This window comes from Xanthobacter pseudotagetidis (genome assembly GCF_043194795.2).
GTDB lineage: Bacteria > Pseudomonadota > Alphaproteobacteria > Rhizobiales > Xanthobacteraceae > Xanthobacter > Xanthobacter tagetidis_A.
Genome location: NZ_CM195534.1, coordinates 1490815 through 1943144, shown reverse-complemented (window position 1 = coordinate 1943144; position 452330 = coordinate 1490815). Strand labels below are relative to the sequence as shown.

Here is a 452330-nt window from a genome sequence, read left to right as displayed (position 1 = left end):
GGCAGCACGGCAGCGGCTGTTCCGGGATGCTCCCCCACCGCCTCCGACACGACCCGCGCCTTGCGCCCGGCTTCCTTCATGGCGCCGTTAGCCTTCGACCGCATGTCGTTGAAGGCGTCCTCGGCATCGTCGGCGACATCCGAGGCGCGCGCCTTGATGGACTTGCCCAAGCTCGCCATCTCGTCTCTCAGCTCGGCAATCTGCGCTTCGAGCGTCTCGCGTACCGCCTGGGCGGAGTTGGTCTCGGCCATCGTCGAATTCCCTCAGTTATCGGTGCCGGGACAAACGCCGGTGCGCCGACCGGTGTTCCCTCATCCGCGGGCCGCGGAACCGGACGCGGGAACAAAGCGCGGGCTTAGGCGTCATATGCACGGCATAACGTTGCTGCCCTGGGGAGAGCCATGCGCTTCACCATGCACTCACGCCTCGAATATGATGTGAAGGCGCCCACCGTCTTCATCCTCAACCTGGAAGCGGCGGCCTTGCCCCGCCAGCGCATCGTCGCGGAAAAGCTCACGCTGGAGCCGGCAAGCCCGATCGATCGGTTCTCCGACGACGAGGGAGGAAGTCGCTTCTTCCGCGTCCTCGCCGAGTCGGGACGGTTCGCGGTCACCTATGAAGCCGAGGTCGAGGTGAACATGCTCGACAAGGCGCCGGAGGACATCCGGGAGGTGCCGGTGGCCGAGCTGCCCCTCGACATCCTGCCCTATCTCCTGCCGAGCCGCTTCTGCCAGTCCGATCTCCTCGGCCGGTTCGCCCGGCGCGAGTTCGCAGAGCTGGAGCCGGGCCATGCGCGCGTGACCGCCATCTGTAACTGGATCTACGAGCACGTGGACTATGAGCGCGGGTCGAGCGATGCCCAGACCTCGGCCTATGACACGATGGTGCTGCGCGCCGGCGTGTGCCGGGACTTCGCCCATCTCGGCATCGCCTTCTGCCGCGCGCTCAACATCCCGGCCCGCTTCGCCAGCGGCTATGCGTGGAAGCTCGACCCACCCGATTTCCACGCCGTCTTCGAGGCCTATCTCGACGGCGACTGGTACCTGTTCGACGCCACGCGGCAGGCGGCGCTTCAGGGCCTGGTCCGGATCGGGGTCGGACGCGACGCATCGGACGCGGCCTTCGCCACCATCTATGGCGATGCCGAGTTCAAGGGCATGTCGGTCGGCATCGAGGCGGCGCATCCCGTCGCCGACGACGAGCCGACCACGCGGGCGGTGGGGGTCGGGTAGCGGGCCTCGGCAAGAACCTCCTCTCCAGCGCTGTCGATTTCCATGTCCCGGCGGAGGCGGTGCTCCTTAGCTTTCAGAGAATCGCCCGCGACCGGGAGCTCTCTCGCCGCCTGCATGATGCCGCCGGTCAGCCCCCTTCCGCCCTTAAAACCTCCCCAGTTTGGGGAGGTTTTCCATCAGCGGTCGGCTCAATCCGAAGCTTGATCCACTCCGCCTCATGCAAGGCGCGCTGCGCGCGGTCCAAGTCATTCCGGTGCAGGTTCTCGCCGATCTCCCACGTGCGGAGCGGAGGCGACCGGCCGCGCCGAGCGCGACCCGACGCAAGACCTCCGCGGCGCGCTCAAGTCGCCGGGCCGCATCAGGCATAGCAGTCGGTTTCTTTTTTCAAATTTAAAATAATTAAAATGTATTTGTCCATTGATCTACCCTCTACAAGTTTCATGTGAGGCGGGTATAAATTTAACCGAATCTGGCGCCCCCAGATTGCGATATTTGTCTGGGATTTTACCATGATTCTAAACAAATGCACCGTCGTCGATACTGTCACGCTCGCGGCGGTGCTCGTCGGCAGTTCGGTAATCACTGCGGAGGCCCAACAGGCCAACGGCGCTGTCGATCTGCCAACGGTCGAGGTGGTGAATGACCAGGCATCCCGCCAGCAACCTGGTGATCGGGCGACGCCATGGTCCGCGGGTCCCGTGATCGACTATGTGGCCACCGATTCGCGGGTGGGCACGAAGACCGACACGCCGCTCATAGAGACGCCACAGTCCATCACCGTGGTTGGTGACGAGCAGATGCGCGATCAGGGCGTGCAGAGCCTTCAGGAGGCGGTGCGTTACACCGCCGGCGTGTTCGCCGACGGCTTTGGCTTGGACAGCCGCGGCGACTACGCCATCATCCGCGGCATACCCGCGTCCTATTTCATCGACGGCCTGCGCAGCAGCTTCGGCTATTATTCCAATACGGCCGCCATCGAACCCTACGCGCTGGAACGCGTTGAGGTCCTGCGCGGCCCCGCTTCGATGCTTTATGGGCAGTCCTCCCTTGGCGGCATCATCAACGGCGTCTCCAAGCTGCCTCTGGCGACGCCCCGGAACGAGATCACCTTCGAATACGGCTCGTTCGACTTCAAGCAGATCAAATTCGACACCTCAGGGCCGCTAACTGCGGACGGCAAGTGGCTCTATCGCGTGGTCGGCCTCGGCCGGGACGCGGGCACCCAGGTGGACTTTGTAGACAACGACCGCCTGATGCTGGCGCCGTCGATCACCTACCGCCCCACGGATATGACCAGCATCACCCTCCTCGCCAATTTCCGGGAGGATCATTCGGGGTCCGTGCAGCAGTTCCTGCCGCAGATCGGTACGCTGGTTCCCAACCGGTTCGGCCAGCGGGCCGACTTCAGCACCTTCGTCGGCGAGCCCAGCGACAAGTACGACACCTCCTCGCAGTCGGGCACCTTCCTGTTCGACCATGAATTCGAGAACGGGCTGAAGTTGCGCAACGCCACGCGCTACACCCACGTCGACAACACCTACAATTCCACTTATGCGGCCGTGCTCACTCCGGCCCGCATCGCCACGCTGAATGCACTCCTCGGTGGGCCGGTGCTCAACCCTGCCTATGCGCCGTTTCTCAATTACGGCCAGAGCGAAATTGCGCGCGCGGTTGTCGATCAGCAGACCGAGACCGGTGTCTTCAACTCCGACACCAACCTAACCGGCAATTTCACGACCGGCCCCGTCGAGCACAAGGTCATCGGCGGCTTTGACTACACCCAGTATGTCGTGAACATGGCCACGTCGGGCACGCTTCTTGATAATGTTTTCCCAGGCATTCCTGGCTTCCTTCCGGCGCAGCCACGTTTCAACATGTATCGCCCGGTCTATAATCAACGCAGCTATCTGGTCGGCCTCGACGGCAGTCTCGTGTTCGGCCAGCCGCCGCTCTATGACCGCCCCCAGGAAACCCAAAAGCAGACTGGCCTTTACATCCAGGACCAGATGCGCATGGGGCCGTGGATCGCTGTTCTCGGCCTGCGCCAGGACTGGCTGACCATTGAGCAGGAGGGGGCGGCCGACGAGAACCTGTCTGCCACGTCGACCCGAGCAGCGCTGATGTATGAGACCGATTTCGGGTTCGCGCCATATGTGAGCTTCTCCACGGCATTCGAGCCTCAGCCCGGTCAGCCCGTAGCTCGCAACATCACAGCCCCATTCAACACTCAGACGCCAGCGAAGCCGCTCGAGGGAAACCAGGTCGAGATCGGCTTCAAGTACAAGCATCCCACCCTACCGCTCGTCGTCAATGCCGCGGTCTATGACCTCACGCAGGACAATGTGATCGTACAGCCGGACTTCCTGTTCAACGCCGTGCAGGGAGCGAGCATCAACGTGCGCGGTTTCGAGATCGAGGCAATCGGCGAGATCACCCCCAACATCAAGATTGTTGCGTCTTACTCTTATACCGACGCGAAGTATGAGAGCTATCCAGAGCTCTACCCGTTCCCCTCAGGCATTCCCGCCTTCATGAAGGGCAAACCCGTCGATGGCATCCCGCAGAATCTGGCCTCGCTCTGGGGCGTCTATACGGTAAAGGAGGGGCAGCTCAGCGGATTGTCGTTCGGTGGCGGCGTGCGCTACATCGGCGAGGCGCAAAGCTACGGCCGGGATATCCTGACGCAAAGCGTAATCTACGTGGAGACGCCAGCGGTCACGCTGTTCGATGCCATGGTTGCCTACGAAACCAAAAATTGGCGCTTCCAAGTGACCGGGCAGAATCTCGCCAACACTTTCTATGTCGCATCGTGCAGCGCCTACCGCGGCGACTGCGGCGTCGGCCAAGCTCGCACGGTCATCGGCAGCGCGACCTACAAGTTCTGACTTCAATCCGGGTAATGCGCGCGTCATGGGTTCAGTGTCGGACATGGGAATTCTGGAGCTGCTTCTGGCAGCGGCTTCATTGGCGCTGGGCCTCGTGGTCCTGCGTCGGCAGTGGCTGCAGAAGTCGAGGCGGTCCACCGCAGCGACCATGGCGGGATGGGCCCTGATCTGTGCCGGATTCTGGCTGTTCGCCCAGGCCTGGGGGGCAGAGAGCGGGCTGGCCTATGGCCTGCTCGCGTTCTCCCTCATCGCCTACGCCGTCGTCGCGGTCAGCACCACATTCCGCAGCGCGCGCACGCGAGAGCCACGCGCGGCCCTCGACCCAGAAGAGCGGCGGACTTCCTGGGCGCGCGGCAGCGCAAAGGCATTCCTTGCCATCGTCTTGGCGGGCATCACGTCCATCGGGCTCGGACTTGCATTCGCCGTCGCAGCACCGCTGTCCGAGCAGGACAGGATCGTGATCGGTGGCATCTTCGTCCCGGTTCTGTGGGGGGCTGGCATGGCATGGACGCTGTGCGACGCGAAGCTCTTACGCGCCACCATCGTGCTCGTCTGCCTGTCCGCCTTCGGCTACGGCGTCGCCTTCATGCCCAAGGTGCTGGGCTGATGGACGTGCACCCTGACCCACCGTCGCGCCGACGGCCGACCCTGTCTCCCGCGTTCGTCCGATCCATGTTAGCGGGGCATTCCGCGCTCGGCATCGCCTTTGCGGCGCTGATCTATGTGGTGTGCCTTACCGGATCGGTTGCGGTCTTCATCAACGAGTTCCAGCGCTGGGAGCAGCCCCAGGCGCCCGTCGTGGCGCCGGGCGTCGCACCTGAGAGCGCCGCCGCCGCTTTGGTCGAGGGTCATGCGAAGGCAGTGGCCGAAGGTGCCGCTCATGACGTCTTCCTGCAGGGACCAACCGCGACCAACGCCCGTCTGGCTGTCTTCTATCGCGGAGAAGAGGACGGCGCCGAGGGGCAATGGCTCGCTGATTCCCAAGGGCGGCTCATCGCCCGCTTTGACGCGCCGTGGTCGCATTTTCTCGGCGAGTTGCACGCCTCGTTCCACCTGCCTGGCACATGGGGGCGCTTCCTTGTCGGTGTTGTCGGGGTCACGCTGTTGTCGTCGCTGATCTCCGGCCTCCTGTCCCATCCGCGGATCTTCAAGGATGCCTTCGCTCTGCGCTGGGGCGGGGCGCGGCAATTGCAAGAGGCAGATCTTCACAATCGCCTGGGCGTCTGGGGCCTGCCGTTCCACGTCGTGGTTTCGGCGTCGGGCGCGCTTCTCGGCCTGTCAACTCTGATCGTCGGGGTGTTGGCCCTCGCCGCCTATGAGGGCGATTCTGAGAAGGCCTTCGCGGCGATCCTCGGGCCCATGCCGACGGAGGACCACAGCCCGGCGCCACTGCCGGATCTCGCGGCCATGATCCGGCATGTGCAGGCCGAACGGCCGCAGGCGCAGTTTGTGAGCGCGACCGTCCAGCATGTGGGCACCGCCGGCCAAGTGGTCCATCTCGGCATGCGCACGCCGGGCCATCTCGCTTTGGCCAACACCTACTATTTCGACGGCGACGGCACGCCCATGGGCGATGGTGGCCTTGAGGTGGGCAGCATTGGACAGCAGATTCTGGGTGCGTTGCAGCCGCTGCATTTCGGCTGGTTCGGCGGCATGCCCGTCAAGCTCGGTTATGGCTTGCTTGGCCTTGCGCTAACCTACGTCGCCTATAACGGCGTCACCATCTGGCTGGCACGGCGGCGCGCCAAGGGACGACCTACGCCGGGTTGGGAGAAGGTGTGGGCGGCCCTCGGATGGGGCCAGCCTCTGGCGCTCGCCACAAGTGCAGCCGGCGCGCTCTTGGCGGGCGAAAGCGCGGTGATTCCTGCCTATCTGGTGGCGACGCTCGGCGCTTTCGCTTACGCCTACGCGGCGCGGGGGAGCGCGGACACGGGGCGTGGGCTCCGTCTTGCGACCGCCTTTGTTCTTGCTTTCGTCGCCACGGTCCACTCCGCGCTTAGCGGGGGCAATGCCAGCGACCCGATGGGCAATTATATCGATATAGCGCTCTTTGCTGCTGCGATACTTCTCGCGCTTCCTCACATTCGCCGTCGTCTGGCACCGTTCCGCGGCGAGGGACCTTCGTCGCGCACCTGATCGTCGCAGGCTTATCTCCGCAAGGGCCTCAGCCTGACGCCAGGGCATGGGTGGGCCTTGGCGGCCTCGACATCCTGGCAAACAACGCAGCGCACCAGGCGAGCTTCGAAAAGATGGAGGACATCTCCGATGCCGAATGGGCACACACCTTCGAAGTGAACGTCCATACCGTGTTCCGCCTGACCAAAGCGGCGCTGCGGCACATGCAGCCGGGCGGCGCCATCATCAACACCGCCTCCATCAATTCTGACGCGCCGAACCCCACCTTGCTTGCCTATGCCACCACCAAGGGGCGATCCACAACCTCACCGCCGGCCTTGCCCAATCGCTAGCGCCCCGTGGCATCCGTGTGAATGCGGTGGCGCCAGGACCGATCTGGCCCCCGCTTATTCCCACCACCATGCCGGAAGAGGCGGTGAAGAACATCGGCAAGTCGGTGCCTAGGGACGACCGGACCAGCCGGCCGAACTCGCCACGGCCTTCGTCATGCTGGCCGATCCCTTGCGCCCGGCAGGTCCCTGTCGATCTGGAAGCGGTACGGCTATGGCTGGGTCACGCTGGGCTTCTTCCTTATCACCCTCGCGGGCCACTGGACCTTTGGCTGGTTCGCCTATCTGTCCGAGCAGACCCAGCATGGGGCGGCCGCGAGTATTGGCGACTATTCCGTTGTGATGTTGCGAGACACCCTGGAAAACTGGCAATCGGAATTCCTGCCGTTGTTCTGGCAGATCGGCGGCCTCGCATTCCTGCCATATGTGGGCTCGCCCCAGAGCAAGGAGAATGACGACCGGATGGAGGCCAAGATCGCCGCCATTCTTGCCGCGGCAGATCCCAAGAGCGGCGAGCGCCTGCTGGTGGAGATCGACAACGAATACGTGGGGCGCCACACCGATCCCCGGTGGCAGCGCATGGCGAAGCACGGCGATGGAACATGAGGACGGAGGCTCCTCAGCCTTCACCTTCCACATTCCCTACGTTATGTGGCTCGACGGCGATGCGGTTACGGCCCGCCCGCTTGGCCTCATAGACAAGAGTGTCGGCTCTACTCATTACCGCAAGAAGATTCTCGCCCGGCCGCCATTGGGCAATGCCGAAACTCGCGGTCACGCTCGCCTGCTGTGGCAGGCCAGGGAAGCGCGCCAGTTCCACCTCCTGGCGTACGCGCTCGGCGAACACATGCGCTCCCGAAAGGTTCGCATCCATGAGAAGTACCACGAACTCCTCGCCGCCAAGGCGTGCGGCCACATCCTGCGGCCGGATCTCACTCTGCAGTAATCGAGCGAATTGCTGGAGCACTTGGTCCCCCACCAGATGTCCATAGGTATCGTTGATCGACTTGAAATGATCAATGTCGCAGTAGACCACGCTCATGGAAAGGCGCGACGGATCGCCAGAGATGGCCTTGACGCGTCGCAGGAAGCCCCGGCGGTTGGCGAGGCTGGTGAGTGGATCAGCGTTGCCCTCCTGCCGCGACTCTTCGATGACGTCAGCCACCACTGCGCCGAGGAGCGCTAGAAAGGCCAGCAAGGAACTGATCAGCAGCGAGAAGTTGAGGACAAGCCAAAACGGTGTCCGCCCGAACGCGGCACGCACCGCATCTCTGTCATAGGCGCCTCCGGCTTTCTCGAGATGGTGAAGATCACCGGAGATGGACATGGTCAGGAGGGTGCGGGGAAAGAAATGCAACCCAAAGATCAATAACAGCCAGAAGACGAGCTTGTCGGCTCCGCGACGTTGGGAGGGGCGCGCAATCTGTACCGCAGCCACGACGAACATCAAACCATACCCGAAATTCTGCGCATAGATCCTCATGGCAAGGTCGCGGTCGACGTAGAAATAATAATAAAGAAACATCATGATAGCGCCGGCGATGCCGAAAAGGAGCGCGTCGCCTCCCGTGACCTTGACCCGCGCTTTGGCCCCTTCGATGAGGCAGAGCACCGCGAAGGTGTAGAGCCCGCCCGAGACCAGGATGTTCGCCTCGCCTGTCGAGGGGATGTTCAAAAACTGCGACAGAAGTCCCATGGCAAAGGCCATGAAGCAGACGCAGAAGAATAGGATATAACGGCGCTGCGGCTGGAGGAGCCAGGCTCCAAAAAAAGCGGCAGAAAAGATGACCGCCGCCGCTGGAGCCATATAGATGTAGATTCCGAGCTCGGACTTCATGGCTGGCGCGTCACCAAATTGCCATGCAGCTAGCGCACGCGGCCACCCGCCAAACGTGCTCGCCGCCCCCTCTACCGCCCCCACGGAAGGCGTCATAGGAGCGAGATTTTCACCGGGGTCAAGCCCAAAGCGGATTCAGCGAGCTGGCACCTGATGCGCACCAGGGCACGGTCATCCTCTCTCCTCAGCACCCCGGCCGATCAGAGTCATCGAACGCGTGCGTGATGCCCCTAGGATTGCATTTTCCGTTCCGTCGCGTTAAGCGGCGATTGTGGGGGCATAGCTGGCGTTCAGAATCGGGGTTCGCCGAAAAGATGGATTTGGGTTCTGCTGCCGTTCGCGACTGGATGCGCGTCACCTGTTACAATCGGTTTTGCGCTGAGGTGCCCGACATTTTTGTCGGGCAGTGGCCCACATCCTTCAATCGAAGCAAGGATCACCCCTGGAAGCTCTGGATCGTCGACACAGACGCTGAAAGACGAGCGCTTGAGCAGTCGCTGAAGCTCCCGGTTCCCTTCACAAAGGGCTGGCCGGACTTTCGGGCAGGACCAGATTTCGTCAATGCCGCTCCCAGCCGCGGCGCCGCCTTCGTCGCGCTTTACCCTCCGGCGGAAACGGGCCTGCCGTGGATTGCCCTTCGCTCCATGCCGGGAAGCCCGATCGGCTATCGCCATCGCTATATCTGGGCATGCAGCGACACGCTGGAAGAGGCTGGTGCCCATTTTCGCGCCTTCGCGGAGTCGGACCCGAAGGCGTCGAGATACCTACCAAGGGACCGAGCTTGAACCGCGCTGCCGGGCAGTTTCCTGCTATTCCCACCTGATCCCAGCGAATCTCAGAATGAGCCTCGGACAGGGCAACAACCCGATTTAATGGTATTTTTGCTGGCATATGCGAATTGAATGATTCATTATATAATTGAAATATATATGTAATTTAAATGAAATGGCTGTCCGGCCTGGCCTTACCACATTTCCGGTCGCCGGGACGAGGCAAAGGACCGCGCCGGAGCAGCGCGACGATCCGGCGGCCTCTTGCCCTTCGCCACACCCTCAAACCGCCGGGCCGCGCCCAAGCGTGTCTGGCCTCAGAGGGGAGATGCCCAGGATTGACGCCAGTTTCGCCAATGCGTCGAGTGTCTCCCGCCCAAGCGGAACGCCCAGGCGATCGGATGTCGTCTGCTCCGCGTGGGCGCGCTCGCCAGGAATGACGACGTCGCGCGCTCCGGGCGCCGCTCGCGCCGCCTTTATCCGCTGGCGCAGGCCTTCCATCCGGTCGAGGAACGCATCGCGTGGCATGAATGCCGCGATATCGGTGGCGCGGAAGAGATGACCGATCCCGTCTGGCGCGGGCGAGCCCCCAGTCCGCTCCCCGGTCGGCCCGTCCGGGCCCGCGCCCGTCAGGACCCCGGCGAGGACCTCGAAGACCAGGGAGAGGCCGAAGCCCTTGTGGCCGCCGAACGGCAGGAGGGCGCCGCCGCGCAGGAAGTCGCCGGGGTCGGTGGAAGGGCTCCCGAGCGCATCGAGGAGCCAGCCTTCGGGAACCGGGAGCCCCGCCTCGGCGGCCCCGATCACCTTCCGGCCGGCGGCGACGCTGGTCGCCATGTCGAGCACCAAGGCGGGATCGTCCCGCGTCGGCACCGCCACCGCATAGGGATTGTTGCCCAGCACGCGCCCCCGCCCGCCGGTGGGCGCCATGACCGGCGGCGCGGTGCTGACGACCTCGCCGATCATGCCGGCCTCCGACATGATCAGGGCATAGTAGGCCGCCGCTCCGAAGTGGTTGCTGTTGCGTGCGCCGACGCAGCCGATGCCGCAGGCCCTCGCCTTCTCCACCGCCAGGCGCGCGCACCTGATCGCGGTGATCGCGCCTAGCCCGCCATCCCCGTCGACGACCGCGCAGGCCGCCGTATCGGAGACGAGGCGCACGTCCGGCCGGGGATTGAGGGTGCCGGCGCGCAGATGGTGCACGTAGCCGGGAAGCGTCGAACAGCCGTGGGAGGCGATGCCCCGCTTGTCCGCGAAGACGAGGACGGCGGCGACGTCGTGCGCATCCGCCTGGGAAAGCCCGCAGGCCGCCAGGGCGCTGACGCAGAACCCGTGCAGCACGTCCTGCGGCATCCGGAGCCGGTCGCTCATGGGCGTACCGGGAGGCGAATTCGCACGGTCATGGCCCCTCTTCTACCTACCGGCGCGAAGTAGGCACCGGATCGCGATAACAAACGCCCGAAAGTCAAAGTCTAGAACCTGTCCGCGCGATAGGGCGCGGGATCGGCGAACGGCTGTTCCCCTGCCAGCATCTCCGCCAGCAGCCGGCCCGTCGCCGGACCGACCGTGAGCCCATGATGCGCGTGACCGAAATTGAACCACAAGCCGTCCGCGCCGGGCGCCGGGCCGATGACCGGACGCATGTCCGGCGGGCACGGGCGCACGCCGAGCCAGGGTGTCGCCTCCACCGGATCGCCGAGCGGCAGAAGCTGCGCGGCGGCCGCCTCCGCGGCCCTGAGCTGCCGCGCGTCCGGCGGCGCGTCAGCCAGCGCGAACTCGACGCCCGTGGTCAGCCGCAGCCCGCGCGCCATGGGCGACATCACGAAGCCCTGCTCCTGGTCGGCGACCGCGTGCGACGGCATCGCATCGTCCACGAGATAATGGCGGTGATAGCCGCGCTTCATCAGCATCGGAACGGAGCGCCCGAAGCGCCTGGCGAGGCGCGAGGCCCCCGCGCCGAGAGCGATGACGGCGTGCCGGGCCTCTATCCGCGCGTCCCCGGCCGCGACCGACCAGCGTCCGTGCGCCTGACGCAGGCTCTCGGCATCGCCCCGCGCCAGCCGCCCGCCGCGGCGCGCGAAAAGGTCGGCATAGCGCTTCACCAGCGCTCCGGGATCGGTGACGGTCCTCGGATCGTGCCAATGGATGCCGCCCGCGGCGCCGCCCGGCCCGACGCGGATCGTCGGCTCCACGCGGGCGAGCTGGGCGGCGTCGAGCACGCTGTAGGAAAGATTGAAGCGATCGAGGCGATGCACCGCCTCGGCGATCGCCGCGAACGTCTTCGGCGTCCGCCAGATGCCGATCCAGCCGTCGGACCTGACGAGGTCCCCGGCGCCGGCCTGCGCGATCAGCGCGTCGTGCTCGTCGACGCTGGCCTCGATGAGCGGCAGCATCGCCGCGATCGCGAGCCTGAGGTTGGCGCGCGAGGAATGATGCCAGTAGCGGGCCAGAACCGGCGCGTTCCACAGCAGATAGGCGAGGTCGTAGCGGACCGAGGGCACCCGGTTGAGCGCGTATCTCGCCAGCGCCGCCGCCTGCCGCGGAAAGGCGGTGGGGATGACGCTGGAGCGCTCGATGAGGCCGGCATTGCCGAAGCTCGCCCCTTCCCCGGGCGGGCCGCGGTCGAGGAGCGCCACGTCCATCCCGCGCGCCTGCAAATGCAGCGCGGTGCTCACGCCGACGATGCCCGCCCCGAGAACCGCCACATCTACCCGCATGTCCGATCCCATGCTGCGCCGCCCCGCGGATGGACCGGCGGCGCCCTGCCCGCGCTCAGAGAATGTCTCCCCGCCGCGCGAGACGCTGCCAGGCATACCGGGCGCGCAGCAGCAGGCTCCGGAGCCGCGGCAGCCGCTTGCGCGGCGCCCGCACGAACAGCTTCGCCTCCAGTTCGTCGACCCGCTTGCGCAGGGCAGGAACCGCCTCGCGCTCCAGCCACAGGGCATCGACCTCCTTCGCGAGCCGCTCCAGATAGGGCGCGAAGGACGTGTCCGCCGAGAGCGCCGGTGCGGGTGCCGCCGCTGCGTCCCGGTAGATCGCCTCCAGCCGGTCGACGGCGCCCTCGAGCGTGCGCTCCCGCCGGACCCTCGCGGTCACGGCCGCGACATCGGCCGGATTGTAGGCCTCCAGCTGCTGCTTCAGCCAGAGCGTGCCGATCTGCGTCGCGGCCATGAAGTAGCGCGGCCCGAAATTGGAATGGGCCCAGTGGTCGAAGCTTGCGTCCGTGATCAGCTGTCCGGCCTGTCCGGGAATGACGGGAATGACGGCGCATCCCGTCGCCATCGCTTCCAGCGCGCTCTTGCCGATGCCGAAGACCAGATCGTAGTCCTGCAGGAAGATCTCGGGCCGCGGCTGCACATTCTGGTAGGCGCGGCCGATCCATTCGAGTTCGATCCCGAGCGCCGCGCAGGCGCCGTTGAGCCGGTCGAACTCCGCATCGGGCAGGGCCGGGCCGCCGAACAGCAGCGCGCGGCGGACTGTCTCGGGCGGCTGGCGCACCTCCGAGAAGCGCGTCGTGTTGACGAAGTTCGGGACACAGGTGACGCGCTCCGGCGGCAGATCGAGCTCGGCCTGCGCCCGCACCACCATCCATTCGCACATCATCACGTATTTCAGGATGCGCGGATGGAACGGGGGACGCTCCACCCACGGCATGGTGCCGTGGCAATGATAGATCGCGCGCGCCCCCGGAAAGCGCGCGACCGCCGCCATGGCAGGCAGATGGTGCTGTCCGTGGATCAGCTCGGGCGTCCACGGCACGTCGCGCAGCTCCTGCGCCACGCGCGCGCCCGCCGGCAGCAGCATCCGCGCCATGTCGCCGACCTTGGGGCAGAATACCACCACGTCGTGGCCGCGTTCCGAAAGCGTCCGCGCCACTTCGACGGCCACCATCTCGGAGCCGCCCGCCTGGAGCAGCTCGCGCTGGGTCATCAGGACGCGCATGGGCCCTCCGGCGGGGCCGCGACCATCAGGCTGGCGCCAGAGGGCTCGAACAGGTAGCCGATGCCGAAGCCGAGCGGCTCGCTTGCCCGGCTGCGATACGCCGCCGCAAGGGCGGACTGGTCGTAGCGGGAGAAGACGGGAATGTCGCGGGTGAAGCACCCGAAGAGGTCCACCGTCCAGCCCCAGGACCGCAGCAGTTCGTAAGGCACGCCGCTCGGGTCCTGGACCACCAGCGCCGCGCGCTCCCGGATCACGCTCCGCAACGCCTCGAACGGCGCCTCGTGCAGCAGGTAGCTGGCGCTTTTGACGAAGACCGCGAGCTCCCCCGCTGCCGCGAGGCGGCCGTGCAGACCGTGGCCTGCCGCCCAGTGGCCGTCGCGCAGGTCCTGCTGGACATAGGTGAGCCGCTGCGGCCGGGCCGCATCGCCAAAGGTGACGACGACGCCCCGCGCGTCCGCTCCCAGCGGCTCGATCTTCAGCACCGCGAGCCCACAGCGGGCGATCTGCACCAGAAGCAGCGGCAGGACGCCGGCACCGCCGAAGGTGTGGATCGACGCCCGCAGGTCCTTGGTGATGAAATAGGAAAAGTCCAGGTAGTGCCGCGCCGCCGCGACGGTGGCGGCGAAATCGAGGTCGAACCCCTCGGCCCAAGCGCAGGGCTCGACGCCGACCAGGATGAACTCCCGCGCCTGCGGAAACAGCGCGTGGGGCAGGCAGAAGTCCGGTCCTCCGAACGGATAGAACACCGTCGTGACCGGCCGCCGCGGCGCAAGGTGGGCCTGCGCCCAGGCGCGCAGCGGCGCGCGGTGGGCGCGGTCGAAGCGGGTGAACAGGTCGTCGAGCTCGCGGGCGGCCGCGTCCCGCTGCGATTCCCCGCCCGCGAGGCTGATGCCGGGGGGCACGCCGATGCCCGCGACGGCGAGGTCGCGCAGGCCCTCAAGGGCACCGGCGCCATCAAGGTCGGCGCCCGCGCCGGTCTCAGTCTTGCGCAGCAAGCGCCCCTCCGGGAATGGTGCTTCCGATGCCGAGGCTCGCTGCCAGCAGCCCGCCCGCGTCGTTCCAGATGTCGTCCGGCGTGCTGCCCAGCACCACCACCAGCCGCCGGGTCGCCCCGCGCGATCCGGTGGCGGCCAGACAGGCGCCGGAGGCGCGGGTGAAGCCGGTCTTCATCCCGTCGCACCCGTCCATGGTGCGCAGCAGCCGGTTGGTGGCGTCGAGGTGCGTGGCGTCGCCGGAGCCGTGGCGCACCTGCCAGTGCCGCTGCGCCACGAGCGCGCGCACCAGGGGGACGGCATCGGCCGCGGCGCACAGCAGCGCCGCATCGTGCGCGGTGGAATGCTGGCCCTCGTGCGGCAGGCCGGTCGGGTTGCGGAACACGCTGTCGGCCATGCCCAGCGCCTGCGCCCGCGCATTCATCGCCTCCGCGAAGGCCGCAAGGCTGCCCGAATGGTCGCGCGCGAGCGCGAGCGCCGTATCGTTGGCGCTGCCAATGAGCATCGCGCCCAGCAGGTCGTGGCGCGCATAGGCGCCGCCCGTGCGCAGTTCGGCCTTGATGGGCATGCAGGCGGTGTCGCCGGGCTCGATCTCGACAGGTCGCCGGAGGTCGCCGGCCTCGATCACCAGCAGTGCGGTCAGGAGCTTCTGGATGCTCGCAATGGGCGTGCGAACGGAAGCGTTCCTGGCTGCGAGTACCGAACCGGTCTGCGGCTCGACGACCACGTATTTCTCGCAGGTCAAGGCCGGCAGCATAGCTTCAGTCACGCGCAGGACCTCGATGATATCCAGTCGAATTTGTTCTACCTGACTAGACGCCGCACCGAAAGACGCCGGCTTTCTGAAAAAAGCTCGCCTGGAGAGGCGCACCACCTGTACGAAGCATCATTATGATACCGCAGAAAGCGACCAACTTGCCCGCCTGCGCTGCGCATCTGCGCTCTTCCCGGCTCGCTGCCCCCCCGTCTCGCGAGCGGATGCCCGCCTCTCGCCAGCGCGGGCGGTCGCTGAGACAATCCGCCAACGTCGCAAGCCGCGATCTTCCGTTACGTCATACACATGATCTGTCATCATGCATCCAGCAAAATCCATCGGGGGACGGCGGGCACCATGTGGACAGTGCTGCGGACCAGGTTGGCCGAGGTGCTCAGGGCAGTGATGCCGCTGGTGCTGCTCCTCTGCCTGCTGCAGTTCACGTTGGTCCGGGCACCGCCGGAGCTGTTCCTCCAGTTCCTGGCCGGATCGGCCCTCACCATCGCCGGCATGCTGCTGCTGTTCGTGGGCATCGATTATGGCATCCTGCCCATGGGCCGCTTCGTCGGCGCCGAGCTACCGCGGCGCGGGTCGCTGGCGCTCATGGTCGCGGTGGCCTTCGCCCTCGCCTTCACCACCACCCTCGCCGAGCCGGACGTGCTGGTCCTGGCGGGCCAGGTGGACGCGGTGGATGACGGGCCGCTGCCGGGCCTTGCCATCGCCGTCGTGATCGCCATGGGGGTGGCGCTGTTCGTGGCCGCGGCGGTCGCCCGCATCGTCCTCGGCTGGTCCATGCGGGTGGTGCTCGCCGGGTCCTACGGCCTTTTGATCGTCCTCGCTCTGGCGGGGCCGGCGCACTTCACGCCGCTGGCGCTCGATGCCGGCAGCGTCACGACGGGCGTGCTCTCGGCGCCGGTGATCCTCGCCCTCGCGGTCGGCCTGTGCTCCGTGCTCGCCGGGCGCTCGGCGGTCTCGGACGGGTTCGGCATCCTCGGGCTCGCCTCCGTGGGGCCAGTGCTCATGCTCCTGGCCATGGGGCTGGTGCTGCGGTGATCGCGCTGCTGATCGCGGAGATCGAGAGCACGGCGCTCAGCGTGTTGCTCGCCATCGGGCCGCTGATCGCGCTGTTCCTGCTGTTTCAGCTGTTCCTCCTCGGCCTTCCTGCAAAGCAGGTGGCGGACATCCTGGCGGGCACGGCCATCGCTGCGGCCGGCCTGTTCCTCTTCCTGCTCGGCATCGGCGTCGGCTTTCTGCCTTTCGGCCAGGCGGTGGGTGCAGCGCTCGGGCGCCTTGCGGACCAGACCTGGCTGTTCGTCTCCATCGGCCTCCTGCTCGGCCTGTTCACCGCCTGGAGCGAGCCGGCCGTGCGCATCCTCGCGCACCAGGTGGAAGCGGCCTCGGGCGGCGCGATCCGTGCCTCGCTGGTGATCTATGCGGTCTGCGCGGGCGTCGCCGGCTGGGTGGCGCTCGGCATGCTGCGCATCGCCTTCGCGATCCCGCTGCTCTATCTCGTGGTGCCGGGCTATCTTCTGGTGATCGGCCTGATGTGGCTCACCGACAAGGACTTCGCCATGATCGCCGTGGATGCCGGCGGGGTCGCCACCGGACCGCTCGCCAACAGCTTCCTGCTGGCGCTGGCGCTCGGAGCGTCGTCGGCGATGGAGGGGCAGGACCCGGTGGTGCAGGGCTTCGGCTTCGTGGCCCTGATCGCGCTCGCGCCCATCACCTCGATGATGATGCTGGGCGTTCTTGTCCGGCTGAAGAACCGCATTCGGGAGAACTGAGATGCACGATCCGTGTCTCATCGTCAGCATCGTCCGCAAGGGCTGGGGCGATACGGTCCTGAAGGCGACCATGGACGCCGGCGCCCATGGGGGCACCGTGGTGCTGGGGCGCGGCATCGGCCGCAACGAGCAGCAGCGGGTCTTCGGCATCCGTATCGAGCCGGAGAAGGAGGTGGTGCTCACCCTCGTGCCGCAGACGCTGAAGTCGGCCATGCTGCGGGAGGTGGTGCGCGCCGCCGAACTCACCCTGCCGGGGCATGGCCTCGCCTTCGTGGTGGGCGTGGAGCAGATCGTCGGCATCGCCCATCTGGTGTCCGCGCCGCCGGCCTGAGCGAGGCCGGGACGACGGCGCGGGCCGGCATCAGCCGCCCTGCGCCTCCGCCCGGTCGGGGGTGCGCACCAGCAGCGCGTCGCACGGCACCTGATCGAGGATGTCCTTGGCCACGCTGCCCACCAGGACCTCCAGCAGGGCGCCGCGGCCGTGGGTTCCCAGAACGATCAGGTCCACGCCAAGATCCTTGACTCCCTGGCGCAGCACCGTCGCCGGCTCCCCGAACTCGACGAAGGTTCGCACCTGCGTGCGCGTCGCCGCATCCAGGTCCATCGACGCGAGGAAAGCCGCTGCTTTCTGCCGGGCGGCCTCCTGCATCTGTCCACGATAGGCCTTCGCGTCGTCCATCAGGGGGCTCACGCGCATGTCGTAGGCGTGGAACAGCGAGAAGGCATCGCCCGGGAAATCGCGCAACGCGACCTCCAATGCGTGGCGGGAAGGCTCGGAGAAATCGGTGGCCACCGCCACGTGGCGATAGGGATGGCTTGCCCGGCTGCGCACCACCAGCAGCGGCACCCTCGAGCGGCGCAGGAGGCGGTCGACGGTGGTGCCGAGCAGGAAGCGGCCCAGCAGCTCGTCGCGCGCGATCCCGGTCACGATCAGATCGCAGCCGCGCTCGTCGGCGACCCGCGCGGTCACCTCGGCGGGGTCGCCCGCTTCGACGACGATGCGGGCGCGCGCGGCGACCTCGCCCACATCCATCTGGAGCTGACGGCGCGCGACGCTTGCCGGGTCGGGTGGCCGCCGCCAGGAGGGCACGGTGAGATCGGCGCCCTCGCTCGCCGACGTCTCCAACACGTGGACGATCACAAGCTCCGCGTTCCATTGTTTCGCGAGGATCACGGCCCGATCAAGCGCGCGGTCGCAGCGCGGGCTGAGATCCGTCGCGAGCAGGATGGCCTTCGGCCCACCGGCGGGCGCCCTGGTCCCTGTCATGTGCGGTCCTCCCTCGATCGGATTGCAGTCATGGGGTGGACCGCCTGCGCGGTTTCACCCCAGGTGAACGGACAGCCGCCGCCGCGGGGGCCGGGCACATTGAGATCACAGTACCGCCCGGACCATAGGAATTCCCTTACGGCATGTCGACGCACGCGGGTCAATTCGCATGTCGGACCGCCGCCTCGGTCGCCGGGCCTGGCTCACCCGATCCCGCCTGCCCGGTCAATCCCGGACCCGGCCACGATTACGACACCGAGACGATTTGACGGGGGGTTTTGCCGGCGAGCGTCATGCCAAAACCCATTGCACATAAGACGAGCCGCCGCCTCGGCTGCCAGGCGGGGAGATGCGGGAAGCTGAAGCTCGCGGTCGTCGGCGGTGGCGATGCCGGCCGAAAACCCGCCGTGGGCGCTGCGGGCCGCCGCGAGAGCGCGCCTGCAGATGTCGGCGAGCCGCGGATCTGGTCCTTCAATCAGCCCATCCGCCAGAGCGCGAATCGCCCTTGGCTCAATAAGGCAGGAGAGCGCGGTTTCCGCGCCGCTTGGCGCGCAGGCCGAGCGGCGCGCGCTAGTTGCCGCCAGCCGCGCCTGACCGGCCACGCTGCTCCGTCTTCGGCGATGGCGTGGCCGGGATCTTGGGCTGGCGCGGATCGGTTTCGGGCCGGCGCAGGACCGGAACGCATGTCCGGCCCTGGCTGCGCATGCCGCTGGGGCAGAGGCAGCGCGTGCCGGAGCGGTCGGGGAAGGCCGGCGCCACGCAACGCAATGCCGGTGGCGGCTTGACGCACTGGGAGCCGCGCGCTTCGAGCCCCGACGGGCAGACGCATTGCCCCGCCGCATTGGGAATCTTCGGCTTGGCGCAAACGGGCGGCGGCTTCACGCAGGCATTGCCGCGCTCGACCAACCCGTCCGGGCAGCGGCAGGCGCCGGAAGCGGTGGCGACGCGCGGCGGCGCGCATGCCGGTATCCTGACGCATTCGCGGCCCCGCTCCCGGGTGCCGGGCGGGCATTCGCAGACACCGCGCGGACCCGGCACGCGGGGAGCCGCGCAGGTCGGGATCGGGACACACTCCCGGCCACGGGCGATGGTGCCCTGCGGGCACTCGCATCCCTTCGCGGTCGCGACCCGCGGCGGCGCGCACACCGGCGGCCGCACGCATTCGCGGCCGCGCTCGATCGTGCCCTGCGGGCATTCGCATCCCTTCGCGGTCGCGACCCGTGGCGGCACGCACGCCGGCGCCCGCACGCATTCGCGGCCGCGCTCGATCGTGCCCTGCGGACATTCGCAGGCTCCCGCTGCCGTGGCCACCCGCGGCGGGGCGCAGATATCGCCCTTCACACAGGCGCCGAACCTCAGCAGACTTCCCGCCGGGCAGACCACGGGCGGAGGTGGCGGTGGCGGCGGCGTCCGCACGCACTTGCCGTCAGAAAGCGTCTGGCCGGGCGGGCAGCCAGCGATCGCCGGGGCCGGCTCCGCGACCACGAAATTGACGCAGTGGCCCCACTGGCCGCCGCTCGGGCTCATGCCGGGATTCACGTCCGTATAGGCTGCCGGATAGGTCGTCGGCACCGGCGTCTTGCCGTCGGCGACGAAGCAGTTCTTGTAGGTCCCCGCCGGAATCGGCCCGCCGAGCGTCACCGTGAAGGTGATCGTCTGGCCGAGGGCGAGGCTGACATTGGGGTCCGCGCAGGTGGAGGGCGAGCCCGAGCTCCAGGTGCAGTTCACCGGGGGGGTCGAGGTGATGGAGGCGATGGGGATGGGATTCGGCGAGGAGCCGGAGAACAGGCCGTCGCCGAACAGCACCGGTCCGCTGAAGTCGGTGCATTGCGCCGTCACCGTCACCGTGAACTTGCACGGCAGGGCGCTCTCCACGCCCTGGACCGGCGGCCGGCAGACCTCGTTGAGCGGCGTCTTCTTCACCCACAGATAGGGCGTCGTGCACGGCTGCGGCGGCGGCTGCTCGTAATCGCGGATGCAGACCTGCGCGGAGGCCTCGTCCGGCTCGTGCACCGGGCCGGTCTCCGCATTGGCCATGTTGTTCGGCACCGCGCCCACGGTGCCGGTGCCCACCGCCGTGACCTGGGCGAAGTTCCGGATGCACAGCCAGGAGCCGTTGGTGGGGATGGGCGAGGCGGGCGAGAGCGTCACCTTGAAGGAGAGCGTCGCCGTGTCACCCTGCGCCATGGCCGGGATGGTCCACACCACCGGGTCCCCGGCGACGGCGCTGGAGGGCGGGTTGGCCGAGGTGCTCAGGTTGGTGGGGTTGGTGAGCTGGCTCGGCAGGTCATCCTGGACGACGACGTTGGTCAGGTTGCCGGCGGTGTTGGTGAGGGACAGCGTCACCGTGACCTGGTTCACGTTCGGCGTGTCGTGCAGGTTGATGTAGCTGGGCGAGATGCTCTTCGAGAGATAGAGCGAGGGGCACAGCTGCTTGGCAAGCGCGGAGAGTGTGCCGGAAAGCCCGCCGAAGCTCGTCATCTGCACGTTGCCGCCGAGCAAGGCGTTGAGGTGGGTGGAGACGCTGCCGATGCCGATGCCGATCACCGGCACGCCGGCGCCATAGAGCTGGTTCACCACCGGGATCGCCTCGTTGGTGGCGGTCACCGAGTCCGTGTAGAAGGTGTTGCCCGAGCCATCGAGCGCGGCATTCGGCACGCCGTCGGTGATGAACACGACGATGGTCGCGGGCGGGGGGCCGGGCAGCAGCGCGGCCGCCGCGGCGAGGCCCGCCTCCCAATTGGTGCCGCCCACCGGGGAATAGCCGGTGGCGATGCTGCCCCAGGTGCTCGTGGACATGGGCTGGACCAGCTGCGCGGCGTCCGAGAAATGGATCACCGCCGCCTGGGCGCCGTTGGTGTTGAGGATCGCGGCGGCATTGGACAGGGCTGACGTGACCTGCCCTGCTGCCCCGCCGACGCTGCCGGACTCGTCCACCACGAAGATCACGTTGAGGCCGCACATCTTCGGCACCGGCGGCGGATCGTCCGGCTTGTCGAAGCCGTCGTCGTTGACCGTGGCGCAGGCCTTGTTGTTGGCGAGGGTGGTTTCCTGGAAAGAGGCGGGCGCGACCGCGACCTCCGCGCAGTTCTCCCACGGCCCCTTGCCCTTGGTCGTGGCGGTGATGCCGATATGGCCGAGCGTCGCCCCCGGCGCCGCGGGGCCGGCCCCGGTATAGGTGCAGGTGAGCGTGCCGCCCGAGGCGATGGGCGTCGCCGGCCCGCAGTTCCAGTCGGAGGGCGCGGCGACCGCCGTGAAGGTGAGGCCCGCCGGCACCACGTCGGTGACGGTGATGACGTTCGCCCCGGCGAACCCCGACCCCACATTGGTGATGGCGAGATTGAAGGAGACGGTTGCCTCGCCCGTGCCATCGGGCGTGCCGGAGCCTTTCTCCACCTTGCCGGTCTTCTCGATGGCGAGGTCCACCGGCAGCTTCTTCACCTCCACCGTGGCGCAGGCCTTGTTGTTGTCGAGGCTGGTCTCGATGTAGGGCGCGCCCGGCCACAGGCCGACCGTGCCGCAGTTCTCGTACTTGCCCGGCTCCTTCACGGTGGCGGTGACGGTGAGCGGATTGACGGTTCCGCCCGAGGCCAGGATGCCGGGGCCGTAATTGTGCCGGCAGTTGAGGCTGCCGGACGACAATGGCGGCGCCGGGATGCACAGCCAGCCGGCGCCGGTGGCGCTGGTGAAGGTCATGCCCGCGGGCACGGGATCGGAGATGGCGATGGTGGCGCCGGGCGCGAAGGGCGGGCCCGCATTGCTCACCGTCAGGGTGAAGGTGACGGTCCAGAGTCCGGTCCCGGCATCGTATTTCGGCTCGCCGGAAACGGTCTTCTCAAGCTTCAGGTCCACCGGCGGCAGCGGGCAGAGCTTCGGATCGGGATTGATCTTGCAGTCGATCACGACCGGGCCGCACCAGCCCCCCGGCCCGATCGCCCAGGGACAGCCGCCGTCGATCCCGCCGCAGCCGCCGAACGGGCCGCCCCAGCCGGCGCCCGGCGGGCAGACGCCCGGAGGCCACACCGGCGGGTCCGAGACCACCACCACGTAAGGCGGCGCATAAGGATAGAGCGGCCCGCCATACCAGGCCACAGGCGGCACGCAGGGCGCCTTGCGGATGCGCACGCCGCCCATGTGGCCGGCATCCTTCGGATCGGCGGGACGGCCGTCATAGTCCACGAAATAGGTGGCCTCCGGCGGCTCGTTGAAGCTGCGCGCCGGCCCGGCGGGGCTCGCCTGGAGCCCGTCCACCAGGAGCGGGCCGCCGCGCTCCAGCCGCTCGCGCAGGGGCGGCGCGTCCCGGAGCTTCTGGCCGGTGGCCCACAGCGTGGACTCGCAGCCCGCGCCGGTGACGAGCACGCCGTCCGGCCCGTAGCCATAGCCGAGGTCCACGCCGCCATTGGCATTGCGGAAGGTGCCGGCGAAGCCGACGGCGTACTCCTCCGGCTCGCGAACCCAGCGGCTGGGCGTCGCCGGATCGTCCGGCGTCTCCAGCACGTAGCGCAGCACGCGCGGCTCGCCGGGCCGGGTGAAGGTGGAGAAGTCCCAGCTCGCGGCAGGCGGCGCCCGCTGGGCGAGGATCATGGCGCCGCGGTTCGAGAACACCACGTCCGTCACCGGATAGGGCCCTGGCGCCGCAGGCAGCGTCAGCTCGATCCGCGCGTCATCGCCGAACCCGCCGTCGCGGGTGAGACCCACGGACCAGATCTGCGGAGCCTCGGCGTCCGCGCCGTTGTTCACCGAATAGAACAGCCGCCCGTCATGCACCGCGACGGCGAATACCCGGCGCGCGGGCGGCGCGAAGCCCCAGGTCCTCGGATCGTCGGCCTTGAAGCGAGCGCTGGCGATGTTCGGCCGCCCCGCCGGATCGAACGCGACGGGCGCAAGGCCCGCCGCGGCACGCCCCTGAACGCCGTGGTCGTAGGGCGGACCCGGCTCGGTCCCGCCCTCGATGGAGAACCGATGCACCAGTCCGGTGTGGAGGTCGGAGACGAAGAGCTGCCGGCTTGCGGCATCGTAGGCGAGATTGCCGAGGCCCGGCGCCGGGTTGGCCGCGCCGTTCAGCATCACCTCGGCGAACAGGGTGACCGCACCGGTGACGCCGTCCACCCGATAGATGCTTCCCGGCCCGCCCGAGAGGTCGAGCCCGAACTGCCCGGCCATCCAGGACGTGCCCGGACCGCCCTGCCTGCGCCGCTCCGGCAGGCCGTCCGGTCCCCGACCGACAATGGCGAGGCCGAAGGCCGAGGTCGCGGCGAGATAGGCGTTCGGCGCCGGTGCGTCGTCGAGGGCGACGCCGAAGACCTGACCGACGGTCTTCGCGGGCAGATCAAGCCGGCTCGGCGCGGCAATGACGGCGGCGTTCCAGACCGCGCCGGGGCGGCTCAGGTCCAGGATGCGCGCCGCTGCGCCGTCGGGATCGATGACGGTGAGATCGGCGACGCTCTTGCCGGGCGGCCGTGGGACCGCGGGATCGGGCACCCGCGTTCCGGAGAAACCGGAGACCACGGCATCGCCGAGGGAGATCAGGGGCGGAGGCGGCGCCTGTCCAGCGGCGACGCCGGCCATTGCGAGCAAGACGGACCCAATGGCGGCGACGCGAAAGGACGTCTTCGGCATAGGCCGCTCCTGGCACTGCCTTCAGTCAAGTTTCAGCTTAACACGCTTTTGTGATGAAAGGTAGGAAACTATTAAGAAATCAAGATTTCGTGCCATGCCACTTTTTCTAGATTTCTTCCAATCCTTGTATCGATCGCGCCAACCATCTGTAAAAAATGGCATTTTTGCTCTTTTACGAACTCTCTGAAGTCCCGAATTCCAACGATTTCAGAGCAATCCGGAAAAGCCGGACCTTGATACCGCTTCCAGCAAGTCAAAAGGGAAAACGACAGCGTACGTTACGTAAATCCGCAGCGCGGGCAGGCGCACGCGGCACCTGACACGGCAGCCAGAACCGCACCGGCGGCCGCGTCCGCGTCGCGCTCCCGCTCGTTACTCGGAGAGTATCTTGCGTATCATTTCCTGGATCATTGTCTTTCTCTCGGCATCCGCCTCGCCCACCTGCTTCACGTCATAGGCGATCTTCGCCGGGCGGCGCAGCACCACGATCCGATCCCCGATCTGCAGCGCCTCATTGATGGAATGGGTGATGAACACCGCCGTCTTGCCGTTCTCGCGCACGAGGCGCACGAACTCCTGGCGCAGACGGTTGCCGGTCATCTCGTCGAGCGCCGAGAACGGCTCGTCGCACAACAGGATGCCGGCATTGGTGGCGAAGGCGCGGGCGATGGAGACGCGCTGGCGCATGCCGCCGGACAGGGCATGGGGATAGTCGCCCTCGTGCCCGGCGAGGCCGAGCTTGGTCAGCCAGTGCTGGGCCGTCGCCCGGCGCTCGGCCTTCGGCACGTCGAGCATCTCCAGGCCGAGCTCCACGTTCTCGATCGCGGTCCGCCACGGCAGCAGGCGGTCGTTCTGGAACACGATGGCGATCTTGCCGCGGAACCACTCGAACTCGGTGAAGGGATTGTGCCCCGACACCTCCACCTTGCCCGTGCTCGGCTCCAGCAGCCCGGCGATCATGTTGAACATGGTGGACTTGCCGCATCCCGTCTTGCCGAGGATGGCCACCAGCTCGCCGGCGTGGATGTCGAGGTTGAGGTCGTCCACGGCCTTGAACAGGTCGGTGCCGCGCGCCCGGCCGAACGCCTTGGTGACGTTCTCGAACCGGATCTCGACGGCGGGCGGCGGCACGGCGGCGTCGTCGATGTCGGGAGCGCTTTTCACGGCGTTCATAGCGAGCGCTCCGAGGTGGCGCGGTAGCTGAAGGCGACCGTCTCGATGACGGTCAGGATGTGCTGGACGATGAGGACGAAGAAGACGAGCTGCAGCGTCCAGGCGAGCGCGCCGGCCATGTCGAAGAGCTGCTGCTGCTGCAGCAGCTGGTAGCCGACGCCGCCGGTGGCGCCGACCAGCTCCGCCACCACGACCACGCGGGAGGCGTTGCCGAGATTCACCTTCCACGCGGTGATGATGTCCGGAAGGATCGCCGGCAGGATCATCACCCGGAAGATCTTGGCCCGCGTCGGGCGGAAGCTCATCACCATCTCCACCAGGTCCTTGGACATGCCGCGCAGCGCGCCGAGCACCTGGAAGGTGAAGGCGGGCAGCGTGGTGAGCACCATGATGAAGAAGATGCGGAACTCGACGCCGTGGAACCAGATGATGGCGAACACCACCCAGGACAAAGCGGGGATGCCCTGGAAGAAGGTGAGGATCGGGCCGAAGAAGCCGTCGGCCGCCCGCGAGCGCGCCATCACCAGCGCCAGCGCCGCGCCGAGGATGAAGGCGCCGGCAAGTCCCGCGAGGATGCGCATCACGGTGGCCAGCACGTCGACCAGTTGCGACCAGTGGGTGAGGATCTCCAGGCACCGCCAGAACACGTCCACCAGCGAGGGGAAGAGATAGGGCGGGAAGAACAGGGAGGCGACCTGCCAGAGCGCCGCCATCAGCGCGAAGGGCGCGGCGGTGCGCAGCACCCGGCCGATGAGCACGGCGCCGGGAATGGGCCCGGAGCCGCCCGCGAGCGTGTCGGTCACTTGCCGCCTCCGTCGTGGATGGTGGCGGCCGAGGGCGTGCCGGGCAGGAAGCCGATGCTCTTGCCGGCCTCATAGACCGCGTTGATCTCCTTGGCGCTTTGCGCGGCCCAGCGCACGTTCAGCCCCAGCCGGTCGTTGGCGCGGATCAGGTCGGCGAGCGCCTTCTGGTCGTCGGCGTTGGCCTTCGGGGCGATCAGCTTCACCGCCTCGTCGGGATTGGCGGCGATATAGGCCGCGGCCTCCTTGTAGGCGGCGTAGAGCTTCGGGACGAGGTGCCTGTTCTTCTCCGCCCAGGCGGTGTGCGCGGCGACGCCGAGATAGGGGATGTCGCTGGTGCCCGAGAACTTCTTCCAGCTCTCCTGGATCTTGAGATCGAGGGTGCGGATGCTCGGCTTCTTCGCGCGCAGCGAGGTGTAGCCCGGCTCCCAGAGCTGCACCGCCGCGGCGCGGTCGGCGAGGGCATAGCCCACGAGGCCCGGCGTCGCGGTGTTCACGACCGCGATCTTGGAGGTGTCGACGCCGTGCTGGCGGGCCAGCCAGTCGAACATCACGTAGTTGGTGGTGCCCTTGGCGGCGGCAAGCTCCTTGCCTTCCAGGTCCTTCAGCGTCTGCACGTCGGGGCGGCTGGTGACGACCGCGCCCCAGAAGTCGAACAGGTTGAAGAGGTAGGTGACCTTCACGCCGCGCAAGTCGGCGAGGCCGACGGTGAGCAGCGCGGCGCTGCCGCCGAGCTGGTATTCGCCGGAATTGAACTGCGCCGTGTACGCATCCGGGGTGCGCTCGTCGAAGGTGATGGAAAGGCCCTGCTTCTCGTCGAGCTTCTGCGCCTTGATGATCGGTGGCAGGAACGCCCCGAGCGAGGGGGCGCCGAACACGACGATGGAGAGCTTCTCCAGTCCCTGCGCGAAGGCGGAGGCGGGCGCCGTGACGCACATGGCGGCGGCGAGGCCGGCGGCCGCGAGCCGCGCGGGAAAGCGGACGGTGGAGAAGCGGGCGCTTTGGAGCTTGCTCATCTTGTTCCTCCCGGGATTGTTGTTTGGCTCAGGTGGACGACAGGCCCGACACGAAGCGGATCAGATGCGAGGCGAAGGCGTCGGGAGCCTCCACAGCGCTGAGATGGGCGGCATCGAGCGTCACCAGCGTGGCGCCGGGAACGGCGGCGACGATCTCCTCGCCCCGCGCGGGCGGGCTGGAGGGGTCATGCTGCCCGGCGATCACCAGCGTCGGGCAGGCGATCCGGCCGAGTTCCGGCAGGAGGTCGGTTCCCGCCAGCACCTCGCAGGCGGCCGCGTAGCCCGCGGCCGGCGTCGCGGCGATGGCGCGGCCGATGGCGGCCACCCGGTCGGGCGCCGTGGCACGGAAGCCCTCGGTGAACCACCGGCCGAGGGTCGGCTCGACGAAGCCGGCGACGCTGCCGCTCGCGCGCGCCGCATCGGCCCGCTCGCGCCACAGGGTGGGCGGCGGAAAGCTCGCCGCCGTATTGGCGAGAGCCAGCCCGGCGACGCGCTGCGGCGCATGGATGGCGAGCCACATGCCGGTCATCCCGCCGAGGGAGAGGCCGCACACCGCCGCCTTCCCGATGCCGAGCGCATCGAGCAGCGCCAGCACGTCCCGACCGAGATCGGCCAGGATGACGGGTCCGCCCGGCACGTCGGAGCGGCCGTGGCCGCGCGTGTCGTAGCGCACGATGCGCGCATGCGGGGCAAGGCGCTCTGCCACCTCGTCCCAGGAGCCCATATCCGCCGCCAGCGAGTTGCTGAACACCAGCACCGGCATGCCCGGCGTCCCGCCGACCTTAACGGCGAGCCTGACGCCGGGGGCGACCTCGATCCGCCGGGTGTCCTCGCTGATGGTATCCATGGCGTTCACTCCGCCGCCCCGAGGGCGCCTTCGGTTGACGCTCCAGGCTCGAACTCCTTGCGCAGCGCGGCGAAGAAGCGGCCGATGAGGTGCTTGGACACGCTGCCGAGGATGCGCTGGCCGACCCCCGCCACCAGTCCGCCGACCTCGCCGGTGCCCTGATAGGAGAGCAGGCAGCCGCCGTCCTGGGGCGTCAGATCGAAGCGCGCCTCGCCGCTGCCGTGGCCGAGCGATCCGGCGCCCGACACGGTGATGCGGCAGCTCCTCGGCGGCTCCTTGTCGGCGAGGCTGATCTCGCCCTCGAACGAGCCGCCCACCGCGGCGACGCGCAGCTGCATGTCCACCTTGTAGGCGTCGGGCGCCGTCTCGGTCATGGCCTTGCAGCCGGGGATGCAGCGGGTGAGGACCGCCGGATCGTTGAGCGCCGTCCACAGGCTCTCGATCCCGGTGTCGATGCGTTCGCTTCCCGCGATATCGAGCTTCATGGCGCGCGCCTCACAGGCCGAGGAGACGCTGGGCGAGGCCGCCATTGATGGCGGCGCGCTCGGCATCGGAGAACGGGGTCTCGGCGACGATCTTCATCGGCTCCAGGTCACCGATGGGGAACGGCATGTCCGAGCCCATCATGATGCGCTCGGCGCCGACCATGTCCGCGAGGTAGCGCAGCGTGCGCGGGTCCTGGACGATGGTGTCGTAATAGAGCGCCGCCAGCGCCGCATCGGGATCGCCGAGGCTCTTGTCGAGGCTGTAGTTGCGGCGCAGGCGCCCGACCACGTAGGGCAGCGCCGCGCCGCCGATGCCGGCGACGATCTTCGCCCGGCTGTAGCGCGTCACGTGTCCGGCATAGATGAGCCGCGAGAAGGTGATGAGCATGTCGGTGATGCGCCCCACCGCGTTCGCCATGCCGTAATCGTGCACCCGGTCGTCGCCGCTCTCGAACACCGGGTGGATGAAGACGCCCATCTCCAGCTTGTCGGCCGCCTCCCAGAAGGGCGTCAGGGAGGGATCGTCGAGAACGCCGCCCTTGCCCTTAGGCTGGGTGCCGATCATGGTGCCGCGGAAGCCCTGGGCATGGGCCTCGCGCAGGACCTCGGCGGCGCGGGCGCCGTCCTGGAGCGGCACGCAGGCGAGCGGCACGAAGCGCGGCTCCGCCTGGGCGGCGGCGGCGAGGTGCGCGTTGTAGAGGCGCGACCAGGCGACGCCCTCCTCGACCGGCAGCTCGTTGCCGAAGATGTCGAGCCAGCCGCCCACCACCTGCCGGTCGATGCCGTTGTCGTCCATCCACTTCAGGCGGCCGGGAATGTCGCTGAGGCCCTTCGACACCGGGCGCGTCGGCTTCTTGCCGCAGAAGGCGAAGCCGCCCTCCTCGGTGATCCGCACCGACGGGAACCGGCCGGCCTCGGACTTGATCGCCTCCACCAGGCTCGGCGGGACGAGGTGGGCGTGGGCATCGATGATCATGCGCTTTGCTTCTCTTCGGTCTGGGCGGCACGCGCGGCGGCGACCGCGTCGCTGATGGCGGAAATGCGGATGGGCAGCTTGTCGAAGAACAGGCCGAGGTCGGCCACGGCGTCGTTCACCGCGCCGGAGATGGCCGCGGGCGAGCCGAGATAGCCGCTCTCGCCGGAGCCCTTCTGGCCGAACACCGTGAAGGGCGAGGGCGTGACGTGGTGGACGATCTCCACCTCCGGCACCTCGTGGGAGGACGGCAGCAGATAGTCCATGAAGCTCTGGGTGAGCATCTGGCCCTCGTCGTCGTAGACGAACTCCTCCAGCAGCGTCGCGCCGAGGCCGTGGGCGATGCCGCCAAGCGTCATGCCCTTGACGATGTGCGGGTTGATGACGGTGCCGCAGTCGTGGCCGATCACGTAGCGGCGGATCTCGGGCTTGCCGAGGTCCGGGTCGATGGCCACCAGCACCACGTGGAACTCGAAGGAATGGCAGGGATACATCTGCACCCGGCCGTCCTTCGGCAGCTCGGTGCCGGTGGGCACCTGCATGATGTGCGAGGCATCGAGCCCGGGCTCGGTGCCGGGCGGCAGGAGATGGAACTGGCGGTGTCCGAGCGTGACGAGATCGGCCCATTCCAGCCGGCTGCCGGAGGCCGGGTCGATCACCGCGCCCGCGTCATACGTGGCGGCGGCGGGATCAACGCCGAGGCGGAAGGCGCCGATCCTGACCAGCTTGTCCTTCAGCTTCTGCGCCGCATGGAAGCAGGCGCCGCCGAGCATGATCGCCATGCGGCTGCCCACGGGCGAGTTCGAGGGCAGGCTCGCCAGCGTGTCCGGCCGCACCACGCGGATGCGCTCCGGGTCCACCTGCAGCACCTCGGCCACCACGGTGGCTGCCAGCGTCTCGTGGCCCTGGCCGGAGGAGGTGGTGTGGATGGTGACGGTGATGAACCCCATCCCGTCCACGTTGATGCGGGCGGAATCCATCCAGGTGGAGGTGGTGTTCTTCTCGTTCAGCAGCGGCTCGAAGGAGGAGTTGCCGCCGGACGGCTCCAGGCAGGCGGCGATGCCGATGCCGGCGAGCAGGCCGGAAGCCCGTAGACGATCGCGCTCGGCCTTGAGCGCGTCGTAGTCCACATGCTTCAGCACCTTGGCGACCACGGTGTGGTAGTCGCCGCTGTCGTAGCGGGTGCCGGACGGGATGAGGTAGGGGAACTCGTCCCTGCGGATGAAGTTGCGCCGCCGCACCTCCACCGGGTCGAGCCCCAGAACGCGCGCCACCTTGTTGATGGCGGTCTCGATTGCATAGTTGGTCGGCGCCTGGCCGAAGCCGCGCACCGCCTCCTGGCCGCCCTTGTTGGTGGTGACCGACTGCGCGCGATAGGCGACGCTTTCGATCTTGTACGGGCCGACGATGGCGCCGATGGGCTTGCCCAGCTGGAACGGGGCGCGGCCCGCATAGGCACCGGCATTGTCCAGCGCCCGCATCTTCATGGACCGGACGATGCCCGCGTCGTCGAAGGCGATGTCCACGTCGAAGATGCGCTCCGGTCCGTGCATGTCGCCGGCGCGCATGTTCTCCAGCCGGTCCTCGATGAGGCGCACCGGGCGGTTCAGGCGGCGGGACAGGTAGGCCACCAGAACGGTGTGCTTGATGCCGCGCTTGACGCCATAGGAGCCGCCCACGTCCACGTCCTGGTGCACCCGCACGCAATTGGTGCGGATGCGCAAAGCGCGGGAGATCTGGTCGGAGTATTTCGGCATCTGGATCGAGGCCCAGACGTCCAGCATCTGCTGCCACGGGTCCCAGGCGGCGGTGACGCCGAAGGTCTCGATCGGCACGGTGGAATTGCGGCCCCAGGTCACGCGGAAGCTCAGGTGCCGGGGGCTCTCGGCGAAGTGGCGGTCCACCTCGCCCCACACGAACTGCTTGTCCATCAGCACGTTGGAGCCGTGCGGCGGATGCACCGGCGGGCTCGCGGGATCGAGCGCCTGCTCGGCGCTGACGAGGAAGGGCAGCGGCTCGTAGCCCACCTTCACCTTCTCGGCGGCGTCCTCGGCGAGGGCGCGGGTGTCGGCCACGACCGCGGCCACCCACTCGCCGGCATAGCGCGCCTGCCCCACCGCCAGCGGAAACCGCCGGACGTTCGGGGTATCGAGGCCGTTCATCAGCGGCTCCACCGCGCCGGACAGCTCCTCGCCGGTGAGCACATAATGGACGCCCGGCATGGCGAGCGCCGCCGTGCCGTCGATGGCGATGATGCGCGCCGCAGGGTAGCGCGAGGGCACCAGGGCCACGTGAAGCGTGCCCTCGGGCAGCACGTCGGCGGCATAGTGGCCGTGCCCCGCCACGAAGCGCCGGTCCTCCCGCACGCGCCGATTGGAGGAAACGAAGCGGAAGGGGGCGGGCGTGTCGGCGCCGTGGTCGCTCATGCCTTGCCTCCCTGGCGCATGCCGGCCTCGGCCGGTTCGAGAACGTCGCCGCCACGCGGGGCGTTGGCGCGGCGCAGGCGCTCGGCGGCGTGCTCCACCGCCTCGACGATCTGGCCGTAGCCGGTGCAGCGGCAGATGTTGCCGGAGATCGCCTCGACGATGTCCGCGCGGGTGGGGCTCGCCTCGCGCTCCAGCAGCGCATGGGCGGACAGGATCATGCCCGGCGTGCAGAAGCCGCATTGCATGCCGTGGGTCTCGCAGAAGGAATCCTGGATCACCGAGAGCTCGCCGGGGGCGGGCGCGAGGCCCTCGATGGTGGTGATGACGAGGCCGTCCGACTGACAGGCGAACATCAGGCACGAGCGCACCGGCGCCCCGTCCACCAGCACGGTGCAGGCACCGCAGACGCCGTGCTCGCAGCCGGCATGGGTGCCGGTGAGCTTCAGGTCCTCGCGCAGCGTGTCGAGCAGCGTCTTGCGCTCCTCCACATCGACGACGCGGACCCGGGAGTTGACGGTGAGCTCGACTTTCATCGCCCGCTGTCCTTCTTCTGCGCGTCGGCTGCCGCATCGAGCACCGCGCGCGTCCCGAGCACGCGGGCGACCCGGCGGCGATAGTCGGCGCTGGCGTGCAGGTCGGAGGTCGCCTCCAGGACCTCGCAGGCGGCGGCCACCGCCGCGGTGACGGCTTCCGGCTCGGCCCGGGAGCCGGCGAGCGCCGCCACGTCGAGCTTCACCGGACGGTCGCCCACGCCGCCGATGCCGAGGGAAACGCGCGCGAGCCGGCCTTCGGCATCGAGCGCCACCTGGCCGGCGGCGGACACGAAGGCGAAATCGGACCGCCGCGCGCTGATTTCGTGAAAGGCGACGCCGACCCGCGCCTCGCGCCAGATCGGAAAGCGCACCGCCGTCAGGATCGCCGTGGGCGGCAGCGCGGTGAGCATGGGGCCGATGAAGAACTCATCGGCGGGAATGGAGAAGGCGCCCCCCTCCTCCTGCGCTTCCATCTCCGCCTCCAGCGTCACCGCCACCAGCGGGATCTCGGCGGACGGATCGGCATTGGCGCAGGAGCCGCCGACGGTTCCGCGGTTGCGGGTGGGGGGATGGCCGACCCAGGGCAATGCGGCGGCGAGCAGCGGCAGGTCGCGCGCGACCGCATCCGAGCGCTCCGCCTCCACCTGGCGGGTGGTGGCGCCGATGCGCACCACGCCGTCCTGCGCGGCGACGCCGGACAGGCCCGGCAGGCGGGCGATGTCCACGAGCGTCGACGGACGGGCGAGGCGCATGGCGAGCATGGGCACCAGCGTCTGCCCGCCAGCGATCACGCGGGCGTCCTCGTCGGCGCCCAGCGCGGCGCAGGCCTCATGGAGGGAAGACGGCCGGACATAGCGAAAAGGGACCGGTTTCATGGATCATGTCCCGAATGGGCCGCCGGCCACGCCGGCGTGCCGTCAACCGAGCAGCAGGCCAGCACCGGCGGGCGAAAGGACCGAGACCGACTGCGAGGCGAGCAGCGGACCATTGGCCTCGCTCGCCGCCTTCACCGCCTTCCAGCCGGCATCCGCGCCGAAGGAGGCCCAGCCGGCGGAGCGGGCGGCCTCGTCAGGAAAGCGCGTGATGTAGGTGAGCCGACCATCCTCCTCGGGCGCGGTGAAGACGCCGAGAAGCTCGATGCCATGCTGGGGAAGACGCGGCACGACCTCGGTCAGGAAGCGCTTTCGCATGGCATCGGCCCGGCCCTCGGCCGCCTGATAGACCCGAATCTCGTACAGCATTGCTCGCTCCCCGCTTCATTCGGCGCGTCTTCCGCGCTCTGATTGACCGGGACGTTACCGATGCAAAGAGCGATGAGTCAATAATTGAAATAAGGCAATATCCTAATTTGGCTCATTATTTCATGATGCAATGCGGAGATTTTTACGCTGCAATGCATCAAAATAGGGTCATTTGGCAAGAAAACTCCAGATCTGAGCGAAATCGACGCGGGTGCCAAGGCCCATATTGCATCAATTTGCGAATTGTACTATTCGCTGGAGCACAAGCCGAGAAAGCCAATGACCGATTGGGTCCCTTCCCTGTCCTCCCAGCGCGGCCCGCGCTACGTGAGCATCGTCGACCAGCTGGAGACGGACATCGCCGCCGGGCGGGTGCGCCCGGGCACGCGCCTGCTGCCGCAGCGGGACATGGCCGAACGGCTCGGCATCAGCGTCGGCACGGTCTCCAAGGCCTATGCGGAGGCGGAGCAGCGGGGACTGATCTCCGGCGAGGTCGGGCGCGGCACCTTCGTCCTGCGGCGGAAGCCGCAGGCCAGGACCGAGAGCGGCGGCGGGCGGCCGGCCGGCATCAACCTGGCGCTGAACGTTCCCCCCGCCACCGGCGAGGCGGATCTCATCGCCGCCACCCTCGCCGAGATCGTCTCCGACAGCGAGATCGGGGACCTGCTCGGATATCTGCCCCACCAGGGCCGGCGCGACCACCGCGAGGCCATCGCCTCGTGGCTTGCCAATCACGGCATGGCGGCGGACCCTGACCGGGTCTTCATCACCCACGGGGCGCAGCATGCGCTCTCCATCGCCCTCGGCATGGTGGCCCATCCTGGCGACCCGGTGCTCACCGAATCGCTCACCTATTCGGGCATGCTGGCGCTCTCGGCCCAGCACGGCTACCGCCTCCACGGCGTGACGATGGATGCCCATGGCCTCGTTCCGGACGCGCTCGACGCCGCGTTCCGCGAGACCGGCGCGCGGGCGCTCTACTGCATGCCGACGCTGCAGACCCCCACCGGCATCGTCATGCCCCATGACCGGCGCCTCGCCATCGCCGACGTGCTGCGCCGGCACGACGCCTATCTGCTGGAGGACGACGCCTACGCGTTCCTCATGCCGGTGCCGCCGCAGCCGCTGTCCACGCTGGTGCCGGAACGGGCGTTCTACGCGGTCAGCCTTGCCAAATGCCTCGCGCCGGGCCTGCGCATCGGCGCCATGATCGCCCCGGATGCCTTCCGCGACCGTTGCATCAACGCGTTGCGGGCCACCGGGTGGATGGCCGTGCCGGTCATGGCGGAGGCGGCCGCGCGCCTGATCCGCAACGGTAGCATGGAGCGCCAGGCCATGCTGAAGCGCGAGAAGGCCGCCCGCCGCGACGACGTGCTCCGCCGCGTGCTGAAGGACTGGCTGCCGCCGCGCTCGGGACCGCCCTGCTTCCACGTCTGGCTGCCGCTGCCCATGGGCCGCACGTTGATGGCGTTCATCGCCCAGGCGGCACAGGCGGGCATCACCCTCGCCCCGCCCGGCGCCCTGCGGCCGCAGGACCCGGGCAGCCTCGGGGTGCGCCTGTGCCTCGGCGCGCCGGCGAGCGAGGCCGATATCGAGGCGGCGGTGACCGAGTTGCGGGCGATCCTGGAGATGCCCGAGGCGATCTCCCTGGTCTGATCCCGCCTTGTGACGGGTCTCGCCCCCGCCCTTTGGGTTCGAAGGGTTATAATTGTTCTAATCTATTTTGCTCGATCTGCGTTCCCTGCGGCGCGAAGCCAAGGAATGCAGTGGATTCGCGTGCGCTGCCGAAGAGGTTTTTCCTGAAATCATTCTAAAATTCGACGCTTGAAGGGGCAGCATCGGCTCCCTAATCATCCGTCACTGCTTGAACGCTTGATTGAACAATTGAGGATCGTGCAATGACCATCGCCCTCGACCATCCCGTGGAAAGCCGCGCCAAGGCCCTGAAGTCCGCCACCCATGAAACCCACGAGCGCCTCGACAAGGCGATCATGGCGGGAGATCCGTTCGCGAGCCGTGAGCGCTATGCGCTGTTCCTCAAGGTGCAGCACGCCTTCCACCGGGAGATCGACGCGCTCTATTTCGATCCTGCGCTCGACGCGGTGCTGCCCGACCTCTCCGGCCGGCGGCGGTTCGACCTCATCGGCCAGGATCTCGCCGATCTGGAGGCCGCGCCCGTGGCCGTCGCGACCCCCCCCGCCTTCGCCAGGGGCGAAGCCGCCGACCTTCCTACCGCTCTGGGCTGGCTTTATGTGGCGGAAGGCTCGAACCTCGGCGCCGCGTTCCTGCTGAAGGCGGCGGCCGGCCTCGGCCTGTCGGAAACCTTCGGCGCCCGCCACCTTGCCGCCGCGCCCGAAGGCCGGGGGCTCCACTGGCGCACGTTCACCGCAGCGCTCGACGCGCTCGATCTGTCCGAGGCGGAAGAGGCACGGGTGATGGCCGGCGCGCAGGCCGCCTTCGCCCGCGTCCACGATCTGGTCGGCGAGACCTTCCGCTGAGCGCCTTCGCGGGGCGCCGCGGCGCCCTGCCCTGCCGTGGCGAGAGATTGGGAAGGCCGCGCCGAACCCGGCGCCCCCTTTACCGCACGCACCTGCGCGTGAAGGGAGGTCCAACAGGAAGAGCCTCAAGTCCGGCTTCCGGGAGCAGGTCGGCGCCTCGATCCACGCCCATCTGGTTAAGGTGCGGCGGGAAGGCGGACGCCTCCACGTCGGCCGCGAGCCAGAGCGTGACCGACGTGGCGCTTGCTTCGGGATTCTCGAACCGCCGCCACTTCGGCAGGACCTGCCGCCGCGGAAATTCGCAAGACGCAGCCGGGAGTCCCGAACAGGCCGCATCGGCCGCCCGGGCGCGGCGCGAGCCACGCCAAAAGATTTCATTCGCTAGAGCGCTTTGGAATTTTTGAAATCAGAAAATAAAGCAGAATCTCTTGCTTACCTCAGCCCTTAACCCTAGATGAAATCAATAAGCTCTCCAGTTCTTTGCACAAACGGCATCATTCTTTGAGAAATCGTCATGCGCCTGATCGGACTGCCCCATGTGCCGGCGCCCGCCCTCCTCACGGCCGCCTTCGTCGTGGTCGCGGCGCAGGCCCTCGCGGCCGCGCCGGACGAGGGGGCGGCAAGGCGCGCGCCTCTCCCGCAGCAGCCGCGCACGGTAATCGTCTTCGACGTCGCGACCCTCGACACGCTCGACGCGCTGAACGTGGAGGTCGCCGGGGTTCCGGGCTCCAACCTGCCCGACTATCTGGGCAAGTACCGGGCGCCGCGCTACGCCAAGGTCGGCACGCTGTTCGAGCCCGATTATGAAGCCGTCGCGGCCGCCGCACCGGACCTGATCCTCATCGGCCCGCGCACCAGCGCCCGGCGCGCCGCGCTTGCCCGCATCGCGCCGACCGTCGACCTCACCATCGCCCCCGGCCGGTTCATCGCCGGGGCGCAGGCGAACCTCGCATGGCTGGGCGAGACGTTCGGCCGCCGCTCCGAAGCCGCGGCGCTTGCGGGGCGCATCGACGCCGCGGCGGCGCGGGTGCGGGCGCTCGCGCCGTCCGCCGGACGGGTGCTGATGATCATGGTCAACGGCGGCAAGCTCACCGCCTTCGGCGCCGGCTCGCGCTTCGGCTGGCTCCATGACGAGCTCGGCCTTTCCCCGACCATCCAGAGCGCCGGCGCCATCGCCCACGGGGAGGTGATCTCGTTCGAGTATCTGCTGAAGGCCAATCCCGACTGGCTGCTGGTGCTCGACCGGGACGCCGCGGTGGGGCGCGGCAGCGACGCGGCGCGCGCGGTCCTCGACAACGACATCGTCGCCGCCACACGCGCCGCCAAGGCGGGGCGCATCCTCCATGTCGATCCCGCGCGGTGGTACATCTCCGCCGGCGGCGGGGCGGCCACGGCGACGATCCTCGAGAGCCTCGCTGACGCGCTCGCGGCCGGCGGGTCCGGCCGGTGAGCGCGCCGTCCGCGGCCTCGGCGCGTCCCGTTCCCGGCTTCGCCCTGGCGCTCGCCGGCCTCGCCCTGCTCGGGATGACGAGCGTGCTGGTGGGGACCACCTCCATGGACCTTTCCAGCCTGCTGAGGGGCGGCGAGGCCGACCGGGCACGGCTGGTGCTGTGGGCGAGCCGGGTGCCGCGCACCCTGTCGCTGCTGTTCGCGGGCATGTCCATGGGGGTAAGCGCCGCCATCATGCAGATGCTGTTCCGCAACCGCTTCGTCGAGCCCACCACCGCCGGGACCGCGGAGGCCGCGAGCCTCGGCCTTCTCGTCGCCGCCTTGCTGGCGCCCGGCATGCCGATGCTGGGGCGGATGGCGCTGGCGGCGACCTTCGCCCTCGCCGGCACGATCGTGTTCCTCAAGATCGTCGACCGCATCGGCGCTCGCGGCGCGGTTCTGGTGCCGCTGGTGGGGCTGATGCTGGGCGGCATCATCAATGCCCTGACCGGCTTCCTCGCCTATCGCTTCGACCTGCTCCAGTCGCTCGCCGCCTGGACCACCGGCGACTTCTCGGGCGTGCTGCGGGGACGCTACGAGCTCATGTGGCTCACCGTGGCGCTCGCCAGCGTGGCCTATGTAGCTGCCGACCGCTTCACCGTCGCGGGCCTCGGCGACGATGCCGCCCGCAGCCTCGGGCTCGACCACGGCCGCACGGTGGCGATCGGCGTCCTCGTGGTGGCGCTGGCGACCGCGTCCTGCATCGTCACCGCCGGAACGGTTCCCTTTCTCGGGCTGCTGGTCGCCAATCTGGTGAGCCTCGCCATGGGCGACAATCTGCGGCGCACCCTGCCCTGGATCGCGGTGGCGGGCGCCGCCTTCCTCGTCGCCTGCGACCTCGTGGGCCGCCTGGTGCGCTATCCCTACGAGATCCCGGTGGGAGCGGTGGCCGGGGTCCTCGGCAGCGCCGTCTTCCTCTACCTGCTGCTTTCCGGGCGCCACCGCCTTGGCTGACGCGCGCTCCGTCCGGGCGCAGCGGGTGCTGCTGCTCCTCGCGCTGGCGGCGCTCACGGCCGCCGCCGCCTTCATGACCGTGGGCGCGCGCGGCAACTGGAGCTTCGTCCTGGCGCTGCGCGGCGGCAAGCTCGCCGGGCTCGCGCTGGTGGGCATCGCGGTGGGAATGGCCACCGTGCTGTTCCAGACGCTGACAGAGAACCGCATCCTCAGCCCCGCGGTCATGGGGTTTGATTCCCTCTACGTGGCGCTGCAGACGCTGGCGGTGTTCGCGCTCGGCGGACAGGCGGCGGCCGGGCTCGACGCGCGCCTGCGCTTCGCGGTTGAGGCCGTGCTTCTGGTGGGCGCGGCGCTCGCCCTGTTCCGCCTCCTGTTCGACGGGCGGCGCGGGCTGCACCTCGCGGTGCTTTCCGGCCTTGTCTTCGGCATCCTGTGCCGCGGGCTCGCGGGGCTGATCCAGCGCATTCTCGACCCGAACGCGTTCGCGATGGTGCAATCCCTCGTGTTCACCCGCTTCAACGCTCTGGATGCCGGCCTGCTGCCGCTCGCGGCGGCCGCTATCCTCGCGGCGGGGGTGATGGCCTGGCGGCTCGCCGCGGTCCTCGACGTGCTGGCGCTCGGCCGCGATGCGGCCATCACCCTCGGCATCGACTACCGGCGCATGGTCACCATCCTCGTGGCGGTCGTCGCGGTGCTCGTCGCCGTCTCCACCGCTCTCGTGGGGCCGGTGCTGTTCTTCGGCGTGCTGGTGGCCAATCTGGCCTACCTGGCGCTCGGCACAGACGCCCACCGTTATACTCTGCCGGGCGCGGCGCTCATCGCCGTCGCCTGCCTCGCCGGGGGGCAGACCATTCTGGAGCGGAGCCTCGGCTATGACGGCGCGCTGAGCATGGTGATCGAGTTCGCCGGCGGTCTCGTCTTCCTGTTCCTGCTGCTGAGGGGCCAGCGGGCATGATCGAGATCGAGCGCGTCTCCAAGGCCTACGGCACGGCCAAGGTGCTCGACGATGTCAGCCTGAGCGTGCCGGCCGGCGGCCTCACGGCCATCATCGGCCCCAACGGCGCCGGCAAGTCCACCTTGCTGTCCATCGCCGTGCGGCTGCTGCGGCCCGACCGCGGGCGCGTGCGCGTCGACGGGCTCGACGTGCTCGCGACGCCCGGCGACGTGCTGGCGCGGCGCCTCGCTCTGCTGCGGCAGAGCAACCACATCACCCCGCGCCTCACGGTCGAGGAGCTGGTGGGGTTCGGCCGCTTTCCCCATTCGCGCGGCCGCCCGACCGCGCACGACCTGGAGCAGGTCGGGCGTGCGATCGCCTATGTGGACATGGCGGACATGGCCCGCCGCTTCCTCGATGAACTGTCCGGGGGCCAGCGCCAGCGGGCCTTCATCGCCATGGTGCTGGCGCAGGACCCGGACTGCCTGCTGCTGGACGAGCCGCTGAACAATCTGGACATGAGGCACGCCGCCGCCACCATGGGGCTGCTGCGCCGGGCGGCGGACGAGCTGGGCAAGACCGTGGTCGTGGTGATCCACGACATCAACTTCGCCTCCTGCCACGCCGACCGGATCGTCGCCATGAAAGCGGGGCGCGTGGTTGTCGACGGGCCGCCCCGGGAGGTGATGCAGGACGACGTGCTGCGGGAGATCTACGACATGGAGATCCGCGTGCGCGAAGTCGACGGCGACCGCCTTGCCGCCCACTACCGGTGAGGACCGAGGCGCGGCGCCAGGTCGATGAGGCCGTCGGCGAGGGCGCCGCGCCAGACGAAGTAATCGTGCCCGCCCGCATATTCGCGGTAGCTCACGTCGTAGCCCTTGGCCCTGAGCACGTCGCGCAGGTGGCGGGAGGTCTCCAGGATGCCGGGCGTGCCGCCATGGGCGGTCTCGAACCGGCCGGCGGACAGGTGGAAGCGCACGTCCCGCCGGGCGGAGCGGGCGACCCGATCGGCCACGTGCTCGGGCGTGTCCGAGCGCGCGCTGTCCGGATGCCACCAGAAGGAGCCCGAGAGGGCGATCGCGTTGCCGAACCGCTCCGGGTGGCGCAGCGCCACGGTGGCGGCGGCGAGCCCACCATAGCTCGATCCGGCAAGGATGGTGCGGGCGGCTGGCATGCGCGCGCCCAGCCGCGCCTCCACCGCCGGCAGCAGCTCCATCGCCATGACGTCGGCGAAGTCCGCATTGCCGGGCAGCTCGCGGGCGCGCGTCTCGCCGTCGATCTCGGAGACGAACGCGGCCGCCACCGGCGGCAGCCGGCCTTGGGCGATCAGGGCATCGAGGATGGCCGGCGTCGGCACCTTGGTGAGATAGGCCTGGGCATCGAAGACCACCAGCAGCACGTTGCGCGGATCGGCGGGGGCGAAGCCGGGCGGCGTGTAGAGCGTGATCGCCCGGCTGTTGCCGAGGCGCGCGCTCTCGAACCGGAATGTCGCGAACGTGCCGCGCGGCATCTCCCGGGCGCCGATTCCCGGCTGGGGCGGCGCGGCCGGGAGCGTCAGCGTGGACTCGCGGTTGAATGCGTCGGGCGCGTCGTCGGGCCACGGCGCGCGGTTGAAGGGATCGGCCTGCGCCGTGGCGAGCAGCGCGAGGCGGCGCTCGCGCGCGCTGCCGGGAAGGTCGGGCACGTCCGGCGCGAGCTGGTAGGCGAGGCGCGTGTCGGCGGGCACGAGGAAGCTCTTGACCCAGGTGTCGCTGTCGCCGACGCGCTCCAGCCATTCATGATCGCCGGAGGGCGCGCCCACCAGCCGCACGTTGCGCCGCGCCCCGCGGGCGAGGAAGGTCACGAGCGCCTGCCCATCGGGGCCGGGCTCCACCAGAGGCGTGCCCGCGCGCGCGATCTCCCTCCAGAAGGCATCCGTGCCGCGGCCCTCGGCGACATCGCGGCCGAGCCGCCCCACGGCCGGGCTCAGGGGCTCGGTCTCCGGGGCGCGCTGGGCGGCGGCGGGAATGCGCGCGGTGATGGCGATCTCGGCGGAGCCGGCGCCGCGCGCGGTGGCGACAAGGCGCAGCGGCGTCTCTTGCGCGACGAACTGGAACGGGCGGCGCCCCTCCGCGCCGGCGGCGAGCCGCCGCACATGCCGCCCGTCCGCGGTCTGCAGGTCGAGGTCGAAGCGGCCCTGCGCGACCGCGATCGACCCGCGCACATAGTCGCCGCGATCGGCGGCGAGCGGGAAGGCGGCGCTTTCCCCTGCGCCCAGCGGACCGACGGGACGCCCCTCCCCCGCCGCCACGGCGGCGGGCGGCGCCTGCGCCGCGGCCGGAACGGCGGCCGCCATCAGGAGCGCGAGGACCGAAGCAAGGCGGGCGGCAAGCATCACCAATTGTACTTCAGCGCCCCGGTCACGGATAAGCCCTCGCCGTAGAAGCAGGCATAGGCGTTGGCGCAGGAGGCCACATAAGTGAGGTTGCCGATGTTCTTGGCATTGAGCTGGACCGCGGCGCCCTTGAGGCGCGGGTCCGCCGCGCCGAGATCGTACTTCACCATGGCGTCGAACAGGGTATAGGCGGGCACCTCGAAGGTGTTGGCGTTGTCGCCCCAGCTGGTGCCGATATAGCGCACGCCGCCGCCCACCTCGAGGCCGCGCAGCCGCCCCTCGTCGAAGGCGTATTTCGCCCAGAAGGAGGCGGTGTTCTGCGGGATGCGCGAGGGCGTCTTCCCGAGCTCGCTCTCGACCCCGGTCTCGGTGATGGTGGAATCGATGTAGGAATAGGCGGCGATGATCGAAAGATTCTTGGTGATCTCGGCATTGGCGGAGAGCTCGAAGCCGCGATTGTGGACCTCGCCGATCTGCTGGTAGACATAGGCGCCGTAGCCCGGAACATAGATGTTCTGCACCACGTTCTGCTGCCAGATGTCGTAATAGGCCGCAGTGAACAGCATCCGCGTTCCGGGCGGCACGTATTTCACGCCCACCTCGAACTGCTCGGCGGTGGTGGGCTTGAACGGCGCCTCGCCCTCCGGCGGCGCATAGACCGCCGGCTCGAACGAGGTGGAGTAGCTCGCATACGGCGCGATGCCGTTCGCGAAGGTGTAGAGCGCGCCGACGCGATAGGTGAAGGCGCTGTCGTCGTAGCCGAGTGCGCTCGGGCCCACATATTCGGTGATGGAGGTGTCGGCCCAGTCCTGGCGGATGCCGGCGATGAGGTTCAGGTCGCCGACCTTGATCTGGTCCTGGAGATAGACGCCGAGCTGGCTCGCCGACAGCTCCTGGTCCGAATAGGGACTGAGGACCAGTCCCGAGAAATTGTAGCCGTAGATCGGGTTGGTGAGGCTGATGGTCGGCACGTCCGACCAGTTGTAGCCCCAGTTGTAGCTGCGGCTGCGATAGCGATAGTCGAGGCCGGCGAGGATGGTGTGCTCGGCCGGGCCGGTGGTGAGATTGAACTGCGCCTGGTTGTCGTTGGTGAAGGTGCCCCAGGCGTCGCCGCCGCCGGAGGCGGTGCGGTTCACGATGGTGTTGGCGCCGGTCTTGGGATCGGCGCTGGTCCAGCCCCAGACCAGCGTGTACTGGTCGTAGTCCACCCAGTAATAGCGGGTCTTCTGCCGCAGCGTCAGCGCGGCGCTGACCTGATGCTCGAACTCGTAGCCGATCCAGGCCTGGGTGCGCCGGGCGGTCTCGTAGTTGGGATCGGAGACGAAGAAGTCCCGCGGCACGTAGCCGTAGCCGGTGATGGGCGAGACCGTGCCCGCCGCATCGAGGAAGTTGCGGTAGCCGAAGTCCGGCTCCCACTCGAAGCCGGACAGGATGGTCAGGCGGGTGCTGTCGCTCGGCGCCCAGGTCAGCGACGGAGCGATGGCGATCGCCTGCTGCTTGGCGAAGTTCTCCTGCAGGTCGGTCGTCAGCCCGGTGCCAACGATGCGGAAGGCGAGCGTGTCGGAGCCGACGATGCGGTCCGCGAAGTCGAACGAGCCCTGGAACATCATGTTGTTGCCGATGGTGAGCTCCACCTCGCGCAGCGGATGGTCGAAGGTCGGCTTCTTGCTCACCATGTTGATGAGGCCACCCGGATTGATCTGGCCGTAAAGAACCGAGGACGGCCCCGAGAGCAGCTCCACGCGCTCCAGCAGGTAGGGATAAATCTTGGCGTAGTCGACGTCCCCGCCCATCAACATGCCGTCGAGGTAGCGCGGCACGTAGGCGAAGCCGCGCACGATCACCTCGTCGCGCACGTTGGAGGCGCCGCGATACTCGGAGAAGACACCGGGCGTGTAGCGCAGCGCCTCGGCGACGGATTCGACCTCCTGGTCCTCCATCTGCTCGCGCCCGACCACGGAGATGGATTGCGGGGTCTCGGCGATGGGGGTGTCGGTCTTGGTACCGGAGAAGGTCTGGCGTGCCAGATAGCCGTCAACCGGCCCGTCGCCGCGCTCCTCGGCGCCGAGCACGGTCACCGTGCCGAGGGCGATGTCGGCCTGGGAGGAGGCGCTCTGGGCCGATGCGGAGCCGACCGCGAGGAGGCTCGCGGTTCCAAGCAGGACGGTGCGCAAGGCAAGGCGAAGCGGCAAGGCGGCGCGGGCGTGAATAACCATGGACGAAAGCCCCAAAAATGCGCGGTGTACAAATCCTCAGCGTTGAAACGTTGAGTCTTCGATCCATGTATAGGAGCCGCATCCGGGAGCGTCGATGCATGTGATCGTTGCAGGGACGGCAAAGAATTGGCTAAAAACGGCATCGGGCAGGGTGACGTGGAAGATTTTAATACTAGGAATTCTAAAGAGAGCCGTCGGTATGGATATTCCCCAGCATTTGTTCGTCGGCACGGTCGACGGGGAGCCCAGCTGCGCGCCTGACGAGACCGTCTACGACATCTGGCCGAAGTTCGTGGTCATGGTGCTGCTGGAGGGCATGCAGCATTTCGTGATCGACGACCGCCACTTCCGCATCGATGCGGGCGCGGCGGAGGACGGCGGCGTGCTGTTCACGCTCAACGTGGCGCAGTCCGCGCGCCTGCGCTTCATCAACGAGAGCGCGGTGCCGCTGCGGAAGGTGATGATCTCGGCGCCGCACCCCTGGATGGAATGGCTGATGCGCACCCGCGGCGCCGGACAATCGGCGCTGCGGGACTTCCTGGCGCGGCATCTCGCCGGGCAGAGCTTTCCGGTGAGCGGCCATGTCCGCCAGCTCGCCGAGCAGATCCTCAGGCCGCCGCCCGCCATGGAAGGCGAGGTGCGCACGCTCTACTGCAATTCCCGCGCGCTCGACATCATGTGCCTCGCCTGCGTCGCCATGGTCGAGCAGGGCATGGACGACCACCACCGGCCGCAGATCGCCAGCCGGCGGCGCAGCGAGCGGGTGCGGGATTTCATCCTGCAGAACCTCGATCGTCCGCTGACCATCGAGGAGATCGCCGCCGAGGCCGGGGCGAGCGTGTCCTCGATCCAGCGCGGGTTCAAGGATCACTTCCAGATGACCGTGTTCGAGTTCGTCCGCGCCGAGCGCCTGGCGCTCGCCTGCGCCGCCCTGGAGCGCGAGGGAATCTCCATCGCCCAGGCCGCCTATGCCGCGGGCTATGCGGCCCCCTCGAACTTCACCACCGCCTTCAAGCGGGTCTACGGAGTGCCGCCGAAACGCAAGCGGCGCTAGAGCGCGATCCGATCGGGTCGCGCGCCGGGGCGGGCCCTCACAGGGCGGACTGGGTCTTGACCAGCCTGGCATAGAGGCCGCCGGCCTTCAGGAGCTGGTCGTGCCCGCCCTCCTCGCTTACGCCCTCGCGGGTGACGACCAGGATGCGGTCGGCGTTGCGCACCGTCGACAGGCGGTGGGCGATCACCAGCGTGGTGCGGCCGCGCGAGAGCGCCGCCAGCGCCTGCTGGATCTCCCATTCGGTCTCGGTGTCGAGGGCGGAGGTCGCCTCGTCCAGGATCAGGATCGGCGGGTCCTTGAGGAACATGCGGGCGATGGCGAGGCGCTGCTTCTGCCCGCCGGAGAGCTTCACGCCGCGCTCGCCGATCAGGGTATCGAGCCCCGCCGGCAGCCCGGCGATCATCTCGTCGAGCATCGCCCGCCGCGCCGCGCCCATGATCTCGGCGTCGGACGCACCCAAGCGGCCATAGGCGATGTTGTCCCGGATCGTCCCGGCGAACAGGAACACGTCCTGCTGGACGATGCCGATGGCCCGGCGCAAAGAGGCGAGCGTCACGTCGCGGATGTCGCGGCCATCGATGGTGATGCGCCCCGCGCCGACCTCGTAGAAGCGCGGCAGCAGCGCGCAGATGGTGGTCTTGCCCGCGCCCGAGGGGCCGACGAAGGCCACCGTCTCGCCCGGCGCGATGGACAGCGACAGGTCGCTCAGAACGCGCTTGTCCGGGCTGTAGCCGAAGCTCACATGCTCGTAGCGCACCGCCCCCCGCACGTTTTCCAGCGCGATCGCGCCCGGCCGGTCGGCGATGTCGGGCCGGGTCTCCAGGAAGTCGACGTAGGAGCGGAAGCCGGCGATGCCCTTGGGATAGATCTCCACCACCGCGGCGATCTTCTCCAGCGGACGGAAGAACACCGCCACCAGCAGCAGGAAGCCGACGAAGCCGCCGTTCGAGAGCTCGCCCCGCACCACGAACCAGGTGCCCGCGAGCATCACCGCGAGCTGGGTGAGGCGCATGCCCACGTAGCTCAGCGAGGTATTGGCGGCCATCAGCCGGTAGGCGGCGAGCTTGGTCTGGCGGTAGCGGCCGTTGTCGGCGGCGAACAGCGCCCGCTCATGGTCCTCGTTGGCGAACGCCTGGACCACGCGGATACCGCCCACGGTCTCCTCGATGCGGGCGTTGAAGGCGCCGATCCGGCCGAACAGGGCGCGGAAATTCTCCGTCATCTCGCGCCCGAAATGGGTGGTGGCGAAGGCCATCGCCGGCACGATGGCGCCGGTGATGAGGGCGAGCGGGACGTTGACCCACAGCATCAGCAGGAAGGCGCCGATGAAGGTCATCACCGCCAGGAACACGTCCTCGGGCCCGTGATGGGCGACCTCGCCCACCTCCTCCAGGTTCTTGGTGAGGCGCGCCACCAGATGCCCGGTCTTCTGGTTGTCGAAGAAGGAGAAGGAGAGCTTCTGCAGGTGGTCGAACGCCTTCTGGCGCATCTCGGTCTCGATGTTGATGCCGAGCATGTGGCCCCAATAGGTCACCACCGCCATCAGGCCGGTATTGACCAGATAGACCACGAGAAGCCCCACCGCGGCGATCAGGATCAGCCCCCAGTCCTGGGCCGGAAGCAGATGGTCCACGAACGCCTTCACCGCCACCGGGAAGGCGAGCTCCAGCAGGCCGGACAGGATCGCGCAGGAAAAATCGAGCAGGAACAGGCCCTTGTAGGGCGCATAGTAGGAAAAGAACTGGCGTAGCATGGCTGGCTCTGAGGGCTCGCGTTCAATCGCCGATATCTACGCCTTCGTGGCCGCGACGCCAGTAGGCGGCGACCGAAACCTGGCGCTTGTCGAGGCCGCGTCCGTCGATGAGATGGGCGCGCAGGCGCCACGCGGCGCCCTGCTCGCAGCCCGCGAACACGCGGACCGTCGCCCGCTCCACGGGGAGCACCACGTCGCGGACCGCGGCCTCGATCATCGATGTCGTCCCGGCGGGGGCGCCCGCGCGGTGCAGCCAGCGCACGTCGAGCGTGGCGGGCGAGACCAGCGGCTGCTCCTCGCGCCCATCGTCGACCTCGATCAAGGCGAGCGCCCGCGCATCCGCGGGCAGGCGCTCCAGGATGCGGGCGATGGCCGGCAGCGCGGTGGCGTCGCCTGCCAGCAGATTGAAGGCGCCCGGCACGAACGGCGCGCCGCCCGGGCCGAGCAGACCGACGCGCGCGCCCGGAGCGGCGGTGCGGGCCCAGGTGGCGCCGGGACCGGCCGGGGCGTCCGGGTCGCCATGAAGCGCCACGTCGATGGCGATCTCGCCCCGCGCCAAATCCACTTGGCGCACGGTGTAGACCCGCGGCACCAAGGCGTCGGCGCCCTGCGGCCAGACCATCCGGCCCATGGCGTCCGCGTGCGGCCAAACCGGAGCGCGGCCCGGCGGCGGGATCAGGACGCGGACGTGGAGCGAGGCCGTGTCGTAGTGCGCCGCATCCCCGGCGAGCACGATGCGGCGCATGCCGGGGCTGACCTGGAACGCGCGCGCGACCACCAGTTCGCGGAAGAACGGCAGCGGCCCGCCTGCGGCACCGGCCCCGCTCCAGGCGAAAGCCGGCCCCTCCTCGCCGGCAAGCCGCTGGAGCGCGTCGGCGGCGGCCATCTTGGCGAAGCTCAGCGCGCTCGCCGTGGGGCAGGTGCAGGAGATCACCAGGACGCCCGGCGCGGCCGAGAGCGCCATGCGTCCGAGCCGCGGGCTCTCCACCGTCGCGCCGTCCGCCGTCCGGGCCACGTCCGCCTGGTCGGCGAAGCGCGCGGCGAACGCGGCGATGGCGGCCGGGGGGTCGGCGAGCGGGATGCGCGCTTCGGCGTGGAGCTCAGCCATGGCCGCCCCTGCGCTGGAGCAGCCAGATCAGATAGGGCCCGCCCACCAGGGCGGCGAAGAAGCCAACCGGCACCTGATAGGGGTAGGCGACGGAGCGGCCGAGGAAGTCGGCGAGCATCAGCAGCACCGCCCCGATGAGCGCCGACGCGGCGGGGAACAGCCGCCCCCCGGCGAAACCCAGCAGCCGCGCCAGATGGGGCGCCAGAAGCCCGGCGAGACTGAGCGGCCCGACGAAGAACGCCGCCACCGCCGTCATCAAAGCGGCGAGCAGCGCCAGCGTGAGCCGTCCCGTCGCCACCGGCAGCCCGAGGCCGCGGCCGACCGGCGCGCCGAGCGGCAGGATGGCGATCCACCGGCCGAGCAAAGGCAGCGGCGCGACGAGGACGAGGGTGGCGAGCGCCAGCATCCAGGCCTCGGGCGCATCCACGCGGTCGGTGGAGCCCGCCATCCAGGTAAGCAGCAGGAAGGTGTTCCAGCCGCCGGCGGCGAACACGGCGGCGAGGATGGCGAGGCAGGTGGCGCCGAGCGCCACGCCCGCGAGCAGCATGCGCTCCGGCCCGAAGCCGGTGCGGGCCGCCATGGCGAGGATGAAGGCGATGGCGCCGAGGGCGCCGAGGGCGCTCGCCGCCATCTGCGTGCCCCGGTCCGGCATGTCGAAGAGGATCAGCGCCACGGCGATGCCGACCCCTGCTCCGGCGCCGACGCCGAGCACCTCGGGGCCGGCCAGGGGATTGCCCGTGAGGCGCTGCATCAGCGCGCCGGCGGTTCCGAGCAGCGCGCCGGCGCAGGCCGCCGCCGCCACGCGGGGGGCGCGGAACGGCAGCAGGTCGGCCAGCAGCTCGCCGGTCGCCAGCGACCAGCCGTCCGGTCCCGGTCCGAGGGTCAGCGCCAGCGCCGCGAGCAGCAGCGCGGCGCCGCCGAGCAGCGCCAAAGCCCGGCGGGGCCTTTCAAGCCGCCCCCCATCCCCGGCGGGCGCGGCGGGCGGCGCCGTCGGCCGCACCTTCGGCAGCAGCCAGAGCAGCAGCGGGCCGCCGATGAGCCCCACCATGGCGCCGGTGGGGACGAGGTCGCCGCTGCCGGTGGCGGTGGCGAGGACGATGCCGTCGGCGAGGCTCAGCAGCAGGGCGCCGATCAGCGGCGCGCGCCAAAGGATCTCGCTCGGCGTGCGGGCACCTGAGATACGCGCGAAGGCCGGCGCCGCAAGGCCGACGAAGCCGATGATGCCGACCTCCGATATCACGCTCGCGGCGAGCCACACCGCAAGCGCGATCACCAGCACCCTCAGCGCCGTGAGCGCGACGCCAAGGCTGCGCGCGCCGGCATCGTCCAGCGCCAGCATCGCCAGCGGACGCAGCAGCAGCGCGGCGGCGGCCCCGCCGAGCACGAGCCGCGCGCCGATGACGAGCGCGCTGTTCCAGTTCTGCTGGTGCAGCGAGCCCGCGCCCCAGATATAGACCGAGAGCACATATTCGCCGCGCGCCAGCACCACCGCGGCGCTCGCCGCCGCCGCCATCAGCGCCACCGTCATGCCCGCCACCACGACGGTGACGGGATCGAGCCCGCGCCGCCAGGAGAGCGCCACCACCAGGGTCACCGCCCCTGCCCCGCCGGCGAAGGCGACCGCCTCGCGGGAGAAGGCGAGCAGGCCCGGCGCGAAGGCCAGAGCGAGCACCAAGGCGAGCTGGGCCCCGGAGGCGATGCCGAGGGTGGAGGGATCGGCGATGGGATTGCGCAGAACCCGCTGCAGCAGCGCGCCCGAAAGGCCGAGGGCGGCGCCTGCGAGCAGGGCAGTCGCCGCGCGCGGCAAAAGGCCCTGCCACAGCAGCGCCGCGTCGAGCCGGCGCACGGTCTCGGGATCGCCGACGATCTCGGGACGGCGCAGCACGCCGATGGCGAACAGCGCCAGCGCCGCGGCGGCGAGGGCGAGCCAGAGCGGCATTCGCGGCGCCGAGCGTGGGTGCGGTAGCGTCATGTCAGCCAAGGCCCGCTCCCGGCGGATGGGTGAGCGCCCGCGTGAGCAGGCGGGCGAAGCGCATGGCCGTGGGCAGGCCGCCGAACGGGTTCATGGAGCCGAGCACCACCACGCGGTTCTCGCGCACGCTCGGCAGCGCGCGCCAGACGGCGCTCTGCGGCAGGATGCGCCGCGCGTCCGGCGGCACCGGCGGCAGGATGACGAGGCCGGCATCGGCGAAGCGCGCCAGCGCCTCCAGCCCCACCGGCGCGGAGGCGGCATAGGAGGTGCCGGAGGTCCAGGCGTTGGCGAGGCCGAGCCGCGCCAGCACCTCGCCGAACATGCTGTCGGGCCCGAACACGCGGAAATGCCGGGCATCGCCCAGGTTGATGACGAGGAGCGGGCGGCCATTTCCCCCCGCGAGCGCATCGCGGCAGCGCGCGAGCGTCTCCTGCGTCGCGGCGAGAAGGCGCTCTGCGGCATCGGGCCGTCCCACGGCGACGCCGAGGCGTTCCGCCGCTTGCTCGGCGCGGACGAAGGGGAGCGCGCCGCGCTGGTAGATGGAGATGGTCTCCACCGGCGCGATCCGCCGCAGCTTCGGCTCGGACGCGACATAATAGGCCGAGTTGAAGATCAGGTCCGGTGCCGCGCGGCGCAGCGCCTCGAAGTTCGGCATGCCGCGCAGGCCGAGATCGACGACATCCGGCGGCACCTCCGGCTCCACCGCCACCTGCCGGAACAGCACCAGCTCGGCGGCGGCCACCGGCGTCACGCCCATGGCGAACAGGGTCTCCAGCAGCGCCCAATCGAGGGTGGCCACGCGCGGCGACGCCGCGCCCATGGCGGTGTCCGCCGGACCGACGGCCAGCAGCGCCGCGGCGCCCGCGATCACGGCCCGGCGCGAGAGACGGCTCACAGCACGAACCCCATGGGATGGCCGCTGACCGGATGGGGCAGGACGCCCATGTCGAGGTCGTAGACCGCCTTGAGCGTCTCCGGCGCCATCATCTCGCGCGCCGGCCCGTGCGCCGCGAGGCGCCCGGCGCGCAGCGCCACGAGGTGGTCGCAGGTGCGCACCGCGAGGTTGATGTCGTGCAGAACCACGATCACCGTCAGCCCCTCCCCGTCGGCCGCCAGCTCGCGCACGATGGCGAGGACCTCCATCTGGTGGGTGATGTCGAGCGCCGAGGTGGGCTCGTCCAGCAGCAGGCAGCGCGCCCCGGTGCCGCCCTTGAGCTGTGCCAGCATCAGGGCCAGCCAGGCGCGCTGGCGCTCGCCGCCGGAGAGGCCGTCGACGGCGCGGTCGGCGAGCCGCTCCAGGCCGGCGCGCCGGATCGCCGCCTCCGTGGCCGCCGCGTCCTCGGCGCCGAAGCGGCCCAGCACGCCGTGCCAGGGATAGCGGCCGAGGGCCACCAGCTCGCGCACGCTCATGCCGTCGGCCGGCGGCGTGAACTGGGGCATGTAGGCGACCTTGCGCGCGAACGCGCGGCCGCGCCAGCGCGTCAGATCGGAGCCCGCGAAGCGCGCCGCGCCCTCGCTCGGCGCGAGCTGGCGCGCCAGCACCTTCATGAGCGTGCTCTTGCCGGAGCCGTTCGGGCCGATGAGGCCGTAGACCTTACCGGCGTCGAGCGCCAGCGTCAGCGGCGCCAGAATCGGCCGGCCGCCGGCATGAACGCCGACGCCGTCGAGCTCCCACAGCGCCGCCGCGCTCACCATCGGTAGCTGAGCTGGCCGATCACGGTGCGGCCGTTGCCGTAGTAGCAGCCGAAGAAGCCGCAGCTCGCCACATAGGTCTCGTTGGCGATGTTGTTCACGTTGATCTGCGCCTTGTAGGGGCCCTTCTCGTAGGTGAGCGCGGCGTCGAACAGCGTGTTCGCGTCGAGGAAGATGGAATTGTTGTCGAGCGCGTAGCGCGAGCCCACGTAGCGCACGCCGCCGGCAATGCCGAGGCCCGCGAGCGTGCCGTTCTTGAAGCTGTACTGGAGCCAGACATTGCCCATGTTCTCGGGCACGTTGGCCGGGCGGTTGCCGGCATACTCGCCTTCCGTGATCTCGGCGTTCATGTAGGTGTAGTTGGCGAGCACCCGCCAGCCGTCCGACAGGCTCATGGTGGCGGAAAGCTCCAGGCCCTTCACCTCCACCTCGCCGATCTGGGTCTGGTAGCTGACGCCGCCGATCAGCTCGTTGGAGAGCACGTTCTGCTGCCGGATGTCGTAGAGGGCGGCGGTGAAGAAGGCGTTCCAGCCCACCGGCTGGTACTTCACGCCCACCTCGTACTGCTCGCCGGTGGACGGCTTGAAGGCCGCGCCGCCGAGCACCGTCGGCATGTTGCCGATCACCGGCTCGAACGAGGTGGAATAGCTCGCATAGGGCGCGACGCCGTTGTCGAACAGGTAGGTCAGGCCGATGCGGCCGGTGGTGGCGGCGTCGTTCTGATCCTGCACCGTGTCGCCGAAATTGGTATCGGTGGTGGAATCGACGCTCGCCCAGTCCTGCCGGATGCCGGCGGTGACGAGCCACTTGCCGTAGCGGATCTGGTCCTGGGCGTAGAGGCCGGTCTGGGTCACCGTGCCGTTCACCTGCGAGGTATACCAGGGCGTGCCGGGATTGATCGGCCCGTAGGTGGGCATCAGCAGGCTAATGGGCGGCGCCACGCCGAACTCGGTGAGGTTGTCCTGGCTGTAGCGGCGGAAGTCGACGCCGAGCAGCAGCTTGTGGCTCAGAGCCCCGGTCTGGAAGTCGCCCTGGATCTGGGTGTCGAGGGTGAAGGTGTCCTGGTCCTCGCTGTTGGCGGAGGAGCCGCGGTTGGCGATGGTCGGATTGGTTGCGCTGAGGCTGCTGTAATAGAGGTTGGTGTAGTCCCAGTTCATCGACAGGTAGCGCCCGTTCTGGCGCACCTGCCAGGCGTCGCTGAAGCTGTGCTGGAACTCGTAGCCGATGCTCGCCAGGGTCCGGCTCGACGAATTGTAGTTGGGGTCGCCCAGGAACAGGTTCGGCGACAGGAGATTCTGGCGCGGGCCGACGGTGTACTCCACCGGCAGACCCACCGGCGAGCCGACCTCGTCATACTGGATGTTGGCGAGGACGGTGAGCGAGGTGTCGCTCCCCTTCCACGTGACCGCGGGGGCGAAATAGAGGCGGTTGTCCTGCAGATAGTCGGTCTGCATGCCCGAGTCGCGGGCGAGGCCGGTGAGGCGGTAGGCGAAGTCGGTGCCCACCACCCCGCCCACGTCGAAGGCGCCCACATAGCGGTCGAACGAACCGATCTGCCCCTGCACCTCGCCGAAATTGGTGAAGGTGGGCCGCTTGCTGATCATGTCGATCAGGCCGCCGGGATTGCCCTGGCCGTAGAGCACCGAGGCCGGGCCGAGCAGCACGTCGATGCGCTCGAGGCCATAGGGCTCGATCGAGATCGCACCCAGCTCGCGCACCAGCTTCAAGCCGTTGAGATACTGGCTGTTGGCGGCGGAGAAGCCGCGCAGCAGCGGAGCGTCGAAGCGCGGATCGGTGCCGAACGGCTGGCCCAGCACGCCCACAGAATAATCGAGCGCCTGGCCGACATTCTGCACCTGCCGGTCGTCCATCTGGTCGCGCGTCACCACCGAGACCGACTGCGGAATCTCGATGATCGGCGTGTCGGTCTTCGAGCCGGTGATGGTGTTGCGGGCGACGTAACCTTCCACCGGGCCGGTGGGCGAATCGTTGCTGCGCCCCTCGACGACCAGCTCCTGGAGCTGGGTGTCGGACTGCTGCGCCAGCGCCGGGCCGGCGGCGAGCGCGCCGAGGGCGACGCCGCACAGCAAGATTGTCCGGGATCGCGTGCGGGAGATTGCAGTCATTCTCTCACCTGTGCTGGCCGTCTCTAGTTGAGAATCCTTCAAAACTGACACAATGCGATGCCAGTTTTGCTTTCAGATCCTGATACCAACTCGACCGCGGCACGGATTGTCGGCTCCACTTGCAGTTTGACTGTTCTTGGCCTCTTATTGCATTGCAGGCTAGCCACCGCACGCAGCGAGCCGCACATTGCACTTCTTCTAAATTGGCGCAGCTGCGGGCCCGCAGGCTCCAGCGGCCGCGCGATGCGGGCTCTGCCATGGCGTTCCGACCACGCATGACCTCCTCGATCGAGGGCATCACGCTGCTCGACAGCCTGCGGTGGCGGCGCTGGAACGGCGTGGTCGCCGACGTCTGGCACGTGCATTGCGCGGCAGGCGCGCGCGGCAGCTACATCTCGCGCGACGCGCGGCTGTTCGTGGTGCTGGAGCGCGAGGAAGGCCACACCCAGCTCCAGCTTTCGGCCCGCGGCGCGGACATCGCCGCCTGCGCGCCGGTGCACATGAGCTACGTGCCGGCGGACATGCCGCTCTGGTCGCGCGTGGAGGCGGCGGGCGAGCTGCGGCACCTCGACCTGCATTTCGACGTGCCGGCGCTCTCCGCGCGGATCGGCGAAGACCTCGACGGCGAACGCCTGGCGACGCCGCGCCTCGGCTTCATGGACCCGCGCATCCACACGCTTGCGGGCATGATCGCGCGCGAATGCCTGGAGCCGGACGCGCACCATGACCTTTACGGCGACGGCCTGGTCCTGGCGCTGTTCATCGATCTGCTGCAGCTCGGCCGCAACCCGGCTTCCAAGCGCTCACCGCTTTCAACGCGGCAGCTGCGCAAGGTCACGTCCTTCATCGAGGACAACAGCTTCCGCAACATCCGCCTGGAGGAGCTGGCGGCGCTCATCGACCTGTCGCAATCCTATTTCAGCCACGCCTTCAAGGCGTCCACGGGCGTTCCGCCCAGCCACTGGCACATGCAGGCCCGCATGCGGCGGGTGCAGCACATGCTGTCGGATTCGGACCTGCCGCTGAGAGAGGTAGCGCTGGCGGCCGGCTTCGCCGACCAGGCCCATTTCACGCGCGTGTTCCGTCGCTTCTGCGGCGAGACGCCGGCCGCCTGGCGCCGCGCGCGCCGCGATTGAGCCGCATCGGCGACGGCGCCGGTCTCCAGCGCCGTCTCGGCACGTCGGCTCGCGGCCGATCGAGGCCCGTGCGTGCCCCCCCGTTCAGCCCCGCTCCCCGGCGCGGGTGCGGCCGGTGGGGTCCACGCGTCCGGCTTCGAGCGGCTGGGAGGGCTGCCCCATCCTCGCTCCAGCCGGCGCCCTGCCCTTGCCGCGCGACTTCATCTGCTCGACGTTCATGTCCTTGTCTTCGTTGATGTCCGGCCGGCCGAGCGCGTCCTTGCGCCGGGGCCCGGCGGGTCCGCGCTCGACGCTGTCCTGATGGTTTCCCACGAGACCGCCAGGCGCGGCCTGCGTGGCCTCTCCGCCTTTGGCGCCCTGCTTGCGCCCGCTCTCCTGATAGTTGCCGACCAGATGGCCGGCGCCGTGCTTGGCGTTGGTCCGTTTCAGCTGTCCCACGGCGCGCCTCCTCTTCGGAAGGGGTGATCCCGTCTTCAACGCCGCCAAGCCCGCTCCGGTTTCAACGCGGCCGTGCAAGCGAACAGGGGCCGGGGCTCCTCAGCAGGACTGCGGCTGGTCGGCAAGGCGGGTGTCGCGCAGCTCGCCGGTGCGGGCGAGCACGGGATAGGCCGACGCCGCCACCACATGGGAGTTCACGAGCTTGAGGTCGCGCACGATGTCGATGCCGAGGCCGCTCGCGTCGGCGAGGATCGCAAGGCCCTGGCGCAGCCGGTCGAAATGCAGCCGCGCGGCGGCGGTCTCGCTGTCGCGGAAGGCGGCCTTCTCCAGCGCCAGGAGGCGCGCGGCGCGCGGGTCCGCGGTCATGAACAGCGAGGTGGCGAGGCGGATATTGGCCTTCAGCCGCTCGAACAGCGCCGCCAGTTCCTTCTCCTCGGCCGGCGAGAAGGCGATGCCGCGCTTCAGCCGCTTGCGGGCGTCCGTCATCAGGCGGCCGCTCACCACGTCCGCCGCCTGCTCCATGTTGGCGGAGAAGGCGAGAATCTCCTCGACCCGCCGGCGATCGGTGGCGGACAGCTCGTCCGGGTCGAGCAGCGCGAGATAGGAGCGGATCTCCCGGTTCAGGCGGTCGAGAATGTCATCGTCGTCCCGCGCTTCGGCGATGCGCCGGCGCTCGCCCCCGAGCAAGGCGCGCGCCGCCTTGTCCAGCATCTCGTCGAGCGCGTCCGCGAGGCGCAGCGCCTCGCGCGCCGCGGCGCCCAGCGCCACCACGGGCGTGTCGGCGGCGGGCGCGAGATAGCGCGGGCGCGCGGGATCGGCCTCGTCCTCGCGGTCGGGATAGAGCCATTCGAGCAGGCGCGCGAACGGCCCCAGCAGGGGCAGGAAGGCGAGCGCGGTGACGATGTTGAACACGGTGTGGAAGTCGACCGCGACGCGCGCGGGATCGGGCTGCCAGGTCACCATCAGCGCGCCGATGGGCTCGATGAGCGCGAGCCCCACCGCAACGCCGGCCAGCCGGTTGATGAGATTGCCCACGGGCAGGCGCAGCGCCGCCCGGTCGTCCCTGCCCATGGCCTGCACCACCGGCGCGATGGCGCTGCCGAGATTGGCCCCGAGCACCAGCGCGATGGCGGCATTGGGCGGCACCACGCCCTGCGCCGCGAGCGAGGCGGTGATGAGCACCACCGCCACCGAGGAATGCACCGCCCAGGTCAGCACCGCGGCGAGGATCACGTCCAGCAGCGGCACGGTGGCGATCACGCCCATCAGCATGCGGATGCTCGGCGCGTCCTCCAGCGGGCGCAGCAGGTCCACGAGGTGATGCAGCGCCAGCACGATCAGGCCGAGGCCGATGGCGGCGCGGCCGAGGTCGCGCATCAGCGTGGCGGCACCGCGCCTGAACATGATCAGCCCGGCGAGGATGGCCACCGGCGCGAAGGCGGTGACGTCGAAGGAGAGCGCCTGCACGATCAGCGTGGTGCCGATATTGGCCCCCAGCATCACCGCCAGCGCCGGGACCAGGGCCACCAGCCCGGAGGCGGCGAAGCCGGAGACCACCAGCGCGGTGGCGGTGCTGCTCTGGAGCAGGGTCGTCACCGCGATGCCGGCGCAGAAGCCCCGCACCGGATTGCGCAAGGCCCGGCGCAGCACCACCTTCAGCCGCGGGCCGAGCGCGCGCATGACCCCGGTCTGCACCATGTGGACGCCCCACAGCAGCAGCGCCGCGAAGCCGGCGAGATCGACGAGGGTGACCGAGAAGCTCATGGCGGACCTCCGCGCTCCGGGCGGCGGGCGCCGCATGGCGTCCGTCTGATGTCAGGCCGTTGGCGAACGTCGATCGTTCCGGCGGCCACGATGATCTCGCCGCATCCACCTGCTGCGCCGCAGCATCATCGGCAATATTTCCTGCCTCTTCAAGGACTAAGATGCCCTCGCCCCGGGATCGGCAAGGCCCGCGCCGATGCCGGGCCGTCAGCCGGCCGCCGGCGCCAGTTCCTGAAGCGCCGCCGCGTGCAAGGCGGCATTGGCGGCGGCCACCACCTGCCCTCCCGAGCCGATGGTGAGCGGGGCGCCGCGCCAGTCCGTGATCACGCCGCCCGCGCCTTCCACCACCGGCACCAGCGCCATGAAATCATAGGGCTTGAGGTCCGCCTCAACCACCAGATCCACATGCCCGCTGGCGAGCAGCCCGTAGGCATAGCAGTCGCCGCCGAAGCGGCGCAGCGCCACCTTGTCCGCGAGCGCGGCGAAGGCGGCGCTCTCTTCGGCCGTGAACATGTCCGGCGAGGTGGCGTAGAGCCGGGCCTCGCCCAGGCGGGCCGCGGCGCTGGTCCGGCACGGGACGCCGTTGAACCGGGCACCCGCGCCGGCGATCCCCACCCAGCGGTCGCCGAGCGCGGGCGCGTCGATCACGCCGACCTCTGGCCGCCCGTCCACCACGGCGGCGATCAGGGTGCCGAACAGCGGCAGGCCGGTCATGAAGCTCTTGGTGCCGTCGATGGGGTCCACCACCCACACCACCGGCCGGTCGATGCCGACCGCCGCCTCCTCCTCGCCGAGCACGCCGTGATCCGGGAAGCGCGCGGCGATGGCCTCGCGCAGCGCCCGCTCCACCGCCCGGTCGGCGGCGGTGACCGGGCTCGCATCGGCCTTCCACTCGACGCCCACCGGGGTGCGGAAATAGGACCGCACGATCGGCCGCGCGAGGTCGGCGAGTTCTCCGGCGAAGGCGGCGAGCGCGGCCGCGCCATCGCTCGCCGGGCGCTTGGCGGTGGCGCTATTCGGCATAAGCGGGCTTCCGGCCATGGCCATTGCCGTTGCCCCCGGGTCCTGCGGGAAGCGGTGGCGCCAGCACCACGCGCGCATGCTCCAGCTCGTCGCGCACCGCGGCGGGCGGAGGAGCATCGGTGACGAGGATGTCCACCGCCTGCCACTCGCACACCTGGATCAGGCCGGGCTTCGAATATTTCGAGCTGTCGAGCAGCAGCATGACCTTCTCGGCGAGCGGCATCATGGCCCGCTTGAACTCGGTCTCGAACAAGTCGAAGTCCATGCAGCCGCGCTGCGGCGAGGCCGCCGCCACCGACATCACGAACAGGCCCGGGGTGAACTGCGAGGCGAAGTCGATGGCCGAGGGACCGATGATGGTGCGGTCGTCGGCGCGCAGCTCGCCGCCGGGCAGGATCACGCGATGGCTCCGGCCGGCGGACGACAGGATCTGCGCCACCTCCACCGAAAAGGTGATGGCGGTGAGGCGGCCGGGTCGCGGCGCCAGCACCTGGGCGAGGAAGCAGGAGGTGGAGGAATTGTCGAGCAGGATGGTGGCATCCTCCTCGATCAGCTCGGCGGCGGCGGCGGCGATGCGGCGCTTGGCCGGCGCCTGCTCGCGCAGGCGGCGGTCGAACGGGGCCTCCCATTCGGCGACGTTGAGGCGCACGCCGCCATGGAACTTGTCCACCATGCCGTCCTCGGCGAGCGCCTTGAGATCCCGCCGGATGGTCTCGTCCGACACCTGGAAGTGCTCGGCGAGGTCGGTGATGGTGGCGGAGCGCCTGTCGCGGAGCAGCTCGACGATCTGCTGCTGGCGCACGGTCTGTGCCATGGGCTTATCCGGAGCTAGAGCATTTTCGAGCGAAGTGGATACCGGTTCGCGTGAAGAAAATGCGTGGAAACGAAGATCTGAGGCATGGCTGGTGAACCGGAGTTGCCCGGCACTGCTTCAGAGACGGGGAAGGACGCGGCCCGAGGCCGCATCGAACAGGCGCACGCGCTCCATGTCGAAGCTGATGCCCACCTCGGCGCCGGGCGGCGGCGCCTTCGTCACCGGCGTGCGCGCCACCAGGCGGTCGTCGCCGATGACGATCTCCGCCAGCGCCTCCGAACCGATGAGCTCGGTGCGGTCCACCCGGCCGCGGGCGAGCGCCTCGCCGTCCGCCGGGCCGACGATCACCTCCTCGGGCCGGATGCCGAGCAGGATCTCGCCCGCATCGGTGCGCTCGGGAACATGGGCGGAGAAGGCCGGATGGCTCACCACGCTGCCCGACCCGTTCGGCTTCAGCGCGCAGCGCAGGAGGCTCATCTCGGGCGAGCCGATGAAGGTGGCGACGAAGGTGTTCTGCGGCCGCATGTAGAGGTCCATGGGCGCGCCCACCTGCTGGAGCCGGCCCGCCGAGAGGATGGCGACGCGGGTGCCGAGCGTCATGGCCTCGATCTGGTCGTGGGTCACATAGATGACGGTGAGGCCCAGCTCCTTGTGCAGCCGCTTCAGCTCGCCGCGCATGTGGGTGCGCAGCTTGGCGTCGAGGTTGGAGAGCGGCTCGTCGAACAGGAACACCTTGGGCTGGCGCACCAGCGCCCGGCCGATGGCGACACGCTGGCGCTCGCCGCCCGAGAGCGCGTTGGGCTTTCTCTCCAAGAGGTGGGTGATGTGCAGGATCTCCGCCGCCTCGCGGATGCGCTTGTCGATCTCCGGCTTCGAGAGCCTGGAGGTCTTCAGCAGCCCGAACGCCATGTTCCGGTAGGCGGTCATGTGCGGGTAGAGCGCGTAGGACTGGAACACCATGGCGATGTCGCGCTTCTGCGGCTCGGCATGGGTCACGTCGCGCCCGTCGATGAGCAGGCGCCCGGCGGTGATGTCCTCGAGCCCGGCGATCATGCGCAGGGTGGTGGACTTGCCGCAGCCCGAGGGGCCGACCAGCACCATGAATTCCTTGTCCGCCACCGCGAGGTCGACGGCGTGCACGGTGGGCTTGCCCTGATAGGACTTGCTGACGCCCTGAAGAACCACTTCGGCCATGCCAATAACCCCTACTTCAGACCCGCGTGCATGAAGCTGTCCACGAAGCGCCGCTGGAAGATGACGAAGAACAGGAGCAGCGGCGACACCACGACGACGGTCGCCGCCATCAGCCGCGTCCAGTCGGCGCCGCTGTCGGACTTCGCCAGCAGGCCGAGGCCGATGGGCAGCGTGCGCACGCTCTCGGAATTGGTGACCAGCAGCGGCCACATATAGTCGTTCCAGTGGGTGACGACCGCGATGATGGAGAAGGCGATCAGCGTCGGCTTCACCAGCGGCAGGTAGACGTGCCACAGGATGCCGAGATGCCCGCAGCCGTCGAGCCGCGCCGCGTCGGCGAGCTCGGTCGGCACCTGCCGGAACGCCTGGCGCAGCATGAAGGTGCCGTAGCCGGAGGCGACGAAGGGCACGATCAGCGCCGGCAGCGAATTGAGGATGCCGAGCTCGCGCACGGTGACGAAGTTGGTCAGGAAGGTGGCGTAGATCGGGAACATGATCTGCAGCAGGAACAGCGTGAAGAGGATGTTCTTGCCCGGGAAGTTCAGCCGCGCGAAGGCGTAGGCAGCGAGCGTGATGGTGACGAGCTCGCCGATCAGGATGCCGCCGGTGGCGAGCACCGAATTGATGAGGTAGGTGCCGAAGGGGGCCACCGCCATCGCGGCGGGATAGTTGCCGAACTGGAGCACCGCCGGCAGGAAGCCGGCATTGGGGTCGAACACCTCGGTGCGCGTCTTCAGCGAGGTGACGACGATCCAGATCAGCGGGCTCAGCCAGAACAGCATCAGCGGCAGCAGCACGAAGTGCAGCCAGTTGCGCTTCAACGCGGTCCGCAGCGCGAGCAGCGTGCCACGGGAGGTGGCGGGGGCGGACAATTCGATCGGGTCCTGAAGGGTCGCCATGGAGAGCCTCAGCGTCCGAGATAGTGCACGCGCCGGCCGAACACGAGCGCGACGAGGGTGATGAGGCCGCCGACGAACAGCAGCAGCACGTTGGCGAGCGTCGAGGCGTAGCCGATGTCCTGGTACTGGAACCCGTTCTGGTAGATGTAGAAGGTCAGCACATTGGTGGCGTCAGCCGGGCCGCCCTGCGTCATCACGTAGACGTAGTCGAAGATCTGGTAGGAGTGCAGCAGGCCGATGATGACGACGAAGTAGAGCGTCGGCGAGATCAGCGGCACGGTGATGTGGATCAGCCGGTGCCAGGCCGAGACGCCGTCGAGCTTCGCCGCCTCGTGGAGGTCCGAGGGGATCATCTGCAAGGCCGCGAGCAGGATCAGCATGAAATAGCCGGCATATTTCCAGATGCTCATGAAGATGATGGCCGGCAGCGCCCAGCGCGCGTCGTAGAGCCACTCCACCTTCGGCAGGCCGAACGCGGCGATGGCGGAATTGATGGGGCCGTAGCCCGGCGCGTAGAGGAACACCCACACCATGCCGGCGGCGACCGAGGGAATCATCACCGGATAGAAGAAGGCCGAGCGGTAGAAGCTCATGCCGCGCAATTTGCTGTCCAGCGCCACCGCCAGCAGCAGCGCCACCGTGATGGCGCAGGGAATGGTGACGAGGGTGTAGAAGACGGTATTGCCGAGCGACTTCCAGAACAGCTTGTCGGTCCACAGCCGCTCGTAGTTTTCAAGCCCCAGGAAATAGATCTTGTTCGATCCCAGGACCACGTCGTGGAAGCTGAAATAGATCGAGCGCAGGATCGGCCAGTAGGTGAAGGCGGCGAGAAACACCAGCGACGGCAAGAGCAGGAGATAGGCCAGCCCCGCCTCCGACATGCGGGCACGCAACGCGGGACCTGTCACCATGGCCGGACCTCATTCGATAGCCATACGCTGACGTCAACATGCAAAGTCTTTGCCGGAGCGACCATGGCCGGGATCGGGGGAGCATCCCGGCCATGGCGCAGGATGGAGGGGCGCACGGCCCCTCCCCTCAGGAGCGCCGGCGCAGCAGGCGCTGGATCTCGCGGTTGGAGTTGTCGGCCGCCTCCTTCAGCGCCACGTCCGGCTTGATCTCGCCGGCGAGCGTGCGGTCGAGGGCGCTCTTCAGGTACTCGCGGACCTTGTGATAGCCCGGCACCTGGAGGAAGGCGCCGGCATAGGCGGCCTGCTCCAGCGCCACCTTCGCCTGCGGCACCTCCTTGAGGTAGGCCAGCATCTCAGGCGTCTCCCACGAGGACTTGCGCACGGCGAGATAGCCGGTGTCGCGGCCCCACTGCGACTGGACGTCGGTGGAGGTCATCCACTTGGCGAAGGTCCAGGAGGCCTCGATGGCGGCGTCCGACTGCTTCTTGGCGATCATGATGGGACCGCCGCCCTGGCAGGCGCCGAAGGTCTTGTTCTTCGGCATGAAGGCGACGTCCACCTTGAACGGCGACGAGGTGCGCAGGTTCGTCAGCGAGCCGGTGGAGTGGTAGAGCATGGCGGTGCGGCCGGCCATGAAGTCGTTGGCCGAGCCCTGCCAGGTGGAGGCCGGCGGCATCACGCCCGCCTTCGTCAGCTTGACCCAGAATTCCAGCGCGTCGACCGCCTCGGGCTTGTCGAACAGCACCTTGTCCTTGGTCCACGGCACAAGGGCATTCTGGCGGCAGAAGCACTCGAAGATCCAGTCGTGCCAGCCGCCGCCGATGGTGAGGCCCCAGCGCTTCAGTTCGCCGTTCTCGCGCACGGTGAGCGCCTTGGAGACTTCGAGCAATTCGTCCCAGGTGACCGGGGGCTTGGCGATGCCGGCGGCCTTGAAGGCGTCGGCGTTGAAATAGAGCACCGGCGTCGAGGGCTGGAACGGCAGGCCGTAGAGCTTGCCGTCGGAGACCGCGGTCTCCAGGAAGCCGGGGATGAAGTCCTGGTAGATGTCGGTCTTCTTCGCCTTGTCGGTGACGTCGGCGAGCGCGTCGAGACCGAGGAAGGTCTGGAGCGCGGAATTGATGGGCAGCCAGGTGGCGGGCGGATCGCCCACGCCGAGCGCGGTGATCACCTTCTGCTCGGTGTTGTCGTAGCTGCCGGCATAGATCGCCTCGACCTCGATCTTCTCGTGCGCGGCATTGAACTTGGCGATCATCGAGGCGACCAGCTTGTTGATGTCTCCGGAGACGCCCACCGGATACATGAACTGGACCTTGACCTTGTCCGGCGCCGCATAAGCGGGGCGGGAGCGCAGCCCCGCGGAAGCGGCAACGGCGGCGGCGCCGCCGAGCAGGACGCTACGCCGGGAAATGTTGGAAAATGTGGATTTGACCGACATCTCATTCCTCTCACAGAGCGAGTGGGCATGGAGCAGGCGTGCGCCGCCCGCCGCCGAAAGGCAGCTGGAAAAGCTTTGAACTTAACTCCCCAGGGGGTGACGGCGCAGGGTTCGGATCCCTGCTGCGCGGTGCATTTCTAGAACCGCTTCGGTGACAGTGATGTGACCTTAACTCTGGGTAATTTGGAAATCGAGGTTATAAAATGAGCAAGATGCACAAATAACCACATAATCCCTCAGACACCTCGACCGGGCACGCATCAAGCCTTAGGCGGGATCGACATTCAGGATTCCCAGCGCGCTGAAATGCTGATTCATAGGGAACCGTGTTTTCCGCACGGAGCCCCGGCATGGCCGCGAAACGGTATGAATTGAGCGACGCTCAATGGGAGAAGATCGCGCCGCTGTTGCCCGGCAAGGCGACGGATCCCGGGCGGACGGGCTCGGATAACCGCTTGTTCGTCAACGGGTGTCTTTGGGTTCTACGGTCCGGCGCGCACTGGTGCGACCTGCCCGAGCGCTATGGCCGCTGGAAGAGCATCCACAAGCGCTTCAGCCGCTGGTGCCACGCCGGGGTCTGGGAGCGCGTGTTCGAGGCTCTGACAGCCGATCACGACAACCGCTATCTGATGATCGACTCAACCATCGTCCGCGCCCACCAGCAGGCCGCGAGCGGAAAAGGGGGGCCAAGGATCAGGCGCTGGGGCGTTCCCGAGGGGGATTGACCACCAAGATCCACATGCTGGCCGACGCGCTGGGGCGGCCCTTGCGCTTCATCGTCACGGCCGGCCAGAAAGGCGATGTCACCGCCGCTCCAGCCCTGGTGGAGGGCCGGGTCGGTGGCGCCGTGCTCGCCGACAAGGCCTATGACAGCAATGCCTTCCGCAAGATCGTGACCGGCATCGGCGCGACGGCGGTGATCCCTTCCAACCGCACCCGCAAGGTGCTCATCGCCCACGATGTCATGGCTTACAGGCGGCGCAACCGGATCGAGCGCTGCTTCAACCGCCTCAAGCACTTCCGACGCTTCGCGACCAGATATGACCGCAGGACAATCCACTTCACCGGCTTCATCCACATCGCCGCAGCCATGATCTGGCTGCGATGAATGTCGATATGCTCTAGAACGTGCGTCGTTGCCCCTGTGGAAGCTTGCGCCGGCCCGGGTCCGGCGCGTTGAGGTGATTTCGATGCTGATCGCGCAGCTCACGGATTTTCACGCCACCGTTCCCGGCGCCACGGCGGGCGGCGTCGACACGCGGGCCGCCTTCCGCGCGCTCATCGCGCATGTCCGCGCCCTCGCGCCGCGGCCGGATCTCCTCCTGGTCTCGGGAGATCTCGCCGAGACCGGCGTCGATGCGGAATATGCCTTTGTCCTGGAAGGCCTGGAGAGCCTCGGCATCCCCTTCGTCGCCGTGCCCGGCAACCACGACCTGCGCGCGCCCCTGCGCCGCGTGCTGGCGCGGCACACGGGCACGGAGCCGGATCATCTCGGACTGGTACGCGAGCTGGACGGCCTGCGCGTCATCGGCCTCGACACGCTGGTGGAGGGGGCGAGCCACGGCGCCCTCCTGCCGGCGCAGCTCGTCTGGCTGGAGCGCACGCTCGGCGCCGACGCCGGCCGGCCGACGCTGGTCTTCCTGCATCATCCGCCGTTCGCCACCGGCCTGCCGGCCATGGACGAGATCGGCCTCAGGGAGGGCCGCGCCGAGCTGGCGGCGCTGCTGGAGGGCCGGCGCGACATTCTCGGGCTGGTCTGCGGGCACGTGCACCGCGCGATTACCGGCGGCTTCGCCGGCCACCGGGTCTTCATCGCGCCGTCCGCCAGCCATCAGTTCGCGCTGGACTTCGCCGGCCCCGGCTTCCGCGTGGTGCGCGAGCCGGCGCAGATCGCCCTGCACCGCGTGGCGGACGGGCGGCTCGTGTCCTACCTCATCCCCGGGCCGGCCCTGTAGCCCGGCTCAGCGCCATCCCAGGGCCGGCGCCACCTGGGTCAGGATCGCCTCGATCACATGCGCGTTGTAGTCGACGCCCAGCTGGTTCGGCACGGTGAGCAGCAGCGTGTCGGCCTCCTTGATCGCCTCGTCCTGCGCCAGCTCGGCAATCAGCGCGTCCGGCTCGGCGGCGTAGGAGCGGCCGAAGATGGCGCGCGTGCTCTCGTCGATGAAGCCGATCTGGTCCGCCTCCCCGCCGCCGCGGCCGAAATAGGCGCGGTCGCGATCGTCCACCAAGGCGATAATGGAGCGGCTCACCGACACCCGCGGCTCGTGCGCATGCCCGGCTTCCTTCCAGGCGGCGCGGAAGGCGCGGATCTGCTCCGCCTGCTGGACGTGGAAGGCGGCGCCGCCCTCGTCGTTCTTGAGGGTGGAGCTCTGGAGATTCATGCCGAGCTGCGCCGCCCAAACCGCCGTGGCGTTGGAGCTGGCGCCCCACCAGATCCGCTCGCGCAGGCCCTGCGAATGGGGCTCCAGCCGCAGCAGTCCGGGCGGGTTCGGGAACATGGGCCGCGGATTGGGCTGGGCGAAGCCCTCGCCGCGCAGCACGTCGAGGAACACCTCGGCGTGACGCCGCGCCATGTCGGCGTCGGACTGCCCCTCGGGCGGGCGGTAGCCGAAATAGCGCCAGCCGTCGATCACCTGCTCTGGCGAGCCGCGGCTGATGCCGAGCTGGAGCCGTCCGCCGGCGATGAGGTCGGCCGCGCCCGCATCCTCGGCCATGTAGAGCGGGTTCTCGTAGCGCATGTCGATGACGGCGGTGCCGATCTCGATGCGGCTGGTCCTTGCCCCCACCGCGGCGAGCAGCGGAAACGGCGAGCCGAGCTGGCGGGCGAAATGGTGCACCCGGAAATAGGCCCCGTCCGCCCCCAGCGCCTCGGCGGCGACGGCAAGCTCGATGGATTGCAGCAGCGCATCGGCGCCCGAGCGCGTCTGCGAGTGGGGCGAGGGGTTCCAGTGCCCGAACGAGAGAAAGCCGATCTTCTTCACGACCATGGTGCCCGGTGGGAGGAGGCCGGCAGGCTAGTCCCGGATGCGCCGCGCCGCATCCATAAATCGCGTTCACCGAACGGCAGCAGGCTCAGCCTCGCCGCCCGGGACCGGGCGGGCGGCCGCCGACCGCCCGCTCCGCCTCGCGCCGCATGAGGGCGACCACGTCGGCGCGCCGGTCCTCCTCCAGGCGGCTCGATATGGCGGCGATGCCGAGCGCCAGCGGCGGCAGGCCCGGCCGCTCGGGCACCACGACGCCGATGCCGCTCACGCCGGGCGTGATGTCGTTGAAGTTGAGCGCGTAGCCCAGCTCCCGCGCGCGTTCGACGAGGCGGGTGAGGATCTCCGCATTGATGCGCCCGTAGCGCGGCAGGCGCGGAGCGTTGAAGGCGATCACCTCCCGCGCCTCCTCCTGCGGGAGCGAGGCGAGCAGCGCGATGCCGCCGGCGGTGGTGCCCATGGGCCGCCGCGCCCCCACCTCCACGGTCAGCGCCTTGATGGGGTATGTGCCCTCGCGCCGGTCGAGGCACACGGTGTCGAAGCGGCTGCGCACGGTGAGGAAGGTGGTGTCGCCGCTCTCCTCGGCGACGGCGTTGAGCGCCGGCGCGAACATGGCCCGCAGGTCCAGCTCCGGCGCCGCGGCAAGCCCCAGCTCATAGGCGAAGGGGCCGAGGAAGAAGCGCTTGTCCGCATCCTGGCGGGCGAGGCCCTCGTGGCACAGCGCCAGCAGCAGCCGGTGCGCGGTGGGGCGCTCCAGTTCTGCCTCGAAGGCGATGTCCGCCACCTTCAGCCCGGCGCGGTTGTTGGCGCCGAGCACCCTGAGGATGCGTGCCACGCGCTGCACCGCCTGGGTGCCGGGAGGGGGAGCAGTCACCATTCAGTCTCCATATTATGGACAAATCTGCCTCAGCCGCGACCTTGTTTGGCACTATTTCATGTGATTTCTTGTGCCCGGCTCGACATAGATCGGCAAGGAATATCCATAATATGGACATTCCTTCAGTTCGGCAACAGGAAGGAATCCATGCGACATCTCGATACGGACGTGGCGGTCATCGGCGGTGGCGCCGCCGGCATCGGCGCCGCCATCGCCGCGGCCAAGACCGGCGCGCGCACGGTGCTGGTGGAGGCCGGTCCCATGCTCGGCGGCGAGCTGCTCTCCGGCATGTCGGTGGACGGCGTGCTCAATGCGCGCGGCGAGTGGGTGGTGCGCGGCGTCGCCGAGGAGATCTTCGAGGAGTGCCGGCAGATGCAGGGCTTCATCGGCCCGCTGCACGACTTCCGCCTCATCTGCTACGTGTGCTGCGATCCCGAGGTGCTGAAGCTCGCCATCCCGCGCGTGCTCGCCCGCTACGGCGTCCAGGTGATCCTCTACAGCCAGGTGAGCGAGACCTACTCGGACAACGGCGAGGTGGAGGCCGTGGTGCTCTCCCACCGCGACAGCCGCACGCTGCTCACCGCGCGCTATTTCGTTGACGCCTCCGGCGACGGCGACGTGGCGGTGCAGGCGGGCGCGCCCTTCGAGGTGTCCGACGCCTCGGGCGACCTGCAGCCGCTCTCGCTCATGTTCCGCATGTCCGGGGTCGAGAACGCGCCGTTCCTCGACTTCGTGCGCGACAACGCGCCCTCGCTCGCGGTGGGCGAGAGCGACTATATCCGCGCCGGCCGCTCCGACGAGGAGCTGGCGCAGGCGATCCACGCCCAGGGCGCCCCGAGCGTGTTCTTCAAGGGCAACGGCCCGTTCCTCGGCGGCGCGATCCAGCGCGGCGACATGTTCCCCACCGCGCTGATCATGATCATGCCCACGTCCGAGGCCCGCAAGGAGGTGTGCGTCAACGCCACCCGCGTCGCCGAGAACATCATGGGCACGGATGCGGCGGCGGTCTCGGCCGCCATGCCGCAGCTCACCGAGCAGGTGTGGCAGGCGGCGCGCTTCCTGAAGGAGAACGTGCCCGGCTTCGAGAACGCCGCCTTCGCCGGCGTCGCCCCGCGCATCGGCATCCGCGAGACGCGGCGTATCATGGGCGAGTACGTGCTCACCGGCGAGGATTGCCGGACCGGGCGCAAGATGCGCGACGTGGTGACCAAGGGCGCGCATCACATCGACATCCACCAGGAAGGCATCAAGCAGGTGCGCATCCCGGTGGAGAACGGCGGCTCCTACGACATTCCGTGGCCCTCGCTGATCCCGCAGGGGCTGAAGAACCTCGTGGTGGCCGGGCGCTGCATGTCCTCCACCCGCGAGGCCAACGGCACCACCCGCATGATGGGCCAGTGCCTCGGCATGGGCCATGCGGCCGGCACCGCCGCCGCCATGGCGGCGAGCGGCGAGATCGCCGACATCCGCAAGCTGCCGCTCGACCGCCTGCAGGGCGCCCTGCGCGCGCAGGGGGCGGTGCTCGAAGGCACCCACTGACGACGGCGCCGGGCGGGTGGCAAGCCCGCCCGGCGCCGCGATGCAAGAAGCCACAAAGACAATGCCCGCCGCGTGCCTGCGCCACAGGACCGCGGAACGGGTTCTAGGGGAGAAGCCACATGAGGAAGATCAAGGCCGCCTTGGCGCTCGCCGCCGCGCTCCTCGCCGCGCCCGCGCTGGCCCAGACCACCGCCGCGCCGGCGCAGCAGGCCGCGAGCTATCCGTCCCACCCGGTGACCATCATCGTGCCGTTCGCGCCCGGCGGTTCCACCGACGTGCTGGCGCGCGTGCTCGCCAACAAGCTCACCAAGGCCTGGGGCCAGCAGGTGATCGTCGACAACCGCACCGGCGCCGGCGGCAATGTGGGCGCGAACGCGGTCGCCAAGGCGGCGCCGGACGGCTACACGCTCGGCATGGGCTCCATCGGCACCCATGCGGTGAACGCCAGCCTCTACGCCTCCATGCCCTACGACACGGTGAAGGACTTCGCGCCCATCACGCTGGTGGCGGAGGTGGGGCTGCTGCTGGTGGTGCACCCGAGCGTGCCGGTCAACACCGTCGAGGAGTTGATCGCCTACGCCAAGGCCAATCCCGGCAAGCTGAACTACGCCTCCGGCGGCAACGGCGCCTCCCAGCACCTCGCCATGGAGCTGTTCAAGAACATGACCGGCACCGACATGGCCCACATCCCCTACAAGGGCTCGGGCAATGCCATCGGCGACCTCGTCGGCGGACAGGTGCAGCTGATGTTCGGCGACATGCCCCTGGTGCTGCCCTATGTGCAGCAGGGCCGCCTGCGCGCCCTCGCCTTCGCCGGCGCCAAGCGCTCGCGCGCCGCGCCCGACATCCCCACCGTCGACGAGGCGGGGGTGAAGGGCTATGCCGCCAGCGCCTGGTACGGCCTGTTCGCGCCCGCCGGCGCGCCGGCGCCGGTCGTCGACAAGGTCAACGCCTCGGTGGTGAAGATCCTGAGCGAGCCCGACACCGTCGAGTTCCTGGTCAAGCAGGGCGCCGAGGCGGTGGGCAACACCCCGGCCGAGTTCACCGCCTTCCAGAAGCGCGAGATGGACAAGTGGGGCAAGCTCATCAAGGTCATCGGCCTGCGCAACGAATAGCGCCGATGCCCGGCGGCGCGGCGGGACCAGCGCCCGCCCCGCCGCGCGCTCGGAACGGCGAACGGCATTTCGCCGCGCGGGGGGATTCAATTTGCCCCGCCGGCGCTCTACTCTCGGCATGACCGCCTTGTGGACATGACCGAGACCATGACCTGCACCGTTCCTCCTCCCGCCGCCGCCCAAAGCACGCTCTCCGTCCAGGAGGCGATCCGCTCGCGCCGGGCGGTGCGGGCCTTCCTGCCGACGCCGGTTGCCGACGAGACCGTCGAGGAGATCCTCGACCTCGCCGCCCGCGCCCCCTCCGGCTCCAACATCCAGCCCTGGGGCGTCCAGGTGCTGCGCGGCGCGCCGCTGGCCGCGCTGGGGCAGGAACTGCACAGGCGCTTCCTCGCCGGCGACGTGGGCCAGGAGGAATACGCCTATTATCCGCGCCAGTGGCGCGAGCCGCATCTGTCGCGGCGCCGGAAGGTGGGCTGGGACCTCTACGGCGCCCTCGGCATCGCCAAGGGGGACGCGGAGCGCATGCGCCGGCAGCATGCGCGCAACTTCCTGTTCTTCGACGCGCCCGTGGGCCTCGTCGTCACCATGGCCCGGGACCTGGAGCGCGGCTCCTGGCTGGACTGCGGCATGTTCCTCGAGAACATCATGATCGCGGCGCGCGCCTTCGGCCTCGGCACCTGCCCGCAGGCGGCCTTCAACGGCTATGCGCGCGTGATCGCCGAGCGCCTCGCTTTGCCCGAGACCGAGATGGTGGTGTGCTGCATGGCCCTCGGCCACCCCGATCCCGACGCCCCGGAGAACGCCTTCCCCACCGAGCGCGAGCCCGCGCGCGGCTTCGCCCGCTTCGTGGAGCGCCTCGCCTGAGGCCGCCTTCCACTGGCGAAGGCCATCCGGCCGCGCCACGGGCGCGACCGGTTCGCGGAAATTAGTCCCGCTTCTCAGTCGCGTTTCTCAGTCCCGCTTCTTGGCCAGCTCCTGCATCATCAGCCGGATCGCCTCGGGCGAGACGGTGGAGGCGCCGAGATCGATGGTGATCTTGCCCAGCTTGGCGGTCAGCGCGAACGGCACCTGATAGTCCTTGTCGTCCACCGGCGTGCCGGTATCGAGACCGACATCGAAGGTCTCGTCCCAGGCCCAGATCAGCGGCTGGGTCCGCGGCAGCGCGTTCTGCGCCACGGTCTTGCCGTCCACCTTCAGGACGCCGGTGCCGCTGCGGCCGAGGGCCGGGCCGTCCGTCGCCATCGCCCAGTCGAACACCAGGGTGTGCTTGCCGGGGGCGAGCGCCTCGCCGGCCTGCCACTTGGGGCGCTCGATGTCGAGCAGGTTCATGGTGAAGGTGGGCTTGCCGTCCTTCAGGTAGAAGCCCCAGCCGGAGAAGCGGCCGCCCTGGGTGACGAGGACGCCGTTCGCCCCGCCGGACGGCACCTCGATCTCGGCGGTGATGGTGTAGGAGCGGTTGAGGATCGAGGGCGCGACCGCGAACTGGGTCGAGGTCATGGGCGCCGTATAGACGAACTGCGTGCGCCCCGCAGCCGGCCCGGGCCGCTCCACCGTCAGGATCGGCAGCTGCGAATCGTTCAGCGGCAGCACGTTGTTGCGCGCGGCCTCCACCAGCCACAGGTCCTGCATCATGCGCAGGCGCTCGGGCTCCTTGGCGGCGAGATCGTTGGTCTGGGTCGGATCCTCGGCGAGATTGTAGAGCTCCCACTTGAAGCCGTTCAGCACATCCACCGGCGGCTTGCCCTTCACCCCCTCCCAGGGCGTCGCGGCCGGCACGGTGTTGGCCATCCAGCCGTCGTGATAGATGGCGCGGTTGCCGAAGATCTCGAAATACTGGGTCCCGCGGGTGGACGGCACGCTGGCCGCCGCCTTGTCCCAGCTGTAGGTCATGCTCACGCCGTCATAGGGCCGCTGGGCGATGCCGTTGACCATGGTCGGCTGCGGGACGCCGATGGCGTCGAGGATGGTGGGCGCCACGTCGACCACGTGATGGAACTGGTTGCGGATGCCGCCCGCGTCCTTGATGCGGTTGGGCCAGGTCACCACCATGCCGGTGCGGGTGCCGCCGAGGTGGGAGGCCACCTGCTTGGTCCAGCGGTACGGCGTGTCCATGGCGAACGCCCACGGAACCGCGAAGTGATTGTAGGTGCGATCCGTGCCCCAGACCGGGATCAGCGGCATCATCTGCTCGACCGAGTAGTCGAAGCCGTTGAAATAGGCCACCTCGTTGGGCGTGCCGTTGAGCGAGCCCTCGGCGCTCATGCCGTTGTCGCCGGCGACGAAGACGATGAGCGTGTTGTCGAACTGGCCGAGCTGCTTGAGCGTCTCGATCACGCGGCCGATCTCGTGGTCGCTGTAGGCCATGTAGGCGGCCCAGATCTCGATCTGGCGCAGATAGAGCTCTTCTGGTCCGCGGTCAGGGCGTCCCACTTGGGCAGGAAATCCGGCCAGTCCGGCAGCTTGGCATTGGCCGGGATCACGCCCAGCTTCTTCTGGTTGGCGAAGATCTGCTCGGCCACCTTGTTCCAGCCCTGGTCGAACAGGTGCATGGCGCCGATCTTGTCCACCCACTCCTTGGTGGGATGGTGCGGCGCATGGGTGGCGCCGGGCGCGTAGTGGATGAACCAGGGCCGCTTCGGATCGGTCGCGGTCTGGGTATTGATGTAGGAGATGGCGTCGTCCGCCATGGCGGTGACGAGGTTCCAGCCCGGCTTGCCGTTGTAGGGATGGATCGGCGTGGTGTTGCGGAACAGGTTGCCGGGCTCCCACTGGCTCGTGTCGCCGCCGACGAAGCCGTAGAAATAGTCGTAGCCCTCGCCGATGGGCCAGTGGGTGAACGGCCCGGCCGGCGTCGCCTCCCAGATCGGGACATTGTGGTTCTTGCCGAACCAGGCGGTGGCGTAGCCATTGAGCTTCAGCACCTCGGCGGCATGGGCGGATTCCGGCCCGGTCACGGAATTGTAGCCGGGATAGCCGACGGCCCCCTCGGCCACCATGCCGTAGCCCACCGCATGATGGTTGCGCCCGGTCAACAGCGCCGCGCGGGTGGGCGAGCACAAGGCGGTGTTGTGCATCTGGGTGTAGCGCAGGCCGCGCGCGGCGAGATCGTCCAGCGTCGGCGTCGGCACGATGCCGCCGAAGGCGGAATTGGAGCCGAAGCCGGCATCGTCCACCAGGATCAGCAGCACGTTGGGCGCGCCCTGGGGCGGGGCGATGGTGGGCGACCACGCGGCGGTGCTGTCGATCAGGTTAGGCTGAATCGCGCCGGAGAACGGGGGCGTCGGGATCGGCAGGACACGGGAATCGGGGAATTCCCGCGTTGCCGGCGCGCCGGCCGGCCCCTGGAGCTGCTGGCTGCTGGCCTCAGGCGGCGCCAGGACCACCACAGCCAACAAGGCCGGAATTACATGACGCCCGATCATCGGCGATACCTTCCAAAGTTCGCCGAAATCCATCTCTCGACCGGGAGATCGAGTAAACCGACAGGCGTCAATTGGGTGTGGCCGGCGCGTATTTTGGCCGTCAAAAGCAATGCCTGCAGAAATTACCTTACGTCATGAGCGACGCCAGGGCGGCATGAAGCTGCGCCTGCGACAGCTCGGGCCGGAAGTTGCGGATATAGGGCGCGGTGCGCCAGGACACGTCGACGATCACGTCCACCGCCGCAGGATCGCTGACGCCGAACGCCGCCAGCGACGCCGGCAGGCCGATGGCGGCGTAGAAGGCCTTGAGGTCGTCGAGGAAGGCCGCGTCCCGCCCCTCCGCCACCAGTTGCGCCATGAGGCCGAGCGCCACCTGCTCGCCGTGCAGCGCGCGGGAGATCTCCGGCACCGCCGAGAAGCCGCGCGTGAGCGAATGGGCGATGGAGAGGCCGCCGCTCTCGAAGGCGAGCCCGGAGAGCAGGATGGTGGCCTCCACCACCTTCTCCATCGCCGCGTCCGGCGCCTTGCGCCCGACCGCCGCCATGGCCGCTTCGCCGTCGGCGCGGACGATGGCGTAGCAGCGCTCGGCGATGGCGAGCGCAAGCTCGGTGGGGGCCCCCTTGTAGAAGTTCAGCCCGCCGGCGGCGGCGCATTGCTCCACCTCGAACTTCTTCGACAGCGCATCGCCGATGCCGGCGGCGAAGAAGCGTGCCGGCGCCTGCGCGATCACCGCCGTATCCACCAGCACGAGGTCCGGATTGGTGGCCATGAGGCGCACCTCGGCGAGCACGTGGTCCGCCGTGTAGAGCACGGCGAGGCGCGAGGTGGGGCTGTCGTTCGAGGCGATGGTGGGCACGATGGCGAGTGGGCACGAAAGCGCCATGCACACGCCCTTCGCGGTGTCGATGGCCTTGCCGCCGCCGACGCCCAGCACCACCCCCGCCTCCGCCGCCCGCGCGGCAGCGGACAGGCGGTCGATCTCGGCCGCCGTGCATTCGCCGCCGAAGGTGGCGAAGGTCGCGCCGGCGCCCACGGCCGCGCGCAGGCGATGCCCCAGAAGCTCCGCCACCACGGCATCCGCCACCACGAACGGACGCGCGCCGAGCGCGGCGATGCGTGGGCCGAGGTCGGCGAGGGCGCCGGCGCCCTGCACATAGAGCGAGGGACCGCCGAAGGCGCGCAAGGACATGGTCATCTCCGTTCTGGCGCGCCCTCAGCCCTTCACGGCGCCGGCGCCGAGGCCCTGGATGAAATACTGGCTGAGCAGCGCGAAGGCGCCGAACAAGGGCAGCGCGATGAGGGTCGAGCCGGCCATGATCTCGCCCCAGCGCAGGTCGAACGAGCCGATCATGGACGCAAGGCCCACCGGCACGGTCTTGTTGGCATCCGAGCCGATCATGATCAGGGCGAAGGTGTAGTCGGTCCACGACAGCAGGAACGAGAAGATCGCCACCGTGATCAGCCCCGGCAGCGACAGCGGCAGCACCACCCGCAGGAAGGCGCCGAGCCGCGTGCAGCCGTCCACCATGGCCGCCTCCTCCAGCTCGAACGGCATGGACTTGAAGAAGCCCCACAGGAACCACACGCCCAGCGGCAATGTGAGCGTCAGGTGCGAGACGATGACGCTCAAAAGCGTGTCGCCGAGCCCCATGCGCGCGAACACCGTGAACATGGGGATGGCGATCAGCAGCGGCGGGAACATGTAGGCGTAGAGCATCGCCCCGACGATCAGCTTCTTGCCCGGCACCCGGTGGCGCGTGACCGCATAGGCGATCATCACCGACAGCACCATGGTGACCGCGACCGTCACCGCCGCGACGATCACCGAGTTCAGGAACTGGGCGGGATAGTCGGTCAGCTCCAGCAGGTTCCAGTAGTATTCCCACGTCACCGCGCCGGGCACCAGAGCGGTGCTGGAGATCAGCTCCTGCGGCGGCCGCACGGAGGAGATCACCATCCAGTAGATGGGGAAGGCGGAATAGACCGAGATCACGATCGCGGCCGCATAGAGGCCGACGCGCGAGGCGAGCGAGCGGGGGGCGAGCGCGCTGGACATGAGGCTCATTCCGTATCCAGGGGGAACAGGCGGAAATAGATGAACACCGCCACCGACAGGATCAGGAACGAGATGGTGGCGATGGCGGCGCCGCCGCCGATGTCGAACAGCGAGAAGGCGGTCTTGTAGGAGAGGATGGCGAGGTGCTCCGTCGCCCCCACCGGGCCGCCCTGGGTGAGCAGCCAGATGACGTCGAACTTATTGAACATCCACACCGCGCGCAGCAGCACGATCACGGTGAGGATCGGCTTCAGCATCGGCAGGGTGATGTGGAAGAAGCGCTGCACCGCGTTGGTGCCGTCCACCTTCGCCGCCTCGTAGAGCGAGGCCGGCACGGTCTGGAGCGCGGCGAGGAAGGTGGTGGTGACGAACGGCGTCCACATCCACACGCTCACCAGGATCACCGAGGTCATGGCGGCGGCCGGGCTCTCGAACCAGCTCACCGGCGGCAGGCCGAGCGCGGCGATCACGGCGGTCAGGACGCCGATGGAGCCGTCCACCATCCACTTGAAGGTCAGCACCACCACCACGGTCGGCAGCAGATAGGGCAGGATGGAGAGGCCGCGCACGATGTTGCGCAGCGGGAACACCTGGTTCAGCACCAAAGCGAAGCCGATGCCCAGCGTCACCTGCAGCACGATGGTGCCGAGCGAGTAGACGAAGCCGTTGATGAGCGCGCGCCAGAAGGTCCAGTCGGAGAGCACGCGGGCGTAATTGTCGAGCCCCGCCCATTGCGGCGCGCCGACGAAGCTGTCCATCCGGTAGAAGCTCAGCGAGATGGCGTAGGCCACCGGCGCCACGATCAGCAGCAGCGTCGCCGCCAGGCCGATGCCGAGGAAGGAATAGATGGTGGCGCGTGAGCTCAAGGCGGTGTCCTTGCGAGCAGTTTCATTGGCTTGTTCATTGACTTGGCCGCAGCCGGGGCGGCGCTCCGCTTGATGAATCGTCATGCCCCGGCTCGTCCGGGGCATCCACCGGGCCGCCCCCCCCCCGCGGCCGCAGCCCAAATCGCCGCCCCGGCCGCGGAGTGGATCCCCCGGACAAGCCGGGGGATGACGGTTGCGCGTCTCGCGCCCCTTAGGCGATCGTCCTCACGCGATCACCTGCCGCATGCGGTCCGCCGCGACCTTCACGCATTCGGCGGACGACATGTTCTTCAGGCATTTGTTCTGCAGCATCTCCGGGAACACGAAGGCCTCGAAGATCTTGCCGGGCTTCAGGCTCGGCGCCGGACCCTGGGTGTCGATGGAGGTGAGGATGATGTTCTTGTCGGTCAGGAACCGGCGCATCTCCTCCACCGCCGCATTGTGCTTCTCGATCAGCGGATGCGCCCGCCAGCGGGCGTCGTCATAGACGTCGAGGCGCGGCGGCTGGAAGTGCAGCGGGGCGGTGTGGAGGAAGTTGATGTACTGGTTCTCCGTGAACCACTTCATGAACTTCATGGCCTCGTCCGACTGCGGCGTCTTCAGCACCACCCAGCCGTCATAGCCGTGGTTCACCGCCTGGTGCTTCCCGGCGGAATCCATGTAGGGCATGATGCCGTACTGGTCGGCGAGCTTGGGGTTGTTGCGCTCCAGGCCCTCGATCAGGCGGCCGGCATAGGCGGTGTGGGCCACCTTGTCGGAGGTGAAGTTCGAGAGCACCTCGCCGAAGCTCGCCTGGCTCGCACCCGACGGCATGGTCTTGTAGAGCTCGCCGAAGAAGTCGAGATAGGCGGCGACCTTCGGCCCGATCTCGGCGCTGTCGAAGACGATGTTCCACTTGTCGTCGAAGATCTTGGCGCCCTCGGCCCACATGAAGCCGGGCGAGAGCCAGTTGGTGGCGCCGTTCGAGCCGATGGGGTAGAGCGCGCCGGCGCGGCCGTCGCCGTTCAGCGTCTGGGCGTTCTTGAGGAACTCGGCCCAGGTCTTCGGCACGTTGAGCTTGTTCTTCTCGTAGAGATCCTTGCGATAGTAGATCCAGGCGAGGTTGTAGTCGTAGGGGTACCAATAGACCTTCCCATCGATGGGGAAGAGGATGTTCGGACCCCACTTGTACTTGTCCGTCAGCTCGTTGAGCGGCATCAGGTGCCCCTCGCTGGCGAGGATCAGCACGTGGCCGACGAAGGCGAAGGTGGCGATGTCGTAGGGCGTGCCGCCGCGCAGCGAGGTCGTCACCTTGGTGAAGACGCCGTCCAGCGGCACGGAATCGATCACCACCTTGGTGCCGAACTGGCGCTCGTATTCCGCCGCCGCCACCTTCAGCGCGCGGATGCTGTCGATCGAGGTCTCCGCGTTCAGGAAGCGGATGGTCTTGGTGCCCTGCGCGTGCACGGCGGGGGCCGCGAGGCTGCCCGCCATCACGCCGCCGGCGAGCGCGCCGGCCGCCTTCAGCACCGAGCGGCGGCTGAGGTCACTCTTGTGGTCCTTCTCGTCCATGGCCCGTTCCTCCCGTATATGTTTGTTCTGACGCTTACTTTTCCATTCCACGCTCAGGCCGCCGGTCGCGCGCCGGCCTGTGCGCTTCCGCGCTCGATGCGCATGCCGGTCTTCCCGTCGAACACGTGGAGCCGCTCGGGCTTGAGCGAGATCGGCACCATCGACCCCGGCCGCACCGCGTCGGTGCGCTCCACCAGCACGCGCATGCGCGCGCGGCCGATGCGGCCGACCAGGAGCGTCTGCGCGCCCAGCTGCTCGATCACGGCCACCTCCAGCGGCAGCGCGCCCTGTGCCTCGCCCGCCGGCATGTGCTCGGGCCGCACGCCGATGACGAGCTCCGTGCCGTCGCTCGCCGTTCCGCCCGGCGGCAGGTCGAGCGCGAGACCGTCACCGACGAAGCGGCCACCCTCGGCCCGCCCCTCCACGAGGTTCATCTCCGGGGCGCCGATGAAGCCGGCGACGAACAGGTTCTGCGGCCGGTCGTAGACCTCCAGCGGCCGGCCCACCTGCTGCACATGGCCGTCGCGCATGATGACGATGCGGTCGGCGAGCGTCATCGCCTCCACCTGGTCGTGGGTGACGTAGACCATGGAGGTGCCGACCTCCTGGTGCAGGCGCGCGATCTCCTCGCGCATGCGCACGCGCAGCTTGGCGTCGAGGTTGGACAGCGGCTCGTCGAGCAGGAACACCTCCGGCTCGCGCACCAGCGCGCGGCCGAGCGCCACGCGCTGCATCTGGCCGCCGGAAAGCTGCTTGGGCTTGCGCTCCAGATAGGGATCGAGGCCGAGCATGGCGGAGGCCGCCTTCACCCGGCGGTCGATCTCGCCCTTGTCCATCTTGCGCATGCGCAGGCCGAAGGCGAGGTTCTCGTAGATGGTCTTGTGCGGGTAGAGCGCATAGTTCTGGAACACCATGGCGATGTTCCGGTCCTTGGGCTCAAGCCGCGTCACATCGCGCGCGCCGATCTCGATGGTGCCGGACGTGATCTCCTCCAGCCCCGCGATCATGCGCAGCGTGGTGGACTTGCCGCAGCCGGACGGCCCCAGGAAGACGACGAACTCGCCGTCCCGGATGTGGAGATCCACCCCATGGACCGCCACGACGGAGCCGTAGGCCTTGCGGACCTTGTTCAGTGTGACCTGAGCCATCTTCTCCTGCCGTGCTCCCTGCCGCTTCCTCAGCGGCCGCGGACGAAATCGTGGATGCGGTGGTTGATGGGCGCGAGCGCCTTCTGCGTGTCTGCATAGATCGGGTGGCCGCGCGCATAGAGCGCCGCCCGGTCGGGATCGGGCGCGGTGCGCCAGGCGATGTCGACGGCGGCGGCGGCCGCGCGCGCGTCCGGATAGACGCCGACACCGACGCCGGCGATGAGCGCGGCGCCGAACGAGGCCTCCGCCACCGCCGGCAGCTCCACCTCGACGTTCAGCACGTCCGCCACGATCTGGCGCCAGAGCGCGCTCTTCGCCCCGCCGCCGGTGAGGCGGGCGGTGGAGAAGGAAAGCCCCTTGGCGTTCAGCGCCAGCATGCAGTCCTTCAGCGAATAGGCGATGCCCTCATAGAGCGCGCGCACGAAATGCCCGGGGCCGTGGTTGAAGCCCATGCCCACATAGTCGGCGCGCAGGAGCGGGTCCCAGTGCGGCGAGCGCTCGCCGTTGAGATAGGGGTGGAAGAACAGGCCTTCCGAGCCCGGCGCCACGGCGGTGGCCTTCGCGTCCATGGCGGAGAACACGGCGGAGCCGTCCTCGCCCGCGCGGCGGAAGAAGGTGTCGCGCAGCCACTTGTGCGCCGAGGCGCAGGAATTGGTGGCGGCGATGACGTACCAGTGGTCCGGCACCACGTGGGGATAGTTGATGACGGTGACGTCGGGGCGCGGCGCCGTGGTCAGCACGCTCACCGTGGCGGCGGTGGCGAGCTTCACCACGCCGAGGTCCTCGCGGATCATGCCGGCGCCATAGGTCTCCGCCGCCGTGTCGGAGGTGCCGCACACCACCGGCGTGCCTTCCCTGAGCCCGGTGGCGCGCGCCGCCGCGGCGGTGACGCCGCCGACCACGGCGGTGGTGGGGACGATGGGCGGCAGCGTCTCCATCGGCCAGCCGATCATGTCGCACAGCTCGCGCGACCAGCCGCCGGTCTTCACGTCCGCCATCAGGGTTCCGACCGCGTCGATGAAGTCGGTCTCCCACGTGCCGGTGAGGCGCGCGCGCAGCCAGTCCTTGGCGACGTAGAGCCGCTTCACGCGCGCGAACGCCTCGGGCTCGTGGCGCGCGAGCCAGAGCATCTGCGGCAGGGTCCAGGTGGGGTTGGCGCGGTTGGCGCCGATCTCGAGGATGCGCGCATCCGCCCGCTCGCGCAGCACGGCGGCCTCGGCGCCGGAGCGCTGGTCGTTCCACAGGATGGCGGGGCGGATGACGCGTCCGTCCGCGTCCTCAAGCACCTGCGTGTGGGCGCCGGCGGAAAAGGAGATGGCGGCGACCCGCGCGGCGTCGCCGCCCGCCTGGGCGAGCGCGCGCGGCAGCGTCTCGCGCATGGCGCGCCACCAGTCGGCCGGGTCCTGCTCGCTCCAGCCGGGATGCGGCGCGGACGTGGCGACGGGCGCCGACGCCTCGCCCGCCAGCGTCCCGTCGATGCGGATGATGCTGGTCTTGAGCGCGCCGGCGCCGAGGTCGATGCCGATGAGCAGGTCGGCGGTCACGATGGGCGCCTCCCGCGGGCTCGCGCGATGCTCATGTCACACCTCTCCCCGGCGCAGGTCCACCGCGCCCGCGGCCGGGCGCAGGCCGAGCTTGCCGGGATTCATGAGGTTGTCGGGGTCGAGCGCATCCTTGATCTTCTGGAGCACGCCGAGCCCGGCGCCCAGCTCCTTCTCGATCCAGGGATTGCGGAACAGGCCGACGCCGTGGTGGTGGGCGATGGAGCCGCCGTGCTCCAGGGTCAGCGACTGGAGCGCCTCCCAGAGCTTCGCATGCAGCGGCAGCGCCTCGGCCTCGTCCATGGGTGGCAGGCGGATGGTCATGTATTGGCAGGCGCCCTCGGGATAGACGTGCGACCAGTGGGCGCCGAAATGGATCCTGGGGTAGATCGCCCGCACCGCCGCGCTCATGGCGGCATACATGCCGGGGATGGCCGACCAGTTGCCCGTGACCTCCACCGTGTCGTTGTAATAGCCCGCTGCCTGCCACTTCTGGGAATAGGCCACATAGCGGTTTTCCTTCCAGTGATGGAAGGGGCCGTCGGGCGCCACCTCGCCGCCGACGCTGGCGACGATGTCGAGCGCCGCCTTCTGCTCCGCCCCGAGCACCGGCTCGGCGCCGGAGAACACCAGGATGGCGAGGATCGGCCTCGCCTTGAACTGCTCCAGCCCCTCGGTGCGCTCGCGGCTCTCGGCGGCATCGTAGATGCGCACCACGGTGGGCCGCAGTTCGGCCTGCATGATCCGGCGCGCGGCCTCCCACGCCGCCTCCAGCGAAGGCAGCGCCACCACCACGCCGCGCTCCTCCTTGGGCAGCCGCCACAGGCGCAGCGTCAGCTCGGTGATGATGCCGAAGGCGCCCTCCCCGCCCACCAGCAGATCGCGGATGGACGGGCCGACCGAGCGCCGCGCAACCGGGCGGATCTCCAGCGGCGTGCCGTCCGGCAGCACCGCCTTGAGGCCGATGACGATGTCCTCGATCTTGCCGTAGCGGCTGGAAGCCTGGCCGCCGCCGCGGCAGGCGGCCCAGCCGCCCACGGTGGAGATCTCGATCGACTGCGGCAGGTGGCCGGTGGTGAAGCCCTCGGCGTTCAGCGCATTCTCGAACACGATGCCGTTCATGCCCGCCTGGACCGTGACCATGGCATCCTGCGGATTGATGGCGACGATCTGGTCGAGGCGCCTGAGGTCCACCATCACCTCCTGGTGGAGCGGGATGGCGCCGCCGAGCACGCCCGAGCCGTTGCCGAACGGGATCAGCTCCACCTTGCGGGCGTTCGCCAGCCTGACGATGGCCGCCGCCTCGGCGTCCGAGCCGGGCCGCGCCACGAGGCGCGGCACCACGCCTGCGAGCTTGCCGAAGCGCTCGCGGAAATTGGCGAACGGCAGCCGGTCGTGGGCATAGGCGCGCCGCGCCTCGAACTCGCTCAGGACGTTGGCGTCGCCGACGATGGCCGCCAGCGCGGCGGCAAGGTCGGCATCCACGGCGTCGGAGGTCTTGGCGGCGGCGATGGTCAGGCCGGTCATGGGCACCCCTTGCGGGAAGAGGCGCGCACCCATGGCCCCGCGCTGCGGGGTCCCATCGTGGCGTCCTCCCTCGTTGTTCTTGAGCAATCGTTTGTTCAAAGCTGTCAGACCCGGCGGGAGCCGTCAAGCGGGAATGTCGGGAGGCGGCGCGGAACGCGAAAGCCTGGAGCAAGGCCGAACCCTCTCCCGCGTGCGGGGGAAGGGGCGCGAACGGCGGGGCTTTCGCCCGGCAGGGGATCCGCGCTGCCTCTGAAGCGCCCGGCATCCGCGCGCCCCGACCCGACGTCTCATCCCCTCACCCTGCCCTCTCCCCGCCGGGGAGAGGGGGCTCCGCCGCGGTAGCGGCGCGGCAAGTGGATGCAAGGACAGAAGCCGACCCCTCGGGCTACCCAGGCGCCGGCCCCGTCGAGGCGCGGGCGATCAGGTCGCCCGGCGGCAGCGGCGGCACCGGGTCGGGATGCTCGCCGGAGAGGCTGCGCACCAGCAGCGAGGCGGCGACGCGCCCCATCTCCTCGGTGGGCATCATCACCGTGGTGAGGCTGGGATAGAGCAGGCTCGCCACCGGCGCGTCGTGCAGGCCGGCGACGGAGATGTCCTGCGGGATGCGCCAGCCCGCCGCGTGCAGCACCGACATGGCGCCGGCGGCGGAAACCAAGGTCGCCGCCAGCACCGCCGTGGGCCGCTGCGGCAGCAGCTCCGCCATGGCGCGGGCGCCGCCCTCGGCGGTGTAGCCTGCGGTCGCCACCAGCGCCGGGTCGAAGGCGATGCCCGCCGCCTCCAGGCCCTGGCGATACCCATCCAGGCGCTGGGCGGCGTTGAAGCCCTGGTCGCGGCCGGCGAGATGAGCGATGCGCCGGTGGCCGAGACCGGCGAGATGCGCCACCGCCTTGCGCGCCGCCGCCCGGCTGTCCAGCACCACCGAGAGCGGCGCGCCGGGCAGGATGCGGTTCATGAGCACGAACGGCACATGCGCGGCGGCAAGGTCCGAGCGCAGCACCTCGTCGTCGTCGAGGCTCGCCACCAGGAGCCCGTCCACCCGGTTGGTCTGGGAGAGCTTGGCGATGGTGGTGGCGGTGGTGCCGGGCTCGCGGTGGGAGATGAGCAGCGAATAGCCGAGTTCCGCCGCCGCCTGCTCGGCGCCGCGGATGGCGGCGGCGAACACCGGATTGTCGAGCTGCGGCACGACGATGCCCAGCGTGTCGGTGCGCGCCGTGCGCAGGCCGCGCGCCAGCGAATTGGGCCGGTAGGCCAGCTCCTCGGCGACCTTGAGGATGCGCGCGCGCGTCTCTTCCCGCACCCTTTGGGAGACGTCCCCGCGCAGCACCCGCGAGGCCGTGGACATGTCGACCCCGGCGGTCTGGGCCACGTCGGCAAGCGTCGCCCTTGGCCTCGTCGTCCGCGAACGGGTGGACTCAACGGGTGCGCGCGCCATCTTGCCTGTCGTGCCCAGCCGCCCGATCGCGTCGGGCGCGCCGCATGGTGGCAGCGGGCGGCGGCGCTGGCAAACCCGTTGCCGTCCAGCCTCTCCAGCGGCGACCGACGGCGAATGTGGCAGGCGCCGGCTCAGCCGTGCGGCACGGTGACTTCCAGGCCCTCCAGCTCCGGGCCGACCCGAAGCTGGCACGAGAGGCGGGAGCCGGCGCGGGTGTTGAAGGCGCAGTCGAGCATGTCGGCTTCCGCGTCCTCCGCCTCCGGCAGGCGGGCGATCCAGGCGTCCGCCACCCAGACGTGGCAGGAGGCGCAGGCGGCCGAGCCCTCGCACTCGCCGGCGATGCCGATATCGAGCGGGCGCAGCGCCTCCATCACGGAGAGGCCGTCCTGCGCCTCCACCTCGTGGCGGGTGCCGTCGCCGGCGGTGACGATGAGACGCGTCATGTGCGCAAGGGCTCCTTAGGCCTGGGCGGCATGGGCGGCGGAATCGCCGCCGTGGGCGGCGTAGGCGGCGTGCGCGGCCGGATCGCCGCGGCTGGTGGAATGCTCGAAGTGGCGCGCCGCCTCCGGGCGCAGCAGCGCGAGCGCGCTGCGGGCGGCCCGCGCCGCCTCGGCGAAGCCGGTGAGGATCAGCTTCAGCTTGCCGGGATAGTCGGCGATGTCGCCGACGGCGAACACGCCCGCACACCGGCTCTGCATGCTCGCGGGGTCCACGGGGATGCCGGCCGGACCCGCGCCGATGCCGAAGCCGGCGAGCGCCGAAAGGTCCTTGGCGAGGCCGTAGAAGCACAGGAGCGCGTCGGCCGCGACCTCCTCCGCCCCGCCCGCCCCGTCGGCGAGCCGCACCGCCGCGATCCGCGCGCCGGTGCCGGCGAGGCCGGCGAGGGTGCGCGGGGCGGCGATGCGGATGCGCCCCTCGCCTTCGAGGCGCGCGATCTCGCTCAGCGTCGCCGGCGCGGCGCGGAAGACGGGCCGGCGGTGCACCAGCGTGACCTGCGCGGCGAGGCCGGCCAGGATCACCGCCCAGTCGGCGGCGGAATCGCCGCCGCCGGCGATCACCACGCGCTGGTCCCGGAACCGCTCGGGGTCGTCCACCGCGTAGAACAGGCTCTCGCCCTCGAAGTCCGCCAGTCCGGGCAGCGGCGGACGGTTGGGGCCGAACGCGCCGGCCCCCGCCGCCACCACCACCGCGCGGGCGCGCGCCGCGCTGCCGTCCGAGAGCGCGATGCGGAACGCCTCGCCCTCCTGCGAGAGGCCCACGGCGCGCCGGCCCAGCAGATAGAGCGGGTCGTAGGGCGCTGCCTGGCGCCTGAGGTCGGCCACCAGCGCCCCTGCGGTCACGGACGGGCGGCCGGGAATGTCGTAGATGGGCTTTTCCGCATAGAGCGCCGCGCACTGGCCGCCGGGCGCGTCGAGCGCGTCCACCACCAGCGCGTCGAGCCCCGCCTGGCCGAGGGCGAAGGCGGTGAACAGGCCCACCGGCCCGGCGCCGATCACCGCCACGTCACGCGCCGCCACGGCTGCGTCGGTCGTGCTCATTGCGCCGCCTCCGGCCGCACGAGGCGCGCCTCGGTCCCGTGGACGGCGGTGCTCTCGGCGATGTCGCTCTTGCGGCCGGGGACCAGCGCGTTGACGTTGGCGTCGCCGGGAGACAGGCCCGGCCAGCGGCCCTTGTGCATGAGGCCGACGCCCGGAAGCGTACGATCCGAGAGGGTGACCGTGACCGGCACGCGCCCCTCGTCATTGGCGAGCAGCACCGCGTCGCCCTCGGCGAGGCCCTGGCGCACCGCGTCGTCCGGATGCAGCGCCACGGTGGGCGGTCCGAGCCGGCGCCGGATCATGGGATCGTTGCCGTAGCTCGAATTCATCTGCCACTGCGAGGCCGGCGAGAGAATGCGCACCTGCCCGTCCCCGGGCGGGGCGTCCGCATGGGCGAGCGGCAGGCGCGGCAGGCCGAGCGCCTCGGCCTGCGCGCTCGCAAGCTCGATGCGGCCGGAGGACGTGCCGAAGGCGAGGCCCTCGAACTGCACCTTCGGCTCCGGGAACACGGTGGCCGTGCCGATGACGGCAAGGTCCGCGAACGTGCCCCTGAACGGGGTCTGGGCGAGCAGGCGCGCGATCAGCGCGGCATCGCTCTCGAACAGCTCCGGCTCGGTGAAGCCCATGGCGGCGGCGAGGCGGCGAAAGATCTCCGCGTTCGGCAGCGCCGCGCCGGGCGGATCGCCCGCCTTCACCTGCGCCGAGACGGTGAGGTCGAAATAGGACAGCACCAGGTCGTCGCATTCGAGGAAGCTCGCCGCCGGCAGCACGATGTCGGCATAAGCGGTGGTGTCGGTGTGGAACAGCTCCACCCCCACGTGGAACAGGTCCTCGCGCTTCAATGCCCGGCGCAGCCGCGCCTGCTCGGGAGAGGAGGCGGCGGGGTTGTTGTTCCAGTTGACGAAGGCGCGGGCGCGTTCCGCATCCTCCAGCGTCGCCGCGAGGTCCATGTGGCTGATGGCGGGCGGCGCGTCGGCCGCCAGCTCGGGGCAGGTGAGCGTCGCCATGTCGATGCCGCGCCCGCCGGGACCGTTCATGTAGAGGAAGCCGGCGCCGGGCTTGCCGAGATTGCCGGAGAAGGCCACCAGCGCCGCCAGCGCGCGGAAGGCATTGCCGCCAAAAGGCTGGCGCTGCACCCCCTGGCCGAGCCACAGGAGCGAGGGGCCGGCGCCATAGGCCCGCGCCGCCTCCTCGATCAGCGCCGCCGGCACGCCGCTGAGCGCCGCCGCGCGCTCGGGCGTCATGGCGGCGATGGCGCGCGCGAGCTCCTCAGCGCCCAGCACATGGGCGGCCAGGAACGCCTCGTCCGCGAGCCCCTCGCGCTTCAGCACGTGGATGAAGGCAAAGGCGAGCGCCGCGTCGCTGCCGGGCAGCAGCTGCAGATGCAGGTCGGCCGCGCGCGCGGTGTCGTGAGCGATGGGGTCGACGGCGATGATGCGCGTGCCGGCGGCCTGCGCCGCCTTGAGCCAGCCCTTGTTCTGGTGCGGGGCGGAGAAGGAGGGGTTGGCGCCCCACACGACGATGGTGCGCGCCTCGCGCGCGGTGCGCGGGTCGAAGCCTTCCAGCGAATTGCCGAAGGTCATCTCCAAGGCCACGTGGCCGGCCTTGTTGCAGACCGTGTCGGGGTCCACCTCGGTGGCGCCGAGGCGGTTGAAGAAGCGGATCGGATACCAGCCGCCCACGAGGCCCACGGTGCCGGTGTAGTGGGTGTGGAGGATGGTGCGGGCCGCGCCCGCGGCCGCCAGCGCGCCGAAGCGTTCCGCGATCAGCGCCAGCGCCTCGTCCCAGGAGATCGGCGCGAAGGCCCCCTCCCCCTTGGCGCCCACGCGCCTCAGCGGCGTCGACAGCCGCAGCTCCGGGGCGCGCCAGGCGCCGTTGTAGGCGATGGCGCACTTGCCGCAGAGCGCGCCGCGGGTGACGGCGTGCTCCGGATCGCCGAGGACCTTCTGGATCGTCCCGCCCTTCCGGCTCACGACGATGCCGCAGGCGTCGTAGCAGTCCCTCGGGCAGGTGGTCTTGATGAAGTCCGCGTCGGCCATGGCGCTCGTCGGCCCCGTAACTGGTGAAGGAAGGACGCTCGCCGCCGGCCGCGCCGGCCGGCTCGCCAGGGGAACCTAAGCGCAAGCCGCCCCGGCGCCGAAGCGCTCCATAAGCTGGTCCTATCGAATTTTCCCAAAGCGGAACCATCGCAGCACCGGGGCCAACGGCCTGCGGGCGGTGGAAGGGACCACCGAGAAGATCAACACCGCCGGCGGCATCGCCGGCCGCAAGGTCGCGCTGGTGGTGGCAAAGGAGACCAACGCCAAGGAGGCGCCGGAGCGCGCCCGGCGCCTGATGCTCCAGGAGAGGGTGGCCAGCATCCAGGTCGGCTACGCCACCGGCGTGACGCTGCCCATGGCGCCGACGCCGGAGGACATGCAGGTGCTCACCATCTTCTGGGACGGCACCACCCAGGACGGCGTGAAGGAGACCATGCCGTCGCCGAAATACGCCTTCAAGATCTTGCGCGGCCGCAGGTGGCATCGGGACTCGCCTGAGGCATCCGCCACCCCGGCCAAATGGCATGCGATTTGCTAATCTCGGCCTTGGGGCCAAGGATCGAACAGGCACATGATTCCACTCCTTCTGGACCCGTCCGCGGGCACGACGCTCCAGGAACAGGTCTACGACCAGGTGCGCGCGGCCATCCTCGCGCACACGCTGGGGCCGGGCTCGGCGCTGCCCTCCACGCGCGAGCTGTCGCGCACGCTGAAGGTGTCGCGCAACACCGTGGTTCTGGCGTTCGAGCGGCTGGCGAAGGAAGGCTATCTCGCCATGCGCCCCGGCGCCGGCACCTTCGTGTGCGAGGTGCTGCCGGAGGACTGCGTCGGCCTGTCGGGAAGGCCTGCTGTCGCGGCGTCCGGCGCCGCGCCGCCGCCCGCGGAGCCGGCGGTGGTGCATCCGCCGGTGCTGCTGCGCGCCGCGCCGCTGCGCATGGTGCAGACCGGCCCCAACCGGATGCAGGTGGACTTCTGGTACGGCAGCGCCAACAGCCAGAACTTCCCGCTCCGGGAATGGCGGCAGCTGCTGGTGGAGAACCTTTCGCGCGCCTCCGGCAACCTCTCCGGCTACGGGCCGCCGGAAGGGGCGATCGAGCTGCGCAGCGCCATCGCCCGCCACGTCTCCGCCAACCGCGCCATCCCGGCCGAGCCGGACCAGGTGATCATCACCGCCGGCGCTCAGGAGGGCTTCAACCTCATCAGCCGGCTGTTCGTGCAGCCGGGAGTCAGGATCGCGGTGGAGGACCCCTGCTATGCGGGCGCGGCGCACGTCTTCCAGAGCTATGGCGGATCGCTCGTTCCGGTGCCGGTGGATGCGCAGGGCCTGTGCGCCGACTATCTGGACGGCTGCGGCGCCACGCTCGCTTATGTCACGCCCTCGCACCAGTTCCCCACCGGCGCCACCATGTCGCTCGGCCGCCGGCGCGAGCTGCTGGCCTGGGCGCGCGGCAGCGGCGCCTATGTGGTGGAGGACGACTATGACAGCGACTTCCGCTATGACGGCGCCCCGCTGGCGGCGCTGGCGGGGCTCGATGCCAACACCTCGGTGATCTATCTCGGCACATTCTCCAAGTCTGTGGGCGCGGGCATCCGCACCGGCTACATGGTGGTGCCGAAGCAATTGGTGACGCCGGTGCGGCAGGCCAAGAGCCTCGCCAATTACGGCCACCCCTGGCTCGACCAGATCGTGCTCGCCGACTTCATCGACCAGGGCCGCTTCGCGCGCCACGTGCGGCGCATCCGCCAGACCTACGGCGCGGCGCGGCAGGCGCTGGTGGAGAGCCTCAACGCCCATTTCGGCCCGGCGCGCATCGCCGGCGCCGATGCCGGCATGCACGTGATGTGGACGCTGCCGGACCATTTCCCGCCGGTGCGCGAGGTGGCGCAGATCGCCGCCGACGCCGGGGTCGGCATCTACACGCTGGAGGCGGCGGGCGCGCACGAGATCGTGCCGTTCCGCTATCCCCGCGCGGTGGTGCTCGGCTATGCGGCGCTGAGCCCGGAGGCGATCCGCAAGGGCATCGCCCGGCTCGCCACCGCCTTGTCGCGCGCGGGCGTCGACCTCTCCCCGCGCTTCGCGCGGCGGCGCCGGCCGGGCGCGCTGGCGGCGCCGGGGCCGCAGCGATAGGGCGCGCGGCGCGCCCGGGCTCGATGGCTTGCGCCCCGCTTTTGTCTCCGCCGTCATCCCCCGCCTTGCGCGGGGATCCACTCGGCGGCCAGGCTGGCGCCCACCGTGACGCGGTGGAGCATCCGGCCCGGTGGATGGCCCGGACGAGCCGAGCCATGACGGCGCGTGACAGGCCGCGATACGCCTCTATCCGCGGCTTTCGTCCTCAGCGACCGGCGGAGACGTCGCGGCGGATGTGGGCGGCGAGGTGGTCGGCCGCCGGCGAGCCGCCGGGATGGCGCTGCCACAGGATGAGGTCGACGCTCTCCAGCGCCGGCAGGCCGCCCGAGGGCGGCAGGGCCACGAGGCCGGGCGTGCGCACCGACTGGGCGAGCACGCACACCGCCGCGTCCGCCAGCGCCATGGCCTGGAGGCCGGCGATGCTCTCCGAGATGCAGGCGATGCGCCAGCGCCGGCCGATGCGGTCGAGCGCGGCGAGCGCGAAGTCGCGATAGAGGTTGCCGTCCGGCAGCATGGCCAGCGGCAGCGGATCGGCGCGGTGGGCCGAGCCGCCCTCGGCCCCGAGCCAGACCAGCTGCTCCGGCCGCAGCACCGTGCCGATGCCCACCCGCGGCGCGACGCCCGGCATGCGGGTGGCGATGGCGAGGTCCACCAGCCCGTCGGACATGTCCTCGGCGAGCTGGCGCGAGAGCGCGCAGCGCACCGTCACCTCCACCGCCGGATAGCTGGCGCGGAAACGGGCCAGCGTCTCCGGCAGCAGGAAGGCGGCATAGAGGTCCGGGCACCCCAGCGTGACGCGGCCCTCCACCTCGTCGGCGGCGAGGCGCAGGCGCGCCTCCTCGTCGAGCCGCAGCATGGTGCGCGCGTGGGGCAGCAGCATCTCGCCGTGGCGCGACAGGCGCAGGTGCCTGAGGTCGGCCTCGAACAGGGGGAAGCCGGCCGCCTCCTCCAGCCGCCGGATCTGCAGGCTGATGGCGGGCTGGGTGCGGTTCAGACGCCGCGCCACCTTGGTGACGCTCTTTTCCTCCACCAGCAGGACGAAGGTGCGCAGCAGGCCGATCTCGAGGCTCCGGGACATGGATCGATAAATTAAACTCAGCTTTGTGCAAAGCAATATAAATTTGATTTCATGACTATCCATGGGTCTAATCTGAACAGCGAGCAGATCATCTGTTCAATTCTGCATCAAATCTTTTATTTTGATGCACATCAAAAAGGCGCTCTGCCCACGGAAGAGGCATTCCGCGGGCATCGCCGCGGGAGATGTGCGCTTTGGACTCCTTCCTCGATGTCCGCGGGCTGACCCGGCGCTATGGCGGCGTCGCGGCGCTCGACGGCTGCACCGTCGACCTCGCGCGCGGCCAGGTGACCGGCCTCATCGGCCCCAACGGCGCCGGCAAGACCACGTTGCTCAACGCCTTGACCGGGCTCGCGAAGCCCGATGCCGGCAGCGTCACCTTCGAGGGCGAGGACGTGACCGGCCTCGCCGCCCACCGCATGGCGGCCAAGGGCGTGGTGCGCTCGTTCCAGATCGTGCGCGAGCTCGGCAGCCTCACCGTGTTCGAGACCCTGCTCATCGCCCCGCCGCATCAGGCGGGCGAGACGCTGGTGGGGGCGCTGCTGGCGCGGCCGAAATGGTGGGCGCAGGAGCGCGCCAACGCCGCCGAGGCCCGGCGCCTCCTGGAACGCGTCGGCCTGCTGAAGCTCGCCGACCAGCCCTCCGGCATGCTCTCCGGCGGCCAGAAGAAGCTCCTGGAGGTGGCGCGCGCGCTGCTCATGCAGCCCAAGCTCATCCTGCTCGACGAGCCCGGCGCCGGCGTCTCGCCGCCGCTGCGCGAGGAGATCATCCGCCTGGTGCGCGAGCTGAAGGCGGAGGGCCTCTCCTTCGGCATCGTCGAGCACGACATGCACCTGGTGGAGGAGGTTTGCGACCGGGTCCACGTGCTGGCGCAGGGCCGCGCCCTGGTCTCCGGCACCTTCGCCGAGGCCACCTCCGACCCGCGCGTGGTGGACGCCTATCTCGGGGTAGCCGCATGAACGCGCACGCCGCCGCCCCGCCTTCCGCTCCGACGACGGACGATCCGCGCGACCACGCGCTCGCGGTCGTCGGCCTGCGCGCCGGCTATGGCCGCGGCGGCGACATCGTCTGCGGCATCGACATGATCCAGAAGCCGGAGACCATCGTCACCGTCATCGGCCCGAACGGCTCCGGCAAGTCCTCCTTCATCAAGACGCTGGCCGGCCTGCTGCCGGCGCGCGCCGGCCGCATCGAGGTGACGGGGCGCGACATCACCGCCCTCTCGCCGGCGCGCCGCGTGGCGGCGGGGCTCGCCTACGTGCCGCAGGAGGCGAACGTGTTCGCCTCCCTCACCATCGCCGAGAACCTGAAGCTCGCCACCGAGTTCATCCGCGGCCGCGCCGGCGTCGGCCCGGGCCAGCGCGAGCGGGTGCTGGCGCTGTTCCCCGAGCTGGGCCAGCGGCCGAAGACGCTCGCCGGCAACCTCTCCGGCGGCCAGCGGCAGATGCTGGCCTTCGCCTGCGCGCTGCTCGCCAACCCGGAGGTGCTGCTCCTGGACGAGCCCTCCGCCGGCCTCTCGCCCAAGATCGTCGGCGAGACCATGGAGGCGGTGGTGCGGGTGCGCGAGGCCGGCGTCACCGTGCTGCTCGTCGAGCAGAACGTCGCCGCCGCGCTCGCCATCGCCGACGAGGTGGTGGTGCTGGTGGCCGGCCGCCTCAGCCTGCGCGCCAAGGCCGGCGACGTGAAGCAGGCGGATCTCGCCGGCCTGTTCTTCGGCAAGGAGGCCTGAGATGGCCGCGCAGCTCTTCCTCAACGGCCTCGTCACCGGCCTCCTGCTCGCCTTGCCGGCGCTGGCGCTGACGCTGATCTTCGGCATCATGCGCTTCGCCAACTTCGCGGTGGGCGCGCTCCTCACCCTCGGCGCCTATGCCGGCTACCTCGCCAACGTCACCTTCGGCCTGCCGCTCTCCATGGCGGCCGCCTTCGCGGCGCTGGTGGTGGGGCTCGCCTGCGTCCTCTGCGACGAGATGGTGTTCGAGCGCCTGCGCGAGCGCGGCTCCATCACGCTCCTGGTCGCCTCCATGGGCGTGTCGCTGGTGATCGAGAACATCTGCCGCTTCGCCTTCGGCAACGCCGCGCGCAGCTTCGACCTCGCGGTGGCGCGGCCGATCCGCTGGAACGGCATCCGCATCAACTACGAGCAGATGACCACCGCCGGCGTGGTGATCGTCGCCCTGATCCTGTTCCACCTGCTGCTCACCGCCTCCCCGCTCGGGCGCGCCATGCGGGCGGTGGCGGACAATCCCTCGCTCGCCGCCGTGCGCGGGGTGGAGCGGCGCACGGTCGCCCGCATCACCTGGATGCTCACCGGCGCGCTGATCGGCATCGCCGGGGTGCTGGCCGGGCTCGACCGCGCCATCGACCCGCTCATGGGCTGGAACTACCAGATCCCGATCTTCGCCGCCGCCATCCTCGGCGGGCTCGGCAGCCCGCTCGGGGCGGTGGCGGGGGCGCTGCTGATCGGCATCGCCGAGGAGATGTCCACCCTCGTCCTGCCGCCCAGCTACCGGCAGATCGTCAGCTTCAGCGTGATCCTGCTGCTGCTCCTGTTCCGCACCAACGGCCTGTTCGGCGCCAAGGCCGTGCGCAAGTGAGGGCGCGCTCATGATCTCCTATCTCGTCACGGTCGTCATCTTCGTCGCCATCGCGGCGCTGGTGGGCCTCGCGCTCAACCTGCAATGGGGCCTCGCGGGCCTCGTGAACTTCGGCGTCTCCGGCTTCGTCGCGCTCGGCGCCTATGCGGTGGCGCTCACCGCCCCGCACGTGGGCTGGCTCGCCGCCATGGTGTTCTCGGCCGTCGCCTGCGCGCTTCTGTCCATGGCGCTGTCGCTGCTCACCATCCGCCTGGAGGAGAACTACCTCGCCATCGTCACCATCGGCTTCGGCGAGATCGTGCGCATCCTGCTGCTGAACGAGGGCTGGCTCACCGGTGGCGCGCTCGGCATCTCCGGCATCCCGCGCCCGTTCGCGGACATGACGCCGGCGACCTGGGGCGACGGGGTGATCCTGGTGTTCGCCGTGGTGCTGGTGGCGGCGGCCTTCGCCTTCAGCGAGGCGCTGGTGCGCTCGCCCTTCGGCCGGGTGCTGCGCGCGGTGCGCGACGATCCCACCGTCACCGCCGCGCTCGGCAAGCCGGTGCTGGCGCTCCGGGTGCGCGCCTTCGCCGTGGGCGGCGCGATCATGGGCCTCGCCGGGGCGCTGCACGCCTTCTTCCTCACCTATATCGACCCGTCCCAGTTCACGCCCATCATCACCGCCTATGCCTTCATGGCGGTGATCGCCGGCGGGCGCGGCTCGAACCTCGGCCTGATCCTCGGCGCCGGCTCGATCATGCTGATCCTGGAGGCGACGCGCTTCCTGAAGGACCTGATCCCCTGGATCGACGGCGTGCAGCTCTCGGCGCTGCGGCTCGGCATGATCGGGGTGGGCATCGTGCTGATGCTGATCCTGCGCCCGCAAGGCCTCGTGGCGGAGCCGAAGCGCCGCTACGGCGAGTTCTTCCCGAACGACGACGCCGCGCCCAAGGGCGCGCTCGCCGAGGGAGGCAAGGCCTGATGCCCCGCGTCGCTCCCCTCACGGCGGCCCACCTGCCGCCTGCCACGGCGCAGGTGTTCGAGGCCTTCGCCGGCGGCTATGCCGACTTCCGCGACCAGGCGGCGGTGATGGCCCACGTGCCGCCCGCGCTCGACCACCTCTACCGCATGCTGATGGAGCTTCGGGCGCGGGAAGGCGTGCCGTTCCGCTACATCGAGCTGGCGGTCGTCACCGTCTCCAAGCTCAACGCCTGCCCCTACTGCGTCTCCCACCATACCCCCCTGCTGGCGGTGGAGGGCATTCCGGCGGACGCGGCGGCGGCGCTGCCCTCCTGCGACCATCCCGCCTTCGACGACGCCGACCGGGCGGTGATCGACTATGCCGGCCTCGTCACCACCCGCGCCTGGGGCATCCGCGACGCCGTGTTCGCGCGCCTGCGCACGCACTTCACCGAGGGCCAGATCGTCGAGCTGACGCTGCGCAGCGCGCTCGCCGGCTTCTTCAACCGCTTCAACGACGCGCTGCAGATCGACGACGGCGCGGCGGAAGCCCTGCTCCACCTCCATCCCGAACAAGACGAACCAGCCAGAGGAGTACAGCCGTGAGCCCCAAATTCTCTCCTTCCCGCCGCCAGGTGGTCGCCGGCCTCGCCGCGCTGCCTGCCGCCGCGCTCCTTCGCACGCCGGCCGCCGCCCAGGCGGCGGACGTGCCGCTCGGCATGGTGCTGCCGTTCTCCGGCGCCACCGGCCCCTACGGTCCGGACATGAAGAAGGCCGCCGAGCTGGTGGTGAAGCAGGTGAACGACGCCGGCGGCATCCTCGGCGGGCGCAAGCTGAAGCTGTTCATCGAGGATTCCGAGACCAACCCCACGGTGGGCGTCACCGGCACCAAGAAGCTGCTGGAGGTGAACAAGGTGGAGTTGGTGGGCGGCTTCTGGGGCAGCCCGATCGCGCTCGCCGCCAAGCCCATCATCCTCGCCGCCGACAAGGTGCAGATGGTCTCCTGCGCCGCCAACGCGGTCACCGACGGCGACAACAAGGGCATGGTGTTCCGCTTCCAGGCGAAGAGCACCTCCTGGGGCCCGGCCGGCGCCAAGGTGATGAAGAATATCGGCGCCAAGAACGTGGTGGTGCTGGCGCAGCAGAACCCGTTCGTGGTGGCCATGATCGAGCCCTTCAAGGCGGAGATGGAGAAGCTCGGCGGCAAGGTCTCGCAGGTGGTGATGTACAACCCGGACCAGCCCTCCTACCGCTCCGAGGTGGAGAAGGCGTTCGGCTCCGACCCGGACGCGGTGTTCTGCCTGTCGCTGCTCACCGATTTCGTCTCCATCGCCAAGGAAGTCTATCGCGGCGGCTTCAAGTCGAAGATCGTCGCCCTCTCCATCGGCGCCGACGCGGAGGGCAAGTTCCTCCAGGCGGTGGGCCCGGAGGTGGCGAACGGCATCTACCACCTCCAGCCCGCCCCGCCGCTGGAGTCCGCCTCCTACAAGAAGTTCGTGAAGGAGATGGGGGCGCCGGCCGGCACCGTGTTCCTGTTCGCCGGCAACGCCCACGACCAGATCTGCGCCACCGCGCTCGCCATGGAGCACGCCAAGTCCTCCGAGGCGAAGGTGTGGGCGAAGTCGGTGTTCGAGGTCTGCAACCCGCCCGGCGAGGAGGTGGACGACGTGGTCAAGGGCCTGGAGATGATCCGGGCCGGCAAGAAGATCAAGTTCGTCGGCGCCGGCGCGAGTTGCGACTTCGATGCCAAGGGCGACCAGATCAACCGCTCGTTCCTGGTCCAGGTGGTCAAGAACGGGAAGAACGAGATGGTGGGCGTCATCTCCTGACGCCGCCCGAGAGCATTTCCGCGCGAAGTGGCTACCGGTCCGCGTGCAGGAAATGCCTCAGATCTACAGGCTATGGCGGGTCGGCGTTTCCCGCTGAACCGCCATAGGGCGCCGTCATCCCCCGGCTCGTCCGAGGGACCCGCTCCGCGAGCATACCGGCCCTTCGGCCTGAACGCGCGGAGCGAGCGGCCAGGTGGATGCCCCGGACAAGCCGGGGCATGACGACCGGAACAGAACGGATCCCACACCAGCGCGCGCGGGCTCCCCGCGCGTGAAGCGACAAGCCTTGCCCGGACCGGGACAAGGGAGGACCAGCCATGCCCAAACATATGCATCTGTGCGGATTTCTCATCGCCGGCCCGGTGGTGCACAGCCACGCCATCTGGCGCAACCCGGCCCACGAGACGCCGTTCCTCAGCCTCGCCCACTATGCCCGCATCGCCCAGCTGCTCGAGCAGGGGTGCTTCGACTTCCTGTTCTTCGCCGACCGGCTCGCCATCGCCGACCGCTATGCCGACAGCCACGTGGCCGGCATCCGCCACGGCGACCAGGACGCGACGCGCATGGACCCGCTGCCGATCCTCGGCGCCATGGCGGCGGTGACGCGGCACATCGGCCTCGGCGGCACGCGCTCCACCACCTATGACGCGCCCTACAACATCGCCCGCGAGTTCGCGACGCTGGACCACATCTCCGGCGGGCGGGCGGCCTGGAACGTCGTCACCTCCATGAATGACGGCGAGGCGCTGAACTACGGCTCGGTGCCCCACCTCGGCCACGACGAGCGCTACGACCGCGCCGACGAGTTCATGGAGCTGGCCTTCAAGCTCTGGGACAGCTGGGACGAGGACGCGCTGATCCTCGACCGCGCGGCCGGCCTCTATGCCGACCCGGACAAGGTGCATTACGTGAAGCACGAGGGCCGCTGGTTCCAGTCGCGCGGGCCGCTCAACATCCCGAGGAGCCCGCAGGGGCGGCCGGTGATCGTGCAGGCGGGATCGTCCGGGCGCGGCAAGCGCTTCGCGGCGCGCTGGTCCGACATCATCTTCGCGCTCCAGCCCAACATCGAGCGCATGAAGGTGTTCAAGGCCGACGTGGACGCCGCCCTCGTCGAAGCGGGGCGCCCCGGCGGCAGCAAGGTGCTGATGGCGGTGATGCCCTTCATCGGCAAGACCCGCGCCGAGGCGAACGCGCTGCTGGCGCTGCACGACAGCCTCGCCGACCCGGTGGCCGGCCTGTCGACGCTGGCGGCGCACGCCAACATGGACTTCTCCAGCCTGCCCATGGACGCGACGGTGAACGAGATCGCCGCCTCCGGCAGCCAGGGCAACATCGCCGCCCTGCGCTCGATCACCCCGGACGGCTCCATGACCATCGCCGAGGCCGGCGGCGTCTATGCCCGCGGCGTCATGTGCCCGCGCCTCGTCGGCACGCCTGAGGACGTGGCGGACGAGCTGATCGCCATCATCGACAGCGGCGCGGCGGACGGCTTCGTGGTGTCGCCCGCCTTCCTGCCCGACACGTTCGAGAGCTTCGTCGGCGCGGTGGTGCCGATCCTCCAGGCGCGGGGCTACCTGCGCGCCGGCTATGCCGGCGGCATGCTGCGCGACATGGTCAAGGGAGCGGCGGCATGAGCGCGGCGGCGCGGCCGGCGGTGGACGCGGACGCCTTCAAGGCCGGCATGCGGGCTCTGGCGGCGGGCGTCACGGTGATCACCTCCTGCGCCGACGGGCGGCTCAACGGCATGACCGCCACCGCCGTCTGCAGCGTCAGCGCCAGCCCGCCGCGGCTGCTCGTCGTGGTGAACCGCGAGAGCGCCTCCCACGACCTGATCGCGCGCGGCGCGGCGTTCGCGGTGAACCTCCTGGCGCACCATCAGGAGCCGCTCGCCGCGCGCTTCGCGCAGCGGATCGAGCGCCCGTTCGAGGGGCTCGCCTTCGCGCAGGGGCAGACCGGCTGCCCGCTGCTGGAGGAAGCGGCGGCGAGCCTCGAATGCCGGCTCGACGACCGCCACGAGGCGGGCACCCACACCATCTTCATCGGCGAGGTGGTGCACGTGCGCACGGCCGACGCCGCGCCGCTGCTCTATTTCAGCGGCGCCTATCGCCGGCTCGCGCCGCGCGATCACGGGTGAGGCAGGCGCCGGGCGCCCGCCTCCCCCGATCGCCCGCTCAGTAGCAGGGCGGATAGGGGTAGTAGCCGCAATAGGGCGGATAGGCGCGCGGCACCGAGGCCGCGGCCGCCGCGGCCGTGCCGGCCACCGCCGCGCCGGCGACGAACCCCGCCGCCGCCGCGCCGGCCGCCGGATAGTACGGATGGGCATACCAGGCGCCGTGATAGACCGGCGGGTGGTAGTAGCCGCCCACATGGACCGCGCCGCCGCCATAGGGACCGCGCACCGCCCAGGCGTCGATGAACACCGCCACCGGGCCGCCGGGGGTGAGCGTGCCCTCCAGCACCTTGACGTCGAAGGTCAGCGTCGTGCCGTCGAGCTTCGGCGCCTTCAGCACCACCACCACGTCCGACACCTCGCCGGGATTGGCGCCGAGCACCGACACCGTGGCGTTGGGCGGATCGACGGCGAACGAATCCTTGCCCTCGTCCCACTGCGACAGGAACTGCTTCAGCGTCTCGTGGCCGGCCGCGCGCACCGGACGGTCGGCGAACACGATGGTGTTGGACGACACGCCGGTGAGGGTGAGCTTGGTGCCCTCGAGCTTCGCGCCGGCCGCGTTCAGCACCGCGAGCGAGGGGATCGGCCGGTCGATGTGCGGCACGCCGATGGCCTTCTGCAGCGGCACGTGCTGCGCCGACTTCGGCGGCTGCTGCGCCTCCGCGGCACCGCAGGCGATCACGGCGAGCGCGGCCGCGAGCCCGAAGGCGGCCGTGCGGAACCGGGCCGGAAGTGAGGTCTGTTCGGTCATAGGTTCGCCTTGCATCGGCGGGACCGCCATCGGTCCCGCTTGTGGGAAGGAATGGGACAATGCCTCAAGGTGAGGGGCGGGTGAAGAGCAGCGCGCGCCGGGCTTCCGCGGCGGCGCCCGGCAGGCAGACGGGCAATTTGGCGCGGCACCGGACTCCGCCCTGACGGAGCCGATGCCGCGCCGCGACGCCCTGACGTCGCTGTCCTTGCCCGCCGGGACAGATCCCGACGCCAAGAACTTGCCCCGCCCCGTTGCGTTAGCCTATGACCCGGAGCAAAGCTTGCCATTGGAGGACAGGGGGAGGTCCGAAATTGCAGCGCACGCCCTTGCAGCGGGTGGGGCCGCTCGCGCACCTGCCGGAATTGCTGCGCGAGCTCGCGGTTCCTCTCGATGATGTGTTCGCGGGATCGGGGATTGCGCCGCAGGACCTCGTGCCCGAGGCGCGGCTGCCCATGCCGGCTTTGATCGGCCTGCTGGAGGGCGCCGCGCGGTGCAGCGGACGCGCCGACATCGGGCTGAGGCTCGGCGCGCGGCTGGACCACCGCGAGCTCGGCATCGTCGGCGAGATGATGTCGCGCGCGCCCACGCTCGGCGACGCGCTGCGCGACTATGTGGGCCTCCAGATCGGCTATTCCCGCAGCGCCACGGTCTATCTCCAGCGCCACGCCGACACCTACACGCTCGGCTACGGCATCTATGACGGCCCCTCCCGCGGCCGGCAGATCTACGACCTGGTGCTCGCCATCGGCTGCAACCTGGTCCGCAATCTGACGGGCGGCAAGGCGCGCCCGGCGCAGGTATTGCAGTGCTGCCGGCCGCCGCCGGACACCGCGGCCCATTTCGGCGTGCTGCGCGCCCCGGCGCTGTTCGACCAGGAGCAGACCTGCATCATCCTCTCGGCAGCGGACATGGCGCTGCCGCTGCCGGGCGCCGACCCCGCCGAGCGCACGCGCCTCAGGGACATGGCGCGCGCCTTCGCCCGCGGCGAGTTCGACGATCTCTCGGCGCGGGTGCGGCATGCGCTGCGGCCACGCCTCATGACCGGCGGGGCCGGGCGGGACCAGGTGGCGCGGGAGCTGGGCGTGAGCACCCGCACGCTGGCGCGCCAGCTCGCCACGCGCGGAACCTCCTTCGAGGAGATCAAGGACCAGGTGCGCGCGAACGTGGCGCGCGAGCTGCTCGCCCTCACCACCCTGCCGGTCGGGAGGGTCGCCGAGGCGCTGGACTACACCACCCACAGCGCCTTCAACCATGCCTTCCAGCGCTGGACCGGCATGACGCCCTCGCGTTGGCGCGCCGCGGGGGACGAGGCCTGAGCCCCCGGCGGCTGGCGGATCACCGCCGGCGACCGCCGCAGGAGATCGCCGGCGCCCCATCCTACCGGACGCGCGCCACGGCGGCGGCGATGGCGCCGAGCTTGTCGACGGCCGAGCCGGCGCAGCAGATGGGGTTGTCGGCGAAGGTGGCGAAGCCGCAATCGGGGTGCAGCAGCACCCGCTCTCGCCCGAACAGGTCGATGGCGTGGGCGATGCGCGCCGAGACCGCGTCCACCGCCTCCACCTGCGGGTCCTTCTGGTTCACCACGCCGACGCCGATGCGGGCGTCCTGCGGCAGCGCCTTCAGGATCTCCATCTCGCCGGCGCGCGGGGTGCACATCTCCAGCAGATAGGCGCCCACCCTCACCTGCGCGAGCGTATCGACCAGCGGCGCGTAGGAGCCGGAGAGCGCCACGCTCTCGTCCGGCGTCCAGTTGCCCCGGCACACATGGAGCGCCGTGCGCGCGCGGGGGAAGCCGTCGAGCACCGCGTTGAGCAAATCGCGGGCGAAGGCCAGCTCCTGCTCCGGCGCCAGCGATTCCGAGAGCGCGCCGCACATGAAGCTGCGCTTGCTCTTGGCGCCGGAGAACACCACCTCGGAGAGCACCGGCTCGTCGAGCTGCACCAGCGCCGCGCCGGCATCCATCAGCTCGGCCAGCTCCTCGCGCAGCACGCGGACGATGTCGGCGGAGAGCTCCTCGCGGCTGTCATAGGCGCGGTCGGAGATGCACTCCATCCACATGGTGCGGGTGAGGAGATAGGGGCCGGGCAGCGCCACCTTCACCGGCTTCTGGGTGACGGCGCGGGCGAAGTCCACCTCGTGCGCCACCAGCGGGCGCGAGCGCGCGAGCCGGCCGAACACCGCCGGATGGCGCACGTCCCCGGCGGGGATGTCGAGGGCGCGCAACTCGGCCTCGAACTCCTCCGGATGGTCGACCAGCGGCAGGAGATCGGTGAGCGGGATGAGCTGGCAATTGTCGAGCCGGCTGGCGACGAAGCTGGCATAGCTGTCGCGGCGCTGCTCGCCGTCGGTCACCACGTCGACGCCGGCCTTCTCCTGGGCGGCGATGGCGAGGCGCACGGCGTCGTCCGCGGTCTCGTGGAACGCCTTCTCCGGCAGGCGGCCCTCCACGTAAGCGTGCATGGCGTCGATCATCCAGCGCGGGCGCGGCCAGGAGCCGATGCCCATCACCGCCAGCGCCGGGATTGCGGGGGCCTCCACAGGCACGCGCGCCGGGCGCGGCGCGGCCGGGAGGCTCGCGGCGGGCGCGGCGGTCGTGGGCGGCGGGGCGGGCGCCCGCTCCTCGAGGCGGCCCTTGCAGACGAGGAAGGAGCGCTGCTTTCCCTCCTTCAGGAACGAGACCATCTCGTTGCCGGTGAGGCGGCACCAGGCGGGCAGGTCGTCATCCACCGAGATTTCCGTGGAGCGGATCTCCAGCAGGCCGCCGCGCGGCAAGGGGTCGATATGCTTGCGGATCAGCAGCAGCAGCCCGTTGCCGCAATCGAGGTCGCCGCCGTCGAACGAGACGTCGGAGGCGAGGTCATGACGCAACTCGGTCACAGTCATCGGCACCTTCCGGATGGTGGCGGAACGGAGGAGGCCGTTCCGCCCGCAGGTCATTCTGAAATCTCACCCCGGACCGCAGGTCGGGGCCTCCTCCCGCCCCCGGCATGCGTGATGGGTGACGTCGCCCATCGGCGCGGCCGGCTCCCCTCCCCCTTGTGGGGAGGGGTGACCTCTGCCCTGGGGTCCGGGGTTGCTTGCGGCGGTCCCGACCCCCTGCCCCTCCCCGCAAGGAGGGGCCGCCCGCCGCCGCGCTCAGCCGGCCTTGCGACGGCGGCCGATCTCGAAGCCGATAGCGCCGGCGCCGATGGCCATGACGCCCACGGCCAGGACCAGGGTCGGCGAGAACGACGCCTCGGCCGGCTTCGCCGTTGCCGCCACCGGCGGATGCGGAGCGGGAGCCGGCGCGGGCGCGGCGGCGGCCGGCTGGGCCGGGGTGCCGTCCCTCGGCGCGGCGGCAGCGGCGGCGGTCTCGAGCCGCACCATGGTGTCGTAGTTGCGCGCCAGCATGGCGCGGCCCACGTCCTTCAGGATCGCCTGGCCGGCGACCCGGCCCTGGCCGAGCACGAGGTCGACATTGGTGACGTTCGGCCCGCCGAGGTCCACCGAGCGGTTGCCCTTGGCGTCCTCGATGCGCCAGGAGAGCACCTTGTCACCCTCCGCCTTGTCCACCACCACGCGGAAATAGCCTTCGGGGCCATCCACCGAGGTTCCGGGCTTCAGGCGGATCTCCTCCTTGTTGACCAGCATGAACCCGAAATTGTGCCCGGTGGGGCAGCCCACGGGATAGACCGCGAACCGCTTGTCGCCGGCGAAGTCGGCGCCGTAGTTCAGGCTGAAGGCGCCGCCATAGACCTTGAGGTTGGCCTTTTCGCCCTCGAAGGCGTTGGGCCAGGGCGAGAGGAAGGCCACCATGTCGGCGTCCTCGAACACCAGCGCCTTGCGGGCGGCGGTGTCCTCGATCAGCAGCTCGTTCTTCACCGGGCCGAGGGTGCGGGTGCCGGTCACCTTGTCGCCGGAGAGAAGCTCCAGCGTCACCGTGCCGGCGATGGGATCGACGGCGGCGACGCGCACCGTGCGGTCCCCCACCTTCCAGCTCTCTCCCGCCCCGGCGAGACCGGCGAACACCTTGTCCTGCGCGAACAGGATGCGGTCCATCCTGACCCCGCTCAGCCAGTCGAAGGTGATCTGCTTCGGCGTGATCTCGCGCGCCTTGCCCTGGTTGTAGAGCTGGGCGAAGCGGTCGCCGTACCAGCCGGTCTCGGTGGCCGAGAAGGCCGGCGCGCCGAACGCCCATTCCCAGTCCGTGCCGGCGATGGTGCGCACATGGACGGTGTGGTTGGCCATCTTCTCGTGGCCGACCGTGGCGTAGTAATTGTAGACCTGCCCGCCCACCGCGACGCTGCCGCCGGCGGGGATGGTCACGTCCTCCTTCACGACGATGGACATGTCGTAGTCCACATAGGTGGGCAGGCGCGAGAGCACGGGCACCTGCTCGCCGCGCAGCGCCACCTCGCCGCCCCAGGTATCCTCCATGAAGACGAGGCCGCCGGCCGGGATCACCACCTCGCCGTTCTCCACCCGGCTCTTGCGGATGAAGACGCCGTCGAACTTCGGCGGCTTGCGGCCGAAATCGTCGGTCACGAGCCGCCCCTGGGGCAGGCCGGGCAGGCCCGGGACATAGGCCGGCTTCACCGGCCGGTCCGCCAGCAGGGAAAAGGGCGGCGGCGGGATGTCGGCCCCGGCGATGGGATGGGCGAGCGGCCAGCCGGGCTTGGCCGGCGTGAGAATGGTCGCGTAATCGGCGGCGGCCGCCGGAAGGGCGAGCGCTGCGGCGAGCGCGGCGCCGCGGAAGAGACGCGGGAGCAAGCGGAGCATGGCGATGTTCCTCCGGATCTAGCCTTGGCTATGGGCGAGCGCTCCCTCCCCCTGCCGCACCGGCAGCGGGCAGGTGGAAAGGCGCCGCGAGAGGTAGAGCGTGCCCCAGAAGGTGAGCAGCGCGGTGTTGAGCGTCAGCAGCCATTTCGGCACGTCCGCCAGGAGGCTGCCGGCGATGCCGAGCCCCACCAGCGACAGCACCGGGGCGAGGCAGGAGATGCACAGCGCCGAAAGCGCCAGCACCCCGCCGCCCGCCGCCATGCCGGCGCCCGCCGCCCCGCCCCGGCGCCCGGCGATGAGCGCGAAGGCGAGGAAGGCGAAGGCGAGGCCGACCGTCGTGGCGGTGAAGTATTCCTGCTTGCGCATGAAGCTCACGGCGAACGCCTGGGAGCGCTCATAGGTGAGCGTGCCTGCCGAGACGAACTCGTCGGCGAGGAAACCGCATTCCTCCGCCGCCTCGGCGGTCTGCGGCATCTGGAAGAAGGCGTAGCTGAGCGCCACGTAGCCGAGCGCGGCGGCGAGGAAGACCGCGATCATGGTGCGGTAGGGGATCACGACGCGGTCCTCCGTTGGTCATTCGCGGCCCCGGGACGATCCCGGGACCACATGCGCATTTTCGGCGGGACCAGGCCGGTCCGTCCCGCCGGATCGGGTCAGTAGGAGACCGAGGGGGCGCCCTCGCCCATGAACTCCACCAGCTTGGCGCCGCCGACGATCTTGGCGCCGTCCACCAGGTTGTTCTCGTCGAGCGAGCGCTTCTTGAAGCAGGGCGAGCAGACATAGATCGTGCCGCCCGCCGCCGCGAAGGCGCTCATCAGCTCCTTGAGCGGTGCGAAGCCCGCCTCGTGGATGTCGTCGGAATATCCCTTCTGCGACAAGCGGGTGCCCTCGATGGAGAGGAACACCACGGTCTCCTTGTCGGAGGCGACGGCGGCGTTGGCGATGACGAAGCCGACGGTCGCCTTGTCGGTGTCGTTCTTGGCGCAGCTGATGGAGACGACGAACTTTCCGGGCATCTTTTCTCTCTCCCTCTCTCGGGTCCGCGCCGGCGCCGCGGCCGGCGATGCGGCAAGTGCCGGCCGGCCTGGGCCGGTCCGGGTCCAGGGGTCAGCTCCAGTCGGTGCGGGAGCGAATCCAGAACAGTTGGGCTTCAGGATCGTGATGAATCAAGGCGTTGCGGGTCATGCGGCACCAGGCTGGCAGATCCTCGGGGGCGCCGGAATCGCGCGCCGTCAGGCGCAGCACACCGCCCGGCATGGCCTTCAGGCGCTGCCGCAGAAAGATGACGAGCTCGCCGCAGCCCATGTCGGCGGCGTCCCAATCGTCGATCGCGCCGAACGGATCGGCACGCGCCTCTTGCTCGGTCATGGCCCCTGTTCCCGAGGGACGGCGCACGTCCGCGACGCGTCGCGCACGGTCCCGCATCTGTCGCAGCGAATGGGAAAGGGAGCTGACGGCCGCCCTGTGCGCCTGCAGGATTCCACTGCAGAGGTCCAGCCCTCACGGGGCATGGCGATGGGGGCGCGTCACCGCTCGCCGGCAGACTAGGACCCGCCTTCCCGCCACGTCAAGGCGCAGTGCGGCATGGGCGGGCCGGTAGCCCGGTCACATGCCAAGATAGGAGGAGGCCACATCGGGATTGGTCATGAGATCGCCGGCTCGGCCCGCGATCTCGACCGTGCCGGTCTCCAGCACATAGCCCCGGTCGGCGATCGAGAGCGCTGCCGAAACATTCTGCTCGACCAGCAGGATGGTGAGGCCGCTCGCCTTCAACTCGACGATGGTCGCCATCACCTGGTCGATGAGCAGCGGCGCAAGCCCCATGCTGGGCTCATCCATGAGCAGCAGGCGCGGCCGGCCCATCAGCGCGCGGCCAATGGCGAGCATCTGCTGCTGGCCGCCGGAAAGGCCGCCCGCGACGGAGCCGCGCCGCTCCGCCAGCACCGGGAACATCTGGTAGACCCGCTCCAGATCCTGCGCCGTCCCGGCCCCGTCGGCCCGGCGCCACGCTCCGAGCCGCAGGTTGTCCGCCACCGAAAGCGCGGTGAAGATCTGGCGACCTTCGGGAACCTGGGCGATGCCGCGCTCCACCCGGCGGTGCGCCGGCACCCGGTCGAGCCGCTCGCCCTCGAAGCGGATCTCGCCGCCGGTCAGCGGGCAGATGCCGGAGATGGCGCGCAGCAGCGTGGTCTTGCCCGCGCCGTTGGCGCCGAGCAGAGTCACGATCTCTCCCTGCTCGACCGTCAGGCAGACCTCGTGGAGCACCTCGACACGCCCGTAGGCGCAGCAGGCGCGATCGATCTCAAGCAACGTGGGCCTCCCGCGTTCCGTGCTGGCCGAGGTAGGCCGCCTGGACCCGGCTGTCGCCCCGCACCACGGACGGCGCGCCGAGGCAAAGCACCCGGCCCTGCTCCAGCACCAGGATGCGGTCCGAGATGCGCATCACGAGCTTCATGTCGTGCTCCACCAGAACGATGGTGATGCCGGCGTCGGCGATCCTGCGGATGATCTCGGCAATCTGGGCGGTCTCGGTGCCGTTGCAGCCGGCCGCCGGCTCGTCGAGCAGCAGCAGATCCGGCTCGCTGGCAAGCGCGCGGGCGATCTCCAGGCGCTTGAGCGCCCCGTAGGACAGGCCTCCGGCGGGCCTTTCGGCGAGATCGGCGAGGCCCACGAAATCCAGCTGCGCTCTCGCCTCCCTGGCGCTCAGCGCGTTCTCGCGGGCCACCCGGCGCAGACCAAGGATGTGGGACAGGGCGCCGGTGCGCTCGTGCCGGTGGCGCCCGGCCATCACGTTCTCCAGGGCGCTCATGCCGAAGAACACCTGAAGGTTCTGGAACGTGCGGCACAGGCCGCGGCGGGCCAGCACCTCGGGCGGACGGCCGGTGACGTCCTGGTCCTTGAACAGCACGCGGCCCTGCGTCGGCAGATAGAGCCCCGATATGATGTTGAAGAAGGTGGTCTTTCCGGCGCCGTTGGGACCGATGATGGAGAGAATCTCACCTGTCTCCACGGCCAGCGACACCCCGCTGACGGCCTTGATGCCCCCGAAGGAGATGGAGATATCGTCGGCTCGCAGGAGGGTGCTCATGCCGTGCGCTCCCTGAAGCGCGCGGTCAGGGCGGGCACGAGGCCCTGGCGCAGCGCGATCATGCAGGCCATCATCACGAGGCCGAGGATCATGTGCTCGTAGTCGTGAAACACGGTCAGCGCCTGGGGCAGGATGACAAGGATCGCCGCCCCGGCCACCGGGCCGAGCACCGCGCCCGTCCCCCCGAGGACGACCATGGTGATGAGCTCGATGGAGCGCAGGAAGCCCGACGTGGCATCGGGCGTGATGTGCCCGTTGACGAAGGCGAGCAGGGAGCCGGCCACAGAGGCATAGGCCGCCGAGAGCACGAATACGAACAGCTTCTGCCGCGCCACGTCGATGCCCACCACCCGCGCCGCCACCTCGCTGTCGCGGATCGCGCGCAGCGCACGCCCGGTGGGACTGTGGGTGACATTGATGGCAAGCACCATGCCGATCGTCAGCGCCGCGCCGCAGACATAATACCAGGTCTGGACGCCGCGCACCGGCACATCGAACAGCACCAGCCGCGGCACCGCCATGCCGTCCGGCCCGCCCGTCCATTGCGCCTCGTTGGTCAGCACCATGGAAATCAGCAAGCCGCAGCCGAGCGTCGCCACGGCGAGATAGTAGCCCTTCAGCTTCAGGATCGGCCGTCCCATGAGAAAGGCGAGGAGGCAGGAGAGCGCGACACCGGCGAGCGCCGCGGGAATGGCAGGCACGCCGAGATGCGTGGGGCCGACCGCGACCGCGTAGGCCCCGACTCCCATGAAGCCCGCATGGCCGAGGCTCACCTGCCCGGCGAGCCCCAGCAGCAGGTTGAGCCCCATGGCGGCGAGCGCGAACACGAACACCATGCACGCCACCCGGAGATAGTAGGTGGACGGCAGCACATAGGGCAGAGCCAGAATAACCGCGAGCATCAGGAAGGCTTGCAGATAGCGGGATCGGAGCATGCGGCTCAGCATCTTCACACCCTCTCCAGCGCGGCACCGCCGAGCAGGCCCTGAGGACGGAGCAGCAGCACGGCGAGCAGGATCACGAAGGCGATGGCGTCCTTGTACTGGGAGGAGATCAGGCCGGCGCCGAACGATTCCGCAAGGCCCAGCAGCAATCCGCCCAGCACCGCGCCCGGCGGGTTGCCGATGCCCCCCAGCATCACTGCCGCGAAGCCCTTGAGCGCGAGAATGGTGCCGGCATCGTAGCTGGTCAGCGTGATCGGGGTGACGAGAATGCCCACCACGGCCCCCAGCAGGGAGGAGATGAGGAAGGTCGCGGCGACGATCACCGGCACATTGATGCCCACCAACGTCGCCGCCATGGGATTGTTGGAGGCGGCGAGAATGGCGCGGCCGAAAAGCGTGCGGGTCATGAACAGCCACAGGGCGAAGAGCACGACCAGCATTCCGGCGAGCACCACGAGACTCTGCGGCAGCACCGCCGCGCCCGCGATCACGATCGGCTCGGCGCCGAACCATGGCGGCAGCGAATGGAAGCGCTTGTCGAACACGACCTGCGCGAGGCCGCGCAGGAAGATCGAGGCGCCGATAGTGATGATGATGAGCGCGATCGGGTCCGCGCCGCGCGCCGGGGCGATGGCGAACCGGTGAAGCAGGAAGCCCGCCGCCATTGAGATGAGGACAGCGAGCATCATCGCCACAGGAAGCGGCAGCCCCGCGGCGGCCAGGAACACGGTCGACATGGCCCCCAGCATGACGAACTCGCCCTGGGCGAGATTGACCACGTGCGAGGCGTTGTAGATCAGCGTGAATCCGAGCGCGACCGACGCATACACCGCGCCGACGGTCAGGCCCGAGAAGGCGAACTGAAGAAGCTCGGTGGTCATGGCTCTAGCCCGTGTCAGGACGAGGACGCCCCGGGGCGCGGCGCCCCGGGGCCGGCACGCGCGTCAGGGCACGGCGACCCAATCGCCCTTGCGGATCTCCACCATGCGGAAGCCCGAAAGATCGAGCCCCATATGGTCCTGCGGCGACATATTGTAGACGCCGTCGACGCCCACGAAGCCCCTAGTCTTCTCGATCTCGTCGCGGATCGCCGCGGGCTTGCTGGTCGGCGCCCGCTTGATGGCTTCGGCGACGATCATAAAGCCATCATAGGCGAAGCCGCCGAAGCCCGAGACCGGCTGGCCGGCCTTCTTCTCGTAGGCTTTCGTGTATTCGAGCACGACGGGCCGCTGGGGATCGTTCGCAGCGAGCTTCTCCCCCAGCAGCAGAGCGGCGGCCGGCAGGCGCACGCCTTCCGCCCCCTCTCCCGCGAGCGCGATGAACTCCTTGGAGGCGACGCCGTGGCTGACATAGAGCGGCAGGGCGATGGCGAGCTGCTTGTAGTTGCGCACCCCGATGGCGGGCCCCTGGCCGATGCCGGGGATGATGATGGCCTGGACGCCCGGCTTGTTCTTGATGTTGGTGAGCTGTGGCGTCATGTCGGCGTCGCGCGGGCCATAGGTCTCCTCGTGCAGCACCTCGATGCCGAACTTCGGCGCCGCGGCCACGCACTGGTCGCGCATGGACTTGCCGAAGCCGTCGGTGCCGGACAACAGCGCCACCTTGGAAAGCTTTCGCGCCTGAAGATCGGTGAAGATCTTCTCGCACGCCATCAGATCCGTGTGGGGAGTCTTGAAGACCCACTTCTTCACCGGCTTGATCACCTGGATCGCGCCGGCGAAGGACATGAAGGGAATCTCGGCATCCTCGAACACCGGCGCCATGGCCATGGTGGTGCCGGTGGTCGAACCGCCGATCACCACCGCCACCTTGTCCTCCTCGGTGAGCCGGGTGGCGAAGGTGCGAGCCGTGTTGGCGTCGCCGCCGTCGTCATAGAGCACGAGTTTCAGCTTGTTGCCCTTGATCCCGCCCTTGGTATTGATGTCCTCGACCAGCATCTCCAGCGTCCGCTTCTGCGGATCGCCGAGCAGCGAGGCCGGCCCGGTGGCGGACACCACCGAGCCGATGCGGATCTCCTCCGCCCGAGCGCCCGACCAGCCGCCCGCGACGAGCGTGGCCGCGACGGCGACGCTCCCAAGAATTCGTGCAACCATGGCGTTCCTCTCGTTGTCGTGACGCGACAGGCCGATGGCCCGGCGCTCCGGCCCGGTTGATCCGGGCCTTTCGGTCGGCCGCGTTCAGGCGGCGCGCTTGTCCGCGTTCCAGAAGCGTTCGAGGTTGGAGATCAGCGCCGGCGAGAAGTGGCAGTGCGCCTGCTCGCGCGCGTAGACGGCCATGTAGGTGCGGAAGTGGTCCAGAGGCTCATGGGCGATGCGGAAGGCGCGCCGGTTGCTCGCCGCGCTGACCACGCCCGAGTTCGTGAGCCGGTCGAGCACATTGGCGAGCGCCTTCTCGAGGGCCTCCGGCTGGACGATCTCATCGCAGATGAGGCGCCCCTCGGGACTGTCGCAATCGAACCGGCGCTCGTACATAACGGCCTGGCGCGCGGTGCGATCGCCGACGAAGCGCGGCAGGCGCATGTTGGCGACCCCGGGAATGATCCCCTCCTTGCGGGCCGGCAGCGTCATGTAGGCGTCGCTCGCGGCAAGGACATAGTCGCAGGCGAGCAGGTACTGGCAGCCGCCGCCGATGGCGAACTTCTCCACCGCCGCCACCCAGGCTTTCTCGCGCGTATCGCCGAACACCTCCTCGGGGCTGCCGTCGCCGGCCAGGCCGCGGAAGATCTTGTTGATGAAGCCGAGATCGCGCACCAGATACCAGAGGTAGGAAATCTTGCCGCGATAGAGCTGCGTCAGGTTGATGCCGGTGCAGAACACGCCCTGGCCGTCATATTTGCCGCCGGTGATCGGCGCGCCGCGCAGCACGCAGATGTCACTGTCCGGGTCGAGCAGGGCGAGATCGACCGCGATCTCGACATTGTCCACCGTGCTGTCGTCCTCGGCGTTGAGATAGCGGGGGTTCTTCATGGACACGATCGAGGCCCGGCCGCGCCGCTCGATCAGCGAGGTGCCGAAGTCGATCCGCCCGTCCCTCCGCAGGCGATCGAGTGCCGCGAGCGACTCCTCGCGCGGACGCAGCATGGCGTGGCACAGGTGCATGCCGGAGGCGGGGTCGCCCAGGAACTGATTGAACAGCAGCCCCTGGTCGAATTCGTGCCCGTCCTTGTCCTTCTGCGCCCGCTGGGCCTCGGCCGCCACCTGCGCCTCGGTCGGCACGAGACCGGGCACCAGGGCCGCGGCGCCATAGGCGAGATCTTCCACCCGGACGAACCGCGAGCGGCCAGCCGTCAGGCGGTCATAGAGCTCGGCCCCGTGGCGGGAGAGAAATCCCGAGCGAGCGGCGCGGGAGGCGGCGAGAACGCGGTCAGCGACCGCCTGGTCGGCCGGAGAGCGTCTGCCCTTCGCCGGAAGCTTGGCCAGCAATTCGAGCCCCTGCTGCCACCAGGCTGCGTGGCCGGCGACATCCTGCCCGAACACCCCGCCCACGCCGGGCGCGCCCTCGAACCACGCCGACTCCGGCGACCCTGCCAAGCCGGCAGATCGGCCCTGCTCCATGATCCGCTCCCCAAATTACTGTTTTCCGTATCACGCCCGCGGCGCGTTCATGCACCTGATATACCCCGCGACCCGGCGACCACACGACCCTTACATTAGTAGTTCATGAAAACAAGTTAATTTATGTGCTGCATTGCAACATTTTCCCTCTGCGCGGCATATTTTTGCGCCAAATCAATGCGATTCCAAAAATCGCAAATGGCGGACGAGAATGATGAAAATCGAAATAACTATTTGTTTTATATTATTTTTTTGAAAATCAAACCCGCCCGGCACCTTCCTCTATCCATCGATTCAATGGGCTTTTCTCCTTAGGCCGAACCTAGATTCACCCATCGCACTTGCATTTATGAACCATTATCGTCATGCTGCACGGAGGGAAACGCTCCGGAGAAGGCGGAATGATTGCGGCAGGCGCTCGCGCCCGGCGCCGCGTTGTCGTGGACGACGCGCGCGCCATCACATTCATGGGCCCGGCCCTGCGGGTCTACGGCACTCCGAACATGCTCCACGACGTGGAAATGACGTGCCGGGACATGCTCCTGCCCCTCATCGAGCCCGGGCAGGACAGCGTCGGCGCCGAGGTCAGCCTGATCCACAGCGGCGCGGCGGTCATGGGTGCGGAAGTGGACCTGGACGTGGTGATCGCCTCCGCCACGGGCCGGCGCGTCACCTTCGATGCCACGGTGCGCGTGGGTGGCGATGTCATCGGCACGGCGGCGCACGTGCGCGCGGTGGTCGAGGTCGCGCGCCTCGAGGCGCGGGTGCGCGATATGCGGACGCGTCTCTCCGCCGCCCAGCTCAGCGGGAGCTGATCCATGCCCGAGCGCTCATTTCATGAAGAAGTCTCCCAGCTGAAACTCGGCGCCGGCGCGTATTTCGAGGGCGAGGGCATCCTGGCCGTCACCAAGGCCCTGCTGCAGTCGGGCGTCTCCTATGTGGGCGGCTACCAGGGCGCGCCCATCTCCGCCCTGGTGGACGTGCTGAGCGATGCCGGCGACCTGCTGGACGAGCTGGGGGTCCATCTCGACACCTGCGCCAATGAGGCGGGCGCCGCCGCGATGCTGAGCGCTTCCGTCAACTATCCCGTGCGCGGTGCCGTCACCTTCAAGTCGGTGGTTGGCACCAACGTCGCGTCCGATGCCCTGTCCAACCTCTGCTCGGCAGGGGTGACCGGCGGGGCGCTGATCATCGTCGGCGAGGATTATGGCGAGGGATCGTCCATCATCCAGGAGCGGTCCCACGCCTTCGCCATGAAGTCGCAGTTCTGGCTGCTGGACCCGCGCCCGGAGCTCGGCAACATCGTCGACCTGGTGGAGCGCGGCTTCGAGCTCTCCGAGGCCAGCAACACCCCGGTGATGATGGAGCTGCGCATCCGCGCCTGCCATATGACGGGGCGCTTCCGCGCGCGCGACAACGTCCGCCCGCGTCTGTCGACGAGATCGGTGATCGAGGCGCCGGTCTTCCACAAGGACCGAATCTCGCTCCCGCCCGCCACCTACGTCCAGGAGCGCCACAAGATCGACGTGCGCTGGCCGGCGGCAATCGCCTACGTCGCGGAGAAGAAGCTCAACGAGCGCGTCGATGGCGACATCGACGAGGTCGGCTTCATCCTCCAGGGCGGCATGTACAATCATGTGATCGCCGCCTTGCGGGCGCTGGGCCTCGCCGATTCCACCGGCGCCTCGCGCGTTCCGCTGCTCGTGCTCAACTGCGTCTATCCGCTGGTGCCGCAGGAGATCGCCGATTTCGCCTCGGGCAGGAAGGCGGTGCTGGTGATCGAGGAGGGCCAGCCCAACTTCATCGAGCAGCAGATCAAGGCCCTGCTCGCCGACGCCGAGGTCGCTACCCGCGTCCATGGCAAGAACGTGCTGCCCGAGGCCGGCGAGTATGTCGCCGCCGTGCTCATGGACGGCATCGCGAAGTTCCTGTCCCGCGCCCGCGCGGCAGGCGTCGACGTACATGCGGCGGCGCAGAAGGTCCGCCGCATCGAAGAGAGCCGGCGCAAGGCGCTCGACATCCTCGGCGCGCCGGTTCCCGCCCGGCCGCCGGGCTTCTGCACCGGTTGCCCGGAGCGTCCCGTGTTCAGCGCCATCAAGCTGGTGCAGGAGCAGGTGGGGCAGCTCCACGTCAGCGCGGACATCGGCTGCCACAGCTTCGCGACGCTGGAGCCGTTCAAGGTGGGCAACACCATCCTCGGCTACGGCCTCGGCCTTGCCTCGTCGAGCGGCCTCTCCTCGATGATGCGCAATCCCGTCGTCTCGATCATGGGCGATGGCGGCTTCTGGCATCAGGGGCTGACCACCGGCATCGCCAACCACGTCTTCAACAAGGACGAGGGCGTGCTGGTGATCCTGAAGAACGGCTATTCTTCTGCCACCGGCCACCAGCACATTCCCTCCACCGGAACCAACTCGCGCGACGAGGCGAGCGGCATGGCCATCGAGGCCGCGCTCAAGGGCGTCGGCGTAAAGTGGGTGCGCACGGTGGGCAGCTATCGGGTCGGCGCTGTCGTCAGCGCGCTCAAGGATGCCATCCTGGCCCGTGGCAAGGGCCTGCGCGTGATCATCGCCGAGGGCGAGTGCATGCTCGCCCGTCAGCGGCGCGAGAAGCCGGTGGTCGCCGCCAAGGCCAAGGCTGGCGAACGGGTGGTGCGCACCCGCTACGGCGTCGACGAGGCCACCTGCACCGGAGACCATTCCTGCATCCGGCTGTCCGGCTGTCCGACGCTCACGGTGAAACAGTCATCCGACCCGCTGCGGACCGCGCCCGTCGCCCACGTGACCAATGGCTGCGTCGGCTGCGGCAATTGCGGGGAAGTGGCGCACGCCGCCGTGCTCTGCCCCTCCTTCTACAAGGCCGAGGTCATCCAGAACCCGACCCGCGTGGACCGCCTGCTTGCGGCGGTGCGCGGCGCCGTGATCGGCTTCTTCCTCTCGCGCCAGGGAACGCCCGCATGAACGCCTCCATGCGCCCTCCCGTGGGCGGCGACGTGCCGCGCAACCGCGCCATCCTGGTCGCGGCGCTCGGCGGCGAAGGCGGCGGCGTTCTGGCCGACTGGATCGCCACCGCCATCCGCCGTGCCGGCCTGCTGTGCCAGGCCACGTCCATTCCCGGCGTCGCGCAGCGCACCGGCGCCACCACCTATTATCTCGAGTACTGCGAGATTCCGATCGACGAACTCGGCGATCGCCGTGTGGTGTTCGCCCTCACCCCGGTGCCCGGCGACGTGGACGTGATGGTCGCCTCCGAGCTCGTCGAGGCCGCGCGCGCGGTGCAGAACGGCTACGTCACCGCCGACCGCACCACCCTCATCGCCTCCAGCCACCGCGTCTACGCGACGTCCGAAAAGATCGCCATGGAGGACGGGCGCTTCGATGCGGCGCGGGCGCTAAAGGCGGCCCACGACCTGTCGCACCGGGCAGTGATCTTCGACATGGAGCGGGCGGCGGAAGAGGCCGGCACCGTGATCAATGCGGTGCTGCTCGGCGCGCTCGCCGGCTCGGGAGCGCTGCCGATCGATCCGGAACATTTCGAGGCTGCCATCGAGGCCGGTGGAAAGGGCGTCGCCGCCAGCAAGCGCGGGTACATGCTCGGCCTGCGCGCGGCGCGTGGCGAGACGATCGGCGCAGCCCCGACAGCGGCGGAGCTGCTGCGCCCCGGCACGGGCAGCGCCCCGCTCGCCGACGTCCCGGTGGAGGCGCGTTTCGTGGTGGGCCACGGCCATGCGCGGGCGTGCGACTACCAGGATGCCGCCTACGGCGATGCCTATCTGGAGCGGGTGCGGGAGCTGCTGGCGCTTGACCGCGCGCTCAACGGCGCGGGCCGGGGCTGGCGGCTCACCATCGAGGGCGCGCGCAACCTCGCTTTGCGCATGACGTATGAGGACGTGATCCGGGTCGCCGACCTGAAGACGCGCGCCGAGCGCTTCGCCGCTGTGCGGGCGGAAACGCGCACGCAGGCCGGCCAGCTGCTCCACATCACGGAATTCCTCAAGCCCGGCCTTGAGGAGGCTTGCGCCGTGCTGCCGCCGCGCCTTGGCGAATGGCTGCTGGGCTGGGCGCGCGGGCGCGGCATCGAGCACCGGCTTCATGTGGGACTCCACGTGCGCAGCGACACCATATCAGGCTTCCTGACGATGCGGCTGCTGGCGAACATGCGGTGGCTGCGGCGCGGCTCGTGGCGCTTCGCGCAGGAAAGCGCGCTCACGGCACGGTGGTTCGAGGCGGTGCTCGCGGCGGCGCGGGTCGACTATGATTTCGGCGTCGCCGTGGCGGAGGCCGCCACCCTGGTGAAGGGATACGGCAGCACCTACCGCCGCGGGCTACGCAATTTCGACCTGCTCTTCGAGCAGGTGATCCGGCCGGCGATTGCGGATAAAACGCCCGCAGCGCAAGAGGTTGCAGCGGCGCGGCGGGCGGCGGTCGCAGACCCGGAGGGTGATGCGCTCGACGCGGTGATCGCGCGCCATCGGGCGGCACGGGACACCGGTCGCCTGGAGCGGGCCGCATCGGCCTGAACCGGAAGACTACGACCCAAGGGGAGGAAACAGTGGTCGCGCTCTCTCAGGTCCGGGGGGAAACCGAGCCCCCGCTGCTGGAAATGACGATCGGCGCCGCGCTGCGCCGGGCGGCGGAGAATTTTCCTTCAAACCCAGCCATTTGCAGCATCTTTCAAGGCGGATTGGCGCTGACCTACGCGGCGCTCGACGCCATGAGCGACCAGGTGGCGGCGGGCCTCATCGCCGGCGGGGTCAAGGCTGGCGACCGGGTCGCCATCTGGAGCGCCAACCGCTGGGAATGGCTGGTGGCGCACCACGGGGCCGTGCGCGCCGGGGCCATCCTGGTCCCCGTCAATCCCGCATTCCGGGCGGAAGAAGCGCGCCATATCCTTGCTGATTCCGGTGCAGTTCTCCTCTTTTCTCCCCGTTCTTTCCGCGGATATTCCTATCTCTCCGCGATCACCGCTTTGCGCGACGTGCTGCCGGCCCTGCGCACCGTCGTCCTCTTCGGCGACGAGGCGATCCCCGCCGGCATGAGCGGATGGGACGACTTCCTCGCATCGGGATCGACCGTCGCCAGGGAAGAGATCCGCGCCCGCGAGGCGGAGGTCGCCTGCGACGCGCCGTGCCACCTGCAATACACCTCGGGGACCACGGGGCGGCCGAAGGGGGCGCTGCTCACCCATCGGGGCATCCTCAACAACGGCTATTTCGTCGGCCTGCGCCAGCGGCTCGGGCCGAAGGACAGCATCTGCCTGCCGGTGCCCTTCTTCCACTGCTTCGGCATCGTTCTGGGCGCGCTCGCGGCGGTGGCGCACGGCTGCGAGATCGTGCTGCCCGGCGAGAGCTTCGATCCGCTGGAAACCCTGAAGGCGGTGGAGGGGCGCCGCTGCACCTCGCTCTACGGGGTGCCGATGATGTTCATCGCCATGCTCGGCCAGCCCGGCCTCGCCGCCCTCGACCTCGGCGCGCTGCGCACCGGGGCGATCGGCGCTGCGCCCTGCCCGCTGCCGACCATGAACGCCATCGTCGACACCCTCAACATGCGCGAGATCACGGTGGTCTACGGCATGACCGAGACATCGCCCATCTCCTTCCAGTCGCGCGCCGACGACGGCGCCGAGGTGCGGGTCTCCACCGTCGGAGCGGTGCAGCCGCACGTGGAGGCGAAGGTGGTCGACCCGTCGTCCGGCGCCACCCTGCCGCGGGGCCAGCGGGGCGAATTGTGCATCCGCGGCTATTCGGTGATGCGCGGCTACTGGAACCGCCCGGAAGCCACCGCCGAGGCGATCGATGCCGACGGCTGGATGCATTCCGGCGATCTCGCGGTGATGCGACCGGACGGCTATGCCCAGATCGTCGGCCGGCTCAAGGACACCATCATCCGTGGCGGGGAGAACATCTATCCCCGCGAGGTGGAGGAGTTTCTCCTCACCTTGCCGGAGGTGAGCGACGCCTATGTGTTCGGTGTGCCGTCGCAGGTGTATGGCGAGGAGGTCTGCGCCTGGGTGCGCCTGAAGCCGGGCTCGGCGGCGGTGGCGCCGCAGATCCAGGACCAGTGCAAGGGCCGCATCGCCACCTACAAGATTCCCCGCGTGGTGCGGATCGTCGCCGAGTTTCCGGCCACCGCCAGCGGCAAGGTGCAGAAATTCCGGATGCGGGAGATGGAACTGGAGCACCGGACTTTGGAGGAGCGGCGGCCGGCATGATAGTGCTGGCGGCGCGAACAGAGCGGAGCCCCACGTCCGTTGAGCAGCAATCCCAACGCACCGCATGAGCGCATCGTCCCGACGGGACGGATGTTCGACGGACGGGACCCGCCGGCACCGCACCGCGCCGCAGCCGCGGCGCCGCGCCCGGACAAGTTCGCCCCGCCCGGCTGCGAGCGCGATTCGGAGATATCCGACACGCTGCAGATCCTTGCCGACCCCTGGCGCTTCCTGATCATCCGCGAGGCCTTCTTCGGCGCCGAGCGCTTCAACGAGTTCGCGGCCCGGCTCGTCATCCCGCGGGCGACCCTCACCAAGGCGCTGACCAGCCTTGTCGGCGGCGGGCTGCTGGAGAGCGTTTCGCTCGGCTCCGGCGGCTCCTGGAAGCGCTACGTCCTGACCGACAGCGGGCGCGACCTCTTCCCGGCTTTGCTGGGGCTCATGTGGTACGGAGACAAGTGGCTGTGGGAGGGCATTCCGCCCCTTGCCCTGTTCCACGAGCCCTCGCGGACCTGGTTCTCGCCCCTTCTGGTGTGGGAGCATGACCACTCGCCCCTGAACCCGCGCACGGTGAGATTCGAGACCGATCCCGGCTACTGGCGCCCGCGGGACGAGCCGGCGACACGCTCCTACCGCATGGACCGGGAGCGGCAGGCGCGCGGTCTGAGGCCCTGCTCCATGGAACGCACGCTGGCGCTGGTCGGCGACCGCTGGACGTTCATGATCTTTCAGGAGTTCTTTCACGGGAACAGCCGCTTCGACGAATTCTCCCGCAACCTCGGCATCGCCTCGAACGTGCTGGCCTCGCGGCTGGAGAACCTGGTTTCCCACGGCTTTCTGGAGAAGCAGGGCGACGGGGGAGCCTACCGCCTCACCCCCAAGGGGCGCGACACCTACTGCCCCATGGTGCTCCTGAAGACCTGGGGCGACCGCTGGCTGCGGCGCGGGCGCGGCACCACCTCGCGCTTCCTATCCGTGAACACCGGCGAGGAGACGCGGGCCATCGTCATCGTTCCCGCCACCGGCGAGCCGGTGACCCCGCAGGAGGTTCGGCTGGTTCCCCTCTATCTGCCGGAGGTCTCGGGAGAGACACCCTGATCCCGGCGGCGCCCTCACCGGCCCCACCGCGCACGCGGCAGGAAAGCGTGCAGGGCAGCACTTACTTGCATTATTGAACTGAAGTCGCCATCCTTGGCGCCAGACTGACGCTCCGGAGGCATGCGGAATGATCGTGGTAGGCGCCCGCACCCGGCGCCGCGTCGTGGTGGACGACGCGCGCGCCATTACGTTCATGGGCCCGACGCTCAGGGTCTATGGCACGCCCAACATGCTCTACGACGTGGAGATGGTGTGCCGTGACCTTCTGCTGCCCATGCTCGATCCGGGCCATGACAGCGTGGGCGCCCAGGTCCGCCTGGTTCATTCCGGCCCGGCCGTCATGGGGGCGGAGGTCGACGTGGAGGCCGAGATCACCTCGGTGGACGGCAGGCGGGTGACGTTCGAGGCCGTGGTGCGAACGGAAGGCGCCATCATCGGCACGGTCGCGCACCAGCGCGGAGTGGTCGAGGTGGCGCGCCTTCAGGCGCGCGTGGACGAGATGCGCTCGCGCCTCGAAGCGCCGCAGGCGTGCGCGGACTGACCACCGCCGGACATCCGTCTCCCGCGTCCTCCCGCGCGCCCGCAGGGGTGGCCTGCGCTCAGGGGGCGGCCTCGCTGCGCGTCACCTCGATGAGCTGGCCGAGCAGCCATTGCAGCCCGGCGTCGCGCTCCCCGCGCTGGTGCCAGATCGCCTCCACTGTCGCCTCCAGCGGCGGCAGGTCCAGCTCCAGCGTCACGTGTCCGCCGGCCTCCACCAGACCCCGCGCGATCCGCGCCGGCAGCGTCGCCACCATGTCGGTCCGCGCAAGGATGTCCGCGACAGAGGCGTAGTGGGGCAGCGAGACCGCCACGTGCGCGACCGCCGCGACGTCGTCGTCCGCCTCCATCACCAGCCGATCGATCCAGACCCGGCGCCACACCCCGCGATCGTCGACAAAGCCGTCGGACGCCTGGTCGCCCGCGCCGAGCAGTTCCACCACCACGAACGGATAGGCGAACAACGCCTCCCGCGTGGCCGGCCGGCCCGCCAGCGGATGCCCGCGGCGCACCACCAGCGCCTCCTGGTCCTTGAGCAGCGTCGCGCGGCGCACGCGTTCAGGCAGATCGGAGAACCAGCCCACCACCAGATCGAGCCGCCCCTCGTCGAGCTGCTGGACCACATCGAGGCGGCTATAGGGGAAGATGCGCAGCTCGAGCTGCGGCGCGCTTTCGGCAAGGCGCGCGATGAGGCCGGTAAGGACCACGCTCGTGCCGTACTCGCTCGCGGCGATGCGGAAGGTGCGCACCGCCTCGGCGGGGACGAACGGCTTGCCGGCGATGGCGTCCTCGATGCGGCCGAGGCCCTCGCGGATGGCGGGCGCGATCGCCAGCGCCCGCGGCGTCGGCACCATGCCGTCGTCACCATAGACGAACAGCTCGTCGCCCACCGCGAGGCGCAGCCGCGCGAGCGCGTGGCTGACCGCCGAGGCCGTGACGCCCAGGTCCTTGCTCGCTCCGCTCACGCTGCGGGAATGCATGACGGCCTCGAATACCCGGAACAAGTTCAGATCAACTCGCTTCAGCGACATGCGGACGACCTTGTGCATGGATTTCACTATGATGCTGAAGAAATTTCAGCGTTTACGGCCCAGCTTCACATTGGCATGTTTCGGCGGCCAGAGGAACGTCGGCTGCGCCCATCGGCGTGTCGACGGCGCCACCCGGCCACGCCGCAACTCAAGCGAGTACAAGGCTTTGGATATTCGCGCCCGGGCGTCAGCGGAACCAGCCCGATGCCGCGCGATGCGCCTCGACACAAGGGGAAGGCTTATGTCTGGACGGTATCATCATAACCAAACAACGACATGAGACAGCATCTCTACAACGCTTCCACGCACTCTTATTGCATCACACAGAAAAATATATCGCATTGCACCATAAAATTGAACTTACTCTAAGTTTTTACAGAATGATTTTATTGAGAACCGGAGCCTCAAGCTTTACGGTACATGCTAGGCTGCCCTCTTCGCGCCGGCTTGGGCGGACGCACCACCTCGATGGCCGGAGGCGGCAGGCGCCGACAATGAATCGCCCGGCTCCGGGCTGGCTCCAGGAAAGGCCTCCGATCCCACCGCATCCGCCCGGCGCGCCGAAGACGCCCCGAAGAGCTCGGCAGAAGAACAAGGAAGCCGCCATGTTCCGAGATGACGACCTGACCAGCCCCGCCTACATCTCCACCGGCCACCTGCCGGAGGCCGAGGAAGTCGAACGCCTGGTGCGGCGCGCCCACGCGCGCTTCAAGGACAACGCGGAAGGCGAGAACTCCAAGGTCTATCCGGCCCTGGAGCGGGTCCCGCGCGACCTGTTCGGCATCTGCGTCGCCGGCACCAGCGGGCGCATCTACGCCGCCGGCGACATCGAGCACGAATTCTCGATCATGAGCGTGTCGAAGCCGTTCATCTTCGCGCTCGTCTGCGGCGTCATCGGCCCCACCGAAGCGCGCGCGAAGCTCGGCGCCAACGCCACCGGGCGCGCCTTCAACTCGCTGGCGGCCATCGAGGCGATGCCGGGCGGCATCACCAATCCCATGGTCAATCCCGGCGCCATCGCCACCACCAGCCTGGTGCCGGGCGCGACCGGCGAGGAAAAATGGGCCTTCATCCATGGCGGGCTGTCGCGCTTCGCCGGCCGCGCCCTGCCGCTGAACGAGGAGGTCTACGCCTCGGCCATCGCCACCAACTTCCGCAACCGCGCCATCTCGCGCATGCTGCAGAGCGTCGGCGCCATCTACAGCGACCCGGACGAGGCGACCGAGCTCTACACCCGCCAGTGCTCCCTCAACGTCAGCGCTCGCGACCTCGCGGTGATGGGCGCGACGCTGGCGGACGGCGGCGTCAACCCGGTGACCCGCGAGCGCGTGGTCGAGCCGGATGTATGCCACTACGCCCTGGCGGTGATGGCGACGGCCGGCCTCTACGAGACCTCCGGCGACTGGCTCTACGAGATCGGCCTGCCAGGCAAGAGCGGCATCGGCGGCGGCATCGTCACGGTCTCGCCCGGCAAGGGCGGCCTCGGCACCTTCGCGCCGCCGCTCGATGCCGCCGGCAACAGCGTGAAGGGCCAGCTCGCCGCGCGCTACCTCTCGCAGCACCTGGGCATGGACCTGTTCGTCTCCCGCCCCGAGGAGTGATCCCGCGCCCGGCGCGTCCGCAGACCAAGAACACGATCTCAGAAGGAAAACGCCCATGGACAACACTGCCGCGGCCAGCCCGCGCGCCGGCCAGGAGACGAAGGACTCCTGGGTGCCGATGATCGCCATCGCGCTCGGCCAGGTGCTGATGTCGTTCAACGTCGCCTCGCTGCCGGTGGCGCTCGGCGGCATGGTGAAGAGCTTCAACGTCCCGCCCACCACCATCGCCACCGGCATCGTCATGTATTCCATGCTGGTGGCCGGCTTCGTGATGCTCGGCGCCAAGCTCAACCAGCGCTTCGGCGCGCTCAAGGTGTTCCGCGCCACGGTGCTGCTGTTCGGCGGCGCCCAGGTGCTGATGACCTTCAGCCCCAACGCGGCGACCATGATCACCGCCCAGGGCCTGTCGGGCGCCGCGGCGGCGGCCATCGTGCCCTCGCTGGTGGCGCTGATCGCCGAGAACTATCGCGGCACCCAGCAGGCGACCGCGCTCGGCGCGCTCGGCTCGGCGCGCGCGGCGGCCGGCGTCGCCGCCTTCCTCATCGGCGGCGTGCTCGGCACCTTCATCGGCTGGCGCCCGGCGTTCGGCATCCTGATCGCGCTCTCGGCGATCGTGTTCGTGCTCAGCTTCCGCCTGAAGCCGGATCACGGCCGGCCGGAGGTTGAGATCGACCTCGTGGGCGTGGTGCTCGCCGCCGCCGCGATCGTGCTGATCTCGTTCGGCTTCAACAACCTCAACCGCTGGGGCATGGCGGTGGCGACGCCGGCGGCCCCGTTCAACATCGCCGGGCTCTCACCCGCGCCGGTGTTCATCGTGGTGGGCATCGTGCTCGGCCAGCTGTTCGTGCGCTGGACGAAGAGACGGCAGGAGGCCGGCAGGACGCCCCTCCTCGCGCTGGAGGTCATCACCTCCGGCCAGGAGCGTGCGGCGGTGATCGCCATGTTCGCCGTGGTGGCGCTCGAGGCGATGCTGAACTTCTCGGTGCCGCTCTACATCCAGATCGTGCAGGGGCGCTCGCCGCTCGCCACCGCCATCGCCATGATGCCGTTCAACCTGACGGTGTTCTTCTCGGCGATGCTGATCGTGCGCTTCTACGACAGGCTCACGCCGCGCCAGATCGGCCGCTACGGCTTCATGCTGTGCACGGTGGCGCTGGTGTGGCTCGCCTTCGTGGTGCGCAACGACTGGAGCGCGGTGCCGGTGCTGATCGGCCTCGTGATCTTCGGCATCGGCCAGGGCTCGCTGGTGACGCTGGTGTTCAACGTGCTCGTCACCGCGTCGCCGAAGGAGCTGGCCGGGGACGTGGGATCGCTGCGCGGCACCACCAACAACCTCGCCGCCGCGGTCGGCACCGCGGTCGCCGGCGCGCTGCTGGTGACGCTGCTCTCCACCATCGTCCTCGGCCGGGTGGCGGCGACGCCCGCCCTGACCCCCGAGGTCCAGGCGATGGTGAACCTCGACAGCATCAACTTCATCTCCAACGACCGGCTGAAGACCACGCTGGAGACCGCCGGCGCCACCGCCGAGCAGGTGACGGCGGCGGTCGCGGTGAACACCGAATCGCGGCTCAGGGCGCTGAAGATCGGCCTGCTGCTGATGGCCGGCATCGCCTTGCTCTCGATCATTCCCGCGGGGCGCCTGCCGGACTACAAGCCGGGCGAGATTCCGGATCCGGACACCGCGCCGCCCGCCAAATGAGGCGGTCCCTGCCGGGGCGCCCTTTCCCCCGAGGGCAGCCCCGGCAGGAGCATGGCGCAGCGGCGACATGGCCAAGCTTTGCCATGGTTGCAGCCGAATTCGGGCACCTTTTGCCGTCACAAGCGTTGATCAGGTCTGGCGGCATTCCACGCCGGCCCGGAATGGAAGTTGGAGGGTTTATCGTGGCCGTGACAGCCAGAATGCGGCGCTCGCCGCTTCGTGCGGGCAAGGTCGGGCGGGTGCTGGTGGCGAGCGTGTTCGCCTGGTCGACCGTGGTCTTCCCCATCGCCGCCGGCGCGCAGACGCCGCCCGACGGGCCGCAGGCCCAGCCGACGCCGCCGGCCCCTCCCCCGCCGCCCGCGCCGGCCCAGGTCCCGGCGCCCGCGGCGCAGGAGACCGCCCGCTATTCCATGAGCGACCTCGAATACATCTTCGGGCCGATCGCGCTCTATCCTGACCCGCTGCTGGCGATCCTGATGCCGGCCGCCGCCTTCCCGGACCAGATCGTCGCTGCCGACAAGTGGATCGAGAACAATCCGCGCACCGTGGCGGCCCGCAACTTCGCGCTGGTCGACAAGAAGCCCTGGGATTCCTCGGTGAAGGCGCTGGCGCGCTTCCCGGATGTGATCGCGCTGCTGGCCGACCACATGGAATGGACCGAATCCATCGGCTACGCCTTCGTCACCCAGCCGCAGGACGTCTCCAACGTGATCCAGATGCTGCGCGCCAAGGCGGAGCAGGTGGGCAACCTGAAGACCAACGAGCAGCAGGTGGTGACGACCCGCGAGAGCGGCGGCCGTCAGGTGATCTACATCGCCCCCGCCAATCCCGAGCGCATCTACGTGCCGGTCTATGACAGTTCCAGCGCCTTCACCACCTTCGCCACCGGGGCGCTGCTGTTCGGCACCGGCGTGGTGGTCGGCTCGGCCTGGAACAACCGCTGGGGCTGGAACAACCGCGGCTGGAACACGGTGTGGGTGGTCCCGCCCGCCTGGCATCGCCCGCCCCACTGGGGCTGGGGTCCCGGCGCGCGGCCGCCCGCCTGGGGACCGGGACCCTGGCGCCCCGGCCGGCCGAACGTGCCGCCGCCCAACCGCCCGGGACGACCGGATCGTCCCGGCCTTGGTCCCGATCGTCCAGGCATTGGTCCCGGCCGGCCGGGCCTGCGCCCGGATCGCCCCGGCGTGCGCCCCGAGCAGCCCGGCGCGCGGCCCGACCGGCCCGGACTGCGCCCGGATCGTCCCGGCGTACGGCCTGACCGCCCCGGCGCGCGGCCCGACCGACCGGGCGTGAGGCCGGATCGGCCCGCCGCCCGCCCGGATCGTCCGGCGGCCCGGCCCGACCGGCCGGCCAACCGCCCCGCCCAGGGCGCGCGGGACAATGTGCGCAATCGCGCCCAGCAGGCGCGCCCGAAGCGCAATGCTCAGCCGCAGCGCAACGTGCGGCCGAACCGCCAGGCGGCGCCCCAGCGCAATGTACGGCCGAACCGCCAGGCGACGCCGCAGCGCAATGTACGGCCCCAGCAGCGGGCACGCCCGCAGCAGAATGCGCGGCCGCGGCAGAATGCCCGTCCGGCGCAGGGGGGCCGACCGGTGCAGCGCCACCGCTGACCCGGCGGACCGGGCGGCGCTGCGCCGCCGCCCGGCCTGAAGCTTTCCGGCGCGGCGGTGCCGCCCCGGCGACGCTTCCGTGCACTTCAGCCGGCGGCTATGATGCGGCGCATCGCGGGCCGGACCCTCGTCGACGGGCGCAGCGGGCAAGGGGACTCCGGCAAGGGAACTCGGGCAAGGGAACTCGGGCAAGGGGGCTATGGGGGAACTCTTCACGGCGCAGGGCGTCGCGCGATGGCTCTCTTTCTTCGCCGGCTGGGTGGTGCTCGGCCGGCTCTCCGCGTCCGATCTCGCCGCCGGCCTCGTCATCGCCGCCCTCTGCGCCCGCACCAGCCTCGCCTTGCTGCCGCCCGCCGGGACGCGCCTGCGCCTTCCCGGCTCCCTGGCCTACCTGACGCGGTTCTCGGCCGGCGCGCTCGCGGCCGGATGGGACGTGGCCCGCCGGGTGGCGGCGACGCCGCCCAAGGTCGCCCCCGGCATCCTCACCGTTCCCTGCCCGGTGCCGGAAGGCCTGCCGCGCGACGCCTTCCGGGCGCTCACCAGCCTCCAGCCCGGCACCCTGCCGCTCGATGCGCCCGGCCCCGGCCTCACGGTCCACTGCCTCGACGTGACCGCGCCCGTGGCGGCGGCGCTCGCGGCTGACGCCGCCGCCTTCCTCGCCATGAGCGCCCCGGCGGAGCCATTCCCGCGCGAGGCCCCGGAGCGCGAGGACGACGGACGCCGCCATGGCTGACCTCCTGTTCGCGGCCGGCGCCCTGGTGCTGCTCCTCACCGGCCTCGGCCTCGCCGCCCTGTGGCGCGGCGGCGCCGACATCGACCGCATGCTCGCGCTGCAACTGCTGGGCTCGGGCGCCATCGCCGCGCTGCTGCTCATCACGCCCGCCATGGGCGAGCCGGCGCTCATCGACGCGGCGCTGCTGCTGGCCCTGCTGGCCGCGCTCGCCGCCTGCGCCTACCGCGCGGCGCTCGGCCCCCACGCGGCGCCCGACACCGAAGCGGAGCGGCGGCCATGAGCCTGCTGCTCGATCTCCTCACGGCGCTCCTCGTCGCCGCCGGCCTCGTCTTCTTCGCCGCCGGCACGCTCGGCCTGGTGCGGCTGCCGGACCCGCTATCGCGCATCCACGCGCTCGCCAAGGCCGACAATCTGGGGCTCGCGCTCATCGTCCTCGGCCTGCTGCCGCAGGCGGGAAGCCTGATCGCCGGCGCCAAGATGATCGCCGTGTGGGGGCTGGCCCAGCTCGCGTCCGGCGCGGTGTCGCAGGTCATGGCGGAAGCTGCGACGGCGGAGGCGGCGACGGCGGCGACGGCGGCGGCGACGGCCGAGCAGGCGAAGCGGGAGGAGCGGCCGTGAGCCTCCTGCTCGACGCCGTCCTGTGCCTGCTGCTGGCGGGCGGCGCCCTCGCTGCCGTGGCGACACCGGCGCCGCGCGCGGCGGTGATCGCCTTCATGGGCTACGGCCTGCTGCTGGGCCTCGCCTGGGCCCGGCTTTCGGCGCCCGACGTGGCGCTCACCGAGATCGCCATCGGCAGCGGCATTTCCGGCATCGTGCTGCTGCGCGCGGCGGCCGGCGCGCCGACCGTGCCCGGCGCCGGCAGCAAGGCGCTCGCGGCCGCCATCTCGGCCGGGGTCGCCCTGGGGCTCGCCGCTCTGGTGCTGGCCTTGCCGGAGCCGGCGCCCTCGCGCGCCGCCGATGCCGCCGCGGCGCTGCCGGCCACCGGGCTCGGCAATCCCGTCACCGGCGTGCTGCTGGCGTTCCGCGGGCTCGACACGCTGCTGGAGAAGATCGTGCTGCTGCTGGCCCTCGTCGGCGTGTGGGCGCTGGCGCGCGACCCCCACTGGCGCGGACGGCCGGAGCCGCTGTTCGCGGGCCCCGCGCCCGCCCCCTCCGCCTTCCTCGCCCGGGTGCTGGTGCCCATCGGCCTGCTGGTGGGCGTCTACCTGCTGTGGGCCGGCGCCGACGCGCCGGGCGGCGCGTTCCAGAGCGGGGCGACGCTGGCGGCCATGGGCCTTCTGGCGCTGACGGCCGGCCTCGCGCCGCTGCCCCGCGCCGACGACCGCCGGCTGCGCGTGGTGCTGCTCGCCGGCCCGTTCGGCCTCCTGGCGGCCGGCTTCCTCGGCTGGGCGACCGCGGGCGCCTTCCTCGCCTTTCCGCCCGGCTTCGAGAAGCTGGTGATCAAGATCGTGGAGATCGCCATCACCGCCTCCATCGCCCTGACCCTGGTCCTGGTGGTGCTCGGGCCGCCCGCCGGCGAGGAGCGGCCATGAGCGCGGCGCTGCTCTACGGGCTCGCCGGGGCGCTGCTGGCGGGCTTGGGCACCTATGGCCTCCTGACCGCGCCGGGCGCGCTCGGACGCATCCTCGGCTTCAACATCCTCGGCGGCGGCGTGTTCCTGATCTTCGGCGCGGTGGCGCGGCGCGGCGCGGGCGCGGGGCTCGCCGCCGACCCGGTGCCGCAGGCGCTGGTCATCACCGGCATCGTCGTCGCCTTCTGCGCCACCGCGCTCGCGGTCGCGCTGCTGCTGCGCCTGAGGGCGGCGGAAGAAGCGGACGGCGGCGGGCCGGAGGGGGAGCCGTGAGCCCCCTCCTCGTCCTCGCCTTGACGGTGCCGCTGCTCGGCCTCGTGCCGCTGCTGCTCCTGAAGCCGCGCGCGGGAGAGCGCGCCGCGCTCGCCATCCTGGTCCTGGGGTCGGGCCTCTCGCTCGCCGTGGGCTGGGAGGTGGCGCGCACCGGCCGGGCACTCGAATACTTCGTCGCCGGCCTCGCGCCGCCGCTCGGCATCGGCCTGCGGGCGGACGGCTTCTCCGCCGCCATGATGGCCATGTGCGCGGTGGTGCTGCCGCTGATCGCCATCTACGGCATGCGCGCGCCGGGGCGCGCGGCGGCGCGCATGCCGCCCGCCTTCTTCATGCTGGCGCTGGCGCTCGCGAGCGCGCTCAACCTCGCCTTCATGGCGCAGGACCTGTTCACGCTCTACGTGGCGCTGGAGCTGCTCACCTTCGCCGCCGTGCCGCTGGTCTGCCTCGACGGCAGGGCCGGCCAGCTCAAGGCGGCGATGACCTACCTGATGTTCGCGCTGTTCGGTTCGGTGCTCTACCTGCTCGGCGTGGTGCTGGTCTACGGGCTCTACGCCACACTCGACCTCGCGCACCTGTCGGCGGCGCTCGCCAAGGCGCCGCCGGGCTGGAGCTTCGGCGCCGCGCTGGCGCTCATGAGCGCGGGGCTGATGGCGAAGGCGGCGCTGTTCCCGCTCCATCTGTGGCTGCCGCCGGCCCATTCCGGCGCGCCGCCGGCCGCGAGCGCGGTGCTCTCGGCGCTGGTGATCAAGGCGCCGCTGTTCCTGCTGGTGCGCCTGTGGGCGGATCTCGCCCCGCCGGCCATGGCCGATGCGGCGGCGCCGGTCCTCGCCGCATGCGGGGCCGGGGCGATCCTCGTCTGCGGCGTGGTGGCGCTGGCGCAGGCGCGGCTGAAGCTGCTGATCGCCTACTCCACCGCCGCGCAGATCGGCTATCTGTGCCTCATGTTCCCGCTGGCGGCGACGGACGATCCCTACTGGAGCGCGCTGGCCTGGACCGGTGGCACGCTGCACCTCGTCTCCCACGCCTTCTCCAAGGCCGCCATGTTCATGGCCGCGGGCCTCGTCGCCGAGGCCTTCGGCCACGACCGCCTCGCGGGGCTCAAGGGCGCCGCCCGCGTGGCGCCGCTCTCCATCGCCGCTTTCGCCATCGGCGGCCTCTCGCTCATGGGCCTGCCGCCGGCGGGCGGCTTCACCGCCAAGGTGATGCTGCTCACCTCGGCACTGCAGCAGAGCGCGTGGTGGATCGCGGTGGTGGTGCTGGCGGGCGGGCTGCTGGCCGGCGGCTACGTGCTGCGCCTGGTGGTGCTGGCGCTCCAGCGCCCGGACGAGGCGCTGCCCGCGCAGCGCGAATGCCGCTGGCGCGCCGGCATCGCGCTGGTTCTGGCCTTCGGCGCGGTGGCGCTCGGCTTCCTGCCGCTGGCGCCGCTGGATTTCCTCTCCATCGGCCGGCCGGTGACCTGGGCGGGGCTCATGCCATGAACGGGACCGTGAACGCGGCGATGAACGCAGCCGCTGCGGGAGCGGTGCTCGCCCCGCCCCTTCCCATCGCCGGCGCGGGCTCGGGCGCGCCGGAGGCGCTGCTCCTGCTCGCCGTCCTCGCGCCCTTGGCGCTGGCGCTCGCCATGCTGAAGCCGGCGCTGCGCCGCCGCGTGCCGGGCCTGCTCGTGCTCGCGCCGCTGCCGGCGCTGGCGGCGGCGCTGACGGTGCCGCGCGGCATGTCGGTGCTGGTCGCGCCCTACCCGTTCCGCTTCATGTTGGCGCTCGACGGAGCCGGCGCGCTGCTGCTCGGCGGCGCGGCGCTCCTGTGGATCGCCGCCGGCGCCTATGCCGCGTCCTACATGCGAAAGGACCCCGCGCGCGGCGCCTTCGCCACGTGGTGGGCGCTCACCATGGCGGGCTCGTTCGCGGTGTTCGTGGTGGCGGACGTGGCGAGCTTCTACCTCGCTTATGCCCTGGTGAGCTTTTCCGCCTTCGGCCTCGTGACCCACGACGACACCGTCGAGGCGCGGCGCGCCGGCAACCTCTACCTCGCCTTGACGGTGCTGGGCGAGGCGTTCCTGATCGCCGCCTTCGTCATGCTCGCCTCGGGCGCGAGCGAGGCCAATCCGCTGATCCGCGACGCGGTGGCGGCGCTGCCCGCCTCGCCCTTCAGGACCGCCATCGTGCTGCTTCTGCTCGCCGGCTTCACCATGAAGATGGGCCTGTTCCCGCTGCATGTGTGGATGCCGCTCGCCCATTCGGTGGCGCCGGTGCCGGGCTCGGCGGCGCTCTCCGGCGTGGTGGTGAAGGCGGGGGTGATCGGCCTGCTGCGCTTCCTGCCCGAAGGCGTGGCGCTGCCTGGCTGGGGCGAGGCGCTGACCGCCGTCGGCCTCTTCACCGCCTTCTACGGCGTCGCCCTCGGCGTGACCCAGACCCACCCCAAGCGCGCCCTCGCTTATTCCACCGTGAGCCAGATGGGCGTGGTGGGCGCGGTGATCGGCGCCGCCATCGCCTCGGGGCTGCCCGGCGCCTTCCCCATCGCCGCCTTCTATGCGGTGAACCACATGCTGCTGAAGGGCGCCATGTTCCTCGCCGCCGGGCTCGCCATGGCGGCGGCGCCGGCGCGGGCGCGGCAGGTGGCGCTGCTCGCCGGCCTGCTCGGCCTCAGCCTCGCCGGCCTGCCCTTCACCGGCGGCGCGCTGGCGAAGTACGCCATCAAGATTGTCGTGCCCGGCGGCCTCGCCGGCTTCCTTCTGACGCTGTCGGCGGCCGGCTCGGCCCTGCTCATGGCGCGCTACGCGCTGCTGGTGGCGGCCAGCGGCAAGCCGGACAAGGCGCCGCCCGCCGGCATCATCCTGCCCACGCTGGCGCTGGCGGCCCTGGCGCTGGCGGTGCCGTTCGTGCTGTTCGGGCCCGTGACGGGGCTGCCGCTCGCCGCCGCCTTCTCGGCCGATGCGCTGGCGAAGGGCCTGTGGCCGGTGGCGCTCGGCCTCGCGCTCGCGGGGCTGCTCGCCTGGCGCAGCTGGCCGCTGCCGGAGGTGCCGGCGGGCGACATCCTGCACGCCATGGGCCCGCTCAAGGCGCTCTGGCGAGGCATCTCAGGCCTCGCCGTGGCGGCGGACGGCCAGCTGCGCCGCTGGCCGGTGGCGGCGGCGGCGCTGATCGCCATGGCCGCGCTGCTGGCGGCGGCGACCGCAGGCGGGTTCTGAGCCTTCGGACGCGACGCCCGCCTCACGCCTCGCAGACGAAGGTGACGGTGCGGATGCGCCGCTCGCGCAGGGTCGCCACCTGATTGCGCGCCATGGCCGCGAAATCGTCGCCCAGCAGCAGGCGCAGGGTGGGCGCCCGGGCCGCCCCCGCCTCGGCGCCCGCCGCCGCCGCCCGCGCCGCCATGCGCTCGAACCAGAGCTGGCCCTCGGCGGTGGAATCACGGCTTTCGACCAGCCGGAACCCGGCGCCCTCCAGCAGCTCCCGCATGGCCTCGGGGGTCGCCAGATGGCTGATGGCCGGGGTGCGCGCCCAGGGCACGGGATAGAGCACCGGCCCGCCCTCGCCCTGGAGGATGTCGTAGGCGACGAACCGGCCGCCCGGCTTCAGCACCCGCCGCGCCTCGGCATACATGCGGTCCTTGGCGGCAATGTTCATGGCGGCATGGATGGTCATGGCGGCGTCGAACGCGGCGTCGGCGAACGGCAGCGCCGTGGCGTCGCCCTCGCGGAAGTCGACGCGGCCGGACAGCCCCACCCAGGCGCTCAGCGCCGTCGCCGCCGCGCAATAGGCCGGGGTCAGGTCGATGCCGGTAACGTGGCAGCCGGTCGCCTCGGCCAGGGTGCGCGCCGGGCCGCCGAGGCCGCTGCCGACGTCCAGCAGGCGCGAGGCGGCATGGAGGCGCAGGAAGCCGGCGAGCTCCAGGGTCGCCGCGCGGCCGCGGACATGGAACTCGTCGACGCCCGCGAGATCGGCGGCGGTGATCCGTCCGGGGTCCTTGCCGGCGGCGCGCAGGGCGTCGGCGATGGCGCGGACGAGGTCCCCGCCGCTCTCGTAGTGGCGCGCCACGTCATCGGTCATTGCCGGCTCCTCCTGTGTGCGAGCGGACCCCGACTTCGCGTCAGGACCCGCCGGCCGTCAAGGGCGCGGCGCCGTCCCTCTCAGGCGAGGACCCGGCGGGTGCCGTCGGGCCGGCGCAGGACGAAGGCGAGGCCGGAGGCCGGGGCCTCCTCCACCGCCGCCAGCGCGGCGATGCCCGCGGCGGCGAGGAAGTCCGCCACCGCGGCGGGATCCGGATGGCGCACGATCACCGCCTCCAGCACCAGGCCCGAGGGCTGCATGCCGGCGGAGGGATGGGGCGGGCCGTCCCATTCGATGAAGCCGGGCACGATGCCGCCGAGCGCGCCGACCCCGTCGTCCGGCACCGTGAGACGCCAGGAGCGGGTGCCGCGCGACATGGCCTTCACCGGGCCGAGGTCCACCGGGCTTTTCGCCACCACGCCGTCGAGGTCGTCGGTGCGGATCACCCAGCCTACCGGCGCCGGCCCCCTGGCGAGGCGCGCGCGGCGCGCCGGCAGGTCGAGGCCGAACCAGCGCGGCCGGCCGGGCGCGGGCGCCTCCGGGTCGATGGCGATCAGCTCCAGGAACTCGCCGTCCGTGGTGCGCATGACCCGGTTGTGGGTGCTCATGTCCACATGTTTGCCGCCGAGCGGCATGTCGATGCCGAGGAGGGTCCGCATGTCGGCGGCGCCGCTGTCCAAATCGGCGGCGCCGACGGTGACGTGATCGATCTCGTTGCGCATCTTCGGGTCCGTGCTGGAGGTTCCGCCCGCTGTGTAGGGCAACGGGCGCGGCGGCGAAAGCTCAGCGCGGCGGGTCGGTGGCGACCGGGCCGCCGGCCTCCTTCCAGGCCTTGAAGCCGCCCTTGATGTGGGCCACGTCCTCCACCCCCATGCGCTGGAGCAGGTGTACTGTGAGCGCCGAGCGCCAGTCGAGCGCGCAGTGGAACAGCAGCTTCCTGCCCTCCCCGAACTCCTTCTTGAAATAGGGGCTTTCCGGGTCGATCCAGAACTCCACCATGCCGCGCGGGCAGTGGAACGCGCCGGGGATATAGCCCTCGCGCTGGCGCTCGCGCACGTCGCGGATGTCCACCACCAGCCATTCGGGGTCCGAGGCGAGCGCGATCGCCTCGGCCGGCTCGACCTCGGTGATGGCGGCGCGCGCCTCCTCCAGCAGCTCCTTGACGCCCATCTTCAGCTTGCCGGTCATGGTGCGGGCCTCCTCGCGGCGCGGCCTGGCGCGCCATTGTTCTGATATGTGAAACGATAATTCAGTATTTTGGCACGACGGAACGGCGCGCTCAAGCGGCCGGCGCGTCCCGGGCGGGAAACCCTCTCCCCGCTCACAGCGGGCGCCCCGCGTTCACGGCCTCGCTGATCCGCCGGCCGGCCTCCGCCACCGCCGGGCCGATCTTGCGGATCTGCTGGCGCGTCAGGCGGCTGAGCGGGCCGGAGACGCCCACCGCCGCGATCACGCGCCCTTCCGGATCGCGCACCGGGGCGGCGACGCCGGTGACGTCGTCGCGATACTCGGCGATGTTGGTGGCGATGCCACGCGCGCGTACCGTCTCCATCTCCGTGTCGAGCGCCTTCAGGGTGGTGATGGTGCGCGCGGTCTGGCGCGAGAGGTTGCCCGACAGGCGCGGGCGCAGCAGCTCGTAGTTGAACGCCAGCAGCACCTTGCCGGTGGCGACGCAATGGAGCGGCGCGGTGCCGCCGCGCTCGGAATAGGCGCGCACCGAGCGCGCGCTGTCCACCTTCTCCACATAGAGCACGTCGATGCCGTCGATGACGGAAAGGTGCACCGTCTCGCCCGAGAGCCGCGCCAAAGCGTGCATGGCGGGGCCGGCGATGGCGGGCAGGTTCATGTGGCCAATGACGGAATTGCCGAGCTTCCAGACCTTCAGGGTGCAGCGATAGGTGCGGTCCGGCTCCTGCTCCAGATATTCGAGCGCCTTCAGCGTGCGCACCAGGCGATGGACGTTCGACTTGTTGAGCGAGAGCCTGGCGGCGAGGTCGGAGATGCCGAGCGGGCGCGGCGACGAGGAGAGCGCCTCCAGAACCAGCATGCCCTTGGAAAGGGTCGCATCCAGTCGCTCAGGCATCAGCGGCTCCTCCTGGCCCCGCGGCGCGCGCCGCGCCTTTCCGCGGATGGACCATCCTGCGGCGGCCCGTGGGGCGCCATGCGATCCTTGCGTTTCATATATCGGAATTTCCGGCCCCAGCGCAACCGCGCGGCGGCCTCCGGACCGTCCCCGCACGGTCGTGCGGGCGCTTGCGCCGCATCGGGATCGGTGCCAGAATTCAAAACACTTGTTCCAAATATTGGAATTTTATGTCCGCTGTCCGGCCGGTGCGAGCCGTCCGTCGCGCGAGGGGATGAGATGACCAAATCGGCGGACGGGCGGATCGGGGTGGATATCGGCGGCACCTTCACCGACACCGCCCTGGAGCTCGGCGGGAAGCTCTATTCCAGCAAGGTACTCACCACCTATGCCGCGCCCGAGCGGGCGATCCTCGATGGCATCCGCCTCGTGCTCGCGTCGGCCGGCGTCGGGCCCGAGGCGGTGCGCGGGGTCATCCACGGCACCACTCTCGTCACCAACGCGCTGATCGAGCGGCGCGGCGCCCGCACCGCCCTCGTCACCACCGAGGGCTTCCGCGACGTCATCGAGATGCGCCGCGAGAACCGCTTCGAGCAGTACGACCTCAACATGGTCCTGCCCGCCCCGCTGATCCCCCGCGCCGACCGCTTCACCCTCGGCGAGCGCATGGGCGCCCACGGCGAGGTGCTGAAGGCGCTCGACGAGGCGGAGGTGGAGGCGCTCGCGGACCGCCTCAAGGCCGGCGGCTATGAGAGCGTCGCGGTGGGCTTCCTGCACTCGTACGCCAACGGCGCCCACGAAAAGCGCGCCGGCGAGATCCTGCGCGCCGCGATGCCCGGCGTCGCAGTCTCGCTCTCGAGCGCGGTGTCGCCGCGCATGCGCGAGTTCGAGCGCTTCAACACCGTGTGCGCCAACGCCTATGTGCAGCCCATGGTGGAGGGCTATCTCAAGCGCCTCGCCGGCTGCCTCGCCGGGATCGGCCTCGCCTGTCCGGTCTTCATGATGCATTCCGGCGGCGGCCTCATGTCGGTGGAGGACGCGGCGCTGTTCCCCGTGCGGCTGCTGGAATCCGGGCCGGCGGGCGGCGCCATCTTCGCGGCGCGCTACGGCAAGGCGCACGGGCTCGACCGGGTGCTCTCCTTCGACATGGGCGGCACCACCGCCAAGATCTGCCTGATCGAGGACCAGCGCCCCAAGGCCGCCGACACTTTCGAGGTGGCGCGCACCTACCGGTTCAAGAAGGGCAGCGGCATGCCCATCTCCATCCCTGTGATCGAGATGGTGGAGATCGGCGCCGGCGGCGGTTCCATCGCCCATGTGGACGTGATGCGCCAGATCCGCGTCGGCCCGGAGAGCGCCGGCTCCGAGCCCGGCCCCGCCGCCTACGGGCGCGGCGGCACGAGGCCCACCGTCACCGACGCCAACCTGCTGCTGGGCCGGCTCGATCCGGACGCCTTCGCCGGCGGCTCGATCGCCCTCTCGGTGCCGGGCGCCACCGACGCCATGCGCGACCACGTCGCCGCGCCGCTCGCCTTGCCGGAGGACCAGGCGGCGGTGGGCATCTGCGAGGTGGTGGACGAGAACATGGCCAACGCCGCCCGCGCCCATGCGGTGGAGAACGGGCGCGACCTTGCCACCTACACCATGATCGCCTTCGGCGGCGGCGCGCCCATCCACGCCTGTCGGGTGGGCGAGAAGCTGGGCGTCGATACCGTGCTGGTGCCGCCGGGCGCGGGCGTCGGCTCGGCCATCGGCTTCCTGGCGACCCCGTTCGGCTACGAGACCGTCCGCTCCAGCCACCTGCGCCTCGAAAAGGCGGAGGCGGTCGCGCTCCAGGCGGTGGTGGACGAGATGAAGCGCGAGGCCGCCGCCTTCGTCGCCCGCGGCGCCGGGGACACGGCGCCGGAATTCTCGCTGCGCGCCTTCATGCGCTATGTGGGCCAGGGCTGGGAGATTCCGGTCGACCTGCCCGACGCGCCGTTCGCGGCCGATTGCGCGGCCGGGCTGCGCGCGCGGTTCGAAGCGGAATACGAGCGCCTGTTCGGCCGCGTCATCGCCGGGCAGGCGGTGGAGATCGTCTCGTGGTCGGTGCGCGCGGCGACGCCCGAGCCCGAGGTGCCGCGCGCCGCGCCGCCGCCCGACACCGGGCCGGCGCCGGTGGCGGGCACCCGCCGCATCTTCGACGCCGGCGCGCGCGACTTCGTGGCGGCCAAGGTCGTCGCCCGCGCCGCCATGGCGCCCGGCGCCGTCGCCGAGGGACCGGCGGTGATCGTCGAGGCCGAGACCTCCACCATCGTCACCTCCGCCTTCCGGGCGGTGATGCAGACCGACGGCACGCTCAGGCTCGACCGCCGGGCGAAGGTCAGCGAGACTTCATCGGGCACCCGCGCCGGGGAGGCGGTCTGAGCCATGCACAAGCTGAGCGAAGTCGACTTCCAGATCCTGTGGAACCGCCTGATCGCGGTGGTTGAGGAGCAGGCGCAGACCCTGGTGCGCACCGCCTTCTCCACCAGCGTACGCGAGGCCGGCGACCTCTCCGCCGGCATCTTCGAGGCGGAAGGGCGCATGCTCGCCCAGGCGGTCACGGGCACGCCGGGCCACGTGAACGCCATGGCCGAGGCGGTGGCCCACTTCATCCGCGACATCGGCCCCGACGACATCTTTTCGGGCGACGTCTACATCACCAACGATCCGTGGAAGGGCACCGGCCACCTGCACGACATCACGGTGGTGACGCCCTCCTTCCGCGCCGGGCGGCTCGTGGGCTTCTTCGCCTGCACCGCCCATGTGGTGGACATCGGCGGGCGCGGCTTCGGGCCGGACGGGCGCGAGGTGTTCGAGGAGGGGTTGCGCATCCCCATCATGAAGCTCGCCGCGCGCGGGGAGGTGGACGAGGGCCTGATCCGCATCGTGCGCGCCAATGTGCGCACACCGCAGCAGACGGTGGGCGACATCTTCTCACTCGCCGCCTGCAACGAGGTGGGCCACCGCCGCCTCATGGACACCATGGACGAATTCCACCTCGACGACCTGGAGCAGCTCGCCGGCTTCATCTTCGACCGCAGCCGCGAGGCCACCCGCGCCTGCCTGAAGGGCCTGCCGCGCGGACGGTTCGAGAACGAGATGCGCATCGACGGCTACGACGCGCCGGTGACGCTGAAGGTGGCGCTCGACATGGGCGACGGGGAGATTCTTGCCGATTTCTCCGGCACCTCAGGCGAGAGCCCGTTCGGCGTGAACGTGCCGCTGGTCTATACCCGCGCCTATGCCTGCTACGGGCTGAAATGCGCGCTCGCGCCCATGGTTCCGAACAACGCCGCTTCGCTGGAGGCGTTCGAGGTCACGGCGCCGCCCGGCTCGATCCTGAACGCGCGCGACCCGGCGCCGGTGGCGATCCGCCACGTGATCGGCCACATGGTTCCGGACCTGGTGCTGGGCGCGCTCCACAAGTGCCTGCCGGAGCGCATCCCGGCCGAGGGCGCGGGCGCGCTGTGGAACATCCACATCAGCGCCCGCCGCCTCCCCGGCGCCAACGTGGAGGGGCCGGCGGGCGCCGAGATCCTCATGTTCAACAGCGGCGGCACCGGCGCGCGCGCGACCCTCGACGGCATGAGCGCCACCGCCTTCCCGAGCGGGGTGCACACCATGTCGGTGGAGGCGACCGAGCAGGTCGGCCCGATCGTCGTCTGGCGCAAGGAGCTGCGGCCCGATTCCGGCGGCGCCGGGCGCCAGCGCGGCGGCCTCGGCCAGACCATCGAGATCGGCGCGGCGGACGGCTACGACTTCCACTTCAACGCCATGTTCGACCGGGTGGACAATCCCGCCCGCGGCCGCGACGGCGGCGCCGACGGCGCGCCGGGCCGGGTGGCGCTCGACGACGGCACCAAGCTCAAGGGCAAGGGTCGCCAGCACGTGCCGGCCGGCCGGAAGCTCAGGCTCGACCTGCCCGGGGGCGGCGGCTTCGGCCCGCCCGCCGAGCGCGACGGCGCGGCGGTGGATCGGGATATCGCGGCGGGCTACGTCTCACCCGAGGCGGCGCGGCGCGAGGATCGCTGAGGCCGCCTTGAACCACCATCCGCCGACGCGGCGGGCCACATCGGAGCCATTCCCATGACGCTTGAAGGAAAGTCCGCCATCGTCACCGGCGGCGCGCAGGGCATCGGCCTCGCCTGCGTCGCCGCGCTCGTCGCCGAGGGCGCGCGCGTGACCATCGCCGACGTGAAGCTGGAAGAGGCGGGGAAGGCGGCCGCGGCGTTCGGCGACAAGGCCGCGGCGGTGGCCTGCGACGTCTCGAAGCCAGAGGACGTGAAGGCGGCGGTGGAGGCCGCCGAGGCCGCCTTCGGCACGGTGACGGTGCTGGTGAACAATGCCGGCATCACGCTGTCCGGCGATATCCTCTCGCTGGAGCTGGACGCGTTCCGCAAGGTGCTGGACGTGAACCTCGTCGGCACCTTCCTGATGAGCCAGGAGGTGGCGCGGCGCATGGTGGCGGCGAAGGCGAAGGGCGCCATCGTCAACCTCTCGTCCATCAACTCCATCATGGCGATCCCGGCCATCACCGCCTATTGCGCCTCCAAGGGCGGCGTCGCCCAGGTGACGCGCGCGAGCGCGCTGGCGCTGGCGCCCCACGGCATCCGCGTGAACGCGGTGGCGCCGGGCTCCATCATGACCGACATGATGCGCGGGGTCGCCGCCGACGAGGCGGCCATGAAGCGCGTGCTCTCGCGCACCCCGCTCGGGCGCATCGGCGAGCCTTCCGAGATCGCGGACGCGGTGGCGTTCCTCGCCGGCGACAAGTCGAGCTACATCACCGGCGAGACCATCTTCATCGACGGCGGCCGCGCGGCGCTGAACTACACGGTGTGAGCAAGGGCGGGGAGCCTCCCATCCGGCCGTCGCCCTCCGACTTGATCGGAGGGCCCATGGCCACTGCGCCGGGACGCCACCGCGCGGAGGAACGGGTGCTCCGGTCAAGCCGGAGCACGACGGCGGCTGATGGGGCAGCCGCAGCAATCTCCGCCGCGCGGGCGGGCCTTCTCACACCTCCACCGCCTTGAACCCCATGGGCGCGCGCATGGGGCGGCGGGCGGGGGCCTTCATGGCGATGAGGCCCACCGCCTTCTGCCGGGCACGGAACATGCGCTCGAAATGAGCCCAGGGGATCGCCGCGCAGGCGGGGCTGAAGAACGCCTCCCAGGAGGCTTCCGGCACCTTCTCCCCCGGCATCCGCGCCTCTTCCGCACGCGTGCGCTCGCGCACCACGTGGGAGGCGGGGACGAACGGGCGATACTTGTTTCCGTCCTCGTATTCGTAGAAGCAGCACATGACCAAGATCCGATAATCGTTGGATTTTATCCCGCTCCGAGGCGATCGAGCAAGCGCCCGCCGCCGCGCCCGGAGGCGTCCACCTTCATGTGGTCGAGCGCTGCCCAGAGCGAGGCCTGGTTGGAGGAGACGACCGGCTTGCCGAGCCGTGCCTCCAGATCGGCGATGCGGTCGCAGGTGAGCAGCTGGGTGCAGCTGATGAAGACGCCGTCGCAGCCCGCGATCTCCTCCGCGTGGCGCGTGACCATCTCGGCGACGGCGTCCGAGGAGATGCGGCGGATCTCCTCGCTCGAACCGCAGCCGAACGTGTCCCACGCCGTCACGCAGACGCCGTGGCGGGCGAGGAAGGCCGCCTCCTCCCGGTTGATGTCGTCGGGATAGGGCGTGACCATGTAGACTCGCCCCATCCCCAGCGCGGCGAGCGCGCGATGCACGGCCGTGGAGGTGGTGACGGCGGGGATGCCTGTCAGCGTCTCGATCTCGGCGGCAAGGTCCGCGTCGCTCTCCCCGCCGAGGAAGCTGCCGCTGGTGCAGCCATAGACGATGATCTCGGGATAGGTCTGGGCCAGGTCGCGCGCGGCGCGCGGCAGCGACTGCGCCATCGCCATGAGGGACGCCGACGAGAGCGAGGAATCCGGCCGCGACAGGCGGTTCGTATGCATGGAGACGTGCGGCGGCAGCAGCGGCGGCAGCTCGCGCTCCATGGTCACGTTGCCGGGCGGGAACAGCACCCCAAACTTGCGCGGCGTCGGCTCCACGTCGCCCCTCCTCTTCCCAAGACATCGGCGGGACGGCCGGGGCGAGCCCGGCCATGACGGCGGTCGGCGACGCAGCGGGCTGCGGCCCCCCGATCCGGGCGGACGCTCAGTCCCGCTTCAGGATGTGCATGCCGCGGTTGCGGTCGATGACGTACATGAGGCCCTCCTCGGTGAGGAAGACGTCGTTGGTGCCCGGCCGGTCGAAGCCCTCCGGCGGGTCCGGCACGAAATAGGCCACCTCCCTGGGCGCATGGGGGTTCTTCACGTCCACCACCCGCAGGCCATAGGCGAACCAGGCGACCGGGATCTCGGTGCCGTAGACCTGCTCCGCAGGCTGATGGCAGCCGCTGAACTCCGGCATGTTCACGGCCTCCAGCCCCTCGATCTGGTAGGTGGAGACGATGGTCGGATACTCTTCCTCGGTGATGTCCACCAGCCACAGGAAGGGCGGCGGCGAGGGCTTGGTCTTGCGCACGTCCTCGTCCGCCACCAGCAGGATGTCGCGGCCCGCGAGCTTGAACGGCATGGGCAGCGCGGTGTGGGTCGGGTGGGTGAAGGGCGGGTTGTAGCGCAGGCGCGAGATGAGCTTCGGCTTCGACATGTCCTCGATGTCGAGGATCGCCATGCCAGCGTGCCAGTAGGCCACATAGAGGCGGTTGCCCCGGCGCAGAACCTGGTGGCACCAGGTCATGCGGTAGCCCTCGTCCGGGGTCTCGCCGCCCGCCACCCACTGGCCCGGCATCCACCAGCGCCCCACCTCCTTGGGGTTCGCCGGGTCCTCGAGGTCGATGATCATCATGATGTTGAGGTGATAGCCCTCCACCTCCGGCGTGATGTAGGCGTAGCGCCCGTCGAAGTCGAAGCGGTGCACGCCCGTGCCGGCGGTCTTCCAGAACGCGACCTGCTTCGGATTGGCCGGGTCCTTCACGTCATAGATGGCGAGGCCGCCCTGGAAGTTCTCGTCGAGGATGTAAGGCGGCGGGCACTCCCAGTTCACCAGCATGATGTCGTTCTCCACCCGCACCTTGTGCGAGTGCACCCCCTTGGGGATGGAGATGTGGTGCACCTGCCTGGGGTTGGCCGGGTCCGAGATGTCGACGATGGTGGTGCCGTAGGGCGCGTCCATGTGGGCGATGTAGCAGTAGTTGCCCTTCACATAGACTTGGCCGCCGCCCGGGCAGTCGAAATAGGACAGAACCTTCAGACCTTTGATCTCAGCCATTTGAACGTCACTCCGGGCAGTTCTTGGTGTTGGTCGGAAAGGATGAGGCCGCTCAGTCAAGCGCCGCACCGGCCGGCAGGCGCCGGCGCCATTTCAGGAAGGCGTTGGTGGCGAACAGCAGCACCATCGCCGCCACCACCACCACGCAGATGGGCCGCGTCACGATCAGCCCCCACTCGCCGTTGGCGAGGAACATGGTCTGGCGCAGCGCCTTCTCGATCATCGGCCCGAGCACCAGGGCTATGACCAGCGGCGAGGGATCGATGGAGAGCTTGCGCAGCCCGTAGCCGGCCGCGCCCGCGATCACCATGATCCAGATGTCGAGCAGGCTGTTGTTGATGGAATAGGTGCCCACCAGGCACAGGATCATCACCATCGCCGCCAGCACGTTCTGCGGCAGCTTCAGCACCGAGACGAAGACATGCACCAGCGGCAGGTTCAGGATCAGGAGCAGCAGGTTGCCGATATACATGCTGGCGATCACGCCCCAGAACACGTCCGGCGCGTTGAGCATGAACATCGGCCCCGGCTGCACGCCGTGGATCACCAGCGCCGCCAGCAGCATGGCGGTGGCGGGCGAGAAGGCGATGCCGAGCGAGAACATGGGCACCATGGCCCCCGCCGTCGCGGCGTTGTTGGCGCTCTCCGGGCCGGCCACCCCCTCGATGGCGCCGTGCCCGAAGCGCTCCGGCGTGCGCGAGAGACGCTTCTCCACCCGGTAGGACAGGAAGGAGGAGACCACGGTGGCCGGCCCCGGCACGAGGCCGATGAGGAAGCCGAGCCCGCTGCCGCGCAGGATCGGCCAGAACGACATCTTCGCCTCCTGCCAGGAGGGCAGGAGATCGCGGAAGCGCACCTTGGTGAGGCGCGCCTTCTGCTCGCCCTCCTCCATCATGGAGAGCACCTCGGCGATGCCGTAGAGGCCCATGATGACCGGCACGAGGTCGATGCCCTGGGCGAGCTGGGTGAAGCCGAAGGTGAAGCGCTGGGTTCCGGTGATGGGGTCGATGCCCACGGTGGAGATGGCGAGCCCGAGCCCGACCATGATGAAGGCGATGTGGAACGGGTTGGTGGAGAGCCCGCACAGGAAGACCAGGCCCGCCGCGGCGAGCACGAAGTATTCCGGCGGACCGAACTGGAGCGCCATCTCGGCGAGCCACGGCCCCACCAGCATGATGCCGACGATGCCGAGCGTGCCGGCCACGAACGAGCCGATGGCGGCGATGGCGAGCGCGGGTCCCGGCCGGCCCTTCTTCGCCATCTGGTAGCCGTCCACGGCAGTCATGATCGAGGCCGCCTCGCCCGGCACGTTGAGCAGGATGGCGGTGGTGGAGCCGCCGTACATGGAGCCGTAATAGATGCCCGCCAGCATGATGATGGCGGCCTCCGGCGGCAGCGCGAAGGTGAGCGGGATGAGCAGCGCCATCCCGGCGTTGGGGCCGATGCCCGGCAGCACGCCCACCAGCGACCCGAGCGCCACGCCGATGAAGCACGCCAGCAGGTTCGCGGGCAGCGCCGCCACCGAGAAGCCGTGGGCAAGGCCGGCGATCATCTCCATGGCCGCGCCTCCCCGGCGACAGGACGAAGGACGTTCATGAGAACAGGCTCCCGGCCGGAAGGGTGAGGCCCAGCAGCGGCACGAAGATCGCCCAGGTCGACGCCGCCAGGGCGGCGCCCACCAGCAGGCTCAAGATCCAGGAGGTGCCGAACAGCCGCAGCGCCGCCACCGACAGCAGGATCGCGCTTGGGAGATAGCCGAGGATCGGCAGCAGCGCGCAGAAGGCGAACAGGCACGCGAGCGTGGCCGCCACCTTGGCGAGGCCCACCCGCGAGGTGGGCTCCACCTGGAGCGCGCCGCGGGCAAGCGCCGCGACCACGCCGCTGGCGATCAGCAGGATGCCGACGACGACCGGGAAGAAGCCGGCGCCCGGCCCCGCCAGAGTGTGCATGGGCAGCTGCGCCGCCAGGGCGAGGTAGAGGGCGCCGAGCAGCAGGATGCCGGCGCCGAGGAGGCGGGTGGCCATCTCACTTCTTCAACAGGCCGAGCTTATCAAGCAGCGCCGTGTGCTCCTTGAACTCCTTGTCGAAGAACGCGCCGAGCTGGGCGCTGTCCATGTAGTTGACCTCGATCTCGCGCGCCTTGGCAAAGTCCTGGAACGCCTTGTCATCCACCGCCGCGCGGACGGCCTTGGCGTAGAAGTCGGTGACGCCCGCCGGCAGGCCCTTCGGCCCGACGAAGGAGAAGGAGAGGTTCACGCCGATGTCGTAGCCAATCTCCTTGAAGGTCGGCACGTCCGGATAATAGGGGCTGCGCGTCGGCTGGAACGCGGCGAGGATGCGGATGCGCCCGGCATTGGTGAGCTGGCGGCCCTCGCCCGGATTGATGATGAGCGTGTCCACATGGCCGCCGAGGAGGGCGGCCGAGCCCTCGGCCCAGCCGGAGAAGGGCACGTGCACCACGTTGATGCCGGAGGCCGACTGGAGCTGGGCGAGGTTGAGGTGGGAGGCGGTGCCGATGCCGGACGAGCCGAAGCGCAGCTTGGCGGGCGCGGCCTTCGCTGCCGCCATCAATTCCTTGATGTCCTTCCATGGCGCGTCGCCGCGTACCGCCAGCAGCTGGTAGTAAGTGACCGTGTTGGCGATGGGCGTGTAGTCCTGCGGCCCCCTGTAGGGCAGCGCGTTCATCTGCGGCTGGTCGAGCAAAGCCGGGGTCGGCACGAGGCCGATCACGGTGCCGTCGGGCTTGGCCTGCACGATCTCGGTGACGCCGATGGAGCCACCCGCGCCGGTGCGGTTGATGACCGCGATGCCGCCGGGGAACTGGCCCTTGATCTTCTCCACCACCGAGCGGGCGGTCAGATCGTTGAGGCCGCCCACGGTGAAGGGCACGACCACCGTGACCGCGCCGGATGGCGCCTGCGACGCGGCGGGCGCCGCGAAGGCGACGAGCATCGCCAGGGTGGGAAGCAAGATCCTGCGCATGACAACCCCTCTGTCTGGAACATCTGGTTCTGGGAAGGTTTGCGGCTCTCAGTCTGCTGCCGAGATGCCGCTCAGATTGACGACGAACCGCGTGCGGTTCGCCGGGTAGAAAGCAAGGCTCAGGATCACCGGACGGCCGGCCGCATCCATGTAGGTGCGATCGCCTTCCAGCACCGGCGCGCCGACCGCGATGCCGAGGTGCCGGGAGAAGCGCGGGTCGGCGAGCGTCGCGGCGATGGTCTGGACCACGTTCGCGATCTCGATGCCGGCCACCTCCTTCACCACCTCGCCCAGCGTGCGGCGCTCCAGGAGCGCGATGTTCTTCAGGACGATGTCGCCCACCTCCCGGGGCAGGTAGGCGGAGATGAAGATCACCGGCTCACCGTCCGAGAAGCCGACGCGATCGATGGCGACCACCGGCGCGCCCACCGGCACGCCGAGGGTGTCCGCCACGTGGGGCGTGGCCGGCGCGTGGCCGGCGAACTCGACCTTGGCGAAGCCCTTGGGCTGCTCCCTCAGAAGGGATTGCAGCAACTGGCTGGGCTTTGCATCCGTCCTCTTGACGCGGGGGCCCCGATAGAAGGTTCCGCGCCCCCTATGCCTGCTGATGATGCTTTCGTCCGCCAGCAGAGACAGGGCCGTTCTTATGGTGATGACGCTGACGCCGAACTCCTTGCAGAACTCGTCGTCCGTCGGAAGCTGGTCCCCGACAGCATATTCACGCTCAAGGCGCTGTTCGATGACCGATTTGATCATCGAGTACTTGGGAATGACCACATCCATTGGGATCAGCCTAGGAAATAGCATAAACTTATGTCAATAGGTTTTTATACTCGTTTTACGTGCGATATAAAATATCAAAATAGATATGAATACGTTGCAATCAAACGCTCTTCCTCCGTCCGGCAGCGGTTGATGCAACCGCGCTCGTTGCGTAAATTAGAACGGCGTTTTATGGATGGGCAGATTGCCGGACGCGGATCGCGCGGAGGGATGTGGCCTCTCGGGCGCCCGGCGCCGGGAAAGGGCCGTCCGGCGCGCGGGCGGCCGCGGCGGGGCGCCGGCTATTCCGCCGCGCCGCGCAGGCTTCCGCCCGGCACGGCGGGAAGGTCGGCATTCGCCTCGCCCAGCGCGCCGATGGCGGCGAGCGGCACCGGCGTCATGCCGGAGAAGCGGAACGGCGAGCGGAACAGCGGCCAGGTCTTGCCGTCCGTCCCCTCATAGAGAGCCACCGCGCCTTCGCCGACGATCGCCGGATCGTTGCGGATCTCGGTGAGCGTGCGCACCGGAACAGCGGCGATTCCACGCGCCGCCAGCACCTCCACCAGGGCCGCGCGGGTCGTGCCGGCGGCCATCTCGACGGCATCGGCAAGAACCGAGGCATCCACGCCGGCCACCACATGGCCGTCGGCGCAGGCGATGACGCAATGCCGGTCGGTTGAACCACCATTCCACGCGGCCTGGGTCAGGAACACCGCCACGTCCTGCATGGCGAGGTCGATGGCCGAGCCGCGCCCGGTGCGCCGCCGCTGCTCCAGGGCGCACAGGATCGCGAACAGCCCGGCGAGGCCCCCGCTCACGTCCGCCACCGAGATGCCGAGCTTCACCGGCTTCTCGCCTGTCCGCGTGATGTCCATCAGCCCCGACATGGCCTGCACCACGGTGTCGAAGGCGGGCCGGCCGGGATAGGCGGAAAGGGCTCCGAACCCCGAGATGCCGCAATAGACGAGGCGCGGATTGAGCGCCGTGAGCGCCTCGGTGTCGAAGCCGAGCCGCGCCAGCGAGCCGGGCTTCAGGTTTTCCACCAGCACGTCGGCGCGGCCGATGAGCGCGGCGAAGGCGGCGCGGCCGTCCTCGGCGCGCAGGTCCAGCATCAGGCTGCGCTTGTTGGCGTTGTTGATGGTGAAGAAGTAGCCCTGCCCGTCCTGGTGCGGCGGCCAGGCCCGCGAGGCCTCCCCGCCCGGCGGCTCGATCTTCAGCACCTGTGCGCCCAGAAGCGCCAGCTGCTTGGCGGCGACCGGGGCCGTGGTGTACTGGCCGATCTCCAGCACCAGCATGCCCTCCAGCGGCCGCGCGCGATGCTGCGCCGGCTCCGGCCGGCCGGGCGGCGGCTGCGCCGAGACATCCGTCCGCACGAAGGAGAGCGGCCGCGGGCGCGGTTCCTGCGAGAGCGTGCCGCGCAAGGCGAGGTTCTCGTCGGTCCGCAATCCCTCGATGTCGAGGATCGGCCCGGCGGCGAGGTTCGCGCCGTTGAGCGCGGCGATGCACTCCTTCACCGAAAGCGTCGAGGTCCAGGCCTCCACCTCGCGATCCACCGCGTCGCAATGGGCGATGCGGTCGGCGAGCTTCTCGAACCGGCCTTTGGCGAGCTCGGGCCGGCCCATGAGCGTCGTGAGCTTCGCCCAATGCTCGTCGGTGGCCGAGCACAGGAGGATCCAGCCGTCCGCCGCGCGGTAGCTGTTCCACGGCACCGCCATGGGGTGGCGGTTGCCGGAGCGCTGCGGCGTGCGGCCGGCAAACACCAGCGGCAGGAAGGTGGACTGGTTGTTGAGCCCGCAATCGACCAGCCTGAGGCCGATCTCCTGGCCGACGCCCGCGGCGGCGCGGGTGCGCCAGGCGGCGAGGATTCCCGAGGCGGCGAGCATGCCACCCTGGATCTCCACCACTGCCCCGCCGCAGATCACCGGCGGCCCGCCGGCAACGCCGGTGATGTCGGCGATGCCGGTCGCAGCCTGGAGGAACGGCTCGATCCAGTGGCCGTGCGCGGGATCGCCGTCCACCGTGATGTCGCACACGATCTGCTCCGCCCGCCGGGGCGGCGGAGGCGGCGCATCGGCCCGATCGGAGCAGAGGAGGACCACGTTGGCGCGCGCAAAGGCGGCGAGGCGGGCCTCCGGCGTGTCCGCAACCGTCTCCGTGAAAGCGCCGAAGCCGTCGTCCAGATCGACGCTCCCGAACGCCGTCACCTGCGCGCCCACCTGGGCGAGGAGGCTGCCGCAGGCGCGCACCGCCGGCCGTCGGCCCCATTGGAGGACCACCAGGTCGCGCAGCGGCGTGGTGAGGGTCATTTCGCCACCGCCGCCTGGAGCGGACCGACATTCGGCGCCCCCTTGAGGGCCGCGACCTCGTTCACGAGGCGCTCGAACGCAGCCTCGTCCAGCCGTGCGCCGATCAGGCCCCGGGCCTTGAAGCGCAGCGCCTCCACGGTCATGGGATTGACCGGCGTGCCGAGGCTGTCGAGCACGCGCTCGGTGCGGGTCGAGCCGTCCGCGAACGTCACCTCCACCTCGGTGCCGAAATGCTCCGGATAGGCCGCCTCCAGCGCCGCGTCGTGGGCCACCTCGACCCGGTCTGCGAAGGCGAGGATGCGCGGGTCGGAAAGATTGTCCGGCTCGTAGGCGTCGTAGCGGTCGGGGCCGAAGGCAAGCGCCGCGCCCACCGTGAATGGCATGCTGTACTGCGCCGCCATGGGGGTATCCGGACGGCGCACCATGTGCTGCTCGGCGAGCTTGCCCGGTCCGCGCACCAGGACGGCGCGGATCTCCGCATCCGCGACGGCGAAGCCGCAGGTGGTGGTGCGCAGGCCGTCGATCATGGAATGGAGCAGCCGGCAGCAGGCATAGGGCTTGAAGCTCATGTCGTGGATGGCAAGGCCCCGCGCGCCCATCCGCGTCAGCGCCTCCGGCACCGCATCGTGGCCGTAGAGGGCAAGGAAGCCGTAGCGCCCGTCGAGGCCGCGCGTCGGCCCGGGCACGCCCGCCTCCACGACCTCGGCGGCGAGCACGCCGGCGCGCGCCGCATAGCCGGCATGCAGGCGCTTCACCTCCGCCCCGCTCACCTCCTGCGAGAACTGCATGGAGCCGGCCGAGAGCGACAGCGCGTGGCCCCAGGCAGCGGTGATCTGGGGGGCCGTGAAGCCCTTCAGCTTGCCCGCCGCCACCGCCGCGCCGAACACGCCGAACACGGCGGTCGGATGATGGCCGGCAGCGATCACGCGCTCGGCGCGGGCGGCGATGCCGATGCGCGCCATGGCCTCGTAGCCGGCGGCGACGGCGGCGAGCACGTCGCGCCCCGAGGCGCCGGTCTCGGACGCCACCGCGAGCGCGGCGGGGATCACCACCGCGCCGGGATGGCTCATGGAGGCTTCGTGCGTGTCGTCGAGCTCGAAGGAATGGCCGGCGGCGCCGTTCACGAACGCCGCCACCTCGGGCGTCGCCTCGATGTCGCTGGCGATGATGCGTGCCGGCCCGGTGCCGCGATAACGCTCCGCCCAGCGGTGCAGCGCCGCGATCCAGGGCCGTGACGCGCCGCCATAGGCGACGCCGAAATAGTCGAACACCAGCAAGTCGAGCTGGGCGTGATCGCGCTCGGTCAGCGTGGCGGGCGTGATCGCGGCCAGCTCTTCCGCGAAGATGAGGGTGAGGTTGGTGTCTGTGCCGTTCGTCATGGCGCGTCCCTCAGCTCGCCTTGGCCTGCGGCGCGGTGGCGCGCTCGCGGAATGGTTTCAGGAAGTCGCCGGGCCGCATGGAGGGATGCGAGCGCTCGTACTGGGGCGGGAAATAGACCTCCTCGCCGAAATGCTCGGCCGCGTGCCACGCCCAGCGCGGCTCGTAGAGCATGCCGCGGCCAAGCGCGACGAAGTCCGCCTGCCCGCCCTTCAGGATGTCCTCGGCCTGCTGCGGCTTGGTGATGAGGCCAACCGCCATGGTGGGGATGCCCACCGCGCGCCGCACCTCGTCGGCGAACCGCACCTGATAGCCCGGGCCGACGGGGATCTTCTGGTCCGGCGAGGAGCCGCCGCTGGAAGCGCAGATATAGTCGCAGCCGCGCGCCTTCAGCTCCTGCGCGAACGCCACCGTGTCCTCCGGCTGCCAGCCGTCCGGCGTCCAGTCGGTGGAGGAGACACGGACACCCAGCGGCTTGCCGGCCGGCCAGGCGGCGCGCACCGCCTCGAACACCTCGAGCGGGAAGCGCATGCGGTTCTCGCGGCTGCCGCCATAGGCATCGGTGCGCGCATTGGCGTGGGGCGAGAGGAAGGAATGCAGCAGATAGCCGTGGGCGTTGTGGATCTCGATCACGTCGAAGCCCGCCGCATCGGCGCGCCGGGCGGCGGCGGCGAAGGCGTCGCGCACGTCCTTAAGGCCCGCTGCGTCGAGTGCCTCCGGCACCGGGCGTCCCGGATAGGGCACGGCGGAGGGGCTCGCCATGAGCCAGCCGCCCTCCCCGTCCTCCATGCCCTGCTGCTTCTCCCACGGCACCGTCACCGAGCCCTTGCGGCCGGAATGGGCGAGCTGCATGCCGAGCTTGGCGCCGCCGTGCTGGCGGCAGAAGCCCACCACCGCCTTCAGCCCCGCCACGTGCTCGTCCGACCAGATGCCGAGGCAGCGCCCGCTCACCCGCCCGCGCGGCTCCACCGCCGTCGCCTCGGTGAAGACGAGCCCGGCGCCCGATACGGCCAGATGGCCGAGGTGCATGGTGTGCCAGGGCGTGGCGAAGCCGTTTTCGTCGGCCGAATACTGGCCCATGGGCGAGACGACGATGCGGTTGTCGAAGGTCACGTCCCGCAGCGCGAAGGGGGAGAACAGGGTGGTCTTGGGCATTTCCTCGTCCTTCCGAATTCTTGTCGTTCAGCTGGCCGTGCGCTCCAGCCCGGGGGCGGGAGCGAGCAGCGTGTCGATGTCGTCGAGGCGCGCGAGATCGCCGACGCGCGCGCGCAGTGCGGCCGCCGCGCCGGCGCCCAGCACCGGGCCGGCGAGCTCCTCGAACTTGGCGACGAGGGCCGCATCGGAGAGCGGATGGCGCGCCGAGCCGAGCGGCTCGTCCACGTAGCTCTCAAAGGCGCCACCGGCCTTGGTGCGCACGGTGACGCGCGCCGACCTGAGGCGCGGATATTCCGCCTCGCGCTCGGCCTCGGCCGTCACCTGCACCCGGCCGGCGAGGTCGTGGAGCACGGGATCGGCAAGGTGGGCGGCGTCAAACGCGGCGATGCCCACCTGGTCCTCGCGGGCGGCGAGCGCCACGCAGAAGCGGTAGTTCATCTGCGCCGAGGGCATGTCCTCCCAGCCGCCATGGGCGTGGCCGGCGGCGATGCCATAGGTGCCGATCTCGATGGCGGCGACGTCCTCCGCCCCGATGCCGCCGTCCGCCATGGCCGCGCGCACCCCGTCCATTCCCGGATGCAGGTGCCGGCAGCAGGCATAGGGCTTGATGTAGCAGCGCGTGACATTGAGGCTCTCGCCGAGGCCGGCGCTGAGCTTTTCCGGGTCCGCCTTGTCGCCGAAGGCCTGGAGGAAGCCGTCCTCGCCCTCCAGGATGCCCGCCGGTCCGGTCATGCCGTTGCGGGCGAGCAGCGCCGCATAGAGGCCCTCGCGCGCGGCGAGGCCCGGATGCAGGCGCTTGATCTCGCCGCCGCCGTGCAGAAAGGCGAACAGCCCCGCCGCCGAGCTGGCGGCGATGCCCAGCGCATGGGCCGTGCGCGCCCCGTCGAGCCCGAGCACGGACGAGGCCGCCGCCGCAGCGCCCAGAACGCCGGTGATGGAGGTGTTGTGGAAGCCGCGCTTGCGCGAGGCGGGATGCACCGTCTCGGCGACGCGCGTCACCACCTCGTAGCCGACCGCGATGGCGGCGGCGGCGCGTGCCCCGCTGACCCTGCCGCCCCAGGCGGCGCCGAGCACGGCGGGGATGACGGGCGCGCCGGGATGGACCGAGCCGGCGCGGTAGCCGTCGTCCACCTCCAGGCCATGGGCGCTCGCGCCCATGAGATAGGTCGCGGCGAGGCGGTTCCAGCCGCCGTCCATGCCCGGGACCGGCATGGGCCCTTCCGAGCCCACCTCGGCGAGGGTGCGCGCGGCGATGCGGGCCGGCAGCCCTTGCGATCCCGCGATTGCGGCGCCGAGCGTATCGAGCAGATGACGGCTCACCGACCGGCGCGCCGCCGCGTCGAGGTCCGCGAAGGCGAGGCCGGCGCAGAATTCGGCGAGCCGGCGGGTGATGTGGCCGGACTGGGCTTCAGTCCGCATGTCCGCCTCCCTTCACAACCAGGGCGTCGAGGGCGACGACCCCCTCCCCTTCGGCGCGCACCAGCACTGGATTGGCTTCCGCCTCCGCGACGTCGAGCGCGGCGAGGCGCGAGAAGGCGGCGACCGCCTCAGCCAGCGCGTCGAGGTCGCCGCGCGGCAAGCCGCGATAGCCCCGGAGCGGCGCGAAGGCCTTCACCTCGGCGATCATCGCGCGGGCGGTCTCGGTGTCCACCGGCGCGGTGCGCACGCTCACGTCGCGATAGACCTCGGCCAGCACGCCGCCGGCGCCGAGCGTCACCACCGGACCCACCGCCGGGTCGCGGCGGAAGCCGACCAGCGCCTCGCCGAGCCCGCGCAGCATGGGCTGCACCTGGATGCCGAGGAGGCGAGCCCCGGGGGCGTGCCGGGCGGCGCCGGCGAGGATGCGCCGGCAGGCCTCCTTCAGGGCCTGCGGCGCGGCGATGGCGAGCGCCACCCCCTCCGCCTCGGTCTTGTGGGCGATGTCGGGGGACAGGATCTTGGCGGCCACCGGATAGGGCAGATCGTCGAGCGCCATGGCGTCGATGGCGGCGGCGTCCGCGGGCAGCACCCGCTCAGGCGCCACCGGCACGCCGAGCGCGCCGAACACCCGCGCCGCGGCCTCCGCGTCGAGCGCCGGCCCTGCGGCGGCTTCCAGCGCCGGGCGCGCCTCCGGCGGCGCGGTCACGGGCGCCGCGTCGCGCGGCACGCGCCAGTCGAAGAAGGCGCGCACCGCGTCTGCGCAGGATTCCGGCGTGCGGAAGGCGGCGACGCCTGCCTCCGCCAGCAGGCTCAGCGAGGTGGCCGCGTGCGGCGTGAGGAACGCTGCCACCGGCTTGTCGGGATTGTCGCGGGTCGCCGAGACGATGGGCAGCACCGCGCGGTCGGGACGGAACTGGGAGGACGAGCCCACCACCGACACCACGAGGTCGCAGTCCTGCGACGCCATCAGCGCGCTCAGCACCGGGCCGTAGGTCTTGGCGTTGGTGCCGGCGAGCGTCAGGTCGATGAGCGGCGCGCGCTCGATGGCGATGCCCTGCCCGGCGAGACTGTCGACGCACGCCTGCGACGGCGGGACGATGGTGATGCCGTGGCGCGAGAGCGCGTCCACCACCAGCGTGCCGCCGCCGCCCGTGGTGGTGACCACCGAGACGCGCCGCCCCGGCGCCGGCCGGTGGCCCTTCACCAGCGGCGCGACCTCAAGGAAGGAATCCATGGTCTCCACGCGCACCACGCCGATGTCGGCGAGGAAGGCGTCGACGGCGGCCCCGCTGCCCACCAGCGCGCCGGTGTGGGAGGCGGCGAGCGTCTCGCCCACCTCCGAGCGGCCGACGCGGAAGGCGATCACCGGCTTGCCGGCGGCGAACGCCCGCCGCGCCATGGCGGCCAGGGCGTCGGGATTGCGCACGGTCTCCAGGAACAGGAGGATGGCGTCGGTGCCGGGATCGTCCACCAGCAGGTCGCCGGTCTCGGCGACGCCGAGGTCGGCCTCGTTGCCCACCGAGATCATCTTGGAGAAGCCGATGCCGCGCTCGATGCCCCGCGAGAGCACGGCGCCGATCAGGCTGCCGCTCTGGGAGACAAGGCTGTAGCGGCCGGGCCGAAGCTCCGGCAGCGACAGGATCTCGTTGGCCGAGAGCGCGACGTGCTCCGGCAGGTTGATGACGCCGAGGCTGTTGGGGCCGAGCAGGCGCAGGCCGGCGTCGCGCGCCATCTCCACCAGTTCGTTCTGGCGGCGGCGGCCGCTGTCGCCGCTCTCGGCGAAGCCGTTGCTGAGGATGGTGGCGCAGCGCACGCCGGCCCGGCAGCAGTCGGACACCGCATCCTTCACCGCGTCCGTCGGCAGCATGATGAAGGCGTGGTCCACCGGCCGACCAATGTCGTCGATGCGGGCGAAGGCGCGCTCGCCGAACACGCTGTCGCGATAGGCGTTGATGGGGAATATCTCGCCGCCATAGCCGTGGCGCCGCAGATACTGGTGCGGCAGCGAGGCGTGCTTGTTCTGGTCGCCCGAGGCGCCCACCAACGCGATGCTGCGCGGGCGGAACAGGGCGTCGGCGATGGAGGGCGCGGCGCTCATGCGGTTTCCTTCGCGCGCGTCTCGGCCCGCTGCGGGAAGGTGCGGTCGAACACGTGCTCGGCGATGCGGTTCAGGAGAATCTCGATGGCGCCGCCGGCGATCATCCAGCCACGGGTGCGGCGGAAGCAGTATTCCACCAGAGAATCCTGGCTGTAGCCGGCGCCGCCCATCACCTGCATGGCCTCGTTCGCCACGTTGAACCCGGCGCGGTTGCAGGCGACCTTGGCGATCGCCGTCTCCTCCGCCGAGGGGAAGCCCCGGTCGGCGCTGGCGGCGGCGCGGTAGAGCAGCAGCTGCGCCGCGTCGAGCTGGATCTTCATCTCCGCGAACTTCCACTGCAGGCCCTGGAACTCGGCCAGCGCGCGGCCGAACTGCCGCCGTGTGAGCGCATGCTCGCGCGCGGTCTCGTAGGCGTAGCGGCCGAGCGCGAGGGCGCGCGAGGAATTGCCGATGCGCTCCACGTTGAAGCCGGAAATCTGCTTCTTGAAGCCGCCCGGTCCGAGCAGCACGTTTTCCGGCGGGATGTAGACGTTGTCGAAGAACAGCGGGTTCCATTCCTCGCCGGAGAGGAACGGCACCTGGCCGCCGAAGGTGAAGCCCTCCATGCCGCGCTCCACCAGCACCGAGCCGATATTGCCGGTGCCCGGCCCGAAGCGGACATAGACCAGGAACACGGTGGCGTGGGTGCCGTGGGTAGTGAAAATCTTCGAGCCGTTGAGGCGGAAGCCCTTGCCGTCCGGCTTCACCGAGGCCTGGAGCTCGGTGACGGCGGAACCGGCGCCGGGCTCGGTCATGGCCACCGAGATCAGGCCCTTGCCCGCGAACAGGGGTTTCAGGTAGCGCTCGCGCTGCTCGGGGCTCGCATACTGGGCGAGCACGCGGATGGCGCCGAAATTGCCGGCCTGCACCACGTCGGCGGAGCGCGGGCAGGAGCGCGCCACCTCCTGGATGGCGATCACCGCATCCATCAGCGTGCCGCCAATGCCGCCATTCTCCTCGCTGGCGGTGATGCCGATGAGGCCCTGCTCCGCCATCATCTCCGCCACGTCCCAGGGATAGGCGTTGGCATGGGCGCGCGCCAGGGCGCCGGCCGCAAGGTGCCGCTCGGCGAAGGAGCGGACGGCGTCGCGGAAGAGGGTCTGTTCCTCGGTGAGGCTGAAATCCATGGCCGTGTCCTAGACCGCGCGGCTGGCGCGGATGCGTGTGTCGGGCGGCGCGCGCTCGGCGTCGCCGATGGTCGGGGCGGGGCGGCGGGCATCGCGCACGAGGCCCGCCGCCTTCAGGCCGCTGCGAAGCGTGTAGGTGGTGCCCTCGGTGGGATGCTCCACCTCTTCCACCACGCCGCGGCTGGCCGCATGGGGGCTCGCCACCGCCTCGTCGGGAGTGAGCACCGGCATCACCGGCAGCGCATGGGCGACCATCAAAGCGCCGATCTCGTCGCGGTCGTGGGCGAGGCAGAACTCGGTGATGGCGGCGCGGAACAGCTCGGCGCGCGGGCCGTGGCTGGAGAGCCGGTCCACCGGCGTCTCGTCGGCGAAGGCAAGATCGTGCCGGCCGATCACCGCGCAGAAGCGCCGCCAGATCTTCGCCTCCAGCAGGCAGACCGCGACCCGCTTGCCGTCCCGCGTCGGATAGGTGGTGTAGCGGGGGCTGCCGCCGAACACCTCCATGGCCGGGGTTCCGGTGCCGCCCGCGCGCCGGCCGAGCGCGCTGGCGAGGGCGATGTTCCCCATGCCCATCAGCGCGTCGTACATGGCGACGTCGAGGAACGCGCCCTTGCCGTCCCGGTCGCGGTTGCGCAGGGCGGCGAGGATGGCGATCACCGCCATCGCCCCGGCGGAATAGTCGCCGGCCTGGAAATAGGGCGCGGTGTCGGCCGTGTTGGCGAGCAGGCCGGTGCTCGCCTGGATCGCGAGGTCGTGCCCGGCGATGCCCGAGAGCGCGCCGTCGTGGCCGAAGCCGGTGATGCTGCAATAGATGAGCCGCGGGTTGAGCGCGCGGGCGCGCTCGTAGTGCACGTCGAGCTTCTCGGCGCCGCCGCGGCCGAAGCTTTCCACCAGCACGTCCGCTTCCGCGATGAGGCGGTGCGCCGCCGCCCTGCCCTTGGGGGCGGAAAGGTCGACCGCCAGCGAGCTCTTGCCGCCGTTGACGGAGCAGAAATAGACGCTCTCGTTTTCATAGAGCGGGGCGTTGTGGCGGCTCGGGTCGCCGTCCGGCCGCTCGACTTTCACCACCTCGGCGCCGAGGTCGGCGAGCATCTGCGCGCACCAGGGGCCGGGCAGCAGGCGGCTGAAGTCCGCCACCTTGATCCCGGAAAGGGGGAGCACCTCGGCCATCGGCGTCAGGCTCCCGTGAAGGTGGCGGGCCGCTTCTCCAGGAAGGCGGTGATGCCCTCCTGCTTGTCGCGGGTGCCGTAGACGGTGGTGACGAGGAAGGTCTCGAACTCGATCGAGGAGGCGAGGTCCATCTGCATGCCGCGATGCACCGCCCGCTTCACGAAGGCCAGGCTGAGGGGCGCGCGGGTGGCGTAGAGCGCCGCCATCTCCAGCGCGGTGTCGAGGGCGGCGCCGCGCGCCGCGACGCGGTTGACGAGGCCGATGCGCAGCGCCTCCGCGGCGTCGATGGGCTCGGCGGCGAACAGCATGTCCAGCGCGTTGGGGACGCCCACCACGCGCGGCAGGCGCTGGGTGCCCCCGGCCCCCGCCACGGTGCCGATGCGGGCGCTGGTGATGGCGAAGCTCGACCCTTCCGCGGCCACCCTGAGGTCGGCGGCGAGCGCCAGCTCCAGCCCGCCGGTCATGCAGAAGCCCTCGATGGCGGCGATCACCGGCTTCGAGGAATTCTCCAGCGCCGCGTTGAGCGCGTGCCACTGCTTGAAGTAGCGGGTGCCGTCGGTGGCGGTCTTGATCTTCACCGCCTCGGTGAGGTCGGCACCGGCGGAGAAATAGTCCGCCCCGCCATAGAGGATGATGACGCGGCCCTCGGCGTCGTCCTCGGCCGCCTCGGTGGCGGCGATGATCTCGGCCATCATCTTGAGGCTGACGGCGTTGCGCCGCTCGGGGCGGGAGAGGTGGAAGATCAGCGCCGGCCCCCGGCGCTCCACGCGGATGGTCTCGTAGCTGGTCATGAAGGCACCTGGTTGGAAAAAGCCTGGTCGTGAAACGTCTCGATCAGCGCGCAGACCGCGTCCGGCGCCTCGTACTGCACCCAGTGGCCGGCGCCCGGCACCAGGTGGATTTCGGCGTTGGGCCGCACGGCGCGCACGAGGCCGGCGCGATGCGCCACCGAGGGCACGCAGAGCTGGTCCTTCGTACCCCAGATGACCTGGAGGGGGCACTCGACCCGGGCGAGATCGCCCACCAGGCGGTCGGCGAGGCTGATGACGCGGCTGTCGAAGCGCTGGCGGGCGATGTTGGCGCTATGGAGATCCACCACGGGATCGGCGGCGGGCGGGACGCGCGACATCATGAAGGCGCCGAGATTCTGGGCGACGGCGGCGCGGTGGCCTTCGGGGTCCTGCGCCGCGCTCGGGGTCGGCACCACGGGGAGCCGGCGGCCCTCAGGCACGCCGAATCCGCCCGGCCCGAGCAGCGTCAGCGCCGTCAACTTGCCAGCCGGCAGGCGCCCGGCGAGCGCCGCCGCCAGCGTGCCGCCGAAGCTGAAGCCGACGAGACCGAACGGACCCTCGTCCGCCAAGGCGGCGGCGAGATCGTCCGCGAGGGCGGCGACATAGGCCTCCGGATCGCGCCCGGCCGGGCGCGGAGCGTCGCCGTAGCCGGGCAGGTCGAGCGCCACCACCTCGAAGCGCCGCGCCAGCCGGTCGATATTGGCGGCCCAATGGGTAAAGGAGCCCGAGCCGCCATGCAGCAGCACCAGCGGCCGGCCGGCGCCGAAGCGGCGCACCGCCAGCGTGCCGACGATGGCCGGCGCCGGGGATGCGGGCGATCGCAGCGAGGCGTTCATGCGGCGTCCGCCTCCAGGGGCTTGCCGAGATAGGATTCGATCACCGCCGGATGCTCGACCACCTCGTTCGGCGCGCCCTCGAACAGCTTCTGCCCGAAATTGAGAACCATCACGCGCTGGCTCAGCTCCATGATGACTTCGACCAGATGCTCGATCATGATGATCGTCACCCCGGCGGCATGGATGCGGCGCAGCACCTCCATGAGGTCGCCCACCTCGCCGCGCGTCACCCCGCCCATCACCTCGTCCAGCAGCAGCAGGCGGGGGTTGGTGGCGAGGGTGCGGGCCAGTTCCAGCTTCTTCTTCTCCCCCAGCGTGAGCGCGCCGGCGGCCACATGGCGCTTGGCGATGAGGCCGGTCAGCTCCATGGGCATCTCCGCCGCCTTGCGGGCGACCGAAAGGCTGTTGGTGCGCGCGCCCGAGAACAGCGCGCCGGTCATCACGTTGTCCTCCACCGACATCTCGGCGAACGGACGCACCACCTGGAAGGTGCGCCCGACGCCGCGGTGGGAGATCTTGTAGGGCGGCAGGCCGACGATGGATCGTCCCTCGAACAGCACGTCGCCGGAGGTGGGGCGCATGTAGCCGGTGATGAGGTTCATGAGCGTGGTCTTGCCGGCGCCGTTGGGACCGATCACGCCCACGAACTCGCCCTGGCCGACGCTGAGGCTGACGTCGCTCACCGCCTTCAGGCCGCCGAACGCCTTCGAGAGATCGCGCACCTCAAGCATGGAGAGCCTCCCCGTTGCGGGCGGAAGGATTGCGGGCGGCATTGCCGCCGATGAACGCGTCGCGCAGCTCCGGCGCCTCGCGCAGCGTGGCGGCGTCGCCCGCATGGACGATGCGCCCGCCCGCCATCACGTAGCCGCGCGAGGCGACGGACAGTGCCGCGTGGGTGTTCTGCTCCACCAGCAGGATGGAGATGTTGGTGGCGGCGATGGCGCGGATCGCCGCGAACACCGCCTGCACCACCAGCGGCGCGAGGCCGAGCGACGGCTCGTCCAGCAGCAGCACGCGCGGGTTCGACATCAGCGCCCGGCCCAGCGCGAGCATCTGCTGCTCGCCGCCGGACATGAGGCCCGAGCTCTGCATCCGCCGTTCCGCGAGGCGCGGGAACAGCGCATAGACCTCGTCGAGCTTGCGCATGCGGTGGGCGCGGGCGTTGCGGTTGAACGAGCCGAGATAGAGGTTCTCCTCGACCGTCAGATTGGGAAATACCTTGCGCCCCTCGGGCGACAGCGCGAGGCCCGACTTCACGCGCTCGTGGGAGGGCATCGCCAGCAGGTCGACGCCGTCATAGCGCACCCGCCCCTCGCTCGCCGGCACGAGGCCGGAGAGCACGCCCATGGTGGTGGTCTTGCCGACGCCGTTGGCGCCGAGCAGGCAGACCACCTCGCCCTTTCCGAGCTCGAAGTCGAGCCCCTGGAGCACCTCGCTATCGCCGTAGCCCGCGTGCAGGCCGCTGACCTCGAGAAGGGCGCTCATGGCTTGGCTCCCTGGGTGGAGGCGAGGGGAAGGCGCGGCGCGGGCGTCGGCTTGCGCCGGCTCGGGCCGCCATGGATCAGGCCGACCAACCCCTTGGGCAGGAACAGGATGCACACCACCAGGATCAGGCCGAAGGTGAGCTGGCTCACGCCCTCCATGGTGCCGAGCCAGATGCGCGTGCCCTCGGACAGCGCAACGATCGCCACCGCGCCAATCACCGGCCCGGCGATGGTATGGATGCCACCGAGGATGGGCGCGATCTGGGACAGGATGGTGTTGTGCAGGGTGAAGGCGACATCCGGGTCGAGATAGCCGCCGTACCAGGCGTTGATGGCGCCCGCGCCGGAGGCCATGGCGCCGGAGATCGCGACCACGATCAGGCGCTGGCGGCGCGGGGCGATGCCGAGCATCTGCGCCGCCGCCTCGTTGTCGCGCATGGCCCGCGAGGCGAACTGGAGCTTGGAGCCGGCGATCACCGCCGCCACCACCACGCTCGCGACCGCCGCCAGCGCGCCGAACAGGTAGAGCGCGTGCTGGCTCGGGCGCAGGTCCTGCTTCAGGAACAGGCCCACCGCCCCGCCCGTCACCTCCGGCACCATCAGCGCGCAGATGCGCAGCCCTTCCGACAGCGCCAGCGTGACGATGGCGAAGAAGATGCCCTTCAGCGTGCCGGTCACGAGGGCGAGCATCGCCCCCATGGCGGCGCCCATGGCGAGCGCCAAAGTGAAGGTCAGTAGCACCGAGCCGCCGAAGGCGTTGGCCGCCAGCACCGCGGTGTAGCTGCCCACGCCCCAGAAGGCGGAATGGCCGAGCGAGACCAGACCCGCATTGGCCATGAGGTTCCAGCTCGTCGCCAGGATCACCAGGGTCGAGATGCGGAACAGCCAGTCGTTGAGCTGCGGCGCGTCGAAGAAGGTGGAGGCGACGAGGAAGGCGGCTGACGCCACGCCCAGGCCGACCATGAAATAGGGGGATCGGGTCATGCTTCAGTCCGCCACGGCTTGGCCGATAATGCCGCGCGGGCGCAGCACCAGGACGAGGAAGAGGGTGAGAAAGGCCACGGCCTCGGCCCAGCCGGTGCCGTTGGGCACGTAGTAGCTGACCGCGGTCTCGGCGAAGGCGAGCAGGAACGCGCCCATCACCGCGCCGATGATGCTGCCGAGGCCGCCGAGGACGATGATGGCGAAGCCCTTCACCAGGATGTGGAAGCCCATGAACGGGGTGATGGCGCCGAGGAAGCTCAGGATCACGCCGGTGGCGACACCGAGCGCCACCGAGAGCCCGAAGGCGAGCGCGTACATCTGGTTGACGTTGATGCCCATGAGCACGGCGGCGTCGTGCTGCTCCGCCAGCGCCCGGGTGGCGCGGCCGAACTCGGTGCGCTTGAGCCAGAAGAACAGCGCCAGCACCAGGACCAGCGCGATGCCGAAGCCGATGAGCCGGCCGCCGGAGACCACCACCTCGCCGAACTCGAACGAGGAATAGGCATAAGGCGGCACCACCGAGCGCTCGTCGGGGCTCCAGATGACGAGCGCGAGATTCTGAAGCACCAGGCCGATGCCGAAGGTGAGCAGGATCTGGTTGACGTGCGGCGCCTTGAGCACCGGGGCGATGGCGACCTTGAACAGCACCATCCCGAGCACGCAGCCCGCCACCATGAGCACCGGCATGGCGATCAGCGGATCGACGCCCATGGCGACGAACACCGTGAATGCGCCGTAGGCGCCGAGCATCACGGCCTCGCCGTGCGCGAAGTTGATGACCCGCGTGACCCCGAAGCTCAGGGCAAGGCCGATCACCATCAGCGTGTAGATGCCGCCGAGCAGCAGCGCATCGACGATCAGTTGGGGAATGAAATCCATCAGCCGGCCTCCGCTCGCGGCGGCCGGGGCGCGGTGACCCCGGCCGCCGGAACTGCTCTCAGTAGCTCACAGCCTTGATCTTCTTGGTCTCGGGACCGGGCGGGAACAGCATCACGTTCTTGCCGTTCTCGCGCTGGAACACGACCATATCGGTGAAGGCCTGCTGCTTGGTGCCGCTCGGGGTGGAGACGAACTTGGCGCGGCCGAGCAAGGTGTTCGGGATGTCCATCTTGCGCAGCTCGGCCGCCACCTTCTCCTTGTCGTCGCCGCCGGCGCGCTCGATGGCGAGGAACAGCAGCATGGCCGAGACGTAGCAGCCGGCATCCTCGAAGTCGGGCTCCTGGCCGTACTTCTTCACGAACATGGCCTCCCATTCGCTGCTCGGCGGGAACAGCTTGGGGAATTCCTTGTTGCCCGGGCGATTGAGGCCCGGCAGGTAGGTGGTCACGCCCACCCATCCCTCCTGGGCCGGGCCGACCGCCTTCTGCCACTCGTCGAGCTGGGTCGCCGCGGTGCCGATCAGGTAGGGCACCGGCAGCTTGCGGGTATAGATCTGCTTGGCGAGGGTGACGGCGTCGGTGGTCTGCACCAGGCCGAGCAGCACGTCGGGCTTGGCGCGGGCGATCTTGGTGAGCAGCGGGTTCATGTCCGCCGCGTTGGTGCGCACGATCTCCTCGAGCACGATCTCGAAGCCGGCGTCGGTGAGGTACTTCTTGGCGTAGGGCTGGTGCGTGCGCCCGTAATTGTCGTCGGTATAGATCATCGCCACCTTCTGCCCGGCGGGCAGCTGATTCTTCAGCGCGGCGGAAATGCTCTCGTGATAATTGTAGGCATAGGGGAAGGTGTGGAAGAACTCCGGATCCCCGCCCACCTCTTCTTCCAGCTTGGTGCTCGATGAGCCGGGCACGAGCCAGATCGGCTTGCCCTGGCGCCAGGCGGGAATGGCCGCGGCCACCGTCGGCGAGCCGATCGGGCCGATGATGTAGTTCACCTTCTCCTTGCTCACCAGCTCGTTGAACACCGAGATGGTGGCCTGCGACTCCGACTGGATGTCGCGCACCAGGAGCTCGATCTTCTTGCCGGCGACCTTGCCGCCATAGACCTCGGTGGCGAACTCGACGCCGCGCTTGCCGGAGGAGCCATAGGCGACGAAGCGCCCGCTGAGCTCCATCGGCACGCCGATCTTGATGGTTTCCTGCGCGAGCGCGGGGGTGGCGGCGAGCGTGGTCGCCAGTGCCAGGATGGGCAGTATTCCGCCCGAGGACAGACGATGCATGCGGTTCTCCCTAAACGCCGATCTTCGGTTGCTCGTCGGCATGTCGGGGAGTATAGATTTTTGAAACTCGATCCGTCTAGTGGAATCTGAAGATCAAAACAGACCGGGAGAAACACGTGCCCTACGAGGACGTTCTGTATGAGCAGGAAGGCGGGATCGCCCGCATCACCATCAATCGCGCCGAGGTCCGCAACGCGGTGCGCCCGCGCACCTACGAGGAGCTGACCGACGCCATGGCGCGCGCCGCCGACGATCCGGAAGTGGGCGTGGTGGTGCTCTCGGGGGCGGGCGAGAAGGCGTTCTGCGCCGGCGGCGACATCCGCGACCAGTCGAAGCGCGTGCCGCCCGTGGGGCGCAAGCACATGCGCCGCCTGTTCAACCTCTCCACCGTGATGCGCATGATGGACAAGCCCATCATCGCCAAGGTGCGCGGCTTCTGCGTCGGCGGCGGCAACGAGATCAACCTGTTCTGCGACATGACGGTGGCGAGCGAGGAGGCCAAGTTCGGCCAGACCGGCCCGCGCGTCGGCTCGATCCCGATCTGGGGCGCCTGCCAGCTGCTGGCGCGCTATGTGGGCGAGCGCAAGGCGCGCGAGATGGTGTTCACCTGCCGCCTCTATTCGGCGCAGGAAGCCCTCGCCATGGGCCTCATCAACCAGGTGGTGCCCGCCGATGCGCTCGACGCCACGGTGGACGCCCTTTGCTCCGACATCCTCGACAAGAGCCCGCAGAGCATCCGCATCGCCAAGCTGGCGCTCAACGCGGGCTCGGACCGCGACTTCTATTCCGCCTTCTTCCCCAGCGCGGAGATGCTCGCCTCGATCTACGGCAACGAGGAGAATCTCGAAGGCATCACCGCCTTCCTGGAGAAGCGCCCGGCCAACTTTCGCCGCTTCCGGAAGGCGATCTGATGGCGACGCAACGCTTCAAGGATCGCGTCGCGCTCGTCACCGGCGGCGCGCGCGGCATCGGCTTCGCGGCTGCGGAGCGCATCGCGTCGGAGGGCGGGCGCCTCGCGCTCGCCGACATCGACGCCAAGGCGGCCGAGGCCGCAGCCGCCAAGCTGCCCGGCGCCATCGGCATCGGCTGCGACATCACCAAGGCGGACGACGTCGCCGCCATGGTGGCGACGGCGGAAGGCGCGCTCGGCCCGCTCTCCATCTTCGTCAACAGCGCCGCGGTGCTGGACGACAAGCTGTTCCTCGAATCGACCCCAGCGGACTGGAAGCGGATGCTGGGCGTATGCCTCGACGGGCCGATGCTCGGCCTCCACGCCGTGCTGCCGGGAATGGTGGCGCGCGGCTACGGCCGCGTGGTGTGCCTCGCCTCCGATTCGGCCCGGATCGGCCAGGCGCGCCTGTCCTACTACGCGGCGGCGAAGGCGGGGGTGATCGCGCTGGTGAAGTCGGTGGCGCAGGAGGTGGGCGGCAAGGGCGTGACCCTCAACGTGGTCTCTCCCGGTGCCACCAACACGCCGCTGCGCCAGGCGCGCGAGGCGCAGATGCTGGAGCAGATGGGCGAGGAGAAATACGCCCGCCGGCAGAAGAGCGTGCTCAAGCTCTATCCCACCGGCCGGATCGGCGAGCCGGAGGACATCGGCGCCGCCATCGCCTTCCTCGCCAGCGGCGAGGCCGGCTGGATCACCGGCCAGGTGCTGAGCGTGAACGGCGGCTTCGTGATGCCGTGAGCATCCACAACAACACGTACGGGATGAAGCGTTCAAGGATCATCGGACCATGGACTTCAAGCTAAGCGAGGAGCAGGAGCTGCTCCAGGACCAGGTGCGCCGCATGGTGCGCGCCGAGATCGAGCCCAGGCTCGCCGCCAACCACCCGGACAAGCCGCTGTCCAAGGCGGTGATGCTGGAGATTTTCGCCGCGCTCGCCCGCATGGGCCTCACCGCGCCGCGCCTGCCGGCCGCCGCCGGCGGCGGCGAGATGGCCATGCTGGACTACGGGCTGTGCTTCGAGCAGCTGCCGCCGACGATCGCCATCTCGCTCATCTCGCACGAATGCACCATCGCGCGCCTCCATGCCGAGGGCGGCGCCGAGCATGCCGAGCACCTGCTGCCGGAGCTGATCGCCGGCCGCAAGATCGGCTGCACCGGCTCCACCGAGCCGAACACCGGCTCCGACCCGCGCGGCATCGCCACCCGCCTCACGCCGGACGGCGACGGCTACGTGGTGTCCGGCACCAAGATGTGGATCACCAATGGCACCATCAGCGACCTGATGATCGCCACCTGCATCGATGGGCGCACGGCCAGCGGCGCCGGCGTGATGCGGCGCGTGCTGATCGAGCGCGATGTCTCCCCCTACGAGGCGCGCGAGATCCCGGTGCTGGGGTTCAAGCAGGGCCACCTCTCCGAGGTGTCGCTCGCCGGCTGCCGGGTGCCGAAGCGCAACGTGCTCGGCGCCGGCGGCGACGCGGCGCGCATCCTCCAGGGCACCTGGGTGGGCAACCGCCCGCTGCTCGGGCTGAGCGCCGTGCACATGGCGCAGAAGGCGCTCGACCTCGCGGTGGCCTATGCCGGCGTGCGGAGCCAGTTCGGCGAGGCCATCGGGCGCAAGCAGCTGGTGCAGGGGCGGCTCGCCGACATTGCAACCGCTGTGACAACGAGCCGCCTCCTTTGCTATCGTGCGTTGGCACTCATTGACGACGGCGCGCAGGCCGACGGCGCCTCCGCCATGGCGAAAAGGTACGCCACGACGGCTTGCGCAGAAGCGATTTCTCTGGCCATGCAGGTGCACGGTGCCATGGGTGTCGCGGAGGAGACGGGGCTGGAGCGCCTCTACCGCGACGTGCGCATGCTGCCGATCCCCGACGGGACCAACGAGATCCTCACCCTCATCGTCGGGCGCGAGCTGACCGGGCTCAACGCACTGAGGCCGGAGGCGCGGCAGGTGGCTGCGGAGTAGGCGGCGGGGCGGGACGGCGGGACAGGACGGCAGGGGAACCACATGATCCGAGCGGTAGGACGGGCGCTGGCCATCTTCGATGCGTTCGACGCCCAGCATCAGAGCCTCTCCTTGCAGGAGATCGGCGAGCGCATCGGCATGCCCAAGGCCACCACGTTCCGGCTCGTGAACACGCTGGTGCGCGGCGGCTTCCTGGTGCGGCTCGAAAACCAGCGCTACTGCCTCTCGCTCAAGATCCTGCGCCTTGCCGGCTTGGTGAAGAGCACGCTCGGCATCCGTGAGGCCGCACGGCCCACCATGGCCGAAGTCTGCCGCCTCACGGGCGAGACAGTGACGCTGAACATCCGCTCGGGCGTCGAGCGCATCTGCGTCGACGTGGTGGATACCCCCTCGCCGCTGATGACCATCGTGCGGCCGGGCGAGCATGTGAGCCTGCTCCACGGGGCGACCGCCCGCCTGCTGCTCGCCTATGCCGGCGAGACCGAGATCGACGCCATCATCGCCTACGCCCAGGCCAAGGAGAAGGTGGACGTCAAGGACCTGAAGGCGGCGCTCGCCGAGATCCGGCGCCTCGGCTATTCCTGCACCACGGGCCAGCGCATTCCCGGCGTGACCGCCATCTCGGTGCCGATCTTCGACATCAAGGACGAGGTCCACTACTCGCTGTCCGTCACCGGGCCGAGCGTGCGCATGGACCCGCGCCTCGACGAGTTCAAGCAGATCATGATCACCGCCGGAGCTTCCATCTCCGCCATGATGGGCACCTCGAAGGTGGCGCCCGTGGCGGCCGAGGACGCATTGGCGGCGGATGACGAGCACGAGGCGCCCGCGCCGATGCCGCGCAAGCCTGCCGCCAAAGCGCCGGCCGGGAAGCCCGCGAAGGCACCCGCCCTCACCCTGGTCGCCGAGGCGGCGAAGAAGCCCCGCGCCACGGGCGCGCGCAAGACCGCCCGGAGCTGACCGGCGACGGCCGCGACGGCGAACCTCCTTGCACTCACGCCATTGTGCATCCCGGGCGCCGGATGGCGGGCCGCGCGCCGAACCCTTGATCGGCAAAAGAAAACACCGCCGCCTCCACACCCGCCGCCGCACCTCGCACCCATCAGCCGCCGCGATTGTGCGCTGCGGCCGGGGCCGGCTTTACGTATGGTCGCCCGGCATCGGCGAACGCGCATTCGAGCCGTCTGCGGACGGCATCTCCGAGGAGGCGGCATGCGGCGCGACAGGAGACGACACAAGCATGAAGGCGGCTGGCGCGGACGTGCGCGCGGCGGCGCGTGGCTCGCCCTCGCCCTCGCGGCGGCCCAGGCGTTCATCGCCGCGCCGGCGGGCGCGCAGGAGAGCGTCGCCGTCACCAGCCCCCGCGCCAGCGTCACGCTGATCGCCGATGCCGCCGGCGCCGTGCCTGGCCAGGAGCTGCGAATTGGCCTGCGCCAGAAGCTCGCGCCCGGCTGGCACACCTATTGGAAGAATCCCGGCGATGCCGGCACGCCGCCGGAGATCGCCCTCGCGCTGCCCGAGGGCGCGCGCGCCGGGGAGATCGTTTGGCCCGGCCCCGACCGCTTCGCCGTCGGCCCGGCGACGAGCTTCGGCTATGCGCGCGAGGTGGTCTTTCCCATCGCCGTGACGGTGCCCGCCGCCCTCAAGCCGGGCGAGACCTTCACCGTGTCGGCCGAGGCGAGATGGCTGGTGTGCGAGAAGGAATGCATTCCCGAGGAGGGACGCTTCACCCTCGCTCTGCCGGTGGCGGCGCAGGCGGCACCACCCGCGCCCGACATCGCCTCGGCCTTCGCCGCGACGGACGCCCGCCGCCCGGTCCCTCTCGACTGGCGGGCGCGGCTCGGCGCCGAGGGCGGGAACGTGGTGCTCACCGTCGAGGGCGACGGCATCGCGCCGGACCGGATCGCGCGCGCCTTCTTCTACCCGCAGGACTGGGGCGTGATCACCCATGCCGCCCCGCAGGCGCTGGAGGTGGCGCCCGGCCGGCTCACCCTCGTCGCCGAGAAAGCCCTGTCGTTCGATCCGGCGGCGGCCAATGGCGGGCTTCTCGCCGTCAGCGATCCGGCCGGCGCCACGCGCTGGATCGAGATCGCCCCCTCGCCTGCGCCGACATCGGCCGGGGCTGCGGCGGCCTCCGCCGACCCGGCCGGCGCGGCGGCGGAGCGCCTGCCGCTCGGCCAGGCAATCCTGTTCGCCTTCCTCGGCGGGCTGATCCTCAACCTCATGCCTTGCGTGTTCCCGGTGCTCGCCATCAAGGCCACGGCGCTTGCGCGCCTTGCGGGGCGCGAGGCGCGGGAGGTGCGGCTCTCCGGCGTGTTCTACACGATCGGCGTGCTCGCGGCCTTCCTCGCGCTCGCCGGCACGCTGCTCGCCGTGCGCGCGGCGGGAGGGGCGGTGGGCTGGGGCTTCCAGTTCCAGTCGCCGGTCTTCGTCGCCCTCATGGCGTGGCTGATGCTCGCCATCGGCCTCAATCTTTCGGGCGTCTACGAGATCGGCACCTCGGTCACGGGCGTGGGCCATCGCCTCGCCCATGCGCCGAGCCACAAGGGCAGCTTCTTCACCGGCCTCCTGGCGGTGGTGGTGGCGACGCCCTGCACCGCTCCGTTCATGGGCGCGGCGCTCGGGGCGGCGCTCGCCGCCTCCTGGCCGGTGGCGCTGGCGGTGTTCCTGGCGCTGGGCCTCGGCCTTGCCGCACCTTATGCGCTGATCGCCTTCGTGCCGCGTCTGGCGCGGCTTCTGCCGCGGCCAGGGCCGTGGATGGTGCGGCTCAAGCAGGCGCTCGCCTTCCCCATGTATGCCTCCGCCGCCTGGCTGGCCTGGGTGCTGGCGCGGCAGGCGGGCGAGCTCGGGGTGATGGTGGCGCTCGCCGGCGCGCTGCTGGTGGCGCTCGCCGCCTGGATCTACGGCATCGCCCAGCATGGGCGCGGGCGGGGCCTCGTGCCGCGCGCCCTGGCGCTCGCGGCGGTGGCGGGGACGATCGCGCTGCTGCCGCAGCTGCGGGCGGTGGCCGCCCCTTCCGCCGCCCCCGAGGCGTCGGCGGACTACGAGCCCTTCTCCGCCGCCCGGCTCGCCGCACTCCGGCGCGAGGGCAAGCCGGTGTTCGTGAACATGACGGCGGCCTGGTGCATCACCTGCCTCGTCAACGAGCGCACCACGCTCTCCACCGCCGCCGCCAAGGCCGCCTTCAAGGACAAGGGCGTCACCTACCTTAAGGGCGACTGGACCAACCAGGACCCGGAGATCACGCAATTCCTGCGCGCCTTCGGGCGCGACGGCCTGCCCTTCTACGCCCTCTACCCCGCCGGCGGCGGCGATCCGGCGGTGCTCTCCACCGTGCTGACCGAAGCCTATCTCGTCGACGCGCTCGCGCGCGCCACCCCCTGACCCGAACGGAGACGACGCATGACGACACGCTCTTCTTCCGACCGGCCGGCCACCTTCGGCCGCCGCGCCTTCCTGATGGCGGGAGCCGCGAGCCTCGCCGCCGGCCCCGCGCTCCTCGCCGCCACTCCGGCTTTGGCCGCGCCGCAGATCGGCCAGCCGGCGCCCGCCTTCACCGCGGTCGACAGCAACGGGAAGACCCAGAGCCTCGCCGCGCTGAAGGGCAAGGTGGTGGTGCTGGAATGGACGAACCACGAGTGCCCGTTCGTGCGCAAGCACTACGGCGCCGGCAACATGCAGAAGCTGCAGTCCGAGGCGAAGGCTGAGGGCGTGGTGTGGCTCACCATCATCTCCTCCGCCCCCGGCGAGCAGGGCGCGGTGGACGGCCCCACCGCCAACGGCCTCACCGGCTCGCGCAAGGCGATGCCGGCGGCGGTGCTGATGGACCCGGACGGCAAGATCGGCCGCGCCTACGGCGCCCAGGTGACGCCGCACATGTACGTCATCGGCAAGGACGGCACGCTGCTCTACATGGGCGGCATCGATTCCATCGCCTCCACCCGCGCCGACGACATCGAGAAGGCGGTGCCCTATCTGCGCGACGCCATGGCGGCGGCGGTGAAGGGCGAGCCGGTGAAGACCGCCGTCACCCGGCCCTACGGCTGCACCATCAAGTATGTGGGCACCTGAGACGTTTCTCCCTTGACGCGAAGACGCCCGCCGGTCTCCCGGCGGGCGTCTCGCGTTTCAGGATGATTCCGAGGCGCCCGCCTCAGCCCCAGATGTCGGCGGTGATGCCGGCATACCAGCCCATGTTCTCCTGCTCCGTCTGCTTGCGCAGCTCGGCGCTCTCGCCGGTCTTGGAGACGAAGCCCTCCACCTCCTTGATCTTGCCCTCGGCGGGGGCGTAGCGCCCGCCCACCTTCACCGCGTCGTCGGTGTCGATGAGGCTCCAGCAGGTGTTGGCGTAGCGCGCCGGGAAGGCCTTCGAGCCGGTGAGCGCGGCGCGCGCCGCCATGGCCGCGACCTTGGCCTGGCTGTTGGCGGCGAAGGCCGACTTCGGCATGTCGCCGGGAATGGCGGCGTCGCCGACGACGAAGATGTTCGGGTCCATCTGCGAGGCCATGGTCTCCGGATCGATGGGGCAGAATCCGGAGGCATTGGCGAGCCCCGCGTCGCGGGCGATGGCGCCGGCCATCTGCGCCGGGATGACGTTCACCAAAGCGGCGTTCTTGTAGGTCTCGAAGCCGGTCACGACGGTGCCGGTCTTCGGGTCCACCGACTTCACGCCGTCATTGATGCTGGGGGCGAGCCACTCGACCATGCCCGGATAGTGGCGCTCCCAGCCCTCCTGGAACAGGCCCATCTTGGAGAACTTCTCCTTGGGGTCGATGACGATGATCTTCGCCTTGCCACGCCCCGACGCCTTGAGAACGTGCGCCATCATGGAGACGCGCTCGTAGGGCCCGGGCGGGCAGCGGTAGGGGTTGGGCGGGGCGAGCATGACGATGACGCCGCCATCCGGCACCGCGTCGAGCTTGGCCTTGAGGAGCTTGGTCTGCGGCCCAGCCTTCCAGGCGTGGGGCATGACCTCCTCGGCCGCCTTCGACCAGCCGGGCACGGAATCGTACTTGAGGTCGATGCCGGGCGCGAGCACGAGGCGGTCATAGGACAGGCGCGAGCCGTCCGCCAGCACCACCTCCTTCTTGTCGCGGTCGATGGACTTGGCGGCCTGGCGCACCATCTTCACGCCCTGGGCGGCGAGCTTGTCGTAGCCGTGCTCCAGGCTGTCGAAGGAGCGGAAGCCGCCGAGATAGAGGTTCGAGTGGAAGCAGGTGACGAACTTCGGCGCCGGCTCCACCAGCGTCACGTCCACGGCGCCGCCGGAATCCTTGGCGACGTAGCGCGCCACGGTGGCGCCGCCCGGGCCGCCGCCCACCACCACGAGGCGCGGCTTGGCCTGGCCGAGCACGGCCGGAGCCCCGAGCGTCGAGGCGAGGGCGAGCGTGCCCGCGCCGGCGACGAAGTGCCTGCGAGATATCATTGTCCGAGATATCGTTGTCATTGTCCCAGTCCTCCCTATGCCGGCCTGTCAGCCGATCTTCATGTAGGCGAAGCCCTTGTTCTGAAGCGCGCCGACGGTGGCGACGCCCGACGGCACGAAGGCGATGTAGGGCACCTTGCGCACCTTCTCCTTGTCGAGCTTCAGCCGCTCGAAGGTGATGGAACAGAGGTAGATCTTGAGCCCGTTCTTGGCGACGCCATCCACCTTCTCGAAGATGGCCGGCACCATCACCTCGTCCTTCCAGGTGGTCCCGTCGAGGTTCTCCAGGAAGAACTTCACGCCCTGCCCGTGCGCCACCACGGCGAGCTGGAGCGCGAACGGGTCCGCGCCATAGGCCGAATAGTGGTTGGAGATGTTGGTGAGCATCTGCACGAACCGCGGCGGATCGCCGAAGTCGCAGTGATAGAGGCAGGCGCTGTCCGCCTCCTTCTTGATGTCGGTGAGCTTGAGGCTCTGCGCGGCGGAGGCGGCGACGGGCGCCGCCCCGGCAAGCGCGAGGGTGCCGAGAAAGGCCCGGCGGCCGAAGTTGAACATCGTCTCCTCCTCCCATATGGGCACCTTTGCGGCGCCTCGTTGCGGTGCGCCGGGGACGCCCCCGACAGGCCAGGCCCACCTATGGCCGCGCGGAGCGGCGGGCGGGGTCTTTCAGTGCCCGCCCGCAGGCTTCAGGCTGGCGAAATAGGCCGCGAGCGCGGCCATCTCCTCCTCGGAGAGAGTGGCGGCGATGGTCCGCATCACCTCGTTGTCCCGCTCCTTCTTGCGATAGGAGTTGAGCACCGCGACGAACTGCTCCTCCGGCCAGGCGACGATCGCCGGCACGCCGGCGACCGTGGCGCCGGAGGCCTGGTGGCAGGTGACGCACTGCGAGGCGAGATAGGCGCCGTATTCGCGGTCGCCGGAGGCGCTCGCGTCCGCGGGGCCGATGAAGAGGGGCGCCAGAAACGCCGAGAGGGCGGCGCGCGAACGCACCGCCCTGGCAAGGAGCGCCCGCGATGGTCGCGGGGTCACTCCAGGTTGCCCTTCTGCTCGCCGTCCGGCGTCACGTCCAGGATTCGTGCGTGGCTGATCACCTTTACTTCCCCAGTACAATTTTTCATGCAGGGATTAGGATTCCAGAAGACCTTCTCCGCCATCTCGCGGTCATCATCGAAGAAATTTGGCCGATTCGGAAGAACAATCTTTGTGAAATTTTCCTTCGACAACACGAAATCATCTTTGACAATATCATTCAGGTTGAGAAGATACGCCACGATCGCGTAGGTCTGATCTGCGGTGAGCGACTGACCGTTGCCGAACGGCATCGCCCGGTGGATGTAGTCGAAGGCGGTCGAGGCATCGGGCCAGAACGAGCCGATGGTCTTCTCGGGCCGCTCCGACTTCAGCGTTCCCGCGCCGCCCGCAAGCACCGGCCACCGGCCGGCACCCTCGCCGAACTCGCCGTGGCACACCGCGCACTGCTCGAGGAAGGCTTCCTCGCCCTCCTTCACCGAGCCCTTGCCCTCGGGCAGGCCCAGTCCGTCCGGGCGCACGTCGATGTCCCAGGCGGCGATCTCCTCGGGAAGCGCCGGCCGGCCGAGCGCGACGACCTTGGCCGGGGGGGCGCCGGCAGCGGAAGCGGCCGCCGCGTTCACCGCCTGCTGCGCCTTGCCCTTCTCAGGCTTGGCCTGCGCCTTCTCGCCCTTCTTCGCGGGCTCGCCTTTCTGTCCGGCAGGCGCGAGCTCGGCGCGGGAGGGAAGCGCGGCGAGGGCGAGCCCGCCGGCCATGACGATGGCGACGACAAGCGCCTCAGCCGACTTCCACATTTTCCGTCTCCCCGTTGCCGCGCACCAGCCAGGTCTGGATGCCGTTGTTGTGGTAGATCGAGTTCTCGCCGCGCACCTTGCGAAGCTCGGCCTTGGTGGGCTGCACGTAGCCGGTCTCGTCCATGGCGCGGGACTGCACCATGAGCTCGCGCCCGTCCCAGTCGAAGTCGAGATAGAAGCGCGTCATCGCCATCGGCATGGCCGGCCCCTCGATGCGCGCGGTGGTCCAGTTGCGCCCACCGTCGAGCGAGACGTCCACCCGCTTGATGGTGCCGCGTCCGGACCAGGCGATGCCGGAGAGGACATTCGGCCCCTTGTGCCTGAGCGGCGCCTGCGGGCTTGGGCTCGTCACCACGGACTTGGCGTCCATGATGAAGGTGTAGCGGCGCGAGCGCCCGTCAGCGAGCAGGTCGGTGTACTTGGACGTCTCCTCGCGCTGCGCCCAGGGCTGGTCGCCCACCTCGATCCGGCGCAGCCACTTCACCCACATGTTGCCTTCCCAGCCCGGCACCACGAGCCGCACCGGATAGCCCTGCTCGGGCCGCAGCGCCTCGCCGTTCATGGCGAAGGCGACGAGACAGTCGTCGAGCGCCTTGTGGAGCGGGATCGAGCGCGTCATCACCGAGGCATCCGCCCCCTCGGCGAGCACCCATTTGCCGCTCGGCTTCACCCCCGCCGCGTCCAGGAACGCGCGCAGCGGCACCCCGGTGTAGAACACGTTGTGGATCATGCCGTGGGTGAACTGGCAGCCGTTGAGCTGGGCGCCGCGCCACTCCATGCCGGAATTGGCGGCGCACTCCAGGAAGTAGGCCCGGTTCATCCGGCCCGGCATGCGCTTGATGTCGTCGAGGGTGAACACCAGCGGCTTGTCCACGAGGCCGTGGATCATGAAGCGGTACTTGTCCGGCTCGATCTCCGCCTCGCCGCCGTGGTGGCGCACGAAGCACAGGCCGTTGGGCGTGATGACGCCGTCGAGCGCATAGAGCGGGGTGAAGCTCACCGAGCTCTCGCGGCTGGCGGTGAGCCATTCCACCTCGCGCCGCACCACGTCCTTCTCGAACTTGGAGGGCACGCCGTAGGGGTGGTTGTTGACCCCCGCGCCGAGCATCCTGGTCCATTCGGGGACAGGCACGATGTTGGGATCGGGCGTGCCGGCGCGCGCCGCGACCGCGGACAAGGGCGCGACAGCCGCCGCCCCGGCGCCGATGCCGGCGGCGGAAAGGAAGCGGCGGCGGCTGAGGGATGCGCTCCCACTCTCCTCGCCTCGCCCCTTCCCGGGTTCCTGGATCTGGGACATGGCGTCCTCCCTTAGATATTCTTTCATTCGCAAGTTTGCATATGTTCGACGGAAAGCGAAGCGCTCTTCCGCACCGTCACGCCCCGCTGACCTTCACGGAGGAATTGGGCTTGATGTCGATGGTCTTCTTGGCGGCAACGTAGCGCTCGACGATCTCCCAGATCGGCGGCCCTTCCACGTTCTGATTCACGCTCGCCCAGCCGGCGACGGTGTAGGGCTTGTCCGCCTCCACCGCCTTGCCGGTCTTCAGGAACACCATGTCGGAGATGCGCGAGCCGATGTCCTTGCCGACGTCGATGGAATAGCCCATGCCGCCCACGCGAACCATGTCGCCGCCGCCCTGGAAATAGGGATCGGGGTGGAAGATGTTGTCCGCCACATCCTCCAGCACGTCCTTCAGCTGCTTGCCGGTCATGGTCATGCGGTAGCAGGCGGGATAGGTGATGGCGGTGGCGTTGGCGACCTGATCGAAGGTGATCGGGTCGCCCGGCAGCAGGCTCGCGCCCCAGCGGAAGCCGGGCGAAAGCGCGATCTCCGCGTCGCGCTCGGCCATCATGGCGTCGCAGATCATGTCGTCCAGCGTGCCGTTGAAGTTGCCCCGGCGGTAGAGCAGGCTCCCCGCCTGCCCGAGCACGCGGTCGAGATCCTTGGCGTAGGGCGCGCGGATGTCGGCGACGAGCTTCGCCATCTCCGGATCGGGCGCGACCACGTCCGAGAACACCGGGATGAGCTGGAAGCGGAAGCCCGTGACCTTCTTGTCCTTCACGTCGAGGTCGAGGCGCGAGAGGAACTTGCCGTGGGAGCCGGTGGCCACCAGCAGGGTCTGGCCCACCTTCACCGCCGCCGGCATGGCGTCATGGGTGTGGCCGGTGAAGACGACGTCGATGCCCTTCACGCGGGACGCCATCTTGCGGTCCACGTCGAAGCCGTTGTGGGAGAGCACCGCCACCACGTCGGCGCCCTCCGCGCGGGCGGCATCCACCTGCTTCTGCATCTCCTCCTCGCGGATGCCGAACTCCCAGTCCGGGATCATCCAGCGCGGATTGGAGATCGGCGTGCGCGGGAAGGCCTGGCCGATGACCGTGACCTTGGCGCCGCCCTTCTCGAAGGTCTTGCGCGCCTCGAACACCGGCTCCTGCCATTCCACCGAGCGCACGTTCTGCGCCAGGAAGGCGAACGGCGCCTTCTCCTTGATCTCGGTGACCCGGTCGGCGCCGTAGGTGAACTCCCAGTGGCCGACCATGGCGTCGAGCTTCAGGGCGGAGAACATCTTCACCATGTCGTCGCCCTTGGTCTTGAGCGAGGTCCAGGAGCCCTGCAGGCCGTCGCCGCCATCGAGCAGCAGCACCTTGTCGTCGCCGCGCTCGGCGCGGATCGCCTTGATGAGGGTCGCCATGCGGTCCATGCCGCCCATGCGCCCGTAGGTCCTGGCGAGGTTCTGGAAGTCCAGGCTCGTCATGGCGTAGGCGTCGCGACCGCCGGCCGGGAGCTTGAAATAATCGAGGAACGCCTGGTCGGTGAGATGGGGCGGCAGGCCGCGCGCCTCGCCGACGCCCAGATTCACCGACGGCTCGCGGAAATAGATCGGCACCAGCTGGGCGTGGATGTCGGTGACGTGCAGCAGCGTCACCGTGCCCGGCGCGCCGAACTTCAGCAGGTCGCCCTGCGTGAGGCTCTGCCCGCGCGCCGCCTGGGCAAGAGCGCCAGGCTGGCCGGCGAAGAGGCCCGCGAGCGCCGTGCCGGCGATGAGGAAGTCGCGCCTGGAGATCATGTCGGTCCTGCGTTCGAGATCGGCTGCTGCGGAAGCGGCGGGCGCGCCCCTGCCCGGGACGTGCCCACCTTGGCGCGCGCCGCGCATGCGTCGCCTTTCACGCCGCGCGGCGTGTTCAGGGAACGCGCCCGTCCCTTCTGGGCGGGCTGCGGCTGGGTCGCGGGTCGGCGCCGGCCTCAGCCGACGGTCAGCTTGGCGGTCGCCTTCTGCTCGGAGCCGCCGTCGTCCTTCCAGGTGAAGGTGAACTCGCCGCTCTCGGTCGCCTTGAAGAAGAACGACTGGAACGGGTTCGCCGAAATCGCCGGGAACCAGTCGGCCTTGAAGAACGGCTTGCCGTTGAAGGCGGCCTCGAAGCTGTTGATGATGTCGCGCGGCACGGTCTTGCCGGACGAATCCTTGCGCTGGCCGCTCTCCATCTCGTGGGAGATGAGGGTCTTGATCTCGATGATCTCGCCGGCCTTGGCCTGGGCGGGCACGCGCACGCGGGGCTTGGAGGTGATGGCCATGGTGCGTTTCCTTCCTTGAGTTTCGTTGCCGGTCGCCGCGCGTCAGCCGCCGCAGCCGCCGATGGTCACCTTCACCTGCGCCTTGGCGCTGTACAGCTTGCCGTCCGACATCTCGGCCACCGCGATCACGTTCTGCGTCTGGGCGAGGCGCATGCGGGTGGAGGCGGAGGCGCGGCCGGCGGCCGGGGTGAAGTGATAGGTGACGACCTGGGGCAGCGGATTGCCGTCGGCGAAGACGTGCACCGCCTTCACGTAGTCGGCGTCCGTCATCGGGCTCTCGACCTCAAGGTTGAGTGGCACGACGAGGCCGTTCTCGGCGATCTCCGGAAGGTCCAGCTTCACCTTGCCCTCGGCCATCGACTTGCCGCCGAACAGCTTCTTCAGCTCGTCGGCGACCTGCGCCTCGCTGGCGGCAACGAGATTGGGGGCGAGCGCGGCCGCGAACGCGCCGACCGCCAAGTGAAGCGCCTGGCGGCGGGTGGGCGCAAAAGCCTTGAACGTCATCCGTTTCCTCCTCGGTGCCGCGCCGCGACGGGCGCCCTGCAATCCATGATTTTTATCGGCGGCCCTGGCGGCCTTTTGGAACGGCGGTTCGCCGATCAATTTCACATATTGTGATATCGATTTTTTTGAATGTAAAGTAGCTCCATTCGGCGTCCGCTTCGGCAAGGAGCGCGGCCGGCCGATGCGAGGAACGGCCGAGACTCCGTCCAAGAGAGCCGGACGCCGCGAGACGCCAACTTTCGGGAGGAAACATGCGACGCAAAGCCACAACCCTCAAGTTTCTGTGCGCGCTCGCTTTCGTCCTCGGCGCGCCGCTGGTCGCGGCCGCCCAGGAGGATGCCAGCGAGAAGGAGATCGAGCGCTACCGCGCCATGATCAACGATCCCATGGCCAATCCGGGCTACCTCGCGGTGGACCGGGGCGAGACGCTCTGGGCGGAGAAGCGCGGCGCCAAGAACCTGTCGCTGGAGACCTGCGACCTCGGCGTCGGTCCCGGCAAGCTCGAAGGCGCGTTCGTTCAGCTGCCGCGCTACTTCAAGGACGCCGACCAGGTGATGGACCTGGAGCAGCGCCTGCTGTGGTGCATGGAGAAGATCCAGGGCCTCGACACCAAGCCGCTCCGGGCGAAGCCGTTCTCCGGCCCTGGCCGAGGCTCGGACATGGAGGACCTCGTCGCCTTCATCGCCAACAAGTCCAACGGCATGAAGATCGACGTCGTTCTGGGCGACCCGAAGGAGAAAGAGGCCTACGCCATCGGCGAGGCGCTGTTCTTCCGTCGTTCGTCGATCAACGACTTCTCGTGCCAGACCTGCCACGCCGAGCCCGGCAAGCGCATCCGCCTGCAAGGCCTGCCGCAGCTCGACAAGCCCGGCAAGGACGCCCAGGCGACCATGAGCTCGTGGCCCACCTACCGCGTCTCGCAGAGCGCCCTGCGCACCATGCAGCACCGCCTGTGGGACTGCTACCGCCAGATGCGCATGCCGGCGCCCGACTACGGCTCGGAGGCGGTCACCGCGCTCGCGCTGTTCCTGAACAAGCAAGCCAACGGGGCCGAGCTCAACGTGCCCTCGATCAAGCGCTGAGGCGGGAGGAAGTCCATGAAACACGCATTCATCGCCGCCGCGGTCCTGGTCGTTCCCTCCCTCGCATTCGCCCAGCAGATCCCGCCCGCGCCGCAGGCGACCGTGGACCGGGTCGTCAAGGAGAGCTTCACCAAGCTGCCCGAGGGCTGGGCCGCGCGCCTGGTCCAGGACGAGACCATGCAGGTCTGCTCCCAGACCCGCAACCAGCCCTCCGCCGCCCAGGCGGACGCCATCGTCGCCCGCGAGACCAGGACCCTGGTCTTCCCCGCCGACGGCGTGATGCTCGGCGACTGGAAGGAGGGCGCCAAGGTGGCCCAGAACGGCCGCGGCGGGCAGTTCTCCGACGCGCCCGGCACGGTGAGCGGCGGCAATTGCTATGCCTGCCACCAGATGGACCCGAAGGAGGTGAGCTACGGCACGCTCGGGCCCTCGCTCACCAATTACGGCGCCGACCGCAAGTACGCCGCCGAGGACGTGAAGAGCGCCTACGCCAAGGTCTACAACGCCCAGGCCGCGTTCGCCTGCTCCTCCATGCCGCGCTTCGGCCATAACGGGGTGCTCACGGAGAAGCAGATCAAGGACGTGGTGGCCTATCTGTTCGACCCCAACTCGCCGGTGAACAAGCCGGAGAAATGAGGCCGGGACGGGCGCCCCGGGGGCGCCCGTCCTTCCTTCGCATACCGTGGCGGGGGGAAAGGCGCCGCGCCCGGCGCTACAGCTGCTTCTCGAAGAAGTGGTCCGGATAGGGGTCGTCGTTGAAGCGCTCGATCTCGCGCCAGCCGGAACCGCGATAAAGCGCGAGCGCCTCGCCCAGCGCCCCGTTGGTGTCGAGCCGCAGCGTGGTGATGTCGAGCGCGCGCGCCGCCGCCTCCACTTCGTCCATCAGGCGCCGGCCGAGTCCCAGCCCCCGCGCGGACGGCGCGATCCACAGGCGCTTCACCTCGGCCATCGGGCCGCCCGAGCCCTTCAGCCCGACGCAGCCCACCGGCAGCCCGTCCGACATGGCGAGCAGGAACACCCCGCGCGGGCGCACCATGGCCTCGGCCTCCGGATCGCGGGAGCGCCCCACGTCGAAGCCGGCCGCAAAGCGGCGCCCGAGCTCAGCGTAATACGCGCCGAGACACCAGCACGCGTCGGCGCCACGCGGGTCCGCCTCCTCGACGGTGACGCGCCCGCGTCCGAGCGTGGAGGCGACGAGGTCCATGGCGTCGAGGAGCGCCTCCGACCGTGCCGCCCGGGCAAGGAAAGACCCGGCCTGTTCGTTGGAGAGCGCCTCATAGGTCGCGAACTCCTCCCGACCGGCCCCGGTGAGCCGGGCGACGCGGCGGCGGGCGTCCTGCGGATCGGGCGACGTCTCCACAAGCCCCTCCTCCTCCAGGCCGCGCAGCAGCCGGCTCATGAGGCCCGAATCGAGGCCGAGCCGGGAGCGGATCCGGGCGACGTCGCCACAGCCCTGGCCGATGGCGTTCAGCACCCGCGCCGCGCCGAGCGGGCGCCCGCGCCCGAGGAAGGACGTGTCGAGCGCTCCCACCTCGGCGGTGACCACGCGGTTGAAGCGACGGATGCGGGCGATGGGATCTGGCAGCACAATAACTGACTTTAGTCAGAGATATGGCGCCGTCAATCGGGCGCTTGGGCCGCGCGAGGATGAGCCGGGGCCACCGCGACGCCGGAAACCCGCATGCTTCCTGCCCTCGCGGGGCATCGGCCACCGCTGCGCCCTTGCCATCGCCGCGAAACCTGCTATACGCCCCGCTTCCGTCGCACCCGGCCGGGGGCTGAACGGACGCTCTTTCTTTGCCCGGAGGCGTGCCTTGGGAAAAGGAGGGGAGGGCCAGATCGCCCGCCGTCCCGTGTCCCCGCCTTCCGAGCTTCGCGCCTTTCCGAAAGGCAAGAAGGGCTTGGCGCCGGTGGGACGGAGAGGTGAAACGAAAGGCAGCGAACACATGCCGCTCTACGAGCACGTGTTCCTCGCGCGCCAGGACGTGACGGCGCAGCAGGTCGAGGAACTGACCACCCGCTTCAAGGGTGTCATCGAGGCGAATGGCGGCTCGGTCGGAAAGACCGAGTATTGGGGCGTGAAGTCCCTTACCTATCGCATCAACAAGAACCGCAAGGCCCACTTCACGCTCATGAACATCACCGCCCCCGCGGCGGCGGTGCAGGAGCTGGAGCGCCAGCAGCGCATCGACGAAGATGTGCTGCGCATCCTGACCCTGCGCGTCGAGGAGCACGAGGAAGGTCCCTCGGCGATGCTCCAGAAGCGCGACCGCGACGACCGCGGTGAGCGGGGCGAGCGCGGCGAGCGGGGTGAGCGCGGCGGCTTCGGCGGCCGCGAGGATCGCCCGCGCCGTCCGCGCGGTGGTGAAGAGACCCAGGCCGAGGAGGAGAACTGATGGCTTTCGCATCGTCCGGCGGTGCCGGCGGCGGGCAGCGCCGTCCCTTCTTCCGCCGTCGCAAGACCTGCCCCTTCTCCGGCCCGAACGCGCCGAAGATCGACTACAAGGACGTGCGGCTCCTGCAGCGCTACATCTCCGAGCGCGGCAAGATCGTGCCCTCGCGCATCACGGCGGTGTCCGCCAAGAAGCAGCGTGAGCTCGCCGCCGCCGTCAAGCGCGCCCGCTTCCTGGGCCTGCTGCCCTTCGTGATCCGCTGAGGATCACGAACAGGGAACGCGTGATCCGCTGAGGATCACCGTGCGAACATGGTCCCCAAGGGACCCCACGCCTCCGGGCCTTCCCCGGGGGCGTCATTTTGAGATCGAGACAGGCCGCAGGGAATGAGCCCTCCGGCTTCAGTTGGGGTGGCCTTCCGCCGCCTCTAACCGCCTCAAGCGGGACAGCTCGTCCAATGGGTCCGCTGATCGTCATCGCCATCGTTGCGGGCGCCGCGTCCGCCCTTCTCGCCGCAGGCGTCGCGGCGGGATCGCTCCTGGCCGTGCCGCTGTTCTATCTCGCGCCCCTGCCGGTGATGATCGCCGGCATCGCCTTCTCGCCCTGGGCCGCGCTCGGCGCCGCCATCGTCGCCGCCGGCAGCCTCGGCTTCGTGTTCGGACGCGCGCTTCTGCTTGCCTATGTCATGGGCATGGGCGGCCCGGCCTTCGCTTTGTCCTATGCCGCCCTCCTCGCCCGCGAGGAACCGGCCGCGCGCGACGGCGTGCTCTGGTTCCCGGTGGGCGGGCTTATCGCCATGGCGGCGGGCCTCGCCACCCTGGCGGTGCTGGTGGCGCTGTTCTCCATGGCGTGGAGCTTCGAGGCCTACGAGGCCTCCGTCGTCTCCGCCTTCGAGGCGCTCGTCGGCCAGGGCGGGCAGTCGACCCTGGCAAGCGGCACCGACACGGCGACCATGGGGGCGCTGCTCGCGCGCCTGCTGCCGCCCATGGCCGGCGTGCTGAGCATGATCTCCCAGCTCGCCTGCCTCTATTTGGCGGGCAAGGCGGCGCTGGTCTCCCAGCGCCTCACGCGCCCCTGGCCCGATCTTGCCGCCTTCCGCCTGCCGCGCGGAACCCCGGTCGCGCTCGCGGGCGCGCTCGCCCTTACGCTGGCGCCGGATATGCTGGGCCTCGCCGCCTCGGTGGCGGCGGCGACGCTGATCCTCGCCTACGCGCTGGCCGGCTTCGCGCTGGTCCATGCCCTCACCCGCGGCCACAGCGCGCGCATCCTGGTGCTGAGCGGCGTGTGGATGACGAGCCTGATGCTCGGCTGGCCTCTCCTCGCCATGGCGGTCCTCGGCTTCGTGGACGCCATGCTCGACCTGCGCGCGCGGCTTGCGACGGCGAAGGGACCGCCGGCCGCCAACGATCGCTGAAAACCAGACCTATCGAAAATTCAAGGAGACACGAAAATGGACGTCATTCTTCTCGAGCGCGTCGCCAAGCTCGGCCAGATGGGCGAAGTGGTGAAGGTGCGCGATGGCTACGCCCGCAACTTCCTGCTGCCCAACGGCAAGGCCCTGCGCGCCACCAAGGCGAACAAGGACCGCTTCCAGGCCATGAAGGTGGAGCTGGAGGCCCGCAACCTGGAGCGCCGCAAGGATGCCGAGACCGTGGCGGAAAAGCTCGGCGGCCAGAGCGTAGTGATGATCCGCCAGGCCGGCGAGAGCGGCCAGCTCTACGGCTCGGTCTCCACCCGCGACATCGCCGACGGCCTGACCGCCGCCGGCTTCCACGTGGATCGCGCGCAGGTGGTGCTGAACCACCCCATCAAGACCCTGGGCGTGCACACCGTGCCCGTCACGCTCCACCCCGAGGTGGAGGTCACCGTGCAGGTGAACGTCGCCCGCAATCCGGAGGAGGCCGAGCGCCAGGCCCGCGGTGAGGACGTGCGCACGGCCCGCGACGAGGACGCCGAGATCGAGGCCGAGCTCGCCATCGAGCGGGCCGAGGTCGCCGCCGAGGTGGCGGCCGAGGAGGAGGTGGAGGGCTGACGCCATCCGCCTTCGTGTGCGCCGGCAGTGGCCGGCGCGACACCTGAAAACGCGGCGCCCCGGCCTCCGGCCGGCGGCGCCGCTGTCGTTTCCCCTCCCGGAGCGTCGCCCACCGCCACTATGGCGGGTCGACGCTGCAGAGGATGCAGAAACGGGAAACACCACTCATGGGGATGCCGCACAGCTTTTCAGCAGCCTTCGCGACTGATCGAAAATTCGGCGATCCCGGGGTGCGGCATATTGCCGGCGGGGAAAGTTGATGGTTTCATCACACCCGTTGCGGCCGAACCCGGAGGCCGGACACCGCCAAGGCCTCGGACGGCGTCGTGCCGTGGGAAGCCGAGGCGGGACCCGATGTGAACCAAGGCGGTCGGGGGTGCGTTGTTGCTAAGGGCTGCCTGCGGGTGGATCCGGCGCCGGGCGAGGGAAGGAGACGGAGCACGCGTCCGCAGGACGCACTGTGGGAGGCGGCCGATGGAACGGTTGCTGCAGAATGTTCTGGCCCGCGTGGTTCAGCGCGGCGCGCTTAAGGTCACGTCGGCTTCGGGCCGGCGCTATGTGGTGGGCGAGGCGGCAGCCGGCCCACCGCAGGTGGCGGTTCGCTTCACCTCGCCGGCTGCCGAGCGCGGGATCCTGCTCGATCCGGAGTTGCGCCTGGGCGAAGCCTACATGGACGGCACGCTGGTGGTGGAGGAAGGCTCGCTCGCCGACCTTCTCGACCTGCTGATGTCGCAGCCCGAAGCGGTGAACCCCACGCTCCCCTCACGGCTCCTCTACCGCCTGCGAGTCGCCTTGCGGCGGATCGCCCAGTTCAATCCGCGCGGCCGCTCACAGCGCAACGTCGCGCATCACTACGACATCGACGGACGGCTCTACTCGCTCTTCCTCGATGCCGACCGGCAGTATTCCTGCGCCTATTTCGAGACGCCGGAGCAGCGGCTCGATGACGCCCAGCTCGCCAAGAAGCGCCATATCGCGGCGAAGCTGGTGATGGACCGGCCCGGCCTCCGCGTGCTCGACATCGGCTCGGGCTGGGGCGGGCTCGGCCTCTATCTCGCGGAGATGACGGGCGCCCGCGTCACCGGCGTCACCCTCTCCAGGGAGCAGTTGGAGATGGCGCGCAACCGGGCGCGCGAGCGCGGGCTCGCGGACCGGGTCGAGTTCCGCATGCAGGACTACAGGGACATCCCGGAGACCTTCGATCGCGTCGTCTCCGTGGGCATGTTCGAGCATGTGGGGGTGGATCACTTCGCCACCTTCTTCCACAAGGCGAAGGCGCTGCTGAAGCCGGACGGGGTGATGCTGCTGCACGCCATTGGCCGCTCCGACCCGCCCGGAGTGACCAACCCCTTCATCGCCAAGTACATCTTCCCGGGTGGCTACATCCCGGCACTGTCGGAGGTCCTGCCCTATGTGGAGCGTGCGGGGCTCGTCGTCACCGACATCGAGCTCCTGCGCCTGCACTACGCGGAGACGCTGAAGGCTTGGCGCGAGCGCTTCCGCGCGCGGTGGGAGGAGGCTGTGCGCCTCACCGACGAGCGCTTCTGCCGCATGTGGGAATTCTATCTCGCCGCCAGCGAGATGGCGTTCCGCCACCAGGGCCTCAACGTGTTCCAGATCCAGCTCGCCCGACGGCAGGAGACGGTGCCGCTCACCCGCGGCTACATCGCCGAGGCGGAGGCAGCCCTGCGCCGGCGCGAGGCGGAGGCCTGCCCGCCGCTGCGGCTCGCGGGGGAATAGGCACGCGATCGGCCATCGCCGTGGTCGCCCGCTTTCTCGGCTCGTCATCCCCCCGGCGGGGAGATTCACGTCCGGCCGTGGCGCCAGCCTGCCGGGCATCGTGCGGGATGGCAGGGTGGATGCCCCGGACAAGCCGGGGCATGACGGTGCTCGGGAGACCACCCCCTACAGGAAATAGAGGAACGTCAGCAGGATGAAGCCCGGCACCAGGAAGCCCACCGACCAGACCATGTAGCCGAAGAAGCTCGGCATCTTCACGCCCCGATGCTTGGCGATGGACAGCACCATGAAGTTCGGCGCGTTGCCGATATAGGTCATGGCGCCCATGAACACCGCGCCGGCCGAGATCGCCTCCAGCGTCACCGCCAAGGGCCCCATGAGCTGGTGCGGGTCGCCGCCGGCGAGATTGAAGAACACGAGATAGGTGGGCGCGTTGTCGAGGAAGGCCGAGAGCGTGCCGGTCAGCCAGAAGTACCACACGTTCACGGGCTGGCCGTCCGGGCCCGTCACCAGCTGCACCAGCGGCGAGAACACGCCGCGCTCGCCCGCCTTCAGGATCGCGATCACCGGGATGATGGTGAGGAAGATGGCGGCGAACAGCTTCGCCACCTCGCGGATCGGCTCCCAGTCGAAGCCGTTGCGCTCGCGCACCAGCTTCGGAGTGATGGCGAGGGAGACCAGGGCGATCACCACCAGCAGCACGTCGCGCACCATCCACTGCAGTTCCACGTGGGTGCCGTAGATGTTGAACGTGATGCCGGGCTTCCACAGCGCCGAGAGCAGGATGGCGCCGATGACGCCGCCGAGCAGCGGCAGATTCTGCGCCCCGCGCAGGCCCAGGCCCTCGGTATCAGGGGTCGGGTCGCGGCGCAGCTTCATGCCGCCTTCCTTGCGGTAGTAATAGGTATCGAGCGCGAAGAAGGCGCCGAGCAGCAGCACCGCCATCACCACCGTGTCGTGGAACAGGTGGGTGGTGGTCCAGAAGAAGTTCACGCCCTTCAGGAAGCCGAGGAACAGCGGCGGATCGCCGAGCGGGGTGAGCGAGCCGCCGATGTTCGACACCAGGAAGATGAAGAACACCACCGTGTGCACGTTGTAGCGCCGCTCGTCATTGGCGCGCAGCAGGGGGCGGATGAGCACCATGGAGGCGCCGGTGGTGCCGATCACGCTCGCCAGGATGGTGCCGATGGCCAGCAGCGCCGTGTTGGTCACCGGGCTGCCGTGCAGGTTGCCGGTGACCAGGATGCCACCCGAGACGGTGAAGAGCGCGAACAGCAGGATGATGAACGGGATGTATTCCAGCAGCGCCGTGTGCACCACCTCATGCGCCGTCGCCGAGGGGCCGTAGGTCAGCGCGAACGGCAGCGCGAAGGCGAGGCCCCAGAACAGCGCCACCTTGCCGTAGTGGTGGTGCCAGAAATGGCCGGCGAGAAGCGGAAACAGGGCGATCGACAGCAGCATGCCCACGAACGGCAGCGCCCACAGCGGCGAGAGCGAGGCGCCATCCAGCACCGGCGCGCCATCGGCGGCGAGGACGCCCGAAGCGCCACTGAAGAGAAGGACAGCCGCGCCGGCAAGCCCGAGAGAAGACCTGACACACCGCCGCACCGCTGTCATTTCCCCACCTCTGTGTCTTTTGAGTGCCGCCCTGTGATGGACGATAGGGCGGCGTGAGGCAAGGGCGGCTACCCTCAAATGGACGCCAGGGCGGTGGCCAATCTTCCCCAGCGTCCCCGGCACCCGCAGGATGGCCCGGACGGGACCCACGAAACGGCACCGCGCCATTGACCCCGGCGCCGGTTTCTGCCCAAGTGCCGCCGCGTTTCGATCCCAGCACAAGACGATGAGCCAAGAACCCACACAGGAGCGGGCAAGCGACCGCTACAACGCCCGCGAGATAGAGCCGCGCTGGCAGAAGATCTGGAAGGAGCGCGGCGTCTTCCGCACGCGCAACGACGATCCGCGCCCGAAATTCTACGTGTTGGAGATGTTCCCCTATCCGTCGGGGCGAATCCATATCGGCCACGGGCGCAACTACGTCATGGGCGACGTGCTGGCGCGCTACAAGCGCATGGCCGGCTTCAACGTGCTGCACCCCATGGGCTGGGACGCCTTCGGCCTGCCGGCGGAGAACGCCGCCATCGAGCGCGGCGTCCACCCCAAGGAGTGGACGTACGAGAACATCGCCACCATGCGCGAGCAGCTCCAGCTGCTCGGCCTCTCGCTGGACTGGGACCGCGAGATCGCCACCTGCGACGCCTCCTATTATGTGGAGCAGCAGCGCATCTTCCTGGACTTCCTGGATCACGGCCTCGCCTATCGCAAGGAGAGCGAGGTCAATTGGGACCCGGTGGACAACACCGTGCTCGCCAACGAGCAGGTGATCGACGGGCGCGGCTGGCGCTCCGGCGCGGTGGTGGAGCGGCGCAAGCTGTCCCAGTGGTTCTTCCGCATCACCCACTTCGCCCAGGAGCTGCTCGACGCCATCGACACCCTCGACCGCTGGCCCGACAAGGTGCGCCTCATGCAGCGCAACTGGATCGGCCGCTCCGAGGGCATGGAGGTGCTGTTCGAGTTCGCGAAGGATGCGGCGCCCGCCGGCGAGAAGGCCGTGAAGGTCTACACCACCCGCCCGGACACCCTCTTCGGCGCGGCCTTCCTGGCCCTCTCCCCGGACCATCCGCTCACCCAGGCCCTGGCGGCGAAGACCAAGGCGCTCGCCGACTTCGTGGCAGAGTGCAAGAAGGGGGGCACCTCGGCCGAGGAGATCGAGACCCAGGAGAAGATGGGATTCGACACCGGCCTGAAGGTGGTGCACCCGCTGGACGACAAGCGCGCCGTGCCGGTCTATGTCGCCAATTTCGTGCTGATGGACTACGGCACCGGCGCCATCTTCGGCTGCCCGGCGCACGACCAGCGCGACCTGGACTTCGCCCGCAAGTACGATCTGCCGGTCGTGCCCGTGGTGCTGCCGCCCGGCGCCGATGCCGGCGCGTTCGCCGTGGGCGACGAGGCCTATGACGGCGACGGCACGCTCATCAATTCCGGCTTCCTGGACGGCATGAGCGTCCCCGACGCCAAGGAGGCGGTGGCCCGGCGCCTGGAGCGCTTCCGCGTCGGCGACGCGCCCCAGGGCACGCGCAAGGTGAACTTCCGCCTCAGAGACTGGGGCATCTCGCGCCAGCGCTACTGGGGCTGCCCGATCCCGGTGATCCACTGCGAGAGCTGCGGGCCGGTGGGCGTGCCGCGCGACGAGCTGCCGGTGCTGCTGCCGGAGGACGTGACCTTCGACCGCCCCGGCAACCCGCTCGACCGGGCGAAGGCCTGGCGCGAGGTCGCCTGCCCCAAGTGCGGCAAGCCGGCCCGGCGCGAGACCGACACCATGGACACGTTCGTGGATTCGTCCTGGTACTTCCTGCGCTATGCCTCGGACAACGCCCAGCGGCCGCTGGACAAGCAGGCGGTCGCGCACTGGCTGCCGGTGGACCAGTATATCGGCGGCATCGAGCACGCGATCCTGCACCTGCTCTATTCGCGCTTCTTCACCCGGGCGCTGAAGGCCTGCGGACGGATCGACCTGGAGGAGCCGTTCGCCGGCCTCTTCACCCAGGGCATGATCGTCCACGAGACCTACAAGGACCAGGACGGCAAGTGGCTGTTCCCCGAGGAGGTGAAGGTCCTCGGCAACGGCAAGGCGGTGAAGATCGACGACGGCACCCCGGTCGCGGTCGCCCCGCCCGAGAAGATGTCGAAGTCGAAGCGCAACGTGGTCGCCCCCGAGGCGGTGGCCGACACGTACGGCGTCGACTGCGCCCGCTGGTTCATGCTCTCCGACACCCCGCCCGAGCGCGACAGCGAATGGACGCAGGGCGGCATCGAGGGCGCCTGGCGCTTCGTCCAGCGCATCTGGCGCCTGGTGAACGAGGCGATCGAGCTCGGCGCGCCCAAGGCGGTCAACCGGCCCGATTCGTTCGGTGAGCCGGCGCTCGCTCTGCGCCGCGCCGCCCACGGCCTCGCCGCGCAGGTGGCCGACGACGTGGAGCGCCTGCGCTTCAACGTGGCGGTGGCGCACGTCTACGAGTTCACCAACGCCTTCGCCTCGGCGGTCGCGGCCGCGCGCGCCCTGAAGGAGGTGCCGGCGGACCTCGCCTACGCGCTGCGCGAGGCGGCGGAGATCGCGGTGCTGGTGATCGCCCCCATGACGCCGCACCTCGCCGAGGAATGCTGGGCCGCGCTCGGCCATGAGGGGCTGGTGGCCGAGGCCGGGTGGCCGCGCGTGGACGCGGCGCTGCTGCGCCGGGATACCGTCACCCTGCCGATCCAGATCAACGGCAAGAAGCGCGACGACATCGTCGTGCCGCGCGAGGCCACCACCGCCGAGGTGGAAGAGGCGGTGCTGCAACTCGAAAGCGTGCGCAAGGCACTCGACGGGCGCGCGCCAAAGCGTATCATTGTGGTGCCGCAGAGGATCGTGAATGTGGTCGCCTGATACCGAACACCGCGCCGGCCGCTCGTCCATGGTGGCCGCGTCAGCGAAGGATGATGCCGGCCGCGCCGCTTTCGGCGGTAGCGGACGCACGGGGCTGCTCGCGCGGCTCGCCGTGGTGGGACTGCTGTCCGGCGCCCTCGCCGGCTGCTTCCAGCCGCTCTATGCGGAAAGCAACACCACCGCCGGCCCCTCGCTCATGGAGAGCATGCGCGAGGTGGAGATCGTCCAGATCCAGGGCCGGATCGGCAACGAGCTGCGCAACGACCTGATCTTCGCCCTCACCGGCGGGGAGGGCAATCCCAAGCACGTGCCCTACCAGATGATCATCTCGGTGCAGTCGTCGGTCGCCTCGGCGATCGTGAACTCGGGCTCCGGCCTGCCGGAGAACCAGATCGTCCGCGTCACCGGCAACTGGAAGCTGGTGCGGTCCGGCGACGAGAAGAAGAAGCCGGTGATCGAGGGCTCCGCCTCCGGCTCCGGCACCATCGACGTGAGCGACCAGCGCTACGCCAACTACGCCGCAGCCCGCGACGCCGAGAACCGCGCCGCCCGCATCGTCGCCGACCAGATCAAGGCGCAGATCGCCGCCTATTTCATCCGCAAGAAGAACGACCCCACGTTCGAGCAGTCCAAGGCCCAGGGCAGCTAGCCCATGGTGGCCGTGCGGCCGGGTGACGCGGACGCCGCGCTCGCCCGGCGCGACCCCTCAAAGCAGGTGGTGCTCATCTTCGGGCCGGACATGGGCCTCGTGCGCGAGCGCGCGAGCGCCCTGGTGCGACGCGCCATCCCCGACGCTTCCGACCCCTTCGCCCTGGTGCGCCTCGACGGCGACGAGCTGGCGTCCGACCCGCGCCGCCTCGTGGACGAGACGCGCACCATCGGCCTGTTCGGCGGCGAGCGGGTGGTCTGGGTGCGCGCCGGCTCACGCAACATCGTGCCGGCGCTGGCCCCGGTGCTCGCGGAGCCGTCCGGCGCGCTGGTTGTGGTGGAGGCCGGCGACCTCAAGCGCGGCGCGCCGCTGCGCGCGGCCTGCGAGAACTCGCCCCACGCCCTCGCCATCGCCTGCTACGCCGACACCGAGCGCGACCTCGCCCGCCTGGTGGACACCATGCTCGGCGAGGCCGGCCTCGCCATCGATCCGGACGCGCGCGAGCTGCTGGTCTCGCTGATCGGCGGCGACCGCCTCGCCTCGCGCGGGGAGATCGCCAAGCTCGCCCTCTATGCGCAAGGCGGAAAGCGGGTGCGCGCGGACGACGTGCGCGCCATCGTCGGCGACGCCTCCGCCTTGGCGCTCGACGACGTGGTGGACGCGGCGCTTGCCGGCGAGACGGCGGATGCGGTCATAGCGCTCGGCAAGGCGTTCGGCGCCGCCACCCGGCCGGACGCGGTGCTGGGGGCGCTGCTGCGCGCCCTCGCGTCCCTGCACCAGATGGCGCTCCAGGTGGAGGCGGGCGCGTCCGTCGACCGGGTGATCGACGGCGCCCGGCCGCAGGTGCACTTCTCGCGCAAGCCCAAGCTGACCGCGGCGCTCCGGGCGCTGCCGGCCGGCCGCGTGCTGAAGGCCATGCTGGCGGTGGACGAGGCCATCCTCGCCGCCCGCCGCAGCGCCCCCCTCGCCCAGGCCATCTGCGAGCGCACCGTGCTCCAGGTGGCGCAGCAGGCAGCGGCGGGGAAGAGGCGGGGGCGCTGACGCGTCGTCGGCTCGGGCGGGCAGCCGGAAGTGGCCCGCCGCCCCGGCAGGCCGTCGCGGCGCCGTCCCCAATCTCTCCCCCCTCCCGCCGGGTGGATGGGAGCCGTCCAAGGGCCAGGCAAGCGGCATGGCATGGATGCCCGGCTCAAGGCCGGGCATGACGGGAGCGGCCGATCGTAGGTCCCCGGAAGAGTTTCGCCGTCATGCCCCGGCTCGTCCGGGGCATCCACCTCCTCGCTTGCACCCCCTCGCTTGCACCCCGCTCTCACGGCAGACAGCCGGCCCGGCCGCAGAGTGGATCCCCCGGACAAGCCGGGGGATGACGGCGCGCATGGGATGAGGCGGCCCGTGCGCACAGCCATCTCAAACAAAAAAGGCGGCCTCTCGGCCGCCTTTTCCGCTTTCCAATGGTCCGTTCAATTATCCAGGAAGCTCCTGAGCTTCCTCGACCGGCTCGGATGCTTCAGCTTCCTGAGCGCCTTGGCCTCGATCTGGCGGATGCGCTCGCGCGTCACCGAGAACTGCTGGCCCACTTCCTCAAGGGTGTGGTCGGTGTTCATGCCGATGCCGAAGCGCATGCGCAGCACGCGCTCCTCGCGGGGCGTGAGCGAGGCGAGCACCCGCGTCGTGGTCTCGCGCAGGTTGGACTGGATCGCGGCGTCGATGGGCAGGACCGCGTTCTTGTCCTCGATGAAGTCGCCGAGGTGGCTGTCCTCCTCGTCGCCGATGGGCGTCTCGAGGGAGATGGGCTCCTTGGCGATCTTCAGCACCTTGCGCACCTTCTCCAGCGGCATGCCAAGCTTCTCGGCCAGTTCCTCCGGGGTCGGCTCGCGGCCGATCTCGTGCAGCATCTGCCGCGAGGTGCGCACGATCTTGTTGATGGTCTCGATCATGTGCACGGGGATGCGGATGGTGCGGGCCTGGTCGGCGATCGAGCGGGTGATCGCCTGCCGGATCCACCAGGTGGCATAGGTGGAGAACTTGTAGCCGCGCCGGTACTCGAACTTGTCGACCGCCTTCATGAGGCCGATGTTGCCCTCCTGGATCAGGTCCAGGAACTGCAGGCCGCGGTTGGTGTACTTCTTGGCGATGGAGATGACGAGGCGCAGGTTGGCCTCCACCATTTCCTTCTTCGCCTGGCGGGCTTCCTTCTCGCCCTTCTGCACCATCTGGACGATCTTGCGGAACTCGGAGATCTCCAGGCCGGTCTCGGTGGCGAGGCCGTGGATGTCGCCGCGCAGGTCCTTGATCATCTCCTTCTCGTGGGCGACGAAGCCCTTCCAGCCCTTGGAGCCGAGCTTGGAGACGCGCAGCACCCACTTGGGATCGAGCTCGGAGCCCATGTACTGCTTGAGGAAGTCGTCGCGGGCGACGCCGTAGCTGTCGGCGAGGCGCAACAGGCGGCCCTCCAGGCCCACGAGGCGCTTGTTGATCTCGTAGAGCTGCTCCACCAAAGCGTCGATGCGCTGCTGGTTGAGGGAGAGGGACTTCACGTCGGCGACGAGGTCCTCCTTCAGCTTCTTCGCCTTGCGCTCCTGGGCCGGGGAGAGCGTCTCGTTCTTCAGCTTCGATTCGACGTTCTGGTCCTGGAGCCGGCGCAGCTTGGTGTAGCTGGAGGCGATGCGGTCGAAGGTCTCCACCACCTTCGGCTTGATCTCCGCCTCCATGGCGGCGAGCGACATGGAATTCTCCATGTCGTCCTCGTCACCCTCGGGCCCGGCGCCGTCACCCAGAAGGCCGTCCTCGCCCGCCTCGGGGGCAAGCGCGGTCTCCTCGCCCATGGCGGCGGGCGGGTTCTTGCCCTCGGGGCCGGCATAGGTGGCTTCGAGGTCGATGATGTCACGCAGCAGCACGCGCGCCTCGGTGAGCTCGTCGCGCCAGATGATGATCGCCTGGAAGGTGAGCGGGCTCTCGCACAGGCCTGCGATCATCGCCTCGCGGCCGGCCTCGATGCGCTTGGCGATGGCGATCTCGCCCTCGCGGGAGAGCAGCTCCACCGAGCCCATCTCGCGCAGGTACATGCGCACCGGATCGTCGGTGCGCTCGGCCGGCTCGGACTTGGTCTCCGAACGCGTGACGGCGCGCGGGGACGCCTCGGCAAGCTCGCCGCCCTCCGCCTCCTCGGGCTCCTCGGCGGCCTCGCCTTCCTCGCCGCTCTCCTCGGTCTCGGCCTCCTCGGCCTCGATCACGTTGATGCCCATGTCGTTGAGCATCGCCAGGGTGTCCTCGATCTGCTCGGAGGTCACCTCCTCGGAGGGCATCACCTCGTTGAGCTGCTCGTAGGTCACGTATCCACGGCGCTTGGCGTTCTTGATCATCTTCCGGACGGCCGCGTCCGAGAGGTCGAGCAGCGGCCCGTCGGGCGCATCGCTCTCCTTCTCCGGAGCCTCGGTCGTCTCGGCAGACTGTTTCGCCATGGACTTCTCCTGCTGATCTCGCCGGCTAGAAACGGCAAGACGGCGGCGCGGCCCCTCGGCCTCGCCACCTTTTGCCTTCGCACCCGGGAGCGGCTTTTTCGTCGCCATCCCGTTAAACCAGCCTGAACGCGCATCCAACCCCCATGGCCGGAGCGGCAGGCTTCCTTTGACTATTCGGAGGACGGTTTCACACCGAGCGCGCCGACGCGCGGCCCGAGGAAGCGCCAAATCCCTCCACCAAAGCTTCCGTGCCGTCGATCGCCGACAGGCGCTCGCGCACGTCGCGGAGCCAAGCGAAATTCTGCTCGCTGGGGTCCTCCCCCAGGCTGCGCTCGGCCTCCCTCAGCTCCCTAGATAGCGCGTGAGCCTTGCGATGCAAGGCCGTGCGCTGATGCCACCAGAGCCGAACATCGGCCGAGGCGGTATCTTTGTAAGCCGGCCAGTCGTGACGGGGATTGGCGAGGGCGCTCACGCGCCGCGCCAGGGCCTCCATGTCGGATTGGCCGAGGCGGGCGGACAGGGCCTCCGGATCGTCGCCCTCCAGGTGCGACTCGACCAGCAGCCGGCGCAGGCGGTCGGCGTCGGGATTGGCGAGCGGCAGGCCCGCCACCTCTTCCGAGGCCTCGTCCAGCAGAAACGGATGGTTGATGAGGCAGAACAGCAGCAACGCCTCGTTGCGCGGCATGGCGGCCATGGGCCCGCGCACCAGGGCGCTCTTGGCGATCTCCGCGCCGCGCGGCACCAGCGGCGCCTCGCGCGGGGCAAAGCGCCCGCCCCGGCCGCCATCGCGGCGCTGGAAGGCGCCCTGCCGGGCCGCTCCGGCCGGCGCGATCAGCGCGCGGAACCGCTCGGACAGGTCCTGCCCGTAATGCTTGCGCACGGTCTCGTCGGCAATCGCGGCGACCACCTCCTTGAGCCGTGCCTCCAGCGCGGCGCGCCGCTCGGGGGTATCGAGGGATGCCGCTTCGCTCTCGCGCGCCCACAGCTCGGCCGCGAGCGGGCGTGCCTGGGCCAGCACCTCGGCCATGGCGTCGGGGCCGGAGCGGCGGATCAGGTCGTCCGGGTCCTGCCCGTCCGGGAGCGTGGCGAAGGAGAGGCTGCGGCCGGCCTTCAGGTGCGGCAGCGCGAGGTCGATGGCCCGGTGGGCGGCCTTGCGGCCGGCCTTGTCGCCATCGAACAGCAGCACCGGCTCGTCGGCCATGCGCCAGAGCAATTGGAGCTGCTCCTCGGTGAGGGCGGTGCCGAGCGGCGCGATCGTGGCACCGAACCCGCCCTCCACCATGGCGATCACGTCCACATAGCCTTCCACCGCGATCACGCGCGCGCCCTTCTGGGCCGCGGCGCGGGCGGAGAAGCCGTTGTAGAGCAGCGAGCCCTTGTGGAAGAGCGTGGTCTCGGGGGAGTTGAGGTATTTGGCGGGAACGTCCTTCTCCAGCGCCCGCCCACCGAACGCCACCACGCGCCCCTTCATGTCGGTGATGGGGAACATCACCCGGTCGCGGAAGCGGTCATAGGGGACGGGGATGTCGTCGCCGGAGATGAGAAGGCCGGTCTCCACCATGTCCTCGACCGACACGCCGAGCTTGCCCAGCGCCTCTTTCAGATGGAATCGGTCCGGGGCGGCATAGCCGAGACGGAAGCGCTGCTGGGTGAGCGGGCCGAGCCCACGGTCGGAAAGATAGCCGCGCGCCTTGGCGCCGGCGCGGGACTGGAGCGTCGCCTCGAAATGGCGGGCGGCCAGCTCCATCACCTCATGGAGGGTGCGCCGCCGCTCCTCCTTGGCCGCTGCCTCGGGACTCGCCTGCGGCACCTGGAGGCCGGCCATGGAGGCGAGCCGCTCCACCGCCTCGCCGAACGGCAGGCCCTCGGTCTCCATCAGGAAGTCGAACACGTCGCCGTGCTTTCCGGACGAGAAGCAGTGATAGAAGCCCTTCTGGTCGTTGACGAAGAAGGACGGCGTCTTCTCGGCGTTGAAGGGCGAGAGGCCGGCGAACTCGCGCCCCTGCTTCTTCAGCTTCACGCGCCGGCCCACCACCTCCGACACCGGGAGGCGGGCACGAATCTCGTCGAGGAACGAGGGCGGGAAGCGCATGGCACCAGTCTAGCACGAGCCGCGGAGCGGGGTTGACAAACTACGTTTGTATATACAACATCGAGTAAAATGACCCTCGCGACCGAGACACAATCCTAGCGTGCGCGCGCCGGGCGCCGAGACTATTCTGCCCCGACTGTGGCGGGGGCGGGGCGATGGACTGGGACACGGTCCTCTTCGAATGGGACGAGGCGAAGCGGCGCTCGAACCTCGACAAGCACGGCGTCGATTTCCGGGATGTCGCCCGGGCCATGCGATCTGGTCCCATCGTAATCTACGACTCGTCACGGAGACAGGAGGAGCACCATGTCGGCATCGTCGAGATCAGCGGCCTCCTCTTCGCGGTCGTCCACACCTGACGGGGCGAAGCGATCCGCATCATCTCCGCCCGACGCGCCCGAAGGCAGGAACAGCGGGCCTGCCATGCGCTATACGGCCGAGGAGCTGGCGCAGCTTCCCTCCGATATCGACTGGGGGCGCCTGCGCGCCATGACCGAGGAGGAGGTCGAGGCGGCGGCCCGCGCCGATCCCGACTGGGAGGGTCTTCTGGACCTGGAAGGATGGACCGCCACCGTGGTGGTGCCGCCGAAGAAGGCGCCGATCTCCATCCGCCTCGACGAGGACGTGCTGGCCTTCTTCAAGGCCTCCGGACCCGGCTACCAGAAACGCATCAACGCCGTGCTGCGCGCCTACATGGACGCCGCCGCCGCGCGCAAAGGCGCGGACGAGGCCTGAGCCCGGAAGCGGGAACAGTCGCGAGCAGCATCCCCGCAATCCACAGGCGGATCGCAGGAGCGCCGCCCCGCCCGGCCGCGGCGCCCGAAGCCGCTTTCCCAGTGGACCCCACGTAAGCCACGCTCTAGCCTGTGATTTCAACCTATCCGGGCTGGGGCGCCATGGACGCGATCATCGATTTCCTCAATACGGTCTTCTGGGGCTATGTGCTGATCTACGGGCTCCTCGCCACCGGCATCTATTTCACGCTCCGGCTCCGGTTCATCCAGATCGTCCACTTCCCCGAGATGCTGCGCTCGGTGCTGCGGGCCAACGAAACCGACAAGTCCGGCATCACGCCGTTCCAGGCGCTGTGCACCTCGCTCGCCTCCCGTGTCGGCACCGGCAACATCGCCGGCGTCGCGGTGGCCCTGGCATTGGGTGGCCCCGGCGCCATCTTCTGGATGTGGATGGTGGCCTGCGTCGGCATGGCGACCGCCTTCGCCGAGAGCACGCTCGCCCAGCTCTACAAGGTGAAGGACGACCAGGGACGCTATCGCGGCGGCCCCGCCTTCTACATCTCCGCCGGGCTGAAGGCGCCGTGGGCGGGCGCCATCTTCTCGGTCTGCCTGATCCTGTCGTTCGGCTTGGTGTTCAACGCGGTGCAGGCCAATTCCATCGCCGACGCCATGGAGGGCGCCTTCGGCCTGCCCAAGCTCGCCACCGGACTCGCGGTCGCGGCGCTCTCGGGCGTCATCATCTTCGGCGGCATCGCCGCCATCGCCCGCACGGCCGAGATCATCGTGCCGTTCATGGCGGCGGCCTATGTGGGCCTCGCCCTCTATGCCCTCGTCATGCACATCGGCGAGGTGCCCGGCATGCTCGCGCTGATCGTGCGCAGCGCCTTCGGCTTCGAGCCGGCGACCGGCGGCATCGCCGGCTCGGTGGCGGCGGCCATGCTCAATGGCGTGAAGCGCGGCCTGTTCTCCAACGAGGCCGGCATGGGCAGCGCCCCCAACATCGCCGCCGTGGCGACGCCGGACCCGCACCACCCGGTGAGCCAGGGCTTCGTGCAGTCGCTCGGCGTGTTCATCGACACCATCGTGATCTGCACCGCCACCGCCCTGCTGATCCTGCTCTCGGGCGTGTTCCAGCAGAACACCGGCCTCACCGGCACCCAGCTCACCCAGGCGGCGCTGGAGGTGCATATCGGCTGGGCCGGGCGCTACTTCGTGGCGGTGGCGATCTTCTTCTTCGCCTTCACATCCATCATCGGCAACTACTCCTATGCCGAGGGCGCGCTGGTGTTCCTCGGCCACGGACACACGGCCGGCATCGTGGTGCTGCGCCTCGCTCTGCTCGCCATGGTGGTGTGGGGATCGCTGCAGAGCGTCGGCACCGTGTTCAACGCGGCGGACGCCTCCATGGGCCTGATGGCCTCCATCAACCTCGTCGCCATCGTCCTCCTGTCGGGCGTGGTGGCGCGGCTGACGCGGGACTATCTGCAGAAGCGCAAGGCGGGCAAGGAGCCCATGTTCCTCGCCTCGGAAATGCCGGACCTCACCGAGGGCGTCGACAAGAGCATATGGAGCCGCCGCTGACCGCGGCGCCACAGGGGCCGCTCACCCGGCGGTGAGCTGCTCCTTGACCCACTGGGAGGCCTTGCCGAAGTCGATGGCGCCGGCGAAGCGCTCCTTCAGCACCGCCATGGTGCGGCCCATGTCCTTGATGCCGGCGGCGCCGATCTCGGCGATCACCTTGCCGATCTCGGCCTTGGTGTCGGCCTCCGACAGCTGGGCCGGCAGGAAGGCCTTGATGTAGCCGATCTCCTCGCGCTCCTGCGCGGCGAGCTCGGGGCGGCCGCCCTCGTCATAGATCTTCGCGCTCTCGTCGCGCTGCTTGATCATCTTGGCGAGCAGCGCGCGCAGCTCGTCGTCGGTCAGCGGGTCCTTGCCGTGACCGCGCTGCTCGATGTCGCGGTCCTTGAGGGCCGCGTTGATGAGGCGGAGCGTGGAGGTGCGCCGCTTGTCCTGCGCCTTGAGCGCCTCTTTCAGCGCGGCGTTGATGTCGTCACGAAGCACGTGGAAACCTCTGTCGAATGGGAATGAATCGAGCCGGCATCTGAGCTTCCGGCGAAAAGGCGCCTGGCTGCCGCGCCGGGCGTCCGGCCAAGGCCTCAGATGCCCCCGTGCGGCGCGCACCGCGCCCTCTCCCGAACTCATGGTGCCGCCCGGCGGGATCGGGATGCCTCGCTATCCGGCGCCCTGCGCCCGTCGCACACCCCTTTGACCCCGCCGCGGCCGATGACTATGTAAGCGTCCCATGACCCTCGAACAAGTCCATTCCGGCTGGGCGGAGCCCACCCCTACGGCCGTGCTGGTGCTCGCCGACGGCACCGTGCTCTACGGTCACGGCATCGGCGCGGAGAGCCAGCTCGCCGGCGAGGTGTGCTTCAACACCGCCATCACCGGCTATGAGGAGATCCTCACCGATCCCTCCTATGCCGGGCAGATCATCACCTTCACCTTCCCGCACATCGGCAATGTGGGGACCAACGAAGAGGACATCGAGACGGTCTCCATGGCCGCCTCGTCCGGCGTGCGCGGCGTGGTGCTGCGCACCGACGTCACCCAGCCGTCGAACTACCGCGCCACGCGCCATCTCGACCAGTGGCTGAAGGCGCGCGGCATTCCCGGCATCACCGGCATCGACACGCGCGCGCTGACGGCGCTGATCCGCGACAAGGGCATGCCCAACGCGGTCATCGCCCACCGCGCCGACGGCGTGTTCGACATCGAGGCGCTGAAGGCCGAGGCGCGCCAGTGGCCCGGCTTGGAAGGCATGGACCTCGTGCCCGGCGTCACCGCGCCCCAGCGCTACGGCTGGGACGAGACGCCATGGGAATGGGGCGCCGGCTACGGCCGCAGGGATGACGGCAAATTCCACGTGGTGGCCATCGACTACGGCGTGAAGCGCAACATCCTGCGCCTTCTGGCCGGGGCCGGATGCAAGATCACCGTGGTGCCCGCCACCACGCCGGCCGAGGACATCCTGGCGCTCAAGCCGGACGGGGTCTTCCTCTCCAACGGCCCGGGCGATCCGGCGGCGACCGGGGACTATGCGGTGCCGGTGATCCGCGCGCTGATCGAGAAGGACGTGCCCACCTTCGGCATCTGCCTCGGCCACCAGATGATCGGCCTCGCCGTCGGCGGGCGTACCCTGAAGATGCACCAGGGCCACCACGGCGCCAATCATCCGGTGAAGGACCTGACCACGGGCAAGGTGGAGATCACCTCCATGAACCACGGCTTCGCCGTGGACCGCGAGACCCTGCCGGCGAACGCGGTGGAGACCCACGTCTCCCTGTTCGACGGCTCGAACGCCGGCATCGCCCTGTCGGACAAGCCGGTGTTCTCGGTGCAGTACCACCCCGAGGCGAGCCCCGGCCCGCGCGACAGCCACTATCTCTTCGACCGGTTCGTGGAGATGATGGGCAAGCACAAGGCGGCGTAAGGGGCGGCGGCTTAGCGCCCCCACCTCCTCTGTCATGCCCGGGCTTGTCCCGGGCATCCACGCGGTCTCGTTTGCCCTTGACCGCCTGCCTTTGACCGCCTGCCCTTGACCGCAAGTGGGCTCCCAGCCGCAGGGCGTGGATGGCCGGGCTTGTCCCGCCACGACGACTCGGCTGCGCTCAAGCTCATCGCGCCGAGGATGTCCGCAGAGGCCGTCGCTGGCAGCGGGCGAATCACGGTGCTCGGGCGCCACGGGACGCGCCGCCCCTCCCCCTTCAGCTCGTCACCACCGAGGTCCACCCTCCCTCGTCGGTGAGGCAGGCGGCGCCGCGGGCGATCTGGGGGCGGTTGCCGATATAGATGGTGTGGGAGTAGTCGCGGCAGCTCTTGTAGCCGGGGCGCACATAGGCCGGGCCGGCGATCACCGTGCCGCGCGTGCCGTCCTCGCCCTTCCAGCCGATCGGATAGCCGGGGCTGCCATTCTCCAGCGCCGCGATCTCGGCCTCGTAGGCGCGCTGGCGGTCGGCCGGCGCGAGGCCATTGCCCACCGTGCCGCCGATGAGGCCACCCGAGACCGCGCCGCTCATCACCGGCGCCATGGGCAGCGCCACGCTGGCCGTCGATGTTCCGAGCCCGCTGCCCGGAGTGGTGGCGCAGCCCGCGAGCAGCGCCGAGAGCGCCAGCGCGGCGAGCGGGCCGGAAGGGGCGACCAGACGCAGAACCATCGGACGGAACGAGCCTTCAGCGGACGAAGCCGGTGCCGCGCGGAGCGCGCGGAGGCCGGTCCTTCGTACATAAGGCCTGGCGTCGCCGGAGGGAAGGCTGTCGGCAAGCGGCGGGGGCGTTCCGCTCCGAAAGGACGGGCGGGCAGGCTCAGGCGGCGGGCAGAACCAGCTCGCAGCGCAGGCCGCCGATGGGCGCCGCGCCGAGGTCGAAGCGCCCGCCATAGAGGGTCGCGAGCTCCTGCACGATCGACAGGCCGAGCCCCGAGCCGGGCTTCGATTCGTCGAGGCGCCGGCCGCGCCGCCCCACATCCGCGCGGCGCGCGGGATCAAGGCCCGGCCCGTCGTCGTCGATGATGACGTGGAAGAACACCCGGTCGGACACGGAGCGGCCGCGGCCGATGCAGACCTCCACCTCGACCCGGGTGCTGGCCCACTTGCAGGCATTGTCGATGAGGTTGCCCACCATCTCCTCGATGTCCTGCCGCTCGCCGCGGAAGCGCACGTCGTCCACCACCTTCACGTCGATGGCGATGTCCCGCGCGCGGTTGATCTTCTCCATGGTGCGGGCGAGGGAGGTCACGACCGGCGTCACCTCGCACAGGCCCGCCACCACCGAGACGCGCGCCGCCATGCGGGCGCGCTCCAGGTGGTGGGCCACCTGGTCGCGCATCACGCCGGCCTGGTCGCGCACCAGCACGGCGAGCGGATCGTCGCGGGTGCCGGCCTCGTTCATCAGCACGGAGAGCGGGGTCTTCAGCGCGTGGGCGAGGTTGCCCACATGGGTGCGCGCGCGCTCGACGATCTCGCGGTTGGCGTCCACCAGCATGTTCACTTCCCGGACCAGGGGCGCGATCTCCTCCGGGTAGGCGCCGTCGAGGCGCTCGGTCTTGCCGGAGCGCACCGCTGCGAGCGCCTGCGAGATGCGCGCCAGCGGCCTGAGGCCGTAGCGCACCTGGATCAGCACCACCACGAGGAAGGCGATGGCGAGCACCACCAGCGTGCCCACAAGGACGAGGTTGAAGGCGGATATCTCCTCCTCCAGCTCGGAGGACACCGCCGCCACCGACACCACGAACCGCTCGTCCTTGCCGAGATCGAGGTCACGCTCGACCGCGCGCAGGGTCTCGCCGAGCGGCCCGGCGGCATAGCCCTGGCGCATGCGGCCGGGCGGCGCCTCGACGCCCATCTCGGAGAGGATCGGCAGCATGCCCGATGGCAGCGAGGGGGAGGTCCGGTGGTCCTGCGGGCCGCCGCCCACCTTGGCCACCTGCCAGTACCAGCCGGAATTGGGAAACAGGAACAGCGGGTCGGCCATGGCCTGGGGCTGGGGCAACTGGCCCGGCGCCGCATTGGCCAGCTCGGCGACGATGGTCTTGAGGTAGATGTCGAGCCGGCGGTCGAACGAGCGCTCCGCCGCGTTGCGATAGAGGCCGGAGAGTACCAGCCCGACCAGGGTCAGCACCACCAGCATGATGGCGATGGCCGAGAGCATGAGGCGGACCGCGAGCGAGCCCGGCTTGGCCTCGTCGGTCATGGAACCCGCGCCCCCGCCCGGACCGCGCGTCGCGCCGGCTCACGCCTCATCGGGCGCCACCAGGAGATAGCCGAGGCCGCGCACGGTCTGGATCACCTCGCAGTCGAGCTTCTTGCGCAGGCGCCCGACGAACACCTCGATGGTGTTGGAATCGCGGTCGAAGTCCTGGTCGTAGAGATGCTCCACCAGCTCCGCGCGGGAGACCACGCGCCCGGAATGGTGCATCAGGTACGACAGCAGCCGATATTCATGCGACGTGAGCTTGACCGGATTGCCCTCGACGGAGACGCGCCCCGAGCGGGTGTCGAGCCGCACCGGCCCGCAGGTCAGTTCGCTGGAGGCGTGGCCGGTGGCGCGGCGCAGCAGCGCCCGCAGGCGCGCCAGCACCTCCTCCATGTGGAAGGGCTTGGCGACGTAGTCGTCGGCGCCGGCGTCGAAGCCCTGGACCTTGTCGCTCCAGCGGTCGCGCGCCGTGAGCATGAGCACCGGCATGGCCTTGCCCGCCCGGCGCCAGCTCTCCAGCACCGAAAGGCCGTCCATCTTGGGCAGGCCGATGTCGAGCACCACCGCATCGTAGGGCTCGCTCTCGCCGAGATAGTGCCCCTCCTCGCCGTCGAAGGCTCGATCCACCGCATAGCCCGCGTCGGCGAGGGCCTCCACGAGCTGGCGATTGAGATCGGGATCGTCCTCGATGACGAGCAGACGCACAGGCCCTCCAGGCGCGACGGGTTGCGGACAGGTTGCGGGTAAGGCGCGAAAACGATTGCCCTGCCACAATGCCAGAGCAGAGCCGCAATGTCAGCGTCCCGCGACGCGGCCATTTCGCCGGAGGCCCGGCGGGCGGCCGGACGCGGGCCTCACCACCGGCACAGCTTCCTGCCGACGGCGTTGTGCGCCTTGGCCTGGCGGATGGTCTCGTCGGTGTCCGACCTCGACCAGAGCACCGGCCGCGCGCCGCGGCAGAACACGTCAGTCCCGCCGGAACCCGTCGTCGTCGCGCAGGCGCTCAGGGTCAGAATTGCGGCGGTCAGCGTCAGCGCGCGCGCGCTCCGCCAGCTGAACGGATCGGTCGGCATCGGCTTGCTCCTTGGCCTTCTGCTGGGCGGCGCCGCGGCGGACGCCGAGATGGTGGATGGCGACAGCCGCCGTGCCGGCGAGCCAGGCCAAGGCCGGCCTGAGGCCGAGCGTGGACCAGAGCGTCGCGAAGCCGGCGGCGCCGGCGGCGAGGATGAGGGCGAGCACGGCGTCGCCGCCGCACAGGACCGTGGCGATCAGGCTCACCAGCGCCGCGCCGGCCGGCATCGCCCAGCCGAGCGCCAGCGCCGCCGTCCACCTGGCGCCCAGGAATGCCAGCAGCGCGCTCATGCCGGCACCGCCTCGGCGGGCGTTCCGGCGCCGCCCAGCTCGGGCGCCTTGAGATCGAGCGCGTCGAGGAGCTCGGCGGCCCTGGCCTTCGCCCATTCGCGGTAGACGAAGCCGAGCACGCCCACCAGCGCGCCCGCCACCATCAGGAGAACCAGGAGGCCGGCGGCCGTGGCGCTCTTGTCGGCCAGCGGAGTGACGCCGTCGACGGCGACGCCGATGCCCGTGGTCACGACGCCGCCCGAAGCCAGCGCATCGCCGATGGCCTTCGGCGGTGGCGCCTTGGCGCTGGAGGCATAGGCCTTGCCGCTCGCCGTGGCGGTCGGCATGGGCAGGTCCTGGGAGCCCGTGGCGAGTGCGAGGGCGAGCCGGCGCACCTCCTCCACCCGCCTGCCCCACCCCTTGCCGAACACCGGCCAGGTCCTCAGCGCCTTCAGCATGGCGAGGCGCCGCGCCTGGATGCCAGCGACGACGGCGTCATGATCTTCCGCCCGCTCCATGGCGGCGAGCGTTGCCGGGCCGAGCACGCCGTCCGCCGGGATGCCCAGCGCCCGCTGCAGCCATTTCGTGGCCTGGGCGGGGCCCGAGTTCACCGCGCCGTCGAACACCGCGTAGTCGATGCCGGCGGGCAGCCGGTCGCCCTGGATCAGATCCCAGTAGCGCTTGCGGTAAATCTCCTGCAGCTCGGCCTCGGTGATCTGCCGCACGTCGCGCACGCTCGCGCCCTTGGCGCGGCGGTAGTCGTCATAGACCCGCTTGATGACGCCCTTCATGGTGGGGCCGCCGGGATCGGACGGATGATTGGAATAGCCGCCCTCGTGCACCAGCACGGCGGCAAGGGCGGGCCTGAAGTTCTCGCGCATGGGATCGAGCCTCATCTGGAGTATTGGGGACGGCGCCGCCGCGAAATGGTGCGGCGGATGGCGTTTCATCCCTCGAATTGGGGAAGCGGCGCGGCCGGGGTCCGCGCTACGAAGGCAGCGGCACCAATGATGCCGGTCAGGAGCGATCGGCCGGCCGAAGGCACCCCGCACCTTCGGCCGGTCGCTCGTTTCCCGGGATGTGGGCGAGGCGGCCGCGCCGTCAGGCGAACACGCAGTCCGGCGTCTGCGGAAACACCCGCGCCGCGCCGAAATCCGGGATCAGCCCTTCCGGTCCGCGCCACAGCACGTTGACGTGGAAGCCCGCCACGGGCGCCATCACCGGCTCCGGACCGGAGCCGGTGTCAGTGGTCGCGCCGGTGGGACGGAAGATGGCGCCGTCCGCGCCCACGAGCGCGATGTCATAGCGATGACCCTGATAGGCGCCGCAGGACGGCCATCGCGGCGCCCCGTCCGGCCCGGCGACGGTGCCCGAGCCGTAGAGCGCGAAGGCCGCACGCGCCGCCTCCCGGTCGGCGAAGCGCAGGAAGACCGTCTCGCTCATAGCCACCCCCGCGCCTGCGCCGCCAGCCCGGCGCCGGAGCCGCGCGCGGCCCACGCCACCAGTTCGTCGATCTCCAGCGCACAACCGGCAGGCAGGCCGGCCGAGCCGCCGAGGAAGATGTCCGTGCGCGCGCGGTCGAGCCCGGCCGCGTCGGACACCGCCGCCGCCCCGTTGACCGCGCCGGCGCGCCCCGCGCCGTCCCAGCCGATGGCGGCGCCGATCTCCCCCGGCAGCACCGCGCCCAGGGAAAGCGCCGCCGCGCTCGATCCGTCGAGGCGCAGCTCGGCCGGCGTCGTGCCGCCGCGCAGCAGCGCGTATCCGGACGGCAGGCCGACCAGCGGCTGCGACGCTTCGGCCGCGCGCACCCGGCCGCGCCACGCGAGCGAGGCAGCCGCGCCCTGGAGCGGGGCCGCGGCGGCGGGGGTGAGCTGCACCACGTCGGCGATGCGCGCGACCGCCGACGCCGCGGTCGGGATGTAGGAGGTGGCGATGGCGCCGGCCTCCGCCTGGGCGCCCCACGCGAACAGCGTCTGCGCCGGCAGCGGGGGCGCCTGCGCAGGATCGCGCCCGTCCCGCCCGATGCAGAAATAGACGGTGCTGCCGTAGCCCGGCGTCGTGAAGGTGAGGCTGAACCGCTGCCACTGCGTCGTGAGCATGCAGGGCGCCGCGTAGGTCTGCGAGAGGTCGGCCGTGGAGAGGATGAGATAGGTCATCTCGCCGCCGCCGAGGCCGCGCAGCCAGCACGAAAACGTATAGGTCCCGCTCGAAAGCCCGACCCGCGACGCGTAGATGTAGCCAAAGCTCGACGCGCCGACGACCGCATTGGCCGGATAGTCCAGGCGCGCCGCGCCCAGGCTGCCGTCGGGCGCGATGTCGGCCGCCCCGGTGCGCGCGGGCCGCAGCGCCACGGGGCTGGGAACCGACCACAGGTGCATTTCGCCCGAGCGGACCAGCAGGTTGGTCGCCGGTCCCTCGACGAGGAGCCGGGGCCGCCCCGAGCGCCAGGTGAAGGCCGGCGCGTCGGCCGGCGAGATGGCGATGGTGCCGTCGGCCGCGACGATCCGCTTCGCGGCGCCCGACACGGCGAGGATGTCGGACACCGGGGCGACCGCGCCGGCGCGCGCCCAGCGGCCGCGCGCGAAGTCCGCCACCAGGATGGGCGCGGCGCCGTCGAGGCGATAGGCGTAGCCGTGGAAGAAGGGCGCCCGGCGGCGCGCGTTCACCGTATCGAGCCCGAGCCCCGGGCCGAGATGAGACATCACGCGGCCCTCCCCTCGCGAGACGCCGGCCGGCGCGGGTGACGCCCGCCGGCGCAGCGCCGGAGGGCGGGAAGATGGATCATGGATCGCTCCTCGGCAGGCAGATGGACGGCACGGCACGCGGGGCAGGCAAGCGAGGCAGGCAAGCGGCCGCCTCAGCCCTCGACCAGCGCATAGACATGCACCCCCTCCGAGGTCCCGGTGGCCCAGACCCGGCGCACCTGGCACGGGGGCAGCGGCTGCAGGCCGGGCAACGCACGGATGTCCACGCTCTCGCCGTCGCCGGCGCCCACCGGCGTGACGCGCACCGTGCCGACGCCGCCCGCCACGTCCTCCGGAACGAACGCCCACAGCGCCTTGGCGTAGACGGAAAGGTCCGCTTCGTCGGCCGGCGCCACCTCGGCGAGGTGCCGGGTGGGCGAGGTCAGCGAGGCGGCATGGCCGCGCATGGGGTCGCGGGCGGGATCGTAGGGCATGGGGCTCTCCTCGAGACGGGGATCAGGCGCCGGCCACCGGGCAGGCGAGGACATGGATGGCGAGGCGCACGACGCCGGCCGTGAAGGCGGCGCCATTGGCGGTGAGGCGGACCGGCGTCGGCGCATAGAAGGCGGTGGGGCCGATGACGCCGGCATTGGTGGAGCCGGCCGCCGCCCCCAGCGAGCCGCCGAACTTCGACGGCTCCCCGGCGATGCCGCAGTCATAGGAGGCGGCTCCCGTGACCGCCTCCAGCGTGCGCGTGGTCACGCCGAGCACGATGGCGCGGTCGGGGATGGCGATCGCGCTCTCCACATGGGCGCCGGAGAGGGCGATGTCCTCCTCCAGCACCCGCGCCTCGATGGCGGCGCGGTTGGCGCTCGCGGCGAGCGGCGAGACGAAGGCCGCGCCGTCGAACAGCGCGAGCCGGCCCTCGTCCTTCACGAAGGCGAGGAATCCGGGCGCGAGCGGGAGGAAGTCGAACGCCCCCGCCTCGAAGGCGGCGAGCTGCCCCTCGTGCCCGGCGAAGGCGCCGCCTGCGCCGGGCGGCACAAACCAGCGCGCGCCCTCCCCTGGGGTGAGCGGCGGAGCGGTGGCGGTGACGCTTTCCAGCACCAGCTGGACGAAGGCGTCGAGGCGGCGCAGGGACTCGTTGTGGGTCACGTGCTTCTGCGCCTGCGCCGCCGCGAGATAAGGCAGCGCCAGGTTGGCCGTGCAGTCGGTCGCCATGAGCGATCCTCGTTTGATCGGGAAGGAAAGGTCAGCCGACGGGCAGCGTCAGCAGCCGCGCCGCGCCCGCGCCGACGGCGCTGGAAAGCTGGGCGATGCGCACCGCGAGCATCGCCTGCGGGCCGCCGAAATCGGCCGCCTCGTCGGCGGCGGGATAAAGCAGCGACGGCGCGTCGGTCTCGAACGTCCGCGCCACCGCCGCGCCGTCGAGGATCTCCACGCGGTAGGCCTCGCGCGCCTCGCCGAGCGGCACCTCCACCTGGTCCCAGCCGTCGCCCTCGGTGCGGGTGCGGCGGATGAAGGCGAGCGCGATCCCCGCCGGCGTGCGGCGCGCCTGCGCATGCACGGGGAAGAGCGGGCGCAGCGCGGTGCCATCCACCGTGCCGGCGATCTCGCTCGCCTCCTCGTCGCCCTGGTCGCCGCGCGCCGGGCCGACGCGGTAGATGAAGGAGCGGCCCAGCAAGGAGAGCTCCGAGGCCACCGGCTCGACGCGCCCGTCGAGCTTCACGAGGCGGGTGCCGGCGGGCCAGGGCTCGGCGCCGGCGAGCTCGGTGCCGGCGCGCCCGCGCAGCAGGCCGGAGAGGCGGAACACGCCGTCCTCCAGCAGCTCGGCTTCGGTGAACTGGATGATCTCGCAGTCGCGCCCCTCGGCGAACAGCGCGGCGAGGTTGGCGCCGCCGAGCACCTGCGCCTCGCTCGCCGAGACGAGGTCGGCGGCGGCGGCGACCCGCACCGCGTTGAAGCGGTCGAAGCGCCAGAGCGGCCCCCGCGGCAGCGGGTCGAGCAGCGTGGCGAACAGCGCCGGCGAGGTGAGCGCGGCGACGGCCTCGAAGCTCGCCCCGTCGCCGGAGCGCCACACCGCGAGCGTGCCCGGCCAGGGCGCGGCGGCGGCGGCGAGATATTGCAGCGGCACCGGCTCCGCCGCGCTCTCCGTGGGCAAGGAGAGCAGCGCCACGGCCGGCGGCCCCGAGGGCGGCGGCAGCGCGACCGTTCCCTCCTCCGCCGGCGGCAGCGCGGCGTCGAACACCTCCGGGTCGATGGCGCGGGCGGTCACGGCGCGCGCCCCCGCCTCCTCCACGCGCGTGATCTCAAGAAGCCGCTCCCGCCCGTCGAGGACGAGCCGTACCAGGTCGCCCGGCACCAATGCGAGGCGCGAGGGCGGCAGGGTGAAGGCGGCGCTCTCGCGGCCGGTCCACAGGTCCTGGAGCCAGACATCGGCGGCGCGCGCCATGGTCGCGGTCTCGGCCACCACGGCGAGGTCCGCCTCCACCTCGTGGCGGCTCGCGCCCACGAGCCGGCGCGAGGCGATGCTGACGCGGCGGTAGTCGCGGTGCGCGTCCACGAAGCCGAGCCGCACCGCAGCCGGCAGCTCGCTCTCCTGCGCGCGGGTGAAGGCGATGAGCGGGCCGTCCTCGCTGCGCACCAGGTCGTCCGCGCCGATCGTCACCGGCTCCGCGCGCCCGCGCGGCCGGAAGGCGATCCCGGCCCCCTCCTCGATGGCGTCGAAGCCGAAGGCGCGCGCCAGCGGCTCGATGGCGGCGCGCGCGCTCATGGGGCGCTCCACCACATAGCCGTCCACCGCCCCCGGCAGGGTGGAGGCGTCGACATCGTCGATCCCGTAGTCCGCGCACAGGGCGCCGACGAGGCCGTCGAGCGGCGCGCCGCCGAGGCGGCCGTTGAGCCAGTGGCCGGTGCGCCAGTTGTCGCCGTCCGCCCACACCCCGCGCGCCAGCGGGAACTGGGGATAGGGCCGCGCGTCGAAGGTCCACAGGAAGGTGCAGCCTTCCTCCACCATCCGCCCCTCATAGAATTCGGCGGCGGGATTGTCGGCAAGGCTCGCGCCCGCCGCCGGCTCGAAGGTGGAGAGGATCGCCGCGAGCGCCCGGCGCTGGATGAGGTCGTCGCGGGCGCCGGTGGAGAAGGGCGGCAGCGCATTCTCGGAGGATTTCGCGTCCGGGAACACGCTCGGCCGGTTCGGCCCCTTGTCCACCGCCGGGCAGCCGGCCTCCATGAGGCGGATCGGCTTGGCGCCGGGCACGAAGGCGGTGGGCGCGGCATGCCGCACGCCGCCGGTGCACTCGAAATGGGCGTTGGCCCAGAACGACCAGATGTCCTTCTGGCGGAACACCCACGGCTCGCCATGGGCGCCGTCGGTGATCGCCGCGCGCTCCTGGGCGAGGCGAGCGGCCGCGTCGGCGTAGTACCAGTCGTAGCCCTCGCCGGCGCGCAGATTGGCCTTGAGATAGGCCACCTCGTGCGGCGAGCGGGCGAGCGCGGCGTCGAGATGGTCCGAGCCCTCGCGCCAGTCGGCCATGGGCGGATAGTAGTCGATGCCGACGAAGTCCACCGCGGGCGAGGCCCACACCGCGTCGAGCGGAAAGCGCACGTCGCCGCCGTCGAGGACCTGGGCGCCGTACTCGCTCCAGTTGGCGGCGTAGGAGACGCGCGTATCGGCGCCCACCACGGCCTTCACCTCGGCCGCGAGGTCGGCCAGCGCCTCGGCCGCCGGGAAGGCGCCGGTGTCATCCCGCAGGCGGGTGAGGGCCTCGAATTCCGAGCCGACCAGGATCGCCTCCACCCCGCCCGCCGCCACGGCGAGATGCGCGTAGTGCAGCGCCATGCGCCGGAGCGACCATTCCGCCGGGCCGGAATAGAGCACGAGGTCGCCGAGGCGGGTGAAATGGTGCCCCTGCGCCGACCCGAACAGCGCCGACACCTGCGCCGCGCAGGCGGCGGTGCCGTCCGCGCTGCCCTCCCGCCCCGGCGCGGGATCGCAGGCGATGCGCCCGCGCCAGGGATGGGCCGGCTGGGATGCGGCGCCGGTCCACGGGTCGGGCAGCGTGTTGCCGGCCGGGATGTCCATCATCAGGAACGGGTTGAGCGTGACCTTGATGCCCTCCTGCCTCAACCGGCGGATGGCGCGCAGCACGCTGCCGTCCGCGGGCGTGCCGCCATAGGCCGCCCGGCCCCCGAAGCGCGACACTTCGGGCACCGAGAGGCGCGTGTCGCCGCCCACCGTCCAGGCCACCGGCGTGGTGATCTTGATGAGGCGCTCGCTCTTCGGCCGCACGGAGCAGTGGCCGGCGCGCAGGTCGTCGCCGAACCAGGAGACGACGAGGCTCACCCGTTCGAGATTGGGGCAGGCGCACAGCAGTTGCTCCAGCGCCGCCTCGAAGTCGCTCTGGTGGGTGGTGACGTGGCGCGATTCCGGCAGGAACACCGCCTCCCCCACTTGCTGGCGCACGGTGAGCGGGTCGTAGCCGAACTCGGTCGCGCCGGGGATCAGGGTGACGGCGCGGATGTCCTTTTCCAGCGCCCCCACGGGGCGCTCCACCTCGGCGGTGATCTGGGGGATGCGGTTGCCGAAGTCGGTGAGCTCCAGGTTCTGGAACACGAGATAGGCGACGCCACCATAGGCCGGCGTGCCCTTGGCGCCCTGCCTGGCGGCGATCCAGCTGTCGGGAGCCTGGTCCTCGGCGCCGAGATGGGTGCGGATGAACAGGCGGCGCTCGTCCAGCGGCTTGCCGTCGGCCCAGATGCGGCCGATGCGCGCCACCGGCCCCTCGCAGAAGGCGACCGCGAAATTGGCGTAATAGGTGTAGGTGGTGACCTTGGGCGCCAGCGAGCCGCCCTTGCCGGCGACGCTCTGGGTCTCCTCGCGCCGGATCTCCGTGAGCCGGGTGGCCCAGATCACCTGGCCGGGCAGCCGCGCGCGGCCGTAGAGCCGGGCGACGGGCGCGCCCTCGGTGGAGGCCATCACGTCGAGGTCGGACAGGCGCGGCCCCTCGGCCTTGGGCGCGCGGGCGCCGCCGAGCAGCGTCTGGTCGAGCGCGGCGCCGCCGAGCGCGCCGAGCGCCCGCCCCGCCACCGCCCCGAGCGGACCGAAGAGCGCGCCGCCGATCAGGGAGCCGGCCGCGCCGAGGAGCAGGGTCGCCATGGATGGTGTCCTTGGGTTGGTCTCAGGTGGAGCAGGCGCCTTGCGTCACGGCCGCCGGCGGTCCGGGCGCACAAGACCTCTCCCGCGTACAGGGGAGGGTTGGGAGGGGGCACGGCCGGGAACGACGCCGAGCCCAGCGGCAAGCGCCGCCCGGCCCTGCGGCCGCCCCCACCCCTGCCCTCCCCCGCCTGCGAGACCTCTGCGAAACATCGCGTCACGGCTGGGATTGAGCGTTTGGCGTGTTCCGAGGGTGTTGCGCACCGAAGCGATGGGAGTGCGCGGACGCTTCGGGCGAGCGCCTGTGGCGCTCAGGCGGCCTTGCCGGTCAGGGTCCTGAGGTTGAAGGCGATGAGCATCAGGTCCAGGTGGAAGGCGTTGGCGAGAAGGCCGGTGTAGCGCATCCGCCCCAGGCCGTAGCGCCCCTTGAGCTGGGAGAAGGTGCGCTCGACGCCGGAGCGCACCCGGCCGATCAGCGTGTTGCGCACCGCCTGCCAGCGGGGCAGCCCCTTCTGGTGCTTGTTCCGGCGGTGCTGGATGCGGTCCTTGATGCCCTGCGCCTTCAGGGCCTGCCGCCGCGCCTTCTTCTCGTAGGCCTTGTCGGCATAGACCGCCCGTTCGTCGCCCAGGATCAGGCGATCGGCGACCTCGCTCTCATACACCTTGGCCGGGGTCAGGACCCGGCTTCTCACCAGGCCAGAGGTCTGGTCCACACCGATATGGACCTTGTAGCCGAAGAACAGGGTGCGCGCCGCCCCCCGCCGGGTCCAGTTCGCGTCCGGGTCCTGCGGCGAGCGGCTTTCCTGCTCCCGCGGCGTGGAGCGGGAGGGCGGCGGGCGCACCGCGCTCTGCACCAGGGTGGCGTCGATCAGGGTGCCGGTCTTGAGCACGAAGCCCGCCGCTTCCAGCTGGCGCAGCACCTCGCAGAACAGCGCCTCGCCCAGGCCCGCCTGCTTCAACGCGTTGCGAAACCGGCACAGCGTCGTCTCGTCGGGGGTGGCGGCATCCAAGGCGAGGCCGCAGAAGCGACGGAACGACACCCGGTCCAGCAGGGCTTCCTCCAGGCCCGGATCGGACAGGCCGTACCATTGCTGCAGCAGCAGCGCCTTGAACATCGACAGCGGGCTGTACGGCGGACGCCCGGTCTCGCCGGGCCGCACCGCCACCACCAGCGCCTCGATCCGCGTCCAGTCGAGCAGACCGCTGATCCGCTCGAGCCGCGCATTGCGCCCAAACCCCGCAGGCAACAATGCGTCAAGGAAGCTCTGTTGATCCATCACCGCATCCCCCTCACACGCAGTGAATCACAACCCAAAGCTCACGTCATTTCGCAGAGGTCTCGCAAGCGGGAGAGGGGGCGCGAACGGTGAGGGCGGCGCCTGGCTCTTGGGTTCGTCCCCGACGGGCCGCCGCGCTTTCAGCCCGCCACCCCCGGGAAGGCGAAGGCGAAGGCGCAGCGCCGGGTCCACCAGCGGCCGAGATGGCTTTCGCACACCGCCGCGCCGTCATAGGCGTGGATCATCATCCCGCCCTCGCCCACCGCGCCCGCCGAGAGGATCGCCGCGTGCTTCGCCGGCAGGTGGGCGCGAAAGCGGAACAGCAGCACGTCGCCCGGCCGCGCGGCATCGAGCGGCACCGCGACGAGGCGGCGGAAGGCGGTGTCGGCCAGCGTCTCGCGCCGGCCCGCCTCGGCCCAGTCGGGGGCATAGGGCGGCAGCGGCTCGGGCTCCGGGCCGACGAGCGCGCGCCACACCCCGCGCACGAGGCCGAGGCAGTCGGTGCCCTCGCCCTTCACCGAGGCGCGGTGGCGATAGGGCGTGCCGAGCCAGGCCCGCGCCTCCGCCAGGATGGCGCCGCGATCGAGCGCCGCGCTCACGACAAGAGCCCGCCGTCGTATCCGCCCTCGCCGGGCACCGCGACGGTGATGACGAAGTCGTTGCCCGGCATGTGCGGGAAGCCGCGGAAATTGAGCGCGTTGGCGAAGCGGTCGCGGCAGGTGGCGAAGGCCTTGTCGCAGCCCGCGGTGAGCTGGACGCCGTCGCCCGCCGCCACCGCGAAGGGCGGCCGCTGCCACAGGCGGATCACCGCGTCATCGCCCTCCACGAGATGCGACTTCACCTCGGTGGCGAAGCCCGCATTGGCACCCGAGGCGAAGACGGCGCGGCCGCGCGCGAAGGTCGCCGCCGCGAAGCCGGAAAGACCGGTGAGCACGAGCCGCGATCCGTCCGCGCCGGCCACGGTGGCGAGCGCGGAATGAGCGGGCGCGCCGAGGTCGACGCCGCAGCGGTGATCGCCGAGGTCCGCGTCGCAGCGGGAGGAATAGAGCCGCCCGCGCGCCTCGCCCAGCGCGTCGGCGCGCGAGCGCACCTCGGCGGTGAAGACCCCGTCGGCGCTGCGCACCTCGCCGATGGTGCCGCTGCGCAAGAGCAGGAACGTCTCGGGCGCGGACCAGTCTACCAGCAGCAGCTCGACGCGGGCGCCGTCATAGCGGCCGACGGCCAGCTCGTCGGCGTCGAGGGCGTCGGACGAAAGGGCGCCGGAGAGCTCGGCGCCGGTGACGGCGAGGCCCTGCGCGAGGGTGCTCTCGCTGGCGCGGATGCCGGAGGCCGCGCGCATGAGCGTGCCATCCACCACGAGGTCGCGGTCGTGGTCGGTGAAGCCCAGGACCGTGCCGTCGCGGCGGGTGATGCGGAAGGCGTGGCACAGGGTGGTCACGCCCTCCGCGAGGCGCGCGGCAAGGGCGGCGGGAAGCGCTCTCATGACGGCCTCACGGACGGATCTCGATGACGGGGATGCGGGGGATGTCGCCGGCCGCGAAGGCGGAGAGGTTCACCTCCAGGAAGTCGGTGTCGAAGCGCGCCGGAACGTCGAACAGGAACCCCGCCGTGACCGCCGCGCCGTCGCCCGGAGCGGCCTCCTCCGCGAAGGTGAGAAGGCCGCTCGCGGGGTCCACCGCGAACGCCGCAGGCGCCGCCTCGACGCCGTCGACGGCGACCCGCACGGTGCCCGCCACGGGCTTGCCGATGGGCCGCGCATACGGCGCGTGGAATGCGCCGTAGGTCTTCACCAGCGGGAAGGCGCGGCGCGCGCCGTCGCCGATGCCGAGGAGCTGGTCGAGCGGGCTCGGCGCGGTTCCCGGAAGGTCGGAGGAATGGTCGAGCCGATCGCGCCAGCGGAAGCCGTGAAGGCGTCCGCGGCGCTCCTCGAAGAAGGCCACCACCTGGCTCAGCGCGGCGAGCGTGCGGACACCGAATCCGGCGTCCCATCGGCGCCGCGAATCAGCCTGCCGCGTGTTGCGCTCCTCGCGTCCGGAGGCGGTCGTGATCACCTCCGTGACGCGCTCCGGACCGCCCGAAGCGCCCAGCGCCACGTCGATCGGGAAGAGAACCTCGTGAAATCCGCCCATGAGAGGCCTCCAATCCCCAATTCTTAAGGCAAATCAATAAAAAGCCGCTTGACATAGTTTAAGGGCACGCCTTGACTTTCATTTCCTCGATGAGGATGGAGCGAAAGCATGGCTACGAAGCCCGCGAAGAAGCCCGCCGCCGCCGCCGAGAAGAAGGCGCCGGCCAAGGCCCCCGCGAAGGCCCCTGCGGCGGAGAAGAAGCCCGCCACGAAGGCCGCCGCGAAGGCCCCCGCGAAGACCGCCGAGGCGAAGCCCGCCGAGAAGAAGGCGGTCGCCGCGAAGGCCCCCGTCAAGGCAGCGGCGAAGACCGCAGCGAAGGCGCCTGCGAAGGCCGCGGCCAAGCCCGCCGCCGAGAAGAAGGCCGCGGCTCCGAAGGCGGCTGCCAAGCCGGCGGCTGCGAAGAAGGCTGCGGAGAAGCCGGCGGCTGCGCCGAAGGCCGCCGCCAAGCCCGCCGCCGAGAAGAAGGCCGCGGCTCCGAAGGCGGCTGCCAAGCCGGCGGCGGAGAAGAAGCCCGCGGCCAAGGCCCCGGCCAAGAAGAAGTGAGCGTGGCCCCGTCGCCGGGGCCATCTCGCGCAGGCAGACCCGTTCCGAGGACCCGCGCGGCGCGGCGCCGTCGCGGGCCGCAGGTGGTCCGCCGAAATTCGGGAGCGCCCACATGCGGGCTCACCCGAGCTCGGATCCGCTCAAACTCGGGTCCGTCCAAACGCGGATCCCTCCAAACTCGGATCCGCTTGGCCCATCCCGCTCCGGGCGGGATGAATGAATTCCGGTGCCGGCATTTCATCGGCGCCAGCGTTCCGTGCGCAGGTCCGTGACACGCGACCACGGAGCGGTTGCAGCCGTCCGGCTTCGACAGCGCGGGTCCGGCGGCCTCTCCATTCTGCGCAGGTCCCGTTCCGGCTGCCGCCGGCCCGGGTCTGGGCGGCGGCTCGGCGCGGCAGAAGCACGCCGACGGAACGCGCAGAACGCGCAAGCGTCGGATGTGGGGGCTGGATGTGGGCCCGGTCTTCGGGCCGGCTTTGGCCATCCCCCGCCTCGCCCATTCCTCAGGGCATCGCCGCCTCCGGCCTGCGGACGCAGCCGCCGATGTTGCGTGAGGCCCATGTTGCGTGAGGCCGACGTTGCGTGAGCTTGTGCGGGAAATTTGCGACGCTAGATTTCGCCGGTCTGCCCCCAACTCTCGTGCTGGGACCGATCGGCCATGGCGCCACGTTGCTCTTTCTCCTCGCCCGGCCGCACGCGGCGCGCGGCCTTCATGCTCGCCGCCACGCTGGCGGTCGTGCCCGCCGGCGGCGCCCTGGCGCAGTCCAATCCCTGCGCCGCCCTCGGCCCCGGATTCCAGAAGGCGCCCGGCAGCGACAGCTGCGTGAAGACCGGCGGCGCGGTGCGGTTCGATGCCTATTCGGGCGGCAGCCTCAGCAGCAATCCCGGCGCCGGCAGCACGCCCACCGGCACCACCGGGGCGGCCGCCTCGCCACCGGCCGCGGCGACGCCATCGGACAAGAAGAGCCCGCCGCCCGCCGCGAACGATCCCTGGCGCCAGGCGCGCTGAGCGGCCCGCCTCGCCTTCGGGCGCCGCGCTCGTCTCTCTGGTCCCGCCGCATCCCTGAACGGACGCCTCCCCCGTCACGCGCCGCGCTGGCCGCGCGCCACCGCCCGCGCCACCAGGCCGGAGAGGTAGGCGTCCGAGCGGCGGAAGCCGGCGAGGTCCGGCGTCGAAACGTTCACCGTGACGCTGGCGCGCGCGCCGCCTTCCGCGCTGCGCACGCCGAGCGCGCCGTCGGCGCCGCGCGCCAAGGGAAGGATCGCCTCGGCGCCCTTCTCGCCCATCAGGCCGAGACCGGAGGCGAGCGGGAAATAGGTGGGCGCCGCCACCACGCCGCCGCGCGCGAACGGCTTCACCTGACCCTGCTGGATCACCCCGCCATCGGCGAAGCCGAGGCCGCCGAGCGCGCCGGACAGGAGGCCGGTGAGCCCCTGCTCCAGCGGCTTCAGCGCGGCGGTGAGCGCGAGGCTGGCGAGGCGCTGGGCGAGCTGCTCGAGCACCGTGCCGAGATCCTTGCCCTTCAGCGCGACGCCGGTGAATGCGCCCGACAGAGCGCTGGCGAAGCCGCGCGCGGAAACCTCGGCCGCGCCGAGCGCCTCCAGCGCCTTGCGGGTGTCCACGGACAGCTCGATGTCGACGCTCTCGGTCACGGCATTCTCCTCTCATCCCCATCGGGATAGCGGGCCATCAGCGCGTCGAGCCCGGCGCGCGCCATGGGCCCGGCGCGCTTCGGCGCGAGCGCGCCGAGCGCGGCGGCGAGCTCGCGCGGGGTCAGGCGCCAGAACTGGTCGGCTGGCAGCCGCAGGAGGCCGAGCCCGGCGCCCATCGCCTCCTCCCAGGGGAAGGGCGCGGGCGCGCCGGGCCGCGGCGTCAGCCCTCCTGCGGCGGCGGAGGGCGCTCCTCCTCGCCGCCGAAGGTCGCGGCCAGCAGGTCGCAGACGATGCGCGCGAAGCCGGCCGCGCCGCCCTCGGCCCGCATGCGCGCCACGTCGTCCGCCGACACGCGCTCGCCCGCCCCGCCCAGCCCCGCGGCGATGATGCGCGCGGCGTCGCGGGCACCGAGCCGGCCGCGCGAGAAGCGCGCGGCGAGCGCCATCAGGTCATCGGCGCCGAAGGCGGCCTCCAGCTCGGCGAGCGCGCCCAGCGTCAGCACCAGGGTGCGCGGGCGCCCGTCGAGCACGGCCTCGATCTCGCCACGTCGGGGATTGGCCATGGCGATGTCCTCAGAGCGCGGCGAAGGCGAGCGCGCCGGCGCTCTCCAAGGTGAGGTCGAAGGTCACCTCCCGGTCGTGCTCGGCGGCGATCTCCAGCGCCGTGACCTGGAACGGGCCGGTCACGGTGCCGAAGTCCGGGATCACCATCTGGCATTCCGGGATCGCGCCGGAGAAGAACACCTCCCGCACCAGGGCATCGGAGGCGGCGTCCTTGAACACGCCGGAGCCGGTGACGGCGGCGCGCCGCACCCCCGCCCCGGCCAGCAGCTCGCGCCACTGGCCGGCGGATTCGGCATGGGTCACGTCGACGCTCTGGGCGTTGAAGGCGATCTGGCGCGAGCGCAGGCCCGCCACCGTCACCAGGCCCGTGCCGTCATGCATCTTGAGGAGAAGGTCCTTGCCCTTCTGCGCGGCCATGGCGTGTCTCCGGATAGGGGATCAGAGCGGCTCGGTGACGGCGCGGAACCGCACCAGAGCGTGGAAGGTGCGCCCGTCGGCCTCGCGCACCACCTCGGCCGTGGTGGCGCGCAGGTTGGCGAGGCGATGGGCGTCGAGCGCGAGCGGCATGTCGTGCAGCGCCTCCTGCACCGCGGCGGCGATGGCGAACGCCTCCGCCCGCCCGCCGGAGCGGGAGAAGGCGTGCAAAGTGAGCGCATGCTCGGTGCCGCGCTCGGTGGCGGTGGACCAGTCGGCCACCACCGCCTCGCCGAGCGCGACGAACGGGAAGCCGGCGTCCTTCGGCGGCACGTCGAATACCTTCGCCCCGCCCAGCAGAGCGGCGAGCGGCGCGTCGGCGGCGAGCGCCGCATGGATCGCGGCGCGCAAGGCGAGCGCCGGGCTGTGGAGGGGCAGGCTCACGGTCGCCTCCTGCGGAACGAGAGCAGCGCCGCCGCGAGCCAGGGCGCGGGCGGCGTCTCAAGGGTGCCGCGCTCGCGGCCGAGCGCCTCTATCTGCGCGACCCGCACCGTGCGCCGCGCGCCGGTGCCGGCGACCGCGGCGGACGCCCCCGAGGCCGCGGCCATCTCCCGGGCCAAGGCGTCGGCGCCGCGCGCGGCGGCGGCCTCCGCGGCGGGCGGGATGGCGCGGGCGGCGAGGCGGCGGGCGAGGCCGTCGAGGCCCCGCGTTCGCGGGCGCGCGCTCATGGCTGCTCCTCCCGGCAGCGGCAGCGCGACAGGCGTCCGCGCCCGTCCGGATCCGCCACCGCCTCCACATGGAACACGCGGGCGCCCAGCGTCAGCCGGTCGCCCGGCGCCACCGTGTTGGGCGCGCGCACGGTGATGCGCGCGCGGTGGCCCGCCTGGGGCCGCTCGGCGGCGAGCGCGACGTCGTCGGCGAGCATCTCCACCCTGCCCCAGAGCTGGTCCACGGTGAGGAAGGTGCGGGCGATGCCGCCGGCGCCGTCCGGCAGGTCCACATAGGTCTGGTGCGCCAGGCGCTGGCGCAGCGCGCCGATGGCGCTCACAGCCGCACCACGCGATAGGGCGCGATCAGCGCCATGACCGCCGCGGGCAGCTCGGTGGCGGCGCCCGCGCCGTCGCGCAGCTCGTAGAAATGCGCCACCGCGAGCCGCACCGCCTGCAGGAGATCCGCCGGCACGTCCGCCGCCGCGCCGTAGCCGGCGCGGATGGCGATGCGGATGCCGTCATGGCGCGGGCCGGGCGCGGGCGCGCGGGCGCGGTCCACATGGATCAGCGCCGGCGCGCGCTCGCCCTTCAGCGTCAGCGCGCCGTCCGGCACCGCGACCTCGGCGCCGGCCGCGTCGGTGACGGTGGCCGAGAGGAGCGCCGAGACCGGCGCCACCGGCAGCGCGATGACGCCGCTCGCCGGCCAGGCGTCGCGGGAAAGCGCGAACTCCTGGTCCACCAGGATGCGCCCGCTCGCCGCCTCCACCAGCCGCCGTGCGGCGGGGATGAGGGCGTCGAGCAGCGCGTCCTCGGCATCGTGGTCGATGCGCAGGAAGGCTTTCGCCTCGGCGCGCGTCAGGGGCTCGGCCGCAGGGCCGGCGAGGGGCTCGGGCATGGGATGGGCTCCGGCTGGAAGGCGTTTGCGCGCGGGCGGGCCGTTGACGGCTGAGCCCGCCCCCGGCAGAAGACCGGCATGAAGATCCAAGCGTGGCGCCGCGCGCCGTCCGCCCTTCTCGCCCTCGCTCTGCTCGCGGGGGCCGCCGGCCCGGCGCGCGCCATCGTCGGCGGCGCGCCGGCGGGCGCGGAGGTGGCGGCGCAGACGGTGCTGCTGGTGTCGACGCGCGGGGCGACCTGCACCGGCACGGTGCTGGCGCGCGACGTGGTGCTCACCGCCGCGCACTGCGTGGAGCCGGCGGCCGACTATGCGGTGGCGCTGCTCTCGGGCGCCGAGCCGAAGCTGATCCCGGTGGCGCGGATCGCGCTCCATCCGGGCTTCAGCGCCGACCAGTTCCGCACCCGGCGGCCGACGCCGGACCTCGCGCTGGTGAAGCTCGCCGAGCCGCTGCCGGCATCGCTGCGCCCGGCGCGCCTCGCGCCGGCGGGCGGGCTGCCGCCCAAGGGCGACGGCTTCACCATCGCCGGCTTCGGCGTCACGGCGGACGGCGCCACCAAGAGCGCCGGAACGCTGCGCACGGTGGCGCTGCCGAACATCGGCTCCACCGGCGGCATCATGGTGCGCCTCTCGCGCGCCGAGGGCGGCGCCGGCGCCTGCACCGGCGATTCCGGCGGCCCGGCGTTCCGCGACGGCGCGGTGGCGGGCGTCATCGGCTGGGCTACCGCCTTGGGCAACGCCCGCGGCTGCGGCGGCGTCACCGGCGTCACTTTGGTCTCGCTCCACCGCGACTGGATCGACGCCAAGCTGAAGGCGCTCGCCGGGCGCTGAGGGGCGCCGGGACGGACGCCCGCCGCATCCCCCAGAACCGCCGTCATGCCCCGGCTTGACCGGAGCATCCAGGCAACCTTTCCAGCATCGCGACCGGCCACCGCATGGGCCCTCCGGTCAAGCCGGAGGGCGACGGTGGGGCAAGGGGCAGCGGCGGGGCAAGGAACGACGGCGCGGAAACCTCTCACCGCCGTCATGCTCCGGCTTGACCGGAGCATCCACGGCACCGCCGCCACGATCCCTCGCGGCCACCGCATGGGCCCTCCGGTCGAGCCGGAGGGCGACGGCGGGGCAAGGGGCGGCGGCGATAGAAAGCCCGCCACATCCCACGAAAACCACCGTCATGCTCCGGCTTGACCGGAGCATCCATGCCCCCTCCCGCATCGCGCCTGGCCGCAAGATGGGCCCTCCGGTCAAGCCGGAGGGCGACGGCGGGGCAAGGGGCGGCAGGCAAGGAGCGACGGCGCGGAAACCTCTCACCGCCGTCATGCTCCGGCTTGACCGGAGCATCCACGGCACCGCCGTCACGATCCCTCCCGGCCACCGCATGGGCCCTCCGGTCAAGCCGGAGGGCGACGGCGGGGCAAAGCGGTTGCCGGCGATAGAAAGCCCGCCGCATCCCACGAAAACCACCGTCATGCTCCGGCTTGACCGGAGCATCCACGGCACCGCCGCCACGATCCCTCCCGGCCACCGCGTGGGCCCTCCGGTCGAGCCGGAGGGCGACGGTGGGGCAAAGCGGTTGCCGGCGATAGAAAGCCCGCCGCATCCCACGAAAACCACCGTCATGCTCCGGCTTGACCGGAGCATCCACGGCACCGCCGCCACGATCCCTCCCGGCCACCGCATGGGCCCTCCGGTCGAGCCGGAGGGCGACGGCGGGGCAAGGGGCGGCGGCGATAGAAAGCCCGCCACATCCCACGAAAACCACCGTCATGCTCCGGCTTGACCGGAGCATCCACGGCACCGCCGTCACGATCCCTCCCGGCCACCGCATGGGCCCTCCGGTCGAGCCGGAGGGCGACGGTGGGACAAGGGGCGACGGCGGGGCAAGGGGGGGCGGCGGCGGCGTGGCGCCCCGCCCTCAGGCGGCGAACTTCAGCAGCTTGGCGGCGTCGAAGTCCTGCACCCCGCCGCCCACCCGCTTCGTCGTGTAGAACAGCACGTAGGGCTTGGCGGAATAGGGGTCGCGCAGCACCCGCACGCCGGCGCGGTCCACCACCAGGTAGAAGCGCCGGAAGTCGCCGAACGCGATCGCATGGGCGTCGGCGGCGATGTCCGGCATGTCCTCGCTCTCGGCCACCGGGAAGCCCATGAGGCTCGCCGACTGCCCCGCGCCGGGGGGCGGCGCCCAGAGATAGGTGCCGTTCTCGTCCTTGAGCTTGCGCGCCGCCGCCTGGGTGCGGCGGTTCATGAGGAAGGTGGCGTTCTGGCGGTAGGGCGCCTTCAGCGCATAGACGAGGTCGATCAGCGGGTCGGCCGGCGTCGCCGAGGGGAAGGCGCCCGCCGCGCCGGTGGCAACGACGCCCACCTTGCCCCAGCTCCAGGCGTCCTCGGCCGCCTTGGTGTAGGTGAGGAAGCCGGTGGGCTTGCCGGAGCCGTCGCCGGTGACGAAGGCGGTGCCCTCCTGGGCGGCGAAGCTCTGCTCCACCTCGGCCGCGAGCCACTCCTCCACGTTGACGCGCGCATCCTCCAGCAGCGCCGTGGTGGCGGCCGGCATGGCATAGAGCTCCATGGCCGGGAAGGCGAGCTCGGCCAGCACCGGGCTGTCGGTCTGCGGCCGCGCCGCGGTCTCCGCCGCCCAGCCGGAGACCGGGCCGGAGGTCATGAAGGGCTTGCGGTAGGTGCCGGCGCCGATGGTGCGCACGCTGGCGAGGGCGCGCACCGGCGAGAGCACGGCGAGGCGCCGGCCGATCTCGGCCTCGGCCTCGAACGGCACCAGGTAGCCGCCGTCCGCGCCGGTGCCGGCGGAGAGCGCCTTCGCCTCCATGGCCTTCAGGCCGCCGGCCTCGCCGTGGCGCACATAGGCGTCGAAGGCGCCGGCATGTGCCGCCTCGCCTGCGGTGCGCTCGGCCGCGCCGACGCCGAGCGCCGGCCGGCGCGCCTTGGTGGCGAGGGCGTCGAGCCGCGCCTGGTGGGCGTCGAGGGCGGCATCGATGCGGGCCATCTTGTCGGCGGTGAGCGGATCGGCGCTGCGGCGCTCGATCTCGGCGAGGCGCGTCTCGTTCGCCTCCTTGTAGATCTCGAAGGCGGCGAGGAACTCGGCCGCCGCCGCGCGCTCCTCCTGGGTCTCGGGCTTCGCCACCTTGGTCTCGGGGGCACGAAGGGTGTTCGCCATGGGTGTCGGTCCTCAGATGGTGACGGGGATGCGGGCTTCTCCGCGCAGGCGCGCGGCCGCCTCCCGCAGGGCGCGCGCGGGCACGGCGGCGGGGTCGGGCGTGCCGAGCGCGACCCGCGCGCCCGGCTGCATGGGGAAGGTGACGATGGACACCTCCCACAGGTCGATGCGGGAGATGCGGCGCACGCGGGTGCGCGGATCGCCGCGCGCCTCCACCGCCTTGAAGCCGATGGAGAGGCCGTCGAGCGCGCCCTCGGCGATGAGCGCCGCGCACTCGCGCGCCCGCTTCACGCCGGCCGAGAGGCGCCCGCGCACATGAAGGCCGCGCGCGTCCTCGGCGATCTCGCTCCACACGCCGATGGGCTCGGCGGGGTCGTGCTGGTAGAGCAGCCGCACGCCGCCGGCGCCGCGCCGGGCGAGGCTCTCGCGGAAGGCGCCGGGCAGCACCATGTCGCGGCCGAGATCCACCACGCCGAACAGGCAGGCATAGCCTTCGATCGAGAGGCCGGCCTCCATGCTCACGCCTCCCGCCCGCCGGGGGCGGGCGGCTTCTTCTTGCGCCGCCCCTTCTCCAGGCGCTCCAGCGTCGCGACGAAGTCGCGGAACACGCTCTGCGGCGCCGGGGTGGCCTTGGGCCGCGAGGGCGCGCCCGTCAGCGCGCGGATGCGCGGCGCGGGCGCCTTCTGGAACGGGGCGCGCATGGGATGGTCTCCGGTGGATGTCGATGGGTCAGGGCCGGCCCCGGGCTATTCCCGGCCGTGCCGGGCGTTGAAGCGCGCCAGCTCGCGCACGAAGTCGTCGAAGCGGCGATGCGCCCGCGCCACCTCGGCGAAGGCGCGGAAGAAGGCGAGCGAGGCGCCGATCGCCCACAGCGCCAGCGCCACATGGGCGATATCGCCGCGCTCGGCGACGGCGCGGATGAGCGCGTCCATGGCGGCTCCTGGAGCAGGGCAATGACTTCCGTCCCCGCTGTCATCCCCCGGCTTGTCCGGGGGATCCACCCGGCGGCCGGGCGCGCGGCGGGGAGGTGCATGGATGCTCCGGTCAAGCCGGAGCACGACGGCGGCGTTATGGGAGGCGCGCCGCGCTCCGGGCCGCCCTCGCCCGCTATCGCCGCCCGTCTTCCCCATAGCCCACCGCGGCGCGCTTCTCGGCGTCGGAAAGGAAGTCGGCGGCGCCGATGCGCTTCCACAGTTCGGAGCGCTCCACGGCCAGCGCCTCCACCTGGTCGAGGTCGGGCACCAGGCGCAGGTCCGCGCCATAGGCCGGGGCGAGCCAGGACGAGAGCTCGTCCGCCACGCGCCGCACCAGCGGCACCACGCTCTGGCGCCACAGCGCCCGGTTGGCCTCGGCATAATTGGCATAGGTGTTGTCGCCGGGGATGCCCAGCAGCAGCGGCGGCACGCCGATGGCGAGCGCGATCTCGCGCGCGGCGCCGTTGCGGGCGGCCTCGAAATCCATGTCCTTGGGCGAGAGCGAGAGCGCGCGCCATTCGAGCCCGCCCTCCAGGAGCAGCGGGCGGCCGGCATTGGCGGCGCCCTGGAACGAGGCCTCGAGCTCGCTCTTCAGGCGCTCGAACTGCTCCTCGGTGAGCGTGCCGGCGCCGCCATAGACCAGCGCCCCGGAGGGCCGGGCGGCGTTGTCGATCAGTGCCTTGTTCCAGGCGCCGGCGGCATTGTGGAGGTCGAGCGCCTGGGCGGCGGCCTCCAGCGGCGCGAAGCCGTAATGGTCGTCCACCGGGTTGAAGGCGGAAAGATGCAGCACCGGCGGCACGTCGGCGCCGGCCACCAGCGTCTCCTGGGCGATCCGCACCGTGCGGCCGGCGAGCGTGTAGTCGAACGCCTCCGGCCAGCCATCGGCGCCGGGCACCACGCGCACCCGGTCGGGGCGCAGCAGGTGCAGCTCGCGCACGCGGCCCTCCACCGCCACCGCCTCCACATAGGCGTTGCCCGCCACCAGCAGGTGGCAGCACAGGGCCTCCATGAAGGCGGTGCCGCCGAGCCGCGGATTGGGCCGCGCCACCAGCCGCAGCAGCGGATGCTCGGCCAGCTCCTCGGCGCCCGCCATGAGCACCAGCGGCACGCTCGCCGCCGCCTCGCCGATCAGCCGCACGGCGCGGTAGGCGATGGCGTTCCGCGCGAAGCCCTCCCGCGCCAGGCTCGCATAGTCGCGCGGGCTCCAGACCGGGCGGCCGGCGGCGAGCACCGCCACCAGCGCGGCGGCGCGGCTCGCCTTGGCCTCGGGCCGGGCGGCGGGCGAGCGGAAGGGCGCGGCGAAATGCGCCCTGAGCGGGGCGAGCAGGGCATCGAGCATGGAAGGCTCCGCGGATCGAGGCAGGGTCGGCAGGGCGGCCGGAACAAGCGGCGGGCGACACGACGGCGCCACGAAATGGCACCCTTCGCGCCGCATCCGGCCGCGAAGGGCGCACATTCTCCCGCTAGGAGACCGGCTCCGTCTCACGGACCGGCAACAAGGTCTTGCGTATGCCGGCCGGCCCCGTCCGCGTGTCGCGCGGACGGGGCCGCCGTAGGGGCGGCCTTCCATCGGCGATCGGATCGGGACCGCGAGCGCTCAGGCGGGGCGGCGCGGATAGTCGTGGCGCGGCGGCAGGCGGTGATAGAGGATCGCCAGCGCCACCAGGGCAAGGCTCCCCGTCACCACCACGCCCACCAGCGCCATGGGATCGCCCGGCGCCACCACCATCAGGATCGGCACCGCGCCGGCCGGCGGGTGCGAGACCCGGAACGCCAGCATGATGGCGATGGCGAGCCCGACGCCGAGCGCGGCCGCCCACCAGGCGCCGGGAAACAGCAGCGCCAGCGCCAGGCCGACCATGGCCGCGAGCGCGTAGCCGCCCACCACGTTGGCGGGCTGGGCGAGCGGCGTCGCGGGATGGGCGAACAGCAGCACGGCGCTGGCCCCGAACGGGGCGATCAGGAAGGGCAGGTCGGTGAAGGCGGCGAGCCCCGCCACCAGCCCCATGCCCAGCATGCCGCCGGCCCCGGACTTCATTCCGATCAGGAACGACCCGCAAGACGGCTCATGACGCGTGAAGAATGCTTTCCAATGCGATCTCATGGCACCTGAACGGGCAGAGAGGATGATTGAAAGGCAAATGTCTGCACACGTCGTTGTCATGCAGCCTCATTTGTAGGCATCACACTGCACGTATTCTGGATGCCAGGTCAAGGGGCGGGCGCGTCAGGCAGCGGGGCCGTTTGAAATCCCGTCGTTGGTCCGGGAACACCACGAACCCTCTCCCGCTTGCGGGAGAGGGAGCAACGCCAGCTCTCAGTTTCAAACCGACCCACTGCCGCGCGCCGGTGGCCATCCCCGCCCGTCATGCGCAAGATGACCGCCATCTCCGGAAGCGCCTCCACCCTCACAGACCGCGCACCCTCGGCGCCGCCGGCTTCGGCCCCAGCGACAAGGCGGTGACCGCCCACACCAGCGCATCCAGCCGGTCCGGCGAGCGTCCGGAGGACAGGCCGTCGGTGCCGAAGTCCGCCATCTCGTCCTCGAGTTGCGGGAAGGCGCCGGCATGGCGCACCCGGTTTTGCTCGTAGAGCGCCGCCACCGGCTCGGCGCGCAGATATTTTCCGCGCGTCGCGCGCACCTCGGTCACCGGCACGTCCGGGTCCACCTCGGCGAGCACCGCGCACACCATGTCGCCGCCCTGGTTCACCTCCACCACCACCTGGTCGGCGGCGAGGCGGCGGAACAGCGCCACCGCGCGCGCCGCCCACTGCGCCGGGCGCTGGCCCGCCGCGCTCTCGTCGGCGAGCACGTGTACCGTCCCCCCGGCATCGATGCCGGCGGCGACGAGGCCGCAGGCGTCCGCGCCGACGCGCGATGAGGCCGGCGGGTCCACCGCCACCACCACGCGGGCCAGCGGCGGCGCCGCGGCCTCGCGCGCCGCCTCGATGGCGGCGCGGGTCCACAGGGCGTCGGGGCGGTCCTCGATGATCTCGCCGTCCAGTTCCTGCCGGCCGAGGCGGGTGCCGCCGTAGCGCGCGATCACCTCCGAGAGGAAGGATGGCGCGAGATGGAAGGCGTTGGCGCGGGTGCCGGCGCGCGTCACGGCGCTGCGCGGGTCGCCCATCAGGCGGCGCAGCAGCGCGGTCGGGCGCGGCGTGGTGGTGACCATCTGGCGCGGCCGCGTGCCGAGCCTGAGGCCGAACTGCAGCATGTCGAAGGCGGCCTCGGCGCGCTTCCACTTGGCGAGCTCGTCGAGCCAGGCGGCGCCGAACTGCGGGCCGCGCAGGCTCTCCGGGTCGTCCGCCGAGAAGCCCTGGGCCACCGCCCCGTTGGGCCATTCGAGGCGGCGCCGGCTCGGCTCCCAGGCGGGGCGCTCGGCCGGCGGATGCACCGCCAGGAGGCCGGAGACGCCCTCCACCATCACCTCGCGCAGGTCCGACAGGCTCTCCGCCACCAGGGCGATGCGCGACACCGGCGCGGCGGCGAAGGGCGGCCGGCCGAGGGCGAGGGCGCGCACCCATTCGGCGCCGGCCCGGGTCTTGCCGGCGCCGCGCCCGCCCATGAGCAGCCAGGTGTGCCACGGCGTGCCCGACGCGGTGGCGGCGGGCGGCATCTGGTCGGGGCGCGCCCACAGCTCCCAGTCGGCGAGCAGCGCGTGGATGTCGGCGTCAGACAGGCTTCGCAGCAGGCTCTGCGCCTGCCCCGTCCGCGCGCAATCCGTCAAGCCGGCGCGCAAGCTCGCTGCGGAAGGCGTCGAGATCGCGGAATTCGGTGCCATCGCCCTCCCCTTCCATGGCCGCGCTCGCGCCGGGCGCCGGCCGGCCGCGGCCCGCGCGCCGGGCGCGCGTCGCGTCCTCCAGCGCCGCCAGCTCGCGCAGGGTGCGCGCCAGGATCGCGAGCGCGCGGGCGTCCTTCTCGGTGTCGCACCCGGCGTCCTCGCCCAGAGCGGGGATGCGCGCCTCGATCAGCGCCACCTGCCGCTCGGCCGCATGCCACAGGCGCGCCATGAGGCGGGCCCGCGTCGGCGCGGCGCCGGCGCGCGCGGCGGTCCGCGCGCCCGCAGCGGAACGGCGGCGCGGCACCGGCGCGAACACCACCGTGCCGTCGTCGGCGACGATGCGGTCGATCCAGCGATAGAGCGTGTCGCGCCCGTGCCCGGTGCGCCGGGCGATCTCCGTGAGCGGCACGCCCTCTTCGTAGAGCCGCCGCAGGAGGCGCGCATCCGCCGGCGGTGGCGGCGGCGCCCGCGTGCCGCGGATGGGTGGCGCCGCGCCGGCTCCTGCGGCCGCCGTCCCGCAGGCGGCGCCGGGCGGATCGCCAGCCGGGCCGGACATGCGGGCGGCGCCGGCACGCGGGGCGGGCGGCCGCGATGGCACGCCCTCCGGCGCGTCTGAACGCGCGCCCGCGCCTTCCGGCGCGGCGGGGCGCGAGCGCGCACCTTCCGGCGCGATGGGGCGCGGCGGTCTCGGCATGGCGGCGGTTCCGGCTGAGGCGCGACAGGTTCGCGGCGCGAACCCAGGGCGCGGGGTTCAGGAAACGAGAGGTTCAGGAGGCGCGATGTTCAGAATGCGAGACGTCGCGGCGGGAACGCGCGGCCTGCCGGCTCACTTTGGGAAGGAGCGGGCGCCGGGCGCAAATCTCGAACGTGCCGCAACCCTAGCGGAGCAGCGTCCGGCTGTCAAGGACTAAATTCCTCTTTCTCCCGTATCGCGGCGGCATCTGGCGTAGCGCCGGAACGCGGCCGCGCCGCGCGGGGGCAGCCGCCAAGGGCACAAGGGGTCAGTTGAGCTGGAGCAGGAAGCGCCGGTTGATCGCCTGGAGCGGACGCGCATTCATGGGGAAGATGGCGCGGAAGGCGTCGATGTCCGCCTGCCCCACCTCGATCGGGGTGGCGAAGACGTTCCAGTCCACCACCTCCGAGCAGGGCGGCGTCGTGAGCGAGCCCTCATAGCGGTAGAGGCTGCGGGACGCCGGCAGGAAGGCGGTGATGTCGATCACCGGCTGCGCCGCCGCCGCGCCCTCGGCCTTCGGCGCCACCGCCATCACCTGCGCGAAGGCGGCATTGGACTTGCCGGCCTTCATGAGCACGCCCACCACGGCGAGGCCGCCCTCTGGCCGGGCATGGACGAAATGCACCTCCATGGCGGTGCGCGCGCCGCCGATCGCGTGCTCGCTCGGCGCATGGAAATGGAACTGCTTCAGCTCATAGGCCTTGCCGGAGAGGTCGACGCTGTTGGCGCCGGACAGTGCATCCGCCTGGATGGTGTGGCCGTTATTGACCACCTTGAAGGGTTGCGCCGACCAGGAGAAGGCGAGCGGCTTCTGCGGCGTCTCGACGGCCCCCTCCAGGTTCACCGGCGACTGCTGGCTGCCGAGCGCGCAGGCCTGGAAATCGGCGGAGAGCGCGCCCCAGTCCTTCGGCCCGCCATGGCCCTCATAGGTCCAATGGGGATGGGCGGCTTCGGCGCGTGCGAGGCCGGCGCACAGCGGGCAGGCCGCGAGGCCGGAAAGGAGGCTGCGACGGGTGATGGACATGGCTCGTGTCTTTCTGTCCTTGGGACGGCGCCAAGATACCACGGGCGGATGAAGCACGCTTGAACCGAGCCATCGGCGCGGCGGCAAAAACATGACGCAGCGGAATGCGTTAGGCCGCGAACGATGGTTCCGGCGCGCCGGGGCGCGGTCGGCGGCGTGGAAAAGGCTGGCGGAGGGCGGCCGGTCAGCCGCGCGGGGCGGGAAGCGACATGGAGCGCGCGCCGGCGTCGCGCCGCTCCTCGGCACGGCGATCCTCGGCACGGCGATCCTCGCGCCGCATCTCGCGGCGGGCGAGCCGCGCCTCGCGGCGGAAGCGGCCCTGGCTCACCCAGGTGACCAGCCCGCCGAGGACGACCCCGGCGATCAGGGCGGCGAAGATCACCGCGAACAGGGGCACCGTCACCGAGAAGGCCGGCGTCGCGGGCGTGAAGGGATCGAGCGAGACGGTCACCGGCTTGCGGTTGGCCACCGCCAGCGCCACGCCGAGGATGGAGAGCGGAACGACGATCAGGAGCGAGAGGACGCGGCCCACGCTCACCGCCCGTCGTTGAGACGCTCGCGCATCTCCTTGCCGGTCTTGAAATAGGGCACGCTCTTCTCGCTCACCTCGACCTGCTTGCCGGTGCGCGGGTTGCGGCCGACGCGCGCGTCGCGCTTCTTCACCGAGAAGGCGCCGAAGCCGCGCAGCTCCACGCGGTCGCCCCGCTCCAGAGCCGAGACGATCTGCTCGAGGATGGCGTTGACGATGTTCTCGACGTCGCGCTGATAGAGATGGGGGTTGGCTTCCGCGATCTTCTGCACCAGTTCGGACTTGATCATGACGGCTTCGTCTCCCCCAGGAACGATCCAGAGTGCCGCCGCCTCCGACGACCAGCCCCCGCCCAAGCGGGACCGGAGCAGATGCGCGGGCCGGAATTCGGACGGTTCTCAAGCACCGTTCACCTGTCGATTTGAGGGTGCCAGAGGGCCAATAGGCCGTCAAGCTGAGCCCGCTCCAATGCGGCGCTTGTGGCCTGCGACAGGATGGCGGCGAGCTGCGGGAAGCCGAGGGCGCCGGCGAGCCCGGTGACCGCGCTCGAAAGCCAGCCGAACTCGTCGCCCACCTGCCGGGTGCGCCAGGTGCGCACCTTGAGGTCCTCGGAGACCCCCTTCTCGCGGGCGAGCCACGCGCGCGCCGTGGTCTCGTCGCCGAGCTCGTCCACCAGCTGCAGGCCGAGGCCCTGGTGGCCGGTGAAGACGCGCCCGTCGGCGACGGTGGCGAGCTGGGCGTCGGTGAGCTTGCGGCGGCTGGCGACGAGGCCCTTGAACCAGCCGTAGGTGTCCACCACCAGCGCGTCGATGGCGGCGCGCGCCTCCGGCGAGGTGGGGGTGTAGCCGTTGGGGGCGGCCTTGAGCGGCGACGACTTGATGTCCTCCACCGAGATGCCGACGCCCTTCAGCAGCTCGTAGACGTTGGGAAACTGGTAGATGACGCCCACCGAGCCCACGAGCGCGTTGCGCCGGGCGACGATGTGGTCGGCGCCGATGGCGGCGATGTAGCCGCCCGAGGCGGCGAGGCCCTCCACCACGGCGACCACCGGCTTCTTCTTGGCGAGGCGCTGGAGCGCGTCGTAGAGCTGCTCGGCGCCGGTGACGGTACCGCCGGGACTGTCGATGGACAGGATCACCGCCGCGGCGCGGGATTCGGCGATGTCGTCCAGCATCTCGACGCGCTCGCGGTCGTTGCGGATCACGCCGCCGATCACCACCCGCGCCACGTGCGGCGTGGAGGCGGAAATGGTGCGGCCGGCGATCACCGAGGCCGCCACCGCCACCGCGGCGACCGCGGCGAGCACGCCGAGCGTGCGCCAGAAGGTGAGCTTGCGCCTGAGGCGGCGGCGTTCGACGATCTGATCGGCGTCGAGGGACATGGCGGAAACTCCAGACGGCGCCCCCGGAGCCGCACGCCATCCCCGGCCCGATGCCGGGACGGGAGCGGCGGCGGCGCCCGCGCGGTGCGGACTTAAGCGGGCGGACCCGCCCTTGGCAAGCGCAAGCGGCGCCGTCACGCCCTCGCCCGGCCGATCGGGCGAGGCCCCGCGGCGGAAGGAGCCGGCCGTCCGGCGCGGCCGCGGCGATTGCCGCGCACAAAAGAAACGCACAAAAGAAAAACGCGGCCGCCGGCAGGAAACGGCGGGCCGCTCACCACATGTCGGAGACCGGCGTCCGGCCCTCTTGCTCGGCGATGCGCCGCAGGGTCGCGGGCGAGATGTCCTGCGGCAGCGCGTCGGGCGCGAAGAATTCGGCGGCGAGGATCTCGAGGTTGCGCGCCGGGCGCGGGCCGATGACGATGCGGCCGGCGCGGAACAGCACCACGTGGTCGCGCCCGCCGACGCGGGGGTTGAAGAACATGCCCGCCATGGCGAGCGGCTCCTCGGCCTCCACGTTCGCCTCCTCCTTCAACTCGCGCCGCGCGGCATCGGCGGCGGTCTCGCCGAAATCGACGCCGCCGCCGGGCAGGTGCCAGCCCGGCAGGTAGGAATGGCGCACCAGCAGCAGGCGCCCGTCCGCGTCCTCGGCCATGACGCGCACGCCGAGCGTCATGCCGTGGCGCACCCGGCGGATCAGGGGAATGAGCCCAAGCATGCCGCCACCTTAGACCATCCGGCGCCGCGGCACAGGCTGGACCGCAAAGGCTAGAGCATATCGACATTCATCGCAGCCAGATCATGGCTGCGGCGATGTGGATGAAGCCGGTGAAGTGGATTGTCCTGCGGTCATATCTGGTCGCGAAGCGTCGGAAGTGCTTGAGGCGGTTGAAGCAGCGCTCGATCCGGTTGCGCCGCCTGTAAGCCATGACATCGTGGGCGATGAGCACCTTGCGGGTGCGGTTGGAAGGGATCACCGCCGTCGCGCCGATGCCGGTCACGATCTTGCGGAAGGCATTGCTGTCATAGGCCTTGTCGGCGAGCACGGCGCCACCGACCCGGCCCTCCACCAGGGCTGGAGCGGCGGTGACATCGCCTTTCTGGCCGGCCGTGACGATGAAGCGCAAGGGCCGCCCCAGCGCGTCGGCCAGCATGTGGATCTTGGTGGTCAATCCCCCTCGGGAACGCCCCAGCGCCTGATCCTTGGCCCCCCTTTTCCGCTCGCGGCCTGCTGGTGGGCGCGGACGATGGTTGAGTCGATCATCAGATAGCGGTTGTCGTGATCGGCTGTCAGAGCCTCGAACACGCGCTCCCAGACCCCGGCGTGGCACCAGCGGCTGAAGCGCTTGTGGATGCTCTTCCAGCGGCCATAGCGCTCGGGCAGGTCGCACCAGTGCGCGCCGGACCGTAGAACCCAAAGACACCCGTTGACGAACAAGCGGTTATCCGAGCCCGTCCGCCCGGGATCCGTCGCCTTGCCGGGCAACAGCGGCGCGATCTTCTCCCATTGAGCGTCGCTCAATTCATACCGTTTCGCGGCCATGCCGGGGCTCCGTGCGGAAAACACGGTTCCCTATGAATCAGCATTTCAGCGCGCTGGGAATCCTGAATGTCGATCCCGCCTAGACCGCAAAGGCCTGTCCGCACCGGCCAGAAGACGCAGCCGTGCGGGCGCGGCCCCGGAAGCGCCGGCCCGGCGCCTGGCCTCAGCCCGCCGCTGCGGCCAGCGCCGCGGCCTCGATCTCCTGCGCCCTCTTGAAGGCGGGGCGCGCCGTGAGGCGCTCCACATAGGCGACCATGGCCGGGGTGGGATCGATCACCTTGAGCAGGCCGATGCCGTACCACACGTCGGAGCCCAGCATCACGTCGGCGGCGGTGAACTGCTCCCCCAGCAGATAGGGACCGGGCGTCAGCGCCGCGTCCACCACCTCCATCACCAGGTCGAAGCTGCCCCAGCCGGCGCTCGACTTGGGCAGGCTCACACCCATCATCTTCTGCACGAAGGCCGGCTCCATGCAGCCGGCCGAGAAGAACAGGTATTGCAGATAGCGCCCGCGCGCCGGATCGCCCAGGGCCGGGGCGAGGCCGGCTTCCGGCACGCGCTCAGCCACGTAGGCGCAGATGGCGGCGCTCTCGGCGAGGCGCGCTTCGCCATCGGTCAGCGCCGGAACCTTGCCCATGGGATTGACGGCGCGGAAAGCCGGCGTGTCCTGGGCGCCGTTGCGGATGTCGACCAGCGCCCGCTCATAGGCAACCCCGGCCTCCTCCAGCATCCACAGCACGCGAAAGGCCCGGCTATGGGGCGCCCAATAGAGCTTCACTGGCGGTTCTCCCTGGATTTGATCTTTCAGAACATAAAGGGAACATCAACGGGTGTCGAGTCCGCATCAGGACGTATCCGCCGTCATGCTCCGACGTGATCGGAGCATCCACGCCTTGCGTGGGTGCGAGCCGGCTCAGGGCCTTGCGCGCGGGGCTGCGGCGATGGATAATGCGCATACGGCCTGGGGTGCCGTGCACGTGCACGGCTGAGATCATACCCATCGAACCTGTCTGGATCATGCCAGCGTAGGGAGATGCCGATGAGCGCGAGCTTATCGACCTTCGCATCGTCTTCGTCCGAAACCGCCGCCAGCCCGGCGCGGATGAAGGAATCGTGCCCGCGCGTCGCCATCGTCGGCGGCGGCGTCATCGGGCTCGCCATCGCCTGGCGGCTCGCCAAGGCAGGCTGCCCGGTGGATGTGTTCGAGGCCGGCGAGGCCGGCCGGGGCGCCACCCATGCCGCCGCCGGCATGCTCGCCGCCTGCGCCGAGGCCGAGCCCGGCGAGCATGTCCTGCTCGCGCTCAACCGCGCGAGCCAGGCGCTCTGGCCCGCCTTCGCCGCTGAGCTGGAGCAGGAGACGGGCACGGGCGTCGACCTGCGCACGGAGGGCACGCTCTCCATCGCCCTCACCGCCGACGACCTCGCGCGGCTGCGGCATCTCCACGCGCTCCAGACCTCCCTCGGCCTGCCGGTGGAATGGCTCGGCGGCGCCGAGGTGCGTCGGCGCGAGCCCTATCTCGCGGCCAAGGTGGCGGGCGCGATCCTGACGCCGGAAGACCACCAGGTGGACAACCGCAAGGTGGCCGCGGCACTGAAGGCGGCGGCGCTCGCCGCCGGCGTCGGGCTCCACGAGGGCCTGCCGGCGGAGCGGATCGAGGCCGCGTCCGGCCGCGTCACCGGCGTGGTGGCGGGCGGCGCGCTCCACGGCGCCGACGTGGCGGTGCTCGCCGCCGGCGCCTGGAGCCGCGGCATCGGCACGGCCCCGGCGGCGCCCCTGCCGGTGCGGCCCATCAAGGGCCAGATGCTGGCGCTGCAGATGGACCCGGCGGCGCCGATCCTCACCCACGTCCTGTGGGCGCCCGGCGCCTATCTGGTGCCGCGCCGCGACGGCCGGCTCATCATCGGCGCCACCACCGAGGAGAAGGGCTTCGACACCTCGCTCACCGCCGGCGGCCTGCTGGCGCTGCTCACCAATGCCTGGCGCGCGCTGCCGACCCTGGAGGAGCTGCCGATCATCGAGCAGTGGGTGGGCTTCCGCCCCGGCAGCCGCGACGACGCGCCGATCCTCGGCCCGAGCGCCGAGGTGGAGGGCCTCGTCTACGCCACCGGCCACCACCGCAACGGCATCCTGCTGCTGCCGGTGACGACCGATGCCATCGTCTCCCAGATCCTCGACGGCCGCATGGACGCGGTGGCGGCGCCGTTCACGGCGTCGCGCTTCGCCCCGCGCGCGGCGGCGGAGTGACGGCCATGACGCTCGCCCTGAAGGTGAACGGCGCGCCGGAGCGGCACCCCGTCGCCACCGTCGCGGAGCTTTTGCGCGAGAAGGGCGTGGAGGACGGCCGCAAGGGCATCGCGGTGGCGCTCAACGGCGCCGTGGTGCCGCGCCGCGCCTGGGGCGAGACCCGGCTTGCGGCCGGCGACCAGGTGGAGATCATCGAGGCGAAGCAGGGGGGCTGACCCCCCAGGCGCTCCGGGGAGGGAGCGCTTCGCGCAGGAAAGAACGAGAACAACCATGACCGAGTTCAACGATCCCCTCGTCATCGCCGGGCGCAGCTTCACCTCGCGCCTGTTCCTCGGCACCGCCGGCTATCCGAACCAGAAGGTGTTCCTGGATGCGCTGGAGGCCTCCGGCGCGCAGATGGCGACCGCCTCGATCCGCCGCATCAGCCTCGCCGGCTACGAGGAGAGCCTGACCGACCTGCTCGCCGGCCGGGTCCACATCCTGCCCAACACCGCCGGATGCCAGACCGCGAAGGACGCCATCCTCACCGCCGAGCTGGCCCGCGAGGCGCTGGAGACCGACTGGGTGAAGCTGGAGGTGATCGGCGACCGGGAGCTGCTCTATCCCAACGTGGAAGAGCTGCTGAAGGCCACCGAGGAGCTGGTGAGCCGCGGCTTCGTCGTGCTGCCCTACTGCAACGACGATCCCGTCACCTGCCAGAAGCTCGCCGACCTCGGCGCCGCCACCGTGATGCCGCTCGGCTCCATGATCGGCACCGGGCTCGGCATCGCCAACCCGCACATGATCGAGCTGATCTGCGCCCGCTCGCCGGTGCCGGTGGTGCTGGACGCGGGCATCGGCACCGCCTCGGATGCCGCGCTCGCCATGGAGCTCGGCTGCGCAGCGGTGCTGCTCAACACCGCGGTGTCGAAGGCGCACGACCCGGTCCGCATGGCCGCTGCCTTCCGCCACGCGGTGGAAGGCGGGCGCCTCGCCCGGCTGTCGGGGCGCATCCCCAAGAGATTGCACGCGGAAGCGTCGAGCCCCGAATTCGGCCTCGTCGGCAGCTGAGGCGGCGGTGCTGCCCGTCCCGCCGGCGCTCCTCATCACCGACCGGTCGCAGGCGAAGGGCGATCTCGCGGCCGTGGTCGCCGCCGCCTGCGCCGGCGGCTGCCGCTGGATCAGCCTGCGCGAGAAGGACCTGCCGGAGGTCGAGCAGGTCGCGCTGTTCGCCCGCATCGCCGGGGTCGCGCGGCCGTTCGGCGCGCGGGTGACGCTGCACGGCGCGGCCGCGCTCGCCCGGGCAGCGGGGGCCGATGGCGTGCACCTGCCCGGCGGCTCCGATGCGGCCGCGGCGCGGGCGCTGCTCGGGCCAAAGGCGCTGGTGGGGCTGTCCCTCCACTCCCGGGAGGAGGCGGCGCAGACCGACGCCGCCAGCCTCGACTATGTCACCGCGAGCCCGGTGTTCCTGACCGCTTCCAAGCCCGGCTACGGGCCGGCCCTGGGGCTGGAAGGGCTCGCCGCCTTCGCCCGCGCCTGCCCCGTCCCGGTGCTTGCGCTCGGCGGCGTAGGCGCCGCCGAGGCGGGCGCCTGCTGGGCAGCGGGCGCGGCGGGGCTCGCCGTCATGGGCGGCGTGATGCGGGCGGACGACCCGGCCACCGCGTTCCGGGCGGTCGCGGGGCCGTTCAAGATATAGCTCGGCCAATCCTTCCTTTCCGGTCGTGGCCGGGCTTGTCCCGGCCATCCGCGCCCCGCGGCCAGGCGCCTTCCTTTGCAGGGTGCGCGAGCGGCCCGGCGTGGATGCCCGGGACAAGCCGGGGCATGACGTCGGCTTTGCGCCATCGCCGCGCCGAGGAAGCTCCGCTCTCCTGCTCAGGTCTCCACCAGGCCCGTGGTGTCGCCGGAGGCCGCCGAATCGCCGCGCCCGTGCGGCTTCGCCAGATACTCGTCGGAGCGCATCTCGTGCAGGCGCGAGACCGTGCGCGCGAACTCGAACGCCTCCGCCCCCTCGGTGCCGATATAGAGCCCGTCCGGCTCGGCGGCGGCCGAGGCGACCAGCTTCACGTTGGCGTCGTAGAGCGTGTCGATGAGCGAGATGAAGCGCTTGGCCTCGTTGCGCTGGTCCTGCCCCATGATCGGGATGTGCTCCAGCACCACGGTGTGGAACATGCGCGCCAGCGCCAGATAGTCCGGGTTGGGGCCGAGCGGAGCCTCGCACAGGTTGGCGAACGAGAACCGCGCCGCGCCGTTGGCCATGGCCGGGATGTCGAGCTGGCGCCCCTTCAGGGTGATGTGGCTCGGCACGCCGCCGCCGGGGCCGGCAAGGCGCTTCCAGGCGGCATCCACCGCCGCGTCGGCCCCCGGGCCGAGCGGGGTGTGCCAGGTGGAGACGCCTTCCAGCTTCTCCATGCGGTAGTCGGTGCGCGAATCGAGGCTCAGCACCTCCATGCGCTGCTTGATCTCGGCGATGAAGGGCAGGAACAGCGCCCGGTTGAGCCCGCCCGCATAGAGGTCGCCGGGCGCGACGTTGGAGGTCGCCACCACCACCACGCCGTCGGCGAACAGCTTCTCGAACAGGCGTCCGAGGATCATGGCGTCGGCGATGTCGGTGACGTGGAACTCATCGAAGCACAGCACCTTGGCCTCCGCCGCGAGCTGGGCCGCCACCGGGGCGATGGGGTCGGCGGTCTTGCGCTCGCCCTTCTTCTGCGCCTCGCGCTCCCTGAAGATGCGCTCGTGCACATCGCCCATGAATTCGTGGAAGTGGGCGCGCCGCTTGCCCTTGGCCGGCAGGGCCGAGAAGAACAGGTCCATGAGCATGGTCTTGCCCCGTCCGACCTTGCCGTAGACGTAGAGTCCCTTCGGCGCCACCGGAGCCCGGCGGTGGAACAGCCAGCCGAGCGCCGAGGATTTCTGCGCCATGGCGCGCTGGCGCAGCTCCAGCTCGAGGCGGGCGAACGCCGAGACCACCTCGGCCTGCGCCGGATCGGGGGAAATGTCGCCCGCCGCCACCTTCGCCGCATAGAGCTCCGACACCCGCGCCGTGGTCTCCGACCCCATCAACCCGCCTCCGCTCCCGGCATTGCCGCGCCTTGCCCACGGGCCTGCCGGCCCCAGGGATCGGTATAGTCTCCCGGCGGTGCGCGTATCAATGCACGGTGGACGGGCGGGGCCGCGCCGAGACACGCCAATTGGCGTCAAGACGGACCGTTAACCCTTACCGCAGAGGCGCCCCGCGAAGCGGTATCGAAATAATGCAGCTTTACCTCCCCGCAACGGGCGTCCCCTAGCGTTGCGCTGGCGCGGCGTTTTGGTCGCGCAAGACAACCGGATCGGACGCGATGAAGCTCCTACTTGCCCGCTTCATTCGGGAGGAACACGGCTCGACCGCCCTGGAATACGGGTTGATCGCCGCCGGCCTCTCCATCGCCATCGTCACCGTGCTGGCGCAGGTGGCGACCACGTTCTCGCGGCTCAAGGCGACCACCGCCATCGCCGGCCAGTAGGGCACGCGCGTGTCCGCCCCGGTGTTCCAGGAAATCATCCTCATCGGCCTCTATCCCACGGTGCTGTGCGTCGCGATCGGCACCGACATCGCCCGACGCATCATCCCAAACCTGCTGGTGGCGGCGCTGGTCGCCGGGTTCGCAGCCATGGCGCTGGTCTCGCCATTGCCCGACCTCTCCCTGCGCCTGCTGGTGGCGGGGGCGGTGACGAGCCTCGGCTTCTCGCTGTTCTCGCAGGATCTCGTGGGCGCCGGCGACGCCAAGTTCGCCGGCGCGCTGATGTTGTGGCTCGATCCCGTGCAGCTGCCTTTGTTCGCGCTCATCGCCGGACTGATCGGCGGCGGCCTGTCGCTCGCCCTCGCGCTCCGGCTCCAGCGCCACGCCGGGGCCGGTCCGGCCGCTCCAGCCATGGAGGCGAGCCTGCCCTACGCGGTGGCGCTCGCGGGCGCGGGACTGCTGCTCCATCCCTATTCCAGCCTGATGCTCGGCGCCTGAGCCGCTTCTCCAACGGCGCGCCGGCGTGCTACCTCGCACAGCGAGGAGCAATGACATGCGTGAAGTGATCGTGAGCGCGCCGGCCGAGAGCCGGCCCATCTGGTGCGTCACCAAGAAAAGCTTTCCCCAGGCCGACCTGCCCGAGGCGACGCGGCGGTTCGCGCAGAGCGCAGGCTTCGAGGCCGCGGCCGGCAAGCACCTGCTGGTGCCGGGCGCGGACGGAGCCCTCGCCGGAGTGCTGTTCGGCCTCGCCGAGGGGGGCGATCCGTTCGCGCCCGGCGCCCTCCCCGCAATCCTGCCGCCCGGCACCTACCGGCTCGAAGGCGCGCTTGAAAGCCCGCGCCTGGCGGCCCTCGGATTCGCCCTCGGCGCCTATCGCTTCACGCGCTACCGCAAGGCACCGGACCGCGCGGTGCGCCTCGCCGCTCCGGCGGGCGTGGACGCCGGCGATCTCGCCCGCACCGTCGCGGCGGTGGAATTGGTGCGCGACCTCGTCAATACCCCCACCAACGACCTGGGCCCGGCCGAGATCGAGGACACCGCCCGCGCGCTCGCCGCCGAGCACGGCGCGACGATGCGGGTGATCCGCGGCGAGGACCTCCTGGCGCAGAACTTCCCGCTCATCCATGCGGTGGGGCGCGCCTCGGCCTCGGCGCCGCGGCTGATCGAGATCACCGCCGGCGACGAGAGCCTTCCCAAGGTCACGCTGGTGGGCAAGGGGGTCGCCTTCGACACCGGCGGCCTCGACATCAAGCCCTCCTCGGCCATGCTGCTGATGAAGAAGGACATGGGCGGAGCGGCCTCGGCGCTGGGCCTCGCCCACCTGCTGCTGGCGCGTGGCGCCAAGGTGCGCCTCAAGGTGCTGATCCCGGCGGTGGAGAATTCCATCTCGGCGAGCGCGTTCCGGCCGGGCGACGTGCTCGCGAGCCGCAAGGGCCTTTCGGTGGAGGTGGGCAACACCGATGCGGAAGGCCGCCTGGTGCTTGCCGACGCGCTCGCGCTGGCCTGCGAGGAGGAGCCCGACCTCCTGATCGATTTCGCCACCCTCACCGGCGCCGCGCGCGTGGCGCTCGGCCCGCAGCTTCCCGCCGCCTTCACCGCCGACGACGCGCTCGCCGCCGACCTCGCGCGCCACGCCAAGGCCGAGGCCGACCCGCTGTGGCGCCTGCCGCTCTGGCAGCCCTACGCCTCCATGCTCGACTCGAAGATCGCCGACACCAACAACGTCTCCTCGGGCGGGCTCGCGGGCGCCATCACCGCCGCCTTGTTCCTGGAGAAGTTCGCGGCCCCCACGGGCTCCTGGCTGCATCTCGACCTGTTCGCCTGGAACCCGTCCACCCGTCCCGGCCGACCGGAGGGCGGCGAGGCCCAGACCATCCGCGCCCTCGACGCGCTGATCGCCGAGCGCTACGGCGCGGCGCGATGAGCGCCGCCGCCCTCGACCCGCGCATCACCCCGGCGCGGCCCGACCTGGCCTGGGAAGGCGTGCGCGACCAGGTGGCCGCGCCCCGCTACGTGGCGGGGGAACTGCGGCGCGTCACCGCGCCGGTGGCGCCCCTGCGCCGCCATCCCGCCGGCGACGCCCCGCTCGACAGCGAGGCGCTCCTCGGCGAGAGCGTGCGGGTGCTGGAGGAGGATGCCGAAGGCTGGGCCTGGGCGCAGCTGCTCGCCGACGGCTATGTGGGCTACCTACCGGCGGAGGCGCTGGCGCCGCTCGCCGGCGCGCCGACCCACAAGGTGGTGGCGCTGCGGACCTTCCTGTTTCCCGGGCCGGACATCAAGCTGCCGCCGATCGCCGCCCTGCCCTTCGGCGCCCGGGTGAGCGTGAACGGCGAGCGCGAGCGCTTCCTCGTCACCGGCGAGGGCTTCCTGTTCTCCGGCCATCTCGCCCCCATCAACCGCAGCGAGACCGACCCGGTGGCGGTGGCCGCGCGCTTCGTCGGCACGCCCTATCTCTGGGGCGGGCGCTCCAGCCTCGGGCTCGACTGCTCGGGCCTGGTGCAGACCGCGCTCAACGCCTGCGGCATCGCCGCCCCGCGCGACAGCGACATGCAGGAGCGCGCGCTCGGCGCGCCCGCAGCCCTCGACGGCCCGTTCCGGCGCGGCGACCTCCTGTTCTGGCCCGGCCATGTGGCGATCGCGGAAGCCCCCGACACCCTGCTCCACGCCAACGCCTTCCACATGGCGGTGGCGCGCGAGCCGCTCGGCCCCGCCCTGGAGCGCATCGCCGCAGCCGGCTCCGCCCTGATGTCGGTGCGGCGCCTCTAGAGCGCGATCCGATCAAATTGAGCCTGTTTGATCGGGAAAACGCCCTGCCAAGCTCAGAACGAGCGCACGCTCCTCGACGCCTGCCACTCTCAGCCGCCGGCCGCCACGACGCAGTTGCGTCCCCGCCGCTTCGCCTCGTAGAGCGCGGCATCGGCGCTGGCGACCAGGGCATCCGGGCCGCTGCCGTTGGGCAGAACGCTGGCGACGCCGAGGCTGATGGTGAGGCGCCGGTTCGCCGCCTGCCGGTTCTCGATGCCCAGGGCCTCGACCATGGCCCGCACCTCTTCGGCGAACGTGATGCCCTGCTCCACCTCCGCGCCCGGCAGGAGGACCACGAACTCCTCGCCGCCATAGCGGGCGACGAAATAGCCCGAGCCCGTCGCCACGGCGCTGAACGCGCGCGCCACCGCGCGCAGCGCGTCGTCGCCTGCGAGATGCCCGTAGGTGTCGTTGAACCCCTTGAAGCTGTCCACGTCCGCCATCACGAGCGTCAGCGGGGTGGCATTGCCGCGCGCCGCCACCCAGTCCTGGGAGAACTGGACGTCGAAGGTGCGCCGGTTGGGGAGATCGGTGAGGCCGTCGGTCCGTGCCAATGCGGTCAGCCGGTCATTGAGGCCGCGCAACTCGCGATTGCGTTCGGACAGGCGCCGCGCCATTTGGTCGACCGCCTGAACCAGGGGCGCGAATTCAGCCACGCCGATGTCGTCCACGGTCTCCGCCTCCTCCCGCCCCACCGCCTTGACCGCGCGGGTGAGGCGCTCGATGGGCGCGATGATGAGACGCTCGGCAGCGAACCAGGCCAGCGCCAGGAAGCACGCCAGCGCCACCAGGTGGGCGATCGCCGTGGCGAGGATCTTCTGATCGATGGGCCTGACGATGCGGTCGGCATCGACGCCGACGGCCACGTGCACGTTGGTGCCTTCGAAGCGCATGAAGGCGAAGATGCGGTCGCGCCCGTCATAGCCGGCGACCCGCGCCACGCCTTCCTCGGCACCAGCCACCGCCTGCGTCAAAGGGTGGTCAGGAAAGCGTCGCCCGACGATGTCGGGGCCGAGCGGATAGCGGGCGATCACCGCCCCGTCGCTGCCGATCACGTCGACCACTGTGCCCGACCCGAGCGCGGTGCGGGCGGCGATGCGGGAGAACCACTGCAGATCGATGCTCACAACTCCGATCGCCACCGGCTCGCCCGCCGCGTCGCGGTCCGCGCGCGCCAAATAGAGCGCATTGCGGCCGGTGAGCCGGGACACCGTGAGCTCGCTCATCACCATGTCCGGAGAGCCGAGCGCAGCCTTCACCCATCGCTGGTCCGCGATGTTCATGCCGATGGCCGCCGGCGTGCTGGCGCAGACCGTCTGTCCGTCCGGCAAAGCGAGGGCCAGGCCCTGGATGCCGACGATCTCCTGGGCGAGGAGGGTAAGCTGTTTGCTGCAGGCCGAGGGATTCTCGAGCAGGATCGCGCTCTGGCGCGAGACCACGTCCAGCACGGCCTTGCCCGAGGCGAGGCCCTCCTGCTGGGCCAGGGCGGCGCGATGGGCGAGGTCGCGGACCGTGTCCTCGGCGGCGGTGATCTGATTCTGGCGGTCGGTCAGCAGCGACAGGATGCGCTCGGCCGAAAGCGGCACGGCGGCGAGGCAGATGAGCGCGAGTATGCGCAGCCGAATGCTGGTGCGGCCTCCGTCCGTACCCGACGCGCCACCCTGAGTGCCCCCGCCCATCGACCGGACTGCCCTCCCCACCGGCATCGCTCGCGCCAGCAGATTCCTTCTAGCCTCTTCTTGATCCATTGGGGAGATCGGTCCATCACGCCCCTGTGCAACGGAGGATGGAGATGACGGACCCGGGTAGCGACACCGCGTCAGGCGGACCGGCGGCGAGCGCGGTGCGGCTCGCGGCGGTGCGCCACGAGATCGCCGATGCGTGCCGCCTCGCCGGGCGTGATCCGGGCTCGGTCTGCCTGGTGGCGGTCTCCAAGACTTTCCCCGCCTGCGACATCTCGCCGGTGATCGCCGCCGGGCAGCGCGTGTTCGGCGAGAACCGGGTTCAGGAGGCGCAGGCGAAATGGCCACAGCTGCGCGAGGCCCATCCGGACGTGAAGCTGCACCTCATCGGTCCGCTGCAATCCAACAAGGCGCGGGACGCGGTGGCGCTGTTCGACGCCATCCACACGGTGGACCGGCCCAAGATCGCCGCCGCGCTCGCCGCCGAGATGGCGCGCCACGGGCGGTGCCCTGAGCTGTTTGTGCAGGTGAACACCGGTGCCGAGCCGCAGAAGGCCGGCGTGCTGCCGGAAGCCGCGGACGCCTTCATCGCCCAGTGCCGGGATCAATTCGGGCTTAGGATCGCCGGCCTCATGTGCATCCCCCCCGCCGATGCGGTGGCTGCCCCTCATTTTGCCCTCCTGGCGGAGATCGCGGCGCGCAACGCCCTCACCGGCCTCTCGATGGGCATGAGCGCCGATTTCGAGGCCGCCATCCTGCAGGGGGCGACCCACGTGCGCGTCGGCAGCGCCATCTTCGGCCACCGCCCCACCCCGGCCTGAGGCCGGGTCCGCCGTGACCGGTGACGCCCGGGACGGGCAGGCCCCGCTCCCCGTTCCTGCCCCATCGGCCGGGCATGCCGAACTTTCTGACGGCGACGACGGTGGATGGCGGCGCGCAAGGCTTGAAGTCCCCCGCATTCGCCGCTATAGAGGCCGCCTTCCGCGAGATGCTCCCATCGTCTAGCGGTCTAGGACGTCGCCCTCTCACGGCGAAAACAGGGGTTCGAGTCCCCTTGGGAGCGCCATTCTTTTCAAGCACTTACGCGAATTTTGAGGCGCGCTGTCCAACGCGTGGCTAAAACGCGTGGCTAATATGCATGCGCGGACAATACGCTAGCGACACACCAAAAGGCGGCGCACCGAACTTCATGGCCGAGCGGGCCTTGGACTATGTTGCGCTGCTCACCCGCCGCCGCGGCGTAGCGCTGCAGCCGTGCGAGCCTCGGTAGCCTGTCCCCATCGATGTTCGCCGCCAGTCCCACGAGGACCAAAACCCAGCCGGGCCTAACTTATGACCCGGGAAAATGGGGAGCACGCCCCTCGGCAACATCAACCCGCCGGCCGCAGCCGAGGCATGCCTCTATGCTCTGCTCACCGGGCAGGAACGGGGCGTCTGGCTCACATCAACAGTCGCGGCAATCCGCGGCGGCTCATTCCGAGGCACGCCCGGTGAAAAACAGCTGGCGAAGAAAGGCAAAGAAAAAAGGCGACGCCGGAGCGCCGCCCTTATCTGGTGCAGACTGGCTGCTTGTTAACCGCCAGACCACGATCTCTAAGACCGCAACTTTCGCGCGATCACACAATCCCGTCAAGCGGCAACTAGACACCCTTTGGCGGCAGGAGAAGCCCTTCTCCTTCGATGTCTAGAGGGCACGGAGCGCGCCTCCAAGCTGCCAAGTGTGGACCTCCGCAGCAGCCGGGTGTGGACCCCGGCTCGACCCCGGAGCACGTTACCGCGCAATCTTTAGATTGTAAATTCCTTAGACACCCTTATAAGATGAATAACCGAACTCCGTTGCCGGGCAATCACGCCCATAGTGCAATCTGAAAAACCAATCGCCATGAGGGCAGCATGCGCTGGCGCCTTGGAGCAGATCAAGGGACGAATTCGCTGGGATGGGTTGCCATCGAACTGGATGCGGAGGACCGACCCCTTCATATCCTGGCGGCTGGCTCGCGCATCTTTTCCGACGGCCGTGACGCGAAATCCGGCGCTTCTCTCGCCGTCGACCGCCGCAACGCCCGCGCCATGAGCCGACGGCGTGATCGCTTCACGCGCCGGCAAGAAGCGCTCCTCAAACATCTCGCGCGCGCAGGCCTGTTCCCGGCCGACGCGGAGGCGCGAGCCGCGCTCGCCGGTCTCGATCCGTTCGAGCTCCGGGCGCGCGCCCTGCATGAGGCCCTGCCGCTGCACCATGTGGGGCGCGCCCTGTTCCACCTGAACCAGCGCAGAGGCTTCAAGTCCAATCGAAAGGCCGATCGCGGCAAGGAAAGCGAGGACGGCAAGATCAAGATCGGCGTGAATCGGCTCCACGAACGAATGGCCGCTGCGGGCGCCGCCACGCTGGGTGAATACCTGCACGGTCTGCGTGCCGCAGCCACCGGCCCGAGCGCCATTCCCTCGGTACGCGCCCGGCTGCGTTCGGAAAGCGCCGAGGGCTACGATTTCTACCCCGACCGCAGGATGCTGGAGGACGAGTTCGCCGCCATCTGGGACGCTCAGGCGCCCCATCATCCCCACGCGCTCACGCAAGAGACGCGCGGGCGCCTGTTCGAGGTGATCTTCCACCAGCGCCCGCTGAAGCAGCCCAAGATCGGCACCTGCACCTTCGGCAGCGGCGAGCCCCGCCTGCCCAAGGCGCACCCGCTGTTCCAGCGCCGACGCCTGCTGGAGGAGGTGAACGCGCTACGCATCGTCCAGGCCGGCGCCGCGGCGCAGCCTCTGACGCTGGAGCAGCGCGACGCGCTCCTCCTGAAGCTGCGGGACAAGAAGGCCGTCAGCTTCGAGAGCCTGCGCAAGGTGCTGAAGCTCGATCCCGACGCGCGCTTCAACAAGGAGAGCGAGAACCGCAAGGACCTGAAGGGCGACGAGGTCACCGCCGAACTCTCCGACAGGAAGCGCTTCGGCAAAGGCTGGCTCGCCCTTTCACCGGATGCGCAATGGTCCATCATCGCGCGCATCCGGAACCAGGAGAGCGAGGCGGATACCGATGCGCTCATCGCCTGGCTCCAGAGCGAGCACGGGCTCACGGCCGAGCAGGCGGCAGCCACCGCCAACGCCCGGCTGCCGGAAGGCTTCGGTCGGTTCGGCGCGGATGCCACCATGCGCCTCATCGCGGCGCTGAAGGCGGAGGTGATCGTCTATAGCGCGGCGGTGGAGAAGGCAGGGCTCGGGCACCATTCGGATTTCCGGACCGGAGAGGTGCTGCAGGAGCTTCCCTATTACGGCTCCGTGCTCGAACGGCACATCATGCCCGGCACCGGCAACCCCGGCGACCCCGAGGAGATGCGCGTCGGCCGGCTGACGAACCCCACCGTCCATATCGGGCTGAACCAGCTCCGCCGCACCGTCAACGCGCTCATCAAGCGCTTCGGGCCGCCGGCGGAAATCGCCATCGAGCTGGCGCGCGAGCTGAAGCTCGACGATGAGCGCAAGAAGGAGGTCAATGCCCGCAACCGGCAGAACCGGGACGCGGCGATCAAGCGCTCGGAGAAGCTCACCGAGATCGGTCAGACCGACAAGGGGGCAAACCGGGCCCTGCTGAAGCTCTGGGAGGAGCTGAACCTCGAGAACGCGCTGGACCGCCGCTGCGTCTACACCGGCAGGCAGATTTCCGTCGGGATGCTGTTCTCCGGCGAGGTGGAAGTGGACCATATCCTTCCCTTCAGCGAGACGCTGGACGATTCAAACGCCAACCGCCTGCTTTGCATGCGCGAGGCCAACCGCGCCAAGCGCAAGCGCTCGCCCTATGAAGCCTTCGGCCACACTGCCGAGTGGGCGGAGATCGCCGCCCGCGCCGCGCGCCTGCCCAGGGAAAAGCGCTGGCGCTTCGAGCCCGACGCGATGGAGCGGTTCGACGACAAGGGGGGCTTCCTCGACCGCCAGCTCGTGGACACGCAGCACCTTTCGCGCCTCGCGCGCGAATACCTGTCCGCGCTCTATCCCGGGGAGGGCGAAGGCAGCAGCCACGTCTGGGTCTCGCCCGGCCGGCTCACCGAGATGCTGCGCCGGAGCTGGGGCCTGAACAGCTTGCTTTCCGACCACAATCTCGGCGCGGAGCAGCCGAAGAACCGCAAGGACCATCGGCACCACGCCATTGACGCGGCGGTGATCGCCGTGACCGACCGCGCGCTGCTCCAGCGCATCGCCCACGAGGCCGGCCGGCGGGGGCACGAGGCCGCCAACCGCATGACCGCCGACCTCCCCGAGCCATGGGAGGGCTTCCGCGAGGATCTGGAGGCCAAGGTGCGGGACATCGTCGTCAGCCACCGCCCGGACCACGGCACGGCGTCCAAGGCCGGGCGTCCGAAAGGCCGCGACGCCACCGCCGGACGCCTTCACAACGACACCGCCTATGGCTTGACCGGCGCCAAGGATGCGCGCGGCAACGACCTGGTCGTTCATCGCGTTCCGTTGTCAGCGCTGAAGAAGCGCGCCGACATCGAGCAGGTGCGCGATGAAGAGTTGAGGGCCGCGCTGCTCGACTGGACGAAGGACCTGGACGGAAAGCCCTTCGAAGCGCGCTTGCTGAAGTTTCCGGAACTGGGGCCGCTTGCGTTCCGCGGCATGCGCCGGGTGCGGATCATCGAGCCGCTGTCGGTCATTCCCATCCGCGACAAGGCGGGGCACGCCTACAAAGGCTACAAGGGCGACTCGAACTATCGCTATGACGTCTGGGAGCTGAAGGACGGGCGATGGGTGTCGGAAGTGGTATCCATGTTCGACGCGCATCAGCCGGGCTGGACGTCCGCGGTGCGCCGCGAGAATCCGATCGCGAAAAAGGTGCTCTCGCTCCACCGGGATGACACGCTGGCGGTGGAGCGCGACGGCGCCCGCGCGCTGGTCCGGGTGGTGAAGTTTTCGGAGAAGCAGCTGGCTTTGGCGGAGCCGCACCAGAGCGGGGCGCTGAAGGCGCGCGCGGCGGACAGGGACGATCCCTTCAACTATCTGTATCCCTCTCCTTCCACGCTCAAATCCTGGAGGGCCCGCCAGGTTCGCGTCGATGAGCTCGGCCGGGTCCTCGACCCCGGCTTCCCCGCCCGCACGGCCGTGCGCCGGACAATATCCACCCCCGTGGCGGCGAAATAGGCGGGGAGGGTCGCGATGGAGCGCATTGTCGACATCGCGACCGACGGGAGACACCTCTCGGCCCATCGCGGCTTCCTCGTGGTGAGCGAGGGCGGCGGGGAGGTCGGCCGCATCGCGCTCGACGATATCCTTGCGGTGATCGTCCACGCCCACGGGGTCACCTGGACCACCAGCCTCATCGCCGCGCTTGCCACGCGGGGAGCGCCCATGGTGCTGTGCGGAAGCAACCATTCTCCCGTCGCCGTGTGCCTGCCGCTCGACGGGCATCATGGGCGGAACGGCCGCATTCGCGCGCAATGGGCGGCAGGCCAGCCGCTGGCCAAGCAGATCTGGCGGCAGATCGTCATCGCGAAGATCCGCTGGCAGGCGACGGCGCTCACGGCGCGCGGCCAGCCGGCCGAAGCCTTCGACCTGCTGGCCCGTCGCGTGCGTTCCGGCGATCCGGACAATGTGGAAGCGCAGGCGGCACGGCGCTATTGGCCCTTGATGATGGGCGAGGATTTTCGCCGTGACCGCGATGCCGGCGGCATGAACGGCCTGTTGAACTACGGCTACACGGTGCTGCGCTCGTTGTGTGCCCGCGCCGTCGTGGCGGCCGGACTGCATCCCTCCATCGGCGTCCACCACGCCAATCGCGGCAACGCTTTCGCGCTCGCGGACGATCTCATCGAGCCGTTGCGGCCCTTGGTGGACGTGCTTGCGCTGAGATTGCGCGCACGCGGCTGCGAAGAGGTGACACCGGATGCGAAGCGCGCATTCGCCGCTCTGATCGCGATCGATCTGCCCGGCGCGGACGGTGTCACCACCGTCACCATGGCGGCGACCCGCGCCGCGCAGTCCCTGGCGCGGTGCTTTGAAACCGGCAAGTCCAGCGAGCTTGTGTTGCCGCGGCCGCCCTCGCCGCTCGAACTGGCGGGGATAGAGGCGATCCTTCCATGACGGCCAGCCAGCTGAGTGGGTATCGACTGATGTGGATATTCGTCATGTTCGACCTGCCCGTCGCGACCAAGGCACAAGCGCACGCGGCGACGAAGTTCCGCGCCTTTCTGCTGGACGAGGGCTTTGAGAAGAGCCAGTTTTCTGTCTATGCGCGCTTCTGCAACGGCAAGGAGCAGTTCGAGGCCTATATGCGCCGCATCGAGCAGCGGCTGCCGGACCGCGGGGACGTCCATGTGCTCACGTTCACGGACAAGCAGTATGAGAACATCGTCCGCTTCTCCGGCCAGCGCCGCAAACGCCGGCAGAAAAATCCGGATCAGCTGGCCCTGTTCTGAGTTCTCCCAGGATTTTCCAGCGAAGGGGAAGAGCGGCTACCCCAATTTTTTTCAATGGGATAGCCGCTCGTCTAGAATAGCCGCTCAGAGATCGCGGTCCAGCGGCAACCAGGCGACCGCCTATGCGCCGCCGTTCTCGAGAATAGCCGCTCAGAGATCGCGGTCCAGCGGCAACTCACCCACGATCATGCGCAGCGTGCCGTCGAGAATAACCGCTCAGAGATCGCGGTCCAGCGGCAACGCAAGACGGCACAACACCTGCTGCGCCGCCAGAATAGCCGCTCAGAGATCGCGGTCCAGCGGCAACTCAATGCTGGCTCTAGCGCGACGCGCCTGAAGAATAGCCGCTCAGAGATCGCGGTCCAGCGGCAACCGGGCGTTCAAGCGCAGATTCGGAACCTCGCCCGGGCGCCAAAGTTCAGGCATCTTGCCAGGAGGATCCCGCCGGCGCGCATCCGCCATTGGCCGGCCACGCACCGGCCGCGCTCGCCAGCGCCGCCGCCTCGCGCGGGGAGCAGGGCTTGCCCAGCAGGAAGCCCTGGGCCTCCGTGCAGCGCGCCCGGCGCACCATGTCCCACTGCTCCGGCGTCTCGATGCCCTCGGCCGTCGTGGCCATGCCGAGCCGGCTGGCGAGCGCCGCGATCGCCTCGATGATGGCCTCGCCGGAGGATTGCGCGCCGGCGTCGTGGACGAACGAGCGGTCGATCTTGATCTTGTCGAGCGGCAGCAGACGCAGGCGCGCGAGGCTCGAATAGCCGGTGCCGAAATCGTCCAGCACGATCCGCACCCCGCTCTCCCGCAGGCCGAGGAGAATATCGAGAATGGGCTGGTCGTTGGCGAACAGCGCGGTTTCCGTGATCTCCAGCTCGATCCGTCCCGGCGCGACGCCGCTTTCGCGCAGCGCGTCGCGCACCGTCTCGACGATGTTGCCGAAGCCGATCTGGATCGGCGAGAGGTTGATGGCGAGCCGCAGATGGTCAGGGAGCTTCGCGGCATCGGCCATGGCGCCGCGCATCGCCCAGGCGCCGATCTCGACGATGGCCCGTGATTCCTCGGCAAGCGGCACGAAGAACGCCGGATCGATCAGGCCGCGGCGCGGATGGTTCCAGCGCAGGAGCGCCTCGAAGCCGCACAGCCGGCCCGACGCAACCGTGAAGATCGGCTGGTAGGCCAGCTCCAGCTGACCCTTGGCGAGCGCCTGGCTGAGGTCCAGCTCCATCTCCAGCCGGGCGCGCAGATGAATGTCCATTTCCGCCGCGAAGACGCACAGCGTGCCGCGGCCGCGGGCCTTCGCCTGGTACAAGGCGAGATCGGCGTGCTTCAGAAGCGTGTCGGCGTCCGTGCCCGCGCCGGGCGCCACCGAGATGCCGACGCTCACGCTGATGGAGATGGCGTGCCCCAGCACCGCATAGGGCTCGGCCAGAACCGCGATGATGCGGCGGCTCAATTCCTCGGCCGCCTGCGGCTGGCGGGCGGCGAGGCTGATGACGGCGAACTCGTCGCCGCTGAGCCGGGCGACCAGCTCCGGAGAGGCGACGCATGCGGTGAGCCGCTCGGCCGCCGCGCGCAACAGCGCGTCCCCTGCCGGATGGCCGAGCGTGTCGTTCACATCCTTGAAGCGATCGAGGTCGAGATAGAGGAGCGCCAGCTGCCCGCCCTGATCGAAGGCCGTGTCCAGGGCCTCCGCGACGCGCTCGCGGAACAGGATGCGGTTGGGCAGGCCGGTGAGGTCGTCATGATGGGCCAGGAAACGGATGCGGCTTTCGCGCTCCCTGAGCGCGATGTTCTGGCGGCGCGCCTCCGCCGCCGCCTCGGTGGCCCTGGCATTGGCCTCCGCCAGCTCGGCGAGCGCCGTCTTGAGATCGGTGATGTCGGTGCGGATGCCGACGATGCCGCCGTCGGCCGTCAGTCGCTCGGTCATCAGCACCCAGCGGCCATCCGGCAGCAGGCGCTCGATCCCGCCGCTGCCGCCACGATGCCAATGGAGGCGTTCGGCGACGAAGGCCTCCACGTCGGTCGCGGCCTCGGGATACTGGCCGACCTCGATGCCCTTGCGCAGGATGTCCTCGAAGCGCTCGCCCGGCACCAGGAAAGGGGAGAGGCGCGAGAAGAGATCGCGATAGCGCTGGTTGCAGGTGACAAGGCGGTCGTTCTGGTCCCACATGGCGAACCCGTCCGACATGGCCTCGACCGCGTTCGCCAGCACGGCTGCCGAGCGGGCACGCTCCTCCTCGGCCCGCTCGCGCTGCCGCAGCGCCAGGACCAGCGCGCCGGCGAAGGCTGCGATCAGCAGGCCGCCGACGGCGGATGCAGCCGCCACCCGCGCGCTGTCGCGACGCCATGGCGCGAGCACCGCCTTGAGACGGGTCGTCAGCACGACCCTGAGGTCGCCGTGCAGCGAGGCGCGCACGACCGCAAGCCATTCCCCGCCATCCGGCGCTTGGGCGATGAATGCCGTGCCGTCCGGCTCCCGCATGCCGAGCGCGCCACTGCGGGCGACGCCGGTCTCGACCTCGTCGTGCGGGAGCGAGCCGACGAGCTGGCCATTCGGCCGCTCGATCTGGATGCGCACGCCGGGGTCGAGCCCGGTCTCCGCCAGAAGCTTCATCAAGGTGGGGATCGGAACCTCGGCAACGGCGAACACGCCGGTCGCGCCGGGAACCGCGCGCACCACGTAGATCGACCAGTCCCCGGTTATGGGGTTGCGCACGGGGCCGACCAGCGCCGCGGCCTCCCGCCCGCGCAGCTGTCCGGAGAAGGGCAGCGCACGCCTCCCGCCCCGTGCGCGCGCCGAGGCAAGGATGGTGCCGTCGGCCGCAACCAGCATCAAGTCTCGGAACGCCAGCGTCTGGAAGTTGAGCCCCCGCAGCAGGTCCGCGGCAACCGGGCTCTGGGGCGAGGCCTTGGCCACGGAGAGCAGGGTCGGCAAGCTGGCGAGCGCGCCATGGACCTGGAGCAGCTGACGGTTGAGCGCATTCTCGACCGCGTGTGCCGAGCGCTCCAGCGAAGCTTCAGCTGCGCGGCGCGCGGCATCCTCGCCACGCGCGATAAGAACCGCAGTCCCGGCGCCGAGAATGGCCAGGATCAGGACTGTGCCCGCGACAACAGCCAACTTGAGGCGGTGCCAGATCATCGCACGCCATCGAACGAGGAACGCAAATTTACTCGGACTTGACGACTATTGAATGCACCTTGGCAAGGTAGGCATTCCAGGCGTCCGCGCAAGCGGCACCACAGCGATCCACCCACCGTGGCAGCACGAAGTCCTGGAGCAGGCGGCGCCGGCGGACTTCATCCGCAGGCGATGTGGGTACCAGGGTCATCGGCCGCGCCGGCTTCCCGGCGCACGCCGCCGTGCCAACATTGCAGGCGAGGCCGCGGCCGGTATCGGCCTCCGCCTGCTCCCAGATGCGGCGCTCAAGATCGCCGACCCCGGTCCGGATGGTGTCCCGCGCATCCTCCGGAAGCGCCTGCCATGCCGAGACGTTGGCGCCGAAGAAGGACAGCCCCCAGCTGATCGCCATGGCGTGGACGTGGGTGGTCACGTCCGGCAGGCCAATCTCGTAGCCGCTGAGCGTTCCGGTCACCACGCAGTCCACCACGTCGTCGCGCAGTGCCGTGACCGTTTCGGCGAAGGGCATGACGACCGGCATGGCGCCCAGCGCCGTCATCAAGTCAGACTGCCCGACCGAAGAGGTGCGGATCCGGCGCCCCTTCATGTCGTCGAGGCTGGCGAACGGCGCTTTGCAGAACAGCACCTGCGCCGGATAGACATAGAGGCCGAGCAGCTCAATGTCGTAACGCTCGCGCAGCACCTTCGCGAGATGCCCCCGGTAGGCCGCCACCGAGCGGCGCAGCGTCGCCATGTCGGGGCTCAGGACCGGAAGATCGACCGCGTTGAGCTCGGGCTCGTCGCCGGCGACCACGGACAGCAGCGCGCTGCCGAAGGGCACCACGCCGAGCCGCATGAGCTGGAGCATCTCTTGCCCGCGCAGGCCGCCGCCGTCGAGCGGCGTGATGTCGGCGACGATGCGTCCGCCGGAGCGCGCGGTGATCTCCTTCTTCCAGAACGGCTGCTCGAAGTCGGTGAACTGCGTCACCCGCGCGAGGCCGCCGACGATCTGCAGCCGGATGGTCTCTCCGGCCGGCGCCTCGCCCCGGGCCGCGGTGCCGGCGAGGACGGCGACGATCCCCATCAGCGACGCGATCGACCGAGCGGAGCGCCGCGACGGGTCGCGCGCACCTTTTCCTCCCGCCCTGGCCACAGGACTCAACATGACGGACTCTTCGACATTCCACCTGAACGCGCTTGCCACCTGAACGCGCTTGCCTGGCAGGACCGAAACGCCGCTCTCGGTCGCCAGCCGCGACATCCCGGCATGCAGATTGCCGGTAGTCAACGGTCCGGCGCAAGCGCCCCCGAGCCGAAATGCGTCCGGTCGATGATGCACGAGGGCATACGATGGCTTCGCGGTGGACGCAGGCATGGTGCCCGTCGGCGCCGGCGCCGGCCTCCGGCCCCGCTCAGGCCCGAGGCGGCATGGGCACGAGGGTGCCCTCGTCGAGGCACCGCAGGTCCGGCACCCCAAGCAGAGCAAGGTTGCGGGCGATCTCCGCCTTCAGGATGTCGCAGACCCGCAGCGCGCCCGCCTCGCCGCCGACCGCGGCGCCATAGAGGAAGGGGCGGCCCATGAACACCAGCCGCGCGCCCAGGGCGACCGCCTTCAGCACGTCCGAGCCGCGCCTGAAGCCGCTGTCGATCATCACCGGGAAGCCGTCCGGCACCGCCTTCACGACATCCCCCAGGGCCAGGATCGAGGGCAGCGCGCCGTCCAGCTGGCGGCCGCCATGGTTGGAGACGATGATCGCGTCCATGCCGCGGGCCGCCGCCTCGCGGGCATCGGCGGGGTGGAGCACCCCCTTCACCGCCAGCCGACCCGGCCAGCGCTCGCGGATCCAGCTCATATGCTCCCAGGTGAAGAGGTCGCGGCCGCCGCGGAACCCCTGCTTCGGCTCGCTCGTGATGGCTGGCCCCATCTCCTCGTAGAGGTTGGCGAAGCGTGGCACGCCGGACGTGACGAGCGTGCGCGCGAGGACCTCCACCAGCCAGCGCGGATGGGCGAGGCCGTCGAGCGCCAGCCTCAGGGAGGGCCGGAACGGAATGGCGAAGCCGTTCCTGATGTTGTTCTCGCGGTTGCCCGCCACCGGGGTGTCGCAGGTGACCACCAGCACGTCGATGCCGGCCCGCTCCAGCCGCCCCAGGATGCGGCCGAGCCGGTCGGTATCGCCGGGAAGATAGCCTTGATACCAGGTGCCGGGCGCCTGACGCTCCAGCTCCTCCAGCGGATAGGTGGAAACCCCGCTCAGGATGAAAGGGATGCCGGCGGCGCGGGCGGCGCGGGCCAGCTCCAGGTCGCAGTCGCGGCGGCAGATGGCGGTGACGCCCATGGGCGCGATGCCGATGGGGGAAGCGTAGCACCGCCCCCACAGCTCCACCTCCTGGCGGATGTCCGACACGCCCGCGAAGCCGCGCGGGCGCAGCATCAGGCGCTCGAACGCGGCGCGGTTGGCGCGCAGCGTCACCTCGTCCTCGACCCCGCCCGACACGAAGGCGTGGACGAGGCGCGGAAGGCGGCGCGCCGCCTCCCGCTCGAAGTCGGCGACGCTCAGGAAGCGGCCGAGCGCCCGCTCCCGCGCCGCGCCGGACGCGGCCGTCACTGGATCTTCAAGCCGGAGGCCTTGACGATCTTCTCGTACTTGGCGAGCTCGGACTTGATGAAGGCGCCGTACTGGGCGCCGCTCATGCCGTCGGACTCCAGGCCCATGCCGGCGAGCTTCTCCTTCACCTCCGGCATGGCGACGATGCGGCGCAGCTCGGCGGAGATCTTGTCCGCCACCGGCGCTGGGATGCCCGCCGGGCCGACGATGCCATACCAGGTGCCGGTCTCGAAGCCCGGCAGGATGGTCTCGGCGATGGTGGGCACGTCCGGCAGCGCGCCCGAGCGCGCCTTGGAGGAGACCGCAAGGGCCTTGATCTTGCCCTGCTTCACGTAGGGCACGAGCGTGACCATGTTGTCGAACTGCGCGTCGGTGACGCCGGCGAGCAGGTCGGTGGTGGCCGGCGCCGATCCCTTGTAGGGCACGTGCGCCACGTTCAGGTCGGCCTCGCCGGCGAGATAGACGCCGCCCATGTGCTGGGCCGTGCCGTTGCCGCCGTTGCCGACATTCACCTTGCCGGGATTGGCCCTCACATAGGCCACGAACTCCTTGATGTCCTTGACCGGCAGGTTGGGATTCACCACCAGCAGCAGGGGCGCCTTCACCAGCAGCGTCAGCGGCGTGAACTCGGCCGGATTGTAGGGCAGGTTCGGATAGACCCACGGGTTGACCGACATGAAGCCGGCTGCCGCCAGGAGCAGCGTGTAGCCGTCGGGATCGGACTTGGCGACGAAGTCGGCGCCGATATTGCCGCCGGCGCCGGGCTTGTTCTCCACCACCACCGGCTGGCCCCAGGCCTCCTGCATCTTCTGGCCGACCAGGCGGGCGAGCGTGTCGCTGGCACCGCCGGCGGAGAACGGGACGATGATGCGGATCGGCTTTTCCGGATACGCCGTCTGCGCCGCCGCCGGGGTGGAAAAAAGCGTGGCGGCGCCGAGCAAGGCGAGGGGAAGGGCGAGGACGGTCCGGCGCAGCCAGGGCCGGGTCTGTTGGCGTTCTATCATTTCCATCTCCTTGTGTTTCCGTGTATTTTTCGTTCTTGGTCTTGGTCCTGGACTGGTCCTGGATTTGGGCTGGAGTCCGGGTGCAAATCCCGGGAAATCCCGCCCGTTCCCGCCGAATCCCGCCTAATCCGGTCCTGGTCCGGATCAGGCGATGGCGTGGCGCTGGGCGAACGCCTCGCTCACGGTCACGCCGAGGCCGGGGCGGTCGGGAATATCCAGCATCCCGTCCACCACCGTGAAGGTCTCCTCGGCCAGCTCGTGCAGCAGCGGATTGGCGCCGAGCGAGTATTCGAGGATCCACCCCGCCGGCGAGGCGGCGGAGACGTGGAGCCCGGCGGCGAAGGCGAGGGCGCCGGTCCACAGATGCGGGGCGAGGCGCAGGTTGAAGGCGGAGGCGATGGCGCCGATGCGCATGGCCTCGGTGATGCCGCCGCAGATGGCGAGGTCGGGCTGGAATACGTCCGCCGCCCGAAGCTCGGCGAGGTCGCGGAAGTCGAAGCGGTTGAACTCGCTCTCCCCCGCCGCGATCGGCACCGAGCTCGAGGCCCGGACCTCGGCCATGCCGCGCTTGTCGTCGGCGGTCACCGGCTCCTCGAACCACATCAGGTTCTCGTCCTCCACCAGCCGGCAGAAGCGCTTGGCCTGCGCCACCGTGTAGGTGCCGTGGGCATCGCACGCGAGGCCGATGCCGGGGCCGAGCGCCTCGCGCGCGGCGCGCACCCGGCGGGCGGAGCTCACCGGGTCGCCGTCGATGACGCCGACCCGCATCTTCACCGCCTTGAAGCCGCCGCGCTCCACATAGCCCATGAGCTGGCGGCCGATGCCCGCCTCGTCCGCCCAGCCTCCGGAGGCGTAGGCCGGCATGCGTTCCGCCTTGCGCCCGCCGAGCAGCCGCCACACCGGCGCGCCGAGGCTCTTGCCGAGGATGTCCCACAGCGCGAGGTCGACGCCGCTGATGGCGGACACCGAGACGCCGCGCCGGCCGAGGATGGGGAACACATGGCCCTCGGCGAGCGCGTAATGGGCGCGGCAGCCGTTGTACATCACCTCCCAGAGCCGGGAGATGTCGCGCGGGTCCTCGCCCACGAGCGCGGGCGCATACTTCTCGTTGATGAGCGCCACCAGCGCCTGGCTGTTGCCCTCGCTGCCCACCTCCTCCTTGGCCTCGCCATAGCCGACGAGGCCGCACGCGGTCTCGATGCGCACCAGCACGCAGTCGAACGAGGCGACGCGGCCGAAGTCGGAGACGTGCTGCTGCTCGTAGGGGATGGGCACGTGCAGCCAGCGGGCGAGGACGGACTTGATCTTCATAGGGGTCCCAATCGTTGAAGGCGGGCGCGGATGGCCGCTTCCGCCTCCGGGTTGAACAGATGGCGGGGCAGCTCGCCCCTGAGCAGCTGGAGCGCCTGCGCCACCGCCCCCTCCCCCATGCGGCGCATGGCGTCGTCGGTGAGGCCGGCGAGGTGGGCGGAGAGGATCACGTGCGGCATGGCGAGGAGCGGCGAGGCGGCCGGCAGCGGCTGCTCCGCGAACACGTCGAGCGCGGCGCCGGCGAGCGGCCCGTCGGTGAGCGCGGCGATCAGCGCCGCCTCGTCCACCACCGGCCCGCGCGCCACGTTGACGAGGAAGGAGCCCGCCTTCATCCGCCGCAGCAGGGCCGCGCTCACGAGGCCGCGCGTGCTCTCGTTCAGCGGGCAGGCGAGCACCACCACGTCGGAGCGCGCGAACAGGTCCTCCAGGGTGGCCGGCTCCACGTGATCGGGCATCGGCGCGTCCGAGCGCCGGGCGCCGAGCACGCGGGCGTTGAGGCCGAAATGGCAGATGCGCGCCACCTCGCGGCCGATGGCGCCGAGGCCGACGATGCCGATGGTGCGGCCCGCCACCTCGTGCGTGCCGTCGGTGAGGGCGCGGGCGGCGGCCCAGCCCTCGGCGCGCAGCGTCGCGTCGATCCAGCGCAGGCGGTGGGTCAAGGCGATGATCTGGCCGACCGCATACTCCGCCACCGAGACCGCGTTGACGCCCGGCACGTTGGCGACCGCGACGCCCAGCCGGCTCGCCTCCGCGACCGGGATCATGTCGACCCCCGCCCCGTGGCGGATGGCTCCGCGCAGGCGCGCCCCGGCCAGCGCCTGCGGCGGCAGGGGCGCGCGCACGATGATGATGTCGGCGTCCTGCGCCACGCGCGCGAGCGTTTCGGCGTCGGTGGCCGGCGCGAGGCGCACGTCCGCCAGCGCCGAAAGGCGCGCCTGCGGCTCCGGGTGCATGGGATTGGTGAGGAGGACCACCGGCCGGGCGCTCATGCCAGCTCCTTCAGCAGCGCGCCGCGGATCACCTTGCCCGACGCCGTCATGGGCAGGGCGTCGCGGAAGGCGATGCGCTGGGGCACCTTGTAGGGCGCCATGTTGTCCCGGCACCAGGCGGCGAGCGCCTCGGCGGTGAGCCCCGCCCCCTCCCGGCGCGGGATCACCACCGCGCTCACCACCTCGCCCTTGGTGGGGTGGGGCACGCCGAGCACCGCCGCGCGCTCCACCTGCGGGTGGCGCATGAGGATGATCTCCACGTCTTCCGGGAAGACGCTGTAGCCGGAGACCTTGATCAGCTCCTTGTAGCGCCCGAGCCAGGAGAGATAGCCCTCCGCGTCGAGGGTGCCGATGTCGCCGGTATGGACCCAGCCGTCGCGCAGGGTCTCGCGCGTCTTCTCCGGCTGGCGCCAGTAGCCGAGGAAATTGCCGGGGCTCTTGAGCAGGATCTCGCCCTCCGCGCCCGGCGGCACGTCGCGGCCGGTGGCGGGATCGACGATGCGGCAGCTCACCCCCGGCATGAGCGTGCCCACCGGGCCCCATTTCACCGCGTCGCGCGGCATCATGGCGTCGAAGGTGTGGGTCTCGGTCATGCCGTAGCCGGATTCGCTCACCGTGCAGCCGCCGGTGAAGGCGGCCCAGCGCGCCGACATCTCGGGCGTCGCGCGCACCCCGAAGCTGGTGGCGGTGGTGATGCGCAGCGAGGAGAGGTCGCACCCCGCGCTCCCGTGGTCCATGCAGGCCACCAGCATGGGGGCGATGCTCTTCCAGTAGGTGACCTTGTGGCGGGCGATGGACTGCATGGCAGAGGCGGCATCGAACCGATAGTGCAGAACCAGCGTCGCGCCCGAGATCAGCGGGATGTCGAAGCCGCAGAGCATGCCGGAGATGTGGTAGAGCGGCGGGATCGACAGGTGCACGTCGTCCGCGCCCATGCCCATGAACGCCACCGAGCCGGCGCTTTTGAACACGACGCTGCGGTGGCTGATCATCGCCCCCTTGGGCCGGCCCGTGGTGCCCGACGTGTAGATGATCATCGCCACGTCGTCGGGCGAGACCGGCGGCGCCGCGGCCGGTTCCGCCTCGGCCTCGATCAGCGCCAGGATCAGCGCCAGGAAGTCCTGCTCCGGCGGGACCGTGCGCGGGGCCCGCAGCTGCGCCGGGACGGCGTAGGTGGGGTCTTCCGGCAGCAGGTCGGCATGGTTCACGAGCAGCACGTGGCCGACCGGGGTCTCGCGCGCCACCGCCTCGACCACCGGGAGCAGCTCGTCGGCGGCGATGACCGCCTTCGGCTCCAAATCGGCGAGCTGGTAGCCGAGCTCGTGCGCCTTATAGAGCGGGCTGCAGGGGCAGACCACGGCGCCAAGCCGCTGGATGCCGAAATGGGCGACGATGTATTGCGGGCAGTTCTGCATGAACAGCGCCACCCGGTCGCCCTTGCCGACGCCGAGGCGAGCCAGCAGCGCCGCGCAGCCCTCGATCAGCCGCTGAAGCGCGCCATAGGTGATCGTGCGCCCGTACCAGACGATGGCCGGCTTGTCCGGCTGCGCGGCCGCGTGGGCGGCGATGCGGGCATGGAGCAGGTGGTCGGCGGGGAGCGGCGCGCCGGTCATCGCTTGCGCTCCGCGAGGCGCTGGGCGAGCACGCGCTGGGGGACGCCGGCGGCGAAGCATTCGGCCTGGTAGCGCGCGCCGGCCGCGCAGGCATCGTCGAAGCCGATCTGCGTCATCTCGCGGAAGCGCCGCTTGGTGAGGCGGAAGGCGAGCTGCGGCAGGTCGGCCATCTCGCGGGCGATGCGGCGGGCCGCGGGCAGCACCTCCTCGGGCGGCACCAGCTGATGCACGAGCCCGAGCGCCTGCGCCTGCGCCCCGTCGATCAGCGCGCCGCGCAGGGACAGCTCCACGTTGTTCGACAGGCCGAGATGGAGCGTCATGAGATAGGAGCCGACGATGCTGGCGATGCCCGCCTTCACCTCCGGCTGGCCCATGCGCACCCCGGCATGGGCGACGCGGATGTCGGCGCACAGCGCCACCTGGAAGCCGGCGCCCGCCGCCGCGCCGTTCATGGCGGCGACGCACGGCTTCTCCAGGTCGCGGATGGACTGGAACATGGCGCGCTGCCCGGCCTGCCATTCCGGCACCCGCGCCGCGGTCATGGCGGCGGCCTCGCGCAGGTCCTGGCCGGCGCAGAAGCTGCGCCCCATGCCGGTGACGACCACGGCCTCGACCGCTTCATCCGCCGCCAGCGCCCGCAGGGCGGCGGTGAAGTCGCGCCTGAGGGCGTCGTCGATGGCATTGCTCGCTTCCGGCCGATCCATCGCGAGGGTGGCGATCCCCTCCACGATCTCGACCGCCACCGTGCTCTTCACGTGCGTTCTTCTCGTTCCTGCCCCTTGGGGGCGTTTCCTCTGGGCGCGAGTCTTACGGTGGCCCGGAAGCGCGTGAAGTGCCACAATTGCGATTTCAGATGTCGAATAATCAGAATTCCGGTGCGCCATGGACCTGAAGCGGTGGCAGTATTTCAACGCGGTTGCGCGCGTCGGCAGCCTCGCCAAGGCGGCCCAGCTGCTGGAGATCGCCCCCTCCGCCTTGAGCCGCCAGATCGCCATCCTGGAGGAGGAGTGCGGCGGCATGCTGTTCCACCGCACCGGGCGCGGCGTGGTGCTGACGCGGCTCGGCGAGATGGTGGAGCCGAAGGCGCGCGCGCTGCTCGACCAGGCCGAGCGCCTCGCCATGGAGGCGCGGGAATCCGCCAACGTGCCCACCGGCATCGTCAAGCTCGGGGTGCTGCATTCGGTGGGCCGGCCGCTGGTGAGCGAGCTGTTCGAGCACCTGCGCCAGAGCGCCCCCGGCGTGCACCTGCACGTGATCGAGGCCTTCTCCGGCCTGATGGACGAATATCGCAATGTCGGCCGCATCGACCTGACCGTGCTCAACCGCTACAAGCGCGCGGATATCCGCGAGGAGCAGCTCGGGCGCTTCGACATGCACCTGGTGGGGCCGGCGGGCGATCCGGTGACAGCCGCGCGGACCATCGATTTCAAGAGCCTCGACGGCCTGCCCTTCGTGCTGCCGGGCCTGCCGAGCGAGCTGCGCATCCGCCTCGACCAGCACGCGCGCCGGCTCGGCATCACGCTCGACATCAAGATCGAGGTGGAGACCATCGTCACCATGAAGGACGTGTGCGCGCGGAGCCGGCTCTACACCATCCTACCCACCTACGCGGTGGCGGAGGAGGTGAGCCGGGGCGAATTGTCCGTGAGCCGCATCGTGCGCCCGGAAATCCGGCGCCTGCTGTGCCTCGGCGTGACCTCGGTGCGGCCCATGAGCCTCGCCATGAAGGAGGTGACCAGGGCGCTGCGGGAGATCAGCCGCCGCCTGATGGCCGACGGCACCTGGCCCACCTCCATCGACCAGGCGCATTAGGGCGGTCCAGCCCGGGCGGCGGTGGAGACGCCGAGGCCGGACTTGCCGCCGCCCGCGTCGCATTCAAGTCGAGGCGCCCGCGCTACCGATTCTTGTATTTTATCTCATCATGAACTTGCGGCTGCACGACTTCAGCCTGCTGGGCGGGCGATGGCTTTTTGATGCCGAGACCAAAGATGAAAGTACCCGAATTGGGATATGGATCGCGCGGCTCAAGCACTCCATAATACCAGACCGGACGCGACCGCCCCTCACCCGGGCGGTGTACCATCGTTCAAGCAATTGAAAAATTTTAAAGATTCTCAAATTGCGAGAGGACAATCGCGGCGGTATCTGCTATCAACGCCACGCTTGCGCAAGCGAGCGCAAGAGCGCCGGGCGGCCTGCAACCAGCGGCGAATGAAGAGGAGGCAGCTTATGCATTTTACCCCCAGAGAAATCGATAAGCTTCTGATCTACATGCTCGCCCAGGTTGCCCAGAAGCGGAAGGACCAGGGCCTGAAGCTCAACCACCCGGAGACGGTCTCCCTGATCTCCGTCGCCGCGCTCGACGGCGCGCGCGCCGGCAAGACCGTCGAGGAGGTGATGGAGCTGGCCGGCAAGGCCATCACCCGCGCCGACGTGATGGAGGGGGTCGCGGAGATGATCCCCTATGTGCAGGTGGAGGCCGTGTTCACCGACGGCAGCCGCCTCGTCACCGTCCACGATCCGATCAAATAGCCAAGCCCGAGGGCAGAACCATGAGCAATGACCAGACGAAGACCCCGGTCGGCGGCCTCGTGCTCGGCGCGGGCGACATCGAGATCAACGCCGGCTATCCGACCACGACGCTGAAGGTCCGCAACACCGGCGACCGCCCGATCCAGGTCGGCTCCCACTTCCATTTCTTCGAGGTGAACGCCGCGCTCGAATTCGACCGCGAGCAGGCGTTCGGCAAGCGCCTCAACATCCCCGCCACCACGGCGCTGCGCTTCGAGCCCGGCGACGAGAAGGAGGTCGTCCTCGTGCCCTACCAGGGCAAGCAGCGGGTGCTGGGCTTCAACGGCCTCGTCAACGGCTGGGTCGGCGACGAGAACTACGACGACTATCGCCCGCGCCTGACGGACGCCCTGGAGCGCGCCAAGCGCTACGGGTTCAAGAGCAAGTCGTGACGCGCCGCAACACCACGGGAATGGAGCTCTGAGATGGCCAAGATCTCGAGGCAGCAATATTCGGACCTCTACGGCCCCACCACGGGCGACAAGATCCGCCTCGCGGACTCCGGTCTCTACATCGAGATCGAGAAGGACCTTCGGGTCTATGGCGAGGAGGCGGTCTACGGCGGCGGCAAGACGCTGCGCGACGGCATGGGCTACGACAACGAGCTCACCAGCGCCGCCGGCGCGCCCGATCTCGTCATCACCAACGTCACCATCCTCGACGCCCGCCAGGGCGTCATCAAGGCCGACGTGGGCATCAAGAACGGGCTGATCTGCGCCATCGGCAAGGCCGGCAACCCGTCGACCATGTCGGGCGTCACCCCCGGCCTCGCCCTCGGCCCGGGCACCGACGCCATCTCCGGCGAACACCTGATCCTCACCGCCGGCGGCATCGACGCGCACGTCCACTTCATCTCGCCCCAGCAGGCCGAGGCGGCGCTCTCCAACGGCGTCACCACGCTGTTCGGCGGCGGCATCGGCCCGACCGACGGCACCAACGGCACCACCATCACGCCCGGCACGTGGAACATCGAGATGATGCTCCGCTCGTTCGATGCGTGGCCGGTGAATGCGGGCGTGCTCGGCAAGGGCAACGGCTCCGCCGCGCTGCCGCTGGAGGAGCAGATCCGCGCCGGTGCCATGGGCCTCAAGATCCACGAGGACTGGGGCTCGACCCCGGCGGCGATCCGCGCCGCGCTGACGGTGGCGGACAATTACGACATCCAGGTCTGCATCCACACCGACACCCTGAACGAGGCCGGCTTCGTCGAGAACACGATCGCCGCCTTCGAGGGCCGCACCATCCACACCTACCACACGGAAGGCGCCGGCGGCGGCCACGCCCCGGACATCATCCGCGTGGCGGGCCTGTCGAACGTCATCCCCTCGTCGACCAATCCGACCCTGCCCTACGGGATCAACTCCCAGGCCGAATTGTTCGACATGACGATGATCTGTCACAATCTCAGCCCGAAGATTCCGACCGACGTGGCGTTCGCCGAGAGCCGCGTGCGCGCCGAGACCATCGCCGCCGAGAACGTGCTGCACGACCTCGGGGCGATCTCGATCCTCTCCAGCGACAGCCAGGCCATGGGGCGCGTGGGCGAGAACTGGGCGCGCACCATCCAGACCGCCGACCTGATGAAGCAGCGCATGGGCGCCTATGCGGGCGACACCTCGGGCAACGACAACGAGCGTGTCCTGCGCTTCGTCGCCAAGGTCACGATCAACCCGGCGATCGCCCAGGGCGTGTCCCACGTCATCGGCTCGGTGGAGGTGGGCAAGATGGCCGACCTCGTGCTGTGGGAGCCGGCCTTCTTCGGCGCCAAGCCGAAGATGGTCATCAAGGGCGGCATGATCTCCTGGTCGCTCATGGGCGATCCGAACGCCTCGCTGCCGACGCCCCAGCCGGTGATCTACCGGCCGATGTTCGGCGCCATGGGCTCGGCGCTGCCCAAGACCCGGGTGACCTTCACCTCCCACGCCGCCCACGAGGACGGCATCGTCGACCGCTACCAGCTCAAGTCGCAGGTGGTGCCGGTCTACGGCACGCGCACGATCACGAAGAGCTCCATGGTGCGCAACACCGCCATGCCGGCGATCGAGGTCAATCCGGAGACGTTCGCGGTGACGGTCGACGGCAAGCACGCCACGATCGAGCCGGCCACGCGCATCCCGCTCAGCCAGCTTCACTTCTTCAGCTGAGCCTCGCACAAGTCCGCGGAGGGGCCCCGCCCCTCCGCATCAGTCCGGGCGGCACCAGGCGATGGAAACAATCGACATCCTGTGGATCGGCCTGGGAGGCGGCGTCGGGTCGCTGCTGCGCTGGCAGGTCGGCCGCCTCGTCGACCGGCGCATCGCCGCGCCCTTCAAGGCCGGAACCTTCCTCATCAATGTCTCCGGCGCGTTCGTGCTCGCCTACATCTCGGCCTCCCTGGCGATCGGCTGGGAGCACCGCTACGGCGACGTGATCTCGTCGCTGGTGCTCACCGGCCTCCTCGGCGGCTACACCACCTTCAGCACCATGCAGCTCGACGCGGTCGAGATGGCGGCGGCGCGGCGTCACGCGCTCTCCGTGTTCTATCTCGCCGCCTCCGTCGGCGCCGGCCTCCTGGCCGCCGCGGCCGGAGTCGCGCTGGCGCGGGCGTAGGGAGGCATCCATGGGGCCGCCGGCAGTCCTGGTGTTCGTGGGCGGCGGGCTCGGGGCGATCTCCCGCGAGCTGTTCATGCTGCTGTTCCAGCGCGACAGCGCGGCGTTTCCGGTCGACATCTTCGCCGCCAACATGCTGGCCTCGTTCCTGCTCGGCCTGATCTTCGGCCTTCACGCGGCGCGGCGCGTGTCGGATCATGCGGTGCTGCTGATCTCGACCGGCTTCTGCGGCGGCATGTCCACGTTTTCGAGCTTCATCTTCGGCGCCTATTCGGAGATGCGGGCGCCCGGCCATCTGGGCCTTTCGCTGCTCTATATCCTCTCAAGTCTTGTTGTCGGCTACGGCGTCACCTGGCTCGGCCTTCAGGCTGCGGCGCGCCTGCGCCGCACGTGAAGACGGGTCCCTCGGAGGTACTCATGATTCTGGTCGAGACCACGCTCGGAAACCTGCGCGATCCGCAATGGCAGGAGCGCGCGCGCGGCGCCGCGGTCGATCTTCTGGTTCTGGAGCAGTGGGAGGCGCCCAAGAACCGCCTGCGCAAGGCGAGCGAGGGCGGCATCGAGCTCGCCATCTCGCTGCCGCGCTCCGAGCACCTGCACGACGGCGACGTGCTGCACTACGACGCCGCGGCGAAGGTCATCGTCGCCGCGCGCATCGCGCTGAAGGACGTGCTGGTGATCGAGCTGGAGGGCATCGAGAAGCTCTCGCCCACCGAGATCCTGCGCACCTGCTTCGAGCTGGGCCACGGCCTCGGCAACCAGCACTGGCCGGCGGTGATCAAGGGGTCCACCGTCTACGTCCCGCTCTCGGTGGACCAGAAGGTGATGGCGTCGGTGATGCGCACCCACGCCTTCGAGCACGTGAAGACCCGCTTCGCGCCCGGCGAGGAGATCGCCGCCAAGCTCGACGCGCGCGAGGTGCGCCTGCTGTTCGCGGGCGCCGACGCGACGCCGCACCATCATCACGGCGCCCATGCGCATGGGGAGGCGCAGGCCCACGGCCACGCCCACAGCCATGCGCATGCCCACAGCCATTCGCACGAGCATGCCCACGAGCACGCCGACGGGCACTCCCACGGGCACACCCACGCCCATTCCCATGATCACCACCATGATCATGACCACGACCACGACCATCACCACCATGACCACGACCATCCGCATTCCCACGCTCACGGCCGGCCATCGGTGAAGTGATGGCGACCTCGGGCACATCGGCGCGCGGCACATCCTCCGGCATGGTGCATCTGGCGCGCCTGCTGCAATTCTCGGATTCGACCCTGCCGATCGGCTCGTTCGCGTTCTCGAACGGCCTCGAGTCGGCCCTGCAGACCGGTGTCGTCCGCGATCCCGACAGCCTTTTGAGCTATGTGGAGATGATCCTGCGCCAGACGGCGCGGATGGATGGCATCGCCCTCCTCCACGCCCACCGCGCCGCGCTCGCCGGCGACGACGCCGCCATCGTCGAGGTCGACCGCGAGCTGTTCTGCCGGCGCGTGGGCGAGGAGCAGCAGATAATGCTCACCCGCACCGGCAAGAAGTTCGCCGAGCTGGTGCTGAAGATCATGCCCTCCCCCGGCCTCTCGCGCTGGCTCGACGCCATCAAGGCGGAGGCGACCCCCGGCTGCCTGCCGGTCGGCCAGGCGCTGGCGCTGGCGCACATGGGGGTCGACGAGGTGGAGGCGTTCGTCATGCACCAGTACGGCATCGCCTCCATGATCCTGAGCGCGGCGCTGCGGCTGATGCGGATCGACCATCTCGACACCCAGCGCATCCTGTTCACCGCGCAGGGCCGCGTCGAGGACGACTATCTGGCGGTGCGCGACCTCGCGCTCGACGAGATGGCGTCCTTCGCCCCCGTCTTCGACGTGCTCGTGGCGCACCACACCACCACCCATGTCCGCCTGTTCATGAACTGAGCGCGGCATCGGCAAAGGAAGCGGCCTATGAAGAAGATCACCCGCATCGGCATCGGCGGCCCGGTCGGCTCCGGCAAGACGGCGGTCATCGAGACCATCACCCCGCGCCTCATCGACCTCGGCATCAAGCCGCTCATCATCACCAACGACGTGGTCACCACCGAGGACGCCAAGCAGGTGCGCCGCACGCTCAAGGGCGTGCTGGTGGAGGAGAAGATCGTCGGCGTCGAGACCGGCGCCTGCCCGCACACCGCGGTGCGCGAGGACCCCTCCATGAACATCGCCGCGGTGGAGGAGCTGGAGGAGAAGTATCCCGACAGCGACGTGATCCTGATCGAATCCGGCGGCGACAACCTGACGCTCACCTTCAGCCCGGCGCTGGCCGACTTCTACATCTACGTGATCGACGTCGCCGCCGGCGACAAGATCCCGCGCAAGAACGGCGCAGGCGTGTGCCAGTCCGACATCCTGGTCATCAACAAGAAGGACCTTGCGCCCTATGTCGGCGCGAGCCTGGAGGTGATGGACCGCGACTCGAAGCTGATGCGCGGCAAGAAGCCCTTCATCTTCACCAACTGCAAGACCGGCGAGGGGATCGACGAACTGATTCGCCTGATCCTCGACATGGCCCTGTTCGACGTGAAGGTCACGCCTCCCGCCAAGGCGGATGCCTGACGCCATGGCGCTCCACGAGCAGCTCGGCCGCCTGGACGCGGCGCGCGAACTGACCGGCTTCAAGAGCGAGCCGGCGCAGATGCGCGCCGCCGCGCCGGGCAAGGTGGGCGAGCTGCGCCTCGGCTTCTCGCTGCGCGACGGGCGCTCGGTGCTCGCCGACCTCTACCGCGTGACGCCGCTCCTGGTGCAGCGGGCGCTCTACTGGGACGAGGCGATGCCGGAGCTGCCGATCTGCTCCATCATCTCCATCGGCGGCGGCATCCTCCAGGGCGACCGCTACAAGATCGACATCCATGTGGGGGCCGGGGCCTGCGCCCATGTCACCTCGCAGAGCGCCAACCGCGTCCATCAGATGGACGCCAACTACGCCTCGCAGCACCAGACGGTGACGCTGGAGGCCGGCGCCTATCTCGAATACCTGCCCGATTTCACCATCCCCTACCGCGGCTCGCGCTTCATCAACCAGACCGACATCGTCATCGCCGAGGACGCGACGCTGCTCTATGGCGAGATGATGCTGGCCGGGCGCAAGCACCACCATGCGGAGGAACGGTTCGGCCTCGATCTGCTGTCGGTCGCCGTGGCGGTGCGCCGGCCGGACGGCCGCAAGCTCTTCGCCGAGAAGATCCTGATCGAGAAGGGCGATCCGACCGTCGACATGCCGGCGGTGATGCGGGGCTACGACGCCTTCGCCAACATCATGTGCCTGGCGCCACCGGACGTCGCCGCGCGCGTCAAGGAGCGGTTCGAGACCAATTTTCCGCCCGATGCGCCGCGCGCGATCTCGGGCGTCAGCCGCCTGCCCAACGGGGCGGGCCTCATGCTGCGCGCGGTGGGCGTCGAGACCTACGACGTGCGCGGCGAGGTGCGCCGGTTCTGGCGCATCGTCCGCGAGGAGGCGCGCGGACGCACCCTTCCGGAAGAATTCCTGTGGCGATGATCTAGGGGGCGAGCATGTCCGAGCCGAGAGCCAACTTTGCGATCCAGGCGTTGCGCGGCACCAGCCAAGTCTTCTTCATGGAGAACGCGCTGACCGGCGCTGTGTTCTTCGTCGCCATGGCCTATGCGTCCTACGTCTCCGGCGTCTGGGCGACCACCATCGGCGCGGCCGTCGGCGTGGTGGTGGCGACCCTCACCGCCCGCCTGATGGAGTGCGACGACGAGTCGGTCTCGTCCGGCCTCTACGGCTTCAACGGCGTCCTGGTGGGGGCGGCGCTGCCCACCTTCATCGCGGCCTCGCCGCAGCTGTGGGTCTATGTGGTGGTGGGCGCGGCGGCGAGCACCGTCGTCACGGCCGCCTTCAGCGCGACGCTGACCGCCAGATGGAGCATCCCCGGCTCCACCGGGCCGTTCGTGCTCACCGGCTGGCTGATGGTCGCGGGCGCCTATTCCTTCGGCGGGCTGCAGGTGACGGGGGACACGCCGAAGCTGCCCACCGACTACGTGCAGGGCATCGTCGCCATTCCCGCGCCCATGGAGCTGGTGGAGATATTCTTCCGCAACATCGGCCAGGTGTATCTCCTCGGCAGCTGGATCAGCGGCGCCATCATCCTCGCCGGCATCCTGATCGCCTCGGTCCCGGCGGGCATCGCCGCCATCTGCGGATCGCTGGTGGCGATGGTCGTCGCCATCGCCATGGGCGCCGATCCCGCCGCGGTGACCCAGGGCCTCTACGGCTTCAGCCCGGTGCTGACGGCCATGGCGGTGGGCGTGATCTTCCTCAATCCCAAGCCGAAGGTCATCATCTATGCTCTGCTGGCGACGGTGGTGACGGTGTTCGTCCAGGGTGCGCTCGACGTCATGGTGGCGCCCACGGGCATTCCGTCCTTCACTGCCCCCTACGTGCTGACCATGTATCTTTTCATCGCTCCCAAGAAGCTCCTGGCTCCGCATCCGCACAAGCCCGTGGCCGGCCACATGGTCCACGACGACGGCACGGCGGGAACGGGCGAGGCGCCGGCGCATCCCGCCGCGCATTGAGACCAAGCCGCGGCGGAGCGGGCGCGTCCTGCTCCGTCCGGCCCCCCTGTCACACGCGTATCTGCGCCGCCGCGAGGCGGCCCTCAGGAAGGACACGCCAATGCAAAGCATCAATGCCGGCAATACAGCCTTCATCCTCCTGTGCACCGCGCTGGTGTGCATGATGACCCCGGCGCTCGCGCTGTTCTACGGCGGCCTCGTCAAGCAGCGCGACATGCTGTCGATCATGATCCAGAACTTCGTCTGCATGGGCGTGGTGGGCCTGATCTGGGTGTTCGGCGGCTTCAGCCTCGCCTTCGGCCCCGACATCGGCGGCGTCATCGGCAACATCGTGCCCTATTTCGGCATGTATCACGTCGGCGTCGCGCCCAACCCGGCCATGGGGCCGACCATCCCCTTCATCATGGTGTTCGCCTATCAGATGATGTTCGCCATCATCACCCCGGCGCTGATGACGGGCGCCTTCGTGGGACGCTTCCGCTTCGGCGCCTACCTCGCCTTCATCGCCTTGTGGACCATCCTGGTCTACCTGCCGGCGGCGCACTGGATCTGGGGCGGCGGCTTCCTCGCCAAGATGGGCGTCGTCGACTTCGCCGGCGGCATCGTCATCCACACCGCGGCGGGCTTCTCGGCGCTGGTGACGGCGGCCTATCTCGGCAAGCGCAAGCTCGCGCCGGGCGAGAGCGAATCCGAGCCCGCGAGCCTGCCGCTGGTGGCGCTGGGCGCCGGCCTGCTGTGGTTCGGCTGGTTCGGCTTCAACGCCGGCGGCGCCTATGCGGCCGACGCGCTCGCCGCCTACGCCTTCACCAACACCATGCTCGCCGGCTCCATCGCCATGCTGGTGTGGATGTTCTGGGAATGGCGCGAGAAGGGCCGGCCGTCCTTCTCCGGCGTCCTGGTCGGCGCGGTGGCCGGCCTTGCCACCATCACCCCGGCCTCGGGCTATGTGGAGCCCATGGCGGCGCTCGCCATCGGCGCCATCGGCGCCACCGTCTGCTTCCATGCCAAGCATGTGCAGAGCTGGCTGAAGATCGACGACTCGCTGGAGGTCTGGCGCGCCCACGGCGTCGGCGGAATGACCGGCGCCCTCTTGATCGGCGTGCTGGCGAGCGCGCACATCAACCAGGTGTCGGCCGGCATGCACCAGCTCGGCGTCCAGGCGCTCGCGGTCGCCATCGTCGCGGCCTATGCCAGCCTCATCACCTTCATCCTGCTCAAGATCCTCGACGGCATGGGCGTGCTGCGGGTGCCGGACACGCTCCAGGAGAAGGGCCTCGACACGACCATGTATGGCGAGCAGGCCTTCAACTTCTGGAACATGGATCGCGGCGGCAAGGCCTGATCCCTCCCCGGCTGCGCCCGCGCGGCCGAGACCTGATCCCCCGGCCGCGCCCGCGCTGCCGGGGGGCCGACCGTGCGGGAGCGGCATGCATCCGGGGCCATCGGGGTGCATGCCGCTTACGCGTTCCCCTTCCCTCTCCCGCCACGGCGCCCATGGACCTGACCCTCACGATCTTCGTCCTCGTCTATGTCGCCATGGGGGTCGGCCACCTGCCGGGCTTCCGGCTCGACCGGACCGGCGCCGCGCTGGTGGGGGCGATGCTGCTCATCGCCCTCGGCATCATCACGCCGGCCGCCGCGTGGCAGTCGATCGACTACAACGCCCTCGGCCTGCTGGCCGGCCTCATGATCATCTCGGCCGCCTTCTCGGTCTCCGGCTTCTATGACTGGGCAGCGCGGGCGGTGGGCGCCGCCAAGGTCGGCCCGCAGGCGCTGCTCGCCATCGTCATCGCCGTCTCCGCCAGCCTGTCGGCGCTGCTGACCAACGACGTGGTGGTGGTGGCGATGACGCCGATCTTCTGCCAGATCTGCCTGGCGCGGCGGCTCAACCCGGTGCCCTTCCTGCTGGCCTTCTGCTTCGCCGCCAACGTGGGCTCCTCGGCCACCCTCATCGGCAGCCCGCAGAACATGATCGCCGCCGAGACGCTGCACCTTTCCTTCCTCGGCTTCATGAAGCTCGCGGCGCTGCCGTCGCTCATCGGCCTGCCGGTGATCTGGCTGGTGCTGGTGCTCTTCTACAGGGGCCGCTGGGACCTCCCCGGAGCCGGCGCCGCACGTGTCGCCCCGCCGCAGCCGCTCGACGTGGGCGAGACCGCCAAGGCCTTCGTCGTGACCGCGGCCGTGATCGTCGGCTTCGTGGCGACCGACTGGCCGCACATGCTGATCGCGCTCTTGGGCGCCAGCATCCTTCTGGTCAGCCGGCGCGTGGAATCGCAAAAGCTCATCGGCCTGGTGGACGGCGACCTGCTGGTGATGCTGATCGGCCTGTTCATCGTCAATGCGGCGGTCGCCGCCACCGGGCTGCCGCAGGAGCTGATCGCATGGCTGCGCTCGGTCGGCTTCAACCTGCACGACCCCATGTCCATGCTCATCATCATGTCGGTGGTGTCCAACATCGTCGGCAACAACCCCGCCGTGATGCTGGCCGCCCCCTTCCTCACCGGCGCCGCGCAGCCGGAGGCCCTCGGCGCGGCGATCGCGCTCGGCACCGGCTTCTCGTCCAACGCGGTGATCTTCGGCAGCCTCGCCGGCATCATCGTCGCCGAGCAGGGCAGGAAGAACGGCATCACCATCGGCTTCGCCGAGTTCGCCAGGGCGGGCGTGCCCACCTCTCTGCTGTGCCTCCTGCTGGCGGCCGGATGGATCCTGTACCTGCAATGAGACGCGGCCGGGCTCACCGCCGCGAACGCGCGCCTTCGGCGGCGCGGGACGGCGCGCCGGCCTCGTACCAGTCCTTCGAGCGGTTCACGATCCACACCACGGACAGCATCACCGGCACCTCGATCAGAACCCCCACCACGGTGGCGAGCGCGGCGCCGGAGCTGAAGCCGAACAAGGCGATGGCGGCCGCCACCGCCAGCTCGAAGAAGTTCGAGGCGCCGATGAGGGCCGAGGGGCCGGCGACGCAATGCGCCTCCCCCGCCATGCGGTTCAGGACGTAGGCGAGGCCGGCGTTGAAATAGACCTGGATCAGGATCGGCACCGCCAGCAGCGCGATGACGAGGGGCTGGGCGATGATCGCCTCTCCCTGAAAGCCGAACAGCAGCACCAGGGTCGCCAGCAGCGCGCCGAGGGAGAGCGGGCCGAGGCGGGCGAGAAGCGCGTCCAGGGCCCCCTGCCCGCCCCGGGCCAGCAGCCGGCGGCGCAGCGCCTGCGCGGCGATCACCGGGATGACGATGTAGAGCACCACCGAGAGCACGAGGGTGCTCCACGGCACGGTGATGGCGGAAAGGCCGAGCAGCAGCGCGACGATGGGGGCGAACGCCACCACCATGATGGCATCGTTGAGCGCCACCTGGGACAGGGTGAAGTGCGGCTCGCCCTTGGTCAGGTTCGACCACACGAACACCATGGCGGTGCACGGCGCCGCGGCGAGGATGATGAGGCCGGCGATGTAGCTGTCGATCTGGTCCGCCGGCAGCAGCGGGCGGAACAGCCAGCCGATGAACAGCCAGCCCAGGAGGGCCATGGAGAACGGCTTCACCGCCCAGTTGACGAACAGCGTCACGCCGATGCCGCGCCAGTGCCGGCTGACCTCCCGGAGCGCCGCGAAATCGATCTTCAGCAGCATCGGCACGATCATCAGCCAGATCAGGACGGCGACCGGCAGGTTCACCTGCGCGATCTCCACGGCGCCGATGGCGTGGAACGCCGCCGACATCAGATGGCCGAGGGCCACACCGACGACGATGCACAAGCCGACCCAGACGGTGAGATACCGCTCGAACAGGGACATGAACGCGCTCCGATGGTTCAGCCGGTGATCCGGCGGCCGGCCTCGTCCACCACGCGCGCGCCGTCCTCCTTCGCGAAGGCGCCCTGCTGCGGCGGCAGAAGGTCGAGCACCAGCTCGGACGGGCGGCACAGGCGCACGCCCAAGGGCGACACGACGATGGGCCGGTTGATGAGGATGGGATGGGCCATCATCGCGTCGAGCAGCGCGTCGTCGGAGAGCGCCGGATCGCCGAGGCCGAGCTCCGCATAGGGCGTGCCCTTCTCGCGCAGCACGTCGCGCGCCCTGAGGCCCGCGCGGACGAGGAGATCGGCCAGAAGGGCGCGGGCTGGCGGCGTCTTCAGATATTCCACGACGTGCGGCTCGACGCCGGCGTTGCGGATCATGGCGAGCGTGTTGCGCGAGGTGCCGCAGTCGGGGTTGTGATAGATGACGACGTCCATGGCCGGCTCACGCCACGTCCGGCCGGGGCGCGGTGGCGCCGTCGAGGCGGCCGATCTCCCGCAGCTTCGTGCCAAGGGCGAGACGGTCCAGCTTGGCGATGGGAAGGGCCGCGAACACCGAGATGCGGTTCTTGAGATAGCGGAAGGCGGCGTTGAAGGCCGCCTCCTTCGCGATGTCGCTGCCCTCCACCGCCGCCGGGTCCTCGATGCCCCAGTGGGCGGTCATCGGCTGGCCGGGCCATACCGGGCAGGCCTCGCCCGCCGCGCTGTCGCAGACGGTGAAGACGAAATCCATCACCGGCGCGCCGGCCGCGGCGAACTCCTGCCAGCTCTTCGAGCGGAAGCCCTCGTGCGGATAGCCGAACCCCTTCAGCGTCTTCAGCGCGAAGGGGTTCACCGCGCCCTTGGGCGCGCTGCCGGCGGAGAAGGCGCGGAACCGGCCCGCGCCCTCCTGCGCCAGGATGCCTTCGGCGAGGATGGAGCGGGCGGAGTTTCCGGTGCACAGGAACAGCACGTTGTAGACGTGGGCGGCGGGGATATCAGGCATCGGCGTCCTCGGGCTCGCAGGTGCAGGACAGGGCGGCGACGACCGGCGCGCAGACCTCCGGATGGCCGTTGCAGCAGTCGCGCATCAGGAAGGAGACCAGACCGGACAGCGTCGGATAGACGGCGCTGTAGATGATGGACCGCCCCTCCCGCCGCGACCGCACCAGGCCGGCCTGCTCGAGCTGGGCGAGATGAAAGGACATGCGCGACGAGGAGGCGCCGCCCAGCGCTTCGCCGATGGCGCCGGCGGGCATGCCGCCGGGCCCCGCGCGCACCAGCAGCCGCACGACCTGCAGCCGGGTTTCCTGGGACAGGGCCGCGAAGGCGGCGAGGGCTTCGGTCTCGGTCACTGACATCTCAATATTTCATCATCTATTGAGATGAATGGCACATCCCGCCCCGGTTGGCAATGGCGCCGCCGTTTGGTCCCGGACCGGAAACCCGCCCCGGGGATGCCAGGAAACGCGGGACCGAACGGCGGCCGGGCACCCGGAAACAGGCGCGGGCGCGAGCGGGCCGGCGACCGCTCAGGTGCTGCCGCGGGCCAGCAATTGGAAGCCCACGTCCACCATCTTCGCCTCCACCTCCTGGCCCTGCATGCGCCGCAGCAGCAGGCGGGCCGCCTCCATGCCGATGGTGCGGCTTGCGATGGCGATGGTGGTGAGGCCGGGCACCAGATGGGCGGCGATGTCGTAATTGCCGAAGCCGGTGATGGCGAGGTCCTGCGGCACGCGGATGCCCAGCGCCGCGCACTTCAGCAAGGCGCCGGAGGCGAGCACGTCGCTGGCGAACACCACGGCATCGGTCTCGGGATGGGCGGCGCGGACGCGGTCCAGAAGCTCGACGCCGGCCTCCATCACCATCGGGCCGCTGGCCATGGTCACCACGCGCGGCTCCGCGCCGGGGAAATGCCGCCCATGGGCGTCCAGGAAGCCCTTGAGGCGCTCCTTGGCGCGGTGGTCGCCAGGCTTGATCATGCCGGCGAAGGTGAGCCGGCGATAGCCGCGCGCCACCAGATGGTCGACCACCGCCATCATCGCCGCCGGGTTCGAGAACCCCACCAGCAGGTCGATGGGGCGCGGCGTCCAGCTCCAGCTCTCCACCACCGGGACGCCGGCGCGCTTGAGGATCTCGGCGGCCTCCTGGGTGTGGCGCGTGCCGATGATGAAGAAGCCGTCCGGCCGCCGTCCGGCCAGCGAGCGCACCAGCGCCTCCTCGCGCGCCGAGGTGTAGTCGGTATGGCCGAGGAACACCTGGTAGCCCTCGGGCAGCAGCACGTCGGTGAGGCCCTGGATGGTCTCGGCGAAGATCGAGGTGGAGATGGTGGGGATGATCGCCGCCACCGTCATGGACCGGTTTGAGGCGAGGTGGCTCGCCGCGTAGTTCTGCACGTAGCGCGTCTCGCGCACCGCCGTCTCGATGCGCTCCAGCGTCTCCGGGCCGACGCTGCGCGGGTCGCGCAGGGCGCGCGAGACGGTCTGGGTGGAGACCCCCGCCGCCCGCGCCACGTCCGCCATGGTGACGGCGCGGGTGGCGGACCTGCGCCGGGAAACCGCTTTCGGCGCCGGCCCTCGCCCGTTCTCTGACACGTCCGCCAAACCCTTTCCCCGGCACCCGAATCCAGCGCGGAAGCGGCGCGTGCGACGCAACCGCGGCGGGGGCGATGTTAGCGATCGCGTTATCGCTAATCCAGAGGCGGCGAGGACGGAGATGGCGGCAGGAATCCTCCGTAAGCATCCCTCACCCGAATCCCCGCTTCGCCTGTGCGCACCTATGGCGGCCCCCTTGCCGTGGTGGTCCCCTCTCCCCGTGGGGGAGAGGGTAGGGTGAGGGGGAAGGCGCGCCGACCTCTGACGCCGCGATTTCCCGCCGCTGACGGCCCCCTCACCCCGATTCTCTCCCCGCCGGGTGGAGAGAGCTGGCGTGCCTTCCCTTCAAACGGCCCCACGCCCCGCCGTCGCCTCTTGCGCTCGGCTTCGCCTGCATGTTATCGCTCACGTTAGCGGTCACTCTGCATCAACGCAGGAGCCCGGCGACGCCGGGAAGAGCCGCAGCCGGCGGGCGTTGCCCCGCGCACGGGAGAGGAAGCGGCCATGACGGCCACGCGACAGCTCGAAGGCAAGATCGCCTGGATCACCGGCGGCGGCAGCGGCATCGGCGCGGCCACCGCCCGCGCGCTCGCCGAGGCCGGCGCGCATGCCGTCGTCTCCGGCCGCCGCGCGGCGGAGCTCGACCGTGTCGCCGCCGACATCCGCGCCCAGGGCGGCCAAGCCGACACCCTCCCCCTCGACGTCGCCGATGCCGGGGCCGTGGCCGACGCGGGCGCGCAGATCGCCGCCACCCACGGCGCCGTCGACATCCTGGTGGCGAGCGCCGGCATCAACGTGCCCAACCGCGCCTTCGCCGAGCTGGACACCGCGTCCTGGGACCGGATCGTCGCCGTGAACCTCAGCGGCGTCATGTACGCCGTCTCGGCGGTCCTGCCGGGCATGCGCACGGCCGGCGACGGGCTCGTCGTCATCGTCTCGTCCTGGGTCGGGCGCCACGCGGTGAAGCTGGGCGGGCCGGCCTACAACGCCACCAAGCACGGCCTCGTCGCGCTCGGCCACTCGCTCAACATGGAGGAGTGCGCCAACGGCATCCGCGCCTGCGTGGTGATGCCGGGGGAGGTGGCGACCGACATCCTGGCGAAGCGCGCCGCCCCGCCCCCGCCGGAAGAGCTGGCGCGGCTGCTCGATCCTTCGGACGTGGCGCGGATGATCCGCGCGGTGTGCGAGATGCCGGCGCGCGCCTGCGTCAACGAGATCCTCATCAGCCCCGCCTGGAACCGCAACTTCATCGCCCCCGGCGAGGCCGCGCCGCGCCCTGCGCGCGCCGCCACCTGAGGCGCCCTTCTTACGAGAGCAGCGTCCGCCGCGGCGGACCCAAGGATGACGAGGCATGGACAGCAAGCGTAACGTTCTTTCCGGGTACCGCGTGCTCGACTGCTCGATCGCCATGGCCGGCCCGTTCGCCGCCCAAAGGCTCGGCGACCTCGGCGCCGACGTGGTGAAGGTCGAGCCGGTGACCGGCGAGTGGCAGCGCCACGTGGCCGCCGGCGGGGCGGGCGGCAACCGCATCAACGTCTCGTTCCTCTCGCTCAACCGCAACAAGCGCTCGCTGGCGGTGGACCTGAAGTCGCCCGAGGGCAAGGCGGTGCTGCTCGACCTGGTGAAGAGCGCCGACGTGTTCCTCCAGAACTACCGGCCCGGCGTCGCCAAGCGGCTCGGCGTCGACTACGAGACGCTGTCGGCGATCAACCCGAAGCTCGTCTACTGCTCCATCTCCGGCTATGGCGAGAGCGGCCCCTACACCCAGCGCCCGGGCCAGGACCTGCTGCTGCAGGGCATGTCGGGGGCCATGCTCTCCGCCGGCCGCGCCGGCGAGCCGCCGACCCCGGCGGGGCAGTACCTGGTGGACGCCGTCACCGCCTACACCGCCTTCGAGGGCGTGCTCGCCGCCCTGCTCCACCGCGAGCGCACCGGCGAGGGGCAGCTGGTGCAGGTCAACATGCTCGACGCCATCACCACGCTGCAGATGCAGGAGCTTTCCGTGTTCACGGTGGCCGGCAAGCCGCAGGTGCGCTCGGCCGAGCCGCACGCCCACGTCTATATCCGTGCGCCTTACGGCGTGTTCGCGACCTCGGACGGCTTCATCGTCCTCGCCTTCCCCTCGCTGAAGCTGCTCGGCGAGCTGATCGGCGAGCCCTCCTTCCTCGCCATGAACGACGAGGTGGACAGCTGGACGAAGCGCGACGACATCTTCGCCAGGACCCGCGCCAGGCTCACCGGCAAGACCACGGCCGAGTGGCTGGACATCTTCCGCGCCGCCGACATCTGGGCCGGCCCGGTCTATGGCTACGAGGACCTCGTGAACGACCCGCAGGTGGCCCACAACGGCACCTTCGTCACCTACGACCACCCGACCGAGGGCCGGGTGACGACGCCGGGCTTCCCGATCAGGTTCTCCAAGACCCCCTCGCAGGTGGACCGCGGCGCCCCGCTCGCCGGCGAGCACTCGCGCCAGGTGCTGGCGGAGGCGGGCTATGGGGAAGCCGACATCGCCCGCCTCATCGCCTCCGGCGCTGTGGCGCAGGGCTGAGGGCGCCATGCACTATCGCGGCCTCACCTGGGACCATCCGCGCGGCTACAACGCGCTCGCCGCCGCCGCGGCGCGGCTCGATCCCGCGGGCGGCTTCTCCCTCGCCTGGGACAAGCAGCCGCTGGAGGGGTTCGAGGCCCATCCCATCGACGATCTGTGCGCCCGCTACGACTTGGTGGTGCTCGATCATCCCCATGTGGGCGAGGCGGTGGCCAAGGGCTGCCTGGTGCCGCTGGAGGACCTGTTCTCGCCCGAGGAGATCGCGGCGCTCGCGCGCGAGAGCATCGGCCCCAGCCTGTCGAGCTACCGCTTCGCCGGCGCCCACTGGGCGCTGCCGCTCGACGCGGCGACGCAGGTGATGGCGCGCCGCGCCGACCTCCTGGACGGTCCTCCCCCTGCCACCTGGGACGAGGTCGCCGCGCGCGCCGAGCACGCGCCGGTGGCGCTGTCGCTCGCCGGCCCGCACGCCTGCCTCACCTTCCTGTCCATCGCCGCCGCCTTCGGCGAGCCGCCCGCCGTGGCGGACCCGGACCTTCTGGTCTCGGACGCGGTCGGCGCGCAGGTGCTCGACCTCATGGCGCGCCTCGCCGCCCGCGCGCCGGCTTCGGTGCGCGAGAAGAACCCCATCGGCATCCTGGCCCACATGGCGGCGCAGGACGACGTGGCGCTGTGCCCGCTGATCTACGGCTATGTGAACTACGCCGCGCCAAGCGATGCCGCCGCCAGGCCCATCGCCTTCTCCGACGCGCCGCGCGCGACGCCGCGCGGGCGGCCGGGCTCGACGCTGGGCGGCACCGGCATCGGCATCTCGCGCCGGTGCGACGTGACCCCGGCGCTGCTCGACCATCTGCGCTGGCTGCTGGGCGCGCAGGCGCAGGTGGGCTTCATCCCGGCCCATGACGGCCAGCCCAGCCGGCGCGCCGCCTGGCACGACGCGGGCGTCAACGCCCGCTGGGGCGGCTTCTACGCCGCCACCGCGCAGACGCTGGAAGCGGCCTATGTGCGCCCGCGCCACGACGGCTACATCGCCTTCCAGGCCGATGCCTCGCGCCTCATCCGCGACGGCCTCGCCGACCGCCGTCCCCACCGCGACATCCTGGGCGACCTCGGCGCGCGCTATGCCCGCAGCCGCGTCCCCGGCACCGAACGATAAGCGCAGCACCATGACCGACGAAGTCACCTTCTCCATCGACGGCCACGTCGCCACCCTCACCCTCAACCGGCCGCAGAAGCTCAATTCCGTGACCCCGGAGATGGCGAGCGCGCTGGTGGCGGCGGTGGCGCGGATCAACGACGACAACGCCATCCGCTGCGTGGTGCTGACCGGCGCCGGGCCGAAGGCGTTCTGCTGCGGCTCCGACATCCGCGAGCTGGACCGCTACGACACGGCCTGGAACTTCCGCAACCGCGAGGACTATTGCGACGCCATCCGGCGGCTGCGCAAGCCGTCCATCGCCGCGGTGAACGGCTACGCTTTCGGCGGCGGCCTCGAGACCGCCATGAGCTGCGACGTGCGCATCTGCTCGGACAACGCCCAGTTCGCGGCGCCCGAGATCAAGCTCGGCTGGATCGGCGGCGGCGGCGTCGCCGCCTTCCTCTCCCACGCCATCGGCGCCTCCAACGCGGCGCTGATGATCCTCACCGGCGATCCCATCGACGCGCAGAAGGCGCTCGCCTGGGGGCTGGTCAGCGAGGTGACGGCGCCGGACGCGCTCGTCGCCCGCGCCCAGGAGCTGGCGGCGGTGATCGCCAGCCGCGCGCCGATCGCGGCGGAGACGGCGAAGCTCAACCTCGCCGCCGCCCACGCCCTGCCGGTCGAGCAGGCCATCGCCTATGAGCGGGACCTGCAGACCATCTGCTTCGCCACGCAGGACGCCGCCGAAGGCCGCGCCGCCTTCAAGGAGAAGCGCCCGCCGGTGTTCCGGCGCAAGTAGGGCCGACCGAATGAGAACAAGAACGACACGCGGAGGAAACATCCGGCCATGACCGCCCCTGCCCTCGCCCTCGATCCCGCCGCGGCGCTGCCCGAAGGCGGCCTTCTCGTCGGCCGCGCCTTCCGCCCCGGCATCGGGCCCTGCGTCGTCACCGTGCGCGGCGGCGACGTGGTCGACATCACCAGCTCCACCGCGCCGACCGTGCGCGACCTGTGCGAGAGCGCCGATCCGGCCGCCCTCGCCCGCGACCTGCCCGGCACCGCCATCGGCTCGGCGCGCGACCTGCTCGCCAATTCCGACGAGGCGGCGCGCCGCCCAGAGGCGCCGCACCTGCTCGCGCCCGTCGACCTCCAGGCGGTGAAGGCCTCCGGCGTCACCTTCGTCATCAGCCTGCTGGAGCGGGTGATCGAGGAGCAGGCGCGCGGCGCGCCCGAGAAGGCGCTGGCGATCCGCGCCGACATCGACCGCCTGATCGGCGCCGACCTCTCCCAGCTCAAGCCCGGCTCGCCGGCCGCCATGGAGGTGAAGGCGGCCCTGATCGCGCGCGGCATGTGGTCCCAGTATCTCGAGGTGGGCATCGGCCCCGACGCGGAGATCTTCACCAAGGGCCAGCCGCTCTCCTCGGTGGGCACCGGCGCCCATGTGGGCATCCTGCCGACCTCGGTCTGGAACAATCCCGAGCCGGAGATCGCCATCGTGGTCAGCAGCCGCGGCGCCATCGTCGGCGCGACGCTCGGCAACGACGTCAACCTGCGCGACGTGGAAGGCCGATCGGCGCTGCTGCTGGGCCGCGCCAAGGACAACAATGCGAGCTGCTCCATCGGCCCGTTCGTGCGCCTGTTCGACGCCGGCTTCACCCTCGACGACATCCGCGCCGCCGAGCTGAGCCTGACGGTGGACGGCCCGGACGGCTTCCACCTCACCGGCGCGAGCTCCATGCGCCAGATCAGCCGCGACCCGACCGAGCTCGCCGCCGCGACGGCGAGCGCCAACCACCACTATCCGGACGGCTTCGTGCTGCTGCTGGGCACCATGTTCGCCCCGGTGGAGGACCGTGACCGGCCAGGCGAGGGCTTCACCCACAAGGTGGGGGACGTGGTGACCATCGCGACGCCCGCCCTCGGCGCGCTGTCGAACCGCGTGCGGCACTGCGCCGACTGCGCGCCCTGGACGTTCGGCGCCGCCGACCTGATGCGCAACCTCGCGGGACGGGGGCTCCTGTGACCCTCGTCGCGGCCAGAAAGAGGCTCCCATGACCGCCCAAGTCACCGGACAAGTCACCGGACAGATGCTGATCGGCGCCACCGCCGTGCGCGGCCGCCGCGGCGAGATCCTCGCCGTCGACCCGGGCACCGGCGAGACGTTGCAGCCCGGCTTCCCGGGCGGCGGCGCCGAGGACGTGGCCAAGGCGTGCGCGCTCGCCTGGGCGGCGTTCGACGCCTACCGCGAGACCACGCCGGAGGCGCGCGCGACGTTCCTGGAGACCGTCGCCGAGGCGATCCTCGGCCTGGGCGACGCGCTGATCGTGCGCGCCCTGGCGGAGAGCGGCCTGCCGCGCGGGCGGCTGGAGGGCGAGCGCGGCCGCACGGTGGGCCAGCTGCGGCTGTTCGCCAAGCTGCTGCGCGAGGGCTCGTTCATCGAGGCGCGCATCGACCCGGCGCTGCCGGAGCGCCAGCCGCTGCCGCGCGCGGACCTGCGCCAGCGCCACATCGCGCTCGGGCCGGTGGCGGTGTTCGGCGCCAGCAACTTCCCGCTCGCCTTCTCGGTGGCCGGCGGCGACACCGCCTCCGCGCTCGCGGCGGGCTGCCCGGTGGTGGTGAAGGGCCACTCCGCCCATCCCGGCACATCCGAGCTGGTGGGGCGGGCCGTGCAGCAGGCGGTGGCGGCCTGCGGACTGCCGGAAGGCGTGTTCTCGCTGCTGTTCGGCTCGGGCAGCGAGGTGGGCATCGCCCTCGTCACCGATCCGCGCATCAAGGCGGTGGGCTTCACCGGCTCGCGCCGGGGCGGGCTGGCGCTGGTCGCCGCCGCCCAGGCGCGGCCGGAGCCGATTCCGGTCTATGCGGAGATGGCCTCCATCAACCCGGTGATCCTCCTGCCGGCGGCGCTCGCCGCCCGCGCCGAGGCGCTGGGGAAGGAATTCGTCAGCTCGCTCACCCTCGGCGCCGGCCAGTTCTGCACCAATCCCGGCCTCGTCTTCGCCCTCGCCGGAAGCGACCTCGACCGCTTCGTCGCCGCGGCCGGCGCGGCGCTGGAAGCCAGCGCGGCGGCCACCATGCTCACCCCCGGCATCCACGCCGCCTACGAGGCGGGCGTCGCCCGGCTGGAAGGCAATGCCAACGCGCGCACCCTCGCCCGCGGCGCCGCCGGCGCCGGCCCGCACCAGGGCTGTCCCGCTCTGTTCATCACCGAAGCGGCGGCGCTCGCGGGCGACCATGGGCTCACCGAGGAGGTGTTCGGCGCCTCCTCGCTGCTGGTGCGCTGCCGCGACCTCGACGAGGTGCGCGCAACCATCGAGCATCTGGAAGGCCAGCTCACCGCCACCATACACGCCGACGCCGCCGATGCCGACGCCGCCCGCGCCTTGCTGCCGACGCTGGAGCGCAAGGCGGGGCGCATCCTGTTCAACGGCTGGCCCACCGGCGTCGAGGTCTGCGACGCCATGGTCCATGGCGGCCCCTTCCCGGCCACCTCCGACAGCCGCACCACCTCGGTGGGCACGCTGGCGATCCGGCGCTTCCTGCGGCCGGTCTGCTACCAGGACGTTCCCGACGCCCTGCTCCCGGAGGCGCTGAAGCGCGCCAATCCGCTCGGCGTCCCGCGCCGCATCGACGGCACCTTCCAGGGCGCCGCCCAAGGCTGAGTTCCACCTTCGACGCCTGCACCACCCAACGAAGAACACTGGAGGACGCCAATGACCCTCGATCGCCTTCTGACCCCGCTGGTGGCCGCCGGAGCGCTGCTCCTCGCCGCCGGCGCCGCATCCGCCCAGACCAAGAGCGTGGTCACCTTCGCCGCATCGCACTTCGCCGAGGTCGGCCGTGGCGACCGGCTGAGGGCCTGGGTGGAGAAGTTCAACAAGGAGAACCCGGACATCGAGGTGAAGCCCATCACCATCCCGTTCTCCTCCTTCGCCACCACCATCTTCACGCAGATGGGCGGCGGCGGCGGGCCGGACATCATCCGCTTCGACCTGCCGGAATTCTATGCCGCGGTCGCCGCGAGGTCGGTGCTGCCGTGGGACGGCTTCATCACCGACGCCGACTACAAGTTCACCAGCGCCGACAAGTACATGTTCGTCGGCGGCAAGCGCTACGGCGTCGCCTTCGACACCGCCAACTATGCCATGGTCTTCAACGCCGCGCTGGTGCCGGGCGGCAAGGCGCCGGCGAGCTTCGACGACTTCCTGGCTGCCGCCAAGGCCGCGACCAAGGACGGCAATTACGGCTTCGCCTTCCGCGCCACCATGGCCGAGCGTGGCGGCATGTGGTATGATTTGACCAATTTCGTCTATGGCTTCGGCGGCCGCTGGTCCAAGCCCGACGGCACGCCCACCTTCAACAGCCCCGAGGTGATCGCCGGCATCGCCGCCTACAAGCAGGTCTACGACGCCGGCGTGACCCCCAAGGGCACCGACGCCGCCACCTACCGGCGCATGTTCTGGGAGGGCAAGATCGCCATGGAGATCGACAATGGCGGCGTTGCCACCATTCTCACCTCCGAGGGCAAGGCGTACCCCATCGGCGCCGCCCACTCCCCGTTCCCGCACCGCGAGCAGGGGATGATCCTGGCGCCCGCCACCATCAATGCCAACACCAAGGCGAAGGACGCGGCGGTGAAGTTCCTGCGCTGGGCGCTCCAGCCCCAGCAGCAGCAGGAACTGCAGACCCTGCTCGGCGCCGCCAACGTCGCCACCGTGGTGCCGCGCACCGCCGCCGAGCTCGACGCCATGCCGTGGCTGAAGGTCTACGACGCCCAGACCCCCTACAGCGTCCCCGCGCTGCCGCAGGGCCTGGAGACCAAGGCGCCGGAGATCCAGCAGATCGTGGTGGCGCAGGTGCTGAAGGTGCTCCAGGGCGGCATGGCGCCGAAGGCGGCCATGGACGAGGCGCAGCGCCTCGTGACCACCCGCGTGCTCGGCCAGTGACCTCAAAGTGACCCTGCCGGGGGCGGCGCGCGCCGCCCCCGCTTCTCCCTCACGGACCCGGATCATGACGCGCCCCGCCCAGAGCCGGCCCCAGGCCGCCGAAAAAGCCGCAGCGCCGGACCGCAGCCGGTGGACCGCGGCGGTCTTCGTCGCGCCGGTCGTGCTCTATCTCCTGGCGTTCCAGTTCTACCCGCTGGCGCAGCAATTCTATCTCAGCGTCACCGCCACCTCGCTGCTGGACCCGTCGCGCCAGACCTTCGTCGGGCTGGAGAACTACCGCGACATCCTCACCGACCCGGAGTTCCACCAGGCGCTCCGGGTGACGGTGGTCTACACCCTCGTCTGCGTCGCCGGATCGATCCTGCTCGGCCTCGGGGCGGCGCTGTTGCTCGACCGGCCGTTCCGCGGCCGCGGCATCGCCCGCGCGCTCGTCACCATCCCCTGGGCCGCGCCGCCGGTCGCCGCCGCGCTCATCTTCGTCTGGCTCTACAACGCCCAGTACGGCCTCGTGAGTCGCGCCTCGCAGGCGCTCGGCCTCTCGGCCGGCGGCATCAACTGGCTGGACGAGCCCTCCTACGCGCTGCCGGCGATCCTCATCACCACGCTCTGGCAGATCTTCCCGTTCTCGGCGGTGGTGATCCTCGCCGCGCTCCAGGGCGTGCCCTCGGAGCTGCGCGAGGCGGCGGTGATCGACGGCGCGGACCGCTTCAGCGTGTTCAAGGCGGTGGTGTGGCCCACCATCCGCCCGACCGTGACGCTGCTCGCCTTGCTCATCACCGTGTGGTCGCTGCGCCGCTTCGACGTGATCTGGATCATGACCCAGGGCGGGCCGCTGGGCGAGACCAACACGCTGGTCATCGACCTCTACCGGCGCGCCTTCGTCTATCTCGACCTCGGCCGCGCGGCGGCGGTCGGCATCGTCGGGCTCGCCGTCGCGGTGCTCGTCACCCTGGTCTATTTCTGGGCTTCCCGGCGCGCGGAAGCCGCGAGCGGAAGGCGGTGAGCGCCATGGCCCGGTTCCGTCCCTTCCATGCCATCGCGGTGCTGGCCCTGCTCGGGGTCGCCGCCTTCCCGCTCTACTGGATGTTCGTCACCTCGTTGACGCCGTCGGCGCGCCTGTTCGGCGCGTCGCCGCAGATGCTGCCGGACCTCTCGCAGCTGCCGGTCTACCTGGACGCGCTGACCACCACCTCGCTGAGGCACTGGCTGTTCAACTCCATGGTGGTGGCGGTGGGCACTACGGTGCTCTCCATCCTGCTCGCGGTGCTGCCGGCCTACGCGCTCTCGCGCCTCAAGTTCCCCGGCATGCTGCTGCTCGGCTTCGTGCTGTTCCTGACCCAGATGCTGCCCGAGGCGATGCTGGTGGTGCCGCTCTACGACATCTTCGCGCGCATGGGCCTGCTCAACACCCTCCTCGGCCTGATCCTCGCCAACACCGCCTTCGCGGTGCCGGTGGTGACCTGGATCCTGAAGGGCGCCATCGACGCCGTGCCCGGCGAGATCGAGGAGGCGGCGCACGTCGACGGCTGCTCGCGGCTCGGCATCGTGCTCACGGTGGTGGTGCCGCTGATCGCCCCGACGCTGGCGGCGGCGGCGGTGATCGCCTTCTTCCACGGCTGGAACGAGTACGTGTTCGCCCAGACCTTCATCAGCGACGACCAGCTGCGCACCGCCTCGGTGGGGCTCGCGAGCTTCGTCGGCGAGCTGTCGACGCCGGTCCACACGGTGATGGCGGTGGGCTTCATCTACACCCTGCCGGCGGTGGTCTTCTATCTGTTCGTCCAACGCTACGTGGTCGCCGGCATGACGTCCGGCGGCGTCAAGGGCTGACGCGCGCGCGTCGCCGCACCACCATCTTCGAGGAACACGCCCCATGGCGCTCAAGCTCGCGAACGTCACCAAGTCCTTCGAGGCCCACAAGGTGATCGACAACATCGACATCGAGGTGGGCGACGACGAGTTCCTGGTCCTGCTCGGCCCCTCGGGCTGCGGCAAGTCCACCATCCTGCGCATGATCGCCGGCCTGGAGAGCGTCACCAGCGGCGAGATCCACCTCGCCGGCAACCGCGTGGACCGGCTGCCGCCGAGCCAGCGCGACATGGCGTTCGTGTTCCAGTCCTACGCCCTCTACCCGCACATGACGGTGCGCCGGAACATCGCCTTCCCGCTCATCATGCGCCGGCACCGCTGGTGGTTCCACCTGCCGGTGATCGGCGGCCTCGCCAAGCGGCGCATCGAGCGCAGCCCCGAGGTGCGCGAGAAGGTGGAGCGCACGGCCGAGATGCTGGCCCTCACCAAGATGCTCGACCGCTATCCGCGCACGCTCTCCGGCGGCCAGCGCCAGCGCGTGGCGCTCGGGCGCGCCATGGTGCGCCAGCCCTCCGCCTTCCTCATGGACGAGCCGCTGTCGAACCTCGACGCCAAGCTCAGGACGGCGATGCGCGCCGAGATCACCCAGCTGCACCAGCGCGTGGGCGGCACCTTCGTCTATGTCACGCACGACCAGATCGAGGCGATGACCATGGGCAGCCGCATCGCGCTGCTTCGCGACGGCAGGCTGCAGCAGTTCGGCACGCCGCGCGAGATCTACGAGACGCCGGCCAACACCTATGTGGCGCGCTTCATCGGCACGCCGCCCATGAACCTGATCGAGGCCGAGGTGCAGGAGGGCGCGCTCACCGTCGGCGCCGTGCGCCTGCCGCTGCCGGCGGGCGCGACAGGCTCGGGCTCCGGCAAGGTGTGGCTCGGCCTGCGCCCCGGCGCGCTGCGCCTCGCCGCGCCGGGCACGCCCGGCACCCTGCCCGGCACCGTGAGCCTGGTGGAGCATATCGGCGCGGAATCCGTGGTCGGCGTCGCCCTCGACGGCGTCCGCACCGCCCATGACGACGACGGCGCGCTTACCCGCGAGGTGATGGTGACGCTGCCCGGCTACGCCGACAACCGGGCCGGCGCGGCGGTGGGCGTCGCCTTCGACCTCTCGGCCTTCTCGCTGTTCGACCGCGAGAGCGGCGCCCGCGTCGGCGGAGAGGCGGCGCGCGCCTGACGGGAAGGCCGGCTCCGGCGCGACGAGCTCCGGCGCGCCGCCCCAAGCCGGGGGATGGGGCGACGGACCGCCGCCCGCATCTCGCGGGCGGCCTCCGTCACGGCATCCGAAACGGACCGGCTGGAGCGCGATCCGGTCAAATTGCAGCGGGCTGAGCGGCGCGCACTCTAGTGCTTATGGCCGCCGGCATCGGCACCGGCGCCGACCGGTTCCACCTTGTACTGGACCTTGACGGTTCCGGCCTTCTCGAAGGTCAGGGTGCCGTCCATCAAGGCCCCTTCCTTCAGCGGCTCCTTGAGGTCCATGAACATGATGTGATAGCCGCCGGGCTTCAGCTCGACCTTGCCGCCAGCGGGAACGGCGAGGCCGTCGGCCAGCGGACGCATGGTCATGATGCCGTCCTTCATGGCCATCTCGTGAATCTCCACCCGGCCGGCGAACGAGGCGGTGGCGGAGACCAGGCGGTCGGCGGCACCGCCGTTCTTGAGCACCAGATAGCCCGCGCCGACCTTGGCGCCGGCCGGCGTGGCGCGCGACCAGGGATGGCCGATCTCGATGCTGCCGGCCTTGAACTCGTGCGCGATCGCGCCGGCGCCGGAGAGCAGCGCCGCGCCCATGGCGGCAGCCGCCACCAGGAGACGACGACGGGAGCTGACGACACGGGACATGGACTACTCCTTGGGTGGTCTGCCCTCGCCTCCAAGAATGGAGCGCGCGGAAGCCGGTCACGCGCCAGCATGGACCCCGGTTGGCAGGTGACGGGCGTCGATGGGATGAGGATGAGAATGAGGATAACGAAGACGGCGCGCTGACGCTCTACTTCCAGAACGAAACCCCGGGCAAGGACAAAGAGCGGAACTGGCAGCCCGCGCCATCTGCCCCCTCGCGCGGACATCGCGCCCGTACTGGCCGAACAAGATACCGCCTTCCATCCTCGACGACTCGTGGGGACGGCCGCCGGTCGCGAAGGCCCGAGCCGGACAGGTGCGGAGCGCGCGCCCCCTGCGCCCCCTGCGCCCCCTCGCATCGATGCGCCGGGCGTGTGTGCCGACACCCTCAAAATCTCGCGACCGCAGCGGACTGGCTCGAACTGGACGCAGGATGCTGGCAGAATGCCGGCAACGAAATGAAAGGGTGGGAGGCCGGGCACCTTGCTGGTGGAGACGACGCGGCGAGCCAGCCAAGGATTTGCGATCCAGATCATGACCGCGATCGCAATCGCCCTGATCATCGCGGCGCAGGCGTGGGCGTTGTGGCGGAGCTACCAGGCGACCTGGCTTCTGGAAACGCGCTCGGCGGAAAACACGGTCAACTCCATCGCGGCCAACATCGAGCGCAATCTCAACGTGATCGAGCTGTCTCTTCTGGGACTGGTCGAGGCGGCGACGGACGCCGCGGTTCTGGCCCTGCCGCCCGATCTGCGCAACCGGGTGCTCTTCGACAGTTCGGCAAGCGCGCGCTATCTGGGCTCGATGCTCGTCCTCGATGTCGACGGCAACATCAAGTTCGATTCCGGCGCCTTTCCCCCCCGGGTCGCCAATCTGAGGGATCGGGATTATTTCCAAGCCCAGATGAAGCCGCGAGCGGGCACCTTCGTGAGCCTTCCGTTCGAGAGCCGCATTCGTAACGGCGATGTCAGCATCGCGCTCAGCCGGCAACTGGCCGGCCCCGACGGCGACTTCGAAGGCGTGGCGGTCGCCACCCTTCGCGTCGCCTACTTCAAGACCCTGTTCGAAGGCATCTCGCTTGCTCCGGGCAGCATCATCTCCCTGATCCGGAGCGATGGAACGCTGATCTATCGTCACCCGTCCACGGACGGCCGCGGGAATGTGGGATTTGATCTTCGCGGCTCAAACGCGTTTCGCCGCATCAAGGAGCATCCCAACATCCCGTTCCAGGAGCGATCGGTGATCGATCTCGTCAATCGCTATTACGTCCACACCCAGATCGCGAGCTATCCGCTTGTGCTGTCGATCGGCATCTCCACCAGCGAGGCCATGCGGAGCTGGTATCGTCAACTCGCGATCAGTATCGCCGTCATACTCGGCACCATCGTTCTCATTGCCGTCATCATCCGATCCCTGCGTCTCGCGCTCGCGCGCAGCGTCGAAATCGAAGACGAGCTGGAGCGCCTGTCCCTGACGGATGCCCTGACCGATCTGCCCAACCGCCGAGCGTTCGATCTGGCCTTGCACACGGAGGTCCGGCGGTCGGCAAGAAGCGGGGCTGAGCTATCCCTGGCGCTGCTCGATATCGACCATTTCAAGCGGGTGAACGACCAGCACGGGCACCCGGTCGGCGATGAGGTGCTCCACCGGCTCGCCAGGGTCCTCCTGGGCTCCGTGCGACGGCCTGGCGACTATGTCGCCCGATACGGAGGCGAGGAGTTCGTCGTCATGCTCCCATCCACCGAGCCTGATGGGGCAAGGCATATCGCCGAGGCCATCCGGCGCAATGCGGAGGCGATGGCGCCCAGCCTCAAGGACGCGGGCCTGCGGCAGATCACCGTCAGCATCGGCTTGGCGACGCAGAGCTTCAAGCCGGGGGATCGGCCCGAGGACCTTGTTCGACAAGCCGATGAGGCGCTTTACGAAGCAAAGGGATTGGGCCGCAACCGTGTCGTGGCCCATGGCGACCGTGTCAGAGATGCTTCGGCCCTTGAGCTTCACTGAAGAATCGCCCCGGAGGCTGGAACCAACAGCTTCCCGGCGTCGCGGCCAGGAAACTGGCGGGCTGCATCGTCGAGGCATGGGTGCCGGATACGGGCTGGGGGGACTAACCCTCCGGTGCCATCACGTAGCGCGTGCTGCCCTCCACAACCTGCTCGAGGTTCTTGCCCAGCCTGTAAAGAATCGTTGAAGCTTCTTTGGACGGCGGCGTCAGCGACCTGAAGGCCGCCCCCGGGCTTCTCGAACGCGCTGTGCCCATGCGCTACCTGCCGGGCGATAAGGGCTACGATGCCGACCGGCTGCGCCGTCTGGCGCGCGAAGCGGGCGTCACGCCCGTCATGCTGGGCCGGCGCCACCGTTAAGCGCGCCATCCGGCATGACGGGCAGCGCTACCGAAGCCGACACCTCATCAAGAATGCCTTCTGCGGTCTCAAGGACTTTCGGCGCGTCCATGCCCGCCACGGCAAGCGGCCGCCATCGTCCTTCCCGCTGTGGCACTCCCAGCCGCTCTCGCCTTCCGGCTCTGATCGAGTCTCGACCCTATGTCGGTCTGCGCGCCGAACGCGATGTGTTGGCTGCGATTTCGAACTGCCCACAGATCAACATCCGGTGAATGATTCAACCCGACCGAGATCATGACCATCTGCTGGGCGCCGCACGAAGACATTTGTAGCGCCCCCAGCGCGTGCGTGCGGCGCGCGCCTTCGGGATGATGGAGGGCGGCATGCCGCGAGAGCCATCGTCGCCTCAGCCGGCGGCATCGGCGCTCCCCGCGAGCGGGAGTATCATGTCGGACACCATGCTTTGGGTCAGGCTTTCCGATACCCGCTTGCGGGCAAGGCCGGCATGGGAGCTGCCGAGCGCATCCGCCAGCTCAGCGTCGCGCGCCTCAATCGCCTCCACCATCTTTCGGTGCTCGCCCAAGATGACGTCCATGTGGGCGCGGTAGGCGTCCTCAGTGGGAAAGCAGTCATAGGTCATTGCGAGGCGGGAGATGCGCAAGTTGATGGTGAGAAGCTGCAGGTAGAACCGCTCGATGACGCTGTTGCGGCAGCTGGCGGCGATGGCGGCGTGGAAGCGCCAGTTGATCTCCAGCATGGCCTCGGAATCGCGCCGTTCGGATGCAGCCTCGAATGCCCGGCATTCGGCCTTGATCGCCGCGATCTGCACCTCGGTGCGCCGCGTCGCGGCCCAGCGCGTTACCAAGCGCTGAGCGAGATCGAACGCCTCCAGATGCTCGCGGATGTCGTTCCAGCCCATGGGCGCGACACGGGCGCCGCGGTTCGGAAGAATCTCCACCAGGCCTTCCCCGGCGAGACGCACCAGGGCCTCTCGCAGCGGCGTGCGCGAGATGCTGAGCCGCGCCACCAGCTCGTTCTCGTCAAGGTCCTGTCCGGGCGACATCTCCAGGGAGACAATGGCGTGGCGGATCGCCTTGTAGGCGAACTTGCCCGAGCTGCCCTTCGATATTTTCCCGGTGCGTCGGCCCTCTTTCCCAGCCGGGTCATCCGTTTCCGTGGTCTTCATGAGCGCTTGACACTCCGTGCGTACACCTTGTATTTTTCTATCAACTAATAAGCCAATTGCCCATGTTTTTCATGAGCAATCAAGATCTTATACCTTCCTTGCGGACCCCTGCGCGCCTCATTCGCGCGTAGTCCTTTCGATTTCCCGGACGGCAACTCGCGGCGTGCGCCAGTTGTGAGAGCGCATGGTCATGCCCGCGACCAAAGAGGTTCGAGCGTGTCCCGACCGTATGACCTGGTGATCGAAAACGGCACGATCCACGCGCCGACGTCCTCGTACAAGGCCGATATCGCGGTCCTCGACGGCCGGATCGCGGCCATCGGCGGCCCGTTCGAGGCCGCGGCCGAGCGCATCGACGCCAAGGGGCTCGATGTGCTGCCCGGCATCTGGCACGTGCACTGCCACTTCCGCGAGCCCGGCCACACCTACAAGGAGGACTTCGCCACCGGCTCGGCGGCGGCGGCGGTCGGCGGCGTGACCATGTGCATCGACATGACCAACAACACGCCCCATCCCACCACCCTCGACGACTTCGAGATGAAGAAGGCGCTCGTCGCCCCCAAGGCGCACGTGGACTACGCGCTCTACGGCGGCGGCCTCTATCCGCGCACGGTGGAGCCGCTGGCCAAGGCCGGGGCCATCGGCATCAAGATCTTCAACACCCGCCATATCAAGGAAGTCTATCCCTACATCTCCGAGCTCGGGGTGCTCGACCACGGCATCCTCTACGAGCTCTACGAGGCGACCCGCGACATGGGCCTCGTCGCCTCGGTGCACCACGACGATCCGGAATGGTGCAAGCGCCTCACCTTCCGCGACTACATCGACAAGGGCCGCACCGACGCCATGGCCTATCACGAGAGCTTCTCGAAGGGCTACATGTACGGCCACGGCATGGTGGCGGGGCTCGCCGCCTCGCTCTATTACGCCCGCATCAGCGGCGTGAAGCTGCACGTGCTGCATCTCGGCGTCATGCCCAAGGGCGCCAACGAGATGATCCGTCACGCCAAGTTCGACCTCGGCCAGGACGTGTCGTGCGAGCTGGAGCTCGGCACCCTGTTCATGAACCGGGCGCAGATGGAGAAGGTCGGCCCGCGCACCTACAACTGGGCCTATGACCCTGAGGCCGGCTGGGACGCGATCAGGGACGGCACCGCCGACATGATCGTGCTGGAGCACGCGCCCCATTCGAAGGACGACGTGGAGCCCGGCTGGCAGGACCTGTTCTCGGTGCCGCTCGGCGTCACCGGCGCGCAGGAATACATCCCGCTGCTGATGAACGCGGTGAATGAGGGCCGGCTGACGCTCAACGACGTGGCGCGCCTCGCCGCCGAGGCGCCGGCGCGCCGGTTCGGGATCTTCCCGAGGAAGGGCGTGATCCAGCCCGGCGCGGACGCCGACGTCACCATCCTCGACATGGCGCGCGAGGGCACCTTCCGCAACGAGGACATGCTCTCGAAGACCGGCTACTCGAGCTGGGAGGGCATGTCGACCAAGGGCGCGGCCACCCACACCATCGTCCGCGGCACCCTCGTCGCCAAGGACGGCAAGCTGCGCACCGGCCCCGGATACGGCCAGTTCGTCCCGGGCACCGCCGCAGCCGGATGATCCACCCAGGCAGAGGAGGCAAGAAGTGTCCAGATTGGTGACAGCGACCTGCGCGGCGGCCCTTGCCGCGGCCCTCGTCTCCTCCCCCGCCGCCGCGCAGGGAACCCTCGTGGTCCAGACCCAGGGCTCCGTGGACCGTGCTGTGCGCGAATTCATCGTGCCGAAGATGAAGGCGCTTTACGGCGTCGACGTCTCCACCACGCCATCGCTGAGCGCTCCCGCACTCGCCAAGGCCATGGCGCAGAAGTCCTCGCCACAGATCGACGTGTTCATGCTCGATGCCGGCCCTTGGCTCCAGGGCAAGGCGGCGGGGCTTTGGGCGGACCTGCCGGTGGCGAAGATCCCCAACCTCGCCGATGTTCCGGCAAACCTGAAGGATCCGAAGGGCGTGGCCTACACCCACCTCGTCATCGGCTTCCTCTACGACACGGCGAAGATATCGACCCCGCCGAAATCCATCGCCGACCTTTCCGATCCCAAATACAAGGGGAAGGTGGCGGTGCCGACCTTCTCCAGCACCTTCGCCTTCGCGCTGCTGGCGAACCTGGACGTGATCGCCGGCGGCAAGGGCGATGCGGCCAAGCCGCTCGACGCGGGCTTTTCGTCCATGAAGAAGATCGCCCCCAACGTGCTCAGCTATTATGGCGGCGGCGCGCAGCTGGTGAACCTGTTCAAGCAGGGCGAGATCGAGCTCGCCTGGGGCGCCAACCACGTGGCGCAGGGTCTCGGCAAGGACTCGACCGTGAAGTGGACGGCGCCGGTGGAAGGCGCTGCGCTCAGCACCGTCTATGCCGCCATCGCCGAGGGCTCGAAAAACACGGACGCCGCGGCGCAGTTCATCAACCTGCTGCTGTCGCCGGAATTTCAGGCGCTCATGGCTGAGCAGGGCGGCGTCGCCTTCGTCAACACCAAGACCGAGCTCTCGCCGGACTATGCCAAGACATCGCCGCTCACGCGCGAGGTCATCGCCGCCGGCAAGCAGCTGCCGTGGGATGTCTTCAACGCCAACCGCATCGTCCTCAACGAGCGCTGGCAGCGGGACATCGAGGCGAAGTGAGCGCGCGCCGCGCGACAAGCGACACTGGAAAGGCACGATGGGCAGCAGACTGTCGATCGCCGGGCTGACGAAGTCCTTCTCCGGCAAGACCGTGCTCGACGACATGAGCCTCACCATCGGGGAAGGGGAGTTCATCTCCCTCCTCGGGCCGTCGGGCTGCGGCAAGACCACGACCCTCAACCTGGTGGCGGGCTTCTTCGCGCCGGACGGCGGATCGATCGCGCTCGACGGACGCGACATCACCGGGCTGCCCACCTATCAGCGCGGCGTCTCCATGGTGTTCCAGAACTACGCTTTGTTCCCTCACATGAGCGTGGCGCAGAACATCGGCTTCGGGCTGCGCATGCGCGGCGACAGCGCCGCCACCACAGCCGCCCGGGTCGAGGAGATGCTGGCTCTGGTCCAGCTTCCGGGCGTGGCGGAGCGCTATCCCCGCCAGCTCTCCGGCGGCCAGCAGCAGCGCATCGGCCTCGCCCGCGCGCTCGCGGTCCATCCCGGCCTGATGCTGCTCGACGAGCCCATGAGCAACCTCGACGCCAAGCTGCGGCGCGAGATGCAGCTGGAGCTGCGCGAGATTCTCGCCAAGGTGGGCACCACCACCCTCTACGTCACCCACGACCAGGAGGAGGCGCTCGCCATGTCCGACCGGGTGGTGGTGATGAATGGCGGGCGGGTCGAGCAGATGGGCACGCCCACCGACATCTACCATGCGCCGCGCACCCGCTTCGTGGCCGGCTTCGTCGGCGAGAGCAATTTCGTGACCGCAGACGTGGTGAACTTGGAGGGCGACACCGCCCGGGTCCGGATCGGCCCCGTCCACGAGGCCCGCGTCCTGCTGCGCGGCGCGCAGCCGGATGCTGGCGGACTCCTCACCCTGCTGGTCCGCCCCGAGCACATCCGTCTCGAGGCGCCCGGCGCCGCGGCCTTGCCGGCCACCATCCGCGCGGTCGCCTTCGGCGGCGCGAGCGTGCGCCTCAGGGCCGAGGCGAGAGGCCTGCCGGCGCTCGACTGCGAGGCGGCCTCCAACTGGGCAGGCAACCTCAAGGTGGGCGACGAGGTCGGCCTGATGATCGCCGACGATGCCTGGTACGTCATGCCGGCGGAGGCGGCGCGGTGAGCGCGCGACGATTCAGGCCCGACTGGGCCGCGGTCCCGGTGGTCGCGTTCCTGGGCGTGTTCTTCGCGCTGCCCATCGCCGCGGCGCTGCTCGCCGGCTTCCTGAAGTACGACCCCATCATCCTGGTGGGGCGCGAGTTCACCCTCGCCAACTATGTCCGCTTCCTGACCGACTGGTTCTATCTGCGGGTGTTCGTCGACACGCTGGTGATCGCGGTGCTGGTCACGGCGGCGTCCGTGGTCATCGCCTATCCGGTGGCGCTGCACCTGCACCAGGTCGCATCGTCGCGCACCCGCACCTTCCTCATCCTCATCATCCTGCTGCCGGTGATGGTGTCCTACGTGGTCACCGCCTTCGCCTGGGTGGTGATCCTCGGCCGCAACGGGTTCGTGAACCAGGCGCTGATGGCGACCGGACTCCTGGCGCAGCCGCTGGCGCTGCTCAGCCGGCCCTCCGGCGTGGTGGTCGTTCTGATCTACACCTTCGCGCCCTTCATGGTGATGAACATCTACGCGGCACTGGAGGCGATCGACCGCAGCCTGCTGCGCGCCGCCGCGGTGCTGGGCGCGCCGCCGCGCGCCGCCTTCTGGTCCATCATCGTGCCCATGAGCCTGCCCGGCGTGCTCTCCGGCACGCTGCTGGTGTTCGCGCTGTCGCTCGGCGCGTTCGTCACCCCGATGATCATCGGCGGCAACCAGGTGAAGACCGTGCCGGTGATGATCTACAATTTCGTCAGCGGCGTGTTCGACTGGCCGGGCGCCGGCGCCATGGCGGGACTGCTCCTGGTCCTGTCCTATGCCTGCAACTACATCATCTCGCGGCTCTTCCACCGGAGGCTGGCATGGCTGAAAAACCAGCGCTGAGCCCCAGCGTGGTCCTGATCTGCGTCGTCGTCTACGCGCTCTTCATCCTGCCGATGTTCGTGACGGTGGCGGCCTCGTTCACGCAGACCCAGACGGTGCAGTTCCCCCCGCGGGGCTTCACGCTCCACTGGTACGGCGAGATCCTGAACGACCGCGAGCTGATGGACGGCATGGCGCTCAGCGCCGTGATCGCGCTGTGCGCGGCGGTCGCCGCGTCCGTCCTCGGCACGCTGGGCGCGCTTTATCTCGCGCGCGCCGACGGGGTGCGCCGCGAGCTGTTCCAGTCGCTGGCGCTGGCGCCGCTCACCATTCCCCATGTGCTCATCGGGCTCGCCTTCCTGATGACCTTCTCCAGCCTCGGCCTGATCAACGCCTACGGCCTAGCGCTCGCCCACGTGGTGATCTGCCTGCCCTACGTGACGCGCAGCGTGCTCTCCATCCTCATGGCCGGCGACGCCTCCCTGCCGCGCGCGGCTGCGGTGCTGGGCGCGAGCCCGATCCGTACCCTGATCCACGTGACGCTGCCGAGCGTCAGGCCCGGCATCATCTCCGGTGCCGTGTTCGCCTACCTGGTGTCGTTCAACAACGTGTCCATCTCCATGTTCGTGTCGAGCCCGCGCACGGCGACCCTGCCGGTGGTGATCTTCAACCGGATCGACTACGTGCCGAACCCCTCCATCGTCGCCGTGGCGGCGCTGATGATCCTCGCCACGTCGCTGGTCCTGCTCGCCCTCGACAAGGCGTTCGCGCTGTTCCGCACCATGTTCGGCTGACCTCGGAGGGACCTCCCGTGAAGTTCCGGCACCTGGCACGTCTCGACATTCCCGGCGGCGGGCAGGTGTTCGCGCAGGGCGACTTCGCCTATGTGGGGCACCTGCGGCCTCCGCACGGCACCACGCTCATCAACTGCGCGGATCCGCTGAACCCGCGCGTGACGGCGACCGTCGAGGTGCCCGCCAACGTCCATTCCCACAAGGTCCGCGTCCATGGCGACGTGATGATCGTCAACCGCGAGCTGAACCGGCCCGAGCCCACGGGGCCGCAGGACAAGGTACCGGTCGAGGTGATCCTCAACCAGACGCTCGACGCGGAAAAGGCCGGCTTCAGCGGCGGCATCCGGCTCTACGACATCGCCGACAAGGCCCGCCCGCGGGAGATCGGCGCCTATCGCTCGCTCGGCACCCATCGCTTCGATTCCGATCCGCGCTACGCCTATATCTCCTCCGAGGAGCACGGCTTCCTGGGCGACATCGTGGTGATCGTCGACATCGCCGACCCGGAAAACCCGGTGGAGGCCGGGCGCTGGTGGATGCCCGGCCAGTGGCTCGCCGGCGGCGAGGTGCCGAACTGGGGCGGGCGGCGCTCGCGCTGCCACCATCCCCTGCGGCGCGGCGACCGGCTCTACACCAGCTACTGGCACGGCGGGTTCGTGATCCTGGGGATCGAGGACATCTCGAGGCCGCGCTTCATCAGCGGCCTCGACTGGAGCCCGCCTTACCCCTGTCCGACCCACACCGCGGCGCCGGTGCCGTTCGAGATCATGGGTCGCAAGGTGCTGGTGTGCACCGACGAGGAGGTGGCCGACCGCCTCGCGCCGGCGCCCAACGCCTTCATGTGGATCGTCGACGTGACCGACGAGGCGCATCCGGTGCCGATCTCCGCCTTCCGGGTCGAAAACGACAAGCCGTTCGATCCCAAGTGCTGGTTCGGCGCCCACCAGCCGCAGGAGGTGATCGACAGCACCACGGTGCTCTCGGTCTGGTTCGCCGGCGGGCTCCGGGCGGTGGACATCTCCGACATCTACCGACCGACCGAGGTGGGGCGTTTCATCCCCGAGCCGGGCGCCGGTGAGGCGCATGTCCAGACCAACGACCTCTATGTCGACCGCGCTCGCGGCCTCGTCTACCTGATCGACCGCTTCCGTGGCCTCGACATTCTCGAAATGGAAGGCTGAGCCGCGATGTGCGCGTGCGAGCAGGGCGATGTTTCCGAGCGGATTGCCTTTGATCCCGGCCTCATGGAGCCCGCCCGCGCCTTGGCGGCGAGGCTGGGGCATCGGCCGCCCGAGGAGGCTTGGCTGATCTTCTTCGGCCTCAAGGGCGGCGCCATCGCGTGGTCCGACCTCTGCGTCGTGAAGCAGTCCTACGATCGCACCGTACGGATGATGCGCATGCGACATGCGACGCGCAGGCCCCGCGGGCTCCTGGCCTGCGACGCGATCCCCGGGATGTTGCTCCAGCCCCAGGTGGATTTCGCACAGGAAGCAAGGTCGCTTCTTCCGCATTCTTCCGGGGCTGTCCTTCGTCAATAGGCCAGCGCATAGGCCGGAAACTCTAACTTCCGGCGGTCCAACGAATGGCCACGGATCAACGGTCTTTGCCATAGCTTCGACCAGCTGGGCATCACGCTTGTCGATCAATGCTTGCTCGCGGATGTGGTGGCGGCCATCGACACACGGCTTGCCGCGCGTGTCCTGCGGCAGGTGGGCTCAATCCGCGCAAACTGCGCATCCGTCAGCCAGAACAGGTCCCGATCGTCGTCCCTTCCTCTCGGAAGCCGTGAATCGCAACCCGCCTCTCACGCCAACCATTTCATGGATCTGAACCCTCTGGCGCGATCCGAGCAGATTGTTCAATTTGATCGGATCCGCCGTCGAAGGCGATCCCGCCAACCGCGCCGCCGAGACTGGCATCCGCGGCGACGACAAGCGTGCCGCCCGTGAGCCAGGTGCCGCCGGAATAGGTGTTGGCGCCGGTGAGGTGCGTCACATCCGCTTCGTGGATCACGGCGGTGCGGTGGGCGGTGACGGCGTTGACCCCGTGCCCGGTGTGGCAGCGCGAGCAGGTGGTCATGAACACGTCCTTGCCGAGCTGGATCTCGGCGAGGCGCGCCTTCCGCTGGGCCTCGGAGAGGCCCAGCGGCAAGCCGGCCTGCTCGGCAGGCGTGAGCGGGTTCGAACAGGTGGCGTAGGCCAGCACGCCGTCGCGCTGGAGGAGGGGATAGTCCTCCACCCGGAAGCCGTTGGCATGCATGTGGGAGCCGATGACACAGGGCTTGCGCACGAACTCGCGCACGCGCTCGAAATGGCCGGTCATCCAGAGGATGGCGACGAACGGCACCAGCAGCGCCACGCGCGGCAGCAGGTTCGGCCGCGCGATCGCCACCTGCACCACCACCAGGACGGCGATGACGGTGGCGGCATCCGCCTCGCGCTGATACTGGAAGCTCGATCGATCTACTCCGATCAGCCTGCAGGCCCCGCGCTCCGAGTAGCCGTGATCGTCGATCACGCGCTTCACCGTCGCGAACCGCGCCGCAGGCGAGCTCAGTTTTTTCCGAGCAGATCCTTCAGCACCGCATTGTCGAGCACCTGCTCGGCCAGCAGCTTCTTCAGCCGCCTGTTCTCCTCCTCGAGGGTGCGAAGCCGGGCCGTCTCGGAGGCCGTCATGCCCCCGTCCTTCGCCTTCCACTTGTAGAGCGTGGCATCCGAGATTCCGTGCCTGCGGCACGGGTGGCAAGGGCGCGTGCCGCCTCGGCATCACCCTGGACATCAAGATCGAGGTGGAGACCATCACCACCACGAAGGACGTGTGCGCCAGGAGCCGGCTCTACACCATCCTGCCCACCTATGCGGTAGCGGATGAGGTGACCCGCGGCCTGCTGTCGGTGAGCCGCATCGTGCGGCCCGAGATCCGCCGCCTCATGGCCGGCGGCACCTGGCCGACTTCCATCGGTTCCTGACCGACGGCGCGCTATTCCAGCCCGTGATGGAGCATGAAGCGCTTGATGCCCCGCACATGGACCGGGCGGCCGCGATTGATGAGCTGGCGCATGACCGCCTCCCGCAAATCCGGCCGCATGTCGCTCAGGATCAGGCTGCAGTCGTGCTCCACCCAGATGCCGCGCTGCAGGAGGTCCTTCTTCACCAGCGGCGCGCCCATCAGAACATGGTAGACGCCGAAGCCGGAATGGACCTGGCTGTGCACCGAGATTTCGCCCAGCAGCAGGTCGATCAGGGCCAGCTTCGAGAGCTCCTGCTGCGCAGCGGCATACTGCGCGCTGTCGGTCTCGGAGGCGCCGACGACGCCACGCGGGCGCGGCGCCACGGTGCCGATGGTACTGAGCCCGCGCGGCTTGTCCTGGACCGGCGCAGGCGGCCGCGCCGCGAACTCGCCGCGCAGGCGGGCGCCGAGCCCGAGCGGCCCCTGGCGGGTGCGATCGAGGAACATCGAGCGCCACGCCATGGGCATGTATTTGACCAGCCCGAGGATATCGACCGCGTCCATGGCGTGGAGCTTCGCGCTCAGGCGGTCCACCGAATAGATGACGTCGATGTTGAAGCCGAGCTTCTTCATCCGCCGCGACAGGCCGATCTCCCCGTGGTGGATGGCATGGGGGCGCACGTCGTATGGGCGGTAGGCGCGCCAGAACTTCAGCATGCGGCGATTGCCGAACACCTCGGCGCTGATGGAGAAGGCGTACGAGCCGATATGGTGCTCGAACTCGTGGTTCTCGAACGTGCCGATGACCGGGTATTCGCCCTCCGCGAGCTGCCGCACCATGCGGTCCAGTTCGGGACCGGCGAGATAGATGACGCTGTCGTTGAAATAAAGGACGCGGGAGGCCGGCAACTGCTGTTCATTGAGGTACAAAGTTGCCGCGCGATAGGCGCCGATGTCGCGCCCCACATTACGGCGCACGAGAATGCGATGGGCATGCGCGCGCAGCCTCGCCAGCGCCGGCCCCCTCGGCGCGCCGTTGCAGACGAGGATCGGATTGACGTTCGCCCTGCGCAACGCCTTCAGGAGTTCAATAAAATCGTCTGTCGCACCAAATCCGGCGTAGCAGACGACGATGGCATAAACTGACCCGACCGCCGGAGTAATGGTATCGTCAACTGAGAATTTTGGCCTATAGTCGGCAATGACCTTCGGTAACTGGCGAATTTTTTTCGTCGTTACATAAGACCAATAGCCAAATTTATGAAGGTCAATTTTCATTTCCTTTTTTGTCCCGCCATTTCAATTATTCTTTATGTTACCGTTGTGACGATCGTGTGCGCACTATATAGGCTCCACCGCGTTATGCCCACGTATTCGCGGCAGACAGCGCGTCGGAGGGATGGTTATGGATTTTCGCGCGTATGTACGCTCGATCGTGGGACACAACCTGATCGGCGTCGAGTTCGGCCCCTCCTACAATCCGATCCTCGCCAAGAAGGACGGCTACAACGTCTTTGTGGTCGACCACGCGGACGAGGAGGCGCTGAGGGAGAAGTACCGCCCCCACGGCGTCGACGTCGACCGCATCGAGCCGGTGGACGCCATCGACGACGGCGGCGAGCTGACGAAGCTGCTGCCGCCCGGCATGAAGTTCGACTACATCGTCGCCAGCCACGTCTTCGAGCACCTGCCCGATCCGATCGGCTTCCTGCAGCGCTGCGAGCGCGCCCTGAAGCCGGACGGCAAGCTCTTCCTCATGGTCCCCGACCGGCGCTTCACGTTCGACTATTTCCGCCCCGTCAGCACCACCGGCGACATGCTGCGCGCCTATCTCGAAGGCCGCACGCGGCACGACCCGGGCAACCTGTTCGATCATCTCGCCCTGTCCACCCTGCGGGACGGCGCCTTCATCTGGGCGGACCGCAACGACGGCGCCTTCGCCCTGACCGGAACGGCGCAGGCTGGATACGCCGCGGCGGTGGCCTCACAGGACGCCTATGTGGACTGCCATGCCTGGGTGTTCGTGCCGTCCAGCTTCCGCCTGATCGTGGACGACCTGCGCGCGGCCGGCCTGACGCAGCTCGGGGAGCTGGAGTTCCATGATTCCATCGGCTGCGAGTTTTTCGTCGTCCTGTCCCCCGCCGCGCCGCCTCCGCCGCTCACGCGCATCGAGCTGGCCCGGAACATCCTTGCCGAGGCTGGCGCGGTGGGGCCGGGGCGCGCGGTCCCGCCCGTGCCGCAGGAGCAGCCCGCCTTCGCCCTGAAGGAGGCCTACGAGCCCCGCGCGCCGTCCGCCCAGAACGCCGTCGACGTGATGGCCGGCTCCTGGGTGGCGGCCATCCCCGACAGCTTCGCCGCCCAGGCCGGCGACATCCCACTGTCGGCCGACGCGCGCATCGCCTGGCTGATCGAGCAGATCGGCGGCGTCAGCGGGCTAGACATCCTCGAGCTCGGGCCGCTGGAGGCGAGCCACACCGCCATGCTGCTGGAGGCGGGGGCAAACAGCGTGCTGGCGATCGAGGCGAACCGCCTCGCTTTCCTCAAGTGCCTCATCGTCAAGGAGGTGCGGCGCCTTGCCGGCGCCTCGTTCCTGCTGGGCGACTTCACGAAGTTCCTGGAGACGGACACGCGCCGCTGGCCGCTGATCGTGGCGTGCGGCGTGCTCTACCACATGGAGGAGCCGCTTCGCCTCCTGGAGCAGCTGGCGGCGCGCACCGACCAGCTCTTCCTGTGGACCCATGTGGTCGACGACATCCAGATGCCGGAGGGCGATCCGCGCCGGGAGCCGATCCGCGCGGTCGAGGAGCGGACCTGGCGCGGGCGCGCGGTGCGGCACTATCTGCGACCCTATCAGGGCAAGAACGATCCCAAGTTCTGCGGCGGCATCCCGGCGGAGCCCGCATGGCTGGACCGCGGCGACCTCCTCGACGCGCTCGCGGCCCTGGGCTTCGACGACGTGCGCACCATCGACCACGACCAGAACGTGACCGCCGGCCCCTCGACCACCATCCTCGCCCGCCGGACCGCCTCCGCCGCATAGGCCGCGGACGGGCCTAAAAGGGATACTCGTCGGCGGCGATGTCCTTCATGGACACCGGCCAGTCCACCAGGCTTTCGCCGGTCTTGCGGAAGATCACCGCCGACATGAGGGCGCCACGGTACATCTCCGACCATGCGGAAGCCCCCGACAGGCGCTCGGCGACGATGAAGGCGGGGCAGCCGTCGGCGGCCGCGAGGATCTCGAAGCCGGTGCTCGCGTTGAACAGCGCCTTCCACGAATGGCGCGAGAAGCGGAAATAGTCGCACGGCTCCTCGTGCAGCGGCCAGGTGTGCGGCGCCACGATCAGGCCGATGGCGCCCGGCTTCAGAAGGCGGCTCACCTCGACCGCGGCCTTCCAGGGCATCAGCAGATGCTCGAACACGGCGAACGACATCACCGCGTCGAAGGCCGCGTGCGGCAGGAGGCGGCTCGCCTCGTGCGCGTCGCCGACCACGTCCACGTTGGGGCCGTCGACGATGTCGATCCCGGTGTGCCGCCAGGTCTGTGGAACCTGATGGCGCCATTCGTCGCCGGTGCGGTTGCGCGAGCCGATCTCCAGCATGTGGCCGGGCGGCAGCTCATGCACCAGGGCGAAGAACTGCCGCAGGAGCGCGTGGACGGGATCGGCGATCTCCTCCTTGTCCCGGTTGGCGATCACCTGCGTGGTGCCGTCGTCGAAGGTGAACTCCAGGCGGGCGTGGAGCGCCTCCTGCTCGCCCTGGGGGAACGGCACGCGCTCGTCGATCCGGCAGGCCGCGGCCGCGCGCCCCCAATTCATTGTCAGATCGGCGCTGGGCAGGCGGAAATGAGCGAGCGGCACCTGGGCGCCATCGCGCAGCACCAGCCGCGCGGCGGTGGTCCGGCGGTGCGGCGAGAAGGCATGGCCACGGATGTGCAGCATGTTCTGGAAGAACGACCAGCGGTCGATCCAGTACACGAAGCTCTCGACCGCCGGCGGCTGAACCAGATGCTGCATTGCTCCCTCGGCGCTGCGACTTGCGCGCCAATCCTTAGCGCACCGGCCAAGCGGTGTCTGCCGCTTGAAGCTGCGGGGGACGGTGACGGCCGGGGAGGCGCGGGTGCTTTCGCTTCCCGGCGACGCCAAAGCCCGGGTTGCCAGCGGAGATGCTCGGGCATAAGCCCGGTCCGCCGAGATCGGCCGGCGGCCCCGCCGTCCTCACGCCCTCCCCCGCCCCAAGGATGCCGCGCATGCTTACCCTCTACGGAATCCCCAATTGCGACACCGTGAAGAAGGCGCGGACCTGGCTCGATGGCGCCGGCATCGCCTACGCCTTCCACGACTACAAGAAGCAGGGCATCTCCCGCGACACCCTCGCGCGCTGGTGCAAGGTGGTGGGGTGGGAGACCCTGTTGAACCGCGCCGGCACCACCTTCCGCAAGCTGCCCGAGGAGGACAGGACGGGCCTCGATGAAGACAAGGCCATCGCCCTCATGCTGGCCCAGCCCTCCATGATCAAGCGGCCCGCATTGGAGAGCGGCGAGATCCTGGAGGTGGGCTTCAAGCCGGAGCGCTACGCCGCCCTCTTCGGGCGGTAGGGGCATGTCGACAGGGCCGCCTCGCGGCATCGGCTCCGTTGCATGCCTTGGATCGTGACACCTGCGAACAAATGAGCCCAATGCCGAGCCCGAGACGCCGCACACTTTCGCCTCGGTGACGATCCGATGAAGGCAGGGCGCACGCCAGAGCGGACGGATCGCACACAACATATGGAGATTGCCCGCCTTTGGCGCCGACTGTCTATAGATTGCATCTCTCAATGCAACATTGAAATATTATTGACTTATGCACCGCTATGCAAAATTCATATTAGTAATTTTTATTTCTGATGACGACCCAGAAGAGAGCCTTGAACTATAGACACCATGCCTAGAGCGAACACCTACTTGGCAGCGGGCACAGCGCGGGCCGCCTAAGCCAGCAGATCGTGCCATTCCGGGTGCCGCCGGAATCGCGCCGCGACGTAGGAGCACAGCGGGGTGATCTTCCAGCCCTCCGCGCGCGCGGCCGCGACGGCGGCATCCACAAGCTGCGCTGCGATGCCCTGACCTTCGAACGCTGGCGGGACGCCGGTGTGCGTAATGATCATGCGGCCATCGGTACCCCGGCGATACTCCATCTCCGCCACGGCGCCACGGCCGAGCTCGATAAAATAGCGGCCTCGGCCGGCCCTTTCCTCGTGCCGCACCTCATAGACCACCGCCGCCGCTCCTTCTCAGCCATCTTCCACGCATGATCCTCGCGGCCCATCATCGGTGCAATGGCCGTGGCCAGCGCGATCACCTTGGAGTGTGACGGAGGGGCGGGCGGTCGTCCATTGCAGCGCCAGCATGAGCTTGCGTTTCGCTGGTGGGCGCCGCGAGAGCAGATTTTCGACCCACACGGCCTCCGCCACGCCAGTGACAGGATCGACGCACTGCCGGGCCATCAACGCCGCTGGTGGAGGAGAACGCCCTCCGGCCGGATCGGCACCAGCGAAGGCCCTCAAACGACAGAACATGCGGCCGAGAGCTGCTGGGGCGCATCCGGCTGGCACCGCGAGCACTGCTTCAAGCCGTGAGAATGTCGGCGTCGCTTTCGGAGCCGCGCCATTCGGAATCAAAGCTCTGGAGCAATTCGGCTGATGGTGGCTTTGCTCACGCCCATGATGCGAGCGATCTGGCGAACGCTCTCGCCGGCCTGGCGAAGCTTTGCGACGTAGGCGCGCTGTTCGATCGTCAAAGCATGCTTGGGGCCGAACTTGATGCCTTGCGCCTTGGCTCGCGTACGCCCCTCGCTGGTCCTGGCCTTGATCAGTTCGCGCTCGAACTCGGCGAGGCCTCCCAGCACCGTCAGCATCAGCCGTCCGTGGGGCGTGGTGGTGTCTGCCCAGGCGTCGGAGAGAGATCGAAAGGCAGCGCCCTTCTCCCCCACCTCTGCCAGCACGTTCAGCAGGTCCCGCGTCGACCGTGCCAGACGATCGAGCCGCACCACCATGAGCACGTCGTCTTCAGAGAGGCTCGCAACGCAGCGGCGCAGCTCACGGCGGTCAGTCTTGGCTCCGCTCGCCGTCTCGGCGAAGATCTTTTGGCAGCCCGTGGATTTGAGGTGTTCGATCTGGCTTTCGAGCGTCTGCCCATCAGTTGAAACGCGTGCATAGCCAACGATCATGCGCGCACTATGAGACTAATAAATGAGACAATCAAGTCACTGAAAAACAACGTGCCGCAGAATGTCTCAGATATTTTGATTTTTGAGACAGAGAAGGAAGATTTCATCACTTCAGATTTGCATTCGAGGCGAAAATTGGTATCTCATTGGTATCTCGCCGGCAATTGGACATTCTGAAAAGGGGGCGCAGCGAGGGTTCGCGTCCTATCTACGACATTCAGACGTTGTCGCCGGTCGGCTTGCAGGCGAAAGCAGACAAGCTGTTTGGTTGCCTCGCGGCCTTCTGGCATTATCCGCCTTATCGCTTTCATCATGCGGCCTTGTCGGCAAACTCAGCCATCTCTGCCGCCACGCGAATTCGTGCCCCGTCTTCCTCATCACTCCCCTGGCCCGCGATTGCATGTCATTGAAGGCTCGTCGGTGAGCCGGCAGAACGCCCCATATGGGAAAGCGAGCTGTAGGACACGAAAAAGAGGAGGGCTCGCACCATCGTGTGGCTGCACCGCGGAATTCCAACGCAGTGCGCCATGGTAAAGATGCCGGGAGGGCACACGAAATTACCAAGCCGTGGGGCCAAATCATCCAAGAGACGTATCGATCCATTGTTCAATGTTCTGGCGGGATGCGGCTCCCACACGACGGAACTGTCGTCCATCCTTGGCCAAAAGCACCAGCGTCGGGAGGCTCTTCACGCTGAAGCGCTCCGCGAGCTGCTCACATTCGTCAACGTTCACCTTCAACAGAGTGAAGGTTCCGTTCGCGGCGAGTTCTGCCTCCTCAAGGATCGGCGTCATCGCGGCGCATGGCTTGCACCAGGGCGCCCAGAAATCAACCAGGACGGTTCCGCTCTGCCGCGCCACGATATCGTCGAAATGCACATCATCTGCTGTCTGGGACATATCAGTTGCTCCCGATTCTCAGCGAACAGGCCTCAGCCCGTCGTATTCAAAAGAAACCGCTCCGCCTCCAGCGCGCTCATGCATCCGGAGCCCGCGGCCGTGACGGCCTGTCGAAAGTGCCGGTCCTGGACGTCGCCGGCGGCGAATACACCCGCCCGGCTCGTGACGGTGCTACCGGGCTTCGTGACGATGTAGCCATCCTCGTCGAGATCCAGCCGGCCCGCGAACAAGGACGTGTTCGGGCTGTGGCCGATGGCGATGAATACGCCATCGACAGGCAGGTCCCGGAACCCGCCGGTGACGGTGTCTTTCAGGCGCAAGGCCGTGACCTCGGGCCGCTCGGGATCGCCGAGAATCTCGTCCACCTCGCTGTTCCAGCACACCTCTATTTTCGCGTTCGCCAGCAGGCGCTGCTGTGCGATGCGCTCGGCGCGCAGGATATCGCGCCGATGGATCAGGGTGACCTTTGCGGCATGGTTGGTCAGATAGATCGCTTCTTCCACCGCGGTGTTTCCACCGCCCACCACGGCGACGTGCTTGTTGCGGAAAAAGAAGCCGTCGCAGGTCGCGCAGGCGGAGACGCCGTAGCCGCGATAGCGTCGCTCGCTTTCAAGGCCGAGCCACCGCGCCGATGCGCCGGTGGCGACGATCAGGCTGCGGCCGTGATATCGAACCCCGGACTCGCCCCGACAAACAAACGCATCGGGCAGGCATTCAAGCTCCTCGATCGTATCGTTGACGAAGCGCGCGCCGACATGCTCCGCCTGCTTCTGCATCTGCTCCATGAGCCATGGACCCTGGATCATGTCGGCGAAGCCCGGAAAGTTCTCGACGTCTGTGGTTATGGTGAGCTGGCCACCGGGTTGGCTTCCGGAGATGACGATCGGCCGCCGGTTGGCCCTCGCGGCATATATCGCGGCTGTACATCCGGCCGCGCCTGAGCCGAGGATCAGGATGTCGGAATGATGATCGATCATCGTCATCAAGGTCACCGGACCGGGTTCGAGAGCGTGCCGATGCCGTCCACGCGGATCGTGACGGTGTCGCCCGGACGCAGGTAGCGCGGCGGTTTGAAGCCGATGCCGACCCCCTGGGGGGTCCCGGTAGCGATGATGTCGCCGGGCTCAAGGGTGATCTGAGCCGAAAGGGTGGCGATCAGCGTCGGAATGTCGAACAGAAGGTCGCTGAGCGCGGCCGACTGCCTGAGCTCTCCGTTCACATGGGTCGTCAGCCTCAGCGCTTCCACGTCCGGAATTTCGTCGCGGGTGACGAGCGCGGGTCCCATGGGACAGAACCCGTCGAGGTTCTTTCCGAGGAACCATTGTTTGTGCTGGCCCTGCAACACGCGCGAGGTGACGTCGTTGATCAGGGTGTAGCCGAAGACGTGATCGAGGGCCTGCCCGGGTGCGATGTTGCGTCCCTTCCGGCCGACCACCACGCAGAGCTCGCCCTCATAGTCGACCGAGTTGGTCGTGTCCGAACTGGCGGGAATGGGCGCGCCGTCGGCAATGACCGTATTCGATCCCTTGGTGAAGAAGACCGGAAACTGCGGCACCACTTCGCTCTGGGAGCTGGAATCAAAGCCACTCGCCTCGAACTCGGCTGCATGGGCACGATAGTTCTTGCCAACGCAGATGATATTTCTCAGCAGGCTTGGGAATGGCGCGAGCACCGTCACATCCTCGATCGGCGTTGCGTCCTGCGGTTCGGCGGCGACTGAGGCAGGCGCGCCCGCGGATCGCACGAGATCAAGCATGGTCGGCGAGGTCCCGTCTGCGGCGCACAGGCGGCTTACCGTACGCCCGGAAGGATCGACAAGGCCGGTGCCGACGCGACCGTGCTGTTCGAAGCTGATCAGCCGCATCGCTCAATCCTTCGCCCGCGCGACGGCTTCGACCTCGAACAGGAAATCCTCCTTCACCAGCCGATCAAGCACACAGATGGTATTGGGAGGAAACTGCGTGGTCGCGAACAGGGCAGGGAACAGCTCATTACGCAGGCGCATGAAAGCCTCGATATCCTGCGAATGCACGAAATAGGTCGTGAACTTGGCGATATCGTTGAAGGTCAGGCCAAGCTCATCCAGAACGATCTTCATGTTGGAGAATACTTGCCGAAACTGGGCTTCGAAATCGTTCTTTCCCACAACGTTTCCGGATTTGTCGATCGAGAGCTGACCGGCGATGAACACAAGGTCGCCAGCGCTGACGCGCGCGCAATGGCTGTAGGAGCCCTGGGCAGGCCCGGAAAGGGGCGGATCGAGGTATTCAACCTTGGGACGGACGGTCATGAACATGGGCTCCCTGGCGTTATTGGGTGACGACCGGCTGCCTCTCGACAGCCGGCCAGCTTTTACTTCCAGTATTCCTGGAAACTGACATCGGAAATGGTCTTGAGGTCGGGCGCAGCGCCTGTGATTTGCCCGTTCTTAAGCAACAGGTCCATGGTCTTGTCGATCATGTCCTGCTTGACCGCAGGCCGGAATGTCGCGAGCTGCGCCTCGATGCTGCGGTGAAGGGTCTCCGGCTTGATCTCACCGAACACCGCTTGCGCGATGGCAACGGTGCGCTCCAGGTTGGCGCGATCGCGGATGAAGACCTGCGCCTTGGCGAGCGCCCGCACTACCTTTTCGACAACTGGACGGTTTGCTGCCAAATAGGCCGGCGTAACCTGTAGCGTGCAGTAGCCGATGTCGTGGAAAACGGCCGGGCCTTCGCCCAGAGTGATGTTGGTGATCATATCCCAGTCGCCAACCTCATAGACGGCGATCGTCTGCCACGGCTCGACCATCAGGCTGGCATCGATCTCCCCGGCCGCGGCCGAGGCGATGTGCTTGTCGAAGCCGCGGACGGGGATAAGGCTGACATCCTTGTCCGGGTCTATGCCGGCGTCGATCAGCATGTAACGGATGGCGCTGTCGGCAAAGCCTCCGCGCTGGAGCGTGCCGATGCGCAGGCCTTTCATGTCTTCGATCTTGACCGGGCGCCCCAACTTCTGGGCGATCCGCTTGTGGACCACCAGCGCGCCGCTGAAATCGGCCTGCATGGTCATCACGTTGATAACCGGCTGCCCGCGCTGGGCGAGCTTGAGGGTGTTCTCGAACGCCGAGGAAATGAACTGGACTGAGCCGCCGATTAGCGCGGCGGTCGCTGCCGGCCCGCCGGAAAAGAAGATGGTTTCAACATCGAGACCCTCTTCCTTGTAGTATCCGTTGGCCTCGGCCACATAAAGTGGCAGCGAGAATATCGATTTTACAGAGCTGCCGATTTTGATTTTGGTCTGGGCTGACGCGACCTGCGGGGTCATTGCCAGGAGCAAGGCACTCACGACAATAGCTATTCTTCGCCTGAATAACGCGCCGATATGTATTTTCTGCATGATGAAATCCTCTCTGGTGGAGACAGGTTCTATTTTTTATTTATGAGGCGTTTTGCCGTTTTATTCAGAGGGCGACAGGACGCCAGCGCATGAGATGCGTGGAGAGCGCAAGGACGGCGCGGTCCAGCGTGAATGCGAAAACCATCAGCCACAGCAGCGGCGTCAGCATGCCGGTCGTATCGAATGCGCCGCTTGCCTCGTCGATCATGAAGCCGATGCCGGCCTGGGCGGAGATGAACTCGCCGACGATGGCGCCGATGATCGCAAAGGGAATGGACACCCGAACCGCCGACAGGATCCAGGGAATGCTGTTGGGAAGCAGCAGCTTGGTGAAAAGCTGCCGCTTGCTGGCCTGGAGCGTGCGCAGCGCGCTGATGAGGGTGGGATCGACCGACCTCACGCCTTCGAACGTGCTCAGCATCACCACGACCACGACCAGCGAGAAGGCCAGCAGGAACTTCGAGGCGAAGCCGATGCCGACATACATCACCAGCAGCGGGCCGAGCGCTACCCGCGGCAGGCTGTTCAGGGCGATGATGAACGGCTCGAACACCATGCCGAACGTCCGGTTGACGCTGGTGGCGAGGCCGAGGATGACCCCCGCGATCGTGCCGGCCACCAGGCCGCTGAACGCCTCGTTGATGGTGATGCCGAAGTGGTAGAAAATCTCCCCGTCGAGGACCAGCTTCCAGGTCCGCTCGGCAATGAGGGCCGGGCTGCTGGTCCAGAACGGATTGGCGAGGCCGCTGCTGGTAAGCCCCTGCCAGAGGCCGAGGGTCCCGGCGAGCACCAGGAGCCGGTAGACGTATATCCTGATGCTCATCGGCCACTCCCGTCGGCGAGAAGCGCGGTCTTCGCTTCGTCTTTGAGGTCTTCCCAGATGCTTTCCCAGTACGTCGTGTACTGGGGCAGGCGCCGGACCTGCGCCAGCGCACGGGGACGGGGAATGTCGACGGTGTAGGTGGCTTTGAAGCGGCCTGGGCGCGCGCTCATGACGAGGATCCGGTCCGCCATCGTGATGGCCTCGCCCAGGTCGTGGGTGACAAACAGCACCGTCTTTCGGTGGCTTTCCCAGTAATTGATGAAGATGTCCTGGATCAGGAGCTTCGTCTGGGCGTCGAGGGCGCCGAAAGGCTCGTCCATGAGGATCACCTCGGGTCCGGCCACCAGTGTCCGCGCAAGCCCGACCCGCTGCCGCATGCCGCCGGAGATTTGGGCCGGGTAGTGGTCCTCGAAACCTTCGAGCCCCAGCTGGCGCAGGACCTCGACCGCCTGCCGCCGCCGCTCTGTCGCGGGCAGCCCCTTGATCTCGGGGCCGATCTCCACGTTGCCCAGTACCGTGCGCCAGGGCAGGAGGGCGTGGGTCTGGAACACGTAGCCGATCCGCGGATCTATTCCGGTGACCGGCGCGCCGAACAGCTTGAGCTTGCTGCCGGCGCAGGGAATGAGTCCGGCGACGAGATTGAGCAGCGTGCTCTTGCCACATCCGGAGGGGCCGACGATCGCGACGAACTCGCCCTCCCGGACCGAAAGGTCCACGCCGTCGAGAATGGTCAGCTCGCGTCCCTTGTTGTCCTTGGCTGAGAAGGTGAGCCCGGCCGCGGAGATTGCCTCGGCCGCTGGTGCGCCGCTTGCGGTGGACTGCGCCCGAATGGTCTCGGCTTTGGTCATCGGAGCCAACATTCTCCCGCCTTCCTTGAGTAGGCTTCAGGTATCCACGAACTCCGGCGCGAACAGGTCGTTGACCTCGACAGGTGTCTCAAGAAGATCCTGACACCGAAGATAATCGAGGAAGGTCTGCAGGCCGGCGCGGTTGCGCGCGATCCCATAGGGCCAGAAATCACGCCCCAGGGCGGCGAAGGTGTCCTCCATGTCGGGGACGAGCCAGGGCACCATGTAGGGCAGCGCGTCCGTGTCGTAGAGGCGCGCCAGGGAAACGGCCTTCGCGTTCTCGAAGGCCTCAAGGAGGCGGGCGGCGAGCTCCGGCGCCGCGTCGTAGGCGCGCTGCCGCATCACCAGCACATGCATGATGGGGAAGATGCCGGTCTCGGCGAAGTATTTCCGCTCCGCGGCCACGGGGTCGCTGAACAGGCGGACCATGCGCGCGTCGCCCTCGAGGAAGGCCGGCGGCATCTTCGCCGTTATGAGGGCGTCGATCCGGCCGTCGAGGAGATAGGCCTGCAGCGTGTCGGTCACGGGAATCTCCGTGACGTCGTAGCCGTCCGGCAGGCGCAGCGGAATGCGCTCGATGCGACCGGGGGTCCCGACGCCGCCCTTGAACCACTTCACCTCCCGCGCCGCCACGCCATAGTATTCCTCGAGCACTCCACGCATCCACACCACTGCCGTCATCTGGTACTCGGGAATGCCGATGCGGCGCCCGCGAAGATCTTCAGGGCGGGTGATGCCGCTGTCCCGGTGCACGTAGATGGAGCTGTGGCGGAACATGCGGGAGGTGAAGACCGGAATGCCGACGAACGGCCGCTCTCCGCGCGACATGAGGATGCAGTAGGCCGCAAGGGACATTTCGGTGACGTCGAAATCATCCGAATGCAGCGCACGCCAGAAGATGCGATCGACCGCGGAGAGATCGAACTCCAGCCGCGTGCCGGGAATTTCGATACGCCGGTCGAGCAGGGGCTGCATGCGGTCGGATTGCGCGATTCCGACCGTAAGTGAATTCGGTGTCATGGCTCAGGCCACCTTCAGAAGGGGACGGACGTCGGTGACCACTCCGGTCAGCGCGCTGGCCGCCGCTGTCGCCGGGCTGCAGAGCATGATCTCCGCATTGTTGTTGCCCATGCGGCCGGGCATGTTGCGATTGCTGGTGGAAAGGCAGACCTCCCCGTCCCCTAGAACGCCCTGGTGCGCGCCGGCGCAGACCGCGCACCCGCTCGGCAGCACGGTGGCTCCGGCCTCCATCAGCGCGAGCAGATCGCCGTTGCGGGTCGATTCCACGGCCACCTCCCGCGACGCCGGCACCACCATCAGCCGCACATCCGGGTGCACGCGCTGGCCCCGCAGGATCTGTGCGGCGATGGCGAGGTCGTCGACGCGGGCGTTGGTGCAGGAACCGATGAAGATCTGCTGAACCTTGCGCCCCTGGACCTCGCTCACAGGCAGGCCGCGATCCTCGCGGCCTGGGAGGGCGACCATGGGCTCGAGTTCGGAAAGGTCGAGGTGGAACGTGCTGGAATATTCCGCGTCGGAATCCGGCAGCACCGGCGCGAAGGGAAAGCGCGCCCGGCTCTTCTCGAAAGCGGCGGTGATGTCGTCATAGGGGAAGATGCCCCCCTTCCCGCCCAGCTCGGCCGCCATGTTGCAGAGGGTGAACCGCTCGGAGATGCTCAGCCGGCGTGCCGCTTCGCCGTGATATTCCATGACCTGGTAGAGCCCGCCGAGCACTCCTAGCCTGGCAATCATGTGGAGGATGATGTCCTTGGCGTAGACCCCTTTCGGCATCTGGCCGGACAGTTCCACCCGCATGGTCTGCGGCACCTTGAGCCACAGCTTGCCCACCGCCCAGAGAAAGCCCATCTCGGTCTCGCCGATGCCGATGGCGAACGCGCCAACGGAGCCGCCCGACGGCGCATGGGAATCGTTGCAGCACACAAGGGCGCCTGGCACCACGAAGCCCTTCTCGACCATCACCTGATGCGCGATGCCGACGCCGCCCTCATAGAACTCGGCAAACCGATGCCGCCGCGCGAACGCGCGAACGATCTTATGATTGTTTGCGTCCCGCAAATTGTCCGCCGGGGTGCCGTGATCGAAGCAAACCGCGATGCGCTCGGGGTTGTGAACCGACGTGGCGCCCATCTTCTCAAAGGCGTCGATCGCGAAATAGGCGTAGTCGTGGGAATAGCTGAAGTCCGGAACCGCCTCGACGATCTGGTTGGGCACCACGGCGCCAAGTCCAGCCGCCCGCGCGAGGATTTTTTCAGCGACCGTCTGCGGGCGCATCGACGCCTCCCTGGTTCTGAGCAGCCATGAGCATGCGGCCGTAATCAATCAGGCTTCCGGCCTCGATGATGCGCTTCACCGCTTCCGGTACGGGGGCGATGGGGAAGGTCTCTCCCTTCGCCGCGATATGTCCCGCGTCGATGTCGATGACGATCTCCTCGCCTTCCGCGAGGCCCGCCGCGCGCAGCGCCGGGCAGTCGATGACGAGGACGCCGTTGTTGATCGCGTTGCGAAAGAACATCCGGGCGAACGGTCCCCCGACCACCGCCTTCACCCCGGCCGCGCGCAGCGCCCGCGCCGGAGACTCGCGGCCGGTGCCATAGCCGAACGCCTCGCCCACCACCAAGACGGGGTGCCGGCACGCCGCTTCGTTGGCCTGTAGGGACAGGTCCGTCAGAAGATTGCGTGCCATTTCCTCCGGCGGAAGAAAGGAATAGCGCGCGGGAAGCAGCACGTCCGCCGAGACGAAATCCCCGAGGACTGCCACGCTGCCGCTGATGACGCTCGCATTCATCTCGCTTCCCGCCGTAGGAATGGCTCAACAAGGTGCCGCGCCGCTCTGAGGCAGGCGCGGCAGGCTCGGTGTCAGCGATTGACGTTCTCGCCGTAGAACTTGCTTGGCAGGTTGTCTCGCGGCCACTGGTCCCCGTCCTCGAACGGGGCCACGCCGACGGCGTGCCTGGCCATGCCGGATTCGAGCATTGCCATCGAGACGATCTCCGCCACGCCGACGTCGTCGACCCCGTGCCGGCGCAACTCGTTGAAATCCTCGTCGGTGGTGCCGAGCGCGAACGCCATCTTTCTGGCGAAGCTCAGCACCGCCTTGGTCTTGCCGTCGAGCTTGGTCGACTTCTCGAAGTTGAGGACCTCGTGGACGTCGTCCTCAGTCATGCCGAAGTGCTCGATCAGGTGCGTCTGGTGATTGTTGATGCAGCGCGGGCAGTCGACTTCGGCAGCGCAGACCAGCGAAATGCTGTTCAGCAGCGGCTTCGGCAACGAACCCTCCGCCATCTGAAGGCGCTTCGTCAGCCCCCACCAGTGACGCAGCAGGTCGATGTCGAGGGCAAAGAAGCCCCAGGTCGGCGTCAGGAAGTTCGCACCCTTGGTCTTGCGGATATCCTCGAAAATTTCCGCTGCTTCCGCAGTTACTTCATTCGGCTTCTTGAGAACGACCTTGTCGACCATGTCCGTATCCTCTCACGAATTGAATGGAAGCCACGCTAGGGAACAGGGTTCGCGGACGGCGCATCCTTGATCGGGTTGGGAGCCTTGCCGCGCGGAACGCCGGCGGCCGGCTCGCCCGCCGTGAGCCCCTGCAGAGTCGCCATGAGCTGGCGGCCGGCGCCGCGGATGTGATTGGCCATGGCCCGCTCGGCCTTGTCCGGATCACGCTTGTGAAACACGTCCACGAGCGCTTCGTGCGTTTCCTCGTCGAGCTCGGCGGAATGCGAGACATCGCCGTGGATTCGTATGTACGGCGTGACGATCTCGCGCAGACGGTTGGTTTCCTTGCGCACACGGGCCAGACCGGAGCGCTGTCCGATCAAATCGTGAAAGGCATCGTGGCGCCGGGTGTAGCTGTCGAGGTCGGGCAACCGGCGCATCATCTCGGCTAGCGCCGCCAGCTCCGCGACATCGTTGGCGGTCAGATTTTCCGCCGCGTAACGCGCCGCGAGACCTTCCAGAGAGGCGCGCATCTCGAAAATCTCGTTGATCTCCGAGATGGTGAAGCTCGGCACGACCGCCCGCCGGTTCGGCTGGATGACCAATAGCCCCACCGACTGAAGGCGCTGCAGGGCGTCGCGCACCGGAATCCGGCTGACCTTCAACGCCGCGGCGATCTCCGCCTGATTGATGGGCGTCTGCTCGGTGATCTCGCCCGCGAGGATGGCCTTTCGGAGGTATTGAAAAACCATCTCCTCGGCGCTTCTAAATTCGCGTTCTTCCATGCGCGACTCCGATCGGCCTCCCTGCTGGCCGGTGGCCCATGAACTTGGCCCCCGAATTGCGAGTGAGTATCCGAGCACACTGCTATTTATGTCAACTGATATTTATGTATACATTTAGCCATTAGGGCGTCGCCAGCTAACCCGCTGAACTCGCGAGGGCGACGCGATCCGGGCCGTTCCGTATGCCAGAGCGTCCGCTTGGTGAGTGGGCGAAATCGGGGCGGCAGATGACGGGAGATTGGGATGCGTGACTATGAATTGGTCGACGGCGTACGCCTCGCTCAGACCGTTATCGACGCCGGAGAGTCCTGGAGCCGCGTGATGAAGGCGGGCGAAGTCCTGCGGATCGTCGATCTCAAGGGCAAGCAGGCGGTCGACTTCCTCTGCTACAATGCCGCCGACCACGTCGACCGCTACGCTGCGGCTGACACGATGAAGATCAACCCCACCGGAATTTTCCTAACGACAGGGACGGTCCTCTACAGCGTCAATCTGACGGCTCTGTTTACCATCGTCGCCGATACGTGCGGTCACCACGACACGATCGGCGGGTGCTGCAGCGCTCGGCTGAACGCGTTCCGCTATGGCGCGAAGGACCAGCCGAATTGCCGCGACAACTTCCTTCGCGAACTGAAGCGATACGGCATGGGGCCGCGGGACCTGGCCGCAAACGTCAACTTCTTCATGTATGTGCCGGTCGGCGCCGATGGCGCGATGGACATGGGTCCTGGAATTTCAATGCCTGGGGACTATGTCGATCTGCGCGCCGAATGCGACGTGCTGGCCGTGATTTCGAACTGCCCGCAGATCAACAATCCGGTGAATGATTTCACCCCGACCGAGATCATGACCATCTGCTGGGAGCCGCACGAGGACGTGTGAGCCGCGTCCCAGTGCGCACGCGAGCGCGCATCATTCAGGTACTTTCACCGGTGATCCAGGTTCACCGCGGACGCCACACCGTGGCGGAACACCTCGGGTCCGTTTCCGCCCTCAGCGTCGCGATGGCGTAGCGGAACACGCTGCCGATGGCCGAGCGCAGGCGACGGGCCGATTCTCTGCGGCCGCTTCGCTCCACCTGGCGCAGGATGTCCAGAACCTCCACCGGCTTGATCTCGGTGATCGGACGGCTGCCGAGCGCCGGCCCGGCGAGCGTCTCCAGCAGCCATTTGTTCTTCTTGATGGTGGCATTGGCGGACTCTCGCGTCTCCAGGCGCGCGATATATTCGGCCGCAAGCAGGGCGAAGGTGTTGCCCGTGGAGATGGTGGCGTTGACCTTTTCGAGCTTGCGGGCAGTCGAAGGGTCCTGGCCATCCAGCAGCAGTTTCTTGGCCTCATCCCGCTTCTGCCGCGCATCGGCGAGCGAGACGGTTGGGTAGGGACCGAACGAGATTTGCTTGGGTTTGCCGAGGAACCGGTAGGCGAGACGCCAGATTCTGCTGCCGCTCGGATTGACGAGAAGATGGAGGCCACCCCCGTCAAATAGCTTGTATGGCTTGTCCTGCGGGTTCGCATTGCGCAGCGCCATGTCCGTCAGCGCCATGTAGGCACGCTCCCTTTGTAGGCATCGAGACGCCTACAAACTTGCCTACATGCCTACAAGATTCAAGCGGACGAGATGGGATCAGACTGGACGTCAGGAGAGTCTATCAATTTGAAATACAATAGAAATCAGCCTTCACCGGACGTGCCTGGAAGGCAATCTGGTGTCCCGGAAGGGATTCGAACCCCTGACCTGCGGTTTAGGAAACCGCTGCTCTATCCTGCTGAGCTACCGGGACACGCCGCAGTCTTTTAATGGGGGTCCGGCGCCGTGGAAAGGCCCCTGCCTCCCTGTCCCGTTCAGCCCCGGCGGCTGGAGCCCCGCGCAAGAGGTCGTAGGAAAAGGTGTTCGGGCGGCCCTGCTGCGGCGCCTTCTGCGGCAGGACCGCATGGCGTATTCTCAGAAGGATCGTCGAATTCCTTGCGCCGGCCCGCAGACGTGTCACCCCGCCATGCCCTTCCGCTGCTCCTCGCCGCCGCGCTGCTCGCGGGCGGCATGGCGCCGCTTGCGGCGTGCGAGGGCGGCACGGCTTCGGGCGGGGATGCGGCGGCGGCAGAGGCGGGCGCGCTTGCCGCCGCCTGGGGCGCCGACGGCGCGGTCCTGCTGTCCGACAGCCGGAGCCTCGTGCCCGCGGGGCTCGCGCTGCCCACGGCCCTCGATCCGCGCACCGGCCTCGTCGCCCGCTCCCGGGCCGCCGCCGAGACCGTGCTCGACGGGCGCTTCGTCGTGCCGGTCGCCAGGTCGCGGGACCGGCACGGCCGCCTCATTGGAGACGCGCGCCTCCTCCCGGAGCCGGGGGACGGCGGGCGCCCGGGACGCTCGCTTGCGCAGGCCCTGGTCTTGGCCGGCGCGGGATTTGCCGACCCCCAGGCCGCACCCGCCTGCGCCGCCGCGCTGCTGGCGGCGGAAGCCGAGGCGCGGCAGGCGCGGCGCGGCATCTTCGCCGATCCGGCCGCCGTCCTTCCGGCGCGGGATCAGGACCGGCTCGGGCGCCGCGCCGGCCTGTTCACCCTGGCGGAAGGCCGCGTGCGCGCCGCCGGGGCGACGCGCGATAAGGTGTTCCTCAACTTCGGATCACGCTGGCGCGAGGACTTCACCATCGTCCTGCCGGCCGGCGATTTCGCCACAATCTTGGGGGATGGCCTCGATCCCGCCATGTTGCGCGGCACCCTAGTGTCGGTGCGCGGCGTGGTGCGGATGGACGGCGGACCTGCCATATTCGTGCGCGGCAAGGACGAGATCGCGATCCTGGACGGCCCGACGCCGGACGGCGCGAAGGAGGGCGAAGCACGGTGAGGAGCCTGGCGGCGAGGCGAACGGCGATGACGGCGGCAGCGATGACGGCGGCAGCGATGACGGCGGCAGTGCCCGCGCGCGCCAGTGCTGGCGCGCGCCTGCCGCGCGTCGGCGTGCGCGCCCCGGTCCTGTGCCTGGCCCTCGCCTTGTCGGCCTGCGCCGGCGTCGACCTCGACCAGGCGGGCATCTCCGTCAGCCCCGCCACGGGCGACGCCTCGACCCGCTCCGAGTTCGCGGAGATGTCGCCCTCCCAGCGCGGCGAGCACGAGCGGCTCATCGCCTCCTATGGCGGCGCCTATGCCGATCCCCAGCTCAAGGCGTTGATCCAGCAGACCGTCGAGCGGCTGGTGGCGGCCTCCGAGCGGCCGGACCTGAAGTACCGCGTCACGGTGCTCAACTCGCCCGCCATCAATGCCTTCGCGCTCTCCAACGGCTCGCTCTACGTCACCCGCGGCCTGCTGGCGCTCGCCAACGATACCTCCGAGCTCTCCTCGGTGCTGGCGCACGAGATGGCGCACGTGATCGCCCGCCATGCGGTGATCCGCGAGGACCAGATGGAGCGCACGGTGCTGGTGAGCCGCGTGGTCGCCGACGTGCTGAACGACCCCGCGGTGGGGGCGCTCACGCTGGAAAAGAGCCGCAGCACGCTCGCCACCTTCTCCCGCGGCCAGGAGCTGGAGGCGGACGCCATCGGCGTCGGCATCGCCGCGCGCGCGGGCTTCGACCCCTACGGCGCCTCGCGCTTCCTCACCGACATGGGGCGCTATGCGGAGTTGCGCGCCGGCGCATCCTCGCCCAAGTCCGCCGGCTCCGGAGAGGTGGACTTCCTGTCCTCGCACCCGGCAACCCCGGAGCGCATCTCCATCGCCATCGCCAACGCGCGCCAATACGCCCAGCCCGGGACCGGCGAGCGCGACCGCACGGTCTATCTTTCCGCCATCGACGGCATGATCTACGGCGACGATCCCAAGGAAGGCTTCGTCCGCGGGCGCACCTTCTTCCACCCCAAGCTCGGCTTCACCTTCTCCGCCCCCGAGGGGTTCTCGCTGGAGAACACCTCGCAGGCCGTGCTCGGCGCCACCCAAACCGGGCGCGAGGCGCTGCGGCTCGACGCGGTGCGCGTCAGCGCCAACCAGTCGCTGGCGCAATACCTCTCCTCGGGCTGGATCGAGGGGGTGGAGATCAACACGGTGGAGACGCTCACCATCAACGGCTTCTCCGCCGCCACCGCGGTCGCCCGCGGCGACCAGTGGTCGTTCCGCATGTTCGCCATCCGCTTCGGCTCGGACGTCTACCGCCTGATCTTCGCCGCGCGCGATCTCACGCCGGAGATCGACCGGCAGTTCCGCGCCGCCGCCGCCTCCTTCCGCCGCGTGACCTCGGGCGAGGCAGACGCGGTGAAGCCGCTGCGCGTGCGCGTGGTCGGCGTCGGGCTCGGCGACAATCCGCAGACATTCGCCGCCCGCATGCAGGTGCCTGACCGGCCGCTGGAGCGCTTCATGATCCTCAACGGGCTCGATCAAGGCGCCAAGCTGAAATACGGCGAGAAGGTCAAGATCATCGCCGAGTGAGGGCGCAGGGCTGGCACGGTCCGATGGCCGCTTGGTCGAGACCGACCTGGCGGCGGCCTCCCGCTCCCTGAGGGCGGGGCCGGCCCCTGCGGGGAGACGGCTTCTCCGGCGCGCACGGTTCCGGCCCGCGCTTTCCGGCTGAGATACCCCCATCCGCCCGCAACCCTTGCGTTCGCGCCGCTTTTCGCCTATGTGAGCGGCGTCCGAGGTCGCGCTCCCCAAAGGTGGAGGCCGCCCGGGCGGGCCTGGGGCCGCGGGATACGCGACCCAGTTCGTCGGAGGCAGCCCGCCCTGGCTTTCGCTGAGCAGAACCCGGCTACACCAATCATAGCCCGTGCCGCTCGGCGTTTTGCGCCGGCCCGCCGACCTCCGTCGGCGGCCGTCCAGTCCGTTTTCCGCAAGGAGCGCCTGGACATCCGAGCGGTCCCGGGTCTTGCAACACCAGACGCCGGTGCAGCGATTTCGGAGTTTGAATGACCGCCGTAGAAACCACCCGTGAAGATTTCGCCGCGCTCCTCGACGAGAGCTTCGGCAGCGCCGACACCCAGGAAGGGTCGGTCGTCAAGGGCATCGTGGTCGCCATCGAGAAGGATCTGGCGATCATCGACATCGGTCTGAAGACCGAAGGCCGCGTCGCGCTGCGCGAGTTCGCCGGCCCCGGCCGCGAGAACACCATCCAGGTGGGCGACGAGGTCGAGGTCTATCTCGAGCGCGTCGAGAACGCCATGGGCGAGGCCGTCCTCTCGCGCGACAAGGCGCGCCGCGAGGAGAGCTGGATCAAGCTCGAGAAGGCCTTCACGGCCAACGAGAAGGTCTTCGGCGTGATCTTCAACCAGGTGAAGGGTGGCTTCACCGTCGACCTCGACGGCGCCGTGGCCTTCCTGCCGCGCTCGCAGGTGGACATCCGCCCGATCCGCGACGTCGGCCCGCTGATGCACAACCAGCAGCCGTTCCAGATCCTCAAGATGGACCGCCGCCGCGGCAACATCGTCGTCTCCCGCCGCACCGTGCTGGAAGAGACCCGCGCCGAGCAGCGCCACGAGCTGGTGCAGAACCTCGAGGAAGGCCAGGCCATCGAAGGCGTGGTCAAGAACATCACCGACTACGGTGCGTTCGTTGACCTCGGCGGCATCGACGGTCTGCTGCACGTCACCGACATTGCGTGGCGCCGCGTGAACCACCCCACCGAGGTGCTGAACATCGGCCAGACGGTGAAGGTGAAGATCATCAAGATCAACCACGAGACCCACCGCATCTCGCTCGGCATGAAGCAGCTGCTGGGCGACCCGTGGGAGGGCATCGAGGCCAAGTATCCGGTGGAAGCCCGCTTCAAGGGTCGCGTCACCAACATCACCGACTACGGCGCGTTCGTGGAGCTGGAGCCCGGCATCGAGGGCCTCATCCACGTCTCCGAGATGTCGTGGACCAAGAAGAACGTCCATCCTGGCAAGATCGTCTCCACCTCCCAGGAGGTCGAGGTGCAGGTGCTGGAAGTGGACAGCGCCAAGCGCCGCATCTCGCTCGGCCTCAAGCAGACCCTCCAGAACCCCTGGGAGGCCTTCGCCGAGAAGTATGCCCCCGGCGCGGTGGTCGAGGGCGAGGTCAAGAACAAGACCGAGTTCGGCCTGTTCCTGGGCCTCGACGGCGACGTGGACGGCATGGTCCACCTTTCCGACCTGGACTGGAACCGTCCCGGCGAGCAGGTGATCGACGAATACCGCAAGGGCGACATGGTGAAGGCCGTGGTGCTCGACGTGGACGTCGAGAAGGAGCGCATCTCGCTCGGCATCAAGCAGCTCGCCGGCGATCCCTTCGCCGATGCGGGCGAGGTGAAGAAGGGCTCGGTCGTGACCTGCGAGGTCACCGACGTGAAGGACGGCGGCATCGAGGTGAAGCTCTCGGGCACCGACCTCTCGGCCTTCATCAAGCGCTCCGAGCTTGCCCGCGACCGCAACGACCAGCGCCCCGAGCGCTTTTCGGTGGGCGACAAGCTGGATGCCCGCGTCACCCTGTTCGACCGCAAGGCGCGCAAGGTGCAGGTCTCCATCAAGGCGATGGAGATCGCCGAGGAGAAGGAGGCCGTGGCGCAGTACGGCTCGCAGGATTCGGGCGCTTCGCTCGGCGACATCCTGGGTGCCGCGCTCAAGCAGCGCGCCGCCGGCTCCGACAAGGAAGACTGAGCCTTTTCAAGGCTTGGACAGCAAGCGGGCCGGCGTTCGCGCCGGCCCTTTTTATGTCGCCCCCTGGGCTTTGGGCGCCCGCGCGCGCCCCTTCGCAGCGCCTTTCCCGACACCGGCCTTCGCCCCCTTCGGCCAGCGCACCGGCCAGGAGACGATGTGGTCGACGAGCTCGAACAGCCCGAAGGCTTCCTCGCTGCCTCCGATCCGCCCCGCCACCGAGACGCCCGCCGCGGCGACGCTTGCGGGATCGCCCGAGACCAGCGGATGCCAGAACGGCAGGTCCCGGCCCTCCGCCACCAGGCGATAGCCGCACGTGGGCGGCAGCCAGGCGAGGCTCGACACGGCCTCGGGCGTCAGCCGCACGCAGTCGGCGACCTGCGCCGAGCGGTTCTCGTAGTCGGCGCAGCGGCAGGTGGCGGCGTCGAGAAGACGGCACGCGACGTCGGTATAGGCGATCTGGCCGGTGTCCTCGTCCTCGAGCTTCACGAGACAGCAGCGCCCGCAGCCGTCGCACAGGCTCTCCCACTCCGCCGCGCTCATGGCGGCGAGCGGCTTGACGCGCCAGAAAGGCTCCTCGGCCATCCTCGCTCCCGATTTGGGCCCGCCGCTCCCGATCCACGCAAGCGGGCCGACGCCCGGCGGCCTCGCATCGAAGCGCCGTCTTTTGCGGGCCGGCTTCCGTCCCGCGCGAACAGTCCCTATTCGTAGCTCAGAGACATCTCATAGGCCACGGGCCGCGCGGCCGTCATGGCGGCGGCGTCGGACCAGGGCCGCAGCCAAAAGGCTTGCCCCGGCACCCGCCGTCAGCCGGCTGAGCACGTGGCCCTGCCCTTGTAGGTCCAGGTCTTGGCCTCGCTGGCACCGTCCGGCAGGTCGCTCACCTCGAGCCAGTAGCGGCCGGCGAAGGCGCCCTCGTCGTCGTCCTTGGGGCCCGACCTGGTCTCGATCACCAGCTCCACGGTGCCGTGCCTGCCCTCGGTGCGCTCGTGATAGAGGTGGAGCTTCAGCTCCTTGCCGCGAAACCAGTGATGGACCAGCGCGGCGGCATCGAGCTTCAGGTGGCGCAGGTCGTCCGGCGCGCCCTTGGCCTTGAGCGTCAGCTCGAACCGCTCGTTGGTGAATCCGGCCGCGAGCCCGTGCGAGAAGATGATATGGGCGTCAAACGCAACCGCCTTGTCGTCGATCGCGCAGTCTAGGGAACCGGTGGCTCCGGCCGGTGCGGCGCCAAGGATAGAGCCAAAGATGGAGCCAAGGATCACGAGAGCGACGGCGCCTGCGCATGCCCCGTTGCAGCGGGGCCGGCGACGCAGGTTCGGGATCTGAATTGAAGACGCCATGGCATGCCCCCCGCGCGGCCCGTCCGCACGAGGCCCCATAGCCTGGAACACGCTCCGCGTGCAATGGAAGACGCCGGAAGGGAAGGACCTGCGGCTCGGCCGCATCCCTCCCGCGCGCCGGTCGCGGCCGCCGGCCGCGGAAAGGCGCGCGATCCGGCCTCGCCTCAGCGCTTGGCGCCGGCGTAGAAATCGGCCCAGGCGAGCAGCACGGCAAAACCGCCGAACGCGACGACCACCCCGACAACCACAGCGAAAGTTTCCGACGGCACGGCGTCCTCCCCTTTTGTCGCGCAGCCTAGCCAGCGCCCGGGGCCGTCCGCTTTGACCTCGATCAATCCGCGAGGGGTCCGCCCTCGTCCACCACCACGCGGTTCCGGCCGGCGCGCTTGGCGACATAGACCATGCGGTCGGCGCGGTGCATGGCCTCGGTCAGATCCTCGTCCCGGCGCCATTCGGCGACGCCGAAGCTGGCGGTGACCGTGGCGCCATGGGGCAGGCCGGGGAAATGCGTCAGCTCGGTCTCGGCCCGCAGCCGCTCGGCGAGCCCGGTGGCGCCGGAGCGGTTGGCCCGCATCAGCAACATGACGAACTCCTCGCCACCGAAGCGGGCCACCACATCGTCCGCGCGGACTTCCTTCTCCACCAGCCGGGCGAACGTCTGGAGTACCCGATCGCCCACCGGATGGCCGTAGGTGTCGTTGATGGTCTTGAACCGGTCGATGTCGCAATAGACCACGCTGACGGGCGCGAGCGGCCCGTCCGGCCTGATTGTCTTCGCCTGGCGGTGGAAGCCGCGGCGGTTGGCAAGCCCGGTGAGCGCGTCAACCCCCCCTTCCCGGCTGAGGTCCTCGATCACATCCATGGCCACTGCGGCGAGCAGCGTCAGGGCCATGAGGAAGGCGCTGATGAGGAGCGAAAAGTTGAGCACTTGCCAGAAAGGGGAAGTCCGGAAGGCGACCCTCAAGGCCTGAGGGTCGTTCGCCAAGTTTCTCGCGTACTCCCGGATAAACTCCCCGTCTCTCACCGTCATCAGCGTACGCGGGAAAAAATGGAGCCCGAACAGGAAAAGCAAAATCAGAATCACACGGTCAATGACCTTTTGATTTGATAGACGCACAAGCCGGACGGCCGCATAAACAACCATCAGACCATACCCGAAATTTCCAATGTAAATTCTCGCAACCAAATCCCGGTCGATATAATAAAAATAGTACAATAACGCAGTGATCGTGCCCGCCACGCCGACCAGCACCACATCCACCCCTTGGACGCCTCGGCGCAGCATGATCCCCTCCACCAGGCAGAGGATGGCGAAGGTGTAGAGGATGGCCGAGACCATCGTGTTGCTCCCGTAGTCGTACGGGATGCGCAGCATCTGCGACAGCGAGCCCAGCGCGAAGGTGAGGAAGGTGATGGCGAACAGCAGCACGTAGCCGCGCTGACGCTGATAGAGCCAGGCGCCGAAGAAGGTGGCGGCGACGATCAGCGCGAACGCCGGCCCCGCAAAAAGATAGATGCCGCCTTCCGACATCACGCCTCCGCAGGCCGATTCACAGGTGCCTCCTCCCCGTCAGGCGGACCTGCGGAGCAAGGGCGGCGGCCGCAGCCGCCTGTCCCCGACCCCGGAACGGCGCGGTGCACTGGAAAAGCATCCCGCTCCTCAGGTCAAGTGCGGCCGAAGATCTTTCAACCCGGCGGCACAGCCGGCGGCGGCGAGAGCGGCGGCGCTGAGGTACGGTGATGCAGGAACGTCATGGTGGCATAGGCGCCGATCCACGAGCCGACCGCCGCGAAAACCACGTAGACCCAGTTGGCGGTGTAGCTGATGACCGCGAAGGAAGAGAGCATGTACCAGATGCTGCTCCAGTTCGCGGCCTGGAGCCGCCGCTTGCCCGCCACCGAGGCGGTGAACATCACATAAGCGGCGTCGGTGAGGGTGGTGGCGAGCACCACGCCTGCGGCGACCAGCGGGTCGAGGGCCGAGAAGGCGGAGAGGATGTCCGGCATGGCAGATCCCTGGCGGCGGAGCGCCGCGCCGATCATCCTGGCCGGCGGCGCGCCGCGCGCAAGCAGGTGCGCACGGCCGGCCGGCTACCTGCGATAGGCCCAGACCCGGATCTCGTGCTTCAGCCGCCGGAAATCGTAGAAGGTGAACGCCATCAGCGCGATCGCGACGGCCGCGAGCGCGAGGCTCACCGGGCCCGGCCAGCCGATGGCCGATCGGGAAAAGTCATAGACCAGATAGCCCAGCAGGACGGTCACCGCCGCGCAGATGGCGAAATAGACCTTCGGCCCGAGCCGGGCGATCGCCATTCCCGCCGCCACCCAGATGGCGAGCGCCACCAGGATCGACCAGCCGAGGCCGAGCCCCAGCTGGCGGGCGAGGAAATGGCCTCCGGCCCCGCAGAGCACCACCGAGGCCACGAGCAGGAGAAGGCCGGCGCGCAGCCGCAGGATGGTGATGGACTTCCTTGCTTTCGCCGGCGTGCTATCGGTCATGATCGGCTCCGATCCTTCTCGCTTGCCCGGGGCCGGCGCGTGGAACCGACGCGGCCCGCTATTGTTCTAGAGCACGCGCCGATCGGCTCGCAACGCGAGCTGATCCGACAACGCGTTCTCTATCATCAAGGTAGAGGGCGATTCACCGATCAGATCGGGCCTATCTGATCGGATCGCGCTCTCTGCCATCTGGAGATCGCTTTCTCCAGTCGAGTTTGGGGGGGCGGGCTCGGGCGGCTCCGCTCCGATGGGCGCCGGAGGCCCACACGATGCGGCGGATGCTGGTTGTTCTCAATGCCGAAGCGGGAACGGTGCGCGACCTCGGCGCCGCGCGCGTGCGCGGCGAGGTGGAGGCGGCGCTCGCCCGCGTCGACATGGATGTGGAGGTTGTCGTCGCCGCCGGCAAGGAAACGGCGGCCGCCATCGACGCGGCGCCGCACCGCGGCTTCGACACGCTGGTGGTGGGCGCCGGCGACGGCACCGTGTCCTACGCCGCCTCGGTGCTCGCCGGCACCGACATCGTCCTCGGCGTGCTGCCGCTCGGCACCATGAACCTGCTCGCCCATGATATCGGCTTGCCGCGCGACCTCGCCGGGGCGCTCGCGGCCCTGCGGCGCGCCGAACCTGTGCGCGTGGATCTCGGGACGCTCAACGGCCGGCCCTTCCATGGCGTCTCAGGGCTGGGCTTCTTCAGCCAGATGGCGCTGGCGCGCGAGCAGCTGCGCAAGAAGCGCGGGCGGATCGTCGGCTGGCTCATCGCCCTCCTGCGGGCGCTGGTGCGCTCGGGCCGCATCTCGCTGGAGATCGAGATCGCCGGGCGGCGCGAGCCGATCGAGGCCTACGCCGCGCTGGTCACCGTGAACGCCTTCGACGCCCAAGGCCTGCACCGCTCCCACCTCGACGGCGGACACCTGGAGGTGCTGGTGGCTGAGGATCGCGGCGCGCTCGCCAAGATCAGGGCCAGCGCCGACGTGCTCGTGGGCTCCTGGCGCGGCAATCCCGGCATCCACACCTTCACCGCCGAGCGCCTCACCATTCACGCCCGGCGCCGCCGCGCCTGGGTCGCCACCGATGGCGAGGTGACGCGCGAGAACCTGCCGCTGCGCTACGCCATCGCCCCCAGGGCGCTGTCGCTGCTGGTCCCGCCCGAAGGGCTGCGGGCGCGCGCGGACGCCGGCGCGCCGGACGCCGAGACCCTTCACGGTGGCCCGCGCATCGGCCCCGGCTGACGCAAAGCGGTGCATCTCCCCTCCCCGTCATGCTCCGGCTCGACCGGAGCATCCATCGGCCGGGAACCACGCGCAAGGCGGCAGGCACCATGGGCCCTCCGGTCAGGCCGGAGGGGCGACGGCGCGCGGGACGGTGTGCGAGACGGAACGGCGGCGGCGCGCGAGGCCTGACGTTCCTCAGCCCTGGTCGCGGAAGCGGTTGGTGATGGGATAGCGGCGGTCGCGGCCGAAATTGCGGGCCGTGACCTTCACCCCCGGCGCCGCTTGGCGGCGCTTGTACTCGGCGATGTTGAGCAGGCGCTCCACCCGCTTCACCACCTCCGGATCGAAGCCGTCCGCCACCAGCTCCGCGACCGAGGCCTCGCCCTCCACCAGCCGGGCCAGGATAGTGTCGAGGACCGCATAAGGCGGCAGCGAATCCTCGTCCTTCTGGTTCTCGCGCAATTCGGCGGTGGGCGGCTTGTCGATCAGGCGCTCGGGGATCACCTCGCCGCTCGGCCCCCTGGCGAACACCGGCTTCCACAGGTTGCGCAGGCGCGAGAGGCGGAACACCTCGGTCTTGTAGAGGTCCTTGATGGGATTGTAGCCACCGTTCATGTCGCCATAGAGCGTGGCGTAGCCGGTGGACATCTCCGACTTGTTGCCGGTGGTCACCACCATGGCGCCGAACTTGTTCGACACCGACATGAGCAGCGTGCCGCGCACCCGCGACTGGAGGTTCTCCTCGGTCACGTCCCTGGGCCGGCCGGCGAACAGCGGCGCGAGCGCCGCCTCGATGCCCTCGACGCCGCCGGCGATCGGCACCGTGTCGTAGCGCACGCCGAGGCGCTGGGCCACGGCGGCGGCATCGGCGAGGCTCTCCCCCGAGGTGTAGCGATAGGGCAGCATGATGCAGTGGACCCGCTCGGGTCCGAGCGCATCCACCGCCATCGCCGCGCACAGCGCGCTGTCGATGCCGCCCGAAAGGCCCAGCACCACGCCGGGAAAGCGGTTCTTCTCCACATAGTCCTTCAGGCCGAGCACGCAGGCGGCGTAGTCCGCCTGGTCGCCCTCGGTTCGGTCGGCGAGCAGCGCCTCGGTCATCTTCCAGCCGTTGGCGAAGCGCTCCCACTTCGTCACCCGCACGCGCTCCTGGAAGCTCGGAAGCTGCATGGCGAGCGCGCGGTCGGCATTGAGCGCGAACGAGGCGCCGTCGAACACCAGTTCGTCCTGGCCGCCCACCTGGTTCACGTAGAGCAGCGGCAGGCCGCTCTCCACCACCCGAGCCACCGCCACGTTCTCGCGCTCCTCATAGACCGAGCGGCGATAGGGCGAGCCGTTGGGGACGATGAGCAGCTCCGCCCCGGTCTCGGCGAGGCATTCCACCACGTCCGCGCCCCAGATGTCCTCGCAGATGGGAACGCCGAGCCGGATGCCCCGGAACGGGATCGGTCCGGGCATGGGGCCGGGCGTGAACACCCGCTTCTCGTCGAACACGCCGTAATTGGGCAGGTCGACCTTGTGGCGCGCGGCGGCGACGCGTCCGCCATCCAGCAGCAGCACGGAATTGTACAGCCGGCCCGCCTCCACCCAGGGCGCGCCCACCAGCAGCGCCGGGCCGTCCACGGTCTCGGCCGCCAGGTCCTCCACCGCCTTGCGGCAGGCGGCCTGGAAGGCGGGCTTCAGCACCAGGTCCTCGGGCGGATAGCCGGAGATGGACAGCTCGGAGAACACGAGGAGGTCGGCGCCTTCGAGCCGCGCCGTGTCGCGCGCCTTGCGGGCGAGCGCGAGGTTGCCCTCCACATCGCCGACCGTGGGATTGATCTGCGCCACCGCGATCAGAAGCTCGTCCGGCGGGGCGCTGGCGGTGACGGAAGGCTGGGTGTCGGTGCTGCTCATGGCTCGGATGTAGCCCCCGCGTGGCCCGGCGAAAAGGGGCAGATCGCGATCAGCGGCCATCTGCGCACGGACGATCCCCGAACAGGCGGAGGACCAGCGCCGCACTGGCCCCGATCGACGCAAAAACCGCGACCCGGGCACCCAAATGGGTGAGGCGGGTCGGGAAGCAGGGCCTCAACTTACCGGAATATCCGTGCCCACGGGCAAAACCGGGAGGAACGACGATGGCGCGCACCCTGATGATCGCAATGCTTGCGCTGATTGCGCAGATCGGCACCGCCAGCGCCTGTGTCACGACGGGCAAGGAGCCTGGCCGCTATCCCTATTTCTACAATGGCTGCCGCGGTCCGGTGATCGTCAAGTTCTTCCAGAATGGCGGCCATGCCGCCATGACCGGCCGCATCCCCGTCGGCGGGCGATATCACGTGGACAGCATCGTCGGCCGCTACTCTTGGTGCGACGTGGGCGACAAGCACTATTGGACCTGTTCCTGACGCGCGAGTCGCGGGCGCAGTGACGCGGCGCCGGCAAGGTGCTGACACCCTGCTAGGATGTCAGCGTCGCGATCACCGCGTTGAGCACCGGAAAGCCCTCCGGCGTCGCCCTCAGCCGGTCGCCGCCCCGCGCCACCAAGCCTTCCGCCTCCAGCGCCGCGATGCGGGCGCCGTCCAGCGGGCGTCCGCCGAGCTGGGCATGGCGGGCGAGGTCGACGCCCTCCTTGAGGCGCAGGCCCATGAGCAGCATCTCGTCCGCCTGCTCGGCGGCGGCGAGCGCCGTGTCCTCGGCGACGGCGTGGCCCTGCGCCTCCACCTGCGCCAGCCAGCCCTCCGGCGCGCGCTCCGTGAAGGTGGCGCGGCGCGCGCCGTCCACCAGCAGCCGGCCGTGGGCGCCGGGGCCGATGCCGGCATAGGTGCCGTAGCGCCAGTAGACGAGGTTGTGCCGCGCCTCGGCGCCGGGCCGCGCGTGGTTCGAGATCTCGTAGGCCGGCAGTCCGGCGGCAGCGGTGACCTCCTGCGTCACGTCCCACAAGGCGCGCGAGGCCTCGTCGTCGGGCAGGATCAGCTTGCCGGCGCCGTAGAGGCGCGCGAACGGCGTCTCCGGCTCGATGGTGAGCTGGTAGAGCGAGAGGTGCTCGCAGCCCTCGGCAAGCGCGCGCGCCAGCTCGGCCGCCCAGGCTTCCGGCCTCTGGCCGGGCCGGGCATAGATGAGGTCGAACGAGACGCGGTCGAAAGCAGCGCGCGCCACCGCCACCGCCGCCAGCGCCTCGGCCACCGAATGCATCCGGCCGAGGCCCTTGAGGTCGGCATCGTCCAGCGCCTGCACGCCCAGCGACACGCGGTTGACGCCGGCGGCGCGGTAGCCGGCGAACCGCGTCGCCTCAACGGACGTGGGGTTGGCCTCCAGCGTCACCTCGGCGTCGGCCACGAGCGGCCAGGCGTCGTCGATGGCGTCGAGGATGCCGCCGACGGTCTGCGGCGCCATCAGCGAGGGCGTGCCGCCGCCGAAGAACACGCTCTGCGCCTGCCGCGGGCCGGAGAGCACGCGCATGTGCGCGATCTCGCGCCGGAAGGCGGCCAGGAACCGTTCCTGGTCCGGCGGGGCGTGCCGCACATGGCTGTTGAAGTCGCAATAGGGGCATTTGGCGAGGCAGAACGGCCAGTGGACATAGACGCCGAAGCCGCCTTCGCTGTCGCGGGCGACGAATCCAGCCCCCTCTCCCGCTTGCTGGGGAGGATTGTGGATGGTGGAATCAAAACCATTCCGTGTATCGCCCGCCCGGCATCCGCCAGTTGCCCCCTCCCTGCCCTCGCCCGCAAGCGGGAGAGGGTTCGCGGCGCGAGGGATGTCTGCGGACAAGATGCTCACCCCTCCAGGCAGGCCTTCGACAGCTTCAGGAACGCCCGCGCCCGGTGCGAGAGGCCGAAGCCCTTCGGCGGCATGGCGTGCTTCTCGTCCGCGGACATCTCGGCAAAGGTCTTCTCGTAGCCCTCGGGCTTGAAGATGGGATCGTAGCCGAACCCCTTGGCGCCGCGCGGCGGCCATACCAGGGTACCCTCGACCGTGCCCTCGAACTCCTCCAGGTGCCCGTCCGGCCAGGCGAGGCACAGCGCCGAGACGAAGCGCGCGCAGCGCTGCCCGGGCGCCAGCGCGCCCGCCTTGCGCAGCTCCTCCTCCACCTTCTCCATGGCCAGCTCGAAGTCGCGCTCCGGCCCGGCCCAGCGGGCGGTGTGGATGCCGGGGGCGCCGCCCAGGGCATCGATCACCAGCCCGGAATCGTCCGCGAAGGCTGGAAAGCCTGAGGCCTTGGCCGCCGCCACCGCCTTAAGGCGGGCATTGCCGGCGAAGGTCTGCTCGGTCTCCTCCGGCTCGGCGAGGCCGAGCTCGGCGGCGGAGACCGCCTCCACCCCGTGCGGCTCCAGGAGCATGCGCATCTCGGTGAGCTTGCCGGGATTGTGCGTCGCCACCACGAGGCGGCCCTGGAGGCGGCGGCCCATCAGGCCACGGCCGCCTTCTGGAGCGCCACTAGGTGCTCGACCCCGCCGCGCGCGAGCGAGAGCAGCGAAAGCAGCTCCTCCTGGGTGAACGGGGTCTTCTCCGCCGTGCCCTGGATCTCGACGATGCCGCCGTCACCCGTCATGACGAAGTTGGCGTCGGTCTCGGCGGCGGAATCCTCGGCATAGTCGAGGTCCAGCACCGGCGTGCCGTTGTAGATGCCGCAGGAGACCGCGGCCACGTGGGTCTTGAGCGGGATCTCCTTCACCATGGAGCGCGCGCGCATCCAGGCGAGGCAGTCATAGAGCGCGATCCAGGCGCCGGTGATGGCGGCGGTGCGGGTGCCGCCGTCGGCCTGCAGCACGTCGCAGTCGATGGTGATCTGCTTCTCGCCGAGGCCGACGAGGTCGGTGACGGAGCGCAGGGAGCGGCCGATCAGGCGCTGGATCTCCTGGGTGCGGCCGGAAGGCCGGCCGGTCGTGCTCTCGCGCCGCGTGCGGTCGTGGGTGGCGCGCGGCAGCATGGAATATTCCGCCGTCACCCAGCCGCGCCCCTGGCCCTTCAGCCACGGCGGCAGGCGCTCCTCCAGCGTCGCGGCCACCAGCACGTGGGTGTCGCCGAACTTGACCAGGCAGGAGCCTTCCGCATGGCGCATGACGCCCCGCTCGAAGGAGACGGCGCGCATCTGGTCGGGGGCGCGTTTGCTGGGACGCATGACACTTCCTTTGAGGTATTCTTGTTCCGGGCGCCTTTGTAGGGGGGGCGGATGACGCCAGCAAGGGGCGCGCCGCCGCGGCGCTTGAACCGGACCCGGCGGATGGACACATTATAGCGTCCCGGCCGTCCTGACGCTTGGCCGACCCGCGTTTCGCAGACGAGGCACACCGTGGCTCTGGACCCGCTTCTGTCCCTGTCCACCGGCGCGCTGGCGCAGATCGACGAGCGCGCGCGCGAGATCTTCCGCCAGATCGTCGAGAGCTACCTGGCCACCGGGGAGCCGGTGGGCTCGCGCAACATCTCGCGCCTGATCCCCATGACGCTGTCGCCCGCCTCGGTGCGCAACGTGATGGCGGACCTGGAGGCCGCCGGCCTCATCTTCGCCCCCCACACCAGCGCCGGGCGCCTGCCCACCGAGCGCGGCCTGCGCTTCTTCGTCGACGCCATGCTGGAGATCGGCGACGTCAACGAGCGCGACCGCACCAGCATCGAGGCGCAGGTGATGGCCGCCGCCAAGGGCGCGACCGTGGAGGGCGTGCTCCAGGAGGCCTCCGCCCTGCTCTCCGGCCTCTCGCGCGGGGCCGGCGTCGTCACGGCGCTGAAGACCGATCCGCGCCTCAAGCACGTGGAGTTCGTGCCGCTGGATCCCGGCCGGGCGCTGGTGATCCTGGTCTCCGAGGACGGGCAGGTGGAGAACCGCGTGCTGCCGCTGCCGGCCGGCCTCCCCGCCTCCGCGCTCACCGAGGCGACGAACTTCCTCAGCGCCCGCATCCGTGGCCGCACGCTGGCCGAGGCGCGGGCGGAGATGGAGAGCACGCTGGCGGAGCTGCGGCGCGACCTCGACGCCCTTACCGCCCGCGTGGTGGAGGCGGGGCTCGCCACCTGGTCCGGCGACGCGCCCTCCGAGCGGCGCCTCATCGTGCGCGGGCAGGCGAAGCTCCTGGAGGACCTGCGCGCGCTGGAGGACCTGGAGCGCATCCGCCTCCTGTTCGACGATCTGGAGCAGAAGCGCGACGTGGTGGACCTCCTGGGCCGCGCCGAGGAGGCGCAGGCGCTGCGCATCTTCATCGGCTCGGAGAACCGGCTGTTCTCGCTCTCCGGCTCCTCCACCATCGTCGCCCCCTATCGCGACGGGCAGGGCCGGGTGCTGGGCGTGCTGGGCGTGATCGGGCCGACGCGGCTCAATTACGGGCGCATCGTGCCGATGGTGGACTTCACCGCCCGCCTGGTCAGCCGCGTGCTCGGCGCGCCGGGGGCGGATGCGGCGTGAGGGCGTCCGAACGGGGAATGCCGGCGCCGCCCGGTCGCGGACTCTTGATTTTTCCCCCGGTCTTTCCGATATGCGCGGGGAACATGCCGCCCCTCGCGGGCGAGATCGCTTGAGAAAGAGGAAGACCGGATGAGCGAGCAGATGCGCGCGCCCGAGACCGGCGAGGGCGCGGCCGATCCCAGCTCCACCGCCAAGGCCGAAGCCAACGCCGAGGCCGAGGCCCTGGCGGCCGCCGACGCCCAGATCGGCGCCGATGCCGCCGCCGAGCGCGCGCGGCTCGAGGGCGAGATCGCCAACCTGAAGGACAAGTTCCTGCGCGCGTTCGCCGAGGCGGAGAATGTCCGCCGCCGCGCCGACAAGGAGGTGGCCGACGCCAAGGCCTACGGCGTCGCCGCGTTCGCGCGCGACATGCTCAACGTCGCCGACGACCTCGCCCGCGCGCTTGCGGCCGTGGACGACAAGGTGAAGGACGAGGCCGAGGGGTCCCTGAAGGCGCTGCTTGAAGGCCTGGAGCTGACCGAGCGCGGCTTCCACAAGGCGCTGGAAAAGCACGGCATCCGCAAGATCGAGCCGCGCGGCGAGCGCTTCGACCCCAACCTGCATCAGGCCATGTTCGAGGTGCCGGACCCGAGCGTGCCGTCGGGCACCGTGGTCCAGGTGGTCCAGGCCGGCTACACCATCGGCGAGCGGGTGCTGCGCCCGGCCATGGTCGGCGTCGCCCGCGGCGGACCCAAGCCGGAGGCCGTCAAGTCCGACGCCGCGAAGCCCGACACGGCAACCGGCGGCTGAACGCGAAAGGGGCGCCAGCGGCGCCCCTTGTCGTCCCGGCTTCACCATGGGGCGGCAGCCGGGTGGGGGCCCATCCTTCAGGGATAGCCGGCGGTCTCGAAGCCGCCGCGCGCGCCGCCTTGTCCCTCGTCGTCGTCATCCGCCCCCATGAGCTCCGCGAGCGTCGTCGCGATGGCCTTGCTGGTATAGGGCTTCGGCACCCGCGGCGCGTCCGCGAACTTCTCCGGCAGCCGGCCGGAGCCCGAATAGCCCGAGCAGAACATGAACGGGACGCCGCGGTCCAAAAGGATGGCGGCGGCTGGAAACACGGCCTCTCCGGCGAGATTGACGTCGAGGATGGCGGCATCCACCGCTTCGTGCGCCGCGGCCACCATTGCGGCGGAAAGGCTCGCCACGGGTCCGACCACGGTGCAGCCCAGCGCCCTGAGATTGTCCTCGAGGCCCAGGGCCACCAGGAACTCGTCCTCGACGACGAGCACCCGCTTTCCAGAAAACTTCATCTTTACATACGCCTTGGTTGGTCCCTGCATTTTCGCGACCAACGGCCCGTCGGGCGGAAAGTTCCGTGGCCCACCCAGGCGCGGCGTATTGCCATCCTCGCGGCCCATGCCCCACCGGGCGGCGACGCCAACCACCGGCCTCTGGATCAAGCTATTGCAAACGCTTGAAAATAAGCCGCTCGGGCGGCAAGGCGCGCCGCCGACGCGAGGCCGGCGGGGGAAGGCAGACCGCTCCCGGAGCGGGTCTGCCTTGCGACCCCGGCAGGCCAGCCAAGCGCGTGGCGTCAAGACACGACCGGCCGGGCAGCAGCCGTCCCCGCCGGGCGCCGCGCCGGCGTCGATCAGTCCTTGGCGCGCTCCACGTAGGACGCATCGGCGGTCATGATGACCACGCGTGTGCCGGCGGAGACGTGCGGCGGCACCATGGTGCGCACGCCGTTGGACAGCATGGCCGGCTTGTAGGACGAGGAGGCGGTCTGCCCCTTCACGGTCGGCTCGGTGTCGACGATCTCGAGCGTCACGCGCGCCGGCAGCTCGATGGCGATCGGCACGCCGTTATGGGTGGAGAGCATGCATTCCATGCCTTCCTGGAGATAGACCGACTGGTCGCCCATCACGTCCTTCGGCACCGTGACCTGGTCGAAGGTCTCGGGGTTCATGAAGGTGTAGCCGTCGGAATCCTCGTAGAGGAAGGTGTGCGGGCGGTCCTCCACGAAGGCGCGCTCCACCTGCTCGGTGGTGCGGTAGCGCTCGGAGATCTTCACGCCGTCGGAAATCCGGCGCATGTCGAGCTGCGTGACGGGCGTGCCCTTGCCGGGATGGATGTTCTCGGCGGTGAGCACCACGTAGAGCTTGTCGTCGATGTCGACCACATTGCCCTTGCGCAGGGAGCTGGCGATGACCTTGACCACGTATCGTCTTCCTCGAACTGTGCGGCGGCGCCGCGTCTGAGCGTTGGCGCGCACCTAACCCATAATGGCGCCGAGCGCCAGCCTCCGCGCGCATTTCGCGCCCGGAGCGCCTGCCAGGGACCTGCCGCGAGCGATGACCACGCCTCCCTCCCCCGGCCCGCTGCCGAGTCCCTGGTGGGACCGGCGCGCCTATGAGGACCGCCGGCCCTTCCTGCTCGCCCGCGCGCGCCTGATGGCGCGGCTGCGGCAGGCGTTCGCGGACTGGGGGTTCCTGGAGGTGGAGACGCCCATCCTCCAGCGCTCGCCGGGCAACGAGACCCATCTGCACGCCTTCGCCACCGACCTCGTGGCGCCGGATGGGGCGCAGGCCCGCCTCTATCTGCGCACCTCGCCGGAATTCAGCGCCAAGAAGCTTCTGGCGGCGGGAGAGACGCGGATCGTCGAGTTCGCGCGGGTATTTCGAAACCGCGAACGTGGCATGGCGCACCATCCCGAGTTCACCATGGTCGAATGGTATCGGGTTGATGAGCCCTATACCGCGCTGATGACCGACTGCGCCCGCCTCCTGGCGCTGGCGGCGGAAGCCGGCGGGGCGCGCAGGTTCGCCTATCGCGGCCACGCCTGCGACCCGTTCGCGGAGCCCGAGCGCCTGACCGTGGCGGAAGCCTTTGAACGGCATGCGGGAATGGACCTCGCAGCCGTGCTGCCGCCCCCCGGCGCGGAGCCGGACGCCCCGGCCTTCTCGGCGGCGGCCGCGCGCGCCGGCATCCGCACGGCGCCTGACGATGGCTGGAGCGATATCTTCTCGCGGGTGCTGGTGGAGCGGATCGAGCCGGCGCTCGGCATCGGCCGGGCGACGCTGTTGTGCGACTATCCCGTGAGCGAGGCGGCGCTCGCCCGCGCCAAGCCCGCCGACCCGCGCTTTTCCGAGCGGTTCGAGCTCTATGCCTGCGGCCTGGAGCTCGCCAACGCGTTCGGCGAGCTCACCGACCCGATCGAGCAGCGCCAACGGTTCGCGCGCGACATGGACGAGAAGGAACGGCTCTATGGCGCGCGCTATCCCATCGACGAGGAGCTGATCGCCGCGTTGTCCTTCATGCCGCCGGCGAGCGGCTGCGCGCTGGGCTTCGACCGCCTCGCCATGCTGGCGACCGGCGCGCGGCGCATCGAGGACGTGCTGTTCGTCCCGGTGGTCCGGCCCTGAGATCGGCGCCTGATCCCGCCAAATCCCGCCGAGTCCCGCGAGGTCCGGTCCCGGCGGTCCCGCTCAGGTGATCTCGAACAGGGACGAGAAGCCGGAGATGTCGAACACCTCGCGGATCTGCGGCTGCAGCGAGGTCAGCGCCAGCTTGCGCTTGCCGGTGCGCATGGCCTTGCCGGCCACCAGCAGCGCCCGCAGGCCGGACGAGGAAACGTAGTCCACCCCGGCGAGATTGATGACGATGCCGCCGGTGGTCTGCGTCACCACCTCCATGAGGCTCGCCTCGAACGGCTTCGCGTTCGGGGTGTCGAGACGCCCCACCACCTTGAGCAGCACGTCGCTGCCCGACTGTTCGCGGTCAATGTGCATGGACGTCATGAGCGCTCCGCAGCGTCGGGACCGTCCCGGCACGCGGCCGGCGGAAGGTCAGGCCACGCCTTCCGGAGCCTCCTGCCGCGCGGGGTCACCGTCCTGTGCTCTATCCTCAATCGGTGGGGGGCGCAACGCCACCGCCACGCGCCGCACCAGCCAGACGGCGCGCTCGAACAGGCTGGTGGCGTGCATGAGGCGGCGCGAATCCGCCTCCCCGCCCGCCTCCGAGGCTGCGAGCGCCCGGCGGATGCGGTCGAGCATCTCGGAGCGGTCGGCGGTCAGCCCGATCAGCAGGTCGAAGTCGTCGCCGGTGCCGCCGTCGGTGGCCTCGGCCAGCGACAGGACGATGACCCGCAGCGATTCGGAGAGGTTGAAGGCGAGCGGCGGCACGGTCTCGAACTCGCCCACCACGCCGGAGAAGTCGTGCAGCGTGTCCACCAGGGCGCGGACGGTCTCGAGCCGCGCCTGCTGCCGGAGCGCGATGTCGAGGCTCTCGCGGGTCGCGCCGGCGCGGATCACGTCCACCAGGAAGTGGTCCACGGCCTGCACGATGGCGGTGGAGCCCTTCCAGAAGGCGTTGCGCTCCTGGGTGCTGAAGTCGGCGCCGCCGCGGTCGAGGTCCGGAAGGAGGTTGGGCAGGAGCTTGATGAGCCGCATGCTCTCGCGCTCGGAGAGGTCGAGCGCGGTCGCCGGCTCCTCCGCCGCGCGCCGGTGGATGTAGCGCGGGCGCGAGGCGTCGTCCTCCATCGACGGCGGGCTGAAGCGCACGGCGATCCTCTCCGTGAGGCCGCGCGCCAGCGCGACCGTCACCGCGCCCGCCAGCTGGAGCGCCAGGAACAGCATCGAGATCGCCGCCTGCGCGCCGCCGCTGCCGCCCGCCGCCGCCAGCGCCGCCTCGGGATCGCCGCCCGCCAGCGCCACCGCGATCCAGGCGGCGAGCAGCACCGCGCAGCCGATCGCCTTCACCAGGATGTGGACATAGCAGAGCTGCCGCCCGGTGCCTTCCAGCTCGCCCGACGAGACCAGCGTCGCCAGGCCCGAGCCGAGATTGGCGCCGAGGACGATGAAGAAGGCGTCCTCCAGGCCGAGCAGGCGCGCCTGCATCAGCGCCAGGACCAGGATGGTGGGCGTGGAGGAGGACTGGCACAGCGCCGCCGCGGCCATGCCGATCGCGAACCCCATCCCCGGCGAGAGGCCCGCGTCCAGCGCCTGCGAGATCAGCGCCACGTCGAGGTCGCGCGGACCCTGCTTGATGAAGTCGAGGCCGAGCAGCGCCAGGGTGAGGCCGAGCGCGACCCAGAGCCATTCCTTCCAGGCGGGCCTGCGGTCGAGCTTGAAGTGGAAGCCGAAGCCCACCAGCGCCAGCAGGTAGAACACCACCAGGCGGAAGTCGAAGGCGGCGACGAACACCAGGGCCGCCGTGCCCACATTGCCGCCCGCCACCACCGGGATGGCGTCGCGGGTGGTGAACACGCCGCCGCGCACCAGGTTGCCGCAGATCAGCGCCACCGCGTTCGAGGACTGGGTGGCGGCGCCGGCGGCGATGCCGCTGACGAGGCCGACGAACGGCGAGCGCGTGGCCGAGCGCAGGAGCGCGCGCACCCGCCGGCCGGTGGCGCTCTGGAGGTGGCTGGACATGGTCTTCAGCCCGAAGAAGAGAAGGCCGAGCCCCGCCAGGATCTCCGCCAGAACCACCGCCATCCAAGGGCCTCCCGTCGTCCGCACCCACCTGCAATCCACCCGCCGTGCGCGGCAGGCGGAGGCCGCGCAGTATGTGAAAATTTCGTGACGTTACGACTACACTGTAACAATATGATTTTGTTGCATTTTATATCCTTGCCATACGCAGCGCCGCTCTGTTGCCGTCCGCGTGACCGAAGCGCCACGCCCCCTTGCAGGCGCATTGCCGCAGGCCAGCGATGGATGCTCCGGTCAAGCCGGAGCATGACGGCGGTGAGGGTCCCCCGGGTGCCGCCCGGCCCTCCCGCTTCCGCCCTCCCGCTTCCGCCAATCCGCCTCCGCCCTCCCGCTTTCCGCCATTCCGCTTCCGCCGTCCCGCCGTCGCCCTCCGGCTTGACCGGAGGGCCCATCGCCGGCCGGGCGTGTCACCGCGAGGACATGGATGCTCCGGTCAAGCCGGAGCATGACGGCGGCGGGGGTTCTCTGCGTGCCGCCCTGCCCTCCCGCTTCCACCGCCCCGCTTCCACCGCCCCGCTTCCACCAATCCGCCTCCGCCCTCCCGCTTTCCGCCATTCCGCTTCCGCCGTCCCGCCGTCGCCCTCCGGCTTGACCGGAGGGCCCATCGCCGGCCGGGCGTGTCACCGCGAGGACATGGATGCTCCGATCAAGCCGGAGCATGACGGCGGTGGGGGTTCTCTGCGTCCCGCCCTGCCCTCCCGCTTCCACCGTCCCGCTTCCGCCAATCCACTTCCGCCGTCCCGCTTTCCACCGTCCCGCTTCCGCCATCCCGCCGTCGCCCTCCGGCTCGACCGGAGGGCCCATGGCCGGCCGGGCGTGTCACCGCGAGGACGTGGATGCTCCGGTCAAGCCGGAGCATGACGGCGGTGGGGGTTCCCCGGGTGCCGCCCGGCCCTCCCGCTTCCGCCCTCCGGCTTCCACCGTCCCGCTTCCGCCAATCCGCTTCCGCCGTCCCTCTTTCCGCCATCCCGCCGTCGCCCTCCGGCTTGACCGGAGGGCCCATGGCCTGCCGGGCGTGTCACCGCGAGGACGTGGATGCTCCGGTCAAGCCGGAGCATGACGGCGGCGGGGGTTCCCCGGGTGCCGCCCGGCCCTCCCGCTTCCGCCCTCCCGCTTCCGCCAATCCACTTCCGCCGTCCCGCTTTCCACCGTCCCGCTTCCGCCATCCCGCCGTCGCCCTCCGGCTCGACCGGAGGGCCCATGGCCGGCCGGGCGTGTCACCGCGAGGACGTGGATGCTCCGGTCAAGCCGGAGCATGACGGCGGTGGGGGTCCCCCGGGTGCCGCCCGGCCCGCCCGCTTCCACCGTCCCGCTTCCGCCAATCCGCTTCCGCCATCCCGCCGTCGCCCTCCGGCTTGACCGGAGGGCCCATGGCCGGCCGGGCGTGTCACCGCGAGGACGTGGATGCCCCGGTCAGGCCGGAGCATGACGGCGGTGGGGGTTCCCCGGCTGCCGCCCATCCTTCGGCCGGGAGCGGTTGCATGGATGCGCCGGCGCGCGGGAGGCCGGCGTCACGAAGACGGCGCGTGCTGGGCCACAAAGCCGCCCTAGCCCTCGTCCGCCTTGCCCACCAGGGTCAGGCGGTTCTCGCCGCCCGCGCGCTCGTAGGAGAGGCTCTCCAGGAAATTGCGCATCAGCTGCACGCCATGCCCGCCGATCTTCGCCTCCTCGATGGACGCGGGGACCTCGGGCTCGGCGATCTGCGTCGGGTCGAAGGCGACACCGTTGTCGCGGATGCGCACGGCGATCCGCCCCTGCGGCGTGCGCCAGCATTCGATGCGGATGTCGGGCGCATGGTCCACCCCGGCGAAGCCGTAGGAGACGACGTTGGTGAGCGCCTCCTCGAGGCTGAGCTCCAGGCCGAAGCGCACCGATTGCGGCCAGTCCCCGGCCTCGGCGAGCGCGCCGAGCCAGGAGGTCGCCCGCGCGATCTCGTCGATGCTCGCGCCGATCCGCAGCTCAGAAAGCAGGGTGCCGGCTGCCGGAAGGGGGATCATTTCGGGACTTAGACCGGCCCACCGCCGGGAACGAGGGTGCCGGCCCGGCCCACCGCCTCCTCCCGCGTCGCCACGATGGCGATGAGCTGGTCGACACCGGTCGAGCGCAGCACCTTTTCCACCTGCGGATCGCAGCCGAACAGGATCATGTGCCCGCTGCGGCGCGTGAGCGCCTTGGCGTTGGCCAGCAGCAGGCGGATGCCGATGGAGGCGAGGAAGGTGACGCCGGAAAGGTCCACCACCATCACATGGGTCTCGCGCGCGGCCGCCGCGAACGGGGCCTCCACGGCCCCGGCGCCGGCGATGTCCAGCCGCCCGGCGAGGGCCGCGAGCGTCACCTGCTTACCAAGCTCGGTCGTCTCGATCTTCATAACCGCATCGATCTCCCGGAGCGGAAGGTGAAAGTGCATCCGCGGCGGGCCCGGCCGCGCCCCCGTGCCGAACCCGGCCACACTCTAGAGCGCGATCCGATCAAATTGAATCAATTTGATCGGTGAATCGCCCCCGAATTTAGAGATAGAGAACGCGTTATCCGATCGGCTTGCAACGCAAGCCGATCGGCGCGGACCCTCCGGCGGATCGCCGTTCAGTGGCGAAGCCCTTCTTCCGGGCGTTTACTGCGTGATGGGCTTGCGAATGCGCCGTGGTCCGGGAAGCCCGTCATGGCCGGGCTTATCCCGGCCATCCACGCCCGGCGGCATGGCGCCGACATTCGGAAGCACGGCGCAATTGGCTCGGCGTGGATGCCCGGCACAAGGCCGGGCATGACCGCGGGCGGATGAGGAATCCTGCGGCTGCCGCCGTGAACGGCCATGCCGGCCCACCGCCACCGAATGTCGATCGCGCCTAGAGCGCATTGCCCTCGCTGGCGGAGGCGCCGTGGGTGGCGGTCCCGCGCAGGGTGCCGCGGCCGGCGAGCGCATACATCGCCGCGCCCGCCACCACCACGGCGCCCAGCAGGGCGCCGGCGAGGGCGAAGCCGAGGCTCGCCAGGAGGGCGCCCGCCGCCGCCGGCCCGGCGGCGTTGCCGGAGCGCTCCACCAGGCGGAACAGGCCGAGCACGCCGGCCGAGCGGCCGCCGGTGGCCGAGGCGCTGTCGGCCACCAGCGCCGACTGCGAGGCGATGGACATGGACTGGCCGATGCCCAGCATCACCAGCGCCAGCGCGATCGTCGGCACGCCGGGATAGAACGGCAGCGCCAGCGCCCCCGCCCCTGCCACCACGCCGCCCAGAACCACGAAGCTGGCCCGCGCCGACGTGTGGTCCGCCATCGCCGCGAACACCGGCACCAGCATGACCATCAGGAGGGGATAGATCATCTGGAACCGGCCGATGGCGGCAGACGAATAGCCCAGCGCCTGCAGCTGGAGCGGCACCAGGAGGAAGCACAGGGCGGCGAGCAGCAGCTTGGCCGGGAAGGCGCAGCCCACCAGCAGCGCCATCAGGCGCGGCGCCCGCGCGGCGTCCCTCAGGTCGCTCCAGGCGAGGCCCGCGCCCTTCGCGGCCTGCCGCACCGCGGGCAGCGTGAGGGCGGCGACGCCCAGCGCGACGATGGCGAGGCCGGCGGCGAGCAGGAAGGCCGCCTGGGGCCCGAGACGATCGGCGACGACGCCGCCGATGGGCGGTCCGCACAGGCTCGCCACCATGATGGCGCGCACGAACACGGCGAGCGCCGTGGTGCGCGCGTTGCCCACCGAATGGTCGACCACATGGCCCTGGGCCGAGACGAAGACCAGCGCGTAGCCTACCGCCGTCGTCACCCGGGCGGCGAGGAACATCATGTAGTCGCCGGTGGAGGCGGACAGCGCGTAGCCGGAAGCGGCGAGCAGCGCGCCGATGAGGAAGCCGGGCCGGCGGCCCATGCGCTCGGACAGCGCCGCGAACGGGATCTGGCACAGCGCCACCACCGCCATGAAGGCGACGATGGGCAGGCTGGCCGCCATGTCGGGACCGATGCCGCCGCCCGCCGGCGCCAGGGCCTGGGCGAAGCGCGGCAGGAACGGGCGCGTCAGCTCCTCGGCCAGCATGAAGAGGAACAGCGCCGGGCGCACCGCGACGGCGGCCTGGCATTCCGGCGTCGTCACCGCGCCGAGGCCGGTGCGGCGGGAGATCTGCTCGAGCTGGGCGAGCGCCTCCGCATCCCCCGCGCGCTCGGCGGCGGCGCGGGCCGCGGCGTGGCGCTCGGCAAGCCGGCTCATCTGCTGGTCGATGGGGGCGACGAGGTCGCGCGCCCGGCTCTCGGTGCCGGTCTCGTGCAGCGCGAGGCGTCCCTTGGCGAGGGCGCGGAGCCGCTCCTCCAGCGCCGCCAGCGCGGCGATGCCGCTGGTGCCGATGACCAGCGCCACCAGCTCCAGCGCGATCAGGAGCGAGACGATGCCGATGAAGGCGACGTCGATCAGCACCCCGCCGACCTCCTGGGAGATGACGCCGGGATCGACGGTGACGGCGATGTCGGCGATCGGCACGCCGGCGCGGGTGGTCACGGCGGTGTGGACCACCGGCGCGTCCGCCATGCCGGCCGCATCCCCCGCGCGGGCGAGCTCGCGCCCGTCCGGCGCGCTCAGGCGGATGAGGACGAACTCCCGGTTGGCCTTGCGCAGGTCGGCGAAATAGGCGCGCACGCCCACCATCCGCTCCAGGGGGATGCCGGCGCCGTGGGCCACCTCGATGAGGCTTGCGGCGGAGCGCCCCACCGATTCGGCCTTGGCGAGGATCTCCGGGACGATGGTGCGCTCGGCGGCGCTGCGCGCGCCCCAGCCGATCACCGCCAGGGCGACGCACAGCACCAGGGCGATGGCGATGGAGATGCCGGCACGGAACCCGATCATGGCCGCGTCTCCGGCGTCAGGGAGCCGGCGCCGCCGGCCGCGGCGCGGGCATGGACCTCGGTGACGGTGTCGAACGCGCTGCGCGCCGCCGGCGGCCAGGAGGCGGGCTCGGCCGCCCGCAGCGCCGAGCGGCGCAGGCCCAAGGCCAGGAGCAGGCCGACGAGGATGGTGGCGAGGCACGCCACGGCGAGGGTGGGAATGGCGATCACCGTGAGGTCGTCGGCGAGGGCGGCGGAGCCGGCGGCGAGCGCCGTGGGATCGTAGCGCAGCTCGACCTCGCCGATGGTGGTGCCGATGTCGCTGGTGATTCGCCGCGACACCGCGTGGCGGACCTTGGGATCGGCGCGCCCGACGCGTCCCGGGTCGCTGCTGAACAGCACCACGCCGCGCTCGTCCACCACGTCGATGGAGGCGATCGACGGCTCCAGCTCCGCCTCCCGGCGCAGCAGCCCGGCGAAGGTGGTCTGCGCCGGCAGGGCGATGCCCAGCGAGCTGGCCCGCTCTCCGGTCGCGGCGAGGCGGTCCGCGGTGATGGCGAAGCGCGCCTCGATGGCGCTGCGATGGGCGTTGAGCAGGGTGACGTAGGAGAAATAGGCGCCGAAGGCGACGCACGCGGCGGCGATCAGGGCGAACAGGGCGATGAGCCACAATGTGGTCCGCGTCATGGTGTCGACCGTTGGAGCGGGAGAGGCGCCACAATGTCAGGCAATCCGCGCCGTGAAAAGCGCGCCGAAGGAAAAGGGCGATTTTTGCCCGAAACGGCAATTTGGTCTGGTTTGAAGGAGACGGCGCGGGTAACGTCCGCCCCGTCCCATTGTCGAAGCTTCGCCCATGACTTTTGTTAGCCGACTCGCGCTGCTTCTGGCGGCCTCGGTGGTGGCTGCCGTTGTCGCCACCGCCGTCATCGCCTTCGGGGCGAGCGAGCGCGTGAGCCAGGAGATCGAGCGCGCCCGCGTCGCCAACCTGCTCGCGGCCATCAAGCAGAACGCGGAAGCAAGCCTGTCCATCGGCCTCTCGCTCGACCAGATCGCCACCCTGCAGAACCGCATCGAGCGCGAGAAGGCCGGCGACCCCTCGATCCTCGCCATCGAGGTGTTCAACCCCTCCGGACGGGCGGTCTATTCCACCGATGTCAGCGTCGCCGGCGAGACGGTCGCCGGCGACTGGGTGCGCCGGCTCTCGGTCCCCGGCATCTGGCAGACGACGGAGCGCGGCGAGACCGTGTTCGGCAGCCATTTCGAGAACGACCTCGGCGTCGCCGGCGGCATCGCCGTCACGGTCTCGGACGAATCGCACCTCAACCGCATCGACCGCCTCGCCGTCGACCTGATCCTGCGGGCGGCGCCGCTGGCTTTCATCGCAGCGCTGCTGGCGGCGGGGGCGGCGCTGGTGTTCGCCTATCTGATCACCCGTCCGTTCGACCGCGTGGCGCAGATCCTCGGCGGCATCGAGGTCGCCGGCCCCGACGACGGCGACCTGGCGCGCCTCGCCGGCCAGGCGCGCGCCGGCTGGACCGCCGCCGAGGCACGCATCGACCGCGGCCTGCAGCAGCTCGGAGCGCTCGACGATGCGGGCTGAGCCTCTGCGTCCCGGACGGGCGCGCCTCCTGACCGGGCTGTTCGTGTTCTTCATCACCCTGGTGGTGGGCGGCGGCGCCAGCCTGCTGCTGACCAACGGCTTCCGGGCACGGGTGGAGGACAGCGCCCGGCGCGACGCGCTGGTGATCGGCACCTCGGTCGCCCGCACCCTCGCCCAGCAGTTCGAGCGCGCCGCCCGCTTCAACGTGCCGCTGAAGCTCATCCCCGGCGTCGACGCCTATCTCGCCGACACGCTCGCCGGCACGCCCGGCATCGCCCAGATCGTGCTGCGCGGGCCCGACGGGCGCGAGATCCGCAGCGCCGTGGGCGACGAGCCCGGCACCGACCAGACCAGCGCGCCGGTGACCGTGGACGGCCTCCAGGTGGCGGCGGTGGAGGTGAGCACCAATCCGGCGGCGCTCATCTCCTCCTCCGAGCGGTTCCGGCTGCGCTCCATGCTGGCGGTGCTCGTGACCGCGCTGGCGTTCGCGATCCTCGCGGCGGTTCTCGCCGGCTCCCACCTCGACGCCGACATGGCCCGCGTCGCCGCCGGCCTCGCGCGCACGGCGCAGGAGGATTTCGACCCGGCGCCGCTCGACCACCGGCGGACCGGCCGCCTGGGCCGCGGCGCCGTCGGCCGCGCCCTGAGCGCGCTGATCCAGGGCAACCGCCGCGTCAGCGAGCGCCGCGCCGCGCTCGAGGCCTATGCCGAGGAGCTGCTCGCGGTGGACTTCGACGGCGCGCTGCGGCCGGACGTGGAGCGCATCCGGCGGGAGGTCGTGGCGCGGCCGGCGGCCGACAAGGCACGGAGCTCCTGATGCTGCTGCGCACCCGCATCACGCTCATCGTCGCCGCCGGCTTCGTGGCGCTGATGCTCGCCATGTGGAGCGCCACCGTGCTCCGCGACCGCGTCGCCCAGGACCGCGAAGGCGAGCTCGCCATCGCCGGCCAGACCGTGCTCTGGCGCGAGATCATCGCCTTCCAGGTGGCGAGCCTCGGCCGGGTGCTCGACCGGGTGGACGCCTCGCCCTCCTTCCGCCTCACGCTCGGCTTCGCCGACCGCGCGGGCATCGGCACCGCGCTCAAGGATGCCGGCGTCGACGTGGAGGACGACGACACCTATTTCGAGGTCGTGGGCGCCGACCGGGAGGTGATCTACAGCGGCAGCGGCGCCGGCGCGCGCTCGGTGCTGGACGCCGGCAGCCTGGACCGCGCCCTGCGCGGCGAGGCGCTGGGCGGGATGCGCCAGGTCGCGGCGCGGCAGATCGTCGTGCTCGCCACCCGCACCGTGACCCTCGCCGGCAAGGGCCTCGCCGTGCTGGTGCTCGGCCGCAATGCCGGCCTTGGCATGGAGCGGTTCGCCCGCGGCATCAATGCCGAGACCACGCTGGTCACCCTGCGCGGCCGGGTGGCGGCCAGCACCGACCCGGCCCTCTGGGAGCGCGCCGACCTCAGCTTCACGCCGCGCCGCGCGTTCGCCGAGCAGGTCACGGTGGGCGAGAAGACCTATGCCGTCACCGGCATCCCGGTCCAGGACCTGTCGGGTTCCGCGCTCGGCGCGCTGGTGAGCTTCGTCGACGCCACCGCCACGCTCGAGGCCACGAGCCTGATCCGCAGCGCCGCCATCGCCGGCGCGATCGGCCTCGTGCTGCTGGGCGTGATCGGGCTCAACATGTTCCTGTGGTACTCCTTCCGCCCGCTGGAATCCGCCATCGACGTGCTGCAGGCGCTGGCGCGCGGCGATACCTCCGTCACCGTGGACCACGCCGGCCGCGACGAGATCGGCCGCATCGCCACGGCGGTGGTGGCGCTGCGCGGCAACGTCCAGGCGCTCGCCGAGGCGCGGCGCCAGCGCGACCGGGTGCGCCGCCGCCAGGAGGCGCTCATCTCCACCGAGCTGAAAGCGCTCGCGGACGCCATCGACCCCACCGACCGCGAGGAGGTGCTGGCGCTGCTGGCGCGCGGGGCCGAGGTGGCGGAGGAGGACGAGCTCAAGCGCGTCGCGCGGGTGCTGCACGACCTCTCGCGCCGCATCGTCGAGCAGCACACGCGCCTGTCGTCCATGGTGGTGGAGCTGCGCGAGGCCCTGGTCACCAAGACCAAGCTCGCCGGCCTGCAGCAGGAGCTGGAGATCGCCCGCCAGGTGCAGCTCGCCATCCTGCCCAAGGAATTCCCGCCCGACGCCCGGGTCGCCGTGCACGGGCAGATGACGCCGGCGCGCGAGGTGGGCGGCGACTTCTACGACTATTTCATGATCGACGAGACCACGCTCGGCTTCGTGGTGGCGGACGTCTCGGGCAAGGGCGTGCCGGCGGCGCTGTTCATGGCCATCTCGCGCACGCTGCTGCGGTCCACGGCGCTGTTCGAGCGCTCGCCCGCCTCCAGCATCCGCCGGCTCAACGACCTGCTCGCCGCCGAGAACGAGCAGATGCTGTTCGTGACGCTGTTCTACGGCGTGCTCGACCTCACCACCGGCCGGTTGAGCTACGTCAATGCCGGCCACAACCTGCCCTACCATATCACCCGGGCGGGCGAGGTGACGACCGTGCCGAGCACCCGGGGCATGGCGGTGGCGGTGCTGGAAGGCTTCGTGTTCGCGGAAGGCGAGCTGCAGCTCGCGCCGGGCGACACGCTGTTCCTCTATACCGACGGCGTGAACGAGGCGTTCGACATCGACGAGCAGCCCTATGGCGAGGAGCGTCTGGAGACGCTATTGAAGAGCGGGGCGAGCGACTGGTCGGTGCACGACCTGTCCGAGCGCGTGCTGGCCTCCGTGCACGTGTTCGAGCGCGGCGCGCCCCAGGCGGACGACATCACCTGCCTGACCCTGCGCTATTCGGGCGGGCAGGGACCGAGACGGCCACGGTGAGGGACCGTCCGCGGTAGAGGACCGTTCGAGGCGAGGGGCCAACCTTGCCCGACGGAAGAACCGGAAGAGGGGAAAGATCCGGCCGGACGGCGCGAGCCGCACCGGCCCCGGCGCAAAGCCGGCCACCGGACGGGAGGAAGAGTCGTGTCCATGGAATTGCGCGCGGCCGAATGGCCGGCCAGCGAGACGTCGACCATCGGCGCGGTGGGCATCGCCCATTTCTCGAGCCACTTTCTCCAGCTCGCCGTCGCGCCCCTCTTCATCCTCATGCGCGACGACCTCGGCGTGTCCTTCACCGAGCTCGGCCTCGTCCTGTCCGTCTTCTATCTGTTCTCGGGCGTCGGCCAGGTGGTGGCCGGCATCCTCGTCGACCGCTTCGGCGCCGACCGGCTGCTTTTGTGCGGCATGATCCTCCAGGGCACCGCCACCGCCGCCATGGGCCTTGCGCCGCGCTACGAGGCGCTGCTGCCGCTCGCCGCCCTCGCCGGCCTCGGCAATTCCGTCTATCACCCGGCGGACCTGTCGATCCTCAGCCACCGGGTCGCCCATGTGCGGCTCGGACGCGCCTTCGCCGCCCACGTCATCGCCGGCAATCTCGGCTTCGCCGCCTCCCCGCTCGCCTCCGCCGCCCTCGGCACCACCTACGGCTGGCGCACGGCGCTGCTGGCCATGGGCGGCCTCGTGGTGGTGTTCGGCCTCGGCCTCATCGCCTGGCGCTCGGCCCTGAAGGTGGAGCCGCAGGCGCATCACGCCGGCGGCCAAGCCGGCGCCCTGCGCGCGCCGAGCTTCCTCCAGGTGCTCGCCATGCCGGTGGTGCTGATGGCGTTCCTCTATTTCGTGCTCACCGCGGTGTCGCTGTCCGCGTTCCAGAGCTTCTCCATCCCGGCGCTCCAGCAGGGCTATGGCGCGAGCCTCGCGCTCGCGACGCTCGCCGCCGCGCTCTACCAGCTCGGCAATGCCGCGGGCGTCGCCGCCGGCGGCGTGGTGGCCGACCGCACCAGCGCCCACCACGTGATCGCCATGGGCGGCCTCGCGGTCGGTGCCGTGTTCGGGCTGATCGCGGCCTGGCTCACCGCGGCGCCGGCGGTGACGGTGGCGCTGATCGCCGTGGCGGGCGTGTGCCTCGGCCTCACCACGCCCTCGCGCGACGTGCTGGTGCGCAGCGCCGCGCCGGCCGGCGCCACGGGCAAGGTGTTCGGCGTGGTCTATTCGGGCTACGACATCGGCGCGCTGGTGGCGCCCATCTTCTTCGGCCTCGCCCTCGACCACCACCGGCCCTCGCTGGTGCTGACCGTCGGCGCGCTGGCGCTCGCCGTCGCCGTGCTCACCGCGTTCGCCGTGCGCCGGCGGCCCGACGCGGTCCCGCTGCCCCGGCCCGCCGAGCCCGACCCGCTGACCATCGAGGCGCCGGAGCGCTGAGCAAGAATTGCGCCGGGAGCGCCGCGCCGGCAGGGTTGGCGCAAGCCGTCCGGCGCCCCAACGCCGTCATGCCCCGCCCTGTGCCGGGCATCCACGCCGTGCCGCCTGCATCACCTTCCGGATCTCTGCGCCACGCCGCAAGGCGTGGATGGCCGGGACAAGCCCGGCCATGACGGAAACGGAAGCCTGGGCCGGACGGGAGCCTCCGCTACCGCCCGAGCAGCACCTTGCCGGGATTGGCGAGGCCCTTGGGGTCGAGCGCCGCCTTCACCGCCGCCATCAGCTCCAGCGCCACCTTGTCCTTGTAGAGGGTCAGCTCCTCCTTCTTCAGGAGGCCGATGCCGTGCTCGGCGGAGATCGAGCCGGAGAGCGACGCCACCAGATCGTGGACGATGCGGTTGAAGTCCTCCCAGGTGTCGATGAAGGCCGCCTTGTCCATGCCGACCGGCTGGCTCAGGTTGAAGTGCACGTTGCCGTCGCCCATGTGGCCGAAGGCGCAGACCCTGAGGCCCGGCATGTGCGCCTCGCAGCGGCGCGTCGCCTCGACGATGAAGTCCGCCACCTTCGACACCGGCACCGACACGTCGTGCTTGATGGAGCCGCCCTCGAACTTCTGCGCGTCGGACAGGTCCTCGCGCAGACGCCACAGCGCCGCCGCCTGGGCCTCGCTCGCCGCGATCACCGCGTCCTCGACCTCGGCCGCCTCGAAGGCGTCGGCGAGCACGGCGAGCACCATGGCGGCAAGGTCGTCCTCGTGGCGCGTGGAGGTGAGCTCGGCCAGCACGTAGAAGGCATGGTCGCCCTGGAGCGCGCGCACCGTGCCCGGCATGTGCTTCAGCACCGTCTCCAGGCCGAAGCGCGGCATGATCTCGAAGCCGGTCAGCGCGTCGCCCGCCACCGCGCGCAGGCGGCGGAACAGCGCGAGCGCGGCGTGGGGGCTCTCCAGGCCCACCAGCGCCGTGGCGCGCTGGCGCGGCGCCGGGAACAGGCGCAGCACGGCGGCGGTGATGATGCCGAGCGTGCCCTCGGCGCCGATGAACAGGTCCTTGAGGTCGTAGCCGGTATTGTCCTTGCGCAGGCGCGAGAGGCCGTTCCACAGCCGCCCGTCCGGCAGCACCACTTCGAGGCCCAGCGCCAGCTCGCGCATGTTGCCGTAGCGCAGCACCGCGGTGCCGCCGGCATTGGTGGAGAGGTTGCCGCCGATCTGGCACGAGCCCTCCGCGGCGATGGAGAGCGGGAACAGGCAGCCGTGCTCGCGCGCCGCCTCCTGCACCTTGGCGAGGGTGACGCCGGCCTCGGCGGTCACCGTGAGGTCGGTGGGGTCGAGGTCGCGGATGCGGTCGAGGCGCGAGAGCGAGATCAGCAGCGCGCCGAACGGCACCTGCCCGCCCACGAGGCCGGTATTGCCGCCCTGCGGCACGAACGGCAGGCCCGCGGCCGCGCATTCGGCGACGACGAGCGCCACCTCCTCGGCGCTGCCGGGCCGCAGCACGGCGGGCGTCGCGCCCTGGAACAGGCCGCGCCCCTCCACGAGGTGGGGCGCGAGATCGCCCGCCGCGCGCAGGACATGGCGCGCGCCGATGCGCGCGGCGATGCGGCCGAGGACGCGCTCGACCTTGTCCGGGTCGAGGACGATGGGCTGGGGCGAATGGCTCGACATGGCCGGGACACTGCCCCACCGCCTCGCGCCCGGCAAGCGCCAGCTGTGCCGCAGCGCCCCTCCCCTTCCCGCAACGGCCCTTCTCCCCTTGTGGGGGAGGGTCCGGCGCCCCGCCGCTCGCGCCCCTCGCCTTCCCTTCCGCGCGCGGCAAGGCTATGAGGGCGGCCCGGCGCGCGGGGCCGCGCCGTGAAAGGCCGCCCATGACCGACCGCATCCTCGTCGCCCGCATCGGCGCCCCCCACGGGGTGAGGGGCGAGGTGCGCCTGTTCCCGTTCACGCAGGACCCCATGGCGGTGCTCGACTATCAGCCGCTCACCGACAAAGCGGGCCGGCGCAGCTTCCGCATCGTCTCGCTCCGGCCCGGCAAGGACCATTTCGTCGCCCGCCTCGCCGGCGTCGACGACCGCACCGCCGCCGAGGCCCTGACCCAGACCGAGCTCTATGTGGCGCGCGACCGCCTCCCGCCGGCAGAGGACGAGGATACCTTCTACCACGCGGATCTCATCGGCCTGCCGGTCACCGACCCCGACGGCAACGCGCTCGGCACGGTGGTGGCGCTGCACGATTTCGGCGCCGGCGACATCCTCGAATTCGCCCCCGCGGCCGGCGGCAAGACGGCGATGGTGCCCTTCACCAAGGCGGCCGTGCCAGCGGTGGACGTGACGGCGCGGCGGGTCGTGGTCGATCCCGCCTTCCTGCCCGCGGGCGGGGACGAGGACGGCGCCCCGGACGACGGCGCCTGACCTTCCGTTTGACGCCGCCGCCGCCCGCGCCCATCACACTGCCATGACCGCCGCCCCACCCTTCCGCGCCAGCGTGCTGACGCTCTATCCCGAGATGTTCCCCGGGCCGCTCGGCCACGCGCTGGCGGGACGCGCGCTCGGCGCCGGGCTGTGGGCGCTGGAGGCGGCGCAGATCCGCGACTTCGCCCGCGACCGGCACCGCTCGGTGGACGACACCCCCGCCGGCGGCGGCCCCGGCATGGTGATGCGCGCCGACGTGCTCGCCCGCGCCATCGACGCGGTCTCTCCCGCCGGCGATCCCCGCCCGCGCCTGCTCATGACCCCGCGCGGCCGCCCGCTCACGCAAGCGCGGGTGCGCGACCTCGCGGCGGGGCCGGGCGCGGTGATCGTCTGCGGCCGGTTCGAGGGCGTCGACGAGCGCATCGTCGCCGCGCGCGGCCTGGAGGAGGTGTGCGTCGGCGACGTGGTGCTCTCGGGCGGCGAGGCGGCGGCGCTGCTGCTGCTCGACGCCTGCGTGCGCCTCATTCCCGGCGTCATGGGCAAGGCCGAGAGCGGCGAGGACGAGAGCTTCTCCGCCGGATTGCTGGAATACCCCCAGTACACCCGGCCGCAGGACTTCGAGGGGCTGACCATCCCGCAGGTGCTGACCTCGGGCGACCACGCCCGCATCGCCCGCTGGCGCCGCGCCGAGGCCGAGGCGGCGACGCGCGCGCGCCGGCCGGACCTGCTGGAGCCCTCCCCGCCCTGTGACAAACAGGCGACGGAAAGGGAATGACAGGCGCCCCTTTCTCCGATATGAAGCCGCGTCCCTTAACTTAAAACGACACGACGTGGCGCCGGGGCTTGCCCAGGGCCGCTAGAGGTTGGCGACATGAACATCATCGAGACGCTCGAGCAAGAGCAGGCGACCCGGCTCGCCGAGAAGCGTGCCATTCCGGAGTTCCAACCGGGTGACACCGTGATCGTGAACGTGAAGGTGGTCGAAGGCGACCGCACCCGCGTGCAGGCCTATGAGGGCGTGGTGATCGCGCGCTCGGGCGGCGGGCTCAACGAGAGCTTCACGGTCCGCAAGATTTCCTATGGCGAGGGCGTGGAGCGCGTGTTCCCGGTCTACTCGCCGCTGATCGACAGCATCAAGGTGGTCCGCCGGGGCAAGGTGCGCCGCGCCAAGCTCTATTACCTGCGCGACCGCCGCGGCAAGTCGGCCCGCATCGCCGAGCGCCAGGACACCCGCGCGGACGCCGCCAAGGGCAAGAAGGCGAAGGCCCCCGCCGCCGCCGAGTGACCGGCGCCCCTTCCGGGCCGAGATCCTTCGGGTCAAAGATCCTTCGGGTCAAAACAAAACGCCGCCGGCTGACGCCGGCGGCTTTTTTGTGCCCTGATGCGCCTCCTCCGCGTGCGCCCCTGCGCGCCGCGACCCGCCGGCGCACCCCGGGTGATGCGGGCGTTCGGCGCTCAGGCCGGCATCTTGGAGAGGTCGACGCGCGGCGGCATCATCTTGCCCAGCTCCTCGCGCGTCACCTTCTTCTGCACCTCGAGCTTGTTGTCGGTGACGCGCGAGATGTAGCAGTCGATGATGCCGGAGTGGTCCTCCTTGCGCAGGAGCTTGGCGCCCTGCGGATGGCCGAGCGAGTTGGCCATCTCCAGGCCCTCCAGCGCCTCGATGACCAGGAGGTCGTCCTTCTTGGTCTTCCAGCCGCTCTTCTCGATCGCCTCCTTGAGCGCGAACACGTTCTCCCATGACTGCCAGGCGTGGCTCTTGGCCATCACCCGCGAGGAGGTCTTCTCGCGCGCGTCGACGTCGTCGATCTCCATCACCTCGTTGTGCTTCTTGTGGAATTCGTCGTTCTTGAACTTCAGCATGCGCGGGAAGTTCTCGACCAGGTAGACCCCCTCGCCCGCGCCCTGAAGATCGGCCGGGGCGATCGCCTCCATGGTGCCGCAGATGGAGTACATGCGCATGGTCTTCTCCAGGCCCATGGACTTGGCCTGGGTGTAAAAGGCCACCGACTGGGCGCCGAAGAACACCGAGAACAGCACCTCCGTGTCCTGCGGGATCTTGGCGAGGTAGGGCACCAGGTCCTTGGCGTCGAGCGGCACGAAGATCGGCGGGTGGACCTTGCCGCCCAGCTTCTCGATCACCGCCTTGTGCTCCTGGTAGTGGCTGTGGCCCCAGGCATAATCGGGCGAGATGATGGTCCAGGTCTTGCCCAGATTCTCGAACGCCCACGGCGCGCCGGCGGCGGCGAGGCCGTAGGTGTCGGTGCCGGTGCGGAACGAGTAGCGCGTGCCCTTGGAGCCGGTGGCCTCGGTGGCCTCGCCGGCGGAGAAATAGACCGTCTTCAGCTCGGTCGCGACCGGGATGGAGGCCAGCATCACGCCCGAATGCACCGAGCCGACCACGAAGTTCGCGCCGCCGCGCTCGATCAGCGCGCGCAGCTTGCGCGCGCCCACCGCCGGGTTGGATTCGGTGTCCTCGGTGAGCAGCTCCACCTTGCGGCCGGCGATGCCGCCACCCTCGTTCACGAGCTTGACGGCCGCCTTCGCCGCCTTGTCGTGCCAGTAGCCCCACGAGGAGAAGCCGCCGGTGAGCTCGCAGTGGTTGCCGATATAGATCGGCCCGCCGGCCTGCGCGTAGAGGTCCTTCGTCAGGCCGAGATAGGAGGTGCCCGCGGCGACGCCGCCGGCGAGCGCATGGCCGAGGAAGCTGCGCCGCGAGAGGCCGGACGCCTCGGGCGCGGGGGACGCGGAGAGTTCGGGAAACTTCGCCTTGCCGTCGGTCATCTGGTCCACTCCGGTTATTGGATCCGCTCAGAGCGCGATCCGATCAAATTGAAGCAATTTGATCGGTGAATCGCCCTCTAAACTATTGATGGAGAACGCGTGGTCCGATCAGCCTGCGGTGCAGGCTGATCGGCGCGTGCTCTAGAGCGCCACGCCGAGATAGCGGTGGATCGTCGAGGGATCGGTGGTGAGCTCCTGGCTGGTGGCCTCGTGCACCACCTGCCCGCGCTCCATGAGATAGATGCGCGAGGCGAGCGCGAGCGCCGTGCGCACGTTCTGCTCCACCAGCAGCACGGCGACGCCGCGCCTGGCGATGGCCGCGATCTCGCGCCTTATCTCGGCGACGAGCTTCGGCATGATGCCCTCGGTGGGCTCGTCGAGCAGGATCAGGCTCGGCTTGCGCATCAGGCAGCGGCCGATGGCGAGGATCTGCTGCTCGCCGCCCGAGAGCGTGCCCGCCGCCTGGAAGCGCCGCTCGGCGAGGCGCGGGAACCGTGTGTAGATGTCCTCCACCAGTTCGGGATCGGGCGCCGACCTGAGGCCGAGGAACAGGTTCTCCTCCACGGTCAGCACCGGGAAGATGCCGCGCCCCTGGGGCACGTAGCCGATGCCGAGGCCGGACAGCCTGTAGGCCGGCAGGCGGCCGATGTCGGCGCCCTGGAACGCCACCGAGCCGCCGCGCCGCGCGAGAAGGCCGAGGATGGCGCGGAGGGTCGAGGTCTTGCCGACGCCGTTGCGCCCAAGCAGCGCCACGGTCTCGCCGGCGCCGACATTGAGGTCGACCCCGCGCAGCACCGGCACGCGGCCGATGGAGGCCTGAAGGCCCTTCACGTCGAGCACGGTGCTGCCGACCACGGGATGGGCGAGCGGGGCGTTCATGCTGCGTCCTCCGGCGCGCCGAGATAGGCGTCCTGCACGTCGCTGTTGGCGGCGATCTCCTTCGGCGTGCCGCGCGCGAGCACGCGGCCCGCCGCCATCACGGTGATGCGCTCGGCGATGGCGAACACCACCTCCATGTCGTGCTCGATCAGGATGATCTGCGTCGTCTTCGCGAGCGCGACGATGCGGGCGACCGTGGTCTCGGTCTCGGCCGGGCTCATGCCGCAGATGGGCTCGTCCAGCAGCAGGAGCCTGGGCTTGTTGGCGAGCGCGAGCGCGATCTCCAGCAGCGCCACGTCGCCGTAGGAGAGCGTGCCGGCGACGCGCTTGGCGAGCCGGGCGAGGCCGGTCTCGGCCAGCAGCTCCTCGACGCGCCGATTGACGCCGGCGAAGCCGAGCGCCGGGCGGAAGGGGCTGGCGATCTTCTCGTGCGCCATCACCGCGACGCGGAGATTGTCGGCGACGGTGAGGCCGGTGAACACGCTCTTGATCTGCAGCGTGCGCGAGAGGCCGCGCGAGACGATCTGGTGCGGCTTCATGCCGGCGATGTCGTCGCCCTCGAACACCACCTGGCCCGCGTCCGCCGGCAGCATGCCGGTGATGAGGTTGAACAGCGTCGTCTTGCCGGCGCCGTTGGGGCCGATCACGGCGCTGAGCACCCCATAGGGGAAGTCGAGGTCGACGCCGTCGACGGCGGCAAGACCGCCGAAGCGCTTGGTGAGGCCGCGGATGGAGAGCACGTTTTCCATCACTCGGCCTCCGCGCGGGCGGTCACGGGGATGCCGGGATTCTCCAGGTGCTCGCGCTGCTCGCTTTCGCCGCGGCGGGCGAGCGCCGTCAGCGAGCCGACGAGCCCCTTGGGCGCGAAGATCACCACCGCGATGGTGATGGCGCCCACCGCCATCAGGTAGTTCTCCCACAGGCCGGAGACCACCTCGCGGAAGATGATCAGCAGCGCCGTGCCCACCAGCGGGCCGAGCAGCGTTCCCGCCCCGCCGACGATGGCCCACACCACCGCCTCGCCGGAGACGTGATAGAACATGTAGGAAGCCGAGGCGTAGCGCCCGAACAGCGCCAGGAGCGCTCCGCCCACCCCGGCGATGAAGCCCGCCAGCACGAAGGCGATCCAGCGCGTGGCATAGACGTTGATGCCGATCAGCTGGGCGCGCTTCTCGTTCTCCCGCACGGCGGCGAAGCGCAGGCCGAGCGGGCTCGCCACCACCAGCGCCATCAGCGCGTAGCAGGCGAGGCAGACGAGGAAGATGAAGTAGTATTGCGTGGTGCGGTCGGTGAGCATCAGCCCCGCCGCCTCCAGGATCGGCGGCGCGCTGAAGGACAGGCCGTCGTCGCCGCCGGTGAGCCATTTCTGCGACATGGCGACGAAGTAGAAGATCAGCGAGAACACCACCGTGATGATGGCGAAATAGTGCCAGGTGAGGCGCACCGCGAAGGCTCCCGCCACCGCCGCCATGCCGGTGGAGGCGAGAATGCCCAGCGCCAGCGCCGGCCACAGGCCGAGCCCCAGCATCGAGATGCCGATGGCGGTGCCGTACATGCCGAAGCCGAAATAGAGCGCCTGGCCGAACGACAGCAGCCCCACATAGCCGAACAGCAGGTTCACGCTGGCGGCGAGCAGAGACCAGATCAGGATCTCGGCCACCACGTTCACCCAGAAGGTGAGGCCGAAGGCGGGCAGCACCAGCGGCAGGCTGGCGAGCGCGGCGACCAGCGCCACGACCAGGGCGATGCCGGCGGCCCTCATCGCGTCGCCCCCGCGAACAGGCCGTGGGGACGCGCCAGCAGCACGACGCTCATCACCACCAGAGAGGAGATGCGCGCCATGGTGGGATCGGCGAAGGCGGAGACGACGCCCTCCATCACCGCCAGCAGCACCGCGGCGGCCACCGTGCCCTTGAGGTTGCCGAGGCCGCCGATGACCACGGCCATGAAGCAGACCGGCAGGATGTCGATGCCGGTCCTGAAGTCCACCGTGGTGATGGGCGCGGCGATGACGCCGCCGAGCAGCGCCAGCGCGGTGCCGAGCGCGAAGGTGAAGGCGCACACCAGCGTCACCGGGATGCCGAGCGCGGTGGCGGTCTCGCGGTCGTGGCGCACGGCGCGGATCCAGGTGCCGAGCGTGGTGCGCGACAGGAAGGCGAAGAAGCCGGCGATGGCGAGCGCCGCGAACAGCGCCGCGAACAGGCGGTAGACGTCGTAGTCGATGCCGAACAAATGGATGGTGCCCTCCACCGGGGCGGGCATGCGGCGCGGCTGCGGGCCGAGGGTCATGCGCACCGCCTCCTGGAGGATCATCGACAGGCCGAAGGTGATGACGATGGTGAGCGAGGCCGAGCTGATGGCCGGGCGGATCACCAGGCGCTCGATCACCAGCCCGAGCGCGAAGCCCAGCAGCGGCACCAGCACCAGGGCGATCCAGAAGCCCGTCGTCCCGGCGATGACGAGGCCGAGCACGGTGCCGACCATGAAGAAGTCGCCATGGGCGACATTGATGATGTCCAGCAGGCCGAAGATGATGGAGAGGCCGAGCGCGATGAGCGCGACGATCAGTCCCCAGATCAGCCCGTTGATGGTCAGTGCGATAACGATATCCATGGCTCTGGCAGGTTGTTGTGTTGATCGAGTGTTGCCGCCGGATGGGCCCGGCGGTACCGCGAAAATCTGCAAAAGGGTTTGCGAAAAAGGCACGCCCAAATTCGCGTCACTTGCCGTCCATTTCACCAGAATCCGCGCCCGCCTGCCGATTGGGCAGCAGCCGCGGGGAAGTGCGCAGGGGGATGTGCGGAAATTCGCGGTTCTCGGCGCATCCGGGCTCACTCACTAATGGGCGGAAACCGCGCGCTGCGCGCCGTCCAAAGACCGGGCCAAAGATGACCGTCACCTATCCGCGCTTCAAGGCCGCCGCCTGCCACACCTCGTCGGTGTTCCTCGATTCCGAGAAGACCGCCGAGAAGGCGTGCGACCTCATCGCCGAGGCCGCCCATGCGGGCGCCGCGCTGGTCGCGTTCCCCGAATCCTTCCTGCCCGGCTTCCCGGTGTGGGCGGCGCTGCAGGCGCCGATCTACAATCACGGCTTCTTCCGCGCCTTGGTGGCCGAGGCGCAGAAGCTCTCCGATCCCGCCATCCGCTCCATCCGCATGGCGGCGCGCCGCCACGGCGTGCACGTCTCGCTCGGCTTCACCGAGGGCACGGACGCGAGCGTCGGCTGCATCTGGAACTCCAACATCCTGATCGGCCCGGACGGGGCGATCCTGAACCACCACCGCAAGCTCGTGCCCACCTTCTACGAGAAGCTGGTGTGGGCGAACGGCGACGCGCGCGGCCTGCGCGTGAGCCCGACCGAGATCGGCCGCATCGGCATGCTGATCTGCGGCGAGAACACCAATCCGCTCGCCCGCTACGCTCTGATGGCGCAGGGCGAGCAGGTGCACGTCTCCTCCTACCCGCCGATCTGGCCGACCCGCCCGCCGAGCGAGGACGGCGCCTACGACCTGAAGCGCGCCATCGAGATCCGCGCCGGCGCCCACGCCTTCGAGGCCAAGGTGTTCAACATCGTCGCCTCCGGCTTCGTGGACGCCGCCATGCGCGAGGCCATCGGCTCGGTGAACCGGGCGAGCCTGGAGATCATCGACAACTCGCCGCGCGGCATCTCGCTGGTGCTCGACCCCACCAGCGAGGTGGTGTCCGACGTGCTCGCCGACCACGAGGGCATCATCTACGCCGACATCGACACCCAGCGCTGCGTGGAGCCGAAGCAGTTTCACGACGTGGTGGGCTACTACAACCGCTTCGACGTGTTCCACCTGGAGGTGGACCGCTCGCCGCGCGAGCCGGCGCACTTCTCCCAGGACGCCGCCGACATCGAGGCCGCTCCGCTGGCCCATGGGGCGGACGGCGCCGAGGATAGCCTCTTCGCCCGCGCCAACGGCGCGCTCTGAGGCGGCCCCCGCACGGCGAAGGGGCCGCTCGCGCGGCCCCTTTTGCTTGCGCCCCTCTTCAGGCCGCCGGCGCGACTGCGACCGGGCGGCCGAGCGCAAGCTCGCACGCCTTGGCGATCCGCAGCAGCTTCAGGTCCTCGCCGAACGGAGCCACCAGCTGGATGCCGAGCGGCAGGCCCTTCGGACCCGTTCCCGCCGGCAGCGCGACGGCCGGCACGCCGAGCGTCGTCCACGGCACGCACAGCGCCGGATCGCCGGTGTTGCCGAGGCCTTCCGGCGCCTCGCCGAAGGCCGGGGCGGTGAGCAGCACGTCGAAGCCGGCGAGCGCGGCCGGCAGGGTGGCCCGGAGCGCCAGCCGGTCGTGGCAGGCGGCGACATAGGCGGTCGCCGGCACCGCCCTCCCCGCCTCCACCAGCGCCTTCACCCGCTCGCTCGCCTTGTCCGGAAAGCGGTCGGTGAGCGGGCCGAGATTGTAGGCCCCCTCGGCGGAGCAGAGGGTGGCGCTGATCTCCCCGAGACGCTGGAAGGCGGGCGGCAGGGCGATCTCCTCCACCAGCGCGCCGGCGGCGGCGAACACGCCTGCGGCCTGGCGCAGCACCTCGCGCTGCGGCGCCTCCAGCAGCTCCCATTCCGGCCCGGCGAGGAGGCCGATGCGCGGCTTCGGGAACGGGGCGAGCCCTTCGGGCGGCACGCCGAAGGGCGGAAAGGCAAGCCCCCCGTCGCCCTCGGCGATCAGCGACAGCACCAGGGCCGCGTCGTCCACCGTGCGGGCGAACAGGCCCACATGGTCGAGCGACTGGGAGAGCGGATGGACGCCGGCGCGCGGCACGGCGCCGAACGAGGCCTTCAGCCCCACCACGCCGCAATAGGCCGCCGGGCGCAGCACCGAGCCCAGCGTCTGGGTGCCCAGCGCCACGTGCGCCGCGCCGCTCGCCACCGCCGCGGCCGAGCCTGACGAGGAGCCGCCGGGCGTGTGGCCGACATTCCAGGGATTGCGGGTGCCGGCGGGATGGCGCCAGGCGAACTCGGTGGTCACGGTCTTGCCCACCAGAACCGCCGAGAGCGCCTTGAGGCGCTTCACCACCGCCGCGTCCTCGGCCGGCACATGGTCGGCGAAGATGGCCGAGCCGTAGGTGGTGGGCATGCCGGCGGTGTCGATCAGGTCCTTCACCGCCACGGCGATCCCGGCGAGCGGCCCGGCCCCGGGATCGGCGGCGGCGTCGAGCGCGGCGAGATGGGTGAAGGCGCCCACGGCCGGCTCGCAGGCGCGGGCACGGGCGGCGGCGGCGGCGACGCTTGAGCGCGGATCGAGGGTGCCGGCGGCAACGGCGCGCACGGTTTCGAGCACCCCCAGCGGGGCGAATGTCTCAGTCATGGGTCGCGGAGGGTCCGGCTTAAGGAGCAAGGCCCGGACCGATGGGCCCGGGCCTTGCGCGCTGGATTGAGAACAGGCGTCGGCGGACCTGGCCCGCCGGCGCGCGCGGCGTCACTTGATGGTCATCGCCTTGTCGATGAAGGACTTGCCGACGAAGGTGGCGTAATCGGGCTGGGCCTTCAGGTTGCCGAGCGCGATCTGGGTCTCGAGGCCCACCTTGAGCGCGGCGGGGGTGATGTCGACGCTCTTGGGATAGACGCCGTCCGCCAGCATGCGCTTCACCGCGGCGCCGACCAGCGCCGCGTCGAGCTTCGGGAACTCCTTCTGGCCGATGGCCACCGTCTCGGCCTCGTTGGCGTGCATGAAGCGCATCGCCTTCTCCAGGCCGTTGGCGACCCGCTGGGCGAGGTCGGGGTCCACGTCCTTGCGGGCGGTGATGGAGGAGAAGGCATAGGCCCCGTAGAGCTTCGGGAAGCTGACGATCACCTTCATGCCCTGGCCCACCACCTGCTCGAGGCCCGGCTCGTACATGACGCCGATCTTGGCCTGGCCGGCGGCGAGCGGGCCGGGCTCGGAGCCGAGCGGCACCTGGAGCATGTCCACGTCCTTCTCGCTCAGGCCGTTCTCCTTGAGCAGCTTGATGAAGAGCGAGGTGCTGGTGGTGGGCATCTGTCCGGTGACGACCTTCTGGCCCTTGAAGTCCTTCGGGCTCTCGTACTTGAAGTCCGGGGCGGCGGCGATCCACACGGCGGCGCCGTTCACCACGTTGGCCATGATGAAGACCGGCGCGCCCTTCTCGGCGGCGATAGCGGTCCATTCCGGCCCGTGCAGCGAGAACTGCGCGCTGCCCGAGATCACCGCCGAGAGCGCGGCGGTCGGCGAGCCGGCGGTCTCCTTCACGAGGTCGAGGCCTTCCTCGGTGAAGTACCCCTTGTTGATCGCCACGTAGAGCGGCAGGTACAGCATCGACTGGAAGGCCTGCGAGAGCACCACCTTCTTGTTCTGCGCGGCCGCGGGCGCGGTGCCGGCGGCCAGCGCGAGCGCCGCGGCGAGCGACGCCATCTTCAGTTTGCGCACAAAGGACATGGACAATCTCCGGTCGGGTTGGGAGGTCGGTTGGAAATCGGGCGCTCAGACGTTGATCTGGGTGGAGTGCTGTTCCTGCTTCCAGGGCAGCAGCCAGCGCTCGGTGAGCTCGACCATGTGGTAGAAGACGAAGCCCACCAGCATCAGCACGAACAGGCCGGCCCAGACCGAGTTGAGGTCGTAGAGGCTGGAGGCGGTGTAGATCAGGTGGCCGAGGCCGTGCTGGGAGGAGATGAACTCGCCGACCACCGCGCCCACCAGCGCGAAGCCGATATTGATGCGGAAGGTGGCGATGATGGCCGGCAGCGTGGACGGCACGATCACCCGCTTGAAGATGCGGTGCTTGTCCGCGCCCATGGAGAACAGCAGCGCCTGCAGGTCCTTGTCCGCGTCCTTGGCGGCCTGGTAGGCGGTGATGAGCGCGACGATGGCGGTGAGCGACACCGCGAGCGCCACCTTCGAGGTCAGCCCGGTGCCGAACCACAGGATGATGATCGGCGCGAGCGCGATCTTCGGCACCGAGTTGATGGCGGCGATGAAGGGCTCGGTGAGGCGGGCGACGAACACCGAGTACCAGAGCGCGAGGCCGATCAGCGAGCCGATGACGGTGCCGAAGGCGAAGCCGAGCAGGGCCTCGAACACCGTGTAGCCGGTGTCGACGAACAGCGAGCCGTCGGCGATCGAGGAGACCAGGACGGAGATGATCCCGCTCGGCTTGCCGACCAGGAAGGCGTTGGCCCAGCCGACGTCCACCGCCAGTTCCCACAGCAGGAAGAAGCCCACCACCGCCGCGATCTGGAGCGCCGAGCGCCCGAGCGTGGAATCGAGCGCGTTGCGCCGCCGCCTGCGCCGCGCGGGCACGCTGCCTGCGGAGGCGGATTTGGAGCTCGGGGCGATGCCGGGCTTGGTCATGGCGGTCTCCGATACGTCGCTCATGCCGTGGCCCTCGTCTGGATATCGAGCTCGGCGCAAAGGGTGTGGAAGTAGCCGGAGAAGCGAGGATCGCTGCGAGCGGCGATGGGCGAGCGCTCCGACAGCTCGATGTCGTGCACCGACTTCACGGTGGTCGGCCGATGGCTGAGGACCACCACCCGCTTCGACAGCGCCACCGCCTCGTCGATGTCGTGGGTGACGAGGATCACGGTCTTGTTGAAGGTCTCCACCGCCTCCAGAAGCACGGCCTCCAGATAGAGCCGCGTCTGGTAGTCGAGCGCGGAGAACGGCTCGTCCAGCAGCAGGATGTCCGGGTCCTGCACCAGGGTCCGGATCAGCGCCGCGCGCTGGCGCATGCCGCCGGAGAGCATCTTGGGATAGGCGTTCTCGAAGCCCGAGAGGCCGAAGGTCGAGATGTACTCGCGCGCGGTGTCGCGCGCCTCCGCCGGCTTCACGCCCTTGGCGTCCAGCCCGAGCAGCACGTTGTCCAGCACCGTGAGCCAGGGGAACAGGAGGTCCTTCTGCATCATGTAGCCGACGCGCCCGCGCAGGCTGTCCACCTCATGGCCGCGATAGAGCAGGACGCCCTCGTCCGGCTCGGCGAGGCCGGCGATCACATTGAATACAGTTGTCTTGCCGCAGCCCGAGGGGCCGATGATGCTGACGAAGTCCCGTTCATGGATGTCGAACGTCAGGCCGTCGAGCACTTTGACCGGCTCGCCTTTGCCTGGAAAGCTCTTGCGGATGCCGTTCAGGCGGAGCTGAACTTTGGGCGCCATCGGCCTCTCCCTTGTTGCTGGCCCTCAGGTTTGCAACAAGGGTGCCAAAGTCAGCGAAGCGCCATTTTTGCTTTGCGACAAAGGATTAGAGGCGGGGCGGCAGGGTTCCCGAGCGGTAACCGCATGACGCGATTGCATGCAATCTGCCGCCTTTTATGCCATGCTTAACTTGCAACGAATGCATGCACATGCGGCATCGCACCATCGCCGTCATTCACCAGCCAAGCTCAAGCTTGTCTTTTCGCGTGAGGTCCGCCCCGTCCTGTGCCACAAGCAGCCGCCTACCGAGGACGCGCGTATGGCAAGCTGGATCTCCTTCTGGGACGGCGCGAATGCCGTCTATGTGAACGGGCATCACAAAGCGGTGCATTATCTGCGCATCGCCGCTGATCTCGCCCGGTTCGTCCCGGCGCCGGACGCCCGCGTGCTCGACTTCGGGTGCGGCGAGGCGCTCGCGGCCGACCGGCTCGCGGAGCGATGCGCCGCGCTCGTGCTGTGCGATGCCGCGCCCACCGTGCGCGAAGCGCTGAAGGCGCGCCATGCCGGCAACCCGAAGATCGAGGTGCTCTCTCCCGAGGAGGTGGCGGCGCTGCCGGACGGCAGCTTCAACCTGATCGTCGTCAACTCGGTGCTGCAATATATCCCCAAGGTCGACCTGCCGGCCCTTCTGGCCGGCTGGCGGCGGCTGCTGCTGAAGGGCGGCAGCCTGCTGCTGGCGGATGTCATTCCGCCGGATGTGGGCATGGTGAAGGACGTGACGGCGCTGCTCCGGTTCGCCACCAAGGAAGGCTTCCTGCCGGCGGCGCTGGTGGGCCTCGCCCGCACCGCCGTCTCGCCCTACCGCAAGCTGCGCACCGAGCTTGGCCTCACCTTCTACGAGGAGGACGAGATGCTGCGCCTGCTGGAGACGGCACGGCTGCCGGCGAGCCGCGTGCGCCCCAATATCGGCCACAACCAGAACCGCATGGCGTTCCAGGCCTTCCGGCTGCGCTGAGGATCGCGCCGTCGGCCCGGGCCTGCGACCGGCGCCCGGCGGGCCGCCCAAACGCCGCGCGGGCTTCGCGTCACGCCTCCGGCGCGTGGCGGAAGGCCCAGATGCGGTAGGCGGAAAAGGTCCAGATCAGCACCAGGCCGGTGGTGAGCACCTGCGCCAGCAGGTAGAACAGGCCCAGCCGGTGCACGAACAGGTCCATGAGGAAGGCGTTCAGCACGAAGGCGACCCCCGCCACGGCGATGAAGCGCGGCACCGCCCCCACGTGCGAGCGCGTGGCGTTGAAGGTGAAGCGGCGATTGAGCACATAGGAGATCACGCCGCCCACCAGGAACCCGCACGCCGAGGCGCGCACCGGGCCGGCGAGGTCGAATTCCACCAGCGCCGCCAGCGTGGAGAAATGGCCCACCGCCGCCGCCCCGCCCGCCCCGGCGAAGGCGATCACCTGCCGGATCAGCGGCCGGTAGCGCCGAACCATATCGTGGACCACGGATGCCATGCGGGGGCCGCTCCCGGCGGGTGGGAAATGGAAGGCGACTTCCGTCACCTGGAATTATGGTCTAAGGAAGCCCCATCAGCGTGCCGGGCCAAGGGATATTTCGTCGCTGGAGCGTCGCCCTGCCCGCACGCGCCGCCCGCAATGGCGGAGATCGAGCTGAACGATGAGGGGCGCGCGACCCGCGGCCCTTTTTTTGCGCCCGAGGCGCGATCCCCCCGAAAAGCGCATGCCGGTTTTCGGGACGGAGCATCGCAGCCCGGGTGAACGTGGAACGAGCGCCGGGAAAAAATGCCGAAACGCACCGATATCGAAACCATCCTCATCATCGGCGCCGGTCCCATCGTGATCGGCCAGGCCTGCGAGTTCGACTATTCCGGCACGCAGGCGGTGAAGGCGCTGAAGGAGGAGGGATACCGGGTCGTCCTCGTCAACTCCAATCCCGCGACCATCATGACCGACCCGGACATGGCGGACGCCACCTACATCGAGCCCATCACCGCCGAGATCGTCACCAAGATCATCGAGAAGGAGCGCGGCGACCGCTCCAAGGGCTTCGCCCTGCTGCCCACCATGGGCGGGCAGACCGCGCTCAACTGCGCGCTGTCGCTCAAGAAGATGGGCACGCTCGAAAAGTTCGACGTGGAGATGATCGGCGCCACCGCCGAGGCCATCGACAAGGCCGAGGACCGCGAGCTGTTCCGCGAGGCCATGACCAAGATCGGCCTCTCGACCCCCAAGTCGCGGCAGATCAAGACGCTCGCCCAGGCGCTGGAGGCGCTGGAGGAGGTGGGCCTTCCGGCCATCATCCGCCCGTCCTTCACCATGGGCGGCACCGGCGGCGGCATCGCCTACAACAAGGCCGAGTTCATCGAGATCATCGAGCGCGGCATCGACGCCTCCCCCACCAACGAGGTGCTGGTGGAGGAGAGCGTGCTGGGCTGGAAGGAGTATGAGATGGAAGTGGTCCGCGACAAGGCGGACAACTGCATCATCATCTGCTCGATCGAGAACATCGACCCGATGGGGGTGCACACCGGCGATTCGATCACGGTGGCCCCGGCGCTGACGCTGACCGACAAGGAATACCAGATCATGCGCGACGCCTCGCTGGCGGTGCTGCGCGAGATCGGGGTGGAGACCGGCGGCTCCAACGTCCAGTTCGCGGTCAATCCCGAGGACGGCCGCCTCATCGTCATCGAGATGAACCCGCGCGTGTCGCGCTCCTCGGCGCTGGCCTCGAAGGCGACCGGCTTCCCCATCGCCAAGGTCGCGGCGCGCCTCGCGGTCGGCTACACGCTGGACGAGATCGAGAACGACATCACCGGCGGCGCCACGCCCGCCTCGTTCGAGCCCACCATCGACTACGTGGTGACGAAGATCCCCCGCTTCGCGTTCGAGAAGTTCCCCGGCGCGGACCCGGTGCTCACCACCTCCATGAAGTCGGTGGGCGAGGCCATGGCCATCGGCCGCACCTTCCAGGAGAGCCTGCAGAAGGCGCTGCGCTCGCTGGAGACCGGCCTTTCCGGCCTCGACGACATCGAGATCGAGGGCCTGCGCCAGGGCGACGACAAGAACGCCATCCGCGCCGCGCTCGGCACGCCGACGCCGGACCGCATCCTCTACGTCGCCCAGGCCATGCGCCTCGGCCTCACCGACGAGCAGATCCACGCCGCCTGCAAGATCGATCCCTGGTTCCTGGCCGAGATCCGCGGCATCGTCGAGATGGAGCAGAAGGTGCGCCGGCTCGGCCTGCCGGGCACCGAGGGCCAGTTCCGGCGCCTGAAGGCCATGGGCTTCTCCGACGCGCGCCTCGCCACCCTCGCCGGCCTCTCCGAGGGCCAGGTGCGGGCGCGGCGCCAGGCGCTCGGCGTGCGCCCGGCCTACAAGCGCATCGACACCTGCGCCGCCGAGTTCGCCTCCCCCACCGCCTACATGTACTCCACCTACGAGACCCCGTTCGCCGGCGCCCTCGCCGACGAGGCGCAGCCCTCGGACCGGGAGAAGGTCATCATCCTCGGCGGCGGGCCGAACCGCATCGGCCAGGGCATCGAGTTCGACTATTGCTGCTGCCACGCCGCCTTCGCGCTGAAGGATGCGGGCTATGAAGCGATCATGGTCAACTGCAATCCGGAGACCGTCTCCACCGACTACGACACCTCCGACCGGCTCTATTTCGAGCCGCTGACCGCCGAGGACGTGCTGGAGCTGATCGACCGCGAGAAGACCAACGGCACGCTCAAGGGCGTGATCGTGCAGTTCGGCGGCCAGACGCCGCTGAAGCTCGCCAAGGCGCTGGAGGACGCGGACGTGCCGATCCTCGGCACCTCGCCCGACGCCATCGACCTCGCCGAGGACCGCGACCGCTTCAAGACCCTGCTGGAGCGCCTGAAGATCCGCCAGCCGGCCAACGGCATCGCCTATTCGGTGGAGCAGGCGCGCCTCGTCGCCGGCGAGCTCGGCTATCCCATGGTGGTGCGCCCCTCCTACGTGCTGGGCGGGCGGGCGATGCAGATCATCCGCGAGGAGCGCGAGCTCGGCGACTACCTGCTGGAGACCCTTCCCGGCCTCGTGCCGCAGGAGGTGAAGGCGCGCTACCCCAACGACAAGACCGGCCAGATCAACACGGTGCTGGGCAAGAACCCGCTGCTGTTCGACCGCTATCTCTCGGACGCCATCGAGGTGGACGTGGATGCGCTCTGCGACGGCAAGGACGTGTTCGTCGCCGGCATCATGGAGCACATCGAGGAAGCGGGCATCCATTCCGGCGACAGCGCCTGCTCGCTGCCGCCGCACTCGCTCTCCCCGGACATGCTCGCGGCGCTGGAGAAGCAGACCGCGGCCATGGCGCTGGCGCTGGGCGTCGGCGGGCTCATGAACGTGCAGTACGCCATCAAGGGCGACGACATCTACGTGCTGGAGGTGAACCCGCGGGCCTCGCGCACGGTGCCGTTCGTCGCCAAGGTGATCGGCATCCCCATCGCCAAGATCGCCGCGCGGGTGATGGCGGGCGAGAAGATCGCGAGCTTCGGCCTCGAGCCGGCGCGCATCGACCATATCGCGGTGAAGGAGGCGGTGTTCCCGTTCGCCCGCTTCCCCGGCGTCGATACCGTGCTCGGCCCGGAGATGCGCTCCACCGGCGAGGTGATGGGGCTCGACACCGACTATGGCGTCGCCTTCGCCAAGAGCCAGCTGGGCGGCGGCACCAAGGTGCCGAAGTCCGGCACCGTGTTCGTCTCGGTGCGCGACGAGGACAAGGCGCGCATCCTGCCCACCATCAAGATGCTGCAATCCCTCGGCTTCAAGGTGATCGCCACCTCCGGGACCCTGCGCTTCCTGGAGGAGCACGGCGTCCCCGCCTCGAAGATCAACAAGGTGCTGGAAGGCCGCCCGCACATCGTCGACGCGATCAAGAACGGCGAGGTGCAATTGGTGTTCAATACCACCGAGGGCGCCCAGGCGCTGGCGGACAGCCGCTCGCTGCGCCGGGCCGCCCTCTTGCAGAAAGTGCCGTATTACACCACGCTGTCCGGTGCCGTCGCGGCGGCGCAGGGGATCAAGGCCTATGTGGGCGGAGACCTCAAGGTGCGGCCGCTGCAGGGCTATTTCGACGCCGACGGGCGCGCTGCGCGGGGCAAAGCCTCGGTGGCGTGAGCCGTCGGCTTTTTCGGCGGGCGAGGGCGGGCTCAAACCCGTCCGCGCGCGCCTTCATCTGTGCCGGGCCTCTCCGGCGCGGCCGGAGCGCGGACTGCCCTTAGGGCACGGCTCCGGGCGGCCTGGAGAGGCGCAGAGGCATGGCGGGCGGTCCGGCGCCAAGGCGGCGGCCCGCCGCGGCGGGCCGAGCGGAACCGCCCGGCATGGGCGGGCCGCAGGCGGCCACAGGTTCAGGAGGTCTTGAAAGGACCCATGGAGAAGATCCCCATGACGGCGGCAGGCTATGCCGCCCTCGAACAAGAGCTGAAGCAGCGTCAGCAAGTGGAGCGCCCGCGCATCATCACCGCCATCTCGGAGGCGCGCGCCCATGGCGACCTCTCCGAGAATGCGGAATACCATGCCGCCAAGGAGCAGCAGTCCCTCAACGAGGGCCGCATCGCCGAGCTCGAGGACAAGCTCTCGCGCGCCGAGGTGATCGACGTCTCCAAGCTCTCCGGCGACGTGGTGAAGTTCGGCGCCACCGTGACGCTGGTGGACGAGGACACCGAGGAAGAGCGGGTCTGGCAGATCGTCGGCGACAGCGAGGCCGACGCCAAGGCGGGCCGCATCTCCATCTCCTCCCCCATGGCGCGGGCGCTGATCGGCAAGAAGAAGGGCGCCTCGGTCGAGGTCGTCACCCCCAAGGGCGCGCGCTCGTTCGAGATCGTCGGCGTGCGCTGGGCCTGAGCGGCCGCGCCCGGGCCCTCGGCCGGCCGCTGGGTCCCCGCGGCCGGCCTTGGCCGGCCCGGGGGGCGCCGGGCTCTAGCTGGGATTCGCGCCGGACACCAGCACCGCCATCATCAGCGTGATGCCGACCGGCGACCAGTATTGCATCGGCACCAGCAGCAGCGCATGCCGGTTCTCCTCGACACGAAGCAGGCCGGTAACGGGATCGATCCGGACGCGGGCGCGCGCGGGATCGTTGAAGCCGCGGCCGATGACCCAGTTGGCCACCGACCCCGCCAGCAGGCCGGAGGCCACGCGCAGATTGTCCTCGATGCCCAGCGCCGGCCCGAGGACCACCGCCAGAAGCAGGCAGACGGCGAAGATCGCCGCGGTGACGAAGCCCCATCCCGACCAGAGATCCATTGCTCCCCCCTCGCGCGCCCGCCCAGTGAGAGCCGGAGCGCGGCCTGGGCCAGCGCCCGCACCGTCAGCGCCGGAGGCGGCCGAACCCGTCACGGGATGCGCAACGCTAGGACGGACGCGGCCGCTCCACATCCTCCAATTGAGGGATGGGGCCGGCTTGGCTGCGTCTGATGCCGGGTATGCCGCCGGCCCCGGTCGCATGCTTGACGGCCTGCGGTGCGCCGCGCGAGGCTGCGCGGTCTTCGGTCTTCAGGAGCGTCTCATCATGGCGGTGGCGGAACGGGCGGCGGAGCTCCATCCCACTTTCCGGACCATGGCCTTCATCGACGGCGCCTTCGCGCCGGCCGTCTCGGGCCGCACCTTCCCCGCCGTGAACCCGGCCACCGGCAAGGTGCTGGCCGAGGTCGCCGCCTGCGACGCGCAGGACGTGGACCGGGCGGTCAAGGCGGCGCGCCGGGCGTTCGAGGACCGGCGCTGGTCGGGCCTCAGGCCGCTCGACCGCAAGCGCACCCTCCAGCGCTTCGCGGAATTGATCCGCGCCAACCGCGAGGAGCTGGCGCTCACCGAGACCCTCAACATGGGCAAGCCGATCTCGGACGCCCGCGCCATCGACGCGCGCGCCGCCGCCGACTGCTTCGCCTATTACGGCGAGTGCGCCGACAAGGTCTATGGCGAGGTGGCGCCCACCACGCTGGAGAACCTCGCCCTTATCCTGCGCGAGCCGATCGGGGTGGTGGGCGCCGTGGTGCCCTGGAACTTCCCCATGATCATGGCCGCCTGGAAGGTGGCGCCCGCTCTGGCCATGGGCAATTCGGTCGTCCTCAAGCCGGCGGAGGAGAGCCCGCTCACCGCGCTGCGCCTCGCGGAGCTGGCGCAGGAGGCCGGGATTCCGGACGGCGTCTTCAACGTGGTGCCGGGCCTCGGCGCCGAGGCCGGCAAGGCGCTGGGCCTGCACATGGACGTGGACGCCATCGCCTTCACCGGCTCCACCGAGGTCGGGCGCTACTTCATGCGCTATGCCTCGGACAGCAACCTCAAGCGGGTCTATCTGGAGCTGGGCGGCAAGACCGCCTTCGTGGTGGCCCACGACGTGAAGGACCTGGACGCGGTCGCCGAAGCGGTGGCCGGCGGCATCTTCTTCAATCAGGGCGAGATGTGCACGGCGGCCTCGCGGCTGCTGGTGGACAACCGCATCCGCGCCGACCTCGTGGCGCGCATCGCCGCTCTGGCGCCGCGCTGGATGCCCGCCGATCCGCTGGATCCCGCCGCGCCAGCCGGCGCGGTGGTGAGCCGCGAGCACCAGCAGCGCATCCTCAAGGCCATCGACGGCGGCCTGAAGGAGGGCGCGCGGCTGGTGGCGGGCGGCACGGCGGTGCGCGAGGAGAGCGGTGGTGCCTTCGTCGCCCCCACCGTGTTCGACGACGTGGCGCCGTCCTCGTCGCTGGCGCAGCAGGAGATCTTCGGGCCGGTGCTCTCGGTGATCGGCTTCGACGGGCTCGATGAGGCGGTGGAGATCGCCAACGGCACCGTCTACGGCCTCGGCGCCTCGGTCTGGAGCGGCGACCTCGGCGCCGCCCACAAGGTGGCGCGGCGCTTCAAGGCCGGCGTCGTCTACGTGAACTGCTTCGACGCCGACGACATCACCACCCCGTTCGGCGGCGTGAAGCAGTCCGGCTTCGGCCGCGACAAGTCGTTGCACGCGCTGGAGAAGTATTCCGACCTCAAGACCGTCTGGACGCGGCTTTAGAGCCGCGGGCCGGCCGTCACGCGGGTTCGAGCAGCCAGACATTCTCCTTAGCCGGAACCTTGCCCCTGAGCCCGCCGGGCACCGGGCAGTTGTCGAGGCGTTCCAGCCGGTAGGCCGCGCCATAGAGCGCTTCGACCTCCTCGGCGGCCACCGAGAAGGGCGGCCCTTCCGCCTGCGTCTGGTCATAGGTGAAGCAGACGAGCAGTTGCGGCGCGCGGGCGGCGAGGGCCGCGAGGTGCGCGGCATAAGGCGGGCGCATGGATGGCGGCAGCGCCACCAGCGCCGCCCGGTCATAGACCGCGTCCACCGGGCCGAGCCGGTCCGCCGAAAGCGCGAAGATGTCGCCGACGAAGACGTCGAGGCCCGGTGCGCGGTGAAGCTCCAGCGGCCCGGCGGCGGAGATCTCCGGCGCGACGCCCAGCTCCTCGAACAGCTGCGCCACCGCCAGCGGGCTCAGCTCCGCGCCGGCGACCCGGAGGCCGCGCGCCAGCAGCCAGGCGATGTCCCGCGTCTTGCCGCACAAAGGCAGGAACACGCGCCCATCGGCGGCAAGGCCGAGACGCGCCAGGCGCGCCTCCAGATGAACGTTCGGCTTGCCTTCGTGGAAGCCGATCTGGTTGGCGGTCCACCGGGCGTGCCAGAAATCCGCGTCCATCGGTGCCACCCCGTTCCCGTCACGCGCCGGCGGGTTCAGCGCCCGCCGCCGGTGCCGAAGCGATAGTTCAGCGTCAGCGCCACGGTGTCGAGCCGCAGCGTGTCGGGCGCGACGCTCACGCCGGCGAGCGAAGGCGGCGCCGGGGCGACGAACCGGTCGCCGGCGCCGAACGCGTAGTGCCGGTATTCGAGCCCCACCGAGAGGTCGGGCAGCAGCGCATATTCGATGCCGGCGCCCGCGGTCCATCCCGTGTTGGTGCCCACTTCGGTGAGGCGCCGGGGTTGGGGCGGATGGGTGTTGAAGGCATCGTTCTGCCGCGCCCAGGCGGCGCCGCCGCGGGCATAGAGGAGCGACCGGCCGAAGGCGTAGCCGAGCCGCGCCGTCAGCGCACCCAGCGCCTCGATGCCGGTGCCGCAGTTGAACCCCGCCGGGGGTGGCGCCGAGGCGAAGCAGGTGTTGGTGCCCACCATGCGGGCCCAGGCGCCGGAGAGCTCGGCCCCGGCCACCAGGGCGCCGAACTGGTAGTCGGCGCCGATCTGCCCGCCGGCCAGCGCCCCGCCGAGGTTCACCGCGTCGCCGTTGACGGGGGTCGCGAAGGGCGAGGCGTAGGTGGTGTGCCCCTTGCCCGAGCCGAGGGCCGCCCCGGCATAGAAGCCGGTCCAGTCGGTCGCAGGCTCCGCCGCGTTGACCGCCGCGGCGGTGCGCGGCTCGGTCTCGGGCGCGACGTCGCCGAAGCGGTAGGAGGCCTGCACGAACGCCCCGTAGCGCTCGCTGGCGATGGTCTCGGGCGAGCGCTGGACGGGCGTCGTGAACTGCGTCGAGGCGGTGGTGGTGGCAAGGAATTCGTACCGCGCGCCGATGCCCACGTCGAACCGGTCGGTGAGGGCGTAGGTGAGGACCGCCTGCGCCTGGGTGCCCCAGCCGCTTCCGGTCTCCGGCTGCGGGTTGATGTCGCCGCGCCACCAGTGATTGTCGTAGCCGGTGCGGATGGCGTAGGGCAGATAGGCCGCGTCCAGCTCCAGCCGCAGGCGCGGGGCGAGGGCGAGCCGGCTGTTGAGGCCGAGCGCCACCCCCTGCCAGGAGGCGGTCTCGCCGAGCACCAGCTGCACCGGCCGCTTGCCGGTTGCCGTGTCGGCGCAGACGTCCGGATTGCCGGCGACCTGCCAGCAGCCGTAGCCCAGGAACTTATCGTAGGCGCCGCGATAGCCCACATAGGCGCCGAGGGTGCCCGACGGGCCGCGGATGAAATCGTAGCCGAGATCGATGCCGCCATAGGCGAAGCTCCCGGCCTTCAGAGGGCTGCGCGTGCTCGAATAGGGCATCTCCACGGGCGGAAAGTCCTCGTCGATGAGCATTCCGCCCGAAAGCGTGCCGATGCCGCCTTGGCCCTTGAGGAACACGCCGCTGTCGTGGTCGAGGCGGAAGAACGCTTCCGGCGCCTGGCCGGTGGAATCCCCATAGGAGAGGCGGGAGTTGAGCTGGGCGCCGTCCTGCGGGCTGAACAGGTCGAACGAGGCGTGGCCGGTGCTCAGGACGTATCGGGCGCCGACCTCCAGGGTCCAGCCCGCCGGGGCGGCGGGCACGGACGGCCCGGCCGCGGGCGAGGCCGGGCCGAAGCGATAGTTCACGCCCATGCGCACCAGGTCGAGGCTCTGGTCGAGGCTCGCGGTGGCGGTGCGGCGCCCGTCGGCGAAGGTGATGTCGTCGGTGCCGAAATCCAGGTGGTCGTATTCGATGAAGGCCGAGACGCGGTCCGTCAGCGCGTACTCGACGCCGGCGCCCAGCAGCCAGCCCCAGCGGGTGGCGCCGGCGGCGTAGAGGGGGCCCTTGTAGGCTTCGTGCAGGTCGACGGTGCCGGAGGCCCAGGCGGCGCCCGCCTTGCCGTAGATGAGCGCGTCGCCGAAGCCGTAGCCGAGCCGGCCGGCGATGGTGCCGAGGCTCTTCACGGTGTTGCGGCACGCGTAATTGGTGAAGGAGGCGTAGTCGGTGAGGCACTTGGAATAGCCGCCGATGGTGGCGGCGCTGGCGGTGGCGTCGATGCCAGCCACAAGGGAGCCCGCCTGGAGATTGAATCCCGCCTGCACGCCGCCGAACATGCCCATGGCGCCACCGCCGCCCGGGATGGCGCCGGTCGTCACGGCGCTTGCCAGGAAGCCGGTGGCGTCGGTCCACGTGTCGCGGCCCCAGGCGCCGCCCGCGTGGGCGCCCACATAGAATCCGGACCAGTCGTGTCCCGCGGCGGTGGGAACGGGGCGCGTGCCCGGCAACGGCGCCGCGCCGGGGCGCACGTTCACGCCCAGCTTCACCATCTGCGCGGACTGCATGAGGTCGATGTTGGCGCGCGCCGTGCCGTCGGCCAGCGTCGGCGTGCCGCCGCCGAGGTCGAGATAGGCATACTCCACCTTCACGGACACCGAGGGCGTGAGCGCCAGCTCGACGCCGCCGCCGGCGGTCCAGCCCGAGAGCGTCTGCGAGCCGGAAATCTCGCCCTGATAGCCGCTTCCGGCTGCCGAGAAGGCGGTATGGGCGAGGGCGAGCCCCGCCTTGCCGTAGAGCAGCACGCTGCCGAAGGCGATGCCGGCGCGGGCCGCCAGCGTGCCCACGAGGTCGGTGCCCGAGGTGCAGAGCGAGGTCCAGTCGAAGCCGCAGCGCGAGATGCCGTAGAGCGAGCCGGTGCCGAGGTCCGCCTCGACGCCCAGCACCACGTCGCCGATCTGGTGATTGTAGCCGACCTGCCCGCCCACCACGGCCGCGGTGGCGGTTCCGAGCGCCGGCAGGCGCTGGGCGGGCCGCGGCGCCAGAACGCCGTTCGCATCGCCCCACCAGGTGTCCACCAAAGCGGACCCGGCATAGGCGCCCAAATAGAAGCCGGTCCAGCTTCCCGGCGCCGCAGGCGGCCCGTCGTCGGCGCGCGCCGACGGCGCCAGAAGACAAGCGAATGCGCAAGCAGAGGCCAGGAATGCGCCGCGAATCATGTGCCCATCCCAATCCCCATCATCCCTGGCCATAAGGTTAACGCATTTGGTGCCGGACGGTATCATCGGAAAGCTGCATCCGGCCCCGCGCGCCATCATCCGGTGTGCCGCCGACGTGCCGCGGCCACAGCCCTTGACGGCCGCAGGACGGCGAGCGAGCTTGGCCGAGGCTTGCCGTCGGGGCGGAATTCGGGGCTGGGATCGCCGCTCGTGGCCTCTCGCGCGCGGGATGCGCTCCGGCCACGGCCGCCCCACGTCGTCGGCGCCGGCCGGCCGATCAGCCTCCGGCCGCGGGTTCGCGGGCGGATCGCGCAGGCGGCCGGACACGGCCGTTCGAGGACCGTGGCGCTATCATGCAGCTTTGCGGGAGCATTCCATCGTGACGTCGGCTTCGGCCCCTGTGTCCAACTCCACCGCCCACTGGCGCGCCCTCGACGCGGCGCATCACCTGCATCCCTTCTCCGACACCAAGGCGCTGAACGCCGAGGGGGTGCGGGTCATCACCCGGGCGGAGGGGGTCTATGTCTATGACAGCGAGGGCAACCGCATCCTCGACGGCATGTCGGGCCTGTGGTGCTCGCAGGTGGGGCATGGGCGGCACGCGATCGTCGACGCCATCGCCCGCCAGCTGCGCGAGCTCGACTATTACAACACCTTCTTCAAGACCACCCATCCCGCCGCCGCCGAGCTTGCCGCCGCCATCTCGCAGGTGGCGCCGGCGCACATGAGCCGCGTCTTCTTCACCTCCGGCGGCTCGGAGGCGGTGGACACGGTGCTGCGCATGGTGCGCCACTACTGGGCCTCGCTCGGCCGGCCGCAGAAGTCGATCTTCATCTCCCGGCGCAACGGCTATCACGGCTCCACCATGGGCGGGGCCTCGCTCGGCGGCATGAAGCCCATGCACGCCCAGGGCGGCCTGCCCATCCCCGGCATCATCCACGTCCAGCAGCCCTACTGGTGGGCCGAGGGGGGCGAGATGAGCCGCGAGGCGTTCGGACTCCACGCCGCGCGCGAGGTGGCCCGCGCCATCGACGAGGCGGGGCCGGAGAACGTCGCCGCCTTCATCGGCGAGCCGATCCAGGGGGCGGGTGGCGTCGTCATCCCGCCGCCGAACTACTGGCCCGAGGTGGAGAAGATCTGCCGCGAGCGCGACGTGCTGCTGGTCTGCGACGAGGTCATCTGCGGCTTCGGGCGCACGGGGGAATGGTTCGGCTGCCAATATATGGGGGTGAGGCCGGACCTCATCACCTTCGCCAAGGGCGTGACCTCGGGCTACTTCCCGCTGGGCGGGGTGATCGTCGGCGATCGGGTGGCCGAGGGCTTCATCGAGCATGGCGGCGACTTCAACCACGGCTACACCTATTCCGGCCATCCCGGCGGCTGCGCGGCGGCGCTGGCGAACCTGCGGATCCTGCACGAGGAGAGCCTCGTCGCCCGGGTGAAGAGCGACATCGGCCCCTATCTCCAGGAGCGCTGGCTCAAGCTCGCCGAGCATCCGCTGGTGGGCGAGGCGCGCATGGTGGGCCTGATCGGCGCCATGGAGCTGACCCCCGACAAGGCGACGCGCGCCGCCTTCGCCGCCGAGGAAGGCACCGTGGGCCTCATCTGCCGCGACCTCTCCTTCCGCGAGGGCCTGGTGATGCGGGCGGTGCGCGACGGCATGATCCTCGCCCCGCCCTTCACGCTCAGCCATGAGGAGGCGGACGAGCTGGTGGCCACCGCCTGGCGCGTGCTGGACCTGACCTATGCCGAGCTGCTGAAGCGCGGCCTGATGGTGCCCGTCCCCCGCGTTCCCGCCCGCGCATCCGCCTGAGGCGCGGAGCGCCGGCCCGGCTTCCCCGTCATGCCCGGGCTTGTCCCAGGCATGACGGCGTCGGGTGTCGTCTGCCGTCCGAGCCTTCAGCCGCATGTCCAGATAGATCCCCGGCACGCAACAAGGGCGAGAGGTGTGGCGAACGGCTGCGCTGTAGTTTTCTGGCAAAGCTCCCGGCTCGCTTCAATATTGTTTGAATATAAAATGACGACGCCTGCCACGGTCCGGACAATATTCCGGACGCTGCGTCATCATGGAACGAACTCTTGGTCTCGCCGTTCTTGATCACACAGTTTGACGAACGAGGAGACAGGACATGATCCGCAAGATGCTTGTGGGCACGGCCGCAATTGCTGTGATGGCGCCGAGCCTCGCCTTCGCCCAGGCCTCCACCGCCACCGGCGCCGTCGGCGGCGCCGCGGTCGGCGCGGTCGTCGGCGGCCCCGTAGGCGCCGTGGTCGGCGGCGCGGTCGGCGCCACCGTGGGCGCCGCGGCCGAGCCGCCCGCCGAGGTGCGTGCCTATGTGGTGAAGGAGCGCCGCCCGTCGGTGGCGGTGCGCGAGGAGGTGGTCGTGGGCCGTCCCCTGCCGAAGCAGGTGGTGCTCTACGACATCCCCAACAGCAGCTACGAATACTCGGTGGTCAACGACCAGCGGGTGATCGTCGAGCCCGGCACCCGCAAGGTGCTCTACATCGTCAACTGACGGATCGGCCGGCCGGCGCTTGCCGTCGAGACGATGGCGCGCCGGCCGGCCCGCAAAGTGCCCATGGGTGCGCCCACGGGCACGCCCGCGTGCCGGGCGCAGGACCGAAGCGGGCCACGGCCTCAGGCGTGGGGCTTGGTGTCCTCGAACCGGGGGCAGGCTGCCGCGAACGCCTCCTGGAAGGCGACCAGGCGGGGATGGCTCGCCCGCCATTCGCCGCCGAAGCGGAAGTCGAGGAAGCCGAGGGCGCAGGCGAGCGTGATGGTGCCGTTGTTCACATCGGCGCCGTTGGGCGTGAGCTTCTCCAGCGCATCCACGGCCCGCGCCATCTTGTCCTTCTGGTACTCCAGCCAGCGCGGCTCATGGCGGTCCTCGGGGCGGAAGCGGCCTTCGTAGAGCACCAGCACGCCGGCATCCATGAGCCCGTCGGCGAGCGCCTCCAGGCGCATGGCGGCGAGCCGCGCCTTGGGATCGGCCGGAATGATCCGGCCACCGCCGGCCACGTGGTCGAGATAGGCCAGGACCACGCGGCTGTCGTAATAGCTCTCGCCGTCGTCCGCGATCAGCGTCGGAATCTTGCCGAGCGGGTTCTCGATCCGCAGGCTGTCGGAGCTGCTGGCGGTGTCCGCCATCTTCTCCTCCAGCGGAATGCCGAGGAACGCGGCGGCGAGGCGGGCCTTGCGGGCGAAGGGCGAGGTCGAGGACAGACGCAGCAGCATCGGAGGGCGCTTCCGGTCGATTGTTGGCTCAAGCTGATTGTTGGCTCAAGCGGCGGCGAGGCCGCGGGGAGGGCGCGGGCAGCATAAGGGGATCGCGCGCCCCATGCCATCGTCTTCGCGGCGGCGGGCGCCGGCGTCAGGGCAGGCGCGTGACGGTCACGTTGACGGTGCGCGTGCGCTCGCTGCTCACGTCCCCGCCGCTGCCGCGCGTCGCCTCCTCGGTGCGCGCCGCCCGGGCGATCCCGTCCTTCACGTCGATGGTGCGCGTCTTGGTCACCGACAGCTTGATCTCGGGCAGCCTGGCGCGGATGTCGGCGCCGCTCGCCCCGCCGGCCGCCGGGGCGAGGCGCTCGGTGAGGGCGGCGATGGCGGCCTTCAGCGAGGCCTCGTCGAAGGTCTCGGTCTCCATCACCTTGTAGTCGGAGGGCTTCGGATCCGGGCCGAGCTTCTCCACCTTGACGCTGGCGATGGTGCCGCCGAACGGGCTCGGCAGGTCGCTCTTGGAGCGGCGCTCCTCGCCCGGCTTCAGCGTCGTGTTCTGCGCGCCCGCCAGCTGCGGCAGCGGGCTCAGGAAGACTTCCGCCGCCTCGGGACCGGTGGCGGTGAGCAGCTGCTCGAACACCTGGTTGAGCAGCTGGGTCAGCTGCGGATTGCCACGGTAGGGGGTGAGGAAGCGGGCGCTGAGCCCACGCATGGAATTGCGCACCGCATCCTCGTTCTCCACCCGCACCGGCCTGCCGGCGGCATCGGTGACGGCGCGCACGATGACGCCGCGCAGCGCCTCCACCGCGCCACGCGCCAGCAGCACGGACGGCGCGTTGCCGCTCACGGCGGCGTCGAGCAGCATGTACGAGATGCGGTAGCCCTCGCCCTCGCGGGCGACGTATCGGAGATCGAACTTGTAGGTGGCGGTCCGCGTGGTGGAACGCGTGGCGTCGACGACGCTGTCCTCCACCACCACCAGCCAGCGGCTGCCGACCGGCGGCGCGAAGGGCGTGGGCGTCCAGGCGGCGGCCGCGGGCATCGCCGCGGCGATGACGAGACCGCAGACGACAAGAACGTTCCGCAACCACACCACGACCATGTGCATCCCCTTTCAAAGCTCGCCGGTGAGCCAGGATACCCGCACACGTCCCTTCCCGTCCCGCGAAATGATCGGTGCCAGCGCCGTGAGCACGGTGCGCAGGTCGTCCGCCAGGGTGAAAGGCGGGTTGACGATGATCTGCCCCGAGCCAGACAGCGTGTCGAGGCGGCGCACCTCGGAGAAGTCCACTTCCACCTTGAGCGTCTTGGGCAGCCGCAGCCGCGCCACATCGCGGCGGAAGGCGTCCACCGCCTGGAGGTCCTTGATGGGATACCACAGCATGACGATGCCGGTGGCGAAGCGCCGGTGGGCGGCGGCGAGACCTTCGGCGAGACGCTGGAACTCGCCCGGCTCCTCGAACGGCGGGTCCACCAGCACCAGCCCGCGCCGCTCGCGCGGCGGCAAATGGGCGGCGATCGCCTGCCAGCCGTCCTGGGGCAGGATCTTGGCGCGCGGGTCGGCGCCGACCCGCTTCTCGAGCTTGGCCCGTTCCTCGCGGTTGGTCTCGCAGAACAGGAAGCGGTCCTGCGGCCGGCCGAGCGCGAGCCCGAGGGCGGGCGAGCCCGGATAGCGGCGGCTGCCGTCCGCCCGGAGCGCGCGCACCGCATCGAGATAGGGGGCGAGCAGCGTCGCGGCGCGCTCCGGCAGGTCGGCGGCCAGCACCTTCTCGATGCCGCCGTCCGCCTCCTTGGTGCGTTGGGCCGTGGCGCCGGCGAGGTCGTAGAGGCCGGCGCCGGCATGGGTGTCGAGCACCCGGTAGGACGCGTCCTTGCGGTTGAGATAGGCGAGGATCAGCGCCAGCGCGGCGTGCTTCACCACGTCGGCGCCGTTGCCGGCATGGAAGGCGTGCTGATAGTTCATCCCGGCGCCGGGCTCAGCCGCCGCGCACCGGCGGCATCACCACCTTGTTCTGGCGGCAGGCGCGCCGGTCCACCTCGGGGCAGGGCGTGAAGGCGAGGTCGCGGCTCATGCAGATGCGCACCTCGCGCAGCCGCCGGCTGTCGCAGTCCACCGAGATCATGTCGGGGGCGAGGCCGGGATTGGCGGCGCGGAAGGCGGCCTCCACCTCGGCCGGCGCCACCATGCGGTAGGTGTTGAGGCGCTGGAACTCCGCCGGGATCGCGACCTTGGCCTTGGCGCGCCGCACCAGATCGAAATAGCCCTGCGCGCCGAGGCCGGAGCAGGTGCCGTGCTTGCGCCACTGGTGCAGGATCAGGCCGCGGCTCGGCATCACCTCGGTCATGGCGCGCAGCAGGTCGTTGGGCACGTAGGGCGCCGGACGCACGCAATATTGCGGGAAGCCGCGCTGGTATTGCGGCCACAGGCCGTGCACCACGAAGGCGAAGGGGCGGGCGCGGGAGCACTGGGGCTCGCGCTCCGCCCCGGCGCCCTGGTCCTCGCACCACGTGGGCGACCAGGAGAGCGAGAGCACGTAGAAGTCGAACCGGCCGGGAATGTCCTGCTGGGCCGAGGCCCCCGCCGGCGCGAGGCCGGCGAGCAGCAGCGCGCCGAGGAGCGCCGCGGCGAGGCGGCGCGCGCCCTCAAGGCTCACGGGCGCGCCATCTTGCAGGAGGGCGCGTAGGCATAGTTGCGGTCGAGGCCGACGATGCACCACTCCACGCCCCAGGAAGCGCCGATGAAGCCGCCATCCTCGATGATCGAGTAGTAGATGGCGCGCTGCTTGTTGTCGTTGGTGAAGACGCGGGCGCTGCAATAGCGGCGCGGCTGGTATTCCGGACCCCAGGGGCGGAAGGCGATCTCGCTGAGCTTGTCGAAGCTGGTGATGGCGAGGGTCGAGTTCCAGTACATGCGCTCGGTCTCGGCGAAGCGCGAGGCGATCATGTTCAGCGCCTCCTGCTGGTCGCAGGCCGGCACGATGCCGCTGTAATTGGGGCCGGAGAGCCAGAAATTCTTCTCCAGCAGGCTCGCGGCCCGCGCGTGCGGCGCGGTGACTGCGACAAGCGCCAGAACCGCGAAGGCGGCCGCCATCATGCCAAGGAGACCCTGGCGGCGCATGCCCGCGGCAGCCGGAACCGAACCGCGCACCCGATCGGCCATTGATCCTCTCCACCGTCTCGCAGGGGCGCGCCCGAGCGCGGCATCCCCCCGTCCAGAAGGCGCGCCGCGGCGCGCCAACGCCAAAGGGGCGCCCGCACGCACCCCGCTCCGGCCGGACGATGGGGCGGGCGTCCGCCGTCCGTCAAGCGCAGGCGGGACACACCGGGGGAGAAAATCGCGCCCGCCCCAGGCAATCCGCCGCGCCGTCGCCCGAATGCCCCGCCATGAGGCATGATGGCGCCGCCGCCGCAGGCCGGCGGGAGCAAAGACCGATGGGGAGACCGCCATGACCTCGTTCCGCTCCGCGCCCGACAGCCGCCGGACCGAGGCCGCCGGCCGTCCGCTGCCGCGCTTCTCCTCGGGACGGGAGGCGGCGCTGGAGATGCGGCCCGACCATCCGGTCTACTGCTTCCGCCCCTCGGTGCTGGCCGCCGACGCCCGCGCCTTCCTCGACGCCTTTCCCGGCCGCACCGCCTATGCGGTGAAGACCAACGACGAGCCCATGGTGCTGGAGACGCTGGCGCGCGCCGGCATCACCGCCTTCGACGTGGCGAGCCCGCACGAGTTCGCCGCCGCGCGCGCGGTCGCGCCCGAGGCCGAGCTGCTCTACATGCACCCGGTGAAGGCGCAGGCCGACATCCGCCTCGCCCTGGAGCACTACGGCATCCGCGTCACCGCCCTCGACCACGAGGACGAGGTGGCGAAGATCGTGCGCATCGTGCGCGCGCTCGACCTCGACCCGCAGGACCTCACCCTGTTCGTGCGCATCGCCTCCAAGGGCGAGGCGGCCTACGAGCTGTCGAAGAAGTTCGGCGCCGCGCCGGGGCACGCGGCCGAGCTGCTCCAGCGCATCGACGGCCTCGGCATCAGATGCGGCATCTGCTTCCACGTGGGCAGCCAGGTGGAGGACGCGGCCACCTACGAGCGCGCGGTCGCCACCGCCGCCGAGGTGCGCGAGGCCGCGCGCGTGCCGATCGTCGCGCTCGACGTGGGCGGCGGCTTTCCCGCCACCTATGCCGCCGACCCGCGCCGGCCGCAGACGGTAATGCCGCCGCTCGCCGACATCATCGCCCGCCTGACGGGCGCGGTGGAGCGCGGCGGCTTCGCCGGCGTTCCCCTGGTGGCCGAGCCGGGGCGGGTGATCGTCGCCCGCGCCTTCTCCGTGATCGCGCGGGTGCTGCTGAAGAAGGGCCAGCGGCTCTACATCAATGACGGCATCTGGGCGTCGCTGTCGGATTCCTGGACCGGCAAGATCGTCCTGCCGGTGCGCCACATCCCCGACCCGGCGCGCCGCCGCCGGCCGGGGCGCGCGGACAGGATCGCGCCGTTCCGCATCTACGGCGCCACCTGCGACAGCGTCGACGTGCTCTCGCGCCCGTTCTTCCTGCCGGAGAGCGTGGACACCGGCGACTGGATCGAGATCGGCCACATCGGCGCCTACTCGCTCTCGCTGCGCACGCGCTTCAACGGCTTCTATCCCGACACCTTCGTGGAGGTGGAGGAGCCGTTCGAGGCCGGCCCGGCGCCGGAGGGCTTCGGCGAGCCGGAGCGAAGGATGGGCGTGGCCCCGGAGGGGTGAGAGGGGCTCGGAGTTCGCAAGTGAGTCTCCCCCGGCATCCGTTACGCGATCCCCTCCCCCCTTGCGGGGGGCAGGGGCGGGGGGGGCCGGCACGCCTGTCGTTTGCGCCGTCATGCTCCGGCTTGACCGGAGCATCCATCCTCGCGGCTGGAGAGGCGGCCTGGTCCTTGGGCCCTCCTGTCAAGCCGGAGGGCGACGGGCACAGACGATAGGGCGTGCGCCCCCCTCACCCCGCCTGCTCGAACGCCTCCATGAAGGCCGCCACCTTGCGGTTCACCCGCACGTCGGTGCCGCGGATCTCGCGCACCAGCGAGAGGCCCTCCAGCGAGCGGGCGCGGGAGAGCGCCACATAGGCCTGGCCCGGCGCGAAGGCGCCGTCGCCGAAGTCGATGCGCACGTCGTCCAGCGTCAGGCCCTGCGCCTTGTGCATGGTGAGCGCCCAGGCGGGCGCGAGCGGAAGCTGGGTGAAGGTGCCCACCACCTGCGTCTCCAGGCGCCCGCCCGGCTCGTCCCAGCCGTAGCGGATGCGCTCCCAGGTGAAGGCCTCGATCTCGACCACCGGCCCGGCGTCGAGCCTCACCACCGCGCTGTGGGCGCCGAGGCCGAGCACCGTGCCCACCGAGCCGTTGACCCAGCGCCGGGCCGGATCGTTGCGCAGCGCCATGACGCGGGCGCCGGGCTTCAGCACCAATTGCTCGGGCACCGGCAGGCGGTCGCCGTCGAGGCCGAACTCGCCCTTGATCAGCCCGCCGAAGGCCCTCCCCTCCCCCGGCAGCGCCGCGAGGCCGCGCGCGTTGTAGGCGTCGGCGCGGGCATTGGTGGGGGTGAGCAGAACCGGCTGCGCGCCGTCGCGGTGCGGCCGCACGCAGGCGGCGTTCAGCGCCTCCGCCGCCTCGCGCGCGCCGCGCCCGCGCCGCAGCGCGTCCAGCATGGCGATGAAGGCGCGGTCGGTCTGGCGGTGGACGTGGGCGAAGGGCACGCCGTCGGTTTCCTGCTCCGCCAGCGCCTTGGACTGGAAGGCGAACGGGCCTTCGTATCCCATCCGGCCGAGCATCTCCTGCTCGGCCATGGGGACCACCGGCGGCAGCTGGAGGAAGTCGCCCACCAGCACCATCTGCACGCCGCCGAACGGCTCGGAAGTGTCGCGGGCGATGCGCAGCGAGATGTCCACCGCGTCCAGGAGGTCGGCGCGCACCATGGAGATCTCGTCGATCACCACCCGGTCGAGCTTCTTGAGCAGCCGGCGCACCTGCACCCGCGGCTTCACCTCGTCCGGGTTGAGCAGGCGCGGCGGGATGCCGAAGAAGGAATGGATGGTCTGCCCGCCCACCTGGAGCGCGGCGACGCCGGTGGGGGCGAGGAACACCTGGCGCCCGCGCGGCTCGCGCCGCAGCCGGTGCAGGAAGGTGGTCTTGCCGGTACCGGCCCCGCCCAGCACCATCACCACCCGCGCGCCGCGGTCGATGGCGGCGAGCGCGCGCGCCGACTGGGCGTCGCCGTCCGGGCCTTCGATCTCGCGGCCCGCGCCGGTCAATGCCCCGCTCAGGAGAGAAGCCCCGCCTCGCGGGCGAGGTCGAGGAGGCTGCGCTGGGGCCGGGCGCCCATCTGCGAGATGATCTCGCCCGCCGCCAGCGCGCCGAGGCGCAGCGAGGTGGCCGGGTCGAGCCCGCGCGCATGGCCCACCAGGAAGCCGGCGGCGAACAGGTCGCCGGCGCCGGTGGTGTCCACCACGCGCTCCACCGGCCGCGCCGGCACCGAGACCACGGCGCCGGGGGTGACGAAGGAGGCGCCCTTCTCCGAGCGCGTCACCACCGCCTGCTTCGCGTCCCTGCGCAGGGCGACCAGAGCCGCGTCGAAGTCGGCGGTCTCGTAGAGCGACTTCAGCTCCGCCTCGTTGCAGAACACGAGGTCCACGGTGCCGGAGCGGATCAGGTCCAGGAACTCGCCGCGATAGCGGTCGACGCAGAAGGCGTCGGAGAGGGTCAGCGCCACCTCGCGGGAGGCGCCGTGGGCGATGCGGGCGGCTTCGAGGAACGCCTCCTTCGCCGCCGGCGGGTCCCAGAGATAGCCTTCGAGATAGGTCACCTTGGCGCGCTCGACCATGGCGGCGTCGATCTCGGCGGTGGTGAGGTTCTGCGCCGCGCCGAGATAGGTGTTCATGGTGCGCTCGCCGTCCGCCGTGACGAGGATCAGGCAGCGCGCGGTGGCCGGGCCGTCGGTGGCGGCCGCGGTGGCATAGGCGACGCCGGCGGCGCGGATGTCGTGGCCGAACACCGTGCCGAGCACGTCGTCCCGCACCTTGCCGATGAAGCCCGCCTTGCCGCCCAGCGAGGCGATGCCGGCGGCGGTGTTGGCCGCCGAGCCGCCCGAGGCCTCGGTGCCGGGCCCCATGGCGCCGTAGACCGCCTCGGCGCGCGCCTCGTCGATCAGCGTCATGCCGCCCTTGGCCATGCCGTGGGTGGCGAGGAAGTCCTCCTCCGCCCGGGCGAGCACGTCGACGATGGCGTTTCCGATGGCGAGCACGTCGAGGCTGGGACTGGTCACGGCAAGGCGGTCTCCGGTGGAAAGCAGGTCTTGTGCACGCCGGGCCGTTGTCGTGCAAGCAGTCTTAACCTTTACCGGTAAAATGAACGGCGTGCGGCGAGGCTGGGCGTCCGCACGCGGCGGGTGCAGGCAGGCGGGACGCAATCGTCCGCGCCGCCACCGCCGGGTCGTGCCCCCCGCACGCACAAGCTCCACGCAGGGAGAACCATCGGTGACGGATCTGGCCTCAGGTTACGCGTCTGGCGGGGCGCACGAGGGGCGCGCAGGCTGGGGTGCCATGTCCGCCGTTGCCCAGAGCATGCGCGAACTGCTCGAACGCATCGGTGGCCGCGCGCCGGAGCCACCCCGCGGGACGTCCATCTGGGAGCTGAGCCCGGAGGAGGTGCGCCGGTCGGTCGCCTCGTTCGAGCGGCTCGTGGCGGCGCTCGCTGCCGGGTCCGATGGCCGGCCGGAGGCGCAAGGCGCTGCCGCCGATCCCCTTCGGGCGGAGGCCGCGACGCCCTGGGAGCCCCCCTCGGGGCCTGTCGGCGGTATGCCGGTAGACCATGTGACGCAGAAGGATGGCGGGGCCTCGCCGCGAGTGGTAAATGGCGGCAAGAGTGGCGAGAATCCGCACGAGGACTCCATGTCTCGCAGGTATTTCGGAACCGACGGCGTGCGTGGCCGCGCCAACGCCACGCTCACGGCGGACCTCGCCTTGCGCGTCGGCATGGCGGCCGGCCTCGTGTTCAGCCGCGGCGAGCACCGCCACCGGGTGGTGATCGGCAAGGACACGCGCCTGTCGGGCTATATGCTGGAGACCGCCTTGGTGGCGGGCTTCACTTCCGTGGGCATGGACGTGTTCCTGCTCGGACCGATGCCCACCCCCGCCGTCGGCATGCTGACGCGCTCCATGCGCGCCGACCTCGGGGTGATGATCTCGGCCTCGCACAATCCGTTCGACGACAACGGCATCAAGCTGTTCGGTCCGGACGGCTACAAGCTCTCCGACGAGGTGGAGCGGGAGATCGAGGGGCTGGTCGGCCAGAACCTCTCCAAGCGGCTCGCCAAGCCGGCCGAGATCGGCCGCGCCAAGCGGCTTGAGGGCGTGCACGCGCGCTACATCGAATATGCCAAGGGCACCCTGCCCCGGAACCAGTCGTTCGAGGGCATGCGCGTGGTGGTGGACTGCGCCCACGGCGCCGCCTACCGCGTCGCCCCCGAGGCGCTGTGGGAGCTGGGCGCGGACGTGATCTCCATCGGCGTCGAGCCGGACGGCCTCAACATCAACCGCGACGTGGGCTCCACCTCCACCGGCGCGCTCTCGGCCAAGGTGCGGGAGGTGCGCGCCGACATCGGCATCGCCCTCGACGGCGACGCCGACCGCGTGATCATCGTCGACGAGAAGGGCCACGTGGTGGACGGCGACCAGCTCATGGCGGTGGTGGCCGAGAGCTTCAAGGTGGACGGCCGCCTGTCGCGCGACGGCATCGTCGCCACCGTGATGTCGAACCTCGGCCTCGAGCGCTATCTCGCCAGCGAGGGCCTGACCCTGGCCCGCACCGCCGTCGGCGACCGCTACGTGCTCGAGCGCATGCGCGCGGACGGCTACAATGTGGGCGGCGAGCAGTCCGGGCACATCATCCTGTCCGACTATTCCACCACCGGCGACGGCCTCGTGGCCGCGCTCCAGGTGCTGGCGGTGGTGGCGCGCAGCGGCAAGCCGGTATCCGAGGTGTGCCATCGCTTCGAGCCGATGCCGCAGATCCTCAAGAACGTGCGCTACGGCTCCGGCAGGCCGCTGGAGAACGAGGCGGTGAAGAAGGCTATCGCCCGCGGCGAGCAGCGCCTGTCCAACACCGGCCGCCTCCTCATCCGCCCCTCGGGCACCGAGCCGGTGATCCGCGTCATGGGCGAGGGCGAGGACCGCGAGCTGGTGGAGACCGTGGTGGACGAGGTCATCGACGCGCTCCAGCGCGTCGCCGCCTGAGGGACGCCCTGGCGCCGGTGCGGATACCGGCCCTCACCGAAAGGCATTGCCGTGCCCCCTCTCCCCTCGTCGGAGAGGGACGGATGACGGTTGCCCAGCCACCCGCGGGAACTCTCGAAGGCCGGCGGAACCCCTCGCCCCGTCCTCTCCCGCATGGGGAGAGGGGACGCGAACGGGGGGGGGGCGGCCTCGGGTCTTCGGCCATCGCCGCGCAATCACGCTGCGGCCATCCCGGCCGAACCCGCGCTATCCCTTGGCCGGCAGCGGCCAGGTGCGGATCTGCTCGGCGACGGCGGGGAAGCGGGCCGCGAGCTCGTCGGCCTTGCCGAGCTCCACGTCCTGCGGCTCGACCCCCGGCCATTCGGTGGACCCGCCGAGGAACCAGCGCCGGGATCCGGCGACGCGCGCGGTGTGGAACGTGCCGCCGGGGATGAACAGCTGCACCTTGTGCCCGGCTTTGAGGTCCGGCCCGACCACGTGCCGCGCGGCGGTGCCGTCCTGAAGCATCAGCAGCACCTCGATCGGATCGCCGAGATAATAGTGGTAGAGCTGGTCGTTGCGGATGCGGTGCAGCTTCACCGGCTCGGCGGGCGTCAGCATGAAGAACAGCGCCGAGCCCATGGGCCGCCCGTCCGCGAACGGGACCGCCAGCCCGCCGGGGGCGATCCGCTCCTTGCTCACATAGGTGAGGCGCACGTAGCCGCAGGTGGCGTTCGGCTCCAGCGCGAGCAGCCGCATGACGTCCTCGTGTGTCATGTCATGGGGCATGGTCTCTCCCGGCGCACTGGATGAGGCAAGGCCCGCGCCGGCGAGCGCGGTGCCAGCAAGCGCGGTGCCGGCAATGAAGCTCCGTCGGCTGCGATCAATCATGTCTGACCCCCGCGGTTGCGTGCGTCAGACAAGCACACCCGGAGCGCCGTTCCAACCCACTGCATCCCTTGCGCCGCAAGGCTGGGCTGCCCCTGTGCCGGCTCGCCCGACCCGCCCCTTGGCGCCGCCGCGCCGGCCTCGGGATTCTCCGAGGCTGACAGGCTTGCTGCGCTGCGCATAATAGGCAGAGTGAATGAAGCAGCCTGCCCGCAGGCCCCTGGCCGGGCGCGCGGGCCGCGGGTGACCGACCGATGCCGCTCGAACGTCCCATGATCCTTGCCCTCCAGGGCGCGGACCGCGAGGTGATCCAGGCGCTGCTGGCGAAGGCCGCGCGCCGCCTGGCGGCGGGGGGCGTGCGGGTGATCGGCGTGATCGAGCACCTGCCCGAGGGCGGCGGGCACGAGGACGTGCTGCTGCTCGACCTCGTCTCCGGCGAGACCCACCGCCTGCACCAGGACCTCGGCCCGGGCGCCGCCGGGTGCAGCCTCGACCCGGCCGGGCTCGCGGCCGCCTCCGCCGGCGTCGAGCGCGCCATCGCCGCGCGCCTCGCCGAGGGCGGCGACATGTCCGACACCGTGGTCGTGCTCTCGAAGTTCGGCCGCCAGGAGGCGGAAGGCCGCGGCCTCACCAGCGCCTTCCACGCCGCCGTGGCGTCCGAGATGTGCGTGCTCACCTCGGTCTCGCCCACCGTGCGGGCGGAATGGGACGGCTTCGTCGGCGACCTCGCCAGCATCGCCCCGGCCCATCTCGACGCGGTGGATGCCTGGTGGGGCATGGCCGAGGTGGTCGCCGGCTGAGCGCGCCGCCTGACGCGCCCTATACCACGCGCCGGCGCCGGCGCGGGATTTCGCCGGCGGCCGGTGGTCGGCTAGTCTGCGGCATCGAATCTGCGCCCGGAGCCGCCATGCCGAAGCTCACCTGCGAGGTCTCGGCCTCGCTCCTCGACGCGCTGGCGCGCGCCGCCGCCGGGACCGGGGAGAGCATCGACCACATCGTCTCCCGGGCGCTGGCCGACGCGCTCCAGGTGGAGCACGGCACGCTGTTCCAGGTCTCCACCTCGGGCGCCATCGTCGAGGGGCTGTTCGGCGGCGTGGTGTCGGTGGGCACCCTGCGCGAGCACGGGGATTTCGGCCTCGGCACCTTCGCCGGCCTCGACGGCGAGATGATCGCCCTCGACGGCGCCTTCTTCCAGATGCGGTCGGACGGCACGATCCACCGCGCGGAGGACGGGATGCAGGTGCCGTTCGCCCTCGTCACGCACTTCACCCCCCAAGGCGAGGACACGCTGGCGCCGTTCGCCTCCATGGCGGAGCTCCTGGCCCGGCTCGACGCGCGGCGCGACAGCGACAACATCTTCTACGCCGTGCGCCTTTCGGGCCGCTTCGCGACGGTCCACGACCGCGTCGCCTGCAAGGCGGGCGCGCACGAGACGCTGGTGGAGGCCACCAGCCACCAGGCCGAGTTCCGCCATCAGGACGTGCCGGGGACCATGGTGGGCTTCTACACGCCGGCCTATGCGCGCGGCATCGGCATCCCCGGCTGGCACCTGCATTTCATCAGCGCCGACCTCAGCCGCGGCGGCCACGTGCTGGGCTGCGCGGGAGCCGGCATCCGCCTTGAGATGGAGCGGCTCGACGACTTCCGCTCGCCATGCCGGAGACCGCCGCCTTCCTGAAGGCCGACCTCTCCGGCGACACCGAGGCGGCGCTCGACACGGCGGAGCGGGCCACGCGCTGAGCCCGGGAATTTTTCGCGGGCGCCCCGCGCGCAAGCGGAACCGCAGCCGCATCGCCGCGTTGATGGGGGTTGAGGAAACCCCATGGGACACGCGCCATGACCGCACCCCGCATCGCCGCCGCCATCCCTGCTGCCATCCCTGCCGCCCTGAGCCGGCGCGACGCGCTGGCGCTGGCGGGCGCCGCCGCCACCCTCGCCATGCCGCGCATCGCGCGGGCGGCGGCGCCGTTCCAGCAGCCGCCTCTGCCCTACGAGGAGAGCGCGCTCGCCCCCACCATCTCGGCGCGCACCGTGGGCCTGCACTACGGCAAGCACCACAAGGGCTATTACGACAAGCTCAACACCCTCGTCGCCGGCAAGCCCTATGCCGACATGTCGCTGGAGGAGGTGGTCGTCGCCTCGCGCAAGGCCAATGACGCGCCGGTGTTCAACAACGCCGCCCAGGCCTGGAACCACGACCTCTACTGGATGGAGTTCAAGGGCGGCCCGAACCCGCCCAAGGGCGCCTTCGCCGACACGGTGAAGCGCGACTTCGGCGACCTCGCGGGCCTCAAGAAGGCCATGACCGACACCGGCGACGGCGTCTTCGGCACCGGCTGGGTCTGGCTGGTGCGCGATGGCGACAAGCTGGCGGTGGTGGGCCTCAAGGACGCCATCAACCCGCTGCCCGACGGCAAGACCGTGCTCGCCGGCATCGACGTGTGGGAGCACGCTTACTATCTCGATTGGGAGAACAGGCGCACCGCTCACGTGAAGGCGGTGCTCGACGACCGCATGAACTGGGCCTACGTCTCCGAGCGCTTCGGCTGAGCCGTAGCGGCCGGTCGGCGGCGATCTCCCGGTCCGGCAGGCGGTCGCCGTCAACCATGACGCCAGAGCCCCGGCGCGGCCCCCTGGCGAGCCTGCCGCGAAACCGGTAAGACGGCAGGGTTGCGGGAGAACCCCATGTCCGAGCGTTGTGTCACCCGTTCCCTCACGCGCTCGACGTGCGCCGCGCTCGCGTTCGCCCTCATCGCGCTCGTCGTGCTGGCGCTCGCCGCCTGCCAGGGCTCGCCCGACAGCTGGGGCACCGGGGTCGTGAAGGAGACGGATGCGTTCGGCGACTATGCCGAGACGGTGGTCTCGATCCCCAAGCCCACCGCCGGGCCGCGCCAGTTCGTGTGCCAGGGCCCGTTCGCGCCCAACACCACCGCCATCAACATCGCCGCCGATTTCGGCCAGGCCAACGTGATCTCCGCCCCGGTGATGGAGCCGGACGGCACGGTCGCCAACGGCACGGTGCTGCTGCCCGGCGATCCCGCCCTGCGCCTGGACATCGCCTGGGGCGACGCCATCGGCATGACCAATCCGCGCCGCGTCGCCTTCACCGAGGCCACCGCCTGGACCGTCAACGGCCTCGGCATCGGCGCGAGCCTCGCCGACGTGGAGAAGGCCAACGGGCGGGCGTTCCGCATCCAGGGCTTCAGCGGCCCCGCCGGGGGCGTGGTGGCCGACTGGCAGGGCGGCAAGCTCGCCAATCTCGGCGGCGGCTGCCGGCTCGGGCTGCAGCTGGCGCTGCCGGCCACGGTCTTGGACCAGGTGCAGGGACGGGTGGCGGGACCGAAGTTCTTCTCCTCCTCCGACGCCGCCGTGCGCGCGGCCAATCCCACGGTGGGCCTGTTCTGGGTGCTCTACCGGTAGAGCGCCCGCCGCCCGGCCCGCACCGCAAGCCGGGCGGAGGAGGCGTCCGCTTTGCTTTTGGTCGGATCGCGCTCTAGCGCTCCGGCGGCCCGCTCTCCCCGTCCTCGTCCTCCTCGGGGGCGCCGGGGATGGCGTAGGCGCCGGAGAGCCAGCGGTTGAGGTCCACGTCGGCGCATCGCTTGGAGCAGAACGGGCGATATTTCTCCACCGCCGGCTTGCCGCAGATCGGGCAGGGCTTCGCCGCCGGCGCCTGCCCCGGCGCGTCGGCCGCGCTCACGCCGCGCGCTCCACCCAGCCGGCGCGCACGTCGTAGCCCTCGCCGGCGAGCAGGCCCACGGTCTCGGCGAGCGGCAGCCCCACCACGTTGGTGTAGGAGCCCACGAGCTTGAGCACGAACGCCCCGGCGATGCCCTGGATGGCATAGCCGCCCGCCTTGCCGCGCCACTCGCCGCAGGCGAGATAATCCGCCACCTCGTCGCGCGACAGGCGCTTGAAGCGCACCCGCGTCTCCACGAGGCGCGTATGGGCGCGGCGCTTCCTGTCCATGACGCAGATGCCGGTATAGACTCGGTGGGTGCGCCCCGAGAGCAGCCTGAGGCACGCCTCGGCCTCGTCGGTCAGCTCCGGCTTGGGCAGGATGCGCCGGCCCACCGCCACCACCGTGTCGGCGGCCAGAACCAGGGCCGGGATGCCCGCGTCGTTGGCACGTGCCGCCACCAGCCGCGCCTTCTCCTCGGCGAGCCTCTGGGCGAGGCGGCGCGGCAGCTCGCCCCGCTCGGGCGCCTCGTCCAGCTCCGCCGGCATCAGCAGGTCCGGCTCGATCCCGGCCTGGTTGAGGAGCGCGAGCCGGCGCGGCGAGCCGGACGCGAGGACGAGCTTCACCTTGTCTTCCACGGGATCGAGACCCTTTCCGCGCTGGCGACCGTGCCTTCCGGGCGCAGCCGCCCGCGGCCGGCACGCTAATGGAAAGGGCCGCCGGTGTGAACGGGGCAGTTGCTTCGCGGCGCCCGCCGGAGCCACTGGACCCGCCCCGCGCGGCATGCTATCGCCCGCCCCTCAATCGGCACGAGGATCAGGCGCCATGGCGCTCCGGCTGCGACGACGAGAGGACGGACCGCGCGCAAGCGCGTCCCTTCGCCTGCCCGCCTGACCGCCCCCGGGTTCCCCCCGGCGCCGGATCAGCGGGCGCCAGCGCCTGCCGATCCGAAATAGGCCATGACAGAGCTTCCCCTTCTCCTTGCCCTCGAGCAGCCCCAGGACGTGCCCGCCATCGAGCGGCTCCATGAGCGCACCTTCGGCCCCGGCCGGTTCGCGCGCACCGCGTTCCGCATCCGCGAGCAGGCGCCGCACGCGCCGGATCTGTCCTTCACCGCCCGCGTCGGCACCATGCTGGTGGGCTCGGTGCGCCTCACGCAGGTGCGGATCGGCGAACATCCCGCCTTGCTGCTGGGTCCGCTCACCGTGGAGCCGCCGTTCCAGTCGGTGGGCATCGGCGCGCGGCTGATGGAGGTGGCGCTGGAGGCCGCCCGCAATGGCGGCCACCGCCTCGTGATCCTGGTGGGGGACGAACCCTATTACGCCCGCTTCGGCTTCGCCCGCGTGCCGGCCGGCCGCGTCACCCTGCCCGGCCCGGTGGACCCGGCGCGGCTGCTGGTGTGCGAGCTGGCGCCGGGCGCGTTCGAAGGGGTCGCGGGGCCGGTCACGGTCTGACGGCGCGCCGTCTCAGACCAGGTGCTGGCCGGCATCGAGCGCCAGCATCTGCCCGGTGAGCGAGGGCGTCTCGACGAAATAGCGGATGGTGCGGCCGAAGTCGGCAAGGCGCGGGGCGTGCTTGAGCGGCGTCGCCGCCACCTCGCGCGCGAACGCCTCCGGGGCGAGGCCCTCGTGCGGCAGCACCGGGCCGGGGCCGATGCCGAGCACCCGCACGCGTGGCGCGAGGCGCTCGGCCAGCATGCGCGTCGCGGCCCACAGGGCCGATTTCGAGACGCCGTAGGAGAAATGATCCGAGGTGAGCCGCAGCACCCGCTGGTCGAGGATGTTCACCACCACCCCGTCCGCGCCCTGCGGCAGGCGGGCGGCGAAGCGGTCGGCGAGCACGGCAGGCGCGAGCGTGTTGACGCGGAAATGCCGCTCCATGGCGGCGGCGTCCACCCCTGCCCCGTCGTCCTCGAACAAAGCGGCGCAGTTCACCAGCACGCCGAGCGGGCCGAGCGCCGCCTCGGCGTCCGCCGCCAGCGCCGGCAGGCGTCCGGTCTCGGCGAGGTCGGCCACCACCAGAGCGGCGCGCCCGCCGTCGGCCGCGATCTCGGCCGCCAGCGCCGCCGCCGCGTCCGCCGACCGGTTGGCGTGGAGCGCGACGCCGTAGCCGTGCGCCGCGAGGTCGATCGCGATGGCGCGGCCGATCCGGTAGGCGGCGCCGGTGACGAGCGCGACCCTGGGGACGCTCTGGGGCTCTCGCATGTTCGCGCCTCCATGGGACCGCGCGGCTTCAGCGGGCCGCGCAGCGCCGTGTGTCACATCTCGCCCGGCAAATGAAGGGGGCACGTCCGACGCATCGTTACCCGCTCCGGCCTGCGGTTCCGCCGGGGCACGGCCCCTCTCCCTCGGGGAGAGGGCAGGCTTTGGCAGAGGCCTGCGCCATCGATGGGGGTATCGCCCCTCCCGCCGAAGGCCGGAGGGGCCGGAAGGGGCGACGGCCCGCCGGCTTTATCGCCGGGCGATCCGGGGCTAGGCTTTGGCCGTATCGGCAGCGCAGGGGCGCGGGGCGGCTGTCCCCGCGCATCATGGGACGGGAGCCGGCCGGAGGCCGACGGATCAGGGCATGAAGCAGGACGAGACGACCCACTCCCCGGCGGCCGCGACGGCACGCCCGGCCTTCGATCCCTTCGCGAGCCACCAGAAGATCATCGTGCGCGGCATGAAGACCGACATCAATGTCGGCCTGCACCCGTGGGAGACCCACCCCGAGCATCCCACCCGCGTGATCGTCGACGTGGAGATGTACGCGCGCTGCGAGCGGCTCGGCGACAGCCTTTCCACCATCATCGACTACGACCCGATCCGCGCGCTGGTGACCCGCGATTGGCCCAAGCGCCCGCACACGCCGCTGCTGGAGACCTGGGCCGAGGAGCTGGTGGCGTTCTGCTTCGCCGACCCGCGCATCGACGCCTGCCGGGTCTCCATCGTGAAGCCCTACATCTTCCCGGAGACCGAGGCGGTGGGCGTCGAGGTGTTCCGCCTGCGCCCGCCCGGCACCTGAGCCGCATTCCCTCGCTCAGGGCACCGCCGCGAGGACCAGCGCGCCCAGCACGGCGGCCATGGCGAGATCCGACACCATGGCGATCCGCTCCTTGGCGTTGCCGCCGCCGCGCATCGCGTGCTGCACCCCGGCCAGCGCCAGGAACAGGGCGGTGGTCACCGCCGCCGGCACCAGGAAGGACGGGAACGGCAGCGACAGCATGCCGAGCGCGCCCATGGAGGTGTTGGCGAAGCCGAGCTCGCGCACCAGCACCGCCGCCTTGGGATCGGCGACGCCGAGGATGTCCCGCGAGGTGAACAGCGGCTTGGTGATCTGCCGCAGGCCGGCGGTGAGGAGGCGCACGCCCGCCGCCCAGAACACGAACCACTTGAGCGCGAGCGGCACGAGGCCGCCGCCATGGACGGCCCATTCCACCGCCACGGAGCCGAGCGGCAGGGCCGCCATGAGGACCAGGATCGCGGCGAGATACATGGGCGGCTCTCGGGTTGGCGGAGGGAACCGGCGCGTAGAGTGCCGCAACCACGGTAGCGAGGTCCAGCACGAGCTTGCGCGGCGCGAAGCCGGCGCGAAGCAGGTCGCGGCAAGAAAAAAGGCCGGGAGCGGACGCCCCCGGCCTTCCGTCCTTGCGCGATCGCGGCGGATCACTCCGCCGCCACCGGCCTGTGCCTTTTGTGGCCGCGGCGGATCACTCCGCCGCCACCAGCCTGTGCCTTTTGTGGTCGCGGCGGATCACTCCGCCGCCACCGGCCTGTGCCTTTTGTGGTCGCGGCGGATCACTCCGCCGCCACCACCTGCGGCCGGCCGCGGGCGAGGCGCTCGCGCTTGAGCAGCTCGGCCACCAGGAAGGCGGTCTCGATCGCCTGCTCGGCGTTGAGGCGCGGATCGCAATAGGTGTGGTAGCGGTCGCGCAGGTCCTCGTCCGAGATGGCGCGGGCGCCGCCGGTGCACTCGGTGACGTTCTTGCCCGTCATCTCCAGGTGCACGCCGCCGGCGAACGTGCCCTCGGCCGCATGGATGTCGAAGAACGAGCGGATCTCCGACTGGATGCGCTCGAACGGCCGGGTCTTGTAGCCCGACGCCGCCTTGATGGTGTTGCCGTGCATGGGATCGCACGACCACACCACCGTGCGGCCCTCCTTCTCCACCGCCCGGATGAGGCCGGGCAGGTGCTCGCCCACCTTGTCGGCGCCGAAGCGGCAGATCAGGGTGATGCGGCCGGCCTCGTTGTCCGGCTGGAGGATGTCGAGCAGGCGGATGAGGCCCTCGCCCGAGAGCGAGGGGCCGCACTTGATGCCGATCGGGTTGCGGATGCCGCGGAAGAACTCCACGTGCGCATGGTCCGCCTGGCGGGTGCGGTCGCCGATCCACAGCAGGTGGCCGGAGGTGTCGTACCAGTCGCCGGAGGTGGAATCCACGCGGGTGAGCGCCTGCTCGTAGCCGAGCAGCAGCGCCTCGTGGCTGGTGAAGAAGTCGGTGGTCCGCATCTCCGGGTGGCTCTGCGGGTTGATCCCGCAGGCGCGCATGAAGTCGAGCGCCTCGGTGATGCGGCCCGCCAGTTCCTGGTAGCGCGAGGACTGGGGGCTGTCCTTCACGAAGCCGAGCATCCACTGGTGCGCGTTCTCGAGGTTGGCATAGCCGCCGTTCGCGAACGCGCGCAGCAAGTTGAGGGTCGCCGCCGACTGGCGGTAGGCCTCGATCTGCCGGCGCGGGTCGGGCACGCGCGCCGCCTCGGTGAAGGCGATGTCGTTGACGATGTCGCCCCGGTAGGAGGGCAGCGTCACGCCGTCCACCGTCTCCGTGTCGGCGGAGCGGGGCTTGGCGAACTGGCCGGCGATGCGGCCCACCTTCACCACCGGCGAGCCGCCGGCGAACGTCATCACCACCGCCATCTGCAGGAAGACGCGGAAGAAATCGCGGATGTTGTCGGCCGAATGCTCGTCGAAGCTCTCGGCGCAGTCGCCGCCCTGGAGCAGGAACGCCTCGCCCTTGGCGACGCGCGCCAGCTCGGCCTTCAGCCGGCGGGCCTCGCCGGCGAAGACCAGCGGCGGGTAGGAGGCGAGCTTGGCTTCCACGTCTCCCAGCGCGGCCTTGTCCGGATAATCGGGCATCTGCAGGCCGGGATAAAATCGCCAGCTATCCGGACGCCAGCCTTCGGCGCGGCGGGAAGCCTCGGCGCCAGGGACGGATGCGGATTGCGGGCGGGTCACCATTTCACTCTCCTGGAGATGGGTTCCGGTACGCCTTCGTGCCGGACCGGCCCGTGCCGCGTTCCTCTTGTGTTCGCGCCCTGGACCGGAAGGCGGGCTTATACACGAGGAACGCGCCCCCCGAAAGTGAGGGTCACCACGGCAAAGCCCACGCCCGGTTGCGGCCGGCCGGGCGCACGCCGTTGTGATCCGCCCGCGCGCCGCGCGCCGCAAAGCGGACGCCGAAGATGGCATGATGGGGGCTCCCCCGGCCGACGCCTCGGGCGCGCCGGACCCCACGGACAGGGAAAGCGCCATGACCTTCGCCCGTCTCGCCGTCGCCGCCGGCACGCTGTTCGCCGCCTTCGCCGCGGTGCCGGCGCTCGCCCATCACGGATGGGGCAGCTACGACACCGCGAAGGCCTTCACCATCACCGCGCCGGTCGAGCACCTGGAATGGGTCAATCCCCACGCCCACCTGATGCTGAAGCATGACGGCGCCACCTGGGAAGCGACGCTCGCCCCGCTCTCGCGCATGCAGGCGCGCGGCCTCACGCAGGAGATGCTGAAGCCCGGCACCATCGTCGCCGTCCACGGCTATCCCTCCACCCGCACCGCGAACGAGATGCGCGCCGAGCGCATAACGGTCGAGGGAAAAACGGTCGAACTGCGCTGAGGCGGCAGCGTGGACCTGCTCTTCGCCCTCGCCGCACTGGTCGAAGGCTCGGCGCTCGGCCGGCTCGCGCGCGCCAGCGTCTGGCTGTATCCGGCCGCGAACCTCGTCCACGTGCTCGGGGCCGCGCTGCTGGTGGGGGCCATCGCCACCTTCGACATCGCCGTGCTGCGGCGGGTGCCGGCCGCCCGCGCGGTGGTGCGCGCCGGGATGCCGGTGGCGGCCGCGGGCCTCGTGCTCCTGCTGGCCTCGGGCACGGTCCTGTTCGCGGCCGAGGCCGGGCCGCTGGTGCGCAACGTGGCGTTCCTCGCCAAGCTCGGCTTCATCGCCCTCGGCATCCTGAACCTCGCCTTGTTCCACCTGGTGTTTTCCGGCGCCCTGCGCCGCGGCGACATCCCGACGGGCGCGCGGCCCTACGCCGCCCTCTCGCTCGCGGCCTGGATCGCCACCCTTCTCCTCGGCCGCGGCATCGCCTATGTGTGAGCCGCGTTCGCGCTGCATCGCGGTATGAACCCATCCCTCGGATCGCCGCAGCCGTCCGCTTTTCCCTCCTCCGTGTCTGTTGCGGGACACGCGTCCTCATCCGAGTGATCGATGCCCAAGACCGGCGCTCCCGCCCGCCCCTTGAAGCCGCCTTTCGCCGAGTTCGTCGCCCTCATCGCGCTGATGATGGGGATGACGGCCTTCTCCATAGACAACCTCCTGCCCGCCTTCGGCGCCATCCGGGCCGACTTCGCGCTTCGCGATCCGAACGACGTGCAGATGCTGGTCTATGCCTATCTGATCGGCATCGCCGTGGCGCAGATCTTCTACGGCACGCTGTCCGACGTGGTCGGGCGCCGGCCGGCGCTGCTGGCGGGGCTCGCGGTCTATGCGGCGGGCAGCCTCCTGGCGCTTGTCACCGGGAGCTTCGGCCTGCTCATCGTCGCCCGGGTGATCCAGGGCGTCGGCGCCTCGGCCGGGCGGGTGATGGCGGTCGCCATCGTGCGCGACCGCTTCGAGGGCCGCGAGATGGCCCGCATCATGTCGCTGGTGATGATGGTGTTCCTCACCGTGCCCATCGTCGCCCCCGCGCTCGGCAGCGCGATCCTGGCCTTCGGCTCCTGGCACCTCATCTTCATCGCCATGCTGGCGCTGGGGCTGGTCGTGACGGTGTGGTTCGCGGCGCGCATGCCGGAGACGCTGCATCCCGAATACCGCATCCCGTTCTCGGTGCGCGCCATCTGGGCCGGCATGGTGATGACCGTCACCAACCGCCGCGCCTTCGGCTACGCCACCGGCATGGGGCTGATGATGGGGGCGCTGATGGCCTATGTGGGCTCGGCCTCGCAGGTGTTCGACACCGACATCTACAGGCTCGGCCACCTGTTCCCGGTGGTGTTCGCGGCGGTGGCGGCGATCATGGCGGCGGCCTCGTTCCTGAACGCCTCGCTGGTGCGCCGGCTCGGCATGCGCCGGCTGTCGCACGGCGGGGTGATCGGCTTCGTGATCGCGTCGCTCGGCATGGTGGCGGCGGCGCTCGCCTATGACGGGCGCCCGCCGCTGCTGCTGTTCTGCGCGCTGGTGGCGGCGGCGCAGTTCCTGTTCGCGCTCACGGTGCCGAACTTCAACTCCACCGCCATGGAGCCGCTCGGGGCGGTGGCCGGCACCGCCTCGTCCTTCATCGGCTTCTACACCACGCTGATGGCGGCGCTGATCGCCTTCGGCGTCGGCCGCGCCTTCGACGGCACGGTGCTGCCGATCTCGCTCGGCTATGCCGGGCTCGGCATCCTCGCCTTGCTCGCCGTGCTGTGGGCGGAGAAAGGCAAGCTGTTCCACCACGCCTGAGCGGGAGGCCCTCTCAGGACGAGGTACCGCTCAGGACGACGTGCCGTTCAGGACGACGTGCCGTTCAGGACGACTTGGTGCGCAGCGTCACCAGCTCCTCGGCGGCGGTGGGGTGCACCGCCACGGTGCGGTCGAAGTCCGCCTTGCGGGCGCCCATGCCGATCGCCACCGCCGCGAGCTGGATCATCTCGGACGCGCCCTCGCCGACGATGTGGCAGCCCACCACCCGGTCGTCGGTGGCGTCCACCACCAGCTTCATGAGCACCCGGGTGTCGCGGCCCGAGAGCGTCGCCTTCAGCGGCCGGAAGGTGGTCTTGTAGATGTCCACCTTCGGGCAGGCCGTTCGCGCGCCCGCCTCGGTGAGGCCGACGGTGCCGATCTCGGGCTCCGAGAACACCGCCGAGGCGATGCCGGAATGGTCGACGCTCCACGGCGTGCCGCCGAAGATCGTGTCGGCGAAGGCGTGGCCCTCGCGGATGGCGACCGGCGTCAGGTTCACCCGGTTGGTCACGTCGCCCACCGCGTAGATGGAGGGAACGGACGTGCGCGAGGCGGCGTCCACCTCCACCGCGCCCACCTTGTCGAGGGTCACGCCCGCCGCCTGGAGGCCGAGCCCGTCGGTGTTGGGGCTGCGGCCGATGGCGAGCATGACCTCCTCCACCTCCACCTTGGACCCGTCCGAGAGCGTCACGGCCTTGCCGCCGTGGATCGCCTCGATCTTGGCCAGGGTGGCGCCAGGGCGAAGGTGGATGCCCGCCTTGGCCATCTCGGCGGCGAGATGGGCGCGGACGTCGTCGTCGAAGCCGCGCAGGATCTGGTCGCCGCGGAACACGAGGTGGGTCTCGGCGCCGAGCGCCCGGAACAGCCCGGCGAACTCCACCGCGATGTAGCCCGCCCCCTGCACCAGCACGCGCTCGGGAAAGCGCTTGAGATGGAACGCCTCGTTGGAGGTGATGGCGAGCTCGCGGCCGGGAATGTCCGGCCCCAGCGCCGGCTTCGCGCCGGTGGCGACGAGGATGTAGCGCGCCCTGATCTCCTCGCCGGTCGAGGGAATGCGCACCGCATTCGGCCCCGCCACCACGGCGCGGGCGGCGACGATCTCGACCCCGGCCTTCTCCGCATTGGCGCGGTAGATGGCTTCGAGGCGCGCGATCTCCTTGTCCTTGTTGGCGACCAGGGTCAGCCAGTCGAACTCGGCGCCGGACACCTGCCAGCCGAAGCCGGCCATGTCCTCCAGATCGTGGGCGTAGCGGCCGGCATGGACGAACAGCTTCTTGGGCACGCAGCCGCGGATCACGCAGGTGCCGCCCATGCGGTATTCCTCGGCCATCATCACCTTGGCGCCGTGCTGGGCGGCGATGCGCGCCGCCCTGACCCCGCCCGAGCCGCCACCGATGACGAACAGATCCACTTCCTTCGACGACATCGGGCTCGACCTTTCGCGGCTGCCGGGAGGGGCACAAACAAGTCCGTGCGCCGCGCCACGTCAAGCGGGGCTCGGCAGGCAGGGGCCCCGCCGGGCTGCCGCCCGCCGCATATGCTGCCGGGCGTGCCCCTCACCCCACGCTCTCCCCGCCGTTGCTGCCGGCGCAGCCGGACCGGCCCGCCCCCGCCGGAGCGGCGCCCCCTCTCCCTCAGGGAGTGGGTAGGGTGAGGGGCTCGGACCTCACGGCAAGCGCCGCCAGCGTCCCCACGCCAGCCCCCCCTCACCCCATCCCTCTCCCCGCTGGGGAGAGGGTTTCCTTGCCGTTGCCGCCGGCGCAGACCGACCGGCCTCCGCTCCCGCTGGAGCGGCGCCCCCTCTCCCTCAGGGAGAGGGTAGGGTGAGGGGTTCGGACCTCACGGCAAGCGCCGGCCTTCGCCCCGCGCCAGCCCCCTCACCCTGCCCTCTCCCCGCCGGGGAGAGGGTTTCCCCGCCGTTGCAGCCGGCGCAGCCGAACCGGCCCGCCCCCGCCGGAGTGGTGCCCCCTCTCCCTCAGGGAGAGGGTAGGGTGAGGGGTTCGGACCTCACGGCAAGCGCCGGCCTTCGCCCCGCGCCAGCCCCCCTCACCCTGCCCTCTCCCCGCCGGGGAGAGGGTTTCCTCGCCGTTGCCGCTGGCGCAGACCGACCGGCCTCCGCCCCCGCTGGAGTGGTGCCCCCTCTCCCTCAGGGAGAGGGTAGGGTGAGGGGTTCGGACCTCACGGCAAGCGCCGGCCATCGTCCCCACGCCAGCCCCCTCACCCTGCCCTCTCCCCGCCGGGGAGAGGGTTCCCCCGACGGCGGCTGGTGGACAGCTGGACGGCGATCCCCCGGGCGCCTGGCCGCCGGCGCTTGCCTCGCGGCTTCAAGGAGTGGTTTAAGGCGGCACGCGATCGGATCAGCACATATGGCGAACGAGATTGCCCCCTTCCCCCTCAAGGGCGGCGCATGGGTGGCGGACGGACGACGGTTTCACCTGCCGCTCCTGGTGCGGCTTGCGAGCCTGCGCCAGGGCACCGTGATCATGCTGGCCGTCTCGGAGGTCGGCGGCCCGGCGGAGATCGCCATCGAGGGCACGGAGCGCCGCGTCACCGTGCAGCCCGGCGCGCTGGAGCCGGTGGAGGTTCCGCCCGGCGCCGCTCGCCTCGTGCTCAGGGGCGAGCGGGCCGCGATCGGCGCGGCGCGGGTGGCCTATTTCCCGGTGCGCGGCCAGTTCCCGCTCGGGCGCGTCATCCTCAAGCTGCACGCGTTCCTCGAAGGCTTCCGCAATGCCGCCGCGCCGGGGTCGGACCTCAAGCAGCGCTGGACCGCCGCCTCCGACGCCGCCCGGCACCTCGGCTTCCAGATGGCGGCGCGGCTCGCCAGCTCCTCGCTCCAGCGCCAGCTCTGGCTGCCGGTCTACCTCAAGTACCGGGCTCGGTTCGTCGGCGACTTCGCGGAGGTCGCCCCGCCGGAGGCCGCGCCGAGGCTGCTTCTGGCTACCCCGGTCGGCGCGACCATGCCGAGCGACGCCGACCTCGACGCCTGCGCCGCCGCCCTGCGCGCGCAGACGGACGGCGCCTACGACTGGCTCGTCGCCGTCGATCCGGCGCGCCTGGAACGGGACGCGGCGCGCCTGTCCGCGCTGGTGGCCGGCATCGGCCGCCTGGTGCCGGCCCCCGGCGCCGGGGAGGGCGGCGCGCTCGCGGCGGCGCTGGCGCAGCCGGAGGCCGCGGACCGGCTCGTCAGCGTGCTCGACGCGCGCGGCGTGCCGACCCGCGACGCGGTGGCCATGGTCCGCGCCACCTTCGCCGAGGTTCCAGGCCTGATGGCGCTCTACACCGACGCGGAGCGCCGGGATGCGGCGGGCGCGCCCATCGAGGGCGTCTTCAAGCCCGCCTTCAACCGGCATCTGCTGGAATCCTGCCCCTATTTCGGCGCGCTCACGGTGGTGCGGGGGGCGCGGGCGCTCGCGGTGGGCCTGCGCGCGGACTTCGCCGGCGCGGCGCCCTACGACTTCCTGCTGCGCTACCTGGCCGGGCTCGACGCGGCGGCGGTGCGGCACTTGCCGCGCATCGCCTACAGCGGCCCGGACCTGCCGGCCGGATTTCCGGACGCCCAGACCGGCGCGCGCGCCGCCGCGGCGCTGTCGGAAGACCTCGGCCTGCCGGTGGAGACGACCGACGGCGGGCGCTTCCTGCGGCCGCTGTTCCCGGTGCCGGAGGCCCGGCCGCTCGTGTCCATCGTCGTGCCGACGCGCGACCGCGCGGAGCTGCTGGGCATGACCCTGCGCACGCTGATCGCGCAGACGCACTACCGCAATTTCGAGATCGTCATCGTCGACAACGGCTCGGTCGAGCCGGAGACGTTCGCCTTGTTCGACGAGGTGAAGGGCCTGTGGCCGGCCACCCGGATCGTGCGCGACGGCGGCAACTTCAACTTCTCGCGCATCTGCAACACCGGCGTCGCGGCGACCTCGGGCGCGCTGATCCTTTTGCTCAACAACGACATCGAGGTGATCGACGGCGCCTGGCTCGACGAGATGGTGGCGCTGATCGCGCGCCGCGACCACGGCGTGGATACCGGCGTGGTGGGGGCGAAGCTGCTCTATCCCGACCGCACCATCCAGCACGGCGGCGTCATCGTCGGCCTGTTCGACTATGCCTCGCACTGGTTCGCCTCGTGCCAGCCGGAGGCCGAGGGCCAGGAGGGCCGGCTCCTGGTGCGCCAGGACCTCAGCGCCGTCACCGGCGCCTGCCTGCTGATCCGCCGGGACGTGTGGGACGAGGTGGGCGGGCTCGATCCGGAGCGCTTCCCCGAGGACTGCAACGACATCGACCTGTGCATGCGCGTACGGCGCGCCGGCCATGGCGTGGTGTGGACCCCGCACGCGCTGCTGATCCACCACGAATCGGCCTCGCGCGGGCGCCACCGCACCGCCGAGCACCGCGCGCGCCTCAGGCAGCAGCACGCGCATTTCGAGGCGCTGTGGGCCTCGCACGTGCTCGTGGACCCCCACTACAATCCCAACCTCAGCCGGGTGAACCTGTTCGCCTCGGTGGGCAAGGCGCCGGAGGGCGCGCGCGCGGCGCGCGGGCCGGCGGTCTGAGGCCGGCCGGCGGGCCGGCCTCAGACCGCCGGCGCTGGCGCCTCAGAGGTCGTAGCCGCGCTTCTTCATCTCGGCGCGCACCCGCTCCAGCACCTCGGCATTGACCTGCGCGCCCCAGGCCTGGATGCCCTGCACGGTCTGCTGGACGATGGCGGGCCGGTCGGCGACCAGCTTCTTGCCGGTGGCGGTCTTGTAGAAGGCCAGCGCCTCCTTCAGCTCGGCCTCGGTGAAGCGCGACGCATAGGCGGTCGCGAGCAGCTGCACCACCTCGCTTTGGCGCTTCTCGAACTCGACCCGCAGGGTCTGGGCCACCTCGGACAGCGGCTTGGCGAGATCGGGATTGGTGGGCACGAAGGACCGGGCGGCGCCGTTGACGATCTCCGGGATCACGCCCTCGAAGGCGCGGGCCTCGCCGTTGGCGACCACCAGATCCCTGGCGGCGGCGATCGCGGCGGGGGAGGGCTGCGCCGCCTGCTGGGCGCTGGCGCTCCCCGCTTGGAACGGCGAGAGGCCCATCGGGGCCGCCGTGAGGGCGAGCGCCGCCAGGAGGCCGAGGCCGGCACGGCGGGCGAAAGTGAGTTCGCGCATGGAAGTCTCCGCAAAAGATGTGTCGCGCTCCGGAGGCGCGCCCGGCCGGGACCATCCGGCCGGGCGCGCGCCTCCAATGGTTGAACCCGGCCGCGGCGCCCGACGCCCGGCCGGGCGCGCGGGGCCGCGCCCGCGTCAGAAGCTGGTGCGGTCGAGCACCACGATGCCGTCGGTGCCGGCAAGCACGGCGCGGCCCGCGAGCCCGAGGAACAGCCCATGCTCCACCACGCCGGGAACCTGCGCGATCGCCTGGGCGAGGCGCGCGGGATCGGCGATGCGGCCGAGATGGGCGTCGATGATGAGGTGCCCCTGATCGGTGACGAAAGCATGTCCGTCGCCGTCGCGGCGCAGCACCAGGGAGCCGGCGCAGCCGGCGTCGGCGATGGCGTCGGCGAGGCTGCGCTCGATGCTGGCGACGCCGAAGTCCACCACCTCCACCGGCAGCGGGAAGCGCCCGAGCACAGGCACCTTCTTCGAGGCGTCGGCGATGACCACCATCTCGCGCGCGGCGCGGGCGACGATCTTCTCGCGCAGCAGCGCGCCGCCGCCGCCCTTGATCAAGGCGAGGCCCGGCCCCACCTCGTCGGCGCCGTCGATGCACAGATCGAGCGCGCCCGCCTCGTCGAGGGTGGCGATCGGCACGCCGAGGTCGACCGCCTGCTGCAGCGTCTGCTCGGAGGTGGGCACGCCGAGCACGTTCAGCCCCTCGCGCACCCGCTCGGCCAGGAGGTCGACGAAATGGCGCGCGGTGGAGCCGGTGCCGAGCCCGAGGCGCATGCCGTCGGTCACGAACTCGAGGGCGCGGGCTGCGGCGCGACGCTTCAGGTCTTCGGCGGGGGCCATGGGCGCTTCCGTTCTGTTTTCTTGGAGCCGCGCGGCGGGCCGGCTGGCCCGGCGACGGGTCCGGACCTCGCCTCTAGCCTCGATCGCCGGCGCGGACAAGGGACGCGACGCCCGATCCGTGCATTTGCCGGAGGCTCGCGCGGGCCGGCCGCGCCGGGGGGCCGCCCTCACCGGACGGCAGTCATTTGGCCGGCGGGGTGCACAGGATGATCGGATCGGTCTTGCCGCTCGCCTGCGGCGCGTCGCGGACGTAGCAGATGCTCATCTCGCCGGTGTCGTGGTTGACGCGGAAGATCCCGGTCTCGCCGGCGAAGCGGGTGGGCACGAGATCGTAGTTGCCGGCCTTCTGCGCGCCGGCGCCGTCGCCCTGGGCGAAGCAGCGGGTGATGCCGGCGAAGCTGCCGGCCGGACGCTCGAACTGGCACACCGACATCTCGCCGGTCGCGCGGCTGACGCCATAGACCCGGTTGGCCTCCGCCGAGGGCGGCGAGGCGAAGCTGTAGCCGGACGCGGACTGGGCCGCCGCAGGACCCGCCAGCGCCGCGCCGAGAAGAAGCGCCCCGAGCGCGCCCGCCCGCGATACGCCCGAAGCCGCGTCAAGAACCATCCGCATCGCCAAACCTCCTCGTTCGCGCGCAAAAAGGCGAAAGCCCGCCGCGCGGCTGCGCTGCCGGGCCGCAGGACGCTGGCGCCAAAAAGCGGCAGGATTTAAGGCAAAGGGGCGATGGCACGCCCCGAGTGACAAGAGCCCAAGGACGCCCGATGCCTGAAACGCCCGTGATCGCCTTCGACCTCGACGGAACGCTGGTCGACACCGCGCCCGACCTCCTGGACGCGCTCGACGTGGTGCTCGCCGCCCACCGGATACCGCCGGTGGACCGCGCGGCGGCGCGCAACATGATCGGCGGCGGCGCGCGCATGCTCATCCGCCGCGCGCTGGCGAGCGAGGGCATCACCCTCCCGGCGGAGGAGGTCGAGGCGCTCAACACGCAGTTCCTCGCTTATTATGCCGACCACATCGCCGACGGCTCGCGGCCCTTCCCCGGCCTGATCGAGGCGCTGGACCGCCTCGCGGCGCGCGGCGCGCGGCTCGCGGTGTGCACCAACAAGCTCGAATACCTCGCCCGGCTGCTCCTGGACCGCCTGGAGCTCACCCCGCGGTTCGCCGTCATCACCGGCGCCGACACCTATGCCAGGCCGAAGCCAGATCCCCTGCCGCTGCTGTCCACCATCACCGCGGCCGGCGGCAGCGCCGGGCGCGCCGTCATGGTGGGCGACAGCATCACCGACGTGACCACCGCCCGCGCCGCCGGGGTGCCGGCGATCGCGGTCTCCTTCGGCTACACCGAGACGCCCGCCCACGAGCTGGGCGCCGACCGCCTGATCGGCCATTTCGACCAGCTGGAGGCGGCGGTGCTCGCCGTCCTGGCGCGCGAGACGGCTTGAGGCAGGGCAGCGATCAGGGCCGGCGCGCGGAATTCGCCAGCGCTCTTCGTTCCGGAAAGGATTTCCCCCTCCCTGCCCTCCCCCGCAAGCGGGAGAGGGTTCGGCCGCGCGCCCGACCTAACCTCGGGAATTCAGACTGATCCACGACCGACGACCAGGCCGCCCCTTGACAGTCGGGGGCCTCCCGCCCTACATCGCGCGTCTCGCGACTGGTGCGGGCGATTAGCTCAGCGGGAGAGCACTCCCTTCACACGGGAGGGGTCGCAGGTTCAATCCCTGCATCGCCCACCAGCCCCAAACCCTTCCACCGACGGATCGGACGCGGCGGCGCCTTTCTTGGCGTCGTGTCACGGCACCTGTGCGTAGCTTCGTCTTGCGTAGCTTCGTCTGCGTGGCCCCCTCCGGCCGCGCCCGAGCCTTGCGGCCCGGGCGGCGCCCCTCAGTTCGCCCCCTCCTCCCCGGCGACGCTGTCCAGCATGCGGTTGGCGCAGACCAGCGCGTTGTCCGGCTCCTGGAACGAGGTCTGGGTGAGGAAGGAGCAGGCCAGGCCTTCGTTGGCGGCGAGCCAGCTCGCCACGCGGTGCTGCACCGCGGCGGTCGCCGCCGGGTCCTGCGCCGGCTTGAACGCGGCATCGTCCGGCGCCTGGGCGCCGCGGCGCGGCGCCGTGCGCAGGCGCGAGACGGTGGGGACGAGCGAGATGGTCTCGCCGGTGTCGGCGGCGGTGACCTGCGGCATGAGCGTGAGCGCGAACTGGTCCACCTCGCCCTTGCCGAGGCGGGTCGCCTCCGCATCGCCCTGGAGCGTCGCCCCGAGATAGGGCAGCCCGTTGGCATCGCGCGCCACCTGCACGCCGGAGAGCTTGAACCGGCGCGCGCCGGGGGCCCGGGCGCCGGCCTCGGCACCGGAGAGCAGCCGCGGCAGGACCTGGTCGCCATAGGCCTTGAGCTTGGCTTCACTCACCACGCTACCGTCCATGATGCGCTCGCGCGGCACCGCGGCCAGCGCCATCTCCCCGCAGGAGGCCGGCAGCCCCACCGCCGATACCGCCGGCAGGGCGCGCAGGGCACGGGCGAGCTGGGCCTCGCCGCCGAGGGGAACCCGCACGTCCACCACCACGGGGTCGGCATCGGCGGCGAGGACGGCGAGGCGCAGGCGCGACCAGATGTCCTTCAGCTTGGCGGTGACGACGTTGCCGCGATTGGGGCCCACCACCACGTCGAGATCGGCCAGCGGGGCGGGAGGCTCGGCCGTGTCCTTCAGGGCGCCCGGCTTGAGCTCGATGGCGAGGCCGCCGATCAGCTGCCCGCACCAGCTAGCGTCCAGGTGCTGCAAGGCGAGCCCGGTCTCGGAGAAGCCGCCCACCGGCCGGAACAGGGCGATGGGATCGAGATCGGGCAGCGGCGCCGCCTCGCTCCAGATCTGCTGCTGGTCCTGCTCGCCCTCGCGCAGGTCGAGCGTGTAGGTGTCGGCGCCGGCGCCGATGACGAGCCGCATGCGCCCGTTGGCGAGCGTGCCGGAAAGCGGCAGCGGCGGGCGCGGATCGCCGGCCGGCGGCGCCAGCGTGCCGGTGACCTTGCCGTCGCGCACGTCGATATGGGCGATCGCCACCCGATAGGGATCGAAGAACGGCAGGCCGACAGTCATGTAGTTCTCGGCGGCGCGGGCCGTTGCGGGGGCGAGCGCCGCGCCGCACAGCAGCGCGAGCGCAAGCGCCTTGGGACGGAACCGGTGGTGCATCTGCTTGGCTCCCTGGGGTGGACGGCGTCTGTGTCCGCGAGGTTTTGTCGATTCGGCGACCTTCGGCAAAGGCTGCGGCTCCATGGCGGCGGAAATTCGGACGGCCCCGCCCGGCACAGCCGGTCGTCGCGCGCGATCGCAGTCGTTCAGGGCTTGGCAGACGCCGGCACCTGAGGCAAGCCTGCGGCCATGACCGATGCCGCCATGACCGATGCCGCCTCGACCGCCCCGAGCCCCCTGAGCGTGACGACCCCCGACGGCCTTGCCATCGCGGCAAGCGTGTGGGAGCCGGACGGCACGGCGCCGGGCCCGGACCTGCTCTTCATCCACGGCTTTTCCCAGTGCGGGCTGTGCTGGAGCGAGCAGGTGGCGAGCCCGGCCTTGGCCCACCTGCGCCGCGCCACCTACGATTTCCGCGGCCACGGCGCCTCCGACAAGCCCCACGACCCGGCCTTCTACCAGGAGGCCGGCCGGTGGGCGGACGAGCTTGCCGCGGTGATCGGGCAGGCGGGGCTCGATCGCCCGATCCTGGTGGGCTGGTCCTATGCCGGCCGGATCATGTGCGACTACCTCGCCCGGCACGGCAGCGGCGCCGTTTCGGGCCTGGTGTTCGTGGACGGCGTGGTATCCAACGAGAAGCGGTTCTTCGGCACCTGCAACCGCCTGATGCGGCAGATGTGCAGCCCCGACCCGGCCACCAACGTGGCCGCCACCCGCGCCTTCCTGCGCAACTGCTTCGCCCGCGAGCCCGGGCGCGACGCGTTCGAGACCCTGCTCGGCCTCAACATGCTGGTGCCGGCGCCGGTGCGCGCCGGCATGTTCGGCCGGCCGGCGGACTATGACGGGCTGCTCGGCGGCCTCGACCTGCCAGTGCTGGCGATCCAGGGCGCCCAGGACATCGTGGTGGCGCCCGCCATGGCCGAGCACATCGCCGCGACCGTGCCCGGCGCCCGGCTGGAGCTGTTCGCGGAAGCGGGCCACGCCCCGTTCCTGGAGGCGCCCGAGGCCTTCAACGCCGCGCTGGCGCGCTTCGTGGCCGACGTCGGCGCCCGCTGAACGGTTGCCGGGTCCCGGCACGGCCGCCTCCTCCCGCCCCACCGTTGCCGGCGCACCGCAGGGCGCGCAAAAAGCGCATCACACTGGCGTGCACCACCGGCAAGTGAGGCACAAAGCGGTTGCAGTCATGGCTGATTTGTGGCGACAAGGTTCAGGGGCCGTCCTAGCGCCCGCGAGCCGAGACTGAGCCATGATGCATCCGAGACTTCTGGTCGTCGCCGCCGTGGCGGCGCTGCTGGCGGCGGCCGCGCCGGCGCGCGCCGACGACCGCTACGAGATTTTCGACTTCTTCAAAATGTTCAACCAGCCGAGCGGCATGTCCATGGGCGGCTCGGGCCCGATCCCGCGCCAGAGCGTGTCCATCGACGCGAAATATGCCCCCGGCACCATCGTCATCCGCACATCGGAGCGCCGGCTCTATTACGTGACCTCCCCGGGCCAGGCGATCCGCTACGGCATCGGCGTCGGCCGCGACGGCTTCCGCTGGTACGGCGTGAAGTCGGTGAGCGCGAAGAAGGAATGGCCGGGCTGGACGCCGCCGCCGCAGATGCTGCGCCGCCGCCCCGATCTGCCGCGCTACATGCCCGGCGGCATCGAGAACCCGCTCGGCGCCCGCGCCATGTATCTCGGCTCCAGCCTCTACCGCATCCACGGCTCGAACGAGCCGCAGACCATCGGCCAGGCGGTCTCCTCGGGCTGCTTCCGCATGACCAACGACGACGTGGTGGACCTCTACAACCGCGTGCGCGTCGGCGCGACCGTCTACGTGCAGCAGTGAGCGCACGCCGCCCGGCGTCCTGAAAATGAAAAGGCCCGGGTCTTGCGACCCGGGCCTTTCTCTTTTCGCGCGTCAGCTCGGGCCGCCGAAGCCCCCGAGCGCCGCCGCGGCGCCGGCTCACAGAGCGGCGAGGTTCGCCGCCTTGTTCTTCCCGCGGTTGTCGGGGACCACGTCGAACGACACCTTCTGGCCGTCGTTGAGGCCGTAGAGGCCAGAGCGCTCCACGTCGGAGATGTGGACGAACACGTCCGGTCCGCCGTCGTCCTGCTGGATGAAGCCGAAGCCCTTCTGGGCGTTGAAAAACTTGACGGTACCCGTGGCCATTTGAGGCCTCCTTGCGTTCGGGCTCTCGATAAGGACCCGGCACGGCGGCGGCGCGTTCGCACGCGCCGGCAGCCGCGCCTGATCCTGGACATGTCCGAAGAAGGAGAACTTTCAGTCGCGGCCCGAAGGATACGAAAAGAAGCAGGCCGACCGACGAACCGTCCGATGGGCTCGCCCGTTCGCGCACCGTGAGACGTGCCAGCGAACGGGACGAACACCCTTGCCGTCGCGGGATCGGAGTACATCCGTCCGTCTCCCGCACACGCTGGAAAAGCGCGATGTCCGGCTTGGGTTGATTGTATGTAGGTGCCAATTGCGGCGTTTCAAGGGTGGCGCGTGGCAGGCGCCGTCGGTCCCGTGCGGGGTGCCGAAGCGCCCCCCTCCCCGACCGGGACGGGACGAAGCCGGTCTTGCCGGGACCTGGGCCTGTCCGTCCCGCGGTCCCGGCCGATGGAAGCGGCGATCCTTTCGGATCGGCCGCTTCCGGGGTCGTCATTTTCCGGCGCCGGCGGCCTTGGTCACGAACCGCGGATCGAAGGTCTTGGCGAGGTCGACGTTCGCCGCCTTCAGCTCCGGATCGAACTCCACCAGCATGTTGAGCGCATTCTTCATGCCGCTCTCGGGGATGACGCCGGTCTTGGAGTAGATCGGCATGGAGTTCTTCACCGCGGCGAGGTAGAGCCCCTTGTCGCCGAGAAGGTATTCTTCCGGAACCACGGCGGCGATCTCTTCGGGAGTGGCGGTCTTCAGCCACTGCAGCGTCTTGTAGAAGGCATTGACCAGCTTCTGCGTCGTCACCGGGTTCTGCTCGGTGAAGTCGCGCTTCAGATAGAGCACGGCGGCGGGATTGGTGCCGCCGAAGATCTTGTCGTTGCCGGCCTCGGTGCGGCTGTCCGCGAGCACCACCACGTCGCCGTCGCTTTCCAGCTTGGTGATGACGGGGTCGAGGTTCGACATGGCGTCGAGCTCGCCGCGCTTCATCTGCGCCACCGCCGAGGCGCCGCCGCCGACGCCCACGAAGGCCACGTCCTCGGGCTTCAGCCCGTCCTTGGCGAGCAGGAAGTTGACGAAGAAGTTGGTGGAGGATCCGGGCGCCGTGACGCCCACCTTCGCCCCCTTCATGTCCTTGACGCTCTTTATCTTTCCATCCTTCTTCGCCACCAGGACGATGCCCGGGAAGCGCCCCAGCTCGATCACCGAGACGATGTCCTGGCCCTTGGCCTGCATGCGGATGGTGTGCTCGTAGGCGCCCGTCACCACGTCCACCGATCCGCCCACCAGCGCCTGGAGCGACTTCGCGCCGCCGCCGAAATCGTTGATGGTGACGTCGAGCCCCTCATCCTTGAAGAAGCCCTTGCGCTCGGCGATGGTCAGCGGAAGGTAGTAGAGCAGCGGCTTGCCGCCGACGCCGAGGGTGAGCTTGGGCTTTTCCGCCTGCTGGGCGCTCGTCGGTCCCGCCACCGCCGCCACGAGGCCGAGCGCCGCCGCAAGAGCCAGCGCGGACTTGAGAATGGTCATCGCATTTCCTCCCGTTTCCCTTTTTCTGACATAGGCTTCCGCCGCTTCCTTCACCCCTGCGCCGCCGCCGGCGCAGGGCGCCAGACCATGAGCCGGTTCTCGATCGCGCTCACCACCGTGTCGATGATGATCACGAAGATGGCGAGCACCAGCATGCCCGAGAACACTCCCGTCACGTCGAACACGCCTTCGGCCTGGTGGATACGGTAGCCGAGCCCGGCCGCCGAGCCGAGATACTCGCCCACCACCGCGCCGACCAGCGCGAAGCCCACCGCCGTGTGCAGCGAGGAGAACATCCAGGACAGCGCCGAGGGCCAGAACACGTTGCGCATCAGCTGGCGCTCGTTCATGCCCAGCATGCGGGCGTTGGCGAGCAAAGTCGGGCTCACCTCCTTCACGCCCTGGTAGACGTTGAAGAAGACGATGAAGAACACCAGCGTCACCCCGAGCGCCACCTTCGACCAGATGCCGAGGCCGAGCCACAGCGCGAAGATCGGCGCCAGCACCACGCGCGGCAGCGCGTTCGCCATCTTGACGTAAGGGTCGAACACCGCGGCGAGCAAAGCCTTCCTGGCGAACCAGAAGCCGATGAGCACCCCGCCGGCGGCGCCGATGACGAAGGCAAGCATGGTCTCCAGCAGGGTGATGCCGAGGTGATACCAGATCACCCCGGTGTAGAAGTCGTTGAAGGTGCGCTGGAACACCGCCACGGGTGTGGAGAAGAAGAACGGGTCGAGCGGATAGAACGGCTTCGGCGAGATTGCCGGCATGTTCACCTTGATGGTGGAGCCGAAGTGCCAGATGCCAATCAGCACCAGGGCGACGAGAATCTGCAGCGCGATCAGCGCCATGCGGTTGCGCGCCATGTCCGTCAGCCTGCGCTTTCCGATTGCTGGTAGCCCTTGACGACCTCCTCCTTCAGCGCCGACCAGATCTCCCGGTGCAGATGGTGGAAGGCGGGGTCGAGCCGCACGTCCATGTCGCGCGGGCGGGGGATCGGCACGCGCCACTCGCCGATGATGCGCGAGGCCGGCCCGGCGCCCATGATCACCACCCGGTCGGCGAGCGCGATCGCCTCCTCGAGGTCGTGGGTCACGAACATAACCGCCTTGCGGTCGGCGCTCCACAGATCGAGCAGCAGGGAGCCCATGATCTGGCGCGTCTGCGCGTCCAGCGGGCCGAAGGGCTCGTCCATGAGCAGGATCTTGGGATCGCGGATCAGCACCTGGGCAAGGCCCACGCGCTTGCGCTGCCCGCCGGACAGCATGTGGGGATACCGGTCCGCGAACCCGGCGAGGCCGACGCGGGCGAGCCATTCGCGCGCCCGCGCGCGCGCCTCCTCGTGCGGCGTGCCGACGATGTCGAGGCCGATGGCCACGTTGTCGAGCGCGGTCTTCCAGGGAAACAGCGCCTCGGCCTGAAAGAGGTAGCCGGCCTGCCGGTTCAGCCCGGCGAGCGGCGCGCCGAAGATGGAGACCGAGCCGGCGGCGGGCGCCAGCAGGCCGGCGGTGGCGTTCAGCAACGTGGACTTGCCGCAGCCGGTGGGGCCGACGATGGCGACGAACTCGCCGTCCGCCACGTTGAGGTCGACGCCGTCCACGGCCACGAAGGGCGCGTCCGCGCGGCCCTGGCCCGGGAAGGCGATGCGCACGTCGGTGAGGCTGACGGCCCCAACCGCCGGCTCCTGTCCGCCTTGGACCACACTGAATGGCAGCGCCAACCGTGTCTCCTCCCGCTTCCCATTGTTCCTTGCCCGCAGGCGCGCCCGGTTGCCCCGGATCGAGTGGCCAACGTAGCCGCGGGCGCGAAAGAGGCAAGGGCCGCTGACCTGGGCGCTCTCCCTCGACAAGCGCGAGGATGTCGGCTTGTCTGGCCGTAGTCAGCAGGAGAACAAACCGATGACCGAGAACGCCACGCTCAGCCGCCGCCAGCTCGCCATGCTCGCCGCCACCGCCGGCGCCGCGAGCCTGACCCTGGGCGCCTCGGAGGCCGAGGCCTATCAGGGCAACATGGAGCGCGCGCTCTCGGCGCTCTACGACGCCCTCGGCTCGCTGCGCGAGGCGACCTCCAACAAGGACGGCCACCGCGTGCGCGCCATGGAGCTGGTGCAGCAGGCCATCGAGCAGACCCAGGCCGGCATCGAATATGCCGCCGAGCACGGCGGCGGCGGGCGCTGACCGCCCTGCTCATGGCTGCCCCGGCAGCGCTCGCGGGCGGGAGCATTCATCCGCGATGCCATGGGCCCTCCGGTCCGGCCGGAGGGCGACGGCAGGGAAGATCAGGCCGGCGGTGGGGCGGCGGTTGCGACGAGGCGGGCGAAGAGGCCGTCCGGGTCGGCATCAAACGCCGCCCGCGTCCGCTCCAGGGCACTGAGGCCGCCTTCCCGATGCCCTGCCCCGCCGATATGGAACCAGCCGTCCAGCAGCATGCTGGCGCGACGCTCACCGGTCGCTCCCGCCCCCGGATGGACATCGGCCAAGTAAACGCTGCGCACCTTTGCGCGCCTCAGCCCGGCGAGATCGAGACGGCGGTAGAGCACAGCCCAGTTCTGCCCGCCGGTGTCGAGGCCGAGCGGCGTGTCGGTGCCGAAGTCGAGCGCAAGCGCGCCCACCGCCGCGAAGTCGAACACGGTGAAGCCGGGCCACAGATACCAGGCGCCGCAGGCCGGTCGGTCGGAGCGGCGCACATGGCCGTAGCACGGCTGGCCGCGCACCAGCGCCGAAAGGTCCGTCGGCGCCAGCGGCACGAGATCGTGGTCCAGCATCGCGAACACTCCGGGGGCCGCCGGGCGCACCAGATTGCGGAACACCCAGTTGAGCGCCACCGCGTGGGAGCGCGAGCCGTTGCGTGCCCCGCGATAGGGGGCGGGCGGCAGCGGGCAATAGGCCAGCCGCCTCTCCCCGCACAGGCGGGCGATGGCGGCGCGCGCAGCCGGATCGGAGGAATTGTCGCACACCACCAGTTCCGCGGCGGGCACGAAGCGCGCCATGGCGTCGGCGAGCAGCGCCACCGCGCCCGGCTGGTTGAAGGCGATGGTGAAGGCGAGCGCGTCGTGGCCCTTCAGCCGCGCCACCAGCGCCTCCTGTCCCACGGCCGCGCGACGGCGATAGATGCGGTCCACCACCACGTTGCGCGTCCGCCGCAGGCGCTGGGCCAGCGGCGCCCCCGCCAGCCATTCACGGACCGTGTAGTCGGCGAGCGCGCGCATGAGCTCAGCCTCCCGCCCCGGCGCGCAGGCGCTGCCTGAGGGTCGCCGCATCGGGCACGGCGGCGCCGGGGATGCCATAAAGGCGCGCCTCGCCCCCGCCGTCGGCGCGCGGGTAGCTGCCGAGCAGCCTGAAGCGGTCGGGATGGGCGGCGATCGCCGCCTCCGCCGCCTGGACCGCCGGCAGCGTGCGCGCGCCGGGCGCCGCCTCGATCACCAGGAACGACGCCCCGAGCGCGCCGACCTCCGCCATCACCGCATCCGGTGCGGCGCCGGCCGCACGCCGCGCCAGCGGCACGACGAAGGCGCTCCGGGCACGGTCGCGCTGGGCCATGGCGGCGATCAGCGCCGCCTCGCCCTGCCCGTCCGCCGCCACCAGCACCACCGGATGAGCGACGTTCTTCGCCACCACGGCCTCGGCCACCTGGTCCATGCCGACCGCCCCCTTGTGCACCGGCTCCAGCAGAGCCGGCATGGCGGCGAGCAGCAGCACCAGCGCCACGGCGAGGCCGAACACCGTGTCCCAGCCGCTGGATATCAGGCGCAGCAGGCTGATGGCGCCATAGGCCGAGAGGATCGCGGCCGGCGCCGCCAGCACCAGCAGGCGGCCGGGCTCCGGCGGCACGTCCGAGAGAGCGAACAGCACGAGGACGCACACGGCGAGCGCGGCCACCGCCGCCACCGGCCGCGCCGCGGCGCGGCCGCGCCATGCGTGCACCACCGCGGCGACGGCGCCGATCGGCGGAAGGACGACGAAGACATCCCCGAGACCGGATCGCAGCGCAGCCGCGCCGGCCGCAAGGTTCGCCTGCGCCGAAGCGAGCGTCGGAGCGGCCGCGAGCTCCGGCAGCACCCGGAAGGCCATCAGCCAAGGACCGGCGAGGAGCGCCATCAGCAGCAGCCCCAGCCAGAAGGCGCGGCGCAGGACAAGCGCCGGGCACCCGCCGAGCGCCAGGGCGAGGAACGGCAGGCCGACCAGGGCCGCGCCCCCGGGCGCGGTCAGGAGCGCGGCAGCGGCGGCGAGCGCGAACAGCGCCATGAACAGTCCCCGGCCGCCGCGCATGAAGCCGGCCACGGCGAGCGCGGCCGAAAGCGACGCCAGCGCGAGCGGCAGGTCGACCCCCACCGTGATCGCGGCCTCCCGCACCGGCACGGCGGCCATGAGCACCGCCCCGACTGCCACTCCTGGCAGCGGCCCAGCCGCCCGCGCCGCGACCCACCCCGCGCTGACCACCAGGAGGGCGGCGAGGAAGGCCGGCAGCAGGAGCAGGGCTGGCGTGCCGGGGCCAAGCGCGGCGATCCACAACCCTTGTGCCAGAGGATGGAGCGGCAGCCCGGCGGGAACGCCGGGCACCGGCAGGCGCAGGGTGTAATCGGAGAAGAAGCGGCCCGGCGCGGGCAGCCCGGCGGCGATCCAGTCCGCCACCATCATCCCGCCCAGCACATGGGTGGCCTCGTCGGCGCGGGTGGCCGAGAATTCCGCCACATAGGCGCCGGAGCCGCGCTGCTGCACCACCACGATGGTGGCGGCCAGCGCCGTGAGGATGAGGAAGGTCAGCACCCGCAGCGAGGCACCTCCGAGGCTGGGACGACCGTCTTCCTGCACCTGACCGCCTCCGCGCCGCCGCTTTCCCCGGGCCCGGCCCGCCGAAAGCGGGCCGCCGCCGTTCTAAAGCGCGATCCGGACAAATTGAAAGAGCCTGCGCGGGAAATCGCCCGCCGGCTTCCCGACCGGAAAAGGTGGATCTCGGCGCGGCCGCGGGACGATTGAGGGTGCGCGGCGCCCCAGCCTCCCGCGCCGCGCCCCTCAGCCCGGCCCTCTCCCGCAAGGAGCGAGGGCAGGCGTGGCGGCGCGGCCAGAGAAACGGCTTGACCGCGACCGACCGCGCGCGCGAGGAGTGGGGAGACGCGCCGGCCCGCCGCAGGGGCGTTCCTTGGCGGCGGACCTTCCGGTTGGTGCGATCCTTGCCTTAAGGGTGGGGCCAGAGCTTGGGACAGTCATGGCCAGCGACCTCACCTTGCGCATCGTGATCGTCGACGAGAGCCCCGTGCGCGCGGCCATCCTGGAGGAAGGCCTGCGCGAGGCGGGGTTCGAGAACGTGCTGCGCATCGAGGGGCGGCACAACCTCCTGGAGCGCATCTACGCCATCGACCCGGACGTGATCCTCATCGACCTGGAAGACCCTTCCCGCGACACCATCGAGCAGATGTTCCAGGTGAGCCGCGAAGTGAAGCGCCCCGTGGCCATGTTCGTGGACCAGTCGGACCGCAGCACCATCGAGGCGGCGATCGAGGCGGGCGTCGCCTCCTACGTGGTGGATGGGCTCCGCAAGGACCGGGTCAAGCCGATCCTGGAGACCACCATATCGCGCTTCCGCGCCTTCGCCCGCCTCAAGGCGGAGCTGGAGGAGGCCAAGACCCAGCTGGAGGAGCGCAAGCTGGTGGACCGCGCCAAGATGATCCTGATGAAGCTCAAGGGCATCGGCGAGGAGGAGGCCTATGGCCTTTTGCGCCGCACGGCGATGAACGAGAAGAAGCGCATCGCCGACATCGCCCAGTCCATCATCACCGCGTCGGAGCTCCTGCGATGAGACGGCTCGCCATCGGCTTCATCCCCCTCACCGACGCCGCGGTGCTGATCGCCGCCGCCGAACGCGGCTTCGCCATGGCGGAGGGCATCGAGATCGACCTGCACCGGGAGGTGTCCTGGGCCAACATCCGCGACAAGGTGAATATCGGCCTGCTGGACGGCGCCCACATGCTTGGCCCGCTGGCCATCGCCTCCTCGCTGGGCCTCGGGCACGTGCGGGTGCCGCTGGTGGTGCCGTTCGCGCTCAACCTCAACGGCAGCGCCATCACCATCGACAAGCACGTCTATGCCGCCATGGGCGAGGTGGGCGAGGACCTCGCGAGCGCCCCCGGCGCCGCCCGCGCGCTCGGCAAGGTGGTGCGCCAGCGCCGCGCCGAGGGGCGCGACCCGCTCACCTTCGCCGCGGTCTACGCCTTCTCGACCCACACCTACCTGATCCGCCACTTCCTGAAGGGCGGCGGGGTCGACCCCGATCGCGACGTGCGGCTCGTCGTGGTGCCCCCGCCCTTCATGGTGGAGAGCCTGCGCGGCGGGCTGATCCACTCCTTCTCGGTCGGCTCGCCCTGGAACTCGGTGGCGGTGGACGCGGATGTGGGCCGCATCGCCGTGCTGGGGGCGGAGATCTTCGGCTGGGTGCCGGAGAAGGTGCTGGGTGTGCACGCCCGTTTCGCCAATGCCGAGCCCGAGGTGCTGCACCGCCTGGTGCGCGCGCTGCATGCCGCCGCCTTCTGGTGCGAGGACCCGGCCAACCACGAGGATCTCGCCCGGCTGCTCGGCGAGCCGCGCCACCTGAACCTGCCCGCCGACGTGCTGCGCCGGACGCTGGACGGACGCCTGCATTCGGCCCCCGGCGGGGCGCGGCGTTCGCACCCGGACTATCTGGTGCTGAACCGCGACGGCGCCAACCGGCCCTCCATCGACCACGCGCTGTGGATCTATTCCCAGATCGTCGAGGCCGGCCAGGGCGAGTTCTCGCCTGACGCCGCGCGCGAGGCCATGGGCGTCTACCGGCCCGACATCTTCGACGCCGCAGTCGGCCCGGTGCCGGTGTTCAAGCCGCAGCCGGACTGCGTCGCGACCCAGTTCGGCGACGTGTTCGACCAGGAGGCCTTCCTCGCCCGCAAGGGCTGAGGACGGGCGCGGCCGCCGGCCGGCCTCCCGGTCGAAGCCGGAGGCGACAGAGCGACAGGACGGCGGCGGCGCGAGAGAAAGCCGGAGCCCAGGCCGCAAGAACGCAGCCGGAGCGCGCGCCCCTCACTGCGTCCCCACCATCTCCTTCAGGCGGAAGCGGATGATCTTGCCCGAGCCGGTGCGCGGAATCTCGCTCACCTGGTGCACCACGTGGGGCACCTTGTAGGAGGACAGGCGCTGGCGGCAGTGCTCCAGCAGCGCCTCCACGTCGAAGGCGCCGCCGCGCGGCACCACGTAGAGCGCCGGCACCTCGCCGAGCTGGGGATGGGCGACGCCCGCCACCGCGCAGTCCAGCACCTCGGCGAAGGTCAGCACCGCCTCCTCGATCTCCGCCGGGGCGATGTTCTGCCCGCCGCGGATGATCAGCTCCTTGAGGCGCCCGGTGATGGTGACGAAGCCGTTGCGGTCCGCCCTGGCGAGGTCGCCGGTGTGATACCAGCCGTTGCGCAGCGCCTTCTCCGTCTCCTCCGGCTTGTTGTGATAGCCGAGCATGACGTTCGGGCCGCGCACGATCAGCTCGCCCTCTTCGCCGGCATCGAGGTCCCTGAGGCTCGACGGATCGACGATGCGCAGCGCCACGCCCGGCAGCGGCAGGCCGCACGAGCCCATGACGCGGGCGCTGTCGGCGGCGTTCATGGTCACCATGGTGGAGGTCTCGGTGATGCCGTAGCCGTCCAGCAGCGGCACCTTGAAGGCGGCCTCGAAGGTGGAGTTCAGCGTCGCCGGCATGATGGCGCCCGCCGACATGCACACGTGCAGGCCAGAAAGGTCGGTGCGGCCTTCGGCGAGCCCCGCCTCCATGAGATAGTGGAACATGGTGGGCACGCCGGGGAACACGGTGAACGCGCCCGTATCCAAGAGCCGCAGCGCCTCGCGGGTGGAGTACTTCTCCATGATGTACTCGCTCGCCCCGGTGGCGAGGATGGAGAGCACCGACAGGTTCAGCGCGTAGGAATGGAACAGCGGCAGCGGCGAGAGGACGTAGTCCTCCTCGCTCAGGCCCATCACCGACGCCCAGGCGGAGGCCGTCACCCACAGCATGGAGCGGCAGGTGAGCAGCACGCCCTTCGCCCGCCCGGTGGTGCCGGACGTATAGATGATGAAGGACGCCGCATCGATGTCGGACGGATCGCGCGGCGGGGCGGGCGGCGCGGTCGTCGCCAGCGCCTCGAAGCTGCGCGGAGCGTCGGCCGGCGCGTCGGCGAGAATGACGGCGCAGATGCCGGGCGCCTCGCCCTTCAGGCTCTCGATCAGCTCGGCCTTCGCCGCCGAGGTGACGACGATGCGGCAGGCGGCGTCCGACAGCCGGTAGGAGACCTCTCCGGGCGCGGCCTCGGCGCTGATGGGCACGGCGACGCCGCCGGCCCGCACGATGGCGACGAGCGCCTCGACCCACGCCACCGAATTGGCAAGGTAGATGGCGACCCGGTCGCCCTCCCCCACGCCGATCGCGGCGAGGTGGCCGGCGAGGTTCGCGGTGCGCCGGTCGAGATCGCCGTAGGTGACCTCCCGGGCGGCGTCGCGGAACGCCACCTTGCCGCCGCGCGCGGCGGCATGGCGCTGCAGAAGCTCCGGAATGGGAGCGATGAGTTCCGCCTTGAGCATGCAACCTCCCCGAATGTTCGCCGACGTTCGCCGCGCGGCCGGCCTCAGAGCATCGAGAACCCGCCGGAGATGCTGATCACCTGACCGGTGATCCACGAGCCCTTGGGCGAGGCCAAAAGCGCCACCGTCGGGGCGATGTCCTCCGGCTGGCCGAGGCGGCGCAGCGGGTAGAACTTGGTCAGCTTGTCGCGGTTCGCCTCGACCCAGGAGCGGTCGTGGGCGGTCTCGATCAGGCCGAGCGAGATGGTGTTGGCGGTGACGCCCGAGCGGCCCATCTCGCGCGCCAGCGACTTCATGAGCGCGATCACGCCCGCGCGCGCCGCCGCGACGATGGAGAGGCCGGATTCGCCGACGCGCGACGAGTCGCCCACGACCGCGATGAGGCGGCCGTCGCCGCCCTTCTCCAGATGCGGGGCGGCAGCGTGGGCGAGGTGGATGGCGCCGTAGAGGCAGGTATCGATCTGCGCCTTCCACTCCTTCTCGGTGGTGTCGGTGAACTTCTGGCGGATGGCGAGGCCGGCATTGTTGACGACGATGTTGAGCCCGCCCAGCTCGGCGACGATGGCGTCCACCATCGCCTTCACGGCGGCGAAGTCGGCCACGTCCGCCTTGTAGGCCTTGGCCTCGCCGCCCTTGGCGCGGATCTCGTCCACCACCGCCTGCGCCTCCTCGGCGGACTTGCGGTAGTTGACCGCCACGGCGGCGCCCTCAGCCGCCAGCGCGAGGCAGATCTCGCGGCCCACATCGCGCCCGCCGCCGGTGACCAGCGCCACTTTGCCCTTCAGGTTCAGGTCCATCTTCGTCTCGCCTCGTTCTCGTTTGCTGCGTCGGCCGCCGGGCGGCCGGGTGTCATTCGTAGGGGTCCGCGCCCTTGCGCAGGCTCTGCCACTGGGCATCGTCGTGGCCGCACAGGACGGTGGCGCCCGAAGCCTCGATCTTCCTGATCTCGGCGATGGTCTTCACGTGGGCGTCGACGTCCCAGGTGTTCTTCGGCACCACGTCGCGGTCGAGCGCGGAGCGCAGGCTCACCGCGTCGGAGGCGAGCAGGAAGGCGCCGTCGCGCTCCAGCGTCACCAGCGCGCCGGTCAGCCCCGGCGTATGGCCCGGCAGCGGCAGGAGGGTGATGCGGCCGTCGCCGAACAGGTCCCGCTCGCCCTCGACGAGGTGCAGGGGATTGGCCTGGTCCCACTCCACGGGAAGGTAGCCGGACGCGACCGCGTTCTCGGCCTTGGCGGCGGCGAGCTCCAGGGCGCTCACCACCACCGTCGCCTTGCGGAACAGGCCGTTGCAGCCGCAATGGTCGGGGTGGAAGTGGGAGCACACCACCACGTCGATGTCTTCCGGCGCGAGGCCGACGCACTTCAGCTGCGAGACCGCGTTGTCCTCCGCCCCCATGATCGGCGTCATGGCGCGGGCGACGCCGCCCCAGCGCGCCTCGGCATCGCTCGCCACCGAGGGATGGCAGCCGGTGTCGAACATCACGTTGCCCTGCGGGTGGCGCAGCAGGAAGCAGGAGACCGGCAGCTCGATCATCTCGCCGCGATCGGCGCTGGGCTCGTAGACGTGCTTCTTCATGCGCAGCCGGCCGCCGGACAGGACATGCATCTTCATGGCGCTTCTCCCCGGCGACGCTCAGCGGCCCTCGAAGCGCGGCGGGCGCTTCTCGGCGAAGGCCTTGCGGCCCTCCTGGTAGTCGTGGCTGCTGGAGGCTTCGTCGATCAGGCGCTGCGCCTCGGCCACATCGAGCGCGCCCTCGCCCATGGCGAGGCCGTCGAGGATGTACTTCGCACCCGAGACCGAGAGCGGCGCGTTCTGCGCGATCCGTCCGGCGAATTCCATCGCGGCGGCCATGGGGTCGACCGCGAGCTCCTGCGCGAAGCCGATGCGCACCGCGCGCTCGGCGTCGATCCGGTCGGCGGTGTAGAGGATGCGCTTGGCCTCGGTGAGGCCCACCAGCGAAAGCAGGCGCTGGGTGCTGCGCACCCCGTAGATGATGGAGAGCCGCGCCGCCGGGATGCCGAACACGGCCGAGGGCCCGGCGAAGCGGAAGTCGCACGACATGGTGAGGTGGCAGCCGCCGCCGAGGCAATAGCCCTCCACCACGGCGATGGTGGGCTTGCCGGCGGCCTGGATGGCGTCGGAGGAGGTGTCCACCGCCACCTCGTAGGCGACCGACTGCTCCACCGTGTGGCGCACGGTGCCGAACTCCGAGATGTCGGCGCCCACCGAGAAGTTGCCGCCGGCCCCGGTGAGGATGACGGCCCGCACCTCGGGATCGGCCCCGAGCGCGTCGAAGATGCGCGCCACGTCCTGCCACATGGCGAGCGTCATGGGATTGCGCAGCTGCGGCCGGTTCAGCGTGACGATGGCGACGTGATCGGCGACGGCGACTTCGATGTCCGACACAAGTTCCCTCCTGGGCTTCGGCGCCGCCGGAGGCGACGACCGGAGGAGAATGCACTCCGGCCCCGCCTGGCAAGCGGGCGCGCCGGCGCGCGGGCCGCATTTTTTCGTCCCACCCCGAGTTTCCGGGATGCGCGCTTCCTCGCGCCGGCCCACGGCGGAGCACCCGCGAGCACGGCTCAAATCATGGCTTGCATTAATAGACTAAAAATGGTGTTGTCAATGGCGCTGCCTGGGGATGTGCGGGATATTTCCCGCAATTCCAAGGGCTTTCACGGCCCCTCGCCCTCGAAGCGAGGACAATTCGTCGAGATTGAGAGCGTTAAGTTCATCTACGAAAGCAATGGGGCGACACGCCGCCCGCCGAAGGCTCCCGCCCTTCGGCGCAAGGCAGACGCGCGTCCGATAAACAGTCCGGAGGAAGAGATGCCAAGGCTCGCCAGTTCAGCCCTCACCAGGGCGCTTCTCGCCTGCGCCACGCTCGCGCTGCCCTTCGCAGCGCTGGCGCAGTCGCCGGCCGGCATCTCCAAGGACGTGGTGAAGATCGGCGTGCTGACCGACATGTCCGGCCAGTTCTCGCACGAGGCCGGCGAAGGCTCGGTCACGGCCGTGAAGATGGCGGTGGAGGATTTCGGCGGCAAGGTGCTCGGCAAGCCGATCGAGGTGATCGTCGCCGACCACCAGAACAAGACCGAGGTGGCGGTCGCCAAGGCCAAGGAATGGTTCGACGTCGACAATGTCGACATGATCGCCAACCTCATCAATTCCGCCGTCGCCATCGGCGTCGCCAACGTGGCGAAGGAGAAGAACGGCATCGCCATCGTCAACGGCTCGGGCTCCTCGCGCCTGACCAACGACGCCTGCACGCCCAATTCCATCCACTACGCCTACGACACCTATGCGCTGGCGGTGGGCACCGGCAACGCCCTCATCAAGGAGGGCAAGAAGCGCTGGTTCTTCCTCACCGCGGACTACGCCTTCGGCCATGCGCTGGAAGCGGACACGGCGGCGGTGGTGAAGGCGGGCGGCGGCCAGGTGGCGGGCTCCGTGCGCTATCCCATCAACACGCTGGACCACGGCTCGTTCATGCTCCAGGCCCAGGGCTCGGGGGCGGACGCGGTGGCCGTCGCCGGCTCTGGCACGGTGTTCATCAACGCGGTGAAGGCGGCGCACGATTTCGGCCTCACCAATTCGGGCAAGCAGACCCTGGCCGGCCTGCTGGTGTGGATCACCGACGTGCACTCCATGGGCCTCGACACCGCCCAGGGCCTCGTGCTCACCAACGCCTTCTACTGGGACCGGGACGAGGAGACCCGCGCCTTCTCCAAGAAGTTCGAGGCCAAGATGGGCCGGAAGCCCCACATGGGCGACGCCGGCGACTACTCTTCCACCATGCACTACCTCAAGGCCGTCCAGGCCGCCGGCACCGACGAGGCCCAGGCGGTGATGGCGAAGATGCGCGAGATCAAGGTCAGCGACTTCTTCGCCAAGAACGGCGTCATCCGTCCCGACGGGCGCTTCGTCCATGACATGTATGTCTACCAGGTCAAGAAGCCGTCCGAATCGAAATATCCGTGGGACTATTACAAGCTGGTCCAGGTGATCCCGGGCGACCAGGCGTTCCGGCCCCTGTCGGAGAGCAAGTGCCCGCTCGTGAAGAGCTGAAGCTCGGCATCCATTCCTTTAACTGCTCCTCCCGAGCGCAAGGCCCGCCTCCCGGCGGGCCCTTTTTTTGAGGCGCTTCAATCCTCACCCGGCGCCGCGTCTTCAATGCGCTCGCGGTTGGCACCGAAGGGGGCCGGGTCGTAGCCGAGGCGATAGCGCATCGCGTGCGCCTCCACCGGCTGGCGGCACTGGTCGCAGATCACCACGGCGGAGAAGTCGTGGCCGCAGTCGAGATGGGTCAGGATCAGCGGCCGCTCGCCGCCCGAGAGCCAGCGATCGCCCCATGCCTGCATGGCGATGAAGGCGCCGTAGATGTCCTTGCCCATCTCGGTCAGGCGATACTCGAACCGCTCCGGCTGGTCCTGGTACTTGCGGCGCTCGAACATGCCGCGGGCGACGAGGCGGGAGAGGCGCTCGGTGAGGATGTTGGGGGCGATCCGCAGCTCGGTCTGCAGCGCATCGAACCGGCGCACGCCGAAGAACGCCTCGCGCAGGATGAGGAAGCTCCAGCGGTCGCCGACGATCTCCAGCGTCCGCGACACCGAGCTCGGCCGCCCGCGCGAGAAGCTCGCCGATTCGGCGGTGCGCCGCGATCGCTTCTCCATGCTGACGGGCGTCCGTCCAGCGCCGGGCCCGTCGCGGTAGCGCACGCGGGTGGCGCTCACCTCCTCCAGGCAGTGCGAGCAGGCCACATAAGGCCGGCATTCATGCCCGCAGGTGGCATGGACGAGCCGCAGCGGCGGCCCGTCCGGTCCCGACAGCCAGCGGTCGCCGAACACGATCATGGCGACGAAGCTCGGATAGAGGTCCATGCCGCAGCGGGTGAGATGGTACTCCACCCGGCTCGACGTCGCGGAATAGTGCACCTGCCGGAAGATGCCGCGCTGGGTCAGGCGCTTCAGCCGCTCGGCGAGGGTCGCGCGCGGCAGGCCGAGGGCGGCGCGGAACTCCTCGAAGCGCCGCGCGCCGAAGAACGCCTCGCGGATGACGAGGAAGCTCCAGGCGTCGGAAAGGATCGACAGGGTGCGGCCGACCGAGCAGTTGCGCTCGAACGCCTGGAGCGCGCCGCGGACCTTGGGGTCGCGCTTCTTGGCTCCGGCGCTCTTGGCGACACCAGTCTTGACGACACCGGACTTGGCCGCGCGGGACTTGGCCGCGCTTGTCTTGGCGACACCAGTCTTGGTGACACCAGTCTTGGCCGCGCCCGTCTTGGCCGCGCCCGTCTTGGCCATGCCTGTCTTGGTCATGCCTGTCTTGGCCATGCCTGTCTTGGCGATGCCCCGTTTCGTCCCTTCCTTCCCGGCGCCCGCCTGCGACGACACCTGCGCCAGGGCGGCGTCCGCGGAGTCGCGGGTCAGGCGCGCGCGCTTCTGCGTGGACATTCAGTTCCTGGCCCAATGGCGAATTCGGTTCATTTATACAATGAACCCTCCACGGGCCGCACTGTCGAGCGAAGATTGTCCCGTCCGTCTTCCCATTCAATGGGCGTAGATCACCCCCGGCAGCCACAGCGCCAGCTGCGGGAACGCCCACAGCAGACCCAGGCAGACGATCTGCAGGCCCACGAACGGGATGATGCCGCGGTAGATGTCGGAGGTCTTCAGCTCCGGCGGCGCCACCCCGCGCAGGAAGAACAGCGAGAATCCGAACGGCGGGGTGAGGTAGCTGGTCTGCAGGTTCACCGCCAGCATGATGGAGAGCCACACCGGGTCCACGTCCATGTGCAGGAGGACGGGCGCGGCGATCGGCACGACGATGAACAGGATCTCGAACGTATCCAGGAACATGCCGAGCACGAACACGATCGCCATCACCACGAGGACCGCCCCGTTCGCGCCGCCCGGCATGGCGCGCAGGAACTCGCCCACCACCTCCTCGCCGCCGAGGCGCGTGAACACCAGCGAGAACACCGTCGCGCCGAGGAAGATCACGAACACCATCACGGTCAGATTCAGCGACTGGCGCGAGACCTGCGTCATCACCTCCACAAGGCGCGCGCGGGTGTCGGGCCGCGAGAGCGCGAAGGCGGAGGCCGCGACCAGAGCCACCAGCGAGCCGGTGAGCACGCCGGCCGCGCCGGCGAGCGCCGCCAGCGCCATGAGGCCGAGGATCATCGCCATCCACCACCAGAACAGGGCGCGCTCGATCTGCGCGCCGAAGCGAGGCGCCAGCGCGTCGCCGACGATGCGCACCACGGTGAGCAGCACCGCCCCCATGGCGCCGACGGACGCCGCCTCGGTCGGGGTGGCGACGCCGGCGATGATGGAGCCGAGCACGGCGATGATCAGCAGCAGGCTCGGCGCCAGCGCCACCACCACACGGCGCCCGAGGCCGGGCGAGCGGTGCGTGACCATGGCGGGGCACGACGCCGGCCGGAAGATCATGTGGGCGATCACCCAAAGCGCATAGAGGCCGGAGAGGACGAGGCCGGGAATGAAGGCGGCCGCGAACAGGTCCCCCACCGACAGGGTCTGTGGCACGAAATTGCCCTTGGCGAGCTGCACCTGGCTGTTGGCGGCCTGCATGATGACGGCGAGGAACACCAACACCGTGGACGGCGGGATGATCTGCGCCAGCGAGCCGGTGGCGCAGATCAGCCCCGAGGCGAGGCGCTTGTCGTAGCCGACGCGCAGCATGGCCGGCAGCGAGATCAGCGCCATGGTGGTGACGGTGGCGCCGACGATGCCGGTGGAGGCGGCGAGCAGCGATCCGACGAGGATCACCGAGAGGCCGAGCCCGCCGCGCATGCGCCCGAACACCTCGCCGAGCGTCTTCAGGAGATCCTCGGCGATGCCGGACCGCTCCAGCATCACCCCCATGAGGATGAAGAGCGGCACCGCGATCAGCACGTCGTTGTTGAGGATGCCCCAGTAGCGCAGCGGCAGGGCGTTGAAGTAGCTGAGGTCGAAGGCGCCGGCGAAATGGCCGATGAGGCCGAAGCCGAAGCCCACCCCCGCCAGGGAGAAGACCACCGGATAGCCGAGCGCGAGCACCGCCACCACGGCCAGGAACATGAAGACGCTGAGGGCTTCGCCGGCGAGCAGAGGCGTGATCATGGCGCATCCGAGAGCGCGGGCACGGGGGCGGGCGCGGGCTGGTGGCAGAGGAGGACCGCGAGCGCGCGGGCAATGACGGCGATGCCCTGGAGGCCGACGGTGAGGACGAAGAGCAGCAGCGTGCCCTTGAGCAGCCACAGGGCCCGAAGGCCGTTCTCCCACTGGGAGGCCTCGTTCATGACGTAGGAGGTGTGGAAGAAGGACCAGCCGGAGACCGCCATCATGGCCAGGAACGGCGCCATGAGGAACAGCGTGCCGAACAGCTCCACCAGCGCCTTGCCGCGCGGGCTGAAGCGGGCATAGAGCAGGTCCACCCGCACGAACCCGCCCTTCATGAGCACGTAGCCCGCGCCCATGGTGATGGCGGCCACGTGGGTCCAGGCATAGAGCTCCTGGAGCCAGATCTCGCCGATGTGGAACACGTAGCGCAGATAGACGGTGGCGAAGCACACCACCACGGTGGCGAAGGTGAGCCACGCCACGACGCGGCCCACCCCGTCCGTGAAGCGGTCGATGCGGGAGGCGATGGCCTCCAGCACCGTTCCCGCATCCGAGCCGTCGCCCTCAGACATAAGGAAAGCCGAGGCCGCGGGCATTGCCGAGCGCGCGGTCGGAATAGTCCGTCAGGTTGATCATGGTGCGGCGGGCGGAGAAATAGGCGTCCCAGATCTTCTGGCCGAGCGGATCGAGCTTGCCGCGCTCCTCCTTCAGCACCTCGCCGGCGGCGGTGCCGAGGGCGATGAGCACGTCGTCCGGCAGCTTGCGCGCCTCCACCCCATGCTTCTCCGTAAGCGCCTTCAGCGCCTGGGCGTTGATCCAGTTGTACTCGGCAAGCATGTCCTGGTTGCCGGCCTGGCACGCCACCGTCACCACCTCCTGCAAGGTGGGCGAGAGCGCGTCATACTTGGCCTTGGAGATGATCACCTGCTGGACCGCGCCCGGCTTCTGGACGCCGGGCCAGTAGTAATATTTGCACACCTGCTGGAAGCCGAGTGCCATGTCGTTGGCGGGACCGGTGAAGTCGGTGGCATCGAGGGCGCCGGACTGGAGCGCGGCGAAGATGTCGCCCGGCGCGAGGATGGTCGGCACCATGCCGACCCGGCGGATCATCTCCGCCCCGAGGCCCGGCATGCGCATCTTCAGGCCCTTGAGGTCGGCAACCGAGTTGACCGGCTTCTTGAACCAGCCGAACGGCGGCGTGTCGATGTTGCCGATGGCGAACGACTTCAGGCCGTACTGGGCCGACAGCTCGTCCCACAGCTGCTGGCCGCCGCCGTGGTAGAGCCACGCCACATGCTCCACATAGGCCATGCCGAACGGCACGCCGAAGAAGTAGCCGAAGGCGCGGTTCTTGCCGAGGTGGAAGCCCGGCGTGTCGTGGCCGATCTCCGCCGTCCCGTTCTGCACCGCCTCGAAGGTCTGGAGCCCCGGCACCAGCTCGCCGGCGGCGAACACCTTCACCGCAAGCTTGCCCTCGGACATCTTGGTGATGCGCTGGGCGAGGCGCTCGGCGCCGGTGCCGAGGCCGGGCAGGTTCTTCGGCCAGGCAGTGACCATGCGCCACTCGATGCGCCCCTGCGAGATGGCCGGAGCGGGGAAGGCGGCGGCGCCGGCGGCGCCGGCGGCAAGGCCGGCCATGATCTTGCGGCGGTCGATGGTCTTCGACATGGGAATGCTCCTGAAGAGACGGGCGAAGGGAAAGGCGGCGTCGGAAGAGGCGCGGCTTCGGCGCGTCAGGCGGCGGACGCCTTGGCGGGGAGCGGCTCGATGTAGTGGACCTCGCCGGTCTTCACCTCGGTGATGGCGAAGGTCTCGAAGTACTCGATCTCGGGATACATGCCGTAGCGGGCGACGATGCCGTCGAGCCACGGGCCCTGGTAGAAGGCCTTGGCGTCGGCGATGCTTTCCCAGAGATAGATGCCGCCGGCGCTGCCGGTCTCGTTCCAGATGAAGTGCTTGCGCAGCAGACCCTGCACCTCGCCGAAGCCGGGGGCGATCTTGTGGAAGTGGGCGATGCAGTCGGCCCGGGTGATGGAGGCCGGAAGCTGGTAGCGGACGATGGCGGTGATCATGCAAAGAACCTCTTGGCGCGGCGGCTCGGGCCGGCCTGATGGGTTTTGCAGGGAACGTGCCAAATCGTATAATATTTTTGGGTGCAGCCTTTTCGCTCGCGCCCGAGCGTCTAGAAGATATATATTTATCAATGATATCATGTGCCACTGAAAATCAGGGCAGCCATCGGCACTCTGTGATATTATACGATTAGCGAATGAGGCCAGGAGGAAATCGGGTGTCCGCCAATGCAGCCAGGATAAGCAAGGCGCCCAAAAAACAGGCGCGTCAGGCGGTGATCCTGGACGCGATCCGCAAGGACATCCTGGACGGCCTGATCCTGCCCGGCGCGCCGCTGCGCCAGGACGACCTCGCCTCGGCGCACAATGTGAGCAAGATCCCGGTGCGCGAGGCGCTGCTGCACCTCGTGGCCGAGGGCCTGGTGCACCTTGAACCCAACCGCGGCTTCACCGTCGCCGCGCTGGGCGCCCAGGACGCCGAGGAGCTGCTCGACATGCGCGCGGTGCTGGAATGCCACATGCTGCGCCTCGCGATCCCGCACATGAGCGACGAGGACATCGCCATCGCCACCCGGATCGTCGCGGAAGCGGAAGCGGCCGAGGAGCTCGGCCGCTGGACCGAGCTCAACTTCGCCTTCCACGCGGCGATCTCGGCCCCCGCCAAGCGCCACCGGCTGGCCGCGCTCATCCGCCAGGTCTCGAACCCGACCGACGCCTATGTGCGGGTGCTCCTCACCAATGCGAACTATCGCGACCAGGCCGAGCGCGAGCACCGCGCCATCCTCTCCGCCTGCGCGGTGCGCAACGTGCAGGCGGCTACCGCGCTGCTCGACCAGCATATCCGCCAGACCGGCGTGCTGCTGGCCGACGTCTTCGCCGGCAAGGCCGCCCCGCGGGAGAACCCGCGCGGCCGCCCGCTCAGCGCCGCCGACGCGAGCAAGGCGCAGGACGAACGCTGAACGGTCCAAAGGCGGCCGGCGCCCCCGCTTCAGGCGACGCGGTCGCCCTTCTTGATGGTGACGGCGCGGTTGTCGACGCCGGGAAGCATCTTCGCCGGATCGCGAGTGACCATGACGTCGATCACGCTCGGCCCCCGCGTCGCGAGCGCGGTCTTCAGCGCGCCCGCCAGCGCGCCGGGCGCCTCGACCCGGATGCCGGTTACGCCCATGGCCTGAGAAACCTTCGCATAGTCGGTCTCGGCGAGGTCGCTCGCGTGGTAGCTGCCGGTGCCGTAGACTAGGTGCTGCAGCGCCTTCACATAGCCCGAGGCGGCGTTGTTGACGACCATCACCGTGAAGGTCAGACCCATGCGCCGCGCGGTCTCCAGCTCGCCCAGCATCATGTTGAAGCCGCCGTCGCCGGTGAGGCCGATGACGGCGCGGCCGGGCGCGGCGAGCGCCACGCCCATGGCCCCGGGCAGGCCGTAGCCGATGGAGGCGAAGCCGCGATCCGGCACGAAGGCACGGCCCGGCCGCTTGGTGTCGAACAACAGCCCGCCCCAATGGGCGGCAAAGCCGCCATCGGCGATCAGGAATCCGTCCTCCGGCAGGGCGCGGTTGATCTCGGTCATGAGGCGCGCCATGGAGACCGGTGTCTCGTCGGACTGGAGTCGGGCGGACACCTCCGTACGCCATGCGGCCATGCGCGCGGCCACCTCGGCGGCATGGCCGGCCTGGCGCTGGCGGATCTCGGCCGCGCGGTCGGCGAGCGCCGCCGCGAGATCCTGGAGGCCGAGCAGCGCGTCGCCCCAAAGGGGCAGCTCCGGCACCAGGGTGCGGCCGAATTCCTCCGCCACCAGATCGAGATGGATGACGGGCGCTCCGCCGCCCGGAACCGTGTAGCGCTTGGTGGCGATCTCGCCGAGCTTGCAGCCGACGACGAGAATGAGGTCCGCCTCGGCGATCAGGCCGTTGGCGATCCGGTCGTAGCGGCCGAACAGGCCCGCCGAGAGCGGATCGGTGCAGGCGATGGCCCCCTTGCCGGTCAGCGTGTGGGCCACCGGCATGTTGAGCGCCAGCGCCAGCGCCGTGAGCGCGTCCGCCGCGCCGGACAGATGCACGCCGCCGCCGGCGAGCAGGATCGGGCGCCGCGCCTCGGCGATCATCTGCGCCGCGCGGGCGAGCGAGCGGGCGTCCGGCCGGCAGCGCAGGGCGGGCGCCTCCTGGAACGCGGGATCGGCGCGGAAGGCGTCTTCCGGAAAGGCGAAGGTGGCATGGGCGACGTCCTCGGGAACGTCCACCACCACCGGGCCGGGCCGACCCGTGGTGGCCACCATGAAGGCGCGGCGCATCAGCTCGGGGATGCGCTGGATCGCCTCGATGCGGATCAGCTCCTTGCAGGCCGGACGCAGGATGTCGATCTGGCGGCACTCCTGGGTCATGTTCTTCCAGGAATGGTCGCGGTGGGAATCCCCCACCAGCGCCACCATGGGGGTGCCGGCGTTGAGCGCCTCCACGAGGCCGGTCACGAGGTTGGTGGCCCCCGGGCCCAGCGTCGCGTCCACGAGGCCGACACGGCCCGAGGCCTTGGCATAGGCGTCGGCGGCGAACACGCCGGCGCGCTCGTCGTTGATCAGGTGGTGCGGCAGGCCGAGGCGGCGCGCGGCGTCGTAGAAGGGCAGCAGCTGGAAGCCGCCCATGCCGAACATGGGCCCGCCCTCGAACGCCTGGATCATCCGGGCGATGGCCTCGCCGCCGGTCGTTTCGTTGCTCATCGTCTGCTCCAAGGAATGCTGGGGCGCCGCCCGGACGCGCCGGGCGGCGAAACCTGCGCTCGAACGCGGCGCGTCAGTCGACCCGCGCGCCGGAGGCCTTCACGGCGGCCGCCCACTTGACGCCCTCCGCCTTCACGAAGGCGGCGAGCTGCTCGGGGGTCATCTGGGGCATGGCGGCGCCGGATTCGACGTAGCGCCGACGCACCTCGGGCGCGTCATAGGCGGCGCGCACCTCGGCGTTGAGCTTGTCGACGATGGCCTTCGGCGTGCCGGCGGGCGCGAACAGCGCCAGCCAGGCGACCGCCTCGAAGCCGGGCACGGTTGCGGCGACCGTCGGCACGCCGGGCAGCGCCGGCGAAGGCTCCGCCGAGGTGACGGCGATGGCGCGCAGCTTGCCGGCCTTCACCTGGCCGATGGCGGACGGCAGATTGTCGAACATGAGGTCCACCTGCCCGCCCACGAGGTCGATCACCGCCGGGCCGGAGCCCTTGTAGGGCACGTGCTCCAGGTTGGTGGCCGTGGCCTGCTTGAACACCTCGCCGGAGAGGTGGATCGAGCTGCCGCTGCCGGACGATGCCATCAGCAGCGGCCGCTTGGCGGCCTTCGCCTCGGCGATGAAGTCGGCCACCGTGGTGGCCTTCACGTTGTTCGGGTTCACCACCAGCACGTTGGGGATGGTGGCCACCATGGCGACCGGTTCGAAGTCCTTCTCCACGTCGTAGGGCGGCTTGGCGTAGAGGCTCGGATTGATGGCGTGGCTGCTGACGGTGCCGAGCACCAGGGTGTAGCCGTCCGGGGCCGAGCGGGCGACCGCATCCGAACCGGTATTGCCCCCAGCTCCCGGCTTGTTCTCGACGATGAAGGGCTGGCCCGTGGCCTTGGTCAGCCGCTCAGCGATGAGGCGCGCGAAGATGTCCGTGGCGCCGCCGGCCGCGAACGGCACCACCACCCGGACCGGGCGGTCGGGATAGGCCTGCGCGGCGGCAGGCTGCGCCGCAGCCAGAGCGAGGCCCGCGAATGCAAGGCCCGCAAGGCCGCGGGCGGCGCGCCGGCGGATGGCGGACGGAAGGCCCGCGCGGCATGTGTTCTCTGGTTCCATCTGGTCCTCCCTGTGGTGTCGTTGCTGCGGCCGCGCGCCATTCTGGCCGCATTCGCCGCGGGTGTTTCGCCGAAGGCGGTGGCCGACGAAGGCGCAGCCGCCCCGGTCGGGGTTGCCTTCTGCTATTGGTCTCTTTTATTGAGACTATGTTTTATTTTATGAGACGATAGTAAGCGGACAGCCATGCTGTCAATGGCGCGCGGCGAGACGGCAGTGTCACAGGGGCGCGGCGGCGCCGCAGCGTGGCGCGATCACGGATCCGGGGCCGCTGTTGAGACCCGGTCGATGACGCCCCGATCCGGGCGCAGGCCTATCGGCGGGCGGCCGGCGGGCGTGCGCCCGAGGCGAGAAGCGGGCCGAGCTCCTGGGCGAGAGCGGCGGCCTCGGCCGTCACCGCCGTCGCGATCTCGGCGCGCCGGGCCTCGCCCATGCGGTCCGAGATGGCCGAGACGCTGATGGCCGCGACCGGGCGGCCGTCAGCCCCCGGGACGGGAACGCCGAGGGTAGCGATACCCGGGATCACCTTGCTGTCCACGAACGTGTATCCGGTTCGCCGTGCCGCGGCGATGATGGCCCTCAGGTCGGCGTCGGCGATGCCGTGTGGCGCCCGCGCCGCGGCGCCTTCGCGCAGGATGCGCGCGACCTCCTCGTCGGGCAGGAAGGCGAGCAGCGCCGTGTTGCCGGCCCCCACGCCCAGCGGACGGTGGTCGCCCACCTTGAAGGCGAGCGTGCGGATGGGAAAGGTGCCCTCCACCCGATCCAGGCAGACCGCCTCGTCGCCGTGGCGCACCATCAGATAGACCGCGTCCTCGAACCGCGCGGCGATGCGCTCGAGCCCCGGCCGGGCGAGCCGCGCCAGGCCGTAGCGCTCCCCTGCCCCGGCCGCCCAGGTCAGCACCTTGTAGCCGATGAAATAGCGCCCCGTGGCGTCGTCATGGTCGGCGAGCCGGTACTGGACGAGGCCGGTGAGCAGCCGGTGCACGGTCGCCTTGCCGAGGCCGGAGAGGCGGCAGACATCCATCAGCTTCAGGCCCTCGCCTTTGCTGGAGGCGAGCACCGACATCAGCAGGTCGAGCCGCGCGATGCTCTGATGCGCGCCGCCATCGACCGCCGAGGCCGGTCCGTGATCCTGCGCCTGTTTCGCCATCTCGTCCGTCCAGCGTTCCGCGTCCGGCCGTGTTGGCATATTTGCCGGAAAAGGACGAGGTCTCTGTTATCGGAAATATGGATCGTTAAACGGAATTCTTTCCGGTGCCGCCCCTATGCCAGCGGCAAGCCTTCACCCGGGGGCGCCGCCTCGCCGTTGACGGCGGCCCGGGTCCGCAGCGCCACGCGCTCGATGGCCTCGGCGAGACGCGGACGCGTGGAGGCGGCCAGCCGGTCGATGCCCAGCAGGCGGGCGAGCGCCAGCGCCGGGTCCGGTTCCTCCAGGACATGGCGGTTGCGGTCGGCGACATAGGCAAGCTCGGCGAGGGGAATCTCGGCGACGCTGCGGCGCGAGGCCTCCCCGGAGGGGGCGCGGTAGGCGATCAGATCGCGCACGGAACCGGCGCGCCACAGGAAGTCGCCGCTGCTCTCGGCGGTGCGCTCCACGTCACCGAGGCACTGCGCGATCCGCGCCTTGATCCGCGGGCCGGTGCGCAGCCAGCCATGGACCCGGGCGATGCGCTGGGCGAGCACGTCCTCGCGCACCGGAGCCTCGCAGTCGATCACGGTCTCGATCATGGCGGCGAGGGTCGTGTTGTAACCATCCTCGAAGAACTGGTCGGGCCGCGCCGTGAAAGCGGAAAGGTCCGCCGTCAGGTAGTGCGCCGCCTCCGCCGCGCCGCGCTCGGCGAACAGCGGCCCTGCGAGCCGTACGGCGGCATCGGGCGCCGCGCGCACCGGCGCACCCTCTCCCACCCGCTCCTCCCGCTCGGGCTCCGCCTCGGGCTCCTCCGGCGCCTCCGGCTCCGCTGCGGGCGCGGCGACGGGATCGACCGCCGCGCCGAGATCCCAGTGGGCCGCAGCCTGCGCCGGCTCTGGAGCGCCGGCAGCGGCGAGCGCCTTGAGCGCCTCGTCCAGCGCACTGACAGCCCCCTCGGCGTCGCGCCACCAGTCGGTGGACCACACGCGCAGGATCTTCCAGCCGAGCCCGCGCAACACCTCCTCGCGCACCTTGTCCCGGTCGCGCGCGGTGGCGGAGCGATGATAGGTGGCGCCGTCGCACTCGATGCCGGCGAGGTAGAGGCCGGGCTTCTGCGGGTGCTGCACGGCGAGGTCGATGCGGAAGGCGGAGACGCCCACCTGCGGCACCACGGTCCAGCCGCGCGCGGCGAGCGCGATCGCCACCGCCTCCTCGAACGGCGATTCCGCATCGCCCGCCGACCCGCGATCGGGCGCCGCCAGCGCCGCCGGCCCGCGCGCCGCATAGTCCAGGAACGCCTTCAGGTGCCGCACGCCCAGCTTGCCGGTGCGCGCGAGGTCGAGATGCTCGGCCTCGGTGCCGGAGAACACCAGCAACTCCTGCCGCGCGCGGGTGATGGCGACGTTGAGGCGCCGCTCGCCGCCGTCGCGGTTGAGGGCGCCGAAATTCATGCGCCGCACCCCGGCGACATCCTTGGTGTAGGTGATGGAGAACAGGATCACGTCCCGCTCGTCGCCCTGAACGTTCTCCAGGTTCTTGACGATGGTGGGCTCGAAGCGCTCCTCGGCGAAAAACCATTCCAGCGCCGGCTCGTCGCGCCGCGCCTTGTCGAGCAGGTCCTGGATCAGCGCCTGCTGCGGCAGGTTGAAGGTGATGATGCCCAGCGTCGGCCGCGCCTTCTCGGGCAGATCCAGCGCGGCGCGCATGCGCACCACCGCCTCCGCCGCAACCGCGCGCGCCTCCAGCGGGTTGGTGCGGCTGCCGCCCTGCCCACCCACATAGACGCCCTCGGGCACGCTCACGAGCCGCACCGCGCTTCGCGCCGCCTCGGGCGCGGGGAAGGTGATCAGCCGGTTGCCGTAATAGGCGCCGTTGGAGAAGGCGATCAGGCTCTCATCGCGGCTCCTGTAGTGCCAGGAGAGGTAGCGCACCGGCAGGCCGCTGGTGCGCGCCTCGTCGAGGATGCTTTCCAGGTCCTTCTGGTGTTCCTCGATCTCCTCGTCCTCTTCCTCGCTGCGGCCAAAGAAGTTGGTTGGCGGCAATTGCTTGGGGTCGCCGACGATCACCGTCTGGCGCGCCCGCGCGATCGCGCCCACCGCATCCCAGGTGGTGATCTGCGAGGCCTCGTCGAAAATCACCACGTCGAACAGGGGATGGGCCGCCGGCAGGAATTGCGCGATGGACAACGGCGACATGAGCAGGCAGGGCGCCAGCTTGGGGAAGCTCTGCGGCATGGCGGCGATCATCTCGCGGATCGACTTGCTCGGCCGCTTGAGCGCCATCTGCTGGTTCAGGAGGCCAAGTTCGGAATTGCGCGGCACGCTGTGCGCCGCCGGCAGGCCATGGGCGATGCGGTGGCGCACCCGCGCGCTCGCCTGCCCGCGCACGAAATCGTCGAGGGCGCGGAACTCGCCGATGGCGTGCTCGTGCTTGAAGCGGCGGAAGTCACGCAGCGCGGGCGCCGCGTCTAGCACCAGCGGCGCCCACCAGCGGGCATAAGCGAGGCGGAAGGCCGAGCCGATGAAATCGGGCGCGAGGAGCCCCTCCTCCAGCGCCGACACCACCGGCCCGAGACCCGCCTCCTGCGCGCGGTGCCGCACCGCGCACCAGCTGCTCCAGTCCGCGAGCGCGGTCTGGGCGGCGGCGATCTCCCCCATGGCGCCGGAAATCTCGCCGAGCGACCCCGCGCCCATGATGGCGGCGGGCTCGCAGCCCGCCGCCGCGGTGAAGGCACGCCCAGCCGCGGCGAAGGCGTCCATCGCGGCGCGCAGCGCGCCGGCGGCGGCGCGCACGCCATAGCGGTCCTCGCCGGCCATGGCGACGGGCGCGAAGGCATCGATCGCCTCCTGCGCCTCCTCGTCGTCGAGCGGCAGCTCGGAGAAGGCCCGGCGCAGATCGGCGCAGCGCGCGAGGTGCGCGGTCATGGCGGGGATATCACTGTCGATGCCGGCGAGGCCGAGCTTTCCGCCCGCGAGCGGGTTCGCGGCGATCTGGTCGAGCTGGCCCTTGAGGCGCCGCAGCAGCGGCAGCACCTCCTGCGGATCGGGCTTGCCGGCGACCGCATAGGTGGCGAGCAGGTTGCGCACCTTCGCGAGGCGGGTGACGCGCAGCGGCCAGGCGGACGCCGCGGCGGCGCGCCAGTCGCGCTCCAGATCGTCGAGCGGGATGCGCGCCATCTCCTCGCGGGCGAAGCTGCCGACAAGGCGCGCTTCCGCGCCCTTCGCCCCGGCGAGGCTCTCGCCGAGCGCCCGCAGCGCCGGCGCGAGGGTGTCGAACTCGGGGTCGAAGACCAGCGCATGATCGGCCGTGGCGCATGCTTCGAGCGCCGCCGCGAAGCCCTCGAAGCGCTCGATCTCCGGCAGGCCGGCGTCCGGGCGCGAGGGCAGGCCGAGCGCCTCCAGGAAACCGTCGAAGGCGGCCGCGAGCCCCGAGGACGCCGCGCCGAGGCCGGAGGCGGCGGCGAGCAGGTCGCGCTGCCAGGTGCCGGACCACTGCTCCACATTCACGAAGCGCAGCGCCGGCCGGGTGCCCACGGCAGCGAAGGTGCGCCCCGCCTCCTCGGCGAGGTCCTCCAGCGCCTGGCGCGCCTCGGCGTCGTGCGCGTCCGCGGCCGGCCAGGAGAGCGCCGGCACGTCGCGCCCCTCCCCGCGCAGGACGGTGCCCACCGCCTCGTAGGCCGACAGGCCGTTGCCATGGCGCGCGTGCAGCGCCTCCACATAGGCGTTGAGCTCGTCGCGGCGGCGCTGGAGGCGGCCGTTGCCGACGATCCAGTCGCGGTCGTCCGCCGCGCCGCCCTCCTCCCAGGCCGCCTTGAGCTGACCCAGGAAGTGCCGCCGGTCGGTCTTGCTCGAATGAAGCTCCAGGCAGTGCGGCCCGAGGCCGTGCTCCTTGAGACGGCGGTGCACCACGTTCAGCGCCGCCGCCTTCTCGGCCACGAACAGCACGCTTTTGCCCACCGCCAGGCAGTGGCCGATCATGTTGGCGATGGTCTGGCTCTTGCCGGTGCCGGGCGGCCCGACGATCACCATGTCGTGCCCGGCAGCGGCCATGACGCTCGCCACCGTCTGCGAGGAATCCGCCGGTAGCAGGCACACCAATTCGCGCGGGGCGAAGGCGCGGTCGAGGTCGGCCGGCTGGGGAGCGGGCGCGTCGACGACCGGGAACGGCGCGTCCGGCGCGTCGATCAGGTGGCGCACGAGGCGGTTCTCGCGCAATTGCCCTGCGCGTTCGACGAGATCCTTCCACATCAGATACTTGGCGAAGGAGAAGGTGGAAAGCGCGGTGTCGTTCACCACCTCCAGGCCCGGCACCTCGCGCACCGCGGCCCGCACCTTTTCGAGCAGCGCGGCGACGTCCACCCCGGTCCCGTCCTGCGGCAGCGGCTCTTCGAGCTGCGGCAGAGCGAGCGAGAATTCGCTCTCCAGGAACTTCAGCAGGGTCGCGTTGAAGCGCGGCTCGTCCTCGTGGAAGCGCAGGTTGAAGCGGGCGGAGGCGGCGACGCGCTCGAGCTTCACCGGCACCAGCAGGAGCGGGGCGCGGTGATCCTTGCCGCCGCGCCGCCAGCGCAGGAAGCCCACCGCCAGGAACAGCGTGTTGGTGCCGCCTTCCGACAGGTCGTTCCTGGCCGCGCGGTAAAGCTCGATCAGCCGCGCTTCGAGCTGGGCCGGAGCAAGCGGCGAGGGCAGCTCGTCGCGCGCCAGCGCCTCGGCGGCGAAGCCGAGATGAATGTCCTGCCCGCGCATCTCGCGGAAGGTGCCGGGGTCGCGCTCGCCGATCGGGTTCTGCTCCGGCAGCGAGATGATGCGGATCGTGGCGCCCGAGGCGAGGCGGTTCTCCAGGTACGCCGCGTCGGTGCACAGGAACGGCACGGTCCGGCGCGTGTCCTTGAAGTCGACCAGGCGGTTGGAGAGCGAGAGATCCAGGAGTTTCTTCTGCCACCGGGCGATGCGGTCTTCGGGGGTGGTGGGCTTCTCCTCCGATGCGGGCGCCGCCGCAATGGCGGGCTCCGGGCCCGGCGGGGGCAGGATGATGAGCGGCTCGGCCGGCGCCTGCTCCTCCTCCGGCGCCGGACGCTCCTCGTGGCTCGGCAATGGGGTGATGCCGCCCTCACGCAGGCGCTTGACGTCGATGGCGGCGCGGAACTCGCGCTCGCGGGCCTCGGCGAGGCGCGCCGCCACCGCCTCCTGCGCCCGGTCGATGGCGAGCACCGGCTTGCGCGTGACGCCGGTGGTCTCGAACACCATCATCTCGCCGACGGCGATCGCCTTGCGGACCTCCATCGGGTCCGCCATGACCGCGAGCGGCAGCGTGCGCGCCGAGAGCCACACGCCCACCGCCGCATGGCCCTCGAACAGCAGGACCACCGGGTTCAGCCCCGCCGCCTCGAACGCCGCCGCGAACAGAAGCGTGCTGTCGAGGCAGGTGGCGAAGCCCGAGGCCTTCACCGCCGAGGGCCGCCGAATCTTCTGGCCGCGCGCCTCGAAGCTCGCAGGCGGCTCCGCGTAATGGAGCCCCATGGCGGCGCCGGCGGCATAGATGGCGGCAGAAAGGATGCGGGCGCGGCGCGGATCGCCGCTCTGATAGCCGTCCATGCCCGAGGGGATGCGGTTGCGCGCCAGCGCCTCGGAGGCGGTGCGCAGCAGCGCCTCGACCGCCGGGTCGTTGGGCATGACGAAGGCGGCGAGCAATTGCGCCATGTCGGCGACCCCGCCCCACTCGTCCCGCGCCAGCAGGCGCACCGGCAGGCGCGCTTCGGCCAGCACCTGCCCGTCCTTGCTGAGCGAGAAGGCGACCTCGCCGCGCTCCGCCTCGTCGAGGCCCCGCAGGTAGTCGAGGTCGAAATGAACCAGGCGGTCGAACACGGTCTGCCGGTCGCCGGGGGCGAGCCGGTCGATGGTCCAGCTCTTCGGCCGCAGGAAGGGTGGCGTCGCCGTCAGCTCCAGCCGCAGGCCCACATGGGCCTCGTCCGTGGTGTTGGCGAGCGCGAGCGTCCGCAAGACCGGCACGGCGTTCTGGTATGAGGCGTAGGTGAAAGAGGGTGCGACCTCGGCGAGGATCGCGATGGCTCCCGCCGCCAGGTCCAGCGCCATCCGGTCTTGCGCCGTCCTGTCGATTGCCTGATCTGTCACGGGCGCCCCTCCCGGTGTCCCAACCATACGATAGACCCACGCGTTTTCGCCCTGCAACCCTGGCGGAACGTGACAACGCCATGCCCGCCACGCGACAAGCAGGTCAGGCGATAGGCATGTCGTCCGCCTCCTGCGTGCCGGCTGCGGCGAGGACGATGCGGTCGCGGCCCTGCCGCTTGGCTTGGTAGAGCGCCGTGTCGGCCGCGCCCATGAGGCGACTGAAGCCTTCCTCGCTCATCGCTCCGGCGGCGACGCCGCCGCTGGCGCTGCAGTGAAGGCCGTGCTCGGCGCGGACGCGGGCGGCGAATTCCCTTCGCGCGGCCTCCGCCCGCACCGCGAGCCCATCAGCCGTCCCGCCCGGGATCGCTAGCACGAACTCCTCGCCGCCGAGCCGAGCCGCGATCTCGCCCGGCGCCGCATGGCGCTGCAGCACGCGCGCGAACATCACGATGACGGCGTCGCCCGTGGCATGCCCGCGCGTGTCGTTGATGGCCTTGAAGCGGTCGATGTCGAACAGCACCAGCGCACCAGTTCCGCTCAGCTCCGCCACCCGTTCGATGAGCGCGCGCCGGTTGGGCAGGCCGGTGAGGGGATCGGTGAGCGCCTGCTGGCGATGGGCGCGCACGAGGCGCTTCTGGTTGAGCGCGAGCGTGAGAGCGCCGAGCGCCGGCACGCTGGCGATGATGAGCGCGACACCCGCGGTCTGCGCCCAGTTCTGCGGCGGGCCGGGCATCACCGCCTTGCCCTCCAGCGCCACCATGACCGCGCGCGGGATGAAGGATAGGCCGATGATGAAGTAGCTCGCCGCGAGCGCGACCAGGGTGCCACGCGCCTCATGGCGCGCCCGCCAAAACTCATAGGAGGTGAGGAAGAGCAGCCCGGCGGCGGCGGCGAAGCCGCAAAAGAAGCCGATGCCGTTCAGGCCCAGCACATGCGGCGGCACGGTGATGCCGAGCGCGAGCCCGGTAGCGATCGCCACGGCACGCCAGGGCGAGGCGTCATGGCGAAACTGCCGGGCCGTTCCGTAGATGGTCGACAAGCCCGTGAGCAGCAGGGTGTAGGCCAAGGTGACGAGCCAGACCTGCGGTGTCTTTGCATAATAGGCGGAGCACACGACGCTGACCGCCACCAGCAGCGCGCCAAGTGCGCATGTCAGCAGGAATCCGTCGCGACGCGACGTGATCCAGCCGGCGAAAAGCACCGCACTGATGCCGCCCGTGGACAGGAAGATCGCAAGAAGAAGAGACGAGAAATCGAGCATCTTCTCCCTTATCGCGCTGAAAATGCAGCCGGATACCGCCAAAAAACGAAACCAGCCAGGAGGTTTCCTTGGCTGTTCTCGTACCCCCCGGTGGCGCGCCGGGCAATCCCGGCGCAACCGGCGCCTGTGGACCAAGCGGGCCGGAGCGCGCGCGGCCCGCCCGGCTCCCGAAGGCCAATCTCAACCTGCCGGTCCGAGCGCCCGCCGCAGCACCGCCTTCGCCTTCGCGGTCCAGGGCATGGCCCCTGCGATCTCCCGCTCGAATGTGGTGAAGGCGTCATCGAGCCGAGCCGTCTCGCGCGCTTTCTCTGCCTCCGCGAGGAAGGAGCGGGCGATGCCGGCGTGGGCGAATGCCTTCAGCCGGCCATACCCCATCCCCTGGTCCACGGCGGCGCGGAAATATTCGTGGGTGAGGTCGATGCGCGAGACGCCGGCATCGTCGGTGGCGAGCGTCACCGGCACGCCCACCGACAGGTAGGTATGGATCGGATGGGCGCGGCCGCGCACGCCGAGGATCACGTCGCTGGACGTGAGCGCCACCTCCACGGTGACGCCGCGCCGCGCCATCTCGGCCAGCAGGCCGTCCATGTCGCGCTCGAAGGCGATGGCCGTGCCGTGACCGATGCGGCGGGCGCCGGCCACCTCGACCGCGGCGCGGATGTGGAAGTCGAGGTCGTCGGGCGGCACGAGGCCGAGCCACAGCTCGCCCGCATGCAGCGCCACCGGCACATCCACGCCGGCGAGGAAGCCGATCCAGCCCATGTGGGCGCGGTAGTCCCGCCGGGCGACCAGGAAGTCCTCCGGCCCCACATAATTGATGCCGGCGACCACGGACGGCAGCGCGCGGGCCAGAGCCACGGACAGCGCGGTCTGCGCGAACACCTCGGCGGGCGGCCCGTTGCGGTTGACCTGGGCGATGTAGCGGAAAGCGACGCCGCAACCGGGCCTGGCAGCGCCGCCGCCGCAGGCGCGCAGCGCGTCGATGCGGGCGACCAGGGCGGTCAGGTCGCGTGCCCGGGCGGCGACGAGATCGGCGAGCCCGTTGTCCTTCAGCGCCGCGAGCAGCACGGCGGGGTCGGCTTCGGTCACGGGCCGGTCGCCGGCGGCACGGGTGACGAACTGCGCCATGCGGCGGCGATCGTCGCCCTCGAACAGGGTCGCCATCAGCTCGGCATACTGGACGTTCTCGGCGTCGTACTGCCGGAGCTGGTCCAGCGTCATCTCGGCGGCGCGCGCCAGGGTCTGCTCCCAGTCGGCGCCGCCGGTGGCGGCGTTGAAGCGCGAGAAGGTGCCGAAGAACTGGTCGTGGCCGGACGGCACCGCCGGGGTCGGCAGGAACCAGCGCATGGAGAAGGCATTGACAATCTGGTCGTAGGTGCCCTGCCCGCGCCAGCCGGCGATCGCCTCCGCCACCGGAACGAGCGCCGGGTCCGGTCCGCAAGGCACGCCCAGCGCGGCGCCGGTCGGCGGCGGCACGAAGGTCATGTCGGCCTTGCGCAGGCACAGCCCGTCGGCCGCCGCGAAGGCGATCAAGCGCTCGGCATAGACCGCGCCCGACAGGTGCATGTGCAGGTCCGCGCCCTTCGGCATGCGAGCGAGGAACGCACGCAGGCGCGGCAGGTCGTCCTTCAGCGTCTCGAGCCGGGCGGCGGCGGCAAGGCCAGGAAGGTCCTGCGCCACCACCAGGATGCGGACCGAAAACACGGCAGCCACGAGAAGAAGGGCGGCAATCCAGATACGGCGTCGCAAGCTCGGGCTCCACAAAGAATCGGCCGAGCCTAGCCCAGCGCGCCGCGGGCGGGAACGGCGCCCCCGCGGTGCAAGCGGCATGGCAGCTACCGCTTGGCCCGTCTCGCCCAGCTCCACGGCGCCGAGATCACCCTGGAGGAGTTGCTGGACGCCCTCGCCTACGGATGCCCCTGGAGGGACCCGCAGCGCCGCCCGCCGCGAAAGTACCAGGCGAAATGCGGTGCGCGGTTCACGGACCTCCGGCCAGGAGCACCACGCCCTCCCGACCTGCCGCCCGCCTTCGTCGCGCTCCGCGTCATTCCAGGCAGGAGGACCGGCACCGAATGGAACCCAGCCGGGCAAAATCGAGAAGCCTGCGGCAGACCGGGTGAATCCTCGGCCACCCCCCGTAACGTCCTGTGAGTAGTAGCGACGCTTCGTCGTTGAGACGTGTCGTCCTAATTTGACGATACGTCCTTTTTTGGCTGTCAGGGCCGCCACCCGGCCCCCCGGCCTAGACTTCGCCCACGGGCGCCTTTGGAGTCACTGGCGGGCGAACAAACGTTCATCCCTACTTCCATTCATTCCAGACGCTTCCGCGCCGATATTCGCCTCAGACGCCGACCACGAGGCACCGAGATGGAAACCGCAGCAGCCCGGCCGACCTTCGCATGGGTGCTGGAGAACGGCGGCAACGTGATTGCCGCACACTGGCTGGTTCACCTGCCCGAAGGCAGGGTGATGGACTTCAGCGCACGACTCCCCGTGTGGCTCGGGGCTGTTACCGGGGCAGACGCCCGTGCCGTGGCGCCCGTGATCCATATGCGTCCCGCCTATCGGCCGAGGGGAGCCCGCAAGTACATGTTGAAGGGCATCGAGCCCGGCATTGCACGGTGCTATGGCATCCGCCCCGAGGACCAGGGAACCGTGGACGGCAAAAGAACTGGCGTTAGCCAGAGCCTATGCCCTTCCACCAAGCGGCGCCTGCGGGAAGAGGGCCGGCACTCCGTTGGCCGCGGTAAGTGATGGGAACCGAAGGACTCTCTTATGCGCCCGTGGGCGAGACTGAAAAAGCCGGACGCAACTGCACACTTGGCAAGTGCAGCGTCGAGGCGCGCGGGTCGAAGTCCGACCCGAGCCAGGGCACGGACATTCGGCGACCGATCGGGCCGGCGCGGCTGGCGGCGGGCACGAAATTCTGGCACCACGGCGGGAGCGAGACGTTCCATCCCCTAGGGCGGCGCCCATGGCCATGAAGATCGACCTCAACGCCATGCTGCTGTTCTACGAGGTCGCCAATGCCGGCAGCCTGACCAAGGCGGCGCAGAAGCTCGACCTGCCGAAATCCACGCTTAGCCGGAAGATCGCCCACCTGGAGGACCAGATGGGGGTGCACCTGCTCAAGCGGGGCAACCGCAAGATCACGGTCACGGATGCCGGTCGCGCCCTCGCCCACCATTGCGAGCGCATCTCCTCCGAGATCGAGGATGCGGGACTGTTCGCCCACAGCCTCCAGACCGAGCTGCGCGGCAAGCTGCACGTCTCCATGCCGATCGACTTCGGCATCTCCTGGCTCAGCCGCGCCATCGGCGCGTTCGCCATGAAGTATCCCGACATCCATCTCGACATCGAGGTGAGCGGGCGCTGGGTGGACGTGAACGAGGACCGCTGCGACGTTGCCATCCATCTCGGCCGCATCAAGAACTCGCAGGTGCCGGTGCGCCGCCTCGCGCGCGTCACCCGCGGCGTCTATGCGAGCCCAGATTATGTGCGACGGCGCGGCGAGCCGACCACCATCGAGGAGTTCGCGGGCCACAACTGCATCGTCACCGATCACCAGCGGAGCGAAGGGGTCTGGACGTTCCAGAGCCGCAACGGAGACCGCGCCGTGGCGGTGGAGGGCCACGTCACGGTCAACAATATCGGCGTCGCCCGCGAGCTCATCATCAAAGGGGTGGGCATCGGCATCCTGCCCAACATCATGTGCCGCAACGATGTGAAGGCGGGCCGGCTGGTGCCGCTTCTGGCCGACTGGGAGAGCCCGGCGCTGGAGGTCTCCGCCACTTTCCTCGGCCGGCGCAGGACGCCGCGCATGGTGCGGGTGTTCCTGGATTTCATCGCCGAGAGCCTGGGCGAGGAGGCGTGAGCGGGTCGCATATCGTTCCAATTATGGAACGATATGGGCACGCATATGCGCTGGATCGGGCACGCCCCTCCCCCTAGCATCCTGGTGCGAGAAGACCGGCGGCAGCCCGGTCGCTCGATGGGAAACGCACAACGAGCGCGCCGACGCCACCGGTCCCGACGGGGCTGCGTGGGGTGACGGACGCGCCATGCCTGGGAGGGCAAGGTGGTCGCACATCTCTCACGCCGCACGTTCCTCGAAGCATCCTTGGGCGCATCCTTTGGCGCCGCGCTCGCAGGCGGGGCCGCCGGCCTCGCCACGCCGGCCTTCGCGCAGGCCGCGGCGCCGGTGCGCTGGGCCTCGCTGGCGCCCGGCTTCACCATCCTCGTGGTGCAGTACATCCTCGCCCAGAAGCTGGCCGAGAAGCATGGCGTGCCGCTCGCACCGCCCACCCAGTACACGGCGGTCTCCACCTATTACAACGACTTCGCCGCCGGCAATTACGACGTCTGCATCGGCAGCTGGGACACCTTCGCCTCGCGCCAGCAGGCCGGCGTGCCGATCGAGATGCTGTGCTCGATCACGACGGCGGACATGATCTACATCGTCACCGGCGATCCGGCGCTCAAGGACGTGGCGGGCCTCAAGGGCAGGACGCTGGCCGCCGCCCAGTCCACCGGCACCTTCCGCATGGTGGCCGCGCTCATCAAGGAACTGAACGGCATCGAGCTGGGCAAGGACGTGACCATCCAGGGGGTCGACAATCCTGCCGCCGCCATGACGCTGGTAATGGCGAACCGCGCCGAGGCCGGCCTGTCCTGGGAGCCCAACGTCACCGCCGCGCTCATGCGCGACAGCAAGCTCAAGCCGCTGTTCAACGCCGGCGAGGCCTATCGCAAGGCGACCTCCCTCGATCTGCCCTATTTCGGCGTCGCGGTGCGCCGGGAGCTTGCGGAGAAGAGCCCGGACATGGCGAAGCGCGTGCGCGCCATGTTCGAGGAGTGCCTCCAGCGCATCAATGCCGCTCCGAAGGAAGCGGTCGCCATCGCCGGCCAGAATTCCGGCTTCTCGCCCGAGGTGCTCGCCGAGGCCATCACCTCGCGCAGGCTGCGTTTCCAGTTCGGCTCCATGGCGAGCGCGCAGGGCCGCTCCGAGATCGTCAAGGCGAGCGAGTTCCTCGCCCGCAACGGCCTGTTGCAGAGGCCTGTCGACGACGCCTTCTTCTTCAAGGGCTGAGACCGGCGCCGGCGGTCGCTTCGCCGGCCGCCGCCGCTTCCAAGCACAAGAGGTGGCCGGCAAAGGCCACCACCGACGCAACGACAAGCGAGGACGCGCCTTGACCTCCACCCATCCGACCATGCCGCGCGCCATTGCGCCGCCGCGGGCCCCCATGACGGAGCGCCGCCGCGAGACCATCGCCACCGTCGTGGTGGTGACCGGCCTCGTGATCCTCATGGAGGTGCTCAGCCGCTTCGTGCCGGACTACGTGATGCCCTCGCCCGCCATGGTGCTGAAGGCGGCGCGGGAAATCTTCTTCTCCGACACCAGCCACGTCTTCATCACGCTGGCGCGCCTCACGGCGGCGGTGGCGGCGTCCATGCTGCTGGGGCTGATCCTCGGCCTCGTCATGGGCATGAAGCCGAAGCTGCGGCCCTATCTGCGCTCGCTGGTGGTGATCGACACCGGCATCCCGGCGCTCTCCTGGATGCTGATCGCGGTGTTCTGGTTCAAGGACCCGGAAGTCCGCATCTTCTTCATCCTGTGCGTGATCATCATCCCGTTCTACGCGCTGAACATCTATGACGGCATCCGCGCCTTGCCGAAGGAGCTCATCGACATGATCGAGAGCTTCCGCCCCTCGCGCTGGCACGTCATGCGGTACCTCATCATCCCGCACATCGTGCCGTACGTGTTCCTCACCACCAAGTCGGTGATCGGCTACGCCATCCGCATGGTGGTGTTCGCGGAACTGGTCGCCTCCGCGGCCGGCATCGGCTCGCGCATGAACCTCGCCCAGTCCACCTTCCGCATCGATCAGGTGTTCGCCTGGACCTTCTTCCTGGTGGCGCTGAACATCGTGCTGCAGGTCGCGATCTCGGCCATCGAGAAGGTGGCGCTCAAGTGGCGCCCGGAGGTGAGCGTCCGATGATCCAGGACATCGCCATGATCAAAAGCGCGACCGCCGCGGCGCACCCGCCCTCGGTAAGGCTCCACCAGGTCTACAAGGCCTTCGGCGGCAAGACGGTGGTGGACGACCTCTCCATCGACGTCGCCCACGGCGAGATCGTCGCTTTGCTCGGGCGCACCGGCGCCGGCAAGAGCACGGTGCTGAACCTCGTCCTCGGCACGCTGACGCCGGACAGCGGCACGGTGCGCGTCGCCGGGCTCGACCCCAACGCCAACTTCCTCGGCCTGCGCGGCAAGCTCGCCGTGAGCTTCCAGACCGACCGTCTCCTGCCCTGGCGCACGGCGGTGGAGAATGTGGAGCTCGGCCTGCTCATCCTCGGCCGCAGCAAGGACGAGGCGCGCGCCACCGCCCTCTCCTGGCTGGAGCGGGTGAAGCTCGGCGATGCCGCCGACAAGTATGCCCACGAGCTTTCGGGCGGCATGCGCCAGCGCGTCTCGCTCGCCCGCGCGCTGGCGGTGGACCCGGAGATCGTGCTGCTGGACGAGAGCTTCAGTCAGCTCGACCACGTGACCTCGCGGGCGCTGCGCGCCGACTTCCACCGCATCGCGCGGGAATTCACCAAGACCTGCCTCCTGGTCACTCACCGCATCGAGGACGCCCTCGACATGGCGGACCGGGTGCTGGTGCTCGGCGCGCCCGCGCGCATCCAGCTGGAGCTGACGCTCACCGACCGGGAGCGCCGCGATGAGCAGCTGCGCGCCCGTCTCCACGACGAGATCGCCGCCGCCCTCGGCGGGGAGGAGCACCCGGCCGATCCGGGCTGATCCCCCACGCCCTCCCCCTTTTCGATCCGCGCGCGGCCGGCCGGCGCGGCAGCCGAGCCCTGTTCATCCGGAGTAAGCCCATGTCCCACGAAGATATTCTGGTCGCCCGCCGGGACGCGACCGTCGAGATCACCATCAACCGGCCGGAGAAGCTGAACGCGCTGCGCGAGCAGACGGCAAGCGAGATCCTCGACGTGCTCGCGGAGGCCGAGTTCGATCGCTCGGTGCGCGCCGTGGTGCTCGCCGGCAACGAGAAGGCGTTCTGCACCGGCATCGACACCAGCGAGTTCCAGATCAAGGAGAACGAGTATTTCGAGTTCTACCGCTTCCGGAAGCGCGCGCGGAAGGTGAACCGCCTGTTCCAGGAGGTGGCCGCCTTCACCAAGCCGGTGATCGTGGCGGTGGAGAGCTTCGCGCTCGGCGGCGGGCTCGAGCTGGCGCTCACCGCCGACATCGTGGTGGCCGGCGCCAAGGCGAAGTTCGGCCTGCCCGAGTGCAAGCTCGGCCTCATGCCCGGGGGCGGCGGCACCCAGACCCTGCCGCGCCTCATCGGCCCGCAGCTCGCCAAGGACCTGATCTGGACCGGGAGGCGCATCGACGCCGCCGAGGCTGAGCGCCTGCGCCTCGTCACCTATGTCACGGAGCAGGGCGCGGCGCTGGCGAAGGCGCACGATGTGGCGGCCTCCATCGCCGCCAACGCGCCGCTCTCGGTGATGTTCTCCAAGGCGGCCATCGACCGCGGCGCCGACATGCCGCTCGCCGAGGGCTTCGCCACCGAAGCCGACCTCTCCTTCTACCTCTACTTCTCGCGGGACCGGAACGAGGGGCTCGCCGCCTTCCGCGAGAAGCGCGCCCCCAACTTCCAAGGCGAATGAGACCGACCATGAGCAAGCGTGACATCGTCATCGCGGGGTATTCGGAGACCCGCATCGACTTCAAGAGCGGCCGCAGCGCCTACGACCTCGCCGGCGAGGCGCTCTCCGACCTCCTCACCGCCACGGGCGTGGACAAGAACCGGATCGACGGCCTGTCCGTCACCGCGCCCCTGAGCGAGGCGCCGAATCCATTCTACGCAGTCTACATGACCGAGGCGCTCGGTCTCACGCCCACCTGGCTGAACTTCGGCGCCATCGGCGGCTGCTCGGCCACGGGCGGCGTGGCGCGCGCCGCCGCCGCCATCCGTGACGGCGCCTGCGAGGTGGCCGTGGTGCTCTCCTCCGACGCACCCTCGACCTCCTGGCGCGCCAATTACGGCGCCTATCGCAGCGAGTTCCAGGACCCGCCGGGCGTCCAGGGCCCGCCCGCCTCCTTCGGCCTGCTGATCTCCCGCTACATCCATCAGTACGGACTGAAGGACGAGGCTCTGGGCAAGATCGCCGTCACCCAGCGCGCCCAGGCGCTGATGAACGACAACGCCTATTCCAAGTTCAAGAAGCCCCTGACCATGGAGGACTACTACGCCTCGCGCGTGGTCTCCGATCCGCTGCGGCTGCTCGACTGCGTGATGTTCTGCGACGGCGCCAACGCCTTCCTCGTCACCTCCGAGAAGACGGCGCGGGAGATGGGCCTTCAGAAGATGGTCTATCCGACCGCCTTCGCCGAGGTCACCAACTTCAACGGCGCTGACATGCTCGCCGACGTCACCGAGAGCGGCTTCGCGAAGATCTCCGGCACCGTGTTCGGCAAGACCGGGCTGAAGCCGAAGGACATCCGCATGTTCCAGCCCTATGACGACTTCACCATCGCCGTGCTGATGCAGCTGGAGCAGTTCGGCTTCTGCAAGCGCGGCGAGGGCTCGGACTTCATCCTCGACACCGACCTCTCCCACACCGGCGGACTGCCCACCAACACCGGCGGCGGGCAGATCTCCGCCGGCCAGCCGGGCCTCGCCTCCGGCGGCCTGAACCTCGCCGAGGCCGTGCGCCAGATGTTCGGCGAAGGCGGCGCGCGCCAGGTGCGCGAGCCGAAGAACGCGCTCGTCACCGGCATCGGCGTCATCCCCTACGCGCGGAACTGGGGCACCAGCGCCGCCATGATCCTGGAGGCCTGAACCATGAGCGAGGCGAAGACCGCAAGCGCCGCGAAGCCCGACAGCACGGCCAAGGCCGAGAGCCCGAAGCCAAGCCGGCCCGCTCCCAAGCCCAACGTCTATGTGGACACCCAGCCGTTCTGGGACGGGGCGCGGGAAGGCAAGCTGATGATGCAGTATTGCACCGAGACCGGCCGCTTCCAGCACTATCCCCGCCCGGTGAGCGTGTTCACCGGCAGAAGAACGCTGGAATGGCGCGAGGTGTCGGGCAACGGCACCATCTATGCCTGCACCACGGTGCGCATTCCCGGCCCCGGCGTCGAGGGGCGCCTGCCGCTGCCGGTCGCCACCGTGGAGCTGGACGAGGGCGTGCGCCTCATCGCCAACATCCTCGGCTGCGCGCCGGAGGAGATGGCGATCGGAAAAAGGGTGACGCTCGCCTTCGACCATTTCGACGACGGCACTCCCTATCCGGCGTTCCGGCTCGTGGACAACGCGAGGTGATGCGATGCGGCTCGAGGTCTTCATCGAGGCCCATGCCCTCAGGCGGCCGGACCATCCGGCCGTCATCTGCGGCGGCGAGCGGCTGACCTACGGCCAGCTTCAGGCACGCATCACCGCCTTGGCAGGCGCCATGAGCGCGCGGGGGGTCCGGCCGGGAGACCGCGTGCTGCTCTATCTCTCCAACGGCACCGCGTTCGTGGAGCTGACCTTCGCGGCCCTGTCGCTCGGCGCCATCGTGGTGCCGGCGACCACCCGCCTGACCGATACCGAGGTGGCCTATATCGCCGCCGATGCCGAGCCGCGCCTCGTCGCGCACGACGGCGCCGGAACCGGGCTCGATCTGGTGCGCCGCGCGGCGGAAGGGGCGATCTTCCTTTCGGCCGGCGCTGCCACCGGGGGGGACGAGCGGCTGGAGGACTGGCGCGCCGAGCCGGTGATGCTGCGGCCGGACGTGCCGGTGGAATGGCTCGACGCCATGATCATGTACACCTCCGGCACCACCGGCCGGCCCAAGGGCGCGTTGCTGACCCACGCCAACATCATCACCAACCATCATTTCGTGAACGGGCTCGAATGGGGGCTCGCCGCGGACGACGTGTTCCTGGTCTCCACGCCCCTCGCCCACCGCACCGGGTTCGCCCGGCTCGCCAACGCGCTCACGGTGGGCGGCACGCTGGTGGTGATGGAGAAGTTCGACCCCGCGGCGACCCTCGACATCATCGCCCGCGAGAAGGTGAGCGTCGCCGGCATGGTGCCCACCATCTGCCGCATGATGCTGCCGGCCATCGCCGCAGCTCCGCACAAGTGCGCGAGCCTGAGGCGCATCGTCGTCACCGGCGAGGCGTTCCCGGTGGAGCTGAAGCAGCAGCTCATCGGGCTCCTGCCCCATGTGCGGCTGTTCTCCTTCTTCGCCATGACGGAAGCCGGCGCCATCACCGGGCTCGACCACGAGGAGCAGTTCACCCATCCCGCCTCGGTGGGCCGGCCGACGCCGGGCGTCGAGGTGAAGCTGGTGGACGCGGAAGGCGCCCATGTGCCGGATGGCGAGGTGGGCGAGATCGCGGTGCGCACCGGCGCGCCGGGCCAATCCCTCACGTTGCGCGGCTATTTCCGCCGGCCCAAGGAGACCGCCGAGACCATCCGCGACGGCTGGGTCCATACCGGCGACATGGCGCGGCGCGACGCCGACGGCTTCCTCTACATCGTCGACCGCAAGAAGGACATGGTGCTGTCCGGCGGCTTCAACATCTACACCAAGGAGGTGGAGCAGACGCTGATCGCCCACCCCTCGGTCGCCGATGCGGCGGTGGTCGGCATCCCGGACGCCATCTATGGCGAGGCGGTGGTGGCGTTCGTGGAGCCCCGGGCCGGCCAGGAGCCGAGCGAGGAGGCGCTG

The 452330-nt window shown here is 70.1% G+C and carries 418 protein-coding genes, 3 tRNA genes, 4 pseudogenes and 1 riboswitch (2 of these 426 only partly in view); of the genes and pseudogenes, 178 read left to right on the top strand and 247 right to left on the bottom strand.

Annotated features, from left to right (window positions below; genetic code table 11):
- Window positions 1-251 carry the 5' portion of a hypothetical protein gene (locus V5F67_RS08950; RefSeq protein ID WP_394018927.1) on the bottom strand. It extends 70 nt beyond the left edge of the window, so 251 of the gene's 321 nt are visible here — the first part of the coding sequence; the start codon lies at window positions 249-251; its stop codon lies off the left edge, out of view.
- Window positions 252-401: 150 nt separating this feature from the next.
- Here V5F67_RS08950 and V5F67_RS08945 point away from each other — a divergent pair, with 150 nt between their 5' ends.
- From V5F67_RS08945 to V5F67_RS08920, 6 genes and pseudogenes are all read left to right on the top strand, one after another.
- Entirely contained in the window at window positions 402-1232 is an 831-nt protein-coding gene (locus V5F67_RS08945) for a transglutaminase-like domain-containing protein (protein WP_394018925.1), read from the top strand.
- Window positions 1233-1741: 509 nt separating this feature from the next.
- Window positions 1742-4117: a TonB-dependent siderophore receptor gene (locus tag V5F67_RS08940; RefSeq protein WP_394018923.1), complete on the top strand. Its 2376-nt coding sequence runs from the start codon at window positions 1742-1744 to the stop codon at window positions 4115-4117.
- 25 nt (window positions 4118-4142) lie between these two features.
- Window positions 4143-4724: a hypothetical protein gene (locus V5F67_RS08935; RefSeq protein WP_394018921.1), complete on the top strand. Its 582-nt coding sequence runs from the start codon at window positions 4143-4145 to the stop codon at window positions 4722-4724.
- Window positions 4724-6253, top strand: a complete 1530-nt coding sequence (locus V5F67_RS08930) for a PepSY-associated TM helix domain-containing protein (RefSeq protein ID WP_394018919.1) — start codon at window positions 4724-4726, stop codon at window positions 6251-6253. Before V5F67_RS08935 ends, V5F67_RS08930 begins: the two co-directional genes overlap by 1 nt.
- Window positions 6254-6309: 56 nt before the next feature.
- A pseudogene (locus V5F67_RS08925) lies at window positions 6310-6811 on the top strand (SDR family oxidoreductase); the annotation flags it as partial.
- Window positions 6772-7188, top strand: coding sequence for a DUF6766 family protein (locus tag V5F67_RS08920; RefSeq protein ID WP_394019244.1), 417 nt, complete (start codon window positions 6772-6774; stop codon window positions 7186-7188). The pseudogene V5F67_RS08925 and the gene V5F67_RS08920, both read left to right, overlap by 40 nt.
- Window positions 7189-7201: 13 nt before the next feature.
- Here the strand turns inward: V5F67_RS08920 and V5F67_RS08915 are convergent, their stop codons facing one another.
- A complete protein-coding gene (locus V5F67_RS08915; RefSeq protein ID WP_394018917.1) occupies window positions 7202-8419 on the bottom strand; it encodes a GGDEF domain-containing protein in 1218 nt (405 codons plus the stop codon).
- Between the two features lie 236 nt (window positions 8420-8655).
- Here V5F67_RS08915 and V5F67_RS08910 point away from each other — a divergent pair, with 236 nt between their 5' ends.
- Window positions 8656-9204 carry a hypothetical protein gene (locus V5F67_RS08910; RefSeq protein WP_394018915.1) on the top strand — a complete coding sequence of 183 codons (549 nt, stop codon included), beginning with the start codon at window positions 8656-8658 and terminating at the stop codon, window positions 9202-9204.
- Between the two features lie 267 nt (window positions 9205-9471).
- Here V5F67_RS08910 and V5F67_RS08905 read toward each other — a convergent pair whose 3' ends face one another.
- The 5 genes from V5F67_RS08905 to V5F67_RS08885 all read right to left on the bottom strand — a co-directional run bounded on the left by V5F67_RS08905 (window position 9472) and on the right by V5F67_RS08885 (window position 14994).
- Window positions 9472-10557 carry an Ldh family oxidoreductase gene (locus V5F67_RS08905; RefSeq protein WP_394018913.1) on the bottom strand — a complete coding sequence of 362 codons (1086 nt, stop codon included), beginning with the start codon at window positions 10555-10557 and terminating at the stop codon, window positions 9472-9474.
- 101 nt (window positions 10558-10658) lie between these two features.
- The gene (locus tag V5F67_RS08900) at window positions 10659-11903 is read right to left on the bottom strand and encodes an FAD-dependent oxidoreductase (protein ID WP_509210644.1); all 1245 of its coding nucleotides are present in this window, start codon (window positions 11901-11903) and stop codon (window positions 10659-10661) included.
- Window positions 11904-11958: 55 nt separating this feature from the next.
- Window positions 11959-13128 carry a glycosyltransferase gene (locus tag V5F67_RS08895; RefSeq protein WP_394018909.1) on the bottom strand — a complete coding sequence of 390 codons (1170 nt, stop codon included), beginning with the start codon at window positions 13126-13128 and terminating at the stop codon, window positions 11959-11961.
- A complete protein-coding gene (locus V5F67_RS08890) occupies window positions 13116-14123 on the bottom strand; it encodes a hypothetical protein (RefSeq protein ID WP_394018907.1) in 1008 nt (335 codons plus the stop codon). The genes V5F67_RS08895 and V5F67_RS08890 overlap by 13 nt, the downstream gene beginning before the upstream one ends.
- Entirely contained in the window at window positions 14107-14994 is an 888-nt protein-coding gene (locus V5F67_RS08885; RefSeq protein ID WP_394018905.1) for a D-alanyl-D-alanine carboxypeptidase family protein, read from the bottom strand. Before V5F67_RS08885 ends, V5F67_RS08890 begins: the two co-directional genes overlap by 17 nt.
- Window positions 14995-15231: 237 nt before the next feature.
- Here V5F67_RS08885 and V5F67_RS08880 point away from each other — a divergent pair, with 237 nt between their 5' ends.
- From V5F67_RS08880 to V5F67_RS08870, 3 genes are read left to right on the top strand one after another with little or no spacing between them, the layout of a single operon-like run.
- A complete protein-coding gene (locus tag V5F67_RS08880; RefSeq protein WP_394018903.1) occupies window positions 15232-15927 on the top strand; it encodes a DUF1538 domain-containing protein in 696 nt (231 codons plus the stop codon).
- Window positions 15924-16658 (top strand): DUF1538 domain-containing protein, encoded by a 735-nt coding sequence (locus V5F67_RS08875; protein ID WP_394018901.1) that lies wholly within the window; start codon window positions 15924-15926, stop codon window positions 16656-16658. Before V5F67_RS08880 ends, V5F67_RS08875 begins: the two co-directional genes overlap by 4 nt.
- Window position 16659: 1 nt before the next feature.
- Window positions 16660-16989, top strand: a complete 330-nt coding sequence (locus V5F67_RS08870; protein WP_394018899.1) for a P-II family nitrogen regulator — start codon at window positions 16660-16662, stop codon at window positions 16987-16989.
- A 30-nt stretch (window positions 16990-17019) separates the two neighbouring features.
- On the opposite strand, the gene V5F67_RS08865 is transcribed toward V5F67_RS08870, so the two are convergent.
- The 12 genes from V5F67_RS08865 to V5F67_RS08810 all read right to left on the bottom strand — a co-directional run bounded on the left by V5F67_RS08865 (window position 17020) and on the right by V5F67_RS08810 (window position 33038).
- Entirely contained in the window at window positions 17020-17925 is a 906-nt protein-coding gene (locus V5F67_RS08865) for a universal stress protein (RefSeq protein WP_394018897.1), read from the bottom strand.
- Window positions 17926-18495: 570 nt separating this feature from the next.
- Window positions 18496-23544, bottom strand: a complete 5049-nt coding sequence (locus V5F67_RS08860; protein WP_394018895.1) for a VWA domain-containing protein — start codon at window positions 23542-23544, stop codon at window positions 18496-18498.
- 372 nt (window positions 23545-23916) lie between these two features.
- A complete protein-coding gene (locus tag V5F67_RS08855; RefSeq protein WP_394018893.1) occupies window positions 23917-24717 on the bottom strand; it encodes an ABC transporter ATP-binding protein in 801 nt (266 codons plus the stop codon).
- Window positions 24714-25520: an ABC transporter permease gene (locus V5F67_RS08850; protein WP_394018891.1), complete on the bottom strand. Its 807-nt coding sequence runs from the start codon at window positions 25518-25520 to the stop codon at window positions 24714-24716. The genes V5F67_RS08855 and V5F67_RS08850 overlap by 4 nt, the downstream gene beginning before the upstream one ends.
- Window positions 25517-26533, bottom strand: coding sequence for an ABC transporter substrate-binding protein (locus tag V5F67_RS08845; RefSeq protein ID WP_394018889.1), 1017 nt, complete (start codon window positions 26531-26533; stop codon window positions 25517-25519). Before V5F67_RS08845 ends, V5F67_RS08850 begins: the two co-directional genes overlap by 4 nt.
- 28 nt (window positions 26534-26561) lie before the next feature.
- Window positions 26562-27380, bottom strand: a complete 819-nt coding sequence (pcaD, locus tag V5F67_RS08840) for a 3-oxoadipate enol-lactonase (RefSeq protein WP_394018887.1) — start codon at window positions 27378-27380, stop codon at window positions 26562-26564.
- 5 nt (window positions 27381-27385) lie between these two features.
- Entirely contained in the window at window positions 27386-27865 is a 480-nt protein-coding gene (locus V5F67_RS08835; RefSeq protein ID WP_394018885.1) for an SRPBCC family protein, read from the bottom strand.
- 10 nt (window positions 27866-27875) lie between these two features.
- Complete coding sequence (locus V5F67_RS08830; RefSeq protein WP_394018883.1) at window positions 27876-28841, bottom strand: amidohydrolase family protein; 966 nt, start codon at window positions 28839-28841, stop codon at window positions 27876-27878.
- Window positions 28838-31264 carry a xanthine dehydrogenase family protein molybdopterin-binding subunit gene (locus tag V5F67_RS08825; protein ID WP_394018881.1) on the bottom strand — a complete coding sequence of 809 codons (2427 nt, stop codon included), beginning with the start codon at window positions 31262-31264 and terminating at the stop codon, window positions 28838-28840. The genes V5F67_RS08830 and V5F67_RS08825 overlap by 4 nt, the downstream gene beginning before the upstream one ends.
- Complete coding sequence (locus tag V5F67_RS08820; protein WP_394018879.1) at window positions 31261-31797, bottom strand: (2Fe-2S)-binding protein; 537 nt, start codon at window positions 31795-31797, stop codon at window positions 31261-31263. Before V5F67_RS08820 ends, V5F67_RS08825 begins: the two co-directional genes overlap by 4 nt.
- Window positions 31794-32672: an FAD binding domain-containing protein gene (locus V5F67_RS08815; RefSeq protein WP_394018877.1), complete on the bottom strand. Its 879-nt coding sequence runs from the start codon at window positions 32670-32672 to the stop codon at window positions 31794-31796. Before V5F67_RS08815 ends, V5F67_RS08820 begins: the two co-directional genes overlap by 4 nt.
- 42 nt (window positions 32673-32714) lie before the next feature.
- On the bottom strand, window positions 32715-33038 hold the full coding sequence (locus V5F67_RS08810; protein WP_394018875.1) for an NIPSNAP family protein: 324 nt from the start codon (window positions 33036-33038) through the stop codon (window positions 32715-32717).
- A gap of 279 nt (window positions 33039-33317) precedes the next feature.
- Here V5F67_RS08810 and V5F67_RS08805 point away from each other — a divergent pair, with 279 nt between their 5' ends.
- The 6 genes from V5F67_RS08805 to V5F67_RS08780 all read left to right on the top strand — a co-directional run bounded on the left by V5F67_RS08805 (window position 33318) and on the right by V5F67_RS08780 (window position 39688).
- Window positions 33318-34694 carry an aminotransferase-like domain-containing protein gene (locus V5F67_RS08805; protein WP_394018873.1) on the top strand — a complete coding sequence of 459 codons (1377 nt, stop codon included), beginning with the start codon at window positions 33318-33320 and terminating at the stop codon, window positions 34692-34694.
- A gap of 242 nt (window positions 34695-34936) precedes the next feature.
- The gene (locus V5F67_RS08800) at window positions 34937-35536 is read left to right on the top strand and encodes a biliverdin-producing heme oxygenase (RefSeq protein ID WP_394018871.1); all 600 of its coding nucleotides are present in this window, start codon (window positions 34937-34939) and stop codon (window positions 35534-35536) included.
- 514 nt (window positions 35537-36050) lie between these two features.
- Complete coding sequence (locus V5F67_RS08795; protein ID WP_394018869.1) at window positions 36051-36986, top strand: siderophore ABC transporter substrate-binding protein; 936 nt, start codon at window positions 36051-36053, stop codon at window positions 36984-36986.
- Window positions 36983-37978 carry an ABC transporter permease gene (locus V5F67_RS08790; RefSeq protein WP_394018867.1) on the top strand — a complete coding sequence of 332 codons (996 nt, stop codon included), beginning with the start codon at window positions 36983-36985 and terminating at the stop codon, window positions 37976-37978. The genes V5F67_RS08795 and V5F67_RS08790 overlap by 4 nt, the downstream gene beginning before the upstream one ends.
- Complete coding sequence (locus V5F67_RS08785; RefSeq protein WP_509210643.1) at window positions 37971-38933, top strand: iron chelate uptake ABC transporter family permease subunit; 963 nt, start codon at window positions 37971-37973, stop codon at window positions 38931-38933. The genes V5F67_RS08790 and V5F67_RS08785 overlap by 8 nt, the downstream gene beginning before the upstream one ends.
- Complete coding sequence (locus tag V5F67_RS08780) at window positions 38930-39688, top strand: iron ABC transporter ATP-binding protein (RefSeq protein ID WP_394018865.1); 759 nt, start codon at window positions 38930-38932, stop codon at window positions 39686-39688. The genes V5F67_RS08785 and V5F67_RS08780 overlap by 4 nt, the downstream gene beginning before the upstream one ends.
- Here the strand turns inward: V5F67_RS08780 and fes are convergent.
- A complete protein-coding gene (gene fes / locus V5F67_RS08775) occupies window positions 39679-41289 on the bottom strand; it encodes an enterochelin esterase (protein ID WP_394019240.1) in 1611 nt (536 codons plus the stop codon). The genes V5F67_RS08780 and fes overlap by 10 nt on opposite strands.
- On the bottom strand, window positions 41289-43505 hold the full coding sequence (locus V5F67_RS08770) for a TonB-dependent siderophore receptor (protein WP_394018863.1): 2217 nt from the start codon (window positions 43503-43505) through the stop codon (window positions 41289-41291). The genes fes and V5F67_RS08770 overlap by 1 nt, the downstream gene beginning before the upstream one ends.
- A gap of 199 nt (window positions 43506-43704) precedes the next feature.
- Between V5F67_RS08770 and V5F67_RS08765 the strand changes: the two genes are divergently transcribed.
- Complete coding sequence (locus tag V5F67_RS08765; RefSeq protein ID WP_394018861.1) at window positions 43705-44559, top strand: helix-turn-helix transcriptional regulator; 855 nt, start codon at window positions 43705-43707, stop codon at window positions 44557-44559.
- Window positions 44560-44596: 37 nt separating this feature from the next.
- Here V5F67_RS08765 and V5F67_RS08760 read toward each other — a convergent pair whose 3' ends face one another.
- Genes V5F67_RS08760 through V5F67_RS08735 form a run of 6 tightly spaced genes read right to left on the bottom strand, consistent with a single transcriptional unit; the run spans window position 44597 to window position 53174 of the window.
- A complete protein-coding gene (locus V5F67_RS08760; RefSeq protein ID WP_394018859.1) occupies window positions 44597-46312 on the bottom strand; it encodes an ABC transporter ATP-binding protein in 1716 nt (571 codons plus the stop codon).
- 22 nt (window positions 46313-46334) lie between these two features.
- Complete coding sequence (locus V5F67_RS08755) at window positions 46335-47420, bottom strand: siderophore-interacting protein (RefSeq protein WP_394018857.1); 1086 nt, start codon at window positions 47418-47420, stop codon at window positions 46335-46337.
- Window positions 47413-49359: a Fe(3+)-hydroxamate ABC transporter permease FhuB gene (gene fhuB, locus V5F67_RS08750; protein WP_394018855.1), complete on the bottom strand. Its 1947-nt coding sequence runs from the start codon at window positions 49357-49359 to the stop codon at window positions 47413-47415. Before fhuB ends, V5F67_RS08755 begins: the two co-directional genes overlap by 8 nt.
- Window positions 49360-49393: 34 nt before the next feature.
- Window positions 49394-50287, bottom strand: coding sequence for an ABC transporter substrate-binding protein (locus V5F67_RS08745; protein ID WP_394018853.1), 894 nt, complete (start codon window positions 50285-50287; stop codon window positions 49394-49396).
- Entirely contained in the window at window positions 50284-51087 is an 804-nt protein-coding gene (locus V5F67_RS08740) for an ABC transporter ATP-binding protein (protein ID WP_394018851.1), read from the bottom strand. Before V5F67_RS08740 ends, V5F67_RS08745 begins: the two co-directional genes overlap by 4 nt.
- A complete protein-coding gene (locus tag V5F67_RS08735; protein ID WP_394018849.1) occupies window positions 51081-53174 on the bottom strand; it encodes a TonB-dependent siderophore receptor in 2094 nt (697 codons plus the stop codon). The genes V5F67_RS08740 and V5F67_RS08735 overlap by 7 nt, the downstream gene beginning before the upstream one ends.
- A gap of 293 nt (window positions 53175-53467) precedes the next feature.
- Between V5F67_RS08735 and V5F67_RS08730 the strand changes: the two genes are divergently transcribed.
- A complete protein-coding gene (locus V5F67_RS08730; RefSeq protein WP_394018847.1) occupies window positions 53468-54346 on the top strand; it encodes a helix-turn-helix domain-containing protein in 879 nt (292 codons plus the stop codon).
- Window positions 54347-54430: 84 nt separating this feature from the next.
- Here the strand turns inward: V5F67_RS08730 and V5F67_RS08725 are convergent, their stop codons facing one another.
- The 8 genes from V5F67_RS08725 to V5F67_RS08690 form a co-directional block, all read right to left on the bottom strand.
- Window positions 54431-54784 carry a hypothetical protein gene (locus V5F67_RS08725; RefSeq protein WP_394018845.1) on the bottom strand — a complete coding sequence of 118 codons (354 nt, stop codon included), beginning with the start codon at window positions 54782-54784 and terminating at the stop codon, window positions 54431-54433.
- A gap of 99 nt (window positions 54785-54883) precedes the next feature.
- Window positions 54884-56548 (bottom strand): Na/Pi cotransporter family protein, encoded by a 1665-nt coding sequence (locus tag V5F67_RS08720; RefSeq protein ID WP_394018843.1) that lies wholly within the window; start codon window positions 56546-56548, stop codon window positions 54884-54886.
- 207 nt (window positions 56549-56755) lie between these two features.
- Entirely contained in the window at window positions 56756-57571 is an 816-nt protein-coding gene (hisN, locus tag V5F67_RS08715; protein ID WP_394018841.1) for a histidinol-phosphatase, read from the bottom strand.
- Entirely contained in the window at window positions 57561-58385 is an 825-nt protein-coding gene (locus V5F67_RS08710; protein WP_394018839.1) for a DeoR/GlpR family DNA-binding transcription regulator, read from the bottom strand. The genes hisN and V5F67_RS08710 overlap by 11 nt, the downstream gene beginning before the upstream one ends.
- A 117-nt stretch (window positions 58386-58502) precedes the next feature.
- Complete coding sequence (locus V5F67_RS08705) at window positions 58503-59579, bottom strand: ABC transporter ATP-binding protein (RefSeq protein WP_394018837.1); 1077 nt, start codon at window positions 59577-59579, stop codon at window positions 58503-58505.
- 11 nt (window positions 59580-59590) lie between these two features.
- Entirely contained in the window at window positions 59591-60478 is an 888-nt protein-coding gene (locus V5F67_RS08700) for a carbohydrate ABC transporter permease (protein WP_394018835.1), read from the bottom strand.
- Window positions 60479-60486: 8 nt separating this feature from the next.
- Window positions 60487-61389 carry a carbohydrate ABC transporter permease gene (locus tag V5F67_RS08695; protein WP_394018833.1) on the bottom strand — a complete coding sequence of 301 codons (903 nt, stop codon included), beginning with the start codon at window positions 61387-61389 and terminating at the stop codon, window positions 60487-60489.
- 127 nt (window positions 61390-61516) lie between these two features.
- Window positions 61517-62824, bottom strand: a complete 1308-nt coding sequence (locus V5F67_RS08690; RefSeq protein WP_394018831.1) for an ABC transporter substrate-binding protein — start codon at window positions 62822-62824, stop codon at window positions 61517-61519.
- Window positions 62825-63174: 350 nt separating this feature from the next.
- Between V5F67_RS08690 and V5F67_RS08685 the strand changes: the two genes are divergently transcribed.
- Together V5F67_RS08685 and V5F67_RS08680 are read left to right on the top strand one after the other, a co-directional pair.
- Window positions 63175-63932, top strand: a protein-coding gene (locus tag V5F67_RS08685; protein WP_509210642.1) for an IS5 family transposase whose coding sequence is annotated in 2 segments (ribosomal slippage) — window positions 63175-63517 and window positions 63517-63932 — 759 coding nt in all. Because the reading frame shifts where the segments join, the coding sequence is not laid out codon by codon here.
- Between the two features lie 82 nt (window positions 63933-64014).
- Entirely contained in the window at window positions 64015-64779 is a 765-nt protein-coding gene (locus tag V5F67_RS08680) for a phosphodiesterase (RefSeq protein WP_394021209.1), read from the top strand.
- A gap of 6 nt (window positions 64780-64785) precedes the next feature.
- Here V5F67_RS08680 and V5F67_RS08675 read toward each other — a convergent pair whose 3' ends face one another.
- Window positions 64786-65808: an LLM class flavin-dependent oxidoreductase gene (locus V5F67_RS08675; protein ID WP_394021335.1), complete on the bottom strand. Its 1023-nt coding sequence runs from the start codon at window positions 65806-65808 to the stop codon at window positions 64786-64788.
- Between the two features lie 91 nt (window positions 65809-65899).
- Window positions 65900-66685 carry an IclR family transcriptional regulator gene (locus V5F67_RS08670; RefSeq protein ID WP_394021210.1) on the bottom strand — a complete coding sequence of 262 codons (786 nt, stop codon included), beginning with the start codon at window positions 66683-66685 and terminating at the stop codon, window positions 65900-65902.
- Window positions 66686-66832: 147 nt separating this feature from the next.
- Between V5F67_RS08670 and V5F67_RS08665 the strand changes: the two genes are divergently transcribed.
- The 3 genes from V5F67_RS08665 to V5F67_RS08655 all read left to right on the top strand — a co-directional run bounded on the left by V5F67_RS08665 (window position 66833) and on the right by V5F67_RS08655 (window position 70203).
- On the top strand, window positions 66833-68224 hold the full coding sequence (locus tag V5F67_RS08665; protein ID WP_394021211.1) for an FAD-dependent oxidoreductase: 1392 nt from the start codon (window positions 66833-66835) through the stop codon (window positions 68222-68224).
- Window positions 68225-68343: 119 nt separating this feature from the next.
- Window positions 68344-69339, top strand: a complete 996-nt coding sequence (locus V5F67_RS08660) for a tripartite tricarboxylate transporter substrate binding protein (RefSeq protein ID WP_394021212.1) — start codon at window positions 68344-68346, stop codon at window positions 69337-69339.
- Window positions 69340-69474: 135 nt separating this feature from the next.
- Window positions 69475-70203 carry a nitroreductase gene (locus tag V5F67_RS08655; protein WP_394021213.1) on the top strand — a complete coding sequence of 243 codons (729 nt, stop codon included), beginning with the start codon at window positions 69475-69477 and terminating at the stop codon, window positions 70201-70203.
- Window positions 70204-70290: 87 nt separating this feature from the next.
- On the opposite strand, the gene V5F67_RS08650 is transcribed toward V5F67_RS08655, so the two are convergent.
- The 13 genes from V5F67_RS08650 to V5F67_RS08590 all read right to left on the bottom strand — a co-directional run bounded on the left by V5F67_RS08650 (window position 70291) and on the right by V5F67_RS08590 (window position 86459).
- On the bottom strand, window positions 70291-71769 hold the full coding sequence (locus V5F67_RS08650; RefSeq protein WP_394021214.1) for a sulfatase-like hydrolase/transferase: 1479 nt from the start codon (window positions 71767-71769) through the stop codon (window positions 70291-70293).
- Window positions 71670-72761, bottom strand: a complete 1092-nt coding sequence (locus V5F67_RS08645; protein WP_509210641.1) for a sulfatase-like hydrolase/transferase — start codon at window positions 72759-72761, stop codon at window positions 71670-71672. Before V5F67_RS08645 ends, V5F67_RS08650 begins: the two co-directional genes overlap by 100 nt.
- Window positions 72762-72888: 127 nt before the next feature.
- On the bottom strand, window positions 72889-73950 hold the full coding sequence (locus V5F67_RS08640; protein WP_394021215.1) for a glycerol dehydrogenase: 1062 nt from the start codon (window positions 73948-73950) through the stop codon (window positions 72889-72891).
- Window positions 73951-73974: 24 nt separating this feature from the next.
- On the bottom strand, window positions 73975-74826 hold the full coding sequence (locus V5F67_RS08635; protein ID WP_394021216.1) for a carbohydrate ABC transporter permease: 852 nt from the start codon (window positions 74824-74826) through the stop codon (window positions 73975-73977).
- Window positions 74823-75683 carry a carbohydrate ABC transporter permease gene (locus V5F67_RS08630; RefSeq protein WP_394021217.1) on the bottom strand — a complete coding sequence of 287 codons (861 nt, stop codon included), beginning with the start codon at window positions 75681-75683 and terminating at the stop codon, window positions 74823-74825. The genes V5F67_RS08635 and V5F67_RS08630 overlap by 4 nt, the downstream gene beginning before the upstream one ends.
- Window positions 75684-75908: 225 nt before the next feature.
- Entirely contained in the window at window positions 75909-77234 is a 1326-nt protein-coding gene (locus tag V5F67_RS08625; RefSeq protein WP_394021218.1) for an ABC transporter substrate-binding protein, read from the bottom strand.
- A 53-nt stretch (window positions 77235-77287) separates the two neighbouring features.
- Window positions 77288-78382 carry an ABC transporter ATP-binding protein gene (locus V5F67_RS08620; protein WP_394021219.1) on the bottom strand — a complete coding sequence of 365 codons (1095 nt, stop codon included), beginning with the start codon at window positions 78380-78382 and terminating at the stop codon, window positions 77288-77290.
- Window positions 78383-78411: 29 nt separating this feature from the next.
- Window positions 78412-79926, bottom strand: a complete 1515-nt coding sequence (gene xylB / locus V5F67_RS08615) for a xylulokinase (protein ID WP_394021220.1) — start codon at window positions 79924-79926, stop codon at window positions 78412-78414.
- 36 nt (window positions 79927-79962) lie between these two features.
- Window positions 79963-81483 (bottom strand): FAD-binding protein, encoded by a 1521-nt coding sequence (locus V5F67_RS08610; RefSeq protein WP_509210640.1) that lies wholly within the window; start codon window positions 81481-81483, stop codon window positions 79963-79965.
- Between the two features lie 352 nt (window positions 81484-81835).
- Window positions 81836-82816 carry a LacI family DNA-binding transcriptional regulator gene (locus V5F67_RS08605; protein ID WP_394021222.1) on the bottom strand — a complete coding sequence of 327 codons (981 nt, stop codon included), beginning with the start codon at window positions 82814-82816 and terminating at the stop codon, window positions 81836-81838.
- A 197-nt stretch (window positions 82817-83013) separates the two neighbouring features.
- Window positions 83014-83325: a 2Fe-2S iron-sulfur cluster-binding protein gene (locus V5F67_RS08600; RefSeq protein WP_394021223.1), complete on the bottom strand. Its 312-nt coding sequence runs from the start codon at window positions 83323-83325 to the stop codon at window positions 83014-83016.
- A gap of 15 nt (window positions 83326-83340) precedes the next feature.
- Window positions 83341-84420, bottom strand: a complete 1080-nt coding sequence (locus V5F67_RS08595) for an NAD(P)/FAD-dependent oxidoreductase (RefSeq protein WP_394021224.1) — start codon at window positions 84418-84420, stop codon at window positions 83341-83343.
- On the bottom strand, window positions 84417-86459 hold the full coding sequence (locus V5F67_RS08590) for a molybdopterin-containing oxidoreductase family protein (RefSeq protein WP_394021225.1): 2043 nt from the start codon (window positions 86457-86459) through the stop codon (window positions 84417-84419). The genes V5F67_RS08595 and V5F67_RS08590 overlap by 4 nt, the downstream gene beginning before the upstream one ends.
- 109 nt (window positions 86460-86568) lie before the next feature.
- Between V5F67_RS08590 and V5F67_RS08585 the strand changes: the two genes are divergently transcribed.
- Together V5F67_RS08585 and pdxR are read left to right on the top strand one after the other, a co-directional pair.
- The gene (locus V5F67_RS08585; protein WP_509210659.1) at window positions 86569-86997 is read left to right on the top strand and encodes an ABC transporter substrate-binding protein; all 429 of its coding nucleotides are present in this window, start codon (window positions 86569-86571) and stop codon (window positions 86995-86997) included.
- A 33-nt stretch (window positions 86998-87030) separates the two neighbouring features.
- Entirely contained in the window at window positions 87031-88587 is a 1557-nt protein-coding gene (pdxR, locus tag V5F67_RS08580) for a MocR-like pyridoxine biosynthesis transcription factor PdxR (RefSeq protein ID WP_394021226.1), read from the top strand.
- Between the two features lie 205 nt (window positions 88588-88792).
- Here pdxR and V5F67_RS08575 read toward each other — a convergent pair whose 3' ends face one another.
- Window positions 88793-89665 carry a LysR substrate-binding domain-containing protein gene (locus tag V5F67_RS08575; protein WP_394021227.1) on the bottom strand — a complete coding sequence of 291 codons (873 nt, stop codon included), beginning with the start codon at window positions 89663-89665 and terminating at the stop codon, window positions 88793-88795.
- Window positions 89666-89859: 194 nt separating this feature from the next.
- On the opposite strand from V5F67_RS08575, the gene V5F67_RS08570 reads away from it, so the two are divergent.
- The 8 genes from V5F67_RS08570 (at window position 89860) to V5F67_RS08535 (ending at window position 97161) form a co-directional block, all read left to right on the top strand.
- On the top strand, window positions 89860-90624 hold the full coding sequence (locus V5F67_RS08570) for an ABC transporter ATP-binding protein (protein WP_394021228.1): 765 nt from the start codon (window positions 89860-89862) through the stop codon (window positions 90622-90624).
- Window positions 90621-91394, top strand: coding sequence for a branched-chain amino acid ABC transporter ATP-binding protein (locus V5F67_RS08565; protein WP_394021229.1), 774 nt, complete (start codon window positions 90621-90623; stop codon window positions 91392-91394). Before V5F67_RS08570 ends, V5F67_RS08565 begins: the two co-directional genes overlap by 4 nt.
- A 1-nt stretch (window position 91395) precedes the next feature.
- Entirely contained in the window at window positions 91396-92259 is an 864-nt protein-coding gene (locus tag V5F67_RS08560; RefSeq protein WP_394021230.1) for a branched-chain amino acid ABC transporter permease, read from the top strand.
- A 10-nt stretch (window positions 92260-92269) separates the two neighbouring features.
- Window positions 92270-93220 (top strand): branched-chain amino acid ABC transporter permease, encoded by a 951-nt coding sequence (locus tag V5F67_RS08555; protein ID WP_394021231.1) that lies wholly within the window; start codon window positions 92270-92272, stop codon window positions 93218-93220.
- Window positions 93220-93804, top strand: a complete 585-nt coding sequence (locus tag V5F67_RS08550) for a carboxymuconolactone decarboxylase family protein (RefSeq protein ID WP_394021232.1) — start codon at window positions 93220-93222, stop codon at window positions 93802-93804. Before V5F67_RS08555 ends, V5F67_RS08550 begins: the two co-directional genes overlap by 1 nt.
- Window positions 93801-95027, top strand: a complete 1227-nt coding sequence (locus V5F67_RS08545; RefSeq protein ID WP_394021233.1) for an ABC transporter substrate-binding protein — start codon at window positions 93801-93803, stop codon at window positions 95025-95027. Before V5F67_RS08550 ends, V5F67_RS08545 begins: the two co-directional genes overlap by 4 nt.
- A 317-nt stretch (window positions 95028-95344) precedes the next feature.
- The gene (locus tag V5F67_RS08540) at window positions 95345-96661 is read left to right on the top strand and encodes an LLM class flavin-dependent oxidoreductase (RefSeq protein WP_394021234.1); all 1317 of its coding nucleotides are present in this window, start codon (window positions 95345-95347) and stop codon (window positions 96659-96661) included.
- Window positions 96658-97161: a flavin reductase family protein gene (locus V5F67_RS08535; RefSeq protein ID WP_394021235.1), complete on the top strand. Its 504-nt coding sequence runs from the start codon at window positions 96658-96660 to the stop codon at window positions 97159-97161. The genes V5F67_RS08540 and V5F67_RS08535 overlap by 4 nt, the downstream gene beginning before the upstream one ends.
- A gap of 37 nt (window positions 97162-97198) precedes the next feature.
- On the opposite strand, the gene V5F67_RS08530 is transcribed toward V5F67_RS08535, so the two are convergent.
- Complete coding sequence (locus V5F67_RS08530; protein WP_394021236.1) at window positions 97199-97951, bottom strand: hypothetical protein; 753 nt, start codon at window positions 97949-97951, stop codon at window positions 97199-97201.
- Window positions 97952-98262: 311 nt separating this feature from the next.
- Here V5F67_RS08530 and V5F67_RS08525 point away from each other — a divergent pair, with 311 nt between their 5' ends.
- The gene (locus V5F67_RS08525) at window positions 98263-99267 is read left to right on the top strand and encodes an AraC family transcriptional regulator (protein ID WP_394021237.1); all 1005 of its coding nucleotides are present in this window, start codon (window positions 98263-98265) and stop codon (window positions 99265-99267) included.
- 61 nt (window positions 99268-99328) lie between these two features.
- Here V5F67_RS08525 and V5F67_RS08520 read toward each other — a convergent pair whose 3' ends face one another.
- From V5F67_RS08520 to V5F67_RS08470, 11 genes are all read right to left on the bottom strand, one after another.
- Entirely contained in the window at window positions 99329-100834 is a 1506-nt protein-coding gene (locus tag V5F67_RS08520) for a 5-methyltetrahydropteroyltriglutamate--homocysteine methyltransferase (RefSeq protein ID WP_394021238.1), read from the bottom strand.
- 252 nt (window positions 100835-101086) lie between these two features.
- Window positions 101087-102709 carry a hypothetical protein gene (locus V5F67_RS08515; RefSeq protein WP_394021239.1) on the bottom strand — a complete coding sequence of 541 codons (1623 nt, stop codon included), beginning with the start codon at window positions 102707-102709 and terminating at the stop codon, window positions 101087-101089.
- Window positions 102710-102727: 18 nt separating this feature from the next.
- Window positions 102728-103264, bottom strand: a complete 537-nt coding sequence (locus V5F67_RS08510; RefSeq protein ID WP_394021240.1) for a hypothetical protein — start codon at window positions 103262-103264, stop codon at window positions 102728-102730.
- 98 nt (window positions 103265-103362) lie between these two features.
- Window positions 103363-103725, bottom strand: coding sequence for a DsrE family protein (locus tag V5F67_RS08505; protein ID WP_394021241.1), 363 nt, complete (start codon window positions 103723-103725; stop codon window positions 103363-103365).
- A 91-nt stretch (window positions 103726-103816) separates the two neighbouring features.
- Complete coding sequence (locus V5F67_RS08500; RefSeq protein ID WP_394021242.1) at window positions 103817-104077, bottom strand: sulfurtransferase TusA family protein; 261 nt, start codon at window positions 104075-104077, stop codon at window positions 103817-103819.
- A 237-nt stretch (window positions 104078-104314) separates the two neighbouring features.
- On the bottom strand, window positions 104315-105019 hold the full coding sequence (locus V5F67_RS08495; protein WP_394021243.1) for an ABC transporter ATP-binding protein: 705 nt from the start codon (window positions 105017-105019) through the stop codon (window positions 104315-104317).
- On the bottom strand, window positions 105012-105797 hold the full coding sequence (locus V5F67_RS08490) for an ABC transporter ATP-binding protein (protein WP_394021244.1): 786 nt from the start codon (window positions 105795-105797) through the stop codon (window positions 105012-105014). Before V5F67_RS08490 ends, V5F67_RS08495 begins: the two co-directional genes overlap by 8 nt.
- Window positions 105794-106744, bottom strand: a complete 951-nt coding sequence (locus V5F67_RS08485) for a branched-chain amino acid ABC transporter permease (protein WP_394021338.1) — start codon at window positions 106742-106744, stop codon at window positions 105794-105796. The genes V5F67_RS08490 and V5F67_RS08485 overlap by 4 nt, the downstream gene beginning before the upstream one ends.
- 2 nt (window positions 106745-106746) lie before the next feature.
- The gene (locus V5F67_RS08480; protein WP_394021245.1) at window positions 106747-107622 is read right to left on the bottom strand and encodes a branched-chain amino acid ABC transporter permease; all 876 of its coding nucleotides are present in this window, start codon (window positions 107620-107622) and stop codon (window positions 106747-106749) included.
- 63 nt (window positions 107623-107685) lie between these two features.
- Window positions 107686-108834, bottom strand: a complete 1149-nt coding sequence (locus tag V5F67_RS08475) for an ABC transporter substrate-binding protein (protein WP_394021246.1) — start codon at window positions 108832-108834, stop codon at window positions 107686-107688.
- 84 nt (window positions 108835-108918) lie between these two features.
- Window positions 108919-110295, bottom strand: coding sequence for an enoyl-CoA hydratase/isomerase family protein (locus tag V5F67_RS08470; RefSeq protein ID WP_394021247.1), 1377 nt, complete (start codon window positions 110293-110295; stop codon window positions 108919-108921).
- Window positions 110296-110696: 401 nt separating this feature from the next.
- Here V5F67_RS08470 and V5F67_RS08465 point away from each other — a divergent pair, with 401 nt between their 5' ends.
- From V5F67_RS08465 to V5F67_RS08440, 6 genes are all read left to right on the top strand, one after another.
- Window positions 110697-111110, top strand: coding sequence for a thioesterase family protein (locus V5F67_RS08465; protein ID WP_394021248.1), 414 nt, complete (start codon window positions 110697-110699; stop codon window positions 111108-111110).
- Between the two features lie 630 nt (window positions 111111-111740).
- Window positions 111741-113255 (top strand): thiamine pyrophosphate-dependent enzyme, encoded by a 1515-nt coding sequence (locus V5F67_RS08460; protein WP_509210658.1) that lies wholly within the window; start codon window positions 111741-111743, stop codon window positions 113253-113255.
- A gap of 8 nt (window positions 113256-113263) precedes the next feature.
- A complete protein-coding gene (locus V5F67_RS08455) occupies window positions 113264-114814 on the top strand; it encodes an indolepyruvate oxidoreductase subunit beta family protein (RefSeq protein WP_394021250.1) in 1551 nt (516 codons plus the stop codon).
- An 83-nt stretch (window positions 114815-114897) separates the two neighbouring features.
- Window positions 114898-116505, top strand: coding sequence for an AMP-binding protein (locus V5F67_RS08450; protein WP_394021339.1), 1608 nt, complete (start codon window positions 114898-114900; stop codon window positions 116503-116505).
- Between the two features lie 90 nt (window positions 116506-116595).
- Window positions 116596-117603, top strand: coding sequence for a winged helix-turn-helix transcriptional regulator (locus tag V5F67_RS08445; protein WP_394021251.1), 1008 nt, complete (start codon window positions 116596-116598; stop codon window positions 117601-117603).
- 127 nt (window positions 117604-117730) lie between these two features.
- The gene (locus V5F67_RS08440; protein WP_394021252.1) at window positions 117731-118144 is read left to right on the top strand and encodes a thioesterase family protein; all 414 of its coding nucleotides are present in this window, start codon (window positions 117731-117733) and stop codon (window positions 118142-118144) included.
- Between the two features lie 58 nt (window positions 118145-118202).
- On the opposite strand, the gene V5F67_RS08435 is transcribed toward V5F67_RS08440, so the two are convergent.
- Entirely contained in the window at window positions 118203-119171 is a 969-nt protein-coding gene (locus V5F67_RS08435) for a LysR substrate-binding domain-containing protein (RefSeq protein WP_509210639.1), read from the bottom strand.
- 605 nt (window positions 119172-119776) lie between these two features.
- Here V5F67_RS08435 and glsA point away from each other — a divergent pair.
- The 10 genes from glsA to V5F67_RS08385 all read left to right on the top strand — a co-directional run bounded on the left by glsA (window position 119777) and on the right by V5F67_RS08385 (window position 129844).
- Complete coding sequence (gene glsA / locus V5F67_RS08430) at window positions 119777-120772, top strand: glutaminase A (RefSeq protein ID WP_394021254.1); 996 nt, start codon at window positions 119777-119779, stop codon at window positions 120770-120772.
- Between the two features lie 55 nt (window positions 120773-120827).
- Entirely contained in the window at window positions 120828-122471 is a 1644-nt protein-coding gene (locus V5F67_RS08425; protein ID WP_394021255.1) for an MFS transporter, read from the top strand.
- Window positions 122472-122653: 182 nt separating this feature from the next.
- Window positions 122654-124081 carry a DUF3300 domain-containing protein gene (locus tag V5F67_RS08420; protein WP_394021256.1) on the top strand — a complete coding sequence of 476 codons (1428 nt, stop codon included), beginning with the start codon at window positions 122654-122656 and terminating at the stop codon, window positions 124079-124081.
- 199 nt (window positions 124082-124280) lie between these two features.
- Entirely contained in the window at window positions 124281-124814 is a 534-nt protein-coding gene (locus V5F67_RS08415; protein ID WP_394021257.1) for a Na+/H+ antiporter subunit E, read from the top strand.
- On the top strand, window positions 124807-125094 hold the full coding sequence (locus V5F67_RS08410) for a monovalent cation/H+ antiporter complex subunit F (RefSeq protein ID WP_394021258.1): 288 nt from the start codon (window positions 124807-124809) through the stop codon (window positions 125092-125094). The genes V5F67_RS08415 and V5F67_RS08410 overlap by 8 nt, the downstream gene beginning before the upstream one ends.
- Entirely contained in the window at window positions 125091-125432 is a 342-nt protein-coding gene (locus V5F67_RS08405) for a monovalent cation/H(+) antiporter subunit G (RefSeq protein WP_394021259.1), read from the top strand. Before V5F67_RS08410 ends, V5F67_RS08405 begins: the two co-directional genes overlap by 4 nt.
- Complete coding sequence (locus tag V5F67_RS08400; protein ID WP_394021260.1) at window positions 125429-126346, top strand: hydrogenase subunit MbhD domain-containing protein; 918 nt, start codon at window positions 125429-125431, stop codon at window positions 126344-126346. The genes V5F67_RS08405 and V5F67_RS08400 overlap by 4 nt, the downstream gene beginning before the upstream one ends.
- A complete protein-coding gene (locus V5F67_RS08395; protein ID WP_394021261.1) occupies window positions 126343-126657 on the top strand; it encodes an NADH-quinone oxidoreductase subunit K in 315 nt (104 codons plus the stop codon). Before V5F67_RS08400 ends, V5F67_RS08395 begins: the two co-directional genes overlap by 4 nt.
- Complete coding sequence (locus V5F67_RS08390) at window positions 126654-128135, top strand: complex I subunit 5 family protein (protein WP_394021262.1); 1482 nt, start codon at window positions 126654-126656, stop codon at window positions 128133-128135. Before V5F67_RS08395 ends, V5F67_RS08390 begins: the two co-directional genes overlap by 4 nt.
- The gene (locus V5F67_RS08385) at window positions 128132-129844 is read left to right on the top strand and encodes a complex I subunit 5 family protein (RefSeq protein WP_394021263.1); all 1713 of its coding nucleotides are present in this window, start codon (window positions 128132-128134) and stop codon (window positions 129842-129844) included. The genes V5F67_RS08390 and V5F67_RS08385 overlap by 4 nt, the downstream gene beginning before the upstream one ends.
- Window positions 129845-129866: 22 nt before the next feature.
- Here V5F67_RS08385 and V5F67_RS08380 read toward each other — a convergent pair whose 3' ends face one another.
- The 4 genes from V5F67_RS08380 to V5F67_RS08365 form a co-directional block, all read right to left on the bottom strand.
- Window positions 129867-130703, bottom strand: coding sequence for an SAM-dependent methyltransferase (locus tag V5F67_RS08380; protein ID WP_394021264.1), 837 nt, complete (start codon window positions 130701-130703; stop codon window positions 129867-129869).
- Between the two features lie 80 nt (window positions 130704-130783).
- Window positions 130784-131425: a VOC family protein gene (locus tag V5F67_RS08375; protein ID WP_394021265.1), complete on the bottom strand. Its 642-nt coding sequence runs from the start codon at window positions 131423-131425 to the stop codon at window positions 130784-130786.
- 61 nt (window positions 131426-131486) lie between these two features.
- Window positions 131487-131891, bottom strand: a complete 405-nt coding sequence (locus V5F67_RS08370; RefSeq protein WP_394021266.1) for a rhodanese-like domain-containing protein — start codon at window positions 131889-131891, stop codon at window positions 131487-131489.
- Window positions 131892-132024: 133 nt separating this feature from the next.
- Window positions 132025-132786 carry an IclR family transcriptional regulator gene (locus V5F67_RS08365; protein WP_394021267.1) on the bottom strand — a complete coding sequence of 254 codons (762 nt, stop codon included), beginning with the start codon at window positions 132784-132786 and terminating at the stop codon, window positions 132025-132027.
- Window positions 132787-133065: 279 nt separating this feature from the next.
- Here V5F67_RS08365 and V5F67_RS08360 point away from each other — a divergent pair, with 279 nt between their 5' ends.
- The 3 genes from V5F67_RS08360 to V5F67_RS08350 are packed head-to-tail and all read left to right on the top strand — an operon-like array spanning window position 133066 to window position 137652.
- Window positions 133066-135192, top strand: coding sequence for a hydantoinase/oxoprolinase family protein (locus V5F67_RS08360; RefSeq protein WP_394021268.1), 2127 nt, complete (start codon window positions 133066-133068; stop codon window positions 135190-135192).
- Window positions 135193-135195: 3 nt separating this feature from the next.
- On the top strand, window positions 135196-136842 hold the full coding sequence (locus V5F67_RS08355; RefSeq protein WP_394021269.1) for a hydantoinase B/oxoprolinase family protein: 1647 nt from the start codon (window positions 135196-135198) through the stop codon (window positions 136840-136842).
- A gap of 54 nt (window positions 136843-136896) precedes the next feature.
- The gene (locus tag V5F67_RS08350; protein ID WP_394021270.1) at window positions 136897-137652 is read left to right on the top strand and encodes an SDR family NAD(P)-dependent oxidoreductase; all 756 of its coding nucleotides are present in this window, start codon (window positions 136897-136899) and stop codon (window positions 137650-137652) included.
- A gap of 171 nt (window positions 137653-137823) precedes the next feature.
- On the opposite strand, the gene V5F67_RS08345 is transcribed toward V5F67_RS08350, so the two are convergent.
- From V5F67_RS08345 to V5F67_RS08245, 21 genes are all read right to left on the bottom strand, one after another.
- Complete coding sequence (locus tag V5F67_RS08345) at window positions 137824-138111, bottom strand: hypothetical protein (protein WP_394021271.1); 288 nt, start codon at window positions 138109-138111, stop codon at window positions 137824-137826.
- Window positions 138112-138137: 26 nt separating this feature from the next.
- Entirely contained in the window at window positions 138138-138869 is a 732-nt protein-coding gene (locus V5F67_RS08340) for a maleate cis-trans isomerase family protein (protein WP_394021272.1), read from the bottom strand.
- Between the two features lie 106 nt (window positions 138870-138975).
- Complete coding sequence (locus V5F67_RS08335) at window positions 138976-140091, bottom strand: LVIVD repeat-containing protein (RefSeq protein WP_394021273.1); 1116 nt, start codon at window positions 140089-140091, stop codon at window positions 138976-138978.
- A 52-nt stretch (window positions 140092-140143) separates the two neighbouring features.
- The gene (locus V5F67_RS08330) at window positions 140144-141649 is read right to left on the bottom strand and encodes a tripartite tricarboxylate transporter permease (protein ID WP_394021274.1); all 1506 of its coding nucleotides are present in this window, start codon (window positions 141647-141649) and stop codon (window positions 140144-140146) included.
- A 34-nt stretch (window positions 141650-141683) separates the two neighbouring features.
- A complete protein-coding gene (locus V5F67_RS08325; RefSeq protein WP_394021275.1) occupies window positions 141684-142115 on the bottom strand; it encodes a tripartite tricarboxylate transporter TctB family protein in 432 nt (143 codons plus the stop codon).
- 1 nt (window position 142116) lies between these two features.
- Window positions 142117-143073 (bottom strand): tripartite tricarboxylate transporter substrate binding protein, encoded by a 957-nt coding sequence (locus V5F67_RS08320; protein ID WP_394021276.1) that lies wholly within the window; start codon window positions 143071-143073, stop codon window positions 142117-142119.
- 48 nt (window positions 143074-143121) lie between these two features.
- Window positions 143122-143856, bottom strand: a complete 735-nt coding sequence (locus V5F67_RS08315) for a GntR family transcriptional regulator (protein ID WP_394021277.1) — start codon at window positions 143854-143856, stop codon at window positions 143122-143124.
- 281 nt (window positions 143857-144137) lie between these two features.
- The gene (locus V5F67_RS08310; protein WP_394021278.1) at window positions 144138-146141 is read right to left on the bottom strand and encodes a CaiB/BaiF CoA-transferase family protein; all 2004 of its coding nucleotides are present in this window, start codon (window positions 146139-146141) and stop codon (window positions 144138-144140) included.
- The gene (locus tag V5F67_RS08305) at window positions 146138-147520 is read right to left on the bottom strand and encodes an MmgE/PrpD family protein (protein ID WP_394021279.1); all 1383 of its coding nucleotides are present in this window, start codon (window positions 147518-147520) and stop codon (window positions 146138-146140) included. Before V5F67_RS08305 ends, V5F67_RS08310 begins: the two co-directional genes overlap by 4 nt.
- Before the next feature lie 10 nt (window positions 147521-147530).
- Window positions 147531-148673, bottom strand: coding sequence for an NADH:flavin oxidoreductase/NADH oxidase (locus V5F67_RS08300; protein ID WP_394021280.1), 1143 nt, complete (start codon window positions 148671-148673; stop codon window positions 147531-147533).
- A gap of 27 nt (window positions 148674-148700) precedes the next feature.
- Complete coding sequence (locus V5F67_RS08295; RefSeq protein ID WP_394021281.1) at window positions 148701-150092, bottom strand: MmgE/PrpD family protein; 1392 nt, start codon at window positions 150090-150092, stop codon at window positions 148701-148703.
- The gene (locus tag V5F67_RS08290; RefSeq protein ID WP_394021282.1) at window positions 150082-152190 is read right to left on the bottom strand and encodes an acetate--CoA ligase family protein; all 2109 of its coding nucleotides are present in this window, start codon (window positions 152188-152190) and stop codon (window positions 150082-150084) included. The genes V5F67_RS08295 and V5F67_RS08290 overlap by 11 nt, the downstream gene beginning before the upstream one ends.
- Window positions 152187-153356, bottom strand: a complete 1170-nt coding sequence (locus tag V5F67_RS08285) for an acyl-CoA dehydrogenase family protein (protein WP_394021283.1) — start codon at window positions 153354-153356, stop codon at window positions 152187-152189. The genes V5F67_RS08290 and V5F67_RS08285 overlap by 4 nt, the downstream gene beginning before the upstream one ends.
- 9 nt (window positions 153357-153365) lie before the next feature.
- Window positions 153366-154526 (bottom strand): CaiB/BaiF CoA transferase family protein, encoded by a 1161-nt coding sequence (locus V5F67_RS08280; protein WP_394021284.1) that lies wholly within the window; start codon window positions 154524-154526, stop codon window positions 153366-153368.
- Window positions 154527-154531: 5 nt separating this feature from the next.
- On the bottom strand, window positions 154532-155317 hold the full coding sequence (locus V5F67_RS08275) for an enoyl-CoA hydratase/isomerase family protein (protein ID WP_394021285.1): 786 nt from the start codon (window positions 155315-155317) through the stop codon (window positions 154532-154534).
- Window positions 155314-156153: an alpha/beta fold hydrolase gene (locus tag V5F67_RS08270; RefSeq protein WP_394021286.1), complete on the bottom strand. Its 840-nt coding sequence runs from the start codon at window positions 156151-156153 to the stop codon at window positions 155314-155316. Before V5F67_RS08270 ends, V5F67_RS08275 begins: the two co-directional genes overlap by 4 nt.
- On the bottom strand, window positions 156150-156884 hold the full coding sequence (locus V5F67_RS08265) for an ABC transporter ATP-binding protein (RefSeq protein ID WP_394021287.1): 735 nt from the start codon (window positions 156882-156884) through the stop codon (window positions 156150-156152). Before V5F67_RS08265 ends, V5F67_RS08270 begins: the two co-directional genes overlap by 4 nt.
- A complete protein-coding gene (locus tag V5F67_RS08260; RefSeq protein ID WP_394021288.1) occupies window positions 156877-157638 on the bottom strand; it encodes an ABC transporter ATP-binding protein in 762 nt (253 codons plus the stop codon). The genes V5F67_RS08265 and V5F67_RS08260 overlap by 8 nt, the downstream gene beginning before the upstream one ends.
- Entirely contained in the window at window positions 157635-158621 is a 987-nt protein-coding gene (locus tag V5F67_RS08255) for a branched-chain amino acid ABC transporter permease (protein ID WP_394021289.1), read from the bottom strand. The genes V5F67_RS08260 and V5F67_RS08255 overlap by 4 nt, the downstream gene beginning before the upstream one ends.
- Window positions 158622-158624: 3 nt before the next feature.
- Complete coding sequence (locus V5F67_RS08250) at window positions 158625-159500, bottom strand: branched-chain amino acid ABC transporter permease (RefSeq protein ID WP_394021290.1); 876 nt, start codon at window positions 159498-159500, stop codon at window positions 158625-158627.
- 58 nt (window positions 159501-159558) lie between these two features.
- Window positions 159559-160776, bottom strand: coding sequence for an ABC transporter substrate-binding protein (locus V5F67_RS08245; protein WP_394021291.1), 1218 nt, complete (start codon window positions 160774-160776; stop codon window positions 159559-159561).
- 116 nt (window positions 160777-160892) lie between these two features.
- Here V5F67_RS08245 and V5F67_RS08240 point away from each other — a divergent pair, with 116 nt between their 5' ends.
- The 6 genes from V5F67_RS08240 (at window position 160893) to V5F67_RS08215 (ending at window position 167765) form a co-directional block, all read left to right on the top strand.
- Window positions 160893-161687 (top strand): enoyl-CoA hydratase-related protein, encoded by a 795-nt coding sequence (locus tag V5F67_RS08240; RefSeq protein WP_394021292.1) that lies wholly within the window; start codon window positions 160893-160895, stop codon window positions 161685-161687.
- The gene (locus V5F67_RS08235; RefSeq protein WP_394021293.1) at window positions 161687-162463 is read left to right on the top strand and encodes an SDR family NAD(P)-dependent oxidoreductase; all 777 of its coding nucleotides are present in this window, start codon (window positions 161687-161689) and stop codon (window positions 162461-162463) included. The genes V5F67_RS08240 and V5F67_RS08235 overlap by 1 nt, the downstream gene beginning before the upstream one ends.
- A 49-nt stretch (window positions 162464-162512) precedes the next feature.
- Window positions 162513-163694 carry an acyl-CoA dehydrogenase family protein gene (locus V5F67_RS08230; RefSeq protein ID WP_394021294.1) on the top strand — a complete coding sequence of 394 codons (1182 nt, stop codon included), beginning with the start codon at window positions 162513-162515 and terminating at the stop codon, window positions 163692-163694.
- A gap of 42 nt (window positions 163695-163736) precedes the next feature.
- Window positions 163737-164654, top strand: a complete 918-nt coding sequence (locus V5F67_RS08225; RefSeq protein WP_394021295.1) for an IclR family transcriptional regulator — start codon at window positions 163737-163739, stop codon at window positions 164652-164654.
- Window positions 164655-164906: 252 nt separating this feature from the next.
- Window positions 164907-167078, top strand: coding sequence for a protein-disulfide reductase DsbD family protein (locus V5F67_RS08220; RefSeq protein ID WP_394021296.1), 2172 nt, complete (start codon window positions 164907-164909; stop codon window positions 167076-167078).
- Between the two features lie 18 nt (window positions 167079-167096).
- Window positions 167097-167765, top strand: a complete 669-nt coding sequence (locus tag V5F67_RS08215; protein WP_394021297.1) for a redoxin domain-containing protein — start codon at window positions 167097-167099, stop codon at window positions 167763-167765.
- A gap of 82 nt (window positions 167766-167847) precedes the next feature.
- Here V5F67_RS08215 and V5F67_RS08210 read toward each other — a convergent pair whose 3' ends face one another.
- From V5F67_RS08210 to soxY, 8 genes are all read right to left on the bottom strand, one after another.
- On the bottom strand, window positions 167848-169119 hold the full coding sequence (locus tag V5F67_RS08210) for an FCSD flavin-binding domain-containing protein (RefSeq protein ID WP_394021298.1): 1272 nt from the start codon (window positions 169117-169119) through the stop codon (window positions 167848-167850).
- Window positions 169120-169167: 48 nt separating this feature from the next.
- The gene (locus tag V5F67_RS08205; protein ID WP_394021299.1) at window positions 169168-169674 is read right to left on the bottom strand and encodes a DsrE family protein; all 507 of its coding nucleotides are present in this window, start codon (window positions 169672-169674) and stop codon (window positions 169168-169170) included.
- A gap of 111 nt (window positions 169675-169785) precedes the next feature.
- Window positions 169786-170148 carry a c-type cytochrome gene (locus V5F67_RS08200; protein ID WP_394021300.1) on the bottom strand — a complete coding sequence of 121 codons (363 nt, stop codon included), beginning with the start codon at window positions 170146-170148 and terminating at the stop codon, window positions 169786-169788.
- A complete protein-coding gene (locus V5F67_RS08195) occupies window positions 170145-170903 on the bottom strand; it encodes a c-type cytochrome (RefSeq protein ID WP_394021301.1) in 759 nt (252 codons plus the stop codon). The genes V5F67_RS08200 and V5F67_RS08195 overlap by 4 nt, the downstream gene beginning before the upstream one ends.
- Before the next feature lie 22 nt (window positions 170904-170925).
- Window positions 170926-172239: a sulfite dehydrogenase gene (gene soxC / locus V5F67_RS08190; protein ID WP_394021302.1), complete on the bottom strand. Its 1314-nt coding sequence runs from the start codon at window positions 172237-172239 to the stop codon at window positions 170926-170928.
- A gap of 76 nt (window positions 172240-172315) precedes the next feature.
- Window positions 172316-174010 carry a thiosulfohydrolase SoxB gene (gene soxB, locus V5F67_RS08185; protein ID WP_394021303.1) on the bottom strand — a complete coding sequence of 565 codons (1695 nt, stop codon included), beginning with the start codon at window positions 174008-174010 and terminating at the stop codon, window positions 172316-172318.
- A gap of 176 nt (window positions 174011-174186) precedes the next feature.
- On the bottom strand, window positions 174187-174516 hold the full coding sequence (gene soxZ, locus V5F67_RS08180) for a thiosulfate oxidation carrier complex protein SoxZ (protein WP_394021304.1): 330 nt from the start codon (window positions 174514-174516) through the stop codon (window positions 174187-174189).
- 42 nt (window positions 174517-174558) lie between these two features.
- Window positions 174559-175020, bottom strand: a complete 462-nt coding sequence (gene soxY, locus V5F67_RS08175; protein ID WP_394021305.1) for a thiosulfate oxidation carrier protein SoxY — start codon at window positions 175018-175020, stop codon at window positions 174559-174561.
- Window positions 175021-175271: 251 nt separating this feature from the next.
- On the opposite strand from soxY, the gene soxA reads away from it, so the two are divergent.
- Window positions 175272-176102, top strand: coding sequence for a sulfur oxidation c-type cytochrome SoxA (gene soxA / locus V5F67_RS08170; protein ID WP_394021306.1), 831 nt, complete (start codon window positions 175272-175274; stop codon window positions 176100-176102).
- Between the two features lie 15 nt (window positions 176103-176117).
- The gene (gene soxX / locus V5F67_RS08165) at window positions 176118-176738 is read left to right on the top strand and encodes a sulfur oxidation c-type cytochrome SoxX (protein WP_394021307.1); all 621 of its coding nucleotides are present in this window, start codon (window positions 176118-176120) and stop codon (window positions 176736-176738) included.
- Window positions 176739-176814: 76 nt separating this feature from the next.
- On the opposite strand, the gene V5F67_RS08160 is transcribed toward soxX, so the two are convergent.
- Complete coding sequence (locus tag V5F67_RS08160) at window positions 176815-177690, bottom strand: bifunctional helix-turn-helix transcriptional regulator/GNAT family N-acetyltransferase (RefSeq protein ID WP_394021308.1); 876 nt, start codon at window positions 177688-177690, stop codon at window positions 176815-176817.
- Window positions 177691-178048: 358 nt separating this feature from the next.
- Here V5F67_RS08160 and rpsF point away from each other — a divergent pair, with 358 nt between their 5' ends.
- The 5 genes from rpsF (at window position 178049) to V5F67_RS08135 (ending at window position 182267) form a co-directional block, all read left to right on the top strand.
- On the top strand, window positions 178049-178498 hold the full coding sequence (gene rpsF, locus V5F67_RS08155; RefSeq protein WP_394021309.1) for a 30S ribosomal protein S6: 450 nt from the start codon (window positions 178049-178051) through the stop codon (window positions 178496-178498).
- Window positions 178498-178758, top strand: coding sequence for a 30S ribosomal protein S18 (gene rpsR, locus V5F67_RS08150; RefSeq protein ID WP_394021310.1), 261 nt, complete (start codon window positions 178498-178500; stop codon window positions 178756-178758). The genes rpsF and rpsR overlap by 1 nt, the downstream gene beginning before the upstream one ends.
- Window positions 178759-178952: 194 nt before the next feature.
- Window positions 178953-179909, top strand: a complete 957-nt coding sequence (locus tag V5F67_RS08145; RefSeq protein ID WP_394021311.1) for a DUF2232 domain-containing protein — start codon at window positions 178953-178955, stop codon at window positions 179907-179909.
- Window positions 179910-179945: 36 nt separating this feature from the next.
- Window positions 179946-180527 (top strand): 50S ribosomal protein L9, encoded by a 582-nt coding sequence (rplI, locus tag V5F67_RS08140; protein ID WP_394021312.1) that lies wholly within the window; start codon window positions 179946-179948, stop codon window positions 180525-180527.
- 474 nt (window positions 180528-181001) lie between these two features.
- Complete coding sequence (locus V5F67_RS08135; protein ID WP_394021313.1) at window positions 181002-182267, top strand: cyclopropane fatty acid synthase; 1266 nt, start codon at window positions 181002-181004, stop codon at window positions 182265-182267.
- Between the two features lie 165 nt (window positions 182268-182432).
- Here the strand turns inward: V5F67_RS08135 and V5F67_RS08130 are convergent, their stop codons facing one another.
- A complete protein-coding gene (locus V5F67_RS08130) occupies window positions 182433-183884 on the bottom strand; it encodes a sodium:proton antiporter (RefSeq protein ID WP_394021314.1) in 1452 nt (483 codons plus the stop codon).
- Window positions 183885-184110: 226 nt separating this feature from the next.
- Between V5F67_RS08130 and leuS the strand changes: the two genes are divergently transcribed.
- The 3 genes from leuS to holA are packed head-to-tail and all read left to right on the top strand — an operon-like array spanning window position 184111 to window position 188446.
- Entirely contained in the window at window positions 184111-186756 is a 2646-nt protein-coding gene (gene leuS / locus V5F67_RS08125) for a leucine--tRNA ligase (RefSeq protein ID WP_394021315.1), read from the top strand.
- Window positions 186743-187405: an LPS assembly lipoprotein LptE gene (gene lptE, locus V5F67_RS08120; protein WP_394021316.1), complete on the top strand. Its 663-nt coding sequence runs from the start codon at window positions 186743-186745 to the stop codon at window positions 187403-187405. The genes leuS and lptE overlap by 14 nt, the downstream gene beginning before the upstream one ends.
- Before the next feature lie 3 nt (window positions 187406-187408).
- Window positions 187409-188446 (top strand): DNA polymerase III subunit delta, encoded by a 1038-nt coding sequence (gene holA, locus V5F67_RS08115; protein WP_394021317.1) that lies wholly within the window; start codon window positions 187409-187411, stop codon window positions 188444-188446.
- Between the two features lie 416 nt (window positions 188447-188862).
- Here the strand turns inward: holA and rpoD are convergent, their stop codons facing one another.
- Both rpoD and dnaG read right to left on the bottom strand, forming a co-directional pair.
- A complete protein-coding gene (gene rpoD, locus V5F67_RS08110; RefSeq protein ID WP_394021318.1) occupies window positions 188863-190863 on the bottom strand; it encodes an RNA polymerase sigma factor RpoD in 2001 nt (666 codons plus the stop codon).
- A gap of 187 nt (window positions 190864-191050) precedes the next feature.
- Complete coding sequence (dnaG, locus tag V5F67_RS08105) at window positions 191051-192955, bottom strand: DNA primase (RefSeq protein ID WP_394021319.1); 1905 nt, start codon at window positions 192953-192955, stop codon at window positions 191051-191053.
- Between the two features lie 155 nt (window positions 192956-193110).
- On the opposite strand from dnaG, the gene V5F67_RS08100 reads away from it, so the two are divergent.
- The 3 genes from V5F67_RS08100 to V5F67_RS08090 all read left to right on the top strand — a co-directional run bounded on the left by V5F67_RS08100 (window position 193111) and on the right by V5F67_RS08090 (window position 195270).
- On the top strand, window positions 193111-193314 hold the full coding sequence (locus V5F67_RS08100; RefSeq protein ID WP_394021320.1) for a BrnT family toxin: 204 nt from the start codon (window positions 193111-193113) through the stop codon (window positions 193312-193314).
- Window positions 193315-193378: 64 nt separating this feature from the next.
- Window positions 193379-193690, top strand: a complete 312-nt coding sequence (locus V5F67_RS08095) for a BrnA antitoxin family protein (protein WP_394021321.1) — start codon at window positions 193379-193381, stop codon at window positions 193688-193690.
- A gap of 161 nt (window positions 193691-193851) precedes the next feature.
- On the top strand, window positions 193852-195270 hold the full coding sequence (locus V5F67_RS08090) for an alanine/glycine:cation symporter family protein (protein WP_394021322.1): 1419 nt from the start codon (window positions 193852-193854) through the stop codon (window positions 195268-195270).
- A gap of 21 nt (window positions 195271-195291) precedes the next feature.
- On the opposite strand, the gene V5F67_RS08085 is transcribed toward V5F67_RS08090, so the two are convergent.
- Window positions 195292-195750 (bottom strand): GatB/YqeY domain-containing protein, encoded by a 459-nt coding sequence (locus V5F67_RS08085; protein WP_394021323.1) that lies wholly within the window; start codon window positions 195748-195750, stop codon window positions 195292-195294.
- Window positions 195751-195991: 241 nt separating this feature from the next.
- On the opposite strand from V5F67_RS08085, the gene carA reads away from it, so the two are divergent.
- The gene (gene carA / locus V5F67_RS08080) at window positions 195992-197182 is read left to right on the top strand and encodes a glutamine-hydrolyzing carbamoyl-phosphate synthase small subunit (RefSeq protein WP_394021324.1); all 1191 of its coding nucleotides are present in this window, start codon (window positions 195992-195994) and stop codon (window positions 197180-197182) included.
- Window positions 197183-197456: 274 nt separating this feature from the next.
- Here carA and V5F67_RS08075 read toward each other — a convergent pair whose 3' ends face one another.
- The 14 genes from V5F67_RS08075 to V5F67_RS08010 form a co-directional block, all read right to left on the bottom strand.
- Window positions 197457-197906: a hypothetical protein gene (locus V5F67_RS08075; RefSeq protein WP_394021325.1), complete on the bottom strand. Its 450-nt coding sequence runs from the start codon at window positions 197904-197906 to the stop codon at window positions 197457-197459.
- Window positions 197907-198054: 148 nt separating this feature from the next.
- Complete coding sequence (locus V5F67_RS08070; RefSeq protein WP_394021326.1) at window positions 198055-199440, bottom strand: ATP-binding protein; 1386 nt, start codon at window positions 199438-199440, stop codon at window positions 198055-198057.
- 39 nt (window positions 199441-199479) lie between these two features.
- Window positions 199480-200148, bottom strand: a complete 669-nt coding sequence (locus tag V5F67_RS08065) for a response regulator transcription factor (protein WP_394021327.1) — start codon at window positions 200146-200148, stop codon at window positions 199480-199482.
- A 261-nt stretch (window positions 200149-200409) separates the two neighbouring features.
- Window positions 200410-200805, bottom strand: coding sequence for a hypothetical protein (locus tag V5F67_RS08060; protein ID WP_394021328.1), 396 nt, complete (start codon window positions 200803-200805; stop codon window positions 200410-200412).
- Window positions 200802-201680 (bottom strand): glycoside hydrolase family 108 protein, encoded by an 879-nt coding sequence (locus V5F67_RS08055; protein WP_394021329.1) that lies wholly within the window; start codon window positions 201678-201680, stop codon window positions 200802-200804. The genes V5F67_RS08060 and V5F67_RS08055 overlap by 4 nt, the downstream gene beginning before the upstream one ends.
- A 205-nt stretch (window positions 201681-201885) precedes the next feature.
- Window positions 201886-202227: a hypothetical protein gene (locus V5F67_RS08050; protein ID WP_394021330.1), complete on the bottom strand. Its 342-nt coding sequence runs from the start codon at window positions 202225-202227 to the stop codon at window positions 201886-201888.
- Window positions 202224-203486, bottom strand: coding sequence for a phage head spike fiber domain-containing protein (locus V5F67_RS08045; RefSeq protein ID WP_394021331.1), 1263 nt, complete (start codon window positions 203484-203486; stop codon window positions 202224-202226). Before V5F67_RS08045 ends, V5F67_RS08050 begins: the two co-directional genes overlap by 4 nt.
- Window positions 203487-203641: 155 nt before the next feature.
- The gene (locus V5F67_RS08040; protein WP_394021332.1) at window positions 203642-203962 is read right to left on the bottom strand and encodes a spike base protein, RCAP_Rcc01079 family; all 321 of its coding nucleotides are present in this window, start codon (window positions 203960-203962) and stop codon (window positions 203642-203644) included.
- 22 nt (window positions 203963-203984) lie between these two features.
- Window positions 203985-204689 (bottom strand): DUF2793 domain-containing protein, encoded by a 705-nt coding sequence (locus V5F67_RS08035; protein WP_394021333.1) that lies wholly within the window; start codon window positions 204687-204689, stop codon window positions 203985-203987.
- Between the two features lie 31 nt (window positions 204690-204720).
- Window positions 204721-208626, bottom strand: coding sequence for a baseplate multidomain protein megatron (locus V5F67_RS08030; protein ID WP_394021334.1), 3906 nt, complete (start codon window positions 208624-208626; stop codon window positions 204721-204723).
- A gap of 308 nt (window positions 208627-208934) precedes the next feature.
- Entirely contained in the window at window positions 208935-209900 is a 966-nt protein-coding gene (locus V5F67_RS08025) for an IS5 family transposase (RefSeq protein WP_509210583.1), read from the bottom strand.
- 140 nt (window positions 209901-210040) lie between these two features.
- Entirely contained in the window at window positions 210041-210499 is a 459-nt protein-coding gene (locus V5F67_RS08020; protein WP_509210638.1) for an NlpC/P60 family protein, read from the bottom strand.
- Window positions 210496-211383 (bottom strand): phage/gene transfer agent baseplate hub protein, encoded by an 888-nt coding sequence (locus V5F67_RS08015; RefSeq protein ID WP_509210637.1) that lies wholly within the window; start codon window positions 211381-211383, stop codon window positions 210496-210498. Before V5F67_RS08015 ends, V5F67_RS08020 begins: the two co-directional genes overlap by 4 nt.
- A 7-nt stretch (window positions 211384-211390) precedes the next feature.
- Window positions 211391-212029: a phage distal tail protein, Rcc01695 family gene (locus V5F67_RS08010; RefSeq protein ID WP_509210636.1), complete on the bottom strand. Its 639-nt coding sequence runs from the start codon at window positions 212027-212029 to the stop codon at window positions 211391-211393.
- A gap of 108 nt (window positions 212030-212137) precedes the next feature.
- Between V5F67_RS08010 and V5F67_RS08005 the strand changes: the two genes are divergently transcribed.
- Together V5F67_RS08005 and V5F67_RS08000 are read left to right on the top strand one after the other, a co-directional pair.
- Entirely contained in the window at window positions 212138-212572 is a 435-nt protein-coding gene (locus V5F67_RS08005; RefSeq protein WP_509210635.1) for a hypothetical protein, read from the top strand.
- 658 nt (window positions 212573-213230) lie between these two features.
- A complete protein-coding gene (locus V5F67_RS08000) occupies window positions 213231-213581 on the top strand; it encodes a hypothetical protein (RefSeq protein WP_509210634.1) in 351 nt (116 codons plus the stop codon).
- Window positions 213582-213655: 74 nt separating this feature from the next.
- On the opposite strand, the gene V5F67_RS07995 is transcribed toward V5F67_RS08000, so the two are convergent.
- Genes V5F67_RS07995 through V5F67_RS07960 form a run of 8 tightly spaced genes read right to left on the bottom strand, consistent with a single transcriptional unit; the run spans window position 213656 to window position 216807 of the window.
- On the bottom strand, window positions 213656-214225 hold the full coding sequence (locus V5F67_RS07995) for a phage tail tape measure protein (RefSeq protein WP_509210633.1): 570 nt from the start codon (window positions 214223-214225) through the stop codon (window positions 213656-213658).
- Window positions 214222-214449: a rcc01693 family protein gene (locus V5F67_RS07990; protein ID WP_509210657.1), complete on the bottom strand. Its 228-nt coding sequence runs from the start codon at window positions 214447-214449 to the stop codon at window positions 214222-214224. The genes V5F67_RS07995 and V5F67_RS07990 overlap by 4 nt, the downstream gene beginning before the upstream one ends.
- Window positions 214446-214787: a GTA-gp10 family protein gene (locus tag V5F67_RS07985; RefSeq protein WP_509210632.1), complete on the bottom strand. Its 342-nt coding sequence runs from the start codon at window positions 214785-214787 to the stop codon at window positions 214446-214448. The genes V5F67_RS07990 and V5F67_RS07985 overlap by 4 nt, the downstream gene beginning before the upstream one ends.
- A gap of 10 nt (window positions 214788-214797) precedes the next feature.
- Complete coding sequence (locus tag V5F67_RS07980; RefSeq protein ID WP_509210631.1) at window positions 214798-215205, bottom strand: phage major tail protein, TP901-1 family; 408 nt, start codon at window positions 215203-215205, stop codon at window positions 214798-214800.
- Window positions 215206-215226: 21 nt separating this feature from the next.
- Window positions 215227-215646: a tail completion protein gp17 gene (locus V5F67_RS07975; protein ID WP_509210630.1), complete on the bottom strand. Its 420-nt coding sequence runs from the start codon at window positions 215644-215646 to the stop codon at window positions 215227-215229.
- Window positions 215643-215930, bottom strand: a complete 288-nt coding sequence (locus V5F67_RS07970; RefSeq protein WP_509210629.1) for a hypothetical protein — start codon at window positions 215928-215930, stop codon at window positions 215643-215645. Before V5F67_RS07970 ends, V5F67_RS07975 begins: the two co-directional genes overlap by 4 nt.
- Entirely contained in the window at window positions 215927-216250 is a 324-nt protein-coding gene (locus tag V5F67_RS07965) for a phage head closure protein (protein ID WP_509210628.1), read from the bottom strand. Before V5F67_RS07965 ends, V5F67_RS07970 begins: the two co-directional genes overlap by 4 nt.
- Window positions 216247-216807: a head-tail connector protein gene (locus tag V5F67_RS07960; protein WP_509210627.1), complete on the bottom strand. Its 561-nt coding sequence runs from the start codon at window positions 216805-216807 to the stop codon at window positions 216247-216249. The genes V5F67_RS07965 and V5F67_RS07960 overlap by 4 nt, the downstream gene beginning before the upstream one ends.
- A 78-nt stretch (window positions 216808-216885) precedes the next feature.
- Here V5F67_RS07960 and V5F67_RS07955 point away from each other — a divergent pair, with 78 nt between their 5' ends.
- Complete coding sequence (locus tag V5F67_RS07955) at window positions 216886-217635, top strand: trypsin-like serine protease (protein ID WP_509210626.1); 750 nt, start codon at window positions 216886-216888, stop codon at window positions 217633-217635.
- Between the two features lie 1084 nt (window positions 217636-218719).
- On the opposite strand, the gene V5F67_RS07950 is transcribed toward V5F67_RS07955, so the two are convergent.
- The 15 genes and pseudogenes from V5F67_RS07950 to V5F67_RS07880 form a co-directional block, all read right to left on the bottom strand.
- Window positions 218720-219973: a phage major capsid protein gene (locus tag V5F67_RS07950; RefSeq protein ID WP_394022231.1), complete on the bottom strand. Its 1254-nt coding sequence runs from the start codon at window positions 219971-219973 to the stop codon at window positions 218720-218722.
- 12 nt (window positions 219974-219985) lie between these two features.
- Window positions 219986-220489, bottom strand: a complete 504-nt coding sequence (locus V5F67_RS07945) for an HK97 family phage prohead protease (protein WP_394022240.1) — start codon at window positions 220487-220489, stop codon at window positions 219986-219988.
- A gap of 2 nt (window positions 220490-220491) precedes the next feature.
- The gene (locus V5F67_RS07940) at window positions 220492-220674 is read right to left on the bottom strand and encodes a hypothetical protein (protein WP_394022232.1); all 183 of its coding nucleotides are present in this window, start codon (window positions 220672-220674) and stop codon (window positions 220492-220494) included.
- 45 nt (window positions 220675-220719) lie between these two features.
- Window positions 220720-220905, bottom strand: a complete 186-nt coding sequence (locus V5F67_RS07935; RefSeq protein WP_394022233.1) for a hypothetical protein — start codon at window positions 220903-220905, stop codon at window positions 220720-220722.
- 175 nt (window positions 220906-221080) lie between these two features.
- On the bottom strand, window positions 221081-222286 hold the full coding sequence (locus V5F67_RS07930; RefSeq protein ID WP_394022234.1) for a phage portal protein: 1206 nt from the start codon (window positions 222284-222286) through the stop codon (window positions 221081-221083).
- A gap of 258 nt (window positions 222287-222544) precedes the next feature.
- Window positions 222545-222985 carry an HPP family protein gene (locus V5F67_RS07925; RefSeq protein ID WP_394022235.1) on the bottom strand — a complete coding sequence of 147 codons (441 nt, stop codon included), beginning with the start codon at window positions 222983-222985 and terminating at the stop codon, window positions 222545-222547.
- Window positions 222986-223355: 370 nt separating this feature from the next.
- Window positions 223356-224729, bottom strand: a complete 1374-nt coding sequence (locus tag V5F67_RS07920) for a DNA-packaging protein (RefSeq protein ID WP_445328690.1) — start codon at window positions 224727-224729, stop codon at window positions 223356-223358.
- Complete coding sequence (locus V5F67_RS07915; protein ID WP_394022236.1) at window positions 224620-225285, bottom strand: helix-turn-helix domain-containing protein; 666 nt, start codon at window positions 225283-225285, stop codon at window positions 224620-224622. The genes V5F67_RS07920 and V5F67_RS07915 overlap by 110 nt, the downstream gene beginning before the upstream one ends.
- A 445-nt stretch (window positions 225286-225730) precedes the next feature.
- Entirely contained in the window at window positions 225731-226480 is a 750-nt protein-coding gene (locus V5F67_RS07910) for a carbonic anhydrase (RefSeq protein WP_394022242.1), read from the bottom strand.
- Between the two features lie 190 nt (window positions 226481-226670).
- Window positions 226671-227024, bottom strand: coding sequence for a lipopolysaccharide assembly protein LapA domain-containing protein (locus V5F67_RS07905; RefSeq protein WP_394022237.1), 354 nt, complete (start codon window positions 227022-227024; stop codon window positions 226671-226673).
- Window positions 227021-227305 (bottom strand): integration host factor subunit beta, encoded by a 285-nt coding sequence (gene ihfB, locus V5F67_RS07900; RefSeq protein WP_121622447.1) that lies wholly within the window; start codon window positions 227303-227305, stop codon window positions 227021-227023. Before ihfB ends, V5F67_RS07905 begins: the two co-directional genes overlap by 4 nt.
- A gap of 119 nt (window positions 227306-227424) precedes the next feature.
- Entirely contained in the window at window positions 227425-228396 is a 972-nt protein-coding gene (gene sppA / locus V5F67_RS07895) for a signal peptide peptidase SppA (protein WP_394022238.1), read from the bottom strand.
- 271 nt (window positions 228397-228667) lie between these two features.
- Window positions 228668-229111, bottom strand: a complete 444-nt coding sequence (locus tag V5F67_RS07890; protein ID WP_394022239.1) for an NUDIX domain-containing protein — start codon at window positions 229109-229111, stop codon at window positions 228668-228670.
- A gap of 67 nt (window positions 229112-229178) precedes the next feature.
- A pseudogene (locus V5F67_RS07885) lies at window positions 229179-229936 on the bottom strand (IS5 family transposase).
- Window positions 229937-230099: 163 nt separating this feature from the next.
- Entirely contained in the window at window positions 230100-230714 is a 615-nt protein-coding gene (locus V5F67_RS07880) for a glutathione S-transferase family protein (RefSeq protein ID WP_394021996.1), read from the bottom strand.
- A 174-nt stretch (window positions 230715-230888) separates the two neighbouring features.
- A riboswitch (TPP riboswitch) is annotated at window positions 230889-230987 on the top strand.
- Here V5F67_RS07880 and thiO point away from each other — a divergent pair.
- The 4 genes from thiO (at window position 230976) to V5F67_RS07860 (ending at window position 233856) form a co-directional block, all read left to right on the top strand.
- Window positions 230976-232181 carry a glycine oxidase ThiO gene (gene thiO, locus V5F67_RS07875; RefSeq protein ID WP_394021997.1) on the top strand — a complete coding sequence of 402 codons (1206 nt, stop codon included), beginning with the start codon at window positions 230976-230978 and terminating at the stop codon, window positions 232179-232181. (Overlaps the previous riboswitch by 12 nt.)
- Before the next feature lie 5 nt (window positions 232182-232186).
- Window positions 232187-232396: a sulfur carrier protein ThiS gene (thiS, locus tag V5F67_RS07870; RefSeq protein ID WP_394021998.1), complete on the top strand. Its 210-nt coding sequence runs from the start codon at window positions 232187-232189 to the stop codon at window positions 232394-232396.
- A 55-nt stretch (window positions 232397-232451) separates the two neighbouring features.
- Window positions 232452-233231: a thiazole synthase gene (locus V5F67_RS07865; protein ID WP_394021999.1), complete on the top strand. Its 780-nt coding sequence runs from the start codon at window positions 232452-232454 to the stop codon at window positions 233229-233231.
- Window positions 233232-233238: 7 nt separating this feature from the next.
- Complete coding sequence (locus V5F67_RS07860) at window positions 233239-233856, top strand: thiamine phosphate synthase (RefSeq protein ID WP_394022000.1); 618 nt, start codon at window positions 233239-233241, stop codon at window positions 233854-233856.
- 176 nt (window positions 233857-234032) lie between these two features.
- On the opposite strand, the gene zapE is transcribed toward V5F67_RS07860, so the two are convergent.
- Complete coding sequence (zapE, locus tag V5F67_RS07855; protein ID WP_394022001.1) at window positions 234033-235220, bottom strand: cell division protein ZapE; 1188 nt, start codon at window positions 235218-235220, stop codon at window positions 234033-234035.
- Window positions 235221-235501: 281 nt separating this feature from the next.
- Here zapE and V5F67_RS07850 point away from each other — a divergent pair, with 281 nt between their 5' ends.
- From V5F67_RS07850 to V5F67_RS07835, 4 genes are read left to right on the top strand one after another with little or no spacing between them, the layout of a single operon-like run.
- The gene (locus V5F67_RS07850) at window positions 235502-235666 is read left to right on the top strand and encodes a Flp family type IVb pilin (RefSeq protein WP_394022002.1); all 165 of its coding nucleotides are present in this window, start codon (window positions 235502-235504) and stop codon (window positions 235664-235666) included.
- 9 nt (window positions 235667-235675) lie between these two features.
- Entirely contained in the window at window positions 235676-236161 is a 486-nt protein-coding gene (locus V5F67_RS07845; protein ID WP_394022003.1) for an A24 family peptidase, read from the top strand.
- 55 nt (window positions 236162-236216) lie between these two features.
- The gene (locus tag V5F67_RS07840; protein ID WP_394022004.1) at window positions 236217-237587 is read left to right on the top strand and encodes a leucyl aminopeptidase family protein; all 1371 of its coding nucleotides are present in this window, start codon (window positions 236217-236219) and stop codon (window positions 237585-237587) included.
- A complete protein-coding gene (locus V5F67_RS07835; protein WP_394022005.1) occupies window positions 237584-238429 on the top strand; it encodes a C40 family peptidase in 846 nt (281 codons plus the stop codon). Before V5F67_RS07840 ends, V5F67_RS07835 begins: the two co-directional genes overlap by 4 nt.
- Before the next feature lie 89 nt (window positions 238430-238518).
- Here the strand turns inward: V5F67_RS07835 and V5F67_RS07830 are convergent, their stop codons facing one another.
- Window positions 238519-240147, bottom strand: a complete 1629-nt coding sequence (locus V5F67_RS07830; protein ID WP_394022006.1) for a sensor domain-containing diguanylate cyclase — start codon at window positions 240145-240147, stop codon at window positions 238519-238521.
- A gap of 113 nt (window positions 240148-240260) precedes the next feature.
- Between V5F67_RS07830 and V5F67_RS07825 the strand changes: the two genes are divergently transcribed.
- From V5F67_RS07825 to cas2, 5 genes are all read left to right on the top strand, one after another.
- Window positions 240261-240971 carry a YggS family pyridoxal phosphate-dependent enzyme gene (locus V5F67_RS07825; RefSeq protein ID WP_394022007.1) on the top strand — a complete coding sequence of 237 codons (711 nt, stop codon included), beginning with the start codon at window positions 240261-240263 and terminating at the stop codon, window positions 240969-240971.
- A gap of 169 nt (window positions 240972-241140) precedes the next feature.
- Window positions 241141-241216: transfer RNA gene (locus tag V5F67_RS07820), tRNA-Glu, on the top strand.
- A gap of 827 nt (window positions 241217-242043) precedes the next feature.
- Window positions 242044-245280 carry a type II CRISPR RNA-guided endonuclease Cas9 gene (gene cas9 / locus V5F67_RS07815; RefSeq protein WP_394022008.1) on the top strand — a complete coding sequence of 1079 codons (3237 nt, stop codon included), beginning with the start codon at window positions 242044-242046 and terminating at the stop codon, window positions 245278-245280.
- 15 nt (window positions 245281-245295) lie between these two features.
- Window positions 245296-246219, top strand: a complete 924-nt coding sequence (gene cas1 / locus V5F67_RS07810; RefSeq protein ID WP_394022009.1) for a type II CRISPR-associated endonuclease Cas1 — start codon at window positions 245296-245298, stop codon at window positions 246217-246219.
- The gene (cas2, locus tag V5F67_RS07805; protein ID WP_509210625.1) at window positions 246216-246554 is read left to right on the top strand and encodes a CRISPR-associated endonuclease Cas2; all 339 of its coding nucleotides are present in this window, start codon (window positions 246216-246218) and stop codon (window positions 246552-246554) included. The genes cas1 and cas2 overlap by 4 nt, the downstream gene beginning before the upstream one ends.
- A 418-nt stretch (window positions 246555-246972) precedes the next feature.
- Here the strand turns inward: cas2 and V5F67_RS07800 are convergent, their stop codons facing one another.
- Window positions 246973-249483 carry a bifunctional diguanylate cyclase/phosphodiesterase gene (locus V5F67_RS07800; RefSeq protein ID WP_394022010.1) on the bottom strand — a complete coding sequence of 837 codons (2511 nt, stop codon included), beginning with the start codon at window positions 249481-249483 and terminating at the stop codon, window positions 246973-246975.
- 15 nt (window positions 249484-249498) lie between these two features.
- On the opposite strand from V5F67_RS07800, the gene V5F67_RS07795 reads away from it, so the two are divergent.
- Entirely contained in the window at window positions 249499-249729 is a 231-nt protein-coding gene (locus tag V5F67_RS07795; RefSeq protein ID WP_394022011.1) for a hypothetical protein, read from the top strand.
- Here the strand turns inward: V5F67_RS07795 and V5F67_RS07790 are convergent.
- The 7 genes from V5F67_RS07790 to V5F67_RS07760 all read right to left on the bottom strand — a co-directional run bounded on the left by V5F67_RS07790 (window position 249716) and on the right by V5F67_RS07760 (window position 257944).
- Entirely contained in the window at window positions 249716-251041 is a 1326-nt protein-coding gene (locus tag V5F67_RS07790) for a TRAP transporter substrate-binding protein (RefSeq protein ID WP_394022012.1), read from the bottom strand. The two genes, V5F67_RS07795 and V5F67_RS07790, sit on opposite strands and share 14 nt — an antisense overlap.
- Window positions 251042-251078: 37 nt before the next feature.
- Window positions 251079-252272: an alpha-hydroxy acid oxidase gene (locus V5F67_RS07785; protein ID WP_394022013.1), complete on the bottom strand. Its 1194-nt coding sequence runs from the start codon at window positions 252270-252272 to the stop codon at window positions 251079-251081.
- On the bottom strand, window positions 252269-253276 hold the full coding sequence (locus V5F67_RS07780) for a Bug family tripartite tricarboxylate transporter substrate binding protein (protein ID WP_394022014.1): 1008 nt from the start codon (window positions 253274-253276) through the stop codon (window positions 252269-252271). The genes V5F67_RS07785 and V5F67_RS07780 overlap by 4 nt, the downstream gene beginning before the upstream one ends.
- A 144-nt stretch (window positions 253277-253420) precedes the next feature.
- Window positions 253421-254587, bottom strand: coding sequence for a mandelate racemase/muconate lactonizing enzyme family protein (locus tag V5F67_RS07775; protein WP_394022015.1), 1167 nt, complete (start codon window positions 254585-254587; stop codon window positions 253421-253423).
- Window positions 254584-255576 carry an NAD(P)-dependent oxidoreductase gene (locus V5F67_RS07770; RefSeq protein WP_394022016.1) on the bottom strand — a complete coding sequence of 331 codons (993 nt, stop codon included), beginning with the start codon at window positions 255574-255576 and terminating at the stop codon, window positions 254584-254586. The genes V5F67_RS07775 and V5F67_RS07770 overlap by 4 nt, the downstream gene beginning before the upstream one ends.
- Complete coding sequence (locus V5F67_RS07765) at window positions 255573-257189, bottom strand: AMP-binding protein (RefSeq protein WP_394022017.1); 1617 nt, start codon at window positions 257187-257189, stop codon at window positions 255573-255575. Before V5F67_RS07765 ends, V5F67_RS07770 begins: the two co-directional genes overlap by 4 nt.
- On the bottom strand, window positions 257186-257944 hold the full coding sequence (locus tag V5F67_RS07760) for an enoyl-CoA hydratase/isomerase family protein (RefSeq protein WP_394022018.1): 759 nt from the start codon (window positions 257942-257944) through the stop codon (window positions 257186-257188). The genes V5F67_RS07765 and V5F67_RS07760 overlap by 4 nt, the downstream gene beginning before the upstream one ends.
- A gap of 127 nt (window positions 257945-258071) precedes the next feature.
- Between V5F67_RS07760 and V5F67_RS07755 the strand changes: the two genes are divergently transcribed.
- From V5F67_RS07755 to V5F67_RS07695, 13 genes and pseudogenes are all read left to right on the top strand, one after another.
- Window positions 258072-259001 (top strand): LysR family transcriptional regulator, encoded by a 930-nt coding sequence (locus V5F67_RS07755; RefSeq protein ID WP_394022019.1) that lies wholly within the window; start codon window positions 258072-258074, stop codon window positions 258999-259001.
- Between the two features lie 417 nt (window positions 259002-259418).
- Window positions 259419-259721 (top strand): urease subunit gamma, encoded by a 303-nt coding sequence (locus tag V5F67_RS07750; RefSeq protein WP_394022020.1) that lies wholly within the window; start codon window positions 259419-259421, stop codon window positions 259719-259721.
- Between the two features lie 20 nt (window positions 259722-259741).
- Window positions 259742-260152, top strand: coding sequence for an urease subunit beta (locus V5F67_RS07745; RefSeq protein ID WP_394022021.1), 411 nt, complete (start codon window positions 259742-259744; stop codon window positions 260150-260152).
- Between the two features lie 33 nt (window positions 260153-260185).
- A complete protein-coding gene (locus V5F67_RS07740; protein WP_394022022.1) occupies window positions 260186-261904 on the top strand; it encodes an urease subunit alpha in 1719 nt (572 codons plus the stop codon).
- A 61-nt stretch (window positions 261905-261965) separates the two neighbouring features.
- Window positions 261966-262349, top strand: a complete 384-nt coding sequence (locus tag V5F67_RS07735; protein WP_394022023.1) for a fluoride efflux transporter FluC — start codon at window positions 261966-261968, stop codon at window positions 262347-262349.
- A gap of 10 nt (window positions 262350-262359) precedes the next feature.
- On the top strand, window positions 262360-262743 hold the full coding sequence (crcB, locus tag V5F67_RS07730; RefSeq protein ID WP_394022024.1) for a fluoride efflux transporter CrcB: 384 nt from the start codon (window positions 262360-262362) through the stop codon (window positions 262741-262743).
- 23 nt (window positions 262744-262766) lie between these two features.
- A pseudogene (locus V5F67_RS07725) lies at window positions 262767-263408 on the top strand (urease accessory protein UreE); the annotation flags it as partial.
- A gap of 179 nt (window positions 263409-263587) precedes the next feature.
- On the top strand, window positions 263588-264268 hold the full coding sequence (locus tag V5F67_RS07720; protein WP_394022048.1) for an urease accessory protein UreF: 681 nt from the start codon (window positions 263588-263590) through the stop codon (window positions 264266-264268).
- A 27-nt stretch (window positions 264269-264295) separates the two neighbouring features.
- Complete coding sequence (gene ureG / locus V5F67_RS07715; protein WP_394022025.1) at window positions 264296-264943, top strand: urease accessory protein UreG; 648 nt, start codon at window positions 264296-264298, stop codon at window positions 264941-264943.
- Between the two features lie 4 nt (window positions 264944-264947).
- Window positions 264948-265883 carry an urease accessory protein UreD gene (locus V5F67_RS07710; RefSeq protein WP_394022026.1) on the top strand — a complete coding sequence of 312 codons (936 nt, stop codon included), beginning with the start codon at window positions 264948-264950 and terminating at the stop codon, window positions 265881-265883.
- A 14-nt stretch (window positions 265884-265897) separates the two neighbouring features.
- The gene (gene yut / locus V5F67_RS07705) at window positions 265898-266923 is read left to right on the top strand and encodes an urea transporter (protein ID WP_394022027.1); all 1026 of its coding nucleotides are present in this window, start codon (window positions 265898-265900) and stop codon (window positions 266921-266923) included.
- A 100-nt stretch (window positions 266924-267023) separates the two neighbouring features.
- Window positions 267024-268265 carry an ammonium transporter gene (locus V5F67_RS07700; RefSeq protein WP_394022028.1) on the top strand — a complete coding sequence of 414 codons (1242 nt, stop codon included), beginning with the start codon at window positions 267024-267026 and terminating at the stop codon, window positions 268263-268265.
- 152 nt (window positions 268266-268417) lie between these two features.
- Entirely contained in the window at window positions 268418-269644 is a 1227-nt protein-coding gene (locus tag V5F67_RS07695; RefSeq protein ID WP_394022029.1) for an ArsB/NhaD family transporter, read from the top strand.
- 13 nt (window positions 269645-269657) lie between these two features.
- Here the strand turns inward: V5F67_RS07695 and arsB are convergent, their stop codons facing one another.
- From arsB to V5F67_RS07670, 5 genes are all read right to left on the bottom strand, one after another.
- Window positions 269658-270719: an ACR3 family arsenite efflux transporter gene (arsB, locus tag V5F67_RS07690; protein ID WP_394022030.1), complete on the bottom strand. Its 1062-nt coding sequence runs from the start codon at window positions 270717-270719 to the stop codon at window positions 269658-269660.
- 17 nt (window positions 270720-270736) lie between these two features.
- A complete protein-coding gene (gene arsC / locus V5F67_RS07685; protein WP_394022031.1) occupies window positions 270737-271159 on the bottom strand; it encodes an arsenate reductase (glutaredoxin) in 423 nt (140 codons plus the stop codon).
- 7 nt (window positions 271160-271166) lie between these two features.
- A complete protein-coding gene (locus V5F67_RS07680) occupies window positions 271167-271706 on the bottom strand; it encodes an arsenate reductase ArsC (RefSeq protein ID WP_394022032.1) in 540 nt (179 codons plus the stop codon).
- Window positions 271699-272055, bottom strand: a complete 357-nt coding sequence (locus tag V5F67_RS07675) for an ArsR/SmtB family transcription factor (protein WP_394022033.1) — start codon at window positions 272053-272055, stop codon at window positions 271699-271701. Before V5F67_RS07675 ends, V5F67_RS07680 begins: the two co-directional genes overlap by 8 nt.
- A 177-nt stretch (window positions 272056-272232) precedes the next feature.
- Window positions 272233-273294, bottom strand: coding sequence for a LacI family DNA-binding transcriptional regulator (locus V5F67_RS07670; protein WP_394022049.1), 1062 nt, complete (start codon window positions 273292-273294; stop codon window positions 272233-272235).
- A gap of 504 nt (window positions 273295-273798) precedes the next feature.
- Between V5F67_RS07670 and V5F67_RS07665 the strand changes: the two genes are divergently transcribed.
- The 10 genes from V5F67_RS07665 to V5F67_RS07620 all read left to right on the top strand — a co-directional run bounded on the left by V5F67_RS07665 (window position 273799) and on the right by V5F67_RS07620 (window position 284966).
- On the top strand, window positions 273799-274590 hold the full coding sequence (locus tag V5F67_RS07665; RefSeq protein ID WP_394022034.1) for an SDR family oxidoreductase: 792 nt from the start codon (window positions 273799-273801) through the stop codon (window positions 274588-274590).
- 55 nt (window positions 274591-274645) lie between these two features.
- Window positions 274646-275845 carry a CaiB/BaiF CoA transferase family protein gene (locus V5F67_RS07660; protein WP_394022035.1) on the top strand — a complete coding sequence of 400 codons (1200 nt, stop codon included), beginning with the start codon at window positions 274646-274648 and terminating at the stop codon, window positions 275843-275845.
- A gap of 7 nt (window positions 275846-275852) precedes the next feature.
- Complete coding sequence (locus V5F67_RS07655) at window positions 275853-276998, top strand: extracellular solute-binding protein (protein WP_394022036.1); 1146 nt, start codon at window positions 275853-275855, stop codon at window positions 276996-276998.
- A 10-nt stretch (window positions 276999-277008) separates the two neighbouring features.
- Window positions 277009-277779, top strand: coding sequence for an enoyl-CoA hydratase/isomerase family protein (locus V5F67_RS07650; RefSeq protein ID WP_394022037.1), 771 nt, complete (start codon window positions 277009-277011; stop codon window positions 277777-277779).
- Window positions 277780-277827: 48 nt separating this feature from the next.
- Window positions 277828-279003, top strand: coding sequence for a fumarylacetoacetate hydrolase family protein (locus V5F67_RS07645; RefSeq protein WP_394022038.1), 1176 nt, complete (start codon window positions 277828-277830; stop codon window positions 279001-279003).
- 28 nt (window positions 279004-279031) lie between these two features.
- The gene (locus tag V5F67_RS07640) at window positions 279032-280639 is read left to right on the top strand and encodes an aldehyde dehydrogenase (NADP(+)) (protein ID WP_394022039.1); all 1608 of its coding nucleotides are present in this window, start codon (window positions 279032-279034) and stop codon (window positions 280637-280639) included.
- Window positions 280640-280690: 51 nt separating this feature from the next.
- Window positions 280691-281923 (top strand): extracellular solute-binding protein, encoded by a 1233-nt coding sequence (locus V5F67_RS07635; RefSeq protein ID WP_394022040.1) that lies wholly within the window; start codon window positions 280691-280693, stop codon window positions 281921-281923.
- Between the two features lie 64 nt (window positions 281924-281987).
- Window positions 281988-282926: a carbohydrate ABC transporter permease gene (locus V5F67_RS07630; RefSeq protein WP_394022041.1), complete on the top strand. Its 939-nt coding sequence runs from the start codon at window positions 281988-281990 to the stop codon at window positions 282924-282926.
- A gap of 5 nt (window positions 282927-282931) precedes the next feature.
- Window positions 282932-283753, top strand: a complete 822-nt coding sequence (locus V5F67_RS07625) for a carbohydrate ABC transporter permease (RefSeq protein WP_394022042.1) — start codon at window positions 282932-282934, stop codon at window positions 283751-283753.
- Window positions 283754-283796: 43 nt separating this feature from the next.
- Entirely contained in the window at window positions 283797-284966 is a 1170-nt protein-coding gene (locus V5F67_RS07620; protein ID WP_394022043.1) for an ABC transporter ATP-binding protein, read from the top strand.
- Between the two features lie 167 nt (window positions 284967-285133).
- On the opposite strand, the gene V5F67_RS07615 is transcribed toward V5F67_RS07620, so the two are convergent.
- Window positions 285134-285634, bottom strand: coding sequence for a copper chaperone PCu(A)C (locus tag V5F67_RS07615; protein WP_394022044.1), 501 nt, complete (start codon window positions 285632-285634; stop codon window positions 285134-285136).
- Window positions 285635-286123: 489 nt separating this feature from the next.
- Between V5F67_RS07615 and V5F67_RS07610 the strand changes: the two genes are divergently transcribed.
- On the top strand, window positions 286124-287638 hold the full coding sequence (locus V5F67_RS07610) for a sensor domain-containing diguanylate cyclase (protein WP_394022050.1): 1515 nt from the start codon (window positions 286124-286126) through the stop codon (window positions 287636-287638).
- A gap of 194 nt (window positions 287639-287832) precedes the next feature.
- Window positions 287833-287997 (top strand): hypothetical protein, encoded by a 165-nt coding sequence (locus tag V5F67_RS07605; protein WP_394022045.1) that lies wholly within the window; start codon window positions 287833-287835, stop codon window positions 287995-287997.
- 385 nt (window positions 287998-288382) lie between these two features.
- On the opposite strand, the gene V5F67_RS07600 is transcribed toward V5F67_RS07605, so the two are convergent.
- Window positions 288383-289162, bottom strand: a complete 780-nt coding sequence (locus tag V5F67_RS07600; RefSeq protein WP_394022046.1) for a GntR family transcriptional regulator — start codon at window positions 289160-289162, stop codon at window positions 288383-288385.
- 216 nt (window positions 289163-289378) lie between these two features.
- On the opposite strand from V5F67_RS07600, the gene V5F67_RS07595 reads away from it, so the two are divergent.
- The 7 genes from V5F67_RS07595 to V5F67_RS07565 are packed head-to-tail and all read left to right on the top strand — an operon-like array spanning window position 289379 to window position 296118.
- Window positions 289379-290770, top strand: coding sequence for an amidohydrolase family protein (locus tag V5F67_RS07595; RefSeq protein WP_509210624.1), 1392 nt, complete (start codon window positions 289379-289381; stop codon window positions 290768-290770).
- Window positions 290771-290795: 25 nt separating this feature from the next.
- Window positions 290796-291827: an extracellular solute-binding protein gene (locus V5F67_RS07590; RefSeq protein WP_394022051.1), complete on the top strand. Its 1032-nt coding sequence runs from the start codon at window positions 290796-290798 to the stop codon at window positions 291825-291827.
- A gap of 37 nt (window positions 291828-291864) precedes the next feature.
- A complete protein-coding gene (locus V5F67_RS07585) occupies window positions 291865-292944 on the top strand; it encodes an ABC transporter ATP-binding protein (RefSeq protein ID WP_394022052.1) in 1080 nt (359 codons plus the stop codon).
- Complete coding sequence (locus tag V5F67_RS07580) at window positions 292941-293807, top strand: ABC transporter permease (RefSeq protein ID WP_394022053.1); 867 nt, start codon at window positions 292941-292943, stop codon at window positions 293805-293807. The genes V5F67_RS07585 and V5F67_RS07580 overlap by 4 nt, the downstream gene beginning before the upstream one ends.
- The gene (locus V5F67_RS07575) at window positions 293786-294580 is read left to right on the top strand and encodes an ABC transporter permease (RefSeq protein ID WP_394022054.1); all 795 of its coding nucleotides are present in this window, start codon (window positions 293786-293788) and stop codon (window positions 294578-294580) included. The genes V5F67_RS07580 and V5F67_RS07575 overlap by 22 nt, the downstream gene beginning before the upstream one ends.
- A 17-nt stretch (window positions 294581-294597) precedes the next feature.
- The gene (locus V5F67_RS07570; protein ID WP_394022055.1) at window positions 294598-295761 is read left to right on the top strand and encodes an LVIVD repeat-containing protein; all 1164 of its coding nucleotides are present in this window, start codon (window positions 294598-294600) and stop codon (window positions 295759-295761) included.
- A 6-nt stretch (window positions 295762-295767) separates the two neighbouring features.
- The gene (locus tag V5F67_RS07565; protein WP_394022056.1) at window positions 295768-296118 is read left to right on the top strand and encodes a hypothetical protein; all 351 of its coding nucleotides are present in this window, start codon (window positions 295768-295770) and stop codon (window positions 296116-296118) included.
- Window positions 296119-296398: 280 nt separating this feature from the next.
- Here V5F67_RS07565 and V5F67_RS07560 read toward each other — a convergent pair whose 3' ends face one another.
- Complete coding sequence (locus V5F67_RS07560) at window positions 296399-297097, bottom strand: autotransporter-associated beta strand repeat-containing protein (RefSeq protein ID WP_394022057.1); 699 nt, start codon at window positions 297095-297097, stop codon at window positions 296399-296401.
- Window positions 297098-297132: 35 nt separating this feature from the next.
- A pseudogene (locus V5F67_RS07555) lies at window positions 297133-297303 on the bottom strand (transposase); the annotation flags it as partial.
- A 65-nt stretch (window positions 297304-297368) separates the two neighbouring features.
- On the opposite strand from V5F67_RS07555, the gene V5F67_RS07550 reads away from it, so the two are divergent.
- Window positions 297369-297548, top strand: a complete 180-nt coding sequence (locus V5F67_RS07550) for a type 2 periplasmic-binding domain-containing protein (protein ID WP_394022058.1) — start codon at window positions 297369-297371, stop codon at window positions 297546-297548.
- An 11-nt stretch (window positions 297549-297559) separates the two neighbouring features.
- On the opposite strand, the gene V5F67_RS07545 is transcribed toward V5F67_RS07550, so the two are convergent.
- Window positions 297560-298807 (bottom strand): rhamnan synthesis F family protein, encoded by a 1248-nt coding sequence (locus V5F67_RS07545; protein WP_509210623.1) that lies wholly within the window; start codon window positions 298805-298807, stop codon window positions 297560-297562.
- Between the two features lie 127 nt (window positions 298808-298934).
- Here V5F67_RS07545 and V5F67_RS07540 point away from each other — a divergent pair, with 127 nt between their 5' ends.
- The gene (locus V5F67_RS07540) at window positions 298935-300569 is read left to right on the top strand and encodes a methyltransferase domain-containing protein (RefSeq protein ID WP_394022060.1); all 1635 of its coding nucleotides are present in this window, start codon (window positions 298935-298937) and stop codon (window positions 300567-300569) included.
- Between the two features lie 13 nt (window positions 300570-300582).
- On the opposite strand, the gene V5F67_RS07535 is transcribed toward V5F67_RS07540, so the two are convergent.
- Window positions 300583-301545 (bottom strand): methyltransferase domain-containing protein, encoded by a 963-nt coding sequence (locus V5F67_RS07535; RefSeq protein WP_394022061.1) that lies wholly within the window; start codon window positions 301543-301545, stop codon window positions 300583-300585.
- Window positions 301546-301778: 233 nt separating this feature from the next.
- Here V5F67_RS07535 and V5F67_RS07530 point away from each other — a divergent pair, with 233 nt between their 5' ends.
- Window positions 301779-302126, top strand: a complete 348-nt coding sequence (locus V5F67_RS07530) for an ArsC family reductase (protein ID WP_394022062.1) — start codon at window positions 301779-301781, stop codon at window positions 302124-302126.
- Between the two features lie 374 nt (window positions 302127-302500).
- Here the strand turns inward: V5F67_RS07530 and V5F67_RS07525 are convergent, their stop codons facing one another.
- The 14 genes from V5F67_RS07525 to V5F67_RS07460 form a co-directional block, all read right to left on the bottom strand.
- Window positions 302501-302788, bottom strand: coding sequence for a GNAT family N-acetyltransferase (locus V5F67_RS07525; RefSeq protein WP_394022063.1), 288 nt, complete (start codon window positions 302786-302788; stop codon window positions 302501-302503).
- Between the two features lie 398 nt (window positions 302789-303186).
- On the bottom strand, window positions 303187-303738 hold the full coding sequence (locus V5F67_RS07520; RefSeq protein WP_394022064.1) for a recombinase family protein: 552 nt from the start codon (window positions 303736-303738) through the stop codon (window positions 303187-303189).
- Window positions 303739-304316: 578 nt separating this feature from the next.
- Window positions 304317-304637 (bottom strand): thioredoxin, encoded by a 321-nt coding sequence (trxA, locus tag V5F67_RS07515; RefSeq protein WP_394022065.1) that lies wholly within the window; start codon window positions 304635-304637, stop codon window positions 304317-304319.
- Window positions 304638-304669: 32 nt separating this feature from the next.
- Complete coding sequence (gene trxB / locus V5F67_RS07510) at window positions 304670-305620, bottom strand: thioredoxin-disulfide reductase (RefSeq protein ID WP_394022066.1); 951 nt, start codon at window positions 305618-305620, stop codon at window positions 304670-304672.
- 5 nt (window positions 305621-305625) lie between these two features.
- The gene (locus V5F67_RS07505; protein WP_394022067.1) at window positions 305626-306501 is read right to left on the bottom strand and encodes a fumarylacetoacetate hydrolase family protein; all 876 of its coding nucleotides are present in this window, start codon (window positions 306499-306501) and stop codon (window positions 305626-305628) included.
- Window positions 306502-306504: 3 nt separating this feature from the next.
- Window positions 306505-306933 (bottom strand): RidA family protein, encoded by a 429-nt coding sequence (locus V5F67_RS07500; RefSeq protein WP_394022068.1) that lies wholly within the window; start codon window positions 306931-306933, stop codon window positions 306505-306507.
- A gap of 56 nt (window positions 306934-306989) precedes the next feature.
- Entirely contained in the window at window positions 306990-308015 is a 1026-nt protein-coding gene (locus V5F67_RS07495) for an ABC transporter substrate-binding protein (protein ID WP_394022069.1), read from the bottom strand.
- Between the two features lie 64 nt (window positions 308016-308079).
- Window positions 308080-308838, bottom strand: coding sequence for an ABC transporter permease (locus V5F67_RS07490; protein ID WP_394022070.1), 759 nt, complete (start codon window positions 308836-308838; stop codon window positions 308080-308082).
- Window positions 308835-309686 (bottom strand): ABC transporter ATP-binding protein, encoded by an 852-nt coding sequence (locus tag V5F67_RS07485; RefSeq protein WP_394022071.1) that lies wholly within the window; start codon window positions 309684-309686, stop codon window positions 308835-308837. The genes V5F67_RS07490 and V5F67_RS07485 overlap by 4 nt, the downstream gene beginning before the upstream one ends.
- Before the next feature lie 36 nt (window positions 309687-309722).
- Window positions 309723-310661, bottom strand: a complete 939-nt coding sequence (locus V5F67_RS07480) for an ABC transporter substrate-binding protein (RefSeq protein ID WP_394022072.1) — start codon at window positions 310659-310661, stop codon at window positions 309723-309725.
- 48 nt (window positions 310662-310709) lie between these two features.
- Window positions 310710-312026: a 3-isopropylmalate dehydratase large subunit gene (locus V5F67_RS07475; protein ID WP_394022073.1), complete on the bottom strand. Its 1317-nt coding sequence runs from the start codon at window positions 312024-312026 to the stop codon at window positions 310710-310712.
- Entirely contained in the window at window positions 311956-312492 is a 537-nt protein-coding gene (locus tag V5F67_RS07470) for a 3-isopropylmalate dehydratase small subunit (RefSeq protein ID WP_394022074.1), read from the bottom strand. The genes V5F67_RS07475 and V5F67_RS07470 overlap by 71 nt, the downstream gene beginning before the upstream one ends.
- A gap of 71 nt (window positions 312493-312563) precedes the next feature.
- Window positions 312564-313163 carry a carboxymuconolactone decarboxylase family protein gene (locus V5F67_RS07465; protein WP_394022075.1) on the bottom strand — a complete coding sequence of 200 codons (600 nt, stop codon included), beginning with the start codon at window positions 313161-313163 and terminating at the stop codon, window positions 312564-312566.
- Between the two features lie 35 nt (window positions 313164-313198).
- A complete protein-coding gene (locus V5F67_RS07460) occupies window positions 313199-313927 on the bottom strand; it encodes a GntR family transcriptional regulator (RefSeq protein WP_394022076.1) in 729 nt (242 codons plus the stop codon).
- 243 nt (window positions 313928-314170) lie between these two features.
- Here V5F67_RS07460 and V5F67_RS07455 point away from each other — a divergent pair, with 243 nt between their 5' ends.
- Complete coding sequence (locus V5F67_RS07455; RefSeq protein ID WP_394022077.1) at window positions 314171-314809, top strand: DUF1989 domain-containing protein; 639 nt, start codon at window positions 314171-314173, stop codon at window positions 314807-314809.
- A 61-nt stretch (window positions 314810-314870) separates the two neighbouring features.
- On the opposite strand, the gene V5F67_RS07450 is transcribed toward V5F67_RS07455, so the two are convergent.
- The gene (locus tag V5F67_RS07450) at window positions 314871-315470 is read right to left on the bottom strand and encodes a tyrosine-type recombinase/integrase (RefSeq protein ID WP_394022078.1); all 600 of its coding nucleotides are present in this window, start codon (window positions 315468-315470) and stop codon (window positions 314871-314873) included.
- Window positions 315471-315631: 161 nt separating this feature from the next.
- Window positions 315632-315708 (bottom strand) — tRNA-Arg (locus tag V5F67_RS07445).
- Window positions 315709-315908: 200 nt separating this feature from the next.
- Here V5F67_RS07445 and V5F67_RS07440 point away from each other — a divergent pair.
- From V5F67_RS07440 to rpsA, 3 genes are all read left to right on the top strand, one after another.
- Window positions 315909-316766, top strand: a complete 858-nt coding sequence (locus V5F67_RS07440) for a hypothetical protein (protein WP_394022079.1) — start codon at window positions 315909-315911, stop codon at window positions 316764-316766.
- Window positions 316767-316792: 26 nt separating this feature from the next.
- Window positions 316793-318337, top strand: a complete 1545-nt coding sequence (locus V5F67_RS07435; RefSeq protein ID WP_394022080.1) for a M48 family metalloprotease — start codon at window positions 316793-316795, stop codon at window positions 318335-318337.
- A gap of 473 nt (window positions 318338-318810) precedes the next feature.
- A complete protein-coding gene (gene rpsA / locus V5F67_RS07430) occupies window positions 318811-320517 on the top strand; it encodes a 30S ribosomal protein S1 (RefSeq protein WP_394022081.1) in 1707 nt (568 codons plus the stop codon).
- A 51-nt stretch (window positions 320518-320568) separates the two neighbouring features.
- On the opposite strand, the gene V5F67_RS07425 is transcribed toward rpsA, so the two are convergent.
- The 6 genes from V5F67_RS07425 to V5F67_RS07400 form a co-directional block, all read right to left on the bottom strand.
- Window positions 320569-321099 carry a YcgN family cysteine cluster protein gene (locus V5F67_RS07425; RefSeq protein WP_394022082.1) on the bottom strand — a complete coding sequence of 177 codons (531 nt, stop codon included), beginning with the start codon at window positions 321097-321099 and terminating at the stop codon, window positions 320569-320571.
- A 221-nt stretch (window positions 321100-321320) separates the two neighbouring features.
- Complete coding sequence (locus V5F67_RS07420) at window positions 321321-321776, bottom strand: hypothetical protein (protein ID WP_394022083.1); 456 nt, start codon at window positions 321774-321776, stop codon at window positions 321321-321323.
- A gap of 242 nt (window positions 321777-322018) precedes the next feature.
- On the bottom strand, window positions 322019-322189 hold the full coding sequence (locus tag V5F67_RS07415) for a hypothetical protein (protein WP_394022084.1): 171 nt from the start codon (window positions 322187-322189) through the stop codon (window positions 322019-322021).
- Entirely contained in the window at window positions 322186-323385 is a 1200-nt protein-coding gene (locus V5F67_RS07410; protein WP_394022085.1) for a GGDEF domain-containing protein, read from the bottom strand. The genes V5F67_RS07415 and V5F67_RS07410 overlap by 4 nt, the downstream gene beginning before the upstream one ends.
- Before the next feature lie 155 nt (window positions 323386-323540).
- Window positions 323541-323861 (bottom strand): hypothetical protein, encoded by a 321-nt coding sequence (locus tag V5F67_RS07405; protein ID WP_394022086.1) that lies wholly within the window; start codon window positions 323859-323861, stop codon window positions 323541-323543.
- Between the two features lie 84 nt (window positions 323862-323945).
- Entirely contained in the window at window positions 323946-324353 is a 408-nt protein-coding gene (locus V5F67_RS07400; protein ID WP_394022087.1) for a hypothetical protein, read from the bottom strand.
- A 278-nt stretch (window positions 324354-324631) separates the two neighbouring features.
- Between V5F67_RS07400 and V5F67_RS07395 the strand changes: the two genes are divergently transcribed.
- On the top strand, window positions 324632-325582 hold the full coding sequence (locus V5F67_RS07395; protein ID WP_394022088.1) for a diacylglycerol/lipid kinase family protein: 951 nt from the start codon (window positions 324632-324634) through the stop codon (window positions 325580-325582).
- 177 nt (window positions 325583-325759) lie between these two features.
- Here the strand turns inward: V5F67_RS07395 and V5F67_RS07390 are convergent, their stop codons facing one another.
- A complete protein-coding gene (locus tag V5F67_RS07390) occupies window positions 325760-327460 on the bottom strand; it encodes an NAD+ synthase (protein WP_394022089.1) in 1701 nt (566 codons plus the stop codon).
- A gap of 224 nt (window positions 327461-327684) precedes the next feature.
- Between V5F67_RS07390 and V5F67_RS07385 the strand changes: the two genes are divergently transcribed.
- Entirely contained in the window at window positions 327685-327954 is a 270-nt protein-coding gene (locus tag V5F67_RS07385) for a hypothetical protein (RefSeq protein ID WP_394022090.1), read from the top strand.
- A gap of 52 nt (window positions 327955-328006) precedes the next feature.
- On the opposite strand, the gene hemW is transcribed toward V5F67_RS07385, so the two are convergent.
- The 3 genes from hemW to rph all read right to left on the bottom strand — a co-directional run bounded on the left by hemW (window position 328007) and on the right by rph (window position 330668).
- Window positions 328007-329203: a radical SAM family heme chaperone HemW gene (hemW, locus tag V5F67_RS07380; RefSeq protein ID WP_394022100.1), complete on the bottom strand. Its 1197-nt coding sequence runs from the start codon at window positions 329201-329203 to the stop codon at window positions 328007-328009.
- Window positions 329204-329322: 119 nt separating this feature from the next.
- Window positions 329323-329955: an RdgB/HAM1 family non-canonical purine NTP pyrophosphatase gene (gene rdgB / locus V5F67_RS07375; protein WP_394022091.1), complete on the bottom strand. Its 633-nt coding sequence runs from the start codon at window positions 329953-329955 to the stop codon at window positions 329323-329325.
- Window positions 329955-330668: a ribonuclease PH gene (gene rph / locus V5F67_RS07370; protein ID WP_394022092.1), complete on the bottom strand. Its 714-nt coding sequence runs from the start codon at window positions 330666-330668 to the stop codon at window positions 329955-329957. Before rph ends, rdgB begins: the two co-directional genes overlap by 1 nt.
- Window positions 330669-330839: 171 nt before the next feature.
- Between rph and hrcA the strand changes: the two genes are divergently transcribed.
- Complete coding sequence (gene hrcA, locus V5F67_RS07365; RefSeq protein WP_394022093.1) at window positions 330840-331940, top strand: heat-inducible transcriptional repressor HrcA; 1101 nt, start codon at window positions 330840-330842, stop codon at window positions 331938-331940.
- A 129-nt stretch (window positions 331941-332069) separates the two neighbouring features.
- Entirely contained in the window at window positions 332070-332729 is a 660-nt protein-coding gene (grpE, locus tag V5F67_RS07360) for a nucleotide exchange factor GrpE (protein ID WP_394022094.1), read from the top strand.
- A 77-nt stretch (window positions 332730-332806) separates the two neighbouring features.
- Here grpE and V5F67_RS07355 read toward each other — a convergent pair whose 3' ends face one another.
- Both V5F67_RS07355 and efp read right to left on the bottom strand, forming a co-directional pair.
- Window positions 332807-333229, bottom strand: a complete 423-nt coding sequence (locus V5F67_RS07355; protein WP_394022095.1) for a response regulator — start codon at window positions 333227-333229, stop codon at window positions 332807-332809.
- A 341-nt stretch (window positions 333230-333570) separates the two neighbouring features.
- Window positions 333571-334140: an elongation factor P gene (gene efp / locus V5F67_RS07350; protein WP_394022096.1), complete on the bottom strand. Its 570-nt coding sequence runs from the start codon at window positions 334138-334140 to the stop codon at window positions 333571-333573.
- Window positions 334141-334273: 133 nt separating this feature from the next.
- Between efp and epmA the strand changes: the two genes are divergently transcribed.
- Window positions 334274-335344, top strand: a complete 1071-nt coding sequence (gene epmA, locus V5F67_RS07345; RefSeq protein ID WP_394022097.1) for an EF-P lysine aminoacylase EpmA — start codon at window positions 334274-334276, stop codon at window positions 335342-335344.
- A gap of 63 nt (window positions 335345-335407) precedes the next feature.
- On the opposite strand, the gene V5F67_RS07340 is transcribed toward epmA, so the two are convergent.
- The 6 genes from V5F67_RS07340 to V5F67_RS07315 form a co-directional block, all read right to left on the bottom strand.
- Window positions 335408-335719 (bottom strand): STAS domain-containing protein, encoded by a 312-nt coding sequence (locus V5F67_RS07340; RefSeq protein ID WP_394022098.1) that lies wholly within the window; start codon window positions 335717-335719, stop codon window positions 335408-335410.
- Between the two features lie 48 nt (window positions 335720-335767).
- A complete protein-coding gene (locus tag V5F67_RS07335) occupies window positions 335768-337414 on the bottom strand; it encodes a Na/Pi symporter (protein WP_394022099.1) in 1647 nt (548 codons plus the stop codon).
- Window positions 337415-338958: 1544 nt separating this feature from the next.
- The gene (locus V5F67_RS07330) at window positions 338959-339408 is read right to left on the bottom strand and encodes an ATP-binding protein (RefSeq protein ID WP_394022139.1); all 450 of its coding nucleotides are present in this window, start codon (window positions 339406-339408) and stop codon (window positions 338959-338961) included.
- Window positions 339409-339416: 8 nt separating this feature from the next.
- Complete coding sequence (locus V5F67_RS07325) at window positions 339417-339779, bottom strand: STAS domain-containing protein (protein ID WP_394022140.1); 363 nt, start codon at window positions 339777-339779, stop codon at window positions 339417-339419.
- Window positions 339780-340254: 475 nt separating this feature from the next.
- Window positions 340255-342237, bottom strand: a complete 1983-nt coding sequence (locus V5F67_RS07320) for an MFS transporter (RefSeq protein ID WP_394022141.1) — start codon at window positions 342235-342237, stop codon at window positions 340255-340257.
- Window positions 342234-342902: a hypothetical protein gene (locus V5F67_RS07315; protein ID WP_394022142.1), complete on the bottom strand. Its 669-nt coding sequence runs from the start codon at window positions 342900-342902 to the stop codon at window positions 342234-342236. The genes V5F67_RS07320 and V5F67_RS07315 overlap by 4 nt, the downstream gene beginning before the upstream one ends.
- A gap of 166 nt (window positions 342903-343068) precedes the next feature.
- Here V5F67_RS07315 and V5F67_RS07310 point away from each other — a divergent pair, with 166 nt between their 5' ends.
- The 4 genes from V5F67_RS07310 (at window position 343069) to V5F67_RS07295 (ending at window position 348102) form a co-directional block, all read left to right on the top strand.
- On the top strand, window positions 343069-343815 hold the full coding sequence (locus V5F67_RS07310) for a hypothetical protein (protein ID WP_394022143.1): 747 nt from the start codon (window positions 343069-343071) through the stop codon (window positions 343813-343815).
- A complete protein-coding gene (locus V5F67_RS07305) occupies window positions 343805-344632 on the top strand; it encodes a hypothetical protein (RefSeq protein WP_394022144.1) in 828 nt (275 codons plus the stop codon). Before V5F67_RS07310 ends, V5F67_RS07305 begins: the two co-directional genes overlap by 11 nt.
- The gene (locus V5F67_RS07300; RefSeq protein ID WP_394022145.1) at window positions 344632-346683 is read left to right on the top strand and encodes a SpoIIE family protein phosphatase; all 2052 of its coding nucleotides are present in this window, start codon (window positions 344632-344634) and stop codon (window positions 346681-346683) included. Before V5F67_RS07305 ends, V5F67_RS07300 begins: the two co-directional genes overlap by 1 nt.
- 150 nt (window positions 346684-346833) lie before the next feature.
- Window positions 346834-348102: an MFS transporter gene (locus V5F67_RS07295; protein WP_394022173.1), complete on the top strand. Its 1269-nt coding sequence runs from the start codon at window positions 346834-346836 to the stop codon at window positions 348100-348102.
- Between the two features lie 208 nt (window positions 348103-348310).
- On the opposite strand, the gene V5F67_RS07290 is transcribed toward V5F67_RS07295, so the two are convergent.
- The gene (locus V5F67_RS07290) at window positions 348311-349762 is read right to left on the bottom strand and encodes an FAD-binding oxidoreductase (protein WP_394022146.1); all 1452 of its coding nucleotides are present in this window, start codon (window positions 349760-349762) and stop codon (window positions 348311-348313) included.
- A gap of 200 nt (window positions 349763-349962) precedes the next feature.
- On the opposite strand from V5F67_RS07290, the gene rimM reads away from it, so the two are divergent.
- The 3 genes from rimM to rplS all read left to right on the top strand — a co-directional run bounded on the left by rimM (window position 349963) and on the right by rplS (window position 351790).
- On the top strand, window positions 349963-350505 hold the full coding sequence (gene rimM, locus V5F67_RS07285; protein ID WP_394022147.1) for a ribosome maturation factor RimM: 543 nt from the start codon (window positions 349963-349965) through the stop codon (window positions 350503-350505).
- A 43-nt stretch (window positions 350506-350548) separates the two neighbouring features.
- Window positions 350549-351280, top strand: coding sequence for a tRNA (guanosine(37)-N1)-methyltransferase TrmD (gene trmD, locus V5F67_RS07280; RefSeq protein ID WP_394022148.1), 732 nt, complete (start codon window positions 350549-350551; stop codon window positions 351278-351280).
- Between the two features lie 96 nt (window positions 351281-351376).
- The gene (gene rplS, locus V5F67_RS07275) at window positions 351377-351790 is read left to right on the top strand and encodes a 50S ribosomal protein L19 (protein WP_394022149.1); all 414 of its coding nucleotides are present in this window, start codon (window positions 351377-351379) and stop codon (window positions 351788-351790) included.
- Between the two features lie 170 nt (window positions 351791-351960).
- On the opposite strand, the gene V5F67_RS07270 is transcribed toward rplS, so the two are convergent.
- From V5F67_RS07270 to V5F67_RS07250, 5 genes are all read right to left on the bottom strand, one after another.
- Window positions 351961-353289, bottom strand: a complete 1329-nt coding sequence (locus V5F67_RS07270) for an ABC transporter substrate-binding protein (RefSeq protein ID WP_394022150.1) — start codon at window positions 353287-353289, stop codon at window positions 351961-351963.
- Window positions 353290-353430: 141 nt separating this feature from the next.
- Window positions 353431-354168, bottom strand: coding sequence for an ABC transporter ATP-binding protein (locus tag V5F67_RS07265; protein ID WP_394022151.1), 738 nt, complete (start codon window positions 354166-354168; stop codon window positions 353431-353433).
- Window positions 354165-354917 (bottom strand): ABC transporter ATP-binding protein, encoded by a 753-nt coding sequence (locus V5F67_RS07260; protein ID WP_394022152.1) that lies wholly within the window; start codon window positions 354915-354917, stop codon window positions 354165-354167. The genes V5F67_RS07265 and V5F67_RS07260 overlap by 4 nt, the downstream gene beginning before the upstream one ends.
- Window positions 354917-355930, bottom strand: coding sequence for a branched-chain amino acid ABC transporter permease (locus V5F67_RS07255; protein WP_394022153.1), 1014 nt, complete (start codon window positions 355928-355930; stop codon window positions 354917-354919). Before V5F67_RS07255 ends, V5F67_RS07260 begins: the two co-directional genes overlap by 1 nt.
- The gene (locus V5F67_RS07250; RefSeq protein ID WP_394022154.1) at window positions 355927-356781 is read right to left on the bottom strand and encodes a branched-chain amino acid ABC transporter permease; all 855 of its coding nucleotides are present in this window, start codon (window positions 356779-356781) and stop codon (window positions 355927-355929) included. Before V5F67_RS07250 ends, V5F67_RS07255 begins: the two co-directional genes overlap by 4 nt.
- Window positions 356782-357056: 275 nt before the next feature.
- On the opposite strand from V5F67_RS07250, the gene V5F67_RS07245 reads away from it, so the two are divergent.
- Complete coding sequence (locus tag V5F67_RS07245; protein ID WP_394022155.1) at window positions 357057-358124, top strand: carbon-nitrogen hydrolase family protein; 1068 nt, start codon at window positions 357057-357059, stop codon at window positions 358122-358124.
- 58 nt (window positions 358125-358182) lie between these two features.
- Here the strand turns inward: V5F67_RS07245 and V5F67_RS07240 are convergent, their stop codons facing one another.
- The 4 genes from V5F67_RS07240 to V5F67_RS07225 all read right to left on the bottom strand — a co-directional run bounded on the left by V5F67_RS07240 (window position 358183) and on the right by V5F67_RS07225 (window position 362297).
- Window positions 358183-359499 (bottom strand): amidase, encoded by a 1317-nt coding sequence (locus V5F67_RS07240; RefSeq protein WP_394022156.1) that lies wholly within the window; start codon window positions 359497-359499, stop codon window positions 358183-358185.
- Between the two features lie 111 nt (window positions 359500-359610).
- The gene (locus V5F67_RS07235; protein ID WP_394022157.1) at window positions 359611-360585 is read right to left on the bottom strand and encodes an ABC transporter substrate-binding protein; all 975 of its coding nucleotides are present in this window, start codon (window positions 360583-360585) and stop codon (window positions 359611-359613) included.
- Window positions 360586-360630: 45 nt separating this feature from the next.
- A complete protein-coding gene (locus tag V5F67_RS07230; protein WP_394022158.1) occupies window positions 360631-361521 on the bottom strand; it encodes an ABC transporter permease in 891 nt (296 codons plus the stop codon).
- A complete protein-coding gene (locus V5F67_RS07225; RefSeq protein ID WP_394022159.1) occupies window positions 361518-362297 on the bottom strand; it encodes an ABC transporter ATP-binding protein in 780 nt (259 codons plus the stop codon). Before V5F67_RS07225 ends, V5F67_RS07230 begins: the two co-directional genes overlap by 4 nt.
- A gap of 298 nt (window positions 362298-362595) precedes the next feature.
- Here V5F67_RS07225 and V5F67_RS07220 point away from each other — a divergent pair, with 298 nt between their 5' ends.
- Window positions 362596-363291, top strand: coding sequence for a class I SAM-dependent methyltransferase (locus V5F67_RS07220; protein WP_394022160.1), 696 nt, complete (start codon window positions 362596-362598; stop codon window positions 363289-363291).
- 70 nt (window positions 363292-363361) lie between these two features.
- Here V5F67_RS07220 and V5F67_RS07215 read toward each other — a convergent pair whose 3' ends face one another.
- Window positions 363362-363787 (bottom strand): GtrA family protein, encoded by a 426-nt coding sequence (locus V5F67_RS07215; RefSeq protein WP_394022161.1) that lies wholly within the window; start codon window positions 363785-363787, stop codon window positions 363362-363364.
- A gap of 288 nt (window positions 363788-364075) precedes the next feature.
- On the opposite strand from V5F67_RS07215, the gene carB reads away from it, so the two are divergent.
- Together carB and greA are read left to right on the top strand one after the other, a co-directional pair.
- Window positions 364076-367438, top strand: a complete 3363-nt coding sequence (gene carB, locus V5F67_RS07210; protein WP_394022162.1) for a carbamoyl-phosphate synthase large subunit — start codon at window positions 364076-364078, stop codon at window positions 367436-367438.
- A gap of 252 nt (window positions 367439-367690) precedes the next feature.
- The gene (gene greA / locus V5F67_RS07205) at window positions 367691-368164 is read left to right on the top strand and encodes a transcription elongation factor GreA (protein WP_394022163.1); all 474 of its coding nucleotides are present in this window, start codon (window positions 367691-367693) and stop codon (window positions 368162-368164) included.
- A gap of 75 nt (window positions 368165-368239) precedes the next feature.
- Here the strand turns inward: greA and V5F67_RS07200 are convergent, their stop codons facing one another.
- A complete protein-coding gene (locus V5F67_RS07200; RefSeq protein ID WP_394022164.1) occupies window positions 368240-368566 on the bottom strand; it encodes a hypothetical protein in 327 nt (108 codons plus the stop codon).
- Between the two features lie 265 nt (window positions 368567-368831).
- Here V5F67_RS07200 and V5F67_RS07195 point away from each other — a divergent pair, with 265 nt between their 5' ends.
- Entirely contained in the window at window positions 368832-370313 is a 1482-nt protein-coding gene (locus V5F67_RS07195) for an aldehyde dehydrogenase (protein ID WP_394022165.1), read from the top strand.
- 16 nt (window positions 370314-370329) lie between these two features.
- Here the strand turns inward: V5F67_RS07195 and tmpT are convergent, their stop codons facing one another.
- Window positions 370330-370968, bottom strand: a complete 639-nt coding sequence (gene tmpT, locus V5F67_RS07190) for a thiopurine S-methyltransferase (protein WP_394022166.1) — start codon at window positions 370966-370968, stop codon at window positions 370330-370332.
- Between the two features lie 35 nt (window positions 370969-371003).
- Window positions 371004-373943 carry an outer membrane protein gene (locus V5F67_RS07185; protein WP_394022167.1) on the bottom strand — a complete coding sequence of 980 codons (2940 nt, stop codon included), beginning with the start codon at window positions 373941-373943 and terminating at the stop codon, window positions 371004-371006.
- 379 nt (window positions 373944-374322) lie between these two features.
- On the opposite strand from V5F67_RS07185, the gene V5F67_RS07180 reads away from it, so the two are divergent.
- Window positions 374323-375756: an aspartate aminotransferase family protein gene (locus V5F67_RS07180; protein WP_394022168.1), complete on the top strand. Its 1434-nt coding sequence runs from the start codon at window positions 374323-374325 to the stop codon at window positions 375754-375756.
- A 316-nt stretch (window positions 375757-376072) separates the two neighbouring features.
- A complete protein-coding gene (locus V5F67_RS07175; protein ID WP_394022169.1) occupies window positions 376073-376459 on the top strand; it encodes a DUF1236 domain-containing protein in 387 nt (128 codons plus the stop codon).
- Window positions 376460-376581: 122 nt separating this feature from the next.
- Here V5F67_RS07175 and V5F67_RS07170 read toward each other — a convergent pair whose 3' ends face one another.
- From V5F67_RS07170 to V5F67_RS07150, 5 genes are all read right to left on the bottom strand, one after another.
- A complete protein-coding gene (locus V5F67_RS07170) occupies window positions 376582-377178 on the bottom strand; it encodes a glutathione S-transferase N-terminal domain-containing protein (protein WP_394022170.1) in 597 nt (198 codons plus the stop codon).
- 136 nt (window positions 377179-377314) lie between these two features.
- Entirely contained in the window at window positions 377315-378262 is a 948-nt protein-coding gene (locus V5F67_RS07165) for a hypothetical protein (RefSeq protein WP_394022171.1), read from the bottom strand.
- 12 nt (window positions 378263-378274) lie between these two features.
- Window positions 378275-379123 carry a 23S rRNA (adenine(2030)-N(6))-methyltransferase RlmJ gene (locus V5F67_RS07160; protein ID WP_509210622.1) on the bottom strand — a complete coding sequence of 283 codons (849 nt, stop codon included), beginning with the start codon at window positions 379121-379123 and terminating at the stop codon, window positions 378275-378277.
- A 13-nt stretch (window positions 379124-379136) separates the two neighbouring features.
- A complete protein-coding gene (locus tag V5F67_RS07155; RefSeq protein ID WP_394019726.1) occupies window positions 379137-379814 on the bottom strand; it encodes a ribonuclease T2 family protein in 678 nt (225 codons plus the stop codon).
- Window positions 379811-380320, bottom strand: coding sequence for a hypothetical protein (locus V5F67_RS07150; RefSeq protein WP_394019728.1), 510 nt, complete (start codon window positions 380318-380320; stop codon window positions 379811-379813). The genes V5F67_RS07155 and V5F67_RS07150 overlap by 4 nt, the downstream gene beginning before the upstream one ends.
- A gap of 382 nt (window positions 380321-380702) precedes the next feature.
- Between V5F67_RS07150 and V5F67_RS07145 the strand changes: the two genes are divergently transcribed.
- Window positions 380703-381899 (top strand): alanine racemase, encoded by a 1197-nt coding sequence (locus V5F67_RS07145; protein WP_394020100.1) that lies wholly within the window; start codon window positions 380703-380705, stop codon window positions 381897-381899.
- Window positions 381900-382125: 226 nt separating this feature from the next.
- On the opposite strand, the gene V5F67_RS07140 is transcribed toward V5F67_RS07145, so the two are convergent.
- A complete protein-coding gene (locus tag V5F67_RS07140) occupies window positions 382126-383433 on the bottom strand; it encodes an ATP-dependent DNA helicase (protein ID WP_394019730.1) in 1308 nt (435 codons plus the stop codon).
- 8 nt (window positions 383434-383441) lie between these two features.
- Window positions 383442-384443, bottom strand: a complete 1002-nt coding sequence (locus V5F67_RS07135) for an adenosine kinase (RefSeq protein WP_394019732.1) — start codon at window positions 384441-384443, stop codon at window positions 383442-383444.
- A gap of 625 nt (window positions 384444-385068) precedes the next feature.
- On the opposite strand from V5F67_RS07135, the gene glmM reads away from it, so the two are divergent.
- Window positions 385069-386412, top strand: coding sequence for a phosphoglucosamine mutase (gene glmM / locus V5F67_RS07130; RefSeq protein WP_394020102.1), 1344 nt, complete (start codon window positions 385069-385071; stop codon window positions 386410-386412).
- A gap of 246 nt (window positions 386413-386658) precedes the next feature.
- Here glmM and V5F67_RS07125 read toward each other — a convergent pair whose 3' ends face one another.
- The gene (locus tag V5F67_RS07125; protein ID WP_394019734.1) at window positions 386659-387180 is read right to left on the bottom strand and encodes a cupin domain-containing protein; all 522 of its coding nucleotides are present in this window, start codon (window positions 387178-387180) and stop codon (window positions 386659-386661) included.
- A 371-nt stretch (window positions 387181-387551) separates the two neighbouring features.
- On the opposite strand from V5F67_RS07125, the gene V5F67_RS07120 reads away from it, so the two are divergent.
- The 4 genes from V5F67_RS07120 (at window position 387552) to V5F67_RS07105 (ending at window position 390699) form a co-directional block, all read left to right on the top strand.
- Window positions 387552-388079 carry a DUF2478 domain-containing protein gene (locus V5F67_RS07120; protein WP_394019736.1) on the top strand — a complete coding sequence of 176 codons (528 nt, stop codon included), beginning with the start codon at window positions 387552-387554 and terminating at the stop codon, window positions 388077-388079.
- A 107-nt stretch (window positions 388080-388186) separates the two neighbouring features.
- Window positions 388187-388957, top strand: a complete 771-nt coding sequence (gene budA, locus V5F67_RS07115; protein ID WP_394019738.1) for an acetolactate decarboxylase — start codon at window positions 388187-388189, stop codon at window positions 388955-388957.
- A 158-nt stretch (window positions 388958-389115) separates the two neighbouring features.
- Window positions 389116-389829 (top strand): superoxide dismutase, encoded by a 714-nt coding sequence (locus tag V5F67_RS07110; RefSeq protein ID WP_394019740.1) that lies wholly within the window; start codon window positions 389116-389118, stop codon window positions 389827-389829.
- Window positions 389830-389964: 135 nt separating this feature from the next.
- Window positions 389965-390699, top strand: a complete 735-nt coding sequence (locus tag V5F67_RS07105) for a hypothetical protein (protein WP_394019742.1) — start codon at window positions 389965-389967, stop codon at window positions 390697-390699.
- 73 nt (window positions 390700-390772) lie between these two features.
- On the opposite strand, the gene yacG is transcribed toward V5F67_RS07105, so the two are convergent.
- Window positions 390773-390976: a DNA gyrase inhibitor YacG gene (gene yacG, locus V5F67_RS07100; protein ID WP_394019744.1), complete on the bottom strand. Its 204-nt coding sequence runs from the start codon at window positions 390974-390976 to the stop codon at window positions 390773-390775.
- Complete coding sequence (locus V5F67_RS07095) at window positions 390973-391593, bottom strand: Maf-like protein (protein WP_394019746.1); 621 nt, start codon at window positions 391591-391593, stop codon at window positions 390973-390975. The genes yacG and V5F67_RS07095 overlap by 4 nt, the downstream gene beginning before the upstream one ends.
- A gap of 321 nt (window positions 391594-391914) precedes the next feature.
- Between V5F67_RS07095 and V5F67_RS07090 the strand changes: the two genes are divergently transcribed.
- Window positions 391915-392409 carry a GNAT family N-acetyltransferase gene (locus tag V5F67_RS07090; RefSeq protein WP_394019748.1) on the top strand — a complete coding sequence of 165 codons (495 nt, stop codon included), beginning with the start codon at window positions 391915-391917 and terminating at the stop codon, window positions 392407-392409.
- A gap of 12 nt (window positions 392410-392421) precedes the next feature.
- Here the strand turns inward: V5F67_RS07090 and V5F67_RS07085 are convergent, their stop codons facing one another.
- On the bottom strand, window positions 392422-393159 hold the full coding sequence (locus V5F67_RS07085; RefSeq protein ID WP_394019750.1) for an SDR family oxidoreductase: 738 nt from the start codon (window positions 393157-393159) through the stop codon (window positions 392422-392424).
- A 361-nt stretch (window positions 393160-393520) separates the two neighbouring features.
- Between V5F67_RS07085 and V5F67_RS07080 the strand changes: the two genes are divergently transcribed.
- Window positions 393521-393958, top strand: coding sequence for a dihydroneopterin aldolase (locus V5F67_RS07080; RefSeq protein ID WP_394019752.1), 438 nt, complete (start codon window positions 393521-393523; stop codon window positions 393956-393958).
- A gap of 15 nt (window positions 393959-393973) precedes the next feature.
- Here the strand turns inward: V5F67_RS07080 and V5F67_RS07075 are convergent, their stop codons facing one another.
- Together V5F67_RS07075 and V5F67_RS07070 are read right to left on the bottom strand one after the other, a co-directional pair.
- A complete protein-coding gene (locus tag V5F67_RS07075; protein ID WP_394019754.1) occupies window positions 393974-394429 on the bottom strand; it encodes a hypothetical protein in 456 nt (151 codons plus the stop codon).
- 302 nt (window positions 394430-394731) lie between these two features.
- Window positions 394732-396168, bottom strand: coding sequence for a class II 3-deoxy-7-phosphoheptulonate synthase (locus V5F67_RS07070; protein WP_394019756.1), 1437 nt, complete (start codon window positions 396166-396168; stop codon window positions 394732-394734).
- 292 nt (window positions 396169-396460) lie between these two features.
- Here V5F67_RS07070 and V5F67_RS07065 point away from each other — a divergent pair, with 292 nt between their 5' ends.
- The 3 genes from V5F67_RS07065 (at window position 396461) to V5F67_RS07055 (ending at window position 398644) form a co-directional block, all read left to right on the top strand.
- A complete protein-coding gene (locus tag V5F67_RS07065) occupies window positions 396461-396820 on the top strand; it encodes a DUF6152 family protein (protein WP_394019758.1) in 360 nt (119 codons plus the stop codon).
- Between the two features lie 9 nt (window positions 396821-396829).
- Window positions 396830-397300, top strand: coding sequence for a hypothetical protein (locus tag V5F67_RS07060; RefSeq protein ID WP_394019760.1), 471 nt, complete (start codon window positions 396830-396832; stop codon window positions 397298-397300).
- Window positions 397301-397411: 111 nt separating this feature from the next.
- Window positions 397412-398644, top strand: coding sequence for a multidrug effflux MFS transporter (locus tag V5F67_RS07055; RefSeq protein ID WP_394019762.1), 1233 nt, complete (start codon window positions 397412-397414; stop codon window positions 398642-398644).
- Window positions 398645-398708: 64 nt separating this feature from the next.
- On the opposite strand, the gene gor is transcribed toward V5F67_RS07055, so the two are convergent.
- Window positions 398709-400070 (bottom strand): glutathione-disulfide reductase, encoded by a 1362-nt coding sequence (gene gor / locus V5F67_RS07050; RefSeq protein ID WP_394019764.1) that lies wholly within the window; start codon window positions 400068-400070, stop codon window positions 398709-398711.
- A gap of 940 nt (window positions 400071-401010) precedes the next feature.
- On the opposite strand from gor, the gene V5F67_RS07045 reads away from it, so the two are divergent.
- Complete coding sequence (locus V5F67_RS07045) at window positions 401011-403191, top strand: glycosyltransferase family 2 protein (protein ID WP_394019766.1); 2181 nt, start codon at window positions 401011-401013, stop codon at window positions 403189-403191.
- 42 nt (window positions 403192-403233) lie between these two features.
- Here the strand turns inward: V5F67_RS07045 and V5F67_RS07040 are convergent, their stop codons facing one another.
- From V5F67_RS07040 to V5F67_RS07030, 3 genes are all read right to left on the bottom strand, one after another.
- Window positions 403234-403779 (bottom strand): DUF2059 domain-containing protein, encoded by a 546-nt coding sequence (locus tag V5F67_RS07040; RefSeq protein ID WP_394019768.1) that lies wholly within the window; start codon window positions 403777-403779, stop codon window positions 403234-403236.
- A 135-nt stretch (window positions 403780-403914) separates the two neighbouring features.
- A complete protein-coding gene (gene rpiA, locus V5F67_RS07035; protein WP_394019770.1) occupies window positions 403915-404622 on the bottom strand; it encodes a ribose-5-phosphate isomerase RpiA in 708 nt (235 codons plus the stop codon).
- Window positions 404623-404803: 181 nt separating this feature from the next.
- A complete protein-coding gene (locus V5F67_RS07030; protein WP_394019771.1) occupies window positions 404804-405235 on the bottom strand; it encodes a hypothetical protein in 432 nt (143 codons plus the stop codon).
- Between the two features lie 149 nt (window positions 405236-405384).
- Here V5F67_RS07030 and gph point away from each other — a divergent pair, with 149 nt between their 5' ends.
- Window positions 405385-406068, top strand: a complete 684-nt coding sequence (gene gph, locus V5F67_RS07025; protein ID WP_394019772.1) for a phosphoglycolate phosphatase — start codon at window positions 405385-405387, stop codon at window positions 406066-406068.
- Window positions 406069-406284: 216 nt separating this feature from the next.
- A tRNA-Val gene (locus V5F67_RS07020) sits at window positions 406285-406359 on the top strand.
- Between the two features lie 148 nt (window positions 406360-406507).
- Here V5F67_RS07020 and V5F67_RS07015 read toward each other — a convergent pair.
- Window positions 406508-407806, bottom strand: coding sequence for a hypothetical protein (locus V5F67_RS07015; protein ID WP_394019774.1), 1299 nt, complete (start codon window positions 407804-407806; stop codon window positions 406508-406510).
- A gap of 189 nt (window positions 407807-407995) precedes the next feature.
- On the opposite strand from V5F67_RS07015, the gene V5F67_RS07010 reads away from it, so the two are divergent.
- Both V5F67_RS07010 and V5F67_RS07005 read left to right on the top strand, forming a co-directional pair.
- Window positions 407996-408862 (top strand): alpha/beta fold hydrolase, encoded by an 867-nt coding sequence (locus tag V5F67_RS07010; protein WP_394019776.1) that lies wholly within the window; start codon window positions 407996-407998, stop codon window positions 408860-408862.
- A gap of 190 nt (window positions 408863-409052) precedes the next feature.
- The gene (locus V5F67_RS07005) at window positions 409053-409640 is read left to right on the top strand and encodes a L,D-transpeptidase (RefSeq protein ID WP_394019778.1); all 588 of its coding nucleotides are present in this window, start codon (window positions 409053-409055) and stop codon (window positions 409638-409640) included.
- A gap of 117 nt (window positions 409641-409757) precedes the next feature.
- Here the strand turns inward: V5F67_RS07005 and V5F67_RS07000 are convergent, their stop codons facing one another.
- The 4 genes from V5F67_RS07000 to V5F67_RS06985 all read right to left on the bottom strand — a co-directional run bounded on the left by V5F67_RS07000 (window position 409758) and on the right by V5F67_RS06985 (window position 413127).
- Entirely contained in the window at window positions 409758-409964 is a 207-nt protein-coding gene (locus V5F67_RS07000; protein WP_394019780.1) for a cold-shock protein, read from the bottom strand.
- Window positions 409965-410456: 492 nt separating this feature from the next.
- Entirely contained in the window at window positions 410457-411482 is a 1026-nt protein-coding gene (locus tag V5F67_RS06995) for an ABC transporter substrate-binding protein (protein WP_394019782.1), read from the bottom strand.
- A gap of 50 nt (window positions 411483-411532) precedes the next feature.
- On the bottom strand, window positions 411533-412348 hold the full coding sequence (locus tag V5F67_RS06990; RefSeq protein WP_394019784.1) for an ABC transporter permease: 816 nt from the start codon (window positions 412346-412348) through the stop codon (window positions 411533-411535).
- A gap of 5 nt (window positions 412349-412353) precedes the next feature.
- On the bottom strand, window positions 412354-413127 hold the full coding sequence (locus tag V5F67_RS06985) for an ABC transporter ATP-binding protein (protein ID WP_394020104.1): 774 nt from the start codon (window positions 413125-413127) through the stop codon (window positions 412354-412356).
- Between the two features lie 253 nt (window positions 413128-413380).
- Here V5F67_RS06985 and V5F67_RS06980 point away from each other — a divergent pair, with 253 nt between their 5' ends.
- Window positions 413381-413659, top strand: coding sequence for a hypothetical protein (locus tag V5F67_RS06980; RefSeq protein ID WP_394019786.1), 279 nt, complete (start codon window positions 413381-413383; stop codon window positions 413657-413659).
- Between the two features lie 101 nt (window positions 413660-413760).
- Here the strand turns inward: V5F67_RS06980 and V5F67_RS06975 are convergent, their stop codons facing one another.
- Window positions 413761-414690: a hypothetical protein gene (locus V5F67_RS06975; protein WP_394019788.1), complete on the bottom strand. Its 930-nt coding sequence runs from the start codon at window positions 414688-414690 to the stop codon at window positions 413761-413763.
- A gap of 4 nt (window positions 414691-414694) precedes the next feature.
- Window positions 414695-416293, bottom strand: a complete 1599-nt coding sequence (locus V5F67_RS06970) for a hypothetical protein (protein ID WP_394019790.1) — start codon at window positions 416291-416293, stop codon at window positions 414695-414697.
- Between the two features lie 394 nt (window positions 416294-416687).
- Between V5F67_RS06970 and V5F67_RS06965 the strand changes: the two genes are divergently transcribed.
- Window positions 416688-417278, top strand: coding sequence for an ANTAR domain-containing response regulator (locus V5F67_RS06965; RefSeq protein WP_394019792.1), 591 nt, complete (start codon window positions 416688-416690; stop codon window positions 417276-417278).
- A complete protein-coding gene (locus V5F67_RS06960) occupies window positions 417275-418408 on the top strand; it encodes a CmpA/NrtA family ABC transporter substrate-binding protein (protein ID WP_394019794.1) in 1134 nt (377 codons plus the stop codon). The genes V5F67_RS06965 and V5F67_RS06960 overlap by 4 nt, the downstream gene beginning before the upstream one ends.
- A 123-nt stretch (window positions 418409-418531) precedes the next feature.
- On the opposite strand, the gene V5F67_RS06955 is transcribed toward V5F67_RS06960, so the two are convergent.
- Genes V5F67_RS06955 through V5F67_RS06940 form a run of 4 tightly spaced genes read right to left on the bottom strand, consistent with a single transcriptional unit; the run spans window position 418532 to window position 422479 of the window.
- On the bottom strand, window positions 418532-420073 hold the full coding sequence (locus V5F67_RS06955) for a class I adenylate-forming enzyme family protein (protein ID WP_394019796.1): 1542 nt from the start codon (window positions 420071-420073) through the stop codon (window positions 418532-418534).
- 44 nt (window positions 420074-420117) lie between these two features.
- Window positions 420118-420870, bottom strand: coding sequence for an SDR family NAD(P)-dependent oxidoreductase (locus V5F67_RS06950; protein WP_394019798.1), 753 nt, complete (start codon window positions 420868-420870; stop codon window positions 420118-420120).
- 52 nt (window positions 420871-420922) lie between these two features.
- Window positions 420923-421684: an N-acyl homoserine lactonase family protein gene (locus tag V5F67_RS06945; RefSeq protein ID WP_394019800.1), complete on the bottom strand. Its 762-nt coding sequence runs from the start codon at window positions 421682-421684 to the stop codon at window positions 420923-420925.
- Between the two features lie 21 nt (window positions 421685-421705).
- The gene (locus tag V5F67_RS06940) at window positions 421706-422479 is read right to left on the bottom strand and encodes an enoyl-CoA hydratase-related protein (protein ID WP_394019802.1); all 774 of its coding nucleotides are present in this window, start codon (window positions 422477-422479) and stop codon (window positions 421706-421708) included.
- 423 nt (window positions 422480-422902) lie between these two features.
- Between V5F67_RS06940 and V5F67_RS06935 the strand changes: the two genes are divergently transcribed.
- Window positions 422903-424141 (top strand): ABC transporter substrate-binding protein, encoded by a 1239-nt coding sequence (locus V5F67_RS06935; protein ID WP_394019804.1) that lies wholly within the window; start codon window positions 422903-422905, stop codon window positions 424139-424141.
- Between the two features lie 77 nt (window positions 424142-424218).
- Here V5F67_RS06935 and V5F67_RS06930 read toward each other — a convergent pair whose 3' ends face one another.
- The 5 genes from V5F67_RS06930 to V5F67_RS06910 all read right to left on the bottom strand — a co-directional run bounded on the left by V5F67_RS06930 (window position 424219) and on the right by V5F67_RS06910 (window position 429269).
- On the bottom strand, window positions 424219-425523 hold the full coding sequence (locus V5F67_RS06930; protein WP_394019806.1) for a winged helix-turn-helix transcriptional regulator: 1305 nt from the start codon (window positions 425521-425523) through the stop codon (window positions 424219-424221).
- Between the two features lie 96 nt (window positions 425524-425619).
- Entirely contained in the window at window positions 425620-427197 is a 1578-nt protein-coding gene (locus V5F67_RS06925; protein ID WP_394019808.1) for a TRAP transporter large permease, read from the bottom strand.
- On the bottom strand, window positions 427194-427769 hold the full coding sequence (locus tag V5F67_RS06920; RefSeq protein WP_394019810.1) for a TRAP transporter small permease subunit: 576 nt from the start codon (window positions 427767-427769) through the stop codon (window positions 427194-427196). The genes V5F67_RS06925 and V5F67_RS06920 overlap by 4 nt, the downstream gene beginning before the upstream one ends.
- A complete protein-coding gene (locus V5F67_RS06915) occupies window positions 427762-428865 on the bottom strand; it encodes a TRAP transporter substrate-binding protein (protein ID WP_394019812.1) in 1104 nt (367 codons plus the stop codon). The genes V5F67_RS06920 and V5F67_RS06915 overlap by 8 nt, the downstream gene beginning before the upstream one ends.
- Window positions 428866-428930: 65 nt before the next feature.
- On the bottom strand, window positions 428931-429269 hold the full coding sequence (locus V5F67_RS06910; protein WP_394019814.1) for a YdhR family protein: 339 nt from the start codon (window positions 429267-429269) through the stop codon (window positions 428931-428933).
- A 275-nt stretch (window positions 429270-429544) separates the two neighbouring features.
- Here V5F67_RS06910 and V5F67_RS06905 point away from each other — a divergent pair, with 275 nt between their 5' ends.
- Window positions 429545-430228 carry a GntR family transcriptional regulator gene (locus tag V5F67_RS06905; protein WP_394019816.1) on the top strand — a complete coding sequence of 228 codons (684 nt, stop codon included), beginning with the start codon at window positions 429545-429547 and terminating at the stop codon, window positions 430226-430228.
- Window positions 430229-430257: 29 nt separating this feature from the next.
- Here V5F67_RS06905 and V5F67_RS06900 read toward each other — a convergent pair whose 3' ends face one another.
- From V5F67_RS06900 to V5F67_RS06875, 6 genes are all read right to left on the bottom strand, one after another.
- A complete protein-coding gene (locus V5F67_RS06900; protein ID WP_394019818.1) occupies window positions 430258-431982 on the bottom strand; it encodes a thiamine pyrophosphate-binding protein in 1725 nt (574 codons plus the stop codon).
- A 73-nt stretch (window positions 431983-432055) separates the two neighbouring features.
- On the bottom strand, window positions 432056-433081 hold the full coding sequence (locus V5F67_RS06895) for a tripartite tricarboxylate transporter substrate binding protein (protein WP_394019820.1): 1026 nt from the start codon (window positions 433079-433081) through the stop codon (window positions 432056-432058).
- Between the two features lie 310 nt (window positions 433082-433391).
- Window positions 433392-434228, bottom strand: a complete 837-nt coding sequence (locus V5F67_RS06890) for an IclR family transcriptional regulator (protein WP_394019822.1) — start codon at window positions 434226-434228, stop codon at window positions 433392-433394.
- Between the two features lie 113 nt (window positions 434229-434341).
- The gene (gene proA / locus V5F67_RS06885; RefSeq protein WP_445328511.1) at window positions 434342-440296 is read right to left on the bottom strand and encodes an anti-phage protein ProA; all 5955 of its coding nucleotides are present in this window, start codon (window positions 440294-440296) and stop codon (window positions 434342-434344) included.
- Between the two features lie 142 nt (window positions 440297-440438).
- Entirely contained in the window at window positions 440439-441713 is a 1275-nt protein-coding gene (locus V5F67_RS06880) for a diguanylate cyclase domain-containing protein (RefSeq protein ID WP_509210621.1), read from the bottom strand.
- A gap of 63 nt (window positions 441714-441776) precedes the next feature.
- A complete protein-coding gene (locus V5F67_RS06875; RefSeq protein WP_394019828.1) occupies window positions 441777-443345 on the bottom strand; it encodes an adenosine deaminase in 1569 nt (522 codons plus the stop codon).
- 618 nt (window positions 443346-443963) lie between these two features.
- Between V5F67_RS06875 and V5F67_RS06870 the strand changes: the two genes are divergently transcribed.
- The 9 genes from V5F67_RS06870 to V5F67_RS06830 all read left to right on the top strand — a co-directional run.
- Window positions 443964-444350 carry a hypothetical protein gene (locus V5F67_RS06870; RefSeq protein WP_394019830.1) on the top strand — a complete coding sequence of 129 codons (387 nt, stop codon included), beginning with the start codon at window positions 443964-443966 and terminating at the stop codon, window positions 444348-444350.
- A gap of 220 nt (window positions 444351-444570) precedes the next feature.
- Window positions 444571-445470: a LysR family transcriptional regulator gene (locus tag V5F67_RS06865; RefSeq protein ID WP_394019832.1), complete on the top strand. Its 900-nt coding sequence runs from the start codon at window positions 444571-444573 to the stop codon at window positions 445468-445470.
- Window positions 445471-445716: 246 nt separating this feature from the next.
- Window positions 445717-446685: an ABC transporter substrate-binding protein gene (locus V5F67_RS06860; protein WP_394019834.1), complete on the top strand. Its 969-nt coding sequence runs from the start codon at window positions 445717-445719 to the stop codon at window positions 446683-446685.
- 154 nt (window positions 446686-446839) lie between these two features.
- Window positions 446840-447598 (top strand): ABC transporter permease, encoded by a 759-nt coding sequence (locus tag V5F67_RS06855; protein WP_394019836.1) that lies wholly within the window; start codon window positions 446840-446842, stop codon window positions 447596-447598.
- A 14-nt stretch (window positions 447599-447612) separates the two neighbouring features.
- Window positions 447613-448401, top strand: a complete 789-nt coding sequence (locus V5F67_RS06850; RefSeq protein WP_394019838.1) for an ABC transporter ATP-binding protein — start codon at window positions 447613-447615, stop codon at window positions 448399-448401.
- A gap of 80 nt (window positions 448402-448481) precedes the next feature.
- Window positions 448482-449276: an enoyl-CoA hydratase/isomerase family protein gene (locus V5F67_RS06845; protein WP_394019840.1), complete on the top strand. Its 795-nt coding sequence runs from the start codon at window positions 448482-448484 to the stop codon at window positions 449274-449276.
- An 8-nt stretch (window positions 449277-449284) separates the two neighbouring features.
- Window positions 449285-450451, top strand: coding sequence for a thiolase family protein (locus tag V5F67_RS06840; protein ID WP_394019842.1), 1167 nt, complete (start codon window positions 449285-449287; stop codon window positions 450449-450451).
- Between the two features lie 3 nt (window positions 450452-450454).
- Window positions 450455-450934: a Zn-ribbon domain-containing OB-fold protein gene (locus V5F67_RS06835; RefSeq protein WP_394019844.1), complete on the top strand. Its 480-nt coding sequence runs from the start codon at window positions 450455-450457 to the stop codon at window positions 450932-450934.
- A gap of 4 nt (window positions 450935-450938) precedes the next feature.
- A protein-coding gene (locus V5F67_RS06830; protein WP_394019846.1) for a class I adenylate-forming enzyme family protein crosses the window boundary here: on the top strand, window positions 450939-452330 show its 5' portion. Its footprint extends 165 nt past the window's final position; only the first 1392 of its 1557 coding nucleotides appear in the window; its start codon is at window positions 450939-450941; its stop codon lies beyond the right edge, outside the window.

Coding starts and splice junctions, on each gene's coding strand:
- V5F67_RS08945 (WP_394018925.1), top strand. CDS start 402: ATGCGCTTCACCATGCACTCACGCCTCGAATATGATGTGAAGGCGCCC.
- V5F67_RS08940 (WP_394018923.1), top strand. CDS start 1,742: ATGATTCTAAACAAATGCACCGTCGTCGATACTGTCACGCTCGCGGCG.
- V5F67_RS08935 (WP_394018921.1), top strand. CDS start 4,143: ATGGGTTCAGTGTCGGACATGGGAATTCTGGAGCTGCTTCTGGCAGCG.
- V5F67_RS08930 (WP_394018919.1), top strand. CDS start 4,724: ATGGACGTGCACCCTGACCCACCGTCGCGCCGACGGCCGACCCTGTCT.
- V5F67_RS08915 (WP_394018917.1), bottom strand. CDS start 8,419: ATGAAGTCCGAGCTCGGAATCTACATCTATATGGCTCCAGCGGCGGCG.
- V5F67_RS08905 (WP_394018913.1), bottom strand. CDS start 10,557: ATGAGCGACCGGCTCCGGATGCCGCAGGACGTGCTGCACGGGTTCTGC.
- V5F67_RS08900 (WP_509210644.1), bottom strand. CDS start 11,903: ATGCGGGTAGATGTGGCGGTTCTCGGGGCGGGCATCGTCGGCGTGAGC.
- V5F67_RS08895 (WP_394018909.1), bottom strand. CDS start 13,128: ATGCGCGTCCTGATGACCCAGCGCGAGCTGCTCCAGGCGGGCGGCTCC.
- V5F67_RS08880 (WP_394018903.1), top strand. CDS start 15,232: ATGTGGACAGTGCTGCGGACCAGGTTGGCCGAGGTGCTCAGGGCAGTG.
- V5F67_RS08870 (WP_394018899.1), top strand. CDS start 16,660: ATGCACGATCCGTGTCTCATCGTCAGCATCGTCCGCAAGGGCTGGGGC.
- V5F67_RS08865 (WP_394018897.1), bottom strand. CDS start 17,925: ATGACAGGGACCAGGGCGCCCGCCGGTGGGCCGAAGGCCATCCTGCTC.
- V5F67_RS08860 (WP_394018895.1), bottom strand. CDS start 23,544: ATGCCGAAGACGTCCTTTCGCGTCGCCGCCATTGGGTCCGTCTTGCTC.
- V5F67_RS08855 (WP_394018893.1), bottom strand. CDS start 24,717: ATGAACGCCGTGAAAAGCGCTCCCGACATCGACGACGCCGCCGTGCCG.
- V5F67_RS08845 (WP_394018889.1), bottom strand. CDS start 26,533: ATGAGCAAGCTCCAAAGCGCCCGCTTCTCCACCGTCCGCTTTCCCGCG.
- pcaD (WP_394018887.1), bottom strand. CDS start 27,380: ATGGATACCATCAGCGAGGACACCCGGCGGATCGAGGTCGCCCCCGGC.
- V5F67_RS08835 (WP_394018885.1), bottom strand. CDS start 27,865: ATGAAGCTCGATATCGCGGGAAGCGAACGCATCGACACCGGGATCGAG.
- V5F67_RS08830 (WP_394018883.1), bottom strand. CDS start 28,841: ATGATCATCGATGCCCACGCCCACCTCGTCCCGCCGAGCCTGGTGGAG.
- V5F67_RS08825 (WP_394018881.1), bottom strand. CDS start 31,264: ATGAGCGACCACGGCGCCGACACGCCCGCCCCCTTCCGCTTCGTTTCC.
- V5F67_RS08820 (WP_394018879.1), bottom strand. CDS start 31,797: ATGAAAGTCGAGCTCACCGTCAACTCCCGGGTCCGCGTCGTCGATGTG.
- V5F67_RS08815 (WP_394018877.1), bottom strand. CDS start 32,672: ATGAAACCGGTCCCTTTTCGCTATGTCCGGCCGTCTTCCCTCCATGAG.
- V5F67_RS08810 (WP_394018875.1), bottom strand. CDS start 33,038: ATGCTGTACGAGATTCGGGTCTATCAGGCGGCCGAGGGCCGGGCCGAT.
- V5F67_RS08805 (WP_394018873.1), top strand. CDS start 33,318: ATGACCGATTGGGTCCCTTCCCTGTCCTCCCAGCGCGGCCCGCGCTAC.
- V5F67_RS08800 (WP_394018871.1), top strand. CDS start 34,937: ATGACCATCGCCCTCGACCATCCCGTGGAAAGCCGCGCCAAGGCCCTG.
- V5F67_RS08795 (WP_394018869.1), top strand. CDS start 36,051: ATGCGCCTGATCGGACTGCCCCATGTGCCGGCGCCCGCCCTCCTCACG.
- V5F67_RS08780 (WP_394018865.1), top strand. CDS start 38,930: ATGATCGAGATCGAGCGCGTCTCCAAGGCCTACGGCACGGCCAAGGTG.
- fes (WP_394019240.1), bottom strand. CDS start 41,289: ATGCTTGCCGCCCGCCTTGCTTCGGTCCTCGCGCTCCTGATGGCGGCC.
- V5F67_RS08770 (WP_394018863.1), bottom strand. CDS start 43,505: ATGGTTATTCACGCCCGCGCCGCCTTGCCGCTTCGCCTTGCCTTGCGC.
- V5F67_RS08765 (WP_394018861.1), top strand. CDS start 43,705: ATGGATATTCCCCAGCATTTGTTCGTCGGCACGGTCGACGGGGAGCCC.
- V5F67_RS08760 (WP_394018859.1), bottom strand. CDS start 46,312: ATGCTACGCCAGTTCTTTTCCTACTATGCGCCCTACAAGGGCCTGTTC.
- V5F67_RS08755 (WP_394018857.1), bottom strand. CDS start 47,420: ATGGCTGAGCTCCACGCCGAAGCGCGCATCCCGCTCGCCGACCCCCCG.
- fhuB (WP_394018855.1), bottom strand. CDS start 49,359: ATGCCGCTCTGGCTCGCCCTCGCCGCCGCGGCGCTGGCGCTGTTCGCC.
- V5F67_RS08740 (WP_394018851.1), bottom strand. CDS start 51,087: ATGGTGAGCGCGGCGGCGCTGTGGGAGCTCGACGGCGTCGGCGTTCAT.
- V5F67_RS08730 (WP_394018847.1), top strand. CDS start 53,468: ATGGCGTTCCGACCACGCATGACCTCCTCGATCGAGGGCATCACGCTG.
- V5F67_RS08720 (WP_394018843.1), bottom strand. CDS start 56,548: ATGAGCTTCTCGGTCACCCTCGTCGATCTCGCCGGCTTCGCGGCGCTG.
- hisN (WP_394018841.1), bottom strand. CDS start 57,571: ATGCCGAATAGCGCCACCGCCAAGCGCCCGGCGAGCGATGGCGCGGCC.
- V5F67_RS08710 (WP_394018839.1), bottom strand. CDS start 58,385: ATGGCACAGACCGTGCGCCAGCAGCAGATCGTCGAGCTGCTCCGCGAC.
- V5F67_RS08705 (WP_394018837.1), bottom strand. CDS start 59,579: ATGGCCGAAGTGGTTCTTCAGGGCGTCAGCAAGTCCTATCAGGGCAAG.
- V5F67_RS08700 (WP_394018835.1), bottom strand. CDS start 60,478: ATGGCGACCCTTCAGGACCCGATCGAATTGTCCGCCCCCGCCACCTCC.
- V5F67_RS08695 (WP_394018833.1), bottom strand. CDS start 61,389: ATGGTGACAGGTCCCGCGTTGCGTGCCCGCATGTCGGAGGCGGGGCTG.
- V5F67_RS08690 (WP_394018831.1), bottom strand. CDS start 62,824: ATGTCGGTCAAATCCACATTTTCCAACATTTCCCGGCGTAGCGTCCTG.
- V5F67_RS08680 (WP_394021209.1), top strand. CDS start 64,015: ATGCTGATCGCGCAGCTCACGGATTTTCACGCCACCGTTCCCGGCGCC.
- V5F67_RS08670 (WP_394021210.1), bottom strand. CDS start 66,685: ATGGTGACTGCTCCCCCTCCCGGCACCCAGGCGGTGCAGCGCGTGGCA.
- V5F67_RS08665 (WP_394021211.1), top strand. CDS start 66,833: ATGCGACATCTCGATACGGACGTGGCGGTCATCGGCGGTGGCGCCGCC.
- V5F67_RS08660 (WP_394021212.1), top strand. CDS start 68,344: ATGAGGAAGATCAAGGCCGCCTTGGCGCTCGCCGCCGCGCTCCTCGCC.
- V5F67_RS08655 (WP_394021213.1), top strand. CDS start 69,475: ATGACCGAGACCATGACCTGCACCGTTCCTCCTCCCGCCGCCGCCCAA.
- V5F67_RS08645 (WP_509210641.1), bottom strand. CDS start 72,761: ATGATCGGGCGTCATGTAATTCCGGCCTTGTTGGCTGTGGTGGTCCTG.
- V5F67_RS08640 (WP_394021215.1), bottom strand. CDS start 73,950: ATGTCCTTGCGCGCCTTCGGCGGTCCCTCGCTCTATGTGCAGGGCGCC.
- V5F67_RS08635 (WP_394021216.1), bottom strand. CDS start 74,826: ATGAGCCTCATGTCCAGCGCGCTCGCCCCCCGCTCGCTCGCCTCGCGC.
- V5F67_RS08625 (WP_394021218.1), bottom strand. CDS start 77,234: ATGGACGAGAAGGACCACAAGAGTGACCTCAGCCGCCGCTCGGTGCTG.
- V5F67_RS08620 (WP_394021219.1), bottom strand. CDS start 78,382: ATGGCTCAGGTCACACTGAACAAGGTCCGCAAGGCCTACGGCTCCGTC.
- V5F67_RS08610 (WP_509210640.1), bottom strand. CDS start 81,483: ATGGGTGCGCGCCTCTTCCCGCAAGGGGTGCCCATGACCGGCCTGACC.
- V5F67_RS08600 (WP_394021223.1), bottom strand. CDS start 83,325: ATGACGCGTCTCATCGTCACCGCCGGCGACGGCACCCGCCACGAGGTG.
- V5F67_RS08595 (WP_394021224.1), bottom strand. CDS start 84,420: ATGAGCACGACCGACGCAGCCGTGGCGGCGCGTGACGTGGCGGTGATC.
- V5F67_RS08590 (WP_394021225.1), bottom strand. CDS start 86,459: ATGGCCGACGCGGACTTCATCAAGACCACCTGCCCGAGGGACTGCTAC.
- pdxR (WP_394021226.1), top strand. CDS start 87,031: ATGATTCCACTCCTTCTGGACCCGTCCGCGGGCACGACGCTCCAGGAA.
- V5F67_RS08575 (WP_394021227.1), bottom strand. CDS start 89,665: ATGTCCCGGAGCCTCGAGATCGGCCTGCTGCGCACCTTCGTCCTGCTG.
- V5F67_RS08565 (WP_394021229.1), top strand. CDS start 90,621: ATGAACGCGCACGCCGCCGCCCCGCCTTCCGCTCCGACGACGGACGAT.
- V5F67_RS08560 (WP_394021230.1), top strand. CDS start 91,396: ATGGCCGCGCAGCTCTTCCTCAACGGCCTCGTCACCGGCCTCCTGCTC.
- V5F67_RS08555 (WP_394021231.1), top strand. CDS start 92,270: ATGATCTCCTATCTCGTCACGGTCGTCATCTTCGTCGCCATCGCGGCG.
- V5F67_RS08550 (WP_394021232.1), top strand. CDS start 93,220: ATGCCCCGCGTCGCTCCCCTCACGGCGGCCCACCTGCCGCCTGCCACG.
- V5F67_RS08540 (WP_394021234.1), top strand. CDS start 95,345: ATGCCCAAACATATGCATCTGTGCGGATTTCTCATCGCCGGCCCGGTG.
- V5F67_RS08535 (WP_394021235.1), top strand. CDS start 96,658: ATGAGCGCGGCGGCGCGGCCGGCGGTGGACGCGGACGCCTTCAAGGCC.
- V5F67_RS08530 (WP_394021236.1), bottom strand. CDS start 97,951: ATGACCGAACAGACCTCACTTCCGGCCCGGTTCCGCACGGCCGCCTTC.
- V5F67_RS08520 (WP_394021238.1), bottom strand. CDS start 100,834: ATGACTGTGACCGAGTTGCGTCATGACCTCGCCTCCGACGTCTCGTTC.
- V5F67_RS08515 (WP_394021239.1), bottom strand. CDS start 102,709: ATGCTCCGCTTGCTCCCGCGTCTCTTCCGCGGCGCCGCGCTCGCCGCA.
- V5F67_RS08505 (WP_394021241.1), bottom strand. CDS start 103,725: ATGCCCGGAAAGTTCGTCGTCTCCATCAGCTGCGCCAAGAACGACACC.
- V5F67_RS08500 (WP_394021242.1), bottom strand. CDS start 104,077: ATGACCGAGCAAGAGGCGCGTGCCGATCCGTTCGGCGCGATCGACGAT.
- V5F67_RS08490 (WP_394021244.1), bottom strand. CDS start 105,797: ATGAGCACCCTCCTGCGAGCCGACGATATCTCCATCTCCTTCGGGGGC.
- V5F67_RS08485 (WP_394021338.1), bottom strand. CDS start 106,744: ATGCTGAGCCGCATGCTCCGATCCCGCTATCTGCAAGCCTTCCTGATG.
- V5F67_RS08480 (WP_394021245.1), bottom strand. CDS start 107,622: ATGACCACCGAGCTTCTTCAGTTCGCCTTCTCGGGCCTGACCGTCGGC.
- V5F67_RS08475 (WP_394021246.1), bottom strand. CDS start 108,834: ATGGTTGCACGAATTCTTGGGAGCGTCGCCGTCGCGGCCACGCTCGTC.
- V5F67_RS08470 (WP_394021247.1), bottom strand. CDS start 110,295: ATGGAGCAGGGCCGATCTGCCGGCTTGGCAGGGTCGCCGGAGTCGGCG.
- V5F67_RS08465 (WP_394021248.1), top strand. CDS start 110,697: ATGATTGCGGCAGGCGCTCGCGCCCGGCGCCGCGTTGTCGTGGACGAC.
- V5F67_RS08455 (WP_394021250.1), top strand. CDS start 113,264: ATGCGCCCTCCCGTGGGCGGCGACGTGCCGCGCAACCGCGCCATCCTG.
- V5F67_RS08450 (WP_394021339.1), top strand. CDS start 114,898: ATGACGATCGGCGCCGCGCTGCGCCGGGCGGCGGAGAATTTTCCTTCA.
- V5F67_RS08445 (WP_394021251.1), top strand. CDS start 116,596: ATGTTCGACGGACGGGACCCGCCGGCACCGCACCGCGCCGCAGCCGCG.
- V5F67_RS08440 (WP_394021252.1), top strand. CDS start 117,731: ATGATCGTGGTAGGCGCCCGCACCCGGCGCCGCGTCGTGGTGGACGAC.
- V5F67_RS08435 (WP_509210639.1), bottom strand. CDS start 119,171: ATGTCGCTGAAGCGAGTTGATCTGAACTTGTTCCGGGTATTCGAGGCC.
- glsA (WP_394021254.1), top strand. CDS start 119,777: ATGTTCCGAGATGACGACCTGACCAGCCCCGCCTACATCTCCACCGGC.
- V5F67_RS08425 (WP_394021255.1), top strand. CDS start 120,828: ATGGACAACACTGCCGCGGCCAGCCCGCGCGCCGGCCAGGAGACGAAG.
- V5F67_RS08415 (WP_394021257.1), top strand. CDS start 124,281: ATGGGGGAACTCTTCACGGCGCAGGGCGTCGCGCGATGGCTCTCTTTC.
- V5F67_RS08410 (WP_394021258.1), top strand. CDS start 124,807: ATGGCTGACCTCCTGTTCGCGGCCGGCGCCCTGGTGCTGCTCCTCACC.
- V5F67_RS08405 (WP_394021259.1), top strand. CDS start 125,091: ATGAGCCTGCTGCTCGATCTCCTCACGGCGCTCCTCGTCGCCGCCGGC.
- V5F67_RS08395 (WP_394021261.1), top strand. CDS start 126,343: ATGAGCGCGGCGCTGCTCTACGGGCTCGCCGGGGCGCTGCTGGCGGGC.
- V5F67_RS08385 (WP_394021263.1), top strand. CDS start 128,132: ATGAACGGGACCGTGAACGCGGCGATGAACGCAGCCGCTGCGGGAGCG.
- V5F67_RS08380 (WP_394021264.1), bottom strand. CDS start 130,703: ATGACCGATGACGTGGCGCGCCACTACGAGAGCGGCGGGGACCTCGTC.
- V5F67_RS08375 (WP_394021265.1), bottom strand. CDS start 131,425: ATGCGCAACGAGATCGATCACGTCACCGTCGGCGCCGCCGATTTGGAC.
- V5F67_RS08370 (WP_394021266.1), bottom strand. CDS start 131,891: ATGACCGGCAAGCTGAAGATGGGCGTCAAGGAGCTGCTGGAGGAGGCG.
- V5F67_RS08365 (WP_394021267.1), bottom strand. CDS start 132,786: ATGCCTGAGCGACTGGATGCGACCCTTTCCAAGGGCATGCTGGTTCTG.
- V5F67_RS08360 (WP_394021268.1), top strand. CDS start 133,066: ATGACCAAATCGGCGGACGGGCGGATCGGGGTGGATATCGGCGGCACC.
- V5F67_RS08355 (WP_394021269.1), top strand. CDS start 135,196: ATGCACAAGCTGAGCGAAGTCGACTTCCAGATCCTGTGGAACCGCCTG.
- V5F67_RS08350 (WP_394021270.1), top strand. CDS start 136,897: ATGACGCTTGAAGGAAAGTCCGCCATCGTCACCGGCGGCGCGCAGGGC.
- V5F67_RS08345 (WP_394021271.1), bottom strand. CDS start 138,111: ATGTGCTGCTTCTACGAATACGAGGACGGAAACAAGTATCGCCCGTTC.
- V5F67_RS08335 (WP_394021273.1), bottom strand. CDS start 140,091: ATGGCTGAGATCAAAGGTCTGAAGGTTCTGTCCTATTTCGACTGCCCG.
- V5F67_RS08330 (WP_394021274.1), bottom strand. CDS start 141,649: ATGGAGATGATCGCCGGCCTTGCCCACGGCTTCTCGGTGGCGGCGCTG.
- V5F67_RS08325 (WP_394021275.1), bottom strand. CDS start 142,115: ATGGCCACCCGCCTCCTCGGCGCCGGCATCCTGCTGCTCGGCGCCCTC.
- V5F67_RS08320 (WP_394021276.1), bottom strand. CDS start 143,073: ATGCGCAGGATCTTGCTTCCCACCCTGGCGATGCTCGTCGCCTTCGCG.
- V5F67_RS08315 (WP_394021277.1), bottom strand. CDS start 143,856: ATGGATGTGGTCATTCCCAAGTACTCGATGATCAAATCGGTCATCGAA.
- V5F67_RS08310 (WP_394021278.1), bottom strand. CDS start 146,141: ATGACCCTCACCACGCCGCTGCGCGACCTGGTGGTCCTCCAATGGGGC.
- V5F67_RS08305 (WP_394021279.1), bottom strand. CDS start 147,520: ATGACGAACGGCACAGACACCAACCTCACCCTCATCTTCGCGGAAGAG.
- V5F67_RS08300 (WP_394021280.1), bottom strand. CDS start 148,673: ATGCCCAAGACCACCCTGTTCTCCCCCTTCGCGCTGCGGGACGTGACC.
- V5F67_RS08295 (WP_394021281.1), bottom strand. CDS start 150,092: ATGCGGACTGAAGCCCAGTCCGGCCACATCACCCGCCGGCTCGCCGAA.
- V5F67_RS08290 (WP_394021282.1), bottom strand. CDS start 152,190: ATGAGCGCCGCGCCCTCCATCGCCGACGCCCTGTTCCGCCCGCGCAGC.
- V5F67_RS08285 (WP_394021283.1), bottom strand. CDS start 153,356: ATGGATTTCAGCCTCACCGAGGAACAGACCCTCTTCCGCGACGCCGTC.
- V5F67_RS08280 (WP_394021284.1), bottom strand. CDS start 154,526: ATGGCCGAGGTGCTCCCCCTTTCCGGGATCAAGGTGGCGGACTTCAGC.
- V5F67_RS08275 (WP_394021285.1), bottom strand. CDS start 155,317: ATGACCAGCTACGAGACCATCCGCGTGGAGCGCCGGGGGCCGGCGCTG.
- V5F67_RS08270 (WP_394021286.1), bottom strand. CDS start 156,153: ATGAACGCCTCGCTGCGATCGCCCGCATCCCCGGCGCCGGCCATCGTC.
- V5F67_RS08265 (WP_394021287.1), bottom strand. CDS start 156,884: ATGCTTGAGGTGCGCGATCTCTCGAAGGCGTTCGGCGGCCTGAAGGCG.
- V5F67_RS08260 (WP_394021288.1), bottom strand. CDS start 157,638: ATGAGCGCCCTTCTCGAGGTCAGCGGCCTGCACGCGGGCTACGGCGAT.
- V5F67_RS08255 (WP_394021289.1), bottom strand. CDS start 158,621: ATGACCCGATCCCCCTATTTCATGGTCGGCCTGGGCGTGGCGTCAGCC.
- V5F67_RS08250 (WP_394021290.1), bottom strand. CDS start 159,500: ATGGATTTCATTCCCCAACTGATCGTCGATGCGCTGCTGCTCGGCGGC.
- V5F67_RS08245 (WP_394021291.1), bottom strand. CDS start 160,776: ATGCATCGTCTGTCCTCGGGCGGAATACTGCCCATCCTGGCACTGGCG.
- V5F67_RS08235 (WP_394021293.1), top strand. CDS start 161,687: ATGGCGACGCAACGCTTCAAGGATCGCGTCGCGCTCGTCACCGGCGGC.
- V5F67_RS08230 (WP_394021294.1), top strand. CDS start 162,513: ATGGACTTCAAGCTAAGCGAGGAGCAGGAGCTGCTCCAGGACCAGGTG.
- V5F67_RS08225 (WP_394021295.1), top strand. CDS start 163,737: ATGATCCGAGCGGTAGGACGGGCGCTGGCCATCTTCGATGCGTTCGAC.
- V5F67_RS08220 (WP_394021296.1), top strand. CDS start 164,907: ATGCGGCGCGACAGGAGACGACACAAGCATGAAGGCGGCTGGCGCGGA.
- V5F67_RS08215 (WP_394021297.1), top strand. CDS start 167,097: ATGACGACACGCTCTTCTTCCGACCGGCCGGCCACCTTCGGCCGCCGC.
- V5F67_RS08210 (WP_394021298.1), bottom strand. CDS start 169,119: ATGATATCTCGCAGGCACTTCGTCGCCGGCGCGGGCACGCTCGCCCTC.
- V5F67_RS08205 (WP_394021299.1), bottom strand. CDS start 169,674: ATGTTCAACTTCGGCCGCCGGGCCTTTCTCGGCACCCTCGCGCTTGCC.
- V5F67_RS08195 (WP_394021301.1), bottom strand. CDS start 170,903: ATGGCCGGCGGGCTCGCCCTCGCCGCGCTTCCCTCCCGCGCCGAGCTC.
- soxC (WP_394021302.1), bottom strand. CDS start 172,239: ATGTCCCAGATCCAGGAACCCGGGAAGGGGCGAGGCGAGGAGAGTGGG.
- soxB (WP_394021303.1), bottom strand. CDS start 174,010: ATGATCTCCAGGCGCGACTTCCTCATCGCCGGCACGGCGCTCGCGGGC.
- soxZ (WP_394021304.1), bottom strand. CDS start 174,516: ATGGCCATCACCTCCAAGCCCCGCGTGCGCGTGCCCGCCCAGGCCAAG.
- soxY (WP_394021305.1), bottom strand. CDS start 175,020: ATGACGTTCAAGGCTTTTGCGCCCACCCGCCGCCAGGCGCTTCACTTG.
- soxA (WP_394021306.1), top strand. CDS start 175,272: ATGCGACGCAAAGCCACAACCCTCAAGTTTCTGTGCGCGCTCGCTTTC.
- soxX (WP_394021307.1), top strand. CDS start 176,118: ATGAAACACGCATTCATCGCCGCCGCGGTCCTGGTCGTTCCCTCCCTC.
- rpsF (WP_394021309.1), top strand. CDS start 178,049: ATGCCGCTCTACGAGCACGTGTTCCTCGCGCGCCAGGACGTGACGGCG.
- rpsR (WP_394021310.1), top strand. CDS start 178,498: ATGGCTTTCGCATCGTCCGGCGGTGCCGGCGGCGGGCAGCGCCGTCCC.
- V5F67_RS08145 (WP_394021311.1), top strand. CDS start 178,953: ATGGGTCCGCTGATCGTCATCGCCATCGTTGCGGGCGCCGCGTCCGCC.
- rplI (WP_394021312.1), top strand. CDS start 179,946: ATGGACGTCATTCTTCTCGAGCGCGTCGCCAAGCTCGGCCAGATGGGC.
- V5F67_RS08135 (WP_394021313.1), top strand. CDS start 181,002: ATGGAACGGTTGCTGCAGAATGTTCTGGCCCGCGTGGTTCAGCGCGGC.
- V5F67_RS08130 (WP_394021314.1), bottom strand. CDS start 183,884: ATGACAGCGGTGCGGCGGTGTGTCAGGTCTTCTCTCGGGCTTGCCGGC.
- leuS (WP_394021315.1), top strand. CDS start 184,111: ATGAGCCAAGAACCCACACAGGAGCGGGCAAGCGACCGCTACAACGCC.
- lptE (WP_394021316.1), top strand. CDS start 186,743: ATGTGGTCGCCTGATACCGAACACCGCGCCGGCCGCTCGTCCATGGTG.
- holA (WP_394021317.1), top strand. CDS start 187,409: ATGGTGGCCGTGCGGCCGGGTGACGCGGACGCCGCGCTCGCCCGGCGC.
- rpoD (WP_394021318.1), bottom strand. CDS start 190,863: ATGGCGAAACAGTCTGCCGAGACGACCGAGGCTCCGGAGAAGGAGAGC.
- dnaG (WP_394021319.1), bottom strand. CDS start 192,955: ATGCGCTTCCCGCCCTCGTTCCTCGACGAGATTCGTGCCCGCCTCCCG.
- V5F67_RS08100 (WP_394021320.1), top strand. CDS start 193,111: ATGGACTGGGACACGGTCCTCTTCGAATGGGACGAGGCGAAGCGGCGC.
- V5F67_RS08095 (WP_394021321.1), top strand. CDS start 193,379: ATGCGCTATACGGCCGAGGAGCTGGCGCAGCTTCCCTCCGATATCGAC.
- V5F67_RS08090 (WP_394021322.1), top strand. CDS start 193,852: ATGGACGCGATCATCGATTTCCTCAATACGGTCTTCTGGGGCTATGTG.
- carA (WP_394021324.1), top strand. CDS start 195,992: ATGACCCTCGAACAAGTCCATTCCGGCTGGGCGGAGCCCACCCCTACG.
- V5F67_RS08075 (WP_394021325.1), bottom strand. CDS start 197,906: ATGGTTCTGCGTCTGGTCGCCCCTTCCGGCCCGCTCGCCGCGCTGGCG.
- V5F67_RS08070 (WP_394021326.1), bottom strand. CDS start 199,440: ATGACCGACGAGGCCAAGCCGGGCTCGCTCGCGGTCCGCCTCATGCTC.
- V5F67_RS08060 (WP_394021328.1), bottom strand. CDS start 200,805: ATGAGCGCGCTGCTGGCATTCCTGGGCGCCAGGTGGACGGCGGCGCTG.
- V5F67_RS08055 (WP_394021329.1), bottom strand. CDS start 201,680: ATGAGGCTCGATCCCATGCGCGAGAACTTCAGGCCCGCCCTTGCCGCC.
- V5F67_RS08050 (WP_394021330.1), bottom strand. CDS start 202,227: ATGAGCGAGACGGTCTTCCTGCGCTTCGCCGACCGGGAGGCGGCGCGT.
- V5F67_RS08045 (WP_394021331.1), bottom strand. CDS start 203,486: ATGTCTCATCTCGGCCCGGGGCTCGGGCTCGATACGGTGAACGCGCGC.
- V5F67_RS08040 (WP_394021332.1), bottom strand. CDS start 203,962: ATGCCCTACGATCCCGCCCGCGACCCCATGCGCGGCCATGCCGCCTCG.
- V5F67_RS08035 (WP_394021333.1), bottom strand. CDS start 204,689: ATGGCGACCGACTGCACGGCCAACCTGGCGCTGCCTTATCTCGCGGCG.
- V5F67_RS08030 (WP_394021334.1), bottom strand. CDS start 208,626: ATGGCGACCCTGCTCCTCGGCGCGGCCGGCTCCCTGATCGGCGGCGCG.
- V5F67_RS08025 (WP_509210583.1), bottom strand. CDS start 209,900: ATGGATCAACAGAGCTTCCTTGACGCATTGTTGCCTGCGGGGTTTGGG.
- V5F67_RS08015 (WP_509210637.1), bottom strand. CDS start 211,383: ATGAGAGCGCTTCCCGCCGCCCTTGCCGCGCGCCTCGCGGAGGGCGTG.
- V5F67_RS08010 (WP_509210636.1), bottom strand. CDS start 212,029: ATGGGCGGATTTCACGAGGTTCTCTTCCCGATCGACGTGGCGCTGGGC.
- V5F67_RS08005 (WP_509210635.1), top strand. CDS start 212,138: ATGGCTACGAAGCCCGCGAAGAAGCCCGCCGCCGCCGCCGAGAAGAAG.
- V5F67_RS08000 (WP_509210634.1), top strand. CDS start 213,231: ATGGCGCCACGTTGCTCTTTCTCCTCGCCCGGCCGCACGCGGCGCGCG.
- V5F67_RS07985 (WP_509210632.1), bottom strand. CDS start 214,787: ATGGCCAATCCCCGACGTGGCGAGATCGAGGCCGTGCTCGACGGGCGC.
- V5F67_RS07980 (WP_509210631.1), bottom strand. CDS start 215,205: ATGGCCGCGCAGAAGGGCAAGGACCTTCTCCTCAAGATGCATGACGGC.
- V5F67_RS07970 (WP_509210629.1), bottom strand. CDS start 215,930: ATGAGCGCGCGCCCGCGAACGCGGGGCCTCGACGGCCTCGCCCGCCGC.
- V5F67_RS07960 (WP_509210627.1), bottom strand. CDS start 216,807: ATGCCCGAGCCCCTCGCCGGCCCTGCGGCCGAGCCCCTGACGCGCGCC.
- V5F67_RS07955 (WP_509210626.1), top strand. CDS start 216,886: ATGAAGATCCAAGCGTGGCGCCGCGCGCCGTCCGCCCTTCTCGCCCTC.
- V5F67_RS07950 (WP_394022231.1), bottom strand. CDS start 219,973: ATGGCGAACACCCTTCGTGCCCCCGAGACCAAGGTGGCGAAGCCCGAG.
- V5F67_RS07945 (WP_394022240.1), bottom strand. CDS start 220,489: ATGGAGGCCGGCCTCTCGATCGAAGGCTATGCCTGCCTGTTCGGCGTG.
- V5F67_RS07940 (WP_394022232.1), bottom strand. CDS start 220,674: ATGCGCGCCCCGTTCCAGAAGGCGCCCGCGCCGCGCATCCGCGCGCTG.
- V5F67_RS07935 (WP_394022233.1), bottom strand. CDS start 220,905: ATGGACGCGCTCATCCGCGCCGTCGCCGAGCGCGGCGATATCGCCCAT.
- V5F67_RS07930 (WP_394022234.1), bottom strand. CDS start 222,286: ATGCTCGATGCCCTGCTCGCCCCGCTCAGGGCGCATTTCGCCGCGCCC.
- V5F67_RS07925 (WP_394022235.1), bottom strand. CDS start 222,985: ATGAAGTCCGGGGCCGGCGGCATGCTGGGCATGGGGCTGGTGGCGGGG.
- V5F67_RS07920 (WP_445328690.1), bottom strand. CDS start 224,729: ATGGCACCGAATTCCGCGATCTCGACGCCTTCCGCAGCGAGCTTGCGC.
- V5F67_RS07915 (WP_394022236.1), bottom strand. CDS start 225,285: ATGTCCGGCCCGGCTGGCGATCCGCCCGGCGCCGCCTGCGGGACGGCG.
- ihfB (WP_121622447.1), bottom strand. CDS start 227,305: ATGATCAAGTCCGAACTGGTGCAGAAGATCGCGGAAGCCAACCCCCAT.
- sppA (WP_394022238.1), bottom strand. CDS start 228,396: ATGTCCCTCGACGCCGATCAGATCGTCGAACGCCGCCGCCTCAGGCGC.
- V5F67_RS07890 (WP_394022239.1), bottom strand. CDS start 229,111: ATGCTTGGGCTCATTCCCCTGATCCGCCGGGTGCGCCACGGCATGACG.
- thiO (WP_394021997.1), top strand. CDS start 230,976: ATGAGCGCGAGCTTATCGACCTTCGCATCGTCTTCGTCCGAAACCGCC.
- thiS (WP_394021998.1), top strand. CDS start 232,187: ATGACGCTCGCCCTGAAGGTGAACGGCGCGCCGGAGCGGCACCCCGTC.
- V5F67_RS07865 (WP_394021999.1), top strand. CDS start 232,452: ATGACCGAGTTCAACGATCCCCTCGTCATCGCCGGGCGCAGCTTCACC.
- zapE (WP_394022001.1), bottom strand. CDS start 235,220: ATGGGGTCGGAGACCACGGCGCGGGTGTCGGAGCTCTATGCGGCGAAG.
- V5F67_RS07850 (WP_394022002.1), top strand. CDS start 235,502: ATGAAGCTCCTACTTGCCCGCTTCATTCGGGAGGAACACGGCTCGACC.
- V5F67_RS07840 (WP_394022004.1), top strand. CDS start 236,217: ATGCGTGAAGTGATCGTGAGCGCGCCGGCCGAGAGCCGGCCCATCTGG.
- V5F67_RS07835 (WP_394022005.1), top strand. CDS start 237,584: ATGAGCGCCGCCGCCCTCGACCCGCGCATCACCCCGGCGCGGCCCGAC.
- V5F67_RS07830 (WP_394022006.1), bottom strand. CDS start 240,147: ATGGGCGGGGGCACTCAGGGTGGCGCGTCGGGTACGGACGGAGGCCGC.
- V5F67_RS07825 (WP_394022007.1), top strand. CDS start 240,261: ATGACGGACCCGGGTAGCGACACCGCGTCAGGCGGACCGGCGGCGAGC.
- cas9 (WP_394022008.1), top strand. CDS start 242,044: ATGCGCTGGCGCCTTGGAGCAGATCAAGGGACGAATTCGCTGGGATGG.
- cas1 (WP_394022009.1), top strand. CDS start 245,296: ATGGAGCGCATTGTCGACATCGCGACCGACGGGAGACACCTCTCGGCC.
- cas2 (WP_509210625.1), top strand. CDS start 246,216: ATGACGGCCAGCCAGCTGAGTGGGTATCGACTGATGTGGATATTCGTC.
- V5F67_RS07795 (WP_394022011.1), top strand. CDS start 249,499: ATGGACCTGGAGCAGCTGACGGTTGAGCGCATTCTCGACCGCGTGTGC.
- V5F67_RS07790 (WP_394022012.1), bottom strand. CDS start 251,041: ATGCCTGCGTCCACCGCGAAGCCATCGTATGCCCTCGTGCATCATCGA.
- V5F67_RS07780 (WP_394022014.1), bottom strand. CDS start 253,276: ATGATAGAACGCCAACAGACCCGGCCCTGGCTGCGCCGGACCGTCCTC.
- V5F67_RS07775 (WP_394022015.1), bottom strand. CDS start 254,587: ATGAAGATCAAGTCCGTCCTCGCCCGCTGGCTGCACGTGCCCATCCCC.
- V5F67_RS07770 (WP_394022016.1), bottom strand. CDS start 255,576: ATGAGCGCCCGGCCGGTGGTCCTCCTCACCAATCCCATGCACCCGGAG.
- V5F67_RS07765 (WP_394022017.1), bottom strand. CDS start 257,189: ATGACCGGCGCGCCGCTCCCCGCCGACCACCTGCTCCATGCCCGCATC.
- V5F67_RS07755 (WP_394022019.1), top strand. CDS start 258,072: ATGGACCTGAAGCGGTGGCAGTATTTCAACGCGGTTGCGCGCGTCGGC.
- V5F67_RS07750 (WP_394022020.1), top strand. CDS start 259,419: ATGCATTTTACCCCCAGAGAAATCGATAAGCTTCTGATCTACATGCTC.
- V5F67_RS07745 (WP_394022021.1), top strand. CDS start 259,742: ATGAGCAATGACCAGACGAAGACCCCGGTCGGCGGCCTCGTGCTCGGC.
- V5F67_RS07740 (WP_394022022.1), top strand. CDS start 260,186: ATGGCCAAGATCTCGAGGCAGCAATATTCGGACCTCTACGGCCCCACC.
- V5F67_RS07735 (WP_394022023.1), top strand. CDS start 261,966: ATGGAAACAATCGACATCCTGTGGATCGGCCTGGGAGGCGGCGTCGGG.
- crcB (WP_394022024.1), top strand. CDS start 262,360: ATGGGGCCGCCGGCAGTCCTGGTGTTCGTGGGCGGCGGGCTCGGGGCG.
- V5F67_RS07720 (WP_394022048.1), top strand. CDS start 263,588: ATGGTGCATCTGGCGCGCCTGCTGCAATTCTCGGATTCGACCCTGCCG.
- ureG (WP_394022025.1), top strand. CDS start 264,296: ATGAAGAAGATCACCCGCATCGGCATCGGCGGCCCGGTCGGCTCCGGC.
- V5F67_RS07710 (WP_394022026.1), top strand. CDS start 264,948: ATGGCGCTCCACGAGCAGCTCGGCCGCCTGGACGCGGCGCGCGAACTG.
- yut (WP_394022027.1), top strand. CDS start 265,898: ATGTCCGAGCCGAGAGCCAACTTTGCGATCCAGGCGTTGCGCGGCACC.
- V5F67_RS07700 (WP_394022028.1), top strand. CDS start 267,024: ATGCAAAGCATCAATGCCGGCAATACAGCCTTCATCCTCCTGTGCACC.
- V5F67_RS07695 (WP_394022029.1), top strand. CDS start 268,418: ATGGACCTGACCCTCACGATCTTCGTCCTCGTCTATGTCGCCATGGGG.
- arsB (WP_394022030.1), bottom strand. CDS start 270,719: ATGTCCCTGTTCGAGCGGTATCTCACCGTCTGGGTCGGCTTGTGCATC.
- arsC (WP_394022031.1), bottom strand. CDS start 271,159: ATGGACGTCGTCATCTATCACAACCCCGACTGCGGCACCTCGCGCAAC.
- V5F67_RS07680 (WP_394022032.1), bottom strand. CDS start 271,706: ATGCCTGATATCCCCGCCGCCCACGTCTACAACGTGCTGTTCCTGTGC.
- V5F67_RS07665 (WP_394022034.1), top strand. CDS start 273,799: ATGACGGCCACGCGACAGCTCGAAGGCAAGATCGCCTGGATCACCGGC.
- V5F67_RS07660 (WP_394022035.1), top strand. CDS start 274,646: ATGGACAGCAAGCGTAACGTTCTTTCCGGGTACCGCGTGCTCGACTGC.
- V5F67_RS07655 (WP_394022036.1), top strand. CDS start 275,853: ATGCACTATCGCGGCCTCACCTGGGACCATCCGCGCGGCTACAACGCG.
- V5F67_RS07650 (WP_394022037.1), top strand. CDS start 277,009: ATGACCGACGAAGTCACCTTCTCCATCGACGGCCACGTCGCCACCCTC.
- V5F67_RS07645 (WP_394022038.1), top strand. CDS start 277,828: ATGACCGCCCCTGCCCTCGCCCTCGATCCCGCCGCGGCGCTGCCCGAA.
- V5F67_RS07640 (WP_394022039.1), top strand. CDS start 279,032: ATGACCGCCCAAGTCACCGGACAAGTCACCGGACAGATGCTGATCGGC.
- V5F67_RS07635 (WP_394022040.1), top strand. CDS start 280,691: ATGACCCTCGATCGCCTTCTGACCCCGCTGGTGGCCGCCGGAGCGCTG.
- V5F67_RS07630 (WP_394022041.1), top strand. CDS start 281,988: ATGACGCGCCCCGCCCAGAGCCGGCCCCAGGCCGCCGAAAAAGCCGCA.
- V5F67_RS07625 (WP_394022042.1), top strand. CDS start 282,932: ATGGCCCGGTTCCGTCCCTTCCATGCCATCGCGGTGCTGGCCCTGCTC.
- V5F67_RS07620 (WP_394022043.1), top strand. CDS start 283,797: ATGGCGCTCAAGCTCGCGAACGTCACCAAGTCCTTCGAGGCCCACAAG.
- V5F67_RS07615 (WP_394022044.1), bottom strand. CDS start 285,634: ATGTCCCGTGTCGTCAGCTCCCGTCGTCGTCTCCTGGTGGCGGCTGCC.
- V5F67_RS07600 (WP_394022046.1), bottom strand. CDS start 289,162: ATGAAGACCACGGAAACGGATGACCCGGCTGGGAAAGAGGGCCGACGC.
- V5F67_RS07585 (WP_394022052.1), top strand. CDS start 291,865: ATGGGCAGCAGACTGTCGATCGCCGGGCTGACGAAGTCCTTCTCCGGC.
- V5F67_RS07575 (WP_394022054.1), top strand. CDS start 293,786: ATGGCTGAAAAACCAGCGCTGAGCCCCAGCGTGGTCCTGATCTGCGTC.
- V5F67_RS07565 (WP_394022056.1), top strand. CDS start 295,768: ATGTGCGCGTGCGAGCAGGGCGATGTTTCCGAGCGGATTGCCTTTGAT.
- V5F67_RS07545 (WP_509210623.1), bottom strand. CDS start 298,807: ATGAAAATTGACCTTCATAAATTTGGCTATTGGTCTTATGTAACGACG.
- V5F67_RS07540 (WP_394022060.1), top strand. CDS start 298,935: ATGGATTTTCGCGCGTATGTACGCTCGATCGTGGGACACAACCTGATC.
- V5F67_RS07535 (WP_394022061.1), bottom strand. CDS start 301,545: ATGCAGCATCTGGTTCAGCCGCCGGCGGTCGAGAGCTTCGTGTACTGG.
- V5F67_RS07530 (WP_394022062.1), top strand. CDS start 301,779: ATGCTTACCCTCTACGGAATCCCCAATTGCGACACCGTGAAGAAGGCG.
- V5F67_RS07520 (WP_394022064.1), bottom strand. CDS start 303,738: ATGATCGTTGGCTATGCACGCGTTTCAACTGATGGGCAGACGCTCGAA.
- trxA (WP_394022065.1), bottom strand. CDS start 304,637: ATGTCCCAGACAGCAGATGATGTGCATTTCGACGATATCGTGGCGCGG.
- trxB (WP_394022066.1), bottom strand. CDS start 305,620: ATGACGATGATCGATCATCATTCCGACATCCTGATCCTCGGCTCAGGC.
- V5F67_RS07505 (WP_394022067.1), bottom strand. CDS start 306,501: ATGCGGCTGATCAGCTTCGAACAGCACGGTCGCGTCGGCACCGGCCTT.
- V5F67_RS07500 (WP_394022068.1), bottom strand. CDS start 306,933: ATGTTCATGACCGTCCGTCCCAAGGTTGAATACCTCGATCCGCCCCTT.
- V5F67_RS07495 (WP_394022069.1), bottom strand. CDS start 308,015: ATGCAGAAAATACATATCGGCGCGTTATTCAGGCGAAGAATAGCTATT.
- V5F67_RS07490 (WP_394022070.1), bottom strand. CDS start 308,838: ATGAGCATCAGGATATACGTCTACCGGCTCCTGGTGCTCGCCGGGACC.
- V5F67_RS07485 (WP_394022071.1), bottom strand. CDS start 309,686: ATGACCAAAGCCGAGACCATTCGGGCGCAGTCCACCGCAAGCGGCGCA.
- V5F67_RS07480 (WP_394022072.1), bottom strand. CDS start 310,661: ATGCAGCCCCTGCTCGACCGGCGTATCGAAATTCCCGGCACGCGGCTG.
- V5F67_RS07470 (WP_394022074.1), bottom strand. CDS start 312,492: ATGAATGCGAGCGTCATCAGCGGCAGCGTGGCAGTCCTCGGGGATTTC.
- V5F67_RS07465 (WP_394022075.1), bottom strand. CDS start 313,163: ATGGTCGACAAGGTCGTTCTCAAGAAGCCGAATGAAGTAACTGCGGAA.
- V5F67_RS07460 (WP_394022076.1), bottom strand. CDS start 313,927: ATGGAAGAACGCGAATTTAGAAGCGCCGAGGAGATGGTTTTTCAATAC.
- V5F67_RS07455 (WP_394022077.1), top strand. CDS start 314,171: ATGCGTGACTATGAATTGGTCGACGGCGTACGCCTCGCTCAGACCGTT.
- V5F67_RS07450 (WP_394022078.1), bottom strand. CDS start 315,470: ATGGCGCTGACGGACATGGCGCTGCGCAATGCGAACCCGCAGGACAAG.
- V5F67_RS07435 (WP_394022080.1), top strand. CDS start 316,793: ATGACGGCGGCAGCGATGACGGCGGCAGCGATGACGGCGGCAGTGCCC.
- rpsA (WP_394022081.1), top strand. CDS start 318,811: ATGACCGCCGTAGAAACCACCCGTGAAGATTTCGCCGCGCTCCTCGAC.
- V5F67_RS07425 (WP_394022082.1), bottom strand. CDS start 321,099: ATGGCCGAGGAGCCTTTCTGGCGCGTCAAGCCGCTCGCCGCCATGAGC.
- V5F67_RS07410 (WP_394022085.1), bottom strand. CDS start 323,385: ATGTCGGAAGGCGGCATCTATCTTTTTGCGGGGCCGGCGTTCGCGCTG.
- V5F67_RS07405 (WP_394022086.1), bottom strand. CDS start 323,861: ATGCCGGACATCCTCTCCGCCTTCTCGGCCCTCGACCCGCTGGTCGCC.
- V5F67_RS07400 (WP_394022087.1), bottom strand. CDS start 324,353: ATGACCGATAGCACGCCGGCGAAAGCAAGGAAGTCCATCACCATCCTG.
- V5F67_RS07395 (WP_394022088.1), top strand. CDS start 324,632: ATGCTGGTTGTTCTCAATGCCGAAGCGGGAACGGTGCGCGACCTCGGC.
- V5F67_RS07390 (WP_394022089.1), bottom strand. CDS start 327,460: ATGAGCAGCACCGACACCCAGCCTTCCGTCACCGCCAGCGCCCCGCCG.
- V5F67_RS07385 (WP_394022090.1), top strand. CDS start 327,685: ATGGCGCGCACCCTGATGATCGCAATGCTTGCGCTGATTGCGCAGATC.
- rdgB (WP_394022091.1), bottom strand. CDS start 329,955: ATGGGCCGCCGCCTCCAGGGCCGCCTCGTGGTGGCGACGCACAATCCC.
- rph (WP_394022092.1), bottom strand. CDS start 330,668: ATGCGTCCCAGCAAACGCGCCCCCGACCAGATGCGCGCCGTCTCCTTC.
- grpE (WP_394022094.1), top strand. CDS start 332,070: ATGAGCGAGCAGATGCGCGCGCCCGAGACCGGCGAGGGCGCGGCCGAT.
- V5F67_RS07355 (WP_394022095.1), bottom strand. CDS start 333,229: ATGAAGTTTTCTGGAAAGCGGGTGCTCGTCGTCGAGGACGAGTTCCTG.
- epmA (WP_394022097.1), top strand. CDS start 334,274: ATGACCACGCCTCCCTCCCCCGGCCCGCTGCCGAGTCCCTGGTGGGAC.
- V5F67_RS07340 (WP_394022098.1), bottom strand. CDS start 335,719: ATGACGTCCATGCACATTGACCGCGAACAGTCGGGCAGCGACGTGCTG.
- V5F67_RS07335 (WP_394022099.1), bottom strand. CDS start 337,414: ATGGCGGTGGTTCTGGCGGAGATCCTGGCGGGGCTCGGCCTTCTCTTC.
- V5F67_RS07330 (WP_394022139.1), bottom strand. CDS start 339,408: ATGATCCCCCTTCCGGCAGCCGGCACCCTGCTTTCTGAGCTGCGGATC.
- V5F67_RS07325 (WP_394022140.1), bottom strand. CDS start 339,779: ATGAAGATCGAGACGACCGAGCTTGGTAAGCAGGTGACGCTCGCGGCC.
- V5F67_RS07320 (WP_394022141.1), bottom strand. CDS start 342,237: ATGATCGGGTTCCGTGCCGGCATCTCCATCGCCATCGCCCTGGTGCTG.
- V5F67_RS07315 (WP_394022142.1), bottom strand. CDS start 342,902: ATGACGCGGACCACATTGTGGCTCATCGCCCTGTTCGCCCTGATCGCC.
- V5F67_RS07310 (WP_394022143.1), top strand. CDS start 343,069: ATGACTTTTGTTAGCCGACTCGCGCTGCTTCTGGCGGCCTCGGTGGTG.
- V5F67_RS07305 (WP_394022144.1), top strand. CDS start 343,805: ATGCGGGCTGAGCCTCTGCGTCCCGGACGGGCGCGCCTCCTGACCGGG.
- V5F67_RS07300 (WP_394022145.1), top strand. CDS start 344,632: ATGCTGCTGCGCACCCGCATCACGCTCATCGTCGCCGCCGGCTTCGTG.
- V5F67_RS07295 (WP_394022173.1), top strand. CDS start 346,834: ATGGAATTGCGCGCGGCCGAATGGCCGGCCAGCGAGACGTCGACCATC.
- V5F67_RS07290 (WP_394022146.1), bottom strand. CDS start 349,762: ATGTCGAGCCATTCGCCCCAGCCCATCGTCCTCGACCCGGACAAGGTC.
- rimM (WP_394022147.1), top strand. CDS start 349,963: ATGACCGACCGCATCCTCGTCGCCCGCATCGGCGCCCCCCACGGGGTG.
- trmD (WP_394022148.1), top strand. CDS start 350,549: ATGACCGCCGCCCCACCCTTCCGCGCCAGCGTGCTGACGCTCTATCCC.
- rplS (WP_394022149.1), top strand. CDS start 351,377: ATGAACATCATCGAGACGCTCGAGCAAGAGCAGGCGACCCGGCTCGCC.
- V5F67_RS07270 (WP_394022150.1), bottom strand. CDS start 353,289: ATGACCGACGGCAAGGCGAAGTTTCCCGAACTCTCCGCGTCCCCCGCG.
- V5F67_RS07265 (WP_394022151.1), bottom strand. CDS start 354,168: ATGAACGCCCCGCTCGCCCATCCCGTGGTCGGCAGCACCGTGCTCGAC.
- V5F67_RS07260 (WP_394022152.1), bottom strand. CDS start 354,917: ATGGAAAACGTGCTCTCCATCCGCGGCCTCACCAAGCGCTTCGGCGGT.
- V5F67_RS07255 (WP_394022153.1), bottom strand. CDS start 355,930: ATGAGGGCCGCCGGCATCGCCCTGGTCGTGGCGCTGGTCGCCGCGCTC.
- V5F67_RS07250 (WP_394022154.1), bottom strand. CDS start 356,781: ATGGATATCGTTATCGCACTGACCATCAACGGGCTGATCTGGGGACTG.
- V5F67_RS07245 (WP_394022155.1), top strand. CDS start 357,057: ATGACCGTCACCTATCCGCGCTTCAAGGCCGCCGCCTGCCACACCTCG.
- V5F67_RS07240 (WP_394022156.1), bottom strand. CDS start 359,499: ATGACTGAGACATTCGCCCCGCTGGGGGTGCTCGAAACCGTGCGCGCC.
- V5F67_RS07235 (WP_394022157.1), bottom strand. CDS start 360,585: ATGTCCTTTGTGCGCAAACTGAAGATGGCGTCGCTCGCCGCGGCGCTC.
- V5F67_RS07230 (WP_394022158.1), bottom strand. CDS start 361,521: ATGAGCGACGTATCGGAGACCGCCATGACCAAGCCCGGCATCGCCCCG.
- V5F67_RS07225 (WP_394022159.1), bottom strand. CDS start 362,297: ATGGCGCCCAAAGTTCAGCTCCGCCTGAACGGCATCCGCAAGAGCTTT.
- V5F67_RS07220 (WP_394022160.1), top strand. CDS start 362,596: ATGGCAAGCTGGATCTCCTTCTGGGACGGCGCGAATGCCGTCTATGTG.
- V5F67_RS07215 (WP_394022161.1), bottom strand. CDS start 363,787: ATGGCATCCGTGGTCCACGATATGGTTCGGCGCTACCGGCCGCTGATC.
- carB (WP_394022162.1), top strand. CDS start 364,076: ATGCCGAAACGCACCGATATCGAAACCATCCTCATCATCGGCGCCGGT.
- greA (WP_394022163.1), top strand. CDS start 367,691: ATGGAGAAGATCCCCATGACGGCGGCAGGCTATGCCGCCCTCGAACAA.
- V5F67_RS07200 (WP_394022164.1), bottom strand. CDS start 368,566: ATGGATCTCTGGTCGGGATGGGGCTTCGTCACCGCGGCGATCTTCGCC.
- V5F67_RS07195 (WP_394022165.1), top strand. CDS start 368,832: ATGGCGGTGGCGGAACGGGCGGCGGAGCTCCATCCCACTTTCCGGACC.
- tmpT (WP_394022166.1), bottom strand. CDS start 370,968: ATGGACGCGGATTTCTGGCACGCCCGGTGGACCGCCAACCAGATCGGC.
- V5F67_RS07185 (WP_394022167.1), bottom strand. CDS start 373,943: ATGATTCGCGGCGCATTCCTGGCCTCTGCTTGCGCATTCGCTTGTCTT.
- V5F67_RS07175 (WP_394022169.1), top strand. CDS start 376,073: ATGATCCGCAAGATGCTTGTGGGCACGGCCGCAATTGCTGTGATGGCG.
- V5F67_RS07170 (WP_394022170.1), bottom strand. CDS start 377,178: ATGCTGCTGCGTCTGTCCTCGACCTCGCCCTTCGCCCGCAAGGCCCGC.
- V5F67_RS07165 (WP_394022171.1), bottom strand. CDS start 378,262: ATGGTCGTGGTGTGGTTGCGGAACGTTCTTGTCGTCTGCGGTCTCGTC.
- V5F67_RS07160 (WP_509210622.1), bottom strand. CDS start 379,123: ATGAACTATCAGCACGCCTTCCATGCCGGCAACGGCGCCGACGTGGTG.
- V5F67_RS07150 (WP_394019728.1), bottom strand. CDS start 380,320: ATGGCCGATCGGGTGCGCGGTTCGGTTCCGGCTGCCGCGGGCATGCGC.
- V5F67_RS07145 (WP_394020100.1), top strand. CDS start 380,703: ATGCGGCCCGACCATCCGGTCTACTGCTTCCGCCCCTCGGTGCTGGCC.
- glmM (WP_394020102.1), top strand. CDS start 385,069: ATGTCTCGCAGGTATTTCGGAACCGACGGCGTGCGTGGCCGCGCCAAC.
- V5F67_RS07125 (WP_394019734.1), bottom strand. CDS start 387,180: ATGCCCCATGACATGACACACGAGGACGTCATGCGGCTGCTCGCGCTG.
- V5F67_RS07120 (WP_394019736.1), top strand. CDS start 387,552: ATGATCCTTGCCCTCCAGGGCGCGGACCGCGAGGTGATCCAGGCGCTG.
- budA (WP_394019738.1), top strand. CDS start 388,187: ATGCCGAAGCTCACCTGCGAGGTCTCGGCCTCGCTCCTCGACGCGCTG.
- V5F67_RS07110 (WP_394019740.1), top strand. CDS start 389,116: ATGACCGCACCCCGCATCGCCGCCGCCATCCCTGCTGCCATCCCTGCC.
- V5F67_RS07105 (WP_394019742.1), top strand. CDS start 389,965: ATGTCCGAGCGTTGTGTCACCCGTTCCCTCACGCGCTCGACGTGCGCC.
- V5F67_RS07090 (WP_394019748.1), top strand. CDS start 391,915: ATGACAGAGCTTCCCCTTCTCCTTGCCCTCGAGCAGCCCCAGGACGTG.
- V5F67_RS07085 (WP_394019750.1), bottom strand. CDS start 393,159: ATGCGAGAGCCCCAGAGCGTCCCCAGGGTCGCGCTCGTCACCGGCGCC.
- V5F67_RS07080 (WP_394019752.1), top strand. CDS start 393,521: ATGAAGCAGGACGAGACGACCCACTCCCCGGCGGCCGCGACGGCACGC.
- V5F67_RS07075 (WP_394019754.1), bottom strand. CDS start 394,429: ATGTATCTCGCCGCGATCCTGGTCCTCATGGCGGCCCTGCCGCTCGGC.
- V5F67_RS07070 (WP_394019756.1), bottom strand. CDS start 396,168: ATGGTGACCCGCCCGCAATCCGCATCCGTCCCTGGCGCCGAGGCTTCC.
- V5F67_RS07065 (WP_394019758.1), top strand. CDS start 396,461: ATGACCTTCGCCCGTCTCGCCGTCGCCGCCGGCACGCTGTTCGCCGCC.
- V5F67_RS07055 (WP_394019762.1), top strand. CDS start 397,412: ATGCCCAAGACCGGCGCTCCCGCCCGCCCCTTGAAGCCGCCTTTCGCC.
- gor (WP_394019764.1), bottom strand. CDS start 400,070: ATGTCGTCGAAGGAAGTGGATCTGTTCGTCATCGGTGGCGGCTCGGGC.
- V5F67_RS07045 (WP_394019766.1), top strand. CDS start 401,011: ATGGCGAACGAGATTGCCCCCTTCCCCCTCAAGGGCGGCGCATGGGTG.
- V5F67_RS07040 (WP_394019768.1), bottom strand. CDS start 403,779: ATGCGCGAACTCACTTTCGCCCGCCGTGCCGGCCTCGGCCTCCTGGCG.
- rpiA (WP_394019770.1), bottom strand. CDS start 404,622: ATGGCCCCCGCCGAAGACCTGAAGCGTCGCGCCGCAGCCCGCGCCCTC.
- V5F67_RS07030 (WP_394019771.1), bottom strand. CDS start 405,235: ATGCGGATGGTTCTTGACGCGGCTTCGGGCGTATCGCGGGCGGGCGCG.
- gph (WP_394019772.1), top strand. CDS start 405,385: ATGCCTGAAACGCCCGTGATCGCCTTCGACCTCGACGGAACGCTGGTC.
- V5F67_RS07015 (WP_394019774.1), bottom strand. CDS start 407,806: ATGCACCACCGGTTCCGTCCCAAGGCGCTTGCGCTCGCGCTGCTGTGC.
- V5F67_RS07010 (WP_394019776.1), top strand. CDS start 407,996: ATGACCGATGCCGCCATGACCGATGCCGCCTCGACCGCCCCGAGCCCC.
- V5F67_RS07005 (WP_394019778.1), top strand. CDS start 409,053: ATGATGCATCCGAGACTTCTGGTCGTCGCCGCCGTGGCGGCGCTGCTG.
- V5F67_RS07000 (WP_394019780.1), bottom strand. CDS start 409,964: ATGGCCACGGGTACCGTCAAGTTTTTCAACGCCCAGAAGGGCTTCGGC.
- V5F67_RS06995 (WP_394019782.1), bottom strand. CDS start 411,482: ATGACCATTCTCAAGTCCGCGCTGGCTCTTGCGGCGGCGCTCGGCCTC.
- V5F67_RS06990 (WP_394019784.1), bottom strand. CDS start 412,348: ATGGCGCGCAACCGCATGGCGCTGATCGCGCTGCAGATTCTCGTCGCC.
- V5F67_RS06980 (WP_394019786.1), top strand. CDS start 413,381: ATGACCGAGAACGCCACGCTCAGCCGCCGCCAGCTCGCCATGCTCGCC.
- V5F67_RS06975 (WP_394019788.1), bottom strand. CDS start 414,690: ATGCGCGCGCTCGCCGACTACACGGTCCGTGAATGGCTGGCGGGGGCG.
- V5F67_RS06965 (WP_394019792.1), top strand. CDS start 416,688: ATGGCCAGCGACCTCACCTTGCGCATCGTGATCGTCGACGAGAGCCCC.
- V5F67_RS06960 (WP_394019794.1), top strand. CDS start 417,275: ATGAGACGGCTCGCCATCGGCTTCATCCCCCTCACCGACGCCGCGGTG.
- V5F67_RS06955 (WP_394019796.1), bottom strand. CDS start 420,073: ATGCTCAAGGCGGAACTCATCGCTCCCATTCCGGAGCTTCTGCAGCGC.
- V5F67_RS06950 (WP_394019798.1), bottom strand. CDS start 420,870: ATGGACCTGAACCTGAAGGGCAAAGTGGCGCTGGTCACCGGCGGCGGG.
- V5F67_RS06945 (WP_394019800.1), bottom strand. CDS start 421,684: ATGAAGATGCATGTCCTGTCCGGCGGCCGGCTGCGCATGAAGAAGCAC.
- V5F67_RS06935 (WP_394019804.1), top strand. CDS start 422,903: ATGCCAAGGCTCGCCAGTTCAGCCCTCACCAGGGCGCTTCTCGCCTGC.
- V5F67_RS06930 (WP_394019806.1), bottom strand. CDS start 425,523: ATGTCCACGCAGAAGCGCGCGCGCCTGACCCGCGACTCCGCGGACGCC.
- V5F67_RS06925 (WP_394019808.1), bottom strand. CDS start 427,197: ATGATCACGCCTCTGCTCGCCGGCGAAGCCCTCAGCGTCTTCATGTTC.
- V5F67_RS06920 (WP_394019810.1), bottom strand. CDS start 427,769: ATGTCTGAGGGCGACGGCTCGGATGCGGGAACGGTGCTGGAGGCCATC.
- V5F67_RS06915 (WP_394019812.1), bottom strand. CDS start 428,865: ATGTCGAAGACCATCGACCGCCGCAAGATCATGGCCGGCCTTGCCGCC.
- V5F67_RS06910 (WP_394019814.1), bottom strand. CDS start 429,269: ATGATCACCGCCATCGTCCGCTACCAGCTTCCGGCCTCCATCACCCGG.
- V5F67_RS06900 (WP_394019818.1), bottom strand. CDS start 431,982: ATGAGCAACGAAACGACCGGCGGCGAGGCCATCGCCCGGATGATCCAG.
- V5F67_RS06895 (WP_394019820.1), bottom strand. CDS start 433,081: ATGGAACCAGAGAACACATGCCGCGCGGGCCTTCCGTCCGCCATCCGC.
- V5F67_RS06890 (WP_394019822.1), bottom strand. CDS start 434,228: ATGGCGAAACAGGCGCAGGATCACGGACCGGCCTCGGCGGTCGATGGC.
- proA (WP_445328511.1), bottom strand. CDS start 440,296: ATGGCGCTGGACCTGGCGGCGGGAGCCATCGCGATCCTCGCCGAGGTC.
- V5F67_RS06870 (WP_394019830.1), top strand. CDS start 443,964: ATGGAAACCGCAGCAGCCCGGCCGACCTTCGCATGGGTGCTGGAGAAC.
- V5F67_RS06865 (WP_394019832.1), top strand. CDS start 444,571: ATGGCCATGAAGATCGACCTCAACGCCATGCTGCTGTTCTACGAGGTC.
- V5F67_RS06855 (WP_394019836.1), top strand. CDS start 446,840: ATGACGGAGCGCCGCCGCGAGACCATCGCCACCGTCGTGGTGGTGACC.
- V5F67_RS06850 (WP_394019838.1), top strand. CDS start 447,613: ATGATCAAAAGCGCGACCGCCGCGGCGCACCCGCCCTCGGTAAGGCTC.
- V5F67_RS06845 (WP_394019840.1), top strand. CDS start 448,482: ATGTCCCACGAAGATATTCTGGTCGCCCGCCGGGACGCGACCGTCGAG.
- V5F67_RS06840 (WP_394019842.1), top strand. CDS start 449,285: ATGAGCAAGCGTGACATCGTCATCGCGGGGTATTCGGAGACCCGCATC.
- V5F67_RS06835 (WP_394019844.1), top strand. CDS start 450,455: ATGAGCGAGGCGAAGACCGCAAGCGCCGCGAAGCCCGACAGCACGGCC.